This window comes from Pseudomonas sp. R4-35-07 (genome assembly GCF_003852235.1).
Lineage (GTDB): Bacteria > Pseudomonadota > Gammaproteobacteria > Pseudomonadales > Pseudomonadaceae > Aquipseudomonas.
On the sequence record NZ_CP027732.1, the window covers coordinates 4,745,298 to 5,206,670 of the forward strand.

Genomic DNA, 461,373 nt, shown 5'->3' on the forward strand with positions numbered 1-461,373 from the left:
TTGCTCACGCTCGGAAGCGTCAGCGAAACGGTCCGGATGCACGCCACGCGCCAATTCTCGATAGCGCGTGGCAAGCTGCTCGAGGTCCAGCCGAAAGCTCGGTTGCAACTCGAATAAAGCGAAATGACAAGGAGTACCCACAAGAAGCCTCAGATGTTGAAGCTTTCGCCGCAGCCACATTCACCGCGTACGTTGGGGTTGTTGAACTTGAAGCCTTCGTTCAACCCTTCCTTGACGAAATCGAGCTCGGTGCCGTCCAGGTAGGTCAGGCTCTTTGGGTCGATGATCACTTTCTCGCCGTGACTTTCGAACACCTGATCCTCTTCAACCACCTCGTCGACAAACTCCAGCACGTAGGCAAGGCCGGAACAGCCCGTGGTGCGAACACCCAGACGAATCCCCTCACCTTTACCGCGCCCATTCAGGGAGCGGCGAATGTGCTGCGCAGCCGCTTCTGTCATGCTGATAGCCATCGTTGACTCCTTACTCGTCGCCAAATACTTAGATCAAGCCTTTCTTCTGCTTGTAGTCGCGAACGGCCGCCTTGATGGCGTCTTCGGCGAGTACCGAGCAGTGAATTTTCACCGGTGGCAGGGCCAGTTCTTCGGCCAGCTGGGTGTTGCTGATGGTGACAGCCTCATCCAGGGTCTTGCCTTTCATCCATTCGGTCGCCAGGGAGCTGGAGGCGATGGCCGAACCGCAGCCGTAGGTCTTGAACTTGGCGTCTTCGATAACGCCAGCGTCGTTGACCTTGATCTGCAGGCGCATCACATCGCCGCACGCCGGAGCGCCAACCATGCCAGTGCCGACATCAGGATCTTCCGCGTTCATCTTGCCGACGTTGCGCGGGTTTTCGTAGTGGTCGATGACCTTTTCGCTGTAAGCCATGGTACTGAATCCTCACTCATCAGGGCCGCTCTGGAACCCTGTAGACACGCCTGCGTTTTCCGCCACGTTCCTACAGAGCTTGGGTGGCGGCTTCTATATTTAGTGTGCCGCCCACTCGATCTTGGAAATGTCGACACCGTCTTTGTACATGTCCCACAGCGGCGACAGAACGCGCAGCTTGTTGACGGCTTCGCAGACTTTCTGCGCGGCATAGTCGACTTGCTCTTCAGTGGTGAAGCGGCCGAAGGTAAAGCGGATCGAGCTGTGTGCCAGTTCGTCGTTGCGGCCCAGGGCGCGCAATACATACGAAGGCTCAAGGGACGCCGAGGTGCAGGCCGAACCGGACGATACCGCCAGATCCTTGAGCGCCATGATCAGCGACTCGCCTTCGACGTAGTTGAAGCTCAAATTCAAGTTATGCGGTACGCGGGCAGTCATGCTGCCGTTGATGTACAGCTCTTCAAGGTTCTCGACCTGCTTGTAGAAGCGATCGCTCAGGGCCTTGATGCGCACGTTTTCGGCCGCCATGTCTTCCTTGGCGACGCGGAAGGCTTCGCCCATGCCAACGATCTGGTGGGTCGCCAGGGTGCCGGAACGCATGCCGCGCTCGTGACCACCGCCATGCATGGTCGCTTCGATACGCACCCGTGGCTTACGGCTCACGTACAGCGCGCCGATGCCTTTAGGGCCGTAGGTTTTGTGGGCCGAGAACGACATCAGGTCGACTTTCAGCTTGGACAGGTCGATGTCGACCTTGCCGGTGGACTGAGCGGCGTCGACGTGCAGCAGAATGCCCTTGGAGCGGGTCAGTTCGCCAATCGCTTCGATGTCGTTGATGGTGCCGATTTCGTTGTTCACGTGAATCACCGAAACCAGGATGGTGTCTTCACGCAGCGCGGCTTCGATCATGGCCGGGGTGACGATACCGTCGGTGGTCGGCTCGAGGTAGGTGACCTCAAAACCTTCACGCTCCAGTTGGCGCATGGTGTCGAGGACAGCCTTGTGCTCAATCTTGGTGGTGATCAGGTGCTTGCCCTTGGTCGCATAGAAATGCGCCGCGCCCTTGATTGCCAGGTTGTCGGACTCGGTGGCACCGGAGGTCCAGACGATTTCGCGCGGGTCTGCGCCAACCAGGTCGGCGACCTGGCGACGAGCGCTCTCGACCGCTTCCTCGGCTTTCCAGCCGAATACGTGGGAACGGGAGGCCGGGTTGCCGAAGTTTCCGTCAACCAGCAGGCATTCGCTCATTTTTTGCGCGACACGCGGATCAACCGGGGTGGTCGCTGAGTAATCAAGGTAAATCGGCAATTTCATGGACTTTCTCCTAAATCAGGCTGGCTGGCGTGCCGTTAGCTCTGCGGCTGTCACTCGACGGCGGACGCTTCGATCTTGTCCAGACGCGGCGCCTTGGTGTTGCAACGGCGCTGGTCCTGACGCTGGGCTACTTCTTGCACCTCACGGCGAGTCACAAGATCAGCCAAGCTGATACCACTCAAAAACTCATGGATCTGCAGGCTCAAGTCACACCACAAGTGGTGTGTGAGGCAAGTGTCGCCGGCGTGGCAGTCACCCAGGCCCTGGCATTTGGTGGCATCGACGGATTCGTTGACCGCGTCGATCACCTGGGCCACCTGAATGCCCTGCATGTCGCGGGACAACTGATAGCCACCACCTGGCCCCCGCACGCTGGAAACCAAGTTGCTACGGCGCAATTTGGCGAACAGCTGCTCGAGGTAGGACAGGGAAATGCCTTGGCGCTCGGAGATATCGGCCAGGGACACCGGCCCAGTTTGCGCGTGCAAAGCCAGGTCGAGCATGGCAGTCACCGCGTATCGGCCTTTTGTAGTCAGTCTCATGGACAAGTACCAAGGTGTTTCAGAATGGGAGCAAGTATGCGATTCCCGAGTATTTAAGTCAACTATAAGACCTAGTACTTTAGTCAGGATTACCCGTAAAAAGGGCGCGCGAATCATAGCAGGATGGGGTGGGGAGGAACAGCGGGAACAGGGTTTGGCAGAAATTCCCAGACCAATGAGGATCAAATGTGGGAGGGGGCTTGCTCCCGATAGCGGTGGATTAGCCAAAACTCTGGTGGCTGACACTCTGCTATCGGGAGCAAGCCCCCTCCCACAGGGTTATTGCGGCGGGTCTTAGACCTCAGCTGGCCTTGGTAGCGGTTTCGCTCTTGATCTCGGCGAAGTCTTCTTCGCGCAGCTCAGGCAGGTCTTTTGCGCAGTAGCTGCTGCCCAATTCCTTCAGCGCGCCGCACATCCCGTCCAGCTTGCCATCCACCGCTTGCAGGTGGTCAAGCAACTGGCCGATGGCACGCGCCACCGGGTCGGGCATGTCTTCGCTCACGCCGTAGGCATCGAAGCCGATTTTTTCGGCCATGGCCTTACGCTTGGCCTCCTGCTCGTCGCCCACTTCCGGCTTGACGATGATCCGTCCAGGAATGCCCACCACCGTGGCACCGGGCGGCACTGCCTTGGTCACCACCGCATTGGAGCCCACCTTGGCACCGGCACCGACGGTGAACGGGCCGAGCACCTTGGCGCCCGCCCCCACCACCACACCGTCGCCCAGCGTGGGGTGGCGCTTGCCTTTATTCCAGGTGGTTCCGCCCAGGGTGACACCCTGATAGAGGGTCACGTCATCGCCAATTTCAGCCGTCTCGCCAATCACGATGCCCATGCCATGGTCGATAAAGAAACGACGACCGACCTTGGCGCCCGGATGAATCTCGATCCCGGTCAACCAGCGCCCGAAGTTCGACACCAATCGCGCCAGCCATTTCCAGCCCATGCCCCACAAGGCGCCGGACAGGCGATGAATCCAGATCGCGTGCATGCCCGGGTAGCAGGTCAGCACTTCAAAGGCGTTGCGCGCCGCCGGGTCACGGTGGAAAACACTCTGGATATCTTCTCGCAAACGCTCGAACATTTTTAATCCTTCCGCTTAAGGAGCTCGCCACGGGCCGCTTTCTGGGTTTCCGTGAGGATGCCACGCAATATATTCATTTCCGCCCGGCTGACCGAGCTACGCCCGTAAAGGCGACGCAGGCGCGCCATCAAGTGCCGTGGTTTTTCAGGATCGAGGAACTCGATGGCCACCAGGGTTTGCTCCAGGTGCTCATAGAAGCGTTCCAGCTCGTCCATGGTGGCGAGCTCGCCACTTTTGGTCGATGCAACCTCGTCCTTTTCCTTCTTGCTTGGCTGACCGGCAGCCGCCAGCCAGGCCATGCGCACCTCATAAGTCAGCACCTGCACCGCCGCGCCGAGGTTCAGCGAACTGAACTCAGGGTCTGATGGAATGTGCACGTGGTAATGACATCGCTGCAGCTCTTCATTGGTCAGACCGGAGTCTTCACGACCAAATACCAACGCGATTTCTGCACCGCCCGCCGCCTCTTCCACCACTTTGGTGCCGCACTCACGCGGGTCCAGCAGCGGCCAGGGAATGCGACGGTCACGGGCGCTGGTGCCGAGCACCAGGTTGCAGCCGACCAGGGCATCTTCCAGGGTGGCGACAACCTGGGCGTTTTCCAGGATGTCATTGGCACCGGATGCGCGGGCATCGGCCTCGTGGTGCGGAAACACACGTGGCTCGACCAGCACCAGGCGCGTCAGCCCCATGTTTTTCATGGCTCGCGCCACCCCGCCGATGTTGCCGGGATGACTGGTATTGACCAGGACGACACGAATGTTTTGCAGCAAGGGAGGCGCTCTCGGACACGGGAAAGGGGAGCAAATCTTACAGAACCGCCCAAGGTTATGCCATGAAAGCTAACGTCGTCCTTCACCTGCAGAAAGTTTCTGCTAGAATGCCCGGCTTTCTTTAACAACCTTAGGTGACACATCCATGCAGCCCATGCTGAATATCGCGCTGCGCGCCGCCCGCAGCGCCAGTGAATTGATCTTCCGCTCTATCGAGCGCCTGGATACCATCAAGGTCGACGAAAAAGACGCCAAGGATTATGTATCCGAGGTGGATCGCGCCGCCGAACAGAAAATCATCGACGCCCTGCGCAAGGCCTACCCTACCCACGGCATCCTCGGCGAAGAAACCGGCCTGCACAAAGGCAGCGGCGAAGGCGAAGACTACCTGTGGATCATCGACCCACTGGATGGCACCACCAACTTCCTGCGCGGCATCCCGCACTTTGCCGTGAGCATCGCGTGCAAATACCGTGGCCGCCTGGAACACGCTGTTGTGCTGGACCCGGTCCGCCAGGAAGAATTCACCGCCAGCCGTGGCCGTGGCGCCCAGTTGAATGGCCGTCGCCTGCGCGTGAGCGGGCGCACCAGCCTGGATGGCGCCTTGCTGGGTACTGGCTTCCCGTTCCGTGACGATCAAATGGACAACCTGGAAAACTACCTGGGCATGTTCCGCGCCCTGGTTGGCCAGACCGCAGGCATCCGTCGCGCTGGCGCAGCGAGCCTGGACCTGGCTTACGTTGCCGCTGGTCGTTTTGATGCATTCTGGGAGTCTGGCCTGTCGGAGTGGGACATGGCGGCGGGCGCCCTGTTGATCCAGGAAGCGGGCGGTTTGGTGAGCGACTTCACCGGCGGTCATGACTTCCTTGAGAAAGGCCATGTGGTTGCCGGTAACACCAAATGCTTCAAGGCAGTGCTGACGGCGATCCAGCCGCACCTGCCGGCTTCGCTGAAGCGCTAAGCGAGCGAGCACAAAAAAGCACCCCACGGGGTGCTTTTTTTATGCCTGGGATTTGAGCCAGGTCCATCTATCAGCAGCAATACAGATCAAATGTGGGAGGGGGCTTGCCCCCGATTGCAGTGTGTCAGCAAATGATTAGCTGACTGACCCACCACTATCGGGGGCAAGCCCCCTCCCACATTTTTGAATTGCACAGGTTTTTGAACCTGCGCCAGACTCAGATTACTGCTGATTCTGACCGAGGATCAGACGCCCTTCCTTGTCCACTGGAATCTGACCACCCGGATCACGCTCCATACGCACCGTACCTTCCTTGCCATCCAGGTTGTAACGCACGTCGTAGCCAACCACCTTGTCACTGATGTCATTCACGGTGTTACAACGCGTCTGGGTCGTCGTGTAGGTATCGCGGTTCTGCATGCCTTCCTGAACCTTGTTACCGGCATAACCACCACCGACCGCACCCGCTACGGTAGCGAGCTTCTTGCCGTTACCGCCGCCGATCTGGTTACCCAACAGGCCACCGGCAAGGGCGCCGACCACGGTACCGGCGATTTGATGCTGATCCTGCACCGGACGCTGCCGGGTCACTGTGACGTCCTTGCAGACCTCACGCGGGGTTTTAATCTGGGTTTTTACCGGCTGCACCGCCAGCACTTGCGCATACTCAGGGCCGCTTTTTACCAGGCTGTAGGTGGCAACAGCACCCCCGGCAGTCACACCGACAGCACCCAATACCGCACCAACCAGCAACGACTTGTTCACGTTGAACCTCCTGACCATCACAAACGGATCGAAAGATCCGCGCTATACCCAGCCTTGGAGCCAAAAAAAAGGCGCGAGTTCAATCTCGCGCCTTTCTTGTAACCGCTGATCAACAAACGCCCATCAAGGACGGTCGTCGACCTCCTTGCCAGTGCTGGCCGGAGGGATCAGGTCTTCGCTGTTCAGGTTCAGCCAGATCAGCACCACGTTGGCGATGTAGATCGACGAGTAGGTACCGGCCAAAACACCAATGAACAGTGCCAGGGAGAAGCCCCACAGGTTGTCGCCACCGAAGATCATCAGTGCTGCGATCGCCAGCAAGGTGGAGATCGACGTGGCCATGGTCCGCAGCAGCGTCTGGGTGGTGGAGATGTTGATGTTCTCGATCAACGTTGCCTTGCGCAGTACGCGAAAGTTCTCACGAACCCGGTCGAATACCACGATGGTGTCGTTGAGCGAGTAACCAATGATCGCCAGCACCGCCGCCAGCACCGTCAGGTCGAAGGTGATCTGGAAGTAGGCCAGGATACCCACGGTCACGATCACGTCGTGGATCAGCGACACAATGGCGCCGACACCGAACTTCCACTGAAAGCGGAACGCCAGGTAGATCATGATGCCGACCAGCGCCATCAGCATGCCGAGGCCGCCCTGGTCGCGCAGTTCTTCACCCACTTGCGGGCCGACGAACTCGACGCGCTTGACCGACGCCGGGTTGTCGCCACCGACCTTCTGCAAGGCCTCGGCTACCTGGTGACCCAGTTGCGGGTCTTCGCCAGGCATGCGCACCAGCAGGTCGGTAGTAGCGCCGAAGCTCTGCACCACCGCCTCGTGATAGCCGGCCTTGACCAGCTCGTTGCGCACCAGGGTGACGTCGGCCGGCTTCTCGTAGGTCAGCTCGATGAGCGTACCGCCGGTGAAGTCCAGACCATAGTTGAGGCCCTTATGGAACCAGCTGAACAGCGCCAGAACGGTAAGGAGCACGGTGACGCCGAACGCAATGTTGCGAACGCCCATGAAGTTGATTGTACGTAACATGGCAGCCCCTTAAATCCACAACTTCTTGAAGTCACGTCCGCCAAAGATCAGGTTGACCATTGCGCGGGTCACCATGATGGCCGTGAACATCGAGGTAAAGATACCGAGGGACATGGTCACCGCAAAACCTTTGACCGGGCCGGTGCCCATGGCAAAGAGAATCCCGCCGACCAGCAAAGTGGTCAGGTTGGAGTCGAGAATCGCGGTGAATGCCCGGCCGAAGCCTTCGTTGATTGCACGCTGTACGGTCATGCCCGCCGCGATCTCTTCACGGATCCGCGAGAAGATCAGCACGTTGGCGTCGACCGCCATCCCCATGGTCAGCACGATACCGGCGATACCCGGCAGGGTCAGCGTAGCGCCCAGCAGCGACATCAGCGCCAGCAGCATCACCATGTTGCCCGCCAGGGCCACGGTGGCGATGATGCCGAAAAAGCGATAGATGGCGATGATGAACAAGGACACGAACAGCATGCCCCACAGCGCCGCATCGACACCCTTGGTGATGTTATCGGCACCCAGGCTCGGGCCGATGGTGCGCTCTTCAGCGAAGTACATCGGCGCGGCCAGGCCACCGGCACGCAGCAGCAGCGCCAGTTCGGAGGACTCGCCCTGGCCGTTCAGGCCAGTGATGCGGAATTGCGCACCCAGCGGCGACTGGATGGTCGCCAGGCTGATGATCTTCTTCTCTTCCTTGAAGGTCTGCACCGGCACGTCTTTCTCGACGCCGTTGACCATCTGCTTGGTGTAGGTGGTGATCGGGCGCTGCTCGATGAAGATCACCGCCATGCTGCGACCGACGTTGCTGCGCGTGGCGCGGCTCATCAGTTCGCCGCCGTGACCATCCAGGCGGATGTTCACTTCAGGGGTGCCGTGCTGTGAGTCGAAACCAGCCTTGGCGTCAGTGACCTGGTCACCGGTGATGATCAAGCCACGCTCGATCAGCGCTGGAGGACGGTTGCCTTCACGGAACTCAAACTCTTCGGAAGTCGCACGGGAAGCACCCGGCTCAGCCGCGAGGCGGAACTCCAGGTTGGCAGTTTTACCCAGAATACGCTTGGCTTCTGCGGTGTCCTGCACGCCCGGCAATTCAACCACGATGCGGTTGGCGCCCTGGCGCTGCACGATCGGCTCGGCCACACCCAGCTCGTTGACGCGGTTACGCACCGTGGTCAAGTTCTGCTTGATGGAGTATTCGCGGATTTCCGCGATCTTGGCCGGGCTCATCGCCAGACGCAGCACAGCCTGACCATTCAAGTCGGCTGGCACGATGTCGAAATCGTTGAAGTTCTTGCGGATCAGCGCACGGGCCTGTTCGCGGGATGCTTCGTCAGCAAAGCCCAACTGAATGGCGCCATTGAGCTGCGGCAGGCTGCGATAACGCAGCTTCTCTTTGCGCAGCAGGCTCTTCACGTCGCCTTCATAGACTTTCAGGCGTGCGTCGAGGGCTTTGTCCATGTCAACTTCCAGCAGGAAGTGCACACCGCCGGACAAGTCCAGACCCAGCTTCATCGGGTGCGCGCCAATGCTGCGCAACCATTGTGGCGTGGTCTGTGCCAGGTTGAGTGCGACAACATAGTCATCACCCATGGCCTTGCGCACGACGTCCTTGGCCGGCAATTGGTCTTCTTGCTTGGTCAGGCGCAACAAGCCGCCCTTCGCACCAGCCGCCAATGTTGCCGCTTTAACCTGGATGCCCGCGTCGTTGAGCGCTTTGCTCGCGCGTTCCAGATCAGCCTGGTTGACCTGCAGCGAAGTGCTGGCGCCAGAGATCTGGATCGCCGGGTCATCAGGATAGAGATTGGGAGCGGAATAAATAAAACCGACCGCCAGCACCGCCAGGATCAGTACGTATTTCCACAGAGGGTATTTGTTCAGCATCACGCCGCCCGCTTATAACGCGGGGCGCCTTGCGCGCCCCGTCGATTGGTAAAGGTTGTTACTTAGATCGCTTTGAGCGTGCCTTTAGGCAGCGTGGCGGCGATGGCGCCCTTCTGGAACTTCATTTCCACGGTGTCGGATACTTCCAGTACCACGAAAGCATCGGAAACCTTGGTGATCTTGCCGGCGATACCGCCAGTGGTCACGACTTCGTCGCCTTTCTGCAGGCTGCCCAGCAGGTTTTTCTGCTCTTTGGCGCGCTTGGCCTGTGGACGCCAGATCATCAGGTAGAAGATGACCAGGAAGCCGACCAGGAAAATCCACTCGAAACCACCGCCCATCGGGCCGGCAGCGGCAGGCGCAGCGACGTCAGCCATGGCGTTAGAGATAAAAAAGCTCATTTAGCACTCCAGTTGCAAATAGTGAATCTTAGGGTCGGGAAACTCAGTCCAAGGGCGGCACAGGGAGCCCGCGCCTGGCATAGAAGGCATCGACGAAGGCGGCCAATGTACCCTGTTGAATAGCCTCGCGCAAACCAGCCATCAGGACTTGGTAATGACGCAAATTGTGGATGGTATTCAACATGCTACCCAGCATTTCCCCGCACTTGTCCAGATGGTGCAGATAAGCACGGGAGAAGTTCTGGCAGGTGTAGCAGTCACAGGTGGGATCCAGCGGCGAATCATCATGGCGATGGAACGCGTTACGGATCTTCAGCACGCCTGTATCGATGAACAGATGCCCATTGCGGGCATTACGGGTTGGCATCACGCAATCGAACATGTCCACACCGCGGCGCACACCCTCTACGAGATCTTCCGGTTTGCCAACGCCCATAAGGTAACGAGGTTTGTCAGACGGCATCAGGCCCGGCAGGTAATCCAGCACCTTGATCATTTCGTGCTTGGGCTCGCCCACCGACAAACCGCCGATGGCCAGGCCGTCAAAGCCGATCTTGTCGAGTCCTTCCAGCGAGCGCTTGCGCAGGCTTTCGTGCATGCCGCCCTGGACGATACCGAACAACGCCGCGGTGTTATCGCCATGGGCATTCTTCGAACGCTGGGCCCAACGCAACGACAGCTCCATGGAAATACGCGCGACGTCTTCGTCAGCCGGGTACGGCGTGCACTCGTCGAAAATCATCACGATGTCCGAACCCAGGTCGCGCTGCACCTGCATCGATTCTTCCGGGCCCATGAACACCTTGGAACCGTCTACCGGCGAGGCGAAGGTCACGCCCTCCTCCTTGATCTTGCGCATGGCGCCCAGGCTGAACACCTGGAAACCACCGGAGTCGGTAAGGATCGGGCCCTGCCACTTCATGAAGTCATGCAGGTCGCCATGCTTCTTGATCACTTCCGTGCCCGGGCGCAGCCACAGGTGAAAGGTGTTGCCGAGGATGATCTCGGCGCCGGTGGCGACGATGTCACGCGGCAGCATGCCCTTGACGGTGCCATAGGTGCCGACCGGCATGAACGCCGGGGTCTCCACGGTGCCGCGCGGGAAAGTCAGGCGACCACGACGAGCTTTACCGTCGGTGGCCAATAATTCAAACGACATACGACTCATAAGTTGTCCTCAGGGCCGCGCGGCGCCGGGTTGCGGGTGATAAACATCGCATCACCGTAGCTGAAAAAGCGGTACTCGTTGGCGATGGCCGCTTGATAAGCAGCCATGGTTTCCGGGTAACCGGCAAATGCCGACACCAGCATCAACAGCGTGGATTCCGGCAAATGGAAGTTGGTCACCAGGCAATCGACCACATGGAACGGCCGGCCTGGATAAATGAAGATATCGGTGTCGCCGCTGAACGGCTTGAGCACGCCATCACGCGCCGCGCTCTCCAGCGAGCGCACGCTAGTGGTGCCCACCGCCACCACACGGCCACCGCGCGCCTTGCACGCATTGACCGCATCCACAACGTCCTGGCTGACTTCCAGCCATTCGCTATGCATGTGGTGGTCTTCGATGTTCTCCACACGCACCGGCTGAAACGTCCCGGCCCCCACGTGCAGGGTCACATAGGCGCTTTCAACGCCCTTGGCGGCGATGGCATCCAGCAGCGGCTGGTCGAAATGCAACCCGGCCGTCGGCGCCGCCACCGCACCGAGGCGCTGGGAGTACACCGTCTGATAGCGCTCGCGGTCCGAGTCTTCGTCGGGGCGGTCTATATAAGGAGGCAACGGCATATGGCCGACGCGTTCCAGCAGCGGCAACACCTCTTCGGCAAACCGCAGCTCAAACAGCGCATCATGGCGCGCAACCATCTCGGCCTCGCCACCGCCATCGATCAAGATACTCGACCCCGGTTTCGGCGACTTGCTGGAGCGCACATGGGCCAGCACGCGATGGCTGTCCAGCACCCGCTCCACCAGAATTTCCAGCTTGCCGCCGGAGGCTTTCTGGCCAAACAGCCGCGCCGGAATCACCCGGGTATTGTTGAACACCATCAAATCGCCCGGGCGCAAATGCTCAAGCAAATCAGTGAATTGACGGTGTGCGAGGGCACCGCTAGGCCCGTCCAGGGTCAGCAGTCGACTGGCGCGACGCTCGGCCAACGGGTGGCGAGCGATCAGCGAATCAGGGAGCTCAAAAGTAAAGTCAGCAACGCGCATGATGGGGTTCGTCTAGCAGGGCCGGGAAGTCTAGCGGAAATAGTCACAATTGACCATGAAACGTGATTGACCAACGGTAATCTCATCTCTATACTTCGCCGCCATTGAGCCCTGATGGCGGAATTGGTAGACGCGGCGGATTCAAAATCCGTTTTCGAAAGGAGTGGGAGTTCGAGTCTCCCTCGGGGCACCATCTTAAAAAAAGACCTTGAAATTCAAGGTCTTTTTTTTCGTCTGTAGAAAAGTGGGTGGTCGGCTGATTCATCGCTCACCGCCCACTCCGAGCCTGAAACACAGTCCAAATGTGGGAGCTGGCTTGCCTGCGATTGCGTCAGCCCCAACACCCTCAAACCACCTGCCTACGCCCCAACCGAATCCCCCTCCTCCGTCACCCCATTCGGCAACATACCATTCGCCAAATCATCCACCACCGCCTTAGCCATCTCACCCAAATAATGCGCGGCCCAGGCAAAACGATCCGCGCCTGTATCCATCGCCGCATCCAATGCCAGCATTTTTGAACAGTGCAGAAGCTCGGAGGCATGCTCCAAGGCATCGCGGATGGGCACGCCGGAATTGACGCGGAATAGACGGTGGAGGTTGGGCTGTTTGCCACAGGTGGAAAAGGTGATGACGCCGAGAGTTTTGTTGAGGGGTGGGTTGATCATTGGGCACCTCCGATCTGAGCGAAGGTGTCGATTGCGGTACTGCGAGGGTACGACCTATCAGAAACGCTCATTGCTTAAGCTCCTAGTGTAGTGAGCTGCCACGTTCGTTTCTCATGCGAATGGGTGGCAGCTATGCGCGGGTTGAGAAACCGGGACAATAGGAACCCGGCAGACCCGAAGATCTCCCACGCATAGCCGCCATTACACAGACATGCGGGCACAAAAAAGCGCCAACAGTCTAATGGATGGTGGCGTCTATGCGCCTATTGTTTCTCGGATTCTCAAGTCCGGTCGCTGGGTTGGAAGCGACGGAGGAAAGGTAGCGCAGGAGTGGTTGGGGCTGGAAGTCGGGATCTGTGGCGAGAAATTTCGATGGGCCAGCAAATTATGATCTGACTCCGATTACCCGACGGAAAGTGCGTTCGCCAGATCCGTGACTTCGAGGCTCCTCAAGTCAATGGGGAGTTGAAGAACTCCCTGCTGAGCTATTCCGCCACAGTTACGTTTGGGATTTATTTCTGCTTATCGCGGATGAGGGCGACGCTTCTCGTTTCCGCGGCTACCTCAGGCTATGCAGTGCCCGCATGGGCACTGTTTGTTACATGCTTATCCGACTCGCTAGTGGCAAAACGCTAGTTTCCTTTGCAATGGTCTGGCGGTAGAGGTATAAACAGGTTGCTGGACGTACCGTCCAGGTGCTCTTTAAACATGGTGAATATTCTCTGGGCTTGCAGTTGGTGGTTGGGAAACTAACCGGCTTTGGTGTTCTTCAAAGCTACCTCTCCGCAACGACTCAGTCCCTTAGGTCGTCCTATGTGTGTCCTGTGCTTGGGCCGCGCGTCATCGAGGTGTTCTGCGTTAGCGTTGGCTCTATGCGCTGACTAATCGCTCCTCGTTAACGTAAAGCTGTCGGTTTACGCAATTGACATATGTTGACGGATGAATTCTACGGTGACGGATTTGGCGGCGGCGACGGCTTATCGATATTGATAAATCAATATCAATAAGCAGAACTGTGGTTTGTAGTGGTGTCTTGGAAGTTCCATTCGGCCCGGAATGCTTTGGCGGCGGCAATTTCGCCGGCGAAGGAGCTACAACCATGCGTAAGATGAAACCAGTCCGTTCTCGGACTATTCTGAAAAAGCACAATATCCAAGACACCCGCGTTACAGTTGATAGTGAACGTCCTCATAGCAACGAAGGAAAAGGCAGTCGGTTGAAAGGAATCCGCCAAGCGGTGGAAGGACTTCTGATTCGCCAAGCACTTTTGGAAATTTGGGAACGTAAGCTGGAGTACTGGGATGGAGCCTGCGAAGCTGTAGGCAAAGTCCTTGAGGCTGTGTCCTCATGACGCAACAAATCACATCATTCGAATTCTGAAAGGCCGATCTGAGTATCGGCCTTTCTTCGTTTTAGGGATCGGAATATGGATGCTCCAACGTACCCTCTCAAGCCTATCCACAGCATCCAGGCGCTAGCTTTGGCGTTGGGTGAGAGCGAACGTCTGCTAGAGCGCCTTGCAGCTCGCGCTGATCGGATGTACCGCCACGTTCCTCAAGAGAAAAAAGGGAAGAAACGGGATACCTATGATGCACATGAGCCCCTAAAACGGGTACAGCGAAAGCTCGTGGATCGAATTCTCTCAAGAGCAATCTTCCCTAGGTACTTGCACGGCGGCATAAGAGATATCAAGACCCCCAGAAGTATTCTTAGTAATGCCGCACCCCATGCAGGCGCGAAATACGTCATTCTTCAGGATATTAAAAACTTTTACCCCTCCATATCGGTGGATCAGGTCGAGGCCCTGTTTCGCGGGCTGTTTGGGTTTGGTGTACCCGTATCCGCTCTGCTGTCATCCATATGCACTCGCGAGGGAAGCACTCCTCAAGGGGCGAGCACGAGTGGCTACATCGCGAATCTGATATTTTGGGATGTTGAGCCGAAAATAGTTAGGAGCCTCCTCGACGATGGCTTCCAATACTCTCGATTCGCTGACGACATAACCATCTCATCTGGTCGGAAGCCATCGTCGGACGAGCTTTCGTTTATTGTTTCGACTGTCACAGGCATGCTGGCCTCTAAAGGGTGCCATCAGAAGCGGGCTAAGCTTCATATGCGGGTTCGAGGGCAGGGAATCAAGGAAGATGACCAAACCTTTAAACCGCTCACCGTAACCGGATTAAGCGTCTATAACAGCGCTCCCGGGTTGACCAAGTTGGAGCGTAAGCGCATACGGTCAGCAGTCAGGGAATTGGAGATCGCGAGCGAGTCAGTACGTGATTGGAACGTTCTTGAACCAATGTACCATCGAGCGATGGGGCGGGTAGGGCGTCTGCTCGCTTGCCGCCATCCAGATGGCGAAGCGTTGAAAGCTCGGCTTAATACATTGAAGCACTCACACCAAAAACCTTTACTGGAACGATATCAGCAAGTATGAACGCAACCATTTTTAGGGAAGTTACACGGCGCTAGTGTGCCCATGGTTGCTGCTCCGCCTGAGCAAGCGAACGAGCTGTTACGCTGGGGCTTCAGCATTCAGAATGCTACATATTTATTGCAGGCCCCTGGGTAACACTCCCTCCTGACTCCCACACCAAAGGCAATGACGCATGATCGTTCCCACGCTCTGCGTGGGAATGCCACCCCGGACGCTCCGCGTCCTGCTTTCAGCGCAAAATCCGGCACTTGCGCAATGGTGACGCGGAGCGTCACGGGATGCATTCCCACGCGGAGCGAGGGAACGATCACACTGTCCCCTTTTCGGGCTATTCAGTAGTCACATCCGCTCGATCCACCAAATCGGGTCTCCCGCAGGCAAACATGCCGCCAGCTATTGAGCAACAGTGGGGCATAGCTGCAAGACGCACCGGTTTTATTGATCGCGACTTGCACCGACTCCATGTCACCGCGGCTGACAGGGACGGATATTTCGCAGCAGTCTTGAGTTTTTGAACAGGCCGAAATGGTCGTGTCATTTCGCTCGCGCCCATTCACCGAGACGACCAACGCTGTGTTGTCACAGTGGCCGGTCAAACCTTCTCCCGTGACAATAAAAGAGGTGGTTGGCGGGTTACCAGTCCCTCCCCCAAACCCTAGCGGAATAAGGAACAGAGAATGAGCGTAGCTTTCCCCGGCACTTACCGTTGAGATCGTGACGGGTGGGTTACAGGACTGATTGACCCACGCCACGTGGGACACCGGTTTCCAATCGCGGTCATCAGTGACGTTCCAATGTTTGCCACTGCGGTAGTCATAGCAACCGTTCAGGCCTGCGACGGCGGTGAGTACCAGAAGAATTGCCGCCCGTGTTGTTTTCATGGTTGACCCGCTTTTCCATTAAGGTTTTGATTGCCTGCACTCAGTTAAACCGGACATTAAAAGAGGACGGGGTTTCCAGAAAAAATGATCCGTTCCCTTTTCGGGTTTCCGATTGGGGTCCACCGGTCTTTCGACGAAGTAACATAGGAAATCATGGCATTCACAGCTACCTGCGTTGTGTCCCTGTTTTTTTGGACTGTTGTTTCAGCAATCACAGGAACTAAAGAGCCTTGGGACCTGGTTAGTTATTGGACGATCATCTATCCCGCCGCGCTTGCTCTGTCAGCGATTCTTGGAGCCGTGTTAAAAAGCGCCCAGTGGTACGCAGGCGCCGTCGTAATGCTTGCTCAAATCCCCGTGGTGCTGGTTATTTCTGGTGCTTCCCCGTTGCTGGGCGTCGGTATCCTGTATGCGGCTGTTCTCTCAATTCCGGCGATAACGTTATCTTGGCTCGCCGGCAAAGTGCGGCAGGCTTACATCACGCCATAAAGCCCTGGTGGTTCTTTCTTAAAAATTAGACGGCTGGAAAATAGTCGCTGAAGCTATGAACCCAGCGCCCTCATTCAGGCTTGGCGTCAGGCACCCACAATGTGCACGATGTTGCGGCCTGGGCGATCAGCCAATCATGATCACGTTTGGCGAGGGGCCGTGGCATCCCGGCAGAGACCCGAAGTGCCATTCTGTGGGCACCCGTGACTTCGCTTTCACTCGGGGTCGCCTCCCCCAGTTTTGTATTGTTCTTGAGCCCGCCAATGGCACCATGCAGTGCGAGCGCCTGTTTGTAGGTGTCGGCACTCTCTTCAACGATAGATACCGCGATAAAGGCGGCATTTGAGCAGCGATCCATCTTTTCCCACTGCTTCAGCTGCGCTTCTGTGCCGAGGGCGGCCGCTGATGACAACAAGACCATAAAGCCAATTAAACAACGCATTGTTTGCCTCCCTTCAAATAATTGACCGCTGTAATACCTCATCAAAAGCTGGCGAGCAATATGGGCAACACTTACACCACGTATCCCATAAGCCTCTAACAACTGCCAAACGCTTCACAACAAGGGGTCTTTTTTTTCACGCGCAGAACAGTGATCATCGCCCTCCCCTAAAGCCCCAGGAACAGAGACCATGGAATTGACGCTGGAAGCGGTTGCGCTCTTTGCACTGAAGCTGGTGCACGAGACAGACGGCGGCAGTCCGGTTTTGCGGGATGATCCGGTGATGCAAGCGTATGACCGCGAGGTGTTTGGGTTGTTGGTGCGCCAGGGGGATGTAGAGACGATTCAGCTCAAAATCGATGAGTGCATCAGGCAGGCGCTGACTGCACTGGGTGGAACCGATACGGTAATGGGGCGCGAACTGCAACGACTGGCAACCGCCGTACACAATACGGACCAGCTCGACGCACTGGTCGCACCGCTAACCACCCTCAAGGACTACCTGAAAGACATCCAGTGAATCGGTGATCAGCATTCCGGCGAGATACACCATCAACACCGCCACGCCAGCATCCAGCCAGCGCCACACCACCGGCGTCCGAAACAACCTCGTCAAGCGCTGACAGCCAAGCGCCAACACTACAAACCACAGTAGCGACGCGGTCATCGCCCCCGTCGCAAAGAGTGCTTGCTGGCCTGCCGGTTTAGCGGCACCGATCGAGCCGATCAGCACGACGGTATCGAGCCACGCGTAGGGGTTGGCAAAACCCAGCACCATCGCCGCACGCAACAGCCCTCGTTGCGAATGGCCGACTTGGGTATCCGGCATGGACTGGTCACGCAGGCAAGCCAGCAGGCGCTGTCCACCGAACCACAGCAAATAGGCCGCACCGGAAAGTAGCAAGAGCGCTACCAGATTGGGACGGCTGTCCAATAGCGAACCCAAACCTGTGATGCCTACGGCGATCAACAGCATATCGGAGACGACGCAGACGGCGACCACTCCCCAGATGGGACCACGGCTGACACCTTGGCGGATGACCAAGGTGTCTTTCGGGCCTGGGGCTGCGAACAGACCGATGCCCAGGAGCAGGCCTTCGAGGTAGAGCGCGTTGAAGTAAGGAAACATGGAATGTTCGACTCCCGACGGGAAAAGCTCGTCAGTGGCTGTTCCGGCAGATGTAAAGGAATGCAACACACACTAGGTTCGCAAGCATGTGAGAAACCGCGACACTGGATATAGCCAACCAAAAATAGGGACCTATCCATGTCCTTCACAACGTCGCCAGCTGGGAGTAAGTGTGCCTTGCTCATTACGCGTAGTGGCGAGCAGGTTGTTCTTTTTGGTGAACAAGGTGAGCAGCCTCACCGAGGACTGGGGGATCACAACCGAATATGAGTATCAAGACACGCGACACCCTCCGAGCCCTGGTCGTACGGCGCAGCCGGGAACTGGGTAAGTCCATGACAACCCTGGCCAAGGAGGCCGGCATTTCCCGGACCTACCTATATGGGCTGGCAGGCGGCGCCTCACAAGATCCGTCGGTACGCACATTGATCAAACTGGCCAAAGTGCTGCAGGTTTCCCCGCTGCTGCTGTTCCGTTACTTCGCCGATTTGGCGGGCGCTCCGGTTGACTCCAACTCAATGGCGACCACCAACCGGGCTGTAGGCCTGCGTGATTCAAGCGACATCGCCGTCTTCAACGCAGACGTCACCACGCCCGACCAGACCGTCGTGCTGCCTGGCGAAATTTTTCAGAAAACATGGGAGATCCAGAACCTCGGCACACGCCCGTGGCTGGGTCGAAAACTGGTACGCGTTGACGGTGAATATGTCATAGCCCGACGCACCGCCATGGGCGCGCCATTGGAAGTCGTGATGGACACGTACCTGCGCAGCCTTAACAACGAAACCCTCATCGCAGAAACACTGCCTGGGCAACCGATGCATATCACTGTGGAATTCGCCGCGTCCAAGGAAACCTGCGCAGTCACTTTCATCTGGCGGATCGAGGATGAACACGGGCAACCGTGCTACGCGCCTGAGTTCATTTTGCATGTGATCGTAAACGTGATGGCGCGCGGAACTACGATTATCAATTTATGCGCGTCACAACAAGCATTTGACTTTTTAAACATCTCTAAGCAAAGCAACAAAAAGTTTAAAAGACCTTAAACCCATGAAACATACTCACATCAAAAATATCTTTTTTGCACATCTGCGAAGTTATTCAGAGTGCAGGCAGTTTCCGCTCAACAGTTTTTATTATTGAAGTATTGGTATCGGCTAATCGCGTCATCTGCTGGAGGGTTTGATCCAGGTGCTGTACAGAATCAACATAAAGATGACAGACAAAACTGTCATCACCCGTGATTTTGTAACAGAGGACACACTCCTCAAGGTTCTTGATCAACTCCTCAATCTCTTGAAACTTTCCCGGCAATGGTTTTACCCGAACCAGTGCCTGTAGCGCATATCCTAAAGCCTGCGCATCCAGTTCGACACTGAACCCGGAAATGACCCCCGCGACCTCCAGACGTTTGAGACGCTCGCTGCAGCCGGGAGCAGACAGACCCACTTGACGACTGAGCGCTCGGATGGAGGTCCTAGAGTTTTCGTAGAGAGCCAAAATAAGGGCGCGATCAATGGGGTCCAATTTTTGAGCGCTTTTTGTAAGCTTTTTCATACGATGGGCCTTACGAAAATTAAAGAAATCACATGAAAACCTTACATACCATGGATTCATAAAAAAATAATAGATTTTTTGTAAATTGGCTCCTATTGTTTTTTCAAACGGTCACCCGCAGTACCGCCAGGCAGCAAGGCATACATTGCCTATATTTCAGTTTAAACCTTTAGAGGAATTGAAATGAATCATGCACTCGATGCTACTACTCTGCAAAAACACCACGACGACAATTTCCCTGAAGAGCGGATATTCTTACTGCGCAATGAGTTTGCCCGAAATGGATTTATAAAATTGCGGGATATCGTAGACGACACCTTGCGTCAGCGCATCACCAATGAAGTCCATGGACTTATCGACCGTCAGATTGAAAGGAGGGACTTACACCTGGCGACTACCGATAATACACCGCGATACATGAGTGTCGTTCGCAGCGAGTTTATATCGGAAAACAGCGCAATTATAAGCACTCTATCCAAAAGTGAAGTATTACTCAACACACTGTCCTTGATTGCAGATACCAATATTGTCGCTTCAGTCTCCAAGGATGAAGAATACCTGATCACCAGACAGGAGCGTAAAGGTGACACTCATGGCTGGCATTGGGGCGATTACAGTTTTGCACTGATCTGGATTATCGAGACGCCACCCATTTCCAAAGGCGGGATGCTTCAGTGCGTTCCTCACACCACGTGGGATAAATCCAATCCCAGGATTCACGAAATCCTGTGCAATAATCCGATTGCCACTTATGGCTTTACAACTGGCGATATTTATTTTCTGCGTACTGACACGACCCTCCATCGCACTATTCCACTCAATGAAGATGCCATTCGAATCATTCTTAACATGACATGGGCAGATGAAAAATACCTCGACAGAAACCTGCACGGTAATGATCGGTGGTGGGAGAACCAACATGCTGAGGCTGCTAAAAGCCTGACTTGAAACATAGCCTTCTGATTATCCATAAGCCCCACAGGATTAAGATATGCACGATGCCCAATGCCTTCAGAACGCCAGCGTGTTATTAAAACAAGCTCAGTCACACTCCGCCATGGCCGACCTGGTAAGAGCCGCCGTTACACGAAATGAGCAGTGGCGTGGGCAACAGTGCATCAACCTTGTGGCAGCTGAGTCACCGACCAGCCCGTCCGTGCGCGCACTCCTTTCCAGTGAAGTGGGAACACGCGCATCGGGCGGGCATATCGGCCGGGACAATCGTTTTTTTTCAGGGATGAAGAATATCGATGAACTGGAATCGTTGTGTGTGGAACTCCTGAAGATGACATTTGATGCCAAGTACGCCGACCATAGACTGATGGGTGGGATGGCAGCGGTACTTGCTGCTTACACTGCACTGACTCGACCCGAAGACAACGTCATGACGGTGCCAGTGATAAGGGGTGGAGATACTAGCAACAGGACAAATGGTCCTCCGGGCGTCAGAGGGCTGAAAGTCTGGGACATTCCGTTTATCCACAAAACCGGCGAGATCGACCTTAATCGGTTTAGTGAGATTGCCCATGATCTGAAACCAGCTGTAATCGGACTAGGAATGACGCTCACGCTGTTTGCGCTTCCTATCAAGGACATAAAAGGTATCGTTTCGCCCTGGGGTGGGAAAGTGTATTTCGACGCTGCCCATCAACTCGGCCTGATCAGTTCTGGTCTATTTCAAAATCCCCTCGAAGAAGGAGCGGACTTGATGACTGGATCTTCCGGAAAAACATTCAGTGGCCCACAAGGAGGGATTATTGCCTGGAACGATCCCGAATTGACAGCGCCCATCAACACGGCGATTTTCCCTACTCTGACTGGCAGCCACCAAATCAATCGCGTGGCCGCGCTCGCCGTGGCGGCAACCGAATTGCTGGAGTACGGGACCGTCTACATGGCGCAGGTGGTTCGCAACGCCCAAGCACTTGCAAGCTCTCTTGATAAGCTAGGGGTAACGGCGTTTTATCGGGAGCAAGGCTATACCCAAACTCATCAGATTGTTATTGATTCAAAACCTTTTGATTGCGGTCGCGATGCTGTCCAACGCCTAGAGGCAGCCAATATCATTGCCAATGAAATGCCCCTACCCTGGGATATCGACCCTTACAAAGAAACAGGTATTCGATTAGGCACCGTTGAAGTGACTCGCCTGGGAATGAAAGAGATAGAAATGGAGTGGATCGCCGAGAAGATTGCAAAGATTTTACTACACCGGGAAGACCCGATGGCGGTGGCAAATAGTGTAATCGATTTCATGAAGAATTATAGAACGGTGTACTACTGTCACGAACATGGATTACCCCACTAGCCGCTGTTATTCGCGTACTCAGGAAACGTAAATGCCCGAAACTCTATTTTCTATTTATCAGGCGACGCTGACATTCGCCATTGCCGCCATCGCGCTTCTCGCCAGTCCCGGTCCGGCCACCCTGGCCCTGGCTGCGAGTGGCGCCGCCTATGGCATGAAGCGCTCTATTCAATTTTTCGTGGGTATTACCGTGGGATTGGTCATCGCCATGGCAGTAGTCTCCACGGGGCTGTATGTCTTTGTGCACAGTTTTCCCTTATTGGGCGTTGGTCTCGCTGGAGTATCCATTCTTTACATTCTTTATCTGGCTTATACCATTGCTGCGGCCCCCCCGATTAACGATGAGCAAACAGCGGTAAGTCCAGGGCTGGGTGCGGGTTTTGTGCTGGGTGTAGCAAACATTAAAGCGTACGCTGCCTTTGCTGCGTTACTAGGCAGTTTTACGTTAGGTGTTACGCCAACATGGGAGCTGTTTACCAAGGCGTCTATCTGTCTATTGGTTTGCGTGATATTCGATTTTTTCTGGCTTTTTGCGGGGAGCAAGCTCCGTAAATTATTCATTCACCCCACTTGGAGCCGAATACTTAACGTCAGCTTCGCGGTGCTAATGGTCGCGACGGTAGCGTGGTCATTTATGCTGACGGATTAACTCTATAGATAAACCAGAAAAATACAGTATGATCGTTTTCTAAGGAGGATTTCCGCATGCTAGCTACCCTTTCCGCCCTTTTACTACTATTAATAATACCCGGCCCCACTAACACGCTATTGTTCCGTGCAGGGGTGCTGTATGGGTTCAGCGTGTCGCAGCGCCTTGCCTTTATCGAATCTCTTGCTTATCTGATTCAGGTATCGCTGTGGGGATTCACATTACTCTACCTATCGGCATACTCTCCTTTGACCGTGAAAATCGTCCAATTTAGCGCAGCATGCTATCTCCTTTATATTTCTTATAAGCTGTGGCAACGCGAAAACAGCATAACCAACACAGCCAAGGATCGGTTCTCCGGGCCTTATTTTTTCCTGCTGACATTGATGAATCCTAAAGGCCTTCTGACCGTTTCATTTATTGCTCCAATTCATACCTTCACTGAGTTGGAGAGCTACGTAGAATTCATGGCGGCTCTCTTGTTGGTGACTATTTCAGTGGGATCTGCCTGGATATTTTTTGGTGCTCGATTTAAAGGCTTCCATCAAACGCGGTTTACCACTCTGAAGATCAACCGGGTCACGTCTGTCACCCTCTTTTGTTTTGCCTCAACGCTTATTGGTCGCCTGGCCGGTTCGGTTTTGAACTAAGATTTTTTCCGTTTCTCGTACGCTGCTTCTACCATTCAAAGCCACCTACCCCACCGTCAAAACGTATACTTGAAACTCGTCATAAAGTTACGCGGCGCCCCATAGCCTACCGCCGCCCTTCCACTGCCATCCGCACCGCCAACCCCATCAACACCGACCCCATCAGCAAGCGCTGCACCACCTGCCACCCCGGCCGGGTGACGAAAAACACTGCGATAGACCCCGCCAGCGTGGCAATCACCGCATTCACGCTCACGCTGATGAGAATCTGCGTGAAACCCAGCACCAGGGATTGCATCAGCACGCTGCCGTGGCCGTTCGGGTCGATGAACTGCGGCAGCAACGACAGGTACATCACCGCCACCTTGGGGTTCAGCAGGTTGGTCACCAGGCCCATGGTGAATAGTTTGCGCGGGCTGTCCTGGGGCAGGCGCTGCACCTGGAACGGCGAGCGGGCACCCGGTTTGATCGCCTGCCAGGCCAGATAAGCCAGGTACAGCGCCCCGCCAAAGCGCAGGGCGTCGTACGCAAAGGGCACCGCCATGACCAGCGCGGTAATACCCAAGGCCGCGCACAGCATATAAACCAAAAAACCCAACGCAACGCCGCCCAGGGAAATAAAACCGGCGGTGCGCCCCTGGCAAATCGAGCGCGAAATGAGATAAATCATGTTCGGGCCGGGCGTCAGCACCATGCCGAGTGATATCAGCGCATAGGCAAGCCAGCTGGACAGTTCAGGCATGGTCGGGCTCCCGAAATATGTGGTCAACGTTGCAGGGTTGGACGCCATGGTAGGGCGTTCAAAATGTGCGCGTCAGATACAGATTCGTGATCAAAACGTCATACACCGACCACACCGTTCACCAGAGGCAGGCACATGATCGACTTCAATAACAAAGGCTTCTTCAAGCTCAAGCAAAACAACGAGTACGCCGAACGCGTGGCGTCATTGCTGCTGGATGGCGAAGAGGTAGTGGACGCGTACAAGGCCATGCGCGACGGCGTGGTGTTCACCACCAAGCGCATCATCGCGGTGAACGTGCAGGGGATTACCGGCAGCAAGAAGGACTTCACGTCGCTGCCCTATAAGAATATCGTGGCGTATTCGGTGGAAACGTCGGGGACGTTTGATCTGGATTCGGAGTTGGAGATTTACTTTTCGTCGCTGGGGAAGGTGAAGTTCGAGTTCACCGGCAAGACGTCGATTGTGGAAATTTCACGGTTGATTTCCAAACATCTGCTGGGCTAAACCACTGGCGCGATTCAACCCATGTACACCGCTCAACCTGTAAGAGCTGGCTTGCCTGCGAAGGCCATGGGTATCTACACAACTTTGGCGTAGCTTGAACCTGTGGCGAGGGAGCTTGCTCCCGTGACGGCTCGGGAGCCAAAGACTATTCTTCTGGTGCCCGAGACCTAAGTGTGGGAGGGGGCTTGCCCCCGATGGCGATAAGTCATTAGCAGATGCATTTACTGAGACTCCCTCGTCGGGGCATAGGTATCTACCCACGATGCGAAGCGAGCCGCTCTTGATCTTAGGCGCCCCGTTAAACCACGCTGGCCGGAATTCAACAGTGTTTTTTTTTGGGGGGGCAAACCGGCAGTGATTTGGGGGAGCGCCGTCAGGGCGCAATCCTAAGCCGCCGTTACCGCAGCAACGGATATGTTTTCGCCCTGATCCAGCATTCAGGTCGGCTGTCAGGCCGCCATCGGGAGCAAGCCCCCTCCCACATTTAGCTCGCGGGGCATCAGTTAGGTAGTCGTCGGCTGCAGAACCGTCACAGGTTCAGAGCCGTGCCAATTTGTGTAGATACCTATGCTGCGAGGCGCCAGCCCAAACGCCGCCAGACTCCCCACTTACGCCTCAGCAGTTCGCGCCAGGAATGGCTTCACTCAACTGACTTTTCCCACGTAGGCCATCGAACAAAGCCAATATCAGCGGCAGATTCTCCCCCGTAGGCTCACTTCCTCGCACAAGGAAGTGAGCCGGTCATGTCAGAACGTTTTTATCCACCGACTGAAGAACAGCTACGCAGGCAACGAATCCTGACCCCGCAACCGTCACGCGTGCCCTATTCGCCAGCGATTATTCCATTCGAGCCATCTCCTGCCCCGGCCCCCACGCCAGCCAAACCTCCCGGCTGCGTCTTCATCAAGCCCTGCCAATTGCCTGACGGCGTCACCCGTTACGCTGACTCCACCGGTTATGTCCCGCTGGAGTTGGTCAAGGAGTACGCGCATTTAAGCCTGTTGGGCGGGCGCGAGGTGGACGGGCGAGGCGCGGTGGCCTTGCGCAGGATCGGCGGGAGCACATTGCCCGCAGGCGTAGGGCAGTTGGCGTTGCGTTCGGCGGCTTGGGAGTCGGCGGTGACTGCCGCCGGCGCTGTCGCTGGTGGGCTGTTGACGGGGTTGGTGGCGCTTGCTTGGCCTTCTGAACTGGGTGATAGCGCGCTCTACAGCGAAGAACAGCTGCGCTCGATGGCGCGGTCGCAGATGCGTTTGCATATCGAGCAACGCGAGGACGGTACGCTCAAGGGGTATGGGTTTTACACCGGCAACCATCCGAACTGGCAGATGATCGATGTGGTGCAGTTCCAAAGCCGAGACGATCAGTTTGTGGCGGATTTGGGCGAGGGCGTTGAGCTGATCTGGACGCCTGCGGTTGATCCGGGGGACACGCTGGGTATTCCTGCATTGGAAGCTGCGCCGCAAGCGCCAGTGATCTGGATTTACCCGCCGACGGAGAAGGCGGCGCAGATTTTGGTGAACCCAGTTTATCCGCCGGAGTATCGGGATTTTATTCTGGTGTTTCCGGCGGAGTCGGGGGTTCGGCCGTTGTATGTGGTGGTTAATGAGCCAAGGAAGGGGCTAAGAAGCCCAGATCATGATTACTTCCCTGCGCCCGAAACCGCAGACATAACAGGCTTCCCTGGTTTAATTCCCCAAAAGCCTGTGACACGAAGAAAAGGCGGAGCGGGCTTACGTGAACGATGGATAGACGCAAAAGGAAGGAAAATACTTGAATGGGATTCCAAGAAAGGCGAGCTGGAAGTCTATCGAAACAGTGATTTAGAACACCTCGGTGCCTTTGACCCCTATACCGCCGAACGCCGAGGACCGGCTGACCCAAAACGCCGAATTTACCGATAAAGAGGAACATGGAAAATGGTGATGAAAATCAGACTGCGGTGGTACGAAAAACACAGTAATAACTTGAAGGCGGATGAGTATTCAGCGGATATCGAGGACTCAGACAGCATTCTCAAAGCGTTGGGTTTAGGCGAGGAAACCGCGATATATGCCGATGTATTCAATGTGCTGCCTAACTGGATAACGATTATTCAGCCATATTTCCAGCACATGATCGAACCCGACCACCTCGACTACCAGATTTCCTTCCGTTACCAAGGCGCGTGGCCACCGCCTCCAAATCAACCTAAGACGGGGTCTTGATGCAATGAGACCTCCACTGCAAAAGCCTCTGCTCTATCGCTCAGTCAACACCCGAACCCATGGCGTGCGCCATGGGAGTTGCTGTGCTTACAGATATGAACGACACAGCAAAAGCGAAAAGCGAGCGCTATCAACCCGTGGCTCAATGCACAGCCATCAAAGACACGGGTTCGATTACAGCCCCCTATTCCGGTTCCTCATGTCCAAAGTCGGCCACCCCTGGAGCAAGGTTTTCAGCGAAGCCAACACCCGCCTGGATCGTCCGGAGCCGGTGTTCTGGATGGTTGCGCTGCATGAAAGTGACAAGCAGGAATACGTGAGTACGGGCGAGAATAGCTACTACAGCGGCTTGTGGGTGGACGAGGCTGGCCTGTTGCAAAAGGTCAACCCACAGCTGACGCCCGAGCACATGAAACCCTTCTGCGACTGCTGCACCCAAACGTTCAACGGCGTGGTGTTCGCACAGGCTTCACCGCGCGAACGGTAGGCAGTCGGCACGACAGCTTCCAAAGGTGTTCCGCCTTGCCTCAGCGATCACTTGGACTGAAACGTCTCCAAATACGCCAATATATTCTCAATCTTCTCCTGATCACTGATCCCCCAAAAAATCATCCGCGTGCCGCTCACCACTTTCTTCGGCGCTTCGATGTAGGCGGCAAGTTTGTCGCGGGTCCAGACCACGCCTGAGTTTTTCATCGCGTCGGAATACTGGTAATCCGTAGTAGTGCCCGCTGGCCGGCCGATGATGCCGTTGAGCTGCGGTCCGAACCCGCCGCGTGCGCCTTCGCCCACACTGTGGCAGCCACCGCAAGTCTTGGTGAAGAGCTTGCCGCCCGCCTCGGCATCGCCGGCAGCAAAGGCCCCGTGTGTGTTGAAGATCAGGGCAAGGGTCAACCAGGCGTACTTCATCAGAGGGCTCCGCATCGAGTGTTGCCGACAATTATGCCCGTTTAAATGGCCGTTTCCCCAGCCGCTTTACGATAACCGTGCGGGCCTGTGCTATGAACTGGCGCCCCCCAGCCACGTTCCTGCAGACCACCAAACGACCACCCATCGTTTAAAAAACATCCAATCGAACCTATATGCCCCGCCTCCACTCCACCCTACTGAACCCTGATGGTGGAGTAAGGATCATGGCTCAGCCATCGATTTTAGTATTGGAAGACGACGAGATCATTCGGGCGTTGATGGTGGATGTGCTGGAGGACTTCGGCGCATTGGTAAAGTCGTTCCCTTCGGCGGATGAAGGGATGATTTATCTGGAGCGGGGCGATGACCCCGTGGACCTGATTGTCAGTGATATTCAGATGCCCGGCTTGCTCAATGGTTATGACTTGAGCCGAGTGGTGGCGCATCGTTGGCCTGACGTTCAGGTGGTGCTGACGTCCGGCAACACCACGATAGCGTCGCAACTGGGTGGCTCTGTGCGGTTTTTGCCCAAACCCTGGAGTACCGACCACTTGCTTGAGTGCGTGCAAAAAGCATTGACCCAGCAAGGTTCGTCTGTGCATTAATAGCGCGGCGATATCATTCAACCCGAACTTCGTGCCAAGGCCTGTGGTCGTTTTACCTACAAGGAGTGACTTTTCTGATCTGATGGTCAGCCTTTTCGCTTGTTGCGTAAGCTGACGACAATGAATTGTGTAGAATCGTCGCCCATTTTCATGCGTCATTCATGGCCGAGAGGCCCACAGTTCGAGCTCATTAATGCACTCAGAAGCCCATGACGTTGGTGCGCCATCCTTGTTGGAAACGTTGCGCACAGGCACCGGGCTGTTGCATGTCGCGCTGGAAAAGCGCCTGCCGTTTTTTTCCGAGCGCCTGGATACAGACTGGTACCGGCGCTTGCTCCAGGCCTACTACGGTTTCTATCAGCCGATGGAAGCGGCGCTGTATGACGGCCGCCTGATTCCCCATGGATATGACGCCGCATTGCGTACGAAAACGCCGACGCTGTTCAGTGATCTCCGCGCCCTCGGCCTGAATGAGCACACCATCAGCACCCTGCCCCGTTGCACCCGACTCCCGCCCCTGGACACCCCCGCTGCCTGCCTTGGCGCCTTGTATGTGCTGGAAGGCGCGACCCTCGGTGGGCAAGTGTTGCGCCGCGAAATAGCCCTGCGCCTGGGGATCGATGCCGACAACGGCGGTGCGTTTCTCGATATTTATGGCGCCGAGACCGGCCGACGCTGGAAAGAGTTTCTCGACTACCTGGGTCGCCTGCCGCTGGACACAACAGCCAGGGCTCGCGCAGTAATGGCCGCCCGCTCCACATTCAGCGGCTTTGAGCAATGGCTCGACAGCCAGGAGGTACTGCTATGAAACCTGAAGATTTTGAAGAGCTGCTTGCCAACTGCGCCGACGAGCCCATTCGCTTTCCCGGAGCGATCCAGCCTCACGGTGTGCTGCTGACATTGTCGGAACCCGGCCTGGATATCATCCAGGTCAGCACCAACGTCGCCAGCTTGTTCGGCCATGCGCCCAAAGCGCTGCTCGGCCAGCCGCTGCACAGCTTGATCGGCGCAGAGCACGCCCAGGCGGTGCAGGTCATGGCACAAACCGACACGTTCTTCGACATGCCACCGTTGCACGTCACGCTCAATGGCGCAGCGTTCGAAGGCTTGCTGCACCGCCACCAGAATGTGCTGGTGCTGGAGTTCGAACCGCGGCTCAAGGATTTCCGCCCACGCGCGCTGAACGGTCGCACCAGTAACCTGGGCAAGATGTTGCAACGCTTGCAGGCGGCGAAAACCCTGCAAGCGCTGTACGAAATCAGCGTGAATGAAATCCAGGCCATGACCGGTTATGACCGCGTGCTCATTTACCGCTTCGAAGACGAAGGCCACGGCCAGGTAATTGCCGAAGCGTCAGCGCCGTCCATGGAGCTGTTCAACGGGTTGTTTTTCCCTGCCTCCGACATCCCGGAACAGGCCCGCGAGCTGTATCGCACCAACTGGCTGCGCATCATCCCCAACGCGGCCTACGAGCCAGTGCCGTTGCTGCCCAAGCTGCGCCCAGACACCGGCGAGCCGCTGGATTTGAGCTTCGCCACCCTGCGCAGCGTGTCGCCGATTCACTGCCAATACATGAAGAATATGGGCGTACTGTCGTCCATGAGCATCTCGTTGATGAAGGGCGACACGCTATGGGGCCTGATCAGCTGCGGCAACCGCGAGCCGCTGCTGGTGCCGAATGAGTTGCGCACCGCCTGCCAGACCATCGGCCAAGTGCTGTCGTTGCAGATCAGCGCCATGGAGACCCTGGAACTGAGCCGTCAACGCGAGGAAAAAGTTCAGGCGCTGGCACTTCTCGATCAAGCGCTGAAGGCCTCCCAGGACAGTGTGTTCGACGGCCTTGCCCAACAAAGTCAGTTGCTGATGGAGCTGACAGAGGCAGGCGGCGTGGCGATCATCGAGGGCAAGCAATTGCATTGCTACGGCCACTGCCCGGAACCGGCGCAGATCCGCGCACTGCACAAGTGGCTGCAAGAGCGCGACGAACCGGTATTCGCCAGCCACAACCTGGCCTCGGTATACCCGCCGGCTGTCGAGTTCCAGCAGTTGGCCAGCGGCGTCCTGGCCATGCATCTGCCCAAGCCTGTGGACAACGGTGTGCTGTGGTTCCGCCCGGAGGTGAAGGAAAACATCAACTGGAGCGGTGACCCGCAAAAGCCGCTGGACCTGGAAAACTCCCACGCGGGCCTGCACCTTCGCCCACGCACCTCGTTTGAAGTGTGGAAAGTGGTCATGGCGGGCATTTCCACCAAGTGGAGCCATGGCGACCTGTTCGCCGCCAACGACCTGCGCCGCTCGGCCCTGGAAAACGACCTGGCACGCCAAGTAAAGCGTGAGCAGCAGGCCGTGCGGGCGCGTGATGACCTGGTGGCCGTGGTATCTCACGACCTGCGTAACCCGATGACCGTCATCTCCATGCTCTGCGGCATGATGCGAAAAGCGTTCAGCTCCGAGGGCCCACACACCTCGCGACGCATCTCCTCGGCTATCGACACCATGCAACAGGCGGCCGGGCGCATGAACACACTGCTGGAGGATCTGCTCGACACCTCGAAAATCGAGGCCGGACGCTATGTCGTCAAACCTGTGGCGCTGGAGGTAAGCCATATGTTCGATGAGGCTTATTCGCTGCTCGCACCGTTGGCGCTGGAAAAAGGCATCGACCTGTCGTTCAACGCCGAGCCCGGCCTGCTGATCAATGCCGACCCGGAGCGCCTTTTCCAGGTGTTGTCGAACCTGATCGGCAACGCCATCAAGTTCACCCCGCGCCTGGGCAATATCGGCGTCAGCGCCATGAGCAACGGTGCAGAAATCGTGTTCTCGGTGCGCGACTCCGGTGAAGGCATTGCACCGGAGCAGTTGCCTCACGTGTTCGAGCGCTACTGGACAAATACCGAAAACAACCCCACCGGCAGCGGTTTGGGGCTGTACATCACCCAAGGCATCGTCCAGGCCCATGGCGGCGAAATTGTTGCCGAAAGTGAGGTGGGCCAGGGCAGTGAGTTCCGGTTTACGCTGCCCAGGGTGATTGAAGCATCGCCTACCTGACGCGTTGTCTGGTGAATGTCATACCGGCAATATCACCACGGCTTCCAACCCACCCCCCTGGCGCTCGGCCAGGGTCAGGGTACCGCCATGTTCCAACACGATTGCTCGTGCGGTAGAGAGCCCAAGCCCTACGCCGCCGGTGCTTTTGTTGCGTGACCCCTCCAGGCGATAGAACGGCAGGAATACTTCCTCCCGATGCGCTGCGGGAATGCCCGGGCCACGGTCCAGCACGCGAATCACCACCGTATCCTGCTTGTGCTGCAACTCGATTTCCGGCGCCGCACCGTAGTGGATCGCATTGTCCATCAGGTTGGTCATCACGCGTTTGAGGCCCAGGGGCCGGCCGAAATACACCAGACGTGGCGGCCCGTTAAACGTGAAGTCGATGGCCTGGTCGCGATAATCGTCGATCAGGGTCTGCAGCAACTCCGCCAGGTCCAGTTGTGTGGCCTGTTCCAGGCGCGCGTCATCGCGGAAAAATTCCAGGGCGGTGTTGATCATGGCCTGCATTTCGTCCACGTCGCGAAACAGTCGCTGTTGCTGGTCGCTATCCTCGATGAACTCACCGCGCAGGCGCAGGCGGGTCAGCGGCGCGCGCAGGTCGTGGGAGATGGCGGCAAGCATTTGGGTACGGTCCTGGATGAAGTGGCGCAACTGCGCCTGCATGCTGTTGAAGGCAAGAATCGCCTGGCGGATTTCGTGAGGCCCCACCGGCTCGATCGGCGGCGCGCGAAAGTCGCTGCCAAAACGCCGCGCACCTCGGGCGAAGTGTTGCAGCGGGTGGGCCAGGCGTCGGGTCGCGACCAGGGTGACCAAGGCGGTGGAGACCAGCACCAGCAGCGCCACAATCAGGCTGCGCACACCATCGTCCAGGCCCCAGCTGCGTGTACCGGTGCTGAACATCAGCCAGGATCGGTCGGTCAGTTGCATCAACAGTACGTACTGGCCGTTGCCGTCGGGCCAGTCGGCAGGTTCATAGGCTTCCATGGGGCGCGTCGGGCCTTCAAGCAGGTGCTTGAATACCTGCTCGCCCGTGTTGAAATCCGGGTCAGCCAGCACCGGCAGATTAAACGCCGCCCGCTGCGCCGCCCACGTCACCCTGAAGGACCCATCCCCTATCACCTGGGCAAGTCGCGCTCGCTGCGCCGGTTCGGACGCCTCGATCACGCGCACCACCACCGCCACTTTTTCCAGCAGGCCGGTTTCAGCCAACGGCGGCCTGGCCCATACCCCCGCCAGTTGCACGAACAAGGCATAGAATCCCAGCGCGGTGATCATTGCGACCAGCACGGTCAGCGCGATCCAGCGCGCCACCGTGTCGCGCGGACGCTGGATCATGAACGGGTCACGCTGGCGGTGAATTGATAGCCGCCATTGCGCACGGTGCGGATCATCGCCGGGCGCTTGGTATCGAATTCCAGCTTGCGACGCAGGCGGCTCACCTGCACGTCGATGCTGCGGTCGAAGGCATCATGGCTATGGCCGCGCGCCAGGTTCAACAACTGTTCACGGGTGAGCACGCGTTGCGGGTGTTCGAGAAACACCAGCAGCAGGTCGAACTCGCCGGACGACAGCGGAATCATCACCTGGTCGGGCGAGCGCAACTCGCGGCGCGTGAGGTCCAGTTGCCAGCCGGCAAAACGGATCAACGGGCGCGCGGCCTCCCCCATCGGTGGCCGGCTTTCACCCGCCCGGCGCAATACCGCACGCACCCTGGCGAGCAGTTCGCGGGCATCGAAGGGTTTGCTCAGGTAATCGTCGGCGCCCATTTCCAGGCCCACCACGCGGTCGCTGAGTTCACCCATGGCCGTGAGCATGATCACCGGCGTAGCGTATTGCTGGCGCAAGCGCTGGCACAGCAGCAGGCCGTTGTCGCCGGGGAGCATCAGGTCGAGGATAATCAGGTCGGCGGGCTGGCGCTCCATGGCCGCCCACAGCTCAGCGCCACTGGCCGCGGTCTCTACCGAATAGCCATGGCGCAGGAAAAATTTCTTCAGCAGGGCGAGGACTTCAAGGTCATCGTCGACGATTAACAGGTTGCTCACCGGCAGGCTTCACTGGACTGGGTCAAGGCGCCATCTAAAACTATTCGACGCGCTCCGTCATATATTTCAATCGTGCAATAAAGCGTCAGCAACGCAATAAAGCAGACATCTTTGCGCAAGGCGGCAATGCCAGCATCGGCCTCCCTTTTGCGGAGACTGTGCCCATGCACGCGTTGACCAACCCACGGCACCTGGCCCGCCACGCCGTGCTGTTACTGACTGTGTCTTACCTGGCGGGCTGTGCGAGCCCTCCACCCGTGACACCCACCACCCGCTGCGCGCAGGTGAACAATCCGGTGTATGACCCTGCCGAACCGGTCAACCGCGGGGTATTTGCGTTCAACCGTGCTGTGGATAACTACGCCCTGGCGCCTGTGGCGCGCGGTTACCGTTACCTGCCGGAATTTTTCCAGGCGGGTGTGCATAACTTCGCGAGCAACTTCAGTGAGCCGCAGGTATTTATCAACGACCTGCTGCAAGGCAACCCGCGGCGCTCGGTCAACACCCTGGGGCGCTTCGCCGTGAACACCACGGTGGGCGTGGTGGGGCTGTTCGATGTGTCGGATCGCCTGGGCATCCCACGCCATACAGCCGACTTCGGCCAGACATTCGGCGTATGGGGCGTGGGCAATGGCCCCATTGTCGAACTGCCACTGCTGGGCACCCACAACAGCCGGGATGCGGCGGGCAAAGTCTTGAGCTTCCTGGTTTCGCCATTGGGCGACAGCGATACGGTGCAGACCCTGGGCACCATCAGCCTGGTCGGCGGTACTGTCGACACCCGCGCATCGCTGTTGCCGCTCACCGACAGCCTGCAAAAACTCCCGGACTACTACAGCGCGTTGCGTAATGTGGTGGCGGAACATCGCGCGGCCTTTGTGCGGGAGGGCGAGGAAGGCGCGACATCTGCGGGAATGGACAACTGCGCTAACCGCCCTGCGGATGACTTCTGAAGACGCTCTTCAGCCACAGTCATATCTTGCAGCAGTGCGTTTATAGCAGCCTCGCTTCTGCCGCGATTAAGGTTGGCCTACTTCGCTCCGATGGGCGAAGTCATCCTCTCCTGATAGAAGGAAACATCCATGGTCAGCGGAATCAACCCCTCACTGGGCAGCTTTCAATACCCACCTCTGCAACAGGATGATGCAGAGCCCCAGCGTAGGAAACGCAGCACCGACACCACACACATGCAGCTCAATGCCGCCGAGCCTGAAGGCATGGCGAACAATGACCGAAGCAAAAACAGAGGGGGCGGGCTCGACAGCCTGGGTCGAGGCAACCTCCTTTAACTAGCCGTGTACGAAGGGCAGTGCACGGCCCTTCGTACGTCCCTCCTTAACAAAACCATCACATTCACTCGCTTAAACTCGCCGGTTCAATCCAGCCTGGGGCCACTGCCTGCATGCCGCACTCCGACACACTGCCCGCCGTATTAGCCGGCCCACTGCTGCGACGTCTCGAAGCTCGGCGCCTGGTGTTGTGGCTGGTAGGAAGTCGAGCACTGGCACTGACGCTGAAGCTGCACCTGCCGGCGCAAACACTGGAAATCGCCCTGGACCAGTGCCAGGTGGTACCCGTGGGGCGCCAGGCGTTTATTCATTTGATCGATGTGGCGCTGGACGAAGCGCTGCCTTTGGACGTGGCGATCAGCTACGACCTGCTGTTTGACGACACCGGCATCGCCGACTGGGCACCGCACCTGCTGTACGCGAATGCTCAATACCCCAGTTTCGTGTTGCATAGCCGTATCCATCAGTTGGTGCACGGCTCATGCCGCAAACCCCATCACAGTGCCGACGAAGGATTGCTGTGCGTCGACCGTCTGCTGGCCGAGGCCAAAACCCCGGCCGAACGTCCGGCCCTGTTGATGATGAGCGGCGATCAGGTCTATGCCGACGATGTCGCCGGGCCGATGCTGCGGGCGATTCATGGGTTGATAGCACGGCTGGGCCTGTTCGATGAATACCTCGAAGGCGCTGTGGTCGATGACAGTGCCAGCCTCTATGGGCATCCGGCCAGTTATTATCACCGTGCCGATTTACTGCCGGCCTTGGACAGCAACGAGACCTTGCGCGAGCGCTTCTTTGGCGGCGTGAAAAAGCCGATTTTCACCAGCAGCACCGCCGACAACCACCTGGTGACCTTTGCCGAAGTCATCGCGATGTACCTGCTGGTGTGGTCGCCCACGCCCTGGGCGCTGACCACGCTTCAGGGCCCACCACTGAGCCTGGAACGACAGCAGCGCTACGCCCGCGAAAAGATCCAGATCGAGCGATTCCGCGACAGCCTGCCCGGTGCCGCGCGGGTATTTGCCCACCTGTCGACCTTGATGATCTTTGACGACCATGACATCACCGACGACTGGAACCTCAGCGCCCAATGGGAAGAAACCGCCTACGGCCACCCCTTCTCCAAACGCATCATCGGCAACGCCCTGCTGGCCTACCTGTTATGCCAGGGCTGGGGCAACCAGCCGGATGCGTTTGTCGAACTGGTGAGCCAGACCCAAGCGTTGATCACCCAGGTCCAGGCCAACCACCTGGACGCAGCCGCGCAGGACGAATTACTCGAGGCGCTGCGTAAATTCCAACACTGGCACTACGTACTGCCTACCACCCCCGCGTTGGTGGTGCTCGACACCCGCACCCGACGCTGGCGCAGCGAGTTCACCCTCAAGCAACCTTCCGGCCTGCTGGATTGGGAAGCCCTGAGCGAATTGCAGCAGGAGCTGCTCGACCACCCTTCGGCCATCATCGTCTCGCCTGCACCGGTTTTCGGCGTGAAGCTGATCGAGACCGTGCAAAAGGTATTCAGCTGGTGCGGTTACCCGCTGCTGGTAGACGCTGAAAACTGGATGGCCCATCGCGGCGCCGCCCAGGTGATTCTCAACATCTTCCGCCATTCCCGCACACCGGGTAACTACGTGATTCTGTCGGGCGACGTGCATTATTCGTTCGTCTACGAAGTGTTGATCCGCCACCGAAACGGTGGCCCCAGGATCTGGCAAATCACCAGCAGCGGCATCAAGAACGAATTCCCACCACGCCTGCTCGAATGGTTCGACCGTCTCAACCGCTGGCTCTACTCCCCACGCTCGCCGCTGAACTGGTTTACCCGGCGCCGCACCATGCAGGTGGTACCGCACATTCCGGAACATGCCGAAGCCGGCGAGCGGCTATGGAATTCAGCCGGGATCGGCCAAGTGTTTTTCAATGGGCAGGGCCAGCCCGAGGCGATTTACCAGCACAACGCGGATGGCAAACCTCGGACGGAAATGATTGCGCCACGCCCCTGAAACAGTCCGCCTGCCCTATTCAAAGCCCGCCAACCACGCTGTACAGTAGCGTCAGCCACGGAGTATCGGCGTCAACGACAGCTGGCCTTGAAAGCCCGCTCATGCAGGAAGCGTGTAATGGACGATACAGCCGACACCGAACCGCTGCGTAATGACCTTGCCGATATCAGCACCGACATGTTGCATGCCATCATGGAACTGGTCAGCGACGGGATATGGGATTGGAATGCCAATACCGGGTTCGTCTACCGCAATCCCGGCTGGTACGAAATGCTTGGCTATCCGCGTCACTCCCTGGAAAACAGCGTATTCACCTGGGAAAGCGTGATCCATCCCGAGGATTATCCCCATGTGATGGCCGGATTTGATGACTATGTCTGCCAACGCGCGCCCCAGTACCGAGCCGAATACCGCTGTCGAAAACACGACGGCACGTTCCTCTGGATCGAGGACCGTGGCTACATCATTGCGCGCAATCCCGACGCTTCGGTAGCGCGCATGGTGGGCGCACACCGCGATATACATGCACGCAAATGCTCGATTGAACGTCTTCAAAAGCGTAACCGCTCCCTTGAGACCTTGGTGCTCGAGCGCACCCTTGAATTGTCGCGCGTCAATCAGCAGTTGCAATTGCAACTGGTCGAAAACCGCTCCCTGGCCGAACGGGATGCCCTGACGCGCATTGCCAACCGTTATCGCCTGGAAAAAGTGATGCTCCAGGAATGCGACCGCTCCGAGCGCTTTCGCTTGCCATTGGCGCTGGTGGCTATGGATATCGATGACTTCAAGCCGATCAATGACCGATATGGCCATGGCGTAGGCGACCAGACGCTGGTCCAGGTAGTGGAAGGCCTGGAAACCTGCGTACGTGCCGGTGATGTGCTGGCCCGCTGGGGCGGCGATGAATTTATGCTGGTCTTGCCCAACAGCACTCTGCAGACGGCGAAGGAACAGGCCGAACGTGTGCGCCACACAATCCAGAACCTATTCGCCGCCGCTGATCCCAAGATAACCCTGAGCCTGGGCGTGGTGGAACGGCGGGTGGGGGAGTCACCGGCAGCCCTGATGGCGCGCGCCGATCAGGCGTTATATCGATCCAAGGCGGCGGGGAAGAATGGAGTCTCGGAATGAATGATCCCGACTTTTAATAATGACCCGGCGACTTTATTTCGTTTGCGGCAGAGGCGCTCACGCAGCTTAGATAAACCGAGCCCATTACTGCCGAGTCAACGATTCATGAGCCGCGAAACGATCAGCCAATCGATTTCCATCGTCCACCCCATCAACCTCAGCCATGGAAAAAACGCTGAGGTCTGGGACACCGCAGGTAAGCGCTATATCGATTTTATCGGTGGCATCGGCGTACTCAACCTCGGCCATTGTCACCCCACCGTGGTGGACGCGATTCGTGAGCAGGCGACCAGACTCACCCACTACGCGTTCAACGCCGCGCCGCACATGCCCTACATCGATTTGATGGAGCGCCTGACCGCGTTTATTCCGGTGAGCTATCCAGTCAGCGGCATGCTCACCAACAGCGGCGCTGAGGCCGCGGAAAATGCCTTGAAGATTGTGCGCGGCGCCACTGGCCGCACGGCGGTGATTGCTTTTGACGGAGCGTTTCATGGGCGCACCCTGGCCACCCTCAACCTCAATGGCAAGGTCGCGCCGTACAAGCAAAAAGTCGGCGTACTGCCCGGCCCGGTGTATCACCTGCCCTACCCCAGTGCCGACAACGGCGTCACCTGTGCCGAAGCGCTGAAGGCCATGGACCGTCTGTTCAGTGTGGAAATCGACGTCAACGATGTAGCCTGTTTCATCATTGAACCGGTACAAGGCGAAGGCGGTTTCCTCGCCCTGGATACCGAATTCGCCCAGGCCCTGCGCCGTTTTTGTGACGAGAACAACATCCTGTTGATCGCCGACGAAATCCAGTCCGGTTTCGGTCGCACCGGGCAGCGATTCGCCTTCTCGCGCCTGGGCATTGAACCTGACCTGATCCTGCTCGGCAAAAGCATCGCCGGCGGTGTGCCGCTGGGGGCGGTGGTGGGACGCAAGGCATTGATGGACAACCTGCCCAAGGGCGGTCTGGGGGGTACCTATTCCGGCAATCCCATCGCCTGCGCCGCCGCGTTGGCAACCCTCGATGTGATGACCGATGAACACCTGCAGGTATGGGGCTCCCGGCAGGAGGAGGCGATCGTGCGACGTTACCAAGCGTGGCGCGCACAGCACCTGTCGCCGTATCTGGGCCGCCTCACCGGTGTCGGCGCGATGCGCGGCATTGAACTGGCGCATGCCGACGGCACGCCCGCCGCCAAGCAACTGACCCAATTGCTGAGCCTGGCGCGGGCTGCCGGCCTGCTGCTGATGCCCAGCGGCAAGTCACGGCATATCATCCGCTTGCTGGCACCGCTGACCATCGAGCCGGCCGTGCTGGAGGAAGGCCTGGATAAGCTTGAAGCGTGCCTCAAGCAGCTGGACTGATTGCATACGTTCGCTGAGCCGTCTGACGCAGGCGCCTTGACCTGACTCCCCGGCCCCCTGAAAATGCCCGACGCTTTTTTGTCTCTCCGTTTACTGAAGTAGTGAAATTTCAATGTCCGATGCGTACACCGCTGAATCCGCCGAAGCCTCCGTCGTCGTCTCGCACGCCAAAGCCGAGTATGAAAACGCCATCAATCTTTCACAGCATGTGCCAGCGGCCAAGATCATCAGCGAAATGGTGCTGGACGCGTTTCACACTTCCAAGGAAAGCGACCAGATCCGCGAGTTGCGCGTGGCCATTCGTCAGGCCCATGACGCCTTCGACGATGACAAAGCCTACGACCTCATGGGCCAGCTCAAGCAATTGAAGGACGCCGAAGCCGCCGACAACGCTGCCCTGGAAGACCTGAGCAGCAAGTTCTCCATCAGCCGCCTGCTGTCCAGCTTCAAGGACGACCCCGAATTCCAGGAGCTGGTCTACGGCCTGGCCCTCAAGGTGCTGAACCAGTCGCACCAGGCCATCAGCAACCCGAGCGCCGGCAAGGGCAAGGCTGCACGCGCCAAGAAGGACGCCGAGGTATTTGTGATCAGCAAGGATGGCATCAGCGTCACCCTGCCGCTGCGCACGCCGCGTTCCAAGCTCAATGTGGACCGCGAAGCGCTGGAGTTCCTGGGCCTTACCTTTGTAGGTGAAGGCAACGAGGCGGAGCTGGAAAGTGACACCTTCGTTGATAACAGCGGCGTGGAGCAGCCGGTCACGCGCAAGAGCATTGTGACCGCACTGCAACAGCAAAGCGCTTTTGACGGTTACTCCATCGCCGCCCAGTAAGCGCCGAAGCTATAGGCTGCGCAGGATGACCAGCGCCTGCTCGACTTGGGCGAGGGTGATATGCCGGCCCACCGAGGCACGCACGAAGTGGCTGACGCCCAGGTCCTTGAGCAGCAACGGGGTATGGGCGGCAGTGCCGGCCCAGAGGTTGAGCCCCTGCGCACGGGCCTGGTCGACAAATGCCTTGGCCGGCACGTTGTGTGGCACGAACGAGACAATCCCGGTCTGTTCGAACTGGTCACACATCAGCGTTAACTGCGGCAGGCGCCGCAACGCCTGCGCCAGCATCGCATAGGGCTCCGTGCTCTGCCCGCCGCCTACTTGCAGGTATTCCTGCACCGCCGTGTGCAAACCCACCAGGGCCGAAAGGCTCTTTTCAGCGATCTCCAGCACCCGAGCGCCGGACGCATCCACCTGGTTGACCTGGCCATCGGTGCTGGCGGCGTGCAGGTCTGCAAAATTCAGCTGCAATTGGCCCAGCAGGCGTGGCGACACATAAGCAATCCCGCTCCCACGGGGCCCGCAGAGAAACTTGCGCCCCGCGCCTGTCAATAAATCACAGTGCATATCCCGCACATCCAGCGGCAACTGCCCCAGCGATTGGCACGCATCCACCACATACAGTGCGTTCGAACCCTTGAGCAGCGCACCCAGCGCTTCCACCGGATTGATCACCCCGCAGCACGACGGCAGGTGCGACACGCTGACAAGAAACACATCGTCGTCCAGATGACGCCGCACCCAATCCAGGTCCAGCGGGCTGGTGGCCGTGGTTGGGATCACTTCAACGCGAATCTCACGCGAGAGCTTGAGGTAGTTGAAAAAGATCAGGTTCGCGGCGTATTCCGAGTTCGACACCCACACCCGCTTACCTCGGGGAAATTGCAGCTTGCCGAGAATGCTGGTCCAGGCCTCGGTGGCGCTGCTGAAAAAGCCAATCTGCGCAGGCTCTGCATTCAACAGCTTGGCCACCAGGCGGTACAGGTCGACGTTGAGCAACGCCTCGTAGGCCAGCTCGGTTTCATAGCTGCCCATTTGCGCTTCAGTGGCGGTAAAACCCTGGATCGCATTCAGCGTGGCCGGTGACATCAGGCCCGCACCGGCGGTGTTCAAATGAATCCTGTTCATTTCATGCTTCCTTGTTCCACAAGACAGCCGAGCCTTTCATCACGCCTACCGCCACCGCGAACAGCAGCAATATTGTGCCCGCCAGCAGCCACGGCGAAGGCAGCGAGGGCTGTGACACCAGCATGAACGCCAGCGAAGGCGTGATCATCACGCCGATGTTCACCCCCGCAGAGTAATAGCCGAGGTTGCGGTCCACTGTGTGACGGCTGGAGATACTGCTGACGTAATGGGTGATGCCGGGAAAGACGATCATCTCGCCCAGGCTCCAGAGCACCGTAGCCACCAGCAACAGCGCGCCGATATGGCTGAAGCCCATCAGGAAGAACCCCACGCCAGCGACGAGAAACCCGGCCACCAGCGACCGGCTGCTCGACAGGTGCGACATACGTTGGTTGATCGGCACTTCGAACAGAATCACCAGCAGTGCGTTGATGAAAAAGATGATCCCGACGTAGTACGCCGGCAACTCGGTGTAATTGATGATGTAGGCCGACAGAAACGTCGGCGGCAGCGCATAGGCCACGTGCACCGGTAATGCCGCCAGCAGAATCACCAGCAAGCGCGAGCGCTCGTGCACTGCGCTCTCCGGCAAGCCGTTGCCCTTGCTGACGATGGCAGCCCCTTGGACCACCGGCACCGCACGCCCGAACCGCAGGCAGGCAACGAAGGCCACCAGGGACAACGCCGCGTTGAGGTAGAACACCGCGTCGGCGTTGCTCAAGAAAATCAGGCTGCCCAACAGCGGCCCGATCGCCATGCCGATGTTGATCGCCAAACGGTTGCAAGAGAACGCCACTTTGCGCGATTCACTGCTGCTGTGGGTGACCGTTTCGGAGAACGTCGCCGGCGTGAATGCCTCGTAGCAGGCCCCCCACAGAAACGACAGCACAAACAGCAGCGCCGTGTTATCCACCGACGGAATGATCAGCAGCAGCAGCGCGTTAAGCAGCAACGAGCCGAGGATCACCCGATTGGCGGAAAACCGCTTGATCACCCCGCCGATGATCAAGTCCACAAACAGTGCACCCGCGCCATAAACGCCCACCAGCAACCCTGCGGTTGCCGCCGACACGGCGTGCTGATGAATCAGATACGCCGCATAGAAAGGGAACGCCATGGTGCCCATGCGGAACACCAGGGTGATCAGGAACAGCAACTGCAAGCGAGCATTGAGCCCGCGCAACGCGCGATAAGTGCCTATCATCAGCGAATCACATAGACGTTGTCTTTGTACTGGCGGATCTGCTCGTAATCCTGGTCGATAGTGCCCTGGCTATCCGACACCAGAAACACCCGCAGCGGGCTGCTGAGCAGGTCCACGGTCTTTTTCATCAGCTTGCCGGCCTTGTATTTGACGCTCAGCTTGTGCACCGACGGCAACGCCTCGATCCGGTGAATGGCCGATTCATTGAAGCCGGTGACCTCGCCTTGCAGCGTGGTGTCGGTGTTGATGACACAAGCCTCCTTGAGCTTGTGGTAGCGCTTGCCGGCGTAGTTGGCCTTGAACGCCTCACCGTCGCAGTACGCCAGGTAGGTGAGCTGCGCCTGGTTGCCGCCCAGGCTGATGTCATGGAACCTTGGTTCCATGTTGCCGTTCAGGCGAGCACCGACTTCCACCAGCGCGGGGCCGGCTTCGGTGAGGATCACTTCCGAATGGGCCGGGCCGTTATCGATACCCAGCGCCTTGAGCGCCTTCACGATGTAGTCCACCAGCACGTTGGCCTCGGCGCTGTCCGGGGCAATCAGCACGTCGCGGTCGTAGATGTTCTTGCCGCCGCTGATTTCACGCTTCACATAGCGCCAGATCCCGCACACGTAAGTCTGCCCATCCCGGCTGACGGTATCGACGATGTACTCCGGGCCCTTGAGGTAGGACTGGCAGAGAATTTCCGTGTTGGGCAGGCCGAAGATATCCGGGTTGGACACCACCTCTTCACAGGCGCGCTTGACGTCCTCGAGGTTGTGGCAGATCGAAACCCCGTCGGTGGATGCCGAACTCAGCGGTTTGATTACGCAGGGAAACACCTGACCGGCCTCGACCCAGGCCAGCAGCTCGGCGGGGTCCGAGGATTTGATCTGGCGTGCGGTCAACAGGCCTGCGGCGGCGACTTTGTTGATCATTTCAAACTTGTCGCGGCGAGCGCGTGAGCCTGCACTGCCGTTGGAGGTGGACAGTTGCAACTGTTCACTCAAGTAATCGGCGAATGGCACGCCAGGCTCCTGGCCGGCAATGACGGCGACTACGTTGAACTCACGCAAGCGTCGCACTATATCCTCGGCGTTGTCGTTGAGTGCCAGGTTGTGCTCGAACTCAGACAGGTTCGGCCCGAGCATGCTTGGCATCAGCTCGGGAGTACTCTGTACATGGATCAGGCTGAAACCGGCATCCCGGAAATACTGCGGCAGGAAATTACCGCTCGAGTAGACATCCACCAATGCGACGTACTGCTTCATAAGAATGTCCTTTTCAGTAATGAGTGGCGGTTTCAGAGGCCCGTGGCGAAGCCACGTCATCCAGCGCCAGGAAAATGTTCTGCGGGAACTCAGCCACACGGTGCAACAGGTGCAAGTACCAGTTGGTGCCGTAAACCGCCGACACCCGGGCCTTGACCTGGCCCTGGTCTTTTACCGCCTTGATCAGCTCAGGGCGCACGCCGTGGAGCATCTCCAGCTCACCTCGGTCAGCGATTTGGCTGGTGAGGATTTCTTCAATCAGCAGCGGGTCCTGGGTGGCGAAAGCAAACTGCCCGCGGCCACCATTGATCCGGTCCAGCAGCCCCAGGTAACGCTCGTTGAGCGCCTCGCCACGGGGCAAAGCAATGGCGGCAGGCTCAGCATAGACGCCTTTGACCAGGCGCACTTTGCAGCCGGTTTCCAGCACCGCTCCCAGGTCATCCGGGGTTCGGTTCAACTGCGCCTGAAGGGTGATGCCCACGTTGGGAAAACGCCCGCTCAGGTGCAGGAAGATCTCGAGGATCGAATCCGTCCATTGGGAGCGCTCCATGCTGATGATCACGCCGACATCCTTATCGGCTGCATGGGCCAGGATCTTCGAGCAGTTCTCGACTGCCAGCTCGCGGGAAATGATGGTACCGACGTTCGACAAATCGAACCCCAACTGAGGAGGTTCACCGAGCTTGGGATGCTGGGCGATCAAGTCGATCAGCTGCAGGTATTCATCGGTTGCCGTGGTCACCTCGGCCAGCGTCGTCGCTTCCTCGCCGACGAACTCGACACCGGTGCGATAGCCTTTGGCCAACAGGGCCCCAAGCTTGTCGAGCATCTCCAGGCGATCTTCGGAAATGATGTAGCGAAGCGCCGCAGGTCGCAGGAAATCACGCAGCGTCTCGCTCTCCAGGAACAAGTCACGGTAGGTCTTGTTCGCCGCCAGTTTCTTCAGGGCCAGGGTTGCCAGCAGGCTGTTATCTGTCGTGTTCATGGCATTAAACCCCGTAGGACTGGTTGAGCATGCGACGTGCGAAACTCGAATCGTCGGTGTGGTTGGCGATCTTGTGGGCGCGGAATTTGGCCGCGTAACTGAGCAGGGTTTCCTTGTGGCGGCTATGTCGGTCACGGGTAAAAATCCCCGCCCACAGGTTGTCCCAGCGTGCGTACTCGGGGTGCGACATCAGCAGTTTATGGGCCTTGCGCATGTTCCAGTGGGGAATCGACGGGTGCAGGTGGTGCACAAGGTGGTAGTTATCGTCGTGGCGGCCGAAAAAGAAGTTTTCCAGCGCGTTGCCTTTACGGTTACGGGTCAGCAGCAGCTTTTCGCTTTCAACGGCGGGCAACGGATAGTGCTCGGCCAGCTCGATGATCCAGCCCACAGCCACGGCGGCCGTGAACAGCGGCACGAACCAGAACAGCACCAGTTCAACCGCAAGGCCAAACCAGGCAACCACTGCAAAAATCACTGCCCAGTAGGCCCACATCAGCACGCGTTCCTTGCGGATGCGTGCGTCCTGGCCCTGGAGCCGGTCCTTGACGATGTACTTGATGTATTGAAGGGTGCGGTAACCCGATAACGCCATCACCACGTTCTTCAGGAAGAACTCGCGCTCGCTTTGCTGGAGGTCGTACAGGCCGCACTTGAGATGGAAATTGTAGTCCGGGTCTTTTTCCGGGTGCCCCAGGTGCACATGGTGGTTTTTGACGTGCGAGGTGCTGTAGGACTGGTAAAGATGGAAGATCAGGTACCCCGAGAGAAAGGTACCGGCAAACCAGTTGATCGCCCGGTTTTTCGCCAACAGTTTGTGACTTGACTCGTGCAACACGTTCGCCAGGGCACGTTGAGTGGTGCCGATGAGAAACAGCGAAACGGGATAAAACCAATAGCTGACGCCCACGGACAGATAAATGGCAAAGGCGATGATTGAATAATCCTTACCCAGTGCGATGGCCCAATGGTAGTTATCTTTCTTGCACAGGTGCTTGAGCATCCCGAAGGTTTCACGGGAAATACCCCCGGCGTAATCGCCAGCAGGTTCTTTGTTTTTATCGACCAGCATAATCACTCCATAATTAAGCGGCACGCTGCAACACGCCTATCGCCTAGAGCGACGATGATTTTTTGGGATGTTGCGGCTCTTGTTTTTTTTGCCTGAGCTAAACTCATTGGCTGCAAAAAAACTAAAGCACCGCTTGAAAGTGAACAAGCTGCCCTTTTAGACAGGTAGCGCCAAATCACACGCGCACGCGCACGCCCGCCGGTAATAAATCATCGGCGGGCGTGGCAATGGAAAAAGAAGTACCGGCGAATCAGGCCTGTTCGCGGATATAGCCCAGCTGCAAGGCTTTGCGAATGGCGGACTTGCCGTTGGGCACATTCAGCTTGCTGAAGATATTCTTCATATGGAACTTGACCGTACGCGGGCTCATTGAGACCAGAAGCGCTATTTCGTTATAGGTCTTGCCCTGACTGGTCCAGGACAACACCTGCGTTTCCCGAGGTGTCAGCACGGTTTCCGGTACAACCGGCGGGAGCACGGTGGTGCCTTCCAACGCCTCGTCGTAAACCGAGACCAGCAGCATCTGCAGTTCACTTTTGTTGGCCAGCACTCGCTCGCGAAACTGTTGATGTTCGCCAAAGCTGCACAGGTTGAGGATGGAATAAAAGCCCCGATTACCATGCACGATAAAACTGGCGCCCTCGCCGACGGGGGCACAGGGCCCAGGCACCGGGACCGCGTCTGCAGCGGGCGCAAGGATGTTTTCATCGCTCCAGAAAAACGGCTTTATGCGGCGTTTGGACAAGGACAGCAATTGACCGCGTTGGTAAAAGTCATCTGCAGCGTCACCACGGTCCAGCGCGTCGGGGTAGTTAGTGATGATTTCCGCTTCATCCAGCGTCGGCCCACACTGATAGACCTCGAAATGCCCGAGGCCGCGTCGGCTCAGCTCAACATCGAGCAATTGGCGCACATCGGCGGGCTGCATGAGCGTATTGTTATTGGCTTGACCATCGCTTCGCATGACTATCGTCCCTGATGAGTGACAACGGGTGAGGTTAGCGACCTGACCGGAGTGCTTCAATCCGTAAGCTTCCGATCAAAATCGACCTACACCGTAGGAAAATTCCTCTATATCAGGGAAAGAATGAAACATGCCTACCAACCTTGTCCAGTGCTTCCAGCGCTGAGCCGACCGCGAGCAGGCGCAGCAGTGTCTGGTCAGGCTATCTGTGTCGCAAACACTTCGCGAAACCGCTGCATTTGCTGCTTATTGCCTACCGTCACCCGCACCCACTGCGGCCAATCCTTCCAGACGCGCCCTACCAGCACATTCTGTGCAGCCAGGCGCGCAACCACCTGCTCTGCCGGCTGCTTCACGTCGATCATGAAGCAATTGCTCTGGGAAGCCGTGCAGCTATAGCCCCGGCCCTTCAGCCAAGCGATGGTCTCCTCACGCACATCGGCATTGAGCGCCTTGCGCTGGCCCAGTAGCTTGACGTCTTCCAGGCTGGCATGGGCACCCAGCAGGCTGGCACCGGCCGGGACATTGTCGCCGCCAAACACCGCGAGGCGCTCCAGCAGCGAGGGATGGCCGATCGCCAAACCGAGGCGCGCACCGGCCATGCCGTAAATTTTCGAGAAGGTGCGCAGTACCAGCAGATCGTCATGGTCCTTGATCCAACTCACGCAACTGGGGGCGTCGCAGAAGTCGATATAGGCTTCGTCCACCACCAGCACGCTGCCTTTGGGTTTGTTCTCCAGCGCCTGGCGGATAGCCTCGGTCGGCGTCAGGGTGCCGGTCGGGTTATTGGGGTTGCACAGGTACAGCATGCCGGCCTGGGGATCAGCCGCGAGCATCGCCGGTACATCATGGGCATGCTGGGCATCGAGGCTGACTTCGTGTACCGGCGCCTTGTTTGATTCGGCCGCCTGGCGCGGAACTTCATAGGACGGCGCGGCCATCACCAGGCCACGGGTTGGGTGGGTGAATGCCAATACGGCATAGCGCAACGCGGCCATGGAGCCGGCAAACACCGCCACGTTGTCTTCGCTGATGCCTTGCTGTTGGGCAAACAGCGCAGCCAGCGCGTACATGTGCGGGTAGGGATAACGCCCGGCCGCCGCAATACCACGCGCCATCGCCTCAAGCGCCGCTTTCGACGGCCCATAAGGGCTTTCGTTGTAGTTGAGCAATACATCGTCAGAGGCCGCCGGCGCAGGGCTTGCGACTGCCCAATCGAGATGCCCGAGCACAGGCAAGGCCGCGCCCAGGGCGAGAAGGGATCGACGACTGACGCTGACCATGGTGACTACTCCTTGTAGGCGGACGGGGGATTCGTACGGGTCATACAAAGAGTATGACGAGGAAAATGTCGCCCGATTTAGCACCACCGGATTAGCCGCCGTTACCGCAGCAACGGATATGTACTCGCTCTGATTCAGCATCCTGGTCGGCTGTCAGGCCGCCATCGGGAGCAAGCCCCCTCCCACATTTGGAACGCGGGGTGTCAGTTAGCGAGGCTTCGACTCCTGAGCCGCCACAGGTTCAGGGCCCTACCGCGAAACTTATGTGGGAGGGGCGGTGCGACGATTCGACTTGCTCCCGATGGCGGTGTGTCAGTTACACAGGCATTCACTGACACTGCCTCATCGGGGCTTGCCCCCTCCCACATTTTGATCGTCCTCTATCAGGTAGACCTCACCTGGCTCTGGATCGAGTTATTTCAGCTGCAACTTGTGCTTCAGGCTCTGCATCACATCCGCCTTGTTTTGCAGATATTCATTCAGGCCCCGGGCGCGCAGGTTGCACGCGTCACACTCGCCACAGCCGGTGCCAATGACGCCGTTGTAGCAGGTCAGCGTCTGCTCGCGCACCAGCTCCAGTTGCCCGTGGTAATCGGCCAGGGCCCAGGTCTCGGCCTTGTTCAGCCACATCAACGGGGTGTCGAGACGCACGTCGTATTCCATGCCCAGCTTGAGGGCCTGGTTCAGTGCCTTGACGAACTCGTCACGGCAATCCGGATATCCCGAGAAGTCGGTTTCGCACACGCCAGTGATGACGGTCTCAGCCTTCACTTGATAGGCGTAGATCGCGGCCAGGGTCAGGAACAGGATATTGCGGCCCGGCACGAAGGTGCTCGGCAGGCTTTCGCCTGAGCTGTTCACGGTCGGCACCGGAATGTTGTCACGGGTGAGGCTGCTGATCGCCAGCTCATTGAGCAGCGACACGTCCATCACTTTGTGCACGGTGGCGCCCAATTGCTTGGCCAACTTCTGGGCCACTTCGATTTCCGCCACATGGCGCTGACCATAATCGAAGGTGATGCAGTGCACTTCGTCATACAGCTTCAGCGCCTGGATCAGGCAGGTGGTCGAATCCTGCCCGCCACTGAACACCATCACGGCTTTTTTACTCATTGCTTTGCTTCCTGCCTTCGAAGAATGGGGAATAGTTTAAAGGCCACTCAATAAAAAACCCCGCGCTCTTTCGAAGGCGGGGCTTTTCACTGCCAGACCACTTAGGGCGCGTACGTCAGCAACAGCTCTTTCGGCACTTGGAAATCCAGGGACATCATCACGCTGAGCGCGGTGATGGTGAAGATCGAGAACACGAACAGCTTGCGCGCCCAGACGGTGTCATCCACCGCCTTGTAGCCGGTCCAGGCCATGTACAACCAGTACATGCCCATGGCCGCGGCGACGGCGAGGTAGCTCATGCCGGCGTAGCCACTGAAGGTCAACATCAGGGTCGCCACGAGGAAGGCCAGGATGTAGAGCAGAATGTGTTTCTTGGCCACCTGGATGCCACGCTTGACCGGCAGAACCGGAATCGACGCAGCCAGGTAGTCATTGAAGCGGAAAATCGCGATGGCGTAGGAATGCGGCATCTGCCACAGGCTGAACATCACCAGCAGCACCAGCGCGGCCATGTCGAAGCTATTGGTTACAGCCACATAACCAATCACCGGCGGCATCGCCCCCGACAGACTGCCCACGAGCGTGCCGTGTACCGACTTGCGCTTGAGGTAGAGGCTGTAGAGGCCAACGTAGATGACAAAACCGATCACGGCAAACAGCGCCGCCAGCGGGTTGGCCACCTTGTACAACAACACCACGCCCGCAACACCCAGGACGGTCGCGAAAATCAGTGCCAGCTTCAGGGAGATAAGGCCCTGGACCAGCACGCGATTCTTGGTGCGTTCCATCTTGACGTCGATGTCACGGTCGATGCAGTTGTTGAACACGCATCCGGAAGCTACCACCAGGGACGTGCCGATCATTGCAGCCAGGAAGATGGCCAGATCGACATGTCCCTTGGAGGCCAGGAAGAAACCGCCCGCCACAGAAAGCACGTTACCGAAAATGATCCCCGGTTTGGTGATTTGGATAAAGTGCTTAAGCGACATCGGGTTTTACCTCACTTCGCCATCATGTAGGTGTGGATGCTGAACATGATCCACAGCGACAGACCAACCAGCAGAACGATCACCAGGCCTGCGAACACGAACGCAATCACGTTCTCGCGCTGCTCTTTGGAACGGTCCAGGTGCAGGAAGTACACCAGGTGAACCAGGACCTGAATCACCGCGAACGCCAACACGATCATCAAGGTGATCGACTTCGGCAGGGTTGGGTACATCACCAGGCCGAACGGGATCAGGGTCAGGATGACCGACAGGATAAAGCCGATGGCGTAAGACTTTACGCTGCCGTGGCTTGAATCGTGGCTGTCATGGGAGTGTGCATTAGCCATTACAGAGTCCCCATCAAGTAAACGACGGTGAATACGCAGATCCAGACCACGTCCAGGAAGTGCCAGAACAGGCTCAGGCAGCTCAGGCGGGTCTTGTTGGTGTTGGTCAGGCCGTGTTTATTGACCTGATACATCATCACCGCCATCCACAGCAGGCCGGCGGATACGTGCAGACCGTGGGTACCGACCAGCGTGAAGAACGCCGACAGGAAACCGGAACGGTGCGGGCCGTAGCCTTCGGAGATCAGCAGGTGGAACTCGTTGATCTCCATGCCAATGAAGCCCAGGCCGAACAGGAAGGTCAGTGCCAACCAGCTCAGCACGCCTTTCTTGTTGCCCTTGTAGAAGGCCAACATGGCGAAGCCGTAGGTGATCGAACTGAACAAGAGCAAGGCGGTTTCGCCGAGCACGTAAGGCAGTTCGAAGATGTCGTGGCCCGACGGGCCACCCGCTACGTTGTTTACCAGTACCGCGTACACCGCGAAGATCGATGCAAACAAGATGCAGTCGGTCATCAGGTAGAGCCAGAAACCGAAGACGGTTATTGGCCCCGAATCGTGGTGATGGTCATCGTGCCCATGGTCATCGACATGGGCGTGTCCAGCATTGGTCACTAAGTTCGACATGGTTTAAGCCTGTTCCAACGAGGTTTCTACACGGTTGGCCGGGATCTTCTTCTCGGCTACCAGGCGAGCGTGCTGCTCGGCTTCGATGCGTTCGATCGTTTCGACCGGCACCATGTAGCCTTGATCATCACGGGCAGCGTGAATGATGAAGTAACCGATAGTGCCCACCAGGCTCGCGATTGCCAGCCACCAGATGTGCCAGATCATCGCGAAACCGAACACGGTCAACAGCGCACCCATCACCACGCCAGTGGCGGTGTTGTTTGGCATGTGGATCGGTTCGTAGTGCTTGGGTTGCTGGTACGCAGTACCGTCTTCCTTGGCTTCGGTGAACGCATCGATGGTGTTCGCGGTAGGAATCACGGCGAAGTTGTAGAACGGCGGTGGCGACGAGGTCGACCATTCCAGGGTGTGGCCATTCCACGGGTCGCCCGATTCGCACAGGTTCTGCTTGCGATCACGCACGCTGACATACAGCTGGATCAGCTGGCAGGCGATGCCCACAGCGATCATCACCGCACCGAACATGGCGACGTACAGGTACGGCACCCACTCAGGGTTGGTGGTAGCGTTCAGACGACGGGTCATGCCCATGAAGCCCAGTGCATAGAGCGGCATGAACGCGACGAAGAAGCCCGAGATCCAGAACCAGAATGCAGCCTTGCCCCAACCTTCGTGCAGCTTGAAGCCGAACGCTTTCGGGAAGTAGAAGCTGAAACCAGCGATGTAGCCGAATACCGCACCACCGATGATCACGTTGTGGAAGTGAGCGATCACGAACAGGCTGTTGTGCAGCACGAAGTCAGCACCCGGGATGGCCAGGAGTACGCCGGTCATGCCGCCGATGGCGAAGGTGACCATGAAGCCCAGGGTCCACAGGACCTGGCTGGTCATGCGCAGACGACCGTGGTAGATGGTGAACAGCCAGTTGAATAGCTTCACCCCCGTCGGGATGGAAATCAGCATCGTCGCCAGGCCGAAGAAGGCGTTGACGCTGGCCCCCGAACCCATGGTGAAGAAGTGGTGCAGCCACACCATGAAGCCCAGTACCGAAATCGCGCCCGATGCATAAACCATCGAGTGGTGACCGAACAGGCGCTTGCCGGTAAAGGTCGAGATCACTTCGGAGAAGATACCGAACGCTGGCAGGATCAGGATGTACACCTCAGGGTGCCCCCATGCCCAGAACAGGTTCACGTACATCATTGGATTGCCACCAAGTTCATTGGTGAAAATGTGGAAATCCAGGTAACGGTCAAGCGACAGCAGCGCCATGGTAGCGGCCAGGATCGGGAACGAAGCCACGATCAGCACGTTTGCCCAGGTGCAGGTCCAGGTGAAGATCGGCATGTCCATAAGTTTCATGCCAGGGGCGCGCATTTTCAGCACGGTGGCCAGGAAGTTGACCCCCGTCAATGTCGTCCCGAGTCCTGATAACTGTAGCGCCCAGATGTAGTAGTCCACACCCACGCCCGGACTGTATTGCAGGCCCGACAATGGCGGATACGCAACCCAACCGGTCTTGGCGAATTCGCCGACGCCCAGGGACACGTTGATCAGCACAACGCCGGATACCAGCAGCCAGAAGCTCAGGGAGTTCAGGAACGGGTAGGCAACGTCACGCGCACCGATCTGCAGCGGCAAGGCCAGGTTCATCAAGCCGGTGAAGAATGGCATCGCCATGAAGATGATCATGATCACACCGTGGGCGGTGAAGATCTGGTCATAGTGTTCAGGTGGCAGGTAGCCAGGCGAACCCTCGGTGGCCATGGCCAACTGGGTACGCATCATGATGGCGTCGGCAAAACCACGCAGCAGCATGACCATGGCAACGATGACGTACATGACGCCGATTTTCTTGTGGTCAACCGAGGTCAGCCACTCGGTCCACAGGTAGGTCCACTTCTTGAAGTAGGTGATACCCGCAAACAGTGCCAGACCACCCAGCGCGATCATGGCGATGGTAATCATCACAATCGGCTCGTGGAAAGGGACCGCATCCCAACTTAATTTACCAAACATCGTTTACTCCTCTGCCCCAGCAGTTGAATGCGCGCCTGTGTCAGAACCTTCAACCACGGCCACTTCTTTCTTCTCGTGCTTGACCGGCTTGCCTGGCTTCATACCTTCGTACTTGTCGACGATTTTCTGAAACAGGTTCGGCTCAAACGCGGAGTACAGGGCGACAGGGTTGTTCTGGCTTGGTTTGGTCAGGGCGTCGTATCCAGCTTGATCAAGCTGTTTAGGTGCGGCCTTGACTTCGGCTACCCAGGCGTCAAATTCTTCCTGGCTCGTCGAGATCGCTTTGAATTTCATGCCGGTGAAGCCAGCGCCGCTGTAGTTGGCAGAGATGCCTTCCATTTCAGCTTTCTGGTTGGCGATCAGGTGCAGCTTGGTCTGCATGCCTGCCATCGCGTAGATCTGGCCGCCCAGGGCTGGGATGAAGAACGAGTTCATCACGGCGTCGGAGGTGATCTTGAAGTTAAGCGGAGTGTGCTCCGGGAACCGGATCTGGTTCACAGTGGCGATACCCAGGTCCGGGTAGATGAACAGCCACTTCCAGTCCAGCGCGACCACTTCGATGTTGATCGGCTTGACGTCGGATTCCAGCGGACGGTACGGGTCCAGTGCATGGGTGGACTTGTAGGTCACGTAACCCAGGGCAATGATGATGAGGATCGGGACCAGCCACACCGCGATTTCGATCTTGGTGGAGTGCGACCACTTCGGCGCGTAGGTAGCGCTGGTGTTGGACGCGCGGTATTTCCAGGCGAAGGCGAAGGTCATGATGATCACAGGGATCACGACCAGCAGCATCAGCAGGGTGGCGGTGATGATCAGGTTTCGTTCATCCAGACCGACCTGTCCTTTTGGGTCGAGCAAGGTCCACTTGCAGCCTCCCAGCATTAACATCATGCCAAGCAGCGGCAAAAAGCCTAGTAATCGGGGGTACCTGTTTTTACTCATCTCACGACCTCTAAAGCAGCTTGCGCAATGCAGTTGGGTTTTGATCGCCAACACTTCACCCTGCCAAGGGTTGGCATTTCTCTTCGATTGAATAAGAGCCTGCCCGTTACGTCATAGCTGTACGTCGCACGGACCTGCGGTGAGTTCTTATTCGATTTCGTGGCTAAAGGCCTTGTTACAGACCAATTCCATTTGGTGCGGAAAGTTGAAAGGCTGCCGGAACCTGGGATCGCACAGAGCCTTCCATCTGCTCCTCGACCGCTCCAATGCTCAAATATTGAACAGCACCGGACATTCAGTGCGGGCGATTGTAGTTAGCTAGCGATGTATAAACCATGTCTGATAAAGAAATAATTTTTATCGATTACAGCAATAATACTTCACCATTCCTGCAAGGGTTCGCGATGTTATCGCGTTCAATTCTCAACAAAAACCACAAAAATTGCGCTGTTATTGGGCAGATTGCCACTCCCCTTACGCTGTGTAAGGGCATGGCAAACGTGGCAAAGTCCCCATAAAACAAGGCATTTGCAGAGCGCTCATGGGCTCAAACCTCACGCGCCCGGCGGTGTCTTTCAAACCACGAATTGACAGCACGTTTTGTGCCCCGGATGCAAATTCAGCGGCCGGTTCGGCCATTCAGAAATGCCCTGCGACAGCCTCCGTGTGACAACATGTCGCACGCTGCGCGCACTATTCGTTGCCGCTCGTCACGGCTCTTTCACAAATCCCTACACACAAAAACGCCCCGGCCTTCACTCAAGAAGACCGGGGCGTTTTAGTGAACGGGTTCAGGCTTTGGGGTGACGATTACGATAGATGCACAGGGGCACCAGGATTGCCGTCAGCACGAACGCGACCAACGCCCATTGCGCCAGGGACAGGCCGAGGATCGGCGGATAGGGCGTGCTGCAGAAGCCATCGACCTGAAAGCCCAGGGGAAACACTTTGGCCAGGGGCAGGTCATCGACGATCGGCTGCAGCACATCGATGCCGCAGCTGACCTGAGGGAAGAACTGGGTGTACACATGATGACCGGCAGCGGCCACACCGCCCAGGGCGCTGAGGACCACCAGCCCTTCAAAGAACGTGACCGCACCCTTGCTGCGCATGGCAGCGCCGAGGAAGGCGAAGATCGCGATCAACAGCAAGGCATAGCGTTGCAGGATGCACAGCGGGCACGGCGCTTCGCCCAGCACCACTTGCATGTACAGCGCTCCGCCGATCAGCGCCAGGCAGATGATGCCCAGCAACACCAGAAAGCGCCGCTCCCTGCCCAAACGCAATTCGTCACTCATCTCTGGTTTCCTTTGTCTGTTTGCCCAATGGCAACAAGTTTACACACAGGCACCCGTTAAAACAGAGAGGGGTTAACAACGGATTAATCAGGAAAAATGAAGAACCCAATGTGGGAGGGGGCTTGCTCCCGATAGCGGTGGATCAGTCAGCTTGTCTGTCACTGACATACCGCTATCGGGAGCAAGCCCCCTCCCACACTGGTTCACTGTTGCTGTGAAGAACTTACTCCAGCGACGCAGCCGGGCCGAAAAATTCGTAGCGGCTTTGCTTCTCGGGTACGCCCAGGGCCTTGAGGTGGCGCTTGATCACTGCCATGAACCCCTTGGGCCCCAGGAAGTACGCATCGATGTCGCGCGCCTCGGGCAGCCACGCCGCCAGTTGTTCCTGGCTCAGCAGGCCGACCTTGTCCGCCGCCGGGCTTACGCCGTCATCCTCGGCATAGCAGTAGAAGCGCTTGAGCTGCGGGTGCCTCGCCGCTAGCGCGTCTACCCAGTCCCGGAACGCATGCACCGCACCGTTGCGCGCGCAGTGGATAAAGTGCACCGGGCGCTCGGTAGCCAGGGCCGCTTCGAGCATCGCCAAGGTCGGGGTAATGCCTACCCCGCCGCTGATCAGCACCAGCGGCTTGTCGCCGGCGGCCAAGGTGAACTCGCCCGAGGGCGGGAACAGGTCAAGGGTCGCGCCGACGTGCAACTGGTCATGCAGGTAGTTGGACACTCGCCCACCGGCTTCGCGCTTGACGCTGATGCGGTACAGGCCGTCATTGCTCAGGGCCGACAGGGAATAGTTGCGCCGTACTTCCTCGCCGTCGAGCACCAGCTTCATGCCGATGTATTGGCCGGGCGCAGCGCTGAGGATCGGGCCGTTGTCCACCGGGGCGAAGTAGAACGAGGTGATCTCGTTGCTCTCCTCCACGCGCTTGACCAACCGGAACGGCCGCGCACCGCGCCAGCCACCGGGCGCCTGGGCTTTCTCGTCGTAGATAGCCGCTTCGGCACCGATCAGGATATCCGCCAACTGCCCATACGCCGCGCCCCAGGCGCTCATCACCTCAGGGGTGGCAATCTCGCTGCCGAGCACTTCGCAGATCGCCCGCAGCAAGCAGGCCCCCACAATCGGGTAGTGTTCCGGCAGGATCTGCAAGGCCACGTGCTTGTTGATGATTTTAGCCACCAGGTCGCCCAACTGGTCCAACTGGTCGATATGCCGCGCGTACATCAGCACGCCATTGGCCAAGGCGCGCGGCTGGTCGCCGGTGGCCTGGTGGGCCTGGTTGAACAGTGGGCGAACTTCGGGGTATTCGGACAGCATCATGCGGTAAAAATGGGTGATCAACGCTTCGCCACCGCTTTCCAGCAAGGGCACGGTGGATTTGACGATGGCACGGTCTTGGGCACTCAGCATGGCAGACTCCTCAGTCTTTTCACTCATTGCCTTCAGGTACTCAGTAATCATGCCAACTAGTAATTCCTTGTTTTTCAATAAGTTAAATTCAGACTGGTCAAAATGACTTCCTACAGCCTATAGTCATAAGGACTACAAGGAGTCATTATGACTGCACACTCGTTGCTCACCACCCTGCTGCCCCTGGTGGCCGACCTGTCACGGGACCTGCCCGAAGGCGAGCGTTATCGACGCCTGCTGCACGCCATGCGCGCCCTGCTGCCGTGTGATGCCGCCGCCTTGCTGCGCCTGCAGGGCGAGTGGTTGGTGCCGCTGGCCGTGGATGGCTTGAGTGCCGATACGTTGGGCCGACGCTTCAAGATCAGCGAGCACCCGCGTTTTGCGCTGCTGCTGAGCAGCCCCGGCCCTACCCGCTTTGACAGCGACAGCGAATTGCCCGACCCCTACGACGGCCTGGTGGAGGGCCTGCACGGGCAGCTGGAAGTGCACGACTGCATGGGCTGCCCGTTATTTATCGACGACCAGCCGTGGGGCCTGCTGACCCTGGACGCCCTCGACACCGAGCGCTTCGAACGGGTCGAACTCGACGCCCTGCAAGCCTTCGCCAGCCTCGCCGCTGCCACGGTCAACGTCGCCGAGCGAATTGAGCGCCTGGCGTTGCGCGCCGAAGACGAACACCAGCGCGCCGAGATCTACCGCCAGGCCAGCGGCCAGCAGCACAAGGAAATGATCGGCCAGAGCAAGGCGCACAAGCGCCTGGTCGAAGAGGTCAACTTGGTGGGCGGCAGTGACCTGACCGTGCTGATAACCGGTGAAACCGGGGTCGGCAAGGAGTTGGTCGCCCAGGCGATCCACGCCGCGTCGTCGCGTGCCGACAAACCGCTAATCAGCCTCAACTGCGCCGCGCTGCCCGAAACCCTGGTGGAAAGCGAGCTGTTCGGCCATGTGCGCGGCGCCTTCACCGGCGCACTGAATGACCGGCGGGGCAAATTCGAACTGGCCAATGGCGGCACGCTGTTTCTGGATGAAGTGGGCGAGCTGTCGCTGAGCGTGCAGGCCAAGCTGCTGCGGGTGCTGCAAAGCGGCCAGTTGCAGCGCCTGGGTTCGGACAAAGAGCATCAGGTGGATGTGCGCCTGATTGCCGCCACCAACCGCGACCTGGCTGAAGAAGTGCGCCATGGCCGCTACCGCGCCGACTTCTACCACCGCTTGAGCGTCTACCCGCTGCAAGTGCCTGCGCTGCGTGAACGCGGGCGCGATGTGTTGCTGCTGGCCGGTTTTTTTCTGGAACACAACCGCTCACGCATGGGCCTGGGCAGCCTGCGCCTGACCAGCGATGCCCAGGCGGCGCTGCTGGCCTACGACTGGCCGGGCAATGTGCGCGAGCTGGAACATTTGATCGGACGCAGTGCGCTCAAAGCCCTGGGGCATTGCCGCGAACGTCCGAAGATTCTCAGCCTGAGCGCGGCGAATCTGGACCTGCCTGATGCCAGTGCAGCGGCCATCGAAGCACCGGCCGCTGTCGCCCGCGACGTCACCGGCGACCTGCGCCAGGCCACCGAGCATTACCAGCGCCAGATCATCAACGCCTGCCTGGAACGCCATCAACACAACTGGGCCGGCGCCGCCCGAGAACTGGGCCTGGACCGCGCCAACCTTGGCCGCATGGCCAAGCGCCTTGGCATAAAATAGCCAATGTGGGAGGGGGCTTGCCCCCGATGGCAGTGTGTCAGCCAGCACATTTACATCTGACCCACCGCTATCGGGGGCAAGCCCCCTCCCACATTTAGACTGTCTTCACTTTGAAGACCGGGCTCACACCCTTCGGCTTGCGAAACACCAACACATTACCCAGCATCACCAGCACCAACCCCGCCAGGGCCGGTGCCGTCCACTGATAACCCTCGGCAAAGGCAGATACGTTCAGCGCCACCACCGGAAACAACACAGTGCAATACGCCGCCCGCTCCGGCCCCATGCGGCCGACCAGTGTCAGGTAGGCGGTAAAGCCAATCACCGAGCCTGGAATCACCAGATACCACAAGGCGCCAATGTAGCGCGTGCTCCAGTCCATCTCGAACGGAATACCGCGCACTGCGCAATACGCTGCCAGCATCGCCGCACCATAGGCCATGCCCCAGGCGTTGGTGGTCAAGGGCCGCAGCCCGGCTTTCTGTTGCAGGCTTGAGAGCATATTGCCCGCCGAAAAACACAGCGTGCCCAGCAAGGCCAGGCCCAGGCCGAGCAGGGTCTGTGGGCTGGCGGCGTGCCCTGCCAATTCGGGCCAGAACAAACAGCCCAGGCCGAGCAAGCCAAGGCCGCCGCCCATCAATACATTGCGCGCGACCCGCTGGCCGAAAAACACCCGGGCATTCAGCGCGTTCCACAAGGTCGCCGTGGAAAACACCACCGCCACCAGGCCGCTGGGAATCCATTGGCTGGCGGTCAGAAAACACATGAAGTTGACGCAGAACAGGCACAGGCCCTGGGCCAGGCAAATCAGGTGCCCGCGCCGGTTCATCACCTGCAGCCGGCGGCTGAGCAGCAACAGCACGAACAGCACCAGGGCCGCCAAGGCAAAGCGGTAAACGATCGACACGGGAATCGCCACCACGCCCAACTGCCATTTGAGCGCGATCCAGGTCGTGCCCCAGATCAGCACAGTGAGTACATACAGGAAAAGGTTCATAGCGGGCTCCGGTGAGTGAGCCACAGTGTCGCGTTTTCCTTGTGCGACGCTCTTGCACATTCTTGCGCTTTTTCAGGGCGCGGGGATCACAGCGCCATGACGGCGGAGTAGGATGCAAAACGTCGGAGAACACACCATGCCAGAGCTGCAATCGCTGCACGTCTTTCAAGCCCTTAACCGCTCGCCCAACGCACGCCTGGAAGCCTGCGCCGAGCTCGGTGACGGACTGTCTGCGGCGTTGTGGAGCAACCACCACGATGCCCAGGATTACCAGGCGCCCAGCCATCACACCTTGTCGTGCTACATCGGCGGCGGCACCGGCACTTTTCGCCGTGACCAACCGGGCACCAAGGGCGGCCCCGACAAACTGTGCATCCTGCCGGCCGAGCACCAATCGGCCTGGGTGATCAATGGCCAGATTCGCCTGGCCCATGTCTATTTCAGCCCCGAACAATTCGCCCTCGGCTGCGTCACCCTGCTCGACCGCGAGCCCCGTGAGCTGCAGCTGCGCGAAAGCACCTTCCTCGAGGACGCCAGCCTGGCCGCACGCTTTCACCAGTTGATCGCCCTCAACTGGCAGGAGCCCGGTGAGCGCCTGCTGACCAGCAGCCTGGCCCATGAAATGCTCAGTCATACCCTGCTCAGCCAGGTCGGCGCCCGCGAAGGCCTGCGCGTCAAAGGTGGGCTGGCCGCGCACCAGCGACGGCGCTTGGTGGAGTACATCGACCATCACCTGCAGGACGCCATCAGCCTTGGCCAACTGGCCGGCCTGTGCGCGCTGTCGGAATACCATTTCGCGCGCATGTTCCGGCAAAGCTTCGGCTGGCCGCCCCACCAATACCTGCTGGCGCGGCGGCTGGCCCGTGCGCGGGCGCTGTTGCGCAACAGCGCCCTGGCCGTGGGTGAGATTGCCTGGCGGTGCGGGTTCTCCAGCGCCAGTCATTTCAACCAGCGCTTCCGCCAAGCCATGGGGGCGGCGCCTGGGGACTATCGCCAGGCGTTTCGCACCTAGCCCATCAAGCCCAGCGTCTTGGCCTTGGCCACTGCCTGGGTGCGCCGCTCTACCCCGAGTTTGCTGTGGATACGCCGCGCATGGGTCTTGACCGTGTGCAGGGAGATATACAGGCGCTCGGCAATTTCCAGATTGGAGTTGCCCAGGGCGATCAACTGCAGCACTTCCAGTTCGCGCAGGCTCAGCGGGTTCTGCGTGGCGCCGACTGGCGCGGCCTGCGGTTCCAGCCCCAACTCACTGAGCAACCCCGGCGCACGTAAACGCAACTCGCGCACCGCCTGCTGCACCTGGCAACGCGCCGCCAGTTCCAGGCCGGCTTGCAGGGCCACGCGCGCGCGCGCCGGCTCGCCCAGCCGCCAGGCCACCTCCCCCAGCACCAGCTGCAGTTCGGTTTCCAGGCAGAGCATGCCGCGTTGGCGGGTGCTGTCGAGCAAAGCGCCAAGCCGCTCGAGCGGGTCTTCGGCGCAGCCCAGCCTGACCTCGGCCAGCACCAACAGGTACTCAAGACGCGGGATCAATTCCAGCGTGGCCGGCGGCGCCTGCTTGGCGCAGGGCCCATGAAAGTGACGCAACACGCGGCGCATCGCTTGCACCGTCAACTCCGCGCGCCCTTGCTGCAACCAGAAATGCGCGCTGACCAACAACAGGACCGCGCGGTACACCAGGTCGGGGACATGGCGCTGCTGCATCAGCCGCTCGGCATCGCGCAACTGGATAAACGCCTGGGCGTAATCACCGCGATTCGCCGCCAGCAGCGCCAGCCCGAGAAACCCGTAGAGCACCCGCTTGTCCTGGCTGTGCAGGCAGATGTTCAAACCGGCCTCGAAACACTCGCTTGCCAATGCGTCCTGACCTTGGCGCAAGGCGAGATGCCCACGTCGCAGGGCGATACGCCCCATCAGCGGCCCAGCCTGCAAGCGCTGCTCGACCAGCATCGCCTGCAGGCTTTCCAACAGGCTTTGCGCCCGGTAAGGCGCGCCGCGTTGTTCCAGCAATTGGGCGTGATCCAACTCGAGCAAGGCCTCCAGCACCAGCGAGCCGTGGGCGCGGGCCAGGCACAGCGCTTCGCGATTCAGCGCTTGGGCCACGTCCAGCTCACCGCGCAGCATGGCTTGCTGGGTCAGGCCCGACAGGCACATCAAGCGCGATGTCCAGGCGCTCTCGGGCAAGGCTTGCAGGGCCTCGAGGAAATGCTCGCGGGAACCCTCGGCATCGCCGCTCAGGTGCAATAACCAGCCAACTTGCGCCTGCCAGCGCGCCACCAGATGACGCTGCGCCGCCGCCGTCGGTCGCGGCGCGAATCGAGCCAACTGGTCGATGCACACCGCCGCCTGCTCGAACCGCCCGGCAAACAGCAGTGCCGCCGTGACCAGACCCACCAGCGGTGCCGAGCCGAGCATCAGTTCATCGCCATGCTGCTCATGCAGGCGCAACAGCAGCACCGCATTTTGCCCGCGGAACAAGTCTTCGAAACTGAAATGCTGCAACAGGCTCACTGCGCCCTCATATTCCTGCGCCAGCAGCGCCTGCTCAAAGGCCGCCTGCCAGTCCTGCTCGGCGCTGAACCACTGGCACGCGCGCCGGTGCCAGGCGCGCTTGGCCGGCCAGGGTTCTTCGCGCAGCAAACGCGCCAGGGGCGCAAAAATGTGCAGCCAATCGGTGGTGCCTTCCCAGGGTTGGATAAACGCACCGAGCGCTTGAAGCTCGCGCAGGTACTGAGCGCCGTCACCCGAGCCGAACAGGTGTTCACACAGGCCGGTATTGAAGCGCGGCAGGTTGGCCAGCACCCGCCAGGCTTCGGCCAATTCCGCTGGCAAGCTGCTGAACACTTCGTGTTGCAGATAATCGAGCAGGGTTTTATCGGGATGGCCGTCACCGAGCAGCGCAATACGCACCCCGGCGCACCATCCGGCGCTGAATTGCATGATGTTGTCGACGCTCTGCCCTGGGCCGAGCAACGCCTGGATTTCCGTCGCGCTGAACGAAAGTTCCGTACTGCCGCACTCCAGCAATTCGTCATCGAGCAACAGGCGCGGCCAATTGCACGCCGGCCGCCGCCGCGCGCCCAGCCACCAGGTCAGCGCCGGGCTGCTGGCGGTGAGCAACCGGTCCAGCAAGGCGTCCAGTGCAGGCGCGGGCAGCCGGCAAAAATCGTCGAGGAACAGCCACGCCGAGTGTTGCCAACGCCCCAGGTCCAGCAATAACGTCGCTTCATCGGTGTAAGACAGCCCAAGGCTGTGGGCCAGGCGCCGGGAGAAATCCACCGGGCATGCAACTACGCCATTGAGCGCCAACCAGTGAACCTGGCACCCAGGCGGCGCCTGCAACGCGCACTCGGCAAGCAGCGCGCTCTTGCCACTGCCGCCCGGCGCGCACAGCAGCTTCACCCGCGCCGGTGCCGCGAGCAAAGGCGCGGCCAGGCGCGGGCGCAGCAGATGGTGAGCGGACAGCCGGGGCATGAATCCAGGACGGTCCAGGCAGCGTGTCATGGCGGTCATTGCTGCATCCTGCTTTTTTATTGTGATGCAACCCTAGTCCTGTGGCGGGCGGTTGTTGAAGAAGTATTCAGCGGGGTGATTGAAAGACATGCGCAAAACCCAATGTGGGAGGGGGCCCCCGAATGATCATTCCCACGCTCTGCGTGGGAATGCCTCCTGGGACGCTCCGCGTCCCGCCAACCGTCGCGCACAGGTGACGCAGAGCGTCACGGGCTGCATTCCCACGCGGGAGCGTGGGAATGATCTTTACATCCGAAATCAGCGCACGCCTTCGGACCTGAGCGCCGCGGGGGTGTAATCCGCTGCCTTGGCCGCGAAGCCGAAGACGAAGCTGCTCTTCTCCTCGTTCTTCATACCCAGCGCGAGATAACGCCCGGCGATCAGGTCGTACAGGGTTTCCACGGTGTAGGCCGGTACCTGGTGGTCGTAATAGAACTGCGCATGGCCTTCGGCGACGCGCCACAGTTGGCCGCGACCGTCGTAGTGGTCCACCAGGGCGACTTGCCAGCTGTCTTCGTCAATGTACATGTGGCGCTTGGCGTAGATGTGGCGCTCGCTCGGCTTGACGGTGCCGACCACTTCCCAGACGCGATGCAGCTCATAGCGGGTCAGGTCCTGGTTGATATGCCCGGCCTTGATGATGTCGTCGTATTTGAGGGTCGGCGAATCGAGTTTGTAGCTGTTGTAAGGGATGTACAGTTCCTTCTTGCCCACCAGTTTCCAGTCATAGCGGTCGGGCGCGCCGGAGAACATGTCGAAGTTGTCGGTGGTGCGCAGGCCGTCGGAGGCGGTGCCCGGCCCGTCATACGAGACCTGCGGCGCCCGTCGCACCCGGCGCTGGCCGGCGTTGTAAATCCAGGCCAGGCGTGGCTCCTTCACCTGGTCGAGGGTTTCGTGCACCAGCAGCACGTTGCCGGCCAGCCGCGCCGGCGCCGTGACCGATTGCTTGAAATAGCTCAGCACGTTGGCCGCCTTGGCCTGGTCGATATCGGGGATGGCCTGCGGCACCGCCACTTCCTCTTCGAAGCGGATCGGCGTGTAGCTGCCGTTGGTCTGTGGCGTGGCCTGGGTGATGATGCGGCGCAGGTTGCCGCCGTGGTAACGGGTGATGTGATTCCACAACACCTCCACACCGTTTTTGGGAATCGGGAACGCGTAGTAACGGTTACCTGTGAAGTTCTCCAAGCCGTTGCCGTCGTTGATCGCCTTGACGTTCAGTGCGCTGCGCTTGATCGACTCGTAGATATCCGCCGGCAGGTTGACCGTACGGTGGCTCGGGTACACCGGGATCTTGTAGGTCTCGGGGTAGCGCTTGAACATCGCCACCTGGCCGTCGGAGAGTTTGTCCTTGTACTTGTCGACGGTGGCGGCGGTGATCACGAACAGCGGTTTTTCACTGGCGAACGGATCGGCGAGAAAGCCCTTGCTGTCCACCGCGCCGGCGTTTTTCGGAATGCCGCCGGTCCAGGCCGGGATCGAGCCATCGGCGTTGCCGGCTTTTTCGGCGCCGACCGGGGTCAGGCTGGTGCCGAGCTTGGCGGCTTCTTCCGGCGATACCGCGGCCATCACGTGGGCGGCCAGCAGACTCAGGGCCAACGCTGCAATTGTCTTACGCATAGTTCTTGTCCTTCTTTAAGCCAAGTCAGAAGTTCACGCCGAAGCTGAGGGCGAGGAAGTCACGGTCGGTCAGGGTGTTGTAGTCGCCGCCAAAGAAGTCGGTGTAGCTGAGGCTGGCGGTGTAGGTGCTGCGGTAATCCGCATCCACACCGACGCTGATCGCCTTGGCGCCTTTGTTGAACAAGCCGTTGGGGCCGTAGCCGGCCACGTCATGGGACCAGGACAGGTTGGGCTTGAGGTTCACCCCGGCAATCGCGTTGTTGTAGTCAAGGATCGCCCGCGCGCGGTAGCCCCAGGAGGTGGAGGTGACGAACCCGTCGGTGTCACCCTGGAAACCATAGGCGCCGTACACCGAGTCACGGCCGTAACGCAGTCTGGTTTTGTCTTCCAGGCCAGCGACGTGCACGACGGCCGCTTCGCCCACCAGCGTCAGGCGCTCGGCGCCCAGCACCTGGTCGAAGAACTGGGTCATGGTGCTCTGGATCTGGGTGATTTCCTTGCGACGGTAGCCTTTGTTGTCGGCCCCAAACGAACTGCGGATCGGCGACGCGGTGTTGCCGGCAATCGGGTTGACCAGCGCCAGGGTCAGGTCGGTGGTGTTGAGTTGCACGGGCGCATTTGGCCGATAGCTGATTTCGCCGGTCCACGCCGTACCGGTGGGCAAGGTGGTGGAGAAGCTGGCACCGAACAGACGGATATCTTCCGGGTAATCCAGGTAGTACTGGCCACGCCCGAGCATGGTGCTCTGGGCCAGGGCCCCACCAAAGCCCGGCGGAGCGGCGGCACCAATGGCGCCGATGGTTGCCAGGTTGGTATTGGCGGTAATCGTGCCCACGGTCGGGGTGCGGCTGTGGTAGTTCATGAAGTACAGACCGTATTCGGTGTCGTCACCCAGCCAGCGCAACGCGGCGCCGAACTGGCCGGAGTCACGCGCATCACGGTCCGCGGCGCGCTGCACCACCACACCCTCGCGGGTGACCACAAAGCCTTGGCCGCGTGCCGCTGCAATCGGTTGCAGCGGTGCAATCCCCGGGCTGCCCACTGTGTAGTTACCGGTGCAGCCATCCGCCGCTACGTCACCGCCGAAGAAGGTGCCGCAGTTGTCCAGCACGGTCTGGTCCCATTCCAGTTGGTAGAAACCTTCTACGGTGAGCTGATTGGTCAGGCTCTGGGAGGCGAACAGCATGTTCACCGGGATCAAGCCTTCCTTGATCTCGGCCCCCGGACGACGGAACGCCGACACGTCGATCGGGTTGATGCTGTTGATGGAGTTACCGATGAAGGTACTTTCGCCCCAACTGACCACTTGCTTGCCGGCGCGCACGGTGCCGGGCAGGTCGCCCAGGGAATAGTTGTGGTAGACGAAGGCATCGAGAATCTGCGCACCGCTGGATTTGGCGCCTTCCTTGCGGTTGTGGTCGCTGATCTGCTTGAACTCGCGGTCTTCGTCCTTGAGCTCGAAGTCGTACCAGTACTTGCCGCGCACGAACACACCGGTGTCGCCGTATTTCAGTTCAAGATCATGCAGGCCCTTGAAGATTTTCGAGAAGGTCTCGCCCTTCTTGAAGTTCAAGCGCCCGTCATCCCCGGTAGACGCCTGGCCCGTGCCGCCGTTGACGGTGCCGACCAGGCTTTTGTCGGCGTCCCGCGTGCCCCAACTCGCACCGACCGATAGCGAGGAATCGAATTGCCCTTCGATCTCGCCGATGTTGAACGAAACAGCGTGGGCCTGGGCACAGCAACCCAGAGCAACCGCAGCGGCCAGCGCCTGTGGCGTGAAGATGGCGCGCATTGTTGTTTTTGTCATGCGTCTTCCCCGGTGAGTGACAGAAGGCCCCACCCTACTGCCGCCCAGGAGGAGCGATAAGCGCACCAAGGAGGTATTCGTGTTGTCGCCCGAAAGGATGACGGGCCGCGCGGGCCATGGGTGCGGCGCGCGTCATGGATTGGATGGATGGTGGCCTATCAGAAGCATCGATGGCATGCGCTCAATTATTGTCGTTTTGGTAACAGTCCTTGTCCTGAACTGCTATTACTCATTCTGTTACAACCGACTATGCTTATTTCGCTTTCAGGGCAAACAGCCCGCTCCGAGGCTCTGGAGAAAAGCTTGAATTCAACGGATTACCAAGACATTCAATCTGTTACCAGTGTTCACTGACGTTGATTTATCGCTCCTTGATCCAACGTCTTACTTCGGCCGCTGCCTGTGCAGCGGCCTTTTTTATGCCTGGAATAAAAACGGGGCGCCATTGACGCCCCGTGGGATTGACTATTTTTACGGCAACGATCAGAGGCTGAACTTCTGCAAGTTGGCCATCATCTCCTTCAATGCCTCGATCGTGTCTTTGGGGTGCGCCGCGCCTTCGAAGTCGCAGATCTGCTGCCAGTGCGCCGCCACGTCATCCGGCGAAAAGCCCGCTTCGGGGTCAAAGCCTACGCCCAGGCTGCGCTCCCAGCGGGTCTTGCCGATCCAGCCGCCGCCCACTTCGAACAAACCTGAGGTTTCCTGGCAGGCTTCGCTGCCCAGGTACACCACCAACGGGCTGACCAGTTCCGGCTTGAGACGCTCGAACACCTGCGGCGGGATCAGCCCTTCGGTCATGCGTGTGGCGCCGGTGGGCGCAATCGCGTTGACCAGGATGTTGTTCTTGCGCCCTTCCAGCGCCAGGGTTCGGGTCAAGCCATACAGGCCAAGCTTGGCCATGCCGTAGTTGGACTGGCCAAAGTTGCCGTAGATGCCCGAGGTGGACGCGGTGAAGATCACCCGGCCATAGCCCTGCTCGCGCAGATGCGGCCAGGCGGCGCGGGTGACTTTGTAGGCGCCTTCGACATGCACCCGGTAAACCAGGTCCCAGTCGCTGTCGTCCATCTTGTGGAAGGTCTTGTCGCGCAGGATACCGGCGTTGTTCACCACCACATCGATACGGCCGAAGGCATCCAGTGCGTTCTGTACGATTTTATCGCCGTCGGTGACGGAATCATGGTTGGCGTGCGCAACGCCACCCGCTGCGCGGATTTCGGCCACCACCCGATCGGCCGCCGAGGCATTGGCGCCTTCGCCCTGGGTCGAGCCACCGAGGTCATTGACCAGCACCTTGGCCCCGTGCCGGGCGAACAGCAGCGCGTGGGCGCGGCCCAATCCGCCGCCGGCGCCGGTGACGATCACGACCTTATCCTGCAACTGCACTGACTGACTCATACCGAACTCCTTGGGCGACAATGGCAATGGGCAGAGTGTCCGGCACCGGGCCTTGGGTCACAATAAATACGGCCGCCGCTGAATGGTGCTCGATAAGGCAGCGGGATGATGCCGCCCTGGGGCGCAAGGCTCAGGAATAGGCCGCACGCGCTGACCGCAGGCCAATACGCTCGCGAAACGCCTGGTAATGCCTGAGCACCTGGACCGGCGCCTCGAGTTGTGGGTAATGGCCGATATCGGCCAGCAAGATCGCATCGGCATTCGGCACCAGCTGTTGATAGCGCTCCACCATATGCGCGCCGGAAATGGGGTCGACCTCACCGTCGATGACCCGCAACGGCACGTCGCCGCGCTGCATTGCCGCCACCCAGCGGTCACGCAGGCGACGGCGCTGGGGAATGTAGTTGATCAGCTTGTGCAGGATGCGCGGGCCGTCGTTGTGTTCAATCAAACTCCAGAAATCATCCAGGGCGCTTTCGCTCGGTAGCGTCCGGGGACCAAAAATCTGGTTAAAACTGTTGGCCAGGCTACTTCGTCCAGAGGCTCGTCCGATCATCCAGCCCAGGGGGCTGAGCAATAACTTCTGCACCAAGGTTGCGCGATGGGTTTCGGGGAACAGCCCACCGTTGAGAAACGCACAACTGGCCATCTGGAACCGCCCTTCGTAATGCCGGGCCAGGAGTTCCTGGGCAACACTGTCGCCATAGTCATGGGCCAATATGTGCACCGGCTCTGCCACCCCCAGGTGTTCAAGCAACGCCTGTTGCAGGTCGGCTTGCTCCAGCAGGCAGTACTCGTGATCAAGCGGTTTGGCCGATTCGCCGAAGCCGAGCATGTCGCAGGCGATCACCAGATTGCGCTGGGCCAGGGGTTGCCACAGGTAATGCCAATCCCAACTGGCCGTGGGAAAGCCATGGATCAACAGCAGCGGCTCGCCCTGCCCGGCCACCCAATAACGAATGGAGCGGCCGCGAAAGACGAAATCCTGGCCGCGTTTGCGCCAGGCGCTGAGCGGTATTTCGGCAAGTGGCATCAGCTTTTATACCCGGGGTCCTGGTTATCCAATGTGCGCAGCAGCGCCGGCCAGGCCAGCGCACCGCCCATACCTTGGGCGCTTTTTGTGACAGCGGCCACCATCGCCTTGGCACCGGCCAGAATCTGCGGCTCGATGGTAATCAACTCGGCAGCGCCGTTCTGCGCCAGTACCTGGATGTCACAGGCGCGCTGGAACGTGAACATCATCAGAAAGGTGTCGGCGATGGTCGCGCCGCACGTCAGCAGGCCATGGTTGTGCAGCATCAGGAAGTTGTGTTCGCCCAGGTCCGCCTGCAAGCGCGCCTTTTCATCGTGATTCAGTGCGACGCCTTCATAGGCGTGATAGGCCAGGCTCGACAGCACAAACAGCGACTGCTGGCTGATCGGCAGCACGCCCTGCTTTTGCGCAGACACGGCGACACCGGCGGCAGTATGGGTGTGCAGCACACAGGTCACGTCGTGGCGCACTTCGTGGATGGCGCTGTGGATGGTGTAGCCCGCGGGGTTGATCTCGTAAGGGCTGTCCATGCGCTTGTTGCCGGCCTGGTCCACCTTGACCAGGCTTGAGGCGGTGATTTCGTGGAACATCAGCCCATAGGGGTTGATCAGGAAATCATCGGTGCCCGGCACCTTGGCGGAAATATGCGTGAAGATCAGATCATCCCAACCGTGCATCGCCACCAGGCGATAGCAGGCCGCCAGGTCGACACGGGCTTGCCATTCGGCCGCGCTGACCTGATCTTTGACATTCTGTGACGATAGAACGGTGGCTAGGCTCACAATAATGACCTCCTTGGCGCATTTATTATTATTTTTTAAGTGATGAGCCAGTCTAGTCAGACGCCCTGGCTTGCGGAGTTGCCTTCGCAGCCAGCTTGATGACTGAGCGAGTCAGCCTGGAGAATAGTACAAACGGTGTCAGAGAAGCGCCGCCAATAAAAACACGCGGACAGCGCCTCATGGGGTCGGTCAGCGCTGCAGTGCAGTAATCAACTCGGCCAGCCACGGTTCGGCGTCGGTCTCCGGGGTCACGCTTTCGCTGGCGTCCAGGCGCAGCATCGGCAGCACTTCGTGCAGGCCCAACTCACTGAACACTTCGCGCATTTGCTCGCCGCCGCCGCAGAAGGTATCGCCGTAGCTGGCGTCGCCCAGGCCAATGACCGCACCGGGCAGGCCGCGCCAGGCGGCGGGCAACTGGTCGCGAATGCTTGAGTACAGCGGTTGCAGATTGTCGGGCAGCTCGCCCATGCCGGTGGTCGATGTGACCGCCAGGAACGCCTCGGGCGCAAAGGCCTGCACGTCGGCCAGCGTGGCACGCGGGTTGTGCCAGGCTTCAAAACCCGCTGCTTTGAGGATTTTTTCGGCGTGGCGAGCGACTTCTTCAGCTGTGCCGTAGACCGAGCCGGAAAGGATGGCGACTTTCATCAATCTGATCCTGTAATTGAGCGAAAGCGTAGGATATTAGCAGCTGGCGCAGATTTCTCAGCGCGCGCCGTGCAACATTCAAGACGTGTCATAAACTTCAGACCTCAACAACAAGCCATGGACCGCTCAATGATCAACGCCAAGCTGATGCAAATGGTCATCAACGCCTCCAACGACGGGATTGTCGTCGCCGAACGAGAAGGCGAAGACAAGCCACTGATCTACGTCAACCCGGCCTTCGAACGCCTGACCGGCTACACTCTGGACGACATCCTTTATCAGGATTGCCGTTTCCTGCAGGCGGGCGACCGTGACCAGCCAGGCCTGATGGCGATTCGCGAGGCGCTCGACAGCGGTGGCGCGTGCCGGGAAATCCTGCGCAACTACCGTAAGGACGGCACGCATTTCTGGAACGAGTTATCACTGTCAACGGTGTACAACGCGGCCGACCAGCAGACGTATTTCGTCGGCGTGCAAAAAGACGTCACCGTCCAGGTAAAAGCGCAGCAACGCGTCGCCCAGCTGGAAGCCCAGGTAGCCGAGCTTAAAGCTGAGCTGGCGGCGCTCAAGGTGACGAGTGGAATTAACAAGCTGTAAAAATGGCGCTCTTTAGAGCGATAATGGCCTTTTAACGCCCAACTTTGAGCTATATCCATGCACCGCGATGCTCTTTTGACGCAGGACGAACTGGCGTTTATCCAGGACATGCAGCACAACCCGCAGCTCAACCTGCGGGATGCATGGTCGAGCCTGACGGTGAATGGCGGTGCGCAGATTCGCGATTTGCTCACGCGGTTGGCCGCTCACGACCAAGTCACCATCCAGGCGCAGTTCGATAACCAGCAACTGACCTTTCCCCTGCACCTGGTGGAAGATGAGTTTCATGCGGTGCATCTTCGCCTGGGCGTGCCGAGTATCTTTGAAGACGGGCCGATGATCCGCCCGTGGCGCCTGGCCCTTGAAACACCGGTGGCCCTGGAGAACATCAAGGGCTACGCCAGTGCGCTGTGGGTGCACGAAGTGTCATTCAAGGGTGTGCTGGTGGAAGGGCGTGGCCGAGCCAAACCGCCGAAAACCTTTTCTTTGTGGTTCAGTCCGTCCGGTTACGAACGCATTGCGTTGCGTGGCACGCTGGAACGGGAAACCGCACGGGGCCTGTTTGCCTACCGTCTGAATCAGAGTGACGCAGGTGAAATCGAGCGCCTGCGCCAATTCATCCTGCACCAGCATCGTCTGGTGCATCCCCATGTACATGCCTGAGATCAGGTATCCAGACCGCCACTGAGAAACTGCTGCAAACGGCGCTGCATCTGGCGCCCTTCGCTGCCGAGGCAGCCGATGGACGTGCCGGCCAGATCGGCCTGCAACAGGTCCGATGCAGCGCCTGCGAGAAACAGCGGGCAGTCCAGGGTCAACGCCAAGCGGCTCAGCCGTGCAGCCAAGTCATGCTTATGCAAGTGATTGGAGAACATGACCAGCGCCTGGGGGCGGATCTTTTCACAGACCAGGGTCAACTCATCGACCGGCTGGTCCAAGCCCAGCACCTTCACGGGCGAATCCTCCCGGCTCATCAACAGCGCCGCCACCAGTAGCTCCAGTTTGCGGCACTCGCCCGGCAGGGCGCTCAGCAATACCTGGGGGGCGGGCGATGCGCTTGCCACCTGCAGGCGCAGCAACGTCTGCATGCACAGAAAAGAATCGAAAAACAGCCATTCACTGGCCTGGCCGAAACGGCCCTGGTAGCGCAGCAAGTCGCGCCACAACGGCATCAGAATGTCCTGAAACGCAATACTCAGGGGATAGGTCGAGAACACCTGGCCGTACACGCTCTCCAACTGACGATCGTCGAACGCACTGATGGCATGCATCAGCCGGGCTCGCCACTGCGGCCATTCGCTGTCTTCGGCCGCGTCGCGCTCGGCACGAATTGCTTCGATCTGTTGATCGTCACGCGCCAGAATCTTGCCAACCTTGCTCACCGCTACGCCGCGTTCAGTCCAATCAAGAATACGCTTGACCGTCTCAATATCGGCCGTGGAGTAGAGACGGTGCCCGCTTTCGGTGCGCATGGGCTGGATCAGCCCGTAGCGCCGCTCCCACGCTCGCAGGGTGACCGGGTTTACGCCTGTCAATCTCGAGACTTCCCGAATCGGAAAAAGCTGATCTGAATCTGTCGAAATCAGACGCGAAATGCTATCAATCGGAGCGGTAATCAAGGGCATTGGTGACCAAATGTGGCAATGCTGGCTGAAGGGTATTTAACGCTTATCGACCTGTCTTTTTCAAGGCCGTACTTATCGGACCAACGTCTCTGGTGTATTTCGGCAAAAGAGGAATAATCCTTGCCTGTTTTTTAAGAGAGCGGCCTCACCCGGCCGCCTCTTTGTGCGCCACCTACCCGGTTCAGCGCACCCGTACATTTGGAGATATACCATGTCTACCTCACCCGTCACCTTGATGGTCGCGCGCCGCGTGGCCAAAGGACGCTATGAAGAGCTGATGGCCTGGCTGCGCGAAGGCGAACAACTGGCCACCGACTTCCCCGGTTACCTGGGTTCCGGCGTGCTGGCCCCGCCGCCCAATGACGATGAATTCCAGATCATCTTCCGCTTCGCCGACGAAAAAACCCTGCATGCCTGGGAGTTTTCCGCTTCGCGCAGTGCCTGGCTGAGCCGTGGCAGCGAACTGTTTGCCGACCCTTCCGAGCACCGCGTGAGCGGCATCGATGGCTGGTTTGGCGCCGTGGGAGCCCGCCCACCCCGCTGGAAACAGGCGGTGGCGATCTGGCTGGCGTTTTTCCCGGTGTCGCTGCTGTTCAATTTTGGCCTGGCACCCTTGCTCGGCGAACTGGACCTGTTCAGCCGGGTGCTGGTCAGCACCTTGGCGCTCACACCGCTGATGGTGTACTTCTTTATTCCGTTGTCGACGCACCTGCTGGCGAACTGGCTGCATCCCACGCCACCACGCAAGGCCAGCGAAGCCGCTGCCTGAGTACAGGGGAGACGGGTCGCTGGTATAGTTTCCACCTGCCAGCGACTAGAGCCTCCCATGACTGCAACCAACGCCCCGATCCTGATCACCGGTGCCGGCCAGCGCGTCGGCCTGTATTGCGCCGAACGCCTGTTGGACGCAGGGCAATCGGTCATCTTCAGCTACCGCAGCGAACGCCCAGGGGTGCAGCTGCTGCGCGAACGCGGTGCGGTCGGCCTGTTTGCCGATTTTTCCAGCGAAGCGGGGATTGTGGCGTTCATCACTGAGTTGAAGGCCCACACCGACTCGCTGCGCGCGATCATCCACAACGCCTCGGCCTGGATTGCGGAAACGCCTGACGACGAAAGCCACGCCTTTACCGACATGTTCAGCGTGCACATGCTTGCGCCGTACCTGATCAACCGGCATTGTTCACCTCTGCTGCAACGTTCGACACCGGCCGATATCGTGCATATCAGCGATGACGTGGTACGCAAGGGCAGCCGCCAGCACATCGCGTATTGCGCCACCAAGGCCGGGCTCGACAGCCTTACCTTGTCGTTCGCCGCAGAGTTCGCGCCGCTGATCAAGGTCAACGGCATCGCGCCGGCCATGGTGATGTTCAATGAAGGCGACGACGCGGCCTACCGTGCCAAGGTCCTGGCCAAGTCGGCACTGGGCATCGAGCCCGGGCCTGAGGTGATCTACCAGAGCGTGCGTTACCTGCTGGACAACCCCTATGTCACCGGGACCACCCTGACCGTCAACGGCGGGCGGCATATCAAGTAAGCCGTTTTGAGGATGTTGTATGACCTTGTCCCTGCCCCACCATTACCGCGAAATCCTCAAAGGCCTGGGCGAAGACCCGGAACGCGAAGGTTTGCTCGACACCCCCAAGCGCGCCGCCAAGGCGATGCAATACTTGTGTCATGGCTACGAGCAGAACCTGGAAGAAATCGTCAATGGCGCGCTCTTCGCCTCCGACAACGACGAGATGGTGATCCTCCAGGACATCGAGCTGTACTCGCTGTGTGAACACCACCTGCTGCCCTTTATCGGCAAGGCCCATGTGGCCTACATTCCGACCGGAAAGGTGCTGGGCCTGTCGAAACTGGCGCGCATCGTCGACATGTATGCCAGGCGCCTGCAGATCCAGGAAAACCTCACGCGGCAAATTGCCGACGCCATCCAGGACGTGACCCAGGCCGCCGGCGTGGCGGTGGTGATCGAAGCCAGGCACATGTGCATGATGATGCGCGGCGTGGAAAAACAGAATTCAACCATGAACACCTCGGTGATGCTCGGCGCGTTCCGCGAGTCGAACACCACGCGCATGGAGTTCCTGCAACTGATTGGACGGAGCAAGTAGCAATGCCACAACTTCAACCAGGCATGGCGCGCATCCGGGTCAAGGACCTGTGCCTGCGCACCTTTATTGGCATCAACGAGGACGAAATCCTCAACAAGCAGGATGTGCTGATCAACCTGACCATCCTGTATGCCGCCCAGGAAGCCGTGCGCGATAATGACATCGACCACGCGCTGAACTACCGCACCATCACCAAGGCCATCATTGCCCACGTCGAAGGCAACCGCTTTGCCTTGCTCGAACGCCTGACCCAGGAGCTGCTCGACCTGGTGATGAGCAACGAGTCGGTGCTGTACGCCGAAGTCGAAGTCGACAAACCCCATGCGCTGCGCTTTGCCGAGTCGGTTTCGATTACGTTAGCTGCAAGCCGTTAGCTGCAAGCTTCAAGCTAAAAGCCACACGCATTCCAACTTGCAGCTTGAAGCTTACCCGCTTGAAGCTATCTCGGAGAGATTCCATGAACGACCAACAACGCCTCGAACTCGAAGCCGCCGCCTTTCGCCGGCTGGTGTCACACCTGGACAGCCGCAAGGATGTACAGAACATCGACCTGATGAACCTGGCCGGCTTCTGCCGTAACTGCCTGTCCAAGTGGTACAAGGCCGAGGCCGACGAGCGCCAGATCGAGCTGAGCCTCGATGACGCCCGTGAAGTGGTGTACGGCATGCCGTACGCCGAGTGGAAAGCCCAATACCAGAAAGAAGCCAGCGCCGACCAACATGCGGCGTTTGCCAAAGGAAAAGCCCATGACTGACCTGAACACCCTGCGCGCCAGCCTTAACAGCGGCGAACACGCGTTTGCCGACACCCTGGCCTTTGTTGCCGCAGGTTACGACTACCAGCCACAAGCCTTCACCAACGGCGAGGTGGAAAATGCCGCCGGCCAGAACGAAGGTTCGTGCAAGACACTTGGATTGGCGTTGCTGGAAGGGTTGAGCGATCAGGAAGCACTGCTGGCGTTTGGCGAGCATTACCGTTCAGTGGTGGCTACGCCTGACGGCAGTGACCATGGGAACATCCGCGCATTGATTGCCAATGGCCTGGCCGGTGTGAAGTTCACCACCGAGCCGCTGATCCGCAAATCCTGAGTCATACACAAATCAAAATGTGGGAGGGGGCTTGCCCCCGATAGCAGTGGTTCAGTAGCAAATGTGCTGACTGAAACACTGCTATCGGGAGCAAGCCCCCTCCCACATTTGTTTTGCAGTGCTGCTTAGAACGAGGCGTCTTTCAGACCGTCAAGGTAACGCTCGGCGTCCAGGGCCGCCATGCAACCGGCGCCGGCCGAGGTGATAGCTTGGCGGTAGACGTGGTCAGCCACGTCGCCGGCCGCAAAGATGCCGTCGATGTTGGTGGCGGTGGCATTGCCTTCACGGCCGCCCTGCACCACCAGGTAACCGTCTTTGGCTTCCAGCACACCTTCGAACAACGAGGTGTTCGGGGTGTGGCCGATGGCGATGAATACGCCGTCGACTTTCAGCTCGTCGAAGCTGCCGTCATTGTTCTTCAGGCGCGCACCGGTCACGCCCATGTTGTCACCCAGGACTTCGTCCAGCGTGGCGTTGAGCTTGAGGATGATCTTGCCTTCAGCGACGCGGGCGTGCAGCTTGTCGATCAGGATCTTCTCGGCGCGGAAGGTTTCGCGGCGGTGCACCAGGGTCACGGTGCTGGCGATATTGGCCAGGTACAGCGCCTCTTCCACGGCGGTGTTGCCACCACCGACCACAGCCACTGGCTTGTTGCGATAGAAGAAGCCGTCGCAGGTCGCGCAGGCGGAAACACCCTTGCCCATGAACGCTTCTTCCGACGGCAGGCCCAGGTAACGGGCGCTGGCGCCGGTGGCGATGATCAACGCGTCACAGGTGTACACGCCGCTGTCGCCCGTCAGGCTGTAGGGCTTCTTGGAGAAGTCGACCTTGTTGATGTGGTCGAACACGATCTCGGTTTCAAAGCGCTCGGCGTGTTCTTTCATACGCTCCATCAGCACCGGGCCGGTCAGGCCGTGGACGTCGCCCGGCCAGTTGTCGACTTCGGTGGTGGTGGTCAGCTGACCGCCCGCCTGCATGCCGGTGATCAGCAGCGGCTTGAGGTTGGCCCGGGCAGCGTAGACCGCAGCGCTGTAACCGGCAGGGCCGGAACCGAGAATAATCACTCGCGAATGACGGGTATCAGACATGACTCACTCCTATCGACCGCCCGGACAACAAGACGGCTGGAATAAAAAAGGACCGCGAAGCACTTGGGGAAGGCTTGAACTCGCAGATCCTGAAAATAATGGGTGCAGCGTATAGAGGGGGGCAAGATTAAGGAAATACGGAATAACAATCCAGCTCATAGGTGGTCTCTATGCAGTCGACCGGTTTGATCGACCTTCTTGTCCACTCAGGTGTAACCGCTGATGTCGCCACTTTCACCGCCACGGCAAAGCCGGTAAGGTCGGCGCGTTCGCCCTTCTGCTCGGAGTCTTCCATGCCTGCCCCCGCTCTTTCCGGCCCGCAATACCTGCGCGAAGGCCTCAAACTGGTGTTGAGCCCCGGCCTGCGCCTGTTCGTACTGCTGCCGCTGGCGATCAACCTGGTGCTGTTCGTCGGCCTGATCTACTTTGCAGGCCACCAATTCAGCCTGTGGGTCGACCACCTGATGCCCACGCTGCCCGGCTGGCTGAGCTTTTTGAATTACCTGCTGTGGCCGCTGTTCGTGGTGCTGGTGGTGTTGATGGTGTTTTTCACCTTTACCATGCTCGCTAATATCATCGCGGCGCCGTTCAATGGTTTTCTCGCGGAGAAAGTCGAGATCGTAGTGCGTGGCACCGACGACTTCCCGCCGTTCAGCTGGGGCGAGCTGATAGCGATGATCCCGCGCACCCTGGCCCGGGAAATGCGCAAGCTGGGCTACTTTCTGCCACGGGCCATCGGCCTGTTCATCCTGTCGTTCATTCCCGTGGTCAACCTGATCGCCGCGCCATTGTGGCTGCTGTTCGGCGTGTGGATGATGGCGATCCAATACATCGACTACCCGGCCGACAACCACAAGCTGGGCTGGAACGAAATGCTCGCCTGGCTGCGCCAGAAGCGCTGGCAGAGCATGAGTTTTGGCGGGATCGTCTACCTGGTGCTGCTGGTGCCAGTAGTCAACTTGCTGATGATGCCGGCAGCAGTCGCCGGCGCCACGTTGTTCTGGGTGCGCGAGCAAGGTGCCGAAGCGATGGCCGGGCAACAGGTGGCTCGGTCATAAATCCATCATCCCAGTGACACAATGAAGACATGGCCCGCAGCGACACTGTGGGTCATGACGACAGCTTCGCTCCACATCACCCTGATCACCGAAACCTTCCCGCCGGAAATCAACGGGGTGGCCAATACCCTTGGCCGCCTGTGCGACGGTTTGCGCGCGCGCGGCCATCAAATCGAACTGGTGCGCCCCCGCCAAGGCGTCGACCAGAGCCGGCCGAGTGACGATGAGTTGCTGCTGTGCCGCGGCTGGCCGTTACCGGGGTATCCAGGGCTGCAGTGGGGCCAATCGTCGATGCACAAACTTCTGCGCCGCTGGACCCGCCAGCGTCCGGATGTGTTGTACATCGCCACCGAGGGCCCGTTGGGCTTGTCGGCGTTACGCGCGGCGCGGCGCTTGGGCATCAGCGTGGTCAGCGGCTTTCACACCAACTTTCAACAGTATTCGAACCAGTACGGCTTGAGCGTGTTGAGTCGCCTGGTCACCCATTACCTGCGCTGGTTTCATAACCGGTCGACGTTGACGCTGGTTCCCAGCGCGAGTCAGCGCCTGGAGCTGGAGCGCCGGCACTTCGAGCGTCTTGGGATGCTGTCGCGGGGGGTCGATAGCCAACTGTTCCACCCGGCCAAACGCGATGATGCTTTACGCGCAAGCTGGGGGTTGGAGAACGACGACATTGTGGTGCTGCACGTAGGACGCCTCGCCCAAGAGAAAAACCTCGGGCTGCTCAAACGCTGTTTCGACACGTTGCAGACCACCTATCCATCGCGGCGGCTCAAGTTGGTCATTGTCGGCGATGGCCCGCAGCGCAGCCTGTTGCAGCGCGATTTGCCCGACGCGGTGTTCTGCGGCGCCCAGCGCGGTGAAGCACTGGCGCGGCATTACGCTTCGGGCGATCTGTTCCTGTTTCCCAGCCTGACCGAAACATTCGGCAATGTGGTGCTGGAAGCCATGGCGTCCGGGCTGGGTGTGGTGGCCTACGACCAGGCAGCCGCGACCCAGCATATTCGCCACGGTTACAACGGTGTGCTGGCGATGCCGGGGGATGAGAACGCGTTTTGCGATGCGGCCGTGTGGCTGCTGGAAGAGCGCGAGACGCTGCGCCGAGCGCGGCTCAATGCCCGGCAACACGCCAGTCGCCAAGGGTGGCCGGCGATCATCGAGCAATTCGAGCGTCAGTTGCGCGATGTATGCAAGGACGGGCCTCCGGTGCCCGCCCTGGCGTCGCTTACACCAGGCTCGTCAACGCCTCACGACTGAACGGCAGAATGTCGGCCTCACGACCTTCGCGCACCTTCACGGCCCAATCCGGATCCACCAGCAGCGCACGGCCCACGGCGACCAGATCGAACTCGTCGTTATTCAAGCGCTCCAGCAGGTTCTCCAGGCTGGCCGGCTGCGCGACCTTATCGGTGTTGACCATGAACTGCAGGAACTCACCATCCAGGCCGACACTGCCCACGGTGATCGTCGGTTTCCCCGTCAGCTGGCGGGTCCAGCCGGCCAGATTGAGGTCGGAATCTTCGAATTCCGGCTCCCAGAACCGGCGCGTGGAACAGTGGAAAATATCCACGCCAGCGTCGGACAACGGCTTGAGGAATTCGCCCAACGCCTCGGGGGTTTGCACCAGGCGCGCGGTGTAGTCCTGCTGCTTCCACTGGGAAAAACGCAGGATGATCGGAAAGTCCGGGCCGACCGCAGCACGGGTGGCCTGGATCAATTCGATAGCGAAACGTGAACGGTTGGCCAGGCTGCCGCCGTACTCATCGGTACGCTGGTTGCTGCCTTCCCAGAAGAACTGATCGACCAGATAGCCGTGGGCGCCATGGATTTCCACACCGTCCATGCCGATGCGTTGAGCATCTTTGGCCGCCTGGGCAAACGCCTCGATCACGTCCTTGATGTCCTGGGTGGTCATGCCATGGACGACTACCTTGCCATCCTTGAGTTTTTCCATCGGGCCGTAGGCTGGCACGCTGCCGTCAGGTTCGGTACCGATACGGCGCACGGCGCCCACATGCCACAACTGCGGAACAATCTTGCCGCCTTCGGCGTGGACCGCATCGACCACTTTCTTCCAGCCGGCCAACGCCGCTTCGCCGTAAAAGTGCGGAACGTTGGGGTAACCGTTGGAGGCTTGATGGCCGACCACGGTGCCTTCGGTGATGATCAACCCAACGCCGGCGGCGGCGCGACGGCGGTAGTACTCGATCACTTGGGCATTGGGCACGCCACCCGGAGAGAATGAGCGGGTCATTGGCGCCATGACCACGCGGGTCGACAGTTGCAGTGCACCGAGCTGGAAGGGTTTGAACAAGGCTTGGACGGGCATGGAGCACTCCACATAAGACAGATTTATGATGTGGATAATATGGACGCCCCGGCTTGCTGGATAGCACTATTGATCTGGGTGATTAAGGCGATTAAAGCCACCGAATACCAGTAGGAGCGAGCTTGCTCGCGAAAGACCCGAGGACGCCGCGCATATCCAGAGCACACGCGTTATCGTTGGCGATTTTCGCGAGCAAGCTCGCTCCTACAGGGGCAGGGTTAGCTCAGGGCTTTTTCGATGGCCTGGACGATCGATGGATCTTCCGGTGGCGTACGTGGCGAAAAACGCGCCAGCACGCGGCCATCTTTGCCGAGCAGGAATTTCTCGAAGTTCCAGGTGATATCCCCAGGAAATTCAGCGCCCTCGCCCGCCAGCAGGCGGTAGAGCTGGTGACGCTCTGGCCCGTTCACCTCGAGTTTGCTGCCCAAGGGAAAGGTCACTCCATAGTTGAGGCTGCAGAATTGCTGGATCTCTTCCTCGGTGCCCGGTTCCTGGCCCGCAAACTGGTTGCACGGCAGGCCGAGCACGGTGAAACCCTGGTCCTTGTACTGCTGATAGAGGTTTTCCAACGCCGCATATTGCGGGGTCAGGCCGCATTTGGAGGCCACGTTGACCACCAGCACAACTCGCCCCTTGTAAGGCGCCAGCGGCAGCTCTTGCCCATCCAACGCTTTGAGTTTCAGGTCGTGGAAAGCACTCATGACGAACTCCAGATATCCTATTTTTCTACGCCTCGCGACGCCTTGAGCTTACAACCCGCAAGCCCGCAATTATAGACGCCCGTAACAAAACCCGCCTGCAGGTTACTGAGCGGTCGGCCACGGCAGGATCGGGATCGCCGTCACCGCGTTCTGCGGGCTGCCTTCGATCAGGCGGTCGCTGTAGACCAAGTACACCAACGTGTTGCGCTTCTTGTCGAGGAAACGCACCACCTGCATGGTCTTGAACACCAGCGAGGTGCGCTCCTTGAACACTTCGTCACCGTCCTTGAGCTCACCCTTGAAGTGGATCGGGCCGACCTGGCGGCAGGCAATCGAGGCTTCGGCGCGGTCTTCGGCCAGGCCCAGGCCGCCTTTGACGCCACCGGTCTTGGCACGGGACAGGTAGCAGGTCACACCATCGACCTTGGGGTCGTCAAACGCTTCGACCACAATCCGGTCGTTGGGGCCGACAAACTTGAACACCGTCGACACCTGGGCAATCTCTTCGGCCGAGGCCAGCAGTGGCATGGCGAGCAACAGGCCAAGCAATCCCTTCATTACGCGCATCGGGTATTCCTTCGTTTAAACCAGAATGAGGTTATCGCGGTGCACCAGTTCCGGTTCCGCCATGTAGCCCAAGAGTCCGACAATCGCTTCAGACGATTGTCCAATAATCTTCTGCGCCTCAAGGGCGCTGTAGTTGGCCAGGCCGCGGGCGATCTCACGACCATCCGGCGCCACGCACACCACCATCTCGCCGCGGCGGAAGCTGCCTTGCACCAACTTGACGCCCACCGGCAGCAGGCTCTTGTTGCCTTGGGACAACGCCGACACCGCCCCCGCGTCCAGCACCAGGGTGCCACGGGTTTGCAGGTGCCCGGCCAGCCACTGCTTGCGCGCCGCCAGCATGCCGCGCTCGGGCGACAGCAGCGTACCGATACGCTCCCCGGCCTTGAGGCGGTCGAGCACGCGCTCCAGGCGCCCGCCGACGATGATGGTGTGGGCACCGGAGCGCGCGGCCAGGCGGGCGGCGCGCAGCTTGGTCTGCATGCCGCCACGGCCCAAGGCGCCGCCGACACTGCCGGCCACGGCGTCCAGCGCCGGGTCATCAGCGCGCGCTTCATGGATAAGCTGGGCATCAGGGTTGTTGCGCGGGTCGGCGTCGAACATGCCGTCGCGATCGGTGAGGATCACCAGCAGGTCGGCTTCCACCAGGTTGGCTACCAGGGCAGCCAGGGTGTCGTTGTCGCCGAAGCGGATTTCGTCGGTGACCACGGTGTCGTTCTCGTTGATCACCGGGATGACCTTGAGCTCCACCAGTGCACGCAAGGTGCTGCGGGCATTGAGGTAGCGCTTGCGGTCGGACAGGTCGTCGTGGGTCAGCAGGATCTGCGCCGTGTGGCGGCCGTGCTCGGCAAAGCTCGATTCCCAGGCTTGCACCAGGCCCATCTGGCCGATGGCGGCGGCGGCTTGCAGTTCGTGCATCGCGCTGGGTCGCGCGGTCCAGCCGAGGCGGCTCATCCCGGCGGCAACCGCCCCGGACGAGACCAGCACCAACTCCACACCGGCCTCATGCAAGGCCACCATCTGCTCGACCCAGACGCTCATGGCTGCGCGATCGAGTCCCTTGCCATCGGCCGTCAGCAACGCGCTGCCGATCTTTACGACCCAGCGCTGCGCACCTGTCACTTTGCTCCGCATCATCTTCAACCTTAGAGTGAGGGCCGCGCGACCCAGCGCCGCCCATAACGTTATACCCGGATACCAAAACGCCGCTCCAAAGGAGCGGCGTTCAAGTTTATCGCAACGAATCAGTCGCGCACGTAAATGATTTCCGGACCGTCTTCATCATCCACGTCTTCCTCGTCCCAATCATCGTCGCCGATGTCATGCACCGACTTCACGCCGCTGCGGCGCAGGGCACGCTGGTCGTCCAGCGCTTGCAACTGGGCACGGGCTTCGTCTTCGATCTGCTGGTCGAGCTCGGCCAGTTCTGCCTTGAATACCGGGTCGGCCGCCAGGCGGTCGGCGCGGTCTTCCAGATAACGCATGATGTCGCGGCAAAGGCGCTCGGTGCCTTCTTTGGCGATGGCCGAGATCACGTAGACCGGACCTTCCCACTCCAGGCGGTCGACGATTTCCTTGACGCGCTCTTCGTGCTCTTCTTCAAGGATCTGGTCGCACTTGTTCAGCACCAGCCAACGATCACGCTCGGCCAGGGCCGGGCTGAACTTGGTCAGTTCGCTGACGATCACTTCGGCGGCATCGGCAGCATTGGTTTCGTCCAGCGGCGCCATGTCGACGAGGTGCAGCAGCAAACGGGTGCGCGACAAGTGCTTGAGGAAGCGAATCCCCAGGCCTGCACCATCGGAAGCGCCTTCGATCAGGCCAGGAATGTCGGCGACCACGAAGCTTTTCCAACGGTCGACGCTGACCACCCCCAGGTTTGGCACCAGGGTGGTGAACGGGTAATCGGCGACTTTCGGCTTGGCGGCCGACACCGAGCGGATGAAGGTACTTTTGCCGGCGTTCGGCAGGCCCAGCAGGCCTACGTCGGCGAGTACTTTCATTTCCAGCTTGAGGTCGCGCTGCTCGCCCGGTTTGCCCGGCGTGGTCTGGCGCGGTGCACGGTTGGTACTGGACTTGAACCGGGTGTTACCCAGCCCGTGCCAGCCGCCCTGCACAACCATCAACTTCTGGCCGGCCTTGGTCAGGTCGCCGATCACTTCCTGGGTGGCCGAGTCGATGATCGTGGTGCCGACCGGTACACGCAGTACCAGGTCTTCACCTTTTTTGCCGGTGCAGTCGGTGCTGCCGCCGTTGGAGCCACGCTCGGCATCGAAGTGCCGGGTGTAACGGTAGTCGACCAGGGTGTTGAGGTTTTCGTCGGCCATCATGTAGATGGAACCGCCGTCGCCGCCGTCACCGCCGTTTGGGCCACCGTTTTCAATGAACTTTTCGCGACGGAAACTCATGCAACCGTTACCGCCGTCGCCTGCTTTTACTCGGATGGAAACTTCATCAACGAACTTCATAACAAAACGCCTCTCGCCGCACGGACGAGCTTAAGAAACCAAGACATAAGACTCTTGCAAAAATGAGCGCAGCGACCTCAAGCAACGACTGCAAAACCTGCTGCCCTCGCCATTACAAACAGCTTTGCAAGAGACTCACTCCACAAACGAAAAAGCCCCGTCGCAAGACAGGGCTTTTCCAGCGATCTCGCAATTAAGCTGCGACAACGCTCACGTAACGGCGGTTGAACGCGCCCTTTACTTCGAACTTGATCACGCCTTCGATTTTAGCGAAGAGGGTGTGATCTTTACCCATGCCAACACCGTAACCGGCGTGGAATTGGGTGCCGCGCTGACGCACGATGATGTTGCCCGGAATGATTTTCTGGCCGCCATACATCTTCACGCCAAGGCGTTTGGCTTCTGAGTCGCGACCGTTACGGGTACTACCACCAGCTTTTTTGTGTGCCATGAGTCAATTCTCCTAGTGAGGAATTAGGCTGAAATTAAGCCTGAATACCGGTGATTTTGATCTCGGTGTACCACTGGCGGTGGCCCATACGCTTCATGTGGTGCTTACGACGACGGAACTTGATGATGCGGACTTTATCATGACGACCTTGGGAGATCACTTCAGCCACAACGGTAGCGCCAGCAACAACTGGAGCGCCGATGTTCACGTCATCGCCATTGGCGACCAACAGAACGCGATCAAAAGTCACGGATTCGCCAGTAGCGATTTCCAGTTTTTCGATCTTCAGGTATTCACCTGGGGCGACCTTGTATTGCTTGCCACCAGTAACAATTACTGCGTACGACATGGTATTTCTCCGATAATCCTGCTCACCCAGCGCTTTATAAGAAGAGGTATTGGCTGGCATGGCTGCATGGGATGGACGTCCCGAATGCAATTGCGTAAGGCAGGTGCTGCCCAGGAAGTTCAGGGTGCGCGATTGTACGCAAGCAATAGACGCGTTGCAAGAGGCCGTCCATCGCGCCTTGACACCCAGGGGCATGGGTCCTAGCATGCCGCGCAACCCTTCTGGAGCGACTGTCGCTGATGCAACCCCAAGCTTTCTACCGCGCGGTCGCGGACGATTTTAGCGCCGTCGACGGCATCATCAAGCAGCAGCTGACGTCTAAAGTGCCGCTGGTCGCCAAAATTGGCGACTACATTACGTCGGCGGGCGGTAAGCGCCTGCGTCCTTTATTAGTGTTGCTGTGCGGCAAGGCCCTGGGCCGCGAAGGCGATGACCTGCGCCTGCTGGCGGCCACCATCGAATTCCTGCACACCGCCACCCTGCTGCACGACGACGTGGTCGACATGTCCGGTATGCGCCGTGGTCGCGAGACCGCCAACGCCATGTGGGGCAACGCCCCGAGCGTGCTGGTGGGCGACTTCCTGTACTCGCGCTCGTTCGAAATGATGGTCGAACTGGGCTCGATGCCAGTGATGAAAATTCTTTCACAGGCCACGCGCATCATCGCCGAAGGCGAAGTGTTGCAACTGTCGAAGGTACGCGACGCCAGCACCACCGAAGAAACCTACATGGAAGTGATTCGCGGCAAGACCGCGATGCTCTTCGAAGCCTCCACCCACAGCGCCGCCGCGCTGTGTGGCGCGACCGCCGAACAGGCCGAAGCGTTGCGTACCTTTGGCGATCACCTGGGCGTAGCGTTCCAACTGGTGGACGACCTGCTCGACTACCGTGGCGACGCCGAGACCCTGGGCAAGAACGTCGGTGACGACCTGGCCGAAGGCAAACCGACCCTGCCGCTGATCTACACCATGCGCGAAGGCACGCCGGAACAGGCCGCCCTGGTGCGCAAGGCGATCCAGAAAGGCGGGATCGAAGACCTGGAAGCCATCCGTGCCGCCGTCGAAGCGTCCGGCTCGCTGGAGTACACCGCGCAACTGGCGCGTGACTACGTAGCCCGTGCGATCCAGTGCCTGCAAGCCCTGCCCGCCAGCGAATACCGGGATGCATTGGTTGAGCTGAGCGAATTTGCGGTCGCGCGTACGCACTAAGTCATACCTGCAAACGCAGACAATGTGGGAGGGGGCTTGCCCCCGATAGCGGAGTGTCAGCCAATGGATAAGTTGGCTGTTGCACCGCCATCGGGAGCAAGCCCCCTCCCACATTTGGATTTCATACAACCTGCGAGACCACAATCCCCTATATAATGTGCGACTTTTAGCCATCCTGACTCTCAAGGAGCTTTAGTGAGCACGTTGCCACCCTGCCCGAAATGCAATTCCGAATACACCTACGAAGACGGCGCCCAGCTGATCTGCCCGGAATGCGCCCATGAGTGGTCCGCCAATGGCGAGGCCGAAGCAGCCGGCGATGAAACCGTCAAGAAGGACTCTGTGGGCAATGTCCTGCAGGACGGCGACACCATCACCGTGATCAAGGACCTCAAGGTCAAGGGTACTTCTCTGGTGGTGAAAGTCGGCACCAAGGTCAAGAACATCCGCCTGTGCGACGGCGACCACGATATCGATTGCAAGATTGACGGCATCGGCCCGATGAAACTCAAGTCCGAGTTCGTGCGTAAAGTCTGATCTTGCTGCAACCATCCCACGCCCGCCGTGGGATGGCGTTTCGCCCTCTTGCTTGACCCGCCTCAATCTCCACACAGAAAAAAGCGCAAACCGCCAATAGGCACTTGCTATTCTACGAATAAGAATTATTCTCATTGAAACCCATCAAGGAGAACGACCATGACTTATTTGATAGACGCCTGGCTGGACCGCCCACACCCCTACCTGCGGATCCTGCATCGGGAAACCGGCGAAGTCTGTGCTGTGCTGGAAGAAGAAGCGCTGAATGAGCTGCAGGACCAGGGCGACCTGGACGTGAATGGCCTGAGCTCCAGTGAGCCTGGGGTGCTGAAGGAAGTGGTGAGGAATCTGTTTTTGTTCTGCTATGCCCGAGCGTTGCGCCCGGCGACGGAGCTCAATGGCAAGTTCCACCCATGAACCACCCTGCAAAACGCTGTAGGAGCGAGCTTGCTCGCGAAGACCGCATAAACAACGCGCTCATCCAGAATGCCCGCGTCATCGTTGACGTTTTTCGCGAGCAAGCTCGCTCCTACAGGTGATCAACAGCAGGTCTTACAGAACGTCGAGCAGCTCGACGTCGAACACCAGAACGCTGTGCGGCGGGATGCTGCCAACGCCTTGAGCGCCGTAAGCCAATTCGCTCGGCACGTACAGGCGCCATTTGCTGCCGGCATTCATCAACTGCAGGGCTTCGGTCCAGCCGGCAATCACGCCGCCTACCGGGAATTCTGCCGGCTGGCCACGCTCGTAGGAGCTGTCGAATACAGTGCCGTCGATCAGGGTGCCGTGGTAGTGAGTGCGCACCTGGTCTTCACGGGTCGGCTTAGCGCCATCACCGGCAGTCAGCACTTCAAATTGCAGGCCCGAAGCCAGGGTGGTAATGCCGTCACGCTTGGCGTTTTCAGCCAGGAATGCCAGGCCGGCGCCTGCAGCGGCTTCAGCTTTGGCCGCGGCTTCAGCTTGCATGATTTCGCGGATCACCTTGAAGCTGGCCGCCATTTGCTCTTGGTCAACACGGCTTGGCTTGCCGCCGAACGCGTCGGTCAGGCCGGCCAGGATTGCATCGAGGTTGACGCCTGGTGGCGGGTTGTCGCGCAGTTGGTCACCCAACTGACGGCCGATACCGTAGCTGACGCGGGTTTCGTCGGTGGACAGATTAACTTCGGACATGAAGAGGCTCCGCTGTAGGACAACACGGTTTCCCGTGCCATCCAAAACTAAAAGGGCCCGCAGACTAGCACACAAGACCGGCCCATGATCAGCCCCCTCTCCGGCTCCCAGAGCGCCGGGGCGTAGCTCTGGCATCCGATCATTGTCCCCGTCCTGGCATGGATCGAGCGCCCTTTCGACGGCCAGCGAGAAAAGTATTTCAGAATTGCCCTTTGCCGCCGATACAGCCCTACACATCTTGGCTGGCTCAAACAACAACACCCCGTCCAGCAGACAGACATCACTCTCAAGGAGCTTTCGATGAACAGCTGGTTCGGTAACATCAGCGTCAACCTCAAACTCGGCCTGGGCTTTGGCCTGGTACTGGTCCTCACCTCGATCCTGGCACTCACCGGCTGGACCAGCCTGGGCGGCTTGATCGACCGCAGCAACTGGATGAGCGACATCACCCAGCTCAATGCCTCGCTAACCAAGCTGCGCATCGTGCGCCTGCAATACATGCTGGCCAACGGTGACGAAGCCGTGGCGCAGAACGTACAGACCAGCCTCGACGCCTTCGCCGCCCAGCAACAAAAACTGCTGGACAGCTTCAAGAGCCCGGAAAACCTCAAGCTGCTCAATGAACAGAAAGCCGTCATCACGGCTTATCAGCAGTCCTTGAACAAAATGCGCGAGGCCTACCGCAACGGCAACGCTGCGCGCCAGGTCATGGGCGACAAAGCCGACATCGCCAACGCACAAATCAACGCCCTGGACACCAGCGTGCAGCAGATGCCCGACAGTCCGGAGCGTTTCGCACAGTTCCAGGCCGTGACCAATGCCAAGGAAGAGTTCCTGCTGGCGCGCTACGAAGTGCGTGGCTACACCAACAACGTCAACGCAGAAAACGAAGCCCGCGCCGCTGCACAAATCGACAAAGCCATCGCGAGTTTGAAAAGCCTCAACGCCGTCTTCGGCACCAGCCAGCAAACCGCGCTGGCTTCGCTGGACACCGCACTCGGTGCCTATCGCAGCGCCGTGCAGAGCTACAAGGCCGCCAACACCAACATCGTCACCGCCCGTGCCGAGATGACCACCCAAGGCACCGATATCGTCACGATCAGCGACAAGCTGTACGACATCCAGCTGGAACGTCGTGACGCCGAAAGCGCCCAGGCCCGTAGCCTGCAATTGATCAGCACCTTGCTGGCCCTGCTGGTGGGCATCATCGCGGCGCTGGTGATCACTCGCCAGATCACCCGTCCGCTGCAAGACACCCTGGCGGTGGTCGAACGCATCGCTTCCGGCGACCTGAGCCACAACATCCAGGTGACTCGTCGTGACGAACTGGGCGTGCTGCAACAAGGCATCCAGCGCATGGGCACCACCTTGCGTGAACTCATCAGCGGGATTCGTGATGGCGTGACCCAGATCGCCAGCGCCGCCGAAGAGTTGTCGGCCGTGACCGAGCAGACCAGCGCTGGCGTCAACAGCCAGAAGATCGAGACCGACCAGGTCGCCACGGCGATGCATGAAATGACCGCCACCGTGCAGGAAGTGGCACGCAACGCCGAACAGGCCTCCCTGGCCGCCGCCGATGCCGACGGTCAAGCGCGCGCGGGCGACAAAGTAGTGGCCGAGGCGATCGCCCAGATCGAACGCCTGGCGGCTGAAGTGGCGCGCTCCACCGACGCCATGGCCCATCTGCAACAAGAGAGCAACAAGATCGGCAGCGTGATGGATGTGATCAAGGCCGTGGCCGAACAGACCAACCTGCTGGCCCTCAACGCAGCGATTGAAGCAGCGCGCGCCGGTGAAGCCGGTCGTGGGTTCGCCGTGGTCGCCGACGAAGTACGTGGCCTGGCCCAGCGCACGCAAAAATCCACCGAGGAAATCGAAGGCCTGGTGGCCGGCTTGCAGAACGGCACCCAACAAGTGGCCAACGTGATGAACAACAGCCGCAGCCTCACCGACAGCAGCGTCGAGCTGACGCGCAAGGCTGGCGTGTCGCTGGAAAACATCACCCGTACCGTGTCGAATATCCAGTCGATGAACCAGCAGATCGCCGCCGCCGCCGAAGAGCAGAGCGCCGTGGCCGAAGAGATCAGCCGCAGCATTGTGAACGTACGCGATGTGTCGGAGCAGACCGCTACGGCGAGCGACGAGACGGCCAAGTCGAGCGTGGAATTGGCGCGTTTGGGCAGCCAGTTGCAGCAGATGGTCAGTCATTTCCGGGTGTAAGGAAGCTCATCACAGATGCAGCCCCGGTCATTGACCGGGGTTGTAATTACTCTCCACCCTCCTCGACAAATACCAGCCGATTCCCAAACGGGTCCTTGATACTCATCTCCCGCGAGCCCCAAGGTGTTTCCTCCACGCCAGGCTTGGCATAACGGTAGCCCTTGGCCTGCAATTGCTGCTGGTACGCGTCTATCCCCTGCGCCTGGATCCGCACCGCTGCGCCCGGCGACGCATCGCCATGATGCTCGGACAAATGCAGCACGCACTCGGCCAGCGACACCTGCAGGTACAACGGAAAATCTGCCTCGAAACGATGCTGCCAATCGACCTTGAACCCGAGGAAGTCGACATAGAATTCCAGCGCCTTGGCCTCGTCGAAAATCCGCAGGATGGGGGTGACTTTTCCTAAGTGCATCGCGATGGCTCCCTGTTTGAAAGCACCCACTATAGAGGCGAAAAACCCCGGCGCAAATCCCCGTTGCGCGCCAGGAATCGACCCGAGCGCTGCCCCGTCGCCTGCCCTTCGCTGTAGCTCAACACACCGTTGACCCACACGCCATCAATGCCCTCGGCTGCCCGCTGTGGTTCTTTGAAGTCCGCTACATCCCGCACGCGTAACGGGTCGAACAACACCAGGTCAGCCCAGTGCCCTTCACGAATTTCGCCTCGCTCGGCCAGGCCAAAACGCGCCGCCGACAGCCCGGTCATCTTATGCACCGCTGTGTGCAACGGGAACAACCCGACATCCCGGCTGAAATGCCCCAGCACCCGTGGAAACGCACCCCACAAACGCGGATGGGGAAACGGGTCTTCAGGCAACCCATCCGAGCCGACCATCGACAAGGGGTGCGCCAAAATGCGCCGCACATCCGCCTCATCCATCCCGTAGTACACCGCCCCCGCCGGTTGCAGGCGGCGGGCTGCGTCCATTAAAGGAACATCCCACTCGGCGGCAATGTCCTGCAGGTCACGCCCGCCCATTTCAGGATGCGGTGTAGACCAGGTGATGGTGATACGGAACGCATCGGTGACTTGCTTGAGGTCCAGAGTCGAAGAGCTGGCCGCATAGGGATAACAATCACACCCTACCGGATGGGTTTTCGCCGCCGCTTCAAGTGCCGCCAGCAGTTGCGGGCTACGTCCCCAGTTTCCCGCACCAGCACACTTGAGGTGGGAAATAATCACCGGGGCCCTGGCGTGCCGGCCGATCAGGAACGCTTCGTCCATTGCCTCCAGTACCGGCTCGAATTCACTGCGCAAGTGAGTGGTGTACACCGCGCCATAAGCCGTCAGTTCTTCGCTCAGTTGCAGCACCTCGTCGGTGTCTGCATTGAAGGCGCTGGCGTAGGCAAGGCCAGTGGATAAACCCAGGGCTCCGGCCTCCAGACTCGCCTGCAACTGCATGCGCATGCCTGTGATTTCAGGGGCCGTGGCCGTGCGGTGCAGGTCGTCCATATGATTGCTGCGCAATGCCGTGTGGCCGATCAGGGCGGCGACGTTGACCGCTGGGTGGGCTAGTTCCACCGCCGCGCGATAATCGACAAAGCGCGGGTAGGCAAAAGCCTCGGCATTGCCCAGCAGGTTCATCGGGTCGGGCGGATTGCCGCGCAGGCTGACCGGTGAGGCGCTGATGCCGCAGTTACCGACAATCACCGTGGTCACGCCCTGGCTGAGTTTGGGCAGCATCTGCGGATGGCGGATAACCACCGTGTCATCGTGGGTGTGCACGTCGATAAACCCCGGCGCCAATACGCGGCCTGTCGCGTCGATTTCATACTCGGCCATCGCTGTGGACAAGTCGCCGATCGCCTCGATGCGCCCATCACGTACGCCCACGTCAGCGACATAACCTGCACTGTTGCTGCCATCAATGATCTGCGCCTGGCGAATCAGCGTGTCGTACTTCATATCAGTCTCCGAGCGGCAGGCTGTCGGGGCCGCCGCGATAGTCATCCAGGGCCAGCTTGATCCGGCGCAGGCGCTCCTGGTTGGCGTCAGGCATGGCCAGCGCCAGCTCGGTGGCAAGCAGGTCGATAGCCAGCAGCATTCCATAGCGTGCGGCGGTGGGCTTGTAGATAAAACTGGTTTCAGCCGGTTGCAGCGGCAACAGCACATCCGCCAATTCGGCCAGTGGGGAATCGGCCAGGGTGAGGGCGACAACGCGTGCGTCGTAGTTGCGCGCCAGCGTCACCACATCCAACAGCTCAGGCGTAAGGCCGGTCAGCGAGCACACAATCAGCGCGTGTTCCGGCCCCAGGGTCGCGGCGGTCACGCGCATCATCACCGGGTCATGGCAGGCTGCAATCGGATAGCCCAGGCGTACCAGGCGCACCTGTAACTCATCGCTGCACAGGCTCGATGGGCCGCCCATGCCGAACGCGTGGATCATCCGCGCCTTGCCCAACAGGCTCACCGCATCGACAAAGCTGTCTTGATTGAACCCCGACAGGTGCTGGCGTAGCGTGGCTTCGATATCCCCGAGAATCTGCCGATGAAACGCCGACTGTTCCGGCAACCCCGCCGGGTCGAGAAAGCGGCTGCCCACGCCGCTGGCCTGGGCCAGTTGCAGGCGCAGGTCACGCAAGTCGCGGCAACCGACACTGCGGGCAAAGCGCGACAGGGTCGCCGTACTGACCTCGGCCCGTTGCGACAACGCTTCCAGGCTGGCCGACGCGGCAAAGCCCACGTCATCGAGCAGCAGCTTGGCGATACGCCCTTCGCCGGCGCTGAAGGACGCCTGGCGGGCGCGGATCTGGTAGAGGATGTCCATGGGGCTCCGAGTGACAGGATGCGGCTTATAAAACCAGAGACAGGCCGTAGGTGAGAGCGAAGGCAACCACCGAAATCAACGTCTCCAGCACGGTCCAGGTCTTGAAGGTCTGGATCACCGTCATATTGAAGTATTCCTTGATCAGCCAGAAGCCGCCGTCGTTGACGTGGGAAAAGATCACCGAACCCGCACCGGTCGCCAGTACCAGCAATTCCGGGTGTGGATAACCCAGGCCCAGGGCGACCGGCGCGACCACGCCGGAGGCCGTGGTCATCGCCACCGTGGCCGAGCCCGTGGCGATCCGCATCAGCGCGGCGAACAACCAGCCCATCACCAGCGGCGAGAGCTGGAACGCATTGGCCAGGCCAAGGATTTCGTGGGTGACACCGGCGTCCACCAGGATGCGATTCAAGCCACCGCCCGCGCCCACCAGCAGGGTGATGCTCGCCGTCGGCGCCAGGCATTCATTGGTGAATTTGAGGATCGACTCACGGTTGAAGCCCTGGGCCAGCCCCAGGGTCCAGAAACTCACCAGGGTCGCCACGAGCAGCGCGATCACCGAGTTGCCGATGAATAAAAGGAACTGGTTGAAGCCGGTGCCCGGCGTGGAAATCACATTGGCCCAGCCGCCAATCATCATCAGCACCACCGGCAACAGGATGGTGCCCATGGTCAGCGCGAAGCTCGGCAGACGGGTACGCGGTTCGCGCTCGATGAACTGGCGTTCCAGCGGGTTTTCCGCCGGCAGGTGAATGTGCGGCACGATGAACTTGGCATACACCGGGCCGGCGATGATCGCCGTAGGAACACCGACCAGGATCGCATACAGCACGGTCTGCCCAACCGAGGCGTTATACGCCAGCACCGCCATCATCGCCGCCGGGTGCGGCGGCACCAGCGCATGCACCACCGACAGGCCGGCGACCATCGGCAGGCCGACCATCAGGATCGACACGCCCACGCGCCGCGCCACGGTAAAGGCGATCGGCACCAGCAACACAAAGCCCACCTCGAAAAACAGCGGCAGACCCACCAGAAACGCGATGCAGACCATGGCCCAGTGGGCATTGCGTTCGCCGAAACGGTTGATCAACGTGCGCGCCACCTGCTCGGCGCCACCGGACTCGGCCATCATCTTGCCGAGCATGGTGCCCAGTGCCACCACCAAAGCGATATGCCCCAGGGTCTTGCCGACCCCCGCTTCGTACGAGCCCATGATGGTGTCCGCCGGCATCCCGGCCATCAGCGCCAGGCCAATGGACACCAGCGTGATAACGATAAACGGGTTGAGTCGGTAACGTGCAATCAGCACGATCAAAGCAATGATGGCGATGGCAGCGTATGCCAATAGCCCGAAGCCCGGTGATGCGGCCATGCGGTACTCCTCGGAAAGGGTCACGTCGAATAGGTTGTGAAACTCATAAATCATTACCGAGGAGGATTTTCAAATTATATGAAAGTAATTTTCGCCCAGGGATAAGCGCTGTCGCGGTGGGATATGCCCGACACTGTCGTATGAAAATTCGAGGAGTGTTCTTACATGAGGATCAGAAAAGGCTGGAAACTCAACCCACGCGGTTGAGTCATAGAATGCACATCCACTGCTGCCAGGAACCGAACATGATGCGTTTCACACTTGCCGCCCTGCTGATTACCCTGTGCGGCAGCGCCGCCGCCGCTGATAACCCGGCGCTGAAAAAATGCATGGACGGCGCCAACACCACCGCCGAGATGGTCGGCTGCAACGTCAAGGAAGCCAAGGTGCAGGATGCCCGGCTGAACAAGGCTTACAAGACCGCGCTGGCCGCTCAGGAAGGCAACCGCAAGGACCAGTTGCAGGACCTGCAGCGCCTGTGGATCAAATACCGTGACGCCAATTGCGCCTTCGCCGGCAGTGCCACCGGCGGCACCATCGACCAGGTCAACGGCTCCGGCTGCGTACTGGACATGACCCAGACCCGCGCCCAGGAACTGGAAGACCTGGTCGGGCCGTAACCCTAGTCGTGATGAACCTTCGCCCGCTTGAGCAGCTTCTTGCAGCGCTCCGACAAATGCAGCACGCGCACCTGCTTGCCCGCCTTGCGGTAGCGCTCGCGCAAGGTCATCAGCGCGGCAATCGCTGAATAATCGACGAAGCTCAGGTGCCGGCAATCGAGCGTCACCTGGGCCGGGTCGTTGGCCGGGTCGAATTGGTTCAGGAACGGCGTGGTCGAGGCAAAGAACAACGTGCCGTGCAGACGGTAAAGTTTGCTGCCGTCGGCTTCCAGGTGTTCATCGGCATACAGCTCGCGGGCCTGTTGCCAGGCGAAGTTCAGCGCCGCGATCACGATGCCGCACAGCACTGCGGTCGCCAGGTCAGTGAACACGGTGATGACCGTCACCGCCATGATCACCAGCACGTCATTGAGCGGCACCTTGTTGATCACCCGCAACGACGCCCAGGCAAAGGTCTGCTGTGACACCACGAACATCACCCCCACCAGCGCCGCCAGCGGAATCCGCTCGATCAGCGGCGACAGAAACAGAATGAACAGCAGGATCATCACCCCGGCAAACACCCCGGAGAAACGTCCACGCCCGCCGGAACTGAGGTTGATCACGGTTTGCCCGATCATCGCGCAACCGCCCATGCCGCCGAACAGGCCCGAGACCATATTCGCCGCGCCCAGGGCCACGCTTTCGCGGTCGGGGTAGCCACGGGTTTCGGTGATCTCGTCGGTGAGGTTGAGGGTCAGCAGGGTTTCCAGCAGACCGACCATGGCCATCAGGAACGCATACGGCGCGATGATGCCGAGGGTTTCGAAGGTCAAGGGAATCTGCGGTAGGGCGAAGGTCGGCAGGCCGCCCGCGATGTGCGCCATATCGCCCAGGGTGCGGGTGGGCAGGCCTAGCAGGTACACCGCCAGGCCCACGCCGAGGATCGCCACCAGGGCCGGTGGCACGGCGCGGGTCAGGCGTGGCAGCAGGTAGACGATGGCCATGGTCACCACGACCAGCCCGGCCATCACGTACAACGGCGTACCGCTGAGCCAGGTTTCACCGTTCTTGAAGTGCTCCAACTGCGCCAGCGCAATGATAATCGCCAGGCCGTTGACGAACCCCAGCATCACCGGGTGCGGCACCATGCGCACCAATTTGCCCAGGCGCAACAGGCCGAAAGCGACCATGATCAGCCCGCCCAGCAGCACCGTCGCCAGCAAATATTCCACGCCGTGTTGCACCACCAGCGCCACGATCACCACCGCCATCGAACCGGCTGCCCCCGACACCATACCGGGGCGACCACCGAACAATGCGGTGAGGGTGCAAATGATGAAAGCGCCGTAAAGCCCCATCAACGGATTGAGATGGGCCACCAAGGCAAAGGCGATGCATTCGGGCAGCAAGGCAAATGACGTGGTGAGGCCGGCCAGGGCATCGGCTCGCAGACGGGTGAGCTTCATGGAATACCAGGGAGTTGCGGGGGATAAGGCGAGGAATGGTACGGAATTGAGCGGCGCGGAGCTAGCCTTCGGGACCGAGGCGCGGCCAATCGGGGGCAAGCCCCCTCCCACATTTGACCGAGTACAGCCGGTGCGACGCGGTCTAGTGTGGGAGGGGGCTTGCCCCCGATAGCCTCACCTCGATATCAAGCGAAGATCACACCATCTCGTGGCGAATCCACTCCACCACCGACGTACGCTTCGGCGCCCAGCCCAGCAGCTCACGGGCATGCTTGCCGCGCACCCGGCTGTTGGAGCCCAGGCCGTAGTTGGCCATTTCATAACCCCACTCGGCCTCAGCCTCGGCCAGCGGCCAATCCTGCGGTTCGCCCAGTTCAAGCGCTTGCGCGATGGCCGTGGTCATGTCGATAAACGAGGCTTCGCCGCTTTCGACGAAGTAGAAAGTGCCCGGCACATTCTTCGTCAATGCCAGCAGGTACAGCGCAACCACGTCTTCGATATGCACGTTGGACCAGATGTTCTGCCCTGGTCCCACGTGGCGCACGACTCCACTCTTGCGGGCCTGCTTGAGCAAGCGTGGCAATTGCACGCTGTCACGCTTCACGCCCAGGCTGTGACCATAGATCAGGGTGTTACAGATCACCGCCGAATTCACACCTTCCTGGGCAGCGGCCAGGATCAGGTTATCGATCGCCACGCGAGCGGCCTTGTCGACGGTCGGCTCCGGCAGGTTGCCCTCAACGTAAATGACCTCACTGGCCTTGCCGCCCGACGCATCGCCAACGATGCTCGAACCGCTGGTGTGCAGGAATACCTTGTTGGAACCTTTCAAGGCAGCCAGCAGGGTTTCGACGGCCGCATGGTGGTCGCTGCTGGCGGCATTGATCACCGCATCGGCGTGCTGCGCCTGCTCGGTCAATACAGCGGCGTCATCCAGGGTGCCGATCACTGGAGTGATGCCCAGTGCCGTCATTTGCGCGGCTTGCTCGGCGCTGCGCACCAGGCCGGTGACGGCGTGGCCGGCCTTGACCAGGCCGGTGGCGATGGAGCCGCCGATAAAACCGGCTGCGCCGGTAACGAATACATTCATGGAGAGTGCTCCTGACTGGGTAAGTGATGACCCAAGTATCAAGCACGCCCTGGCGTCGAATAACCCCGTACAGGCCAATTCACTCTTGCGCGCCAGTCACGAATCACACCGCATAACGTGCCAGCTTGGCCTGGATAAAATCCAGGAAACACTGGATACGCAACGCCAGTTGCGAATTGCGGTAATACACCGCATGGATCGGCTGGCGATAGCCGCTGTTGAATGCTTCCAGCAGCGGTACCAGGCGCCCGGCCTCGATGTCTTCGTGGGTCATGAAGTTGGACAGGCAACAAATGCCCTGCCCCTGCAAAGCCAGATGGCGCACGGTTTCACCGCTGGACGCGGCAATGCCCGGCTGGATCAGCCAGCTATCGCCCTCGCCATGGCGCAGCGGCCAATGGTTGAGAGTGTCGGTCTGGGTGAAGCCCAGCAAGGTATGCTCGGCCAAGTCGGCGACGGTGCTCGGTGTGCCATGTTGCTTGAGATAGTCGGCGCTGGCCAGGATGTGCAGCGGCGTGCTGCCCAGCGCGCGGGCATGCAGGGTCGAGTCGGCCAGGGCGCCGATACGAATGGCGATGTCGGTGCTTTGCTCCAGCAGGTCGATGATCACGTCGTCGCTGTTGAGCTCCAACTGGATGTCTGGGTACAGGTCACGAAACTCGCCGACGTACGGCAGGATCCCGTGCAGCATGAACGGCACCGCCGCATTGATGCGCAGCCGCCCGGCCGGTTTTTTCTGGCGTGACGACAGGCGTTCTTCCAGCGCCTGCATCTGCGCCAGGATCACCTTGGCCTGCTCGAAGAAATACCGGCCCTCCTCGGTCAGGTCCATGCGCCGCGTGGTGCGGTTGATCAGGGTGGTGTCGAGCTTGGCTTCCAGGCGCGACAAGGTGCGGCTGACCGCCGACGGCGTCTGCCCGACCTGCTCGGCGGCGGCGGAAATCGAGCCGCATTCAATCACGCTGACAAATATCTGCAGTTCATCTGATCGGGCTTTCACGGGCGGTCCTGGTTATCGGCTCGGGCTCATTATTGACCACTCAGCAACAAATGGCCTCCCAACAGCGCCATGCCGGTGAAAAAAACCCGCTTGAACCACAGCGCACTGATGCGCTGGCGCAACGCCTGGCCCAGCCACATTCCCAGCAATGCCGGCACCAGCGCCAACAACGATGCACCGACTTCGCCGCCGCCGAGTGCACCGCGCCAGGCCAGCCCGGCGGCCAACGCCAGGGTCGACACGCTGAACGACAGCCCCAGCGCCTGCACCAACTGATCACGGCTCAAGCCTAGAGCTTGCAGATAAGGCACTGCGGGAATCACGAACACACCGGTGACCGAGGTGATGAGGCCCGTGATTACCCCACACAGCGGGCCCAGCCAGCGCTCGGTTCGCGGCCCGACCTGGAAAGTGGGCAGGCATAATCCACTCACCGCATACAGCAACAACGCCCCGCCCAATGCGCGCACCACCCACGGCCCGGCGTCCATGCCCAGCCACAGCGTGCCCAGGCCGGCACCGAAAAAAATCAGCGACAGCATCGGCCACAGGCGCTTGAGCAAAGTGCCCAAGTGACCGCCCAGCGCCAGTTGCCAGAGGTTGGTGACCGTCGAGGGAATGATCAGTAACGCCGCAGCCTGTGCCGGCAACATAGCCAGGCCGAGCATGCCCATGGCCACGGTGGGCAGGCCCAGGCCGATCACGCCCTTCACCGTGCCGGCCAGCAGGAAAGTGCCGATCACCAGCATGGACAGTGCCGGGCCGAGGGTTTGGTAGAAAGCCAGTAAAGTCGTCATAAGCAGAATTGTGCGGTTTTGATGAACCGTTGGAAATTCGCCATATACTGAGGCAGCCTCTTGTTTTGTGTGAGGCAGAGGAAATCTTGAGCCATGCACTTTGACCTGATCGACCTGCGCCTCTACCTGCACATACTGGACGCCGGCAACATCACCGCCGGCGCCGCCCGCAGCCATTTATCCCTGGCCGCCGCCAGCGCGCGCATTCGGGCGATGGAGGCTTCACTGGGCGTCGAATGCCTGGAGCGCGGCCGCCGTGGCGTCACCCCGACACCCGCCGGCAAAGCCCTGGGCCGCCACGCCCGCCTGCTGCTGCAACAGGCCGAGCATCTGCAACAAGACCTGGCTGAATACGCCAACGGCGTCAAAGGCCAGGTGCGCCTGCTGTGCAATACCACGGCCCTGAGCGAATACCTGCCGGAGCGATTGGCGGACTTTCTGTGCGAGCACCCCAACCTCGATATCGACCTGCAGGAGCTGCCCAGCCTGCGGATCACCCAAGCCCTGCGCCAAGGCACGGCCGACCTGGGGATCATCTCCGATGCGGTGGACAGCTCCGGGCTGCAGACCCTGCCCTTTCACGACGATCCGCTGGTGCTGATCATGCCCGTGGAGCATTCGCTGGCAGCCGACACGGTGAGTTTCATCGACAGCCTGCAACACGACTACGTCGGCCTCGCCGCCAGCAGTGCGTTGGCGGTGTATCTGGAGGAACAGGCGCTGCATGCGGGGTTTCGCCTGCAAACGCGGATCCGCGCCGAGGGTTTCGATGGGGTGATTCGCATGGTCGCCCGGGGCGCGGGCCTGGGCATCGTGCCCAAGGCCGCCCTGGACCGCTGGCCGGCGGACGTTCGCATCAAGGCCCAGCCGCTCAAGGAGGACTGGGCCTGTCGCCACTTGCTGCTCTGCGCACGCTCGTTCGACCACCTGCCGGGTTATGCCAGGGCCTTGTTCGATGCCTTGGCCCTGCCCTTGCGGAACAACCCGTAGTACACCGCGCTCAGGATCAGCAGGAACGGCACGCCAAACACCAGGGTCATCTTGAATGCCTCGGTAAAATACGTGGTGATCATCACCGCGCCCATCAGCACCAGGCCCAACAGTGTGCTGTAGGGAAACAGGCGCAGCTCGAAAGACAATTTCGCCCCACCGTGGCGTTTGCGGTAGCGGCGGAAAAACAGGTGCGTGAGGAAGATCATGAACCAGGTGAAGATCGCGCCGAACATCGAGATCGCCATCATCAGCGTGAACGAGCTTTCCGGGTACACCAGGTTGAGCAAGGTCGCCAGCGCGATACCGGAGCTGGACAGCAGCAAGGCATTGAGCGGGATGCCGCTCTTGCTCAACGCGCCCATGGACTTGGGCGCAAAGCCTGCGCGGGACAGGCTGAACATCATGCGCGTGGTGATGTAGAGCTGGCTGTTCATCGCCGACAACGCCGCGATCAGGATCACGAAATTCATCACCCCGGTGGCACCGGGAATGCCGATGGTCTGCATCACCGTGACGAACGGGCTCTGGGCTTGGCCGGCCTGGTTCCACGGCACGATGGCGAGCATCAGCGCCAGGGTCAGCAGGTAGAACACCACCAGGCGCACGATGGTCGCGCGAAAGGCTTTCTTCACCGCCCGCTCCGGGTCGGCCGCTTCGCCGGCCGCCACCGCGATCATCTCCACGCTCAAGTAGCTGAAGATCGACACGATGACCGCCACCCACATGCCGCTCACCCCATGGGGGAAAAACCCGTCATGGGCCGTGTAGTTCTGCACGCCGTAATCCGGATTGCCGGAGCCGAACACCACGTACAGGGCCAGGATGATGAAGCCGACAATGGCGCTGATCTTGATGGTGGAGAACCAGTATTCGAAGGTGCCGAACGTCTTCACGCTGATCGCATTGAGCAGGATCAGCACGCTGGAAAACGACACGATCCACACCCACTCCGGCACGTTGGCGAACCAGTACTTCATGTACATCGCCACCGCCGTGACCTCGGCCCCCACCGCCAACACAATTGCCGCCCAGTAGGCATACCGCACCAGGAACCCGGCCAGGGGGCTGATGTAGAACTCGGCGTAGGCGCCAAAGGAGCCGGAGGTGGAATGGGCCACCGTCATCTCCGCCAGGCACCCCATCAAGATCAAGGTAATCAACGCCCCAATGGCGTAACTCAACAACACGCTGGGCCCGGCATAGCCGATGGCGTAGGCGCTGCCCATGAACAGCCCGGTCCCGATAGCGCCGCCGATGGCGATCATGCTCATCTGGCCGGAAGTGAGCTGGCGCCTCAGGCCCAGTTCGCGGTGGGTAATGTCTGCAAAGCCGTTGCTTTCTGGCCTGGTCACGTGGCGTGCCCCTTTATTATTGTGATTGCTGCTGTTGCCACAGATCCCCTGTGGGAGGGGGCTTGCTCCCGATAGCGGTGTGTCAGTCACTGATATGCCTACTGACACACTGCTATCGGGAGCAAGCCCCCTCCCACATTGGTTTTGTGGTGCTCTTAAGTAACGCTGTTACGCACCTTGAATTGCGGCTGGTCCCAGGTGGTGTTGTCGAGAATGTCAGCGAGGATTTCCACGGCGTCCCACACGTCGGTAAAGCGTGTGTACAGCGGGGTAAAACCGAAGCGCATGATGCGCGGCTCGCGGTAGTCGCCGATCACGCCACGGGCGATCAGGGCCTGGATCACGGCATAGCCTTGCGGGTGTTCGAAGCTGACATGGCTGCCGCGCCGGGCATGTTCACGGGGTGTGATCAGCACCAGGCGATGGGCCGCACAGCGGGTTTCGACCAGGGCAATAAACAGGTCGGTCAGGGCCAGGGATTTGCTGCGCAGGCTGCTCATATCGGTGCGCTCGAAAATCTCCAGGCCGCACTCGACCATGGCCAGCGAGGTAATCGGCTGGGTACCGCACAGGTAGCGGGCGATGCCGGCGCTCGGCGCATAGTTGGATTCCATCGCGAACTGGCGGGTATGCCCGAACCAGCCCGACAGCGGCTGGCGCACCAGGTCCACCAACGCCGGGTTGACCCACACGAACGCCTGGGAGCCGGGGCCACCATTGAGGTATTTGTAGGTGCAGCCAATCGCATAATCGGCGCCGGCCGCGTGCAGGTCGATGGGCACCGCGCCCGCCGAATGGGCCAGGTCCCAGATGCTCAGCGCGCCGCATTCATGGCTCAAGGCAGTGAGCGCACGCATGTCGTACATGTAACCGGTCTTGTAGTTGACGTGGGTAAGCATCACCACCGCCACGTCCTCATCGATGGCCTGGGGCAGTTCGTCAGGGCTGTTGACCAGGCGCAACGAGTAACCCTGCTGCAGCAACTCGGCGAGACCCTCGGCGATGTACAGGTCGGTGGGAAAGTTGCTCGCTTCGCTGACGATCACCTTGCGCGCCGGCTGGCGCTGGCGCTGCACGGTCAGCGCGGCGCTGAGGACTTTGAACAGGTTGATGGAGGTGGTATCGGTGATCACCACTTCGCCCTCTCGCGCACCGATCAGCGGCGCCAAGCGATTGCCCAGGCGCTGGGACAAGTCCGCCCAGCCCGCGCTGTTCCAGCTGCGAATCAAGCCATCGCCCCACTCCTGCGCGATCACCTGTTGCGCCCGCGCCAACGCCGCCACCGGGCGCGCGCCCAGGGAGTTGCCGTCGAGGTAGATCACGCCCTCGGGCAAGGCAAACTCGCGGCGCAATGGCGCCAGCACGTCCTGGGCATCGAGGGCTTGGCAATGGCTTCGGGTGTTCATGGGTGGTCCTGGTTTTTATCGGGAATATGCAGCAAATAATGAACGAACTTTTAGAGAATTTTCGTGCAAAGTGGTGGGCGAAGGGCTATTTAAGCTGTAGGAAATTCGAATTTAACCTGCAAACACGCGGATTTATGCCAACCATGATTCTTGACGCCACCGACCTGCGCCTCCTGCATTTCCTGCAACAGGATGGCCGTATCAGCAACCAGGAACTGGCGGAAAAAGTCGCACTGTCGCCCTCCGCCTGCCTGCGCCGTTTGCGCCTGCTGGAGAGCGAAGGCGTGATCAGCGGCTACCGCGCGGTACTCAATGCCGAGCAGTTGGGCATTGAGCTTGAGGCCATCGTGCACCTGTCGTTGCGCCAGGATGTGGAAGACTGGCATGAGACGTTCATCCAGAAAGTGCAGGGCTGGCCGGAGGTGGCCAGTGCCTATGTGATCACTGGCGCCAGCAACTATGTGCTGCGGGTACAGGCGCGCAACCTCAAGCATTTTTCGGACTTTATCGTGAACCACCTGAACCGCACGGCGGGGGTGATGGATATCCGTTCGGAGATTGTGTTGCAGAAGATCAAGGATCGGGATGAGGTGCTGGATCTGGTTATTCGCAAATAGCACCTGCAACAAAGTTCAAATGTGGGAGGGAGCAAGCCCCCTCCCATATTTTTTTGACCGCGTTCAGTCTTCGAGGGCTCGGACTCGCTGCATGCGCTGTTGCTCCATCGGCGCAGTGGCGGGCTGCAATTCAAAGTCAAAATCAATCTGCGCAAACCGACCCTCCACGCCAAACTCCCGCGCCAGTTGCGGGTCGTCACTGAAGCGAATTTCGGCGATCAATTCATCGCGCGTGGCGTAGGCAAAGTCATCATGCAGGTACGGGTCATCCGACAGGTTGATCTGGGTGGTCAGGTGCCGATGACCCGGCGCCGAGATGAAGAAGTGAATGTGCGCCGGACGCTGCCCGTGACGGCCCAATTGGTCGAGGAGCTGCTGGGTCGGCCCGGTCGGCGGGCAGCCGTAGCCGGACGGCACGATGCTGCGAAAACGGTAGTTGCCCTGGGCGTCGGTCTCTATGCGTCGGCGCAGGTTGAACTCCGATTGCGTCGGGTCGAACCACGAATACGTGCCGCCGGTATTGGCCTGCCACACATCGACAATTGCCCCCGCCAACGGCTTGCCGTCGGTGTCGCGCACCTGCCCGCGCATGAACAGCGGTACGGCATCGTCCGTGCCATCATCCAGGCGCGCTTCGTATTTGGACAACGGCGCACCGGCCACGTACAGCGGGCCTTCGATGGTGCGTGGCGTGCCACCGGATTTGCCGGCTTCGATGTCGGCGGCGTCCATCAACAGGTCCAAGTAATGCTCCAGGCCCAGCCCGGCGGCGAGCAAGCCGGCTTCCTGGTGTTTGCCCAGTTCGTTGAGGTAATTGACCGCCTTCCAGAACTCTTGCGGGGTCACTTCCAGGTCTTCGATGATGTTCACGGTGTCGCGCAGGATCCGGTAGATCAGCGCCTTGGTGCGCGGGTTGCCGCCATCATTGAGATTGCCGCTGGCTTGTTCGAGAAACTGCTGGGCGTGGGCCGTCTGGGACAGTCGGATGGACATGGTGCAATCCTCATCTTGTAATTATCGGGTGCAAAAAAGGCTCAGCGGTCGTCGTCATGGATCGACGACGGGTGCCGACACAGCGCATTCACTTCTATAGCCATATAGGGAAACAACGGCAGTTGCATCAGCGTGTCATGCAGGTCTTGCACGCTCTCCACATCGAACACGCTGTAGTTGGCGTAGTGCCCGGCGATGCGCCACAGGTGGCGCCATTTGCCCTCTTGTTGCAGGTGCTGGGCCAGGGCTTTTTCTTCGGCCTTGAGGTTGGCGGCGCGCTCGGGGGGCATGTCGAGCGGCAGGTTCACGGTCATTTTTACGTGGAACAACATGGCAGGCGCCTCTTAGTGTTTATCCCGACGGAAGAACGCCAGGCGCTCTTCATCGATCGCCAGGCCCAGGCCCGGCACGGTGGAGACATGCAGCTCGAAGTCGCGATACAGCAGCGGCTCGGTGAGGATGTCTTCGGTGAGCAGCAACGGGCCGAACAGTTCGGTGCCCCACGCCAGCTTGTTCAGCGTGAGGAACGCGTGTGCCGAGGCCAGCGTGCCGATGCCGCCTTCGAGCATGGTGCCGCCGTAGAGGCCGATGCCCGCCGCTTCGGCAATCGCCGCCGTGCGCAATACCGCACGCGGGCCGCCGTTCTTGGCGATCTTGAGGGCGAACACCGAGGCCGCGCCTTCGCGGGCCAGGTTGAAGGCATCCTCGACGCATTCAATGGATTCATCGGCCATGATCGGCGCCGGGCTCGACAGGTTCAGCCGCGCCATGCCGCCTCGGTTGTTGCGCGAGATCGGCTGTTCGATCAGGTCGATACCGCTGTCTCCCAGCACCTGGCAGGCGCGCAGGGCCACGGCCTCGTCCCAGGCCTGGTTGACATCGACGCGCACACTGGCGCGCTCACCCAGCGCGCGCTTGATCGCGAGTACGTGGGCCAGGTCACGCTCGATTGCACCGGCACCGATCTTCAATTTGAAGACGCGATGGCGGCGCAGGTCGAGCATCTTCTCGGCCTCGGCAATGTCCTGGGCGGTGTTGCCGCTGGCCAGGGTCCAGGCCACCGGCAAGGCATCGCGCACGCGCCCGCCGAGCAGTGCGCTGACCGGCAGGTTCAGGCGCTTGCCGAGGGCATCGAGCAACGCGCTTTCGATCCCCGACTTGGCGAAGGTGTTGCCGCGAATGCTGCGCTCCAGGCGCAACATGGCGGCGTTGATATTGCTCGCGTCCTGGCCGATCAGCAGCGGCGCGACGTGCTGGTCGATGTTGACCTTGATGCTTTCGGGGCTCTCGTTGCCATAGCTCAGGCCGCCGATGGTGGTGGACTCACCGATACCCTCGATGCCATCGGCGCAACGCAGGCGGATGATCACCAAAGTCTGGTTTTGCATGGTGTGCATCGCCAGCGTGTGCGGGCGAATGGTGGGCAGATCGACGATGATCGTTTCGATCGACTCGATGGGGCAAATCGGCATGGCAATACCCGTTGGGTTCTTTATAGGTTTGCGCCGATTCTGTGCTGCGTGGTTGAAGGGTTCCAATATAGAATTGGTCTGGTTCAATACCTTTAAGGTATTAAAGGAGCCAACATGGAACTGCGTCACCTGCGCTATTTCCAGATGCTGGGGCAGACCCTCAACTTCACCCGTGCCGCCGAACGCCTGCACATCGCCCAGCCGCCGTTGAGTCGGCAGATCCAGCAATTGGAAGACGAATTGGGCGTGGTGCTGCTCGAGCGCGGTCGACCGCTGCGGCTGACCGAGGCCGGGCGGTTTTTCTATGAGCACGCCAATGTGCTGCTCGAGCAATTGGGCACGGTGTGCGACAACACCCGGCGCATCGGCCTGGGCGAGAAGACCTGGCTGGGTATCGGTTTTGCGCCGTCGACCTTGTACGGCGTGCTGCCGGAACTGATTCGGCGGCTGCGCACCCATGAGTCGCTGGCGTTGGAATTGGGCTTGTCGGAGATGACCACCGTGCAGCAGGTCGAAGCCCTCAAGGCCGGGCGCATCGATGTGGGCTTCGGGCGGATCCGCATCGACGACCCGGCCATCGTCCAGCGTGTACTGGTGCAAGACCGACTGGTGGCGGTGTTGCCCAGTGGTCACCCATTGCTCGGCGCGCCCGCGAGCCTTGCGCAATTGGCCGCCGAACCCTTTGTGCTGTACCCCGGCAACCCGCGACCCAGCTACGCCGACCACGTGATCGCGCTGTTCGACGCCCATGGCCTGAGCCTTAACGTCGCGCAGTGGACCAACGAGCTGCAAACCGCTATCGGCCTGGTGGGCGCCGGCATGGGTGTGACGCTGGTACCGGCGTCGGTGCAGGTGCTGCACCGGGCGGATATCGGCTACACGCCGATTGTGGAAGCGACCGCGACCTCGCCGATCATTCTCAGCCGACGGGTGAATGATCAATCGCCGGGGCTCAGTCATTGCCTGCAACTGGTTGAAGAGCTGCTCTGAATTATCCCAGACGCTGCAATTCAAATGTGGGAGGGGGCTTGCCCCCGATGGCGGAGTGTCAGTCAGTACATCTGTCACTGATACACCGCAATCGGGGGCAAGCCCCCTCCCACCTTTGATCCGCATGGTTTTTTAGAGACTGCGCAGGCGCTTGCGTTGCAGGGTTTGGCTAGGGGCCTCATCGAACAGTTTGCGGTACTCCGCCGAGAACCGTCCCAAGTGGGTAAAGCCCCAGCCCAGGGCGATTTCGGAGATGGTACGCGTGGCACCCTGCTCGAGGATTTCCTGACGCACCGCCACCAGCCGGTGCTTCTTCAAATACGCCATGGGCGACAGCGCGAAGTATTTGCGAAACGCATCGAACAGCTTGAAGCGCGACACGCCGGCCACTGCCTCCAGGTCTTCCAGGTGCACCGCCTCTCGCGCATTGTCGTGCAGGTACTGGCGCGCCCGGATCAGGTAGTGCGGCAACTTCACGCCCAATACGTCGCGCAGTTCTTCGGAGTAGTTGTTCGGCTGGGCCAGGATCAAGCCCTTGATCAGCGAGCTTTCCAGGTCCCGGGTAAACGCCGCTTGCTCGTACAACTCGCTACGGTGCTCAAACTCGGCAATGAAGTAGCGCGCCATGCGCCACCACGAGGCCGGGGCGCCGTCCACCGCGTCCATCACCGGTTCGAAGCGCAGCGGCGCCTCGATCGGCCGTTGCAGCAAACCTTCCAGCGACTCGCTCATGGCCGCGCGCGTGATCACCACCTGCAACTTGCGGCAGTCACCGGAAATCGCCAGCACCTGATGCTCGTTGGGCGCAATGATCACCCCCTGGTCGCGGTTGGAGCTCAGGCGCTCACCGTTCTTGCTCAGCTCCTGTTCGCCGATCAACGGCAGGCTCAGGCTGTAGCTGCTGAAGTGCTCGGCGTCTTCGATGTCGATGGTCACGTCGGTGCCGTATTCGATCACGCCCAGGGTGGTGGCGCGGGACTTGAACACATTGGCGCTGTGGTGAAAACGCAGGCGTTCCGGCGTGGCCGTCGCCAAACGATGGGGCCCGCAGATGCCGCACATCCAGCTGCAGGCACCCTCCAGGTCGAAGCGTTGAATACGGATATCGCGTGTCTGGCTATTCATCAGGTGCACCCACGGCGGTCAGGCGTTTGCGCGCTCTGGCGGCGCGTCGTCAGGGGTCGACAGCAAGTTCCACGCCACGCCAGCGCGATGCTCACTGGGTGGATAGCAAAGGTCGACTAAGTGGATAACGCCCGGCTGTTTTCGGCCCTTACCCGCAATGACAGTAGCGCATCACGTCACCGCTGCGCACCGGGTTGGGTATTTGCCGCCCAACTTTGCGGCCCATCTTCCCCGATTAAGCGGATAGCCCGCACCCTGCACCGCTGCCTCTAATGAACCACCGATTAGCCCCGATCAAAAAGGTGCCTCCCATGAGTGGTGCAAGAAACGTCGAGCAGTGGAAAACCTTTATCGAAAGTTGCCTGGACTTTCGCCCGGCCGATGAAGTGTTCCGCATCGCCCGCGACATGTTCACCGAGCCCGAACTGTTCGACCTGGAAATGGAACTGATCTTCGAGAAGAACTGGATCTACGCCTGCCACGAAAGCGAACTGGCCAATAACCACGATTTCGTGACAATGCGCGCCGGGCGCCAGCCGATGATCATCACCCGCGACGGCGAAGGCCGGCTTAACGCGCTGATCAATGCCTGCCAGCATCGCGGCACCACCCTCACCCGCGTAGGCAAAGGCAACCAGTCCACGTTCACCTGCCCGTTCCATGCCTGGTGCTACAAAAGCGATGGCCGCTTGGTGAAGGTCAAGGCGCCGGGGGAATACCCGGAAGGTTTCGACAAAGCCACCCGCGGCCTGAAAAAGGCGCGCATCGACAGCTACAAGGGCTTTGTGTTTATCAGCCTCGACGTGAACGGCACTGACAGCCTGGAAGACTTCCTCGGCGATGCCAAAGTGTTCTTCGACATGATGGTGGCGCAGTCTGCCACGGGTGAGTTGGAGGTGCTGCCGGGCAAGTCCGCCTACACCTACGACGGCAACTGGAAGCTGCAGAATGAAAACGGCCTGGACGGGTATCACGTCAGCACCGTGCACTACAACTACGTGGCCACGGTGCAGCATCGCCAGCAGGTGAACAGCGAAAACGGCGCCAGTGCCGGCACCACCCTGGACTACAGCAAGCTCGGCGCCGGCGACGCCAATACCGATGACGGCTGGTTCGCCTTCAACAACGGCCACAGCCTGTTGTTCAGCGACATGCCCAACCCCAGCGTGCGCTCCGGCTACGCCACCATCATGCCGCGCCTGGTGGCCGAACACGGCCAGCAGAAAGCCGAATGGATGATGCACCGCCTGCGCAACCTGAATATCTACCCGAGCCTGTTCTTTCTCGACCAGATCAGCTCCCAACTGCGCATCATCCGCCCGCTGGCATGGAACAAGACCGAGATTATCAGCCAGTGCCTGGGGGTGAAGCACGAGTCCGACGCCGACCGCGAAAACCGCATTCGCCAGTTCGAGGACTTTTTCAATGTCTCGGGCATGGGCACGCCGGATGACCTGGTGGAGTTTCGCGAGGCCCAGCGCGGTTTCCAGGGCCGCCTGGAGCGCTGGAGCGATATTTCGCGCGGCAGCCATCGCTGGCAGACCGGGCCAACACCCAACAGCGAAGCCATCGGTATCCAGCCGGCCATGACCGGCACCGAATTCACCCACGAAGGCCTGTACGTCAACCAGCACCGCAACTGGCAGCAATTCCTGCTCAACGGTCTGGACCAGCAAGCACTGAAACTGCGGGAGGTGAAGTGATGAATGCGCAGTTGCAGTACCAGATCGAGCAATTCTTCTACCGCAAATCCGCACTGTGTGACGCCCAGGACTGGGATGCCTATGTGCAGCTGTTCGACCCACAGAGCGAATTCCACCTGCCGCAATGGGACTCCGAACATGTCTACACCCAGGACCCCAAGCGCGAGATGTCGTTGATCTATTACGCCAACCGCTCAGGGCTGGAGGACCGGGTATTCCGCCTGCGAACCGGCAAGGCAGCCTCGGCCACGCCGATGCCGCGCACCTTGCACCTGATCAACAACGTGCGCATTGCCGAGTTGGCGGGCGGCGAGCTGGACGTGAAGTTGAATTGGCACACGCTGTTCTACCGGCTGGCGACTTCGGAGCAGTTCTACGGGCAGGCCACTTACCGCCTCAAGCCACACGGCGACAGCTGGCTGATCACCCGCAAGCATGCGTTATTGCTGAACGACACCATCAACTCGGTGCTGGATTTCTATCACCTTTGAAGCACACCCCACCTGTGGCGAGGGAGCTTGCTCCCGCTGGGCTGCGCAGCGGCCCCAAAAAGCTTGGGAGCGCTGCGCACTCCAGCGGGAGCAAGCTCCCTCGCCACAGATCATGTGCTAGCCATACACGCGTGGAGTTTCGCGAATGAATCACAAAGTGGCCTTCAGTTTCGCCGACGGCAAGACCTTGTTCTTCCCGGTGGGCGCCCATGAACTCCTGCTGGACGCGGCCTTGCGCAACGGCATCAAGATCCCGCTGGACTGCCGCGAAGGCGTGTGCGGCACCTGTCAGGGCCGCTGCGAATCCGGCGAATACACCCAGGACTATGTCGACGAGGAAGCACTGTCGAGCCTCGACCTGCAACAGCGCAAAATGCTCAGCTGCCAGACGCGGGTGCAGTCCGACGCCACCTTCTACTTCGATTTTGATTCGAGCCTGTGCAACGCGCTGGGGCCGGTGCACGTGCGCGGCACGGTAAGCGAGGTGCAGTTGGTGTCGGCCGGTACGGCAATTCTGCGCCTGCAAGTGGACGCTGCGCTGGATTTTCTGCCGGGCCAATATGCGCGGCTGGCGGTGCCCGGTACCGACAGCTGGCGCTCCTATTCCTTCGCCAACCTACCGGGCGATCAAGTGCAGTTCCTGGTGCGCCTGTTGCCCGATGGGGTGATGAGCAACTACGTGCGCGAACGGTGCCAGGTGGGCGATGAGGTGTTGATGGAAGCGCCGCTGGGGGCGTTCTACCTGCGGCACGTCACTCAACCGCTGGTGCTGGTAGCTGGCGGCACCGGGTTGTCGGCGTTGCTGGGCATGCTCGATGAGCTGGTGGCCCGCGGCTGCGATCAACCGGTGCACCTTTACTATGGCGTGCGCACTGAGCAGGACCTGTGCGAAGCCGCGCGCATCAATGGCTATGCGTCGAAGATCGCGAATTTTCGCTACACCGAAGTGCTCAGCGACGCCTCAGCGCAGTGGACCGGCAAGCGCGGCTACCTCACCGAACATTTCGACCTGGCCGAATTACGGGACAGATCGGCGGATATGTATGTGTGTGGCCCGCCGCCAATGGTCGAATCGATCCAACAATGGCTGGCGGATCAGGCACTTGATGGCGTTCAGCTGTATTACGAAAAGTTTACGCAGAGTAATATCTGACCCTCAGCACTTCTGAGGGGCTGATGCGGCCTGCGCTCACCCTTAAGAAAAACAAGTAGAAGGGAACGTTAATGGCGGATGACATGGTTAACCCGGTGGGCCTCAAGCGCGGCCTGAAAAACCGGCACATTCAACTGATCGCCTTGGGAGGGGCGATCGGTACGGGGTTGTTCCTCGGCTCGGCCGGGGTGCTCAAGTCGGCGGGGCCGTCGATGATCCTGGGTTACGCGATTGCCGGTTTTATCGCCTTCCTGATCATGCGCCAGCTCGGCGAGATGATCGTCGAAGAGCCGGTGGCCGGTTCCTTCAGCCACTTTGCGCATAAATACTGGGGCGGCTACGCGGGCTTTCTGGCGGGCTGGAACTACTGGGTGCTCTACGTGCTGGTGGGCATGGCCGAACTGACGGCCGTGGGCAAGTACATCCAGTTCTGGTGGCCGGAAATCCCGACCTGGGTCAGCGCGCTGGTGTTCTTCGTCGCGGTGAACCTGATCAACACCCTGAACGTGAAGTTCTTCGGCGAAGCCGAGTTCTGGTTCGCGATCATCAAGGTGGTGGCGATTGTCGGCATGATCGTGCTCGGCTGCTACCTGCTGTTCAGCGGAACCGGCGGCCCGCAGGCGTCGGTCAGCAACCTGTGGAGCCACGGCGGGTTCTTCCCGAACGGCGGCATGGGGTTGTTGATGTCCATGGCGTTCATCATGTTCTCGTTCGGTGGCCTGGAGCTGGTGGGCATCACCGCCGCCGAGGCCAGCGAGCCACGCAAGGTGATCCCGAAGGCGATCAACCAGGTGGTGTATCGGATCCTGATTTTCTACGTCGGCGCCCTCACCGTGTTGCTGTCGCTGTACCCGTGGGACCAACTGCTGCAAACCCTCGGCGCCTCGGGCGATGCCTACAGCGGCAGCCCGTTCGTGCAGATCTTCTCGCTGATCGGCAACGACACCGCGGCGCACATCCTCAACTTCGTGGTGCTGACCGCGGCGCTGTCGGTGTACAACAGCGGCGTGTACTGCAACAGCCGCATGCTGTTCGGCCTGGCCGAGCAAGGCGACGCGCCCAAGGCGCTGATGAAGCTCAACAAGCAAGGCGTGCCGTTGCGCGCGCTGGCAATTTCGGCGGCGGTGACCCTGCTGTGCGTGGTGGTCAACTACGTCGCGCCGCAAAGTGCCCTGGAACTGCTGTTCGCGCTGGTGGTTGCCTCGCTGATGATCAACTGGGCGCTGATCAGCATCACCCACATCAAGTTCCGCAAGGCCATGGGCGAGCAAGGCGTGACGCCGTCGTTCAAGACCTTCTGGTTCCCGTTCAGCAATTACCTGTGCCTGGCGTTCATGCTGATGATCATCAGCGTGATGCTGGCCATTCCGGGGATACGTGAGTCGGTGTATGCGATGCCGGTGTGGGTAGCGATTATTTACGTTGCGTACCGCTTGCGTCTCCGAAACACGAAACTCGTAACAGCGCAGTAACCCATGTGGGAGGGGGCTTGCCCCCGATGGCGGTGTGTCAGTCATTGATATGTTTACTGACCCACCGCTATCGGGGGCAAGCCCCCTCCCACATTGGATTGCATTGCATATGAAGATTTTTGTTTAGAGCGTAGAGCGCACTCGCCACAACTCGGGAAACAGCACCGTATCGAGCATCTTGCGCAAATACCCCACACCTTCGGTGCCACCAGTGCCCGGCTGAAAGCCGATAATCCGTTCCACCGTGGTCACGTGCCGGAAGCGCCACTGGCGGAACGAATCCTCCAGGTCGATAAACTTCTCGGCCAATTGATACAAATCCCAGTACCGACTCGGGTCGCGGTACACCTCACGCCACGCGGCTTCCACGGAGTCATCGTGCACGGTAGCGGCCGTCGGGTCGCGTTCGGCGCGCTTGGGGTCAATCGCCAGGCCCGCCTTGAGCATCAGGTTGATCGCCTCGTCATACAGCGACGGCGTGGCGATCGCCACCTGCAATTGCAGCAACAACTCCGGACGATGGGCATGGGGCCGCAACAGCGCCGGGCTTTTGTTGCCGAGGATGAATTCGATCTCACGGTACTGGAACGACTGGAACCCCGACGACTGCCCGAGGAACGGGCGGATCGCCTTGTATTCCGACGGAGTCATAGTCGCCAGCACCGCCCAGGCGTGCACCAGTTGGTCGAAGATCCGCGAGACCCGCGCCAGCATCTTGAATGCCGGTGGCAACTCGCCCAGGCGCACGTGTTCGCGGGCCGCCTTGAGTTCGTGCAGCATCAGCTTCATCCACAGCTCCGAGGTCTGGTGCTGGATGATGAACAGCATTTCGTTGTGATCCGGCGACAGCGGGTGTTGGGCGCTGAGGACTTTGCCCAGGTCCAGGTAGTCGCCGTAGCTCATGGACTCGGAAAAATTCAGCTCAGCGTTGTGCCAATCCTGCGGGGGTTGGTCGCCGGCAGGCTTATATTCTGGCGAAAAGGGACATTGGCTCATCGCGTGGGCTCCAAAAGCGGGCGCAGGATTGCGCGGACCGGGCTGGCATCCAGGTGGGCAAAGCGCAGCGGCAGCGCGATCAGTTCATAGTCGCCTTCCGGCACGTCATCGAGCACGATGCCTTCAAGGATCGCCATGCCATGGCGCGCCACGGCGTTGTGCGAATCCATGGTCTTGGACTGTTGCGGGTCCAGGGACGGGGTGTCGATACCGATCAGGCGCACGCCAAGGCTGGCGAGCAGCTCGATGGTTTGCGGGGCGATGGCGGTGAAGTTCGAATCCCATTGCGTCAGTGGCGCTTGTGGATAAGTGCGCAGCAGGACCCGTTCCGGCAGGTTATCCACACGCCCTTGCAGTTGATGGGGCTGCACCAGAGCGCCACTGCCCAGGCAGTGCAATACCCGGCACGGGCCCATGTACACATCCAGCGACACCTCGCCAATCGGCGCGCCGTCGGCGCTGTAATGCAGCGGCGCGTCCACATGGGCGCCGGTGTGCGGCGAGAAGGTCACGCGCCCCACATTCACCGGGCACTCCGGACCGAACTGCCACACGCGCTCTTCCTGGAACGGCGTATCGCCCGGCCAGGTCGGGGTCGCCGCGCTCAAGGGCGGGCTGATATCCCACCACGTTTTTATTGGGTTCATTTCAAGGCTCTCGGCTGTCACTAGGGTGAATGATACGAGGGCCAGCTGTGAATTTTCTTGCGAATTCTGGCGCAAAGCGGGAAATCTTTCGCACTTACTGCGAAGAAACGGTCAATTCAGGCTCGGAAATTCGCAAGATGACCTATGTGGGAGGGGGCTTGCTCCCGATAGCGGTGGTTCAGGTAATAAACCACTGACTGACACACCGCTATCGGGAGCAAGCCCCCTCCCACAGTTGGCTGCAGTGTGCCTGCTGGATCGCCTTGTGCTGCGGTTCTGGGCATCCCGATGTCGAGTTCAGACCACTGGCAAACAGCTCGGCGCTATAGGGTTCAACTTCTGTTTCCTTGCCTCGGAGTCATCATGCCCCAGCCGATCACTGTTCTGCGCGACACCCATCCCCTGCCGGTCCTGGATGCCTGCAAATGGGAAAAACTCGAAGGCGACCCGCACACCGTCAACCTCAACGCCTACACCAGTGAAGACGGCAGCAAGATCATGGGCACCTGGATCTGCACGCCGGGCAAGTGGTATGTGGAATACGTGAAGTGGGAGTACTGCCATTTCCAGGAAGGCTACTGCGTGATCACGCCTGAAGGCATGGCGCCGATTCATCTGCGGGCTGGGGATATCTTTGTGGTGGAGCCGGGAATGAAGGGCACGTGGGAGGTGGTCGAGACAGTGCGTAAGTACTTTGTGTTTGCTTGAGCCACGAAAACTGGGTTCATAACGAAAAAACCGCCCTTAAAGGCGGTTTTCTTTTGTGCGAATCAGCGAACTTGACCAGCTAAGGGACCTGCTGGCTCCATGTCCCTGCCGTGCTGAATAGCTACGCTGAAAAATCTTTTTTGATTGGCAGATGCCGACTCACCAAGTTTTTTATTAGCCTCGGCACAAAATATCTCGACCAACTGTGCTCTTGCTTTGCGGGTAGCTGTTTTCATAAGTTCAAGCCTCCGTAAGCCTTGTAGATGCGCCTCATACTAGGTGGCCTCCACTGAAATCACAAGGCGCCGCTGTTCATCATAATTGAAGCCGAGTCGCTCATAAGTGGGCACGGCATCAGGTCGCGGCTCTTGAATTTCGATGCGAGAGCACCCGATGGCACGTGCGTATGCATCGATAGCGCCCAAGGCAAGTGCGGCTATCAAGCCTTTCAAGGGATGTTTACTATCCGAGCAGCCCTCGAGGAGCACGATCTTAATCGTGACTTTACTGTCACGAGGCGTCGCATAACAAAGGCCGCATAGTTGTTCATCATGCCAAATCGACAAATCAAAACCTTTGGCATCCAGCGTCTTCCAGGCAGCAACATCCTCCCATGGAAATTGCGCGTCACCTCCCCAGCGATGACACGCCTCAAGGGCACGGTTATCAATCACGTCGAAACGGACTTTTGTTGCGTCTAGCCATTGGTAGTCCAAGGCAGTCCACTGATCGACGAATGACGCCAGCGCCTTCTTTCTCGATTGAGATTGGAAGATCAGGTACTTGAGGGAACGCAAGTATCGACGTGCCATAACGATTAAAGTCTTACCCGTGCTGTGGAAACATCAGAAAGCCGCGCTTGCAGCGAATGGGCGCAAACGGTAGCAAGGACGGGGGTAGCCTTGGGCCAATGATGAATTCAAGATTTTTCAGCCGATTCGCCACGCACAACGGAGCCACTCCATGACGGCTGACTTCGATAGACGGCGATGAATTCATGCAAGGAAAGGCATCAATCCTGATGCTTACGTGGTGGGATGCTGGCAGGAAAACCAGAAGGCTCGCTGAGCCGAAAAAACCGGGAGCCCACGCATAGCAGGCCCCCGGAGAACGCTCTATTGCGGTTTGCGATAGCTGTTGATAATCGCCGAGAAGTCCTTGCCCCCTTCCCCACGCTGGCTCATCGATTGGTACAACTGCTGGGCCACGGCTCCCAGGATCACGGGTTGCTTGGCCTGCCGCGCTGCTTCAGTGGCCAGGCCCAGGTCCTTGAGCATCAGGTCGGCGCCAAAACCGCCGGTATAGCCGCGCGACGACGGCGCCGTTTCAATCACGCCCGGCCACGGGTTGTAGGTGTCCGAACTCCAGCAGCGCCCGGTGGAGCTGTTGATGATGCCGGCCAGCACCTGGGTATCGATGCCGAGCGCGTCGCCCAGAGCCATGGCTTCACTGACACCGATCATGCTGATGCCCAGCAGCAGGTTGTTGCAGATCTTGGCGATTTGCCCGGTGCCGACTTCGCCGCAGTGCACGATGTTGCGGCCCATTTGCGCCAGCACCGGTTGCAGGGTGGCGAACAGGTCGGGGGTGGCGCCGACCATGAAGGTCAACGTGCCGGCTTGCGCCCCGCCGGTGCCGCCGGAGACCGGGGCGTCGGCCATCACCACACCTTGCCTGGCGGCGGCAGCAGCCACATCGCGGGCGGTTTGCGGGTCGATGGTGCTGCAGTCCACTGCGGGAATGCCTTCGCCGATACCGGCGAGCACACCGTCTTCATTCAGCCACACGCTGCGTACATGCGCGGCGGCCGGCAGCATGGTGATCACCAGTTCAGCGCCCTGGGCCGCGTCACGCGGTGAGTCGCTGATGCGGCCGCCCAATTCGGCCAGCTCCTTGAGCACGGTCTGGTTCAGGTCGAACAGGTTCAGCGCGTGCCCGGCCTTGATCAGGTTGCGGGCCATGGGTGCGCCCATGTTGCCCAGGCCGATAAATGCAATCTTCATGGTCGTCTCCCGGAGTCAGCGCAGGTTGATGGTGGTGTTGACGCCGTCGTTGACCGTGTCGTCGTCGAACCAGCGGCTGGTGACGGTTTTGGTCTGGGTGTAGAACTGCACCACTTGCTTGCCGTACGGGCCGAGGTCACCGAGCTTGGAACCGCGGGAGCCGGTGAAGCTGAAGAACGGTACCGGCACCGGAATCGGAATATTGATGCCCACTTGGCCCACATCGATTTCGCTCTGGAACTTGCGCGCCGCAGCCCCGCTCTGGGTAAACAAGCCGGTGCCATTGCCGAACGGGTTGGCGTTGACCAGCGCAATGGCCTCATCGAGGGTATCGACCTCCAGCACCACCAGAACCGGGCCGAAGATTTCCTCGGTGTAGACGCGCATGTCGGTGGTCACGCCCGAGAACAGCGTCGGGCCGACAAAATTGCCGTGCTCGAAACCCGGCACCGTGATGTCACGGCCGTCCAGCTCCAGCTTCGCGCCTTGTTTCACACCGCTTTCGATCAGTTCCAGGATGCGCGCCTTGGCCCGCTTGGAAATCACCGGGCCGACATCGGTGCCCGCTTCGCTGCCCGCGTTGACCTTGAGTTTCTGCGCCAGCGCCTTGAGATCCGGCAACCATTGCCTGGCCGCACCCACCAGCACCACCACCGAGGTGGCCATGCAACGCTGGCCCGCAGCGCCGAAACCAGCACCGACCAGGGCATTGAGGGTGTGCTCGCGATTGGCATCCGGCAGCACCACCGCGTGGTTCTTGGCGCCCATCATCGACTGCACACGCTTGCCGTGTTTACCGGCCAGGTCGTAGACATGCGTGCCCACGGCGGTGGAGCCAACGAACGAAACCGCCTTGATATCCTTGTGGGTGCACAGCGCATCCACCACGTCCTTGCCGCCGTGCACTACGTTGAGCACGCCGGCCGGCACACCGGCTTCCAACGCCAGCTCCACCAGCAGCATGGTCGACAGTGGGTCCTGCTCGGAAGGCTTGAGTACAAAGGTGTTGCCGCAGGCGATGGCCATCGGGAACATCCATAGCGGAATCATCGCTGGGAAGTTGAACGGCGTGATGCCGGCGCAGACGCCGATGGGCTGGCGCAGGGTGTAGGTGTCGACGCCACCGGCGACGTTCTCGGCGAATTCACCCATTTGCAGGGTGCCGATGGAACAGGCGTGTTCCACCACTTCAAGCCCACGGAAAATATCGCCCTCGGCGTCGTCAATGGTCTTGCCCTGCTCGGCGCTGAGCACCACGGCGATGCGCTTGGAGTGTTCGCGGATCAAGGCTTGCAGCTTGAGCATGATGCGCATGCGCGCGCCGATCGGGGTCAGCTTCCAGGTCTGGAAGGCGCGATGAGCGGCGTCGATGGCGGCGTTGACCTCATCGGCGGTGGCGAACGGGACTTTGGCCAGCACCTGCTGGGTAGCCGGGTTGACGATGTCTTGCCATTCGGTGGTCTTGGACTCGACCCACTCGCCGTTGATCAGCAACTTGACCTGTTGGACGGAAATATCGGCAGATGCGTTCATGAGGGTCTCCGGAATCTTGTTGTTATGCAGAGAGTGAATCGCCTTGAAGAAGGAGGCGTTCGGACTGTTTTTGGAGTATAGATGTGCAAATCTCTAATAAGAACGCACATAAAAGCCGGTCCAATATGCAAAAAAACATCACATCATTGGGCTCCCTGAACTGGGATGACCTGAAGTTTTTCCTCGAAGTGGCCCGCACCCGCAAGGCCAGCGTGGCCGCCAAGCGCCTGGCGGTGGACTACACCACCGTGTCGCGGCGCATCAGTTCATTGGAAGTGTCACTCGGCACCCTGCTGTTCGAAAAATCCCGGACCAACGGTTTTGTGCTCACCGCCGAAGGCCAGCGCTTGCTGGGCTACGCCGAATCCATCGAAAGCACCTTGCACATGGCTTGCGAACAAGTCTCCGGCTCTGGCGTGGCGCTGTCCGGGCATGTGCGCATGGGCTGCACCGAAGGCTTCGGCAGTTTTTTCATCACCCCGCAACTGAGTCATTTCGTCGATACCTACCCGGCGATCTCGGTCGACATCCTCCCCCTGCCGCACTTCATCAGCCTGTCCAAGCGCGAAGCCGACATCGTCATCGCTCTGGAACGCCCGGAACACGGGCCCTATGTGTGCTGCAAACTGTGCGACTACACACTGCAGTTGTACGCAACCCAGGACTACCTCGACCAACACCCGCCGATCCAACGCCCGGCGGATCTGGCCGAGCATCCGTTTATCAGCTATGTGGATGATTTGGCGTTCAGCTCGGAGCTGCTGTACCTGGCAAATGTAGTGCCCGGCGCCAGCGCCAGTTTGCGCAGCACCAGTGTGATCGCCCAGTACGTGGCGGCGCAGCAGGGGCGGTCGATGGCGATATTGCCGTGCTTTCTGGCGGCGCAGGACCCACGGTTGCTGCCGGTGCTGGGGGAGCAGATCGCGATTACGCGGCAGTTCTGGATGTATTGCCGGGAAGATTTGCGCAAGTTGAAGCGGATTACGTTGTTGTGGGACTACATCCGCGAGGTGACGGAGCAGAATCGGGGGTTGTTGATGGGGGAAACGCGGGAGATGCGGTTTGCTGATTGATAGCACCGCACCAGCGCAAATGTGGGAGGGGGCTTGCTCCCGATGGCGGCGTGTCAGTCACCCGATGTATTGGCTGACACACTGCTATCGGGAGCAAGCCCCCTCCCACATTGGGAAAGCATTTCAGATTGAAAAAAGGGAAATGCTTTAGTCCGCGATGACTACGATCGACACGCGACGATTCTCGGTGCGCCCCGCCGTGGTTGTATTTGCCGCCACCGGCTCGCTGCTGCCCAGGCCGCGCAGTTGGATGTTTTGTTCTTTCATGCCCACCCGGGTCAGCACCTCGCCCACGCTTTTGGCGCGGCGCAGGGACAAGGTCTGGTTGTAGATCTCTTTGCCCGACGCGTCGGTGTGGCCGTCGACGCGTACGCGTTCGATGCCTGCGCCCACCAGGGCTTTGCCGATGCGCTCGACGATGTCGGTGCTGGGCTTGTTGAGGCTTTCGACGTCGCTGCCAAACAGCACCTTGCCAGACAGGCCGAAGGCCCAGCCTTCGTCAGTCAGCTCGAAACCCTGCTGTTTGAGCACGGTGACTTGCGCCGGGGTCAGGCCTTTGGCCGGTGGGGTCTGGCAGCCGCCGAGGGCCAGGCAGGCGACGAGCAAGGTGATGAATAGAACGCGTAGGTTAGAAAACAAGGGATCAGCTCCTGTGTTGGACATTGACGACGGAATGCTCCGACTCCGCCGTTTGCCGGCTGCCCGAGGACAGCCGTTTGGCCTGGTACATCGCCGCGTCGGCGGCATTGAGCAGGGTGCCGGGCGTGGCGCCATGCTCGGGATAAATGGCGATGCCGATACTGAGGGAGGTCACCACCTGAGTGTTGCCGGGCAGTGGGATCGGCGCGTCCATGCTGGCAATGATCTTGTCGGCGATGCGCTGTGCATCTTCGGCTTTGTGCAGCGGCGCGAGCAGCACGGCGAACTCATCGCCGCCCAGCCGGGCCACCAAGTCGTCTTCGCGCAGTTGTGCACGCACGCGCTCGGCGACGGCCATCAGCACCGCATCGCCGGCGGCGTGGCCGAAGTTATCGTTGATGTCTTTGAAACGATCGCTGTCGAGAAACAGCACCGCCACCCGCTCATTGGTCTTGGCGGCGCTGCGCAAGGCACGAATCAACCGGCCTTCGAAGAACGCACGGTTGGGCAGGCCGGTGAGGCTGTCGTGGCTGGCCTGGTGGGCAAGGGTTTCGTTTTCGCTTTGCAGGTGGTTCTGCCAGGCTTCCATCTCGCCAAGCAGGGCGTTGAAGTCGCTGCCCAGACTGTCGAGTTCAGCGATCTGCGCCGGCGGCACGCGGCGGTCGAAGTCACGTTCGCTGCGCGCAGCGTGGGCCACGGCGGCGAGGCTTTGCAGCGGCCCGGTGATACCGTTCAACAGGCGCCGCGCCAGGTGCAACGCGACCCAGGCGCTGAGCGCGGTGCAGATCACAATGCCCGCCAGGCCGCTGAGCAGGAAGCGCAGCAGGCTGCCGCCATGCCCGGTCAGGTGGATGCTGCCGACCGTTTGCCCTTGATGGAGGATCGGTTGGCTGATGGGCTGTTCGAGCAAGGCATGCGCCAGCTCAAGCTCAACCCGTGACAACATGCCAGTGTTCGGCCGGACCCACTGCGCCAGTAGCTTGCCATTTGCATCGAAGACTTCGGCCTGGGCCACTTCTTCGGCCTGGGCAATCAGGCTGAGGGCTTCGGTGGCTGCGGCACTGTCGTCGAACACCACCGCCGCTTCCACGGTGTAATTGATCGAGCGGGCGATCAAGTGCAGGTTATGTTCGGCGTACACGCGTAGCGCCAGCACGCCGAGCAGGGTCAGGGACACACTGGCCAGGGTCACCGCCACCAACGCCAGAATCAGGTGCCCCCGGCCGATGACCGAACCCAGGGTCGGCCGCGCCTTAGCAGGCTTCATGGCGCCGGCGCTCGACGGCGCGACAGTTGCAGCACGCTGGGATGAATGCGTACGCCGCTGCGGGCGACGGAGTCCAGGTTCACCTCGAACGACACTTGCACATCGCTCACCCGCAGGCAGAACAGGCTACCCACGGTGCATTGGTCACCGCCTTCGCTGATGCTGAGCACCGGGTGGCCTATCAATGAGGTAAACAATGCGCTGCGTTCGTCAGCGCTGAGTTTGCCGATGTAAACGGCGTCGCAGGCACTGACAATATCGGGATGGCTCGCCAGCAGGCGGCGCACCGTCACCGGACGGCCGGTCGCCTGGGTGGTGCCTTTGATCAGGTCGTCGGTGTATTGGGTAGGCCCGACGATGCACAAGCGCAGTTGCGCAGGCTCCACCGGCCAGCGGGCGTAACTGAGGATGCCGAGCACGACCTGGGTCACCGCCTGGGCGCGCTGTTCAGCCAGGCTGGATGTTTGAGCCCATGCCTGCGGGGCGAGCAGGCATAGCACCGCCACCCGCAACAGGCGTCTCCAGCTCAAACTACGCTCGGTGAGCGAGACAGCCACGTTCATGCAGCAATTCTCTCAAGAAATTTCAAGGTAATGCCGCAACGATAGCACAGCGGCGGAAAATCCCACGACGCACGGGCTTTCGCGGGGCTGACTATTTTTTCAGAAAAATCAGTCATCTGAATCAGAAATCTTACATGACCACTCAGTCAGCTTCTGCGGGCGTGGCGTCCAACTCCAGCATCAGCCCGCTCAAGCGTTTGACCCTGCGCCGTACGGCTTCCTCAAAGACTCCGGCACGGGGTTCGATCAGGCTGAACCAGCGCTTGGCACGCGTGATACCGGTGTAGATGAGTTCTTTGGTCAGCACCGGGTTCAGCGCGTCCGGCAGGATCAGCGCGGTGTGAGTGAACTCTGACCCCTGGGATTTGTGCACGGTCATGGCATACACGGTTTCCACGTCGTTGAGCCGGCTGGGCAGCACGAAGCGCACGCCCCCCTGGCCGTCATTGCGCGGGAAAGCCACGCGCAGCACCTGGGGCCCGCCGTCGCTTTCGGGCAATTTCAAGGCGATGCCGATATCACCGTTCATCAGGCCCAGGCCGTAGTCGTTACGAGTCATCAACACCGGACGGCCTTCATACCACTGCTCGTCGCCTTCGATCAGCCGCACCTTGCGCAAGGCGGCGGTGATGCGCAGGTTCAAGCCTTCGACGCCCCACGGGCCTTTGCGCACCGCGCAGAGCAGCTGGAACGCGTCGAAGGCTTGCAGCAGTTGTTGCGCCCAGTGGGTCCAGGCGTGGTCGTCACGCGGGGTGTCCAGTGCAGGCCGCGCCGAGTGCAGCAGGTTCAGGTAATAGCGATAGCCCTGGGCGCCGGCGCCCTGCCCGTCCAGTACCAGGCGCTCAAGGGCATGATCATGCTCGCCCTTGAGGCTGAGGCAGAACAGGTCGTCATGACTGCGCGCGGCCAGCAGCTTGCGCGCTTGCTCAGCGTTCTGCTGGTTCACCCAGCGCGCCAGTTGGCCGATGCCGCTGCCCTCGCCGAAACGCCGCGAGTAGCGCAGCATCACCACCTGCTGGGCCAGGGGATGAGTTCCGTCGAGGTCCTCCTGCAAACCGCTGTCGGCGAGATTTTCAGCGCTGACCGCTTGCAGCCATTGGCGCGTGGCCGGGCTGTACCAACCGGCCTCGGCGTCGCGGCACAAATCGCCGAGCACCGCGCCCGCCTCTACCGAAGCGAGCTGGTCCTTGTCACCCAGCAGCACCAGGCGAGCATGGGGTGGCAAGGCGTCGAGCAGGTTGGCCATCATTTCCAGGTCGATCATCGACGCTTCGTCCACCACCAGCACATCCAGCGGCAATGGGTTGCCGACGTGATGACGAAAATGCCGAGTACCCGGGCGACTGCCCAGCAAGCGGTGAACCGTGGTGACCTGGGTCGGGATTTTTTCACGCACAGTGTCGGGCACTTTCAGCGACAGCACTTGCTGGCTGATGGACTCGGTGAGACGGGCAGCGGCTTTACCGGTGGGCGCGGCCAGGCGGATACGCAAGGGATTGCCGCTTTCCACGGCCGGCGCCTGCAACAGCGCGAGCAGGCGCACCACGGTGGTGGTCTTGCCGGTGCCGGGGCCGCCCGTGACGATGCTGAACGCGCCACGGGTGGCCAGGGCACAGGCCAGTTTTTGCCAGTCGATCACGCCATCGGGCGCCGGTTGATCGAACAAACCATTGAGCCGCTGCGGCAAATCGGTGGCGACGCTTTCGTGGCTGGCCAGCCGCAGGCGCAAGGCGCTGTCGATGCGCCGTTCATACGCCCAATAGCGGCGCAGATAGAGGCGCTTTCCGGACAGCACCAACGGACGGCTTCGGGCCGACTCACTGCCATCGACGGCCAGCGCGACCAAGGGGCTGGCAGCCAGGGCATGACACCAGGGGGCGCCGTCCAAACCTTCGAGCAATTGCGACGGCAACAGCATCGCGCCGGTTTGCAGGTCGCCTTCAGGCGGCAGCGACAAGGCAAAGTCCGGCGCCTTGAGGGTTTCGAACAGGTCGAGGCACACATGGCCGTGACCCAATTGGTGGCTGGTCAACGCCGCCGCCAGCAACACCAAGGGATCGGCTTGTGGGTCAAGCTCATGCAGGAAGCCGACGAAGGCTTTGTCCAGGGCCCGTAGCCAACCACGCTCGACCCAACGCTCGAGCAATTGCACCAGGTCGGCGGCGCGGCTGAGGGGTGTCAGCTCTTGCGGCAGTAACGGCGACAGGCTCATAGCAGCACTCCTTGTTCCCAGGCGGGCTCGGCTTTGGGCGGGATCGGCTTGCCTTGGAACAACAGGTCCAGCCCTTCGATCAGTTCTCGCGGTGGCCGGGTGAAATACGCGCCCTGGCTCACCGATTGCGTACCGCGCAGGAACAGGTACAGGGCGCCGCCGATGTGGCGTTCGTAGTCGTAATCGGGCAGGCGCGCCTTGAGTTGGCGATGCAGGGCCAGCAGGTAAAGTACGTATTGCAGGTCGTACCGATGCTCGAGGATCGACTGTTCCATGGCTTCCAGGGTGTAGGCCGAATCGTCAGGGCCGAGCCAGTTGGATTTGTAGTCAGCCACGTAATAGCGACCGTCGTGCTCGAAGGTCAGGTCGATAAAGCCCTTGAACATACCGTTGAGCAACACCGGTTCGGCCGCCACGCGGGAGACGCCGTGGTGGGTGTACTGGCACACCAGCTTGTCGAGGGCGAGCACGTCGACTTTATGGCTGGCGAACCAGAACTCCATTTCGATCTGGTACTGCTGCAGGGCGCTGAGGCTGACGCGGGCGTCGTACACAGGCAGCGGCGTTTGCAACACGTGGCCAAGCCAGGCGCTGAGGGTGATGATCCAGCCTTCCCAATGGCGGCGGTTACAGCGGGCGCCGACGGCCTTTTCGATGGCCTCGGGGCTCAGGTTGAAGCCTTCTTCACCGGCCCATTCCAACAAGCCGTGAAGGAAGGTGCCTGGATTGGGACCGCGTGGGAAACGATGAATATCGCCGCCGGACGCCGCCACTTCCCGTGGTGCATCGGGATCAAGGCGTTCGTCATCGAAGAGTTTCTGGGCCTGTGGGCTTTCAGGCGCTTCGAGATTGGCGGCGCTCATGCTATCGCCAATGCGCAAGGCGCTGTAGGAGGCAATCCACCAGTTTTCTGCGGCCTTGCGTTTAGGCAGCAGCGGGGCCAGCAAGGTGGCGTCGTTGCGCGGTGGATGAAACACAGTGTCTTGCGCTTGCGGCACATGGGCATAGCTGATGGTCGGGCAGCCTTCCTGCAGCGCCATCAACCAGCGCGCCAGGTCGGCGGACGCCCCCAGCGGTGCACCGGCGCCGAGCAAATAGCCCAGCGCCGAAAGGTGCAGCACGGAGCTGCTGCTGTTGCCGCGCTTGAGGTCGGCGATACCCAGCCAGCAGGCGTGTTTGGCGCGGGTCAGGGCGACATACAGCAAGCGCAGGTCTTCGGCCAGGCGCTCATCGTCGGCCTGGGCGATCAACTCTGCGGTGGGCCGCAGGCTGACGTGGGATTTGCCCTGCTCGTCGTGGTAATGCAGCGGCAACCGCGTGCCGTCCACCGGCTTGGCCGAACAGATGAAGGGCAGGAACACCAGGTCGTATTCCAGGCCCTTGGATTTGTGGATCGTCACCACCTTGACCAGTTGCTCATCGCTTTCAAGGCGCAGGATCTGCTCTTCACCGGCCTGACCCGACAGCGCCAGGTGCTCGGCAAGATGGCGAATCAACGCTTGCTCGCCGTCCAGTTCCGACGCCGCCTGTTGCAGCAGTTCGCTGAGGTGCAACAGGTTGGTCAGCACTCGCTCGCCATCGCTGCGGGCGATCAGGGTTTGCGGCAGCTTGAAGTCATGCAGCAGGCGGCGCAGCATCGGCAGCACGCCTTGGGTGCGCCAGATCGTGCGGTAGCCACGGAACTGCATCACGCGGCTTTCCCACGCCAGTTCGTCCTGGTTCAGACGCTCCAGCTCCGCCAATGACAAGTTCAAGGTGACACAGGCCAGGGCCGCGCGCAGCGGGCGTTCGACGTCCGGTTCGGCGCAGGCCTTGAGCCAGGCCAGCAGGTCGTGGGCTTCCTGGGCGGCGAAGACCGAGTCTTTATCCGACAGGTACACGCTGCGCACGCCCCGCGCCGCCAACTCGGCGCGCACGGCCTGGGCTTCCTTGCCGTCTCGTACGAGGATGGCGATATCTGACGGCAGCACGCCGTTGAAGGTGTTGTCTTTGAAAAAACCCGCGCTGCCTTGCTGCCCGCCATTGAGCAACGCGACGATGTGCGTGGCGCAGGCGGCGGCCAGTTGCTGGCGATACAGCACATTGGAAATCGGCTGGTCGGTGGGCAGGTGCCAAAGGTTCATCGCCGGCAGCGTTTGGCCGTCGACCTGCAGCTGTTCCTTGCGGCCCTGGGACAGCACCGGGTGAAACGGCACCGGGTTATGGCCGTCGGGCTCACGAAACAGGAAGGCGCCCCGGCCGGTTTCTGCACGCTGGAACACATGGTTCACCGCCTCGACCATCGCATGGCCGGAGCGGAAGTTGGTGCCCAGGGTGTGGTGGCGCCCGGTGGTGGACTGCCGGGCGCGCAGGTAGGTGTAGATATCCGCGCCGCGGAAGGCGTAGATCGCCTGTTTGGGGTCGCCGATCAGGAACAGGCCGCTGTCCAGGTGGTTTTCTTCGATGCGGTAAATGCTGTCGAAGATGCTGTATTGCACGGGGTCGGTGTCTTGGAATTCATCGATCAAGGCCACCGGGAATTGCTCGCGGATCACACTGGCGAGGCGCTCGCCACCGTCGGCCTGGAGCGCGGCGTTGAGGCGGATCAGCATGTCGTCGAAGCCCATTTCGGCGCGGCGCCGCTTCTCTTCTTCGAAGCGCTTGCCCACCCAGGCGGCGGCGTGTTGCAACACAGCGGCGTCCGGGGTGGGCAGTGCGTCAAGGGCGGCTTTAAGGCCGGCCATGGCGTCGATGCCGGGATGCCGTGGCGGCTCGCCTTTCCAGGCTTCGGCCATGCCGTCGGGGGTCAGCCGGATAAAGCCGGTGCCGATATCCAGTTGTTCCAGGGTTTCGTCGGCGGCCCAGGCGCTGATTTTTTCGAACCAGGGCTCGAAGTAACGCGCCTGCATTTTGCGCCCATCGACCGCCTTGGCAGCAACGGCTTGCAGGCACAGCTCGCGCAGCTCGGCGGCCCATTGCAGCCAAGGCGCCTTGATGCGGGTCAACGCCTCGCGGCGCTCCTGCAGGCAGGCGGTGATCATGTCGGCCGGCTCGCGGCTGTCCTCGGCGGGCCGCTCACTGCCGAACAGCGCACGCACCCGTGGCATCAACGCGGCCGGGCCACCCCAGTTGTTGCGCACCCAGTTGAGTGCGTCGTCGTGCATCGGGTAGCAGAACAAGCGCCAGTAGTCGCGCAGCACTTCACCGAGCAGGTCGCTGTGATCGGTCTCCAGGGTCTGGGTAAACAGGCTGCCGCTGTCGAAGGCGTGCTCGCGCAGCATACGCTGGCACCAACTGTGGATCGTCGAGACGGCCGCTTCGTCCATCCATTGCGCAGCGATGTCCAAGCGATTGGCGCAGGCGGGCCACTGCTCCTCGGGGTATTGATTACGCAGGTCGGCGATCAAGGCGTCAGGCGGCTCGATTTCGCCACGGAAGAACCGCGCCGCTTCGGCCAGGCGGATACGGATACGTTCACGCAACTCCTTGGTGGCGGCGTCGGTGAAGGTCACCACCAGAATCTGCGGCGGCAGCAGTTCGCGGCCGAAGCCGGACGCCTCACCACCGTTGCCGAGGACCAGGCGCAGGTACAGGGCCGAAATCGTGAAAGTTTTGCCGGTGCCGGCGCTGGCTTCGATCAGTTGGCTGCCTTTGAGCGGGAAGGCCAGGGCCAAGGGCTTGTTACTCATGCGCCGGCCTCCGCGCTGGACAGTGAACGCCAGGGGGCGCTGATCAGGGGGCGATACAGGGTTTCGCACCAACCTTCGAATTCTTCGCTGGCGACCAGCGTGGCGTAGTCGGGGAACTGACGAGTGAGCGCGGGCGTTTCACGGCGCTCACCGTCGGTGGTGATGCCGTCGCCCTCGTAGGCTTTGCTGGCAGCAGCGTGGGCCTTGGCGGGGTCGGTCTGGCCGAGCCAGGCAAAGGCGGTTTTTACCGCGACGGGCAGCGGTTTGCTCATGCCGGTGTGCCAGGCGAGCAGCAGGTCGGCGAGGATATGCTGCGCGGTGGCGGTGTCCAGTGGGGCCAGCAGCAAGGTGTCGTCACTGGCCACCAGCCCGGTGCTCAACGGCACGCCACACGCACAGGCGACCACGTGATTGACCCAGGGGCGAATCAGCCGGTGCCACTTGCGCGTCTTGATCGAACCGATGCTGTTGGGAATGGTGGTCACGCTTAACAATCCGCCATCACTGCGTCGATGCAGGCCGCTGATCCAGCCTTCAAGCTGAATGCCTTGGTACTCGAAACTGATCGGTTCCGCGCCGGCGTGCGGGGTTGGCCAAAGCGCCAGGAGGTGTTGGTAGCGCTGCAACAGATCCGGCAACGGCTCGATCAGCTCATTGCGCAGGCATTCGCCGAAACCGACCATAGGCAGCAGGCCACTGCCTTGCAGGCGTAAAGCTTGGGCGTTGAGGGCCTGATCAAGCTGGTCGGGCCGGGCCAGTGCGGCGCTCAGCAGACTGTCGCTGAGGCTGTAGCGTTGCAGCGCGTCGAGGACGAAGGGCTCTTCGTCGGCCAGTGGTACTTCGGCAGCTTCGAAGAACACTTTCAGGCGTTGGCTGAAGAAATGCTTTACCGGATTGCGCAGGAAATCCTGCAACTGGCCGAGGCTCAGGGGCTCTTCCTGATGGTGCGGTGCCAGCGCGTGGTCGTGGGCCATTGCGGCCGGCGCTTCGTGCAGCAACTGCCATTCGCGGGCGTAACTGAACAACGGGTCGCCTTCATGGAAGTAGCGGGCGCTGAACGGTTGGAGCGGGTGTTCCTGGGTCATCGCTTCGATCAGGGGTTCTTGGCTATCGGCGTTATGCCAGCCGCTGGCGAGATGGTCGCGCAGTTGGCCGATCAGCACCGAGGCCGGGCGCTCACTGTTGTCGCGGATACTGCGGCCGACCCAGCTGATATAGAGCTGGTCGCGCGCGGAAAGCAGGGCTTCGAGCAGCAGGTAGCGGTCGTCCTCGCGGCGGGAACGATCGCCGGGCCGGTAGTCGCTGCCCATCAGGTCAAAGTCCAGCGGGGGCTGGGCACGCGGGTAGTCGCCGTCGTTCATGCCGAGCAGGCACACCAGCTTGAACGGGATTGCGCGCATGGGCATCAGGGTACAAAAATTGACCGCACCCGCGAGGAAGCGCTGGGACAGGCGGCCTTGGTCAAGCCCGGCTAACCACGCCTCGCGAACTACAGTGAGCGGTAACTCGTCCTGCAGGCCAACAGACTCGCAGGTTTCCAGCCAGGTTTCTCTTAACTGTTCGAGTTGACCCAACAGGTAGTCATCGTGCTCGCTGCTGGGCATGAAAAACTGCTGCATCAAGCGTTGCAGACGCTCGCCCCATTCGTGGGGAGGGGCTGGTTGTGACAGCGCTTGATGGGCGTCGTTTAATGCGTCGAGCAAGGCGACCAGTGGGCCGATCAGCGCCGCATCGAGCCCACCGATCTCGTCGTAGGGCTCGATGCCATCGCACGCGACACCGGTGCCGACGGCGTAACCCAGCAGCATCCGCCGCAGGCCGAATCGCCAACTGTTCTGCTCCAGCGCCTCGGGCAGCCCCAGGCCGGCACGCTGCTCGGCATTGAGACCCCAGCGAATACCCGCGCCTTCAATCCAGCGGTGCAGCGTCGGCAGGTCGCGTTCATTGATGGCGAAACGTTCGCGCAGGGCGGGAACATCCAACAGGTCGAGAATCTCGCTGACGGGGAAGCGGCTGTCGGGGAGCTTGAGCAGGTGCTCGACGGCAATCAGCAGCGGGTCACGACCGCGTTGGCCTTGGTCTGTCAGGGTGAACGGAATGAAGCGTGGGTCGTTTCTTTCCAGTTGGCCGAAAACCGCGCGAATGTGCGGCGCATAGCTGTCGACATCGGGGACCATGACGATGATGTCCCGAGGGCGCAAGGTGGGATCGGCGCTGAAGCGTTGAAGCAATTGGTCGTGGAGAATTTCCACTTCGCGTTGGGCGCTGTGGGCAATGTGAAAGCGAATGGATGAGTCGCGCTTCAGGTCGACTGCAGGCCAGCATTCACGGGTTTCGTCGAGTGGGCGCAGTTCAAGGATATCGTCCTGAAGCTGGTTGAGCAGCGTGGTAGGCTGGCTGTCGCTGAACAGGTCGATACGCCCATCACGGAAGGCGGCGCGGTAGCTGTTGGGGTCGTCGTAACTGTCCAACAGGCTGATGTAGTCACGGCCCTGCTTGCCCCAGGCGGCGAGCAGCGGATGGGCATGTTGGTGCAGGGTTTGTGGGTCGATGGTGACTGGCATGCCCGCTTTGCGCGCTTGGCGCTTGTATTCGTTACGCAGCAGGTCCTTGTCGGCCACGATGTCTGACCAATGATGGCGGCAAGGGTTGTGCACGCATAGCAGCACTTGGCTGAAACGGGCCAGGCCCGCCAGGGCTTCAAGCGCTTGGGCGGGCAGTGATGAAATGCCGAAGACGATCACGCGGGAAGGCAGGCCAGGCGGCGCTTGCTCGAGCGTGTTGATGCGCTCGATAAAACGCTGATGAACGCCGGCACGACTCTCGGCCATGCCCTGCGCGCCTACGTCGAGCAGCAACGCGCGCCATAACTCGGCCTGCCAACAGTTCGCAGTGTTAAGGGGTTTGGATTCGCCGCGTCCATTGCGTAACTGATGGCGCCCTGCGGCCCAGTCTTCCAGCCAATCGGCACGATACACCTGGTATTGGTCGAAGAGGTCGGCCAGGCGCTCGGCGAGCTGGTAGCGCTTGCGTAGGTCGGTGTCGTGGGTCAGGAAGCGTTGCAGCGGCTCGAAATGGGGTTGGTCGATAAGCTGCGGGAGCAGGCGCATGAGTCGCCACGTCAGCGGTGCCTTATCAAGCAAAGACTTAGGGGGGATTTCGTCACGACCCAGGACCATGCGATAGAGCTGCCACATGAAGCTGCCGGGCAGTTGCACATCGATTGCCGCTGCAATGCCACAGCCGCCCATATCGTCCTCTTGCGGATCTTCGGCCAAGGCGAGCTTGAGCCATTGGGCGATGCCATTGCTTTGGACCAGAGCGATTTCGTTTTCCAAAGGCGCCAGGGGATAACGGCGCATCCAGCTGACTACCAGGCTGCGCAACTCGTCCAGGCGGTTACCGTGAACCACCATGAATCCAGCGCTGAGGGACGTCGCACCCGGCATAACGGTTTCCTTGGGAAAGCAAGAATCGAGGCGTGGACTTTAGCACTGAAGGCCACTGCAATGAGCGTGTTGGCACTTTTCGACCGCCCAAAACAAAACCCCATCTGCTTTCGCAAATGGGGTTTCGGAATTTAATCTTGACGATGACCTACTCTCACATGGGGAAACCCCACACTACCATCGGCGATGCATCGTTTCACTACTGAGTTCGGGATGGGATCAGGTGGTTCCAATGCTCTATGGTCGTCAAGAAATTCGGGTACTGAGTCGTGGCCAGATGGCCTCGCTTCAGCAAATTGGGTATGTAATAGAAATTGGTGTTTTGTGAGTATCGAACTTTCGGTTCATTGCGTCTTCACACACCGCAATCTGATGCTTCTGCTTTTTTAAAGTCAGGAGTAGTCAAATTGCTTGGGTGTTATATGGTCAAGCCTCACGGGCAATTAGTATTGGTTAGCTCAACGCCTCACAGCGCTTACACACCCAACCTATCAACGTCGTAGTCTTCGACGGCCCTTCAGGGGACTCAAGGTCCCAGTGAGATCTCATCTTGAGGCTAGTTTCCCGCTTAGATGCTTTCAGCGGTTATCTATTCCGAACATAGCTACCCGGCAATGCCACTGGCGTGACAACCGGAACACCAGAGGTTCGTCCACTCCGGTCCTCTCGTACTAGGAGCAGCCCCTCTCAAATCTCAAACGTCCACGGCAGATAGGGACCGAACTGTCTCACGACGTTCTAAACCCAGCTCGCGTACCACTTTAAATGGCGAACAGCCATACCCTTGGGACCGGCTTCAGCCCCAGGATGTGATGAGCCGACATCGAGGTGCCAAACACCGCCGTCGATATGAACTCTTGGGCGGTATCAGCCTGTTATCCCCGGAGTACCTTTTATCCGTTGAGCGATGGCCCTTCCATACAGAACCACCGGATCACTAAGACCTACTTTCGTACCTGCTCGACGTGTCTGTCTCGCAGTCAAGCGCGCTTTTGCCTTTATACTCTACGACCGATTTCCGACCGGTCTGAGCGCACCTTCGTACTCCTCCGTTACTCTTTAGGAGGAGACCGCCCCAGTCAAACTACCCACCATACACTGTCCTCGATCCGGATAACGGACCTGAGTTAGAACCTCAAAGTTGCCAGGGTGGTATTTCAAGGTTGGCTCCACGCGAACTGGCGTCCACGCTTCAAAGCCTCCCACCTATCCTACACAAGCAAATTCAAAGTCCAGTGCAAAGCTATAGTAAAGGTTCACGGGGTCTTTCCGTCTAGCCGCGGATACACTGCATCTTCACAGCGATTTCAATTTCACTGAGTCTCGGGTGGAGACAGCGCCGCCATCGTTACGCCATTCGTGCAGGTCGGAACTTACCCGACAAGGAATTTCGCTACCTTAGGACCGTTATAGTTACGGCCGCCGTTTACCGGGGCTTCGATCAAGAGCTTCGCGTTAGCTAACCCCATCAATTAACCTTCCGGCACCGGGCAGGCGTCACACCCTATACGTCCACTTTCGTGTTTGCAGAGTGCTGTGTTTTTAATAAACAGTCGCAGCGGCCTGGTATCTTCGACCGGCATGAGCTTACGGAGCAAGTCCTTCACCCTCACCGGCGCACCTTCTCCCGAAGTTACGGTGCCATTTTGCCTAGTTCCTTCACCCGAGTTCTCTCAAGCGCCTTGGTATTCTCTACCCAACCACCTGTGTCGGTTTGGGGTACGGTTCCTGGTTACCTGAAGCTTAGAAGCTTTTCTTGGAAGCATGGCATCAACCACTTCGTCGTCTAAAAGACAACTCGTCATCAGCTCTCGGCCTTAGAATCCCGGATTTACCTAAGATTCCAGCCTACCACCTTAAACTTGGACAACCAACGCCAAGCTGGCCTAGCCTTCTCCGTCCCTCCATCGCAATAACCAGAAGTACAGGAATATTAACCTGTTTTCCATCGACTACGCTTTTCAGCCTCGCCTTAGGGACCGACTAACCCTGCGTCGATTAACGTTGCGCAGGAAACCTTGGTCTTTCGGCGTGGGTGTTTTTCACACCCATTGTCGTTACTCATGTCAGCATTCGCACTTCTGATACCTCCAGCAAGCTTCTCAACTCACCTTCACAGGCTTACAGAACGCTCCTCTACCGCATCACTTACGTGATACCCGTAGCTTCGGTGTATGGTTTGAGCCCCGTTACATCTTCCGCGCAGGCCGACTCGACTAGTGAGCTATTACGCTTTCTTTAAAGGGTGGCTGCTTCTAAGCCAACCTCCTAGCTGTCTAAGCCTTCCCACATCGTTTCCCACTTAACCATAACTTTGGGACCTTAGCTGACGGTCTGGGTTGTTTCCCTTTTCACGACGGACGTTAGCACCCGCCGTGTGTCTCCCATGCTCGGCACTTGTAGGTATTCGGAGTTTGCATCGGTTTGGTAAGTCGGGATGACCCCCTAGCCGAAACAGTGCTCTACCCCCTACAGTGATACATGAGGCGCTACCTAAATAGCTTTCGAGGAGAACCAGCTATCTCCGAGCTTGATTAGCCTTTCACTCCGATCCACAGGTCATCCGCTAACTTTTCAACGGTAGTCGGTTCGGTCCTCCAGTTAGTGTTACCCAACCTTCAACCTGCCCATGGATAGATCGCCCGGTTTCGGGTCTATTCCCAGCGACTAGACGCCCTATTAAGACTCGCTTTCGCTACGCCTCCCCTATTCGGTTAAGCTCGCCACTGAAAATAAGTCGCTGACCCATTATACAAAAGGTACGCAGTCACCTAACAAAGTAGGCTCCCACTGCTTGTACGCATACGGTTTCAGGATCTATTTCACTCCCCTCTCCGGGGTTCTTTTCGCCTTTCCCTCACGGTACTAGTTCACTATCGGTCAGTCAGTAGTATTTAGCCTTGGAGGATGGTCCCCCCATATTCAGACAAAGTTTCTCGTGCTCCGTCCTACTCGATTTCATGACTAAGAGATTTTCGCGTACAGGGCTATCACCCACTATGGCCGCACTTTCCAGAGCGTTCCGCTAATCTCAAAGCCACTTAAGGGCTAGTCCCCGTTCGCTCGCCACTACTAAGGGAATCTCGGTTGATTTCTTTTCCTCAGGGTACTTAGATGTTTCAGTTCCCCTGGTTCGCTCCATACACCTATGTATTCAGTGTAAGGTAACCATCTTATGATGGCTGGGTTCCCCCATTCAGACATCTCCGGATCAAAGTCTGTTTGCCGACTCCCCGAAGCTTTTCGCAGGCTACCACGTCTTTCATCGCCTCTGACTGCCAAGGCATCCACCGTATGCGCTTCTTCACTTGACCATATAACCCCAAGCAATCTGGTTATACTGTGAAGACAACATTCGCCGAAAATTCGATCATACTCAATTAAGAGCGACTCACAAATTTTACCTTAGCCTGAGCCGTTACCAGTGAAAGTAACGGTCAGTCTATCTTTCTATCACATACCCAAATTTTTAAAGAACGATCTAATCAAAGACTAGAAATCAATATTCACAGCGGAATACTCATTTCTAAACTCTAACAGCAGAAACAGTTAATGGTGGAGCCAAACGGGATCGAACCGTTGACCTCCTGCGTGCAAGGCAGGCGCTCTCCCAGCTGAGCTATGGCCCCATAACAAAATTGGTGGGTCTGGGCAGATTCGAACTGCCGACCTCACCCTTATCAGGGGTGCGCTCTAACCAACTGAGCTACAGACCCAATTTCGAGCGCAACTGATTAGCTAAGAGCTATCAGCTTGGAGCTTAAAGCTGCTTCTATCGTCTTCTTCAATGAATCAAGCAATTCGTGTGGGAACTTATGGAGCAGCTGATGTCGTCGATTAAGGAGGTGATCCAGCCGCAGGTTCCCCTACGGCTACCTTGTTACGACTTCACCCCAGTCATGAATCACACCGTGGTAACCGTCCTCCCGAAGGTTAGACTAGCTACTTCTGGTGCAACCCACTCCCATGGTGTGACGGGCGGTGTGTACAAGGCCCGGGAACGTATTCACCGCGACATTCTGATTCGCGATTACTAGCGATTCCGACTTCACGCAGTCGAGTTGCAGACTGCGATCCGGACTACGATCGGTTTTCTGGGATTAGCTCCACCTCGCGGCTTGGCAACCCTCTGTACCGACCATTGTAGCACGTGTGTAGCCCAGGCCGTAAGGGCCATGATGACTTGACGTCATCCCCACCTTCCTCCGGTTTGTCACCGGCAGTCTCCTTAGAGTGCCCACCATGACGTGCTGGTAACTAAGGACAAGGGTTGCGCTCGTTACGGGACTTAACCCAACATCTCACGACACGAGCTGACGACAGCCATGCAGCACCTGTCTCAATGTTCCCGAAGGCACCAATCCATCTCTGGAAAGTTCATTGGATGTCAAGGCCTGGTAAGGTTCTTCGCGTTGCTTCGAATTAAACCACATGCTCCACCGCTTGTGCGGGCCCCCGTCAATTCATTTGAGTTTTAACCTTGCGGCCGTACTCCCCAGGCGGTCAACTTAATGCGTTAGCTGCGCCACTAAGAGCTCAAGGCTCCCAACGGCTAGTTGACATCGTTTACGGCGTGGACTACCAGGGTATCTAATCCTGTTTGCTCCCCACGCTTTCGCACCTCAGTGTCAGTGTTGGTCCAGGTGGTCGCCTTCGCCACTGGTGTTCCTTCCTATATCTACGCATTTCACCGCTACACAGGAAATTCCACCACCCTCTACCACACTCTAGTCAGTCAGTTTTGAATGCAGTTCCCAGGTTGAGCCCGGGGATTTCACATCCAACTTAACAAACCACCTACGCGCGCTTTACGCCCAGTAATTCCGATTAACGCTTGCACCCTCTGTATTACCGCGGCTGCTGGCACAGAGTTAGCCGGTGCTTATTCTGTCGGTAACGTCAAAACAATCACGTATTAGGTAACTGCCCTTCCTCCCAACTTAAAGTGCTTTACAATCCGAAGACCTTCTTCACACACGCGGCATGGCTGGATCAGGCTTTCGCCCATTGTCCAATATTCCCCACTGCTGCCTCCCGTAGGAGTCTGGACCGTGTCTCAGTTCCAGTGTGACTGATCATCCTCTCAGACCAGTTACGGATCGTCGCCTTGGTGAGCCATTACCTCACCAACTAGCTAATCCGACCTAGGCTCATCTGATAGCGCAAGGCCCGAAGGTCCCCTGCTTTCTCCCGTAGGACGTATGCGGTATTAGCGTCCGTTTCCGAACGTTATCCCCCACTACCAGGCAGATTCCTAGGCATTACTCACCCGTCCGCCGCTCTCAAGAGAAGCAAGCTTCTCTCTACCGCTCGACTTGCATGTGTTAGGCCTGCCGCCAGCGTTCAATCTGAGCCATGATCAAACTCTTCAGTTCAAACATCTTTGGGTTTTTAAGAAACCCTAAACTTGGCTCAGCAATCGTTGGTTACATCTTTGATTTCTCGCGGAGTAACTTGTGATGCTGATAATCTTGTTGACTATCAGTCTGACTCCACAAGCACCCACACGAATTGCTTGATTCAGTTGTTAAAGAGCGGTTGGTTAAGAGCTATTCGTCTCAACCGAGGCGCGCATTCTACAGCAGCCTCATTTGCTGTCAAGTGGTTATTTTCAGAAGTTTTCGAAGATTTCTTCAACAACTTCAACCACTTGCGCTTGCGATCTCTCGTAAGCGGGAGGCGAATTCTACAGCGTTACACGCTGCTGTCAACACCTCTTTTTCAACTTCTTTTTGGCTTCGATGGACTGAAGCAACTTGCTGCCGAAAACTACTTAACTCATTGTTTACCAAGAAGTTTTCCGTTTCGACTGCGCCGGAAGTGGGGCGAATTATAGGCGCACAGAATCTGCCGTCAAGGGTTAATTACGCTTTTGTTGCTGGCGATGCTTTTTTAGTAATAAGACGCGGGATCCGACGCATCACTGGCGGTAAGCGCAGCAACAGAAGCAGTGCACCTATGGAAGCATAGATAGCCCACTCCTTAAGATCAGCCCGCACTATCCACAGCATGTGCAGCAAACCGAGCCCTAGAATCACGTACACCAGGCGATGCAATTTCTTCCAGCGACTGCCCAGCCGGCGCTGACTGTAACGATTGGAGGTCACAGCCAAAACCAATAGAGACAAAAACCCCAAGGCGCCAACAATTATGTACGGACGCTTACGCAACTCCACGCCCAGCTGCGACCAGTCAAGCCCGAGGACAAATCCGCAATAAGCCGCCAGGTGCAGCACCACATAGGCAAAGCACCACAAACCCAGCTGCCGGCGCACGGCGATCCACCCCGCCCAACCGCTGAGCTTCTGCAGCGGTGTCATCGCCAGCGTGATCAGCAACAGGATCAAGGTGCCCAGACCCAGGCGATCCACCAGCACCTTGCCCGGGTCGGGCCCCAGGGCAAAACTCCAGGCTTCATAGAGCCAGAACAACGGCCAGACAGCGGCGGCTATAAAGACGCCGATGCGCCAGATCGGATAGCGCATCAGTAATTCTTCTTCAGGTCGAGGCCCGTATAGAGAGCAGCGACCTCATCCGCGTAGCCATTGAACATCTGCGTCTCACGCACGTTCGGGCTGAAAAGGCCGCTCGGTAGACGACGCTCCCGTGCCTGAGTCCAGCGCGGATGGTCAACCGTAGGGTTCACATTCGCATAAAACCCATACTCATCGGCTGCAATACTCTGCCAGGTCGTTTTAGGTTGCTCGCTGACAAGACTGATCCGCACAATCGACTTCACACTCTTGAAGCCATACTTCCAAGGCACGACCAAACGCAGGGGCGCCCCGTTCTGGTTAGGCAACTCCCGCCCGTACATGCCCACGGCAAGGATCGCCAATGGATTCATCGCCTCGTCCAGACGCAGCCCTTCTATATAAGGCCAGTCGATCAAGCCGAAACTGGAGCGCTGCCCCGGCATGCTCTTTGGATCCTGTAGGGTTTCGAAGCGGATGAATTTCGCCTTTGAAGTAGGCTCAACCTGCTTGAGCAAGGCGGAAACAGGAAAGCCGACCCACGGAATCACCATCGACCACGCTTCGACGCAACGCAGCCGGTAGACGCGCTCTTCCAATTCGTAAGGTTTCATGAAGTCTTCCAAGGCGTAGCGACCCGGCTTCGCAACTTCACCATCAATCACAACACTCCAGGGCTCAGTCTTGAGCGAACCCGCATTTGCCGCCGGATCGCCCTTGTCTGTGCCGAACTCGTAGAAGTTGTTGTAGTGGGTTGCATCCTTGAACGGCGTGATGGCCTCGCCCTTGACCGTCACAGCCTGCCACTTGGTGCCTGGAAGCTTTTGCGTAAACCAGTCAGGCGCCCTGCCCGGCTCGACATCGGCATAACGTGCCGCCTCTTCGGCACTGGCCCAACGTGGCAAGCTGCTCGCGGCAATACCGGCAAGCGCACCACCGAGCAAGCTGCGGCGAGAGAGGTAGAACGATTCAGGCGTGACATCCGATTCGTGGCAATCGGACGCTTTGGGGATCTTGATTAACATGGCAACTCCGCAGCATTGGAGGACAGGTGCACCAATAGACTGCGGAGTATGGGGGAAATTACATTAAGACAATGTTTTGTCCCGGCGAAGATGCAGCAGGTACTGCACCGGCCCGGAAGCGGCGTAGACCAGAAAAGCTAACAATAGAATTCTCGGCGGGTCGCTGAACACCACCGCAAACACCAGCACCACCACTAGAATCGCCACGAAAGGCACACGCCCCTTGAGGTCGAACTCCTTGAAGCTGTTGTACTTGATGTTGCTGACCATCAGCATGCCGGCTGCCGCGACCATCAAGGCGACCAGGAACGACATCTTCGAACCCTGGATGCCGTAGTCACTGAACGCCCAGACGATACCCGCCACCACACCCGCCGCCGCTGGGCTGGCCAGGCCAATGAAGTACCGCTTGTCGGCAGTACCGACCTGAGTGTTGAAGCGCGCCAGACGCAACGCCGCGCCCGCCACATAGATAAAGGCCACCATCCAGCCGACCTTACCCATGTCACCCAGCGCCCAGGCAAACGCCAGCAACGCCGGGGCGACACCAAAGGCAACCATGTCCGACAACGAGTCGTACTCGGCACCGAAGGCGCTTTGAGTATTGGTCATGCGCGCGACACGACCATCCAGGCCATCAAGCACCATGGCGACGAAGATGGCGATGGCAGCAAAACCGAAGTACTTGCTGGCACTTACGGCATCACCCGCCGCCAATGCGCTCTGGGCACTCATCGAGTTGATGATGGAATAGAAGCCGGCAAACAGGTTCGCCGTGGTGAACAGGTTGGGCAGCAGATAGATGCCACGATGCCGGACCTTGCGGCCTTCCGCGTCATGCCCTTCTTCGACATGTTCATCGATCGGCAGCAGGCTTTCGGCGTCAGAAGCCTGGCTTGGCTCTTCGGGACGTTCGCTCATGGACTTTACCTTGCAACGGTGTGAAAAAATTCGACAGATACTTGCGGCGAGTGTTCGCCCGCAAACGATGCAGCTTTATACCAGAACCTGCTTACCCAAACGAAAAAACGCGGCCGAAGCCGCGTTTTCCCTTGATACGTGCGACTTAGTTCTTGGCTTTGTCGACGATCTTGTTGGCACCGATCCACGGCATCATGGAACGCAGTTGCTCGCCGATGATTTCGATACCATGGGCGGCGTTGTTACGACGCTTGGCGGTCATCGAAGGGTAGCCGGTAGCGCCTTCGCTGATGAACATCTTGGCGTATTCGCCGTCCTGAATACGTTTCAGGGCGTTGCGCATCGCCTGACGGGACTCGGCGTTGATCACTTCCGGGCCGGTCACGTACTCGCCGTATTCGGCGTTGTTGGAGATCGAGTAGTTCATGTTGGCGATACCGCCTTCGTACATGAGGTCAACGATCAGCTTCAGTTCGTGCAGGCATTCGAAGTAGGCCATTTCCGGCGCGTAGCCAGCTTCAACCAGGGTTTCGAAACCGGCTTTCACCAGTTCAACGGTACCACCGCACAGTACGGCTTGTTCGCCGAACAGGTCGGTTTCAGTCTCGTCCTTGAAGGTGGTTTCGATGATGCCGGTACGACCACCGCCGACACCGGCAGCGTAGGACAGTGCAACGTTCTTGGCGTTGCCCGAAGCGTCCTGGTAGATCGCGATCAGGTCAGGGATACCGCCACCCTTGACGAACTCGGAACGTACGGTGTGGCCCGGAGCCTTCGGCGCGATCATGATCACGTCGAGGTCAGCGCGCGGCACAACCTGGTTGTAGTGGATCGCGAAACCGTGGGAGAAGGCCAGGGTGGCGCCCTTCTTGATGTTCGGCTCGATTTCGTTCTTGTACAGCGCGGATTGGAATTCGTCCGGGGTCAGGATCATGACCAGGTCGGCAGCCGCCACAGCGGAAGCCACGTCAGTCACTTTCAGGCCATGGGCTTCAGCCTTGGCAACGGTCGCCGAGCCTTTGCGCAGGCCAACGGTGACGTCAACGCCGGAATCTTTCAGGTTGCACGCTTGAGCGTGGCCCTGGGAGCCGTAACCGATGATGGCGACTTTCTTGCCCTGGATGATCGACAGGTCACAATCTTTATCGTAATAAACTTTCATGAGGTTCCTCTATATATCCAGGCCGTAAGGCCATTCGCTAATTGGGTTAGATGCTGAGTACTTTGTCGCCACGGGCAATCCCGGTGACACCACTGCGTACGGTTTCCAGAATCGAGGCCGTCCCGATCGACTGGATGAAGCTGTCCAGCTTGTCGCTCGTACCGGTCAGTTGAACGGTATAAACGCTGGCGCTCACATCGACGATCTGCCCGCGATAAATATCTGTAGTGCGCTTGATCTCGGCACGCTGGGCACCTGTGGCCTTGACCTTGACCAGCATCAGCTCACGCTCGATGTGGGCACTTTCCGACAGGTCGACCAGCTTGACCACTTCGATCAGCTTGTTGAGGTTCTTGGTGATCTGCTCGATCACCTCATCGTGGCCCACGGTGGTCAACGTCAGGCGCGACAAGGTCGGGTCTTCAGTCGGGGCCACGGTCAGGCTTTCGATGTTGTAGTTGCGTTGCGAAAACAGGCCGACAACACGAGACAGAGCGCCGGGTTCGTTCTCCAGAAGCAGGGAGATAATGTGCCGCATGATTAAGTACGCTCCGTCTTGTTCAGCCACATGTCGCGCATCGAGCCGTCTTTGATCTGCATCGGGTAGACGTGCTCGCTGGTATCCACCTGAATATCGATGAACACCAGGCGGTCCTTCATGGCGAACGCCTCTTCCATCTTCGGCTTCAGATCTTTCAGATCGGTGATGCGCATGCCGACGTGGCCATAGGCTTCAACCAATTTGACGAAATCCGGCAACGATTCCATGTAGGAATGGGAGTGACGACTACCGTAGCTCATGTCCTGCCACTGGCGAACCATGCCCAGCACGCCATTGTTCAGGCAGACGATCTTCACCGGAAGGCCGTACTGCAGGCACGTTGACAGTTCCTGGATGTTCATCTGGATGCTGCCTTCACCGGTGACACAGGCAACGTCGGCATCCGGAAAGCTCAGCTTCACGCCCATGGCCGCCGGAAAACCAAAGCCCATCGTGCCCAGGCCACCGGAGTTGATCCAGCGGTTAGGCTTGTCGAATTTGTAGTACTGCGCGGCGAACATCTGGTGCTGGCCCACGTCGGAGGTCACAAAGGCGTCGCCCTTGGTCACTTCGCAGAGGGTTTCGATCACGGTTTGTGGCTTGATGATGCTGCCGTCGCCCTTGTCGTACGGGAACAGGCCGCGGTCACCGCGCCATTCGTCGATCTGCTTCCACCAGCTCGCAACGGATTCCTTGTTCGGCGTTTCGCCGATGTCCTTGAGCGCGGCGACCATTTCGGTCAGCACGCTTTCCACCGGGCCCACGATTGGCACGTCGGCCTTGATGGTCTTGGAAATGGACGCCGGGTCGATGTCGATATGGATGATCTTGGCATTCGGGCAGAACTTGCTCGCGCCGTTGATCACGCGGTCATCGAACCGTGCGCCGACCGCCAGAATCACATCGGCGTGGTGCATGGCGAGGTTGGCGGTATAGCTGCCGTGCATACCGAGCATGCCGACGAATTGACGGTCCGAACCCGGGAATGCGCCAAGACCCATCAAGGTATTGGTGACCGGCAGGTTGAGCAGCTTGGCCAATTCTGTGAGCGGTGCGGAGCCGCCCCCCAGAATCACGCCGCCGCCGGAGTACAGCACCGGGCGCTTGGCCGCGAGAAGCATTTCCGCCGCCTTGCGGATTTGTCCCGAGTGCCCACGCACGGCCGGGCTGTAGGAGCGCAGCTTGGCTTTCTTCGGGAAAATGTATTCGAATTTCTCGGCCGGGTTGGTCATGTCCTTGGGAATATCCACCACGACAGGTCCCGGACGACCGGATTGTGCGAGGTAGAACGCCTTTTTCATGATTTCCGGAATTTCCGACGCGTGCTTGATCATGAAGCTGTGTTTCACGATCGGGCGTGAGATACCGATCATGTCGGTTTCCTGGAACGCGTCGGTACCGACCATGGTGCTGGCGACCTGGCCGGAAATGATCACCATGGGAATGGAGTCCATATAAGCAGTCGCGATGCCAGTGATGGCATTGGTTGCGCCTGGGCCGGACGTTACCAGTACCACGCCGGCTTTACCGGTGGCACGGGCATAACCGTCAGCCATATGGGTTGCGGCCTGTTCGTGGCGAACCAGGATGTGGGTAACAGCCGGTTCCTTGAACAGTGCGTCGTAGACATGCAGCAGAGCACCACCTGGGTACCCGTAGATATAGTCGACGCCTTCGTCACGCAAAAAGCGGACGAGCATCTCACCGCCAGATAAAAGCTCCACGTTGTTCACCTCTAAAACGCCAGAATACCGTCCGTTAAAAACCGACGGGTCTTAATAGGTTTACTTCTCAACAGAGCATGAGCGACGGTGGTCGCCGACTACGTCAGCACTGACTGAGCAAGTATTGGGATCGTCCCAAGTGTTGCGGGCTTTTCCCACCCAGCGCGAGGTAACGCGTTGCGGGTGTTACAGGTCGGCGCGGGTGTGCGCCTCATGATCTGCCGAGCGGGACTGCTTCTGGCAGTCCCGATACAGCGGACTTTGGATTCTTCTGTTTCAGGCCCTTCAAGTCAAGCAATAATTGCGCTTTTTTCCGACTAAGCGCATGAGAACGTAGAAGAAAGGCCTGTGAGGAGGGATAAAACTCGCCTGAATGTCGTCAAGCGGTAGAAATATGCGCAAGACTGCCGGAAAAACCGACAGTCAGGCAATTAACCAGCGTCAGCGATCAGTTGGTCGAACTTTTTCAGCGCATTACGCAAGCCAAGGCTCTCTCGCGGACGGTCGGCATAGACCATCTCGGCCATTTCCAGAATTCCAGAAGCGTTGGGCAGAGGCAGGTCCTGTTCGAGGATCTGCTTCATGCGTACCAGGAATATCCATTGCAGCCATTGGTGAAAATCCAATGTGTCGACCGAAAAAGGCTCGACGCTGCTGAGCGCTTCGGCGCTGGGGGGCACTTCATCCCACCAGCCCTGCACGCGCAATTCTCGCTCGATCAATAACAACTGCTCGGCAATCGCCGGGAACCGCCCATCCATCAGAGGCTGACCTTGGCTTTTGCCCGAGCCTGGGCAGCGCCGGCAGCGTCGCCTTGGGCGGCACGCGCGTCACCGATCAACCCCCACAGGCTGGCTTGCAGGTCGGGGCGACCGTTGGCCAGGGTCAAACCACGGCGAGCGAACTGCTCGGCTTGCGGCGCATCACCCTGGGCCAGGCGTACCTGGGCCAGGCGATACAACACTTGTGGTTCGCGAGGAGCAACGCGTTGAGCACGCTCGAGGCTCGACGAAGCGCCGTTGAGATCACCACCGGCCTGCTGTTGCTGGGCGGTGGTAAGCAGCGCCAGTACCGGGCCATCCAGTTGTTCGTCAGCCGACAGGCCGCCGGCACTGGACGACGAAGGAATACCGCTCGGCGTCGATGGCATGGTGTAAGTGCCCTGGTTGACCGGCGCCGTCTGGATCGGCGTGGAATCGATCGGCGCCGAAGTGCCTGGGCCTGGTGTCCAGGGTTCGGCGCTGATCGGGGCTGCGGTTGCAGCGCCACTGCCAGGCACCATCACCACCACGCCCGAATCCTGTGGCATTGCCTGAGGCCTGGCCTGTGCCGGACGGTTGGTCACGGTTTGACGAAACCCGCCATTGGCCGAAATCCGGTCGTTATTGGAGACGTTCGTACTCGAATCCACCACCGGAATCGAGCCGCGTTGCACGCTGGAGCAACCGCCGAGCAAAGCCAGAACGGTAATCGCTGGAATCCACAACTTGTTCACTTGAAACCCTCTTTGCTTAATTCATCCAGCCCTTGACCCAATCCATCACCGAGTCCGCGTCAGCAGGGGCGCTGCCCCCGCATGCGGCACCGGGTGGTGGCTCGCTGCCGCGAATATACGGCATCTGCACCGCTCCCGGGCAGTTGGCATCCGAACCTTGGCCGGTGTGCGGATCAATCCAGGCCTGCACGATATTGTCCGGCTGCGGCATGTTGAGTGGTAACGGGTCTGCCTTGCGCATGAAGCTGGTCCAGACCTGCAGCGCACCGGTCGCTCCGGTGAATGGCGTCTTGCCATTGTCGTCACGGCCCAGCCACACCACGGCCAATACGTCCTGCCCAAAACCTGCGAACCAACTGTCGCGCGAATCGTTACTGGTGCCGGTCTTGCCCGCCAGCGTCAGGTTCGACGGCAGCACGCTGTAGACCGAGCGCCCGGTACCTTCACGCATCACGCGCTGCATGGCGTTCTGGATCAAATAGATGGAGCCCGCGTCGAAACGTTGCTGGATCTGGAACGGGTAGCGCTTGAGCGGTTCGCCCTCGGCGGTCAGCACGCTGCGAATACCGCGCATCGGCGTATTGAAGCCACCGTTGGCCAAGGTTTGGTACATGGTGGCCACTTCCATCGGGCTCATGGCCGCCGCACCCAGCAACATCGAGGGGAACGCCGGGAACTCGCGTTCGATACCCAGTCGCGCCAGGGTTTTCAGCACATTCGGCACACCGACTTCCAGCCCCAGGCGCGATGTCGAGATGTTGTAGGAATGCGCCAGCCCCTGATACAGAAACACGGTGCCGTGGGAGCGGCGGTCGAAGTTCTTTGGCGTCCACACCTGGCCATCGGCCCCTTTGATCGACAGCGGGTCATCCGACAGCCAACTGGTCAGTGTGTACTTGCTCGGTTTTTCCAGGGCGGTCAGGTATACCGCCGGCTTGACCAGCGAGCCGATCGGGCGCACGGCATCCAGCGCGCGGTTGAACCCGGCGAAGCTGGCCTGACGGCTACCGATCATGGCCTGGACTTCACCGGTTTCCGGGTTGGTCACCACCATCGCGGCTTCTACTTCATCGGAGCCTTTACGGCCTGTCAGGCGCTTGAAGGTGTCATTGACCGACGCTTCGGCTTTCATCTGCAGGATGGGGTCGAAGCTAGTGAAGATTCGCAGGCCTTCCTCGGTCAAGTCTTCGTCGCGATAGTCTTCGCGCAGTTGGCGTTTGACCAGGTCGATAAAGCCAGGGAATGAGCTATCTGCCAGCTTGCCGCGGGTGGTGACACCCAGCGGCATTTTCTTCGCGGCCGCGACCTGCTCGGCCGTGGCGACGCCCTGCTGTTCCAATACATCAAGCACCAGGTTGCGGCGTTCGAGCGCACGCTCAGGGTTGCGACGCGGGTTGTAATAGGACGGCCCCTTGACCATCCCCACCAGCAACGCAACCTGGTGCAGTTTCAATTCCGACAACGGCTGCCCGAAGAAGAACTGGCTGGCCAGGCCGAAGCCGTGCACCGCGCGCTGACCATCCTGGCCGACGAAGACCTCGTTGAGGTACGCCTCGAGGATTTCCTGCTTGCTGTAATGCAACTCCAGCAGCATCGCCATCATGGCTTCGGTGAGCTTGCGGGTGAGGCTGCGCTCATTGGTCAGGTAGAAATTCTTCACCAATTGCTGGGTGAGCGTGCTGCCGCCCTGGGTCATCTTGCCGCCGGAAGTATTGACCCACACCGCGCGGGCAATCGATTTGGGCGAGACGCCCCAGTGGCTGTAGAAGTCGCGGTCTTCTACTGCAACCAGGGTTTCCAACAGGTACGGAGGCGCCTGATCGAGCTTGATCAGGATCCGGTCTTCAAGATTCTTCGGGTAGATACCGCCGATCATCAGCGGCTCGAGGCGTACCACCGGCAGCTTGGCGCCGTTGAGCGACGACAACTCAGCCACGTAATCGCCGGAAAAACGCACGCGTACCGGCTGGGCTTTTTCCAGGCCTTCGTAGAACTGGAAGCCGCGGGTGTTCAGGTCGACGGTATTGCCGCTGACGGCCGCCGCGCCTGGGCCGTTGCTCACGGGTTCGCGGCGATAGCCCAGCGCATCGAGTTCGGTGAGGAAGTCCTCCTTGCTCAACTTCTGGCCGGCGAACAATTCCAGCGGGCGTGCGTACACCTTGGCCGGGATGGTCCAGCGCTTGCCGGAGAATTTCTCCTGGACCACGGCGTCGAGATACACCGCCACGCCGGCGAGCGCCACAAGGCCAACCAGGCCTAGCTTGAGCGCCCAGCCCAGCCACGGGCGCAGGCTGCGCGAAGGAGGTTTTTTACGGGAACGGGGAGATCGGGTTCGAGTCATGGCGGCGGATTATACGCACTTTATTGATGATCAACATGAGCCGGACAGCGGTTTGCACGACCGCCCGTAGCGGCCATAATGCTTGCCATGATTTCTCCCAGACTTTGAAGGATCGCCCGTGAGCCAGTCCCTGATTGCCGCCCTGCAAAACCCGGCGTTGTACCCGCATCCGGTGGAAGCGTTTCAAGTCATTGAAACCCATATTTCCTGGGTGATCCTGACCGGTCCCTATGCTTATAAACTGAAGAAACCGATGAACTTCGGCTTCCTCGATTTCACCGACCTGGAAAAACGCGGTCACTTCTGCAACGAAGAGCTGCGCCTCAACCAGCGCCTGACCGAAGATTTGTATCTTGAAGTTTTGCCAATTACCGGCACGGCCGACGCACCGCAATTGGCGGGCGACGGCCCGGTGATCGAGTACGCGCTGAAAATGCGTCAGTTCCCGCAAAGCCAGATGCTGAGCACCTTACAAGCCAACGGTGAACTCACCAGCGCGCACATAGACGAAATGGCCAGGCAGATTGCGCATTTTCACCTCAACGCGCCCAAGGTCCCGCAGGAGCACCCGGCCGGTACTCCGGAAGAAGTGATGGCACCGGTCCGCCAGAACTTCGAACAGATCCGCCCTTTCCTGAGTGACAAGGCCGACCTCATTCAATTGGAAGCCCTGCAAGCCTGGGCGCAAAGCAGCTTCGAACGCCTCAAGCCATTGCTGGAGCAGCGCAAGCTCAACGGTTTCACCCGCGAATGCCATGGTGATATCCACCTGGGTAATGCCACGCTGATCGACGGCCATGTAGTGATCTTCGACTGCATCGAATTCAACGAGCCGTTCCGCTTTACCGACGTGTACGCCGACACCGCGTTCCTGGCGATGGACCTGGAAGACCGTGGCCTCAAATGCCTGGCACGCCGATTTATCAGCCAGTACCTGGAACTGACCGGCGATTACCAGGGCCTGGAGCTGCTGAATTTCTACAAGGCTTATCGCGCACTGGTGCGGGCGAAAGTCGCCCTGTTCAGCATGCCGAGCGAAGCCGACCCGGTGCAACGCGCCACCACCCTGCGCCAGTACCGTAATTATGCCAATCTGGCGGAAAGCTACAGCACGATTCCGTCGCGCTTCCTGGCCATCACCCACGGGGTTTCGGCTGTGGGCAAAAGCCATGTGGCCATGCGCCTGGTCGAGGCCTTAGGCGCTGTTCGCGTGCGTTCGGATGTGGAGCGCAAGCGCCTGTTTGGCGAGCAGCAGGTTGAAAACACCCCGCAAGCCGGCATCTACAGCGATGACGCCAGTGCTGCGACGTACACGCGCCTGAATGAAATAGCCGACACCGTGCTCCGCGCCGGTTTCCCGGTGGTGCTGGATGCCACCTTCCTCAAACGCGCACAACGTGACGCGGCGGCCCGGGTTGCCGAAGCCACCGGCGCCCCGTTCCTGATTCTGGATTGCAACGCGCCCCAGGCCGTCATCGCCAGTTGGCTGGCACAACGTCAGGCAGATAAAAACGATCCGTCCGACGCAACGTTGCTGGTTATTGAAGAACAAAACGCCAGTCGTGACCCGCTGACCGCTCAAGAGCTGCTGTTGAGTAAACGCGTCGAGACCAATGAAAGCGGGACGCTCGATGCATTGGTCGGGCATATTCGTCAACGCTTGCCCGGCCTGTAAGAAATATTTCTTGGTCGTGTCGTCTACGTTGGCGCACGACCCTGCAATAGTGGCACTATAATGGCGCCATAATTCCAACAGGAGTCGCCGTCATGAGTCAGCCCAAGCTTCTTGATACCCCGCTCTACGCGCTCCTGCATAAGGACGACATTCGGGGCTTCAACCAAGAGCGCCCCGAAGGCGGCGTTATCGACATGCGCGGCGGCGACTTCCGAGGGTTGGACCTGCGCGAACTGAACGCTGCGGGGATCGACTTTACCGACGCCTATTTCCGCTCCGCCGACCTGCGCGGGCTGGATTTACGCGAATGCTCATTGGAAGGTGCCAGCCTGGCCCATGCGCAGATTTCCGGTACTTACTTCTCACCCGACCTGACGGCAGACGAGATTCTGATGTCGGTGAATTTCGGTACCCGCCTGCGTTACCGCACCAAATAACCTCAAAACTCCGGCTCCCGGCTGCGCTTCAGCTTGCCGGGCGTTTTCCCGTGCCTGACACGTAGGGTCATTCTTATAAGCTTTTCAGCCGTTCTCGAGCAAAGAATCACGCTTTTCCTACTGAGCGCTACACTCATTTTCAGGCTTGCCTGGTCACGATACCCACCGCACCATTCGGCCGTCGCAAGGAGGCTTGATGAACGATGAGCTGCAACACCTGAAGAATCTTGGCAAGACGTCGGCGCAGTGGCTGCATGCGGCGGGCATCCACAGCGCGTCCGACCTGCGCCGCCTGGGCGCGGTCGATGCTTACCGAGCCGTGCGAACTCGCGGGTTCCGGGCATCAAAAGTGTTGCTGTATGCGATTGAAGGCGCGTTGATGGACGTGCATTGGAACGACATTCCCACGGAGCGCAAGGAAGCGTTGAACCGTCAGTTGGAGGCGCTCTCAACGCGCCAGAAGATGTAGATCCACCAATCAATCCAGTATTTTCAGGATTTTTGAGAAAAGTAAGGGAATGTTGTTGACTCTCAAATGAGAATCGTTATGATTATCACAACTGGTCGCGAGATCAGCCGATAACTGAAAGACCATTGGTTCGGACTCTCAGATTATCTCCTCATCAGGCTAATCACGGTTATTTGACCCGGCTCTTGCCGGGTCTTTTTTTGCCTGCAAAACGCCGGTTCAACGCGCGATGATCAACGGATGACCACGCTCCGGATGCAACTGCACCAACACATCCAGACCAAATACCGCCTTGAGCGGCTCGGGGCGCAGCACCTGTGCGGGCGTGTCCAGGGCACGCGGGCATCCGTTCTCCAGCAACAGAATTCGATCACAGTAACGCGCGGCCAGGTTCAGGTCATGCAGGATCACCAATACCGCTGCGCCACGATCGGCAAAGCGCCGGATCGCCTGCAAGGTCGTGTGCTGATGCAACGGATCGAGCATCGATGTCGGCTCATCCAACAATAGCGTCTGGCCCGCTTCCCCCGGCCATAATTGCGCCAACACACGGGCCAGGTGTACCCGTTGACGCTCCCCGCCCGACAAGGCCAGGTAACTGCGACCACTCAAGTGCCCTACATCCGCCGCCTGCAGTGCCGCGCTGATGATTTCATCATCGCGTACTCGCCCGGTCTGATGCGGCAAACGCCCCAGTCCTACAACCTCTTCGACACGGAACGCGAAGTCCAGGGTCGAGCTCTGGGGCAGTACCGCCAGGCGCTGGGCTCGTTGCGCGCCGCTCCATTGCTTTAACTCTTGCTGATCCAGCCAAACCTTGCCCTGATCAGGGGTCAACTCGCCGCACAGCGCGCTGAGCAAGGTACTTTTGCCTGCACCATTGGGGCCCAATACGCCGAGCACTTCGCCCGGCAGCAGCTCCAGGGTGACATCTGCCAATACGGTTTTACGCCCGCGACGGATCTGCAACGCTTCCACCCGTAGCATCAGGCGCGCCCTCGCAGCAATAAATAGAGAAAAAATGGCGCGCCAATAAACGCAGTGACGATACCGATCGGCAGTTCCGCCGGCGCCATCGCCAAACGCGCCACCAAATCCGCCAACAGCAACAAACTCGCGCCCGCCAGCACCGAAGCCGGCAATAACACCCGATGGTCCGGTCCGGCCAGCAACCGCACCAAGTGCGGCACCACCAACCCTACAAAGCCGATCATGCCCGCCGCTGCCACCGCCGCACCAACGCCCAGCGCCGTACAGAACACCAGCTCACGCTTGAGCTTTTCCACATCAATGCCCAGGTGGCTGGCTTCGGACTCACCCAGCAACAGCGCATTCAAGGCCTTCGCCCGGCGCGGCAACCACAGCGCCACGCCCGCGCTCACCAGCAGCAACGGCCATAAACGTGAATAGCTGGCACCATTGAGGCTGCCCAGGTTCCAGAATGTCAGGGTACGCAAGGTGGCGTCGTCCGCCAGGTAGGTAAACAGACCTACAGCAGAACCGGCCAGTGCAGTCAGCGCGATGCCGGCGAGCAACATTGTTGCAACGTTGGTCTGGCCATTGCGTCGGCCCAGTCGATACACCAGCGCCGTGACGCCCAGGCCGCCCAGAAACGCGCAAATCGACAAAAGATACGGCCCGAGCGCCTCCGGCAGCCCGCCAAACAACGAGCCGCCGACAATGGCCACCGCAGCCCCCAACGCCGCGCCACTGGACACGCCCACCAAGCCAGGATCGGCCAACGGGTTGCGAAACAAACCCTGCATCGCCACGCCCGACAAGGCGAGCACACCGCCCACGGCCAGGCCCAGTAACGTGCGCGGCAAGCGAATCTGCCCCAGGATCAACTCTGCCTGTTCGAGCCCCTGGGCCTCAATCGGCACTCCGATCATTCGCAACGCAGCCCTGAGCGTGTCGAACAACGGCAGGCTGACCGGTCCCAGGGCCAATGAAAGCCAGATCGCCAGCAGACATAACAGCGCAAGCCCGATAAACAGCGTTTTCGGTTTAACCAACCGGGTCATGGGGCGGGTTCAGCCTGGGACGGGTAAAAGCCTGCGGACAACTGCGCCAGGCTCTGCGGCAGGCGTGGCCCAAGCCCGCCCACCAGCAGCGTCGGGTCCAACTCAAGTACCCGGCCGTTCCTGGCCGCTGGCGTGGAAGCGAGGATGGGGTTTTCCTTGAACAACGCGACCCGGGCCGCTTCACCACTGAGCGCCCGATCAGCAACTACCAGCACTTCCGGGCTCAACCCGGCCAGCGACTCCGCCGAGAACGGTTTGTAACCACTGTGAGTCGCCAGATTACGGCCGCCGGCCTGCTCCAGCATCCAGTCAGCGGCGGTGTCTTTACCGGCGATCAACGGCTTGCCGCCGGCATGCCCGAGCAACAGCAACACACCGGGCGCTTTCTGCGTCAACCGGGCCTTGGTCACCCAGGCTTTCTGCTGATCCAGCGCCTGCTCATATCCGGCAAACAATTCGTTGGCCTTGGCCTCGCTGCCCAGCAGCTTGCCCAGGTGCGCCAGGTTGGCTTTCAGGCTGGGTAAATCCGGTTGTGCCGAGAACATCTCTACCTGTACGCCCGCGTTGCGGATCTGCGCCAGCACCGGTGGTGGCCCCATCTCTTCGGTCCCCACCAGCACCTGCGGGCGCAGGCTGAGAATGCCCTCGGCCGACAATTGGCGCTGATAACCGATACTGGGCAATGCCTTGAGCGACGCTGGATGCTGGCTGGTGGTGTCCACGCCGACCAGCTTCGGCTCGCCCCCCAATGCCGTCACCCATTCCGATAACGCGCCGCCGGCGCTGACCCAGCGTTGCGGCAGGTCCAAGGCTTGGGCCGCGTGGCTGACCAGCAGTCCGGCAACTAGCGCAATAACGCTGGCACTCAGGCGCATAACAGGGTTTCCTTCCAAGGCAGGGCCGCTCAAGCACTCATTGATGTGACAGATAAACCCTGCCCGGCATCGTAGTGAGCACCCGATCAGCTGACGGGCGAAGCGGGCATTTGATAATTGTTTGCATTTGAACGTCAAGGCACTTAAGGATTGAAATGAAGTTTCTCTGCCCCTCCGAGGCCTTGGCGCCCGACAGCAGCCTCGGTTTTGATATCGACGGTTGCAAACTGTTGGCCGTGCGGCGCGCTGGCGTTGCCTACTTTTATGTCAATCGCTGCCCCCATCGCGGCATTCCACTGGAATGGCAACCGGACAGTTTTCTCGACTCAAGCGCCAGCCTGATTCAATGCGCCACCCATGGCGCGCTGTTCCTGATCGAAAGCGGCGAATGCATTGCCGGCCCGTGCGCAGGCCAAAGCCTCACCGCCCTGCCCGGCCGCGAAGACGCACAAGGCCTGTGGGTGCAACTCTAGTTGCCCAGCAGCACCTTCAACGGCCGTTCGATACAGATTTCTTCAGGCGTGACCCGCACGCCGTACGCCAGCACCTCCACACCCGCTGCCTTGGCCTCACGCAACGCGGCGGCATAACCCGCGTCAATCTCCACGGCTGGGCGCACCGCATCGATCCCCGACAAATTAACGCAGTACAACTGCACCGCCCGCACGCCTTCGCGCGCCAGGTGGGCCAACTCCCGCAAGTGCTTGGCACCGCGCTGAGTCACCGCATCGGGGAACGCCGCCACAGAGGTGCCATCAAAGCCCAAGGTGACACTTTTGACTTCGACAAACGCCGGACCGTGCGGGTAGTCCAGGCGAAAATCGATCCGGCTTCGTTCCTGACCGTAAGGCACTTCGCGTTTCAACGCGGTAAAGCCGTTGAGTTCAGTGATCAGCCCGGCGCGCAGTGCCTCTTCGACCAACTGATTGGCGCGTGCGGTGTTGACGCAGGCCAGCCGGCCCTGGGGCGTTTCGGCGATTTCCCAGGTGCCTGGCAATTTGCGCTTGGGGTCGGCAGAACGGCTGAACCAGACCTGGCCGCCTTCGACCATGCAGTTGAGCATCGAACCGGTATTCGGACAGTGAATGGTGAGCAACTCGCCGGTAACGGTTTCGATATCGGTGAGAAAACGCTTGTAGCGGCGGATCAGCCGCCCTTCTTCGAGGGGAGGATGAAAACGCATCAGCCTTGCCAACTCCGCAGGCCACGGGCAATTCGCTCCACCGCCTCTTGTAGCCGGTCGAGGTTTTGCGTGTAGGCAAAACGCACATGATGACCCGCCTGATAACGGCCGAAATCCAGCCCGGGGGTAAAGGCCACATGTTCGGTTTCCAGGAAATGGCGGCAGAACGCGAAGGCATCTCCACCAAACGCGCTGATATCGGCATACAGATAGAACGCGCCTTCGGGCTCTACGGCGATACCAAACCCCAACTCACGCAGGGCCGGCAGCAGGAAGTCGCGGCGCCGGCCAAACTCGGCCCGGCGCTCCTCCAGAATGTTCAGGGTTTGCGGGGTGAAACAGGCTAGGGCCGCGTGCTGGGCCATGCTCGGCGCGCTGATGTAGAGGTTCTGCGCCAACTTTTCCAACTCACCGACCGCTGCAGGTGGCGCCACCAGCCAGCCCAGGCGCCAGCCGGTCATGCCGAAATACTTGGAAAAACTATTCAGGACGAAGGCATCGTCGTCGACTTCCAGCACGCTCGCGGCGTCAGTGCCGTAGGTGAGGCCGTGATAGATCTCATCCACCACCAGATGGCCGTCGCGCGCCTTGATGGCGTTGGACAGGTCGGCCAACTCGTCCCGCGTCAGAAGCGTCCCGGTCGGGTTGGCCGGGGAGGCAACCAGCGCGCCGACGCTGTCCTGGTTCCAGTGTTGCGCCACCAGGTCGGCGGTCAATTGGTAGCGCACTTGCGGGCCGACCGGCACCAACTGCGCCGCGCCCTCGATCAAGCGCAGGAAATGCCGGTTGCAGGGGTAGCCTGGATCCGCCAGCAGCCAGTGCTTGCCCGGATCCACCAGCAGGCTGGTGGCCAATAACAACGCACCGGAGCCGCCGGGCGTGATCAGAATGCGCTGCGGATCGATGCTCAACCCGTAGCGCTGCTGATAGAAACCGCTGATCGCCTCGCGCAATTCGGGCAGCCCACGGGCGGCGGTGTAACGGGTTTTGCCATTGGCCAAGGCGGCCTGGCCTGCCTGGATAATCGGTTCGGCGGTGGTGAAATCCGGCTCGCCGATTTCCAGATGGATCACGTCGTGGCCGGCTGACTGCAGCTCATTGGCGCGCGCCAGCAATGCCATGACATGAAAAGGTTCGATGGCGCGACTGCGCGCACTGTAGGGCTGAGCCATTAGCCTTCCTAGACGGTGAGGACAAAATCAGGATTCTACCGAACCCTCGCGATAAAACATGTTCTATTGCCTGCCCGGCCGACTTCACGGCCAGGCAAGCGCCGGCAAAACGACTAAAATCAACATTCGAGACGGGACATACCCAGCCACGACGGGCCGCTGCAGTTTGCAACCCCCGACGCGACAGGCTCGACAACCGGGAGTGGCGCACCCCGAATCTATCTGGTAAGTTCGCCCGCTTGCAGCCGCAGGGCCGGCAGGTGTCGGTGACGTTGCAATCCTGCGCAATGGATTAGAAGAGTGAGAGGCGGTCTATTCATGTCCACCCAAGCAAAGCAACAGCAGACTCAAGGCCTCGGCGGCTTCGAACCCTATGTGGAAAAAAAGGGCGAGGAGTACATGGGCGAGCCCATGCGCGAGCACTTCACCAAAATCCTGAACAAGTGGAAACAGGATTTGATGCAGGAAGTCGACCGCACGGTTGACCATATGAAGGACGAAGCAGCCAACTTCCCTGACCCGGCCGACCGTGCCAGCCAGGAAGAGGAGTTCGCCCTCGAACTGCGCGCCCGTGATCGCGAGCGCAAGCTGATCAAGAAGATCGACAAGACCCTGCAACTGATCAAAGACGAAGAATACGGCTGGTGCGAATCCTGCGGCGTTGAGATCGGTATTCGTCGCCTGGAAGCCCGCCCGACCGCGGACCTCTGTGTAGACTGCAAGACCTTGGCCGAAATCAAGGAAAAACAGGTCGGCAAGTAATGCTTGTCGAGCTGAACGAATGGGGCGTGCGAACGCCCCATTTTTGTTGCTGGCGTTTACCGATTTTCCAGTAGTATCCGGCCCATGACTGCCTCTACCTATATCGGGCGCTTCGCCCCCACGCCCAGCGGCCATCTGCACTTCGGCTCCCTGGTCGCCGCCCTCGCCTCCTACCTCGATGCCCGCGCCAATCAAGGCCGCTGGCTGATGCGCATGGAAGACCTCGACCCACCTCGTGAAGAACCCGGCGCCCAGACGGCAATCCTGCATGCCCTGGAAAGCTACGGCTTTGAGTGGGATGGCGAACTGGTCCGCCAGAGCGAGCGGCACGACGCCTACGCCAAGGTGCTGAACGACTTGTTCAACCACGGCCTGGCCTACGCCTGCACCTGCTCGCGCAAACAGCTGGAACCCTACAACGGAATTTACCCCGGGCTTTGCCGCAATGCCGGCCACGACCAGCAAGATGCGGCTATCCGTCTGCGCGTGCCCGAGCTTGAATACCATTTTACCGACCGCGTACAAGGCGAGTTCCGACAGCACCTGGGGCGCGATGCAGGCGACTTCATCATCCGCCGCCGCGACGGCCTGTACGCCTATCAATTGGCCGTCGTCCTGGATGACGCTTGGCAAGGCGTTACCGACATCGTGCGCGGCGCCGACCTGCTCGATTCCACGCCACGCCAGCTTTACCTCCAGGAGTTACTCGGACTAAGGCAGCCGCGTTATCTGCATGTGCCGCTGATCGTCCAGCCCGACGGTCACAAACTGGGCAAGTCGTACCGTTCGCCACCGCTGACCGCAGACCAGGCCACGCCATTGCTACTCAGAGCGCTGCGCGCCCTCGGTCAGCCGGCCGGTGACGAGCTGCTTTACGCCAGCCCCAGGGAACTGCTGGATTGGGGCATTCGGCAGTGGGATGCCACACGGATCCCGCGCACACTCACCCTCGCCGAAGCGCAATTGAACTGAAGGCGCTTGCAGCTTGCCAGCCATCCGTTACCATCGCCGCAATTCTTCAATCAGAGGCCAACATGTACATCTATCGATTGGTCCTGCTGCTGGTCGTCGGGATCTACCTGTTTTCCCCCGCCATCATGGACTGGTGGATCGATGCCACGGGCGCCTGGTACCGTCCTTATCTGCTCTGGCTGATCCTGATCGTCGTGACCTTCATCCTGCAGAGCCAAAAAGATGCCGATGAGCTTTAGCCTCACCCAGATGCTGCTGATCAGCGCCGCCTACCTGGCGGCATTGTTCGGCGTCGCCTGGATCAGTGAGCGTGGAATGATTCCGCGGGCGATCATTCGCCATCCCTTGACCTACACCTTGTCCCTGGGCGTATACGCCAGCGCCTGGGCGTTCTACGGTACGGTGGGCCTGGCCTATCAATACGGCTACGGTTTCCTCTCCAGCTACCTGGGGGTGTCCGGTGCGTTCCTGCTGGCGCCGGTGCTGCTGTACCCGATTTTGAAAATCACCCGCACCTATCAGTTGTCCTCCCTGGCGGACCTGTTTGCCTTTCGTTTTCGCAGCACCTGGGCCGGCGCACTCACCACGATTTTCATGTTGATCGGCGTGCTGCCGTTGCTCGCCCTGCAGATCCAGGCAGTGGCCGACTCGATCAGCATCCTCACCCGCGAGCCGGTGCAACATCGCGTTGCCCTGGCCTTCTGCGCCTTGATCAGCCTGTTCACCATTTTCTTTGGCTCACGCCATATCGCCACCCGCGAAAAACACCAGGGCCTGGTGTTTGCGATTGCCTTTGAGTCGGTGATCAAGCTGGTCGCCATCGGCGGTGTCGGCCTTTATGCGCTCTACGGCGTGTTCGACGGCCCGCAACAGCTGGAATTGTGGCTGCTGCAAAACCAGACCGCCCTCGCCGCCTTGCACACGCCCCTGCAGGAAGGCCCCTGGCGCACGCTGCTGCTGGTGTTCTTCGCCTCGGCCATCGTGATGCCGCACATGTACCACATGACCTTCACCGAAAACCTCAACCCACGCTCATTGGTCAGCGCCAGCTGGGGTTTGCCACTGTTCCTGCTGTTGATGAGCCTGGCGGTGCCGCTGATTCTGTGGGCCGGCCTGAAACTGGGGGCCACCACCAACCCTGAGTATTTCACCCTCGGCATCGGCATTGCCGCCAACAGCCCGGCCCTGGCGCTGTTGGCGTATGTCGGCGGTTTGTCGGCGGCCAGTGGCTTGATCATTGTCACCACGCTGGCACTCTCCGGGATGGCACTCAACCACCTGGTGCTGCCGCTGTACCAGCCACCAGCCGAAGGCAACATCTACCGCTGGTTGAAATGGACGCGCCGCGCGCTGATCGTCGCGATCATCATGGCCGGCTATGCCTTTTACCTGCTGCTGGGCGCCGGGCAAGACCTGGCCAACCTCGGCATCGTGGCGTTTGTCGCCACCTTGCAGTTCCTGCCGGGCGTGCTCTCGGTGCTGTACTGGCCGACCGCCAATCGCCGTGGCTTTATCGCCGGGTTGCTGGCGGGCATCCTGGTGTGGCTGGTGACCATGCTGCTACCGCTGGTCGGCAACCTGCAGGGTTTCTACATACCGTTGCTGAACATGATTTACGTGCTGGATGACACCAGCTGGCACATGGCCGCAATCGCTTCGCTGGCCGCCAACGTCCTGATGTTCACCCTGATCTCGCTGTTCACCAACGCCAGCCCCGAAGAAACCAGCGCCGCCGAAGCCTGCGCGGTGGACAACGTGCGTCGCCCGCAACGCCGCGAGCTGCATGCGGCCTCGCCCCAGGAATTCGCCACGCAACTGGCCAAGCCGCTCGGCGCCAAGGCCGCGCAAAAGGAAGTCGAACAGGCCTTGCGCGATCTGTACCTGCCGTTCGACGAGCGCCGTCCCTATGCGCTGCGGCGCTTGCGCGACCGTATCGAAGCCAACTTGTCCGGGCTGATGGGCCCCAGCGTGTCCCAGGACATGGTGGAAACTTTTCTGCCTTACAAGGCGGGTGGCGAAAACTATGTGACCGAAGACATCCATTTCATCGAAAGCCGGCTGGAGGACTATCACTCACGCCTCACCGGCCTCGCCGCCGAGCTTGATGCCCTGCGCCGTTACCACCGCCAGACCCTGCAGGAACTGCCGATGGGCGTGTGTTCCCTGGCCAAGGACCAGGAAATCCTGATGTGGAACAAGGCTATGGAAGAGCTTACCGGCATTGCCGCGCAACGCGTGGTCGGCTCTCGCCTCAATACCCTCGGCGACCCCTGGAAAGAATTGTTGCAAGGTTTTATCAACCTGCCCGACGAGCATTTGCACAAGCAGCACCTGGCCCTCGACGGCCAGACCCGTTGGCTCAACCTGCACAAGGCCGCCATTGACGAGCCCCTGGCCCCAGGCAACAGCGGCCTGGTGTTGCTGGTGGAAGACCTCACCGACACCCAGATGCTCGAAGACAAGCTGGTGCACTCCGAGCGCCTGGCCAGTATTGGTCGCCTGGCCGCCGGTGTGGCGCATGAGATCGGCAACCCGATCACCGGCATCGCCTGCCTGGCGCAGAACCTGCGGGAAGAGCGCGAGGAAGACGGTGAAATCACCGAGATCAGCGGGCAGATCCTCGAGCAGACCAAGCGCGTGTCGCGCATCGTGCAGTCGCTGATGAGCTTCGCCCACTCCGGCGCCCATCAGAATCAGGACGAAGCGGTGTGTCTGGCCAAAGTGGCGCAGGACGCCATTGGGCTGCTGGCCTTGAACCGGCGCAATTTCGAAGTACAGTTCTTTAACCTGTGCGATCCGGACCACTGGGTCGATGGCGACTCACAACGCCTGGCCCAGGTCCTGATCAACTTGCTGTCCAACGCCCGCGATGCGTCCCCGCCGCACAGTGCGGTACGCGTCAAGAGCGAGGCTTTCGAGCACACGGTCGACCTGATCGTGGAAGATGAAGGCAGCGGCATTCCACAGAACATCATGGACCGATTGTTCGAACCCTTCTTCACCACCAAGGACCCAGGTGAAGGTACCGGTCTGGGCCTTGCACTGGTCTATTCCATCGTTGAAGAGCATTATGGACAAATCACCATCGACAGCCCGGCTGACACCGAAAGCCAACGCGGCACCCGTATCCGGGTGACCTTGCCGCGTCATGTCGAAGCGACGTCCGCTGTGAACTGAGACCGTCGAGAGAATTGAATCAATGCCGCACATTTTGATCGTCGAAGACGAAACCATTATCCGCTCTGCCTTGCGTCGCCTGCTTGAACGTAATCAGTACCAGGTCAGCGAAGCCGGCTCGGTGCAGGAAGCCCAGGAGCGGTTCAGCATTCCCACGTTCGACCTGATCGTCAGCGACCTGCGCTTGCCGGGCGCTCCGGGTACCGAATTGATCAAGCTGGGCCAGGGCACTCCGGTGCTGATCATGACCAGCTACGCCAGCCTGCGCTCGGCGGTGGACTCGATGAAGATGGGCGCGGTGGACTACATCGCCAAGCCTTTCGACCATGACGAGATGCTGCAGGCTGTGGCGCGCATCCTGCGTGACCGCCAGTCGGCCAGCAGCGCGCCAGCCGAACCGCGTCCGGCAGGAAAAGCAGCCGACAAACCGGGCGTCGATAACAGTAACGGCGAGATCGGCATCATTGGCTCCTGCCCGCCGATGCAGGACCTTTACAGCAAGATCCGCAAAGTGGCGCCGACCGACTCCAATGTATTGATCCAGGGTGAGTCGGGCACCGGCAAGGAACTGGTGGCCCGCGCGCTGCATAACCTGTCCAGGCGCGCCAAGGCCCCGATGATCTCGGTGAACTGCGCGGCGATCCCCGAATCCCTGATCGAGTCGGAATTGTTTGGCCACGAAAAAGGCGCGTTCACCGGTGCCAGCGCCGGGCGTGCGGGCCTGGTCGAAGCCGCCGACGGCGGCACGCTGTTCCTCGACGAAATCGGCGAGTTGCCCCTGGAGGCCCAGGCGCGCTTGTTGCGAGTGCTGCAGGAAGGCGAGATTCGCCGGGTCGGTTCGGTGCAATCGCAAAAGGTCGATGTACGCCTGATCGCAGCGACGCACCGTGACCTCAAGAGCCTGGCCAAGATCGGCCAGTTCCGTGAAGACCTGTATTATCGCCTGCATGTGATTGCGCTCAAGCTGCCGCCACTGCGCGAGCGTGGCGCCGATGTCAACGAGATCGCCAGCGCGTTCCTGCTGCGCCAGAGCGCGCGCATCAACCGTACCGATCTGAAGTTTGCGCCGGACGCAGAGCAGGCGATCCGGCATTACGCATGGCCGGGCAACGTGCGTGAACTGGAGAACGCCGTCGAGCGCGCGGTCATCCTGTCGGAAAGCCCGGAAATATCCGCCGAGCTGCTGGGCATCGATATCGAGCTCAGCGATCTGGACGACGACGACTTCATCGGCCTGGCGCCACAACAGGGCGCAGGTAGCGCGACCAGCCATGAGCCGACGGAAGATTTGTCCCTGGAAGACTACTTCCAGCATTTCGTCCTCGAGCACCAGGACCACATGACCGAGACCGAACTGGCCCGCAAGCTGGGCGTAAGCCGCAAGTGCCTGTGGGAACGTCGCCAACGCCTGGGCATTCCACGGCGCAAGACCGGGGTTCCCAGCGAGAGCTGAGGTAACACCTGCTAATGTGAAAAAACTGTTACCGCAGATATTTCACGTAACAAAAACCGGGGCTTACGGTAACGAAGCCCCGGTTTTTTTCGCCCGCCAAACCCCGCAAATCACCTCAAACCCCTGCGTTTGCTGGGCGGCGCAAAAGTTGGCACGCACCCTGCTATATGCTTAGTACAAAAACAATAACAAGCTTTGTACAAGACAATAAAAATAAGACGAATCGACTCACGCATAACAAAAACAACACGGCGGAGGCGCAGCTAACTGATTCTTTTGGAGAGGCGTTGCATTTGGGGCTTGCCCCGCAACCAGGCCGAGAACAACAAAAACTGCCCTAAGGCAGAGCCTGAACTGGTTGGATCGTAGATCAGCAACACAGCGACCAAAGCAATCCGTTTGCTCTTGGCTCCCGATTGGGAGTGCCATGAAGGTGAAGCTTCCTGGCGAGGGCGATCAACAAAAACAAGAAGCCCGACACCATAATAAAAATAGAGTACGCAACTACTTCTGGGGGAGCTTCGGCTCCCCTTGTAGTTTCCGACAGTTAGCCCCTGGATTTGCCTTTTAAACGCTTATGGCGCAACGCCTGCAGCTTGTTCCTACACCATCCCCTGACTAAATGCTAGAATCCCGGCCCATCATGCGGTCATTCTTCGTTATGGCCGAACATTCCTTCAAACAGTGCATCCCATGCTGAAGAAGTTGTTCCAGTCATTCCGTTCTCCCTTGCGTCGTACGCAACACATTCGCAGCACGCCTGAAGTGCTTAACAGCAATCAGCATTCATTGCAGCGCGCTCAATTCAGCCGTTATGCGGTGAACATCGTCGAACGTTTGCAGAACGCCGGTTACCAGGCCTACCTGGTAGGCGGCTGCGTACGTGACATGCTGCTCAATATCACGCCGAAAGATTTCGACGTCGCCACCAGCGCCACGCCTGAACAGGTGCGTGCCGAATTCCGCAATGCGCGGATCATCGGGCGCCGCTTCAAGCTGGTGCATATCCACTTCGGTCGCGAAATCATCGAGGTCGCGACGTTCCGCGCCGGCCACCCGCAAAACGATGAAGAGGAAGACACCAATCAGTCTTCTCGCAACGAGAGCGGGCGCATCCTGCGCGACAACGTCTACGGCACGCTGGAAGAAGACGCGCAACGCCGCGACTTCACCATCAATGCCCTGTATTACGATCCGGTGAGCGAGCGGATCCTCGATTACGCCAATGGCGTACACGATATCCGCAACAACCTGATCCGCCTGATCGGCGACCCGACGCAGCGCTACCAGGAAGACCCGGTGCGCATGCTGCGCGCCGTGCGGTTCGCCGCCAAGCTCAACTTCGGTATCGAGAAACACACGGCCGCACCGATTCGCGAACTGGCACCGATGCTGCGGGAAATCCCGTCGGCACGCCTGTTTGAAGAAGTGCTCAAGCTGTTCCTTTCGGGCTACGCCGCCGACACCTTTGAAATGCTCGTCGACCTGCAGTTGTTCGATCCACTGTTCCCGGCCAGCGCCGAGGCATTGGAACACAACCCGACGTACACCCACACGCTGATCAGCGAAGCGTTGATCAACACTGACTTGCGCATCAAGCAGAACAAGCCGGTGACCCCGGCGTTCCTGTTTGCCGCGCTGTTGTGGCCGGCCCTGCCCAAACGCGTACTGCGCTTGCAGGACCGTGGCATGCCGCCGATTCCCGCCATGCAGGAAGCCGCCCACGAGCTGATCACCGAACAGTGCCAGCGCATCGCCATTCCGAAACGCTTCACCTTGCCGATCCGCGAAATCTGGGACATGCAGGAGCGTCTGCCGCGCCGCAGCGGCAAACGCGCCGACCTGTTGCTGGACAACCCGCGCTTTCGCGCCGGCTACGACTTCCTGTTGCTGCGCGAAAGCGCCGGCGAGCAGACCGACGGCCTGGGTGAATGGTGGACCGACTATCAGGATGCCAATGACAGCCAACGCCGCGAGATGATTCGTGAGCTCGGCAGCAAAGGCGATAGCCTAGGCGAAGGGCCGAAAAAGCGCCGCCGCAGCTCCAGCAAGCGCAAACGCAGCGCCGCCGATGCCTCGGGCGCAACAGGCGAATAATCGTGGAACGTATCTACATCGGCATGGGCAGCAACCTGGCTGCCCCGCAGCAGCAACTGCGCAACGCTATCGAAGCCCTGGCGCACTTGCCCGACACGGCCCTCGTCGATGTATCCGCTTTCTATCAAAGCGACTCCCTGCTGCCAGGCCAACCGCGCTACACCAACGCGGTGGCGGCCGTGGACAGCAACCTCACGCCGCTGGACCTGCTCGACGCGCTGCACACCATCGAAAACGACCAGGGCCGCGAGCGCACCGAGCGCTGGGGGCCACGCACGCTGGACCTGGATATCCTGTTATTCGGTAATCGCCTGATTGATGAGCCGCGCCTCAAGGTGCCGCATTACCAGATGCACCTGCGGGCGTTCGTGCTTTATCCCTTGGCTGAGCTGGTGCCTGCCGACTTTCAGTTGCCCGAGGGCCAAACGCTGGGTGAACTGCTGACAGCCTGCCCATTCGTCGGCCTGGAACGCTTGCCTCTGTAGGAGCGAGCTTGCTCGCGAAAATCGTCAACGATCACGCGCTCAGCCTGATTGAACGCGGTGCCCTTGGATTCTTCGCGAGCAAGCTCGCTCCTACAATCGCGTCCGTAACAGGGGTAACACCGCCATCGTAACAAGGCGGTAACACATCCAATTGACTTCCCGTGTCCTCCTCACGACTATAGGCGTCCCGCCGCCGCCAACCCGGCGCTGAAGGGCGCAATCCAGGCCATATAAGCACTGCTATCAAGACGGTGCGCCTGTATAAACGAAGACTCACGCGCGTTACTCGCTGTTTCCAAGCGCCTGAACGAGGACCCTTTTCATGCCAGACATTACCCTGACCACCTTGCAGAGCCTCAAGCTCAAGGGTGAAAAAATCACCATGCTGACCTGCTACGACGCGACCTTCGCCCACGCCTGTTGCCAGGCCGGGGTCGAGGTGTTGCTGGTAGGCGACTCCCTGGGCATGGTTCTGCAAGGGCATGACAGCACGCTCCCCGTCACCACCGATGAACTTGCGTACCACACCGCCAGCGTCAAGCGTGGCAATGACGGTGCGTTCATCATCGCCGACCTGCCATTCATGGGGTATGCCACGCTCGAACAGACCTTCCAGAACGCCGGCAAACTGATGCAGGCGGGTGCGCACATGATCAAGGTCGAAGGTGCCGTATGGCTCGCCGAGTCGATCCGGCTGCTGGCTGAGCGCGGCGTACCGGTCTGCGCGCACATGGGCCTGACGCCCCAGTCGGTCAACCTCCTGGGCGGCTACAAGGTCCAGGGCCGCAATGAAGCCCAGGCACGCCAGATGCGCGCCGATGCCATCGCCCTGGAACAAGCCGGCGTCGCGATGATTCTGCTGGAGTGCGTGCCCAGTGAACTGGCCGCCGAAATCACCCAGGCCGTCAAAGTACCGGTGATCGGCATCGGGGCTGGCTCCGCCACCGATGGCCAGGTGCTGGTGCTGCACGACATGCTCGGCCTGTCGATCAGCGGCCACGTGCCCAAGTTCGTGAAAAACTTCATGGCCGGCCAGCCCAGCATTCACGCCGCACTGAGCGCTTATGTCAGCGAAGTCAAGGCCGTGACCTTCCCTGGCGCCGAACACGGATTCTCTGCATGAACACCGTTAAAACCCTGCGCGAACTGCGCGCCGCCGTGACCCACGCGCGCAACGCCGGCAAGCGCATCGGCTTCGTGCCGACCATGGGCAACCTGCACAGTGGCCACGCGACCCTGGTGAGCAAAGCTGCGCAGCAATCGGATTTCGTGGTGACGAGCATTTTCGTCAACCCGCTGCAATTCGGCGCCGGCGAAGACCTCGACAAATACCCGCGCACCCTCGCCGCCGATCAGGAACGGCTGCTGCAAGCCGGTTGCAACCTGCTGTTCGCGCCAACGGTGGAGGAAATGTACCCCGGCGGCATGACCGGCCAGACCCGCGTCAGCGTGCCGCTGCTGTCCGAAGGACTGTGTGGGGCCAGCCGTCCAGGGCATTTCGAAGGTGTCGCCACAGTGGTCAGCAAGCTGTTCAATATGGTCCAGCCGGACATGGCCGTATTTGGCCAGAAGGACTATCAGCAACTGGCGGTGATCCGTGCCATGGTGCATGACCTGAACATGCCGATCCAGATCATCGGAGAGCCGACCGTCCGCGCAGCCGATGGCCTGGCGCTGTCATCGCGCAATGGCTACCTCACCGAAGAGCAACGCGCGATTGCACCGGTGCTGTACCGCAGCCTCAGCCAGATTGCCGCCGCCATCAAAAGCGGTGAGCGTGATTTTGCCAGGCTGCGCGCCGAGCACATCCAGCAGATCGAAGCCGCAGGTTTGCGCATGGACTACCTGGAAGTGCGCCAAGGCGTGCACCTGCGGCCGGCCACGCCTGAGGATCGGGACATTGTGATTCTGGTTGCGGCCTATCTGGGCGCGACTCGCCTGATCGACAACCTGCATCTGACCCTCGACTGACCCCTGCCAACAGCCCGCCGATTGCCCTGATCGCTGTGCCGGTATAAAAAAGTACCGGCTACAGCGCAGACAAAGCCAAGACATATCGACACGCTAGGTTTAATGTAATCGCCCTGCGCGTATGGTTAGCGCTGTCCGGAACCCGTGGCCAGTTAAAAGACTGGATGTTCCGGATTTTGAAGTGTCCTAAAAGGCAGTCCCTGTAATAAAAAGGAAACCCGCAGCGATGGCGTACTACCGCACCCCTCATGACGTTACCGCGCTGCCCGCCTGGCAAGCGCTCAATCAACATCGCCAAGCCATGCAGGATTTCAGCATGCGCGAGGCCTTCAATGCCGACCCCCAGCGTTTTTCAGAATTCACCCTGAGCAGCTGCGGGCTTTTCCTCGATTACTCGAAAAACCTGATCACCGGCGAAACCCGCGACCTGCTGGTGGGCCTGGCCAACGAAGTCGGCCTTAAAGACGCGATCAACTCGCTGTATGCCGGCGAGCCGGTCAACTCCTCCGAAGGCCGCCCAGCATTGCACACCGCCCTGCGCCGTCCGGTAGGCGACAAGTTGTCGGTCAACGGCGTGAACATCATGCCGGACGTGCACAAAGTGCTGAACCAGATCACTGACCTGGTTGGCCGCATCCACGACGGCCTGTGGCGTGGCTACACCGAGAAGCCGATCACCGACGTGGTGAACATCGGCATCGGTGGTTCGTTCCTCGGCCCGGAGCTGGTCTCCGAAGCGCTGCTGTCCTACGCCCACAAAGGCGTGCGCTGTCATTACCTGGCGAACATCGACGGCAGCGAGTTTCACGAGCTGACCATGAAGCTGCGCGCCGAGACCACGCTGTTTATCGTCTCGTCCAAGTCCTTCAACACCCTCGAAACCCTGAAGAATGCCCAGGCCGCCCGCGCCTGGTACTTGGCGCAGGGCGGCTCGGAAGCCGAGCTGTACCGCCACTTCATCGCCGTGTCGAGCAACAACGCAGCGGCCGTGGCGTTCGGTATCCGCGAAGAAAACATCTTCCCGATGTGGGACTGGGTCGGCGGTCGTTACTCGCTGTGGTCCGCGATCGGCTTGCCCATTGCCTTGGCGATCGGCATGTCCAACTTCAAGGAACTGCTGTCCGGTGCCTACACCATGGACCAGCATTTCCAGAACGCGCCGTTCGAAGACAACATGCCGGTGTTGCTGGGCTTGCTGGGCGTGTGGTACGGCAATTTCTGGGGTTCGCAGAGCCATGCGATCCTGCCGTACGACCACTACCTGCGTAACATCACCAAGCATTTGCAGCAGTTGGACATGGAATCCAATGGCAAGAGCGTGCGCCAGGACGGCACGCCGGTCGCCACCGATACTGGCCCGGTCATCTGGGGCGGCGTGGGCTGCAACGGGCAACACGCTTATCACCAGTTGCTGCACCAAGGCACCCAACTGATCCCGGCTGACTTCATCGTGCCGATCGTGAGTTTCAACCCGGTCTCCGACCACCATCAGTGGCTCTACGCCAACTGCCTGTCCCAGAGCCAGGCATTGATGCTTGGCAAGACCCGCGCCGAAGCCGAAGCCGAGCTGCGCGAAAAAGGCATCCCCGAAGCTGAAGTGCAGAAACTGGCGCCGCACAAGGTGATCCCGGGCAACCGCCCGAGCAACACCATCGTGGTTGAACGCATCAGCCCCCGTCGCCTCGGCGCGCTGGTTGCCATGTACGAGCACAAGGTGTTCGTCCAGAGCGTGATCTGGGGCATCAACGCCTTCGACCAATGGGGTGTCGAGTTGGGTAAAGAGCTGGGCAAAGGCGTCTACAACCGCCTGACCGGCGCCGAAGAAACCTCGGCCGAGGATGCTTCGACCCAGGGCCTGATCAACTACTTCCGCGGCCGTCACCGCGGCTGATCCGGCGACTGCAAGGCCAATGTCCGTTTGGACATTGGCCTTGAACCCTCTCACCTCAGGGTGCATCTTTATGACTTGTCGCAAAACAAGAATAAGGAGCGCTCATGTTCGATATCAGCCAATTCCCCCGCGCCGATGCCGTCCGCCGGGCTGCGCAACTCAGTCAAGAGGACTATCAGCGCCTCTATCGCCAATCCATCGAACAGCCGGACACCTTCTGGGCCGACCAGGCCAAGGCCTTTCTCGATTGGATAACTCCGTGGCACACCGTCCATAGCGCCGACATCAACACCGGTGCTGCGCAATGGTTTGCCGGCGGCCAACTGAACGTCAGCTACAACTGCATCGACCGTCACTTGCCCCAGCGTGCCGATCAGCCGGCCTTCATCTGGGAAGGCGATGATCCGACAAAATCTTGCACCATTACTTACCGCCAACTTCATCAAAACGTCAGCCGCCTGGCCAACGTGCTGAAGAGCCGTGGCATAAGCAAAGGCGACCGGGTGTGCATTTATATGCCAATGATCCCGGAAGCGGCCTACGCCATGCTGGCCTGCACACGCATTGGCGCGGTGCACTCGGTGGTGTTTGGCGGGTTTTCACCGGACGCCCTGCGCGACCGCATACTGGATGCCGACTGTCGCACGGTGATCACCGCCGATGAAGGCGTACGCGGCGGCAAGCCGGTCGCGCTGAAACACAACGTGGATAAAGCACTGGCCAGTTGCCCGAACGTCAGCACCGTCCTGGTGGTCCAGCGCACCGGCGCAAGCGTGAACTGGAACGAAGGCCGCGACCTCAAGTATCAACAGGCCGTGGAGGCCGCGAGCGACGATTGCCCGCCCGAGCCGATGGATGCCGAGGCCCCGCTGTTCATCCTTTATACCTCCGGCAGCACAGGCAAACCCAAGGGCGTCTTGCACAGCACCGGCGGCTATCTGCTGCACGTGGCGATGACCTTCAAGTACGTACTGGACTACCGCGAGGGCGAAGTGTTCTGGTGCACCGCCGACGTGGGCTGGGTTACCGGCCACAGCTACATCGTCTATGGCCCCCTGGCCAATGGCGCTACGTCGTTGATGTTCGAAGGTGTGCCAAGCTACCCGGACAGCTCGCGCTTCTGGCAGGTCATCGACAAACACCAGGTGAATATTTTCTACACCGCGCCGACCGCATTGCGCGCCCTGATGCGTGAAGGCCACGGCCCGCTGCAAAGCACTTCCCGCGCCAGCTTGCGCCTGCTGGGCAGCGTCGGTGAGCCGATCAACCCGGAAGCCTGGGACTGGTACTTCAACGCCGTCGGCGAACAGCGCTGCCCGATTGTCGATACCTGGTGGCAGACCGAAACCGGCGGCATCATGCTCAGCCCGCTGGCCAGCGCCCAGCTTATCAAGCCAGGTTGTGCCACCCAGCCGATGTTCGGCGTGCAACCGGTGCTGCTGGATGAACAAGGCAAGGAAATCAGCGGTGCCGGCAGTGGCGTGCTCGCGATCAAAGCCAGCTGGCCGGGGCAGATTCGCAGCGTCTATGGCGATCCGCAGCGCATGCTCGACACCTACTTCAAACCCTACCCCGGTTACTACTTCACCGGCGACGGCGCGCGGCGCGATGATCAGGGCGATTACTGGATCACCGGGCGAATCGACGATGTTATCAACGTATCAGGCCATCGCATCGGGACCGCCGAAGTCGAAAGCGCCCTGGTGCTGCATGACCTGGTCGCCGAGGCCGCGGTGGTCGGCTACCCCCACGACGTCAAAGGCCAGGGCATTTATGCGTTCGTCACCCCAATGAATGGCGTCGAACCCAGCGACGCGCTGAAAAAGCACCTGCTGGAGTTGGTCAGCAAGGAAATCGGCAGCTTCGCCAAGCCGGAACTGATCCAATGGGCGCCCGCCCTGCCAAAAACCCGCTCCGGCAAGATCATGCGCAGGATTTTGCGCAAGATTGCCTGCAACGAGCTGGACAGCCTGGGCGATACCTCGACGCTGGCCGACCCTAGCGTGGTGGATGGCCTGATCAACGCACGCCTGAACCGATAGCAACGCTTGAACGGATAGCAACACCTGAACCGATAGCCTCGAAATAACCCCCGGCCTGTTCAGGCCGGGGCTGTTAAACTGCGCGCCCCCTTTGTACTCACTTACCCGCAAGCAAGGCGCGCTCCATGACTCCCTTGAACCAGGCGCTGCGCGCCGCTCTCGATCATCGCCAAGACCTGATCAGTGAACTGCATGCCCAAGGTACCGATTGCTACCGCTTGTTCCATGGCAGCCAGGAAGGCGCCGGCGGCCTGACAATCGACCGCTACGGTCCGCAATTGTTGGTGCAAAGCTTCCACCAATCCCTGCAGAGCGCTGAGCTGTTGGACCTGCACCAACTGATCAACCACTACATGGGCCTGGAGTTGCTGCTGGTATACAACGACCGCTCCCGGGGCAATTCGCGCATCGACCGTGAAGACGCGGTATACCGCGCCGAACCTGCCGCACTGGAAGACCTGATCGGACACGAATGGGGGCTGAACTACCGTGTGCGTGGACGGCATGCCGGGCAGGACCCGCTGCTGTTTCTCGACCTGCGCAACACTCGCGGCTGGGTCAAGGACCACAGCGCCGGTAAAAGCGTGCTCAACCTGTTCGCCTACACCTGCGGCGTCGGCTTGAGCGCCGCTGCCGGTGGCGCACGCGAGGTCTGCAACCTGGACTTTGCCGAGGGCAACCTGGCCGTAGGGCGCGAGAACGGCCTGCTTAACCCGCATGTGCCGACGATGGAATTCGTGCAGTCCGATTATTTCCCGGCCATTCGCCAACTGGCCGGCCTTGCGATCACCCAGCGCCGTGGCCAGAAACTGCCGAGCTATCCGCGCCTGGAACAGCGCCAGTATGACCTGGTGCTACTCGATCCCCCCGCCTGGGCCAAAAGCGCGTTCGGCACCGTCGACCTGTTGCGCGACTACCAAAGCCTGCTCAAGCCGGCATTGTTAGCCACCGCCGATAATGGTGTGCTCATTTGCTGCAACAACCTGGCGAAAGTGAGCATGGAGGACTGGCGCGAACAGGTGCTGCGTTGCGCGGAAAAAGCCGGACGCCCTGTACGCGATTGGCAGGCCATGGCGCCGGGAGCCGACTTTCCGTCGAAAGATCAGCAACCTCCGCTGAAGACCCTGATCCTGCAATTGTAGGAAGTTTCCCAAGCCCTGCGGTTCTTCGGAACCGAAATCCCGTGCCATACTCCAAGGCACTCTCGTTCGACATAGATGGCGTCACCCATGCCCAAAGGATTGATCCGCGCCCTAGGCGCCTTGTTGACCGCCCTTGCGTTGTACAGCTTGCTGGGCTTCCTGATTCTGCCCGGCATTGCCCTTCGCATTGCCAACCAACAGTTGGCCGATTACGCGACGGTACCGGCGCGTATCGAGCGTATCGAGCTCAACCCGTTCAGCCTGGAGCTGACGCTATGGGGCCTGAAAGTTGGTGAACCGGGCAAGGAACAGCTGGGTTTCGAGCGCCTCTACGCCAACCTGCAGATCGACAGCCTCTGGACCCGCGCCCTGCACCTGGCCGATGTGCAACTCGATCAGCCCAAGACCGAACTGCTCTTCGACAAGTCCGGTCAACTGAACCTGGCGCAGTTGTTCAAGTTGCCGCCGAGCGAACCAACCCCCGCCGACCCCGATGCCAAGCCTTTCCCGCTGCGTATCGACAGCATCAAGCTGGCCCGCGGTTATGTGCACTTCCAGGATCTGCGACCCAGCGAACCCATCGAATTTCTCTACGACACACTCGACTTCGAGCTGAAAAACCTCAGCACCTTGCCGGAAGATAACGCCGACATGACCCTGGTGGCCGCCGGCCCCGAGGGTGGGCAGATCGACTGGAAAGGCAACTTCAGCCTGGTACCGATCACCTCCGAAGGCTCGCTGAAAGTCACCGACGGCAAGATGAAAGCCTGGTGGCCGTACGTGCGCGATGCGTTGCCGCTGGTGCTCGAGGACGGTGTGCTCAATTTCAGCACCGACTATAAATTCAGCCTGGCCAAAGAGACCGAACTGAACCTGACCAACACCGCCGCCAGCATCGCGCCCTTTGCGATCAAGGCGCCGGATGGCCGACCCTTGGCACGCCTGGAACGCCTGGACGTCAGCGAGACCACGGTGGACCTGGCCAAACAGAAGGTGGTGATCGGCAAGATCCGCAGCAACAAGCTGGAAACCTGGGCTGCCCGCGAAGCCGATGGGCAACTGGATTGGCAAAAGCTGTTCGCCAGCCAACCCGCAAAACCGGCCAAACCCCCGGAGCCCGCCTCCGCGCCAGCCACGGCCGATGCGCCTGAAGCGCCACCGGCGGCGCCGAACAAACCCTGGCAAGTGCTGCTCAAGGATGTGCAACTGCGCAATTACCAGGTGCACTTGGCTGACCGTCAGGCCAACCCTGCGGTAGCACTGGAGCTGGGCCCGTTGAACGTCGACGTGCAGAACTTCGACAGCCTCAACCAGAGCCCTTTTACCTTGAAGGTCGACACCGGCTTGGGCAAGCAGGGCAAGATTCAGGCAACCGGCGAGGTCAACCTGAACCCGGTCAGCGCCAAGCTGAAGGTGAACACCCAAGACATCGACCTGCGCGTCGCCCAAGCCTACATCAGCCCGTTCATCCGCCTGGAGCTGCGCAGCGGCATGCTCGGCAGCAACCTGGACGTGAACCTGAAAAGCACCGAGCCGCTGGCCCTCCAGGTCACCGGCCGGGCGCAGATAGATCAGCTGCACACCCTCGACACCCTCAAGTCCCGCGACTTCCTCAAATGGCAGCGGCTGGTGCTGGAAGGCGTCAACTACCAGCATGGCGACAGCCTGACGATCGACAAGGTCAACCTGCTGCAGCCCTATGCGCGCTTCATGATCAACGATGACCGCACCACCAACATTGACGACCTGCTGATTCCACAGCCGGCCGACAGCAGTACCAAGCCAGCGGCCAAGTCGGCATCAAGCAAAGACAAGCCACTGGGCATCCGCATCGGCCAGATTGCGATCAACGACGGCTCGGCCAATTTCGCCGACTTCAGCCTCACGCCCAACTTCGCCACCGCGATTCAACAACTCAACGGCCAGATCGGCACCATTGACAGTCGCCAGGCCAAGCCGGCCAGCGTCGACATCAAGGGCAAGGTAGACCGTTATGCGCCAGTGACCATCAAGGGCAGCGTGAACCCGTTTGACCCGATGGCGGCGCTGGACATCGCAACCAGCTTCAAACGCGTCGAGTTGACTACCCTGACGCCGTACTCGGGCAAATTCGCGGGCTTTCGAATCCGCAAAGGTCGCCTGAACCTGGACTTGCATTACATGATCACCAAAGGCCAGTTGAAGGCCGAGAACAAGGTGGTGGTCGAGCAGCTGCAACTGGGTGAGAAGGTCGACAGCGCCGATGCCGTGGACTTGCCGATTCGCCTGGCAATTGCCCTGCTCAAGGACAGCGACGGCAAGATCTCCATCGAACTGCCAGTCACCGGTGACTTGAACAACCCACAATTCAGCGTGATGCCGATTGTGTGGCAAACCCTGCGTAACCTCGTGGTGCGCGCAGCGACGGCACCCTTCAAGTTCATTGGCGGGCTGGTTACCGGCGGGGGCTCGGAAGACCTGGGTAATGTGTCGTTCGCCGCTGGCTCCAGTGAATTGAATAAAGACGCCGAAGGCGCCCTCAACACGCTGGCCAAGGCACTCAAGGAACGCCCTGCCCTGCGCCTGGAAATCGAAGGGACCGCAGCGGCCAGCAGTGACGGCCCGTTGCTGGCCGCACAACGGCTGGAGCGTGAGTACCAGTACAACTACTACAAAATCCTGCAGCGTCGCGGCGATAAAGTCCCGGCCCAGGCGTCATTGCTTGTGGTGCCGGAGAAGGAAAAGCCGCCTTTGCTGGAAGGCATTTACCGTACCCGCCTGAAACAGCAACCGCCGGCCGAATGGAAAGACCTGGGTAACGATGAGCGCACAGCCAGGCTCAAGGACGGCGTGATCAAGTTCTGGAGTGGCAGTGACGTGCTGCTGCGCCAACTGGGCCAGGACCGCGCCAGTACCATCAAGGACTATCTGGTGGATAAGGCGCAGCTGGAAGACGACCGCGTGTACTTCATTGATGCGCAGTTGGGGCAGGCCGAGAAGGATGGCCGGGTCGTTACGCCGATGCACCTGGATGCTGAGTAACCCTAAGCTCACCTAAAACAAGATGTGGGAGGGGGCTTGCTCCCGATTGCGGTGTAACAGTCGACATATCATTGACTGACCTACCGCTATCGGGAGCAAGCCCCCTCCCACATTTTTTAATCCTCGTCTGGCCGGCAAATTATTGCGCACCAAATAGAACAGGCCCCGACACAGAGTGCCGGGGCCTGTAATGACCACATCCGTGTGGTCGGTCGCATGAACTCCAGAGGTGCATGGGGTGGATATCTGACTCACCCTACGCCGCCGCCATCCAGTTCAGACGAAACCTGCAGCGTTACTCTGCTTTCAGGCCATCGGCCGATACAGCTTTAACGCCTTTGATTTTCTTGGTGATCGCAACAGCCGTTTCTTTCTGCGCGGCGGTCACTGCGGTAGGGGAAGACAGGGACACAACGCCTTTGTTGGTTTCAACCTTGATGTCGGTGCCAGGAATACCTTTCTCGGTAACCAGGTCAGCTTTCACTTTGGTGGTGATCCAAGTGTCGCTGGTGGCGCCTTTGGCGTCAGCCGCTGCACCTTTGGTTTTGTCGATGCCGTCAGCCTTGGTAGCGCCGCCAGCCAGCAGGCCATCAGCAGAAACAGCGGTCACACCTTTGATTTTCTTGGTGATCGCTACGGCAGTCGCTTTCTGCGAGTCAGAGATAGCTACGTCGGAGGACAGGGAAACCACGCCTTTGTTGGTTTCAACCTTGATGTCCGAACCTGGGATGCCTTTCTCAGTCAGCAGGTCAGCTTTGACTTTAGTGGTGATCCAAGTGTCCGAGGTAGACTCTTTGGCTTTGGTCACTTCACCTGCCGCCAAGGTCATCGGGGCTTGGGAAGTCTGAGCAAAGGCTACGTTAGCACCCATGGCCAGAGTCAGAGCGGTAGCAGTAGCGAGAGCGAACTTCTTCATACGAGTAACTCCTGTTTTATTAAAAGACTGCAGTACATAAATCTTGGTGCTGCAGCGCTACTAGGGTTAGTGCAGGCAGTGTGCCAAGTCGCCACACAGCTAAAACTCTTTATAAAACAACAAGTTAAAAAAACATCTGATTTTCGTAATCGTGCAACTTGCATGAAGGTCATCGTGCCTGCATGCAAGTTGCGGCTTTTGGGAGGGGCTAAACAGCTGATTCCGCTTCACTTTCTCGCACGCATAAAAAAAGGACTCCGTAGAGTCCTTTCTTTCAGCGTGAAGCTTGCGGGTAATTAAACGCCCGAAGCCTTGGCTGCTGCTACGTCCTTGATGGACAGTTTGATACGGCCGCGGTTGTCCACGTCCAGTACCAACACTTCCACTTCCTGGCCTTCTTTCAGAATGTCGGTCACTTTCTCAACGCGAGCGTCGCTCAGCATGGAGATGTGCACCAGACCGTCTTTGCCTGGCAGGATGTTGACGAAGGCACCGAAGTCGACGATGCGCTCAACCTTACCGACGTAGATCTTGCCGATTTCGGCTTCAGCGGTGATGCCCAGGACGCGCTGACGGGCAGCTTCAGCCGCTTCCTTGGTTTCGCCGAAGATCTTGATCGAACCGTCGTCTTCGATATCGATCGAGGCCTTGGTCTCTTCACAGATCGCACGGATCGTCGCGCCGCCTTTACCGATGACATCACGGATTTTGTCGGTGTCGATTTTCATCGCGATCATGGTCGGAGCATTTTCCGACAGCTCGGTACGCGACTGACCAATGATCTGGTTCATCTGGCCGAGGATGTTCAGGCGCGCTTCCAGGGCTTGGCCCAGGGCGATTTCCATGATCTCTTCGGTGATGCCCTTGATCTTGATGTCCATCTGCAGCGCGGTCACGCCTTTGGCGGTACCCGCTACCTTGAAGTCCATGTCGCCCAGGTGGTCTTCGTCGCCCAGGATGTCGGTCAGGATGGCGAACTTCTCGCCTTCTTTAACCAGGCCCATGGCGATACCGGCAACCGGCGCCTTCATCGGCACACCGGCGTCCATCAATGCCAGCGAAGCACCGCAAACGGAAGCCATGGAACTGGAACCGTTGGACTCGGTGATTTCCGATACAACACGAATGGTGTACGGGAACACGTCAGCAGCCGGCAGCATGGCCTGGACCGAACGACGGGCCAGACGGCCGTGACCGATTTCGCGACGGCCAGCACCACCCATGCGACCACACTCGCCCACCGAGAACGGAGGGAAGTTGTAGTGCAGCATGAACGGGTCTTTTTTCTCGCCTTCCAGGGTGTCCAGCAGCTGTGCGTCACGGGCGGTGCCCAGCGTCGCGACTACCAGGGCCTGGGTTTCACCACGGGTGAACAGCGCCGAACCGTGAGTCTTCGGCAAAACGCCGACTTCAATGTTCAACGGGCGTACGGTGCGGGTGTCGCGACCGTCGATACGCGGTTTGCCGTTCACGATGTTTTCGCGAACGGTGCGGTATTCGATTTCGCCGAAGGCTGCTTTGACTTCGCTGGCGGAAGGCTGGCCTTCTTCACCGGACAGCTTGGCCACGACCTGGTCCTTCAACTCGCCCAGGCGAGCGTAACGGTCGGCCTTGACGGTGATGGTGTAGGCATCGGAGATGGCAGCGCCGAACTCTGCGCGGATAGCGCCCAGCAGTGCGGTGGCTTCAGGCTGTGGAGCCCAGGCCCAGGTTGGCTTGGCAGCTTCGGCAGCCAGTTCTTTAACGGCGTTGATCACAACCTGGAACTCGTCGTGAGCAAACAGTACGGCGCCCAGCATCTGGTCTTCGGTCAGCTCTTTGGCTTCCGATTCAACCATCAATACCGCTTCCGAGGTACCGGCAACGACCATGTCCAGGCTCGAGGCTTTCTGTTGCTCGTAAGTCGGGTTCAGCAGGTAGCCGGTGCTTTCGTGGAACGCAACGCGAGCGGCGCCGATCGGGCCATCGAAAGGAATGCCGGAGATGGCCAGTGCAGCCGAAGTACCGATCATCGCAGCGATGTCCGGATCGGTTTTCTTGCTGGTGGAAACGACGGTGCAGACAACCTGCACTTCGTTCATGAAGCCTTCTGGGAACAGCGGACGGATCGGACGGTCGATCAGTCGGGAAGTCAGGGTTTCTTTCTCGGAAGGACGGCCTTCGCGCTTGAAGAAACCGCCAGGGATCTTACCGGCAGCGTAAGTCTTTTCCTGGTAATGAACGGACAGAGGGAAAAAGCCTTTGCTCGGGTCAGCGGTCTTGGCGCCAACCACGGTCACCAGTACGGTAACGTCGTCGTCAACGGTAACCAGCACTGCGCCGGAGGCTTGACGGGCGATACGGCCTGTCTCGAGGGTAACGGTCGACTGACCGAACTGGAATTTTTTGATAACCGGGTTCACGGTGTCCTACCTTCTTTGTGGCTCTTGGGGAACTTGTTTTCTTGCGAAATTCTTGGGCAATGTCGGGAATCGGCCCAACCCTTGTCCAGGGTAAAACGTGTATCCAGATAAAACTTGAGGCTGGGAGCCTGCCATGGGCCAGCGGGAATCCCACTGACACACGGCAGACAACCAACCTCTAGCGCAATCGCTGATTAGCGACGCAGACCCAGGCGACCGATCAGAGCCTGATAACGACCCAGATCCTTGCCTTTCAGGTAGTCCAGCAGCTTACGGCGCTGGTTTACCATGCGGATCAGACCACGACGGGAGTGGTGATCTTTACCGTTGGCCTTGAAGTGACCTTGCAGTTTGTTGATGTTGTGGGTCAGCAGTGCAACTTGCACTTCTGGCGAACCAGTGTCACCAACAGCTTGCTGATAGTCAGCTACGATTTGTGCTTTTTCTTGAACGTCGAGAGCCATGAGGCAGTCCTTTTTTTCAGGAAACCATCCAAAGGATGATCTCAATAGGCCGAGGGCATACCCTCGTATCTATAAATGAGAAGTGACCATGCCTATTAACAGCCACCCTCGTTCGGTCATTCTGACCGAATCAGTCGACGCGGCGCGATGCGCCCGTCTTCGCTCACTTCACCGATACCGATAAAGCGACCGTTATGATCCTGTACTCGCACCATGCCGAACTTCGGGGCATCCGGGGCGCGTACCGGCTGGCCGTTGAGCCAGTAGAACGCGCTGTGCTCCGAGAAGTGCAGCAATGGCCAATCCAGCAAACCGCTGTCCGAGGGCATCAGGAAGCGATCTACCGCTTCGTTGCCGCCTTCGGCGTGTACCGCTTCGAGCTCTTCCAGCGTGACCGTCTGGGCCAGGCTGAAAGGGCCGGCCTGTGTACGTCGCAGTTCGGCAACGTATGCGCCACAGCCCAGTTGCTCACCAATATCTTCCACCAGAGTACGGATATAGGTGCCTTTGCTGCAGTCCACGGCCAATCGGGCGGTGTCACCTTCACAGGCGAGCAATTCCAGCCGGGCAATAGTAACAGAACGCGGTTCGCGCTCCACCACTTCGCCCGCACGCGCCAGCTTGTAAAGAGGTTGCCCGTCACGCTTGAGAGCCGAGTACATAGGCGGTATCTGGCTGATTTGCCCACGGAAAGCGGGTAAGGCGGCTTCAATATCGGCACGACCAACGGTCACATCGCGAACCTGCAACACATCACCTTCGGCGTCGGCCGTGGTGGTGGTCTTGCCCAGTTGCATCAGGGTTTCATAACCCTTGTCGGAATCGAGCAGGTATTGCGAGAACTTGGTCGCCTCGCCAAAGCACAACGGCAACACGCCGGTGGCCAGCGGGTCGAGGCTACCGGTGTGCCCGGCCTTTTCGGCATTGAGCAGCCAGCGAACCTTCTGCAACGCGGCATTGGAGGTAAAGCCAATGGGCTTGTCGAGCAGAATGATGCCACTGACGTTACGGCGGATACGTTTGACCTGAGCCACCGCTTACTCCTTGGCGTCTTCAGGTGTGGACGGGTGCTGGCTGTCTTCAGCCACGGCGCGCTCGATCAGTGCCGACAAATGTGCGCCACGTACGACGCTTTCGTCGTAGTGGAAGTGCAACTGTGGAACGCTGCGCAATTTCATTTCACGGGCCAACTGCATGCGCAGGAAACCTGCGGCCGAGTTGAGCACCTTGATGCTTTGCGCGATTTCTTCGCTGTTGTCCTGGCCCATCACGGTAATGAAGATTTTGGCGTGACCCACGTCACGGCTCACTTCAACGGCGGTGATGGTGACCAGGCCAACGCGCGGGTCTTTGACTTCGCGACGGATCAGTTGAGCCAGCTCACGCTGCATCTGATCGCCGATACGTTGGGTACGGCTGTATTCTTTTGCCATGTCTTGTTACCTGTTGCTGCCACACGGTGAAACCCGTGGGGTCTGAAAGCGGCAAACGCCCGGCCTGACAAAAGCCAGACCGGGCGTTGCGTTTAGAGTCCGTACGCTGCGCGGGGCATTTGCATGCCCACACGCGGCGTGGCTCCGGAAGTGCGCGAGTTAGAGGCTGCGAGCAACCTGGACCTTCTCGTAGACTTCGATCTTGTCGCCAGGCTTGACGTCGTTGTAGCTCTTGACGCCGATACCACACTCCATGCCGGCACGTACTTCGGAAGCGTCATCCTTGAAGCGGCGCAGGGATTCCAGCTCGCCTTCGAAGATAACGATGTCTTCACGCAGTACACGGATTGGACGGTTACGGTGCACAACACCTTCAATAACCATGCAACCGGCGATCGCGCCGAATTTCGGCGAGCGGAACACGTCACGCACCTCGGCAACACCCAGGATATTCTCCCGAACGTCGCTGCCAAGCATGCCGGTAAGGGCTTTCTTGACGTCTTCGATGATGTCGTAGATGACGTTGTAGTAACGCATGTCCAAGCCTTCCTGCTCGACGATCTTGCGAGCGCCAGCATCGGCACGCACGTTGAAGCCGAACAGTACAGCGTTGGAAGCCAGTGCCAGGTTGGCGTCGGATTCGGTGATACCACCAACACCGCCACCGACAACGCGCACTTGCACTTCGTCGTTACCCAGGCCGTTCAAGGCGCCGTTCAACGCTTCGAGGGAACCGCGTACGTCAGATTTGAGGACGATGTTAAGCGTCTTCTTCTCTGCCTGGCCCATGTTCTCGAAGATGTTTTCCAGCTTGCCGGCGTGAGCACGAGCCAGTTTGACTTCGCGGAACTTGCCTTGACGGAACAGAGCCACTTCACGGGCTTTCTTCTCGTCGGCAACCACGCTCATCTCGTCGCCAGCGTCCGGGGTACCGTCCAGGCCGAGGATCTCGACAGGGATGGAAGGACCGGCTTCCTTGATTGGCTTGCCGTTCTCGTCGAGCATGGCACGCACGCGGCCATAGTTCGAACCGACCAACACCATGTCGCCTTGGCGCAGGGTACCGTCTTGAACCAAGACGGTTGCAACCGGGCCGCGACCTTTGTCGAGACGCGATTCAACCACAACACCACGGCCTGGAGCCGATGGAGTTGCTTTCAGTTCGAGTACTTCAGCCTGCAGCAGGACTGCTTCGAGCAGTTCGTCCACGCCAGTACCGACTTTGGCCGAGACCGAAACGAACGGCGTATCACCGCCCCACTCTTCGGACGTCACGCCGTGAACCGACAGTTCGCTACGGATGCGATCGAGATCGGCGCCCGGCTTGTCGATCTTGTTCACTGCAACAACCAGTGGAACGCCAGCGGCCTTGGCATGCTGGACAGCTTCAATGGTCTGCGGCATCACGCCGTCGTCCGCTGCAACGACCAGGATCACGATGTCAGTCGCCTTGGCACCACGGGCACGCATTGCGGTAAACGCGGCGTGACCTGGGGTGTCGAGGAAGGTGACCATGCCGCGCTCGGTTTCAACGTGGTACGCACCGATGTGCTGGGTGATACCACCGGCTTCGCCAGCAGCTACCTTGGCACGACGGATGTAGTCGAGCAGGGATGTCTTACCGTGGTCAACGTGGCCCATTACGGTCACGACTGGCGCGCGGGAGAACGTCTCGCCTTCAAACTTCAGGGACTCGGCCAGGGAATCTTCCAGGGCGGTGTCGCTGACCAGGGTCACTTTGTGGCCCAGTTCTTCGGCTACCAGCTGAGCAGTTTCCTGATCAAGCACCTGGTTGATGGTCGCTGGAGTACCCAGTTTGAACATGAACTTGATGATTTCAGCAGCCTTGACCGACATCTGATTGGCGAGATCGCCAACGGTGATGGTCTCGCCGATCTGCACATCACGCACGACAGGGCCGGTTGGGCTCTGGAAACCGTGGGCGTTGCGTTTTTTCAGCTTGGCCTTGCCGCGACCACCGCGACGGAAGCTATCGCTCTCTTCGTCGGTAGTACGTGGGGCAACGCGTGGAGCAGGCGCTTTCTCTTTGACCGAGGCACGATGTGGAGCGTTTTTACGCTCGCCATCGCCACCACCACCGCGACGATTGTTATCGTCGGCACGTGGTTTGTCCGGACGACGAGGTTCGTCGCGCTTGCGGGCGTCTGCTGCAGGAGCAGGTGCGGCAGCCACCGGAGCGGCCTCACGCACAGCTTCAACAGGCGCGGCAACCGCGTCAGTGTTAGCAGGTTGCGCAGCAGTAGGCTGGCGACGCGCTTCTTCTTCGGCGCGACGCTTGGCTTCTTCTTCAGCCTTCTGACGAGCAGCATTTTCTACTGCGCGACGCTCTTCAAGTTCGCGTTTGCGCTCGGCTTCGATTTCTTCCGGGCTGCGCTGTACGAAGACTTTCTTCTTGCGTACTTCAACGCTGATGCTCTTGCTACCCGCTACACGCAGGGTGCTGGTGGTTTTGCGCTGCAATGTAATCTTGCGCGGTTCTTCCACTTTCGCCTTGTGGCTGCTCTTCAAGTGAGTCAGCAAAGACTGCTTCTCACTATCGCTCACACCTTCATCGGCGGCGGTGTGCGGCAGACCTGCCTCACGCATCTGCTGCAACAGGCGCTCTACCGGTGTTTTGACCTCATCGGCCAGTTGTTTCACCGTGACTTGCGTCATGCACTTCTCTCCTCAGGCCGCGCCTAATTACTCGAACCAATGGGCTCGGGCGGCCATGATCAACTTGCCGGCACGATCTTCGTCAATGCCGTCGATGTCGAGCAGATCGTCAATAGACTGCTCGGCCAGGTCTTCGCGGGTAATTACGCCGCGCACCGCCAGTTCCATCGCCAAATCCTTGTCCATACCCTCAAGCGAGAGCAGGTCTTCGGCCGGATGGGCGTCTGCCAGCTTTTCCTCAGTAGCGATGGCTTTAGTCAACAAACGATCCTTGGCCCGAGCGCGAAGCTCGTTGACGGTGTCTTCGTCAAAGCCGTCGATGTTGAGCATTTCTTCCAACGGTACGTAGGCAATCTCTTCCAGGCTGGTGAAGCCTTCATCTACCAGCACCTGAGCCAGGTCTTCATCGACTTCCAACTCTTCGATAAAGTTGCGCAGGATGTCGCCGGTTTCAGCTTGCTGCTTAGCCTGGATGTCCGATTCGGTCATCACGTTCAGGGTCCAACCGGTCAGTTGGCTGGCCAGACGCACGTTCTGACCACCACGACCAATGGCCTGAGCCAGATTGTCTGCGCCAACGGCGATGTCCATTGCATGGGCATCTTCGTCAACGATAATTGCCGCCACTTCAGCTGGCGACATGGCGTTGATCACGAACTGCGCCGGGTTATCGTCCCACAGGACGATGTCCACACGCTCACCGCCCAACTCACCCGACACTGCCTGGACGCGCGAACCGCGCATACCAATGCAAGCGCCCTGCGGGTCGATACGTTTGTCCTTGGAGCGGACCGCGATCTTGGCGCGCGAACCCGGGTCGCGGGACGCAGCCATGACTTCGATCAGGCCTTCGGCAATTTCCGGCACTTCGATACGGAACAGCTCGATCAGCATTTCCGGCGCGGTACGCGACAGGATCAACTGAGGGCCGCGGTTCTCGGTGCGGATTTCCTTGAGCAGCGCACGCAAGCGCACGCCGACACGGAAGGTTTCGCGAGAGATGATGTCTTCACGGGCCAGCAACGCTTCAGCGTTGTTGCCCAGGTCGACGATCACGTTGTCGCGGGTGACTTTTTTCACGGTGCCGGAGATGATTTCACCCAGGCGCTCGCGATAGGCGTCGACGACTTGAGCACGCTCGGCTTCGCGAACCTTCTGCACGATGACCTGCTTGGCGGTCTGTGCAGCGATACGGCCGAACTCGATCGATTCGATCTTCTCTTCGACGACATCACCGACGTTGGCGCCAGGGTGCGTTTGCGCAACCTTGCTCGGCCAGGTTTCAATCGCCGGATCATCAAGATCGGCTTCTTCGACGACCGTCCAGCGACGGAAAGTCTCATAGGCACCGGTGTGGCGGTTGATTTCCACACGCAGATCAACTTCATCTTCAAAACGCTTTTTGGTAGCAGTGGCCAGGGCCAACTCCAGCGCTTCAAAAATCACGTTTGCCGGTACGCCCTTTTCATTGGATACCGACTCAACAACCAGCAGTACTTCTTTGCTCATCGTACGCCTCGCCTTTCGCAAGCCATTGGATCCGCGGGATCCGCGTCTCAGCCAAAACTGGGAATAATGTTGGCCTTGTCGATCATATCGATCGGCAACAGGAACTCATGGTCTTCTACCTGCACCACGACATCCTGCTCTTCTACACCGCGCAGAAGGCCCTGAAAGTTGCGTCGCCCTTCGAAGGGGGAGCGCAGCTTGATCTTCACTTGTTCACCGGCAAATTTTGCAAACTGCTCAATAGTGAACAGTGGGCGTTCCATGCCTGGCGAGGAAACTTCAAGGGTGTATTCAACGGCGATTGGATCTTCAACATCCAGGACACCGCTGATCTGACGGCTGACAATGGCACAATCGTCCACCAGCACGCCGCCCTCTTTATCGATATAAACGCGCAACATTGAGTGGCGACCTTGAGCCGAAAACTCAATACCCCAGCATTCATAGCCTAGGGCCACGACCACCGGGGCCAGCAAGGCCTGCAACTCTTCTAGCTTGCTCGACACCTGAACCCCCTCGTGCATGTATGTGCATGCTGTGCAAAATAAAAAAATGGGCGAAACGCCCATCCTTGAAACGCCGTCGAACAGCGGCGTTGAAAGTGTCCAGCTAACAAAAAGCCCCTTAAAAGGGGCTCCGCTAAAACTGGTTGCGGGGGCCGGATTTGAACCGACGACCTTCGGGTTATGAGCCCGACGAGCTACCAGACTGCTCCACCCCGCGACAAAGCTGGGGCGGAAGTATACGACCGATCCCTTACAGGGTCAATGTAACCTTCCACCTACAAGAAAGCCCGCAACAGCGGGCTCTCCTGATAATTGGTACCGAGAAGGGGACTCGAACCCCTACACCCTATGGGCACAACCACCTCAAGGTTGCGTGTCTACCAATTCCACCACCTCGGCAATACAGCGTTTACAACCTTCTTACTTCTGCTCTTGAGCTGGAGGCACGTCAGTCGCTGGAGTAGCCGACTTTTGCTCTTGAAGCACCGGGACATCATCAGAAGCCGGTTTTGCTTTTGGTACTTCCAACACCGCTGGGTTTGGCAAACCTACTTGAGTCAGCACATGAGCTTTCTCTTTAGCAAAGTAACCTAACCCTAAGCTGGTTATGAAGAAACCGGCGGCAAGTATAGCAGTAAACTTACTAAGAAAGGTAGAGGAACCTTGGCTTCCGAATACAGTATTTGAAGCACCTGCACCGAAAGACGCACCAGCATCCGCACCTTTGCCCTGTTGCAACAAAACCAGGGCAACTACGCCCAGGGCAGCCAACAGATGAAAAACGACTACGACTGTTTCCAGCATTTTTTCAGTTTCCCGCGGCGCGACAGATCGCACCGAACTCATCTGCATTCAGGGAAGCTCCACCAATGAGCCCCCCATCGATATCCGGCATGCCGAACAGTTCGACCGCATTGGCCGCCTTCACGCTGCCGCCGTATAGAAGACGCACACCTTGTGCGACTTCAGAATTCTCTGCCGCCAACTGCGCGCGGATGGCTGCGTGCACATCCTGCGCCTGTTGCGGTGTAGCAGTCAGCCCGGTGCCAATGGCCCAGACCGGCTCGTAAGCAATGACCGCTTTTGCAAACGCACCGACACCCAGCTCTTCGATGATGCTGCCCAGCTGACGCGAGACAACTTCAAGTGTCTTGCCCGACTCACGCTGCTCAAGGGTTTCCCCAATGCACAACACTGGAATCAAGCCACAAGCCTGTGCTGCTGCGAACTTGCGGTTGAGGGTCCCATCACGCTCGCCCATCATCTGACGACGCTCGGAGTGCCCGACAAGCACATAGGAACAACCCGCATCAACCAGCTGACTCGGCGAAATCTCACCGGTCAACGCACCTTGCATGGGCTCCACCGCAGAATTCTGCGCGCCGACCTGAATCGACTTACCCTTCAAGCCATCAACCACTTGGTTGATATGCAAGCAAGGCGGGAACACCGCGACATCAACACCGCCAGGCAAGGCCAAGTGACGAAGGCCATTGATCAGCTCAGCGACACTGGCGCGGGTACCGTGCATCTTCCAGTTACCAGCTACCATAGTGCGACGCATGCTGTACCCCGTCGGTCAAAGTGGGCGCAGATGTTACCCAACCACATCACCACTGGCAAGCCGAATTCAGGCGCAAACTTCAGTTACCAGTTTTGCCAGGTCTTCGGCATGGCCGCGAACCTGTGTTTCGTCCTCGCCCTCGACCATCACCCGCACCAGAGGCTCTGTGCCGGACTTGCGCAATAACACACGCCCACGCCCAGCCATCGCCTGGGTCACGCGCTCGCACGCTTCTTTGACAGAAGGGTGCTCGATCGGGTTTGCGCCACCGGCGAAACGTACGTTGAGCAGTACCTGCGGACACTTGCGCAGCGCCTGTCGCGCTTGGGCCAGGCTTTCCTGACGGCGACGCAAGGCCAGAAGCACTTGCAGCGCAGCGATAATAGCGTCGCCCGTCGTGGTGTGCTGGAAGCACACCACGTGACCCGAATTCTCGCCGCCCACCAGCCAGTTGCGCTCCAGCAGCTCGGCGATCACATAACGATCACCGACATTGGCCCGAATGAACGGAATGCCCAGCTCCGCCAATGCCAACTCAAGCCCGAGATTACTCATCAGGGTGCCAACGACACCGCCCTGCAGCTTGTTTCGCTCATGCAAGTCTCGGGCAATGATGAACAGCAGATCATCGCCATCCACGATCATGCCGGTGTGATCCACCATCAGCACGCGGTCGCCATCGCCATCGAATGCAATGCCCAGGTCCGCATGCTCAGCCAGAACGGCCGCCTGCAACTGCTCCATGTGCGTGGAGCCGCAGTTGTCGTTGATGTTCAACCCGTTAGGCTGGGCCGACAGCACGGTGACCTGCGCACCGAGTTCCTTGAATACGCTCGGCGCCACTTTGTAGGTCGCGCCATGGGCGCAATCGACGACAATCTTAAGCCCGGCAAAACTGGTGCTGCTCGGAACGCTGCTCTTACAGAACTCGATGTAGCGGCCGGAGGCATCATTGATGCGCGACACTTTGCCCAGCTTGCTGGACTCCACCACCGTCATCGGAGCATCCAGCAGCTCTTCGATCATCAGCTCGATCTCGTCCGGCAGTTTAGTGCCCTGCCCCGAGAAAAACTTGATGCCATTGTCATCATGGGGGTTGTGCGAAGCACTGATCACGATACCGGCTTCAGCGTGAAAGGTACGCGTCAGGTAGGCGATCGCCGGCGTCGGCATAGGGCCCAGCAGCATTACATCGGCGCCGGCAGCGGACAACCCGGCCTCCAGCGCGGATTCAAACATGTAGCCCGAAATACGCGTGTCCTTGCCAACCAGGATGCGGCACGCGCCCATGCTGCGGAACGCCATACCTGCCGCCCAACCCAGCTTGAGCATGAAATCCGGTGTAATCGGGTATTCACCGACCCGACCACGGATACCGTCGGTGCCAAAATATTTTTTAGTCATGAGTGCTCCATCATTCTTATTCGGCTGATTCTACAGCGGCGATCATGCGCACCACGTCCACCGTCTCGGCAACGTCATGCACACGCAAAATACGAGCGCCCTTGGTCACGGCAAGCGCAGCCAGCGCGAGGCCGCCAAACAAGCGCTCACCCACCGGGCGATTCAAGGCCTGCCCTATCATGCTCTTGCGCGAAACGCCGACCAACAGGGGCCGACCGAGGGCATGCAGGGCTTCCATATGTTTGAACAGGCTTAAATTATGTTGCAGGGTCTTGGCGAAGCCAAACCCCGGATCAAGGATGATCTTTTCAGGACCAATGCCCACGCGGGCACATTGAGCGACCCTGTCGGCAAGAAAACCACTGACTTCGCCCACCAGATCCTCGTAGTGCGGATTATCCTGCATATTGCCGGGCTCGCCCAGCATATGCATCAGACACACAGGCAGTCCAGTCGCCGCAGCGGCGTCGAGAGCACCGTCACGCCGCAACGCACGCACATCATTGATGAGCCCCGCCCCCAGGCGCGCAGTCTCACGCATCACTGCCGGCGTTGATGTATCCACGGAGATGATCACATCCAGCTCACGGGCGATGCGCTCGACAATCGGCGCCACCCGTTCCAGTTCCTCCACAGGAGAAACAGCGCGAGCCCCAGGCCGAGTCGACTCGCCGCCGACATCGATCAACGTTGCACCGGCAGCCACCATCGCCTCGGCATGACGCAGCGCGGCATCCTGCTGGCTGAAGCGGCCACCATCGGAAAACGAGTCTGGAGTGACGTTAAGAATGCCCATGACATGTGTATGGGCCAAATCAAGAACCCGGTTGCCGCAAGGCAACCGGGTGGAGGACGACGCGAAAATCATTTCAAACCTTAGTGGTCAGCTGCAGGGCCGCCGATCGGGGCTTCAGGACGCTCATTCTGCACCACTGGCGGAGTGCCCGAGGTACCCGAACCACCTTCCCAATCGCGCGGCTCCCGAGGTGTACGACCGGCCATGATGTCGTCGATCTGATCGGCATCAATGGTCTCGTACTTCATCAGCGCATCTGCCATCGCGTCCAGCTTGTCGCGATTGTCGGTGAGGATCTGCCTGGCCGTGCCGTAGCACTGGTCAATGATGCTGCGCACCTCGGAGTCGATCAGCTTGGCTGTCTCACCCGAGAAACTGGCGCTTTGACCGCCACCGCCACGTCCCAGGAATACCTCGCCTTCTTCCTCGGCATACATCAATGGACCGAGTTTTTCCGACAAGCCCCACTTGGTCACCATGTTCCGTGCGATCTGGCTGGCACGCATGATGTCGTTGGAAGCGCCGGTAGTCACCCCGTCGAAGCCCAGGGTCATTTCTTCCGCAATTCGACCGCCGTACAGCGAGCAGATCTGGCTGATCAGGGCGCGCTTGGAGAGGCTGTAACGATCCTCTTCCGGCAGGAACATCGTCACACCCAACGCACGACCGCGTGGAATGATCGACACCTTGTAGACCGGGTCATGCTCAGGCACAACGCGGCCAACAATGGCGTGACCTGCCTCGTGATAGGCGGTGTTCTGTTTTTCTTTCTCGGACATGACCATGGATTTGCGCTCAGCGCCCATCATGATCTTGTCCTTGGCCAACTCGAACTCTTTCATTTCAACGATGCGCTTGCCGGTGCGGGCCGCGAACAACGAAGCCTCGTTCACCAGGTTGGCAAGGTCGGCACCGGAGAAGCCTGGCGTACCACGGGCAATCACGCCCGGAGCCACGTCGTCGCCCATCGGCACTTTGCGCATGTGGACTTTAAGGATCTGCTCGCGACCACGGATATCCGGCAAGCCCACGACCACCTGACGGTCGAAACGGCCTGGACGCAGCAGCGCAGGGTCCAATACGTCCGGACGGTTGGTTGCGGCGATGACGATAATGCCGTCATTCATCTCGAAACCATCCATCTCCACCAGCAACTGGTTGAGGGTCTGCTCACGTTCGTCATGACCGCCGCCCATGCCGGCGCCACGGTGGCGACCAACAGCGTCGATTTCGTCAATGAAGATGATGCATGGCGCGTGCTTTTTGGCCTGTTCGAACATATCGCGAACACGGCTGGCACCGACGCCGACGAACATCTCGACAAAGTCAGAACCGGAAATGGTGAAGAACGGCACCTTGGCTTCGCCGGCAATCGCCTTGGCCAGCAAGGTTTTACCGGTACCCGGCGGGCCGACCATCAGCACGCCGCGAGGAATACGCCCGCCCAGGCGCTGGAACTTGCCCGGATCGCGCAGGAACTCGACCAGTTCGCCCACTTCTTCCTTGGCTTCGTCGCAACCGGCGACATCCGCCAGGGTCGTTTTAACCTGGTCTTCCGAGAGCAGGCGTGCCTTGCTCTTGCCGAAGCTCATCGGCCCGCCCTTGCCTCCCGCACCACCTTGCATCTGGCGCATGAAGAACATGAACACGGCGATAATCACCAGGATCGGGAAGCTGGCTACCAGGAGCTGGGTCCAGATGCTCTGCTGCTCAGGCTGCTTGCCTTCCACGACGACCTTGTTGTCTACCAAGTCGCCGATCAGACCGTTGTCCTGAATGGCCGGACGAATGGTCTTGAAGCTGTCGCCATCGACACGCTTGCCGGTAATCACATAGCCATCAACCGCTACGCGCTCGACCTTTCCATCCTTAACTTGCTGGATGAAGTCGGAATAGTTGAGGGTCTGCGGCTCGTTAGGGCTGGAGAAGTTGTTCATCACTGTCACCAGGACAGCCGCGATGATCAACCACAGGATCAGATTCTTTGCCATATCGTTCAATTAACTACCCTCTGAAGCAAGCTCCGCTACTGGCGCGCGCTTCGCATGATATTCACCGGCCTAACTTACTACATTACCTACACCACTGGCAGGCGCCGTCTGTAACCCTTTGTGAAACTTTAACTACACAATATTCGTAAAGCTTCGTGACGAAAGCGACATAAAAAAACCTATCGCCCTCCTCGAATTCCTCAAAAACGCTCTTCGCTCGCCGCGCCTTCCACACCGCGAAAGCCGCGGCAGAGCAGGTATTGCTCACGGGACCTGTCCCGGGAAGAGTCAGGTTTACGCGTTTGAACCTTGTCAAACAGCTTGCGGATGTTCTTGTGGTACTCGTCAAACCCTTCGCCCTGGAAGACCTTGACCAGAAAATCACCACCCGGACGCAACACCCGTCCAGCCAGATCCAGTGCCAATTCGCACAGGAACATGGCGCGCGGCATATCAACAGCCGGTAATCCACTCATATTGGGGGCCATGTCGGAAATCACAAGGTCTACCTGCGAATTTCCGACGGCCTCGAGGATCTGCGCGAGCACGGCGTCCTGAGTGAAGTCCCCATGAACAAAGGTCACATCCGGGATGCTGTCCATTTCCAGGATGTCGGAAGCGATCAAGCGGCCCTGCCCACCAATCAGACGACTGGTCACCTGGGACCAGCCACCGGGAGCAGCCCCCAAGTCGATAACGCTCATGCCAGGCCGGATCAGTTTGTCCTTGTCCTGGATCTCCAGCAGCTTGTAACTGGCCCGGGAACGGTAGCCGTCCTTCTGCGCCTTTTTGACGTAAGGATCGTTGAAATGTTCTTGTAGCCACTTAAGGCTGGTTTTGGAACGGGCCACGGGCCACCTCGAAAATAAAACGGGTCGTGATTAACTGGGCGGTCCCGGACTCGCTCGGGTAAACTGGCCGCCGCTTTTTACAAGATCAGACGCAGGGGTCAGATTATGCCGCTCACTCAAGAGCAGAAGAAACAGTACAAATCCATTGGCCACCATTTGAAACCAGTTCTGATTGTGGCAGACAACGGTTTGACTGAAGGTGTGTTAGCCGAGTTCGAACGCGCACTCAATGATCATGAACTGATCAAGATCAAGGTCAACATCCTTGATCGCGAAGCGCGCCTGGCCGCCATTGCAGAACTGTGCAAGGTTGGCAAAGCGGACCTGGTTCAGGTTATCGGCAAGATGGCGCTGCTGCATCGCAAGAACTTCAACGTCAACAAGCAATTGTCGAACGTTCATCGCTTCAAATGATGACAAGGGTCAAGGGCGTGCTTCGCGCGCCCCGCCACTCCATCCCGGCGCAGGCTGTATCGCCAGCACCAAGCCAGAAAACCCTAGCACAAGATAGCTGAACAACTGCCAGCGCAACGCTTGCGGCAGCCACACATGCACAATGCAATACATTGCGCACGCATACAGTGCCATCAACAGCAGTTGGCCGCGAATATCCCGCCACAAACTCCCCAAGCCTTCAGCCTTGACCAGCACCAACGCCTGGAGCGTCACGCATGCTGCGGCAAAACTCACCAGCAACGTAGTCAGCAAGCCGTCGATCTCATCGATCAGCAAGGGTGCCAGGCCTATTAAACCCAGCGCCGGCAACACGCCAATATGCAACAACCATAGGCCACCCACCCAAAGCATCTGGGAAAGTTGCCACAGCATGGCGCCCGCACGAAGCGGGCGCCGTCCTTCAGATGTGACGAACTTCGACAATCTCGTACTCGATCACGCCGCTCGGCGTTTTTACGGCAACCACGTCGCCTTCTTCCTTGGCGATCAGGGCGCGGGCCAGCGGCGAACCAACAGAGATCTTGCCGAGTTTGAAGTCAGCCTCGTCTTCGCCCACGATTTGGTAGACAACGCGCTCATCCGTCTCGACGTTGGCGATTTCCACCGTGGTGCCGAAAATCACCTTGCCGGTGTGCGGGATGGTCGTGACGTCGATGATCACCGCATTCTGCATGCGGCCTTCGATGTCACGGATCCGCGCCTCGACCATACCCTGCTGCTCGCGAGCAGCGTGATATTCGGCGTTTTCCTTCAAGTCACCCAGTTCGCGGGCCGTACCGATGTCCTGGCTCAGCTTTGGACGTACGACCTTGGTCAGGTGGGCGTGCTCCTCTTCCAGGGCCTTGGCGCCCTGGACGGTCATTGGATATTTGATCATGCCTTCAATCCTGCGTGTAGATCCTGCAAGCGACGCACGGTCTTTTCCGGACCGAACTTGAGCGCTTCGCAGATGGCTTCGCCTGCAGCAATGGTGGTGGTGCAGTAGATCTTGTGCTGCAAGGCATTACGGCGAATGGAGTAGGAGTCGGCGATCGACTGGCGACCTTCGGTGGTGTTGATGATCAGCGTGACTTCGTCATTCTTGATCATGTCGACCACGTGCGGACGGCCTTCGGTCACCTTGTTCACGCGGCGCACTTTCAGGCCGGCAGCCTCGATCAGCTTGGCGGTCCCGGCGGTAGCCACGACTTCAAAGCCCAAGTTGATCAGATCACGGGCTACACCCGCAACCAGTGGCTTGTCGTCATCACGCACGCTGATGAACGCAGTACCGCCGGTCGGCAGCACTTCGCTGGCGCCCATCTGAGCCTTGGCGAACGCTTCGCCGAAGGTGTCACCCACGCCCATCACTTCACCGGTGGACTTCATCTCTGGGCCGAGGATCGGGTCCACGCCAGGGAACTTGGCGAATGGGAACACCGCCTCTTTCACGCTGTAGAAGTTCGGAATGATTTCCTTGGTGAAGCCGATTTCCTTCAATGTCTTACCGGCCATTACGCGGGCAGCGATCATAGCCAGGGAAACACCGATACACTTGGAAACGAACGGCACGGTACGCGAAGCGCGCGGGTTGACTTCGATGACGTAGATGTCTTCGCCTTGCAGCGCCAACTGTACGTTCATCAGGCCGACCACACCCAGTTCCAGGGCCATTTTCTTGACCTGTTCGCGCATCTCGTCCTGGATATGCGCAGGCAACGAGTAAGGCGGCAGCGAGCAGGCGGAGTCACCGGAATGAACGCCAGCCTGTTCAATGTGCTGCATGATCGCGCCGATCACCACATCAGTGCCGTCACAAACCGCATCTACGTCCATTTCGATGGCGCAGTTGAGGAAGTGGTCGAGCAGCACAGGGCTGTCGTTGGACACTTTCACCGCGTCACGCAGGTAGCGCTTGAGTTCGTCTTCTTCGTAGACGATCTCCATGGCACGGCCGCCCAGTACGTAGGACGGACGCACCACCAGCGGGTAGCCGATCTTGCTGGCTGCGCGGATGGCTTCGTCTTCGCTGCGCACGGTGGCGTTCGGCGGCTGGCGCAGGTTCAGGCGCTCGACCATTTGCTGGAAGCGCTCGCGGTCTTCAGCTCGGTCGATGGCGTCCGGGCTGGTACCGATGATCGGCACGCCAGCCGCTTCCAGGGCACGCGCCAGTTTCAACGGGGTTTGCCCGCCGTACTGGACGATTACGCCTTTTGGCTTCTCGACGCGGCAGATTTCCAATACGTCTTCCAGTGTTACCGGCTCGAAATACAGGCGGTCGGAAGTGTCGTAGTCAGTGGAAACAGTTTCCGGGTTGCAGTTGACCATGATGGTCTCGTACCCGTCTTCGCGCAGTGCAAGGGCGGCGTGTACGCAGCAATAGTCGAACTCGATGCCCTGGCCGATACGGTTCGGACCACCACCGAGGATGATGATCTTGTCGCGGTCCGACGGCGCGGCTTCGCACTCTTCCTCATAGGTGGAGTACATGTACGCCGTGTCGGTGGCGAACTCGGCTGCGCAGGTGTCAACGCGCTTGTAGACCGGGAAGATATCCAGCTTGTGGCGATGGGTACGCAGGTTCTTCTCGGTCACACCCAGCAGCTTGGCCAGGCGTTGGTCGGAGAAGCCTTTGCGCTTGAGGCGGAACATCAGGTCGCGGTCGATCGACGAAAGACCGAGGGTCTTGACCTTCTCTTCTTCCTTGATCAGGTCTTCGATCTGCACCAGGAACCACGGGTCGATCATGTTCATGCCGAAGATATCTTCGACGCTCAGGCCGGCGCGGAAAGCGTCAGCCACGTACCAGATACGCTCGGCGCCCGGCACGGTCAGCTCGCGCTTGAGGATGCTCATGCTTTCCGGGTTGCTCAGGTCGAGCTTTTCGTCCAGGCCGCAAACACCGACTTCCAGGCCGCGCAGGGCTTTCTGCAGGGATTCCTGGAACGTGCGGCCGATTGCCATGACTTCACCGACAGACTTCATCTGGGTGGTCAGGCGCGCATCAGCCTTGGGGAATTTTTCGAAGGCAAAGCGCGGCAGCTTGGTCACAACGTAGTCGATAGACGGCTCGAAAGAGGCCGGCATGGCGCCGCCCGTGATTTCGTTTTGCAGCTCGTCCAGGGTGTAACCGATCGCCAGCTTGGCAGCGATACGCGCAATCGGGAAACCGGTCGCTTTCGAGGCCAGCGCCGACGAGCGCGATACACGCGGGTTCATCTCGATCACGACCATGCGGCCTGTGTCCGGGCAGATGCCGAACTGAACGTTGGAACCACCGGTTTCAACGCCGATCTCACGCAATACCGCCAACGAGGCGTTACGCATGATCTGGTATTCCTTGTCCGTCAAGGTCTGCGCTGGAGCCACGGTGATCGAGTCACCGGTATGCACGCCCATCGGGTCGAAGTTTTCGATGGAGCAGACGATGATGCAGTTGTCCTTCTTATCGCGGACAACCTCCATCTCGTATTCTTTCCAGCCGATCAGGGATTCGTCGATCAGCAGCTCTTTGGTCGGCGACAGGTCCAGGCCACGAGCGCAGATTTCTTCGAACTCTTCACGGTTGTAGGCAATGCCGCCACCGGTGCCGCCCATGGTGAAGGACGGACGGATAATGCACGGAAAGCCGAGCTTTTCGAGAACAGCGTTGGCCTCTTCCATGCTGTGGGCGATACCGGAGCGCGGGCAATCAAGGCCGATGGACTTCATCGCCTTGTCGAAACGCGAACGGTCTTCAGCCTTGTCGATGGTGTCGGCGTTGGCACCGATCATCTCTACGCCGAACTTTTCCAGGACGCCTTCGCGCTCCAGGTCCAGGGCGCAGTTCAGTGCAGTCTGGCCGCCCATGGTCGGCAACAGCGCGTCCGGACGCTCTTTCTCGATGATCTTGGCCACGGTCTGCCATTTGATCGGTTCGATGTAGGTGGCGTCGGCCATGGCCGGGTCGGTCATGATGGTGGCCGGGTTGGAGTTCACCAGGATGACGCGGTAGCCCTCCTCGCGCAGGGCTTTACAGGCCTGGGCGCCGGAGTAGTCGAATTCGCAGGCCTGGCCGATCACGATCGGGCCAGCGCCGAGAATCAGGATGCTTTTTATGTCTGTACGTTTTGGCATGGGTTTGTCACTCAAATCCGCAGGTCAGTCGGCAAGCCGTCTTGAACAATCCTTGAAGAGCCTGCGGGGGCCACCGAAGTCAGGGGCCGCCCGCACGCCGCTCAGTCAGCGTCGCTTGGCCATCTCATTGATGAAACGGTCGAACAGCGGCGCTACGTCGTTCGGGCCCGGGCTGGCTTCAGGGTGGCCCTGGAAGCTGAACGCGCTCTTGTCGGTGCGCTCGATGCCTTGCAGGGAGCCGTCGAACAGCGACTTGTGAATGGCGCGCACGTTAGCCGGCAAGGTCGCTTCATCCACCGCAAAACCGTGGTTCTGGCTGGTGATCATTACAACGCCAGTATCCAGGTCTTGCACCGGGTGGTTGGCGCCGTGGTGGCCGTGCCCCATTTTCAGGGTCTTGGCGCCGGAAGCCAGGGCCAGCAACTGGTGGCCCAGGCAGATGCCGAATACCGGGATCTCGGTTTCCAGCACTTCCTTGATCGCCTGGATGGCGTAGTCGCATGGCTCGGGGTCGCCTGGGCCGTTGGACAGGAACACACCGTCCGGCTGCAGGGCGAGCACTTCACTGGCCGGGGTTTGTGCAGGCACCACGGTTACGCGGCAGCCCCGTGCAACCAGCATGCGCAGGATGTTGTATTTGACGCCGTAGTCGTAGGCAACCACATGGTATGGAAGCTCGGCCGCGTCGATGGTCGCGTGACTGTCGGTCTTCAGGTCCCAAACAGTGGAGCGCCATTCGTACTGCTCTTTGACGCTGACGACTTTCGCCAGGTCCATGCCCTTCAGGCCAGGGAACCCTTGCGCCGCGGCAATCGCCGCCTCTTCGGAAATATTGTCACCGACCATGATGCAGCCATTCTGCGAGCCTTTTTCACGCAGGATGCGCGTGAGGCGGCGCGTATCGATACCGGCGATCGCCACCACGTTGTTGGCTTTCAGGTAATCGGACAGCGACATCGTGTTACGCCAGTTGCTCGCCACCAGAGGCAGGTCACGAATCACCAGACCTGCCGACCAGACACGATCAGACTCGACGTCTTCCGGTGTAGTACCGGTGTTGCCGATGTGCGGATAGGTCAGGGTGACGATCTGTTGGGCGTAGGAAGGATCGGTAAGGATTTCCTGATAGCCGGTCATGGCAGTGTTAAACACCACCTCTCCAACGGTTTGACCGTCGGCTCCAATGGCTTCGCCGCGAAAAATGCTGCCATCAGCAAGGGCGAGTATGGCTGGCTTAGTCAAGAAGACCTCCCGTAAATAAAGCCTGAAAGGGCGATCGCAGGTTGTAAAAAAGCGGAGTGACGTATGGACACGTCACCCCGCTTCTTCACCGAATAATTCTGCGCGCTTTTAGTGGACACACTAAAGCTGTAGCTTACAGAAAAAGGCTTTTTGGGTCCACCGCTAATGAGCCTTAAAGGCAGGAGAATGCGACAGGGCGTCGCCTAGCGGGTAAAAACGGGGCCTAAGCATAAGCTTGAGGCCCTGTTTAAGCTACTGATTAGTGCAGGTCGAGCACGTCGCGCATGTCGTACAGCCCAGGCTCGCGCCCCTCCAGCCAAAGCGCAGCACGTACCGCACCCTTGGCGAACGTCATGCGGCTGGACGCCTTGTGCGTGATCTCAAGGCGCTCGCCCTCAGTGGCGAACAGCACAGTGTGATCACCCACCACATCACCACCGCGCACTGTCGCAAACCCAATGGTGTCGCGCGCGCGGGCACCGGTGTGCCCCTCGCGGCCATACACCGCCACTTTCGACAGGTCACGCCCCAATGCATCGGCGATAGCCTCGCCCATGCGCAAAGCAGTCCCGGACGGGGCATCGATCTTGTGACGATGATGGGTTTCGATAATCTCGATATCCGCCTCATCACCCAATACGCGAGCGGCCATGTCCAGCAACTTGAGGGAAAGGTTCACCCCCACGCTGAAGTTCGCAGCGAAGACCACAGGGATATCCTTGCCCGCCTCTACCAGCAATTGCTTCTGCTCAGCCGTCAAACCGGTGGTACCGATGACCATCGCCTTGCCTGCCTTACGACAGAACGCCAAGTTTTTCAGCATCACCTCCGGCAGCGTGAAATCGATCAATACGTCGAACTCGTCAGCCACCTGCTCCAGGTTGCCGGACAACGAAACGCCGATACGGCCCAGCGAGGCCAACTCACCGGCATCCGCACCGATCAACGTGCTGCCCGGGCGAACGATCGCCGCGGTCAGCCCGGACGCCGGCGAGCGCTGCTGCACCGCTTCGACCAGCGTCTTGCCCATGCGCCCGGCAGCGCCCATTACGGCTATACGTCGCATACTCAATTCCTTACAGATCGCCGAAGAAGCGCTTCACGCCATCGAAAAAGCCCGTGGTTTTTGGCGAGTGGGAGTCATCACCCGCTAACGAACTGCGGAACTCTTCAAGCAGCTCGCGCTGACGGCGATTCAAATTGACGGGCGTTTCTACCGCCACACGACACATCAAGTCGCCCGCCCCACCACCGCGCACTGGCGCAACGCCTTTGCCACGGATGCGGAACTGCTTGCCGGTCTGCGTGCCCTCAGGGATCTTGAGCTTGACCCGCCCATCGAGGGTCGGAATTTCCAGCTCGCCACCCAGGGCCGCATCCACAAAGCTGATCGGCACTTCACAGAACAGATGCTTGCCATCGCGCTGGAAGATCGAGTGCTCGCGCACATTGATGACCACGTACAGGTCGCCCGTGGGCCCACCCTGGGCACCCGCCTCCCCCTCGCCCGACAGACGAATGCGGTCGCCGGTATCCACGCCCGCCGGCACCTTCACCGACAGCGTCTTGTACTCTTCGACACGGCCTTCGCCATGGCAGGAGTCGCACGGATCGGAGATGATCTTGCCCTGGCCATGGCAGCGCGGGCAGGTTTGCTGCACCGAGAAGAAGCCCTGCTGCATACGCACCTGACCGATGCCACCGCATGTCGGGCAGGTGATGGGCGAAGAGCCTTTCTTTGCACCCGAACCGTCGCACGGCTTGCAGTTGACCAGCGTCGGTACACGGATATTGACGCTGGTGCCGCGCACGGCCTCTTCCAGGTTCAGCTCCAAGGTGTAGCGCAAGTCGCTGCCACGCTGGGCACCGCCACGCTGGCCGCCACGGCCACCGCCGAAGAAATCACTGAACACATCGCCGAAAATATCGGAGAAGTTCTGCCCACCAAAACCGGCACCGCCGCCGCCCATGCTTGGGTCGACACCGGCATGCCCATACTGGTCGTAGGCTGCACGCTTGTTCGGATCAGACAGACATTCGTAGGCCTCATTGGCCTCTTTGAACATTTCTTCGGATTCTTTGCTATCCGGATTACGGTCCGGGTGGTGCTTCATTGCCAGGCGGCGGTAAGCCTTTTTCAGGTCCGCGTCGGCGCAGCCACGCTCCACACCCAATACTTCGTAATAGTCACGCTTTGCCATAAGTCTTTGCACTCTTAAGGACGTTCAGCCAGACCCTCCTGAGCCTCGCCAAACTCGTTGAGCCCCAATGCAGGCCCGGACCCAACTCACGTCAATTCAACGATCCTGGTCATTACTACTCTTTAGCCGGCCACCCGACTAAAAACGCGGCATTTACTGCTCGGAAAGCAGGAGCATTCCCGATCACACCGCCAGCATCCGAACGCTGTCGCATACTGTAAAAATTTGCATACCCCAGACACGCCAACGCGGGAGCAAGCTCCCGCGCGGCGACATCCTACCAGTCACCGCTTGTGAGCGGTCAACCGGGCGACCAAGTTACTTCTGGTCTTTGACTTCTTCGAACTCGGCATCGACCACATCGTCGTGCTTGGCTTCAGGCTCTGCTTGTTGTGCAGCACCCTCGGCCGACTGGCCTTGCTCGGCGTACATTTTCTGAGCCACTGGCGCGGACACCTTCGACAGCTCCTCAACCTTGGCTTCGATAGCGGCCTTGTCGTCGCCTTTGATAGCGGCTTCCAGGGCAACCACGGCAGCTTCGATTGCAGCTTTCTCTTCAGCGGTCACTTTGTCGCCAGCGTCAGCGACCATTTTGCGCGTCGAGTGAACCAGCGCATCACCCTGGTTACGGGCGCCAGCCAGCTCAGCAAACTTGGCATCCGCATCGGCGTTGGCTTCAGCATCACGAATCATCTGTTGAATTTCTTCATCAGACAGACCGGAGTTGGCCTTGATGGTGATCTTCTGCTCTTTGCCGGTAGCCTTGTCTTTCGCACCAACGTGCAGAATACCGTTGGCGTCGATGTCGAAGGTTACTTCGATCTGCGGCACACCACGTGGAGCTGGTGGAATCTCGGCCAGGTCGAATTTACCCAGGGATTTGTTCTGCGCAGCTTGCTTACGCTCGCCTTGCAGCACGTGAATGGTCACGGCGCCCTGGTTGTCATCGGCAGTCGAGAACACCTGGGATTTCTTGGTAGGAATCGTGGTGTTTTTCTCGATCAGCGCAGTCATCACGCCACCCATGGTTTCGATACCCAGGGTCAGCGGGCTGACGTCCAGCAGCAGCACGTCTTTCACGTCACCGGCCAATACCGCGCCCTGGATGGCAGCACCCATGGCAACCGCTTCGTCCGGGTTCACGTCTTTACGTGCTTCTTTACCGAAGAACTCGGTGACTTTCTGCTGTACCAGCGGCATACGCGTCTGGCCACCGACCAGGATCACGTCGTTGATGGAACCAACGTCGATACCGGCGTCTTTCAGCGCAATGCGGCAAGGTTCGATGGTGCGCTGAACCAAGTCTTCAACCAGCGCTTCCAACTTGGCGCGAGAGATCTTCACGTTCAAGTGTTTAGGGCCGGTAGCGTCTGCGGTGATGTACGGCAGGTTCACGTCGGTGGACATGCTCGACGACAGTTCGATCTTGGCTTTCTCAGCAGCTTCTTTCAGGCGCTGCATCGCCAGCGGGTCACCCTTGAGGTTCATACCGCTTTCTTTCTTGAATTCGTCAACGAGGTAGTCGATCAGACGGATGTCGAAGTCTTCACCACCCAGGAAGGTGTCGCCGTTGGTGGCCAACACTTCGAACTGGTGCTCGCCGTCAACTTCAGCGATTTCGATGACCGAAACGTCGAACGTACCGCCACCCAGGTCATAAACGATCACAGTGTGGTCGCCTTTGGCCTTGTCCATACCGTAAGCCAGGGCAGCTGCGGTAGGTTCGTTGATGATACGTTTTACGTCCAGGCCCGCGATGCGGCCGGCGTCTTTGGTCGCCTGGCGCTGGCTGTCGTTGAAGTAGGCCGGAACGGTGATCACCGCTTCGGTCACGGTTTCACCCAGGTAGTCTTCGGCAGTCTTCTTCATCTTTTTCAAGACTTCAGCCGAGATCTGCGGCGCAGACATCTTGTTGCCATTTACTTCAACCCAGGCGTCACCGTTGTCAGCCTTGGCGATTTTGTAAGGCACCATCTTGATATCTTTCTGTACGACTTCTTCGTCGAATTTACGACCGATCAGACGTTTTACCGCGTACAGAGTGTTGTGCGGGTTGGTAACAGCCTGACGCTTGGCCGACTGACCGACCAGGATCTCGCCGTCGTTGGCGTAAGCGATGATCGACGGCGTGGTACGCGCGCCTTCAGCGTTTTCGATAACCTTGGCTTTGCCGTTTTCCATGACCGAGACGCACGAGTTGGTGGTCCCCAGGTCGATACCGATAATTTTGCCCATGATTCACTCTCCCGAAACTTGAATTTGGATGCCGCAGCAGTTGTGGCTAACTGCGGTAGCACTTAAACGCTTGACTTATAAATGGGGGCCTTGCGGCGGATTTCAAGCCTGCTCATCAATAGAAGGCGAAACGGGTGCAGGCGCCTTGCTCACCACGACCATCGCCGGGCGCAACAAGCGGCCATTGAGCAAGTAACCCTTCTGGAACACTTTCAATACGCTGTTAGGCTCGAGGTCATGACTTTCCTGCATCGCCATTGCCTGGTGGTGCTCCGCGTTGAACGGCTCACCGCCTTGCGGATCGATGGCTTCCAGCTGATAACGCTTCAGGGTGTCCTGGAACATTTTCAGGGTCAGTTCGATCCCTTCGCGCATAGGGCGAATGTTTTCGTCGTCCGGGTTGGACAATTCAAGGCCACGCTCCAGGCTGTCAATAATCGGCAGCAGGTCGTTGGCGAATTTTTCCAACGCGAATTTGTGAGCCTTTTCTACGTCCTGCTCGGCACGACGGCGGACGTTCTGCAGATCGGCGGCAACACGCAACGACTGATCCTGCGCTGCGGCCAGCTGCTCTTCGAGCACTTGCACACGAGCTCCCAGTTCATCACCGGCAGCCGAATTGGCGTCTGGCGTTTGCGTATCCTGCGTCTGTTCGTCAGCCATAGATTTCTCCTTTCAAAATCATGCGCGAACTCAACTCGCGCTTCTGTTCCGGTATATGGGGCCACAATTTTCAGGTTCAAGGGCGCAGGCGTTACCAAAAGTCTTTCGCATGACTTGGATCATTTCCTGCCTCTACATTCCTAATCGCGCTAAAAAATCACATCGATCAAGGAAATCGAGCTAAGCGTCAGGATTGTCAGCCCAGAACAAAACACTGTATAAATAACCAGACCTAAAGCCTGGGAGCGACCTTCATGCTCGTGCACCTGTCCGTACATAACTACGCCATCGTTGAACATCTGGATCTCGAACTGGATCGCGGCATGAGTGTAATCACAGGCGAGACCGGCGCCGGCAAGTCGATCATGCTCGACGCCCTGGGCCTGACACTCGGCGACCGCGCCGACAGCGGCGTGGTGCGCCCCGGCGCCGACAAGGCCGATATTCTGGCCACCTTCGACCTGGTGGACATTCCCGAAGCCGAGGCCTGGCTGGCCGAGCGCGACCTCAATAATGAAGGGCCGTGCATTCTGCGCCGGGTGATCACCGCCGAAGGACGCTCACGCGGTTACATCAATGGTACGCCCTGCCCTCTTGGCGACCTCAAAGCCCTGGGCGAATTGCTGATCGATATTCACAGCCAGCATGAGCACCAATCCCTGCTTAAAACCGACACCCATCGCCGCTTGCTCGACGAGTACGCCGGCGCCACCGAACTTGCCCGTCAGGTTCACCTGGCCGCTCAACGCTGGCGGCAGACGCGCCAGGAACTGGAACGCCTTTCCAATTCCGGCGACGAGCAACGCGCTCGCCACCAACTGCTCAGCTATCAACTCGAAGAGCTGGAAAGCCTGGGCCTGGGCGAGACCGAACTGGAGCAGCTTGAGCAGGAACACAAGAACCTGACCAACGCCGAAACACTGCTGGGTATCTGTCGCCAGGTGATCGAGCAATGCAGCGAAAGCGATTCCGGCAATGTGCTTAACGCACTGACGGCGAGCCTCAATCGGCTGTCCAGCGTGAATAACGCATCCAGCTCACTGAGTGAAGCCACCACATTGTTGACCAGTGCGCAGATCCAGGTGGAGGAAGCGGTCGGCGAGCTGAATCGCTTTCTGGATCATTTCGATGCCGACCCGGCGCGCCTGCAGGAAATAGAAGAGCGCCTGGACACCATCTACACCCTGGCGCGCAAGCATCGAATCCAGCCAACCGAAGTGGCGGCGATGCAGCAAAAACTGCTGGATGAAATCGAAACCCTGAACGCGAACGACGAGTCCATTGAACGCCTCGGCGAAGAACTCGCCTCCTTCGCTCGCCATTACCAGGAAAAGGCTCGCGAGCTGAGCGACCTTCGCCAGCAGGCCGCCACCCGCCTGGCCGGTGCCGTGGAACAGGAAATCCAGCGCCTGGGCATGCCCGGTGGCCGTTTCACCATCCAGTTGAACGCCAACACCAGCAATGAGCTGCAACCCCATGGCCTGGAACAGGTGGAGTTGCTGGTCAGCGCCAACCCGGGGCAACCGCTCAAAGCCCTGGCAAAGGTCGCCTCCGGCGGCGAGCTTTCACGGATCAGCCTGGCCATCCAGGTCATCACCGCGCAAACCTCGCGCGTACCGACACTGGTGTTCGATGAAGTGGACGTAGGCATTGGCGGGCCGACTGCAGAGATTGTTGGCCAGTTGTTGCGACGCCTGGGGGATCGAGGCCAGGTGCTTACGGTGACCCACTTACCGCAAGTGGCAGCCCAAGGGCATCAGCATTTGTTCGTGCATAAGGTGCGAGGCAGCGACGCGACGCGCACGGCCGTGTCCAAACTGAACAAGTCGGAGCGCGTGGAAGAAGTGGCGCGGATGCTTGGCGGTATTGATTTGACCAAGGAGTCTCTGGCTCATGCGAAGAAAATGGTCGTCGCCGCGAAGGCTTGAGGCGAGCATTTTGCTTCTTATATAAAGCACGAAGGCGACCCTAGGGTCGCCTTCAATCGTTTCGCAGAGCAACTCTGCGTCGATTTTTACTTTTTCTTACGGATGTACAGCACCAGATTATGGTCGACCAAATCGAAGCCATGCTCCTCAGCGATCTTATGCTGCAGCGCTTCGATCTCAGGGCTGGTGAACTCGATTACCTCATTGGTATCCAGGTCAACCATATGGTCGTGATGCCCGCCGTCGGCCAACTCAAACACTGCATGACCGCCGTCGAAATTATGACGAACCACCAGCCCTGCGGCTTCAAACTGGGTCAGGACACGGTAAACCGTGGCCAGGCCGACGTCTTCATTAGACTCCATCAGCGCCTTGTAAACGTCCTCGGCACTCATGTGGCGCTGCTCAGCAGAATCGAGCATTTGTAGAATCTTGACTCGGGGCAGAGTCACTTTGAGACCGGCTTTGCGTAGTTCGCTATTTTCAACCATGGTTAGCTTTCTCGCGGATGCTGCTTCGCAGCTTCTCTTAATACGGGTATGATCGGCGTTTACGTTGTCCCAGCCAAGATAGTGGAAGTCGCCCACCGATGCAAAACACCAAGCTCTTGCTAACCAGTTTCACCTTTGTGGGACTGCTCGCACTCGCCGGTTGTTCATTCCCCGGGGTTTACAAAATCGACATCCAGCAGGGCAATGTCGTCACGCAGGACATGATAGACCAGTTACGCCCGGGAATGACCCGACGGCAAGTACGGTTTATCATGGGCAATCCCCTGCTGACCGACACTTTCCATGCCGATCGCTGGGATTATCTCTACAGCCTCCAGCCTGGCGGCGGTGAGCGCCAGCAGGAGCGTGTCAGTGTCATCTTCAATGGCAATGACCAGCTTGTCAGCCTGTCCGGTGACTTCATGCCCGGCGTAAGCCGCGATGAAGCGCTGATGGGCAAGGACAGCGGTACCAGCGTGACCGCCCCTGCACAGGAAGCCGAGAAGCCGAAATCCGAGGTGCCGGCCAAGCCAGGCTCCTTGCTGGACCAGATCCAGAAAGACGTCGATGGCGTGGAAACCGTGCCAGTCCCGACGCCACAGCCTCTGGACACCAGCCCGCAGTAACAAGGCGACACTCAACAAAAAGCCCGGCATGCCGGGCTTTTTGTTGCTTGCTGATTTATGAGCTTTGCTGCCTGGCCTTCGCCGCTTTGGCCGCACGCTGCCTGCGCACTTCCTTGGGATCTGCCAGCAACGGCCGGTAGATCTCAATTCGATCACCTGGCTGCACCACACGCGTATCAGCGTCGGCAACCACCTTACCGAAGATTCCCAACGGGCATTCAGCCAGTTCCAACTGCGGGAATTGCTCAGCAATCCTCGACACGTGCACCGCCGCCCTCAGGCTTGTGCCCTCCGGCACCGCCACCGCCAGTAACACTTGGCGCTCAATGGCGGCATGCACCACTTCAATGTCAATCATGCAGCTGCTTGGCTCGCTGGCAGAATGCATCCACCAGCGTATTCGCCGCTTGGTTGAATAAAGGTCCCAACGTCGCCCGGACAATAGGCCCGGCGTAATCGAACGACAGATCCAGGCTGATCTTGCAGGCCTTGTCCGTCAGCGCCTTGAATACCCATACCCCATGCAACTGAGTGAACGGCCCCTCCTGCAGATTCATCTCAATGGATTTTCCAGGTACCAGCACATTGCGCGTAACAAAATGCTGACTAAGCCCACCCTTGGCTACGCCGACGCTGGCCACCATGTACTCATCACCGCCCTCCAAAACCTCGGCAGTCGAGCACCACGGCAGGAATTCCGGGTAACGCGCCACGTCGTTGACCAGGTCATAGAGCGCCTGCGCGGGATAGGGCAACAGGGCCGAACGTTGAATATGCGTCGTCATGTGAGCGTTATTTCCACAGCTGAGCGGGCAAACATCGCGAAAGAACAGCCAGATCCGCGAGAGAAAAAAACCAAAGAACTGCCGGCATTGTCCGGGATTCATCGAACACGCTCAAGCACGCAGGTTGACCGTAGCCGACTCGCTCGCAACTCCCTATAATGCCGCCCCTATGGCTAAACAAAAGAAACACCCCACAGGGACCATCGCGCAAAATAAAAAAGCGCGACACGATTACTTCATCGAACATCGGTTCGAGGCTGGTCTGGTCCTGGCCGGCTGGGAAGTAAAGAGTCTGCGTGCCAGCAAGCTGCAGCTGGTCGACAGCTATGTGCTGCTCAAGGATGGCGAGGCATGGCTGCTTGGCAGTCATATAACCCCGCTGACCACCGCGAGCACCCACGTGATTGCCGACCCGGTGCGCACGCGCAAGCTGCTGCTCAACGCCCGCGAGCTGGAAAAACTCGCTGCGGCAGTGCAACAGAAAGGCTACGCCTGCATCTGCTTGTCCTGGTACTGGAGCAAGCACCTGGTCAAGTGCGAGATTGCGCTGGGCAAGGGCAAGAAGGAATACGACAAACGCGATACCGAACGCGAGCGCGACTCCAATCGCGAATTGCATCGCGCGGTGCGCAACAAGGGCAAGGAAGAATAACCTTGTGACCCTGTAGCTTCGGGCAACTCGCCCGAAGCTACATGCCTTTACGTCGCTCCGCCCGGGCTACGCGCTGAACTTCCTGACGCACCTCCTCCAGCACTTCCTGCACATACAGCAGGTGACGTGTTGAAATTTCGCGCGCCTGCTCGGCCCGCCCTTCGATAATTGCCAAATACAGATCGCGGTGCTGACTGATCAGCATGTCGCGGGTTTCGGTGCGTTGCTGATACATGCCGCCAATGTTGGTCACCACGTTACGCTTGAGCAGATCGAACAGCCCACGAATGGTATGCAGCAACACAGCGTTATGGCTCGCTTCCGCAATGGCCAGATGAAACCGCGCATCTGCGGCGCCCTCCTCCACTCGACTCACCTCATCGGCCCGCGCATAACAATCCTGCAACGCTTCGAAAGCCGCCGTCAGCCGCTCACGATCAACTTCCGTTGCTCGTAATGCCGCGTAATACGCGCAAGAAGCTTCCAGTGTCTGGCGAAACTCCAACAGGTCCCGTTGAGCTTCAGGGTTGTTTTCCAACAGATTCAACAGAGGATCGCTAAAGGTCGACCCCAAGGATTCCACGACATAGTTGCCACCGCCCTGACGGCTGACCAGCAACCCTTTGGCCGCCAGCTTCTGGATCGCTTCTCGCAGCGATGGCCGTGACACGCCAAATTGCTCAGCCAAAGCACGTTCGGCCGGCAAGCGCTCGCCCGACTTCAACGTGCCCTCAAGGATCATGCCCTCGAGCTGCGCGACGATATCGTCAGACAAACGGCGCTGACGCACCTGATCAAACCCCATAACCCACTCTCCACCATCCCGACCACTCGCCGGGGCTTCTATTCTGGCCTATCGCCGCGCTCGCGGCACCTATCAGAACGCCTTCGATTCACCCCATCAGAACAACCACGCCCGGCTGTACGACCAAAGTTTCGCGGGCGGCAAATTGACACACCCCCAACAAGCCTCTTAATCTAGCCCACAGCGGTTGTAAATTGGTATTACCAATTACCCAAGCCATACAAACAACAACAATCAGGGGCCACCCCATATGCAAACCTGGCAACAGCTCTACAGCCCTCTCGGCAGTCTCGGTGTATCCGCACTGGCCGCCGTTATTCCCATCATATTTTTCTTCCTGGCCCTGGCCGTGTTCCGTCTCAAGGGGCACGTGGCCGGCAGCATCACCCTCGTGCTGTCGATCCTGGTCGCCATCTTCGCCTTCCAGATGCCGGTAGACATGGCCCTGGCCGCCGCCGGCTACGGCTTTGCCTATGGTTTGTGGCCGATTGCGTGGATCATCGTAGCCGCAGTATTTCTCTACAAGTTGACGGTCAAGAGCGGTCAGTTCGAAGTGATCCGTAGCTCGGTCCTGTCGATTACCGACGATCAACGTTTGCAGGTACTGCTGATCGGCTTCTGCTTCGGCGCGTTCCTCGAAGGTGCGGCCGGTTTCGGTGCGCCCGTGGCAATCACTGCCGCGCTGCTGGTCGGTCTGGGTTTCAACCCGCTCTACGCCGCCGGCCTGTGCCTGATTGCCAACACCGCCCCAGTCGCTTTTGGCGCGCTGGGCATCCCGATCATCGTTGCAGGGCAAGTCACCGGCATCGACGCGTTCAAGATCGGTGCCATGACCGGCCGCCAACTGCCGCTGCTCTCGTTGTTCGTGCCCTTCTGGCTGGTGTTCATGATGGACGGCCTGCGCGGCGTTCGCGAAACCTGGCCCGCAGCCCTGGTGGCGGGCCTGAGCTTCGCCGTCACCCAATATTTCACATCCAACTTCATCGGCCCGGAACTGCCGGACATCACCTCGGCATTGGCCAGCCTGATCGCCCTGACCCTATTCCTGAAAGTCTGGCAGCCCAAGCGCAGCGCCGGCGCGCAGATCGCCGGTGCCACCTCGAGCACGGCGATTACCGCCAGCGCTGGCGGCTTCGGTTTGCCGCGCAACACGGTTGTTTCGCCGTACAGCCTGGGGCAGATTTTCAAGGCATGGTCGCCGTTCCTGATCCTCACCGTGCTGGTCACCATCTGGACACTCAAACCCTTCAAAGCGATGTTCGCCGCAGGTGGCTCGATGTACAGCTGGGTCTTCAACGTTGCGATCCCGCACCTGGACCAACTGGTGATCAAGGTCGCACCGATTGTAACGAACCCCACCGCCATCCCGGCCGTATTCAAGCTGGACCCGATCTCAGCTACCGGTACCGCGATTTTCTTTTCTGCGCTGATCTCGATGGCAGTCCTGAAAATAGACTTCAAAACTGGTCTTACCACTTTAAAAGAAACCTTCTACGAGCTGCGCTGGCCAATCCTGTCTATCGGCATGGTGCTGGCCTTCGCCTTTGTCACCAACTACTCGGGCATGTCCTCCACCATGGCCTTGGTCCTGGCCGGCACCGGCGCAGCCTTCCCCTTCTTCTCGCCTTTCCTCGGCTGGCTTGGGGTTTTTCTGACAGGCTCGGACACCTCGTCCAACGCACTGTTCAGCTCGTTGCAAGCCACCACCGCGCACCAGATCGGCGTTAACGACACTTTACTGGTAGCGGCCAATACCAGTGGTGGCGTGACCGGTAAAATGATTTCGCCGCAATCGATCGCCGTGGCCTGTGCGGCGACCGGCCTGGTGGGCAAGGAATCCGACCTGTTCCGCTTCACCCTCAAGCACAGCCTGTTTTTTGCCACCCTCGTCGGGTTGATCACCTTGGCGCAGGCATATTGGTTCACCGGTATGCTGGTGCACTGAGACCTGCACGCAATAGGGTAAAAACCGACGCCGGACAACGGTTCCGGCGTCAGCTATTTCTGGAGGACCGATGAGCCTGCCTGCAGCATTCCTGAGCGACGTCGCACAGCTGATTCCGAAGGATCGGCGTTTCGACGATCCACTTTCCACCCTCGCCTTCGGCACCGATGCCAGCTTTTACCGATTGATCCCACAGTTGGTGATTCGGGTTGAGTCGGAAGACGAAGTCGTTACGCTGCTGCAACTGGCCCAGCGCGACCGCGTCCCCGTGACCTTCCGCGCGGCGGGCACCAGCTTGTCCGGCCAGGCCATCAGCGACTCGGTGCTGATCGTGCTGGGGGAGCAGTGGAATGACCGCGAAATACGCGGACATGGCACGCAGATCCGCCTGCAACCGGGCGTAATCGGCGCCCAGGCCAATGCCTGGCTTGCGCCCTTCGGGCGCAAGATCGGGCCGGACCCGGCGTCGATCAATGCCTGCAAAATTGGCGGCATCGTCGCTAACAACGCCAGTGGCATGTGCTGCGGTACGGCACAAAATACCTACCACACCCTGGCCGGTATGCGTCTGGTGTTGGCCGACGGCAGCCGCCTGGACACCGAAGACTCTGCCAGCGTCCAAGCCTTCCGCCAGACCCACGGCACGCTGCTCGAACGCCTGGCAACACTGGGCCGCGAAACGCGGGCAAATGCCGAACTTTGCGCAAAGATTCGCCACAAATACCGTCTGAAAAATACCACTGGCCTGTCGCTCAATGCCCTGGTGGATTTCGATGACCCGTTGGACATCCTCAGCCATCTGCTGGTGGGCTCCGAGGGCACGCTGGGGTTTATCAGCGCGGTGACCTACGACACGGTGATCGATCACCCGAACAAAGCCTCGGCGCTGATCGTGTTCCCGGATGTCGAGACCTGCTGCAACGCGGTAACCGTGCTGAAAACCCAACCGGTCTCGGCGGTTGAACTGCTGGACCGGCGCAGCCTGCGCTCGGTACAGGACAAACCGGGTATGCCTGCGTTCGTACAGCATCTGTCGGACAATGCCTGCGCGCTGTTGATCGAATCCCGCGCCGCCTCCCCTTCATTACTGCATGAACACATGGCGCTGATCATGGCCTCCCTCGCCTCGTTTCCGGTGGAGAAGCAGGTCGACTTCACCGAGGACCCGCTGGAAAACGCCCGGCTCTGGGCGATCCGCAAAGACACTTTTCCCGCCGTGGGCGCCGTGCGCAAAACCGGTACGACCGTCATCATAGAAGACGTCACCTTCCCGGTCGAACAACTGGCGATTGGCGTTAACCGTTTGATCGAACTGTTCGACAAGCATCACTACGACGAGGCCATCCTTTTCGGACACGCGCTGGAAGGCAATCTGCATTTCGTCTTCACTCAAGGCTTCAACAGCGCGGAAGAAATCGCACGCTATCAGGCGTTCATGGACGACGTTGCACAGCTGGTGGCGGTTGAATTCGGCGGCTCGCTGAAAGCCGAACACGGCACCGGTCGCAACATGGCGCCGTTTGTCGAGCTGGAATGGGGCAGCGATGCCTATCAACTGATGTGGCAGCTCAAGCGCCTGCTCGACCCCAACGGCATCCTTAACCCGGATGTGGTGCTCAGCGATGACCCGCAGATTCATCTCAAGCACCTCAAGCCCCTGCCCGCAGCCGACGAGCTTGTGGATAAGTGCATCGAATGCGGCTTCTGCGAGCCGGTGTGCCCGTCCAAAGGCCTGACCTTGAGCCCGCGCCAGCGCATTGTGATCTGGCGCGATATCCAGGCCAAACAACGCGCCGGCGTCGACACCACCGAATTGGAAGCCGCCTACCACTACCAAGGCATCGACACCTGCGCCGCCACCGGGCTCTGCGCCCAACGCTGCCCTGTAGGCATCAATACCGGCGACCTGGTGAAAAAGCTGCGCAGCCGCGACGCCGACCGTACGAAAACCGCCGAATGGCTCGCCACCCATTTCGCCACCGCACTGCAAGGCGCGCGCTTTACCCTGCACGTCGCCAACGGCGCACGCATGCTGCTGGGAGCGCCGCGCCTGGCGAAGTTATCGGCCACCGTCACCCGGCTGTCCAAGGGACAGGTTCCACAATGGACCAACGCCATGCCGCAACCGGAAAAAGCCATTCGCTTCAGCCCGGCCGTTACCGACGAGCGACCACGGGTGGTGTACCTGGCGGCGTGCGTCTCACGCGCCATGGGCCCGGCGGCGGGGGATAAAGAGCAAATGTCGCTGTACGACAAAACCCGTGGCCTGCTGGAAAAAGCCGGTTACCAAGTGGTCTTTCCCGACCATCAGGACAACCTGTGCTGCGGCCAACCCTTCGCCTCCAAGGGTTATGCCGAACAGGCCGAACACAAGCGCCAGGAACTGATCGGCGCCCTGCTCCACGCCAGCCGTGGCGGCCTCGACCCGATCTATTGCGACACCAGCCCGTGCACCCTGCGCCTGATGCAAGACCTGGGCGAGACACGCCTGGACCTCTACGACCCGGTACGCTTTATCCGCACCCACCTGATGGACCGCCTCGACTTCACGCCGCAGGAGGCGCCGATTGCCGTCCACGTGACCTGCAGCACCCAGCACCTGGGTGAAAGCCAGGCGCTGATCGACCTCGCCCGACGCTGCGCCAAAACCGTCGTCATCCCCGAAGGCATCCACTGCTGCGGTTTTGCCGGCGACAAAGGCTTTACCACGCCAGAACTCAACGCCCACGCACTGCGCACCCTCAAGGACGCGGTGCAACAGTGCAGCGAAGGCATCTCCACCAGCCGCACCTGCGAGATCGGCCTGAGCCAGCACGGCGGCATTGATTATCACGGTTTGGTGTACCTCGTAGACCGCGTGACCCAGGCCCGCGCCCATTAGGCCTGCAAAAAAACCGAACCCCTACGCGCCGGCGTAGTCATCTGCATAGGCCTCGACAAACGAGGCTCATCCGTGATGTCGCTGGCAGGCCCCCAACGCCAGCAGCGTCGAGCCCCAATTGTGCAAGGAGATACCCTATGAAGCGTTCCGCTCTTGCTGGCTTGTTCATTACCGCTGCGATGCTGGCATCCCCTGTTTTTGCGGCCGGTGAGCCTGACCTGTGCAAAATCAACCTGGACAAAATCAACAACGGTAAAGCGCTGCTCGCCACCGACACCAGTGGCAAAAGCGGCGAGATAGACACTGCGGTCTCCCAAGCCAAAGCGGCGCACGCTGCTGGTGATGACAAGAAGTGCATCGAAATCACCTCCAAGGCCCTGCAAGACCTGCAGAACGGCGACAAAGGCGGTCAGTAAGCGATAGGGCCGACCTTCGGGTTGGCCTTTCGTGAAGGTTTGGCGTACACTACACAAGCTTGTCATTCACTAGAAACAACGAGTTACAAGCACGGGGCCGTTTAGGATTCGACGCCGGTCGCGAAACTTTAGGTGCATGCCGAGTTGGTAACAGAACTCGTAAATCCACTGTTGCAACTTCTTATAGTTGCCAATGACGAAAACTACGGCCAGGAATTCGCTCTCGCTGCGTAAGCAGCCTTAGCCCTGAGCTTCTGGTACCTTCGGGTCCAGCAATCACCAGGGGATGTCTGTAAACCCAAAGTGATTGTCATATAGAACAGAATCGCCGTGCAGTACGTTGTGGACGAAGCGGCTAAAACTTACACAACTCGCCCAAAGCACCCTGCCCTTCGGGTCGCTGAGGGTTAACTTAATAGAAACGGCTACGCATGTAGTACCGACAGCGGAGTACTGGCGGACGGGGGTTCAAATCCCCCCGGCTCCACCATTTGATCAACTAAAGACGTCCATGGACGTCTTTTTTTGTGCCTTAAATCCAGTAAATACTAGGGTTTCAGCGCTTATGGGAGCTTTGGAGAGTTTCTGAATTCCAGCCGCTTTGGTATCCCAGGTGGTATCCCGGACTGCCAAATGCTATTTTCAGGATACCAAAACGGTGCTGGAGGTAGCCCTATGCCTACTAACGCAACCCGCCTCTCCGATCGCCAGCTCAAGGCAGTCAAGGCAACCGGTAAAGATTTCGTCCTCAGCGACGGTGATGGCTTACAGCTTCGAGTACGTGCGAGCGGCTCAATGATGTGGAATTTTAATTACCGCGAGCCCCTGACCAGAAGCCGTATCAATATGGCGCTTGGTCCATACCCCGACCTTTCGCTAGCCAACGCCCGAAAGAAAGCCGCAGAGGCGCGTGAGCTGCTCGCTTTAGGCACTGATCCCAAAACCCAGCGTGATGAGGTAAGGCAAGCCAAACTTGCTGAGACTGAACACACTTTCGAGAAGGTGGCCACCGCCTGGTTCGAGCTAAAGAAAGACTCCGTAACCAAAGCCTACGCCGAAGACATTTGGAGATCGCTGACACTCCATGTTTTCCCAAGCATGAAAACCACGCCGCTCTCTCAAATCACTGCTCCGATGGTTATTAAAATCCTTCGCCCAATCGAGGCCAAAGGGAGCCTCGAAACTGTGAAACGATTGAGTCAGCGACTCAACGAGATCATGACCTATGGGGTCAACTCCGGGCTGATATTTGCGAACCCCCTCAATGGCATTCGGGCGGTGTTCAAGAAACCCAAGAAAGAGAACATGGCTGCGCTACCACCTGAGGAGCTTCCCGAGCTCATGATGGAAATCGCGAATGCCAGCATCAAACGCACGACCCGCTGCCTGATCGAATGGCAGTTGCACACGATGACCCGCCCTGCCGAAGCAGCCACCACACGATGGGCAGATATCGACTTCGACAAACGCATTTGGACCATTCCGCCAGAGCGCATGAAAAAGCGTCGGCCGCACACAATCCCTCTTACCGATCAGGCACTTTCGTTACTGGAGACACTCAAGCAACTCAGCGGTAACAGAGAGTACGTGTTCCCCTCAGATAGAAACCCCCGCACCCATGCCAATAGCCAGACCGCCAACATGGCGTTGAAGCGCATGGGCTTTCAGGACCGTCTAGTCAGCCACGGCTTGCGCTCGATGGCGAGCACCATCCTGAATGAGCATGGCTGGGATCCGGAGCTGATCGAGGTCGCACTGGCGCATGTCGACAAGGACGAAGTTCGTAGCGCCTACAACCGGACGGATTACATCGAACGCCGGCGTCCGATGATGGCTTGGTGGAGTGAACATATCCAGAAGGCGGCCACCGGCAGCCTGTCGGCATCGGCCATCAATCAAACCAGAGATCGCAACGTCGTACCGATTCGCTGAACATCCAAAAGGTACGCGCCACCGACTACGATCCGTGTCGTGTAGTAGGGCGAAAGGAGTGACGACAATCGCTAGATCTCTGGTATGCCTGCGCCTCTTCAGCCAAGCCCCTGAGTATGGGAAGGCTCCGCATTCCCATACTCAGGGGCTCACGCTTAAAGGTCTATCAGGCAACCACGACTTTTGCCTTTCTGCGGCGGATCAACCCTGCTGTTAAGTCGTAGTAGTAGACGGTAGCTGGAGCTGAGCATCGCAGGTAGTGCTCCAGAAACCATCTCACGTGCTTTTCTCTCCAGGACCAGGGAGTCGCGCAACCCCAGCGCTCACGAATCACCTCGTGCATCCTCTCTGCTTGCCTGATGTGCCGCTGCCGCGTGGCATGTGCACCTTTGAGCACGGGGCGCAGAAACAACGCTATGTCGAACTCGGACGTCATCGCCGACCTCCGATGTAGGCACTCACCACATCGATGCGGTTATGTCCCAATTCGTGGCTGATCTGCTGTCGTGCACGCAGATCAAGCTCTCGATCTTCTCGATGAACACGACCGCCATTGACGGGTGTATTCAAGCCAGTCAGTTGCTCATAACGCTCACAGGCGTAAGCCGCCCGCAACTCATGAAAGCCTCTCAATCCATGCTCATGCAAGATGCCCCGTGCCGGTCGCACAACTGACTGTATAAACTCTTTGTAGCTCTCGTTGGGGGCCAACAGGTTCCGACTGCGACTGGGTGAAGCCTCCCAGGCCCTATCCAAGGTGCCACGGATTTGATCGGTGACCGCGATCCAACGCGGCGCTGATGAGCCTGACCGACCACCTTTGGTTCCATCCTGGATGTTGATCTTGCCCAGTTGCCGAGCCTCACGTTGCAGTCGGGGCAGATCCGCCAGGATCGCCTCACGCAAGCGCATACCAGTATCCCGGGCCAGATGCACAATTGCGGCAACACGCTGCTGACCTCGCTCTGACAGTGCCCGTGCGATCAACTCGACCTGCACACGGTCTTGGCCTTGCGGGGGCTCACTACGCACGCTTGAGCGCTGCAAGCCCAGCGCCTTGCTCGGACTGGGGATTTTGACGTACTGATCACCGCGCAGCGCGGCCATCGTTCGGTTGACGCTGGACAGGCGGTTCTGCGCGGTGGCGATGCCGACGTTGCCCTGATCAACCTGCTCCCGCATGTGAGTGGCGTACCGCATGAGGATCTCGCGGCCGATCTGTCGCGCGTCATTGAGCCTCGGGCCTTCCTCGGAACGACACCAACGCACAAAGGCCTGCCAGCGATCGCTATGGGCTTTGACGGTAGCAAAATGGCCGTCGCCAAATAGATCTTTCAAGGCTTGCGGTCCGGCATAGCTGAGCTGGCGACCGAAGCCGAAATTGCGCCCAAATCGCTTACCAACCCGAGCCATTTTTCTTTTCCTGATCGACTGCAGCGAGATCATGCAAAAGGGCTCGCCAGTGCGCGTTCACGATGGGGATCTGAGCCCAATCGGTCGGGCGAAAACACAGCGTGTTGTCGGCGACGTAAAGATGTGCGCCCTCCTCTTTCAACCACTGAATGATGGCGGTCGTCGAGGTGATAGTTTTACGGACGGTGGCGACATCGGCGACAGCGGCGACAACCCTTGCTCTGCCTGGCTTTGAGTGTGGCGACAACGTGGCGACAGTAGCGGCGACAAATCGCGCTTTCGGCTCCTTTTGGCGCTGAGCGAGATGGTTGCGTAGCGCTTCATCAAGATTAAACATGGCGCACCTCGAAGGTGTGGCCGTCGGTGATCAACCACTGATGATCAAGCAACTCGACTAAAAGCTTGGTGGCATGGCGACTGCTCTTACGAGCAAAGCGGGGCCCGTTGCGGTTCAGGTCTCGAATACTAAAGCGCTTCCAATCTTTGACCTGCAGCCAGCGCAACAGCCGGTCCGCCTCCTCCTTAACTCGACACACTGGCTCCTGCTCAGTCAGACGCTGGATCTCGGTGAGGTAGTAACCGACTAAGGCCGAGGCCCGTTGGATATGGTCGACCTCCACGACGCTGCTCTCCTCCACAACTGCAAGAATGCCGGCGACGCGCAGCAGGTTATCGGCGGCCTTCGATCCGCTAGGCCGTACGCTGGCCAGCTCGCCAAACTCACCCAGTTGGGCTTCGATGGCATCATGCAGATCAATCCAGCGACGACGAGCCAGTGGACTGAGGCTCAGCGGTGATAGACGCAAGGCACCGCCAGCGGAAAGTGACCAAGGCTGATAAAACAGAGCCGAAAGGCGGTGATGATAGCGCTTGAGGGCGGCATCTTTGGACAAGTCGACAGCCTGGTAGCTACGTTGCCCGGCTACACTGGTGGGCCAGGTCATCAGGCAGCGGCCGAGAATGCCTTGCCCTTGCAGCAACGGGTCACTGAGTAACTGCATGGCTAAATATGGTTGCAGCATCAGATGCAGGCTCAAGCGCCGGTCGTAGGCTCGCAAGCTTTCACCAACCATGGAGCGCGCGCGATCTATCGGGCTACCGTCCCAGAGTGACGACAAGGTTGTGACCGCCTTCAAACGGTTATCCCGACTCATGGTGCTGCTGCCGAGGAATTGTCCGCCCTCGTCACAGAACAGGCCCATGCTCGGCAAGTCATGACAGAGCCCCTTGATCAGGGCCTCGATAGTCGGGTCTGTGGTTATCAGCCTAGGGGCTGAAGGCTCTGCTTCGAGCGGCACCCCGTTCGTGGACTCAGGATCGGCAGGGTTGATACGCTGCGCCTGCCGTTGTGCGGCACGGTGCTGTGCAAGCTGTTCGCGGTAACGCTGCCACTGCTCACGCTCCCATTGCCGTGCTGGCAATAATGCACATCGATCTGCTGCCGTTTTGCGATCGCCGGACGCGGCCACCGTGATCAGGTACAGCGACAGCGGATAATTTCTTCCGTCGAGCTGTAAGCCCGCATGACCTTGAGTGGCCAGTGCCGAGGCAGCCAACACCGATTGCGCGGCCAGTGCCTGAGGCACGCCGATGACCTCGGCCATGCGCTCCACCGCAGGCCCAAGAATCCCACCCAGTGCCTGCACCGGATAAAGCTGGGCCACAGGATTCGACTCAATCAGCGGACGTGGTAGTTCAAGCTTCGGATCTAACTGCTGCATGGCCCCTCTCCTCGTTCATTGCTGGTTGTCCTCACGTATTCCCGCCACGGCTGTTGAGTGTTATCAGGGATCAAGGCCCCTGCGGCCTGTGAGGTGTTCACTGACGCGGAACGCACGGCTCCTTACGACCGGGAGCGAGGGCATGAACCCAAAGACCTGACCTCCTTCGCGCATCCGAAGATACGGGCGGGTGGAGGCTGTGCCGACTGACGAGTTCGGCGCCTAGAGATCCTGGGTGGGAGAAGGCAACGACATGGACACCTGAGGCATGCCTGACTATCAGTCAGGTGCAGCCCTTCCATAGGCTGCGGCAACCGGCGCCTGTGTCGTTACGGATGGCGACGAATCGGATTTGTCAGATCGATTGTCACGAGGAGAGTTGCAGCAATGCCCTGTACGACGCGGCTTGCAGCAGTGTTACGAACGCCCGTCTCTTTCCAGGAGAAAGAGACGGGCACGGCCTGGCGCAGTGAAGTGTGCCGAAAGGTGAAGTTGCTGCAGCGCAGCGAGGAAGGTCCATCGTCTGCCGCAGCAGACAGATAAGTCGAGTAGGCATCCATCACTCCTGGGGAGTGACCGTGCGAGCCGCCGGACGCTAATCGCACTTCGGGAGAACCACCACACAAATGGCGTAGCCTTGAAGGCTCTGGCTACCTGGGCTGGTGCTGTCAACGACAGCGGTCCATGCGCCAATTTTTATACCCACTCGAAAAGGCGGTCAAGCCTCATGGCCAAAGCGTACAAAAAGTGGCGACAGTCGCCACTTTTGTCGCCAGCCTCTAGGCCCCGTTCTGCGGGGATTGTCGCCAGTGTCGCCGGTGTCGCCACGTCCTAGCCATACCCTAAAACAAGATTGGCTCTGACACTCTTCGAATGCGCTTCGCGCGATAGAGATCGTGGGGAATTACTGACGGGATACGACGGCGAGAAGCTAATCAAATTTGAAAAAGAACTGGAGAGCAAGTCGGCTTCGAAAAAAGCGAGTGAACCCTCCGATCGGCGCGATCAAAGATCGCTGGATCGGAGGGTTTGGCGGGAAAAGCAAAATCTCAAAGTCAATTACAGAATCAGGCATCAAAGCTGGTTGTTCGAGGGGGTGACCGCCTCAGGCCGCATGATCAGCGTCTGCTGCAACCGCAGCAAAAAACCGGCTTCAAACGCTTCCTGTGGATCACCTGGGTGATGACGCTTTCGGTTCTGCGCCAGTGCCCACCATAGCGGTAGTGATGAACCGTCAAGCCACGTCTGCGCACAACGAACGCCGTCCTCAATCATTGAGCTAAACTCATTGCTCCAGGGTGTTCGAATACCCGGACAGCCTTCAGCGGACGGGACAGCGTAGTACTCACCGATATGTTGATGGATGCGTTGAGCCGGAATACCAGTCAGATACCGGAACGCTTTGTCGAACAACACGGCGGCATCATCCAGCAGCTCTACCGCCAGCTCTACCTCCTGCGGAAAATGCAGCAAAATACTCTGTGCCCCATTAAGCCGAAGCGTAGCAGCCTGTCGCAGTTTAATGGCAGCATCTTCAGGGGTGAGCGATGCAGTATCAATGGTGTTGGGTTTGGGAAGGTTGGCAAGAAGCGAGAGATCAAACATCACGGAGTCCTCCGAGATAGTTTGCGGTACCAAAAAAACGGCCGGGGTGGCGCACGAGCTTAAAAGGGGGACAGGGCATTTTCCTTATCTCCTCGGACAGTTAAGGAGCCGTCCACCCAACCGTTCTGACACGAAATGGGTGGCGGACCGTACGGGGGTCAGAAACCGGCGTCCGAGGGAACCGGCCAGGCCGAAGCCTGCCCCGCACGGACCGCCATAGAAAAGCAGCAGCTAAGCCTCTGTAAGCACTTAATCACTAGCTATGGCGCTATGCGCCTCGAACAATGCAGGTTCTGACACCCGGTCACGGGATTGACCGCGACGGAGCAAAGCGTAAATGTGAAGCCGCAACAACACAAGAGTGCAATGGCAATCAACTCCATATGCAAATGAAAGGCGCCAGTAAAACGCTAACGCTCGCAGGTGCCTGGTGGCTCTATCGCCTACGTATGACCGAGTGACTACAAACTCCGACCGCACTGCTAGAATCGGCACATATGGCCACCCTCTAGAGAAATAGTATGAATACAAAGTTGACGGAAGAAGAAATGCGCCTGGCGCTATTCGGTGAAATTGAGTCTCCTAAACCGGCAATTAACTCACACACGCAAGGCACCGCTCCGGATGTCGTATTCGTACAACCTGTAAAGGAAGCGAAGAAAAGGAAAGTCTCAAGAGCCTTCACGCCAAGACTGAAAGTCACGCTTCGGGTGGGAAACGAGTTTGAAGGCCAAATGAAAGAGATGGTACATGAGGTTGATACGTTGAGCTCGCTCATCGCGGAGCAAGAAGCTGTTAGAACCGCCAGGAAAAAATTTAGATTTGTGGAAGTGATATTGGTTGAGTCGATGTAGGCTAGATTTTTAGCCTTGCATTACCGCGCCCCTTGGATTGGACTCCGTAAAGGCAGAAAAAAATAAACCATTTCTGGAACCCACTAAACACTACATAGTGATACTTTTATCTAAGCACCAATGGAGACCGGGGCCAGCAACCGCTCAATCCAAAAGCGCTACTTGACGCTGCTCAACGCGCCAAAGACCGCTACAATCTCAGAAATGTTTTCATTGCGAGATAATGCCATGGACGATGACAGCCAGAGCACTCTTGACCCTTTGCTTGAAAATATCCGGTGGCCATCCGATTTTATTGGGCAGCAACTTTTCATCCAAGGGGAAGACTGGCAATACAACGCTATGCTGAACTGGTCTCACTTCCGAGCTGATCTCTACGCCTTCGCATATAAAGACGCTGCTGATGGCTTGATGGAAGCCATGGCAAATCGAAAAGTGCCACTTGATAGCGGAATCTATCCGCTGCTGTTCTTGTACCGACATGCTCTGGAGCTACAGCTTAAGCTGATGCTGACGACAGCTCGTAACTTAGCAGGCCTAGAGGCTAGAAACTATGAAAAACATTCATTGATGCCAATGTGGTCGGAGTTACGCAAACTGCTTAAAGAGCTCGGCCCGAATCAACCGGAAACCGAAGTCAGTGCGGTTCACGGCTTTATTCGCCAATTAAACGACGTCGATCCGGATTCAATGGCGTTTCGCTACGCAACGACCAGATATGGTAAAGAGCACCTGTCCGACATTACGCACATCAACATCCGGCACTTACGGGATGTGCTCGATAGCATCTTCCTTTGGCTCAACGGCGCGTATGACTGGCTCGGGGAGATGGAGTCCAATCAGCCAGACTACTGAAGGATTGCTACCCAGAACCAGCGTTGACTCGGTTTCGTCAGCAACCCATCATTTGTTTAGTAGGCAGGATCTGAGAGCTAGCCCCCCCGGGGAGTGGGAGCATTGGCCAAAACGGTCAGTTGAATAAGGCCGATTCCAGCCAGTAGCTGTCGTCCAGGCCTAAAGCAGCTACCGTCCAGAATCGGGCCTCAGCCAAAGCACTAGTTTCGGTCAGTACCCGTCACTCAAGGCGCCTACGAAACGTGCGGAAATTCAGATAACATCAGCGCACACAAAAATTCATTCTGCGTATCATTCAGGACAGGACGTCATGTTAAGCATTTCCAACGGACTTAAAACCTTCAGACCAGGCAGAGCCAGACCGGCGCACGACGACTATTGTGCTCACATGATATTTAGCAATCTTCGCCAATTCACGCCACTTTATAGTTAACACTGTACATCCTTCTAGCCAAACACAAAGCTGTCATCCGTGACATTTTAGGAGAAGAAATGAACGTCACACCAAGAGATGAAAAAATAAAAAGCGTTTTTGATGACATTATCTCAGATAACATCGATTTGAGACCTGACTTCCAGAGAGGAGAGGTATGGGACTCAAACAAAAAAAAATTATTGATAGACTCAATCTTCCGCGGATGGCAGGTTCCTCCAATTCACTTGGTACGTATAGATGCGCATAAAGCAGAAGTTCTTGACGGCCAACAACGACTAACAGCCATTCGAGACTTCATGCAAAATAAGTTTGCAATGGATGGTGCAATTGAACCCTTAGATGACGATATTGTTGAGTTAGGAGGGTTAAAATATTCTGCTTTACCTGAAGATAAAAAACTAGAATTCCAGCGGTACCTGCTAAAAATATATGAAATCACCCATTACAACCATGGTGAACCCGGCGAGTTATTTCATCGTCTCAACCAATCAGTAAAACTAACGTCAGCTGAACAACGCAATGCTTTTTTCGGCAGCATAAGAGATCAGGTTTCATCGTTGGTTTCCTACATGGCAAAACAGGGGATCGACAAAACAGTTCTTGGATTTTCCAACTCTCGCATGGCGTATAACGATCTACTGACAAGGGTTTGTTTTATTTTAGAGAATTCAGGCCTAAGAACTCCAATCAGCGACCGCTCACTAACCGCGAGATTTAGAAACAAGGAAGGGTTTTCTCCAGAAATCACAAACGCAGTCAAAGGCGCAATTGACTTCCTTGTCCAAGTCAAAGAAAACTTAATATCAAGCGAAGATGATATAAATTTGACAAAGGCCTCGTCATTTAACTGGCTGTATCTTTTAGCTAGCGAATTGATTGACGGAGGCGATTTACACGATGAGCAGTTCTTCAGAGGCTTTATCTATTTAGAGCTCGCAAAAAATAAAGTAAAAAACAACTTACAAATTGACAAGAGCATTGCGGATTATTTTGGCTTTGACCGAGGCTCTCTGCGTGAGCTTTTACTTCTATATATCGAGCGATCATCATCACGCGTAACATCCACAAGTTCCATCCTAATTCGCGATATGGTTATAAATATCAGCCTAGCCTTATCAGGCTATAAAAATTGTTCTCTATACCGAGCGGAGGACGAAACAATCGCAGCTATTATAGAATCAATAAGAGATGGCAGCGATGAAATAAAAACGCTAATCGAGGATGCTGCAGTAAAATGGAGGATGGAGTAATGAGATTAGCAGCTATCAGTGATGCTTGGCGCAATGTATTGAAAATTGATAAATACCCGTGCCGCCTTTTGGACATTAAAGCTCGTGGTATCTCTGGATTCAAAAGCGAAGTCGACCTAAACTTCAAATCTGCAATCACCGCTATATGCGGAAAAAATGGTGTTGGAAAAACCACTTTAATAAAATTCTTATATTCCGCATTCAAAGATGGTGACGTTACCGGGGCCCATAGCAAATTCTCTGATTCTGATTTTGAGGCAACCATTGTTAAAAACAGCAAGGTTTGCTCCCCAGAGGACACCATCCTTGGTGGTTTCAGCGCCTATTACTTGGAACCCTCACGGGAGTGTACCAGGATCATAGAGTATTTAAGGAGCACTGATAATGTGGAAGAGCTTCTAGAGGGAGTTGACGACAATCGCTCTTTCAATGAACCTAAATTCAAGTCCATGATTGAAAATCTGGTCGGAAAAAGTTATCAAACACTAGTTTTCTATGAGGTGCCTGATGCAATGCCACACGAGTATGGATTCCCTTTTCCTTACTTTAAGGTAGTGCTCCCTAACGGTTCAAGCTATACAAATACCGACATGGGGATGGGCGAACTAGCTTGCTTATACGTCGCATGGTTTATTTATCACTATATAGAACCAAAAAGCCTGCTATTCATAGAAGAGCCTGAGAACTTTATTTCGGCGTACAGCCAGCTACGCTTAATGGATATGATTGCAGACCAATCGTTCGCTCAGAAGCTATGGGTCATTTTATCAACTCACTCAGAGCACATCCTGTCCAAAGTGGGTATAGATAACATCAGAATTTTGTCACAATATTGTATGGAAAACCGTTCGGCCATCTCTAATCCCAAGCATGTAAAGAAATATCTTTCAGCATTGGGGCTATCCAGCAACACTCTAGGCATTTACATTGTAGAAGACGAATTAGCAAGATTTTTCCTTGAGTACATACTGGACAAAATGGATCCAGATATGCTCACAGACTTCTCTGTAATTCAGATGCGTTGTGATTCTAATATTGAAAAAATTGTGAAGCATTACGAACCTACGCCGAGCCCGCCATTTGAAATCATCGCAGTTCTAGATGCAGATCAATCAGCAGAAATAAAGCCGCTATCCGGAAAACATATTTACACAACTGCACTGCCATCAGCACAAAAACTCACACCAGAACTTGAGATTTGGACAGTTTTAGATTCCCATATAGATGATATCGCGCAATGGCTAGATATTGGCGCTGATCGTTTGAGAGATGCAATTGAAGACGCTCGCCATGGAGATCATCACGATCGTTACGCAAAAATAGCGCAGGCGTGCAGAAAAAACAAAAGGGATCTTGTCGATGCAGTACTAAGAAAGTGGTATCAGTTCCCGGAGAACCAAGCCCTTGTAATGAAGTTCTACTTGGCGATAAAACTTCGAAAAGAAAACTGTGCGGTGCAACGAGTAGCCGAGTCTCTTGAAATGGAAATTATTGCACCTAGCTTTACGACGCACTTGGAAAAAGATCAATGCAATGTGAATTGCGCAGAGCACTCAAAACCTTATTTCGAGGCCAGGATTGGCTTTGATGGTGCACATTTTTTTGCGTAACTTAAAGGATTGACACATGCACCAGCCCTATATAGGTGGAGTTCGAATTCTCTACAGCCTCGATGCGCCCCTAAAGCTTTTTGCAATTACCCTTTCACCTGCGTACGGGGTATCACGCCTTGCGGGATTAACCGGTTACCGCTTTAGCGGGTAATTGATCGGTCTCACGCGCCTGCTGTGTCAGCAGGCGCTTGGGGACCGCCCCCAAATAAACATACGGGTGATGACAATTCCGCCGCATCGACTAAATCAAACTCGTAAGCGGTCCCACCCGTTTTCCATTGCACAGTGATCCGTGAAAGATTCAGTTTCACGTCCGAGAGACTGCAGGCGATCTCAGCTCAATTGTGCCAATGAGTGCGGCCGTGTGATAAAGGTATCGCAACTACGCCAACCCAGCGTTTCCAGCTGTAATCAAGTGCTTTACTAGTGGCTTAGCTTTTGTCCACCAGATCGCGCTGAGCGACAATCTACGCGTGCGGCCTACCCATTACCGGCGGGCTTTTCACTGCAGTACGTGGGGCCCAACTTCGAAGCCAAGTAGCGCGTTTAGCGCTCGAAGTGACCTCATAGAGGCGTAGGTCGAAATCACCAAAAATGCCATTATGTATTCTGGAAGGTGCATATGAACTGCAAGTCCAGCTACGTAATACGTCCGCAAATAGCCATATTAGCAGAGTCATAAAAAATGAAAAAACAGCAAATCCGTATGCAGATACCAAACACGCCGGAAAATCGTGCGCATTTAGAGTTCATACGGCAATGGAGCCAAATGATCCCGACCCTTTTTTTCTTGGATCTCTGCACAATCAGTCACATCAAAAAATCGCTCGAACGCGACTCTGATGGAGCTCCGCCTGAGCCTAAGTCATTGGCCTGGCTGAGGAAGAATGATCTGCCGCACAACGGTTTTTCGTACCTACCCGCTCTCATGGAAAAAGCTAGTGATGCTCAGAGCAATTTCGATGTTGAAGGATTAACGCAGGAGGCTATCCGCGATTTGACAGCCTTGAAAGGCTTTTTCAAACAAGCCCGGGTTCTAGAAGATATTGACCTCGCCTCCAAGTATATATCGACTCTCAAAGGCATACACCCGGAGATCTTAGGTCCTAGCTATCACGATTTTTTGAGCTTCGTTAATGGGCTACGGATTTTCAATGCTATCGCGCCGGCCAAAAGGTACAAGGCGGCCCAAAATATTTGCGAGAAGGCTGCGAGCCTCAGCATTCACAAGGGGCACCCGTTGATTTTGGCGTCTCTTGCGTGCATTTACGGCTGTGTAGCCGCGAAAAAAGTGCTCAAGTTCAAGGACGACCCTGCTGATTTTAGCCCTAGCAACGCGCTGGGTGATGTGCAAGTTATTCAAAGGGTTGGGCAACTCACACAACTGATAGAACAAAATGAACGAGAATTTGCTAGAACTCAATTCGTGACCGATGACAGGCACCTGCAGGACTTCTACAAGTTCTTTTTTGTCAATGAGGTAGTCTCGGAGGAAGGGAATGACTCAACGTCCATAAAATACGAAATGACGATCCAGGCAAATATGCTATTTCCAGATCTTTTCGATGAGGATGGCTTCGCTAAAGGTGAAGCCGAAAATGAAGAGATCCTGAAAATATACGCCCTCGTGGGTTTCCCTAATGAGGCAAGCGCCACCTAATTGTTTAGGTGATCTGTTCAGTAGGTTTCATTTTTAACCATCTGCCGAATTCACCGACCCGATCCCAGCTTCTCGACTTGAAAATACGTCGGAATCATCACCTTCAGTGCTGGAGTTCGGCAGGCGTTTCGGCGAGTCCATACGCTGGATTGGTACAATGAGCCGCTTACCAAGACTTAAAAGCCCTTTTGGTATTGCGTGTACGTTAAAATTATGCAAAATAACGTACTTCATTGGAAAAAGCATGCAGGCTCATGAGTATCTACGTTCATTCTTTTCCCTGCGTTAGAGGAATACAGGCCGGGAGGCCATGCTACATAGCAATGTGCCCTATGCGTCTTGTACCCAAAATATTCATTTTCAATGAAGAAAATGTGCCTGCGGACCTGCGCGCCCAGCGCACCCTGAACCTTGCAAGGGTTCCTGAGATTTCAGCGTATTTGCTTGACAATCGCGACGATTACACCCTATCCGCAATCACGGCTTCTGTGGATGGCGTTGTCCATTTCAATCCCGCTTTCGATACAGGCCTTGAGCAAAGCATTGGCACACTGACCATACCGATGGAGGCTCAGATACTAATCAATGACGGTCAGCACCGACGCGCAGCCATTGAGCAAGCCATTCGCGAGAATCCAGAACTTGGCTACGACAACATTCCCGTGCTTTTCTTCATTGATGAGGGCCTGAATCGTAGTCAGCAAATGTTTGCCGATCTCAACAAGCACGCTGTGCGGCCGAGTAACTCCATCAGCACGCTTTACGATCATAGAGACCAAATTTCTGATCTAGCTAGGTATCTCGCCAAAAATGTAGAAGTTTTTTCCAGGATGACGGAGCTAGAGAAATCTAGCCTATCACCTCGCAGCTCTAAGCTATTCACCCTCAGCGCCATAAAAAACGCCTCCCGCGTCTTATTGAAAAAAGGGAAAGGCGATTTCATTGCGCAGAATGAGCGGGAGCTCGCTAATACGTTCTGGGAAGAGGTTTCCTTGCAGATGCCCGATTGGATCAGAGCAAAAAACAAAGAGCTGTCAACGTCCGAATTACGGGACAATTACATTCATGCCCACGGCGTCATGCTGCAAGCAATGGGACTTGTCGGAGCTGAGCTGATTATCCGCAAGGAATCCGAATGGAAATCAACCCTCAGCCAGCTCCGTCATATCGACTGGTCAAGGGCCAACCCTGAATGGGAAGGCCGCGCGATGGTTCACGGTCGGATCTCCAAAGCCACAACGAACGTGGCGCTCACAGCAAGTCTTATCAAGAAAAAACTTGGCGTACCGCTGTCCACGGTTGAACGAGAGTTAGAAAACAGGTTTCCTCAAAAATGAGTAATGATCAATTTCTCTATCCATCGCACGATGACTTCGTCCAAGAAGCGATCATTTCTGGTAGGCCGTTAGCAGACGCTGTCCGTGAGCTTCAAAGCATTTATAAGGCCGATAATCGCCCCTGGGTAGTCGGTTTCAGTGGCGGCAAGGACTCTACCGTCATCCTTTCGCTCACATACTATGCCCTGAAGATGTTGCCCCCAGAGGAGCGCCATAAGCACGTATATGTCGTCTCCTCCGACACACGAGTAGAAACTCCTGTAGTAGTCGACATGATCCGCCAAGTGCTTGATTCAGTGAACGCTCAAGCAGTTGAAGATCAGATTCCGATGACAGCCCATTCTGTCACCCCTAAAGTTGGAGAAACCTTCTGGGCCAACCTCCTAGGTAAGGGCTACCCAGCGCCGACCAAGGCGTTTCGCTGGTGCACAGAGCGGATGAAAATCGATCCAGTTAGCGAGTTTATCAAGGACAAGGTAGCCCGGTTCGGTGAAGTCGTGGTGGTGCTCGGCTCGAGACGTGAGGAAAGCAACACGCGTGCGCAGGTGATCACACGCCACAAAATCGATGGATCTGCTTTGGGTCGGCATAGCACCCTGCCAAATGCCTATACCTATATGCCCATTGAGCTATGGCACGCTGACGATGTCTGGGAATATCTCATGAGTGCCGCCAGGCCTTGGGGGGGTCCAATCGAGTGTTGTTTGAGCTGTACAAAGACTCCAACGCTGGCGAGTGCCCACTGGTAATCGACACCAATACACCATCCTGTGGCAACTCACGCTTCGGCTGCTGGACGTGCACCGTGGTGACTCATGACAAAGCGATCGAGGGTCTCGTAAACAGCGGCGAGGATTGGATGCTGCCGCTACTGCAGTTCCGCAACCAGCTGCATGCCAGCTCACTCCCCGAAAACAAAACTGAATACCGTAACTACAAACGTCGTACCGGGAAAGTGACCTTCGCGAGAGGGGCTATAGACGACGACACGAATGCTGCAACCAAACACGTGCCTGGCCCGTATTGGATGAAATATCGCAAAGAGTGGCTGAAGCTGCTTCTGGAAATTGAGAAAGGTATCCGTGAGACGGATCGTGATATCGAACTGATCGGCCGTGATGAGCTGCAAGTGATTCGCCAGCAATGGCTAAAAGACCCGAATGAGCCGGACTGGATTGATTCACTCCCTAAAATTTACGCCGAGGTCTATCCGGCGGATACGGTTGAGTGGATCAAGAATGACGCTGGCGCCTTCACTGAGCCCGATGCGGCCATCCTCAACGCATTGGAGCAGGAGCACGGAGTGCCGGCGGTCCTGATCATGAAGCTGATCGATACCGAATTATCATTCTCAGGCCTCTCACGTCGGAAAGGAATTCTGGAGGAGCTGCAAAAAATCCTGGAGCAAGACTGGGGGGGACTGGATGAAGCGCTGGAACGTCGCGCCGTACCTACAGTTAACGATACGTATAAGACCGCTTTCGAATCTCTGAAAGCCGAACTAGATGGCTTGTTGCAATGATTATAGATTCCCTTTCAGTACTAGATTTCCGAGTTTTTAGCGGAGCCCACGATTTTGATCTGGTTCCTAAGATCAAAAGAGGCAAAAACGCACCTATAGTTTTGTTCGGCGGTTTAAATGGCGGCGGCAAGACAACCATTCTTAGCGCGCTAAAACTTGCCTTGTATGGCAAAGGCGTACTTGGCTCTGGCGCAACAGTTGTCGAATATCACCAATATCTTCGTGACTGCATCCATAGAGCACACAACAGCATTGCCAAACCTACACGGGCGGCTGTCGAACTTACCTTCCGCTATGCGCAGTATGGAATCATCTCGAGCTATCAATTGACACGGGATTGGTTTGTTGATCATGCCGGCAAGATCAAAGAAGGCCTTATAATTTCTAGAGACGGCCAACACCTGACCGAGCTTTCATATGATCAGGCCCAAGCTTTTCTTAACGAGTTGATCCCGATTGGCGTATCTGAGCTGTTCTTCTTTGACGGCGAAAAAATCGCAAGCCTCGCTGAAGAAACATCCGGGGACGCGCTGCGAGAGTCGATCAACAAACTTTTAGGCTTGGACCTCATCGATAGGCTGCATTCTGACCTATCCGTGATCATCAGAGGCCGCTCAGTAAAAAAAGCATCTGAAGATCGCAAGCAAAAAATAGCTGAAGCAGAACGAACTTACGAGGATCTAAAGAGGCAGCTCTCTGATACACGCGAAAAACTTGTCCATATGCGTGTCAATACCGTAGAAGCTAACAAAAACCTGGCCAATATTGAGGCAAGTATTAATGCGCGCGGCGGTGCCTGGAGCGCTACAAGAGAGGAGGAAACGGCTAGTCTTGACTCACTGGTTATTGAGAAAAAGGCCATAGAGCATACTTTGCATGAGATGCTGAGTGGCTTACTGCCGTTTGCAATTACCCGGAAATTGAACGAAAAACTCCTCGATCAACTGGACTCTGAGCAGCGTGCCGAAAAAGCTCAGGTTCTTTCTGAATATCTGGAGCGTCAGAAAAATAATTTCCTGACAGAACTCGAATCGACGCTAAAAATCGGCAAGGAGCAACGACCTGCCCTTCAAGATATTTTCCTTAGGACATTCGGTTCAGAGCTCAGTAATAGCGATCGAAGCCTATCGCCGGTACATGAACTCTCGGACACCCAGCGATCCAGCATCACTCACCGCCTGATGAATGATGTGGGAGCGCTCCAACAACGAGCTACTGGTCTAGTGGCAAAGCTTCAGGACACTGATACCGGAATCGAATCGGCTAAAGAAAATATTGCCAGAGCTCCAGAAGAAAAAGTGCTGATGCCACTGTTTAACGAACAAGGGCAACTACAAGGGCGCTTGTCAGTTCTAGAAGAACAAAAATCTTTGATAGTTGAAGAAGCAAAGATGCTTCTCAATCAATTGTCCACTGCAGCACGTCAGTTAGATGAGCTATATACAGAAATTGCAGAGTCCCAAGAAGCAGAGCGTCTAACCGGTCTTGCGCAAAATGCAAGAGAAGTTTTAAGAGAGTTCTCTGCACGTGCTCGCATTGAAAAGCTCAAGGAGCTTGAGTCGCAATTTTTCACATCATTTAACGGTCTCGCTCGCAAAGCAGATCGGAATCTATGCATACAAATTGATCCGAGCTCCTTCGAGGTCGTTCTTATTGATGATGAAGGTGTGACGTTACGTAAGGATGAACTCTCAGCAGGTGAAAAGCAGATTTTCGCAATCTCTATCCTAGAGGCGTTAGCACGAACGTCGGGACGAAGCCTGCCAGTAGTAATCGACACGCCGCTTGGTCGACTCGATTCTGTTCATCGTAAAAAACTCGTAGAGAACTACTTCCCTAAAACTAGCCATCAAGTAATTATTCTCTCGACGGATACAGAAATTGATTACGCTTTTTATGAAGGGCTTCAGGGAAGTATTTCCCACTCTTATCACCTGGTATACAACCCAGAAACTCGATCCACTCAAGCCGAGGAAGGGTATTTCTGGCGATGGGTTAATAACGCATGAATAAATTTCCGCATAAATTTAAGATATCCAGTTCATCGACCGCAAAACTAAAATATCTGAAGTCCAAGACTGGTCTAACGCCTAACATTTTAAGCAGGTACGCAATCGCCCTTGCACTGGCCGATGAAAATGGCCTAGGCAATGCAAGCGTATCGGATTTAGAAGGACAGGAGTTTAATGCTCCGACCCTATTTGGTGAGCACTTGGATATTTACGAAGCGCTGCTCAGACAATTTACACATCAAAGCAATTTGGACTGGGATCCAGTCAGGCATGCGGCCTCTCTGATCGAGGTAGGCCTGCACAAAATGGGGCATGTGCGTTCTATTAAAGATGTAGCTTTACTAATCGGAAAAGTCTGAATCGGGTCTAGCGAGCGAGATAAAATCATTGCCTAACATCTAAAAGTCGACTTGATCTAACTTTTTAACAAAGGAACTCTTAGGTTTAATTTTGTGCGAGCAATCACAAACCTAAGAGTCTTAGCCTATCGAATCTCATAAATGCTACTCCTACGTTGAATTCGGTTTCGATTTTAATGCGTGCGCCTCCCAAGTCCCCAACCTATTAAATTCATCCTGCTACAGGCTATAACGCAACTCCCATACTGGAGTATAAAACGGGTGGGAATGACAAAATCAGCGACGCCGTTACACTTATTACAGCTCCGCATCCATATAACAACCAAGCACACAAAAAATAACTCACTCACAACGACTCAAATATTGACGCCTCAATTAAACACCAACTCCAACTGCATAAGATCCTCCAGCACTTCCACCCATCCATTATATTGTACATGGGTATACGCAAGCTCTAAATCTACGTCCTCCCCCTCCCAACTAACTGTAGGCACCAAATCCCGATGGCATATCATAATCAAAATCTGAATTGAGTACAAAACTAACCGACTACAAAGTTCTACAATTTCATTATCGACATGAGTCTCATCCTCCTGCTTAGTAACAGGCAGCCCAAACGAACCATGAGCCAACCTATTACGTAATTTATAAGCCATATAAATTCCCTGCCCCGCCAGAGACACATGCTCACCAAAATGGCCAACTCCTATATATTTGCCATAATGAGACTCATGAAATATCAAGGATTTAAGCTTATCCAGACAAGCAATATAAGATGAAAACCCAATATTAAAAGTTGCGTTATGCTTTAGAAAATAACAAGCGTTATTGATTTTTCCCGACGGATTAGCAATCAGCCTCCGAGGTATCGCCACATCGATAATAGATTCGACCGCTGACCAGATAAAATTAAATCTACACAGAGACGTTACGAGCCTACTTTCTAAGATCTCTTGGTGCTGGGAGAAATCATCCGCTGATTCACAATAGCCTAGAGTAATATCAAATCTTTCACGACTATAATTAACACTATCTACTCCCGAAGCAATCCCTAACATTGAGATGCCCACCAACCACTCTTCATCGTAATCAGATTCCATTCCGTGGACAAACAACTGGACTATGGCCGCACAATGAGCATCTATAGATTTCAAACTAAAACCATTCACGGCTCACCGTCCCTATCAAAACCAAACACCAGTAGTTTCAATTAGAAAAATAAAATCCGAAGTACATCCATACGGCAGTAGATTATAGCCTATAAAAATATAGACACTTTCGAATTACCACAAATTAAAACCAATGCTTATTCTCCGAAAACCAAAAACTCAGATTTCCTATATGATTACGCTACCAACTCTTCAGACACACAAACGCGCCCTCATTAATTCACAGTTTCAAGCGATATTTACTATTAAAAATCATATCAACCTCAAAACATATAACTCAACTTCTTAGCCATCGGATTTCGATCTTATCGGCAAGCTCTAGCTAAGAATCGATTACTGTGGGCGCAATATTGATTCGCCTAATGACTTAATAACGCTCAAATCAAACAACGTGATCGAGGCAAGCGCGCTAAATACATTAGTATTTCAATCCTATAGCATCCTTAATTGATCGCGCAATTATCGAGCGCCCAGAACCTGACGCATTTTTAAACTGTACGTCTGAAAAATCAATATTTCCTGCGGGCGTCAGGACTTTTATGAAATAATTGACACTGATATCCTTATTCTCCAAAGCACCTACAACCGTCAACCGAAGGAGATCCAGTAGAGCTTGTACCCCGATTGTTCTGGTAATAAACGATTCGTCTGTAGCCACACCCCAAAATACAGCATCGCAGGCGGCCAAGTAATTACTTACAATCTTATATATTAGAGCATCATTTCCTTGCAAATAAAGATCGCGCAATGGCGACTTATCCCTACGAAACTCTACCAGCTTTTCTCTAGAACTTTTTTTCCCTGTTAGCATGAAATTAGCGTCACGCTTAGGATTAGATGAAATAAGTCTAAGGATGCCCTCAACTATAACGGCCGTTGACACACGCCAAGAGCGACCTGAAGATAGCGCTAATAGATGTGCATCTTTTTTAGGAGCTATTAACACTCTGCCTTGTACAGGCGAACCGGCCTCGGTACTTAGTTTTCTGGTCAAAAAAACTGCAAGTTTTTCCGGGGTCCAAAACTCTGGAGTCTCATCATCAATATTATAGCCAAACTGCTCATAAGTCAGACTCTTATCGACCGGCTTTTGCGTTGAGTTGATTATAGCGAACAGCTGCGCTTGAAAAGGCAGCGGCAAATCTATGAACACTGCACACACTAAATCCATTTCGAGCCGCTCTGGGCTTGCATTTACGAATCCAAATAGACGGTGCTGGCCATCGATTATTGAGGCAGTTTTAGCCTCAGAAGGAATAGTGAGCTCATAGCCCCCATTTGCCCCTTCTGAAACAGACCATTCTAGTTGCTCGCTTCCAAACTCATCTTGCCCTTCATTATCCAATTCAAAATCTGATCGACTATTAGCTGCTAATATTATCGCATTGGGGAAGGCGGCATCAGACCGATTTATATAGTCCGTAATTGAGTCCAGTCGTTTTTCTTGTCTCTCTCGCTGGGTACCTTCTAGGTGGTAAGTTCCTGTCTCGCTAGAATAGACCGCTCGTAACCGTTCGCTTTCAGCAACTTGAAGTACTATCTTAGCGGGGAGCGATATAACATAAAAGACCCCAAGAGGTTGAAGGACCTGCAGTGCAGGCACCGTCAACGGATACGTAATTGCCTTATTCATTTTCATACCTTAAATCCATCTAAAGTGCCTGAGAGTGGAGTGCTCACATCTGCGGGCCCAGATGCAGCTGTAGGATCCGGCTCTAGGAAATCAGGATTCTTTGCGTTGGCTATCCACCAGCACCATAACGCAAGAGCTGAAAGGATGATTTCAACAACCAAACCAAATGGAGTGTACAACTGCAGAAATCCAATTGAACCGCATGCAACAACAAAAATCAGACAGAGCAATACACCTAACGCACGGAGCATTTTCGGATAATCCCCCATAATAAACTGCAGCATTGATGCACAGCCTAACGAGGGATAAAATACATTTATCGCAAAGCAGATAGTTTTAAAACTGGCTTCATCCGATAGAAGCACGTTAACTCGCACTATCTCCACCCATATTCCAAGGCCGCCAAAAAACAAAACACCGACAAAAAAGAACATCACGAAAGAAGGGTGCCCCCAGGGATCTTTTGACCGTGATGCAAGAGCAGCTCTAAATTGGTACCAATAATTGGTTTCATTCTCATCCATCGTCCGATCCATTCATCTATTTGGAACACTTAATCCATCGATCAGGTATGAATCGCACTGGATCGCTTACCGAAACTCCGAGACTATTTCTTCAAAGATGTTTGGTTTTTCCGCAGTAGTGCTTTAAGGCAGGGCATGTGATTCTCCTTGAAATTCGGCCTTCCGAGCGACTGATAGTAGCAACATACCATCACCTAAGGCTATATCACTCAGAGCCACTGAGCACTCCCGGCTTCAGCCTACTTGCAAGAACAAAAAAAACGTCAAGTTCCGGCTAGGAGGTCGAAAATGATGAGGGAACGCTTGGTTCGAAATAGCGAGAATGTGGCTCAAGGCCGAGATCCCGGTTGCTTGCAGGTGTTTCGGAGGCGTAAGAGGAAGCGAAGCAAATATGGCGCAGCGGATCAAACGACCTTCCGCTCGGAGCTACACAAGGGGGATTACTACCCGACTGAGGTCTAGCGCCCAACTGATCAGGAGCGGGGGCCTCCTCTATAGGGACGCGAATCGACTGCGTAGCCGGCGGCTAAAGAAGCGCTTACCACACATAAATATTCGCGGCATTTCCGGCAATGACCATTCTTGCCCGCACGATACTCTACTGGAACCTCTGAACAATCCTGGGCGAAGCAATTTTCAACTGAACGGTATTCCAACTGGTATTCCAGCCGAAAATAAAAATCGCGTTTAACGTCTGAAATCAAAAAGTTACCGCTGTCATTCAACTTACCCCGGCTCCACCACTTCAACGAAAAAAGACGTCCCTGGACGTCTTTTTTTGTGCCTGAAAATCAGTGAAATCAAGGGTTAGCGCTACGGGGCTCCTCAAAGGTTTTTTGAGTTCCAGCCGTTTGGGTATTCCAAATGGTATTCCAAGCTCTCCGGTGCAATTTTTGGAATACCAAAACGGTGTCAGAGGTAGCTCTCATGCCTCCTCCAGCCCTCCGCCTCTCTGATCGCCAGCTCAAGGCAGTCAAGGCAAAAGGCAAGGACTACGTCCTCAGCGAACAGGATGCCGGATTCAGCGAGGAGGATCTGGCGGCGATCTGGAGCAGGAATCTGTTGCCGGCGACGCAGGTCGGGACGGGTTGAAGAAGCGTGGCAGTATTGGCATTCTGCCTGGCAATGCACGGACCTGACGGGCTGTCGGGTCATACATCCTGCTCCATTACTTGCTTGGTACCTGCCCATGGACAACGCTGGAACCGCTTTGCTGCCCTTTGTTGGAGAGGATTCGCTGGAGACTCTCAAGAAATCCGTCTTGATGGTCGACAAGGTAGCCCTAGTATTCCTGACGAGCATTCCTCGTGCCAAACGCGCGCGATTTCCCTTGTCAGTTGCCTACTACAATGAAGATCAGATTAGCCGCGTCTCCACCGATCTCACCTTGCTGTTCGACCATGGTCTGCTGGATGCTCCAACGGAAGATCCGAGATCGTCAGGATTCGAGATGGAAGATTTTGACCGCAACCTGCCGGTATGGGTCATTAGGACAGCACAGAGCACGCGCTACTTCCAGCCAGGGAAAGGTTCATTCGAAGAAACTCTGTCAGAGATGATTCGTCCCGAATTGCTTATAGACGCGACGCCTGAATTGGGAATCTCAGGAATCCGCAACTCGTTGTATAACATCCCCATCATTCTTGACAGCAGGTCCCTGCAACAACAGCAATCCAAGGCCGCGTGCCAGGACAACCAGAATCTCGTTCTAGATCTGATGCTTGCCAACGTTCCCCAACCAAGCCTCGAAACACCATGGGAAGCGATACTGGATTGGCGAAATGATGAGGAAGCGAAGATCAAATTCAGGCGTCTGAAAAACTGGATGAACAAGACCTCCGAACGCAAGGACCTGAACCCCGATCACCTGCGGGATGAGATTCGGTACCTTCTGGATGAATACCAGCAATACATGAAGATCCAGAAAGCGAAATTCTCGACCAGCACCCTGAGAACCATCGTCACTGGCGCTGCGGAGGTACTCGAGTCGTTGACCAAACTCAAGTTCAAAGCCCTCGCCGAGATGCCATTCAAAATCAGCGAGGCTCACCTGGCCGTAAGTGAAGCGGAGTTGAAAGCGCCCGGCAGAGACTTGGCTTACATCGTTGACGCCCACGACAATTTTAAGTGATTCCAGCCAGCCGGAAACCTTCAACCATTCCCCCGAATCTCCCCAGCAAACACCCGAAAGATACCTTTGAAGTACTGTTGAAACGGCCATGGGGCCGGGTTGATGAACAAGCAGGAAGTGCTGCAACGACAATACGGGCTGGGCGACATGGCGCGCTGGTGGCTCGATCAGGATACCGCCACCGACCAGTGCCTTGCTAAGGAAGATATCAAGCCACTCTGTAAGGGATGCTGTGAATGGCCCAGCGTCCGCTCTTGGCCGATTGTGGTGAAGAAGTCGACGTGGCTTGGCTAGCCATACATTGAGTTGTGAAAACGCCGCTTTTGCACGCTGCTATGTCCAATCTGACCTGAGTTTTTCTGCGCAACAACACATGAATTTCAATCTCAGGCGCGTACTTTTCTGCCGTGGAAATTGAAGCCGACTTTTTCAACAGAATCGGCCGACAGCTGTTTTTCATGAAGGGCTGCCATGGGTCGATGGCGGTGAGGCTCGAACCTCTGTTTTCGACCCAATCCCACCTTTCCACTGAAGGCTGCTGCCGACGCATGCCTGCAGGTAACAATGTGTAGTGAACGGACGATGCGGAAACATTCGTTGTACTTAAAGCTGCAGGACCGAAAAACTGTCGCTCAGCAGTCTATACCGTTATCGTCTCCAACCTAGTCCAGAGGCCAAACCAAAGCGCTCACCTGACAACGCTGCGAAGCCTGAAAACCACTGCCACTGTCCGCACAACTTTAGGTAGCGTCATCCAGAATGAATACAGCAGACAAGATGCACGCAAAGGCGCTGCAGGGCGCCCTTCTAGCCCTTGATCCTGCAGGCCCTGATGGGTTTGAAGGTTTTCTCGGCGTCATCCTGGGGGAGATCACAGGTCAATCCTTCCGTCTCGCAAAGTCAGGTACACAGCGAGGGCGAGATGGTGACTCCGCGTTCGATGGCGGTGCTACCTATTTCGAGGGCAAACGCTACAAAGACGGCCTCTCGAAAAACGATATTACGATAAAGCTATTTGACGTTGCGAACGACGACGCTAGCTTGGTGGATCTCTGGATACTCGGAGCCACCTGTGAGGTTGCATCCCAAACCGTCGATGATGGGCGGGCATTTGCCGCCAAACACGGATTTGGTATCGCGGTACTTGACTGGTCTAACAACGACTTTGGATCGCTGCTTGTCGCCACTGTAGCGGCTGGGGAAAAATCCAAAACATTCATTGCACAAGGTCTTACAGGGCGGCCTGGAGCGGCCCTCGTTACGCCCGCCGCCAACGCAATAGACCACTTTGCAAATCATGGGAATTTTCCCTTCAGGGCCAGTGCGCTCAGAAACGCGCTCGCCGAAGATGTTGGGTTGGGTAATGCCAAGACGCTCAACCAAGAGTGGCTGGGGCGGTTGTTTACAAACAAGCAGCAGGCACGCATTGAGTTCGGTCAGCCCCTCTCCCCACTTGACCCATCAGGCCCCAGGGCGCTCGATCGGCCAGAGCGTGCGTATCTTACAAACGCATTCTCCGGAGTGCCAGACAGTGAAATTTATGCAATTGTCGGCGAGGAAGGTGTCGGCAAATCGTGGCTTACGGCTCAGAGCTGGAGCCTGTCCGCCCCCAAATCACTTCTCATCATGTGCCCCGCAGACGAGCTGATCGACGACGCAGGAAACTTCGATGACTTCCTACTGCACAAACTGATCCATCAAACGGGCGTGAATGCCACGCCGCAGGCGATCAAGCGATGGCAGCGCCGTTTCAAGGCTTGGCGCGCAAGCATCCCAGCAAGCTCTGTCCGTGTAACGCTCATAGCGGATGGTCTCAACCAACCGCTCAAGTCCAACTGGGCGCGCTGGCTCGATCGCGCTGCGCAACGTTTGAAGGAGCTAGGTGGCTGTCTGGTGGTCACCACCCGTACGCAGCATTGGGCGCATGTCAAAAGCACGCTGTCCTCCAGCGTTAGAACAGTCCCACTCGCCGAATGGTCCATTGGGGACGTCAAGAAGATACTGGGCAGTCGCGGCATCGATTTCTCCAACACCAGGATCGAGATCCTCGAATCTGTTCGCAACCCCAGACTCCTCGGAATCGCAATTGAGCTGATAGAGGCCAAGACCATCGAGCTTCTGGAAGAGCTTAATGCCGGGCGGCTCCTCTTTGAGCATATGCGCAGGATGCAACAGCACGGAGCGGCTCTCATCTCGGCGCCCGCCTTCGCCGACCTTTTGAAGAACCTCGCAGCGGAGGTGTTGACTAGAGCGAATGCGCACGTTGCTGACGACCTCAGGCTGTTCGATGCAGCCCAAGAAACGCAACTCGAGGCTGTGGCATCGAGCCGGTTCTTCTCATCGGTGAAAGGGAGCGCTTCCAAGTATGAAATAAAGCTCGAGGGACTCAATCTGGCGCTCGCGCTATACCTCGTCGAGCAACTCGAGCGGGAATTGCGTAACCAACGTGACCCACGGGAAAAACTGGCAACAATACTGGAACCGATCAGCGCACTGGATGAGACCGCCGAGGTTGTCTTGCTCGCCACGCAGATCGCTTGCCTTGATGAAGAAACCAGCCCCAGGGTACGTTCCGCGCTAATCGAAAAATTCGTCTCGCTGCAAAATCTTCCTAACAGACAGGTCGACGCCTTTTCCATCCTTGCAAAATCGGCTCATCTCGCCTTCCTTCAAGCCGCTGAAAACGTGTATCTGTCACAAGAGCACATCGCCAGCAAGGAATGGCTGCGTGACGCGCTTCTTAAGCGGCGCAACGAGCCACATATTTGGCAGAGCATTCTCGAATCGACGAAGCGATGGCTATCCTTCTATTCGCTCGCGCCCGAGCGTCGAATGTACAGGCCCCCAAGTCATGACTCTGACTGGAAGGTTGACGAAGAGCGAGCCAAGGTCTTGGTCGAAATTGAGGACCGTAAGGCAGCACTGACCGAGGCCGAGCGATCATTCATGACGACGAATCTCATTGCCGCTCCGCACCCTAGGTTCGATGGCATAAGCCGCTTTGCTTTCTATCTTCTGGCAAGCATGCCGCTGGCACAGGTCGCACCCTACTTCGTCCGTTGGCGGTTCTCTCACGCACTCAATCAATCAATCTCGGCGCCCTACGAAGCATTCGAGCAAGTTCTTCGCTACAACCGCACTGACTGGCAGGAGACTCGAGCAGCGCTCTTGAAGGAGCTGGAAACACTGCCGGAGGAACGGTCGTCCCGTGTGGGGAGGTGGACTCGCATGGGTATCTTGCACGGGACCGGAGATATCGGCGACGCGCAAGAAAGTGCACGTATACATGTTGAACTCATATGCGACCAAGAAGGATCTGAAGGCTGGTCATTAATAGAAACCTATTGCACCGTCGATCCGTGCGATCCGGGTACCGCCGAGCCCGAAAACGTTCTAGCGACAGCCCAAAACTACCGGAAAATTGATCCCGGATATCTCGCCCAGAACCGTCAGATGGGCAAGCAGGACCATTTATTTCGCGGCGCCCGCGCCGGCGTCGCGCGCTTCGTACCCGATGATGCGATACACACGCACCGTGCGCTTGCGGACGATGTACTAAGTCGGGATGCAGATGCGCGGCGCCTAGGCGTTTTGGAACTCATCCGGCACAGCGCGGCCCTTACAAAAGATCTTGCCCTACGTTTCCTTTCGGCCGGTGAACCTTGCATCACGTCTTGTGAAGACGACGAAGACGATAGCGACGAACGCCTCACAGCACAATTTTCAAAGCTCATCGCATTCCCGCATCTCACAGCCGACGAGCAGTTCGACGCGATCGCAACCACGCGATGCGATAACATTCTGCTGGAACTGCTCTATTGCGTACGAAAAGCCGCACCGAAAAAGGTGGAGCAGGTATTGGAACGCGTTCTTCGGGGTGGCGATGAGCATGCCCAGACTGCTGTTATTGCCGCAATCCACTTTTCGAAATCGCCGCTGACACCACGCGCTGCTGCTATAGCCAAAGGCTTCGTCCGATCTCCATTCAAGAGTCTTCGGCACCAAACGCTCGCCCTCGCGGCATCAAACGGCGATAAATTATTACTGCAGGAAGTGGTAGATAGTGGGTGGTGCGCGGAAAAGCCGGCTAACCGCGACAGCAGCTTCGAGGACTGGTACGGGTCGGCAGCAATATTGGAAGCGTTGCAAGCGGGCTTGATTGAGATGGCGCCCGCGCTTGATCGAATGAGCCTTTGCCACTACGGATTTGCCGCCGAAACGCTACCTGCCGGACAAGGCAATGCGATTGCCTCGCGCATCGAAGTCGCGCTTGTGAAGGCGTTGAGATATGCAGGGAATGTCGAGTTGCCGGATATCTCTACTGAGACGCCGAAAAAATCCGACCCTACTCCGACCCTGGCTTCACTAACAGAGCGGGTCCCTCCGGAGAACGACTTCTCATCCCAAATGAGCCGGCTCTCAGAAACACATGAACAGTTTGACGAACGTCAACGCCGCATGAATGAGGCCTATAAACGCTTTGTCGGTGAGCTCACGGCCTTAGAAGCAGACCTGATACTTTCCGACCTCACGTTCGAAGGCATCAAAGCCATCATTGGATCGGATGCTGATCGCGGTAAGCGCTGGCTGGATATGTTGATCGCCACCCCCGATCGCAATCTCCGCCATCTCCATCATGTCGCACTGCAGGTCGCGATTGCGCTCAGCGACAGCAACATTTCGTCAGTACCTGACTTCGTCACTCGCGTGCTTGCATTGGACCCGACCATACGCCGCGTCACCGGGCCTGCAAAAATCTCTGTAGCGGTCGTTAGTCTCTGGAGCAACGCAATTAGCCCGGCGATGGTCGACATCTGCAAACGGCGCCTTCAAACACCGCGAACCGACAGTGACATCGCGAGCGAGGTCATGGCGGCTCATCTCGGTGGCAAAGTGGCATTACTGCAGACATACATCGATGAACTTCTCGCAGTCGGCCGGCCGTACGAAACAGCGCTCGCCCTGATGATCGTCGGCTTTTGCGACGAAAGCGTCCATGCTGAAGCTGTCCTTTCCCGCTTCGACGGTACCATTGGTTTCATCGGTACAGTCCACGCTGCCGCGCGCGATGCATATTCAAGGAATATTTGGGCGAAGACCTGGTACGCAGAGATGCTGAGTGCTCAACGGCCAAAGGACTTCTGGCGAGCGTCCGTTCTGTTTTTGAAGATCATCGACGGTCGTTTTGACATCTGGTCCGAAGCTCCTGGAGCACCGTCAGCCGCCTTCATGGCCTTTATGCCGACGTTAAATCAGGAAATAAGCAATAGGGCAGCCAAGATCCAAAAAGCGCGCGAGAAAAAGCTGTTTGGTGAAAAAGCTCCTTCGTCGCTCATGTTGAGTGCCGAATAGCTTGAGCCGTTGACCATGGGGCACGGCTCAACTCAAGCCACGCCCCATGGTCAAGGTGTTGAGCGTTTGTGCTTAAGCTGCCACTCATTCCGCACATCGGCCTATGCCTCGAACGGCTTTGGGTGAGAAGTGCGCTGGCGCACGGTGATCTCTGCCCTTAATACGGGGATTCTGAACGTGTATTCGCTGGCCGCTTCGGCCTAGGCTGTGTGAAAACGTTTTATAGCGAGTATGACAGTCACAATCGGCACAAAAATCGCGTTCCTACGTAAGTTCAGATCTGCTGACTATCCGAACACCGACAGAATTTGCGTAGCAAGGCAGACTTAAAACCGGGGTAGGCGTTTTTACACAGCCTAGACCCAAAGCCGACATTGAGCCTCGGGGAATTAGGGGACAATGGAGGCGCACGCATAGTATCGTTTGGCCATGCGCGGTGCGTACCGAAGGAGTGCCTAATGGTCCTAGGCGAGTTTGGATCGTTATATGCAGGGAGCCCGCGTCATCGGGCGCGTATGGCGATGTTTGTTGAAAGATTAACGCTAACCTATTTCCGCAGTTTTGGGGCCGAAACAAACATTGATCTGAGGCACACATGCTTTTAAGCACTATCGCCCTCTACATTGGCGCCCCCATAGAAGAAGAATCTGAGCGAGTAGTGCTTCGATCTCTCCTGGCAATACTGGAGGAGCGCGCCGTTCCTGCAACGGTGTTTGCAAACCTGCACATAGGTAGTCGCCAACTCGACTTTGTTATAGGTACCGATCAGCTCACCTTAGTGATTGAGGCGAAAGGGGCCTCATACCCACTGCGCGGAAGTTACAATGGTGACTGGGCTGCATTGACGCGGACTGGGCGGTGGAAGCCCTATCGAAACGCCTATCTTCAGGTTCTTCAGGCTAAGAACGTATTACGTGATGCCATGCGAGCACATGATGCCTCGTTGTCTGGGTACCCTAATGCTTGCGTGATGTTCACCCCTTCACTGCCTACCGGCTCTGATCTTCCTACAAGCAATCGCAAAGTAAGCCTCAATGATCTTGGCGAGCTCTCAGCGCTGATCAACCAGTGCTCCACGCTCCGGTGGAGTCCTGACCGCTGGCATCATTTTGCTGAAGCACATGGCCTTCAGCGGATTACCAATGCAGAGCGCGCGTCCGACACGCGTTTGCTCGACGCAGAACAATCCCTGCTTCGTTATACGAGCGCGTTTGCGGCCACTTATGGGCCTATAGCCGCACGATACGTGTCGGACATCTACGATCAGGACGGACAGGCCTACGAGCTCGGTGACATTGAGGCCGCGCTCTTGCGCGAGCGGTCGGACCTATTGATTCGCGGTCCTTCAGGTTGTGGAAAGACATTGCTGTCCCTCTACCTTGCTAACCGCGTCGTTGCTAGAGGTATTGTCCCTATAGTAGTTGATTGCAAATCCTTCGACGGCCAGTTGGCTACATCGCTAGACCGCGAAGCAGCACTACTCGACCTACGATCCGCTGCAGCTCTGTTTGCTGCTGCTCGGCAGATGTCCCGACCGATTGCAGTGTTTGTCGATGGCTACAACGAGTGTCAGGAGGCTAGTAGGGTTCAACTCACGAGGGCTCTTCGCGCTGCATCAGTCAGATACAACACGCTGATTGTGATCACATCACAGATCGATATTGAGCGACCCGACCTGCTGCAGCTTCGACATGTCAGCGTCGGGCGGCCTGGGAATGAGCTGAAGGCGAAAATTGCAAGTATCGCCCTGTCCTCAGATACATCCCTAATTCCCCTCCTTGAGGCGACCACCACTGGTATCGAGGCGGACCTCGTTGGCCAGATTGGGCGCGAGATTCCGCAATCTTCAAGTAGGTTCGCGCTCTTCGACTATTTCGTGCGACGTAAGCTAGGTGACTCAGCCACCGATGGCATACACCTGCTTTGCGCAATAGCGAAACGACTGGTGGATCGCATGACATTCAGCTTGTCGATCAGAGAGGTGGATCGACTCTTAGCAGAACTCGACTTACCGGCCTCGACGCTGCGGCAGGCTCATAGCTCAGGCGTTCTAAACCTGCGGGGTGATCGTGTAAGCCTATGCCACGAGATGTACCGCAACGTTTTCGCTACGGAGGCTCTAGTTCGCCAGACAGGCCTCGATGATGGCGCGATTCTAGCCGCCCTTACAGTGCCGAAATACGGTGCCTTACGTACATTTATCATTGGTGCTATTGAAGACGAGTCGCTGCTAGCGACGATCCTCAGCAGGGTATCTGACAGCAAGTTATTGGAAGCATGTTTAATTGGTGAATGTGGCAGTGCGGCGCGCCTTCTCATTACAGATGCGATAGCTGCTCTCCCGGCGCGACTCACCGAGGAGGCAACGAGGCTGAGGTTTGATATAACTGCGAACCATTTGTGGAAGGTGGCGATCAACCCTGGCAGCCTCACAGCTTGGTCAGATCGCGACTTTGCGCTTCTTTCAGTGCTTACGGCCGGGATGGCAGAAGGACGCTGGATCAAGGAGGTACTCGGCGCGGTGAAGATGATGGATGTCACTCTCGCCGCAGAGTTCCGGAGGTTGCATCCGGAAGCAGCGGAGAAACAGATCAACATTCGCAGTGGCCTGTTCGCGGTCACGTACGTGTTCGGCTCAGCGAATGTGGGCCTCACCCGTATAGCCTCGGCCCTCCATAGTGGCTTTCTCAACTCACGCAGAACTAGCGCTTCAACTTTGGCCGCATCACTGGAACTTGCATGGCGCGACGTCGAGTCACCCGGGCAGCTTTACTTTACTTTAGCGTTATCACGCCAGGCATATGAGGTTCGGAATACCTTCGCCCAGTATGTGTTGCCGTATCTTCAGCAAGAGATTTGGAAATTTCTTACCTATCATGTTCACCTTGACCTTCTCGATTATGCACATGCCCTTCGTGAAGTCCCGGACCATATCCGACAAGGGTACGTCGATGCACTCCAAGATCTCCTGCCTGATCTGCATCCATGGTTAGCCCAGACAGCCATTGAGGCACTCAGCGGGCTGGACGCCTTGCAAGAAGAGGAAGATCAGCACGTAGAGAGTGTTCGTCTACAAGTATGCGAAATTCTGTCTTCGGAGTCCGCAGAGGCTCCCGGCGCAGCGTGGGGGGTCTACAACGCTCAATTCGACCATCCCTTCAGCAGCGCCTACATACAAGTACTTGAGGAATTGCCAGCCCAAGAACAGCTATCATTCCTGCGTCTCGCATGCGAAGGAGCTGAAGGTGACGATTTCTTTCTTAGCTCCCTTATTGATGAGCTTGCACGGCAGGAAGATCGCCTTGCTATCCCTTACATCATGCGCTGGACTCAGCTACCATCGCAGCATTCGAAGCTACCTCAACAAGCTATTGAAACGTTCGTCGCTGCTTTCGTGGCGCTTGGCGCTCTTAAGAATGACCTACCCGCCGAAGCCCTTCGATTCGGAGGGGAGCCTCGTGAGGATGCGCTTCTCGCATGTGGCGTTCTTTACCATTGGCTTCAGCGGCGGGACGCTAGCTCTGTGCTGGAGGAAAATCAGGCGGCATCAGCACTCGAAGTACTCCAGTCAAGCCCTGACGTAGCAGTAGGGGTTCTCTACACCATCTCCAGGTCTATTTCCGTTTGCGGGGGGCGCTCGGTTGAATTGGTTCGTGCATTCCCCGATCAAACTCTAGAGATATGTCGTGCGGCGCTCCAAAGTCCTAGCATCCAGTCTGGCTACTTCGATGGAGCATTCTTTACGAATCACTACGAGACACTAAACTTTGCCATCAATGTCATAGGTAGGTATGGCTCTGTAGGTGACCTAGCACGACTCCGGTTGTTAATTGACGATTCGCAATCCGCTCTTACTGCCTTGAGCGCGATAAAATCAATCGAAGAGCGCAGAGAGTAAGGGGCTTATCGACGCAGGCATTCAGTCAGACAACGCTTAATGCCCTTATTGTTGCGCCCGCGGGATACCTTGGCTCCACAGAAATGTTCAGCGTCCGTGCCTGACCGACTGCGGCCCTGACAGGCCGCTCAGGGTTCACTGCCAATCATGGTTACGAAGCGTGCTGGTCAGATCGAATGCAAACGGGTGTTAAAGTTGAGTGCAGTATTCCAATTGGTATTCCAACCAAAAACTAAAATAGTTATTAATTTTATATCCCTATAAATCACTTAACCAATTTAGATTACCCCGGCCCAACAATTCAAAGCATCGACAAAACCCGCCTTGTGCGGATTTTGTCGTTGCTGAGGTTTTAAAACGCCCGACTGACGGGCCTTCGGAATTTTCCCGCAAGAAGTAGCGCCATCGATGAACTCCCCCTTCACCCCCCACCCCGCTAATCTCCTCCAGTCGCTGCAAAATCAGCGACCGGGTTTAGCAGCTCGGTTAATATCAAGGCCTGCAGGGCCATTCTCCATTCACGCGATGCTTTCAGCATCCGCTGGATTGCGTTATGGCGGCTGTGCGTGGGGCACTTTCGGGTGCGCTGGGTTCCTTGATTCCTGGTCTGCTAACCCGCGTACAGTCGCCACCCTTTTCGTTTAGCAGCGATGTCTGGCGACTCCATCAATCAAGGAGTTTCAGTCATGAAAAAGATCACCCCCAATCCCCCAACAACCCTCTTCACCCTCGCCCCAGACATCCCCGCCGAAACCCTCCTTATCCAAGCCAGTGAAACCCTCGCCTCGCTGAACGCCATGACCACCGATCTGGCCTTTGAACTGGAAGGCTCGCACCGCCAAAAGCTGCTGGGGGCTCAGCAACTGATCGTGCTCGGTGAGTTGCTGCTGGAGCGGATGCTCGACACTCAGGTATTCACTATGCAACCACCTGGCGCAAATCCATAAAATATCGCTGTCAGTTGAACGACCAACCCGTACCTATGGCGAGCAAGCTCCCTCGCCACAGGTACGCTATTGAACCCCACCACTTCGCCGCCTTCCGTGCCCCGTCAACTAACCGCCCATAGACCCCATCGATCAACCAGTCGCTAAGAGTGATTAGACGCCCGCAAAAAACATCGTTAGCCTCGCCTGAATCACCCGCCTATATAAGCGCCAGGGTATATACCCAACGTCGCCGCCGAGGTTTTTAGTGACCGATCAAATCCTGATGGATAGTTTTTCGCGCCGGGTCGACTACCTCAGGATGTCGGTGACTGACCGTTGCGATTTCCGTTGTGTGTATTGCATGGCCGAAGACATGGAGTTTCTGCCGCGCCAGCAGATTCTGTCGCTGGAGGAGTTGTACCAATTGGCGCAGAGTTTTGTCGCGCTGGGCACGCGCAAGATTCGTCTGACCGGCGGTGAGCCCTTGATTCGTCAGGGCGTGGTGGACCTGTGCAAGCGCATTGCCGCGCTCCCCGGTCTGCGCGAGTTGTGCATGACCACCAACGGTTCGCAACTGGGCAAGCTCGCTGCTCCGTTGTTCGATGCCGGGCTCAAGCGCTTGAACATCAGCCTCGACAGCCTGGACCCCAAGCGCTTTCGTGAACTGACGCGCACCGGTGACTTGGCCAAGGTCGTCGAGGGTATCGATGCAGCGAATGCCGCGGGTTTTCAGCGCACCAAGCTCAATTGCGTGGTGATGAAAGGTCGCAACGATCACGAGATCAACGACCTCGTGGCCTTCGCCATCGATCGCGGCCTGGATATTTCGTTTATCGAAGAAATGCCATTGGGCGTGATCAGCGAGCACAGTCGTGCCGAGGCGTTTTATTCCAGTGCGCAGGTACGCGCGCGTATTGCCGAACGCTACACGCTGATCGACTCCGCAGAATCCACCCAGGGGCCGTCGCGCTATTGGCGCCTGGCCGAAGCGCCGCATATTCGCCTGGGCTTTATTTCACCCCACAGCCACAACTTTTGCGGCACCTGCAACCGTGTGCGGTTGACGGTCGAAGGCCGGCTGTTGCTGTGCCTGGGCAACGAGCATTCGGTCGACCTCAAGGCGGTGCTGCGGCGCTATCCAGGCGAACCGCAACGTTTGGAGCGTGCGATTGTGGAGTCGATGAAACTCAAGCCCTATCGGCACAATTTCACCCTCGACGATGAGGTGCAGGTGGTGCGCTTCATGAACATGACGGGCGGCTGACCGACCCGGTTTCAACCCATTGCACTAGGCTATTCCATGATCGTCAGAGCCAAACCCAACCTGATCGGTGTATTGACGTCGCTCAAGGGCTCCGTGGCCCGGCGCATCGCACTGCGCAGCCTGCTGGTGACACTGCTGGCCTCGGTGATTGTGCTGGTGGAAACCCTTCATCCAGCCTACTTCTCCCAGGTCAACGCCACGCCGTTCACGCTGTTGGGCTTGTCACTTTCGATCTTCATGAGTTTTCGCAACAACGCGTGCTATGACCGCTGGTACGAAGGGCGCAAAGCGCTCGGCGCCATGCTGATGGATGTGCGCGCCATGATCCGGGAAACCCAGGTGATTCAGGACGCTCGCCAGCGTAGCGAGATCCTGCGTAACCTGTGCGGGTTCGCCCATGCCTTGAACGCCAGGTTGCGCCATGAGGACGAGCCCAGCGCGGCAGCCCCCTGGCTCGATACGCCGCCGCTGGCCAACACGCCGAATATCCCGGAAAGCATTATCGGCCGCGTGACCCAGCAGTGTTCGGCCTTGGTCGAGTCAGGGCGCCTCAGCGAGTGGCGCTATCAGCTGATGGCCGGGCACTTGAGCAGCCTGACCCGCACGCAAACCATTTGCGAGCGCATCAAAAGCACCCCGCTGCCCTTCCCCTACACGCTCCTGTTGCACCGCACCAGCTACATGTTCTGCATCTTGCTGCCCTTCGCCATGGCCGAACCCTTGGGTTGGCTGACGCCAGTATTCACCGCCATCGTGAGCTACACGTTTTTTGGCCTGGACGCGATTGGCGACGAGTTGGAAGACCCCTTCGGCTACGACGAAAACGACCTGCCGACCAATGCCATCGTGCGCACCATCGAACGCGAAGTGCTGCACGCCAACGGCGCGACAGAACTGCCGCCTGTCCTTGAACCCGTCGACTGTGTACTCAATTGAAGCCGTACACACAACGCATCCGACGTTACGCTCATGTCTTTCTCCGGCAGGCCGGCATCAATCGATTGCCATGAGGCTAAAGCGCCTAAACAATGGCTGCCTAATTGTTACGGCTGACTGGCAGGTGCCTGATGGACATAAAGCAACTCAAATTCCTGATCGCGCTGGAGCAGACCCGTCACTTCGGCCAGGCGGCTGCGCGCTGCCATATCACCCAGCCGACGCTGTCGATGCGCCTGCGCAATCTGGAGGATGAACTGGGGTTGGAGTTGGTCACTCGAGGCCAGCGCTTCGAAGGGTTCACCGAGGCCGGTGAGCGTGTGCTGGCCTGGGCCAGAACCCTGCTCGCCGCCCATGACGGGTTGTTCGCCGAAGCGGCGGCGTGTCGCGGCCAGTTGGTGGGTAACTTGCGCCTGGGCCTGGTGCCGCTCAGCGGTTTCAACCCGATCAGCTACATCCAGGGCCTGTCCCACACCTTCCCGGAACTCAAGTTCAGCCTGACCTCCATGAGTTCGGACAAGATCATCGAAGCGCTGGGCACCAATCAGCTGGACCTGGGGGTGTGTTACCTGGACCACGTAAACTCCAGCTACCTGGATTTTTTCGAACTGGGCGAAACCCGCGTCGGCCTGCTGTACGACACGCGCCACTTCCACTTCGAAGGCACCGAAATGAGCTGGGAAGACGCCGCCCAATTGCCCCTGGGAATGATCAGCACGGGCATGCACTATCGAAAGTCCATTGACCTGAGCTTCCGCAGCCGCGGCCTCGCCCCCCAGCCCATGCTCGAAAGCGATTCAACCTATCAGCTGTTCCAGGCAATCCACGAAGGCTTTTGCTGCGCAATCATGCCGCTGGACAGCGCCCTGGAAAGCCCGATCGAAAACCTCGCGTTTATCAACCTGCCGGACGCCAGCGTGCTCGCGCCACTGGGCATGGTGATGCGCAAGACCGAACCGCGCTCGGCGATCGCTGAGAAGTGTTTTGCCCACGCCAAGCAGTTGTTTGCCGCCAAGACGCAAGCTTAACCCGACCTCAAAAAAACCCCACACTCGTTCACGAATCGTTAAGAAACCCATCCCTATACTGGCGGGCAGCCACGGTCGCTCTCCCGAGCGGTCTCCTGCCCGGTAGCCACCCCATGACGCGTCCCGTTCCCCTGCTGCTCCTGCTCGCTGCGCTGTTGTTCTTCTTCGCCCTGGGCAACCATGAACTGCAAGGCTCCACCGAAGCCCGTGTTTCCGGGATCGCCATGGCCATGCACCTGGACAATGACTGGGTGGTGCCGCGTCTGTTTCGTGAGCCTTTCCTGGAAAAACCGCCGCTGAGCCTGTGGCTGGATGCCGGGGCGATTCGCGTGTTTGGCGCGAGCACCGGGGCCGTGCGCCTGGCGTCGGCCTTTGCTGGATTGTTCAGCGTGATGCTGCTCTACGGCATGCTGCGCCGGTTCGGGCGGCCAACCACGCTGGCGTTCAGTGCCGCGTTGATCCTGGCGACCATGGCCAGTTATTGGGGCAATGTGCGCGGGGTGGGTGAGGATTCGTTGCTCAGCCTGGGCGTGACCGCTGCGTTGCTCGGGTTCTACCAGGCGATGCGCCCCGGGCCCGAGCGTCAGGGTTCCACCGCCTGGGCATGGGCGTTGTTTACGGCGGGGATGGTCATCGCGACGTTGAGCAAGGGCGTGCTGGGCCTGGCGATGCCGGGCATTGTGATGTTCGTCTACCTGGCCTGCACCAGCCTGATGGATAAACGCCTGCGCCTTGGCGACTGGCTCAAGCCCGCGTTGTTCACGCTGCTGGCCTTGGTGCCGTTGCTGATCTGGCTGGGGTTTCTGTTTCAGCGCGGCGGCATGCAGGCCGTCGGTGAGGTGCTGTGGACCAACAGCGTCGGGCGCTTCAGCGGCTCGTTTGTCGAAGCCGGGCATTACGAGCCGTTCTACTATTACCTCGCCAAACTGCCCGAGGCCTTCCTGCCGTGGAACATCCTGGTGTACCTGGGCCTGTGGCACTTTCGTAAAAGCCTGGTGCGCAACCGCTACCGCCTGTTTTTCAGCGTATGGCTGGTGGCGCAGTTCACCCTGCTGACACTGGCCTCGAGCAAACGCACGGTCTATCTGATGGCACTGACCCCGGCCGCCGCCGTACTGGCCGCAGAATATGCGCGGGTGCTGCTGGAGTGGGTGAGAGAGCACAAACCGGCGCTGTACCGCTATCACCGGCGCATTATCTTCGGTGTGTTCACCCTAGCCATCGCCTGCTACCTCAGCGCAGCCTTCTGGTTCGCGCCCAAAGCCGATGTGCGTCAGTCATTCGTGCCCGTGATCAGTCAGGTCCAGGCACTGCAAGACGAAGGTAGGGAGGTGGCGCTGTTCCAACCCAATGAGCGGATCGCCGGCGCCAGCGTGTTCTATCTGCAGGCCTATTTGCCGATTCTGCAGACCGAGCCCCAATTGCGTGCATTTCTCGGCGCCAAACCCGGCAACATTGCGCTGCTGGACCACACGGACCGACTGAATGAGAAAGTGACAGTGATCAAGGAAATGGCGATCAATCGCCAGCCTTACTACTTCGTCGAGCAGTAAGGCGAGCGCGCGCCATCAGTGCTTGGTCAGCTTGTCCAGGTAACCCATGGCAAACGCCGAGACCACGAAGGTCATATGGATGATCACGTACCACATCAGGTGTTGCGGATCGACGTTCTTGGCGTCCATGAAGATGCGCAGCAGGTGGATGGAGGAAATCGCCACGATGGACGCCGCCACTTTCATCTTCAGCGACGAAGAGTCCATGGTGCCCAGCCAGTTGAGCTTTTCCTTGTTTTCATCGATATCCAGCTGCGAGACGAAGTTCTCATAGCCGGAAATCATCACCATCACCAGCAGGCCACCGACCAGGGCCATGTCGATCAACGACAGCAACAGCAGGATCACCTCCGACTCCAGCAAGGTGAAAATATTGGGGATCACATGAATGATTTCCTGGAAAAACTTGATCGCCAGGATCAGCAACCCCAGGGATAAACCCAGATAGATCGGCGCCAGCAGCCAGCGCGCGGCATACATCGTGTTTTCGATAAAGCGTTCCATTGAATCTCACACAGCTTGGCTAAAAATGGAGCCGAGTATACCAGTCGCTACCGGGCACCTGTCACCGCGAGAAAACTGACTTGAAGTGGCATCTGTAAGGGCTTTTTTCTGCTAGTGTCGAGACCCTCAACTCGGCTCGATGCTGTCGGACAGGAAGACTCTGATGATGGATGTGCGATCCCCTTTGGCCACTCTCGGCCTGTGCGCGGCGTTGCTGATGACCAGCGGCTGCTCCCCCAAAGAAGAGCAGAAGCAGGCCACCCTCGAAGAGAAAACCAGCCAGTTCGAACAGTCCCTGGACAACATCCAGGACCCCAAGCTGCGCGACGCCATCGCCGACCTCGGCGGCTCGCTGCTGTTGCTCGAACGTGCACGCCTCAAGCTCGCCGCCAAGCCCATCGAAGCCGAATACGGCGAAGACACGCTGGCCCTGCTCAAGCATTACCCCACACCTCAGGCCTTGGTGGACACCTATATCAACGGCCTGTTCGTACTGCGCAGAGCCTCCCATTCCGACTACTTGACGGATCTGCAGCCGGTCTTCCCATTCACCTTCAACGCCCCTGACCAGTTCCCCTTTCCCCATGGCCTGGAATGGCAGTCGGTGACCTTGAGCAACAACAAAGTCATTCCCTTCCAGCCCGAATGGTCGGAAACCGACCCCGGCATCCAGCTCAGCCCGAGCAGCTCCAACCTGACCAACCCCGACGACCTGACGGTGACCTACCCGTTCATCGAGGGCATCGAGACGGAAAACAAGAGCCAGCCGCAGCCTGTCAGCCTCAAAGGTGCGATTGAGGTTGCTGCGCCAGGCAAGGTGCTGACCTTCGACCTGTCGAAAAAAGACCTCGGCCACCCGCGCACCGAGGGCAACATCACCCTCAACCTGGTGTCGCTGGACAAGAATTACGCCGAGCTTGAACTGACCAACAGCGCGCCCCTGGCCGCAGAACTGGGCGACGACTCGCCCAACCCGCTGCTGGTACAGGCCCGGGACGGTACCGGCCAATTTCTCACGCGCTCAGGCTCGATCAACGAAAATGCCGCGCAAGTGGCGTTCTATGAGAAGCAACTGGCCGAGATGCAAAAACAAACGACCTGGTCCGAAGCGTTCGAAAAACACCTCACAGACGCGCAAAAAGCCTTCGAACACACACAGAAGAGCCACTACGCCAAGGTGTACTTCAACGGATTGATCGACACCCTGCAGGTCAATGTACTGGATTTTTCCAAGACCACGGTGACCCGCAAGGAGCTGGACCTGCCCGTGATGCGCTTCGACAAAAACAGCCTGCAACACTCCGTGCAACCCTTGCCGATGCCGGTCACGGTGTATGACGACGCTGCGGCCAGCTGGCTCAAAGACGCCTCGCTGACGGAAGAACAATTGAAAGGCAGCGTCACCATCAGCCAGTCCACCGACGACGCCAGTGCCGCGAAAATCGTGTTCGACCACCCTTTCACCTTCAATGACGACCTGGTCGGCGCCGAGCGCAACAACAGCGACGCGCCGATCACGTTTTTCACGGCCGACGATAAAGGCGAGCGCGGCGAACCCATCGAGTTGCCCACCGAGGCCTTCGAGATGAATGCGGCCAGCGGCACGCTGACCTACGACCTCAACCTGTTCCCGGAAACCCCGGCGTTTGTGGTCGGCTCGGTGCCCTTGTTCCTCGCCACCATCGAGAAGGCCTCGATTGACACCAGCGAACTGCCCAAAGGCTTGGTGCTCAAGGACAACGCGTTGATCGTCGACCAGCGCGTGTTTCCCGCCGACAGCTGGCGCTTCTACGCCAAGGACGGCAGCGGCAACTACCTCAAGGAAATTCTCGGCGTGAGCCACCGCGCCGAGGAATACGGCACGGCGCTGTTTGACGTGCATTATTTCTACGGCCAGCCGACCACCCTGGAAAGCTACCAGCGCACCGACCTCGACACCGTGCAATATGGTTTCGAGGTCAAGCTGGACAAACCGGAAAGCAAATAGCCCGATTACAGGGCCAGTTGCTCCTGGCCGCCGTTGAGTTGGCGCAGATGGGCCTGCAGGTGCAGGCACCAGATCTGCGGCTCGTCCAACTGCTCGTAGCCATGCAGGGTCAGGCTGTCGACGATGGAGCCCAACATGGTTTCTGCCACGAATGGCCCATGAAACGGGCCTTGGGACTTGACCGTGGAAGGCTGTTCGCCCGACATGCCGGCGGCGAACAATAATGTCCACAACCCGTTTTCCCCGGCGAGGGGGCGAATGGAGCATTCGATACGGGTTTCCAGCCCCAGGCACTGGCGGGTAAGGCAAAGGTTGCGCGGCATGGCGGCGACCCTCGGTAGATCGGCGTTCAGCCCCAGCGCAAAGGCGAGACTGTTTCTATCCTGCGACTCCTGTGGATATCCCTAATCCTCAGAATAGAAGAAAAACGCCACGAACCAAGGTGGTAGGGACCAACGGCATCGGGTTGCGGATGGTCGTCAATTTAATGGCATCCACAAAACTAAATGTGGGAGGGGGCTTGCCCCCGATAGCGGTGTGTCAGTCACCAGATGCAGTGGCTGACACTCAGCAATCGGGGGCAAGCCCCCTCCCACATTTTTGCTCCAGGTGGCCTTAAGAAATCAGCTGGGCTTGGCCTCAGCCAGCGCCTGCTGCGCCAGCTCCTTTTCCGCCTCCTTGAGGTCTTCCTCGCTGATCATCTCCGCAATCGCGCGCAAACGCTCCACCACACGGGCATTGACCGTGCCTTCCGGGAACTGCCCCTCGGCGTCCGGCTCACCGGCATCCTCACCCACCAGCAGGCTCAACGCTTCGTCCGCCTGGCGTACCGCATAGATATGGAACTGCCCGTCGCGCACGGCCTGCAAGACTTTCTCGTCGAGCATCAGCGTGGCCACGTTGGCCTTGGGAATGATCGCGCCCTGTTCACCGGTCAAACCGCGCGCTTCGCACAGGCGAAAGAAGCCTTCGATCTTCTCGTTTACCCCACCCACGGCCTGCACTTCACCAAACTGGTTGATCGAGCCGGTGATGGCAAAGCACTGCTTGAGCGGCGTTTTCGACAAGGCTGAGATCAGGGTGCAGGCTTCGCCCAGGGACGCGCTGTCGCCGTCCACGTAACCGTAGGACTGTTCCAGCGCAATGCTCGCCGAGATCGCCAGCGGGAATTCCTGCGCATAACGGCTGCCCAGGTAACCGGTGAGGATCATCACGCCCTTGGAGTGAATCGGCTGGCCGAGGTTGACCTCACGTTCGATGTCGACGATACCGCTGCCGCCGGGGTACACCGTGGCGGAAATACGCGCCGGTACCCCAAACGCCGAATCACCGACTTCCAGCACCGTCAGCCCGTTGCACTTGCCCACGGCGGCGCCGGCGGTGTCGATCAGGATCACCCCGGCGAGCATGTCGTCGAGAATCCGCGCCGACACGCGCCCGGTGCGCGTGGCCTTGGCCTTGAGCGCGCGCTCGATATGCCCGGCATCGGTCATTTCGTCGCCTGCCAGGTGGCGAATGAAGTCCGCCTCGCTGACCAATTGGAACAAATCGCCGATACGCGCCGACAAACGGCCCTGGTGCTCCGCCAGGCGTGCGCTGTAGGTCGCCAGCCGCGCTACCGCATCCGACGTCAGCGGCGCCATGCCTTCTTCCGAGGTGCGGGTTTTGAGCAACTGGGCGAACTGCTCCAGGCTTTCGTCGACCATCGGGATGTCTTCGTCGAAGTCCACCAGCACCCGGAACATTTCCTGGAAGTCCGGATCGGCATCCTGCAACGCGTAGTACAGCTGGCGCGAGCCGATGATGATCACCTTGACCTGCAACGGGATCATTTGCGGGTTGAGCGTGACGGTGGCCAGGCGCCCGAGTTCGCCAAGCGGCGACTCCATCTTCAATTTGCGCGATTGCAAGGAACGCTTGAGCGCATCCCACACAAACGGCTCGCTGAGCATTTTTTCCGCTTCCAGGATCAGGAAACCACCATTGGCACGGTGCAGCGCGCCTGGGCGCAGCTGACGATAGGTGGTGTAAAGCGCACCCTGGTCGGTGCTGTATTCGATACGGCCGAACAGGTTGTCGTAGGTCGGGTGCGGCTCGAAGACCACCGGCGCGCCGCCGTTGACCGGATGGCCCACCACCAGGCTCGGGCAGTAATGCTCTTCCAGCAGCTTGCGGGCCTGGGCGTCGGTCTTGGCGTCGTCGACCAATTGCTCGACCACGGTTTTCAGCAGATACACCTGCATGGCCTGCAGATAACCGCAGACGGCGGCGTTTTCCGCGTACTTTTCCGACAACGGTGCGAGCAAAGGCTGCAGGGCTAGGGTGATGGTTTCTTCGTTGAACTGGCGCAGTTGGTTGTTCGACTCACGCTTCCATTGCGGCAGGCTCGCCAACTCTTCGTTGAGGCGCTCTTCCAGCTCGGAAATATCCGTGTGGAAACGCTCGCGGTCGATTTCCGGCAGCTGCGAGAACTCGGCCTCGTCCAGAGCCTTGCCATCGAGCATCGGGGTAAACGCGATGTTGGAGCTGTCGCGGTACAGCGCCACGTCTTTTTCCAGGGCCAGGCGTTCGATCACGTCCAGGGCCTTGTCGTAACGCTGGTTGAATGCCCGGTCGATGGCGCTTTTGCGCTGTTGATACGTTGGGTGTTCGAAGACGGCCGGGAAGGTCGCCACCAGGTTGTCGACCAACCCGTTGATATCGGCGATGAACGCCGCCGCAGCGCCGCCTGGCAATTCCAGGGCACGCGGTTCGCGCGGCTCATCGAAATTATTCACGTACACCCAGTCCGACGGGGTTTGCAGGCGCTTGCCTTCGGCCCTCAGGTAACGTTTGACGAATGAAAAGCGACCGGTACCGGGTTCGCCCATGACAAACACGTTGTAACCGGGACGTGGCATTGCCACGCCGAACTGCAATGCTTCAACTGCACGTTCCTGGCCAAGCACACCGCGAAAGGGCTCCAGATCATTGGTGGTCGAGAAGCTGAACTGTTCAGCGGAGAAAGGGCGAGTCAGCGCTTCGGGCGCTAGACGCAAGCTGGCAGCAACAGGATCAGGCATCGGGCTTCCTTACATCAGGCGGGGCAGATGGGCGCATTCTGGCTCTCGGTTGCGCGCTCTGGCAAGGCGCGCTTTTGGGAAAGCATAGACAGCCCGCACGGTGTACAAAAAAATCGTTCGAGACTGAATGTTTTATAAAAAATCACGGAACCCCAGGAACGTGCCTAAACTCCAAACTGCGCGGGTTGGACTAATAACTGGCCCCTAGGGTGCTGCGAAGCGCCTGAACCCTTGTCCATTGGTTTGCACACAAAGAGAACAAAGCTATGAAACGGATCCTTCTTGGTACTCTCTTCACCGTCGTCTCCCTCAATGCAATGGCAGAAGCACCAGGTGGCCCGAACTGCGGTTGGGGCAACATGTTGTTCGAAGGCCAGCGCGGTACTCCGGCCCACTTCCTGGCCTCCACCACCAACGGCACTTCAGGTAACGCCACCTTCGGCATGACCTCGGGCACCAACGGTTGCAGCACCAACAGTTCCCTGACCTACGGCGGCAAGTCCTGGATTGCCATGAATGGCATGATGAACGAGCTGTCCGAAGACATGGCCAAGGGTAACGGCGAAGCGCTGACTACCTACGCCGTGGTACTGGGCGTGGCGCCGGAAGATCGCGAGCACTTCGCGGCCGTGACCCACGAGCACTTCCAGCAGATCTTCAGCAAGGCTGACGTGACCGCTGACGACGTGCACAACAACACCATTGCCGTACTGAAAAGTGATGCCCGTCTGGCGAAATACGCTACCCAGGCTTAAGCTCGACCCACCCGCGCCTTTCGAGGCGCGGGTTTTGTTTTTTCGACCTGCCCCCCTTGGGTCTTTTTTTCAGTCCGACTTAAGTAGCCCCCATGCTCAAACGCCTCGCTTGCCTGGCTTTCTTCGCCTGCGCCCCGCTGCATGCGGCACCGCACCTCGACGATCAACGTTTGCAGCAACTGGCCAATGACCCGTTCTGGCTATCCCTGGGCCATTACGAAGCTGGCAAGATCAGCGGCTGGCGCAGCTATGTCAGCGACAAGAAGTTCTTCCTTGCCGCTGACGGTGCGCACCATCCGGATGCCGAACTCAAGGCTACCGTGGATGCGTTGTATGCACCGGCCAGCCTGGGTGAAAAGCACGTTCAATGCGTTTACCCCGCACGCACCCGCTGGCTCAAGGACCAGTTGCAACTGACCGACCTGCCGGCCGTGGACTGCAAGGAATTCAAACAATGGTTCACGGACGTCGCGCCCCACAGCGCGGTGATGATTTTCCCGGCGGCGTACCTCAACAGCCCGTCGTCGATGTTCGGCCACACCCTGCTGCGCATCGACCAGGCGGACGTGCAAAGTAACAACACCGCCCTGCTCAGCTACGCGATCAACTTCGGCGCCTATATCGAAGGCTCGGACAACAGCATTCTGTATGCCTGGAAAGGCCTGATGGGCGGCTATCCCGGCCTGTTCGCGCTGGTGCCCTACCAGGAAAAACTCTCCGAATACCGCAGCCTGGAAAACCGTGACCTGTGGGAATACCGCCTGAACCTCACCGAAGTCGAGACCAAGCGCATGGTCGAGCATGTGTGGGAACTCAAGCAGATCCAGTTCGACTACTTTTTCTTCGATGAAAACTGCTCCTATCGCTTGCTGGAACTGCTGCAAGTAGCGCGCCCCGGCCTTCGCCTGACCGAGCAGTTCCCGCTGACGGCGATCCCCACCGACACCGTCAAAGCGGTCAAGGAGGCGGGCCTGGTGGAAAAGATCGACTATCGCCCCTCCCGTGAACGCGAACTGCTGGAACGTGCCAAACCGCTGGACGGCGATGAGCAACAGTGGGCGCTCACCATCAGCGATGACCAGCAGCAATTGCAGGCGCCGGCCTTCAAAGCCCTGCCCCGCGAGCGCCAGGCGCTGATCATCGATGCCGCCTATCGCCTCGGCCGCTACCGCGCCAACGGCCTGGAGCGCGACACTGCACGCTCTCAGCGCAGCTTCGAACTGCTGCGTGCGATCAACCAGAACCCTGCGCCCGACCTGAAGATCACCCCACCCGGCCTGCCCGAGAACGGCCACGAATCGCGCACCTGGCAGGCCGGCATCGGCACCCGTGGCGACAAAGCCTTCGGCGAATACGGCCTGCGCATGGCCTATCACGACCTCAACGACAACGCCGAAGGCTTTCCCTTGGGCGCACAAATCGAAATCCTGCAGATGAAACTGCGACAGTACGAAGGCAATCACTGGCAATTGCAGCAACTGGACCTGGCCACCATCCGCTCCCTGACCCCACGCAACGCCCTGCTGCAACCCTGGTCATGGCAAGTCACCGGCGGCCTGGAGCGCGTACCGGGTAAACACGACGACGAAACCCTGGTCGCCCACGTCAACGGCGGCGCGGGCGGCACCTGGCAGTTGAGCGACGACATGCTCGGCTTCGCCCTCGGCACGGTGCGCGTGGAACACAACAATGACTTCAGCGAAGCCATCTCCCCCGCTGCCGGCTTCAACACCGGCCTATTGTGGAAGAACCCGCTGGGCAACCTGAGCCTGGAAGCCAAGGGCGATTTCTTCACCAATGGCGAAGTGCGGCGCAGCATCAGCCTCAACCAGCAATGGGAACTGTCACGCAACCTGGGCCTGCGCCTGAGCGCCCAGCGCGAGTACAGCCACTTGTCGACACCGGTGAATGAAGTGATGCTCGAAGTGAAGTGGTACCACTACTGATTCATACCCCCTCCCACACTTATTTGTGCATGAACAAAATTTGCCGGAGAAGATCGTTCCCACGCTCCCGCGTGGGAATGCAGCCCGTGACGCTCCGCGTCACCTGTGCGCAGTAATCCAAACGTGCAGCGGTTGGCGGGACGCGGAGCGACCCAGGAGGCATTCCCACGCAGAGCGTGGGAACGATCATTTTGCACAACCCACATCCCGCCGACTCCCCTTTCACACACATCTGACAAATCCCTGACTAGACTTCCCCCTATCAGCCGTAAATCGGCCAGGGAGTACGCCATGTGGCGGTCTGCGCTAATGCTGTCTGTGGTGGTGTGGTTGTCGGGCTGCCAGACAACCCATCAGGATTTGCTGGCCAAGGGTTATCCCCCGGCCTTTGCCGATGGCTTCGACGACGGTTGCAGCAGCGGTCGCCAGGCCGCTGGGGTGATTACCGGGGAGTTTCGCAAGAACGTGCCCCGCTATCTGAAAGACCGGCAGTACGCCGAAGGCTGGGAAGACGGTTTCCGCCAGTGCAAGGCCATGCGCGAGAACGAGGAGCTGCGGGACTACCAGGACAACCGCAGGGACGACCGCGAGCACGAATGGCAGCAGGAGAAGGATCGCGATGCGGCCAAGGCTTATCGCTCGCAATAGCGCGCCGCGTTAGAAGCGAACGCGGAGCGTCCTGGGCGCCATTCCCGCGCAGAGCGTGGGAACGATCGAGCGGCGAACATGGCCCAAGCTCCATTGAGGGAGAACATCATGAGCCGAGCTTTTGTAAATGAAGACAATGCCGCCGCCCAGGCTGATCAGCCGGTGGAGCGCCAGGTCAGTGCCCAACCCAATCGCTTGACCGCGCAGGGATTGGAGCAGTTGCAGGCCAAAGTTGCGCAGTTGCAGCAGGAATACAGCACCGAATCCGCCAAGGGCGAAAAGGCGGATAAGCAACGCCAGGCCGACCTTGAGCGGGATTTGCGCTACTTCAACCAGCGGGTACAGAGCGCCCAGATTGTGGCGCCGGCCACTTCTACCGATAAAGTACAGATCGGCAGCTGGGTGACCTTCGCCAATGAGCAGGACGAGCAGCAGCGCATCCAGCTGGTCGGCGAAGATCAGGCCGATGCCAACGCAGGCTTGATCAACTGGGGTTCGCCCCTCGGGCGCGCGTTGCTCGGCGCCCAGGTGGGAGACGAGGTGCTGTGGCAGCGCCCCGTTGGCGATCAGTTGATCGAAGTGTTGCGTATCGAACCCGGGGTCTAGACGATGCCCTGGGCCAGCATCGCTTCGGCAACTTTGACGAAGCCTGCGATGTTTGCGCCTTTCACATAATTGACCCGGCCATTTTCTTCGCCGTAATGCACGCAGGCATGGTGGATCGACTGCATGATGCTGTGCAGTTTGCTGTCCACCTCGCCGGCGGTCCACAGCAGGCGCATGGCATTCTGCGACATCTCCAGGCCACTAACGGCCACGCCGCCGGCATTCGACGCCTTGCCCGGCGCAAACAGAATGCCTGCCTCGATAAAGATATCCACCGCTTCAAGGGTAGTCGGCATGTTGGCGCCTTCGGCGACGCAGATGCAGCCGTTGCGCAGCAGCGTGCGGGCAGCGTCGGCGTCGAGCTCGTTCTGGGTGGCGCAGGGCAGCGCGATATCGCAGGCCAACTCCCACGGCGTTTTGCCTGGGCGAAATTCCAGGCCGAAACGCTCGGCCAGTTCGCTGATGCGGCCGCGTTGCACGTTTTTCAGCGCCAGCAGGGCTGACCATTGCTCTTCGGTCAACCCGCTCTCGGCGTACAGCGTGCCTTCGGAGTCCGACAGGGAAATCACCTTGCCTCCCAGGTCCATCACTTTGCGCGCCGCGTATTGCGCCACATTGCCCGAACCGGAGATGGCCACGCGCTTGCCTTCGACCCGTTGGCCGTCGCGCTTGAGCATTTCTTCAGCGAAGTACACACAGCCAAAACCCGTGGCTTCCGGGCGGATCAGGCTGCCGCCGTAGGTCATGCCCTTGCCGGTCAACACCGAGGTGAACTGGTTGCTCAGGCGCTTGTACTGGCCGAACAGGAAACCGATTTCACGGGCGCCCACGCCGATATCACCGGCCGGTACGTCCACGTCGGCGCCGATATGGCGGTACAGCTCGCTCATGAACGCCTGGCAGAAACGCATGACTTCGGCGTCGCTCTTGCCCTTGGGGTCGAAGTCCGAGCCGCCTTTGCCACCGCCCATGGGCAGCGAGGTAAGAGAGTTCTTGAAGGTTTGCTCGAAGGCGAGGAATTTCAGTACGCCCAGGTTCACCGAAGGATGAAAGCGCAAACCGCCTTTGTAAGGGCCAATGGCACTGTTCATCTGGATACGGAAACCGCGATTGACCTGGACCTTGCCCTGATCGTCCACCCACGAAACCCGAAAGCTAATCGCACGTTCCGGCTCGCAGATGCGCTCCAGAATTCCCGAGGTCAGGTAATGGGGGTTGGTTTCAAGAAACGGCCACAGACTGCGCAGGACTTCTTCTACGGCCTGATGGAATTCCGGTTGGTCGGGGTCGCGTTTCTTGAGGCGGGCAAGGAAGGATTCGACGGATTCGTGCATGAAAAGTCTCGGCAAAATGATTGTTGTTAAACAGAGATTGAGCCGGACTGTAGCAATTCATTTCGCACCGTGACAGGGCAAAATGTCGCTTTTATGAATTTAAATGGTGCATTTCTATAAATAACTGGCGTATTTCGCCCTGAAACAGGGATTTCAACCCGAAACATGCACCAATGAGTGAAAGGTTGGACGACAGCCCCGCGCATCGCATTAACGCGTCCCGGGCACCAGATCGAGTATCTCGTTGATGCCCAGACAGCGCGGCTCCAACTCCAACGTCCTGCCATGGGCGAGTATGCCCAAAGCGGTATCGCGCATGGCCAGGTAGGCACTGCGCAACATATGGTTGGCATAAATCACCGCGTTGAAACCTGCCTGCTCCAGCACCTCGAATTTCAGGTGAACATAACTGGTCGGCACGCAAATCAGCGGAACCTTGGGCCGTTGCAGACGAAACTGCCTGGCGAACTCAAGGATTTCCAGGCCATCCTGCCTGCGACTGTGGATCATGATGCCATCCGCCCCCGCCTCCACATACGCCAGGCACCGCGCCATCGCTTCCTCCATGCCGCGATCCAGGATCAGGCTTTCACACCGCGCAATCAGCATCAGCCCTGAGCCAGTGCGACTGGCGCAGCCGGCCTGGAGCTTGGCGCAAAATACCTCGATGGACTCCTGCGCCTGGTCGACCTCGGTGCCGAACAATGAGTTTTTCTTCAAGCCGCACTTGTCTTCGATCACCACCGCCGAGACGCCCGCGCGCTCCAGCATCTTGATATGAATCGCGAGATGCTCGGCCTTGCCGCCGGTATCGGCATCGAATATCAGCGGCAGCGAACACACATCAAATATTTCGCGGATCCCGGGCAAGCGGTTGCTGGGCGAAAGAATCTCGATATCGGGTAACCCCCGCTGGGTCGAGTCGGTCAGCGAACTCGACCAGATGGCGTCATACCCCACCGTATGCCCTGGGCTGATTTCCAGCCGGGCGCGCTGCGCGAGCAATGCCGATATCGGGCTATGGGCTTCGAGTACGCGCAGGCAACGATTGCTATCCAGTAGCGCCGACAGAGGGCGTCGGCGCGCGTCGGTATCCATCATAGGTTCAGGCTCCATGTCAGCGGCACAACGGGAGTTATCGGACAGCTCAATCCCAGGCGGGCTGTTCACATTTGAGTACCGATGCCATTTTCTGCAGATATTCACAGGCCCTGGCCACGTACTCCCTGGATAGCTGCGCGATACGGCTGTAATCCACGGCCTGCCCGGTGCCGCTGGCGTAAAGCCGTAACGCCTCTGCCGCGTGCCTGAAATGGCGCGCTTCCACGCTGCCGCAGTGCACGCTGAGAAAGCTCGCCACGCGGCTGGCCTCACCGGCGCTGTACCCGCGCACATCGCGCAACCATTGTTTCCATAACGGCGTCATCAGGTTGTACTCGCCGGTGTTGAACAACTCCGTCATGGCCATCATTTCCAGCGCTTCGATGAGCTGCGGCGCCAACGGGCGTTTTTCCCCGACCCAACCGGAAAACTCCTTGGTGATCGGGTCCAGGAATTTGTCCTGCAGGCGCCATTCATCCGAGCCGCAGATCGCCGAAGCCATGCGGTAATACAGCTTGGAGTGGTGCGGATGCCCGTGCATTTCGCCCAGTCCGATGTCCTCGACGATGATCTCCCCACAGTGGGCCGCCGCTTCGAGCATCTTCAGCCGAGCGTCATCGGCCAGGGATGCCGACTCCTGAAGGATGCGCACGATGATGCTCGAGACGGCATGGGCGGCGCCGTCCGGGCTGCGCCAGCCACAGAAGAACGTACACAGCGACGACTCGCTCCAGTTACTGGAGGTCATGTCGACATAAGTCTCGCAGTACCTGTCCAGCTCGGCGGGCTGGCTGCTGAAACCGCTGAGCAGGGCCTGGGCCAGATGTCGGTCCTCGACATCCACCAGTGCCTGGTTCACGTACCCGATAAATTGGCGGCTCAGATTTTCCACGGCTCATATCCTTTTGGGTGGGGTTAATGCGCAACGACTTCTGACATGAAGCGGGCAAAGCGCGTGAGGCCTTCAATCAACGCTTCATGCTCAACGGCGTAGGAAATGCGGATGCTGTTGCGGTCGCCACAGCCGGAGCCGGGCACCACCGCGATATGGGCCTCGGTCAATAACAGATCGGCCAAGTGGTCGACGTCACGGATAACGGTGCCCAGGTAGCGGCCACCCAATTTGCGCGACACATCGATAAACAGATAGAACGCGCCCTCCGGCGGGGCGCAGGTGATGTCATCCACATGCCCCAGGCAAGTGCAGGCTGCGAGCAACTGCTGGTCGAGGAAGGCATTGATCTGCTGGGTAAAGTGCGGCGCGTCAGCCATCAGGCTGCCGAGCGCGGCGTATTGGGACAGGCTGCTGGGGTTGGACGTCGTGTGCCCTTGCAGGTTGTGCATGGCGGCGATGACTGGGGCGGGTGCGCACGCATACCCTACCCGCCAGCCAGTGACCGCGTGGCTCTTGGAAAACGAATCGACCAGCACCGTCTGGTGCTTGAGCGGCGCAAACAGCGACACGATGTTGTGATGTTCATGGGGCGTGCGCACCAGCTTGCGGTAGCACTCGTCGAACACCACCCAGAGCCGGTGTTCGAACGCGAGCCGGGCAATCCCCAACAGTTGTTCACGCTGATAAACCGTGCCCGTCGGATTGTTCGGGGTGTTGATCACAATCATGCGGGTGCGTGGGGTCAGGGCGTTTTCCACCGCCGCGCAGGTGAGGCGGTAGTCATCCGCAGCCGTATCGACATAGACCGGAACGCCACCGGCGAGCTGGATCTGGGTGGGGAAGGTTTCCCAGTACGGCACCGCAACGATGACTTCATCCCCCGGATCGAGCAGCACCATCGCGGCGTTATACAGCGCCTGCTTGGCTCCGGCGGTCACCGCCACTTCATCGGCGGCGTAATTCACCTCGCAGCGCTGAGTGACCTGCTGCGCCAGCGCCTGGCGCAGTTGGGGCAGGCCGATGGGCGGCGTATAGCGGTTGCGGGCATTGGCCAGCGCATCGCTCACCGCGGCTTTCATGGCCGGGCAGGCATCGAAGGACAATTCACCAGCGGCAAAATTGATCACGTTGACGCCGGCTTCTTTCAAGGCATTGGCTTTGCTGCGCATGCTGGACGTGCCCGGTGCGCGCAGACGTTGCGCACGCCGGGACAACGGCAATGACACGGCAGACGGTTCACTGTTGTTCATTGTTATACCTGCCAGAACACGCTGAAAAATTCGTTCGCCCTACCGGGCCTGAGCCTCCAGCCCTCGTTGAACCCGCCAGGACAGCGGCAGGGTGAGCAACAAGGTGGCGGCCAGCAGCAAAACGGCCAGGGGCACGCCGGTGGCATCCCCCAGGCTGCCGAACAGCACCGGCGCCAATGCGCCGCCGCCGATGGTGCCGGTGTAGAACACTGCAAAAGCCTGGTCGCGCCTGCCCGGCCCCGCCAGGTCCGGCACCGCGCCGTAGAGCACCGACGACGTGCCATTGAGCACCAGCCCCAGCAACGGCAACATCACCATCAAACCGGCGTAGGGCAGGTATACAGCCATGACGATCAGCAGCGCCGTGGTGAACTCCGTGACCCACACCGTCTTCATCATGCCGATACGCGCCCCCAGGTAACCGCACAACAGTTTGCCGAAGGCGCCTCCCACGAACAGCATCGTCAGCGCCAGACCGATCCCCGCAGGCCCGGCCCCCTTGGCCTTGAGCAAAAACGGCAGGAACGTGAGAAATCCCATGCGCACCGCGCTGTCCAGCGTGCCGGTCACGATCAGCGCACGCAGCCCGCTCACGGAGCCGGTGCCGCCGCCCGCACGGGTGGCTTTGGGCGGCGCCGCCAAACCCTCGGTGCGCGCCGGAATCAGCCACCACAACAAGCCTGCCGCCAGCAGCCCGAGTACACCCAGCAGGGTGACACTGGCGCGCCAACTGATGACCGCCAGCAACAGGCCGATCAACCCGGGGATCAGGGTTTTGCCGATATCTCCACTGAAGTTGTACTGCGACAGCGCTTGCTTGACGCCCCCGCCCGCCTCCCCGCCCGCCTCGTAGGCATCGGTGATCAACGACGAGGCCAGCGGGTGCTGCGTACTTGCGCCCAGCCCGCCCAGCAGCAGCGCCACCAGCAACACCGCCAGCCCACCGGCCTGGCCCGCCAGCAGATAGGCCAAGCCCGCCAGCGCAGTGCCGCCCACCAGCAAGCGCTGGCGCCCCCAGCGTGCCGCAGCGCGACTGACCAGTAACTGGAAGCCGGCCATCATGCCCGCATAGGCGCCGCGCAACAGGCCGACCTGGGCGTAGCTGAGGCCGAACTGCGCCTGCCAGATTGGCAACAGCACATAGATCACATCGGTCAGGCCGTCGTGCACGGCATGCGCGCCACAACCGGCCACCAGGGAGCGGCGGCGCACAGTTGCCTGGGCAGGCGGTGACAACGACGGGACTGCGGTTTGCTTCAGGGTGTTCATCCGGGTCAGTGGCTCTCAGGCAAAACGCCGGGTCAACCCAGCAATTGCGCGCAATCGTTCATCACGCTGGCTTTACGCTGCAGGTATTCGGCAAAAATACCGCGCGCCGTGGCGGGGTCCGCTTCAATCTGCAGGGCGGCGGTGAACTCGTTCACCGCCGCCACCGCATGGGCGAAATGGTCGCTCTCAGTGCCGCCGGTGTGCACGGTGACCCAGGCCACCGTCGCACGCGATCTTTCCGGCGGCACGCCCATGTCGCGCACGAACCACTGCGAGTACAACGGATGGATGAACTCCACTTCGCCGTGGGTGTACACCTCGTGGATCAGCGTGGTCAGCAGCCCCTGCAGCAGGTCGCGATCACGCAGGCGACGGCTGTCGGTCCAATCCTTGAACGCCTGCGCCGAGGGCAGGCAGTTGTCCTTCAACATCCACTGGTCATCGCCGCACAGCGCGGTCGCCATGGTGTAGAAAAGGTCCGCGTGCACGGTGTTGCCCAACGCGCCCAAGTCTTCATCGGTAATGCGCTGCAGGCTGCCGCAGGCACGGTACAGCTGCGCCGCAGCGGTGGAGCCGGCGTCGGAACGCGCCAGCAAGGTAATCCGGTTGGCCAGGCCGGACACACTGGCCGCCGAATTATTGGTCTTGGACCAGCTGGCGAAGAACTTGCGCAGCACCGCCGGCGAATGCCGACGCGAGGTGAGTCGCGCAAAAGCCTCTTCGATATCCATCAGCGCCTCTTCCTGAGCCCAAAAGGCTTCGAACAGGGCATGCCGCAAGGTACTGGCCGGCATGTCATTCAATACCGGTTCGACGATCTTCAGCAACTGGCTGCGCTTGATCACGGTGTCAGTCATATTCACCTCTCATAGTCCATTATTGGATGAAACATCAGGCCGGTTTGCCGCGTTGGCCGGCGATCAGCGCCTGGGTGTCTACCGGTTTCCAGCCCAGCAGGGCGATTGCCAGCGACAACAGTTGAAAGCCTGCGATCAGTGCCACGCAGCCCGGCCAGCCCCACTGCTCCCAGAGCAGCGCCGGGGCCACTGCACCGGCGCTGCCGCCCAGGTAATAGCCGGTCAGGTACAGGCCCACGGCACCGGACTTGTCCTGCCCGGCCGTGGTGGCGATGTACGCATTGGCACAGGCCTGGGCCAGGAATACGCCGGTCGAGCTCAGGGCCAGGCCCAGCACGATCAACCACAGGGACGGCAACAAGGTCAGAGCCGAACCGCAGAGGCCGAGCGCCACGGCGCCGCTCAGTAGCTGCGATTGCGGTCGCGATTTGCTCAAGCGCCCCGCAATGGGAATGACCACCAGCGCCAGCAGGAACACCGCATACAGTGTCCCCAAGGCTGCGGCGCCCAGGTTGAACGGTGCCTGGCTGAGATACAGCCCGGCATAGGTAAAGGTCGCGACTTGTGAGAACAGCACGCAGAAACCGACGCCATAGGCCGCCATCAAGGGTTTGCGCAGCAGCCAGCGTACCCCGCGCGCGCCCACGCCCCCGACGCCGGGACGCGCCACTGGATTGGCCGGCAGCAGCAACAGGATCAGCAGGCCGACCGCCAGGCTGATCACCGCCAGCAGCTCGAAGGCTTCCCGCCAACCGACATACTGGGTCATGACCCCCGAGACAAAGCGCCCGGCAAACCCGCCGAGTACCGTACCCGCGACGTAGAGGCTGGTGATCTCGGTGACGCTCGCTGCGCGCCAGCGGTCGCCGATATAGGCCACGCTGGTGGCGAATACCACCGGGATCAACATACCCTCGATAAACCGCCACACCAGCAGCTCGGCAAAACTGTCCACATAGGCCGTCAGCAGCGCCGGCAGCGCCAACAGCAACGCGGCCACGACAATCACGTTGCGTTGCTCGAAACGCCCGGTCAGGCGCCCGACAAAAGGCGCAGCCAAAGCCACTGCCAGGGTGGTCACCGTAATGCTCCACCCGGCCTGCCGGGCGCTCACCTGGAAGCTTTCGGCAAACACAGGCAGGATGCTCTGGGTCGCGTAGAGATTGAGAAACGCCGCACAGCCACACAGAAACACGGCAAAGCGGGCGTGATGCAGGCGCGGGTTCATGGGACCTCTCGTCTTATTGTCGAGGATCTTTATAGAATGCGCAGCGTGGCGAATACCAATACCGAATTCGGACCGATCAATACCCAGGAAACAGAATGCTTGATCTACGCAAGTTACGTTACTTCCTGACGGTCGCCGAAGAGCTGCACTTCGGTCGCGCGGCCCAGCGCCTGCACCTTGCCCAGCCGCCCCTGACCCGGCAGATCTCGGCCCTGGAAACCGAGCTCGGCTTTCGCCTGTTTGACCGCACCAGCCGCACGGTCACGCTGACCGCCCAGGGCCGGCACTTTCTACCCTATGCTCGCGCGGCGCTGGAGCACGCCCGGCTTGCGCAGGACATTGCCGCCAAGCTGGCCGCCGGCTCGACCGGCCAACTGGTCGTGGGGTATGCCAGCTCGATCGCGCTGTCGGAGCTGTTCAGCCAAACCCTGCAAGCCTTCGCCCAGCGTTTTCCCGAGGTGCAACTGACCCTGGTGGAAAGCGCTTCCGGCAGCCTGCACGCGCATGTGCTGGACGGCCGCATCGACATCGGCATGAGCCGCCTGCTGCCGGAGCCCGGGCAAGCCGACGTCGAGGTGTTGTCGTTGGGGCAAGAACCCCTGGTGGCGGCGCTTTGCAGCGACAACCCATTGGCTGGCCAGGCCGAAGTCACCCTCGCCCAGCTCAGCGAGTTCCCGTTGATTCTGTTCCCCAGCGATTACGGTTCAGGTCTCAACGGTTCCATCGAGCACCTGTATCAACGCCACGGCCTGGCGCTGCGTCCGGGCCCTGCGGGGCGCCAGATCACCTCGATCATCGCCCTGGTGGCGGCAGGCCAGGGTGTCTCGCTGGTGCCCCAGTGCACCCGCACCCTGGCCAGGCAAGGCGTGGTCTACCGACCGTTGGCAGACCCCGAAGCCTGGGTGCACCTGCTGATCCTCACTCGCTCACAGTCACGCTCGCTGTTGGTCGAGGCGTTCATGGGGGTGGTCGGTGAATTGCTGCAAGGCCGGCCGGCGCTGGCGCCGCCGGCATAATCCGGGCAAAAAAATACCCCTGCGCGAGGGGTATTTTTCTACAGGCTGCTCCGTACAGGCGCTGCCGAGGCGGCGCCTGTTGCCGAATCAGGCCAGTTTCTTGTGGCGTACCCGGTGCGGCTGGGCCGCCGCGTCGCCCAAACGCTTCTTGCGGTCGGCTTCATACTCGGTGTAGTTGCCTTCGAAGAACACCGCTTGCGAATCATCCTCGTACGCCAGGATGTGGGTCGCGACACGGTCAAGGAACCACCGATCGTGAGAGATCACAATGGCGGCGCCCGGGAAGTCCAGCAGAGCTTCTTCCAGGGAGCGCAGGGTTTCAACGTCGAGGTCGTTGGACGGTTCGTCGAGCAGCAAGACGTTGCCGCCTTCTTTCAAGGTCAGGGCCAGGTGCAAGCGGCCACGCTCACCACCGGACAGGTCCTTGACGAACTTCTGCTGGTCGCCGCCCTTGAAGTTGAAGCGGCCGACATAGGTGCGCGACGGGATTTCGTAGTTGCCGATACGGATCTGGTCGGAACCGTCGGAAATCTGCTGGAACACCGTCTTGCTGCCGTCGAGGTCGTCGCGGCTCTGGTCCACACAGGCCAGTTGCACGGTTTCGCCGATCTCGATGCTGCCGGAGTCCGGGGTTTCCTTGCCCATCAGCATGCGGAACAGCGTGGATTTACCCGCACCGTTACCACCGATAACGCCGACGATTGCGCCTTTTGGCATGGAGAACGACAGGTTGTCGATCAACACACGGTCGCCGTAGCCTTTGCTCACGTTCTTGAATTCGATGACCTTGTCACCCAGGCGCGGGCCGGCCGGGATGTAGATCTCGTTGGTTTCGCTGCGCTTCTGGAATTCCTGCGACTGCATTTCTTCAAAGCGCTGCAGACGGGCCTTGGATTTGGACTGGCGAGCCTTGGCGCCTTTGCGCACCCACTCCAGTTCTTCCTTCATGGCTTTTTCATGGGCCGATTGCTGCTTGGATTCGGCGGCCAGACGATCAGACTTGGCTTCCAGCCAACCGGAGTAGTTACCCTCGTAAGGGATACCGGCGCCACGGTCGAGCTCGAGGATCCAGCCGGCGACGTTGTCCAGGAAGTAGCGGTCGTGCGTGATCGCAACCACGGTGCCTGGGAAGTCGTGAAGGAAATGTTCCAGCCAGGCGACGGAATCGGCGTCCAAGTGGTTGGTCGGTTCGTCGAGCAGCAACATGTCGGGAGCCGACAGCAGCAGGCGGCACAGGGCCACACGGCGTTTTTCACCGCCGGAGAGGAATTCGACCTTGGCGTCCCACGCCGGCAGGCGCAACGCGTCGGCGGCGACTTCCAGCTGGCGCTCCAGGTTGTGACCGTCGCTGGCCTGCAGGATCGCCTCGAGCTTGGCCTGTTCCGCGGCCAGCTTGTCGAAGTCGGCATCTTCCTCGGCGTAAGCGGCGTAGACTTCGTCCAGGCGGGCCTGGGCGTTCTTGATCACGGCGACCGCTTCCTCGACCACTTCACGTACGGTCTTGGTCGGGTCCAGGATCGGCTCCTGGGGCAGGTAACCGATGTTCAGTTCGGGCATCGGGCGGGCTTCGCCTTCGAACTCGGTGTCGACGCCAGCCATGATTTTCAGCAGCGTGGATTTACCCGAACCGTTGAGGCCGAGCACGCCGATCTTGGCGCCCGGGAAAAAGGACAGTGAAATGTTTTTCAGGATTTCCCGCTTCGGCGGAACAACTTTTCCCAGCCGATGCATGGTGAAGACGTATTGAGCCATGGTGAACCTAGCGTCAGTGACGGATGAATTAAGCGGACGAAGCCCGTGCCAGGCCATGCGCCGCGCGGGCCGTTGACTATCATCAATGCCGGCGAGCGGAAAAAGCCTGAATGTCTGGGGCTGGAACGCCCCCGCGTAACCGGCAAAGCTACCTGAATGCGCTGGGGCAGTCCAGCCAGGCGGGACTGGCACTTTGCCACAACTCAAGGCATGCTAGCCGCCCTCCGGGCGTCCGGCTTATAGTGCACGTCGCGCGCCAGTCCAGCCAAACCGCAGGATTACAGCTTGTCCAAAGTCACGTCGCCTACTCCCTTGCGCGCCGCTCATATAGCGCCGGGAGCGCCCCTGCATGGCACCCTCAAAGGCGCATTGGCGACGCTTGTGCTGATGTTGCTCGCGTTATTGTTCTGGCAACTGCTCGACCAATTGCAGCAAAACCAGAAAAACCAGCAGCAATACACCATCGACTACAGCGCCGACCTGGCCGAGCAGATCAGCCAGAACATGGCCTTGAGCGCACAGATTGCCCTGAATCTGCTGCCGATCGTCGAGCCGCCGCGCAACGCCGAACAACACCAGGCCCTGATCCTCACGTTGCAGCGCTCATTGCCCGAACTGCGCAGCGTCGCCCTGCTCGCCCCCAGCGGAGCCCTGATCAGCGACACCGCCAACGACAGCCAGGACAGCGCCCTGCTCCAGGAACTGGTCAAGCGCAGCCACGCCCAATCCTATTACCTGAGCAACGACAACGACGGCAACGTGATTTATCTGTTGCTGCACCAGCCCAGCGGCGGCTCGAAGATGTACTGGGCGCTGCGCCTGGCGCCCACCTACCTGGCCAACCTGACTCGCCAGGATGCCAAGGGCCAGCGCCCGATGTGGGCGATCGAGAACCGCCTGAACCAGCGCGTGGTCAGCCGTGACAACGGTATGCCGGCTCCGTGGGCCGGTGCGTTGACCCCGGACGAATTGAATAAAAGCGTGCTGGTCACGCCGTTGAGCAAGAGCGACTGGCAACTGCGCGGGCTGTTCGACCGCAGCGCGGTGCTCGAACAACTGCTGCCGGCGTTTATCGGCAAATGCCTGCTGGGGCTGGCGTTTTCGCTGGTCCCGGTAATCGTGCTGCTGAACATGCGCCGCCGTCAGCGCCAGGTGCACGAAGGCCGGCGGCGTTATCAGGATATTTTCGAAGGCACCGGCGTGGCCCTGTGCGTACTCGACCTTTCGGGGTTGAAGGCGTTCTGCGACAAGACCCAGGTGCAGGGCCGCGAGCAATTGCACGCCTGGCTGCGGGCCAACCCCGCTGAGCGGCGCAAACTGCTCAAAGAGCTGCGCGTCACCGAGGTCAACCAGATGGCGGTGCGCCTGTTGAACGTGGCTTCCTGCGAGCAGGCCTGGGAGCGCCTGATTGACGATTGCCCGAGCAATGCCACGTCTATCGGCCACCAGGTGCTCGAAGCCGTACTGACCCGGCAAAAACAGCTGGAGCTGGAAATCCAGCTCAACGATGTGGCGGGCAATGACCAGTACCTGTGGCTCGTGATGCGTTTGCCGGAACAGCAGGATGACGTCAAGGCGGTGATCCTCAGCATCAGCGATATCACCAGTCGCAAGCTGATCGAGCTGTCGCTGGTCGAGCGCGAGAGTTTCTGGTCGGATGTGGTACGCACCGTGCCCGACCACCTGTATGTGCAGGACGTTATCAGCCAGCGCATGATTTTCAGCAACCATCACTTGGGCCATACCCTCGGCTACGACAAGGCCGAACTGCACGAGATGGGCGAGTACTTCTGGGAAATCCTCTTGCATCCCGAAGACGCCGAGCATTACCACGACTTGCGTCAACAGCAACGCCAGGCGGCCTACACCACCCAACTGCACTGCCAACTGCGCTTTCGTCACCGCAATAACCAGTGGCGACGCTTCGACATCCGCGAACAGGCCCTGGCCAGGGACACGTCGGCGGTGGTCACACGGATCATCGGCGTGGCCAAGGACATCACCGACCAGATCGAGGCCAGCGAATCCCTGCGCGACAGCGAACAGCGCTACCGCATGCTGGCCGAAAGCATCAGTGACGTGATCTGTTCCACCGACAGCCAGTTGGCCCTCAACTACGTCAGCCCCTCGGTCAATGCGGTACTGGGGTATGACGTGGACTGGGTGTTCAAGAATGGCTGGCAGTCGATCATCGCCAACCCGCAACAGCTCAGCGGTATTTATGGGCTGATGGAACAGGTCAGTCGCGCGGTGGGCAACCCCGAAGCGCTGAACAGCCTGCGCGACGAGGTGCAGACCCAACTGTTCCTGTTCGACTGCCTGCGCGCCGATGGGCGTAAAGTGCCCATCGAGCTGCGCGTGGTGCTGGTGTGGGACGAACATGGCGCGTTTGAAGGCATCCTCGGCGTGGGCCGCGATATCAGCCAGCAACGCCGCGCCGAAAAAGACCTGCGCATGGCGGCCACAGTGTTCGAACACTCAACCTCAGCCATCCTGATCACCGACCCGGCCGGCTATATCGTGCAGGCCAACGAGGCCTTCAGCCGGGTCAGCGGTTACGCCGTGAGCGATGTACTCGACCAGCTGCCGAACATGCTCACCGTCGACGAACAGCAAGAAGCCCACCTGCGCTACGTGCTCAAGCAACTGCACCAGCACAGTACCTGGGAAGGCGAAGTGTGGCTCAAGCGCCGCAATGGCGAGCACTACCCGGCCTGGGTCGGCATCACGGCGGTGTTCGACGATGAAGGCGACCTGGCCAGCTACGTGTGTTTCTTCAGTGATATCAGCGAGCGCAAGGCCAGTGAACAGCGCATCCACCGCCTGGCCTATTACGACGCCCTGACCCACCTGCCCAACCGCACCTTGTTCCAGGACCGCCTGCACACCGCGTTGCAGTCGGCAGAGCGGCAAAAGTCGTGGGTGGTGTTGATGTTCCTCGACCTCGACCGTTTCAAGCCGATCAACGACTCCCTGGGCCACGCCGCCGGCGACCGTATGCTCAAGGAAATGGCCACGCGCCTGCTTGGTTGCGTGGCCGAAGACGACACCGTGGCGCGTATGGGCGGCGACGAGTTCACCTTGCTGTTGCAACCCCGCGTCAGCCGTGAACTGGCGCTGAACCGCGCGATTACGGTGGCCGAGCAGATTCTGGCCAGCCTGGTGAAGCCGTTCGTGCTGGAGGGTCGCGAGTTCTTTGTGACCGCCAGTATTGGCATCGCCCTCAGCCCCCAAGACGGCAACGAGCTGAGCCAGTTGATGAAAAACGCCGATACGGCGATGTATCACGCCAAGGAGCGCGGCAAGAACAACTTCCAGTTCTACCAGGCCGACATGAACGCCAGCGCCCTGGAGCGCCTGGAGCTGGAAAGCGACCTGCGCCACGCCCTGGAACAGAACGAATTCGTGCTCTATTACCAACCGCAGTTCAGCGGCGACGGCAAACGCCTGACCGGCGCCGAAGCCCTGCTGCGCTGGCGCCACCCGCGCCGAGGCCTGGTGCCGCCGGGGGATTTCATCCCGGTGCTGGAGGAGTTGGGGCTGGTGGTGGACGTGGGCGACTGGGTAATCAGCGAAGCCTGTCGCCAGCTCAAGACCTGGCACCAGAACAAAGTGCGGGTGCCGAAAGTCTCGGTCAACATCTCGGCGCGGCAGTTCTCCGACGGGCAACTGGGCACGCGCATCGCCACCATCCTCAAGGACACCGGCCTGGCGCCGGCGTGCCTGGAGCTGGAGCTGACCGAAAGTATCCTGATGCGAGAAGTCAACGAAGCCCTGCAGATCCTCGCCAGCCTGAAAAACCTGGGGCTGAGCATTGCAGTCGATGACTTCGGTACCGGTTATTCGTCGCTCAACTACCTCAAGCAATTCCCTATCGACGTGTTGAAGATCGACCGCACGTTCGTCGATGGCCTGCCCTCCGGCGAGCAGGACGCGCAGATCGCACGCGCTATCATCGCCATGGCCCACAGCCTCAACCTGGCGGTCATCGCCGAGGGCGTGGAGACCCACGAGCAGTTGGACTTCCTGCGCGAGCATGGCTGCGATGAGGTGCAGGGTTACCTGTTCGGGCGGCCGATGCCGGCGAGCCGGTTCGAGGCGCAGTTCAGCAATGATGCGCTGTTCATGTTCGACTGAGATTTTGTGTGGGGCTGATGGCCTCATCGGGGGCAAGCCCCCTCCCACCTTTTGACTTGCGAATACCTTCAAATGTGGGAGGGGGCTTGCCCCCGATGAGGCCGGCACAATCACCGCCTACCCCAGATGAGCCCCGCTTGTCCGCGACATGATGTCCTTTCATATGCCATCTAAAACCCATTGGGTTAGAATGCCCTCCTTTTCTGCCCCGATCCTTGAGGACCGCCATGTTCAGCCGTGATTTGACTATTGCCAAGTACGACGCCGATCTCTTCGCCGCCATGGAGCAAGAAGCCGTGCGCCAGGAAGAGCACATTGAGCTGATCGCTTCGGAAAACTACACCAGCCCTGCGGTGATGGAGGCTCAAGGTTCGGTCCTGACCAACAAGTACGCCGAAGGCTACCCAGGCAAGCGCTACTACGGTGGTTGCGAGTACGTCGACGTGGTTGAGCAGTTGGCCATTGACCGTGCAAAAGAGCTGTTCGGCGCCGATTACGCCAACGTCCAGCCGCACGCGGGTTCCCAAGCCAACAGCGCGGTGTACCTGGCCCTGCTGCAAGGTGGCGACACCATCTTGGGCATGAGCCTGGCCCACGGCGGTCATCTGACCCACGGCGCCAGCGTTTCTTCCTCGGGCAAGCTGTACAACGCCGTTCAATACGGCATCGATGCCAACGGCCTGATCGACTACGACGAAGTCGAGCGCCTGGCGGTCGAGCACAAGCCAAAAATGATCGTGGCCGGTTTCTCTGCCTATTCGCAGATCCTGGATTTCCCACGTTTCCGTGAAATCGCGGACAAGGTCGGCGCCTACCTGTTCGTCGACATGGCCCACGTGGCCGGTCTGGTCGCGGCTGGCGTCTACCCGAACCCGGTGCCTTACGCTGACGTGGTCACCACCACGACCCACAAGACCCTGCGCGGTCCACGTGGCGGCCTGATCCTGGCGCGCGCCAACGCCGAGATCGAGAAGAAGCTGAACTCTGCGGTATTCCCGGGCGCCCAGGGTGGCCCGCTGGAGCACGTGATCGCCGCCAAGGCGATCTGCTTCAAGGAAGCGCTGCAGCCTGAGTTCAAGACCTACCAGCAACAAGTGGTCAAGAACGCCAAGGCCATGGCCGGCGTGTTCATCGAACGCGGTTATGACGTGGTGTCCGGCGGGACTGAAAACCATCTGTTCCTGCTGTCGCTGATCAAGCAGGACATTTCCGGTAAAGATGCTGACGCTGCCCTGGGCAAAGCCTTCATCACCGTGAACAAGAACTCCGTGCCGAACGACCCACGCTCGCCATTCGTCACCTCCGGCCTGCGCTTCGGCACCCCGGCTGTGACCACGCGCGGCTTCAAGGAAGCAGAGTGCAAGGAACTGGCCGGCTGGATCTGCGACATCCTGGCGGACCTGAACAACGACACCGTGATCGACGCGGTACGTGAGAAGGTCAAGGCTATCTGCAAGAAGCTGCCGGTGTACGGCGCTTGATAGCAGTGGTTTGAACAAGAAGCCCGGCTCTTAAGCCGGGCTTTTTTTATGGCTGTTTGAATGTGAAATGCGATCAAATGTGGGAGGGGGCTTGCTCCCGATAGCGGTGGGTCAGTAATAGATAAGTGCCTGACACACTGCCATCGGGAGCAAGCCCCCTCCCACATTTTTTGATCGCATTTCAGGTCAGGGTTGGTGGACCCTGGCAAAGCCTTCGCGAATCTTATCCTCCGGCAACTCATCGGCAATAAACACAATCACGCTCTCCCGTGCCTCGCCTTCGGCCCATTCGGTGTCCCAGTCGAACCCATAGAGCTTCAGCACGCCCTGAAACACCATGCGCCGCTCTTCCCCGGCAATGTTCAGCACGCCCTTGTAACGCAGCAATTGCTTGCCGTGGTCTTCCAGCAATTCGTTCATGAACTCACTGAGGCGGTCGATATCCAGCGGCTGGTCGGTGCGCAGCACCAGGCTGGAGATGCGGTCGATGGACGGCGCTGCGCTGACGGGGCGCAGGCTCATGCCGGCGTTGAGGTTGAAGCCTCGCACATCGAGCAGTTCGGCCAGGTCGATGGCGCCATGGTCCACCACCCGGATCGGTGCGCGGCGGTTGATGCGGGTCAGGCGTTCGCTGAGGGCGTCGAAGGTGGCATCGTCTACCAGGTCGCGCTTGCTCACCAGCAGGCGGTCGGCAAAGCCGATCTGTGCCTGGGCGATGGTCTGGGCCAGGTGTTGCTCGGCGTGGGCGGCGTCCACCAACGTAATGATGCCGTCGAGGATGTAGCGGTCGCGCAGTTCCTCGTCGATGAAGAACGTCTGCGCCACGGGCGCAGGGTCTGCCAGGCCGGTGCACTCGATCACCAGGCGGTCAAAGGCGATCTCGCCGCTGTCCAGGCGCTCAAGCAGCAGGTAGAGGGCTTTGGTCAGGTCGGTGTGGATGGTGCAGCACACGCAGCCGTTGGACAGGGTCATGACTTGCACCGGCTCGGCGCCCAGCAGTTGGGTGTCGATGCCGGCGTCACTGAATTCGTTTTCGATCACGGCGATCTTCAAGCCGTGTTCGGCCTTGAGCAGATGGCGCAGCAAGGTGGTCTTGCCAGCGCCGAGAAAGCCGCTGAGAACGGTGACGGGAATGGGAGAGGACAAAAGAAATTCTCCTTGAAGAAACACAGAAACAAATGTGGGAGGGGGCTTGCTCCCGATAGCAGTGTGTCAGGCACTTATGTGGCACTGATACACCGCTATCGGGAGCAAGCCCCCTCCCACAAGGGGTGCTACTTTAATTCAGCAGCACTTGGGCCCACCCTTGCCGCCGTAACGGGCTTCCTGGCGTTCCCGGAAGAACGCCTTGTAGTCCATCATCGGCTTGTCCGGGTGTTTGGTTTGCATATGCTCGACGTAAGTGTCGTAGTCGGGCATGCCGACCATCAGGCGCGCGGCCTGACCGAGGTATTTACCGAGGCGACTGATGTCATTGAACATGGGTGCAATCCTCGTTTATGCGTCCGGTACAGCCTGGAACGGGGCTTCTTTATCCGTACGCTCTTTGTTGCCCCAGGCGGCAATGCCGACCTTGAGCGCATAGAACAGGATGCTGAACACCACGAACAGGAACAGCGCCGTCAGCGTGGCGTTGGTATAGGCGTTATAGATCACATGCTGCATCTGATCGATGCTCTTGGCCGGGGCCAGGATCTGGCCATTGGCCAGGGCATCACTGTATTTCTTGGCCAGCGACAGGAAGCCGATCGCCGGGTTGGCGTCGAACAACTTGATGAAGCCCGCCGTGGTGGTGCAGATCAGCAGCCAGACCGCCGGCAGCAAGGTCACCCAAATGTAGCGCTGGCGCTTCATTTTGATCAGCACAACCGTGGCCAGCATCAGCGCGATACCCGCCAGCATCTGGTTGGAGATACCGAACAACGGCCACAAGGTGTTGATGCCACCCAGTGGATCGATCACGCCCTGGTACAGCAGGTAACCCCACATTGCCACACAACCGGCGGTGGCGATCAGGTTGGCGGTCCAGGATTCGGTGCGTTTGAGCGATGGCACGAAGGAGCCGAGCAGGTCCTGCAGCATGAAGCGACCGGCACGGGTACCGGCGTCAACCGCCGTCAGGATGAACAGCGCTTCGAACAGGATCGCAAAGTGGTACCAGAACGCCATGGTGTTTTCACCCGGCAGCACGCTGTGCAGGATCTGCGCGATACCGACCGCCAGGGTCGGCGCACCGCCGGCACGCGCCAGAATGGTGGTTTCACCGATGTCGTGGGCCACGGCCGACAGCGCCTCGGGGGTGATTGCAAAGCCCCAGCTGCTGACGGTCTGCGCCACGGTCACGACGTCGCTGCCGACGATCGCCGCCGGACTGTTCATGGCGAAGTACACGCCAGGCTCGATCACCGACGCGGCAACCATCGCCATGATGGCCACGAATGACTCCATCAGCATGCCGCCGTAACCGATGTAACGGGCGTGGCCTTCATTGGCCAGTAGCTTGGGCGTGGTGCCCGAGGAGATCAGCGCATGGAAGCCGGAGACCGCGCCACAGGCGATCGTGATGAACAGGAACGGGAACAGGCCACCCTTCCACACAGGGCCCGTGCCGTCGATGAACTGGGTGAGCGCCGGCATTTTCAGGTCAGGCATGGTGACCAGGATGCCAATCGCCAGGGCGATGATGGTGCCGATCTTCAGGAAGGTCGACAGGTAGTCACGCGGTGCCAGGATCAGCCACACCGGCAACACTGCCGCGACGAAACCATAGCCGATCAGCATCCAGGTGATCTGGATCCCGGTGAAGGTGAAGGCCTTGGCCCAGACCGGGTCAGCGGCAATCTGCCCGCCCAGCCAGATCGAACCGAGCAGCAACAGCACGCCGATGATCGAGATTTCACCGATGCGCCCCGGGCGGATGTAGCGCATGTAGATGCCCATGAACATCGCGATCGGGATGGTCGCCATCACCGTGAAGATGCCCCACGGGCTCTCGGCCAGGGCCTTGACCACGATCAGCGCCAGCACCGCGAGGATGATGATCATGATCAGGAAGCAGCCAAACAGCGCGATGGTCCCCGGCACGCGGCCCATTTCTTCGCGGACCATGTCGCCCAGGGAACGGCCGTTACGCCGGGTGGACAGGAACAGGATCATGAAATCCTGCACCGCACCGGCCAGCACCACGCCGGCGATCAGCCACAGGGTGCCGGGCAGGTAACCCATTTGCGCCGCCAATACCGGGCCGACCAGAGGGCCTGCGCCGGCAATCGCCGCAAAGTGGTGACCGAAAAGGATGTGTTTGTTGGTCGGCACGTAGTCCAGACCGTCGTTGTTGATCACTGCGGGGGTGGCCCGCCGTGGGTCCAGTTGCATCACGTTATTGGCGATGAACAGACTGTAGTAACGGTACGCAACCAGGTAGATGGCCACTGCAGCGACCACAATCCACAAGGCGTTGATCGCCTCGCCGCGGCGCAAGGCCACTACGCCAAGGGCGCACGCTCCTACGATTGCCAGCACCAGCCAGGGTAGATGGCGTAGCAGGCTATTATTATTTTTCATTTTTATATTCCAGCCAGGGTGGACAGAAAGGACAGCCAGCCCGAGTTTAGCGCTGTTGGCCTTAAAGGCCACCCCCCTACGTTGGTCTAGAGCCTTGCCGGCGCAAAAAAAGCAGAAATAACTGCCGAATGATGGCGTAGGGCTACAATTTGCCTATTCGGCATTGCTGGAAAGCTAGAAGCCAACACAGATCAAAATGTGGGAGGGGGCTTGCTCCCGATGGCGGTGTATCAGTGACCTATAAGTGCCTGACACACCGCTATCGGGGGCAAGCCCCCTCCCACATTGGTTTTGTGGTGTGGGCGCTACTCAAACAAGGCATCCAAGGCTTGCTCCAGGCGCGTGACCCCAATCACCTGCAACCCCGGCGGCATTTCCTTTGGCGCATTGCCCTTGGGCACGATCGCGCGTTTGAAGCCGTGCTTGGCCGCTTCCTTCAAGCGCTCCTGGCCACTGGGCACCGGGCGCACTTCGCCCGACAGGCCCACTTCACCAAACACCAGCAAATCATGGGGCAAGGGCCGGTTACGCAGGCTGGACATCACCGCCGCCATCAGCGCCAGATCAGACGCGGTCTCCAACACCTTGACCCCGCCGACCACGTTAAGGAACACGTCCTGGTCGTGGGTCGGAATACCCCCATGGCGGTGCAACACTGCCAGCAGCATCGCCAGGCGGTTTTGATCCAGCCCAAGGGTGACCCGGCGCGGGTTGGCCAGATGGCTGTCATCCACCAGCGCCTGGACCTCCACCAGCATCGGCCGGGTGCCTTCCCAGGTCGCCATCACCACGCTGCCGGGGACTTCTTCCTGGGCGCGGGTAAGAAAAATCGCCGATGGATTGGAGACTTCTTTCAGCCCCCGGTCAGTCATGGCGAACACACCCAACTCGTTCACCGCGCCGAAGCGGTTTTTCACCGCCCGCAGCAACCTAAGGCGGCCATCGGATTCACCTTCGAAATACAGCACGGTATCCACCATGTGTTCCAGCACGCGCGGCCCGGCCAGCGCGCCTTCCTTGGTCACGTGGCCCACCAGGAAGATCGCCGTACCGCTCTGCTTGGCGTAGCGCACCAACAGCGCCGCACTTTCACGCACTTGGGAGACGCCGCCAGGGGCAGATTGCAGTTGCTCGGTAAAAATCGTCTGGATCGAGTCGATCACCATGACCTTTGGCTTCTCGATCCGCGCCGTGGCGATGATGGTTTCGATGCAGGTTTCGGTCATGACCCGCAGTTGGTCCTGGGGCAAGCCCAGGCGACGAGCGCGCATCGCCACTTGTTGCTGGGACTCTTCGCCGGTGACGTACAGCGCCGGCATGCGGCTGGCGATGCTGCACAGCGTTTGCAGCAGGATCGTGGATTTACCGATGCCTGGGTCGCCGCCGATCAACACGACGGAGCCGTCCACCAGGCCACCGCCCAATACCCGGTCCAGCTCACCGGAGGCCGTGGAGAAGCGCGGCACCTCTTCGACGCTGACTTCGGCCAAGGTCTTGATCTGCGCTTGTTGCCCGGTCCAGCCGGTGCGCCCGGCAGGGGCCGCAGCGCCGCCGCTTTCAATCATGGTTTCAGTCAGGGTGTTCCACGCACCGCACTCGCCGCACTGGCCCGCCCACTTGGGAAAGGTCGCGCCGCACTCCGTGCAGCCGTACATGCGCTTGGCCTTAGCCATTCGAGAACCTCCAACCGAAAAACCGCGATGATAGCTCAGCGCGGCGCCGGGGTCCGGATTTCGCCGTTGACCAAGCGTGAAGCCGTGTTACCGATGGGGTCTTCGGCGTTGAGATCGGCGCCTTTGGCCTTCAATTCGCCCAGCAATTCGACCCGCTTGAACAGCCCGGCGTACATGGCGGCGGTCTGCCCCGCGCCATTGCGTTGGTCGGGGTTACAGTCGGTCGCCAGCAAGCGCTGGGCGATGCTCAGCTCGCCTTTGAAGATGGCTCCCATGAGCGCAGTGTTGCCGCGTTTGTCCTGCACGCACGCGTCGGCACCGGCGGCGAGCAAACGCTCCACGTAGGCACCTTCGCCGTGATAGGCGGCCAGGATCAGGGCAGTGTAGCCCTTGTCGTCCTGAGTATTCAGGGCGTAGCCCGATTCAATGAAAGTGTTGAGCATGTCGAGATCGCCACGACGGGCGGCGTCGAAATAGTAGTCCTGAAGCTGCGCCTTGAGCGCACCAGGGTCATTGGAGGGGGGTTGTTCGGCCAGCACACTGAACGAACAGCAGGCCAGAAGTGCCCATATGAACGTACGCATGATCAAAATCCTTGAAAAATATCCCCTTGTAGGAGCGAGCTTGCTCGCGAAAAACGTCAACGATAACGCGTGCATCCTGGATAAATGCGTTGCCTTTGAGTTCTTCGCGAGCAAGCTCGCTCCTACAGGAGGGCGCGGTTAGTCGCTCAGTTTTTCAGCCAGTGCTTTCACACGAGCCAGGTCGCCCTTGGCCACCTTGGCCACGCCGGTGCCGTATTCCGGATCGGCCTTGTAGAGGAACGAGAGGATGATGTGCTTGCTCTCATCGTCCGTGGTCGCCAGCGAGCCGCCGAAGTTGTCGATCAGGTCCTGACGCTCTTTCTTGCTGTAGGAGCGATACAAGTCACCGGCCTGCTTGAAGTTCTGCTCACGCTGGATCTTCGCCTGCTGGGTGCTGCCCGACAGCGGCGATTGGCTGTAGCGCGCAGATTGCGGCTCATCCCGTGGCAGCAGGCGGCTTGGCTGGTAGTTCACGCCGGTGGTGGTCTTGCCGAAATTCAGCGCGCCGTCCTGGTTACCGTTGTTGACGGTCACCCGTGGCGCGTTGATCGGCAGTTGCAGCGCGTTGGCGCCCAGGCGGTACATTTGCGTATCGGCGTAGGAGAACACCCGACCTTGCAACAGGCGGTCTTCCGACGGTTCGATACCCGGCACCAGGTTGGCCGGGGCCATCGCGACTTGTTCGGTCTCCTGGAACACATTGGCCGGGTTGCGGTTGAGCACCATTTGCCCGACTTTGCGCTCCGGCACATTCGGCCAGATCTTGGTGGCGTCCAGCGGGTCGAAATCGAACTTGGCCAAGTCTTCAGGTTTCAACACCTGCACATACAAGTCCCACTTGGGGAAGTCGCCCTTGTTGATGTGGGTGACCAGGTCATTGGTCATGTGGCTGTAGTCACGCCCTTGCACTTCGGTGACTTGCTTGGGATCAAGATTCTTGATGCCTTGCAGGCTCTTCCAGTGGAACTTGACATAGTGCACTTCGCCCTTGGCGTTGATCAACTTGTAGGCATGTACGCCATTGCCGTCCATTTCCCGATAACTGGCCGGCGTGCCGGAGTCCGAGTACAGCTCGGTCAGTGTACGAGTGGATTCTGGAACATGGGAGAAGAAGTCGAAACGACGCGAGTCGTCGTCCAGGTTAGTACGCGGGTCCGGTTTGAACGCGTGGACCATGTCCGGGAACTTGATGGCATCGCGAATGAAGAAGGTCGGGAAGTTATTGCCGACCAAGTCCCAGTTGCCTTCGGCGGTGTAGAACTTGGTCGCGAAGCCCCGTGGGTCGCGCAGGGTCTCGGGGGAATGGTTACCGTGGACCACGGCCGAGAAGCGCACGAATACCGGCGTGGCTTCACCGGCGGCGAACACCTTGGCCTTGGTCAGGTCGCTGAGGTTGTCGGTGACGGTGAACGTGCCATGGGCGCCCGTACCACGAGCGTGAACCACGCGCTCGGGGATGCGTTCGCGGTCGAAGCGCTGCAGCTTCTGAATCAGTTGGACATCCTGCAGCAGCACAGGGCCATTGGCGCCGGCGGTCTGCGAATTCTGGTTATCCCCAACGTTGGCGCCGTTATCGCGGGTCAGGTTGGCGGCTTGTACGGAGAGGGTCAGCAGGCTGGCGGTCACCAACGCCAGCGCATGGCGCGCGGACACGGGCCTGCGGTTGATTGAAATGTTCATCAAGGTTTCCTCTGGTTTTTTTAGTGCACATTCAGTTGTGCTTGCCAGAGGCTAGTGACCTGCGGGTCAGAAGATAAATAGAAAAACACCACAGGGCCGATTGAGAAAAAAATATGGTAACCCGCTGAAATACGGCGTATTTCGCGCGCGATTGGTGGCACTTTGCAAACTAATTGCGATTTAATGTGTCGATAAAAACCAACAGTGTTAACGGTTGTGTCGCGCTAGCCCGCTACGACTGACTTACACTGACCTCCACCCTTCTCATCTGTAACAAGGAATAACTTATGGGCGTGATCAGTGAGTTCAAGGCCTTTGCGGTCAAAGGTAATGTGGTCGACATGGCCGTCGGTATCATCATCGGCGCCGCGTTCGGCAAAATTGTTTCCTCATTTGTAGGGGACGTGGTGATGCCGCCGCTCGGCCTGTTGATCGGTGGCGTGGACTTCGGCGACCTGGCAATCACGCTTAAAGCCGCGCAAGGCGATGTACCCGCCGTGGTGCTGGCGTACGGCAAGTTCATCCAGAGCGTGGTCGACTTTTTGATCGTCGCTTTCGCCATCTTCATGGGTGTAAAGGCCATCAACCGCCTCAAGCGCGAAGAGGCCGTAGCCCCGAGCTTGCCGCCGACGCCGACAAAGGAAGAGGTGCTGCTGGGCGAGATCCGCGATCTGCTCAAGGCACAGAATGACAAACCGCTCTGAGCTGCGGCTCAACGTAAAAGGCGCCTCGTGAGGCGCCTTTTTTTTTACCAATAGTTTTCCACCGCCACCTGGCCCGGGCGTCGGCTCAGGCTCAGTTGCATGTCGCGCTGTTTGAGCAACTGGCGAGTGTCGTCGACCATCTGCGGATTGCCGCAAATCAGCACGCGGGAATGCTCCGGGGTCAGCGCGACGCCGGCTGCGCTCTCCAGTTCGCCGTTCTCGATCAACGTGGTGATGCGCCCATTCAACGCGCCCGGATGCCGTTCACGGGTGACGATAGGGATGTAGGTGAGCTTGTGGGCATAGTCGGCCAGGTATTCACGCTCGCCCAGTTCAGTGATCAGCGATTGGTACGCCAGCTCCTTGGCCTCTCGGGCGCTGTACACCAGGACGATACGCTCGAATTTCTCCCATACCTCGAAATCCTGCAGGATCGACAGGAACGGCGCCACACCGGTACCGGTGCCCAACAGCCACAGATCACGCCCGTCTACAAAGCGGTTCAAGGTCAGGAAACCGGTGGCCTGGCGCTCCACCAGCAAGGTATCGCCCACCTTAAGACGGCTTAACTCACTGGTGAACTCGCCCCCCGGAACAACAATGGAAAAGAAATCGAGGTGTTCGTCAAACGGCGAAGACACGATGGAGTAAGCGCGCCATACGGTACTGCCATCCGCCCTAGTGACGCCCAGGCGCACGAACTGGCCGGCGGTAAACCGAAAACCGGCGTCGCGCGTGGTACGCAGGGTGAAGAGACTGGGGGTCAGCGATTGCACGTCGAGCAAGGTCTGGCGGGTAAATTTTTCAGCACTGGCCGTCATGGGAGGCTCCGTTTTGCACAGAGCCTTAGTGTCCCTCAAAGCAGGCCGCGCAAACACCGTTGATTTGTACTGGCATTACCGCCATCCCAACGGCGACGCTGTTTCAGCGTTATGACAAAAGTGGCAAATCAGCGCCGCGCTGCATCGAACTAAATATTTCGCTATTAACGCACTTGCAGTACACCACAAGTTGAAGTCGAGCCTGCAAGAGATGTCATTTTGACAGCATTTACAAGCTCTTGAAAAAACAAGCCCTCCCCCACTAACACCTACAAAAGCTGACTCCTTGTTCAGCTTTGAAGGCGTAAAACAAGCCAACAAATGAAAACATTTTAAGGCTCAAGTGTAGGAGTTCTCCTACACTTGGTTTCGAGCAGCATTGGGATCTGGGCGTACCCAAGGCACATGGAAACCTATGGAGAGTTACCGATGGTCAGATGGCGAAATACACGGCTGCCCAAGCTGGAAGACGAGAATGAAATCACCAGCGTGTTTGAAATGGTCGTCAACCACACCTACGAAATGGGATTCCGATATTGCTCATTTACGATGAGTCCCCAAGCCCAAAGCAATCAAACAACGCCCGTTCACCTTAGTAATCATCCAATTGAATGGAGGAGTCTTTACCAACAAGCGCACTTCTTCGATATAGATCCCGTTGTAGCCCATTGTAAAAATAGTGTGCTGCCCGTTGTCTGGGACAAGAAGACTTTTAGGAACGCCCCTCATTTGTGGGAATTGGCCCGATCGTTTGGCGTTCACTTAGGCTGGACCCAAGCGGTCCATGACTTCCGGGGTGTGTTCAGCATGCTGACCCTGGCGCGTGACAAAGACGAGGTCAGCCCTGAAGAGCTTTACGAAAAAGCCGGGCAAGTGTTGTGGCTCTGCCATGCGATGCATGCGGTCGTGGCAAAAAAATACGCCGACAAAACCCATGTCAACGCGCCCAGTAAGTTAACGGCACGCGAAACGGAAGTGCTCAAGTGGTCCGCCATGGGCAAGACCGCTTCCGAGATCGCCGCGATTCTCTGCCTGTCCGAGCGTACGATAGGCTTTCATATCAGCAGTTCCTTCAAGAAGTTGGGGGTTCACAATAAGATCCAGGCCGTGCTCAGCGCCTCTAAAGCAGGACTGTTTTAGCCCTGACAAGAAACACCGCATGTCATCGCAGTCAAAAAAAAGTAACATTTACGGCCAATTCTGAGTGTTGATGCTGCCCTTTCAGAGGTTGCTTCGCTGTTCACTTAGACGGTTCCGTCGATTACCCAGAGCCTCCCCCGCCATGCCCCTGCTTGACAGCCCTTTCGCCCAACTCGATTTGATTCGTCAGCCCGAGCAATCCAATGACCCGCTGCAAGCCTTCGATGCCGCCGATGAGTACCTGCTCAGCCATCTCGCCAGCCAGCAACCCAACGCGGCAACCCGTGTGCTGGTGCTCAATGACAGCTTCGGTGCGCTCGCGGCCAGCCTTGAAGGCCAGGTGCAGGTGACCTCCAGCGGGGACTCGTTCCTCGCCGCCCAGGGCCTGGAGAAAAACCTGGTGCGCAACGGCAAAGCGTTTGATGCGGTGACGTTCGTGCCGGCCAGCCAGGTGCCGGTCGGGCCTTTCGATCGGGTGCTGCTCCGGGTGCCAAAAACCCTGGCGCTGCTGGAAGAACAGTTGATTCGGCTGCACGGGCAGTTGGCGCCGGGCGCCGAAGTGATCGCCGGGGCCATGCTCAAACACTTGCCACGCGCCGCTGGCGAGCTGCTGGAACGTTATATCGGGCCGATGCACGCCACGCTGGCGGTAAAAAAGGCCCGGCTGCTGATCGCCAGCGTTGCCGATCGACCGGCGCCAGTATCGCCCTACCCTACCCGCTACACGCTGGATACACCGGCCATCGAATTGCTCAACCATGCCAATGTGTTCTGCCGCGAAGGCCTGGACATCGGCACGCGCGCCTTCCTGCCCCACTTGCCGAACAACCTGGGCAGCGCCCGCGTCGCGGACCTGGGCTGCGGCAACGGCGTATTGGCGATTGCCAGCGCGCTGCACAACCCCGACGCGCAGTACACCCTGGTGGATGAGTCGTTCATGGCGGTGCAGTCAGCCACCGAGAATTGGCAGGCCGCCCTGGGGGCACGTGACGTGATCGTGCGTGCTGGCGACGGCCTGGCCGGCCAGCAAGCGCAGTCGTTGGACGTGGTGCTGTGCAACCCGCCGTTCCACCAGCAGCAGGTGGTGGGCGATTTCCTCGCCTGGCGCATGTTCCAGCAGGCACGGGAAGCCCTTGTGGTAGGCGGCGCGTTGTATATCGTGGGCAACCGTCACCTGGGTTATCACAGCAAGCTGGCGCGCCTGTTCCGTGGCGTCGAACACGTGGCGGCCACGCCCAAGTTCGTCATTCTCAAGGCGCGCAAATAAAAAAAGCCCTGCCTTCTATAGAAGAACAGGGCTGAAAGAGCCGGACCGCAAGGCCCGGATCGGGATGTCAGTGTGTGGTAAGGCCCGCCGCACTCATGAACATGCGCATCAGGCTGGCGACGATAAACAGGGCTAGCACACTGCCGGTCCAGATCATCGCCAACCACCCAAGGCGCCGCCACAGCGGCTGTTTCTCGGCCTGTTCGATGTCGTGCAACGAAGGTTTGCCCGCCATGTCGCGACCCTCCTAGTGATAACCGTCTTCGTGGGTGACCTTGCCGCGGAACACGTAGTAGCTCCAGAAGGTGTAGCCCAGGATGAACGGGATGATGAACAAGGTGCCTACCAGCATGAAGCCCTGGCTCTGCGGCGGTGCGGCGGCGTCCCAGATCGATACCGACGGTGGGATGATGTTCGGCCACAGGCTGATCCCCAGGCCGCTATAACCCAGGAAAATCAATACCAGCGTCAGCAGGAACGGCGTGTAGTGCGCATTGCGTGCCACGGCGCGGATCAGCCCGTACATGGTCACCAGTACCAGCACCGGCACCGGCAGGAACCAGAACAGGTTCGGCAGGGTGAACCAGCGCGAAGCGATTTCCGGGTGGGTCAGCGGTGTCCAGATACTCACGATACCGATCACGGCCAGCACCACGAAGGCCAGCGGCCGCGCCAGGTTGTGCATCTGTTCCTGCAACTTGCCTTCGGTCTTCATGATCAGCCAGGTGCAGCCGAGCAGCGCATACGCCACGATCAATGCCACGCCACAGAACATCGTAAACGGCGTGAGCCAGTCCAGCGAGCCTCCGGCGAACTGGCGGTTGACCACCGGAATCCCATCGATAAACGCCCCCAGCGCCACGCCTTGGAAGAACGTGGCCGTCAGCGAACCGCCGATAAACGCCTTGTCCCACAGGTGACGCTTGTGGTCCTTGGCCTTGAAGCGGAACTCAAAGGCCACGCCACGAAAAATCAGCCCGATCAGCATCAGGATCAGCGGCAGGTACAACGCCGACAACACCACGGAATAGGCCAGCGGGAACGCACCAAACAGTCCCGCGCCACCCAATACCAGCCAGGTCTCATTGCCATCCCACACCGGTGCCACGGTGTTCATCATGACGTCGCGGTCAGTCTTGCCCGGTACGAACGGAAACAGGATGCCGATCCCCAGGTCGAAACCGTCCATGACCACGTACATCATGATCCCGAAAATGATAATCACAGCCCAGATCAGCGGCAGATCAATGCCCATCTCAATTCCCCTTGTGCTGGATGTCGTCGTGGTCGTTGTCGGTGCCATCATCGGCAGCGGACAGCGGACGGGCCGGTGTGCGTTTCTGGCCAGGACCACCATGGGTCGGCTCAGTGACTTCGTGAATCACAGGCCCTTTGCGCACCAGACGCATCATGTAACCCAGGCCCGCACCGAACAGCGCGAAGTACACCACCACAAACAGCACCAGGGTGATGGTCATCTGCGCCAGGCTATGCCCGGAGGACGCATCCGCCGTGCGCATCAGCCCGTAGACCACCCACGGCTGGCGACCGATTTCGGTGGTGAACCAGCCAGCGAGAATCGCGATCAGGCCGGAGGGGCCCATCCACAAGGCCAGGTACAGGAACGGCTTGGACGTATACATCTTGTCGCCCCGGCGCAGCCACAGGCTGAACAAGCCGGTGAAGATCATCAGCAAGCCCAGGCCGACCATGACCCGGAACGACCAGAACACCACGGTCGAATTAGGACGGTCTTCAGGCGGGAATTCCTTGAGCGCCGGCACCTGTTTATCCAACGAGTGGGTCAGGATCAGGCTGCCCAGGTAGGGAATTTCCACCGCGTACTTGGTTTTTTCAGCCTTCATGTCCGGCCAGCCGAACAGGATCAGCGGTGTGGGTTCATTGCCGATGTTTTCCCAGTGGCCTTCAATCGCGGCAATTTTTGCCGGCTGGTGCTTCAAGGTGTTGAGGCCGTGGAAGTCGCCGATCACCGCCTGGATGGGCGCGACGATCAAGGCCATCCACATCGCCATCGAGAGCATCTTGCGGATCGCCGGATTGTCCTTGCCGCGCAGCAGGTGCCAGGCCGCCGACGAGCCGACGAAGAACGCCGTGGCCACGAAGGCCGCAGTAGCCATGTGCGCCAGGCGGTAGGGGAACGATGGGTTGAAGACCACGGCGAACCAATCGGTGGGGATCACTCGGCCATCAACGATTTCAAAGCCTTGGGGCGTCTGCATCCAGCTATTGGATGAGAGGATCCAGAAGGTCGAGATCAGCGTACCGATAGCCACCATCACGGTGGAGAAGAAGTGCAGGTTGCGCCCTACCTTGTTCCAGCCGAACAGCATCACGCCAAGGAAACCCGCCTCGAGGAAGAAGGCGGTGAGCACTTCGTACGTCAGCAGCGGCCCGGTGACGGCGCCGGCGAAGTCGGAGAAGCGGCTCCAGTTGGTGCCGAACTGATACGCCATGACCAGGCCCGAGACCACGCCCATGCCGAAGTTGACGGCAAAGATCTTCGACCAGAAATGGTAGAGGTCGCGGTAAGTGTCGTTACGGGTCTTGAGCCACAAACCCTCCAGCACCGCAAGGTAACTGGCCAGGCCGATGGTGATCGCCGGGAACAGGATGTGAAACGAGATGGTGAACGCAAATTGAATTCGGGCGAGATCTAGCGCCTCCAAACCGAACATAAGTCTTCCTCTGTCAGGTAATACCGGCTGCGGGCTCGGAGCCTGCACCCACTGCCCCCACGGATATGGAGTGTGACGAATTTCAATTCGTTTCTTTTTTTACCCGTCACGTAGGGAATCTGGCCTTTCGGCCGCCAGAACAATCCCGGTGCGGGTGTTGATCTGGATCAAGCATCGTTGAAAGAGTAGTCCCATTTGCGCTGCCCGGTTGTGTGGTCTTTTGCCGCGTGACAGCTTGCCTCACCAGGGTTATTGCAACTATTTGTTACAACACAATGCTAATCTCGCCATTCCTTTCGGTCTCGACCTGTACTCCCAATGCCTAGTGAACCTGCGTTGCTGTTACGTCACCACCGCCCCTTCATCGCGTTCTGGCTGGCGCGGATCTTTACCGCCAGCGGCTTCCAGATGCTGACCGTGGCCATCGGCTGGAACCTCTACCAACTGACTGGCAATGTGCTGGACCTGGGGCTGGTCGGCCTGGTGGAGTTCGTGCCGCGCGTGCTGTTCATGCTGCACACCGGGCATGTGGCCGATCGCTATGAGCGACGCAAAGTCGCTGCCATCTGCCAGACCGTACAGGCGCTGATTGCCCTGTCCCTGGCCATCGGCGGCCTGACCGGCAACGTGACCCGCGAGATGATCTTCATCCTCGCTTTCCTGCTGGGCGCCGCGCGTTCATTCGAAATGCCCACCACCCAGGCATTGCTGCCGAGTATCGTGCCCAGCGCGCTATTCCCCCGGGCCGTGGCCTCGTCGCAATCGGCCCAGCAATTGGCGACGATCGTCGCCCCGGCCCTCGGTGGTTTGCTCTATGCGTTCGGCAGCGTTTGGGTGTACGGCCCGACGGTAGTGCTGTACCTGATCGCCTGCGGCTTGACCCTGAACCTGCCTGCGCGCCAGACGCCGCTGAACAAAGGCAAGGCCACCCTGGATTCGCTGCTGGCAGGGATTCGCTTTATCCGCAGCCGGCCGGACATCCTCGGCGCCATTTCCCTGGACCTGTTTGCCGTGCTGCTGGGCGGCGCCACCGCGTTGTTGCCGGTGTTCGCCAAGGACATCCTGCTGACCGGCCCCTGGGGCCTGGGCCTGTTGCGCTCGGCACCAGCGGTGGGGGCGCTGTTGATGTCGTTGTGGCTGGCGCGTTTCTCGGTGGACCGCAAGGTCGGCCGCGTGATGTTCACCGCAGTCGGGGTGTTCGGCGTGGCAACCATCGCGTTCGGGCTGTCGACCTCGTTCTGGTTTTCCCTGGGGGTGCTGGTGGTGCTGGGCGCGGCGGATATGATCAGCATGGTGATCCGGGCGTCGTTCGTGCAGTTGGAAACGCCGGATGAGATGCGCGGCCGGGTCAGCGCAGTCAACGGCCTGTTTATCGGTGCTTCCAATCAATTGGGTGAGTTCGAATCAGGGATCACCGCCCATTGGTTCGGCACCGTGCCCGCCGTCGTCATGGGCGGGATTGGTACGCTGGTGGTGACCGGGGTGTGGATCAAGCTGTTCCCGACCCTGGCGAATCGGGACCGGATGCATGTGCCGGTGGAAGAGCCCGGGCTGAAGCCCACCGCATAACCTGAGCCTTGAACAGGATAAATGTGGGAGGGGGCTTGCCCCCGATAGCGGTAGATCAGTCACATCATCCTCGACTGATACTCCGTCATCGGGAGCAAGCCCCCTCCCACATGAGTTACGCGGTGTGTTTTAGAGCACTTTGTCCAGGGTGATCGGAAACTCCCGAACCCGCTTGCCAGTGGCGTGATAGATGGCATTCGCCACCGCCGCCGCCACCCCGACAATGCCGATTTCGCCCACGCCCTTGGACCCGAGCGCATTGACGATTTCGTCGTGCTCTTGGACAAACACCACGTCAATCTCACCGATATCGGCATTCACCGGGATGTGGTACTCGGCCAGGCTGTGGTTCATGTAGCGACCCAGCTGATGGTCGACCTGGGTCTCTTCGTGCAGCGCCATGCCGATGCCCCACACCACCCCGCCGAGGATCTGGCTGCGCGCCATTTTCGGGTTGACCACGCGCCCGGCCGCAATCGCGCTGACCACGCGGCTGACCTTGATGGTGCCCAAGTCTTCATCTACCCGCACTTCGACAAACACCGCCGAATGGGTGGCCGTGGCATAGCCCTCGCGCTTCTTGTCGGGCTCGCTGTCGACCTGCACCTCAAGCGCGTCCTCGCCGCTGTCCTTGACCAGTTGGGCCAACGACACACTCACATCGCCGGTGTGCAGTTGGCCGTCTTCAAAGCGCACGGACTCGGCATCCTTGAACACCGGGTAAGTCTGCCGGGCAACGGCCAGCAGTTTGGCGGTCAAGGCCTCGCAGGCTTGCTGCACGGCGGTGCCGACGGACGACACGGTAAACGAACCGCCTTGCAGCGGCGCGGTAGGCAGTGAGGAATCACCGAGCAAAAACACCACGTCCTCCACCGCCACACCGCTGGCCTGCGCCGCGATCTGGGTCATCACGGTGTAGGTGCCCGTGCCGATATCGGTGGTGGCGCTGCTGACGGTGAGTTTGCCGCTCGTATCGAGGCGCGCCTTGGCGCTGGCTTTCATCTGCATGGCTTCCCACACACCACCGGCCATGCCCCAGCCGATCAACTGGCGGCCGTCGCGCATGCTGCGTGGTTCGGGGTTGCGCTGGCTCCAACCAAAACGCTCGGCACCTTCGCTGTAACACTCGCGCAGGGCTTTGCTCGACCAGGGCTTGTCTTCGTTCTGGTTACGTTCGGCGTAATTGATCAGGCGCAGTTGCACCGGGTCGATGGCCAGGGCGCAGGCCAGTTCGTCCATGGCGCATTCCAGGCCGATCACGCCCAGGGCGGCGCCGGGAGCGCGCATGTCCAGTGGGGTGAAGACGTCCAGCGGCACCAGTTTGTAGGTCAATTGCACGTTATCGCAGTGGTAGAGCATGCCGCTCCATTCCACCACGTGTTCGCTGAAATCCTCGAAGCGCGAAGTCTGGCCAATCGCGGTATGCCCCAGGGCCAGCAAGCGCCCGTTGGCGGCGGCGCCCATCTGCAAGCGCTGCAAGGTGCGCGGGCGGTAGCCGAAGGTGAACATCTGTTGGCGGGTCAGGGTCACGCGCACCGAGCGCTTGAGCGCCAGCGATGCCATCACCGCCAGCGGCAATTGGTACTGTGGGCGCAGGCCCGACCCAAACGCGCCACCGACGAACGCGGCGAAGATGCGTACCTGGCTCTTATCCAGGCCAAAGACTTTTTGCACATACGCCTGGCAGTTCTGCGGGCCCTGGGTTTTATCGTGGATATGCAGGGTGCCGTCGGGCTGGTACAGCACGGTGCTGGCGTGGGGTTCCATCGGGTTATGGTGTTCGATGGGCGTGCTGTAGTGCAGATCGAGGCTGATGGCGGCACCGGCCCATTCGGCCTGGAAGTTGCCACGCGGCCCGGGCGGCGTCTGAGGTGAAGGGTGAGCCGATTGCTGCTGGGCGATCAGGTCGGTTTCGAAACCTTCCGCCGCGTACTCGATGTCGACCAGCGAGCCGGCATGCCGCGCCAACTCCAGGTTATCGGCGATCACCAGGGCCAGGGGCTGGCCGCTGTAGAGCACGCGGTCGTTATACAGCGGGCGAAATGGCGAGCCGTCGGCAGCATCCGCATCGGCGAAGGCATCGTCGTAGCTGGCGATTTTGGGGCGATTGAGGTGATGAATGACCTCCACCACACCCGGCAGTGCCAAAGCCCTGGAGGCATCGATGCGCAGGACACGGCCTTTGGCGATGGTGCTCGACACCACGCTGCCATGCAGCAGGCCGTCCTCGGGAAATTCACCGGCATAACGCGCTTTGCCGGTGACCTTGAGCAGACCGTCGACACGGTCCAGGGGTTTGCCGATGGCGCTCATGGCTGTTCTCCTGCGACCGCAGCGTCGCTCAGTGCACGAATGATTGCGCGGCGCGTCAGCTTGATCTTGAAGCCGTTGTGTTGCAGCGGCTCGGCATCCTGCAGCAGGGCATCGGCAGCGTTACTGAAGGTTTCGCGGCTGACGCTGCGACCTATCAGCGACGCCTCTACCGCGCGGTCGCGCCAGGGTTTGTGGGCCACACCGCCAAGGGCCAGGCGGGCGTCGATGATCTCGTCGCCGTTCAATTCCAACGCGGCGGCAACCGACACCAGCGCGAACGCGTAGGACGCACGGTCGCGAATTTTCAGGTAGTGGCTGTGGCGGGCCAGGTTATCGGCAGGCAATTCAATGGCGGTGATCAGTTCGTCGTCGGCCAATTGGTTGTCGCGTTGCGGTGCATCGCCGGGCAGGCGGTGGAAGTCGGCGAACTCGATGACCCGCGCCCCGCCGCGCCCTTCGACATGCACCCGCGCCTCCAGCGCCGCCAGGGCCACGCACATGTCCGAAGGGTGGGTGGCGACGCACTGCTCGCTGGCGCCGAGGATCGCATGGATGCGGTTCAAGCCGGTGCGCGCCGGGCAGCCGCTGCCGGGCTCACGCTTGTTGCACGGCACCGTGGCGTCATAGAAATAGTAGCAACGGGTGCGTTGCAGCAGGTTGCCACCGGTACTGGCCATGTTGCGCAGTTGCGGCGAGGCCCCGGCAAGAATGGCCTGGGACAGTAATGGGTAACGCTCCTCGATGAGCGGGTGCCAGGCCAGGTCGGCATTACTGACCAGCGCGCCGATACGAAGGCCGCCGTCGGCGGTTTCTTCGATGGCATTGAGCGGCAGTCCGGTGATATCGATCAGGTGTTCGGGGCGGCTGATGTTCTCTTTCATCAGGTCCAGCAGGTTGGTGCCCCCGGCAATAAAGCGCGATGCCGCGCTGCTCAGGTGCACCGCCTCGTGCACGTCGGCCGGTTTGCTGTAATGGAAGGGGTTCATTGCTCACCTCCCCGGTTGCTGCACGCCGGCAGCGCCTCTTCGATGGCCGCGCGGATATTACTGTAGGCACCGCAGCGGCACAGATTGCCGCTCATCAATTCCTGCACCTGGGCACTGTCGTGGGCGCGGCCTTCGTTGGCCAGGCCGACCGCCGAGCAAATCTGGCCGGGGGTGCAGTAGCCGCATTGGAAGGCATCGTGCTTGATGAAGGTTTGCTGCATCGGGTGCAGTTGGTCGCCGTCGGCCAAGCCTTCGATGGTGGTCAGCTCGGCGCCGTCGCACATCACGGCCAGGGTCAGGCAGGCGTTTACGCGCTTGCCGTCACGCAAGACGGTGCACGCGCCGCACTGGCCATGGTCGCAGCCCTTTTTGCTGCCGACCAGGTCCAATTGTTCGCGCAGCAGGTCCAGCAAGGTGGTCCAGGGCAACACACTCAATTGGCGATCCTGGCCATTCAAGGTCAAGCGTATCGGGTGGGCGACGAACGGCTGGGCCGCCGCGCCATTGGGGGTCGCGCTCATAAACACCTCACGGGTTGATGTACATCCGCGGCGTTCAGGGAAATCGCCGTCTCAGGGGTACGACTTCCCAGGGTTTTGAGCGTTCAAGCCAATTGATCAGCGGATATTGAGCTGGGCTTTCAGGGTGTTTTGCGGAGGATTGATCGAGGTATTGGTGAACTCGAACCAACCCTGGGCTTGCACGTTGAGGTCAAACACATAGATGTAGCCCATCAGTGTGCCCACGCCGTTACAGGCCTCACTGATGTTGCCCACCTGGCACACCGCCGTGCGCTGCCCGTTCAACTCGGCGCCATTGAAGCGGCCCATCGGGCTGTTGCCCAGGCCGACCTCCATCACCGAAACCTTCGTGGGCCCACGATGCTCGCACATCTGGGTGGTCTGTACACGGTCCGGGATGGCCTCGCTGCACTTCGCCGATTCGACCTTGAACACCCGCACCTCGCTCAAGGCCGGTGCAGCCGCGCCCCACACCGGTGCCGCGCCGAGCCACAGGCCCAGACAAGGGATCAGAGCTAGACTCCACGCGTTGGCTTTTTTCATGCTGTCGATGACCTGCTGTTGAACGTCGGCGCAGTATGCCTCAAGGCCATGCGCCACACAGCCTCGGCTGCTGGTATGATGCGCCGCTTTTTCCGATCCTCTCTGAAGCCACAAGCGCTTGGCGCAGTTTGTGCTTTGACTTAGAGGTCAACAAATCACGACGCAAGATAGCGTCACAGGGAGCCGGCATGCTGGAAAAGCTGTTTCAACTCAAAGCCCACAACACCAACGTGCGCACCGAGATTCTCGCGGGTATCACGACATTCCTGGCCATGGCCTACATCCTGTTCGTGAACCCGAGCATCCTCGGCGAAACCGGCATGGACAAAGGCGCGGTGTTTGTCGCGACCTGCCTGGCGGCGGCCATCGGTTCGACCGTGATGGGCCTGATCGCCAACTACCCGATCGCCCTCGCCCCGGGCATGGGCCTCAATGCTTTCTTTACCTACACCGTGGTCCTGCACATGGGCCACACCTGGCAGGTGGCATTGGGCGCGGTGTTCATTTCGGCGGTGCTGTTCTTCCTGCTGTCGATCTTCCGTATCCGTGAGTGGATCATCAACAGCATTCCCCTGCCCCTGCGCTCGGCGATTGCCGCCGGTATCGGCCTGTTCCTGGCGCTGATCGCCTTGCACAACGCCGGTATCGTGGTCGCCAATCCGGCCACGCTGGTGGGCCTGGGCGACCTGAAACAACCGGCGCCGATCCTGGCCACCCTCGGTTTTGTGCTGATCGTGGCGCTGGAAGCCCTGGCCGTGCGTGGTGCGGTGCTGATCGGCATCCTGGCGGTGACCATCGTGTCCATTGTGATGGGCTTCACCCCGTTCGGCGGCGTGACCTCGATGCCACCGTCCCTGGCCCCGACCTTCCTGCAACTGGACATCAAGGGCGCGCTGGACATCGGCCTGGTCAGCGTGATCTTCGCGTTCCTGTTCGTCGACCTGTTCGACAACTCCGGCACCCTGATCGGCGTCGCCAAGCGCGCCGGCCTGATGGGCAAGGACGGCCACATGCCGAAAATGGGCCGTGCGCTGATCGCCGACAGTACGGCGGCCATGGCCGGCTCGCTGCTGGGTACTTCGACCACCACCAGCTACATCGAATCTGCCGCTGGCGTGAGCGCCGGTGGCCGTACCGGCTTGACCGCCATCGTGGTCGCGATTCTGTTCCTGCTGGCGCTGTTCTTCTCACCGCTGGCAGCCAGCGTACCGGCCTTCGCCACCGCGCCGGCGCTGCTATTCGTGGCCGTCTTGATGACGTCCGGCCTGGCCGAAATCGACTGGGATGACATTACTGTGGCCGCGCCGGTGGTAATCACCGCCCTGGCGATGCCCTTCACTTACTCCATCGCCAACGGCATCGCCTTCGGTTTCATCGCCTGGACCGCCATCAAGCTGCTTTCGGGCCGCTACCGTGAGCTGAACCCGGCCCTGGTGATTCTGTCGATTCTGTTCGTGATCAAGCTGGGCTGGTTCAACGCATGACTTTCGACGCCGCACACTACACCGCTCAACTGCAAGACAAGGTCACGCGCCTGCGTGACCTGCTGGCACCGTTCGACGCCCCCGAGCCGCAGGTTTTCGACTCGTCGCTGCAGCACTTCCGCCTGCGCGCGGAGTTCCGCCTGTGGCGCGAAGGCGGCGAGCGCCACTACGCGATGTTCGCCCAGGACGACAAGCGCACGCCGATCCTGATCGAAGCGTTTCCCATCGCCAGCCAGCGCATCAACCAGTTGATGCCGCAGCTCAAGGCCGCCTGGCAAGCCAGTGCCGCCCTGAGCCACAAACTGTTCCAGGTGGAGTTCCTCACCACCCTGGCCGGCGACGCGATGATCACCCTGTGCTATCACCGCCCGCTGGATGAACACTGGCACACCGCAGCGAACAAGCTGGCGGCTGAGCTGAACGTGAGCATCATTGGCCGTTCCAAGGGCAAGCGCGATGTGATCGGCCGCGACTACGTGGTGGAAAAACTCGAGGTCGGTGGCCGCACCTTCAGCTACCGCCAACCCGAAGGCGCCTTCACCCAGCCCAACGGCACGGTGAACCAGAAGATGCTCAACTGGGCGTACGACGCCCTGGGTGATCGCCCGGACGACTTGCTGGAGCTGTACTGCGGCAACGGCAACTTCACCCTGCCGCTGGCGACCCGCGTGCGTAAGGTGCTGGCCACTGAAATCAGCAAGACCTCAGTGAATGCGGCGTTGAGCAACCTCGATGAAAATGCCGTGGATAACGTCACCCTGGTGCGCCTCTCCGCCGAAGAACTCACCGCGGCCCTGAATGAAGTGCGCCCGTTCCGCCGTCTGCACGGCATCGACCTGAAAAGCTACGCATTCGGCAGCGTCTTCGTCGACCCGCCCCGCGCCGGCATGGACCCGGACACCTGCGAACTGACCCGGCGCTTCGACAACATCCTGTATATCTCCTGCAACCCCGAAACACTGGCAGCGAACATCGCGCAGTTGCACGACACGCACCGCATTACCCAATGCGCAATGTTTGACCAGTTTCCGTGGACGCATCATATGGAATCGGGGGTGTTGCTGACCCGTCGATAACGCTGTCAGGCATCATCAGCTCCCACACTGAAATTCATGTGTCCGTCGAGTCGCCGGGTTCCAACACTTCCTTGCGCGGCCGGCCGCCCTTCTTGCCATTGGCCCGGGCGGCGGCCGATTTGGCGGCGCTGCGTTTGCGACCGTTTCGGGAGGCTACCAGGCTCGTGGCGAGGTCCATCAGAGGCTGGCTTGTGGCGATAAGGCCAGTGATCGAAACGTCCAGGTCCTGGGCCTCGCAGCAAAGCGCCTTGCCGCCGAAACCCACCTCCAATTGCTGGAAATCCTGCTGCGAAAACTTCTCGAACTCCGGCAGACCGGCCACCGGCAACATGACACGGCTGCCATCGCTGAAGCCAATGGAGATGCAGTCGTCTTGATAGCGCACGTTGCTGGCGTTGGCATACAGACGTTTCAGCTTGCGCCCACGGGCGATTGCCTTGTCGACGTCAGCATCGCTGAGAGGCACGTAGGGTTTGACTTTGGCTTTTACGATTTTCTTCATAATTCAATCTCCACAGACCCTGGTGCCCTGACCAGGCTCAAAATTGTTTTTTGCCCCACGACATCGTGCCGCGCACGTGCGATCACATAAACACCCCGCCGAATGATCAACCCCGGCAACAACTCACTGGTTTCCCAATCCCAAGAATGGTTCTCCAGGCAAACTGTTTGAAGGTTTTCCCACCAGATCCTGCGTGCCCGTGCCAAGTAGTGCCGCTGCATTATTGCCTCGCGTAATTCCTCCAAGACCGCCTTGGGTGGTCGGCAGCGTTCAGGGTTTACATCCCACAGCTCCACGTCCCCATCCAGAAAACTGAAACGAAAGCGCGCATCCCACGCCCTTCCCCTGACATGCACATGAGGCGGGCAATGCTCATCCCTGAGAAATACCGAGATTACATATCCCTTGTAAGCACCTACTCTCATCGTAACCCATCCGTTAGGTTATTTTCCGCCCGGTAACAATTTTCACGTGTCACCCGGCAACCGGCTTCATGCTCACGAAGCTGCTTCAAAGATTAGTAACGACGAACACACCGGCGAACGCCGGGTTGTAACCACTCATGCCGACAGCTGGGGAGACTCCGGCCACGCCCGTAAATCGTGTTTACACTGCAATCCGTCGTAACACTTCATCAACAGCAGCTCCTGCTGATTAACGGTTCGATAATCGAACAGGTCCGGCGACTTCATTTGACCAAACTAACCATTCAGTACATTTTATCTCCACAACCAATAAAAACTGTGGAGACCCCTCTATGCCGCCTATCGTGCTGGTGCTCAACGGCCCCAATCTCAACCTGCTCGGTACTCGCGAGCCTGCCACCTATGGCCACGAAACCCTGGCCGACATCGCCGCCCTCTGTGGGCGCAGCGCGGAAAAGCTCGGGCTGACCATCGAGTTTCGCCAGACCAACCACGAGGGCGAACTGCTCGACTGGATCCACGCCGCCCGCGCACGTTGCGCCGGGATCGTGATCAACCCGGCGGCCTGGACTCATACCTCGGTGGCGATTCGCGATGCGCTGGTGGCCAGCGAAGTGCCGGTGATCGAGGTGCATTTATCCAACGTGCATGCCCGTGAGGCGTTTCGTCATCACTCCTTTGTCTCGCCCATCGCCAAGGCGGTGCTGGCCGGGTTTGGCAGCCATGGCTACCACTTGGCCCTGGAACATTTCAGCCACTCGTTGAAAGGATGCGCCTGATGAAACCACGCGTTCTCGCCGGCCTGATCGGCGCCGGCATCCAGGCCTCCCGCACGCCCGCCCTGCATGAGCAGGAAGGTGACGCCCAGGGCCTGCGCTACCTGTATCGCCTGATCGACCTGCAAGCGCTACGCCTGGACAGCCACGCCCTGCCCGAGCTGCTACGTGCCGCCGAGCAGATGCATTTCACCGGCTTGAACATTACCTACCCGTGCAAGCAGGCGATCCTGCCGTTGCTCGATGAATTGTCCGACGAGGCAAAGGGCATTGGCGCGGTCAACACCGTGGTATTCAAAGACGGCAAGCGCATCGGCCATAACACCGATTGCCTGGGGTTCGCCGAGGGTTTCCGCCGCAACTTGAATGACGTGCCACGCCAACGCGTAGTGCAGATGGGCGCCGGCGGTGCGGGCGCGGCAGTGGCGCATGCGCTGCTGGCCGAGGGCGTTGAACAGCTGAGCATTTTTGACCTGGACAGCCTCCGCGCCCGCGAACTTGTGGATAACCTCGCCCGGCGTTTTGGCACCGGTCGTGCCCAGGTCGGCAGCGACTTGATCAATGCCATGGCGGAGGCGGACGGCCTGGTCAACACCACACCGATGGGCATGGCCAAGCTGCCCGGCACACCGGTGCCCCCCGCGTTATTACATGCAGGGCTGTGGGTGGCGGAAATCGTGTATTTCCCATTGGAAACCGAGTTGCTGCGCGACGCACGCGCCTTGGGTTGCCGCACGTTGGATGGCGGCAATATGGCGGTGTTTCAGGCGGTGAAGGCGTTTGAGCTATTCAGTGGCGAGGCGGCGGATGCTGGCAGGATGTTGGCGCACTTCCAGAGCATGGAAAGCTGACTGAAAAACACAGTTCAAATGTGGGAGGGGGCTTGCCCCCGATAGCGGTGTATCAGCCGGAACATGCTCAGCTGACAGACCGCTATCGGGAGCAAGCCCCTCCCACATTGACCGCGTACAGCCAGTTCTCAAGCTTGCAGGTAGCGCAATACCGACTCGCAGATCATCTCCCGGTGCCGCTGCTTGATCGCCTCATCCGACAGTTCAATCTGAAAGATCTCACTGAAGGTATGCCGGTTGGATACACGGTAAAAACTGAACGAGTTGATCAACAGATGCACATCCAGCGGCTCCAACCCTTCGCGAAACAGCCCCATTTCAGCGCCGCGACGCAGGGTCTCACCGAGCCCCTCAAGAATTTTGCTGTTCATGTCCTTGATCGTACTGGTGCGCTTTACGTACTCGGCGTTGTGGATATTTTCGATGCTGACAATGCGCACGAAATCCACGTTCTGGTCATGGTGGTCGAAGGTGAACTCCACCAGCCGGCGGATCGCTTCGCGCGGCTCCAGGGCCGTTAGGTTCATGCGGGTTTCGGTGTTGCGAATATCGCCGTAGAGCTTCTCCAGCACCTCGACGTAGAGCTGCTCCTTGCTGCCGAAGTAGTAATAGATCATGCGCTTGGAAGTGTGGATGCGCTCGGCGATGGCGTCCACGCGGGCGCCGGACAGGCCCTGCTGAACGAACTCGACAATGGCTTCCTGGAGAATATTCTCGCGGGTCTTTTCCGGATTGTTCTTGCGACTCTTGCGCGGTGCATCTGACACGGCAGAGAGGTCGGGAGTCAGGGTCATGGTGCGCTCACGGCGTTTTTATGCAGGCCCGATTATGGGCCGAGGCGCTCCCCGAAGGAAGCACCTCCCCACCGTTATAAACGCGCCTGACGCACCGCACCGCTGCGTGACTTGGCCATCGCTGCCAAACGCACCGCCACGTTGGCCGCGCCATAACCGGCATAGCCGTTCTTGCGCTGGATGATCTCGAAGAAAAACCGCCCCTCGAAGGCTTCGGTGTAGACATGAAACAGCTCACCGCCCTGGGCGTCGCGGTCGTACAGCACGTTGTAGTACGCCAGCTCGCTGAGGAACTCATCGTCGAAATCAAAGCGTGCGGCCAAATCGTCGTAGTAGTTGAGCGGGATATCCAACAGCGGCACCCCGGCCTCCTTGGCCCGGCGCACCTCGGCGAAAATATCCGCGCAATCGAAGGCAATGTGGTGCACGCCCGAGCCGCGATAGCTCGAAAGCGCGTGGGAAATGGCGGTATTGCGGTTCTCGGAAATATTCAGCGGCAGGCGAATCGAACTGCAGCGGCTGCGCAGTGCGCGGCTTTTGACCAGGCCGTAAGGGTCGGGCAGCACCACTTCGTCATCGGCTTCAAAATCCAGCAAGCTTTTGTAGAACAGCACCCAGCTGTCGAGGCTGTCGGCCGGCAGGGCCATGGCCATATGGTCGATGCGCAGCAAGCCGCCGCTGGCGGTGACGGGTTGCAGGTTGAAATCGGTGTCGTATAGCCCGCCTTCGCTTTGGTCCACCAGGTAAATCAAGCTGCCATCCGGCGCGCGCACGGCCGCCAACTCCAGTTCATTGGGCCCGACCAGGCCGCGATAGGGCTGGCCCTTGTAAGCCACCGCCCGCTCCAGCGCCTTGGCGCTGTCCTTGACCCGAATCGCCGTGGCACACAACGACGGCCCATGGGCCTCGAAAAAGTTGTGGGCAAAGGAATAAGGTTCGCAATTGAGGATCAGGTTGATATCGCCCTGGCGCAACAGGCTCACGTTCTTGGAGCGATGCTGGCCGGCCTTGGCGAAGCCCAGGCGTTCCAACCAATGGGTCAGCTTGGCGCCGAGGCTTTCATCCACCGCAAATTCGAGGAATTCGATGCCGTCGTACTCGCTGGCCGCCGGGGTCTCGAACAGGATATCCACGGGCGCGGCGGGTTGTTCCGCCGCCAGGCGCTGGCGGGTTTTCTCTTCCAGGTACAGCAACGAGCGCAAACCATCCGCCGCATTGGCCCGAGTCGGTGCGGCGCGAAAGCCGTCGTTGAAAATCTCCAGGGACAACGGCCCGGTGTAGCCACTCTGGATGATCGGAGCGAGAAACCCAGCCAGGTCGAACTCACCCTGGCCGGGGAAGCAGCGAAAATGCCGGCTCCACTCCAGCACATCCATGGCCAGGATCGGCGCGTCGGCCATTTGCACGAAGAAGATTTTGTCGCCGGGGATCTCGGCGATGCCACTCGGGTCGCCCTTGAGCGATAAGGTGTGGAAGCTGTCGAGCAGCACGCCCAGGCTGGGATGGTCCACCTGACGCACCAGGTTCCACACCTGCTGCCAGGTGTTCACATGTTTGCCCCAGGCCAGCGCTTCATAGCCGATTCGCAAGCCACGGCGGCCCGCGTGTTCGGCCAGCAGGCTGAGGTCGTCCAGCAGGATGCGTTCATCGCCCACGCAATCGGCCGAGGCATTACTGCACACCAGCACCAAGTCGGTGCCCAGCTCCTGCATCAGATCGAATTTGCGCTCGGCGCGCTCGAGGTTGCGCGCCAGACGATCACGGCGGCAGCCCTCGAAGTCTCGAAACGGCTGGAACAAGGTAATGGCGATGCCCAAGTCGGCGCACATCTGCCGGACTTCACGCGGGCTGCCGTCGTAGTACAGCAGGTCGTTTTCAAAGATCTCAACGCCATCAAACCCGGCGGCGGCAATGGCTTCGAGCTTTTCCGGCAGGGTGCCGCTCAACGACACGGTAGCGATGGAACGTTGCATGGGTCACTCCCGGCAATTGTTGTTTATGGCAAATTATTCGCCCACAGCCTACACGCGGCAATTAAAATGTACGAACCGGTTAGTTTTTGGTGCGATTATCGAACACTATGCCCCTTTGATGAATTGACGACTTTTTAACCACTGCGCACCATCGACCTTGCACCAAGACCCAGATCACACCATAAAAATTTCAAAAACGGGTACGACCTCATGCCTCTGCAAAATTCCGCCCTGGCCGCGCGCCCCGGCACCCCGCACGCCGGCATCGGCGACAAGATCCGCGGCGCCCTGGCCGTGGGTAAAACCCGCTGGGGCATGCTGGCCCTGGTGTTCTTCGCCACCACCCTCAACTACATCGACCGCGCCGCCCTGGGCGTGATGCAACCGATTCTGGCCAAGGAAATGAGCTGGACGGCGATGGACTACGCCAATATCAACTTCTGGTTCCAGGTCGGCTACGCCATCGGCTTTGTGCTGCAGGGCCGCTTGATCGACCGGGTAGGCGTCAAGCGCGTGTTTTTCTGCGCGGTGCTGTTGTGGAGCCTGGCCACCGGCGCACACGGCCTGGCTACCTCAGCCGTCGGCTTCATGGTCTGCCGGTTTATCCTCGGGTTGACCGAGGCCGCCAACTACCCGGCGTGCGTGAAAACCACGCGACTGTGGTTTCCGGCCGGCGAGCGCGCGGTGGCGACGGGCATTTTCAACGCCGGCACCAACGTCGGCGCGATGATGACGCCCATGCTGCTGCCGTTGATCCTGCACGTGTGGGGCTGGCAGGCGGCGTTCCTGTGCATGTCGGCGCTCGGGGGTATCTGGCTGGTGTTGTGGGGCTTGAAGTACTACAACCCGGAAGAGCATCCCACCGTTAAACAATCCGAATTGGACTATGTGCAACAGGAAGTCGAGCCGGAACAACCCCGCGTACCGTTCAGCCGCATCCTGCGCATGCGCGGCACCTGGGCCTTCGCGCTGGCATACTCGCTGACCGCGCCGGTGTTCTGGTTCTACCTGTACTGGCTGCCGCCATTCCTGAACCAGCAATACAACCTGGGCATCAACGTGACGCAGATGGGCATTCCGCTGATCATCATCTACCTCACCGCCGACTTCGGCAGCGTGGGCGGCGGCATTCTGTCCTCGTTCCTGATCGGTCGCGGGATGAACTCGATCAAGGCACGGCTGCTGTCGATGTTCTTGTTCGCCTGCTGCATCGTCGGCGTGATCATGGCGGCCGGCTCCAGCCAATTGTGGGTCGCGGTGTTCGCCATCTCCCTGGCCATCGGCGCGCACCAGGCCTGGACCGCCAACATCTGGAGCCTGGTGATGGACTACACGCCCAAGCACATGATGAGCACGGTGTTCGGCTTCGGCGGCATGTGCGCGGCCATCGGCGGCATGTTCATGACCCAGATCGTCGGCCATATCCTGACCGTGACCAACAACAACTACACGCTGTTGTTCACCCTGATTCCGGCGATGTATTTCATCGCACTCGTGTGGATGTACTTCATGGCGCCGCGCAAGATTCCTACGGTAGAGGTGTAATCAACGCCGCCGCTGCTGCCAGGCAGCGGCCAAGCCGCTCATGCAGATCACCCCGATACCGACCACCGTGGTCATGTCGGGGGTATGGCTGAACACCAGCCAACCCAACAACCCCGCAAACACGATCTGGCAATAGCCGAACGGCGCCAGCAAGGCCGGCGCCGCGAAGCGGAACGCCTGGGTGAGCATCAAGTGCGCGGTCATCCCACAGGTGCCCAGCGCCAGCATCATCACCCCATGCCACAGGGTCGGCACCTGCCAGAAGAACGGCACCATCGCACTCATCACCAGGGTGTTGCACAGGCCGGCGAAGAAGTTGCTGGTGGTGGGGCTGTCGTATTGGCTGAGGATGCGCGTGAGCAGTTGGTAGAAGCAGAAGAACAGCGCCGAGCACAGTGGCAGCAGCACCGCCGGGGTGAACAGCTCACCGCCCGGATGGATGATGATCACCACGCCGACAAACCCGCAGATCACCGCCAGCCATTGGCCACGCGTGACGTGCTCGCCGAGCAGGGGCACCGAGAGCGCCGTCACCAGGATCGGCGCAAGGAAATTCACCGCCGTGGCTTCCGCCAACGGGATGTAATGCAGCGCTGTGGTGAAGAACAGGCTGGTGCCCAACAAGCACAACGCCCGCACCACCTGCATCCCCGGCCGTTTGCTGCGCAGCACGCGCAGGCCCGATTGCGGCAGGAAGATCCCGGCCATCAGCAAGGTGTGCACCATGTACCGCGCCCACACCACCATCACGATCGGGTAGAACCCGGCCAGGTATTTGGACAGGGCATCGTGGCTGGAGAACAGGAACGTCGCCAGCACAATCAGCAGGATGCCTTTGAAGGGATGGTTGACGCCGGAAAGCGGGGTACTGACAGTCATTGAATTCTCTTGTGTGGCGAGCTGAATACGGTGGCACTCAACCGAGGTAATCTAGCAGCCGGGCATGCGTCTGCCCCAAGAGCATAACCAAACACCGGGCGAACAGCGCACTAAATCAGTGGATTTGAGTCCAACCCTGCACGCGCGCCCCGGCGTTGCACACTTTTTAATCAAGGCCCTGCCGCTATGAAAAAAATCCTGTTTGCCCTGTCTGCCCTCGCCTTGCTCTCTGCCTGCGATAAAACGCCGAAAGAAGCCCCCAAGCCCGCCCCCGCGTCCGTGCAGGCGACCCTGGTACCGGAAACGCCACCCACCGATAAATGGGTCGGCAAGTGGATCGGCGTCGAAGGCTTGAATCTGAGCATCGCCAAGGACGACAGCATCGGCCGCGGTCATTACATCCTGACCATGCAATATGGCCTGGATGCCGATGCGTCCGGCACGTTCAAGGGCCAGGCAACCGACGAAGGCATCGCCTTCACCCGCCCGGACGGCCCGCAGGTGCTGCGCGCCGGGGATGGCGCAGCCACTGGCTTGAAATGGCTGGCCGATAAAAAAGACTGCCTGATTGTCGCCAGCGGCGAAGGCTATTGCCGCTGATTACGACCATACTCCATCCATATTTTTGCCGGACCGTTAACAAGAGGATTGCCCCATGCTATGGAAAAAAGGCCGACGCAGCGACAACGTGGTCGATGCCCGCGATGACAGCGGCGGCGGCGGTGGCGGGATGCGCTTCGGTGGCGGCAAGGGCCTGAGCCTGACCGCTATCGTGCTGATTGTCGGCATCGGCTGGCTCACCGGCCAGGACCCGATGCAGATCCTCGGCCAATTGACCGGCCAGATGGAGCAGGCGCCGTCGGTCAGCACGCAATCGCGTCAGGCTCCGCCGGCCAACGACGAGCAGGCCGACTTCGTGCGCGCGGTGCTGGGCGACACCGAAGACACCTGGGGCCAGGTGTTCCAGGAGAACGGCCTGGCTTACAAGAACCCGAAACTGATCCTGTTCCGTGGCCGGGTGAACTCCGCCTGCGGTGGCGCCACCTCGGCCAGCGGCCCGTTCTACTGCCCGGCTGACCAGCAGGTGTACCTGGACCTGGATTTTTTCCGTGAAATGTCGCAACGCTTCCAGGCCGCCGGCGATTTCGCCCAGGCGTATGTAATCGCCCACGAAGTCGGGCACCACGTACAAACCCTGCTTGGCATCTCGTCCAAAATCCAGGCCGCGCGCCAGCAGGGCCGGCCGATGCAGGGCGACGGCGGCCTACTGGTCCGCCAGGAGCTGCAGGCTGACTGCTTTGCCGGCGTCTGGGCCAACCGCGCGCAAAAACGCCTGAACTGGCTGGAACCCGGCGATATCGAAGAAGCACTGAATGCCGCCAACGCCATCGGCGATGACCGCCTGCAGCAACAGGGCCAAGGGCGCGTGGTGCCGGACTCGTTTACCCACGGCACGTCGGCTCAGCGCGTGCGCTGGTTCAAGACCGGCTTCGCTCAGGGCCAGATCTCCCAATGCGACACCTTTACGGCCAAGAGTCTTTAAATGCATAAACGCGTGGGCTGGCTGCTGGCGTGGTTGATGTCCTGTTCAGCGTTGGCTGCCGAACACGGCGTCAACCTGGTCAGCCCTGAGCGTTTTCATGTGGATGCGGGCGAGCTCAGCCTGGGCCTGAGCCAGGATTGGCGCCAACCGCTGCCGGAGGTCACGCGGGCGCTGATTATCGTGCATGGCCGCCTGCGCAATGCGCAGACCTATCTGAAAAGCGGTATCGATGCCGCCGCCCATGCTGGCGTTGGGGCACATGTGCTGGTGATCGCGCCGCAGTTTCTCAACCAGTCGGACATTAAACGTCACCACCTGGATGACCAGGTGCTGCGCTGGAAGGGCAATGACTGGATGGCCGGCGCGCCGTCCATCGGTCCGGGCCAGGTCAGCTCTTTTGGCGCTCTCGACCAGATCATCAAACACTTGGGCAACCGCACACTGTTCCCGCACCTGAAAGAAATCGTTGTCGCCGGGCATTCAGGTGGCGGCCAGGTGGTGCAGCGCTTCGCTGTCACCGGCCACGCTCACCCGATGCTGCAGACCGAAGGCATCCGCCTGCGTTATGTGGTGGCCAACCCATCGTCTTACGCCTACTTCAGCCCACAACGCCCGGTGAAGTTCGAAACGGCCGGTTGCCCTGGTTTCAACGACTGGAAGTACGGCATGCAAGGCCTGCCGGACTACGCCAAGGGCCATGGCGCCGAGCAACTGGAACAGGCCTATGTGTCACGCGATGTCACTTACCTGTTGGGCCAACAAGACACCGACCCCAACCACCCGGCGCTGGATAAAAGCTGCGAAGCCGAAACTCAGGGCGCCTACCGGCTGATTCGTGGGCACAACTATTTTGACGCCCTCAAGCAGCGGCATCCGCAGTTGAGCCACAGGCTGGTAGAAGTACCGGGAGTGGGGCATGACGGGGATAAAATGTTTACCTCGCCCGAGGGCCAGAAAGTCCTGTTCGCGCAATAACTGACGAAGCCGGATAAAAATGTGGGAGGGGGCTTGCTCCCGATTGCGGTGCAACAGCCAGCAATTCTTTAACTGACAGACCGCTATCGGGAGCAAGCCCCCTCCCACAGTTGATCTTCATTGCCTGGGCTAGATCATCCGGCGCAGTGCCGCGCAGTCTGTGGCATGCCAATCCGCCAACTCCGGCCAGGGGTTCTCCGGCAGGTTCACCAGCACGGTCCTGGTCCCCGCCGCCCGGCCGCAATCCAGGTCAAAACGATAATCCCCCACCATCACCATCTCGCCGGGTGCCACGTCCCAAGCCGCCGCCAGCCTCAACAAGCCGCCCGGATCCGGCTTGGGCGGTGCGTCCTCACGCCCCAGCACGTCCTCGGCGGCAAAACAGTCCGCCAGGCCAATCGCTGCCAGGGTGACATGCGCCAGTTCCTGCGCGTTGCGCGTCAAAATGCCCAGGCGATAACCGCGTCCGGCCAGCTCGCGCACCAGTTCCACCGCGCCCTCGGCCGCAACCGAACCCAGCGCCAGTTCGCGCTCGTGCTCCAGCAACCAGGCATGCTTGGCCGCCGCAATATCCGCCGGCAACCCGGCCAGATGCGTGAGAATGTCGTCCTCAGGCGCAATTTCCAGCGCCACGCGGATGGCCGCAAAATCATGCACGGCCACCGTGAGGGTGCCGTCCATGTCAAACACCCAATGCCGGACGTCGGCCAGGCTCATGCCCAGTCCTTGCGATGGCGAATCAAGCCTTCCTGGGTCACCGACGCCACCAGTTGCCCGGCGCGGTTGTACACGCTGCCCCGGGAAAAGCCCCTGGAATTGCCAGCCCATGGGCTGTCCATGGCATACAGCAACCAGTCATCGGCGCGCAGATCAGCGTGGAACCACAGCGCGTGGTCGAGGCTGGCGACCTGCATGTCTTTGTGCCACACGGTCTTGCCATGGGGCAGCAGCGAGGTGGTCAACAGGCCGAAGTCCGAGGCGTAGGCCAGCAGGTATTTATGCAACGCCGGCGCATCGGCCAGGGCGCCGTCGGCACGAAACCACACGTACTTGACCGGGTCGGACGGCTGCGGGTTGAACGGGTCTTTTTCGGTCACCGGGCGCACTTCGATGGGCTTGGGGCACAGCAGCTTGTCGCGCATATGCTCGGGGATCAGGTGCGCGCGCTGCTGGGTCAGCTCCAGCTCCGACGGCAGGTTCTCCGGGCCGACCACCACGGGCATGGTGGTCTGGTGTTCGAAACCTGCTTCGTCGTACTGGAACGAGGTGGTGCAGGTGAAAATCGGGTGGCCCTTCTGGATCGCCGTGACGCGGCGCGTGCTGAAACTGCCGCCGTCACGCACGCGGTCCACCGAATACACCACCGGCAACGCGGCGTCGCCTGGACGCAGGAAATAACCGTGCAGCGAATGTACGTGGCGCGCTTCTTCGACGGTCTGGCTGGCCGCCGACAGCGACTGGCCGAGCACCTGGCCACCGAACAGTTGGCGAAAACCCAGGTCCTGGCTGCGGCCGCGAAAGAGGTTTTCCTCGATCGGCTCCAGGGTCAGCAAGTCCACCAGATCTTCCAATACTTGGCTCATAGAGCAACTCCAAAACTCGATAGGGCATTCCGGGCTGCTTATCCGTGCAGCGTGTCCAACCATTGGGCGCGGGTGATGCGGTATAAAACATGCGGACGCAGCAGGTCATCGGCTGCGACCTTGGGGTGTTCGAAATCTGCCTGCGGATCGTAATGCATACCGATGGCCTGCATGACTTTTTGTGATGGCAGATTGGCCTCGGTGGTGAAGGCGACGACCTCATCCAGGCTCAAGCGATCGAAACCACAGCGAAATGCGGTCCAGGCCGCCTCGCTGGCGTAACCCAGGCCCCAGTGCTCGCGAGCCAGACGCCAGCCGATTTCCACCGCCGGGGTGAAATTCGCTTCAAAACTGACGTTCTGCAGCCCGGTGAGGCCGATGAATTCACCGGTATCCTTGCGCTGCAAGGCCCAAAAGCCAAAACCATATTCGGCGAAGTGGCCGCGGATCCGGCCAATCAGTGCAGCGCTTTCCAGGTGGCTCAATTTAGCCGGGAAATAACGCATCACCTGCGGGTCGGCGCACATCTGCGCAAAGGCCTGCAGGTCGCTGTCACGCCATTGGCGCATGATCAGACGTGCGCTTTCCAATTCCAGTATCGGCTCCATGGGTCCCCTCCCTTGCCATGTGCGTGAGTGTACAGCGCTGGTAAGATCCGACGCAGATTCCAGTCAGAAAATCCCATGCCCTTGCCATTGATCTACCACGATGACTACAGCCCCGAGTTCCCGGCGGACCACCGCTTTCCCATGGACAAGTTTCGCCTGTTGCGCGATCACCTGGTGGACAGCGGCCTGACCGAGGACAGCCATTTGCTGCGCCCGCAGTTGTGCCCGGCAGAGATTCTGGGCCTGGCCCATGAACCTGGGTATATCGAACGCTATATGAGCGGCGAGTTGTCTCGCGAGGACCAACGGCGCCTCGGCCTGCCGTGGAGCGAAGCCCTGGCGCGCCGCACCGTGCGTGCGGTGGGTGGCTCGATCCTCGCGGCGGAGCAGGCGCTGGAGCACGGCCTGGCCTGCCACCTGGCCGGGGGCACCCATCACGCCCACTACGATTACCCGGCGGGCTTTTGCATCTTCAATGACCTGGCAGTGATCAGCCATTACCTGCTGGCCAGCGGCCGGGTCAACCGTGTGCTGATCTTCGACTGCGACGTACACCAGGGCGACGGCACCGCGTGCATCCTGCATGACACGCCGGACGCCATCACTGTATCGCTGCACTGCGAAAAAAACTTTCCGGCGCGCAAGGCGCAGAGCGACTGGGACATTCCGTTACCGATGGGCATGGGCGATGCCGACTACCTCAAGGTGGTGGATGACGCGCTCAACTACCTGCTGCCGCTCTACCAGCCGGACCTGGTGCTGTACGACGCGGGCGTGGACGTACACAAGGACGACGCACTCGGCTACCTCAAGCTGACCGATGCCGGCGTCGCCGCTCGCGATGAAAGCGTGATGCGTCACTGCCTGGGCCGCGACATTCCGCTGATGGGCGTGATCGGTGGCGGCTACAGCAAGGACCGCCCTGCCCTGGCCCGCCGCCACGGCATCCTGCACCACAGCGCGCAGCGCGTGTGGACGTCATCAGGTTGTCATTGAACTGTGGACGTTACCCACAATGCCTGTGGAACCAGCTGTGGATAACTTGAGCGTAACGGTCTGAAAGCGGTTAGCCGTATGGCTTGTAGGAAAGTGTACGTTTTTTGATCAGGCAGCTGCGCCTTCGTCGGGTAGAATGCTCGGCCTATTCACAGCACCGTAGCCCTGCCCATGCCTCAGACCTCTCCCCACACTGTCTCTATCATCGGCGGCGGCCCTGCCGGGCTGATGGCCGCAGAAGTCCTGAGCCGGGCGGGCGTGCGCGTGGAGCTGTACGACGGCATGCCTTCAGTGGGGCGCAAGTTCCTGCTGGCCGGCGTGGGCGGCATGAATATCACCCACTCCGAGGCCTACCCGGCGTTCCTCTCACGCTATGCCGAACGCGCGCCGCACATGGCGCCGTTGTTGCGCAGCTTTGGTGCCGATGCGTTATGCGAGTGGATCCATGGCCTGGGCATCGAAACCTTTATCGGCACCTCCGGCCGCGTATTTCCTACGGACATGAAAGCCGCGCCGCTGCTGCGGGCCTGGCTCAAGCGCCTGCGTGAACAAGGAGTGGTTATCCACACCCGGCATCGTTGGCTGGGGTGGAATACCGAAGGTGATTTACTTATCCACAGCCCGGAGGGCGAGAAAACCGTGCGCAGCGCTGCGGTGCTCCTGGCCTTAGGCGGCGGCAGCTGGTCGCGCCTGGGCTCCGATGGCGCCTGGCTCAATTTATTCGAAGAGCGTGGCGTGCCCTATGTGCGCCTGCAGCCGAGCAACTGCGGTTTCGAAGTGTCGGCGTGGAGCGATTTGATGGTCAGCAAATTCGCCGGGGCGCCGTTGAAAAACGTCGCCATTGGGCTGGGCGACGATAAACCTCGCCTGGGCGAATGCGTAGTGACGACCACCGGTATCGAAGGCAGCCTGATCTATGCGCTGTCGGCGCCGATTCGGGAAACGATCAACCGCGACGGCGCCGCCACCGTGCATATCGATCTGCTGCCGAGCAAGCCGTTGCACAAGGTGCAGGCGGCACTGGCCAAGCCGCGCGGGTCGCGGTCGATGAGCAAGCATTTGCACAGTCAACTGGGCCTGGATGGGGTCAAGGCGGCGCTGCTGCGCGAGCTGGCTCCTGCTGAGCACTTCAATGACCCGGCGCAGTTGGCGGTGGATATCAAGGCGTTGCCGTTGAAACTGGTCAGGACGCGGCCACTGGATGAAGCCATCAGCACGGCCGGCGGTGTGCCGTTCGAAGCGCTGGATGAGCGGCTGATGCTCAAGCAAATGCCGGGCGTGTTTTGTGCCGGGGAGATGCTGGATTGGGAGGCGCCGACCGGGGGGTATTTGCTGACGGGGTGTTTTGCCAGCGGCCGGGCGGCTGGGCTTGGACTGTTGGAGTGGCTTAACCGCTGAGAGGGGTGGTGGATTCGAAGCCGCCATCGGGGGCAAGCCCCCTCCCACATTTTGATTTGTGAATACAGTCAAGTGTGGGAGGGGGCTTGCTCCCGATGAGGCCATCAGCCACACCGCAAAATCACTTCTTCTTACGCGGCCCCGTGTTAAAAACCGGCACCTTGCGCACCGGCTTGATCGAAGGCTCCGCCGGCGCCACGTCGCCGCTTTCCACCCACTTGCCCAAATTGCGCTTACCACCGCCACCCGACGTCTTGGGCTTCTTCGGCTTTTTCGGCTTCTTCACCACCTGCCCGCTGGCATCGGTATCCGGCACGCGGTGTTCCGGTTCGAAGTCCGGTTCCATGTTGCGGGTCAGGGTCTGGCGGGTCAGCATCTCAATCGCCGAGAGCATGTTCACTTCATCGGCGCACACCAGCGAAATCGCCTCACCGGTGTTGCCCGCGCGACCGGTGCGGCCGATGCGGTGGATGTAGTCTTCCGCGACGATCGGCAGGTCGAAATTGACCACCAGCGGCAAGTCTTCGATGTCCAGGCCACGGGCCGCCACGTCGGTGGCGACCAGGATCTGCACGTCGCTGGCCTTGAAGCGGTCCAGCGCACGCTGGCGGGTGGCCTGGGGTTTGTCGCCATGGATGCCGTCGGCGTTGATGCCCAGCCCCTGCAACTTATCCACCAGCGCATCCACGCCGTTGCGGGTTTTGGCAAACACCAGCACCTGCTTCCAGCGGCCCTTGCGCATCAGGTGCACGAACAGCTCTGCCTTGCGCTTTTTATCCACCGGCACCACCCACTGTTTCACCGTGTTGGCGGCGACGTTACGCGGGCTAACTTCGATGCTCAGCGGGTCATTGAGCATCTGCCCGGCCAGCAGGCGGATGTCGTCGGAGAAAGTGGCGGAGAACAGCAGGGTCTGGCGCTTTTTCGGCAGCATGCGGTAGATGTTGGCAAGCTCTTCGGAGAAGCCCAGGTCGAGCATGCGGTCGGCTTCATCCAGCACCAGGGTTTGCAGCTGATTGAGTTTCAGCGCGTTCTGGCGGAACAGGTCGATCAGTCGACCGGGCGTGGCAACCAGAATGTCCACGCCCTTGCGCAGCTTCATCATCTGCGGGTTGATGCTCACGCCGCCATACACTGCGTAAGTGGTCAATGGCAGGTGTTGGGCGTACTCGGCAACGCTGGCATGAACCTGCTCGGCCAGTTCGCGGGTGGGGCACAGGATCAGCGCACGCGCCGAATTGGCGGCGACCTTCGGCCCTTCCATCGTCAGCAGCTGCAGCAGCGGCAAGGCAAAGCCTGCGGTCTTGCCGGTGCCGGTCTGGGCCGCGGCCATCAGGTCACGACCGGCCAGCACCGCCGGAATGGCTTGCGCCTGCACCGGCGTCGGGGTCTGGTAGCCAAGCGTCTCAAGGGCGCGCAGCAAGGGTTCGATCAGGCCAAGGGAGGCGAAAGTCATGTGTTTACCGTAGGAAAAATTCAGCGCATGGGCGTAATGCGCGGCAGTTTACCTTATTTCCGCCTTCGGCTTGCGCCACTGGGGCAGGCTGATCAGCAGCACGGCGCTAATGATCACCAACATCGCCAGGGCTTCTTCCAGGCCGATGGACTCGCCGACGAACACAATCCCCAGCAACACCGCCACGGCGGGGTTCACATACGCATAGCTGGTCGCCGCCGCCGGACGCACATGCTTGAGCAGGTACATGTAGGCATTGAAGGCGATGATCGAGCCGAACACCGTCAAATAGGCCAGGGCCAGCCAGCCTTCCAGCGGTGGCATTGCCTGCAAACGTTCACCCGACAACGCGCTGACGATCAGCAACGCCACGCCAGCCACCAGCATTTCCGCAGCGCTCGCCATCGCGCCCTGTGGCAGCGGCAAGTGGCGGCTCCACACCGAACCGAACGCCCAGGAAGCCGCCGCCATCAACAGCAACACCGCGCCCATCGGGCTTGATTGCAGGGTGCTGCCCATATTCAGCATGGCGATGCCGATAATCCCCAGAATCACCCCGGCCCATTCCAGCCGCGTATTACGCGCGCCCCAGAAAAAACCGAACAACAGGGTAAACAACGGCACCGTCGCCACCGCCAACGCGGCCACGCCGGACGACACGCCCATATGTTCCGCTACGCTGACGCCGCCATTGCCCACGGTGAGCAGCAAAATGCCGATCATCCCGGCAGCCTTCCACTGCGCCCACGTCGGCGCGGGTGCGCCACGCCACCTGAGGTAGCCATACATCAACGCGCCCGCCGTGCAAAACCGAATCCCCGCCAGTAACAACGGCGGCCAGTACTCCACGCCGATGCGAATCACCAGGTAAGTGGAACCCCAGATCACATACAACGCAAAAAAGGCGGCGATCAACGGTAAGGGAAAGCGACGTGTGCCAGGCATTGGGCGGCTCTATGGCAGGAAATGGGAGGCTTATTCTAGAAAGGCAAGTGGATAAATATAAGTTACAAAACCTGTTTAAAGAGCCCATACACTTTTCAAAGCATGGTTATGGAGGCTATAAACCGTGCTTTCGAAAGCCACGCGTAACCGGCGACCCGTGCGTGATCATGCAAGCAGCAGTGGGCACCATGCCGCAGTTGAAGACCTGATTAATCGGGTGGCGAAGTTCGGGTTCAGCAAGACTTCGATTATTTTGTCCAGCGCCATAGAGCGGCGTGTGCCGCTGAGGCAATTGGAAGGGAATGGCAAACATGGCGGTTAAACAGCTGCAATTTCAGCAGGTCATTAGTCTCAGCCATCCAATCAACCCGCGCATCCCGCTGTGGCCTGGCGACCCGCCAGTGGCGTTCGCGGACGTTGCTTCATTGGAGCGGGACGGCTATTACCTGCGCCGCTTCAGCATGGGCGAACACAGCGCCACTCATATGAATGCGCCGAAGAGCTTTTATACCGATGGAATGGGGATTGAGGGTTACTCGGCAGAAGCGCTGGTGCGGCCAGCGGTGGTGATCGATGTGCGCAGTAAAGCCATGGCCGATCCGGATTACCAAGTCAGCCCGCAGGATATCCACGCTTGGGAACACCAACACGGCCCTATCGATACGGGTTCGGTGGTGCTGGTGTACACCGGGTGGCAACACCTCTGGAACGATCCGACCGCCTTTTTCGGCCACGACGCGCAAGGCTCGCACTTTCCTGGGATTGGCGAGGCAGCCATTGGCTTTTTGCTGGAGCACCGCCAGATTGCCGGCGTGGGCATTGATACCCATGGCGTGGATTATGGGCAAAGCAGCACGTTTGCAATCAATCACGCGGTACTGGCCGAAAACGGGATTGTGTTGGAGTGCCTGACCCAGCTCGACCGACTTCCGGCTACTGGGGCAACTCTGGTTATCGGGGTATTGGCGCTTGAAGATGGCTCGGGGTCACCGGCCTCGGTGATGGCCTTTATTCCCTGACATCATCGCTGCCTACACCGACCGCCCACAGGTGACCGCGTGTAGGCCGGGCAACGCCGACGACCGTGGGAGGGGGTTGCTTCCGATGGCGTCAGTGGCTGCGCTTGGCTATAGACGGGAGAATGGGCAATCCAGAAAAGTCTGACGAGACAGCCGGACTATGCCTACTGACCATTCAGAAAGCAGAGAAAGCCCCCAGAAAAAAGCCGACGTTTCTATGGCCAGCAAGACCGATCCCTTTCATTTGCGGGACGTTTCCGAGAGAATCCCACGGCCTTGTTTCCGTCGGATTCGGTAGCTAGTCTCGCCCTGTCATCGAATGTTCGGTGACCGGACGTGCAAGTCCAATGGCAAGCAAGATCATAAATAAACCTACAGCCGATATGCCTGTTATGGCGGCTGTGCGTGGGAGGCCTTCGGGCCTGCTGGGTTTGGATCCTTGCCCCGGTCTTGCACACCTACGCACAGTTGCCACCCTATTCGCGTGCAAGCGAACGGTGTCGACTTCTTCCAGCAAGGAGTTTCACCATGGTCAAAGTCACCCCCGATCCACCCAGGTCCAAAGCCGACTTCCTCAGCGAAGACGCCCTGCTCCACCGTCGCGCCATCGACTACTACCTCAAAGCGTCCGCCCCGGATGCGCCCACTTTTATCCTGAATGACAACCTGAGCTTCGAAGATGCCCTGGCCCATGCGGCGGATCTGTTGCATTGCGCGGTGGAGACGGCACATGCCTCGGGAGAGGTGATGAAGGCGCCGCAGCGGGCGGTGATGCATTTGGTGGAGATGGCGAAGGGGGTGGTGGACCAGGCGTTGGAGTGCACGCAGGCTCGATAGGCGACGCATCACCAAATGTGGGAGGGGGCTTGCCCCCGATGGCAGTGGGTCAGCTACACATAAGCTGGCTGACCCACCGCTATCGGGGGCAAGCCCCCTCCCACATTTGGAGCTTCAGTGTTCTTGAAACCGCGCCCAGGCTCAGAACCCGCGATGCTTCTTCAAATGCTCATTGATCTTCGCCGCCGGCACTTTCTGCAAGGTGCACAGCAAGTCATGTGACAGCTCACGCAGGCCATGGGTCTGGCGCAGTTCCTGGGCCAGGTGCGCGGTGAGGTTGGCGGCCATTTCCGCATCCGCCAGCGCCCGGTGAGCCTTGCCGGTGTGGGGCAGTTGGGCGTAGATGTTGAGGGTGCCGAGCTTGTGATTTGGCGCCGAAGGCATCAACCGACGAGCCAGCAATAAAGAACAGGCGAATTTCTGCAGGCGGGTGCGGCGGATCAGGCTCAGTTCAAAGTCCCAGAACTTCTGGTCGAACGCGGCGTTGTGCGCCATCAATGGCGTGGTGCCGACGAACTCGTTGACCTCGTTCATCACCCGCTCGGCCGGCGGGGCGCTGCGCAGCATGGCGTTGCTGATGCCGGTGAGTTGTTCGATAAAGCCCGGCACGCGTACGCCGGCATTCATCAGGCTCTGGTAGCGGTCGACGATTTGCCCGCGCTCAAGGATGACCACGCCAATTTCCGTGGCCCGGCAGTGGCTGCTCGGGGTGATGCCGGTGGTTTCAAAGTCGATGACCGCTATACGTTCCAAACCTGTTCCAACTCCGTCTGACAATTGAGTGAGCCACTGCGCTTATTTAAGCAGCAACGCGCCTTCGATCGGCACGTAGCGGCTGGCGGCGCGTATCAGTGAGTTGGCCGTCAGCCCCGGCACGCCGTAGGCCACGGCCTGCACGCCATGCTTGTGGATGATGCGGTCGAGCAGCATGTCGAAATCGCCATCGCCGGAGGCCAGCACCACTTCGTCGACGTTCGCGGCGGCGTCCATGATGTCGATGGTGATGCCGACGTCCCAGTCGCCCTTGGCCGAGCCGTCACTGCGCTGGATGTAAGGCTTGAGCTTCACGGTAAAACCGAGGTTGCGCAGGATCTGCTGGAACTGCTGCTGTTTGCTGTCGCCACGGTCGATGGCGTAGGCGTACGCCTCCACGATCTGCCCATGGGCACTGATATCCGCCCACAGCGCGGCGTAGTTGAAATGGCAGCCATAGGCCTGGCGAACGGTGTAATAGAGGTTTTGCACATCGGCGAACACTGCAATTTTCTTCACCGCACTTCCTCAATGACCGCCAGGCGCCAGCGCCCGGAAAGGGTGCCAGTATGCCAGCCAAGGGAAGCTTTCCGGGAAAAAATCAGACCGGAGCGCCGTAGCGCCCCGGCCGGGCGTGTCAGACGAAGGAATCGTCATCGCCAAAAGCGGAGGAATCGTCGGAATAATCGCTGTCGGCGAAGCTGTCCGCGTTGTTGCTGCCCCAGCTGTCATTGCCTGCGAATTTCTGATCATCGTTGCCCCAACCACCCTGGTCACTGGCAGGCGCCGGTTGCTCGATGATCTCTTCCACCACCTGCGGCTGCTGGTTGTGGTGGAACAGGCTGCTGATGCCTTCGGCGAGCAACACACCACCGGCCACGCCGGCGGCGGTTTTCATCGCGCCACCGAGGAACCCGCTGCCCGCAGGCGCGGCGGCGGCCGGTGATTGCGGCTGTTGATAATTCTGTTGCGGTGCCGGCTGGTTGAAGCCTGGCCGCGCCGGTTCACGCCAACCGCCGCCCGCGTTGCTCGGCGCAGGCTGCGCATCCCGCGACCCGCCGCCAAAGATGCTCGAGAGAAACCCGCCACCACTCGCCGGGGCCGCTGGCGCGGACTTGGCGCGCTGCAGCTCTTCCTGCAATTGCTGGATCTGCTGGGCCTGCTGCTTGTTTTGCGCATCGAGGCTCTGCAGCGCGTGTTCCTGCACCAGCAGCGACTGGGTCATGTAGTAGCCGGCGGCCGGTTGACGAGTCATGTGTTCCTTGATCCGCGCTTCGGCCTGGGCGTCGCGGGGGGCTGAGTCCGTTTCGGCTTGCTGCAACCGTGAAAACAGTCCGTCGATCAGGGTTTGTTCTTCGCTGTTCATGGCGACCTCGTTAGATTGCCGGTAAAAATCAGGGTCCCGCCTGGCGTCAGGCAAGGTACGCCCTAGTTATGGGGCTGTTACCAATTGTTTCAATGGTCTTTACGCAAGGTTTACGTTTGCTTGCCCAGGCCCGCTATCGGTTAAAGTGTACCTCTGCTTTTTCGGCCTGTGATGACTCTGATGAATCCGCTAGACGTACTGCGCGACTCCTTCCGCTTCACCCAACGCAACCTGGGCGCCATCGTCCAGCTGTGCCTGCCGCTGGTAATCCTCGAAGCCCTGCTGCAACAAGTACTCGACCACACGCTGGGCCCGGATGCCTTCAGCGGTTACAGCGTGGTGGTGGGACTGCTGGTGTACCCGCTGTACACCGGCGCGCTGATCCTGTTTCTCGACGCGCGCACCCGTGGCGAGTCGCCACGCACCAAGGACGTGTGGGCCATGGCATTGGCGATGTGGCCGCGCTTCGCCCTGCTGACCGCCATGAGCACGCTGCTGATTCTGCTCGGGCTGTCGCTGTATTTCCTGCCGGGCCTGTGGCTGATGGTGGTGCTGGCGTTTGCCGAGTACCTGCTGGTTTTGCGCGGCATGTCGGCGCTTGAAGCGATGAAGGAAAGCCTGCGCCTGACCCGTGGGCACTTCTGGCGAATCCTGGTGTGCCTCTTGTGCGTGATGACCCCGCTGTGGCTGCTCAAGGGCGCGAGCGTGGCGGCCTATCCCGAACCCGCGCCATTGCTGGGGCTGTTGATGGACAGCGCCCACAGTTTCCTGCAGCTGTTCACCAGTGTGGTGCTGTTCCGTTTATTCATGTTGATCGGTGGCGACGCCGACGTGCGGTGATATGCTCCGTGCCCATCCTGAAACGCACATAAGCCGAGCCGATGACCCGTTTATTGCGCATCACCCTGTTGAGCCTGCTGTTGATTGCGGGCTTGCTGACGGCCCTGGTCTACAGCCTGACCTGGCGCCCCGTCGCCAAGGAAACCCTGCCCGTCAGCTGCGTCGCGCCGCGTGCGCCGACCCTGCTGCCGGGGCAGGCACTCAAAGTGATGACCTGGAATGTGCAATACCTGGCCGGCAAGAACTACGTGTTCTGGTACGACACCGCCGACGGCAGCGGCCCGGACGAGCGCCCCACGGTTGAAGACATGGCCTTCAGCCTTGACGAAGTGGCGCGGGTGATCCGCGACGAACAGCCCGACATCCTGCTGTTGCAGGAACTCGACGAAGGCGCAAAGCCCTCCCATTATCAGGACCAGCTGGCCCTGTTGCAGGAGCGCCTGGTCGACCTTTACCCCTGCAGCGCCCAGGCCTTCGACTGGAAAGCTGACTTTGTGCCCAACTTGCGTATCTTCGGCAGCGTCGGCCGCAAATTGGCGACCCTGAGCCGCTACCAGATCGAACACGCCGAGCGCCTGCAATTGCCGACCCCGCAGGCCAATTTCATCAGCCGCCAATTCCAGCCCAAGCCTGCCCTGTTGTTGACTTACCTGCCGCTGAGCGACGGCGGCCAACTGGCGGTGCTCAATACGCGCCTGGACGGCGGCATGCCTGGACGCAGCGCCGTGCGGGAGCAAGTGCAGGCCACCGTGAAGTTGTTGGATAAACTGGAAGGTCGTGGCACGCCCTGGGTGATTGGCGGGGATTTCAATGCGCTGCCGCTGGGCCAGTTCCTGCGCCTGGATGCGCAAAAACGCGGCCGATATTCGCCGGACAGTGAGCTGCATCTGCTGTGGGACAAATACCCGATGATCCCGAGCAACAGTGAATCCAGCGGGATCGACCGAGAGAAATGGCTGACGCACTTCCCCAACGATCCAAGCCTCGAAGGGCCGGACCGTACGCTGGATTACCTGTTCTACAGCGCGCGGATCAAGCGGGTGGCGGCCAAGGTAAGGCAGGGAGACACGTTGCGTATTTCCAACCATTTGCCGGTGATTGGCCGGTTCCTGCTGCCTGCCGCGCAATAACCCCCAGCTTTTCAACACCTAGACATGCAGCGGCTTAAGCCACTCAAGGCTGGCAACAGTGGTGCCGGATGGGCGGTATTCACAGCCGATCCACCCTGGGTAGCCACGCTGCTCCAGCGCCGCGAACAAGGCGGCAAAGTCCATGTTCCCGGTGCCCGGCTCATGACGCCCCGGGTTGTCGGCGATTTGTACATGGACGGTCCTGTCGTAAAACTGCGCCAGCACCCCGGCTGCGTCGCCGGTCAACAGCTGAGCATGGTAAAGATCCAGAATCAGTCCGACACTCGTAAAGGTTTCCAGCACCTGTTGGGCCTTGCTGAAGTCGGACATGTAATAGCCTGGCATCGCCTGCGGGCTGATCACTTCAATCAGCGTTCGCAAACCCTGATCTTCGAGGTACTTGACCGCGTATTCCAAGTTCCTTGCATAGGCAGGCGCGCTCTCATCCTGGGCCGTGGTCACGCCAGACATGATGTGCACATCCGGGCAGTTCAGCGCCTTCGCATAGCGGGCCGCCTCGCGCAGCCCATCGCGAAATTCCTGCTCCTTGCCCTGCAAGGCAGCGATGCCTTTGGTAACACCAGCCGGTGCTGCGAACTGAATCAACGGCAGGTTGTATTGGGCCAGGTGGTCGGCGAGCAGGCTCGCGTCGAATTCATAGGGCGATGGGAACTCCACCGCCCTGAAGCCGGCAGCGGCAGCGGCTTCGATGCGTTGCAGAAAAGGCAATTCGTTAAATTGAAAACCGAGGTGAGCATTGAATTTGAGCATGGGTAAATATCCATCCTGGGAATAAACAAATCATCAGCCTGGAGCCTCCTTCGCGGCTCCAGCGCCAAGCTATCGAAAGTGGTCAGTGCAAATACTCATGCTCTTCGTATGGTATTTTCCCACTCCAGTGCGGTGGGGGCATCTGCCCCGACGGGAACGGACTGAAGCTAACCATTCGGAATAAAACCTGTGATCAAGAAAGACCTCGCCCTGCAGTTGGCCCCACGCGTCATCGACATGGTTCGCGCCCGTTCGATGAAAGCCGGTGAGCCCTTGCGCGAGCAGACATTTGCGCAAGCGCTCGGGGTATCGCGCTCGCCTATCCGGCGGGTGTTTGCCTTGCTCGCCGAATGGGACCTTGCCATTCAGGAGCCTAATCGTGGCTACTTCCTCAAACAAGGTGCCGGGCAGATTCAGGAAGCCGCAGTCCCTTGCGCCAGCGATCCTTTCGAGGACTTTTACCTGCGTGTGGTCGACGACATCCTGAGCGGGGAAATACCTGCGCACTTTTTCGAAGCGCAGTTGTTGCGGCGTTACGAGGTGCCCCGGGGGCAGTTGCTCAAGGTGCTGAACAGGCTGGCCAGCGAAGCCATGGTGGAGCGTAAGCCGGGCCAAGGGTGGGGCCTCAAGGACTTCGTGCATAACACGCAGGCGCACATTCAAAGCTACCGTTTCCGAATGGCCATCGAACCGGCGGCGCTGCTTGAGCCCGGTTACCAGATCAATCACGCCGCGTTTGCCCAGGCCAGGCAACAGCAACAAGCCCTGATCGACGGTGAGATCCAGACGTTGTCTCGCGCGCAATTGTTCCAGGTGGGCGCCCAGTTTCACGAAATGATCGTGCAATGTTCCGGCAATGTGTTTTTCATCGACGCCATACGCCACCAGAATCAGCTCAGGCGCTTTATGGGCTACAAGGCCAACATCGATCGCACACGTCTGAAGGCGCAATGCCAGGAACACATCCATTTGCTCGACCTCATCGAGTCTGATCGGCGTGAAGAAGCCGCACAGTTTCTCTGGCGCCACCTGGATCAAGTCGGCCGACTCAAGACTGATCAGCGCGTCATGCCAGAAGATAGCCAAATCTAGAGCACTTCACTGACTGCCCATCAGTGCCGTTGCTTCGCCATCACCCCGTCCAATAACGGGCCAAGCAGCCTAACACAATTGCTTCCTCTCAAAACAAAATACAAAAAAATCACCAAACAGTTAATTTTTTCACCTTATATTGTATTTCATTACAACAATAGGCAATCATGCGCGCCGCTCGGACACGGATCCGTATCGAATCGCACAGGGATGGTACGTTTCTGAAAGAGCATGGATATTACGTCATCAAGCCTCAAGACCACTCTCTGGAAGCCTTTAGGGAGACCGCCGGCAAGTTCGGGCTGATTCAGTTTCATACCAAGTCCGATAAACATGGTGTGGTGGGCGGTGGAGAGCCAATCAACAAGGACTGGCAACGTTTCAAGGATGATTATCACGGCGAACTGTCGAGCGATTTTTTCCCGCATACCGATGGGACATTCTGGTAATGGATAACCTGCGGGTCCTGCATGCCCGGCATAAATTCATCGATGGCAACCAGCAGAGAAAAACAAGAAGGCTGTGGATCGCTGATGACGCAAGCACCACATTCAAAAATATCCTGGATCAGTCCCCAGTGCGCAGGGCCATGCAGCCCTTTGAGAACTACAATATTGCCCAGTCTGAAACCGCCGAACATTCTTTTATCGAGTACACCTGCGGCATCCACGCCCTATCGAGCAAGTCGCTGCTAAACGCGCGCAAGGAATTTGATAGCGCGTCTGAAGAGCTTTAAGTCCTTCAAGACACCCCATGCTGTGATTCCACGCTTTCAGGTAAACACCCCAGTCATCAAAAAGACTGGGGAGTTACTTACACTCAAGGCTTTCTAGGTTTGATCCGCGCCGTCGCTTCGGCCACCAGCGGATCATCCGGCCAATAATGTTTGGGGTATCGCCCTTTCAAATCCTTCTTTACCTCGGCATAAGTACTGCGCCAGAAGTTCGCCAGGTCCTGCGTCACTTGCACCGGCCGCCGCGCGGGCGACAACAGGTGCAACTTCACCACCTGGCGCCCGCCGGCAATCCGTGGCGTATCCGCCAGCCCGAACAGCTCCTGCAGGCGCACCGCCAGGATCGGCGGGTGTTCGCTGTAGTCCAGGCGTACTGATGAGCCAGACGGCACTTTCACATGCTGCGGCGCCAGTTCGTCGAGGCGCTGGGGCAGTGGCCAGGGCAGCAGGTTGTGCAGGTAGCTGGAAATATCCAGGTTGGCGAAATGGCTCAAGCGCGAGACTTTTCCCAGGTAGGGCATCAGCCAGTGTTCCAGGCCCGCGAGCAAAGCGCTGTCGCTGACGTCGGGCCATTCGCTGGTTTTGCCGGCATCGAGCTGGCGCAGCAGCAGGACGCGTGCCTGCCATTGGCGCAGCTCCGGTGTCCAGGGCAACAGCTCCAGGCCCTTGCGCCGGACCAGATCAACCAGGGCCTGGCTGCGTGTGGCCTCGTCGAGGCCGGTGAGCGCTTCACGACTGAGGACCAGCTCACCGACCTTGCGCTGGCGTTCGGCGCGCAACACGCCTTCGCGCTCGTCCCAGTCGAGCTGGTCGACGTTGCGCACTTGCTCGGCCAGCACCGTGTCGAACAGCGCCGGGTCGAAGGCCGCCGCCAGGTAGATGCGCTCTTCACGCTGGCCCTGGCGACTGCCCAGGTCGTCGATCACCAGCCAGGCGTGTTTCATCAAACTGTCAGCTTCGGCAAACAGTGCGGCGCGCCCATTGGCCAAACGGTATTCGGCGCCACCGGGGCGACGCTGTTGGGCGACGCGGTCCGGGTAAGCCAACGCCAGCAAGGCGCCAAGCCAACGCGGATGATCGGGATCGGCCACCGGTTGGGTGGCCTTGCCTCTTAAATAGCCGCGATATTGGCGGGCCAACTGCTTGGCCCGTTGCACACCACCCTGGGTACCACGGGCGCGCTCTTCGCCGGACAACAGCGCCAGGCGGCTGTGCAAGTCGGCACCGGCGCCGCGCAGGATATCGCGCTCACCCAACAACGCCGCGACATCGCAAGCCATCGCGGCGAGGCCCAGGTCCTGTCCGCGCAGCAGCAAGTGGGCAATACGCGGGTGGGCCGGCAATTCGGCCATCTTCTGGCCATGGGCGGTGAGTGTGTCGTCATTCAAGGCGCCGAGGCGCACGAGTAAATCCTGGGCCTGGGCGTAGGCGGCGGTCGGTGGCCGATCCAGCCACACCAACTGCGCGGGCGTGACGCCCCAGCGCGCCAGTTGCAAGGCCAGGCCGGCGAGGTCGGCGGCGAGAATTTCCGCGCTGCCATAGGCGGCCAGCCCTTCATGCTGGTCCTCGGACCACAGGCGATAACACACCCCCGGTTCCAACCGCCCTGCCCGGCCGGCACGCTGGGTGGCGCTGGCGCGGGAGATGCGCTGGGTGTCGAGGCGCGTCATGCCGCTGCCGGGGTCGAAGCGCGGCACCCGCGCCAGCCCGGCGTCGATGACCACGCGCACGCCGTTGATGGTCAGGCTGGTCTCGGCGATGTTGGTGGCCAGTACCACTTTGCGTTGACCGGCGGGCGCGGGGTCGATGGCGGCGCGTTGGGCATTGAGGTCGAGCTCGCCGTGCAGCGGGCACAGCAAAACGCTGGGGTGATCCCCCAAGGCGTCGGCCAGTTGTTGATGCACCCGGCGAATCTCCGCCTGCCCCGGCAGAAACACCAGCACGCTGCCGGTCTCGTCATGCAGGGCTTCGAGGATTGTCTGCACCACCCGCGGCTCGATAAATTCCCCCGCCTGATACGGCCGCCCCCAGCGCATCTGCACCGGGAACATGCGCCCTTCGCTGCGCAGGATCGGCGCATTATCCAGCAGCTCGGCCAGGCGCTCGCCTTCAAGGGTGGCGGACATCAGCAGGATTTTCAGCGGTTGGTCGTCGCGAAACAGCTCGCGGCCGTTGAGGCTCAGTGCCAGCGCCAGGTCGGCGTCGAGGCTGCGCTCGTGGAATTCGTCAAAGATCAGCAGGCCCACGCCGTCCAGCGCCGGGTCGTCCTGCAGGCGCCGGGTGAGGATGCCTTCGGTGACCACTTCTATGCGGGTAGTGGGGCCGACCTTGCTGTCGAGGCGAATGCGATAGCCGACCGTTTCACCGACCTTCTCGCCCAACTCGCTGGCCAGGCGCTCGGCAGCGGCCCGCGCGGCGAGGCGCCGGGGTTCGAGCATCAGGATGGTTTGCCCGGCAAGCCACGGCTCGTTCAACAAGGCCAGGGGCACGCGGGTGGTTTTACCGGCGCCGGGGGGCGCTTCCAGCACGGCTTCATGGCGAATCGCCAAGGCGTCACGCAGGGCGGGTAAAACGTCATCAATCGGCAACGAATTCATACTGGCTCCAAAGCAGAGCGGCGAGTATAACGGCGAACTGCCGGATGCTTGCGCGGGTCTGAATAACATCGTTCCCATACTGAGATCGTTCCCACGCTCTGCGTGGGAATACCGCCCGGAACGCTCCGCGTTCCAATACCTGCGCAAGTTGACGCAAAGCGTCACGGCATGCATTCCCACGCAGAGCGTGGGAACGATCAGGCAGTGCGATATAGTCATTTATCAATTGTGTTCAGGAGACTTTTTCATGCGTATCGCTTCCCGTGTCATTGGCGGCGTCTTGGCCGTCACCCTGCTGAGCCAACTCACCGCCTGCGGTTCGATTTTCTACCCGGATCGCCGTGGCCAGATCGACGGCAAGATCGACCCGGCGATTGCCGTGCTCGATGCGGTCGGCTTGCTGTTTTATGTGATCCCCGGCCTGATCGCGTTCGGCGTCGACTTCGCCACGGGGGCGATCTACTTCGAACCGGGCAAGACCGCCCAGGTCGCGCCGGAAAAACTGCAAGAAGCCATCGGCGCCGACGGCACGATCGACAACGCCAAGCTGCAAGGCATCATCCAGAAGGAAACCGGGCGCACCCTGCCGCTGGATGACCCACGCCTGATCCAATTCAAGGGCAGCGTGCAACAACTGGCGTCCCTGGGCCTGCAGCCTGCGGCATAAGGACAGCGCCATGACCAGCAGTCCCGAACACGCCAGGCTCCTGCGCCTGGCCACCCGCGCCTCGGTGGGCGTGGCCAGTGCGTTGATCATCACCAAGGCCATCGCCTGGTGGTTCAGTGGCTCGGTGGCCATGCTCGCCGGGTTGACCGACTCGCTGCTCGACGGCGTGACCTCGCTGCTCAATCTGCTGGCGGTGCACTATGCCCTGCGCCCCGCCGATGACGATCACCGTTACGGTCACGGCAAGGCGGAGTCGCTGTCGGGCATGGCCCAGGCGCTGTTTATCGGCGGCAGCGCAGCGTTGATCGCCTTCCAGGCCTACCAACGCTTGCAACACCCGGAGCCTGTAGGCGCGCCCTGGCTGAGCATCGGCGTAATCGTGTTTTCACTGGCGCTGACCGTGGCGTTGTTGATGCTGCAACACCGGGTGATCCGCGAAACCGGCTCCAACGCGGTGCGCGCCGATTCGCTGCATTACCGCTCCGACCTGATGCTCAACGGCAGCATCCTGGTGGCGCTGGTGCTCGCCGGTTTTGGCTTCCATCAGGTGGACGCCTGGTTCGGCCTGGGTATCGCCGCCTACATATTGTGGAGCGCCATCCAGATCGCCCGGGAAAGCTTTGCCGTATTGATGGACGAAGAACTACCGGCGGATATCAGCCAGCATATGCTCGACCTGGCCCGCAGCGTACCGGGCGTGCTGGGCGCCCATGACTTGCGCACGCGGGTTTCCGGCAACCACTGGTTCGTGCAGTTGCACCTGGAGTTGCCAGGTGAATTGACGCTGTCGGTGGCCCACGGCATCAGCGACCAAGCCGCCGATGCCATTCATCAGGCCTACCCGAAGGCCGAGGTGCTGGTGCACGCCGACCCGCAGGAAGTGGTCACCGGCGCCAGCGCTTAATACTGGACCTGATAGCCGCGACTGCTCAGGCAGTTGCCCTGGGCCTGGCGGTAGGTTTGCACCACCGCCGGGTCGGGGGCGTAGGTGGCGGTCTGCGGGTCAAAGCCGCTTTGCTGCGCGGCCCAGCGATAACAATCGTAACCGTCCTGCTGCACCTGAGCCGGGGATTGCCCGTTGGCCGGGTAGGCCACTACGTTATAGCCATTGCCTTGCGGCGCAGGCTGAGGCGCCGGCACCTGCGCCGGCGGTTCCACCACCACGTATTGCTGGGTGTTCTGTTCGTAGGAGTAGTAGGCGCCAGCCGCCAGGAACAATAGCGAACCGCCCACCCAAACTTCACGCGCGTAGTCCGGCAAATACTGCACCCGGATGCCATACGGTGGCCTCACCACCACATAGCGCGGGCCTTGCGGGCGATACCAGTAGCCGCCGGAATAGAAATAGTCTTGGCCACGGTAGGGCACGCGGTAATTGCGATCGGGGAACCGGTCGACGATATAGCCTGGACGATATTGCGGGCCCGCCCCCCAACCGTTGCCGTGCCCATCGGGACGCCCCGGCCAGCGGTTGTCGCCGGGACGGCCATGGTCACCAGGCCGCGAACCTGGACCGCCCGCTTCCCAATGCCGGTTGTCGTCGTTCCGCCGTGGGATATCACGGTAGTAGCCCTGGCGCGGTTCCTGGGTCTGGCGCACGGTATCGGGCCGCCCCTGGATCGGCAGGTTGTTCGACGGCTGTGGCTGCGGTTGCGGCCGCCCCTGTTCATTCGCCTGCGGGCGCCCCTGCCATTGACCGCCGCCATTCTGGCCGCCGCGATCAATGTGCGGATTCTGCGGGCGTGGCGGGTTATTCTCCGGGCGCCCGCCCCCTTCCGGCCCGCGCTCATGCTGACCGCCGCCGCCCTGTGGGCGCTGCCCCTGGCCCGGAGAGTTATCGCGTTCGTCGGCCACCGCCTGGGCGCCGACGCTGACCACCAGCAAACCAACACCTGCCATACGCCAGATGCGCTTCATGCTTTTCCTCACTGCGGGTTAGGGCTCGATCATGAGACTGGAAAAGCCTCGCCCGGTTCTGAGACAGGTTATCAGTCACAAGAACTATTTTCTTGAACGCAAAAGAAAAGGGGTGACCCGTCGGCCACCCCTTGAGAATTTCGTCCTGGCTCAACGCTTTTGACGTTGGCTCACCTCACGCCGTCTTGTGGACAGTGTGCAGCCTGGAGGCCGGCTCAACCCTGCTCGGGTGGCGGCCGCAGCGGGCCTGATTGGGCCCGCTGTGAATGGACTGTTGTCCAGGCGGTGATTCTGTTGATAAAGATACAGGCCCGGGCCCGACGGATGATTGCGAAGATTGCGTCAATAAACAGTGCTTGCGCAATTTTTAACCCTTCATGGATAATTCACCGCAATAGTTACGACAAAGGCCAACCCAATGAGCAAGCTTGACCGATACGACCTGAGTATTTTGGCGGAATTGCAGCGTGACGCACGGATCTCCAACCAGGAGTTGGCCGAGCGCATCGGCCTGTCGCCTTCGCCCTGCTCGCGCCGGGTCAAGCAATTGGAAGACGACGGCTACATCGCCCGTCAGGTCGCGTTGCTCGACCGCAAGATGCTCGGCCTGAGCCTGACCGCCTACGTGTTGATCGGCATGGACCGGCATACCCCGGAACGTTTCGAAAATTTCGAAGCGGCCATCCGCACCTTGCCCCAGGTGCTGGAATGCAGCCTGGTGACCGGGATGGACGCCGACTATCAATTGAAAGTGGTGGTGCCGGATATGGATCACTATCAGAAACTGCTGCTGGGGCATCTGACCCGGATTGAAGGCGTGACCAGTGTGCGCTCGAGCTTTGTGCTCAACCAAGTCTTGAATAGCACCGAACTGCCCCTGACACACCTGCGCACCTGAGAACACTGAAGTTCAAATGTGGGAGGGGGCTTGCCCCCGATGGCGGTGGATCAGTTGATAATGTACCGACTGACACTCAGCTATCGGGGGCAAGCCCCCTCCCACATTTGGATTGCACTTCGATCCAGGTCAATGTTGTGCCTGTGACGCTGCCGTATACTTCCCGCCTGCCTTAGTAGGAAGCCCCATGAACAACATCGACCCCGCCCTGTTCGAAGAATGGATGATGACCGGCCTGGTCACGATCCTGATTATCTTCATGGGCTTTATCGTCTGGGACCTGGCGAAAAAATCCAAGGCCGGGCGGTTTGGCTCGTTCATTCTGTTTTTCGTGCTGGGCCTGGGCGTGGCCGCGTTCATCATCAAGAGCGTGGTGATCGGCCTGATCGAGTCCGGCGCGTTATAAACGCGGCGGTACTGCCTTCCACTGGCCCTGATCGAGGCCTTCGATAGACCAGTCGCCAATGCGCACGCGCACCAGGCGCAACGTCGGCAAGCCCACCGCAGCGGTCATGCGCCGTACCTGGCGGTTACGCCCTTCACGAATCACCAGCTCCAGCCAATGGGTGGGCACGCTTTTGCGAAAGCGCACGGGCGGGTTGCGTGGCCATAAATCAGGCTCCTCCAACCGGCGGGCCTCAGCGGGCAGGGTCATGCCATCGTTAAGCTCTACGCCGTCGCGCAGACATTGCAGCTGTGCTTCGGTGGGTTCGCCTTCGACCTGCACCCAGTAGGTTTTCGCCAGCTTGTGCCTGGGGTCGGCAATGCGCGCTTGTAGCTGGCCATCGTTGGTCAGCAGCAACAGGCCTTCGCTGTCACGGTCCAGGCGGCCTGCCGGGTAGATACCGGGAATGTCGATGTAGTCCTTGAGGGTCGCGCGCCCGCCTTCGTCACTGAACTGGGTCAGCACATCGAACGGCTTGTTGAACAGGATCAGCTTCGGCTCGGCCGGCGGTGCCTTGGCGACACGGCGCGGGCCCGCATGCGGGGGTTTCACACCAGGGCGGCGCGAATCGGGACGGGTAGGACGGGACATGGCGAAGGAGCATCTAACGGTCAGGACCGACAATGCTAGTGGCCTGACCGCTAAATGACCATCCCCACCGCTTAGCGGAACGGCGGCTCGTCGAAGCTGCGCAGTTTGCGCGAGTGCAGCGCGTTGAGTTCGGTACGCAGCAGGTCGACCGCTTCGATACCGATCTTCAAGTGCTGGCTGACGGCCCGCTCATAGAACGCGTTGGCCGAACCCGGCAACTTGATCTCACTGTGCAGCGGTTTGTCCGACACACACAACAACGTGCCGTACGGCACGCGCAGCCGGTAACCCTGGGCGGCGATGGTGCCGCTTTCCATGTCCACCGCCACGGCGCGGGACAGGTTGATCAGCGGCCGCTCCTGGGCCCAGCGCAGCTCCCAGTTGCGGTCGTCGTAGGTCAACACGGTGCCGGTGCGCAGGCGTTTTTTCAGCTCTTCGCCTTTTTCGCCGGTGACGTTCGCCGCCGCTTGCTGAAGCGCCAGCTGCACCTCGGCCAGGGCCGGGATCGGAATGTTCGGCGGTACCACGCGGTCGAGAATCCCGTCGCGACGCATATAGGCGTGGGCCAGTACGTAGTCGCCGATGGTCTGGGATTGGCGCAGGCCGCCGCAGTGCCCGATCATCAGCCAGCAATGCGGGCGCAGCACCGCCAGGTGGTCGGTGATGTTCTTGGCGTTGGACGGGCCCACGCCGATATTCACCAGGGTCACGCCGTGGCCGTCAGTGGCCTGCAAGTGATAGGCCGGCATCTGATAGCGGTGCCAGACCACGCCTGCGGCAATCGCCGACGCTTCGCCGTGGTCCATGCTCTTGTCGATCACCACGTTGCCCGGCAGCACCATGCGGATAAAACGCGGGTCGCTGCGCAGTTGCTCCAGGCCATGCACGATGAACTGGTCAACGTAGCGATGGTAGTTGGTCAGCAGAATCCACGGCTGCACATGGCGCCAGTCGCTGCCGGTGTAGTGCACCAGGCGGCGCAGGGAAAAGTCCACACGGGCCGCGTCGAACAGGGCCAGGGGCAGCGGGTCGGTGTTTTCCCAGTCATAGAGGCCGTCGGCGATGCCATCGGTAGCGGCCGACAAGTCGGTGCTGGGAAACACGCGGGCCAGGGTCGCGGCGGTCACGCCGGAACCGGCCAGCTCGTCGCCCTGCTCCACCACGTACGGGTACGGAATGTTCTGCTGGCTGACGCCCACTTCCACCGTCACGGTGAAGTCGTGCATCAGCGGCACCAGTTGCTCCAGCAGGTACTTACGGAAGGCCGCCGGATGGGTGACGGTTACGCTGTAGGTACCTGGCAACTGCACCTTGGCATACGCCCGGGTGGTCTGTGGGACTTCGCCGTGGCAGTGGTAAGTCAGGCGCAGTTCCGGATAGCGAAACAGCGCACGTTGTGCGGCGTCGGGTTCGACGCGGTCCTTGAGGTACTGCTTGAGGGCTTGATTGAGCGCGCCAGTCGCACGCTCATGCAGGGCCGCCAGCCGATCCACGGCCTCTTCAGCGGTTTGAACGACAACAAAAGCTTCGGTCACGGTAAGCATCCTGTGTTCTGGACTTGCAGGCCTTTATCTTGCCTGTATCCCTGCCTCACTGAAACACCAGAGTTGGAATGCCCTTTAAAATGTGGGAGGGGGCTTGCTCCCGATAGCGGTGTGACAGTCACTGGATTCTTGGCTGACATACCGCTATCGGGAGCAAGCCCCCTCCCACACTTGACCGCGTTTATTCAAGGAGATAGCGGGGTTGAACGGGCGACAAGGGCCTGCACATCCACCCCGCGCGGCAAGGCACCGTAGACCCGCCCCGATGACTCACCCAACCGACTGGCCACAAACCCATCGCTGACCGCCGCATTCCCGGCCTCCAGCAACAGCTTGGCCTGCAGCGCCAGGGCAATATCCTCGGTAAGTTGACGTGCGCGGTATTGGATATCCTGGGTGTCCATGAACGCTGACTTCAACCCCTCGATATGCCGCGCCAGCCGGGGGTCGCCATGCCCATCGCCCAGTTCGACAAACAACGCCTCCAGCACACCCGGTTCCTTGGACAATGCCCGCAGCACATCCAGGCATTGCACGTTGCCGGAACCTTCCCACGTCGAATTCACCGGCGCCTCACGGTACAGACGCGGCAGGATGCTGTCCTCGACATACCCGGCGCCGCCCATGCATTCGGCGGCTTCATTGATCATGGCCGGTGCGCGTTTGCAGATCCAATACTTGCCCACCGCCGTCACCAGCCGGGCGAATTTGGCTTCCTGTTCATTCCCCAGATGATCCAGCGCCCGCCCCATGCGCAGGCTCAAGGCCAAGGCCGCTTCGCTTTCCAGAGCCAGGTCGGCGAGCACGTTCTGCATCAACGGTTGTTCGCTCAATACGCGGCCGCCGACCGAACGGTGGGCGCAGTGGTGGCTTGCCTGGGTCAAGGCCTGGCGCATCAGCGCGCTGGAACCGACCATGCAATCGAAGCGGGTCATGGCGACCATCTCAATGATGGTCGGCACGCCGCGCCCCTCTTCACCGATCATCCAGGCCAGGGCGCCACGGAACTCCACTTCGCTGGAAGCGTTGGAGCAGTTGCCGAGTTTGTTCTTCAACCGCTGGATGTAGAACTCGTTGCGCGTGTCATCCGGGCGATGCCGGGGCAGCAGGAAACAGGTCAGGCCCTTGTCAGTCTGAGCCAGGGTGAGGAAGGCGTCGCACATGGGCGCGGAGCAGAACCATTTGTGGCCGACCAATTCGTAGGCCTGCCCCGGCCCACCCGCGCCCACCGCGTAGGCGCGGGTGGTGTTGGCGCGCACGTCAGTGCCGCCCTGTTTTTCGGTCATGGCCATGCCGATTGTGGCACCGGCCTTGTGGGCGATGCCGACGTTGCGCGGGTCGTATTGGGTACTGAGGATCTTCGGCAGCCAGAGTTCCGCCAGCTCCGGTTGCAAGCGCAGGGCCGGGACGCAGGCGAACGTCATGGTCAGCGGGCAACCGGTGCCCGCTTCGGCCTGGCTATGCAGGTAAGTCATCGCCGCGCGCGCCACGTGGGCGCCGGATTGCGGATGGGCCCACGGCAGCGACGGCAGGCCGTGCTCGACGGCGGTGCGCATCAGTTCGTGGTAGGCGGGGTGAAACTCCACCAAGTCAATTCGATGACCATACCGGTCATGGCTGCTGAACACCGGCTTGTGCTGGTTGGCCAGGAAGCCGGCCTCCATCAACGGCCCGCCGGCCAGGGCACCATAGGCATCGATGCGCGACTCGGCCCAGCCGGCGCCAAAGCGACGCGCCCACTCTTGCAGGGGCAGGTCGATGCGGTACAGGTTGGTACCGTCCAAAGACGGTGGCTGGTTGGTGACGTCGTGGGTTTCGGCAAACCGGTGCAGGTTCATGACGGGCCTCTTGGAAAAAGGCCACGTGACATTGAGGCCTTGATTTCAGTTAAGCACCGACCCAGGCCTTAAAAAAGTGGCATACGCGCCGAATGTTCGGCGCTTTCGCCCTCTGGTGGACACAGCACGAGCCGCTCCAGCGTCGCCTGCAAAGCCTCGAAACGTACTGGCTTGGCCAAGTGATCGTTCATGCCGATGCCATGGCAGCGCTCACGGTCCGCGACATTGAGCGCGCTGCTCAGGCCGATCACCGGTAACTCACCGCCGCCCGGCAAGGCACGAATCTGACAGCACAATGAGAAGCCGCCCTCAGGCACATCCAGCACCACCGCGTCGAACCTGTGCTCCTGCAACGCCGCCAATGCCGCCGGGCCGCCATCCACGGCCTTGACCCGATAACCCAGCTTGAGCAGCATGCCGCGCACCGCCAATTGCGCCACGCTGTTGTCATCCACCAACAATACCGTGCAATCCTGCGGCGCGCGTTGTGCAGGCCGCAACTGTGCGGCGGGCTTGGGCTCGGGCGGCACCGGCTTGACGTCCATTTCCAGCTGGAAGCGACTGCCCTTGCGCGGCTCCGAATGATGGGTGAGGCGACCGCCCATCAGCTCGATCAACTGCCGGCAAATTGCCAGGCCAATGCCCAGGCCGCCGTATTCGCGGGTCATCGAGCCATCGAGCTGGAAGAAGCGCTGGTACAGCGTGGCCTCGTCGAGAAAGGCGAAGCCGATACCGGTATCGGTCACGATAAAGCTCAGGCGCAATCCGCCATCCGCCTGGGGGACGCCCACCACGCGTAAGCGCACCGCGCCGTCGTGGGTGAATTTGAATGCGTTGTCCAGCAGGCAATCCAGGCACTGGATCAGTTTGTCGGCGTCGCCGATCACGCGGTCCGGCACGGCATCGGCGACGTCAATGGAAAACGCCAGGCCCTTGGCCTGGGCGCTGGCCGCGAACTGTTGCCGCACGGTTTCCAGCACGCCGCGCAGACCGAACACCTGCGGGCGGGCAGCCAGGCGGCCGGCCTGCAACTCGGTCAGGGTGAGAATGCCGTTGACCATGCGCATCATGTCCCGCGCCGAACCGGCGGCGGTTTGCTGGTACTGCGCCAGGTCATCGTCCAGGGACACGGTTTGCATCAGTTCAAGGGAGCCGATCACGCCGTTCATCGGCGTGCGTAATTCATGGGTCAAAGTAGCAAGGAATTCATCCTTGAGCCGATTGCTGCGGGCCAATTGCTGGTTGAGCACTTCGAGTTTTTGGCTGGCGTCGAACAGGATCTGCGCCTGCTGCTCGCGCATGCCGTTGATGCGGTCGGCCAGGGCCAGGGACAGCAGCGCAACTTCGATGGCCGAGCCGATCTGGCTGGCATACATCGTGAGGAATACGTTGGGCAAGTAGCCCAGCACCATCAGCGTGTTGACTACCCCGCCGAGTAAAAACGCCGACCAGGCAATGATGAAATAGCGCGCCATGCGCTGGCCGCAATACCAGGCCTTGATTGCAGCAATGAAGATGGTCACGGTAAACACCAGGGCCAGGCCGGTGGCCAGGCGCAGGGCCACCGCGTAACTGGTCAACAGCGCCAGCGCCATAACCAACCCGCCACAGGCCGCCAGCGCCAGCAAGATACGGTCGAGCCAGCGGCTGTGTTGCGCGGTGTGCAGGAAGCTGCGCGCGAACAGGCTACCGAACAAGGCCGCCGAGCCGATCAGAAACGGCACCGCCGCGTTCGCCCACCACGGGTTGTTCGGCCAGAAGTACTCCACGGCCACGCCATTGACCGACAACTGGTACAGGCCGAACGAGGCAATGTAGAGGATGTAATACAGGTAGCTGGTGTCGCGCACGCTCAAATAAATGAACAGGTTGTAGACCAGCATACCCAGCAACACGCCGTAGATAGCGCCCAGCACATACAGGCGCAGCGGCTGTTCTTCCATATAGGCCGTGCCTGCCCAGAGGGTCAACGGCGCCTGGATCGAGCCTTGGCTCTGCAGGCGCAGGTAGATCGTCTGCTGCTGGCCGGGCAGGAAATTGAGCTTGAACAGGTAGTTGGCCTGGCGCACTTCACGGCTGGAAAACGGTAACGCGCTGCCGGTGCGAGTGGTGAGCCGATAGCTGCCGGTGCCGTCGTTCTGGTAAAGCTCGAGGCGATTGAGTGGCGGGTAAGCCAGCTCCACAAACCATGTCCGCGGGGAGCGGGGGTCAACGGCGGTGTAATGCAGGTTGACCTTTAACCAGAACACCGAGTGCGAATAACCGGCATTGAGGGTGGGTGTGTCATGGGGTTTGAATTGAGCGGCGTAGGCAGGGGAACTGACGTCGGCGATGGTGAGGGTGCCGGTCGGGTCTTCGAGCACTTGCATGACCCGGCCCAGTGGCAGGCTTCGGGTGCTCTGATTGAACTCGGCGGCGCCGGCCAGCAGCGGCAGCCCGCACAATAATAAAATCAGCAAATAGCGCATAGAGCCCCAGCGTGGCCTGTCCGGTTATGGCAAAAAGCTCCCCCGTTCCTTTTGAGAAGACGTACACCGGCAATACAGTAAGTTGTTTGGATCCACTTTAGCATAGGCGGTAAAGGCCATTGGACACCATGGTAACTATTTTTCAGATGGCCCTGGGACGAGGCTTTAAGCGTATTTGCAGAGGATGTTCAGCCACCCCGAAAGCGTCACCCCAGGGCAACATTCCCTCATCGCCGGACGGCCACGCAAAAAGCGTTTGGTGGTAAGCTCGCGCACCATGAATATCTACAGCTCTCGCCCCGTTGTTCTCTGCCTCTCCGGCCATGATCCCAGTGGTGGCGCCGGCTTGCAGGCCGATATCGAAGCCCTGCTTGCCCAGGGCTGCCACGCCGCTGCGGCCGTCACCGCGCTGACCGTGCAAAACACCGTCAATGTCAGTGACTTTCGCGTGCTCGACCGCGAGTGGGTGCTGGCCCAGGCCAACGCGGTGCTCAGCGATTCCGAAGTCGCCGCGGTCAAGCTGGGCATGCTCGGTTCCACTGCGATGGTCGACACCGTGGTCGAATTACTGCAGGCGCACCCGCACCTGCCGGTGGTGTGCGACCCGGTACTGCGCGCCGGTGGCGGTGGCAGCCTGGGCAAGGATGAAGTCGGTTATGCGATGCGCGAGCGGCTGCTGCCCCTGGCGCTGATCGCCACGCCCAACCTGCCCGAAGCCCGCATCCTGGCCGAATTGCCTGACGGCAGCGCCGACGAATGCGCCGAGAAGCTGTTGCCCTACATCAAGCATCTGCTGATCACCGGCGGCCACGGCGACGAGCACGAAGTGCACAATCGCCTGTACAGCCGCGATGGCAGCCGCCATACCTACACGTGCCAGCGTTTACCCGGCAGTTATCACGGCTCGGGGTGCACGCTGGCCAGTGCGCTGACGGGGCGGCTCGCCCAGGGCGAAGGCCTGGCCAGCGCCGTACAGTCGGCGCTCAACTACACCTGGCGCACCCTGCGCGATGCCGACCGACTCGGCCAGGGCCAGTTCGTACCGCGTCGTTTACCACTGGATTTCTGCTCGTAGTTCACCTTTCATCATCACTTACCGCTCGTCACAGCAAGGGGCTTGCCCGATGAAACTACGTGGCCTTTACGCCATTACCGACAGCCAACTGTTGGCCGGCAAATTCCTCGCCTACGTCGAAGCGGCGTTGGACGGCGGCGTGACATTGCTGCAGTACCGCGACAAAAGCAGCGACGAAGCGCGCCGCCTGCGTGAAGCCGAGAAACTGCGGGAACTGTGCTCGCGCTACAAGACCCACCTGATCATCAACGATGACGCCGAACTGGCCGCGCGCCTGGGCGTGGGTGTGCACCTGGGCCAGACCGATGGCCCGCTGACCCCGGCGCGAGCGCTGCTCGGCTCCAAGGCGATCATCGGCGCAACGTGCCACAGCCAGATCGAGCTGGCCGAACAGGCCGCCCGGGAGGGCGCCAGTTATGTCGCCTTTGGCCGCTTCTTCAATTCCACCACCAAGCCCGGCGCACCGGCCGCCAGCCTTGAAATGCTGGCCGAGGCGCGCCAACGCCTGCACCTGCCGATCTGCGTGATCGGCGGCGTCACCCTGGAAAACGCCGAGCCGCTGGTGGCCCACGGCGCCGACTTGCTCGCCGTGGTGCACGGCCTGTTCGGCGCCGACAGCACCCAGGAAGTCACGCGCCGCGCCCGTGCGTTCAACGATATTCTTAAATCTTCAGTGTAGAGAGCCCGATCATGTCCCGTTCCGAAACCCTGTTTGCCAATGCCCAGAAACACATCCCCGGCGGTGTGAACTCCCCCGTGCGTGCGTTCAAGAGCGTGGGCGGCACGCCGTTGTTCTTCAAGCATGCCGAAGGCGCCTATGTCACCGACGAAGATGACAAGCGCTACGTCGACTACGTCGGCTCTTGGGGCCCGATGATCCTCGGTCACAGCCACCCGGACGTGCTGGACGCCGTACGCCAGCAGTTGCAGCATGGTTTGTCCTACGGTGCCCCAACCGCGATGGAAACCGAGATGGCCGACCTGGTCTGCTCGATCGTGCCGTCGATGGAAATGGTGCGCATGGTCAGCTCCGGCACCGAGGCCACCATGAGCGCAATCCGTCTGGCCCGTGGTTTCACCGGTCGCGACAGCATCATCAAATTCGAAGGTTGCTACCACGGCCATTCCGACAGCCTGCTGGTAAAAGCCGGTTCCGGCGCGCTGACCCAGGGCGTACCGAGTTCGGCCGGCGTACCGGCGGCGTTCGCCAAACACACCCTGACCCTACCGTTCAACGACATCGCCGCGGTCGAGCAGATGCTCGGTGAAGTCGGCCAGGACGTGGCGTGCATCATCGTCGAGCCGGTCGCCGGCAACATGAACTGCGTACCACCGGCCCCAGGCTTCCTCGAAGGCCTGCGCGAGCAGTGCGACAAACACGGCGTGGTGCTGATTTTTGACGAAGTGATGACCGGCTTCCGTGTCGCCCTCGGTGGCGCCCAGGCGCATTACGGCGTAACGCCAGACCTGAGTACCTTCGGCAAGATCATCGGTGGCGGCATGCCAGTGGGCTGCTTCGGCGGCAAGCGCGAGATCATGCAGCACATCGCCCCACTGGGCCCGGTCTACCAGGCCGGCACGCTGTCCGGTAATCCGCTGGCGATGGCCGCCGGCCTGACCACCCTTCGCCTGATCAGCCGCCCAGGCTTCCACGCCGAGCTGACCGACTACACCACCCGCCTGCTGGACGGCCTGCAAGTGCGGGCCGACGCTGCCGGCATCCCGTTTGTCACCACCCAGGCCGGCGGCATGTTTGGCCTGTACTTCAGCGGCGCCGACGACATCGTCACCTTCGATGACGTGATGGGCAGCGACGCGGACTTGTTCAAGCGCTTCTTCCACCTGATGCTCGAAGGCGGTGTGTACCTGGCGCCCAGTGCGTTTGAAGCCGGCTTCACCTCGATCGCCCACGGCGACGCCGAGCTGAAGCTGACCCTGGACGCTGCCGAGCGCGCCTTTGCGGCCCTGAAATAAGTGACGGCATCCTCTGACGTTGCCCGTGCCAACGTCAGATTTGCTACTTTGCTTACAGCCATTTCTCGCTTTTTTCGAGAATTGCCCTGCAATCCGGCAGATAACTTGCCCAAGCAGCAGAAAAACGAGTAAAGACTTTGTAAGCAGAGGCCTGCTTATTTCATAATGCGCGCTTATTGGACCCCGCGAGGGTCCGCGCGCCCCGTCAGAGGTAAGTCGATTCCCATGAAACGCACCGGCCGCACCCTGGTTCTGGGCTGCCTGTTGCTCCTTCAGCCGCTGCTGGCGCATGCACAAGCAGGCGGCAACTCGTTGTTAATCCCAGCGATGGGTCGTTGCACCCTCAATACCCAGCCCGACACCCAGGCCGAAGCCCTGAGCGCGTGCCAGAAACAGGCTGATGAAGGGGATGCGCAAGCGCAATACGAGTTGGGCGAGTACTACCACGACAGCAAGAACCCGGCCGTCGACCTCAACAAAGCGTTGAGCTATTTCGAGAAGGCTTCGCTGCAGGGCCACGCCCAGGCGCAATTCCAGCTGGGCAACATGTTTTTCCGTGGCGAAGGTGTACCGGCCAATAACGTCCAGGCCTACATCGTGCTGAAAATGGCGGCGGTCAACGGTGCTGAAGACGCGCTGGACACCGCCGACGAAGTGGCCGAGCACATGCAGCGTGATGAACTGGAAGTAGCGACCCAGGTGCTGGGGCAGATTTTCCGCAACTACCTGCAGGAATTGCAGAGCGCCGATGGGCGTTCGCCCTTTTCACCCCTTCCCTGATTCAGCGTTGCCTTACTTCTCAGGCATTGGCATCGGAAACGGCATCACATTGCTGGTGCCCCGCGCCTCGCTGATCTTCGGCGTGCCCAGGCGCTCGACTTCGTCGATGCGCACAATCGAATGCATCGGCACAAAACTGCGCACCACGCCTTCGAACTGGGCCTTGAGCTTTTCCTCGCCTGGATCGACGACCAGCTGCGTGCGCTCGCCAAAGACGAACTCTTCCACTTCCAGGAAGCCCCACAGATCACTTTGATAGATCTGCTTGGCGTACATTTCGAACACCTGGCCCTGGTTAAGGAAAATCACCTTGTAGATTGGAGCTTCACGTTTGGTCATGGGGGGCGGGTAGCACATCGGCGGATATAAATGAGGGCGCGAACTATAGCATGGCACCCGATGCACAGTGCTAGGAACCAATGGACATGCCGCCTATAATGCGCGGTTCTTTACCACCAGTTGACGATTCCCATGGCCAAGAAGCTTTACATCGAAACCCACGGTTGCCAGATGAACGAGTACGACAGCTCGCGCATGGTCGATCTGCTGGGTGAACATCAGGCCCTGGAAGTCACGGCTCGCGCCGAAGATGCTGACGTGATCCTGCTCAATACCTGCTCGATCCGCGAACGGGCCCAAGACCGCGTCTACTCGCAGCTGGGCCGCTGGCGCGAATTAAAACTGGCCAACCCGGACATGGTGATCGCCGTTGGCGGTTGCGTGGCCAGTCAGGAAGGCGCGGCCATTCGTGACCGCGCGCCCTATGTCGACGTGGTCTTCGGCCCGCAGACCCTGCACCGCCTGCCGGAAATGATCGATGCCGCACGCGCCACCAAGCTGCCGCAAGTGGACGTGTCGTTCCCCGAAATCGAAAAATTCGACCATCTGCCCGAGCCGCGCATCGACGGGCCAAGCGCCTATGTATCGGTGATGGAAGGCTGCAGCAAGTACTGCACCTTCTGTGTAGTGCCCTACACCCGTGGCGAAGAAGTCAGCCGGCCGTTTGACGACGTGCTGGCGGAAATCATCCACCTGGCCGAAAACGGCGTGCGTGAAGTGACTCTGCTGGGGCAGAACGTCAACGGCTACCGCGGCCAGACCCACGATGGGCGCCTGGCTGACCTGGCGGAGCTGATTCGCGTAGTCGCCGCCGTCGATGGCATCGAGCGCATCCGCTACACCACCTCGCACCCGCTGGAGTTCTCCGACAGCCTGATCCAGGCCCACGCCGACGTGCCGGAGCTGGTCAAACACCTGCATTTGCCGGTGCAATCGGGCTCAGACCGCATCCTGTCGGCAATGAAGCGCAACCACACGGTCCTGGAGTACAAGTCCAAGCTGCGCAAACTGCGCGCCGCCGTGCCGGGCATCTGCATCAGTTCGGACTTTATCGTCGGCTTCCCTGGCGAGACCGAGAAGGACTTCCAGCAGACCATGAAGCTGATCGAGGACGTGGGTTTCGACTTCTCCTACTCGTTCGTCTACAGCCAACGCCCCGGCACCCCAGCGGCCGACCTGCTGGACGAAACCCCGGAAGCGTTGAAAAAGGAGCGCTTGAATGCGCTGCAACATCGGCTGAATCAGCAGGGTTTCGAGATCAGCCGACAAATGGTCGGTTCGATCCAGCGCATCCTGGTAACCGATTACTCGAAGAAAGACCCCGGCGAATTGCAGGGCCGCACCGAGAACAATCGCATCGTCAACTTCCGCTGCGACAACCCGACCCTGATCGGCCAGTTTGCCGATGTGCACATTGATGCGGCGCAACCGCACTCGTTGCGCGGCTCGTTGATCCAGTAATTCCCCGATCAACACATACCCAATGTGGGAGGGGGCTTGCTCCCGATGGCGGAGTGTCAGCCACCGCATATACTGGCTGATACACCGCTATCGGGGGCAAGCCCCCTCCCACACTGGAATTACGCCGGATAAGTGCTTTCGCACACCGGCGCGTGGCGTTATTCTCTCTTTCACCTCAACAGCCAAAGGGCGGCTAAAAGCGACCTTGAACGCACCTACAGTAGAACCCCATCGTTTTCTCCTCGAGCCGTTTGAGGCTCGCCGTTTCGCCAACCTGTGCGGACAGTTCGACGAGCACCTGCGGCTGATCGAACAACGCCTGAGCATCGAAATCCGCAACCGCGGCAATCAATTCGAGCTCATTGGTGAACCTCAACACACCACGTCTGCGGAAAACCTGCTGCGCCGTCTCTACCGCGAAACCAAGGGCAGTGAGCTGTCGCCGGAAACGGTGCACCTGTACCTGCAGGAATCCGCCGTGGAAGACCTGGCCAACAACCCGGTGGCCGAAGCCAGCGTGGCCCTGCGTACCAAAAAAGGCATGATTCGCCCACGCGGCTTGAATCAGCAGAAGTACGTCAAGGAAATCCTCGGCAACGATATCAACTTCGGCATCGGCCCGGCCGGTACCGGCAAGACCTACCTGGCCGTGGCCTGTGCGGTGGATGCCCTGGAGCGCGAACAGGTTCGCCGCATCCTGCTGGTGCGCCCGGCCGTCGAGGCGGGCGAAAAGCTCGGCTTCCTGCCCGGCGACCTGGCCCAGAAGATCGACCCGTACCTGCGCCCGCTCTACGACGCGCTCTACGAAATGCTTGGCTTTGAATACGTGGCCAAGCTGATCGAACGCCAGGTGATCGAAATCGCGCCACTGGCCTACATGCGCGGTCGCACCTTGAACAACAGCTTCATCATTCTCGACGAAAGCCAGAACACCACGGTCGAGCAGATGAAGATGTTCCTCACCCGTATCGGTTTCGGCTCCACGGCCGTGATCACCGGTGATATCACCCAGGTCGACCTGCCCAAGGGCACCAAGTCGGGCCTGGGCCAGGTGATCGAAGTGCTCAAGGATGTGCCTGGTATCAGCTTTACGCATTTCATGCCCAAGGACGTGGTGCGCCACCCGCTGGTGCAGCGCATTGTCGAGGCCTACGAGCGCTTCGAACACCGCGACGACGGCCTGTCCAAGGACGTGCGCCGCGATGCTTGAGCTTGACCTGCAACTGGCCACCGAAGCGGCCGCGCCCAGCGAAGCACAGTTCCGTCAGTGGTGTGAGCTGGCCCTGCGCCAGCGCACCGCCGATTCGGAGCTGACCATCCGTCTGGTGGACGAGCCCGAAGGCCGTGAGCTGAATCACACCTGGCGCCAGAAAGACTACGCGACCAACGTGCTGTCTTTCCCCGCCGACGTGCCCGACGAGTTTCTGGATATCCCGCTGCTGGGCGACCTGGTGATTTGTGTCGCGGTGGTCGAGCGCGAGGCGCGGGAGCAAGAAAAGGAACTTGAGGCCCACTGGGCCCATCTAGTCATCCACGGCTGCCTGCATCTCTTGGGTTACGACCATATAGACGATGACGAAGCCCTGGAAATGGAAGCACTGGAACGAACGTTGCTTGCAGAACTGGGTCATCGCGACCCGTATGCCGACGACGAAAACCAATCGACACTCAACTGAAACAATCAAGGATTTAGAGTAATCGCTATGAGCGAAGACCGATCGAGCAACGGGCAAAAGTCATGGCTGGGTAAACTGACCCAGGCTTTTGCCCACGAGCCGAAAAACCGCCAGGAGCTGCTGGAGCTGCTGCGCGAGGCCCATCAGAACAAGTTGCTGGACAGCGAAGCGCTGGCCATCGTCGAAGGCGCCATCCAGGTGGCTGACCTGCAAGTACGCGACATCATGGTGCCGCGCTCGCAGATGATCAGCATCAGGGCGACCCAGACCCCGCGCGAATTCCTCCCAGCCGTGATCGACTCGGCGCACTCGCGCTACCCGGTGATCGGTGAAAGCCATGACGACGTCATGGGCGTCCTGCTGGCCAAGGACCTGTTGCCGCTGATCCTCAAGGAGAACGGCGACAACTTCAACATCAAGGACCTGCTGCGCCCGGCTACCTTCGTGCCTGAGTCCAAGCGCCTGAACGTGCTGCTGCGCGAATTTCGCGCCAACCACAATCACATGGCGATCGTGATCGACGAATACGGTGGCGTGGCGGGCCTGGTGACCATCGAGGACGTGCTGGAGCAGATCGTCGGCGACATCGAAGACGAGCACGACGTTGAAGAAGACAGCTACATCAAGCCACTGCCCAGCGGTGACTTCCTGATCAAGGCATTGACGCCCATCGAGAACTTCAACGAGTTCTTCGACAGCGAATTCTCCGACGACGAGTTCGACACCGTCGGCGGCCTGGTGATGAGTGCGTTCGGGCACCTGCCCAAGCGTAACGAAACCACCGAGATCGGCGCCTATCGCTTCCGCATCCTGAATGCCGACAGCCGCCGCATCCACTTGATCCGTTTGACTCCTATTGCCCGTTAAGGATTGAAATGCGCCGTCTGATCGCACCCGGCTGGCCCGGTAATCTGCTGGCCGTGGTGGCCGGCGCCATCACCACCCTGGCGCTGGCGCCGTTCGATATCTGGCCGCTGGCGCTGGTGGCGGTCGGTGTCTTCTATATCGGCCTGCGCGAGCTGACACCCCGCCAGGCCCTGGGGCGCGGCTGGTGTTTCGGGTTCGGCCTGTTTGGCGCCGGCACCAGTTGGATCTACTACAGCATCCACCACTTCGGCGGCGCTTCGGTGCTGCTGGCGGGTTTCCTGATGCTGCTGTTCACCGCCGCCATCGCCTGGTTCTTCGCCCTGCCCGCCTGGCTGTGGGCGCGCTGGCTGCGCCGCAATGAAGCGCCCCTGGCCGATGCGCTGACCTTCGCGGCGTTGTGGGTGGGCCAGGAGGCCTTTCGTGGCTGGTTCCTCACCGGTTTTCCGTGGTTGTACTCCGGCTACAGTCAACTCGACGGCCCGCTGACCGGCCTGGCGCCCTTGGGCGGGATGTGGCTGATTTCGTTCGCCCTGGCGCTCACGGCCGCCGTGCTGTGCAACCTGCCGCGCCTGTTGGCGAGCAAGCGCAACAGCTTCATCGCCGCCGGCCTGGTGCTGCTCGTTGCGCCATGGGCCATCGGCCTGGCGCTCAAGCACCATGCCTGGACCTCGCCCTCCGGCCCGCCTTTGAGCGTGGCCGCCATCCAGGGCAACGTCGAACAAAGCATGAAGTGGGACCCCGAGCAGCTCAATGCGCAGCTGGCGCTGTACCGCGATATGAGTTTGAGCTCCAGGCGCGTCGACCTGCTGGTATGGCCGGAAACCGCCGTTCCGGTGCTCAAGGAGTCGGTCGAAGGCTATCTGGGCATGATGGGCAAGTTCGCCGCCGAGCGTAATACCGCGCTTATCACCGGGGTACCGATTCGCCAGGAAGTACGCCATGAGAAGCGCTACTTCAATGGCATCACCGTGGTCGGCGAAGGTGATGGCACCTACCTCAAGCAAAAGCTGGTGCCCTTTGGTGAATACGTGCCGTTGCAGGATATGTTGCGCGGGTTGATCGCCTTCTTCGACCTGCCCATGTCGGACTTCGCCCGCGGCCCCGCGGACCAGGCGATGCTTCAGGCCAAGGGTTATCAGATCGCACCGTTCATTTGCTATGAAGTGGTGTACCCGGAGTTCGCCGCCGGCCTGTCGGCCCAGAGCGACCTGTTGCTGACCATCAGCAATGACACCTGGTTCGGCCGCTCCATCGGCCCGCTGCAGCACCTGCAGATGGCGCAGATGCGCGCGCTGGAAGCCGGCCGCTGGATGATCCGCGCCACCAACAACGGCGTGACCGGCCTGATCAACCCGTTTGGGCAGATCACCGCACAGATCCCGCAATTCGAGCGCGGCATTCTCTATGGCGACGTGGTGCCGATGCACAACCTCACGCCTTACCTGCAATGGCGGTCGTGGCCGTTGATCATTGTGTGCGTGCTGTTGTTCGGCTGGGCGCTGCTGGCGGGTCGAATGGCCAAAACGCTCTGACAGACACCATAAAACCAATGTGGGAGGGGGCTTGCTCCCGATAGCAGTGTGTCAGTCAGTACATTTGATACTGATACACCGCAATCGGGAGCAAGCCCCCTCCCACACTTGGCCAGCGGTGCTACTTGTAGAACAACCGGTACCCCACCTGCCCCACCGCCTCATTGATCAACTGCCCGCTCTGCCATACCGCCTTGACCTCCGGCATCCAGCCGCCCAGTGGACGCGCGTTGTCCACGCCCAGAAAACCCACTGGCGCGGGCACCACGGTAAAGCCGGCCTTTTCAAAACTCCACACCGAACGCGGCATGTGCCAGGCTTGGGTCACTACCACCACGCGCTTGATGCCTTGAGGCAACAGGATCTCGGCGCTCATCTGGGCGTTTTCCCAGGTGGTGCGGCTACGCTCTTCTTTCCAGCGCACCGTCACGCCGAAGTCATCCTGCATTGACACCGCCATCAACTGCGCCTCGCTGGGCGGCGTGCCGTAATGCAGGCCACCGGTGGTCAGCAGCGGCAACCCGGACGCCTTGGCCAGTCGCGCCGCATAACGCTCACGCTCCAGGCCGATGCCGGTGGGTTGGTCGGTGCCCCAGGCAATATCACCGCGCTCGCGCCCGGAACCCAGCACCACAATCGCATCGGCGCGCTGGGCCAGACTTGCCCAGTCTTCGCGGGCCAAAGGCGGCGCTGTCTCCAAGGCGTGCGCGCCCCACTGCACCATTACCGGCAGGCTGATCAGCCACATCCCGCCCAATCCCAAGGCAAAGCAACACCCCGCCAAGCGCGGTCGACTGCGGCGAAACCACCAGGCAAGCGCCAGCAACAGCAAGAAAATACCGGGCGGCAGCAACAATTGTTTGATGAAATAACGAAAAGGCATCGGGCATCTCCAAAGATGCCCGAAGCCTAGATGCAACGGGGTTCGGCAACAATCCTTACCATCACATTTTGCAAAGTGGCGGATAACGCGGGTTACTTACACCGTACGGATCGGAAACGTTCCGGGCCGCGGCCGGCCGGCAGATCCTTCAGCCAGATCACCTTGGCCGAACGGGAAGGCGTCTGGACTGGCGGGGAGGCCTGCCCATCAGAGGCGCGTTGGTGGTGCAACGCCAGATAGTTCTCGATCAGTTCAAGCTCTGCCTGGCTCAAGCCTTGCAACTCCAGCTCCAGAGGCCGTTCACCACGCAATCGGCCTGCGGTTCTTGCGGCATCCAATGCCCGACCCAAACGGTCGATCAATCCTTCATATAATTGCGGTTTAGTTAAAGTTCGCTGCGATTCAGCCATCCCCTCACCTCATTGAAGAAATACATGCTCCCCAATAAACAGCGTAGCCCCCGTGGCTGCGCCTGCCCGATGCCGCGACAGACGGCCCTGCCTGCGCAATCAGGGTTTCCCTCGATAGAGTGGGGTCATGTATGCTACGGCGCTTCCTGTAACTCCACTTCCCGCAGGGTTTGGGCACGGACGCGCCGCTTTCTGGTGTCGAACAACCCGGACACTGCACCGAAGAGGAATAGGCCACCCTTATTCAGTTCAAAAGTAGCCATGCACGAACAATATCAGCCCCGTGAAATAGAAAATGCCGCACAAACCTTCTGGGACGAGCAAAAGTCCTTTGAAGTCAGCGAACAGCCAGGCAAGGAGACTTTCTATTGCCTATCGATGTTCCCTTACCCCAGCGGCAAGCTACACATGGGGCACGTGCGTAACTACACCATCGGCGACGTGATTTCCCGCTACCAGCGCATGCTCGGCAAGAACGTCCTGCAACCCATGGGTTGGGACGCCTTCGGCATGCCGGCGGAAAACGCCGCGATGAAAAACAACGTAGCTCCCGCCAAGTGGACCTACGAAAACATCGCCTACATGAAGACCCAGCTGCGCAGCCTGGGCCTGGCGGTAGACTGGTCTCGCGAAGTGACCACCTGCAAGCCGGACTACTATCGCTGGGAACAATGGCTGTTCACGCGCCTGTTCGAAAAAGGCGTGATCTACAAAAAGAGCGGCACCGTGAACTGGGACCCGGTCGACCAGACCGTGCTGGCCAACGAACAGGTGATCGACGGCCGCGGCTGGCGCTCCGGCGCGCTGATCGAAAAGCGCGAAATCCCGATGTACTACTTCAAGATCACCGCCTATGCGGATGAACTCTTGTCGAGCCTCGACGACTTGCCGGGCTGGCCCGAACAGGTCAAGACCATGCAGCGCAACTGGATCGGCAAATCCAAGGGCATGGAAGTGCAGTTCCCGTACAACGTCGACTCGATCGGCGAAGCGGGCGCACTCAAGGTGTTCACCACCCGCCCCGACACCCTGATGGGCGCGACCTACGTCGCCGTGGCCGCCGAACACCCGCTGGCCACCCAGGCCGCACAGAACAACCCTGAGCTGCAGGCGTTCATCGCCGAATGCAAAGGTGGCAGCGTGGCTGAAGCCGATGTCGCCACCCAGGAGAAAAAAGGCCTGCCGACCGGCCTGTTCGTCGAGCACCCGCTGACTGGCGAGAAGCTGCCGGTCTGGGTCGCCAACTACGTGTTGATGCACTATGGCGACGGCGCGGTCATGGCGGTGCCGGCTCACGACGAGCGCGATTTCGAATTCGCCACCAAATACAGCCTGCCGATCAAGTCCGTGGTGCGCACCAGCGCGGGCGACACCAACCCGGCCCCGTGGCAAGACGCCTACGGCGAGCACGGCACCCTGATCAATTCCGGCGAATTTGACGGCCTGGACTTCCAGGGCGCGTTCGACGCGATCGAAGTCGCGCTGATCAAGAAAAACCTCGGCGCCTCGCGCACCCAGTTCCGCCTGCGCGACTGGGGCATCAGCCGCCAGCGCTACTGGGGCTGCCCGATCCCGATCATCCACTGCGAAAGCTGCGGTGACGTGCCGGTCCCGGAAGACCAGTTGCCGGTGGTACTGCCCGAAGACGTCGTCCCGGACGGCGCCGGTTCGCCTCTGGCACGCATGCCGCAGTTCTACGAATGCAGCTGCCCGAAATGCGGCGCGCCGGCCAAGCGCGAAACCGACACCATGGACACCTTCGTCGAGTCCTCGTGGTATTACGCCCGTTACGCCTCGCCGCACTATGAAGGTGGCCTGGTCGAGAAATCCGCAGCCGACCATTGGTTGCCGGTGGACCAGTACATCGGCGGGATCGAACACGCCATCCTGCACCTGCTGTACGCGCGCTTCTTCCACAAGCTGATGCGTGACGAAGGCCTGGTCAGCTCCGACGAGCCGTTCAAGAACCTGCTGACCCAGGGCATGGTGATCGCCGAGACCTACTATCGCCGCGAAGCCAATGGCGCCTACACCTGGTTCAACCCGGCGGACGTCGAACTCGAACGTGACAGCAAAGCCAAGGTCATCAGCGCCAAGCTCAAGTCCGACGGCCTGCCGGTGGAAATCGGCGGCACCGAGAAGATGGCCAAGTCGAAGAACAACGGCGTCGACCCACAATCGATGATCGATCAGTTCGGCGCCGACACCTGCCGCCTGTTCATGATGTTCGCCTCGCCGCCCGACATGAGCGCCGAATGGTCCGATTCCGGCGTCGAAGGCTCACACCGCTTCCTCAAGCGCGTCTGGCGCCTGGCCCATGCCCACGTCAGCCAGGGCTTGCCGGGCAAGCTGGACGTCGCCGCCCTGAACGATGAGCAGAAGGCCATTCGCCGCAGCACCCACCTGGCTATCCGCCAGGCCAGCCAGGACGTAGGGCAGAACCACAAGTTCAACACCGCCATCGCCCAGGTGATGACGCTGATGAACGTGCTGGAAAAAGCCCCGCAGGCCACGGAACAGGATCGCGCATTGATCCACGAGGGCCTGGAAACGGTTACCCTGCTGCTGGCGCCGATCACCCCGCACATCAGCCACGATTTGTGGAACCGCCTGGGCCACAGCGGTGCCGTTATCGACGCCCGCTGGCCGGTGCAGGATGACAGCGCGCTGGTACAGGACACGCTGCAACTGGTGATTCAGGTCAACGGCAAACTGCGCGGCCAGATCGACATGCCGGCCAGCGCCAGTCGTGAAGAAGTCGAAGCGGCTGCACGCTGCAACGAGAACGTGCTGCGCTTTACCGAAGGCCTGACGATCCGCAAAGTGATCGTAGTGCCCGGAAAACTGGTCAATATCGTCGCCAGCTAAATCGGATCGGGCGCAGGGCTTGAGCCCTGCGCCGAACTAAACCTTCAGGGCCTCGATACGGCCCGCCTGGTTTCAAGGGGAGCAACAAACATGATCAAACGCAATCTGCTGGTAATGGGCCTGGCCGTTCTGTTGAGCGCGTGCGGCTTCCAGCTGCGCGGCACCGGCACCAACGAATTGTCGCTCAAGGAACTCGACGTCAGCGCACGCAATGCCTACGGCGAGACCGTGACTCAGCTGCGCCAGGCCCTGGAAAACAGCGGTGTGCGCGTCTATACCGGCGCCACCTACAAACTGGACCTGGTCGATGAGCGCGAAACCCAGCGCAACATCAGCTACGCCAGTGCGGGCCGCGCGTCGGATGTCGAGTTGACCACCACCGTCAACTTCGAAGTACAAGGCCGCGATCACTTGCCGCTGATGGGTGACAAGATCCAGGTGCAGAAAGTCGTGAGCCACGACGGCAACAACCTGGTGGGTTCAGACTCCGAGACCCTTCAGGTGCGCAAGGAAATGCGTCGTGAGCTGGTCCAGCGCATGATGACTCGCCTGCAACTGCTGACCCCGGAAAAACTCGCGGAGCTGCAGCAAATCGCCGACAACAAGGCCAAGGCTGACGCCGATGCCCTGAAAGCCGCGCAAGAGTATGAAGACAACACGCCGAAACAGTCGCCTGTTGAAGTCCCTGTCGAGTAAGCCAAACGGGGCGCTCCTGGCGCCCCGTTCGCCCTGCCTATGAAACTCGCCCCCGCCCAACTCGCCAAGCACCTGCAAGGTGGCCTCGCGCCTGTCTATATTGTCAGCGGCGATGACCCGTTGCTGTGCCAGGAAGCGGCCGACGCCATTCGCACGGCGGCGCGCCAGCAAGGTTTCGATGAACGCCAGGTGTTCAGCGCCGACGCCAGTTTCGACTGGGGCACGCTGCTGCAGGCAGGCGCGAGCATGTCGCTGTTTGCCGAAAAACGCCTGCTGGAACTGCGCCTGCCCTCGGGCAAGCCGGGCGATAAAGGCGCGGCGGCGTTGATGGAATATTGCGCGCGCCCTGCTGAAGACACGGTGTTGCTGGTCAGCCTGCCCAAGCTCGACGGCAGTGCGCAGAAAACCAAATGGGGCAAGGCGCTGGTCGAAGGTCCACAGACCCAGTTCATCCAGATCTGGCCGGTGGACAGCAGCCAGCTGCCGCAATGGATCCGCCAACGCCTGTCACAGTCCGGCCTGTCGGCCACGCAAGACGCCGTCGAGCTGATCGCCGCCAGGGTCGAGGGCAATCTGCTGGCTGCCGCCCAGGAGATCGAAAAGCTCAAGCTGATGGCGGAAGATGGGCAGATTACCGTCGAAACCGTGCAAGGCGCGGTGGCTGACAGTGCGCGGTTCGATGTCTTCGGGCTGGTGGACGCGATCCTCAACGGTGAGCCGGCCCACGCCCTGCGCATGCTCGAAGGGCTGCGCGGCGAGGGTGTGGAACCGCCGGTGATTCTCTGGGCCCTGGCCCGCGAACTGCGGGTACTGGCTAACATCGCTTTGCAATACAGCCAGGGCACACCCCTGGACAAATGCTTCAGCCAAGCCCGACCGCCAGTGTGGGACAAGCGCAAACCACTGATGAGCAAGGCCCTGCAACGGCACTCGGCGCAACGCTGGGCGCAACTGTTGCTGGAAGCGCAGCGCATCGATGCACAGATCAAAGGCCAGGCGGCCGGTTCGCCGTGGATGAGCCTGAGTCGTTTGTCACTGTTGATGGCCGGCCAGCGCCTGGCGTTGCCTGCCGAATAGCTCACCCAAGAACACCACAGACCCAATGTGGGAGGGGGCTTGCTCCCGATAGCGGTGTAACAGTCAAAAAATCCAGTGACTGACACTCCGTCATCGGGAGCAAGCCCCCTCCCACATTTTGATTGTGTTTACAATTCTCAGGCTTTACAGCGCCGCAATATAGGCAGATTATTTTCGCCGCTCCACCCACCCGAACGAGAGAAAGACCATGAGCAAAAAGCCATCCAAGCATGGCCCGAACAAGGCCAAATCCATCATCGCCCAGCCACTGTTCCGCAGCCGTCAGGAACGCGCCGGCAAGGGCAAAGGCAGCTACCGCCGCGAAGCCTTCCAGTCTAATAGCTGGGAGGCTTCTTACTTTCTGGCTGCCTGAAGGCAAGCGCCCCTCTGGCATGATAAGGTCTGCACTGGATTTGTAACCCCCTGGACCTGTGCATGCCCTCTAGTCTTTCCCGTCGTTGGCACCTTCGCCAATTGATCGCTGCCTCCAGCCTCATTCTGCTTGTCGCCTGCGCGGAAAAACCCACCGCCGCGGATGCTCAACCCCTGCCCACGCTCAAGACTGTACCGGCCGTCGCGCCTGCCGTCGTTGCGCCGTTGGCGGTAGACAACCTGAACATCCAACCGACCCAGACCTTCGCCGAATGGCAGGCCGGTTTCCGTGCGCAGGCCCTGCAAGCCGGAATCACCGCCGACGTCTTCGATAATGCCTTCGCCGGCGTCAGCCCGGACATGGCGGTGATTCGCGCCGACCGCAGCCAGCCGGAGTTTTCCCGGCCGGTGTGGGAATACCTCGACGGCGCGCTGTCGCCGCTGCGCGTGCGTAATGGCCAGGCCTTGCTGGTCAAGTACGCCGATATCCTGCAGCGCATCGAAGAGCGGTATGGCGTCGATCGCCAGGCCCTCGTCTCGGTGTGGGGCATGGAAAGCAACTTCGGCCAGTTCCAGGGCAATAACTCGGTGATCCGCTCGCTCGCAACCCTGGCTTATGAGGGCCGTCGCCCGGCGTTCGCACAGGCGCAACTGCTGGCGGCGCTGCAGATCATCCAGCACGGCGATATTGCGGCCGACCAGATGAAAGGTTCCTGGGCCGGCGCAATGGGCCAGACCCAATTCATTCCCACCACCTACAACACCCATGCCGTGGATTTCGACGGCGACGGTCGCCGCGATATCTGGAACAGCCCGAGTGACGCCCTCGCCTCCACCGCCCATTACCTGCAAAGCTCCGGTTGGCAGAAAGGCCAGCCGTGGGGCGTTGAGGTGCAGCCATTGCCCTCGGGCTTCGACTATTCCCTGGCCGATGGTGGCGCCCGCAAGACCGTCGCCGAATGGCTGAAACTGGGCATCCAACTGCCGCCTGGCGTGAGCCTGCCAGCCAACGTCGACCAACTGTCCGCCGCCCTGCTGTTGCCGGCCGGCTACCGTGGCCCAGCGTTCCTGGTTTTGGATAACTTCCGTGCAATCCTGAAGTACAACAACTCGTCATCCTATGCGCTGGCCGTTGGCCTGCTGTCGGAGCGATTTGGTGGCGGTGGTGTGATTCGCGGGAGTTGGCCGAAGGATGAGCTGCCGCTGAGCCGCTCGCAACGTATCGACCTGCAGACGGTGCTCAGCGCCAAGGGCTACGACGCGGGCAATGCCGACGGGATCATAGGCGCTAACACGCGCAAGGCGATTCGAGCGGCACAGCAAGCGTTGGGCTGGCCGGCGGATGGGTATCCGACGGTGAAGCTGCTGGAGGCGCTGCAGGGCCGATAGATTGGCTTATGGCGACTACTGCTATCGGGGGCTTGCCCCCGATGGCGGTTTAGAAACCGACGATTATTTACAGACTACATCCTGCTCCAACACCACCCGCTGCTCCCCCGCATCCAGGCGCACCAACGCCCCCATCGGCAACGTCAGGTTCGGATCGCAATGCCCACTGCGCCAGCCGGACAGCACCGGAATGCACAGCGGTTCGAAGGTCTGTTTCAACAGCCTTTCAAGCCCTACCTGCTCCACACCGGCCACGTCCCCTACCAACACACCTGCAATCTGGTCGAGCTTGCCCGCCAGGCGCAGGTGCGTCAGCAGACGGTCGATGCGATAGAGCGGCTCGTTGACGTCCTCGATAAACAGAATGATGCCTTCAGCGTCAATGTCGTAAGCGGTACCCATCACCGCCGCGATCATCGAGAGGTTGCCGCCCAGCAAGCGTCCGCAGGCGATGCCAGGTTCGAGGGTGGTCAAGGGGTAGGCCGCCGGGTGCGTCAACAAGCTGCCGGCGCCGAGCTGACCACGCAGCAGGCTGAACAGCGATGACTCGGTGGGGGGTTGCTTGCCACCGAGCAAGTCGGCATTGAGCATTGGCCCGTGGAAGGTGACAAAGCCCGCGTAGCGGTTGATCGCCAGGTGCAAGGCGGTGATATCGCTGTAGCCCACGAACGGCTTGGGGTTGGCACCCAGCAGGTCGAAGTCCAGTGCGTCGAGCAGACGTGGCGTGCCGTAGCCGCCGCGCAGGCAGAAAATCGCGTCGATTTCGGGGTCGGCGAAGGCAGCATGCAGGTCGTTGAGGCGCACTTGATCACTGCCGGCCAGGTAGCCGTCGCGTTCATACACACCCGGGAAGATGCGCAGTTCGTAGCCACGGGCGCGCATCCATTGCCCGGCTTTTTCAACGTCCAGCGCAGCGGGGCCGGCGGGGGCGATCAGGCCGATGGTGCCTTCGGGGCGCAGCGCGGGTACGGCGGCGGTCATGCACAATTCTCCCTATAGATGACGCTTAACGAAATGTGGGAGGGGGCTTGCCCCCGATGGCGGTGTGACAGTCAATACAGGATCGACTGATAGACCGCAATCGGGGGCAAGCCCCCTCCCACATTGGACCTGCGGCGTTACATAGCTCGGTGTTACGACACCAGGCTCGCCTTGACCAGCTTGGCCTGCTCGTCGGCGTGGTACGAAGAGCGCACCAATGGGCCGGAGGCTACGTTCTTGAAGCCCATCTTGTACCCTTCCTCGGCGAACCAGGCGAAGGTATCCGGGTGCACGAAACGCTGCACCGGCAAGTGGCTACGGGACGGTTGCAGGTACTGGCCCAGGGTCAGCATATCGATGTCGTGCTCGCGCATGCGCTTCATGACTTCGATAACTTCTTCGTCGGTTTCGCCCAGGCCCAGCATCAAGCCGGATTTGGTCGGAATGTGCGGCATCATCTGCTTGAACTTCTGCAGCAGGGTCAGCGACCACTGGTAATCCGAACCCGGACGCGCGGCCTTGTACAGGCGCGGAACGGTTTCCAGGTTGTGGTTGAATACATCCGGCGGCTCGGCGGCGGTGATTTGCAGCGCCACATCCATGCGGCCACGGTAGTCGGGCACCAGGGTTTCAAGCATGACGTTTGGCGACAGTTTGCGGATTTCGCGGATGCAATCGGCAAAGTGCTGGGCACCGCCGTCGCGCAAGTCGTCACGGTCGACTGAAGTGATCACCACATATTTGAGTTTCAGGTCGGCGATGGCGATAGCCAGGCTTTCCGGCTCGTTGACGTCCAGGGGCTTCGGACGGCCGTGGCCGACGTCGCAGAACGGGCAACGACGGGTGCAGATGTCACCCATGATCATGAAGGTGGCGGTGCCGCCGGAGAAGCATTCGCCCAGATTCGGGCAGGAGGCCTCTTCGCACACGCTGTGCAACTTGTGTTTGCGCAGCAGCGCCTTGATACGGTCGACTTCCGGCGAGACCGGGATGCGCACGCGAATCCAGTCAGGCTTTTTCGGCAGTTCGGTGGTAGGGATGATCTTGACCGGGATGCGTGCAACCTTCTCGGCGCCGCGCAGCTTGACGCCGGCTTCCACCTTGGCACGCGGGGCCGGGGCTGGACGCTCGGTAACGTCCAGCGTCGGGATCATGGTTTGCACAACATCAGTAGTCATATCAATCGATTCCGCCCGTCAGGGTCGTCTGCTCAGCATAGTCGAGGTGTTTGACGAGCTGCGCGCGCAGCCGGGCACTTACCTCGGCAAATTCTATGGGTGTTGCATGGTCGCTCAACTGGGTCATCGCAAGCCCCGCGTAGCCGCAGGGGTTGATGCGCCGGAACGGGGCCAGGTCCATGTCCACATTCAGGGCCAGGCCATGAAAAGAACACCCGTGACGAATGCGCAATCCCAGGGAAGCGATTTTCGCGCCATCCACATACACACCCGGTGCATCAGGCTTGGCCGCAGCGGTCACGCCGTAACTGGCCAACAGCTCGATCAGGCAAGCTTCCATGCGGCTTACCAGGTCACGCACGCCAAACCCCAGCTTGCGCACATCCAGCAACAGATAAGCGACCAGTTGGCCAGGCCCATGGTAAGTCACTTGACCCCCTCGGTCGACCTGCACCACCGGAATATCCCCCGGAAGCAGCAGGTGCTCAGCCTTGCCGGCCTGCCCCTGGGTGAACACCGGTGGGTGTTCGACCAGCCAGATTTCATCCGCTGCCGAGTTGCCGCGCTCATTGGTAAAGCGCTGCATGGCGTGCCAGACCGGCTCGTAGGCCATCCGGCCGAGCTCGCGAAAGCCCAGGACCTGTGGCATCACAACACCATGTGCACGAAGCCGGTGGCCCGCAGTTCGCTGTTGATGTCGTAGAGCTGGTCTTGACCGATTGCAACGATGTGCAATTGGATCGTGGTGTATTTGCCTGTGGAGCTGGATCGCTCGTCCACACGCTGATCATTGATCGTCGCGTGCTTGCGCACTATCTCGAGGATCAAGTCTTTGCGGCCTACACCGGTATCGCTGATTATCTTGATGGGGTAGTCCACCACCGGGAATTCGATCTTTGGCGCCTTTACTTCGGTATCGGTCATGGCGTAACGGCCTCGTAAGCGGTAAGCCGTGGCGACGGCAAAGCCCCGCGTCGGATCAACGCGGGGCTTTGCAGGTGCACACAATCAGTTGAACAAGCCGTAGAAGAATAGACGGATGCTATCCCACACGCGGCGGAAGATACCACCTTCGTCGACGGCGTCCAGTGCGATCAGGTCGGCGCTGTGCACCACCTTGTCGTCCAGTTTGACTTCGACTTTACCGATCACGTCGCCCTTGGCGATTGGGGCAACCAATTGCGGGTTCATGGTCATGCTGGCAGCGAGCTTTTTCAGCTGGCCTTTAGGCATGGTCAGGGTCAGGTCATCAGCCAGGCCGGCCTTGACTTGGGAGGTTGCGCCCTTCCATACCGGCGCGGTCGCCAGCTCCGTACCCTTCTGGTAGAAGGTCTGGGTTTCGAAGAAGCGGAAGCCGTAGGTCAGCAGCTTTTGCGTCTCGGCCGCACGGGCCTGCTCGCTGTTGGTGCCGAATACCACGGCGATCAGGCGCTGGCCATCACGTACAGCGGACGACACCATGCAGTAGCCGGCTTCGTCGGTGTGGCCGGTTTTCAGGCCATCGACGGTCTTGTCGCGCCACAGCAACAGGTTGCGGTTAGGCTGCTTGATGTTGTTCCAGAAGAACTCTTTCTGGGAGTAGATGGCGTAGTGCACCGGGTCGACGCGGATGATCGCGCGGGCCAGGATCGCCATGTCGTGAGCCGACGAATAATGCTCAGGATTCGGCAGGCCGGTCGGGTTCATGAAGTGGCTATTGGTCATGCCCAGGTCGCCGGCCGTCTTGTTCATCATGTCGGCGAACGCGTCTTCGCTGCCGGCGATGTGCTCGGCCAAGGCGACGCTGGCGTCGTTACCGGACTGGATGATGATGCCGTGCAACAGGTCGCTGACGGTGACTTGCGAGCCGACCTTGATGAACATCCGCGAACCACCGGTACGCCAGGCGTTTTCGCTGACGGTCACCGGGTCGTTTTCGCCGATCTGGCCGCGACGGATTTCCAGGGTCGCGATGTAGGCGGTCATCAGCTTGGTCAGGCTGGCTGGAGGCAGGCGCACGTCACCGCCGTTTTCGACCAGCACGTTGCCACTGGCGGCATCCATGAGGACCCAGGCCTTGGCGGCCAGTTGCGGGGAAGCCGGCACCATCTCAACCGCCCAGGCGGCCGGAGTGATGATCAGCGAGATAAGCAGGCACGTACGTTTGGCTAAGGTGGTGATGTTCATCCGTCTCTCGAAATTGCTTATGGAAACTTGCCCTCGCGGGCAAAACTATTCAGACAGCCCGCTTCCAGACTGTCACGTGTTCGGTTGCCCGCTCACCCCTTGCCCCTGGGTTTTATTGTTTAACGAGCCAACAACCAGGGCCCAGGCATGCGCCTGAACCTGCAGTCCTTTATTGCCTTATTCTGCGGTCACTACGCTGGGTTGCCCCAGGTTCGCCAGGCGTACGCTGTTCTGCACTTGCGCCACCTCGCTCGGCGAGCCGATCGGCCCCATGCGCACACGGTGCAGGGTTTGCTGGTTACGCACGATGGAGCTGATGAACACTGGCGCGCTGACCATGCCGCTGAGCTTGGACCTTAACAGTTCTGCCGCATCCGGGTTGGCGAAAGCGCCCACCTGCAAGTACTGCCCGCCCACGGTGGAGGCACCCGGCGCGGCACGGGGCACGACGACAGTATCCGGCGCATGCTGCGCGGGCGGCGGCGTCCATTGTTCGATCTTGCCGGTCGACGCCGTCACCTGGGGTTGCGCGGTTTGCGGTTCGTTGAGCATCAACGGCGCCGGCTTGCCACGCTGGGCCCAGTACTGCGCCGGGTCGATGCCTTCGACCTTGACCCGTGCGGTACCGATTTCGGCGTAACCGAGTTTCTTCGCGGCGGCGTAGGACAAGTCAATGATCCGGTCCGAATAGAACGGCCCACGGTCATTGACCCGCAGGATCACCGTGCGGTTGTTGTCCAGGTTGGTCACGCGCACGTAGCTGGGCAGCGGCAGGGTCTTGTGCGCCGCGCTCATGCCGTACAGGTCATACACTTCGCCGTTGGCGGTGTTCTGGCCATGGAATTTGGTGCCGTACCAGGACGCCGTGCCTGACTGCACGTAGGTCTTGGAGTCCTGCAGCGGGAAGTAATTCTTGCCCAGCACGGTATACGGGTTGGCCTTGTAGGGGCCGGAGTGCAAGGTGGGCGTGGCATCGGGGATCTTCGACACATCCACATCCCACCACGGCGCGCCATCTTTGTGCGCACGGTTGATGTCCAGGCCCGGCTGGGCGCGAACCACAGCGCCACCGGCCTTCTTGGCCGGCGCTCGGTTCGGCGTCGTGGAGCAACTGGCGATCAGCAGGGACAACGCGGCGAACGCCACCAGCTTGAGCGGTTTTTTGAACGGCGATACCCGCATTACTTGTTGCCCCGTGCTTGAACCAGCTCGTCTGACAGCTGATGCACGGCCATGGCGTACATCACACTGCGGTTATAACGCGTGATTGCGTAGAAATTCTTCAGGCCCATCCAGTATTCCGGGCCATTTTCACCTTCAAGGCGGAACGCCGTCACCGGCATGTCATCGCGTGGCGCATTCTGACTCGACCAGCCCAGCGCTCGCAACTCCCCGACGGTCTTCACCGGGTCGATACCCTGGGTCAGGCCTTCGTCGGCACGCTCGCCCGTCACATCGGCGCGAACGACCACCGGTTCACCGCCGACCCAGCCGTGACGCTTGAAATAGCTGGCCACGCTACCGATGGCATCGTCGGGGTTGCTCCAGATATTGATATGCCCGTCGCCGTCAAAGTCCACCGCGTAGGCGCGAAAGCTGCTCGGCATGAACTGCGGCAAGCCCATCGCCCCGGCGTACGAGCCCTTGAGAGTCATCGGGTCGACCTGTTCTTCGCGGGCCAGCAGCAGGAATTCGCGCAGCTCCTTGCGGAAGAACTCCGCGCGGGGCGGGTAATCGAAGCCCAGGGTCGACAACGCGTCGATCACCCGGTAACTGCCGGTATTGCGCCCGTAGAAGGTTTCAATGCCGATGATCGCGACGATGACCTGGGCCGGCACGCCGTATTCCTGCTCAGCGCGGGCCAGTACCGCCTCATGCTGGCGCCAGAAGTCCACGCCCCGCGCCACACGGGCGTCGGTGAGGAACATCGGGCGATATTCCTTCCACTGCTTCACGCGTTCGGCGGGGCGCGAGATGGCGTCGAGGATCGCCTGCTTTTTCTGGGCTTCGCGAAACACGCCCATCAGTTGTTCACCGGCGAAACCGTAGTCGCGGGTCATCTCACCGACAAATTCGGCGACCTGAGGTGAGCCATCGTAGTCACCGGCCTGCACCTCCTGCGTTGCGCCCAGCAGCCCAATCAGGCCCATCCAGGACGCATGCCGAGTTGCCCAGCCGCGCATTACTTGCATTGACATCTTCACCTTATTCAAACCTGTGCGATCCATTTGCGATGCGTATGAATCGACATCAAAACCCCAAACGCTGACAGCAATGTCACCAGCGAAGTTCCGCCGTAGCTAATGAATGGCAACGGCACACCTACCACCGGCAGCAGGCCACTGACCATACCGATGTTGACGAAAACATAAACAAAAAAAGTCATGGTCAGGCTGCCGGCCAGCAACTTGCCGAACAGCGTCTGCGCCTGCGCGGTAATCACCAGCCCGCGACCGATCAACAGCAAATAGATCAGCAGCAGCGCGCAAATGCCGACCAGGCCGAACTCTTCGCCCATCACCGCAATAATGAAATCGGTGTGGCTTTCAGGCAAAAAGTCCAGGTGCGATTGGGTACCCAGCAACCAACCCTTGCCGAACACGCCGCCGGAACCGATCGCTGCCTTGGACTGGATGATGTTCCAGCCGGTACCCAGCGGATCGCTCTCCGGGTCGAGGAACGTCAGGATCCGTTGCTTCTGGTAGTCGTGCATAAAGAAGAACCACATGGCCACGGCCACGGGCACGGCGGCGGCCAGCACGCTGAGAATCCAGCGCCAGCGCAAGCCACCCATGAACAGCACGAACGCGCCGCCCGCCAGGATCAGCAACGAGGTGCCGAGATCCGGCTGGCGCACGATCAGAATGAACGGCACGCCGATCAGCACCAGGCTGATCCCCACATGCTTGAGCTGTGGCGGCAACGCGCGCTTGGACAGGTACCAAGCAATGGTGGCCGGCATGAGGATCTTCATGAATTCCGACGGCTGGAAGCGAATCACCCCAGGGATGTTGATCCAGCGGGTAGCGCCCATGGCGTTGTGGCCCATCACGTCCACCACCACCAGCAGCAAAACCCCGGCGACATAACCGAGCGGCACCCAGCGCGCCATGAAGCGCGGTTCGAGTTGGGCGATCACCACCATCGACAACAGGCCCAGGCCGAACGAAGACGCTTGCTTGATCAGCAGGTCCCAGTTCTTGCCGCTGGCCGAATACAGCACGAACAGGCTGCCCGCAGCCAAGATCAGCAGCAGCACCAGCAGCGGGCCATCGATGTGCATGCGTTGCAGCAACGTCGCACGGCGACGCATCACATCCTCACTGGAGAGGATGCGGTCAAAATTACTCTTCACGGGCCGTAACCTCGGGGCTTGAAGGGGGGCCGCCATATTCGGGCTTGAGCTTGCCGTCGGCGGTCAGCAGCCAGGCGTCCATCACTTGACGCACCACCGGGGCCGCGACGCCGGAGCCGGACTCGCCGTTCTCCACCATCACCGCCACTACGATTTTCGGGTCATCGGCGGGGGCAAAACCGACAAACAAGGCGTGGTCGCGGTGGCGTTCCTGAACCTTGGAGCGGTCGTACTTTTCACCCTGCTTGATCGCGACCACCTGGGCGGTACCACTCTTGCCGGCGATACGGTACTGCGCACCGATCGCCGCCTTGCGTGCGGTGCCACGGGCGCCGTGCATGACCTGCTGCATACCGTGATTGACCTTGTTCCAGTCGGACGGGTCGCGCAGCACGATGTCGGGGATCGGGTTCTCATCCAGCGGTTTCTCGCCCTCGATGGTCCGGGCCAGGTGCGGACGGTTCCAGATGCCCTTGTTCGCCACCAGCGCCGTCGCCTGGGCCAGTTGCAGCGGGGTGGCCTGCATATAACCCTGGCCAATGCCGAGGATCAGGGTTTCGCCGGGGAACCACGCCTGGCGGCGCGTCGCCCGCTTCCACTCCCGCGACGGCATCAGGCCTGGGGATTCTTCGAACATGTCCAGGGAGACTTTCTGACCGAGGCCGAACTTGCCCATGTAGGTCGACAAGCGATCGATACCCAACTTGTGGGCCAGGTCATAAAAATAGGTGTCGTTGGAGCGCATGATCGCGGTATCCAGGTCGACATAGCCGTCACCGGTGCGGTTCCAGTTACGGTATTTGTGATCGTAGTTGGGCAGCATGTAGTAGCCGGGGTCATAGACCCGACTCGACGCCGTGACCACGCCCGAATCCAGGCCGGCAATCGCCACGGCCGGCTTGATGGTCGAACCCGGCGGGTAGAGGCCGCGCAACACGCGGTTGAACAGCGGCCGGTCGATGGAATCGCGCAGCTCGGCGTAGGCCCTGAAGCTGATGCCGGTCACGAACAGGTTGGGGTCGAAACTCGGCTGGCTGACCATGGCCAGCACTTCGCCAGTCTTCGGGTCCAGCGCCACCACCGCACCACGACGACCGCCCAGCGCCATTTCGGCGGCTTCCTGCAGCTTGATGTCCAGGCTCAGCACGATGTCTTTGCCCGGCAACGGATCAGTGCGCTTGAGCACGCGCAACACGCGGCCGCGGGCGTTGGTCTCGACCTCTTCGTAACCCACCTGGCCGTGCAGCTCGGGCTCGTAGAAACGCTCGATGCCGGTTTTGCCAATGTGATGGGTGCCGCTGTAATTGACCGGATCGAGGGTTTTCAGCTCTTTCTCGTTGATGCGCCCCATATAGCCGACCGAGTGCGCAAAGTGCGGCCCCTGGGGGTAATGCCGCACCAACTGCGCCACCACCTCCACGCCCGGCAAGCGGAACTGGTTCACCGCGATCCGTGCGATCTGCTCTTCGTTCAGCTCGAACAGAATCGGCACTGGCTCGAAAGGCCGGCGCCCCTGCTTCATGCGCTTCTCGAAGATGACTCGGTCTTCCGGCGTCAACTGCAGCACTTCGACGATCACATCGAGCACCTGTTGCCAGTCGCCGGAACGCTCGCGGGTCATGCTCAGGCTGAAGCTGGGCCGGTTATCCGCCACCACCACGCCATTGCGGTCGAAAATCAGCCCACGGGTCGGCGGGATCGGCTGCACATGCACCCGATTGTTTTCCGACAAGGTGGAGTGATATTCGTACTGGATGACCTGCAGGTAATACAGGCGCGCGATCAGCACCCCGATCAGCGCCACCACCATGATCGCGCCAAATACCACGCGCGCACGTACCAGACGTGCGTCTTTCTCGTGGTCCTTGATGCGGATCGGCTGGGTCATCGGGAATGGCGCAGATTATTTGTGATAAGGATGCCCGGACAGAACTGTCCAGGCGCGATACAGCTGTTCACCGATCAGAATCCTTACCAACGGGTGCGGCAGCGTGAGCGCCGACAGCGACCAGCGCTGATCGGCCCGCGCACAGACTTCCGGCGCCAGCCCTTCGGGGCCGCCGACCATGAAGTTGACGGTGCGCGAATCCAGGCGCCAGCGGTCCAGTTCCACCGCCAACTGCTCGGTGCTCCAGGGCTTGCCGTGCACTTCGAGCGTAACGATGCGCTCGTTGGGCCCGACCTTGGCCAACATGGCTTCGCCTTCCTGACGGATAAAGCGCGCCACGTCGGCATTCTTGCCCCGGGTGTTGAGCGGTATTTCCACCAGCTCCAGCGACAGCTCGGCAGGCAGACGCTTGGCGTACTCGTGCCAGCCCTCTTCCACCCACTTGGGCATGCGTGAACCGACAGCGATCAGACGCAGGCGCACAGCCGTTCCTTATTCCTGGTCTTTGTTGAGCTTGTCGAAGTGCGCGTGGCCCACTTCCGGGCTGTGGTGCTTGCCATCGGCGGCACGGCTCTGCTCGGCGCCTTTCCACAGACGCTCCAGGTCATAGAACTGGCGGGCGTTGGAGGTCATCATGTGAACGATCACGTCGTCCATGTCCAGCAGTACCCAGTCGCTGTCGCCCTTGCCTTCTTCACCCAGTGGCTTCACGCCCTGGGCTTTGACCGCTTCGCGAACCTTGTCCAGCATCGCGCCGATCTGGCGGTTGGAGGTACCGGTGGCGATGATCATGAAGTCGGTGATGCTCTGCTTGTCGCGCACGTCGAGCACCTGGATGTCCTGGGCTTTCACGTCTTCCAGGGCAGCCACGGCAACTTTTACCAGCTCTTCGCCAGCCAGTTCCGGGCCAACGTGGGCTTCTACCGGCAGCGGCGCGCTCTTAAAGGTACCTTTGCGCTTAACTTTGCTTACGTCTTTGTTCGTCATATAAAACTCGTTTTGCTCGTATGTTCGGGCGCTCGCTGCACGACGGTGCGTAGCGACAAGCGCGCCTTTTCAGTTCGACGCACGGTAAAGTCCGTGCGCATCGATGTAGGCCAGGACCGCGTCAGGCACCAGGAAACGTACCGACTTACCGCTGGCCAGCAGTTGACGGATCTGGGTGGCGGACACCGCAAGCGGGGTCTGCCAGACGAATGCAATATTCCCGTTCGGCCCGGTCAGGGCCAAGGGGTCACTTACCGACCGCGCAGCCAGCAGGTTGCGCAAGGCATCCGGCGGTTCGCTGTCGGCATCCGGGCGTTGCAGAACCAGGATGTGGCAATGCTGGAGGAGTTCCTCCCAGCGATGCCAAGAGGGCAGGCCGCAAAATGCGTCCCAGCCCAAAAGCAGAAACAACTGGTCATCGGCGGCCAACTCGGCGCGCATCAGTTCCAGGGTGTCGACAGTGTAGGACGGTTTATCGCGCTTGAGCTCGCGATCGTCCACCACCAACGGCGATATACCCTCCACGGCAACGCGCACCATTTCCAGGCGCTGCTGCGCTGACACCTGCGGCGTATCGCGATGGGGCGGCCGGAAATTGGGCATCAGGCGCAATTCATCCAGCGCCAGGGCATCCGCGACTTCCAGGGCACTGCGTAAATGGCCGATGTGCACGGGGTCGAAAGTACCGCCGAGCAGCCCGATGCGTTTAGCCATCAAGTGCGCACGTGACCGTCGCCGAACACCACGTACTTCTCGCTGGTCAGGCCTTCCAGGCCAACCGGGCCACGGGCATGGAGCTTATCGGTGGAGATGCCGATTTCCGCCCCCAGGCCGTACTCGAAGCCATCGGCAAAGCGCGTCGAGGCGTTGACCATCACCGAAGCGGAGTCCACTTCATTGAGGAAACGCCGGGCATCGCTGAAATGCTCGGAGACGATGGCATCGGTGTGCTTGGAGCCGTATTTATTGATGTGCTCAATGGCCTGATCCAGGTCGTCGACCATGCGGATCGACAGGATCGGCGCCGTGTACTCGGTGTACCAGTCCTGCTCGGTCGCCTCGATCACATCCGCGCCCAGCAACGCGCGGGTACGCTCGCAACCACGCAGTTCCACGCCCTTGTCGCGATAAATGGCGGCCAGCGGCGGCAGCACGCGCTCGGCGATGCCGGCGTGCACCAACAGGGTTTCCATGGTGTTGCACGGCGCGTAGCGGTGGGTCTTGGCGTTGTCGGCGATGCGGATCGCCTTGTCGAGGTCGGCGGCGATGTCGATGTAGACGTGGCACACGCCGTCCAGGTGCTTGATCACCGGCACCTTGGCGTCGCGGCTGACGCGCTCGATCAGGCTCTTGCCACCGCGCGGCACGATCACGTCGACAAATTCCGGCATGGTGATCAACGCGCCGACCGCCGCGCGGTCAGTGGTTTCCACTACTTGCACCACCTCGGCGGGCAACTCGGCCACGGCCAGGCCCTGCTGAATGCAGGCAGCGATGGCACGGTTGGAGTTGATGGCCTCGGAACCGCCGCGCAGGATGGTGGCATTGCCCGACTTGAGGCACAGGCTCGCGGCGTCGATGGTCACGTTCGGGCGTGACTCATAGATGATGCCGATCACGCCCAGGGGCACGCGCATCTTGCCGACCTGGATGCCGGATGGCAGGTAACGCATATCGCGGATTTCACCGATGGGGTCAGGCAGCTTGGCCACCTGACGCAAGCCTTCGATCATGTCGTCGATACGCGCCGGGGTCAGCGCCAGGCGATCCAGCAGGGCCGGCTCCAGGCCATTGGCGCGGCCGTTGGCCAAGTCCTGTTCGTTGGCGGCGGCGAGCGCTGGGCGCGAAGCATCCAGCGCGTCGGCGGCGGCCAACAACGCGCGATTCTTCTGCGCAGTGCTCGCACGGGCGATCAACCGCGAGGCCTGACGGGCAGCGCGACCCAGGCGGGTCATGTAGTCAAGAACGGACTCAGTCATGGGTCAGGTAGTCTTGGCAAAGAGGAAAGCGGCAGATTATAGCTGTGACGCCGCCCGACTGACAGCGGTGAGGGGCGGATGGTCGAAATGAACTGTAAAAACCTGGGGTTCAGCAGTAATTAAGGTGGGAGTTGTTATGATTCCGTCACATTTAGCCGTAATTACCTTGAACGTTATGCTCACAATGACGCCCGAACTCCCTGCCAGCGCCCTTCCCGACAGCTTCTTCGACCGCGACGCACAGTTGCTCGCGCAAGAACTGCTCGGAAAAGTCATCCGTCATCGTGTCGGCGGAATTTGGCTTTCAGCCCGAATTATTGAAACCGAAGCCTATTACGTGGCCGAAAAAGGCAGCCACGCCTCACTCGGCTACACAGAAAAGCGTAAGGCTTTGTTTCTGGATGGCGGGCATATCTATATGTATTACGCCCGTGGCGGTGATTCGCTGAATTTCAGCGCCCATGGCCCGGGCAATGCCGTACTGATCAAATCGGCGTATCCCTGGGTCGATGAAATTTCCGGCCCGGCGAGCCTGGCGCAAATGCTGTTGAACAACCCGAACCCCGACGGCAGCCCGCGCGCCGCGCAGAAACTCTGTGCAGGCCAGACGCTGCTGTGCAAGGCGCTGGGCCTGAAGGTGCCGATGTGGGATGCCAAGCGCTTCGATCAGGAACTGTTGTATGTGGAAGACGTAGGCCAGGTACCCACGCAAATCATCCAGACCACACGACTGGGCATCCCCAGCGGGCGCGATGAGCATTTGATGTACCGTTTCGTCGATGCTGGCTATGCGCCTTATTGCACACGGAACCCGCTGCGGCGGGGACAGGTCGAAGGCCGCGATTATTTTTTGATTTGATGCTCCATGTGGGAGGGGGCTTGCTCCCGATAGCGGTGTGTCAGTCAGACCATCTGATACTGACCCACCGTCATCGGGAGCAAGCCCCCTCCCACAGTTGATCATCAGCGTTTCAGATTACGTATGGAGTGGAGTGTATGGGCCATTGGCTCGATAGCATTACCGGCTGGCTGACCCTGAACCCACAATGGCTGGCGGCGGCGGTGTTTATCGTTGCGTGCGTGGAATGCCTGGCTATCGCCGGACTGATCGTGCCAGGTACGGTGCTGCTGTTCGCGATTGCCGCGCTGGCCGGCAGCGGCGCGCTGTCGTTGAGCGAAACCCTGCTGCTGGGATTCCTCGGCGGCTTATTGGGCGATGGGGTTTCCTACTACCTGGGCCGGCATTTCCACCAGAACATCCGGCGCCTGCCCGGCCTTCGTCAGCATCCCGAGTGGATGAATGGCGCCGAAACCTACTTCCATAAGTACGGCATCGCCAGCCTGCTGGTCGGACGCTTCATCGGCCCGCTGCGCCCCATGCTGCCGATGGTGGCCGGCATGTGCGACATGCCGTTCCCGCGCTTTGCGGCCGTGAGCGTTATCGCGGCAGCGGGTTGGTCGGTGGCTTATCTGCTGCCGGGATGGGCCGCTGGCGCTGCGTTCCGCCTGCCACTGCCGGAAGGTTTCTGGCCGGAAGCGGCCATTGTCGCGGCCTGCCTGGCGGTGCTGCTGGGGTTGAGTTTGAACAGCAGCCTGCGCGGTCATCGTCGCGCTACCCTGTGGATTGGTTGCGCCAGCCTGACCTTGCTGGTCGCGCTGTTCATCGGCTACCCGCACCTCAACCATTTCGACCAGGGCCTGAGTGCCCTTGTGCAGGAACATCGCAGCCCGTGGCTTGACGAAGTGATGGTGCGCATCACCCAGCTGGGCGAGTTCAAGAAAATGTTCGTGGCCAGCGCGGTGTTCACCGGCCTGCTGTTACTGGCGCGACAGTGGCGTCATGCCCTATTCGTTGGCGCCACACTGGCGGGAGCCGCCGTGATCAACACCGGCACCAAGCTCTTCTTTGCCCGTGGCCGCCCGGAAATCCTCACCGAACCGCTCACCAGCTTCAGCATGCCCAGCGGCCATGCCTCCGGCGCGTTTGCGTTCTTCCTGGCCCTGGCGGTACTGGCCGGGCGCGGCCAACCCACGCGGTTACGACTTACCTGGCTGCTACTGGGCTGCATACCCGCCGCGTTCATTGCCTTGTCGCGGGTGTACCTGGGTGCTCACTGGCCCACGGACATCCTGGCCGGCACGCTGCTGGCGATGACCGTCTGCGCGTTCAGCCTCAGCCTCAGTCAGTACCGCAGCCCCTTGCCCGCGATGACGCAAAAAGCCTGGTGGCTGGTGTTGCCCGCCTTGGTGGCCGTGCTCGGTTTTATCGCCCTTACCGGCACCTCGCACGCGTTGCTCAGGTACGCCTATTGAGCGTCGGCCGGGATTTCAGGTGAACAACTCACCTTGCAACTCATCCAGCAGCATCTGGATCGCATCCAGCCGCTGCTGCGGATCGTCGAGTTGCAACAGGTCGAGCTTGTCGGCCTCGGTGAACGGCAGCAGATACGCCAGCTGATTAGCCAGGGCCTGCTGGCCCTCGGCACGAGCGTCCATATCCAGCGAAGCGACCATCGGGTGCTCCGCCAATGCCTGCAGCAGCGCCAGCAGGTCGGCATCTTCTTCTTCCAGCGGCTGGTCCGGCAGCTCTTCGAGCCACTGCACCTCGGCCACCAGCAACTGGTCCTTGTGCACCTGGGCGTCACGTACGCGGAAACGCCGTCCGCCTTCGACACGAATGCCCAGCAGGCCGTTGTCCTGTTGCTTGAAGTCGCGAATCAGCGCCTCACAGCCAATCAGCGCATAGCCGTCCGGGGCCAGGCCGACTTCCTTGCCGTCAAGGATGCACACCACGCCGAAGCTTTCGCCCTTTTTCATGCAGCGGCTGATCATGTCCAGGTAGCGCGCCTCGAACAGTTGCAAATCGAGGGTGCAGCCAGGGAACAGCACAGTGTTGAGCGGGAACAGCGCCAGACTCATAAAGGTTTCCTTAAACCCGGTTCAAACGATCACCGACACGGCCAGCGGCAGGAACACCGCCGTGGCCACGCCCATCAGACTCATCGCCAGCGCCGCGAAGGCGCCGCATTCTTCACTTTCCTGCAGGGCCACCGAGGTGCCGACGGCGTGGGCCGTCATACCCAGGGCCATGCCGCGTGCTTCGGGGCTGTGCACGCCCAGGCGCGACAGGAGCGACGGGCCGATCATGGCGCCGACCACCCCGGTGATCAACACGAACACCGCAGCCAATGCCGCCACGCCACCGATCTGCTCGGCCACCAGCATGGCAATCGGCGACGTCACCGACTTGGGCGCCATGGTCATCAGCACCCTGTGTTCAGCGCCGAACCACCAGCCCAACACCACGCACAGGCCGGTGGCCAACACCCCACCTATCACCAGCGTAGTAAAAATCGGCCAGAACAATTGGCGAATCCGGCGCAGGTTCAGATACAGCGGCACCGCCAGGGCTACCGTCGCCGGGCCCAGCAGAATGCCCATGATCTCGGTGCTTTCGCGGTATTCGACGTAGCTCAGGCCGCAAGTGAGCAACACACCAATCACCAGCAACATGGAGACCAGCACCGGCTGCAGGAAAATCCAGCGGGTTTTCTCGAAAGCCGCCAGTACCAGTTGATAAGCACCCAGGGTGATGCCGATCCCGAACAGCGGGTGATGAATGACGGCCGTCCAGGCGCCCTGCCAGTCGAACATCATTGGCCCTTCTCCTTGCGCTTGAGCATCTGTTGCATCAGCACGCCGACGACCGCCATGGCGATGATCAGCGACAGCACCAGCGCGCCGACAATGGCCCAGAAGTCTGCAACGATGTCCTTGGCATACACCATCACGCCCACGGCCGGCGGCACCAGCAGCAACGGCAGATACCGCAGCAGGCTGCCGGCCGCCAGGCTCAGCGGCTCGCTGACTTCGCCGCGCCAGATCAGAAAGCCGAGCATCAGCAGCAGGCCGATGATCGGCCCCGGCAATACCGGCAACAGCAGATGATTGATCGCTGTGCCGATCAGTTGAAACAACACCAGCCAGGTCAGGCCACGTAACAGCATCCGCTTTCTCCCCCTTAAAGCTCGCGCGCATTATAAGCACGCCCGCCCTATGCTCCGGCATTCGCCAAAAGCATGTCGTTGACCGGGCCGATTGCCCATGATGATCTACATTGGTTCTCTGTATCCCATACAAAAACCCTCATCAGCGGGGGATAAAAACGATGAAACCAGGAGAGATGCAATGCCCCAGGTACCCGTAGCGCAGCTCAAAGAGTATGTCGGCAAGGAACTCGGACGTTCCGAGTGGCTCACCATCGACCAGGCGCGCATCAACCTGTTCGCGGAGGCCACCGGCGATCATCAATTCATCCACGTCGACCCGGTCAAGGCGGCGCACACCCCGTTCGGCAGCACCATCGCCCATGGGTTCCTGTCGCTGTCGCTGATGCCCAAGCTGATGGAAGACATCCTGATCATGCCCGAAGGCCTGAAAATGGCGGTCAATTACGGCCTCGACAGCGTGCGCTTTATCCAGCCGGTAAAGGTCGACTCCAAGGTGCGCCTGAACGTCACGCTCACCGATGTCCACGAGAAAAAACCCGGCCAATGGCTGTTCAAGGCCACCGCCACCCTGGAAATCGAAGGCCAGGAGAAACCTGCCTACATCGCCGAGTCGCTGTCACTCTGCTTCGTGTAGGACGCCGCCTGTGGTGAGGCAACAAACCTTGCCACAGTGTATGTAAATTTATGTATGAACCTCGCGGCTGCGGCATACTCGGCGCTCAATTATCCGGATCCCGCTATGCGCCCACTCGCCCCCCTTGCCCTTGCCCTGTTGCTCACCGCGTGCGGAGACGGCGAATCGCTGTTGCCGCCCGACGCGCGCCTGCCCGATGGCGGCCGCTATCGTGGTGATGTGGTCAACGGCTTGCTGCAAGGCCAGGGCCGTGTCGACTACCCCAATGGCAGTTGGTACGCCGGCGAGTTCGATAAGGGCCAATGGCATGGCCAGGGCGAATGGCATGGCAGCAACGGCGAAGTCTACCAAGGCCAATTCAAGCAGGGCCTGTTTGACGGCCAGGGCCGCCTGACCACAGCGGGCAGCAGCTACGTCGGCGGCTTCAAGAACGGTCGACGCAACGGCGAAGGCACCCTCAAAGAGGGGCAGATGACCTACCGCGGCGAATTCAAGGACGACCAGTACTCCGGCCTTGGGCGCCTGGAGCTGGCCGACGGCAGCCAATACCAGGGCCAATTCGCCCACGGCAAGCCCAATGGCGAAGGCCAGCGCAACGACGACAGCGGCAATCAGTTCAGCGGCCACTTCGTCGATGGTCAGCTGGAAGGCAACGGCACGTTCAACAGCGCGGATGGCGATATCTACGTCGGCCAGTTCAAACAGAACCAACTCAACGGCAAGGGCCGCTATGAAAATGCCGACGGCGACGTGTGGATCGGCCAGTTCAAGGAAGGCGCGCTCAGCGGCAAGGGCGAATTGATCGGCGTCGATGGCAGCCACTACGTTGGCCAGTTCATCGATTGGCGCTTCAGCGGCGAAGGTCGCCTGAACCTTACCGATGGCAGCTTCTATATCGGCGGCTTCGACAGCGACAGCTACCAGGGCCGCGGCACGCTGGTGCTCACCGATGGCACGGTTCAGGCCGGCACCTGGGTCAACGGCATGCGCGTGCGCGATGCCGAGGGCAAGCTGCTGCCCGACCCGCTGGAAATCGGCGTATTGGCCCAGGGTCGCTTGCTGGCTGACGCCCTCGCCGCCGTGCCCGCGTCTACGCCTGCCGTCGAGCTGTATACCCTGGCACTGGCCGGTGACGGCAAGCAAAGCGTATTCCTGCGCGAAGCCGATTACGTCAGCAATATGCTCGCCACCCGCTTCGGTGCACATGGGCAGATTCGCCTGGTCAACCACCGCGACCATATCGCCGACCGCCCCATGGCCACCCGCGAAAATCTGCGCCGTGCCGTGCAAACCCTGGCCGAACGCAGCGGGCCGGAAGACCTGGTGTTCATCTATATGACCAGCCACGGCACTCATGAACACGAATTGGTGCTGGACCAGCCGCGCATGGAGCTGGCCGACCTGCCGGCCGACGAGCTGGCCGCTGTGCTCGCGCCGCTGAAAAACCGTGACAAGATCATCGTGATTTCCGCCTGTTACTCCGGCGGATTCATCCCGGCATTGAAGGATGAACGCACGCTGATCATGACCGCCTCGCGCGCGGATCGCGTGTCGTTCGGTTGTTCAGAAGAAGCAGACTTCACCTACTTTGGTGATGCCCTTTTCGCACAAGCTTTCAGCCAAACGGACGATTTGCAACAGGCGTTCAAACTGGCACAACTGCACGTGGCCGAACGCGAACAGGCGGACAATTTCGAAGCCTCCGAACCGCAGATCTGGGCCCCCAAGGGCGTGATCGCCCATTGGCAATTATTACGCAAACAGCAGGCACGAAAGGCGCTCGAAAGCGTCTCAATGAATAGCAAGGAAGCCAAAGGCAACTAAGCTGTAACGTGTAACAAGGGGGAAACACCATGTACCTGACACCGCAGCATATCCTGCTGGCCGGCGCCTCTGGCCTCACCGGCGAACACTTGCTGGACCGCCTGCTCAACGAACCTACCGTGACCCGCGTACTGGCACCCAGCCGCAAACCACTGGCTGAACACCCGCGCCTGGAAAACCCGGTGGGCGACCCGGCAGTGGTCCTGCCACACCTGAGCGGCCAAGTGGATATCGCTTTCTGCTGCCTGGGCACTACGATCAAGAAAGCAGGTTCGGAAGCGGCGTTCCGTGCGGTCGACCTGGATCTGGTGGTGACCTTCGCCAAGCGCGCGCGGGAAATGGGCGCGCGGCACCTGATCGTGATCAGTGCGATTGGCGCCGATCCGAAATCCTCGGTGTTCTACAACCGGGTCAAAGGGGAAATGGAGCAGGCGTTGAGAGCACAGGATTGGCCGCAACTGACGATCGTGCGGCCATCGTTGCTGTTGGGCGATAGACTGGAGCCGCGCCTGGCCGAACAGCTGGCAGGGCCGCTGTCACGCCTGATTCCGGGCAAGTACCACGGCATTGAAGTCTGCGAACTGGCCCGCGCCATGTGGCGCCTGGCGCTGGAAGAGCAGGACGGGGTGCGCGTGGTGGAGTCGGATGAGCTGCGCAAGCTTGGTAAATGAATGTGAAACCACATGATCGTTCCTATGCTCTGCGTGGGAATGCCTCACCGCGACGCTCCGCGTCCGGCCAACCGCTGTACGTTTCAGCTACTGCGCATGTGTGACGCGGAGCGTCACGGGCGGCATTCCCACGCGGGAGCGTGGGGACGATCAATCAGTCACTGATGAGTTGGCTGGCTACCGCCATCGGGAGCAAGCCCCCTCCCACATTTGGTTTTGTGGTGTTGTTGAGGTTTGCGTTATAGGCCACCGGTGGCGTTGAAGCCGACACCCAGCACGGTCAATAACGACAATGGCAACAGCAGCGTGTCGAGCAACGCGCTGGCTGGCAGGTCGACCTGCGGATAGGTTGGCGCCTCGGCGCCGAACCGGTCCTTGGCACAACAGCCTCCATTGATCGCATACAGGTCCAACCGCGTGCCGGCATACACCACCGGCGCGCCAGGTTGCGCGGCATCCAGCGTGCGAGCGGTGGCGCAGCCCGCCAATAGCAGCGCCAGCACGACCAGCAGCGCCTTATTCATCGCCGCTCAAGTGATGCTCGCCCCAGCGTGGCAGCATGTCTTGCGGGATATTAAGCAAGTTGAGAATGCGCGCCACCACAAAATCCACCAGGTCGTCGATGGTCTGCGGCTGATGATAGAAGCCGGGCGATGCGGGCAATATGGTCACGCCCATGTTCGACAACTTGAGCATGTGCTCCAGATGGATGCTCGAATAGGGCGCTTCACGCGGCACCAGGATCAACTGCCGGCGTTCCTTCAAGGTCACGTCCGCCGCGCGCTCGATCAAATTATTACAGGCGCCCGTGGCAATCGCCGACAGCGTGCCGGTGGAACAGGGCACCACCACCATCGCCGCCGGCGCACCGGAGCCGGAAGCGACCGGCGACATCCAGTCCTCTTTGCCATAGACCTTGATCTGCCCCGCCGCCGCGCCGGTGTATTCGGTGAGGAAGGCCTGCATCATCTGCACCTTGGCCGGTAATGCGACATCGGTTTCAGTCGCCATCACCAACTGCGCCGCCTTGGAGATCAGAAAATGCACCTCACGGTCTTCACGCACCAGGCAATCAAGCAAACGCAGGCCATAAGGCGCACCGGAGGCGCCGGTCATCGCCAGGGTGACGCGTTCCGGGCCGCTCACTTGAGCGCCTCGGCCAGCTTGCCGTGCAGGCCGCCGAAGCCGCCGTTGCTCATGATCACCACATGGGTGCCTGGCTTGGCCAGGTGCTTGACGTGCTCGATGATGCCCTCCAACGAGTCACAGACGGTCGAAGGCACACTGCACCGCGCGGCGATCGCCGGCAAGTCCCAGCCCAGGTTGGCCGGTGCATACCAGACCGCCTGGTCGGCGTCATTGACGCTTTCCGGCAGGCCATCACGGTGTGCCCCCAGCTTCATGGAGTTGGAGCGCGGCTCGACGACAGCAATAATCTGCGCATCACCGACGCGTTTGCGCAGGCCGTCCAACGTCGTAGCAATCGCCGTGGGGTGGTGGGCAAAGTCATCGTAGATGGTAATCCCATTCACATCGGCGACCTTTTCCATGCGCCGCTTCACGCTCTTGAATGCACTCAATGCCGCGATACCCATGGAAGGCACCACCCCCACATGCCGCGCAGCCGCCAGGGTGACCAAGGCGTTGGCGACGTTATGCTGGCCGGTCATGTCCCACTCGACGGTGCCTTGGGCCGCGCCTTCGAACAGCACTTCAAACCTGGAACCGTCATCACTGAGCAATCTGACCTGCCACTGCCCGCCCGCGCCGGTGGTTTGCACCGGAGTCCAGCAGCCCATCTCGATCACGCGCTGCAACGCCGGTTCGGTGGTCGGGTGAATCACCAGCCCTTCACTTGGAATGGTACGCACCAGGTGGTGGAACTGCCGCTCGATGGCCGGCAGATCCGGGAAGATGTCGGCATGATCGAATTCAAGGTTGTTCAGGATCGCCGTGCGCGGACGGTAGTGGACGAACTTGGAGCGCTTGTCGAAGAACGCACTGTCGTACTCGTCGGCCTCGATCACGAAGAACGGCGTCTCCCCCAGGCGCGCCGACACCGAGAAGTTCTGCGGCACACCGCCAATCAGGAAACCCGGGCTCATGCCCGCATGCTCCAGCACCCAGGCCAACATACTGCTGGTGGTGGTTTTGCCATGGGTGCCGGCAACCGCAAGCACCCAGCGCCCTTGCAGCACATGGTCGGCCAGCCACTGGGGGCCGGAGACATACGGCAAGCCTTTATTAAGGACATACTCGACCGCAGGGTTACCGCGGGACATGGCGTTGCCGATCACCACCAGATCGGGGACCGGGTCAAACTGCGCCGGGTCGTAGCCTTGAGTCAGCTCAATGCCCTGAGCTTGTAGCTGGGTGCTCATGGGCGGATAAACATTGGCATCGGAGCCAGTAACGTGATGGCCCAGCTCTTTGGCAAGTACCGCCATCGAGCCCATGAACGTGCCGCAGATACCCAGAATATGAATGTGCATAGTTGACCTCGTAAATCATCGAGGCAGGTTAGCGCAGGGAGTAGGAAATGGCACTCTTTAGGTCACTCGGCCAAGTGCGCTGGCAGTGGGCAGGCCTGTGAAGCAACCCATGGACTTCATGGTGAACTGCATTTTTCACGGCTAAACGACCAAACTGCGTGAAATTTCATACTTTCGCAACTTTCGGTAAAGCGTATTACGGCTCACCCCTAACTGCTGCGCCGTATGGCTCATGTGCCAGCGTTGCTGCTCCAGCGTTGCCAGCAAAGCCGCCCGCTCGGCGTCGTCCAGGGGCGAACGTGCAGGGCTCGGTTCACTCGATTGCGCGCGAGCCTGGCGGATGATTGCAGGTAAATCCTCAAGCCCGATCAGGCTTGTGTCGCACAGCGCGACCAGCGTGCGCAACACCGTACGCAGCTGTCGGATATTGCCCGGCCACGCGTACGCCAACAGAACTTCACGCGCTGCAGGCGTCAGGCCAACAGCCTGCTTACCCGCCTCCTGCGCCAGCAGGAAGTCCAGCAGTTGCGACTTGTCACTGCGCTCACGCAACGCCGGAAGGGCGACTTCCAGGCCGTTCAAGCGGTAATACAAATCCTCGCGAAAGCTGCCGTCCTGCACGCGCTCAAGCAAATTTCGGTGGGTGGCGCTGATAATTCGCACGTTCACCGCCTGGGGCTCACCGCCGATGGGCACCACCAGGCGGTCCTCCAGCACTCTTAACAAACGGGTTTGCAGCGCCACAGGCATATCGCCGATTTCATCCAGAAACAACGTACCGCCATCGGCTTGTTGCAGCTTGCCGCGCATGCCTTCCTTCAGCGCTCCGGTGAAACTGCCACCGCGATAGCCAAACAGCTCACTTTCGATCAGGTTTTCCGGGATGGCCGCACAGTTGAGCGCGACAAAGGCTTTATCGGAACGCTGGCTGGCCTGGTGCACCGCCTTGGCGAACGCTTCTTTCCCGCATCCGGTTTCACCGTTGATAAGCAGTGGCACATCGCGCTCGAACACCCGCAGCGCCTTGCGCATTTCGTCTTGCAGCGCCGGGTCGCCCAGGCAAATCCCCGATGGCCGTGGCGATGCTGGTCGGGTAACCGGCGTGGGCACACGGCGCGGCTGGCCTCTCAATGCCGCAAACAGGCTGCGCCCCTCACGGGTACGCAATGGCCAACTGGCGGTCGCACTGGCGCTGGCGCGGCTCAGCAGTTGGTCCAGCGAACAATCGAAAAATGCCTCCACCGGCTGCCCCAGCAAACCGCTACGCGTGCATGCGAGCAGGTTGAGCGCGCTCTGGTTGGCCGCGCAAATGCGCCCCTCACCGTCGAACGCCAGCAGCCCTTCACTGAACAGGCCCACGGACTCGGCTTGCAGGTGAAAACGCAGTAGCCAATGGTGCTCGAAGTGGCGCAGGAAATAGCAACTCTCGATCATCTTCGCCGAGAGATTGACCAGCGCCATGGTGTGGAATTGGCTCTGGCGCGACACTGCTTCCCGAGCCGACGACACGTCCAGCACCGCCAGCAGTTCACCGTGAGGATCGAACACCGGGCTCGCCGAGCAGGTCAGCCCCGTGTGACGGCCGCGAAAGTGTTCGTCGCGATGAATCGTCACGGACTGGCGCTCAACCAGGCACGTCCCGATGCCATTGGTGCCTTCGCGAGCCTCACTCCAATCGGCGCCCAGCCATAACCCGGCGTGCTCGAAAATCTTGCGCTCGGACGGCGCGGTGACGCAGTTGAGGATCACGCCGCGCGCGTCAGTGAGCAGCACCGCGTGGCCAGCGCCGGAGAGCTGTTGATGCAGGCTGTCCATCTCGTTGCCGGCGATGTGCAGCACCTGCTGCAGGCGTTCGCGACTTTCCAGCAGGCGACCCTGTTCGAGCACAGTAGGGGCGATGGTTTGCGCGGGATCGAGGTGGTAGTCCTCCAGGCAGCGCAGCCAGGAGCGGGCAATGGACGGATCGCTGCCGGGGCCTTGGGAGCGTTCATGCCCTCGTGTGACGGTCAAGACTTGCTGGGCATGGCGACTGAACTGATCGTTGTGCATGTTCTTATTATTCTCCCTGCGTGAGAACGCCCAGCATCCTCCAGGCACCCAGCCATTGCAATCCCGTCCCGACCCGCCGGTCACAGGCTGTATCGTTATGGCACACACTGTCACCCCGCCTGTACCGACGGGGTGACAGCAACGCCCGGTAAAAATAATAACCCTTTGATTTCCCTGGCCTGCAACGCAGTGGCCCAACCCTTGCTCTACGCTTTACTACGCGCTTGCCGCGCTGTACTCCAATAAACATAAAAGCAGGAGATGCCCACCATGCGTTATGCACACCCCGGTACTGAAGGCGCCATCGTTTCGTTCAAGGCCAAGTACGGCAACTACATCGGTGGAGAATTCGTTGCCCCGGTCGATGGCAATTACTTCACCAATACGTCGCCGGTCAACGGCAAGCCCATCGCCGAATTCCCGCGCTCTACTGCCAAAGACATCGACAAAGCCCTGGACGCCGCCCACGCCGCCGCTGACGCCTGGGGCAAGACCTCGGCCCAGGACCGCTCGCTGGTCTTGCTGAAAATCGCCGACCGCATCGAACAGAACCTCGAACTGCTGGCCGTCACCGAAACCTGGGACAACGGCAAGGCCGTGCGCGAAACCCTCAACGCCGACATCCCGCTGGCCGCCGACCATTTCCGCTACTTCGCCGGCTGCATACGCGCCCAGGAAGGCAGCAGCGCCGAAATCAACGAACTCACCGCCGCCTATCATTTCCATGAGCCGCTGGGCGTGGTCGGCCAGATCATTCCGTGGAACTTCCCCCTGCTGATGGCCGCCTGGAAGCTCGCCCCGGCCCTGGCCGCCGGTAACTGCGTGGTGCTCAAGCCTGCCGAGCAGACGCCGCTGGGCATCAACGTGCTGATGGAGCTGATCGGCGACCTGCTGCCGCCCGGCGTACTCAACGTCGTGCACGGTTTCGGCAAAGAAGCCGGCGAAGCCCTGGCCACCAGCAAGCGCATCGCCAAGATCGCCTTCACCGGCTCCACCCCGGTGGGTTCGCACATCATGCATGCGGCGGCCGAGAACATCATTCCGTCCACCGTCGAACTGGGTGGCAAGTCGCCGAACATCTTCTTCGCCGACATCATGAAAGCCGAACCGCAATTCATCGAAAAGGCCGCCGAAGGCCTGGTGCTGGCGTTCTTCAACCAAGGCGAAGTGTGCACCTGCCCATCGCGCGCGCTGGTAGAAGAGTCGATCTATGAAGACTTCATGGAAGTGGTGATGAAAAAGGTCGAGTCGATCAAGCGCGGCGATCCGCTGGACACCGACACTATGGTCGGCGCCCAAGCGTCGGAGCAGCAGTTCGACAAGATTCTGTCCTACCTGGAAATCGCCAAGGGCGAAGGGGCGCAACTGCTCACCGGCGGCAAGGTGGAGAAGCTCAGCGGCGACCTGGCCACCGGCTATTACATCCAGCCGACCCTGCTCAAGGGCACCAACGAAATGCGCGTGTTCCAGGAGGAAATCTTCGGCCCAGTGGTAAGCATCACCACCTTCAAGGACGAAGCCGAAGCCCTGGCCATTGCCAACGACACCGAGTTCGGCCTGGGCGCCGGCCTGTGGACCCGCGACATCAACCGCGCCTACCGCATGGGCCGTGCGATCAAGGCCGGCCGCGTGTGGACCAACTGCTACCACCTGTACCCGGCGCACGCCGCGTTTGGCGGTTACAAGAAATCCGGTGTGGGGCGTGAGACGCACAAGATGATGTTGGACCATTACCAGCAGACCAAGAACTTGCTGGTGAGCTACGACATTAATCCGTTGGGTTTCTTCTAACCCACAACACCCTCCCACACTTGCAATGCAATCAAAGGTGGGAGGGGGCTTGCTCCCGATAGCGGTGGATCAGCTAACAACCAACTGACTGACACACCGCCATCGGGGGCAAGCCCCCTCCCACACTTAGAACTTCACAAGTACTTGCGATGCGCATTCGGCACACAGAGGCCGAGTTAAAACAATAAGAATGGAAGGTACTTCCCATGCCCAGCGAACCCACAAGTTCTTCCGTCGACTTAGAAAAAGTCGGCACCGATTACTTTCAACAACGCGAACTCAAAAAAGGCGCCGCCGGCTGGGTGCTGCTGGTCGGCCTCGGTGTCGCCTACGTCATCTCCGGCGACTACGCCGGCTGGAACTTTGGCCTGGCCCAGGGCGGTTGGGGCGGCATGTTTCTCGCCACACTGCTGATGGCCACCATGTACCTGTGCATGTGCTTTTCACTGGCCGAACTGTCTTCCATGATTCCCACCGCAGGCGGCGGCTACGGCTTTGCCCGCAGCGCGTTTGGCCCTTGGGGCGGGTTTCTCACGGGCACGGCGATCCTGATCGAATACGCCATCGCGCCCGCCGCCATCGCGGTGTTTATCGGCGCGTATTGCGAGTCGCTGTTCGGCATTGGCGGCTGGATGATCTACCTGGCGTTCTACATCATCTTTATCGGCATCCACATTTTTGGGGTGGGTGAAGCGCTGAAGCTGATGTTCGTGATCACCGCCATCGCGGCCATCGCCCTGGGCGTGTTTCTGGTAGCGATGGTGCCGCACTTCAATGTCGCCAACCTGCTGGATATCCCGGTGACCGAAGCCAAGGGTGCCAGCCCTTTCCTGCCGTTCGGCTACGTCGGCGTGTGGGCGGCAATCCCCTATGCGATCTGGTTTTTCCTCGCGGTAGAAGGCGTGCCCCTGGCCGCTGAAGAAACCAAGAACCCCAAACGCGACCTGCCACGCGGCTTGATCGGCGCGATTGTGGTGCTGACCAGTTTTGCCCTGTTGATCCTGGTGATCGCACCGGGCGGCGCGGGCACTTACGCCTTGATCAAATCCGGCAACCCACTGGTGGAAGCGTTGGCATTGTCCTACGGCGGTTCGACCTGGATGGGCAGCTTCGTCAACCTGGTGGGCCTGGCCGGCTTGATCGCCAGCTTTTTTTCGATCATCTACGCCTATTCGCGGCAGATCTTTGCCCTGTCCCGCGCTGGCTACCTGCCGCGCAAGCTGTCCGAGACCAACAAGAGCAAGGCGCCGGTGTTGGCGCTGGTGATCCCCGGCATTATCGGTTTTGGCCTGTCGTTGACCGGCCAGGGCGACCTGCTGATTCTGGTGGCCGTGTTCGGCGCCACCCTCTCCTATGTGCTGATGATGGCCGCCCACATCACCCTGCGCATCCGTCGCCCCAAAATGGATCGCCCCTACCGCACGCCGGGCGGCATCTTCACCTCGGGCGTGGCGTTGGTACTGGCCTGCGTGGCCGTGGTGGCGGGCTTTCTGGTGGATCCGCGCGTGGTCATTGGCGCCGCGATCATCTATGGAGTATTAATTGCTTACTTTGCTTTCTACAGCCGGCATCACTTGGTAGCGGGCACGCCGGAAGAAGAATTCGCGGCGATCCAGGCCGCAGAGGCCGCCTTGCACTAACTGCCGTAAACCTCGACGCGGGCGCCTTGCCCGCGTCGTCAAGGAGACACTGTATGGCAAGCTTTTCCCACGCGGTGGGTGCACAGACCTACCGCTTCGACAGCCTCAAGGACCTGATGGCCAAGGCCAGCCCGGCGCGTTCCGGCGACTTCCTGGCGGGCGTGGCGGCGCACAATGATGGCGAACGGGTCGCGGCCCAAATGGCGCTGGCGAACACCCCGCTCAAGCACTTCCTGGAAGAAGTGTTGATCCCCTACGAAAACGACGAAGTCACCCGGCTGATCATCGACACCCACGACAAACTGGCCTTCGCCACGGTCAGCCACCTGACCATCGGCGGCCTGCGCGACTGGCTGCTCAGCGACGCGGCCGATGAACAATCCCTACGCGCACTGGCGCCGGGGCTGACACCGGAAATGGCCGCCGCCGTGTCCAAGATCATGCGCGTGCAGGACCTGGTACTGGTGGCACAGAAGATCCGCGTGGTCACCCAATTTCGCGGCACCATGGGCCTGCGCGGGCGCCTGTCCACACGCCTGCAACCCAACCATCCCACCGACGAACCGGCCGGCATCGCCGCCAGCATTCTCGACGGCCTGCTCTACGGCAACGGCGACGCGATGATCGGCATCAACCCGGCCACCGACAGCATCGCCTCGATCTGCGCCATGTTGGAGATGCTCGACGCAATCATCCAGCGCTACGACATCCCCACCCAGGCATGCGTGCTGACCCACGTCACCACCTCCATCGAAGCGATCAACCGTGGCGTGCCGCTGGACCTGGTGTTCCAGTCGATCGCCGGCACCGAAGCGGCCAACGCCAGCTTCGGCATCAGCTTGAGCCTGCTGCAGGAAGGCTATGACGCGGGCTTGAGCCTCAACCGCGGCACCCTGGGGCAGAACCTGATGTATTTCGAAACCGGCCAGGGAAGTGCCTTGTCGGCCAACGCGCACTTCGGCGTCGACCAGCAAACCTGTGAAACCCGCGCCTATGCCGTGGCCCGGCACTTCAAACCGTTTCTGGTGAACACCGTGGTCGGCTTTATCGGCCCCGAATACCTGTACAACGGCAAACAGATCATCCGCGCCGGGCTCGAAGACCACTTCTGCGGCAAGCTGCTCGGCGTGCCGATGGGTTGCGACATCTGCTACACCAACCACGCCGAAGCCGACCAGGACGACATGGACACCCTGCTGACCCTGCTCGGCGTGGCCGGGATCAATTTCATCATGGGCATCCCCGGCTCCGACGACATCATGCTCAATTACCAGACCACCTCGTTCCACGATGCGCTGTACGCCCGCCAGACCCTGGGGTTGAAACCGGCGCCGGAGTTCGAGCAATGGGTGGCGAAAATGGGCATCTTTACGCAAGCCGACGGCAAGGTACGCTTCGGTAACAGCCTGCCACCGGCGTTCCGCCACGCGTTGGCGCAACTGGGATGAAGGAGCCGCCTGTGCAACTCGACCTGCCTGACAATCCATGGCTGCAATTGCGCCGCCTGACCCCGGCGCGCATTGCCCTGGGCCGCACCGGCACCAGCATTCCCACCAACGCGCAGCTGGATTTCCAGTTAGCCCACGCCCAGGCGCGGGATGCGGTGCATCTGCCCTTCGACCATGAAGCGCTGAGCCGCCAATTCGCCGAACGCGGCCGCGACAGCCTGTTGCTGCACAGCGCCGCCACCGACCGGCATATCTACCTGCAACGGCCGGATCTGGGACGCCGCCTCAGCGATGAATCGGCGCAGACCTTGCGCGATTACGCGTCGGCGCATCCCGATGGCGTGGACCTGGCGATCGTGGTCGCCGATGGGCTGTCGGCGCTGGCCGTGCATAAACACACCGCGCCTTTTCTTACACGCCTGGAAGAACAGACCCACGCCGAAGGTTGGTCCCTGTCACCGGTGATCCTGGTGGAACAGGGCCGCGTCGCCGTGGCCGATGAGATCGGGCAGCTACTCGGCGCCAAAATGACGGTGATCCTGATCGGCGAACGGCCGGGGCTGAGTTCGCCGGACAGCCTGGGCCTGTATTTCACCTACAACCCCAAGGTCGGCCTCACCGACGCCTATCGCAACTGCATCTCCAATGTGCGCCTGGAAGGCCTGAGTTACGGCATGGCGGCCCATCGCCTGCTGTACCTGATGCGCGAGGCCTGTCGCCGGCAACTGTCCGGGGTCCATCTCAAGGATGAAGCGCAACTGCAGACGATCGAATCAGATGACCCGGACCTGATGAAAGGCAATTTCCTGCTCAGCCCACCTGTGGATTGATCGCGACACGATTGCGCTTTTTCGCGGCATTAGGCAGCATCGAGCCACCACCGCGCGCGTGGTCATACCCATTTGGATGTTGAGGCCTGGCATGCGGATTACTCAAGCGACCCTGGAACACCTGGACCTGCTGACCCCGTTGTTCGTCAAATACCGCGAATTCTATGGTGCCCTGCCGTTCCCGGACTCGTCGCGGGCCTTTCTGGAAAAGCGCCTGCGCCGTAAAGAATCGGTGATCTACCTGGCGCTCGCCGATGATGATGACAAACGACTGCTGGGGTTCTGCCAGCTGTATCCGAGCTTTTCCTCGCTGTCGTTAAAACGCGTGTGGATCCTCAACGACATCTACGTGGCCGAAGACGCGCGTCGACAATTGGTCGCCGACAACCTGATGCGCACGGCGAAGAAGATGGCCAAGGAAACCCACGCGGTGCGGTTGCGGGTGTCGACCAGCAGCGACAATGACGTGGCGCAGAAGACCTATGAGTCGATAGGGTTTCGCGAAGACACCGAGTTCAAAAACTACGTGCTGTCGATCAACGAAGAATAGCCCGCAAATACCACAGATCCCTTGTGGGAGGGGGCTTGCTCCCGATAGCGGTGGGTCAGCCAATATCCATATCACTGACCCACCGCAATCGGGAGCAAGCCCCCTCCCACATTTTTAAACCGGGTCCCACTGCTTCACACTTTCACGACACTCCCCGCTACAAAAGCCACACGCTTTTCACCATTCAATCCGTATAATGCCGACCTTTCAGGGTTGTAAGAATCTCGACATACACGTGTAGCCTTATTTCCCGTCGTCCCCGCACTGGCCTGCTGAGCCGGGCCATTCACACAGGTGCCATCCATGGATTTCAACCCGCTTGACCTTATCCTGCATCTCGACGTTTACCTCGACATGCTGGTAACCAACTACGGTCCGTGGATCTACGCCATTCTGTTCCTGGTGATTTTTTGCGAGACCGGCCTGGTGGTCATGCCGTTCCTGCCGGGTGATTCGTTGCTGTTCATTGCCGGCGCCGTCGCCGCAGGTGGCGGCATGGACCCGGTGCTGCTGGCCGGCCTGCTGATGCTGGCAGCCATCCTCGGCGACAGCACCAACTATGTAATAGGACGAACCGTGGGCGAGCGCTTGTTCAGCAACCCGAACTCGAAAATCTTCCGCCGTGACTACCTGCAGAAAACCCACGACTTTTACGACAAGCACGGCGGCAAGACCGTGACCCTGGCGCGCTTCCTGCCGATCCTGCGCACCTTCGCGCCGTTCGTCGCCGGCATTGCCAGGATGCCCTACCCGCGCTTCTTCGGTTTCAGCGTGCTGGGCACCATTCTCTGGGTCGGTGGCCTGGTGACCCTGGGTTACTTCTTCGGCAACGTGCCGTTTATCAAGAAGAACCTGTCGTTGCTGGTAGTGTTCATCATCCTGCTGTCCCTGGTGCCGATGATCATCGGCGTGGTGCGCAGCCGCTTTGGTCGCACCTCCTCCGAAGCCAATCCGCACTGATCGCCCATGTGGTCCCTCAGCGCCTGGCGTCGCCGGCGCCTGCTGGCCAAGCACCCGATTGCCGATGACACCTGGCAACGGGTGCGTCACCACCTGACCTTCCTCGACGGCATCACCGCCGAGCAAGACCAGTGGCTGCGCGAAGCCTGTGTGCTGTTCCTCGCCGAAAAACACCTCACCGCCCTGCCCGGCGTCGAACTGCATCAGGAACAGCGCTTGCTGCTCGCGGCCCAGGCGCAACTGCCGCTGATGAACCTGGGTGACCTCGACTGGTATCAGGGCTTCCATGAAATCGTGCTGTACCCTGACGACTTTCTCAGCCCGCAACGCCATCGCGATGCCAGCGGCGTGGAACATGAGTGGGACGGCGAGCACAGCGGCGAAGCCTGGCAACAAGGCCCGGTGATCCTCGCCTGGCCCGGCGTACTGGCCAGCGGCCAATGGGCAGGCTACAACCTGGTCATCCATGAGCTGGCGCACAAACTGGACATGCTCAACGGCGACGCCAACGGCCTGCCCCCGCTGCACAACGACATGCGCGTGCAGGAATGGGCCAGCGTGATGCAAAGCGCCTTCGACGACCTCAATCGCCAACTCGACGCCAACCCGGACGCTGACACCGAGATCGATCCGTACGCAGCGGAAAACCCGGCGGAATTTTTTGCCGTCACCAGCGAGTATTTTTTCAGCGCCCCGGATTTACTGGTCAGCCATTACCCACAGGTGTACGCCCAACTCAGCCGCTTTTACCGCCAGGACCCGCTGGCCCGCCTGACCCAACTGCAAGCCCACGACCCGCGCTACCAGCCACAGGGCGAATGACCGTACGACGCTTGGCGCATGGCATCGGCGTCAGAATATGCCTATAATCGCCGCCACTTTTAGGCCAATCCGGCCATGTCATATGGCCAACTACGGGGGCAACGCCCAATGAGCTACAGCAAGATTCCGGCTGGCAAAGACCTGCCGAACGACATCTATGTCGCCATCGAAATTCCGGCCAACCACGCGCCGATCAAATACGAAATCGACAAAGACAGCGACTGCCTGTTCGTTGACCGTTTCATGGCCACCCCGATGTTCTACCCGGCCAACTACGGTTTCATCCCCAACACCCTGGCTGACGACGGTGACCCCCTCGACGTGCTGGTCGTGACCCCTTACCCGGTCACCCCAGGCTCGGTCATCCGCGCACGCCCGGTCGGCATCCTGAACATGACCGACGACGGCGGCGGCGATGCCAAAGTTATCGCAGTGCCACACGACAAGCTGTCCCAGCTGTACGTCGACGTGAAGGAATACACCGACCTGCCGCCACTGCTGCTGGAACAGATCAAGCACTTCTTCGAGAACTACAAAGACCTCGAAAAAGGCAAATGGGTGAAGATCGACGGTTGGGGCAACGCAGACGCTGCCCGCGCCGAGATCATGAAGTCGGTAGCCGCCTACAAAGGCTGATACTTGCGCCTCATTGCCACGGCAATTAAAAAGCCCCGATTATTCGGGGCTTTTTTATGAACATTAAACGCCGAGTTCAACTCTTAACTTTCGGTGTTTAACTAACACTAATAAATGAAGAATCAAGCTACAACTAAGGAAAAACCTACACACGCAACTCAACGCATAGTTTATTTGAATAGTTTTCCTGGCCGGTAAACTCTGCGTTTATGAATACATCAGGTGATCGTTTAAAAGCGCTATTACGGGAAGTTCATCTTTCCGCCTCCGACTTCGCCAAGAATCGCGGCGTCACGCCTCAGCACGTGAACAACTGGTTCAAACGCGGCGTCCCCATGGGCCGACTCAACGAGTTCGCAGAACTGCTGTGCGTTTCCAGTCGCTGGTTAAGCGATGGCCGCGGCCCCAAACACCCACCGGTCAACTACCTGTTGGACGGCCCCACCGCAAGGATTGCACCGACCCGCGAAGACATCGGCAAATACCTCACAGGCCCTGCCTGCCGCCCGGATAATACCGACGTGGAGATCCCCCTCCACCCCACATTCACCTCAACCGAACGCATCCGCGTCACCCAGCACACCCTCGAAACCCTCAACGTAAATCCCGACCGCGCGGTAGGCGCCTACATGGTCGACAACAGCATGATCGACATCATCCAACAAGGCGCCACCCTCGCCATCGATAAAGGCCGCACTCAAATCATCGACGGCGAAATCTACGCCGTCGAACACGACGGCATGCTGCGCATCAAATACCTCTACAACCGACCTGGCGGTGGCCTGCGCATGCGCAGCCACAACGCCAGCGAACACCCGGACGAATACCTCACCTACGACGAACGCTTCGAGCAGAACTTCCAGATAGTCGGCTGGGTATTCTGGTGGTCCACCCTCAACAACCGCCGCCCACCAGTACCGCTGGACGAACACCTGCTGGGCTGGGAAGGCTCTGAATCGGAACCGGAGGTGGGCAACTGAGGTGAATGTGGGTATCATGCGCCGCACATTTGGCAGGGGGTGGTTTCAGGCTATTGCCCTGCCAGGCGATGCGGAGGAGTTCCCGCGGATGCCCCTACTATTCAGCCCGACGCAACGTGGGCTGAGCGATTTGAAGGCTGGTGAGGTTTGTCAAAAACAAGCTGAAACAGTCCCCGAGAAGCCGGCCACAAGCCGGCTTTTTAATGCCCGTCTATCTCAGATCAATTGTCCAACAGCTGCTAGACAATTGAATGGTCAAAAGAGGCCGCTTAGCGACTTGCTGGCCTTGCACGTCATGAGGCCTGCAAACATTCCACAGCCCGATCGGCCACCATCTTGGCCATCTCCACCAAATGCATCACCGCCCTCTGCGGCGCAGCCACTGGTTCGCCGAGCACCTGCGACGTAGCCACCGCACAATGCAACAGCTCAGCCACCTGAGCCCAGGCATCCTCGAAACTCAGTTCTTCGCTGACCGTAAACGGACTGGTCACAGCTGATGACGGCGAATCCGAACAAACGTTATCCATAGCAAAACTCCAATCGATAAGTTGGAGCTGCCATTTCCCGCGACTAAACAAAAGGCGGCAGCTGTACGCAGGTTAGTCGACCGGTCGATTGGGAACCCGGCGCACCCGGAGGTGCCCTGCGCACAGCCACCATAAGATGCAGGCGAAGAGGTGCCTGACTCATGAGTTGCTTATGCGCCAATCGAATCCGAGCGACTAAACCCGATCACTGAATGTGCAGTGACAATCCGCAGCCTAGTCACCCATTTCCGCTGGCGCAATGCGGTTGGGATTCTCTCGGAAACGTCCTGCGAATGAAAGGGATAGGACCTGCTGGCCCTTCAAAGTCAAATCCCCCATCGCTCTTCGCATTGATTTATGCAACAGGTGCTGCACAAGCCAGAAAAAACCATCGTCCTTTTTAAGTTGACAGTAAGACTCCTCCCACCCGATTTATCCGTCACGATCCACCCATTAATCTGTGCCCATGTTGAACACAACGCCCAACCAACCTAAACAAAAAAAGGATTCAACCATGAGCACTCCAACCTACAACCGCCTGAACAAAGACGACGCCATCGTGCTGCTGGTCGACCACCAGACCGGCCTGATCTCCCTGGTGCAGGACTTCTCCCCCAACGAGTTCAAGAACAACGTGCTGGCCCTGGCCGACCTGGCCAAGTTCTTCAACCTGCCGACCATTCTCACCACCAGTTTCGAGCAAGGCCCCAACGGCCCGCTGGTGCCGGAGTTGAAGGAAATGTTCCCGGACGCGCCGTATATCGCTCGCCCAGGCCAGATCAACGCCTGGGACAACGAAGACTTCGTCAAGGCGATCAAGGCCACCGGGCGCAAGCAGATCATCATCGCTGGCGTGGTGACGGATGTGTGCGTGGCATTCCCGACCTTGTCGGCGCTGGCGGAAGGGTTTGAGGTGTTCGTGGTAACGGATGCGTCGGGCACGTTCAATACCACGGTGCAGCAGGCGGCATGGAGCCGGATGACCCAGGCCGGTGCGCAGTTGATGAACTGGTTCTCCGTGGCGTGTGAGTTGCACCGCGACTGGCGCAACGATATTGAAGGGCTGGGGAATTTGTTGTCCCAGCGGATTCCTAACTATCGCAATTTGATGAATGGGTATGCGGCGCTGACAGCTCAGCAGAAATAAGTCAGCCCAGTGTGACGATAAGCCTGCCCTGAAAAGGCAGGCTTTCGGTGTTTGAACCGGCTTACCCCGCCAGCTCTCTCTCTATCTGCTCAATGCTGGGCAAACTGGTCTGCAGTTCTGCCGACAAAGACTCTACCCACTGATATTCCGCCACACCGATAGGCCGGTTGTTATCGCGCAGAGCATATTCAGCCACCACCTCATTTTTACCCTTGCACAGCAACAGGCCAATGGTCGGGCCATCCTGTGGGTGCTTCAGTTCGGCATCTACAGCCGCGAGATAGAAGCTCAACTTGCCCAGATGCTCGGGCTTGAATTTACCCGCCTTGAGTTCGATCACTACGTAGCAGCGCAGTTTCAAGTGGTAAAACAACAGGTCAACGAAGAACTCATCACCGCCAACATTCAGCAGTACTTGCCGGCCAACGTAGGCAAAGCCTGCGCCCAACTCCAATAAAAATTCAGTGACATGCTTGATCAAGGCGTTTTCGATATCGCGCTCTTGCGCATCCAATCCCAGACTGAGAAAGTCAAAACGATAAGGGTCCTTGAGAGATTCTCGGGCTAGATCGGATTGTGCCTTGGGGAGATGGTTTTCGAAGTTACTGACGGCCCTGCCACTGCGCTCCAGCAGGCGGTTTTCGATGTGCAATACCAACGCGTTGCGCGACCAATTATGCTTGATCGTTTGGGAGACGTACCAACGTCGCGTTTCAGGGCCGGGAAGTTTGTCCAATAGGGCGATTTGATGGTACCAAGGCAATTGTGCAAGCACCTCTTGCACAAATTCCGAATCCGGCCACGCCTCTGCAAAAGCGCGCATATACTTGAGATTGCGGGGCGAGAAACCCTTAATATCGGGAAACGCTGCACGCAGATCCTGCGCGAGGCGATCAATCACTTTGCTCCCCCAGCCTTGATCGCTCTGACGGCCCAAAATTTCGCGTCCAATCTGCCAGTAGAGCAGCACCAATTCACGATTGACCGCGATTGACGCGCGCTGCTGTGCGTTATGGATGCGGCCCTTGAGGTCTGTCAGCCAATCGGTGTAGCCCTCGGGTGGCGCGGACAACCCAATAGAGGTTTCGCTCATGCCTGGTTCACTCTTGTGTTTTCGGCAGGCTAGTCAGGCAGCTGTGCCGTCACAAGAGCTCATGAATACTCCAGGAAGGCTCCTGCGGCCTTTGCGGAACGGTCCTGCTGGCACTCTTCGCTACTGATTCAAAAACAACGATGGCGCCGGTCCCTGACTCTCCCCGATAGGCCCCCCCTACCCTGAAACCACTTGCGGACAATGAGATATATGTTTCGCGCTTCGGGCAAGCTGAAACGCGGTGAGCCGAATAACGCCGCTAATCGGCTCACCGCCTGCACGCTCCCACTCATTTGCCCCAAATCCCCATGTCTGCTAGTGTCGCGCCGGTTTACCGTCTACCGGAATTGCCGCCATGGCCCTCAAAAAAGTTGCACTCGATTTCGAACAATCCCTCGCCGACCTGCAAACCCTGGTCGAGCGTCTGGAGAACGGCGAGTTGTCGCTGGAAGACTCGTTGACGGCGTTTGAGCAAGGCATCGGCCTGACCCGTGACTGCCAGAGCGCGTTGGCGCAGGCTGAGCAGAAAGTGCAGGTATTGCTTGAGCGTGATGGGGAGTTGGCCGAAGAACCTTTCGATGCGGAACAACCCGAATGATCGATGCGTATCAGGCCAGTAGCCAAGCCCGGGTGAATGCGGCGCTGGAGCCCTTGTTTGTTGCGCCAAGCCCGGAAATGAAGCGCCTTTACGACGCCATGCGCTACAGCGTGATGAATGGCGGCAAGCGCGTGCGCCCGTTGCTGGCGTATGCGGCGTGTGAAGCGCTGGGTGCGCCGGCCGAGGACGCGAATGGCGCGGCCTGCGCGGTAGAACTGATTCACGCCTACTCCCTGGTACACGACGATCTGCCGGCGATGGATGATGACGATCTGCGTCGCGGCCAGCCGACCACCCATAAAGCCTTCGATGAAGCCTATGCGATCCTGGCCGGTGATGGCCTGCAGAGCCTGGCGTTCAGCGCGTTGCTCGACCCGCGTTTGAGCCGCGTGAATGCCGAGATCCGCCTGCGCATGGTCACCGCCCTGGCCCTGGCGGCAGGCCCGGCCGGTATGGTCGGCGGGCAGGCGATCGACATGGGTTCGGTCAGCCTCAAGCTGGATCAAACAGCCCTGGAACACATGCATCGCCACAAGACCGGCGCGTTGATCGAGGCTGCGGTGCAGCTCGGTGCCCTGGCCAGTGGCCGGGCCGAAGCCGCGCAATTGGCGGCGCTGCACACCTATTCACGAGCTGTTGGCTTGGCGTTTCAGGTGCAGGACGACATTCTCGACGTGGAAAGTGACACCGCAACCCTCGGCAAACGCCAAGGCGCGGATATCGCCCGGGACAAGCCCACCTATCCTGCGCTGCTCGGGCTTGCGGCCGCCAAGGCGTATGCCGTGGAACTGCGCGACCAGGCCTTGGACGCCCTGCGACCTTTCGACGCGGCGGCTGAGCCGTTGCGTGACCTGGCGCGGTATATCGTCGAACGCCGCCACTGATAACCGTGGCGATCAGCGCCGCATATCGGCCAAGTTGGCGCCCCTGCGTGGGCAGTTTGCAACGCTTGAGGTAAACTGCCGCCTCTTCTATACCTATAACGATTCGCCTGATGCCCACGACGTTCCAAGAGATTCCCCGCAAGCGCCCGTCCACGCCCCTGCTCGACCGCGCTGCCACGCCGGACGGCCTGCGTCGACTGGGTGAAGCCGAGCTGGAAACCCTGGCCGATGAACTGCGCCTGGAATTGCTCTACACGGTCGGCCAGACCGGTGGGCATTTCGGCGCCGGGCTGGGCGTGATCGAGCTGACCATCGCCTTGCACTACGTATTCGACACCCCGGACGACCGGCTGGTGTGGGACGTGGGCCATCAGGCGTATCCGCATAAAATCCTCACCGGCCGGCGCGAGCGTATGGCCAGCCTGCGCCAGAAGGACGGTATCGCCGCCTTCCCGCGTCGTTCCGAGAGCGAGTACGACACCTTTGGCGTCGGCCACTCCAGCACCTCGATCAGTGCAGCGCTGGGCATGGCGATTGCCGCTCGCCTGCAGAACAGCGATCGCAAGGCGATTGCGGTGATCGGTGATGGCGCGCTGACAGCGGGCATGGCCTTCGAAGCGTTGAACCATGCGCCGGAAGTGGACGCCAACATGCTGGTGATTCTCAACGACAACGACATGTCGATTTCGCGAAACGTCGGCGGCCTGTCCAATTACCTGGCGAAAATCCTCTCCAGCCGTACCTACGCCAGCATGCGCGAAGGCAGCAAGAAAGTGCTGTCGCGCCTGCCCGGCGCGTGGGAAATTGCCCGTCGCACGGAAGAATATGCCAAGGGCATGCTGGTGCCCGGCACGCTGTTCGAAGAATTGGGCTGGAACTACATCGGCCCTATCGACGGCCATGACCTGCCGACCCTGATCGCCACGCTGCGCAATATGCGTGACCTCAAGGGCCCGCAGTTCCTGCATATCGTCACCAAAAAAGGTAAAGGCTTCGCGCCGGCGGAAGTCGACCCGATTGGTTACCACGCGATTACCAAGCTGGAACCACTGGACGCTCCCGCCGCTGCGCCGAAAAAGGCCAGCGGGCCGAAGTATTCCGGTGTCTTTGGCGAATGGCTGTGCGACATGGCCGCCGCCGACCCGCGCCTGGTGGGGATCACCCCGGCGATGAAGGAAGGCTCCGACCTGGTGGCGTTCAGCGAGCGTTTCCCGTTGCGTTACTTCGATGTGGCGATTGCCGAGCAGCACGCAGTGACCTTCGCCGCCGGCATGGCCTGCGAAGGCGCCAAGCCGGTGGTAGCGATTTACTCCACCTTTCTGCAACGCGGTTATGACCAGTTGGTGCATGACGTGGCGGTGCAGAATCTCGACGTCTTGTTCGCCATCGACCGCGCCGGCCTGGTGGGCGAAGACGGGCCGACCCACGCTGGCAGCTTCGATCTGTCCTACCTGCGCTGCATCCCCGGCATGCTGGTGATGACGCCGAGCGACGAGAACGAACTGCGCAAGATGCTCAGCACCGGCCACCTGTACAACGGTCCGGCGGCCGTGCGCTATCCGCGCGGGAATGGCCCGAATGCGCTCATCGAGAAAGACCTGGAGCCTATCGAGATCGGCAAGGGCATCGTGCGCCGCCAGGGCAGCAAGACGGCCTTCCTGGTGTTCGGGGTGCAACTGGCCGAAGCCCTGAAAGTCGCCGAGAAGATCGACGCCACCGTGGTCGACATGCGGTTCGTCAAACCGCTGGATGAAGCGTTGGTGCGCGAGATTGCCGATAGCCATGAGTTGCTGGTGACGGTCGAAGAAAACGCCATCATGGGCGGTGCCGGCGCGGCGGTCAGCGAGTTCCTGGCGCGGGCGAATATCCTCAAGTCGGTGCTGCACCTGGGCCTGCCGGATATGTATGTCGAACACGCCAAACCGGCGCAGATGCTGGCTGAATGCGGGTTGGATGAAGCCGGTATCGAAGCCTCGGTGCGCGAGCGCTTGGCGCTCCTGAATCAGTAACCGGATCCAAATGTGGGAGGGGGCTTGCTCCCGATAGCGGTGTATCAGTTGTAGCTATTTTGACTGAAGCACTGCAATCGGGGGCAGGCCTCCTCCCACATTTTTTGATGTGTGCAACCTTCAAACGCTATGGACGGCCCATGAAACGCCTGTACCTTGCATTGCTGCTTCTGCCAGCCTCGCACCTGCTCGCCGATACCCGGGTCCAGGCCCTGAAGCTCTCCGACGTGGTCATCAGCGCTAACCGCCAGGTGCAGGCGCGCAATGACAGCAGCGCCGCCAACACCGTCTTCACCCGCGCCGATATCGACCGCCTGCAACCTTCCAGCCTGACCGATCTGCTCAGCCGCGTGCCCGGCGTGCAAGTTGCGCCCACCGGCGGCCGTGGCAGCTTGCCGGGCATTTACATTCGCGGCACGAAGTCTGCGCAAAGCCTGGTGCTGGTGGATGGCCAGCGCATTGCCAACACCACGTCCGGTGACAGCGGCCTGCAATACCTGAACGTCGACCAGATTGAGCGCGTGGAAGTGCTGCGCGGTTCACGTTCGGTGATCTACGGCAGCGATGCGATCGGCGGGGTGATCCAGGTGTTTACCCGGCGCAACGCCGCGCAAGGCCTGCAACCGCGCCTGAAGCTCGGCGTTGGCAGCAACCAGACGTGGCAGCGCAGCCTTGGCCTGTCGGGCGGCGATGAGCAGACGCGCTTCAACCTGGGCGCAAGCCTGGATGAAACCGCCGGCATCAATTCAACCCATCAGTCGTTTCCCAGCGATGGCGACCATGATGCCTACCGCAACCGGTCCCTGAGCCTGAACCTCAGCCATTCGTTCAGCGACGAGCTGGAGGTGGGTTTCAACCTATTGGATAACCGTGGCAAGTCAGAGTACGACAACAGCTTCGGGCGCTATGACTTCGCCACCGGGCAAAGCCTCGGCCAGAAACCCTACACCGACTACACCGTCAGCAGTGCCAGCGGCTACGTCGACGCCACCCTCAGCGAAGGCTGGCAGTCGCGCCTGGAACTGGGCCACAGCGAAAACCGCGACACCAAGCGCGATACCCTCAGCGACGATTTCAGCGTGTTCGATACCTACCGCGACTCGGTCAACTGGCAGAACGACCTGACGCTGGACGACCGCAACAGCTTGATCGTCGGTGGCGACTGGTACGAAGACCGCTTCCACGGCTCCACCACCTTTACCGAAGACAGCCGCTGGAACCGCGCCGCCTTTGTGCAGCACCGTTTCCAGGGTGAGTGGTTTTCCACCGAACTGGGCCTGCGCCGCGACCAGAACCAGCAGTTCGGCGGCCAGAACAGCTGGAGTGGCACGCTGACGGTGCCGATCAATCCGGACAACGATGTGTTGCTCAGCTACAGCGAAGGCTTCCGTGCGCCCACCTTCAACGACCTGTATTACCCCGACACGCAATACAGCAATCCCAACCTGCAACCTGAGCGCTCAAAGAGTTACGAGCTGCAATGGCGCAGTCAGTTAACAGACAGCACCCGCCTCGAGGCCTCGCTGTACCGCACCGACCTGAGCGATGCGATCATCCTCGACGGCGGCAAGCCGCAGAACGTGGCGTCGGCGCGGATCAATGGTTTTGAGGCGGCGCTCAAGCAGGAGCTGTTTGGCTGGCAGGGCAACCTGGGCGTCTCGCTGATCGACCCGCGTGATCGCGACAGTGGCCATACTTTGGCTCGTCGTGCACGGCGCACGGTGAACCTGGATCTGGACCGGCAGTTCGATAAGTTCGGCGTAGGTGCAAGCTGGCAGGCGATCAGCAGCAGCTACGATGACGAAGCCAACCGTAATCGCTTGGGCGGGTACGCCTTGCTGGGCCTGCGCAGCAGTTGGGCGTTGAGCCACGCGGTGTCGCTGTCGTTGAAGGTCGACAACCTGTTGGACAAGGCCTATTCCCGTGCGCGCTACAGCTATAACGATCCGGCGTTCCTGAACAATCAGGATTACCGGGAAGAAGGCCGGGTCTGGATGTTCGGCGTAACGTGGACGCCGCAGATGTGAGGCGCCACAAAATGTGGGAGGGGGCTTGCCCCCGATAGCGGCCTCACAGGTTCGGCGCAATCACCTGACACAACCGCGCCAGCGCTTCCAGCATCTGCCCGCTGGGCCGTTCCAGGCCCTTGTCCGGCACCAAGCGCACGCGTGCCATCATCGTTGGCCACACCTTCCAAGCCTCCAGTTGCGCCTGGTCGCCCACCAGGATCAGCTCTGGATCACGCTGCAACACTGATTCGATACTGACCTGCGGCGCCGGCAGCGTGAGGTCGTCGAACACGTTACGCGCCCCGCACACCGTCAACGCATCACTGATGATCTGCCCACCGCCCACGGTGTACAGCGGCTGGTTCCATACCTGGTAAAACACCCGCACCGGCTCGGCGCGCTGATAGCGCTGGCGCAGGTCGGCGAGGCGTTGGCGCAGTTTGTCGGCAAGTACTCGGCCGGCCTCCCCGCGCCCCAATTGCTCGGCAATGGCTTGGACCTGAGCGGTCAGTTGTTCAAGGCTATGGGGCTCGGCGATGTACACCGGCAGGTTCAGGCGCTGCAACTGCTCGCGCTGGGCCGCGCCGATGCTGCCGGGCCAGAGCAGGATCAGATCGGGCTTGAGGCTGAGCAGGCGTTCCATGTCCAACTGGCCGTAGCGGCCGACCGATGGCACGTTTGCCAATTCCGTCGGACGATCGCCGCCATCGAGCACGCCGACCAATAAATCAGCGGCCCCCAACTCGACCACGATTTCGGAAAGCGACGGCGCCAGGCTCACCACCCGCTCGACCGCCACCACCTGGGCGCTCAATACCAGCAGCAACGCCAGCCCGTAGCGCTTCATCCCAACTGACGCGGTATGCGATAGAGGTAAAACAGCACCATCGTCGACAGCGCCAGCAAGAACAGCGGCACCGCTTCCAGGCCGACGAATACCGCCAGCGCACCGATCCAGGCTGGCAATGCCGCCACCAGCAAGGCCGTGCGTCGACGCGCCGCAAGGGCGATCCAGGCGGCGGGTTCTTCCGGGGTGTCGAGGGCTTTGGAGGTGGCGATCAGCGCGTGTTTATAGGCGTGAAAATAACGCAGGCTGAGAAACATCGAGGCCACGCCGGCGATAAACAACGGCATGGCCAGTACGGGCAGCAGGGACTCGGCGCGGCCGAACACCAGGTTGATCACAAACAATGGCAGCAATGCCAGGGCCAGGTACTGCCACCAGTTGAAGGACAATCGCCGTTTCACCTGGCCGCGGGTCACGCGCGGTCGACCTCGCCTTGATGCTCATTGCCCATCATGTGGTCGAGCTTGCTGGCTTTGGTGGCCAAGTAGAGTTTGTTGTGCGGGTTGTGCCCGGTGTGCAGCGGGACGCGCTCGGCCACGGTGATACCCATTTCGGTCAAGGCTTTGACCTTGCGCGGGTTGTTGGTCATCAGGCGCAGGGATTTCACGCCCAGGTGCTCGAGCATCGGCAGGCAGATGGCGTAGTCACGCTGGTCGGCGGCAAAGCCCAGGCGCTCGTTGGCTTCCACGGTGTCGGCGCCGCCATCTTGCAATTCATAGGCGCGGATCTTGTTCAGCAGGCCGATGCCACGGCCCTCCTGTCGCAAGTACAGCAGAACGCCACGGCCTTCACGGGCGATGGCCTGCATCGCGGCTTCCAATTGCGAACCGCAGTCACAGCGCTGGCTGAACAGCGCGTCGCCGGTCAGGCATTCGGAATGCACGCGGCCCAGCACCGGCGCACCATCAGCGATATCGCCCAGGCTGAGCACAACGTGCTCGCGCCCGGTGGCTTCTTCGAGAAAGCCATGCATGGTGAACGTGGCAAAGGGGGTAGGCAGCTTGGAAGCGGCGACGAAAACGACGGGCACCGTGTGCTCCTGATTTCAGATTTCACAGAGGCGGGCATTGTAACAGCCTGTTCCTACAGACGCTTAAGCTGAATGATCGCTGATAAAGATCAATAGGTTCGATTGGCCTTCGGCTTGGTTCTATGCAGGTCAGAACGGATACGGCTGTTTCCAGCGTTCGAAAATCGGCTTCAACTCGCCGTTTTTCACCAGGGCGGTCATGCGCCGGTCGTAGACTTTCATCAATGCCCGCCCGCGTTCGTTATCGGCAAAGGCTATATAGAGCGGCAGTTCCATGATGTGGGTGAGGGTGAACCGGGACGGGTCGTCGGCCTGACTGAGCACGTACTTGGCCTCGGTGAGGGCCTCAATGTAGAAGTCTGCATGGCCGTATTGCAGCATCGCTAAAATGCCGCTGCGGCGCTGAATCTGGTTGAAGCGGCGCACATTCGGCAAATATTTCTCGTATTTATAGCCACGCACCCAGGCCAGGCGGTAATCACCGAGCGTCGCCAGGTTGGGCGTGGGCAACGTGGCCAGCCCGAGGGCATAGATAGGGTCGGAATCGAAAGGCCAGTGCGGGTACAGCACCTGGTCAGCTTCGTCGCGATAGACACCGACGCAGCCATCCACCTCGCCACGCTGGGCCAGGCCAATCGAACGGGTATAGGGCGCGCTGTGGATTTGCAGGGTGACGCCTGCCGGTTCAAACACCCGGCGCAACACGTCCCAGGCCAGGCCGCTGCCATCCTTGCCGGTATAGTCGTTCCACTCCTCGCTAGCCAGCATGATCTTGCCAGGCACCGGGACTTCATCCGCCTGGAGCACAGCGGTAAAGGCGCACAGCATGACCAGCAACCAGCGGCGCACACTCATAGTGACGGCTTCCTACGTGGAGATATTCATATGAAGGGTAGCCCAGAGCGTCGGCTACGGCAGCTCGCGGAAATGCTGATAGCCGTGCACTGCCGGGGTAATGTCCTGGCCGTGGCTGTCGAGCAGCGTCACGCCCTGCCCCGCTTCGGCCCGTCCGATCACATGGATCGGCCAGCCATTGGCCCGCAACGGTGCCAGTTCGGCCTGGGGTAGCGTGAACACCAGCACATAGTCGTCGCCCCCACTCAACGCGGCCACACGGGCCTCGTCGTTGCCGACAAACGCCAGCAATGCCGCCGACAACGGCACCGCATCGCGCTCGATCAACAGGCTGACAGCTGATGCCCTGGCGATATGCCCGCAATCGGCCAATAACCCGTCGGAGATATCCATGGCCGAGGTTGCTTTACCGCGCAGGGCCAGGCCCAACGCCAGTTGCGGCTGCGGCGACCAATAGTGGGCGAGCAGCGGTTCGGCGATGGCGGCTGCCGCGCTGCGCTGACCCAATACCAGCGGCAAGGCCCCGGCCGCATTGCCCAACTCCCCACCGACGCACAGCAGATCCCCCGGCCGCGCACCGCTACGCGTCAAGGCAAGCCCGGCCGGCACGCGGCCAAACACGGTCAAGGTCAGGCTCAGCGGCCCGCGCGTGGTATCGCCGCCCACCAGGCCCACGTCGCAGCGTTGCGCCATGGCGTTCAAACCCTGGGCATAGCGTTGCAACCAGTCGGCATCGACGGTCGGCGTGGTCAGGGCAAGGGTAAACGCGAGGGGGTGGGCGCCCATGGCGGCCAAATCGCTCACCGCCACAGCCAGCGAGCGCTGGCCGAGCAGGAACGGGTCACACGGGTCGGCAAAGTGCACGCCGGCCACCAAGGTGTCTGTAGAGACTGCCAGCTGCTCCCCGGCAGGGAGCGCGAGCAAGGCGCAGTCGTCGCCGATCCCCAGGGCAATGCCTTCGCCGCCTTGCGCACAGGGCGCGGCGGCGAAGTAGTTGCGGATCAGCTCGAACTCGCCCACGGGACTCAAGCGCAAATCAGCGCTTGTGTTCCTTCACTTCGGCTTCACGCAGGCGCGGAGCCAGCTTGTCGAGCACGCCGTTGACAAACTTGTGGCCGTCGGTCGAACCGTAGACTTTCGCCAGTTCGATGCCTTCGTTGATCACCACGCGGTACGGTACGTCGACGCGCTTGAGCAGTTCCCAGGTGGACAGGCGCAATACGGCCAGTTCAACCGGGTCCAGCTCTTCGAGGGTCAGGTCCAGGCATGGCGACAACGCGGCGTCGATCTCGGTCAGGTTGGCCGGAACACCGTGCAGGATGTCGTGGAAGTAGCTCTGGTCGGCGAAGGTGAAATCGTTGTCGACGCGAAATTGCGCTTCGATTTCGTTCAGCGACGTACCGGCCATGTGGCGCTGGTACAGGGCTTGGGTCGCGAGCTGGCGGGCGGCGCGACGCTTTTCGCTTTTCGACGGTTTGCCGGCGTCGGCTGGACGCTCGTCGCGAGGGTTGAAACGATCGCTCTCGTCGGAAATCACTTGGCCTCCAACTGCGACAGCAGGCTGACCATTTCCAGGGCGGACAGGGCAGCTTCAGCGCCTTTGTTACCGGCCTTGGTGCCGGAACGCTCGATGGCTTGCTCGATGGAATCCACGGTCAGCACGCCGAATGCGACCGGCACGCCGAACTCCATGGACACCTGGGCCAAGCCCTTGGTGCATTCGCCCGCCACGTATTCGAAGTGCGGGGTACCGCCACGAATGACCGCGCCCAGGGCGATGATCGCCGCGTATTCACCCTGCTGGGCAACCTTTTGCGCAACCAGTGGAATTTCGAAGGCGCCAGGGGCACGGATAATGGTGATGTCGCTCTCGCTCACACCGTGGCGAACCAGGGCGTCAACGGCACCGCTTACCAGGCTTTCAACCACGAAGCTGTTGAAGCGGCCAACCACCAGGGCATAGCGGCCTTGGGGGGCGATGAAGGTACCTTCGATGGTCTTCAGGGTCATTCGACAAATCTCTTAAAGAGCCGGGACGCGAAAAGTGCGTCCCTCAGTGATGATTTAACCGCGAACAAGGGGCAAAAATCGCCAGCCTTTATTCGAAGGGCACGTATTCTACAACTTCCAGATCGAAACCGGATATCGCATTAAATTTCATCGGTGCGCTCATCAGGCGCATTTTGCGCACACCGAGGTCGCGCAGAATCTGCGAACCGGCACCGACAATGCTGTAGGTGGTCGGTTTTTTCACCGGCGCGTGCTCCGCCGTTTCGCGGATATGTGCCAGCAACACGTCGCCATCCAGCGGGTGACCAAGCAACAGCACCACGCCACTGCCCGCCTCGGAAACCGCGGCCATGGCGGCGCGCAGGCTCCAGCGGCCGGGCTGCTTGACCATCAGCAAGTCGCGCAGCGGGTCCATGTTGTGCACGCGCACCAGGGTAGGCTCGTCGGCGCAGATATTGCCCAGGGTCAGGGCCATGTGCACGTCGCCTTCCACTGAATCACGGTAGGTCACCAAATTGAATTGGCCCAGTTCGCTGTCCAGCGGCTGCTCGGCAATCCGCTGAACGGTACGTTCGTGAATCATGCGGTAGTGGATCAGGTCGGCAATGGTGCCGATCTTGAGGTTGTGTTCGGCGGCAAACGCTTCGAGTTCGCTGCGACGGGCCATGGTGCCGTCGTCGTTCATCACTTCACAGATGACGCCGCTCGGCTCGAACCCGGCCATGCGCGCCAGGTCGCAGGCCGCTTCGGTATGGCCGGCGCGGGCCAGGGTACCGCCCGGTTGGGCCATCAGCGGGAAGATGTGGCCCGGGCTGACGATGTCTTCGGCCTTGGCATCCTTGGCGGCGGCGGCCTGCACGGTGCGGGCGCGGTCAGCGGCGGAGATGCCGGTGGTGACGCCGGTGGTGGCTTCAATCGATACGGTGAACTTGGTGCCGAAACCCGAGCCATTGCGCGGCGCCATCAATGGCAGCTTTAGCAGTTCACAGCGTTCGCGGCTCATGGGCATGCAGATCAACCCACGGGCGTGCTTGGCCATGAAGTTGATGTGCTCTGGCTTGCAGGCCTCGGCGGCCATGATGATGTCGCCTTCGTTCTCGCGATCTTCGTCATCCATCAGGATGACCATCTTGCCTTGGCGGATGTCTTCAACCAGTTCTTCGATGCTATTGAGCGCCACGCGGCACCCCCTTGGTCAGGATTTCAGGTAGCCGTTAGCGGCCAGAAAACTTTCGGTGATGTTACCCGATGCAGGCTCTGCGGCCTTTTCGCCGAGCAACAGGCGCTCCAGGTAACGGGCAAGCAAGTCCACTTCCAGGTTCACCCGGCGACCTGGCTGGTAGGCGGCCATGATGGTTTCGCTGAGGGTGTGGGGAATGATGGTCAGTTCGAATTCGGCGCCATTGACGGCGTTCACGGTCAGGCTGGTGCCGTCGACGGTGATCGAGCCTTTGTGGGCGATGTACTTGGCCAGCTCCTTTGGCGCGCGGATACGAAATTCCACGGCGCGCGCGTTTTCGCTGCGCGCCACGACTTCGCCGACGCCATCGACATGGCCGCTGACCAGGTGGCCGCCCAGGCGTGTGGTCGGCGTCAGGGCTTTTTCCAGGTTGACCGGGCTGCCGGCCGCAAGATCGCTCATCGCGGTGCAGTCCAGGGTCTCGCGGCTGACATCGGCGGCAAAGCCATTGCCCGGCAGATCGACGACGGTCAGGCACACACCGCTGACGGCGATGCTGTCGCCCAGCTTGACGTCGCCCAGATCGAGCTTGCCGGTTTCAACCAGCAGGCGGATGTCGCCGCCCTTGGGGGTCATGGCGCGGATGCTGCCGATGGCTTCGATAATGCCGGTGAACATGTCGTGCTCCTGAAAACGGGGGGCTGACGCTTGCGCGCAGGCCGGGAATTATACGCTCGCTGCCGGCAGCGGGACGGCGGTGATTCGCCAGTCGTCGCCAACCGCGCGCATGTCAGTGATCTTGAGGTGGGGGGCGTCGACGAGTTTCTCAAGCGGCCAGTCCAGCAAGGGCCGGGCAGCGGAGCCGAGGAACTTGCCGGCGACGAAAATCACGTATTCGTCGACCAGGCCCTGCTGGGCAAACGCGCCCGCCAGGCTAGGGCCCGCTTCCACCAGCACGTCGTTGACGCCACGGGCGGCCAGTGCCACCAACGCTGAACGCAGGTCGACCTGGCCCTCCACGCCTGGCACCACCAGGCACTCGGGGCCACGGGGAAACTGGTTTTCCGCGGTCACGCATGTGATGACCAACGCCGGGCCCGCCTTGAAGAAAGGTGCATTGAGCGGCACGCGCAGGCGACCGTCGATCAATACGCGCAGCGGCGGACGCGACATGGCCAGGGCGGTGGTGTGGGCATCCAGGCCCAGCTCGGCGGCGCGCACGGTCAGGCGCGCGCCGTCGGCCAGCACCGTATCGGCACCGGTCAGCACCACACTCGCTTCGGCGCGCAGGCGCTGGACGGCGGCGCGGGCGGCGGGGCCGGTGATCCATTGGCTTTCGCCGCTGGCCATTGCGGTGCGCCCGTCCAGGCTCATCGCCAGTTTGACCCGCACAAACGGCAGGCCCTGTTCCATGCGCTTGAGAAAGCCAGGGTTCAGCGCGCGCGCTTCAGATTCCAGCACGCCGCTGCGAATCTCGATCCCGGCCTGGGCCAAGCGCTGCATGCCGCGCCCCGCCACTTCCGGGTTGGGGTCCTGCATGCCGGCCACTACCCGCGCCACACCGGCGCTCACCAGCGCATCGGCGCAGGGCGGCGTGCGGCCGTGGTGGCTGCACGGCTCGAGGGTCACGTACACCGTAGCGCCACGCGCCTTGTCACCGGCGGCGCGCAAGGCATTAGGTTCGGCGTGGGGCTCGCCGGTACGCTCATGCCAGCCTTCGCCGACAATCTGCCCATCGCGCACGATCACGCAGCCCACCCGTGGGTTGGGATGGGTGGTGTACAGGCCCTTGCGCGCCAATTCGAGGGCGCGGGCCATGTAATGGGCGTCGAGCACAGCCTGTTCAGCGGTCATTGTTTGGAAGGCTCACGGGCCAGGCGGTCGATTTCTTCGCGGAACTCATTGAGGTCCTGGAAGCGTCGGTACACCGAGGCGAAACGGATATAGGCGACTTCATCGAGCTTTTGCAGCTCGCCCATCACCAGCTCGCCCACCACCAGGCTCTTGACCTCGCGCTCGCCGGTCGCGCGCAACTTGTGCTTGATATGCGCCAGCGCCGCTTCCAGCCGCTCGACACTCACCGGGCGTTTTTCCAGGGCGCGCTGCATACCGGCGCGCAGTTTTTCTTCGTCAAAAGGCTGGCGGCTGCCGTCGGACTTGATCAGACGTGGCAATACCAGTTCGGCGGTTTCGAAGGTGGTGAAACGCTCACCGCAGGCCAGGCATTCGCGCCGGCGACGCACTTGGTCGCCCTCGGCGACCAGACGCGAGTCGATGACCTTGGTGTCGTTGGCACCGCAGAAGGGACAGTGCATGGTTGGCAGGCAACAAAAAATGGGAGGGCCATGGTAGCGCATCCCCGTAGCAAGACAAGCCATAGCCTTTACGGTATATAGGCAGGCTTATATGTTTCATATTTTTAAGCCACGGATTTTGTCCTTTCTGGAGCCGTACATGCAGTTACGACCACTTGTTTTGATCACCCTGTTCAGTTTTCTGGTCGCCTGCAGCAGCGAAGCCCCCAAGCCTGCCGCGCCGCAGCCAACCCCTGCACAAGAGAAAAAAGTCCCCGGTATAGAAGACCTCGGCCCCCTGCCCGCCTACCAGCGTGAAATCAGCGGCAACCTGACCAACGTGCCGGCCGGCGCCGAAGTCGAAATGGCGCTGCTGGTGATCGACGACCGCTCGCGTCCGCAACAACTGCTTGCCAGCAGCGTGTTGACCGGCAACGGCAAGCCCCTGGCCTTTCGCCTGCGCTTCAACCCCGAAGCGTTCCCGGCCGGTGCGCGGGTGGAATTGCGCGCTCGCGCCAGCCAGTCTGGCCAGTTAATCCTGCACCTGCCCGCCGTGCGCATCACCCAGGCGATTACCCAGACCACCGGCCCCCTGCAGCTCGTCAAGGCACCATGACGCCACCGCTGCACCTGCAACGCGCCCTGAGCGAGTTGATCGGCGACGCACAGCTGGTGCCCTGCACGCTGCCGGGCACCGAACTGTCGTTGTGGCTGCTCGACGCCGACAACATGGACCGCGCCTTCAGCCAGGAAGAAACCCGACGCATCCTGCACGAGCCGCCCTACTGGAGCTTTTGCTGGGCCAGCGGGCTGGCGCTGGCGCGCTATCTGGCGGCGCATCCCGAGTGGGTCGCGGGCAAGCGCGTGCTGGATTTCGGCGCCGGTTCCGGCGTGGCCGCGATTGCGGCGGTCAAAGCCGGTGCATTGGAGGTGGTGGCCTGCGACCTCGATCCGCTGGCGCTGGCCGCTTGCCGGGCGAATGCCGAACTCAACGGGGTGAAACTGAGTTATTCGGCGGACTTCTTCACCGAAGCCGATCGCTTCGACCTGATCCTGGTGGCCGACGTGCTTTACGACCGCGCCAACCTGCCGCTGCTGGACCAGTTCCTGACCCGTGGCCGCGAAGCCCTGGTGGCGGATTCGCGGGTGCGCGATTTCCAGCACGCGCGTTATCAGCGCCTGGAAGTACTGGACGCATTGACCCTGCCGGACCTGGCCGAGCCTTGGGAGTTTCGCAAGGTGAGCCTGTACCATTCGCGGCGCACTTGAGGCCTTCGCGGGCAAGCCCCCTCCCACATTTGACCGCGCTCGCTTTCAGCCAACCGCGCCAGCCCTTATAGTTGCCCCCATTCCCGCTTTATTCGAGACGCCTCATGAGTGAGCCCACGCCGTACATCTTCGACGTCACCACCGCCAACTTCGACCAGGCGGTGATTCAGAACTCTTTTGAAAAACCTGTGTTGGTGGATTTCTGGGCCGAGTGGTGCGCGCCGTGCAAGGCGCTGATGCCGATGCTGGCGCAGATTGCCGAGAGTTATCGCGGTGAATTGCTGTTGGCCAAGGTCGATTGCGAGGCCGAGCAGGACATCGTGGCGCGTTTTGGGATTCAAAGCCTGCCGACCGTGGTGCTGTTCAAGGACGGCCAGCCGGTGGATGGGTTTGCCGGGGCGCAGCCGGAGTCGGCGGTGCGGGCGATGCTCGAGCCCCATGTGCAGATGCCGCCACCGGCTGCGGCGGATCCGCTGGAGCAGGCACAAGCATTGTTCGCCGAAGGCCGCATCAGCGATGCCGAAGCCGTGCTGGTGGCGCTGCTGGGCGAAGACAACACCAACGCCGCCGCGCTGATCCTGTACGCGCGCTGCCTGGCCGAGCGCGGCGAACTGGATGAAGCACAAACCGTGCTGGACGCCGTAAAAGGCGATGACCACAAAGCTGCCCTTGCCGGGGCCAAGGCGCAAATCACCTTCCTGCGCCAGGCGGCCGACCTGCCGGACGCCGCTGACCTGAAAAGCCGCCTGGCGCAGAACCCGCAGGATGACGAAGCGGCCTATCAGTTGAGCATTCACCAACTGGCGCGCCAGCAATACGACGCCGCGCTGGAAGGCCTGCTCAAGCTGTTTATCCGCAATCGCAGCTACAGCGAAGGCCTGCCGCACAAGACCTTGCTGCAGGTGTTCGAGCTGCTGGGCAACGATCACCCGCTGGTCACGGCGTACCGCCGCAAATTGTTCGCTGCGTTGTATTAATCGCCAATCCAGCTGTACAGCGGCGTATCCCCGCCGCTGGTCACCTTCACCTTGGCGCTATGGCGCAGGCGCACCAGCAGGCGTTTGCCCGCGGCGGCATCGCCGGCCAACCCTTCCAGTTGATCGAGCAGCTCCAGGCCGCTGAGCTGCCCGGCGTTGCGCAACAGATCCTGGGCGTTCTGCCATAGATCCTCACTTTGCCTGAGCGGTACCGCAGTCGACTCGGTAGGCACCGGGGCGGCCTGCAGTTGCGCGCCCAACCGCGCCCAATCGCCGTCGTCCAGCTCCAGGGTCAAGTCCACCGGCAGGTCGCCAACGGTTCCACGAATTCGCAACATCGTCCTTACTCCTGCATTTTTTCTGACGGGCATGCTCCCATGCAGCTTGCGCAACGCCAAGCGGGCGGTCAAACTCTCGGCACCAGTGTTATAAGATCACATAACAAAACTTTCATCTTTGGAGTCCTGTCATGCGCCGTCTGCTGCTTGCTTTGCCGTTTGCCCTGCTGCCACTGGCGGTCGCTCATGCTCATGAAGATCACGACCATGAGCACGCCAGCCTCGGTGCCCATGAACATGGCGTGGGCCGTCTCAATGCGGTGCTCGACGGCCAGTCCCTGGAGCTTGAACTGGACAGCCCGGCCATGAACCTGGTGGGTTTCGAACACGTCGCGACCAGTGCCGCCGACAAGGCCAAAGTCGCCGCTGCGCGCAAACAGCTGGAAAGCCCGCTGGTGTTGTTCAAGCTGCCCAAGGCCGCCGGTTGCGTCGTCAGCTCCCAGGAACTCAACAGCCCGCTGTTCGGCGATAAACCGGAAGCCGATCACGATGACGACGATGGCGATGACAATGACCACGCCACCGACGGCAAAGGCGTCGCCGCCCACGAACACCATCACGACCACAGCGAAATCCACGCCCATTACCAGTTCACCTGCGCCACGCCAGAGGCACTGAGCAACCTGGACCTGAGCCAAGTGTTCAAGACCTTTCCCGCCACCCAGAAGATTCAGGTACAACTGATCGGCCCGAGCGGCCAGCAAGGTATTGACGCGACCGCCACTGCAGCCACCCTGAAGTTCTGAGTTCACATGACCCATGCATTGATCCAACTGTCCGACCTGGGCTTCAACTGGCCCGGCCACCCGCAGTTGCTGGACATCCCCGCGTTCCGCCTGGAGCCGGGGGAAACCCTGTTCCTAAAGGGCCCCAGCGGCAGTGGCAAAACCACCTTGCTCGGACTGCTCGGCGGTGTGCAGACGCCCAGCCGGGGCAGTATCCGCCTGCTCGGCCAGGAGCTGACCGAACTTTCGGCCGGCGCCCGTGACCGTTTCCGGGTGGACCACACCGGCTATATCTTCCAGCAGTTCAACCTGCTGCCGTTTTTGTCGGTGCGCGAGAACGTTGAGCTGCCGTGCCACTTCTCCAAACTGCGTGCACAGCGAGCGATCCAGCGCCACGGCAGTGTCGACCAGGCCGCGGCGACCTTGCTGGCACACCTGGGCTTGAAAGACCCGGACCTGCTCGAGCGCCGCGCCGACTCGCTGTCCATCGGCCAGCAACAACGGGTGGCCGCCGCCCGTGCGCTGATCGGCCAACCGGAACTGGTGATCGCCGACGAACCCACCTCGGCCCTCGACTACGACGCGCGCGAGGCATTCATTCAGTTGCTGTTCGCCGAATGCCGCGACGCCGGGGCCAGCCTGTTGTTTGTCAGCCACGATCAAAGCCTGGCGCCGCTGTTCGACCGCAACCTGTCGCTGGCCGAACTCAATCGCGCCGCCGCGCCCGCAGAGGTTTGAGATGTATCTGTTTCGTCTAGCCATGGCCAGCCTGGCTAACCGCCGCTTTACCGCGATCCTCACCGCCTTCGCCATCGCGCTTTCCGTCTGCTTGTTGCTCGCGGTGGAACGCGTGCGCGTGGAGGCGCGCAACAGCTTCGCCAGCACCATCAGCGGCACCGACCTGATCGTCGGTGCGCGCTCGGGCTCGGTGAACCTGCTGCTGTACTCGGTGTTCCGCATCGGCAACGCCACCAATAACATCCGCTGGGACAGCTATGAGCACTTCGCCGCCAACCCGCAGGTGAAGTGGGCGATCCCGATTTCCCTCGGCGATTCCCATCGCGGTTACCGGGTGATGGGCACCAACGCGTCGTACTTCGAGCATTACCAGTACGGGCGCAAACAGAACCTCGAGCTGGCCAGTGGCCGCGCCTTTGCCACCGACCCGTTCGAGGTGGTGCTCGGTGCCGAAGTCGCCGATGCACTGCACTACAAACTTGGCGACAAGCTGGTGCTGGCCCATGGCGTGGCGGTGGTCAGCCTGGTCAAGCACGATGACAAGCCCTTCACCGTGGTCGGCATCCTCAAGCGCACCGGCACGCCGGTGGACCGCACGCTGCATATCAGCCTCGGTGGCATGGAGGCGATCCACATCGACTGGCACAACGGCGTGCCGGCCCAGGGCAAAGGCCGTATCAGCGCCGATCAGGCGCGCAATATGGACCTCACCCCGCAAGCCATCACCGCCTTCATGCTCGGCTTGAACAACAAGATTTCCACCTTCGCCCTGCAACGGGAAATCAATGAATTCCGTGGCGAGCCGATGCTGGCGATTCTGCCGGGCGTGGCGCTGCAAGAGCTGTGGAGCATGATGGGCACGGCCGAAAAAGCCCTGTTCGTGATTTCGCTGTTCGTGGTGCTGACCGGTTTGATCGGCATGCTCACGGCGATCCTCACCAGCCTCAACGAACGCCGCCGCGAAATGGCGATCCTGCGCTCGGTGGGCGCGCGGCCGTGGCATATCGCAACGCTGCTGATCTTCGAGGCTTTCGCTCTGGCCCTGGCCGGCGTGGTGGCAGGTTTGGGTTTGTTGTACCTGTGCATTGCCGCATCGCGGGGTTATTTGCAGGCCAATTACGGCCTGGACCTGCCGATGGCGTGGCCGAGCGAATATGAATGGACGTTGCTCGCCGGTATCCTGGCGGCGGCGTTACTGATGGGCAGCGTGCCCGCATGGCGTGCCTATCGCCAGTCGTTGGCCGATGGACTGTCGATTAGGCTGTAGAACAGCCGCTGCAAGCTTTTAGCCTCAAGCTGCAAGCGAATCGGCTTTTACTTGAAGCTTGCAGCTAGTAGCTACCCACTGAGGAGTCTTCATGCGTCGTGCCCTGTTTGCCCTGTTATTGCTGGTGGCCGTGCCTGCCTGGGCCGAGGAGCAGCCCAGGGATTTGTCGTGGCAGGAAATGATCCCACCGGATGCGCCACCGGAAGTGCCCAATATGAAACCGCTGCATGACCTGTCGAACATGGCCGATGCCTTGTCCGTCGAGGCCGCGCCGGCTGCCAGGCAGGACCTGCCCAACGCGCCGGTGGTGCAGAGCCTGGACGGCCAGCATATTCGCCTGCCGGGTTACATCGTGCCGCTGGAGGTGAGCGAAGAAGGCCGCACCACCGAGTTCCTGCTGGTGCCGTATTTCGGCGCGTGCATCCATGTGCCGCCGCCGCCGTCGAACCAGATCGTGCATGTGAAAAGCGAAGTCGGCGTGAAACTCGATGAGCTGTACCAGCCGTACTGGATCGAAGGTGCGATGCAGGTCAAGCCGTCGTCCAGTGAGTTGGCCGACGCCGGTTACCAGATGGATGCCGAGAAGATTTATATGTACGAACTGGAGGAATAACCCCTCCCTGCAAACACACCGCAGATCAAAATGTGGGAGGGGGCTTGCTCCCGATAGCAGAGTGCCAGTCAACAGTGTTATTGGCTGACCCACCGCCATCGGGAGCAAGCCCCCTCCCACAGTTTTTACCGCGTGGTTGCCCTTTCATTGAGCTGAGTCAACAGATCGAGCGGAACGATCTTTACCATTGGACGTACAACTTTTAACGTCCTTTTGGAGCTCCCATGAACAAGTCCCTGCTCGGCGCGTCCCTGTTCGCGCTCGCCCTCGTCGCCCCTGTCGCTCACGCTCACCAAGCGGGCGACATCCTGATTCGCGCCGGTGCAATCACCGTGAATCCGAAGGCCGACAGCAGCAGCGTCAAGGTTGACCAGGGCCCATTGGCGGGTACCAACCTGGGCGGCAAGGCGACCATGAGCAGCGACACCCAACTGGGCTTGAACTTCGCCTACATGCTCACCGATCACGTCGGTATCGAACTGCTGGCCGCCACGCCGTTCGAGCATGACGTAAAAATCAAGAACACCGCCCTCGGCGCCGCCAACGGCAAGCTCGGCACGCTGAAACACCTGCCGCCGACCTTGAGCGTCGTGTACTACCCGCTGGACCACCAGTCGGCGTTCCAACCGTATGTGGGCGCCGGTATCAACTACACCTGGATCTACGACGAGCACGTCGGCAGCCGTGCCGAACAGGCCGGGTTCAGCAACTTCAAGGCCGAGAATTCCTGGGGCTGGGCCGCGCAGATCGGCGCCGACTACATGATCAACGACAAATGGATGATCAACGCGCAGGCGCGCTATATCGATATCAGCACCAAGGCGACGGTGGATAACAATGCGTTGGGCCAGGGCACCCGGGCCAAGGTCAACGTGGACGTCGACCCGATGGTTTACATGGTAGGTATCGGCTACAAGTTCTAAGCAACACGCATAACCAAAATGTGGGAGGGGGCTTGCCCCCTCCCACATTGGGTTTTGGGTTGTGTCAGGTGTGGCGGTAGAAGCGGTCGAGCAGCGCCGGCAAGCCCGCCCGCCACGCCCGTGGCTTGATGCCAAAAGTGTGCAGGATTTTCTTGCAGGCCAGCACCGCGTGTTGCGGTTCTTCTGCCGCATCCGGCCGCGCCGCGTGGGCTTGGGCGGTCGGCGACTCGATGGCCAGTGGGTGGAAGTTGCGCGCTTCGGTGAGGATCGCCTGGCCCAGCGCCAGCGGTGTGGTCGCCTCGTGGCCGGCATAATGGTAGGTGCCCCACAGCGGCGCCGCGCAATCGAGTTGCTTGAGCACGGAAATGATCACCCGCGCCGCATCGTCCACCGGCGTCGGGTTGCCGCGACGGTCGTCCGCCATCAGTAATTCATCCGGCTGTTCGGCCCGGGCCAGGAAGCGCCCGAGGGTACCGTCGACGCTGTCATCGAGCAGCCAGCCAAAGCGCAGCAGCACATGTTGCGGGCAGGTGGCGCGTACGCTCTGCTCGATACGCCACAACGCCTGGCCGCGCAGGCCCAGGGGCACCGGCTCGTCTTTTTCGCTGTAGGCGGTGGCGCGGGAACCGTCGAACACGCGGTAGCTGGACGGTTGCAGCAGGGTAATGCTGTGGTGCTGGCACAGTTCGGCGAGGCGTTCGATGGCGAATTCCTGGGAGGCCAGGCGGGTTTCGCTGACCGCTTCGGCCTGGAACCAGTCGAAATAGTAGGCGAGGTTGATCAACGCATCGGGACGGGTGTCGTCGAGCAACTGGGTGAGGCTTGCGGCATCCCAGCCGTCTTGGGGCGGTTTGGGGGCGAGGAAACCAATGTCTTCCTCTGCACCGAGGCGAATCAGCGCCTGCCCGAGGGCATTCCCGCCGCCCAGTAACATAAGGCGCATTCGCATAGATTGAGCAGGCCCGGTCTGTTTGGAACGATGGTTGTGTCGGCAGGCGCGTGAGCCTTGCCGTAGGTTTATTCCAGAATCGTTGCATTTTGCGGGTTTGTAGCGCAACCGTCACGGACAAAGTAGGTGTTTGCAACTTGTTGGAGCAGGTGGCATCAATCACTACATGAACTTTCCCGAATCAACGGACAAGGCACTGGACGGCTTCCACCCCGCCGTCAGTACCTGGTTCCGCAGTACCTTCCCCTCGGTGACGGGCGCGCAGGCCCAGGCGTGGCCGCTGATCCGACAGCGCCGCTCGACGCTGATCGCCGCGCCGACCGGTTCGGGCAAGACCCTGACCGCCTTTCTCGCGGTGCTGGACGACCTGGTCCACCAGGGTCTGGCCAATGGCGGCCAATTGCCCGATGAAACCCTGGTGGTCTACGTTTCGCCCCTCAAGGCACTCTCCAACGATATTCAGATCAATCTGCAAAACCCACTGGCAGGCATCACCGAGCACCTCGAGAAACAAGGCCTGCCGCCGTTGGTGATCCGCACCGCAGTGCGCACCGGCGACACCCCGCAAAAAGACCGCGCCCAGATGCGCAAGCGCGCGCCGCATATCCTGGTCACCACCCCGGAATCGCTCTACGTGCTGCTCGGTTCGGACTCGGGCAGGCAGATGCTCGCCAGCACGCGCACGGTGATCGTTGATGAAATCCATGCGATTGCCGCCGGCAAGCGGGGCAGTCACCTGGCGCTGAGCCTGGAGCGCCTGCAAGCGTTGTGCGCCGAGCCGCTGACGCGCATCGGCCTGTCGGCCACGCAAAAGCCCATCGAAGCGGTCTCGCGGTTTTTGGTCGGCACCGGGCGCGAATGCGCCATCGTCGACATCGGCCACGCCCGCCCGCGCGACCTGGATATCGAAGTGCCACCGGTGCCGCTCTCGGCAGTGATGGCTAATGATGTGTGGGAACTGGTCTATAACCGCCTCGCCGAACTGGCCCGTGAACACCGCACCACCCTGATATTCGTCAACACGCGACGCCTGGCCGAACGCCTGGCGCGGCACCTGAGCGAGCGCCTGGGCAAAACGGCCGTGGCCGCCCACCATGGCAGCCTGGCCAAGGAAATGCGCCTGGACGCCGAGCAACGTCTCAAGGCCGGTGAGCTGCAAGTGCTGATCGCCACCGCGTCCCTGGAACTGGGGATTGATATCGGCGATGTGGACCTGGTCTGCCAGATCGGCTCGCCCGGCTCCATCAACGGTTTTCTGCAACGGGTCGGTCGCTCCGGGCATCAGGTCGGCGGCACGCCCAAGGGCCGCCTGTTTGCCACTACCCGCGACGACCTGATCGAATGCGCCGCCCTCCTCGATTGCGTACGCCTTGGCGAACTCGACACCTTGCACATTCCTGTGGCGCCGTTGGACGTGCTGGCCCAGCAGATCATCGCCGAGGTCAGTGCCCGCGAATGGTCGGAGGCGGCCCTGCTGAGGCTTATTCGCCGCGCCGCGCCGTATGCCGAGCTGGATGAGCACCACTACCAGGCGCTGTTGCACATGCTTGCCGATGGCTACAACGGGCGCCAGGGTATCCGCAGCGCCTATCTGCACCGTGACGCCGTGACCCATACCCTGCGCGGCCGCCGTGGTGCCCGGCTCACGGCGGTGACCAGCGGCGGCACCATTCCCGACAACGCCGACTACAGCGTGCTGCTGGAGCCCCAGAGCCTGAACATCGGCAGCGTCAACGAAGACTTCGCGGTGGAAAGCATCGCTGGCGATATCTTCCAGCTGGGCAATACGTCGTACCGCATCCTGCGGGTAGAAGCCGGCAAGGTGCGGGTCGAGGACGCCCATGGCCAGCCACCGACCATTCCGTTCTGGCTGGGTGAAGCGCCAGGGCGCAGCAATGAGTTGTCGGCGGCGGTGGCCCGTTTGCAGGGACAGCTGGATCAGCTGCTCAGCGCCAGCCCCGGCGACCTGCTCCCGGCGCAGGCCTGGCTCACTGATACGCTGGGTTTGAACCGCGCCAGCGCCGAACAAATACTGGATTACCTGGCCCGCGCACGCCTGGCCCTCAGCGCGTTGCCGTCCCAGGACACGTTGATCATGGAGCGGTTTTTCGACGAGTCCGGCGGCACCCAGTTGATCATCCACACGCCCTTTGGCAGCCGCATCAACCGCGCCTGGGGCCTGGCCCTGCGCAAGCGTTTCTGCCGCACCTTCAACTTCGAGCTGCAAGCGGCGGCCAGCGAAAATGCGATTGTGCTGTCGCTGTCCACCAGTCACAGCTTCGCCCTCGATGAAGTGTGGCGTTACCTCAACAGCAACAGCGCTGAACACCTGCTGATCCAGGCGGTGCTGGATGCGCCGCTGTTCGGCGTGCGCTGGCGCTGGAACGCCGGCGTGGCGCTGGCGTTGCCGCGCTATACCGGCGGGCGCAAGGTGGCGCCGCAGATCCAGCGCATGAAAAGCGAAGACCTGATCGCCAGTGTGTTTCCCGACCAGATTGCCTGCCTGGAAAACCTCGCCGGCGAACGCGAAGTGCCCGACCATCCGCTGGTGGAACAAACCCTCGACGACTGCCTGCACGAAGCCATGGACAGCGATGGCTGGCTGGCCCTGCTGCGGCGCATGGAAGCGGGCGACATTCGCATGGTCAGCCGCGACCTGCCCGCGCCCTCGCCGATGGCCGCCGAGATTCTCAGCGCGCGCCCCTACACCTTTCTCGATGACGCGCCCTTGGAAGAGCGTCGAACCCAGGCCGTGCTCAACCGCCGCTGGAGCGACCCGCAAAGTACCGACGACCTCGGCGCACTGGATGCCGAGGCCATCGCCGGCGTACGCGAAGAGGCCTGGCCGGCGCCCCAGGGGCCGGATGAAATGCACGAAGCGCTGATGAGCCTGGCCTGCATTGCAAGCCAGGAGGTCACGCCGCAATGGGCCGAGTGGTTGCACACCTTGACCGAGGCCGGACGCGCTTACCCGCTGCCCAACGGCCTGTGGGTGGCCGTGGAACGCTTGAGCTGTTTGCAGGCGATTTACCCGCACACACTGGCGCTGCTGCCCGGTTTCGATGAACCGTGGACATTCGATGAGGCTTTGGTGGAAGTGCTGCGCGCCCGCCTGGGCGGTTTCGGCCCGTTGACGCTGCCCGAGATTGCCGCGCCGCTGGCGTTGCCCGCCGCCACCGTGGCCCAGGCATTGGCGCGGCTGGAGCAGGAAGGCTATGTGCTGCGCGGGCACTTCAGCCCCGGCGCCGTTGAGGAGCAATGGTGCGAACGGCACCTGCTGGCGCGTATTCATCGCTACACGGTCAAGCGCCTGCGCCGGGAAATCGAACCGGTGGCGCTGCAGGATTTCATGCGTTTTCTGTTCGACTGGCAGCACCTGTCCGACCACGCGCGTGGCCAAGGCAGCGCGGTGTTGCCGCAAATCGTCGGCCAGTTCGAAGGCTATGCCGCCGCCACCTCGGCGTGGGACAGCGACCTGCTCAGCGCGCGGATCAAGGACTACTCGTCAACCTGGCTCGACGACTTGTGCCGCAGCGGTAAACTGGTGTGGACGCGCCTGAGCCACAAGGCCGGCGCCATGGCCTTGCGCAGCACGCCGATCGTGCTGTTGCCGCGCAGCCAGGTGCCGCTGTGGAGCGGGCTGACCGAACAGACGGACAGCACGACGTTGTCGCCCAAGGCGCAAAAAGTCCATTTGGCCCTGCGCGAACAGGGCGCATTGTTTTTCGATGAGCTGGCGCACGAAGCCCATCTGCTGCGCAGCGAGCTGGAAACCGCGTTGCAGGAGTTGGTCGGCGCAGGCTTGGTCAATGCCGACAGCTTCGCCGGGCTGCGCGCCCTGACCACACCCGCCAGCAAACGCCAGGCACGCAGCAGCCGGCGTGGGCGCGGCGCCTTTATCGGCGGCATGGACGACGCCGGGCGCTGGGCCCTGATTCGCCGCGCGCCGAGCGACGCCGGTGCGCATTCGGCCGAGACGCTGGAGCATGTGGCAATGACCCTGCTGCGCCGCTATGGCGTGGTGTTCTGGCGCTTGCTGGAGCGCGAGGCGGACTGGCTGCCGAGCTGGCGCGAATTGCTGCGCACTTTCCATCGGCTGGAGGCCCGGGGCGAAATTCGCGGCGGGCGGTTTGTCAGCGGGTTGGCGGGTGAGCAGTTTGCATTGCCGGAGGCTATCCCGTTGCTGCGCGAAGTAAGGCGGCGCCCTCACGACGGTAGCTTGATTGCCGTGTGCGGGGCGGATCCGTTGAATCTGGTGGGTACGCTGTTACCAGGCAATAAGGTGCCGGCGGTGAGTGGCAATCGGATTGTGTATCGGGATGGGGTGCCGGCGGCGGTGATGGTGGGCGGTAAGCAGCAGATTTTGTCGGAGGTGGATCAGCAGGCGGTGCAGGAGAAGTTGATCAGGCATTGAGTTTGAGGGCCTCATCGGGGGCAAGCCCCCTCCCACATTTTGATCTGTGAACCCAATCAAGTGTGGGAGGGGGCTTGCCCCCGATGGCGTCAGCTCAGCCACACCATCACTGTGAGCGAGGCTGCTCGGTCAACATCACCGCCTCCGGCTCATCCACCTGGGCAGTGCGCTTGGGCAACAACACCTGCTGTGGATAAGTTTGCGCGAAATGCACCTCATCGCAGTTATCCACAAGCTTTTTCAGACGCTGGTTAAACGCACGGCTCACCGCATATTGCCCACCTGACACGGTACGGAACTGCGCTGTCAGCACCACGCCGTTAAGGTCCATCTTGTCGACCCCAAACACCTCCAGCGGCCCTTGCAGGTTGTACTTGAGGAACACATCGTCGCGGATCGACTGCCCGGCCTCGCGGATCAGCTCCACGGCTTTGTCCACGTCGGTGTCGTAGGTGAACTGCACCGAGAAGAACGCATAAGCGAACTGCCGCGACTGGTTGGTGACGGCCTTGATCTGCCCGAACGGCACCGAGTGCACGAAGCCCTTGCCGTCGCGCAGGCGCAGGGTGCGGATGGTCAGGCCCTCGACGGTGCCGGCATGGCCGGAGTCGAGCACCACCCAGTCGCCGATCGACAGGGTGTCTTCGATGATAATGAACAGGCCGGTGATCACGTCCTGCACCAATTGCTGCGAACCGAAACCGATGGCCAGGCCGACCACACCGGCACCCGCCAGCAGCGGCGCGACGTTGATGCCCAGGTTGGCCATGGTGGTGATCGCACAAATCACCACGAGAATAATCTTCACCGCGTTACGCAGCAGCGGCAGGATGGTTTTCACGCGGGTGCTGGGCTGGCGGCTGGAGCGCTTGTTCACCGGGGGTTTGAGCGCTTCCTGAATCGCGGTATCGAGCACCACCCAGAACAGCCAGGTCATCAGCAGGATCAGGCCGATGCTGCTGAGGGAATCGCTGATCGCTCGGCCCACCGAGTTGCGCTGGGCAAACTCGAACAACGACACGCCCCAGATCCGCCCGAGGATTTCGATAAAGGCGATGGCCATGACGATGCGCAATATCGCGTGCAACAGGCTGAGAAAGCGCTCCTTGTAGGCGCTGCTGCGCTGGATCGCCACTTGGCTGCGCGACTTGAACAAGTGTTGCAGCACGGTGCTGAGGAATACAGTGCCGATCAGCAGGATCGTGGTGAACAAGGCACAGCGCAGAGCTTTTTGGTTGTCGTCGCCGGCACCGATCAGGTTGATCGCCGACACCAGCACCATCAGCAGAATCGGCCAATACCAAAGCCCGGAAAATACTCGCAATGACTGTTGCAACGCCGGGTGCTTGAGGCGCTGGGCCAGCGGCCGATTACGAATCAGATGCGCCACCGGACGCCGCAGGCGCACCACCAGCACGCCGAAGATCAGCGTGGCGAACAGGCCGGTAAACACTGCGATGCTGCTGGTGATATTGCCGCCGAACTGGCGGGCGATCTGCGGGCTGGTCAGTGCATCGCTGAGGGCCGCGAGAAAGCCGATCAGAAACAGCGGTTTGGGGCAGTAGTCGCGAATGATCTGCACCGCCGGGCGCTTGTGGCCGAGGTTGAACATGACAATGACGCACAGCAGCATTGAGGTGGAAAAGATGCCGCTACTGGTGGCATAGGCAAAACACAGCGCCAGCGCCCGGCCCACGGAGTTGACTAGAAAGTGGCTGACAGACAGCGTCAACGGCAGGCAGATAACCGCCGGGATGGTGTAAGGCACCACGTACCCCAGCACCGCCAGCAGGCGCGCCCGGCGCTGGAAAAACACCCGCTGGCTCAAGCGCCGGACGATCAGGCGCCCCAGCAGAGTCAACAGCGCAAAGGCGCCGATCCACACCGCCGAAAGCAACAGGAAATCCCCGGCCACGCTCCACGGCGAGCGCGCGGCCGTCTGGTTGACCAGCCGCCCTACTTCGTTGGCGGCGCGGTCGGCGCGCAGGCGCCATTCGTCGATGAAATTCTGGTTGAGGTCCAGCTTCTGCTGCACATCATCGATGCTGGAGCTGATGGCCCCCAGCAGGCCGCCTTCCACCAGCAATTCCGGCTTGGCCGGGGCTTCGGGCTCAGGCGCGGTGGCCGCGGCATACAGTGCGCCATTGCCGCAGAACAGCAGCGCGCCGAGCAGTAATGCAGTCTTGAAATTCAGCAAAACACCGGGCTCCTTCAGAGGGTCTGTTAGGAACTGACGGGTTTGAGCCGTGATCGTTCCCCTGATTCAGCCACCTGTTTCCTACCTTCGGACGCTCGACCGTTTGTAGGAATGTGGAAACTTTCGGTCAAAATTCACAGTCATCCCAACACGCAGGGCAATCGACCCTACCTCAATGGGAGTAAGCATGGCGGCGATTCATATCGGCATTTCCGGCTGGCGCTACACGCCCTGGCGGGGCGATTTCTACCCCGAAGGCTTGACCCAGAAACGCGAGTTGCAGTTTGCGTCACGCGCCGTCAACGGCATCGAAATCAACGGTTCGTTCTATGCGCTGCAAACGCCCAAGCGCTACGCGGAGTGGTATGCCGACACGCCTGAAGGCTTCCTGTTCAGCGTCAAGGCCCCACGCTATATCACGCACATCCTGCGCCTGCGGGATGTGCACAAGCCCATGGCGAATTTCTTCGCCTCCGGGGTGCTGGAGTTGAAAGAAAAGCTTGGGCCGATCCTTTGGCAGTTCCCGCCCAGCTTCAAGTTCGACCCGCCCCTGTTCGAAGTCTTCCTCGCCGAACTGCCCACCGACACCCAGCAGGCGGCCGCCCTCGCCCATCAGCATGAGCCGCGCCTGAATGGCAAGACGAGCATGAAGGCCTACGGCAAGCGGCCCATGCGCCATGCCGTGGAAATTCGTCACGCAAGCTTTGCGGTGCCTGAATTCGTGCAGCTGTTGGATAAGTACGGCGTGGCCCTGGTGGTGGCGGACACCGCCGGCAAGTGGCCGTATGCCGAAGACGTTACCGCCAACTTCATGTACCTGCGCTTGCATGGCGACAAACAGTTGTACGCCAGCGGCTATACCGACGAAGCCCTCAAGCGCTGGGGCGACCGCATCGAGCGCTGGCGTCACGGCAAACAGCCTGCGGATGCGCATCTGATCGACCCGAAACACAAGCCACGCGCCCGCAAACAGCGCGACGTATTCTGCTTTTTCGACAACGACATCAAGGTGCGCGCACCGTACGATGCCCGCCAATTGCTGCAGCGCTTCGGGCTGGATACCAACCTGCTGACGGAGCCCGGACGACTGCCCGAGCCGGGGGTGCTGGCATGACCCAGCCTGAGTTGATCCCCACCACGCCCACCACTGCCATCACGCGCTTTACCGTGCTGACGGTCAATATTCACAAGGGCTTCACCGCCTTGAATCGACGCTTCATCCTGCCCGAACTGCGCGAAGCGGTGCGCAGTGTCGGCGCCGACATAGTGTTCCTTCAGGAGATCCACGGCACCCACGAGCGCCATCCCCAGCGCTACAGCGACTGGCCGAAAATGCCGCAGTACGAGTTCCTCGCCGACAGCATCTGGCCGCAGTTCGCCTACGGGCGCAACGCGGTCTACCCCCACGGCGACCACGGCAACGCGTTGCTGTCGAAATTCCAGATCGTCCGTCACGACAACCTCGACATCTCCCAAAGCGGCCACGAAAACCGTGGCCTGCTGCATTGCGTCCTGCGCCTGCCGGGCACCGGGCAGCAGGTGCATGCGATCTGCATCCACCTGGGCTTGCGTGAGGTGCATCGCCAGCAGCAATTGCGCTTGCTGGAGCAGCGCATCAGCGAGATTCCGGCTGACGCGCCGCTGGTGGTCGCCGGCGATTTCAACGACTGGCGCCAGCGCGCCGACCTCAGCCAGAGCGGCCTCAAGGAGGTCTTCGCCGAAACCCTGGGCAAACCTGCGCGCACGTTTCCGGCGCGCCTGCCGCTGTTGCCGCTGGACCGCATTTACGTGCGCAATCTGACTGTGCATAACCCCCGCGTGCTGACCACGCGCCCCTGGTCGCACCTCTCGGACCATGTGCCGCTGTCGGTGGAGATTGAGCTATGAACGTTGCTGTAGAACATATCGCCACCGATCAACCGCCGGATGACGCCAAGGCGCGTGACCTCGATTACGGCTGGCAGAGTGGCAATCAAATCGAACTGCTGGAGAATGGCGAGGCCTACTTCCCCAAGGTGTTCGAGGCCATGCGCGCGGCACAGCGCGAGATTCTGCTGGAGACGTTTATCCTCTTCGAAGACAAGGTCGGCTTTGAGCTCAAAGACATCTTGATCGAGGCGGCGCAGCGCGGGGTAAAGGTGGTTGCCAGCCTTGATGGCTTTGGTTGCGGCGAATTGAGTGTTTCGTTTTTGCGCGAGCTGGCCGAGGCCGGGGTGGCGGTGCAGATGTTCGATCCGGCCTCGAAAACGCTGGGCATTCGCACCAACTGGTTTCGCCGCCTGCACCGCAAAATCGTGGTGGTGGATGCCGCTGTGGCTTTCATCGGCGGCATCAACTTTTCCGCCGACCACCTGGGCGACTTCGGCCCTGAAGCCAAGCAGGATTATGCGGTGCAGATCGTCGGCCCGGCGGTGGCCGACCTGCACCACTTCGCCCTGGCGCAAAGTGGTCGTCAGGTGCGCACCCGGCGTGGCTGGCGGCGGCGCCCGCAACGCCCTGCGCCGTGGTCCACGTCTGAGGAAGACGGCCTGGTGCGCTTGATTTATCGCGACAACGTGCAGCATCGCGATGACATCGAAGAAGCCTATATCCACGCCTTGAGCAAAGCCCGTACACGCGCCGTGATCGCCAACGCGTATTTCTTCCCCGGCTACCGCCTGCTGCGCGAAATCCGCAACGCCGCGCGCCGTGGCGTGCACGTCCAACTGATCATGCAGGGCCAGCCGGATGTGCTGCTCGCCAAGCTCGCGGCGCGCATGCTCTATGACTACCTGCTCAAGGATGGCGTGGTGATTCATGAATACTGCCAGCGCCCGCTGCACGGCAAGGTCGCCTTGGTGGACGATGACTGGAGCACCGTGGGCTCAAGCAACCTGGACCCGTTGAGCCTGGCACTGAATTTGGAAGCCAATGTGCTGATTCGGGATCGGGCCTTCAATCAGCAGTTGTACGAGAGCCTGGAAGCACTCGCCAGAAACCACTGCCAGACCATGCCGGAGAAACGTAAACCCCGCCTGTGGTTGTGGCGCCTGACCGTGGGTTTCCTGGTGTTTCATGTGATGCGCCACTTCCCGGTCCTGACCGGCTGGCTGCCAGCGCACAAGCCGCGTTTAAAACCCATCGAGAGTCCGGCCCATGACGTCTGAAAAAAAAGGCTCACGGTTCCAGCGCTGGAAGAAACCCCTGACCATTGCGTTCTTCCTGCTGCTGATCGTGCTGTTCACCCTGCTTGCCCGGCGCATCGACTGGAGCGAAGTGCTGCAGACCCTGAGCGAATTCAAAGTGCGCACCTTGCTGATCGCCAGCGCGCTGACAGTGTGCAGCTTTATCGTCTACGCCTGCTTTGACCTGATCGGCCGCACCTACATTCGCCAGCCGTTGCGCTGGAAGCAGATCCTGCCGGTGGGGATCATCAGCTACGCGTTCAACCTCAACCTGAGTGCATGGGTGGGCGGCATCGCGATGCGTTATCGCCTGTACTCGCGCCTGGGGGTGAGCACCAGCAACATCGCCAAGATCCTGGGGCTGAGCCTGGCGACCAACTGGTTCGGCTATATGGCGATCTCGGGGGTGATTTTCAGCAGCGGCCTGGTCACCATGCCGCCGGGCTGGAAGGTCAGCACCACGGCACTGCAAGGCATCGGCGCGCTGCTGGTACTGGCCAGCCTGGGCTACCTGGCCGCCTGCCGGTTTTCGAAAAAACGCGCATGGACGATTCGCGGCATGGAAATCAACCTGCCGTCGCTGCGCATGGCGTGTTTGCAATTGATGCTGGGCGCGTTGAACTGGGCGCTGATGGCGGCGGTGATTTTCACACTGCTGCCGTCGAAACTGGATTATCCGCTGGTGCTGGGGGTGCTGCTGATCAGCGCGATTGCCGGGGTGCTTACGCATATTCCGGCGGGGCTTGGCGTGCTCGAAGCGGTTTTTATCGGCCTGCTGCAGCATGAAGCGTCACGCGGGAGTTTGCTGGCCGGGTTGATTGCTTATCGGGCGATCTATTTTATTTGCCCGCTGCTGATCGCACTGGTGATGTATTTGGGTGTGGAAGCTAAGGCCAAGGCGTTGCGGGTCAAGAAGACGGCCTGATACGAAGTTGAAACAGACTGATCGTCCCCACGCTCCGCGTGGGCATGCAGCCCGGGACGCTCTGCGTCACCCGTGCGCATTAGCTTGGCTTGACGCGGAGCGTCCCGGGAGGCATCCCCACGCAGAGCATGGGAACGATCTAGGTCACTGGCTTATTGCGACTGAATGATGCTCAACCGTTCGCCCACCACCATCTCGGTGATCCAGTCCACCAGGATCGAGGTGTAGGCCTGTTGTGACACTGGGTCGCTCAATGAATGGTCGGCGCCGTCGATGATGCGGTGGGTCAGGGAATGGGTCTGCTGGCACGCCGCGCGGTAACTCATGATGGTGGCGTGGGGCACGTGGTCGTCGGTTTCCGATTCGACAATCAGTACATCGCCGGTAAATTGCGCGCAGGCGTGCAAGGCGCGATTGGTTTCGGCACGCACCAGGGTGCTGCGGTAGTCCATCAGGTCGGCTTTGTCCAGGTCACGCTTGGGCTTGAGCCATTCCTGGTCGCGGTACAGCGCTGGCACACGCAACGCCAGCCAGCGCACCGGGCGCAATGAGGTGAGGATGGCGGCCAGGTAGCCGCCGTAGCTGGTGCCCACCACGGCCACCGCCGAAGTGTCGATCGCCGGGTGGGACAGCAGGCGGTCATAGGCGGCCAGCAGGTCGCGCAGGTTATCTTCACGGGTCACGCGGGACAGCGGGATCCCGGTGCCGGCGTGGCCGCGCAGGTCGAAGGTCAGACACACGCAACCGAGCCCCGCGATGCCTTTGGCCCGTTCCAGGTCGCGCTCCTGGCTCCCGCCCCAGCCATGCACGAACAAAACGCCCGGCACTTTGGATTTGGGGCTCAGGAAGGTCCCACTCATCTGTTCGTCGTCTATATCGATCGCAATGCTCTCGCTTCTAGCCGTCATAAGCCTCAACCGTCACGTATTTGAGTAGAAAGTCGCTGTTTTCAGCCGGGCCTCGGTACACCTCGATGGCATCCGCCGGCAGCGCCTGGTCCACGTAGGTTTCCACCGAGGCCACACGGATGGCCGTAAGGCTCGGGTTGTTGATAAAGCTCTGCAGCGCCGCGACTTCCGCGCTGCTGGCCCCGCCCATGCGCCAGGATTGCTCGAGCACGCCACTGCGGCGCTGGCCGTCGCTGTCCAGGCCCTGGGCGATGTCGTAGTTGCGCCGCGAGGCATAGAAGCCTGGGTAGGCTTCGTCGGCAGCTCTGTCGAAGACCTGCGCTTGCCTGACGGCTTCACGCACATCGTCGGGCAGGTCCAGCGTGAGTAAATCATCATAGCCACCGGGCACCACCAGCAGTTGGGAGCCGCCATAAACGTCCTCGCCCTGCCCGTCCCGGGTCAGGTATTGCTCGCCGCAGTAGCTCAGCACCTGATCGCCAATAAAGCTCTGGCCTACACTGTGAGTGACCACGTCGTGCAGGTCTTGTTCCAGCACCACGCCGTCGTCGAATATCCCCGCCGCTTCGGGACGCGCTAATAGGGCGTCGAATTCGTCGAGGCTGCGAATGACTTGCTGGCCGCGCCCAGCGCAGGCGTTCACCGGTTTAAAGCGAATCGGCCCGCTGTAGAGCAAGCGCGTGGCGGCGGGCCGTGCATCCTCCATAGCGAAGACACTCAAGCCATCGAGCACCACGTCGCGCACCCGTTCACTGAACAACGGTGACCAGCCCTCCGGCGCCTTGGCTTCAGGGCTCAACAGTCCATGACTGATGGCTTTGGTGCAGATGAACCCGTGATCGACATAACCGCCCCACAGGTCTTGCGGGCCTTTGATATTGAGTGCGCGGGCCTGGGCCGCCCCCACCAGAGTTTGTGTGGGAAGCAGGTACAGGTCGCGGCCAGCGTGCTGCTGTGGATCGTAGCTGCCGCCGAACTTGAGCCCCAGTATCTGCGCCAACCAGCGCGCCAGGGCGCGATTGGTATCGACTTCATGCTGGGGTGCGCCAGCGCGTGTCGAGTGAGCGACTACCCATTTTTCCGGTGAAATTGGGGTCATGCATCCCCCTTGGCATTCGGCCATGTGTGTAGGGGAAGCGTAGCAGGGATCAGGCCAATATCTGGCTGAGGACGATCATTTGAAAATCAATCAGTTGGAGCAAACGCAATAGCAGTTAGCCTGCGTCATTCTGCACGACGCTGCTGCGGGTACGCGGCGTTCTGCACGATTCACATAAATCGCACCCGATATCCGGCGACGGCGCCAGCTAAGATACTGGGCCTATCAACCCATCACGAGGCAATCCACATGGCCAAGCAAGCACTCATCCTGATCGATATCCAGAACGACTACTTCCCCCAAGGCAAGTGGCCGCTTGATGGTGTGGAGGCCGCCGCAGACAACGCTGCGCGAGTGCTGCAGGCCTTTCGTCAGGCCGGGGATACCGTGATTCACGTTCGTCACGAGTTCGAAGGCGATGACGCGCCGTTCTTCACGCCGGGCTCAGAAGGTGCTCATCTGCATGCCAAAGTGCTGAACCAGGGCAATGAGCCGGTGGTGCTCAAGCATTTTGTGAATGCTTTTCGCCAGACCAACCTGCGCGAGTTACTGGAACAGCGCAGCATCACCGACGTGGTTGTGGTCGGCAGCATGAGCCATATGTGCATTGATGCGGTGGCGCGGGCAGCAGCGGACTTGGGCTACAAGGTCACGGTGATCCACGATGCGTGCGCGACCCGCGACCAGGAATTCAATGGGCAGGTGATTCCCGCCGCCCAGGTGCATGGCGCATACATGGCGTCGCTGGCCTTCGGGTATGCGGGCGTGGTGTCGACAAATGACTATCTGAAGGCCCAAGCGGCGGTGGCTTGACCGCCGCTGAGTAACCTTAGCGCGTGGCGATGATGAACAGGCGCGGGAATGGCAGCAACACGGTGCCGTCGCTCAGGGCTGGGTAAGCCTGGCTAATCTGCGCCTGGTACTCCTGCAGGAACGCGGCTTGTTCGCCATCGTTCAGGGGGGCCAGGAAGGGTCGCAGCGCTGAAGCCTTGAACCACTCCACCACGGCCGCGTGGTCTGCCAGCGGGTGTTGGTAGGTGGTGCGCCATACATCGACGGTAGTGCAGTACCGACTCAGCAGCTCGTAGTAATAGCTCGCCGAATGCCGCTGGTTATGCTTGACCGCGCCGATCTTTGCAGCCCATGGCCCCTGCGTCGCGACTTCGCGGGCGAGCCGGTGGGCAGGCTCGTCGAGGTTGTCCGGCGTCTGTATCGCCAGCGTGCCGCCGGGGGTCAGTTGGTGCACCAAGTGCGGGTACAGCGTGGCGTGGTCCGGCAACCATTGCAGGGACGCGTTGGCGAGAATCACGTCGAACTGCTGCGCCGGACTCCAGGCGCCGATATCCGCCAATTCGAAGCTGAGCGTCGGCAAGCGTTTGCGCGCGTCGATCAACATGTCGTCGGAGCTGTCCATGCCGGTGATGTGCGCATGGGGAAAGCGCTCGGCCAGCACCTGGGTAGAATTGCCGGGGCCACAGCCCAAATCGACGGCTGTGCCCACGTCGGTATTGGGAATCGCCGCCACCAGGTCGCGGACGGGGCGCGTGCGTTGCTGCTCGAACATCGTGTATTGCTTGGCGGACCAGGTCATCACAGTTCTCCTTCGTTGGCGGTTAAGCATGCCCCATAAAAAACCCCCGATGCCAGGGGCTATCGGGGGTTTTGGGGGTTCTGGCTCTCAGACCTCAGAACGGGATATCGTCATCAAAGCTGTCGAAATCCGGAGCTGGCTGCGGCGCAGCCTGTTGTGGTGCTGGACGCGACTCACGCTGAGGCTGCTGGCTTGGCTGCGGACGCGATTGCTGTGGACGCGGTGCCGAGTTGGACATGCCGCCCTGGCCCTGCTGGTCGCCCTGTGGACGGCCGCCCAGCAGTTGCATGGTGCCTTGCATGTCGACCACGATTTCGGTGGTGTAACGCTTGATGCCGTCTTTTTCCCACTCGCGAGTCTGCAGTTTGCCTTCGATGTATACCTGCGAACCTTTGCGCAGGTACTCACCGGCGATCTCGGCAACCTTGCCGAACATCGACACGCGGTGCCATTCGGTTTTCTCGACCTTCTGGCCAGTTTGCTTGTCGGTCCACTGTTCGCTGGTCGCCAGACTCAGGTTGGTCACGGCGTTACCGTTCGGCAGGTAGCGAACTTCGGGATCCTGGCCGCATGTACCGACCAATATGACTTTGTTAACCCCACGGGCCATAACGTTCTCCTAGGCTGGGCGCGCTGTCGGCACTGGGTTGACCAGTTGCTCGAGCGTCGCGCGATCCAATAATTCGGTGTCCAATTTGATGTAAATCGCAGCTTCTTCCGCGATCACTACTGCATCCGTTACTCCAACGACGGCCTTGAGGCGCTCGGCCAGGCCAGCTTCGCGCATCGCTTCAGGCGATAACGGCAGGCGCAGGCTCGTCACATACGGAGGTTCGCGCATGGTAACAGCAAAGGCCAGCCAAAGTGCAGCCAGCCCGGCGCATCCGAGGAACACAACCGACAAACCGCCATGCTGGAACATCCACCCGCCCATGATCCCACCCAGCGCCGAACCGAGGAACTGGCTGGTGGAATACACGCCCATCGCCGTGCCCTTACCGCCGGCCGGTGAAACCTTGCTGATCAGCGAAGGCAATGACGCCTCCAGCAGGTTGAACGCGGTGAAGAAAACCACCGTACCGATCACCAGCGCCCGCAGGCTGTCGCCGAACTGCCAGAAGAATAGTTCAGTGAGCATCAATGTCGCGACGGCGCCGAGTAAAACTCGTTTCATTTTGCGTTTCTTCTCGCCGTAGATGATGAACGGGATCATGGCGAAGAACGAAACCAACAGCGCGGTCAGGTAGACCCACCAGTGCTGCTCCTTGGGCAACCCGGCTTTTTGCACAAGGGCCAGGGGCAAGGCGACGAAGCTGCACATCAGCATTGCGTGCAACACAAAGATACCTAAATCCAGGCGCAGCAGGTCCGGATGCTTGAGGGTCGGCAACAGCGCCTGGCGCGCGACCCCGGATTCACGGTGCTGCAGCGTGCCGGTGGAGCGCGGCACCATAAAGGCCACGATCACGATACCGAACAACGCCATGCCGCCGGTGGCGAGAAACAACCCATGCAGGCCGAAGGCGCGCGTCAGCAGCGGGCCGACCACCATTGCCACGGCAAACGACAAACCGATGGTCATGCCGATCATGGCCATGGCCTTGGTGCGATGCTGTTCGCGGGTCAGGTCCGACAGCAGCGCCATTACCGCGGCGGAAATCGCCCCGGCGCCCTGCAGGATACGTCCGGCGATCACGCCCCAGATCGAATCGGACCGCGCCGCAAGCACACTGCCGAGGGCAAACACGATCAGCCCCAGGTAAATCACCGGGCGCCGGCCGATACGGTCGGAAATGATGCCGAACGGAATTTGGAAGATCGCCTGGGTCAGGCCATAGGCGCCGATTGCCAGGCCAATCAATGCGGGGGTCGCGCCGGCGAGATCCATCCCATAGGTCGCCAGCACCGGCAACACCATGAACATGCCCAGCATACGGAAGGCGAACACCAGGGCCAGACCGCTTGCCGCTCGGGTCTCGCCGCTACTCATGCGTTCGCTATGGGGATCGTGCATGGAAAAACCTCGTGTGAACCGGCGGCGATTCTACCAGTCCCATCGATTGAGGGGGTATATGCGGCGCTTTGCCGCGCAGCTTTCATGTAAGGCTGCAAGCGGCCTTTTGACAGTGTATATTCATCCAGTCTTTAGCCGTATACTCCGGCATTATTTACGCCCGCCGTGCGAGGCCATCTTGGACAAGATCCTGATTCGTGGGGCTAGAACCCACAACCTGAAGAACATCGACCTGACCCTGCCCCGGGACAAATTGATCGTTATCACCGGCCTGTCCGGCTCGGGCAAATCGTCCCTGGCGTTCGACACGCTGTACGCCGAAGGCCAGCGGCGCTATGTGGAATCGCTGTCGGCCTATGCCCGGCAGTTCCTGTCAATGATGGAAAAGCCCGACGTCGACACCATCGAAGGGTTGTCGCCGGCCATTTCCATCGAGCAGAAGTCGACGTCCCATAACCCGCGCTCCACCGTGGGCACCATTACCGAAATCTACGATTACCTGCGTCTGCTGTATGCACGGGTGGGTATTCCCCGCTGCCCGGACCACGATATTCCGCTGGAAGCCCAGACCGTCAGCCAGATGGTCGACCTGGTCCTGACCCAGCCGGAAGGTGCCAAGCTGATGCTGCTGGCGCCCGTCATCCGCGAGCGCAAGGGTGAGCACCTGTCGGTCTTTGAAGAGCTGCGGGCGCAAGGTTTCGTGCGCGCCCGCATCAACGGCAAGCTCTATGAGCTGGATGAAGCGCCGAAGCTCGACAAGCAGAAGAAGCACTCCATTGACGTGGTAGTCGACCGCTTCAAGGTACGTGCCGATCTGCAGCAGCGCCTGGCGGAGTCGTTCGAGACCGCGCTGAAGCTGGCAGACGGTATTGCCCTGGTGGCACCGATGGACGACGAGCCGGGCGAAGAGGTCATCTTCTCTGCGCGCTTTGCCTGCCCGATCTGCGGCCACGCCATCAGCGAGCTGGAACCCAAGCTGTTTTCCTTCAACAACCCGGCCGGCGCCTGTCCGACCTGCGATGGCCTGGGCGTTAAGCAGTTCTTCGACATCAAGCGCCTGGTCAATGGCGAACTGACCTTGGCCGAGGGGGCAATACGCGGCTGGGACAGGCGCAACGTCTATTACTTCCAGATGCTGGGGTCGTTGGCGTCCCACTATAAGTTCAGCCTGGAGGTGCCGTTCAACCAATTGCCGGCTGACCAGCAGAAGGTCATCCTCAATGGCAGTGGTTCGCAGAATGTCGACTTCAAATACCTGAACGACCGGGGCGATATCGTCAAACGTTCGCACCCGTTCGAAGGCATCGTGCCAAACCTGGAACGTCGCTATCGCGAGACCGAGTCGGCGAGCGTACGTGAAGAACTGGCGAAATTCCTCAGCACCCAGCCTTGCCCTGATTGCCGCGGCACTCGCCTGCGCCGTGAAGCGCGGCATGTGTGGGTTGGCGAGAAGACATTGCCGGCGGTGACCAACCTGCCAATCGGCGATGCCTGTGAATACTTTGGCGTGCTCAAGCTGACCGGCCGCCGTGGGGAGATTGCCGACAAGATCCTCAAGGAAATTCGCGAGCGTCTGCAGTTCCTGGTCAACGTTGGCCTGGACTATCTGTCGCTGGATCGCAGTGCCGATACCTTATCGGGGGGCGAGGCGCAGCGGATTCGCCTGGCCAGCCAGATCGGCGCGGGGCTGGTGGGCGTGTTGTACATCCTCGACGAGCCGTCGATTGGCTTGCACCAACGTGACAATGATCGCCTGCTGGGTACGCTGAAACACCTGCGGGATATCGGCAACACGGTGATTGTGGTCGAGCACGATGAGGACGCTATTCGCCTGGCGGATTACGTCGTCGATATCGGCCCGGGGGCTGGTGTGCATGGTGGGCATATTGTCGCCGAAGGCACGCCTGCCGAGGTGATGGCTCACCCGGACTCCCTGACAGGTAAATACCTGTCTGGCCGGGTCAAAATTCAAGTGCCGGCCAAACGTACCCCACGCAACAAGAAGATGGCCTTGCACCTCAAGGGTGCCCGTGGCAACAACTTGCGCAATGTGGACCTGGAAATTCCACTGGGCCTGTTGACCTGTGTGACCGGTGTTTCCGGTTCGGGCAAGTCGACGCTGATCAACAATACGCTGTTCCCATTGAGTGCTACTGCCCTGAACGGCGCTACCACCCTGGAAGCAGCGGCCCACGACAGCATCAAGGGCCTGGAGCATCTGGACAAAGTGGTCGATATCGACCAGAGCCCGATTGGCCGTACGCCGCGCTCCAACCCAGCGACGTATACCGGGCTGTTCACGCCGATTCGCGAGCTGTTTGCCGGCGTTCCGGAATCCCGCTCGCGGGGTTATGGGCCAGGCCGTTTCTCGTTCAACGTCAAGGGCGGTCGCTGTGAAGCCTGCCAAGGCGACGGCTTGATCAAGGTAGAGATGCACTTTCTGCCGGATATCTACGTGCCGTGCGACGTGTGCAAGAGCAAACGCTATAACCGCGAAACCCTGGAAATCAAATACAAGGGCAAGAACATCCACGAAACCCTGGAGATGACCATCGAGGAAGCTCGGGTGTTCTTCGATGCGGTTCCGGCGCTGGCGCGCAAGCTGCAGACGTTGATGGATGTTGGCCTGTCTTATATCAAGCTGGGGCAGTCTGCGACCACGCTATCGGGTGGTGAAGCGCAGCGGGTGAAGTTGTCGCGTGAGTTGTCCAAACGAGATACGGGCAAAACCCTGTATATCCTTGATGAACCCACCACGGGCCTGCACTTTGCCGATATTCAGCAACTGCTGGACGTGCTGCACCGCTTGCGTGATCACGGCAATACCGTGGTAGTGATCGAGCACAACCTGGACGTGATCAAGACGGCCGACTGGCTGGTAGACCTTGGACCGGAAGGCGGTTCCAAGGGCGGTCAGATCATTGCGGTCGGTACACCGGAACAAGTCGCCGAAATGTCACAGTCCCATACTGGCTACTACCTGAAGCCGTTGTTGGAGCGTGACCGGGCCTGATTTATCGGGCCCAATAAAAAGCCCCTGTCACCTCATCGGTGGCAGGGGCTTTTTTGCAGCCGGAATCAGAACTGCGATTGCAGGTAATTTTCCAGGCCGATCAGCTTGATCAGACCCAACTGCTTTTCCAGCCAGTAGGTGTGATCTTCTTCGGTGTCATTCAACTGCACTCGCAGGATTTCACGAGTGACATAGTCGTTGTGCTGCTCGCAGAGCTCGATGCCCTTGCAGAGCGCGGCCCTGACCTTGTATTCCAGGCGAAGGTCAGCAGCGAGCATATCCGGCACCGTGGTGCCCACGTCCAAGTCGTCGGGGCGCATACGCGGCGTACCTTCGAGCATGAGGATACGGCGCATCAGTGCGTCAGCGTGCTGCGCCTCTTCTTCCATCTCGTGATTGATACGTTCGTAGAGCTCGGTAAAGCCCCAGTCTTCGTACATGCGCGAATGGATGAAATATTGGTCACGAGCTGCCAGTTCGCCCGTCAGCAACGTGTTGAGGTAATCGATTACGTCGGGGTGACCTTGCATCGCCCTACATCTCCCTGCTTGAAAGCCTGTAGTTTGAACCATGATGACTTGAAGGTCACGGGATCAACGGCAGAAAAGCGAAGATTTCCGGAGAAAAGTAGCTGAAATAACGCAAAAACCGCCCAAATGAGGGCGGTTCTGCTTATCGTTTAGAGTCAGTTAAGCGATACACCCAGTGCCTTTGCGATTGCTTCTCCATAAGCGGGGTCCGCCTTATAGAAATGCTGCAGCTGGCGCTGGACCACATCGCTGGAAACGCCGCCCATCGCACCGGCGATGTTGCTGGTAAGCAGCGCTTTCTGCTCGTCGCTCATCAAGCGGAACAGCGCGCCGGCGTGGCTGTAGTAATCGGTATCTTCGCGATGATCGTAACGATCTGCTGCGCCGCTCAAGGCCAGTGCAGGCTCCGCGTAGTGTGGCGCCTGCTTTGGCGCATCGGCGTAGCTGTTTGGCTCGTAGTTGGGCGTTGCGCCACCGTTGCTGCCAAAGGCCATCGAGCCGTCACGCTGATAGCTATTGACGGGGTTACGTGGGGCGTTCACCGGCAGCTGCTGGTGATTGGTGCCAACGCGGTACCGATGAGCATCTGCATAGGCAAAGACGCGACCTTGCAGCATACGGTCTGGCGACAGGCCAACGCCCGGAACCATGTTGCTTGGGCCGAACGCGGCTTGTTCCACTTCAGCGAAATAGTTCTGCGGGTTGCGGTTGAGTTCCAGCTCACCCACCTCGATCAGGGGGAACTCCTTCTGCGACCAGGTCTTGGTTACATCGAACGGGTTCTCGTAATGAGCATTGGCCTGGGCCTCGGTCATGACCTGGATGCAGACGCGCCATTTCGGGAAGTCACCGCGCTCGATTGCGCCGAACAGATCGCGCTGGGCGTAGTCTGGATCGGTACCCGCCAGGCGCGCAGCTTCAGCCGGTGCCAGGTTCTTGATGCCTTGCTTGGTCTTGTAGTGCCACTTCACCCAGTGGCGCTCGCCCTTGGCGTTAATAAGGCTGTAGGTGTGACTGCCGAAGCCGTGCATGTGGCGGTAGCCGTCCGGGATGCCACGATCCGAGAACAGGATGGTGACCTGGTGCAATGCCTCTGGGGAGTGCGACCAGAAATCCCACATCATCTGCGCGCTTTTCAGGTTGCTTTGCGGCAAGCGCTTTTGGGTATGGATGAAATCGGGGAATTTCAGCGGGTCGCGGATGAAGAACACCGGCGTGTTGTTGCCAACGATGTCCCAGTTGCCTTCCTCGGTGTAAAACTTCAAGGCGAAACCGCGTGGGTCGCGTTCAGTGTCAGCCGAACCGCGCTCGCCACCCACAGTGGAGAACCGCAGGAAGGTCGGCGTTTGCTTACCTACTGACTCGAACAGCTTGGCGCTGGTGTATTGAGTAATGTCTTGGGTAACGGTGAACGTACCGTAGGCGCCCGAACCTTTGGCGTGTACACGGCGCTCCGGAATATTTTCACGGTTGAAGTGAGCGAGCTTCTCGATCAGGTGAAAGTCGTCGAGCAGCAGTGGGCCACGGGGGCCGGCGGAACGGGAATTCTGATTATCCGCAACGGGAGCACCGCTGGCGGTGGTAAGGATTTTATTCTGGCTCATGCGCAATCTTCCTCAGGTCGGACTTGAAACTGCCGGCTAATCGGCTTGGAAGGAGTATTGATCAACAGCATGACACCCACAAATTTATTAAATTGCGGACTTCAATAGAAAATTACTACCAGCCAAGGCAGCACACATGGTGCCCGCTGCTCCACTGAGAAACTTGTACCTAGCGCGCTTTTGTTACGCGCACAAAAAACCGGGCGCTAGGCCCGGTTCTTCGTTACAGACTGACGTCTTACTCGGCGCTTACAGCTTCGCCGGCGGTAGCACGATCAACCAACTCGACGTACGCCATAGGCGCGTTGTCGCCAGTGCGGAAACCGCACTTGAGGATGCGCAGGTAGCCACCCTCACGGGTAGCGTAACGCTTGCCCAGGTCGTTGAAGAGCTTACCAACGATAGCTTTCGAACGAGTACGGTCGAAAGCCAGACGGCGGTTAGCCAGGCTGTCTGTCTTGGCCAAAGTGATCAGCGGCTCAGCAACGCGACGCAGTTCTTTAGCTTTCGGCAGTGTAGTTTTGATCAGCTCGTGCTCGAACAGCGACACCGCCATGTTTTGGAACATGGCCTTGCGGTGCGAGCTGGTACGGCTCAGGTGACGACCACTTTTACGATGACGCATGGTTCATTCCTTACCAAACTCACGTTCGGTGATTACGACGATCAGGCAGTCGCCTTGTCGTCCTTCTTAAGACTTGCAGGCGGCCAGTTGTCGAGGCGCATGCCGAGGGACAGACCGCGGGAGGCCAGAACGTCCTTGATTTCAGTCAAGGATTTCTTGCCCAGGTTCGGAGTCTTCAACAGTTCTACTTCGGTACGCTGAATCAGATCACCGATGTAGTAAATGTTTTCCGCCTTAAGGCAGTTAGCCGAACGTACAGTCAGTTCCAGATCGTCAACCGGGCGAAGCAGGATCGGATCGATCTCGTCTTCCTGCTCGATTACCACTGGTTCGCTGTCACCTTTGAGGTCGACGAACGCAGCCAACTGCTGTTGCAGAATGGTTGCAGCGCGGCGGATAGCCTCTTCAGGATCCAGGGTACCGTTGGTTTCCAGATCAATAACCAGCTTGTCCAGGTTAGTACGCTGCTCGACACGGGCGTTTTCCACCACGTATGCGATACGGCGAACCGGGCTGAACGAAGAGTCAAGCTGCAAGCGACCAATGCTGCGGCTTTCGTCTTCATCGCTCTGACGCGAGTCGGCCGGTTCATAACCACGACCACGAGCTACGGTGAGCTTCATGTTCAGGGCGCCGTTAGACGCCAGGTTAGCGATTACGTGATCGGGGTTAACGATCTCGACATCATGATCCAGCTGAATATCGGCAGCGGTAACCACCCCCGAACCCTTCTTCGACAAGGTCAGCGTAACTTCGTCACGGCCGTGCAGCTTGATAGCCAGACCTTTAAGGTTCAACAGGATTTCAATTACGTCTTCCTGTACACCTTCGATGGCGCTGTACTCGTGGAGCACACCGTCAATCTCGGCCTCGACTACTGCACAGCCGGGCATTGAGGACAACAGGATGCGGCGCAGCGCGTTGCCCAGGGTGTGGCCAAAACCACGCTCGAGAGGCTCGAGAGTAATTTTAGCGCGGGTTGGACTGACAACCTGCACATCAATGTGGCGGGGTGTCAGGAACTCATTTACCGAAATCTGCATGGATGCACCTATTTTCTAGCCCTTACTTGGAGTAGAGCTCGACAATCAGGCTTTCGTTGATGTCGGCGGACAGATCACTGCGAGCAGGAACGTTCTTGAAAACGCCCGACTTCTTCTCAGTGTCTACTTCTACCCATTCTACGCGGCCACGTTGGGCACACAGATCGAGAGCTTGGACAATGCGAAGTTGGTTTTTTGCTTTCTCGCGAACTGCGACCACGTCACCAGCACGAACCTGGTAGGACGGAACGTTTACGGTCTGACCGTTAACGCTGATCGACTTGTGCGATACCAGCTGACGGGATTCGGCACGAGTCGAACCAAAGCCCATACGGTATACAACGTTGTCCAGACGGCATTCGAGCAGTTGCAGCAGGTTTTCACCGGTTGCACCTTTTTTGCCAGCAGCTTCTTTGTAGTAGCCGCTGAACTGACGCTCGAGAACGCCGTAAATACGACGGACCTTCTGCTTTTCACGCAGTTGGGTGCCGTAATCGGACTGGCGACCGCGGCGTTGGCCGTGGATACCAGGTGCTGCTTCAATGTTGCACTTCGATTCGATCGCGCGCACGCCGCTCTTCAAGAAGAGATCGGTGCCTTCGCGACGAGCGAGTTTGCATTTTGGACCAATGTAACGAGCCATTCTTTACAATCTCCTGGATTACACGCGGCGCTTCTTCGGCGGACGGCACCCGTTGTGCGGGATTGGCGTCACGTCGGTGATGCTGGCGATCTTATAGCCACAGCCGTTCAAAGCACGGACAGCAGACTCACGACCTGGACCTGGACCTTTGACGTTAACGTCGAGGTTTTTCAGGCCGTATTCCAGCGCAGCTTGGCCAGCACGTTCAGCAGCTACTTGAGCAGCGAACGGGGTGGACTTGCGGGAACCGCGGAAACCCGAACCACCGGAGGTAGCCCAAGAAAGCGCGTTACCTTGACGGTCGGTGATGGTCACGATTGTGTTGTTAAAAGATGCATGGATGTGGGCGATGCCATCAACCACTGTCTTTTTAACTTTTTTACGAGGACGAGCAGCAGGTTTTGCCATGATAATTTTCCTGTCGATTCGCGTGGGCGATTACTTGCGGATCGGCTTACGCGGACCTTTACGGGTACGCGCGTTAGTCTTGGTACGCTGACCGCGTACTGGAAGACCACGACGATGACGCAGACCACGGTAGCAACCGAGGTCCATCAAACGCTTGATTTTCATGTTGATTTCGCGACGCAGGTCACCTTCAGTGGTGAACTTCGCCACTTCGCCACGCAACAGCTCAATCTGCTCGTCGCTCAGATCTTTGATCTTTGCGGCTGGGTTTACCCCAGTATCTGCGCAAATTTTCTGCGCAGTAGTGCGACCAACACCATAGATGTAGGTCAGCGAGATAACAGTGTGCTTGTTATCTGGAATGTTAACGCCTGCAATACGGGCCATTCAGTGGGACTCCAATTGACAGCTACCTACGCCCCGGAAGCCAAGAAATAGGGCGCGAGATAATATCGCTGTAATAACAAATAATCAACCCGGCAGCGCACTAGCTGCCGGGCTTCAAGCGGATCACACTCAGCCTTGGCGCTGTTTGTGACGCGGTTCCGCGCTGCAAATTACTCGAACAACACCTTCGCGGCGAATAATCTTGCAGTTACGGCACAGCTTTTTCACCGATGCACGAACTTTCATCACCAACTCCTCGAACCTTATGGGGTACTCAGCGCAACATGCCGCTGCCGTAGCCCTTCAGGTTGGCTTTCTTCATCAGGGATTCGTACTGGTGCGAAACGAGGTGCGATTGTACTTGGGACATGAAGTCCATCACAACCACGACCACGATCAGCAACGAGGTCCCGCCAAGGTAGAACGGAACGTTTGCTGCAACCACCAGGAACTGGGGAAGCAGGCACACGGCCGTCATATATAGAGCACCGAACAGGGTCAAACGAGTCAGAACGCCATCAATGTAGCGCGCAGACTGCTCACCTGGACGAATACCCGGAATAAAGGCACCGGACTTCTTCAGGTTTTCCGCTACGTCTTTCGGATTGAACATCAACGCCGTATAGAAGAAGCAGAAGAAAATAATCCCTGCACTAAACAGCAGAATATTCAACGGCTGACCAGGAGCGATCGACTGAGAGAGGTCCTGCAGCCAGCCCATATTTTCGGACTGACCAAACCAGGTACCCAACGAAGCCGGAAACAGCAAGATGCTGCTCGCGAAAATTGCCGGAATAACGCCGGCCATATTCACCTTCAACGGCAAGTGGCTAGTCTGCGCAGCAAAGACCTTACGGCCCTGCTGACGCTTGGCGTAGTGAACAGCAATACGACGCTGGCCACGCTCAATGAACACCACAAAACCGATAATCGCTACTGCCAGCAAACCGATGGCAACCAAGGCGAAGATATTGATATCACCCTGACGCGCAGACTCGAAAGACTGCCCGATTGCTCTCGGAAGACCGGCGACGATACCTGCGAAAATCAACATCGAGATACCGTTGCCAACACCACGCTCAGTAATCTGCTCACCCAGCCACATCATGAACATCGCACCAGCCACAAAAGTGGATACCGCGACGAAATGGAAGCCAAAGTCACCAGTGAACGCAACGCCCTGCCCAGCCAGGCCAACGGACATGCCGATAGCTTGAACCAGAGCGAGGACGACAGTGCCGTAGCGGGTGTACTGGCTAATCTTGCGACGGCCAGCTTCACCTTCCTTCTTCAACTGCTCCAACTGCGGGCTGACGGCGGTCATCAGTTGCATGATGATCGATGCCGAAATGTACGGCATGATCCCCAGTGCAAAGATGCTCATCCGTTCCAGCGCGCCGCCGGAAAACATGTTGAACAAGCTAAGAATGGTCCCCTCATTCTGTCGAAACAGGTCTGCGAGTCGGTCCGGGTTGATACCTGGAACCGGGATGTGTGCGCCTATTCGGTAGACGATAATCGCCAGGAACAGAAAACGCAGACGAGCCCAAAGTTCAGACATACCGCCTTTGCCGAGCGCTGAGAGAGCACCTTGCTTAGCCATTTATTCCTCGAACTTGCCGCCAGCTGCTTCGATAGCCGAACGCGCACCTTTGGTGGCGCCGATTCCCTTGCCGATAGTGACAGCGCGAGTCACTTCACCGGACAGCATGATTTTCACACGCTGTACGTTGACGTTGATCACGTTGGCATCTTTCAGGGTCTGCACAGTAACGATGTCGCCTTCCACTTTAGCCAGCTCGGACAAACGCACTTCTGCGCGATCCATGGCTTTCAGGGATACGAAACCGAACTTGGGCAGGCGACGATGCAGCGGCTGTTGACCACCTTCAAAGCCTGGAGCAATGGTGCCACCGGAGCGGGAGGTTTGACCTTTGTGGCCACGGCCACCAGTCTTACCCAAACCGCTACCGATACCACGGCCCGGACGATGCTTTTCGCGACGGGAACCCGGCGCTGGACTCAGATCATTGAGTTTCATCGATTAACCCTCTACACGCAGCATGTAGTAAGCCTTGTTGATCATCCCGCGATTCTCGGGAGTATCCTGGACTTCTACAGTGTGACCGATGCGACGCAGACCCAGACCTTTAACGCACAATTTGTGGTTAGGGATGCGGCCGGTCATGCTTTTGATCAGCGTTACTTTAACGGTAGCCATGATCAGAAGATCTCCTTGACAGTCAAGCCGCGCTTGGCAGCAATGGACTCAGGAGATTGCATAGCTTTCAAACCCTTGAAAGTGGCGTGAACCACGTTTACCGGGTTAGTCGAGCCGTAGCACTTGGCCAGAACGTTCTGAACGCCAGCAACTTCGAGGACAGCACGCATAGCGCCGCCAGCGATGATACCGGTACCTTCAGAAGCAGGCTGCATGTACACCTTCGAAGCGCCATGGGCAGACTTCATTGCGTACTGCAGAGTGGTGCCGTTCAGATCAACTTGGATCATGTTGCGACGAGCAGCTTCCATTGCCTTCTGGATCGCGGCAGGCACTTCACGTGACTTGCCACGGCCGAAGCCAACACGCCCTTTACCATCACCAACCACGGTCAACGCGGTGAAAGTGAAGATACGGCCGCCTTTAACGGTTTTGGCTACGCGGTTAACTTGAACCAGCTTCTCAATGTAGCCTTCGTCGCGCTTTTGGTCGTTATTTGACATAACTTAGAACTCCAGCCCAGCTTCACGAGCAGCATCAGCCAGCGCTTTAACGCGGCCGTGGTACTTGAAGCCAGAGCGGTCGAAAGCCACTTGCGAGACGCCCACGGCCTTAGCACGTGTAGCGACCAGCTGGCCAACCTTTGTGGCCGCGTCGATGTTGCCGGTGGCACCATCACGCAGTTCTTTATCCAAAGTCGAGGCGCTTGCCAGGACTTTGTTGCCGTCGGCCGAGATGACCTGGGCGTAGATATGCTGCGACGAGCGGTACACGCAGAGACGCACGACTTCGAGTTCGTGCATTTTCAGGCGTGCTTTGCGAGCGCGACGCAGTCGAGTAACTTTTTTGTCGGTCATTTGCTATGCCCTACTTCTTCTTGGCTTCTTTACGACGGACGACTTCGTCCGCGTAGCGCACACCTTTGCCTTTGTACGGCTCTGGTGGACGGAAGTCGCGGATCTCAGCGGCCACCTGACCTACCAGCTGCTTATCGATGCCCTTGATCAGGATATCGGTTTGGCTAGGGGTCTCAGCGGTGATGCCTTCCGGCAGTTCGTAATCCACTGGGTGCGAGAAGCCAAGGGCAAGGTTCAGAACCGTGCCTTTTGCTTGCGCTTTGTAACCAACACCGACCAGCTGGAGCTTACGCTCGAAGCCTTGGCTTACGCCTTGGACCATATTGTTTACCAACGCACGCGTGGTACCGGCCATTGCGCGAGTTTGTTGATCGCCATTGCGAGCAGCGAAACGCAGCTCACCAGCTTCTTCAACGATCTCAACGGACGAATGGATGTTCAGTTCAAGAGTGCCCTTGGCACCCTTCACCGAAAGCTGTTGGCCTGCGAATTTGACTTCGACACCGGCTGGCAGCTTAACGGGGTTCTTAGCGACGCGAGACATGCTTATCCCCCCTTAGAACACAGTGCAAAGAACTTCGCCGCCGACACCGGCAGCGCGCGCAGCACGATCCGTCATCACACCTTTGTTGGTGGAGACGATAGACACGCCCAGACCGCCACGAACTTTCGGCAGATCTTCAGCGGACTTGTACTGACGCAGGCCTGGACGGCTAACGCGCTTCACTTCCTCGATGACCGAACGGCCTTCGAAGTACTTCAGCTCGATGGACAGCAACGGCTTGATTTCGCTGCTGATCTGATAACCCGCAATGTAGCCTTCGTCTTTCAGGACTTTGGCAACAGCTACCTTCAACTTGGAAGATGGCATGCTTACGACGGACTTTTCAGCCATCTGGGCATTACGGATACGAGTTAGCATGTCCGCTAACGGGTCCTGCATACTCATGGGCTAGACGCTCCTAATACACAAAAAATTAGCCTTGCGGCTACATATGTCGCCGAGAATCTCCGAGCGTAAAAAACACGGGCTCAGGCGAGCCGCGTATTTTAGACACAGTCCGGAAATGAAACAAGCCCCAAAAGGGGCTTGTTCCAGATTCAAGGTCACCGGCGGTCAGTATCTTGCGATACCAACCACCTTGACGCTGAAAGTACTTACCAGCTGGCTTTAACCAGACCTGGTACGTCACCACGCATTGCCGCTTCACGCAGTTTGTTACGGCCGAGGCCGAACTTGCGGTAAACGCCGTGTGGACGACCGGTCAGGCGGCAGCGGTTACGCATGCGCGAGGCGCTTGCGTCACGTGGCTGCTTCTGCAGAGCAACTGTAGCTTCCCAACGCGCTTCTGGACTTGCGTTCAGATCAACGATGATTGCTTTCAGTGCTGCACGCTTCTTGGCGTACTTGGCAACCGTGAGCTGACGTTTCAGCTCGCGGTTTTTCATGCTCATCTTGGCCATGGTCCTACTCCAATCAGTTGCGGAACGGGAATTTGAAAGCACGCAACAGGGCGCGACCTTCATCATCGTTCTTGGCAGTGGTGGTCAGGGTGATGTCCAGACCGCGGAGAGCATCGATCTTGTCGTAGTCGATTTCCGGGAAGATGATCTGCTCTTTCACGCCCATGCTGTAGTTACCACGACCATCGAAGGACTTGGCATTCAGGCCGCGGAAGTCGCGAACCCGAGGCAGGGAGATCGACAGCAGACGATCCAGGAATTCGTACATACGCTCACGGCGCAGAGTCACTTTGACGCCGATCGGCCAGCCTTCGCGGACTTTAAAGCCAGCGATGGATTTCCGAGCGTAAGTCACAACGACTTTTTGACCGGTGATCTTTTCCAGGTCAGCAACAGCGTGCTCGATGACTTTTTTGTCACCGACCGCTTCGCCCAAACCCATGTTCAGGGTGATTTTGGTAACGCGTGGAACTTCCATCACGTTCGAAAGCTTAAGTTCTTCCTTAAGTTTCGGTGCGATTTCTTTCCAGTAAATCTCTTTTAGTCGTGCCATGGTCTTCTACCTAGCAGTGTTCAAGCATCAACCGCTTTTTGGGTCGACTTGAAGACACGAATTTTCTTGCCATCTTCTACTTTGAAACCAACGCGGTCAGCCTTGTTGGTTTCGCCGTTGAAAATGGCGACGTTAGAAGCGTCCAGCGGAGCTTCTTTTTCGACGATACCGCCCTGCACGCCCGACATCGGGTTAGGCTTGGTATGACGCTTGACCAGGTTCAGACCGCCGATAACCAGACGGTTATTAGCGAGAACCTTAAGCACCTTACCGCGCTTACCTTTGTCTTTGCCGGCGATCACGATGATCTCGTCGTCACGACGAATCTTTTGCATGTCGGATCTCCTTACAGCACTTCTGGGGCGAGCGAGACGATCTTCATGAACTTCTCAGTACGAAGTTCACGGGTCACTGGCCCAAAGATACGGGTGCCGATAGGCTCTTGCTTGTTGTTCAGAAGAACAGCAGCGTTGCCATCAAAGCGGATAATGGAGCCATCAGCACGACGTACGCCGTGACGAGTGCGGACTACAACAGCAGTCATCACTTGGCCTTTTTTCACTTTACCGCGAGGAATTGCTTCCTTGACGGTAACCTTGATGATGTCACCGATACCAGCGTAACGACGATGGGAGCCACCCAGCACCTTGATGCACATAACGCGGCGAGCGCCGCTGTTATCGGCCACATCGAGCATGGATTGAGTCTGAATCATATAATTTCTCCGACCCCTAGTCCTTAGACTTCCACAGCGCGTTCGAGAACATCAACCAATGCCCAAGACTTGGTCTTGGCCAGCGGACGAGTTTCACGAATAGTGACTTTGTCGCCGATGTGGCACTGATTGGTTTCGTCGTGCGCGTGCAGCTTAGTCGAACGCTTAACATATTTACCGTAGATCGGGTGCTTAACGCGACGCTCGATCAAAACGGTGATGGTTTTGTCCATCTTGTCGCTGACAACACGGCCAGTCAGCGTACGGACAGTCTTTTCGGCTTCAGCCATGATCACTTACCTGCCTGCTGGTTGAGCACAGTCTTCACGCGAGCGATGTCGCGCTTAACTTGCGAGAGCAGATGAGACTGCCCCAACTGGCCAGTTGCTTTCTGCATACGCAGATTGAACTGGTCGCGCAGCAGGCCGAGCAGTTGCTCGTTCAGCTGCTGTGCGGATTTTTCACGAAGTTCATTCGCTTTCATCACATCACCGTCCGTTTAACAAAGGCGGTGGCGAGCGGCAGCTTTGCAGCAGCCAGGGCAAAAGCCTCACGCGCCAGCTCTTCAGTTACACCCTCGATTTCATACAGGACTTTGCCTGGCTGAATCTGGGCTACCCAGTATTCCACGTTACCCTTACCTTTACCCATCCGAACCTCGAGAGGTTTTTTGGAGATCGGCTTGTCCGGGAATACACGGATCCAGATCTTGCCGCCACGTTTTACGTGACGGGTCAGAGCACGACGCGCTGACTCGATCTGACGAGCGGTGAGACGACCACGAGCTACAGACTTCAGCGCGAACTCGCCGAAGCTGACTTTGCTACCGCGCTGAGCCAGACCACGGTTGTGGCCTGTCATCTGCTTGCGGAACTTCGTACGCTTTGGTTGCAACATTTGGCGTACCCCTTACTTAGCAGCTTTTTTACGAGGCGCTGGTGCTTGTGGTTTCAGTTCTTCTTGGCGACCACCAATTACTTCGCCTTTGAAGATCCAAACCTTTACACCGATCACACCGTAAGTGGTGTGAGCTTCGTAGTTGGCATAGTCGATGTCGGCACGCAGGGTGTGCAATGGCACACGACCTTCGCGATACCATTCAGTACGTGCGATTTCAGCACCGCCGAGACGACCGCTCACTTGGATTTTGATGCCTTTGGCACCAATGCGCATGGCGTTCTGTACAGCGCGCTTCATAGCGCGACGGAACATGACACGACGCTCCAGCTGCTGAGCTACGCTCTGCGCAACCAGCATACCGTCGAGCTCCGGCTTGCGGATCTCTTCGATATTGATGTGCACAGGCACACCCATTTGCTTGGTCAGGTCCTGACGCAGTTTCTCAACATCTTCACCTTTCTTCCCGATAACGATACCTGGACGAGCGGTGTGGATGGTGATACGTGCGGTTTGCGCCGGGCGATGGATATCGATACGGCTTACGGACGCGCTTTTTAGTTTGTCTTGGAGATACTCACGCACCTTCAGATCAGCGAACAAATAGTCCGCATAAGTCCGGCCGTCTGCATACCAGACGGAGGTGTGTTCCTTGACGATTCCCAGGCGAATGCCAATGGGATGTACTTTCTGACCCATCTCTTCGACTCCGTTACTTGTCAGCAACCTTGACAGTGATATGGCAAGACCGCTTGACGATGCGATCAGCACGGCCTTTGGCACGTGGCATGATGCGCTTCAGCGAACGCCCTTCGTTGACGAAAACGGTGCTGACCTTCAGGTCATCAACGTCTGCGCCTTCGTTATGCTCGGCGTTGGCTACGGCCGACTCCAGCACTTTCTTCATGATCTCGGCGGCTTTCTTACTGCTGAAAGCCAACAGGTTGAGCGCTTCGCCCACCTTCTTCCCGCGGATCTGGTCGGCGACCAAGCGGGCTTTCTGGGCGGAGATTCGAGCGCCCGACAACTTAGCGGCTACTTCCATTTCCTAACCCCTTAACGCTTGGCTTTCTTGTCTGCCACGTGCCCACGATAAGTGCGGGTACCGGCAAACTCGCCCAGTTTGTGGCCGACCATGTCTTCGTTAACGAGAACTGGGACGTGTTGACGACCGTTGTGTACTGCGATGGTCAAACCGACCATTTGTGGCAGGATCATCGAACGACGCGACCAGGTTTTAACTGGTTTGCGATCGTTCTTTTCCGCCGCCACTTCGATCTTCTTCAGTAGGTGAAGATCAATAAAAGGACCTTTTTTCAGAGAACGTGGCACTGTCGTATCCCTCTATTTACTTGCGACGACGGACGATCATTTTGTCGGTACGCTTATTACCACGAGTCTTCGCGCCCTTAGTCGGGAAGCCCCATGGCGATACCGGATGACGACCACCAGAGGTACGACCTTCACCACCACCGTGTGGGTGGTCAACCGGGTTCATGGCAACACCACGAACGGTTGGGCGAACGCCACGCCAGCGTTTGGCACCAGCTTTACCCAGCGAACGCAGGCTGTGCTCGGAGTTCGAGACTTCGCCCAGGGTCGCACGGCATTCAGCCAGTACTTTACGCATCTCACCAGAACGCAGACGCAGGGTCACGTAGACACCTTCACGAGCGATCAGCTGAGCCGAAGCACCAGCAGAACGAGCGATTTGCGCGCCTTTACCTGGCTTCAATTCGATGCCGTGTACGGTGCTACCAACTGGAATGTTGCGCAGTTGCAGAGCGTTGCCCGGCTTGATCGGTGCCAAGGCACCTGCGATCAGCTGGTCACCAGCACTCACGCCTTTAGGGGCGATGATGTAGCGACGCTCGCCATCTGCGTACAGCAGCAGAGCGATGTGAGCAGTACGGTTTGGATCGTATTCAATACGCTCGACAGTGGCGGAGATGCCATCTTTGTCGTTGCGACGGAAATCGACCAGACGATAATGCTGCTTATGGCCACCACCGATGTGACGAGTGGTAATACGACCATTGTTGTTACGACCACCAGTCTTCGATTTCTTCTCGAGCAGCGGTGCGTGAGGAGCGCCTTTATGCAGCTCCTGGTTGACCACCTTGACCACAAAACGGCGGCCAGGGGAAGTCGGTTTGCATTTAACGATTGCCATGATGCACCCCTTCCTTACTCAGCACTGCTGCTGAAATCGAGATCTTGGCCTGGCTGAAGGGAGATAACCGCCTTCTTCCAGTCATTACGCTTGCCCAGACCGCGAGCAGTGCGCTTGCTCTTACCCAGAACATTCAGGGTAGTAACACGCTCTACTTTCACGCTGAACAGGCTTTCGACGGCCTTCTTGATTTCCAGCTTGGTTGCGTCAGTTGCAACCTTGAAAACGAACTGGCCTTTCTTGTCAGCCAGAACCGTAGCCTTTTCGGAAACGTGCGGGCCAAGCAGAACTTTAAATACGCGTTCCTGGTTCATCCCAGCAGCTCCTCGAATTTCTTCACGGCCGACACGGTGATCAACACCTTGTCGTATGCGATCAGACTAACTGGATCGGAACCTTGCACGTCACGTACATCAACGTGAGGCAGGTTGCGAGCAGCCAGGTACAAGTTCTGATCAACAGCTTCAGACACGATCAAAACATCGGTCAGGCTCATGTTGGTCAGTTTGCCCAGCAGTTCTTTGGTTTTTGGACTTTCAACAGCGAAGTCCTGAACCACGACCAGACGATCAGTACGCACGAGTTCAGCAAGGATGGAGCGCAGTGCTGCGCGGTACATCTTCTTGTTGAGCTTCTGAGAGTGATCCTGTGGACGAGCTGCGAAAGTGGTACCACCGCCACGCCAGATTGGGCTACGGATAGTACCGGCACGAGCACGGCCAGTGCCTTTCTGACGCCAAGGGCGCTTACCGCCACCACGTACGTCGGAACGGGTCTTTTGCTGCTTGCTACCTTGGCGGCCGCCGGCCATGTAGGCCACGACTGCTTGGTGAACCAGCGTCTCGTTGAATTCGCCGCCAAATGTCAGTTCGGAAACTTCGATCGCTTGAGCGTCATTTACATTTAATTGCATGTCAGCTTCCCCTTAACCGCGAGCCTTGGCCGCTGGACGTACAACCAGGTTGCCGCCAGTAGCGCCAGGAACAGCACCCTTGACCAACAACAGATTGCGTTCAGCGTCGACGCGCACTACTTCGAGGGACTGCACGGTCACGCGCTCAGCGCCCATATGACCGGACATTTTTTTGCCCTTGAATACACGACCAGGAGTCTGGCACTGGCCAATAGAGCCCGGGACGCGGTGGGAAACGGAGTTACCGTGAGTGTTGTCTTGACCACGGAAATTCCAACGCTTGATCGTACCCTGGAAGCCTTTACCTTTGGACTGACCGGTTACATCAACCAGTTGACCAGCGGCGAAGATTTCAGCGTTGATCAGATCGCCAGCCTTGTAGTCGCCGTCTTCAAGACGGAACTCCATGACGGTGCGACCAGCTGCAACGTTTGCTTTAGCGAAGTGACCTGCTTGAGCAGCAGTCACGCGCGAAGCACGACGCTCGCCGACAGTGACTTGCACTGCACGATAGCCATCGGTTTCTTCAGTTTTGAACTGGGTGACGCGATTCGGCTCGATCTCAATGACCGTGACCGGAATGGAGACACCTTCTTCGGTGAAAATACGGGTCATACCGCATTTACGACCGACTACACCAATAGTCATGTTGTAAACCTCATGAGTGTACGGGGCTTTCACCCGCTATGGCCGCCCATTTCAGAGCGTTACACGACTAAGACCCAAGTCTTAGCCGAGGCTGATCTGTACTTCCACACCGGCCGCCAGATCAAGCTTCATAAGTGCGTCAACGGTTTTATCCGTTGGCTGGACGATGTCCAGTACACGCTTATGAGTGCGGATCTCGTACTGGTCACGCGCGTCTTTGTTGACGTGCGGGGAGACCAGAACGGTGAACCGCTCTTTACGGGTAGGCAGTGGAATTGGACCACGCACTTGTGCACCAGTACGTTTCGCGGTTTCCACGATTTCCTGGGTGGATTGGTCGATCAGGCGATGGTCAAAAGCCTTCAACCTGATACGGATTTGCTGATTTTGCATTGGATTTCAGACTCCGGCTGCTATTCCCAGCGAGCGCAATACGCCCGTTAAAAGGAGGCGCAATTCTATAGACGGCCCTGATAGGTGTCAACCCAATAAAAAAGGCCCCCGCTGAGCGGGGGCCTTTTCAAAACATCAGAACTATCTCAGAAGAGATAATTACTCGATGATTTTAGCTACAACGCCAGCACCAACGGTACGGCCGCCTTCACGGATTGCGAAACGCAGACCGTCTTCCATAGCGATGGTTTTGATCAGGGTGACAACCATTTTGATGTTGTCGCCTGGCATTACCATTTCTACGCCTTCCGGCAGTTCGCAGTTACCAGTCACGTCAGTAGTACGGAAGTAGAACTGTGGACGGTAGCCTTTGAAGAACGGAGTGTGACGGCCGCCTTCTTCTTTGCTCAGCACGTACACTTCAGCTTCGAACTTGGTGTGCGGCTTAACCGAACCTGGCTTGACCAGAACCTGGCCACGCTCAACGTCGTCACGCTTGGTACCACGCAGCAGAACGCCGCAGTTCTCGCCAGCACGACCTTCGTCGAGCAGTTTACGGAACATTTCAACACCGGTGCAGGTGGTGACGGTAGTGTCACGCAGACCAACGATTTCCAGTGGATCTTGAACCTTGACGATACCGCGCTCGATACGACCAGTTACAACAGTACCGCGACCGGAGATCGAGAATACGTCTTCGATTGGCATCAGGAACGGCTTGTCGATAACACGGACTGGATCTGGGATGTAGCTGTCCAGAGTCTCAACCAGCTTACGAACGGACGTGGTGCCCATTTCGTTGTCGTCTTTGCCTTCCAGAGCCATACGAGCAGAACCGATGATGATCGGAGTGTCGTCACCTGGGAAGTCGTAAGTGCTCAGCAGGTCGCGCACTTCCATCTCAACCAGTTCCAGCAGCTCAGCGTCGTCTACCAGGTCAGCCTTGTTCAGGTAAACCACGATGTACGGAACGCCAACCTGACGGGACAGCAGGATGTGCTCACGGGTTTGTGGCATCGGACCATCAGCGGCCGAGCAAACCAGGATTGCGCCGTCCATCTGGGCAGCACCGGTGATCATGTTCTTCACATAGTCAGCGTGACCTGGGCAGTCAACGTGAGCGTAGTGACGGATCAGCGAGTTGTATTCAACGTGCGCGGTGTTGATGGTGATACCACGAGCTTTTTCTTCTGGTGCGCTGTCGATTTTATCGAAATCAACGATTGCGGAACCGAATACTTCGGAGCAAACGCGAGTCAGAGCAGCAGTCAGAGTGGTTTTACCGTGGTCAACGTGACCGATAGTGCCAACGTTGACGTGCGGTAGGGAACGATCAAATTTTTCTTTAGCCACGACAATTAACTCCTTGCCTAAAGGACTGAATCAGCCTTGTTTTTTGGATACAGTTTCAGCGATGTGCGCCGGAGCTGTGTTGTATTTTTTGAATTCCATAGAGTAGCTTGCGCGACCCTGAGACATGGAGCGAACGTCGGTCGCATAACCGAACATCTCACCCAACGGAACCTCGGCGCGAATCACTTTGCCGGAAACCGTGTCTTCCATACCCAAGATCATGCCGCGACGACGGTTAAGGTCGCCCATGACATCACCCATATAGTCTTCAGGTGTAACAACTTCTACCGCCATGATTGGCTCAAGCAACTCACCACCGCCCTTCTGGGCCAGTTGCTTGGTTGCCATGGAGGCAGCCACCTTAAACGCCATCTCGTTGGAGTCGACGTCGTGGTAAGAACCGTCAAAAACGGTTGCTTTCAGGCCGATCAGCGGATAGCCGGCAACAACACCGTTCTTCATCTGCTCTTCGATACCCTTCTGGATAGCAGGGATGTATTCCTTAGGAACAACACCACCTACTACTTCGTTCACGAATTGCAGACCTTCCTGACCTTCGTCAGCAGGAGCAAAACGGATCCAGCAGTGACCGAACTGACCACGACCGCCGGACTGACGAACGAACTTGCCTTCGATTTCACAGCTCTTCGTGATGCGCTCACGATAGGAAACCTGAGGCTTACCGATGTTGGCTTCGACGTTGAACTCACGGCGCATCCGGTCAACCAGGATGTCCAGGTGAAGCTCGCCCATGCCCGAGATGATCGTTTGACCAGTCTCTTCATCAGTCTTGACGCGGAAAGATGGATCTTCCTGAGCAAGCTTGCCCAGAGCGATACCCATTTTTTCCTGGTCATCCTTGGTCTTAGGCTCAACAGCAACCGAAATAACCGGCTCCGGGAAGTCCATGCGAACCAGGATGATTGGCTTGTCAGCGTTGCACAAGGTTTCACCGGTGGTGACGTCCTTCATGCCGATCAAGGCCGCGATGTCACCAGCGCGTACTTCCTTGATCTCTTCGCGGGCGTTTGCGTGCATTTGCACCATACGACCCACGCGCTCTTTCTTGCCTTTAACCGAGTTGATTACGCCGTCGCCGGAGTTCAACACGCCCGAGTAAACGCGGACGAAGGTCAAGGTACCCACGAATGGGTCAGTGGCAATTTTAAATGCCAGAGCGGAAAACGGTTCTGCGTCGTCTGCATGACGCTCCAGCTCGATAGTCTCGTCATCCGGGTCGGTACCCTTGATGGCAGGAATATCAACCGGTGCCGGCAGGTAGTCGATCACAGCATCGAGAACCAGGGGAACGCCCTTGTTCTTGAACGAGGAGCCACAAACAGCCAAGACGATCTCACCAGCGATAGTACGCTGACGCAGAGCAGCCTTGATTTCCACGTTGGTGAGCTCTTCACCTTCGAGGTACTTGTTCATCAGCTCTTCGTTGGCTTCGGCCGCAGCTTCAACCATGTTGTTGCGCCATTCGTCAGCCAGTTCCTGCAGTTCAGCAGGGATAGGCTTGCGAACAGGAACCATACCTTTGTCGGCATCGTTCCAGTAGACAGCTTCCATGGTCAGCAGATCGATCTGGCCCTGGAAATTATCTTCGGAACCGATAGCCAACTGGATCGGCACCGGAGTGTGACCCAGACGCTGCTTGATCTGACCGATCACGCGCAGGAAGTTGGCACCAGCACGGTCCATCTTGTTTACGTAAACAAGACGTGGAACGCCGTATTTGTTGGCCTGACGCCATACGGTTTCCGACTGTGGCTCAACACCCGAGGTACCACAGAACACAACGACAGCGCCGTCGAGTACGCGCAGGGAACGTTCAACTTCAATGGTGAAGTCTACGTGACCCGGGGTATCGATTACGTTGAAGCGGTGCTCGTCTTTGTACTGCTTCTCGGAACCTTTCCAGAAGGCGGTAATAGCAGCAGAAGTAATGGTAATACCACGCTCCTGCTCCTGAACCATCCAGTCTGTGGTCGCGGCGCCGTCATGCACCTCGCCCATCTTGTGACTTTTGCCGGTGTAAAACAGTACGCGCTCGGTGGTGGTGGTTTTACCAGCATCCACGTGAGCGACGATACCGATATTACGGTAGCGGCTAATCGGAGTAGTACGAGCCATAAAGCCCTCGCAAAATTAGTGAAGCTAAAATTAGAAGCGGTAGTGCGAGAAAGCTTTGTTAGCTTCAGCCATACGGTGCACGTCTTCACGCTTCTTAACAGCAGCACCTTTACCTTCAGCAGCGTCCAACAGTTCGCCGGCCAAACGCAGGGCCATAGACTTCTCGCCGCGCTTACGGGCGAAGTCTACCAACCAGCGCATTGCCAGAGCGTTACGACGGGACGGACGAACTTCAACCGGAACCTGGTAAGTAGCACCGCCTACACGGCGCGACTTCACTTCGACCAGCGGAGCGATGGCGTCGAGAGCTTTCTCGAAGATTTCCAGGGGGTCGCTGTTCTTGCGTTCTTTAACCTTTTCCAGCGCGCCATAAACGATACGCTCGGCAACGGCTTTCTTGCCGCTTTCCATTACGTGGTTCATGAACTTGGCCAGAATTTGGCTTCCGTATTTTGGATCGTCAAGCACTTCGCGCTTGGCTGCTACGCGTCTTCTTGGCATGGATAAGCCCTCAAACGGTCTTCAGGTTCGCTCGGAATCGGTGCCCTTTCGGGACGCCTCCGACCTTACTCTTATCGACTCAGAAAATAAGATGATTCAGGTTTACAAAAAGCCGTTACTACTTAGGCTTCTTGGTACCGTACTTCGAACGACCCTGGTTACGACCTTTAACGCCGGAAGTATCCAAGGAGCCGCGTACGGTGTGATAACGAACACCTGGCAAGTCTTTTACACGACCGCCGCGGATCAGTACCACGCTGTGCTCTTGCAGGTTGTGGCCTTCACCGCCGATGTACGAGGAAACCTCGAAACCGTTGGTCAGGCGCACACGGCATACTTTACGCAGTGCCGAGTTAGGTTTTTTCGGCGTGGTGGTATACACACGGGTGCATACGCCACGACGTTGCGGGCAGTTCTGCAGCGCAGGCACGTCGGATTTCTCGACGATACGCTTACGCGGCTGACGTACCAGCTGGTTGATAGTTGCCATCTACTAGCTCCACTGTTGTCTTGCGACGCTATTGTCTTGCAAGAAAAGCAAAATGGCAGGAACGAATTCCCGCCAAATTTAGGGGTACAAGAGTCTAAAGAGGATCTTGCCCCCAGTCAAGGCAAGGCCCCGACCTCCCCGCCCGTCGAACCGGGGCAAAAATGCCTCGATCCGACGAATGGGGCTGCCAGGGCCCGGACTTATTTATCGCAGAACTCAGTTACCGCTTGAGTTCAGCGCTTCGGTCAGTGCAGCTTCCACTTCACTGGCGCTTACGCGCAACGGCTTGTCAGCGTCACGGCGACGTTTACGCTCGCTGTGATAGGCCAAACCGGTACCGGCCGGGATCAGACGACCCACGACCACGTTTTCTTTCAGGCCGCGCAGGTAATCGCGCTTGCCGGTTACCGCTGCTTCGGTCAGTACGCGAGTGGTCTCCTGGAAGGAGGCCGCCGAGATGAACGACTCAGTGGACAACGACGCCTTGGTGATACCCAGCAGCACGCGAGTGAACTTGGAAACGAATTTCTCGTCGCCAGCCAGACGCTCGTTCTCTACGAGTACGTGAGTCAATTCCATCTGGTCGCCCTTGATGAAACTGGAATCGCCGGATTCAGCGATTTCAACTTTACGCAACATCTGACGCAGGATGGTCTCGATGTGCTTATCGTTGATCTTCACGCCTTGCAGACGATAAACGTCCTGGATCTCGTTAACGATGTACTTGGCCAGCGCACTCACACCCAGCAGACGCAGGATATCGTGTGGGTCGCTCGGGCCGTCGGAGATAACTTCGCCGCGGTTTACCTGTTCGCCTTCGAAGACGTTCAGGTGACGCCACTTCGGAATCAGCTCTTCGTACGGATCGCTACCGTCGTTCGGGGTAATGACCAGACGACGCTTGCCCTTGGTCTCTTTACCGAACGCGATGGTGCCGCTGACTTCAGCCAGAATCGACGCTTCTTTCGGACGACGAGCTTCGAACAAGTCGGCAACACGCGGCAGACCACCGGTGATGTCTCGAGTCTTCGAAGTTTCTTGCGGGATACGCGCGATAACATCACCGATCGCGATCTTCGCACCATCCGCTACACCGACCAGGGCGTTGGCTGGCAGGAAGTACTGAGCGATTACGTCAGTGCCTGGCAGCAACAAGTCCTTGCCGTTGTCATCGACCATCTTCACGGCAGGACGGATGTCTTTACCGGCAGCTGGACGATCTTTCGCGTCGAGTACTTCAATGTTGGTCATACCGGTCAATTCGTCAGTCTGACGCTTGATCGTGATGCCTTCTTCCATGCCCACGTAGGTCACGGTACCTTTCATTTCGGTAACGATTGGGTGAGTGTGCGGATCCCACTTGGCCACGATTGCGCCAGCGTCGACCTTGTCACCTTCTTTAACCGAAATCACAGCACCGTACGGCAGCTTGTAACGCTCACGCTCACGACCGTAGTCATCAGCGATCGCCAGCTCACCGGAACGGGACACAGCAACCAGGTGGCCATCCACTCGCTCAACGTGTTTCAGGTTGTGCAGACGGACAGTACCGCCATTCTTCACCTGAACGCTGTCGGCTGCGGAGGTCCGGCTTGCCGCACCACCGATGTGGAACGTACGCATGGTCAGCTGGGTACCCGGCTCACCGATAGACTGGGCAGCGATAACGCCGACCGCTTCACCGATGTTCACCTGGTGACCACGAGCCAAGTCACGGCCGTAGCACTTGGCGCAGATGCCATAGCGGGTTTCACAGCTGATCGGCGAACGAACGATCACTTCGTCGATGCTGTTGAGTTCGATGAACTCGACCCACTTCTCGTCTACCAGAGTGCCGGCAGGAACGATAACTTCCTCGGTACCCGGCTTGAAGACGTCACGGGCAATAACACGACCCAATACGCGCTCACCCAGTGGCTCTACAACGTCACCGCCTTCAATGTGCGGAGTCATCACCAGGCCATGCTCGGTGCCGCAATCGATCTCGGTTACAACCAGATCCTGGGCAACGTCTACCAGACGACGTGTCAGGTAACCGGAGTTAGCGGTTTTCAACGCGGTATCCGCCAGACCTTTACGAGCACCGTGAGTAGAGATGAAGTACTGGAGTACGCTCAACCCTTCACGGAAGTTCGCTGTAATCGGCGTTTCGATGATGGAACCGTCCGGTTTGGCCATCAGGCCACGCATACCGGCGAGCTGACGGATCTGCGCAGCAGAACCCCGTGCGCCCGAGTCGGCCATCATGTACATCGAGTTGAAGGATTCCTGGTCAACTTCGTCGCCGTGACGGTCGATGACTTTCTCTTTCGAGAGGTTGGCCATCATCGCCTTGGAAACTTCGTCGTTGGCCTTGGACCAAAGGTCGATCACCTTGTTGTACTTCTCGCCCTGGGTTACCAGGCCGGAGGCGTACTGGCTCTCGATCTCTTTCACTTCATCGGTTGCAGCCGCGATGATGCGAGCTTTTTCATCTGGGATAACAAAGTCGTTAACACCGATGGAAACGCCGGAAATGGTCGAATAAGCAAAACCGGTGTACATCAACTGGTCAGCGAAGATCACGGTCTCTTTCAAACCAACCACGCGGTAGCACTGGTTGATCAGCCTGGAGATCGCCTTTTTCTTCATTGGCAGGTTGACGACGTCGTACGACAAACCTTTTGGTACAACCTGATACAACAGCGCACGGCCGACAGTCGTGTCGACGATACGAACATTGCTCACGCTGCCGCCGTCACGGTCGTTGACGGTTTCGTGAATCCGCACTTTGACCTTGGCGTGCAGTGCGGCTTCGCCGGCACGGAACACACGGTCAACTTCCTGCAGGTCAGCGAACACACGACCTTCACCCTTGGCGTTGATCGCTTCGCGGGTCATGTAGTACAGACCCAATACAACGTCCTGCGACGGAACGATGATTGGCTCACCGTTGGCTGGCGACAGGATGTTGTTGGTCGACATCATCAACGCACGCGCTTCCAACTGGGCTTCCAGTGTCAGCGGAACGTGCACGGCCATTTGGTCGCCGTCGAAGTCGGCGTTGTACGCAGCACAGACCAGAGGGTGCAGCTGGATAGCCTTGCCTTCGATCAGTACCGGTTCAAACGCCTGGATACCCAGACGGTGAAGGGTCGGTGCACGGTTGAGGAGAACCGGGTGTTCGCGAATCACTTCAGCGAGAACGTCCCAAACCTCTGGCAGCTCGCGCTCGACCATTTTCTTGGCCGCTTTGATGGTGGTCGCGAGACCGCGCATTTCCAGCTTGCCGAAGATGAACGGCTTGAACAGCTCGAGCGCCATCTTCTTAGGCAGACCGCACTGGTGCAGACGCAGGGTCGGGCCTACGGTAATTACCGAACGACCGGAGTAGTCAACACGCTTACCGAGCAAGTTCTGACGGAAACGACCTTGCTTACCCTTGATCATGTCAGCCAGGGATTTCAGAGGACGCTTGTTGGAACCCGTGATAGCGCGGCCACGACGACCGTTGTCGAGCAAGGCGTCGACCGCTTCTTGCAACATACGCTTTTCGTTGCGCACGATGATGTCCGGAGCGGACAGATCAAGCAGGCGCTTCAAGCGGTTGTTACGGTTGATCACGCGGCGGTACAGGTCGTTGAGGTCGGACGTCGCGAAACGACCACCGTCCAACGGTACCAGCGGACGCAGATCTGGCGGCAGAACCGGCAGAACGGTCAGCACCATCCACTCTGGCAAGTTGCCGGAACCCTGGAAGGCTTCCATCAACTTCAGACGCTTGGACAGTTTCTTGATCTTGGTTTCGGAGTTGGTTTGCGGAATTTCTTCGCGCAGACGGCCAATCTCGTGTTCCAGGTCGATAGCGTGCAGCAGTTCGCGGACAGCTTCGGCACCCATGCGGGCATCGAAATCATCACCGAACTCTTCCAGCGCTTCGAAGTACTGCTCGTCGTTCAGCAGCTGACCTTTTTCAAGGGTGGTCATGCCTGGGTCGATAACGACATAGCTCTCGAAGTAGAGAACGCGTTCGATATCACGCAGGGTCATGTCCATCAGCAAGCCGATACGGGACGGCAGCGATTTCAGGAACCAGATGTGGGCAACCGGCGAAGCCAGTTCGATGTGCGCCATGCGCTCACGACGAACCTTGGCCAGCGCAACTTCAACGCCGCACTTCTCGCAGATCACACCACGGTGCTTCAAGCGCTTGTACTTACCGCACAGGCACTCGTAATCCTTTACCGGGCCAAAGATCTTGGCGCAGAACAGGCCGTCACGCTCAGGTTTGAACGTACGGTAGTTGATGGTTTCCGGCTTTTTAACTTCACCGAACGACCACGAACGGATCATCTCAGGCGATGCCAGTCCAATACGGATGGCGTCGAACTCTTCGACTTGACCCTGGTTTTTCAGCAAATTCAGTAGGTCTTTCAAGGCCTTTCCTCCTGGCGGAGCAGAGAGCGGGCATCACTGCCCCGCTCTCGATTCGCGTCACGTGTTATTCGGTTTCCAGATCGATATCGATGCCGAGGGAACGAATTTCTTTGATCAACACGTTGAAAGACTCGGGCATGCCCGGCTCCATACGGTGATCGCCGTCCACGATGTTTTTGTACATCTTGGTACGACCGTTCACATCGTCCGACTTCACTGTGAGCATTTCTTGCAGAGTGTATGCAGCACCGTATGCTTCCAGTGCCCAGACCTCCATCTCCCCGAAACGCTGACCACCGAACTGAGCCTTACCACCCAGCGGCTGCTGGGTAACCAGGCTGTACGAACCGGTAGAACGAGCGTGCATCTTGTCGTCTACCAAGTGGTTCAGCTTCAGCATGTACATGTAGCCAACAGTAACCGGGCGCTCGAACTTGTTGCCGGTACGGCCGTCGAACAGCTGCATCTGGCCGCTTTCCGGCAGGTCTGCCAGTTTCAGCATGGCCTTGATTTCGCTTTCCTTGGCACCGTCGAACACCGGGGTAGCCATTGGAACGCCGCCGCGCAGGTTCTTCGCCAGATCCAGGATTTCCTGATCGGTGAAGGTGTCCAGCTCTTCGTTGCGACCGCCGATCTCGTTGTAGATCTCGTGCAGGAACTTGCGCAGGTCTGCGACCTTGCGCTGCTCTTCGATCATACGGTTGATCTTCTCGCCCAGACCTTTGGCCGCGAGGCCCAGGTGGGTTTCGAGGATCTGACCAACGTTCATACGCGAAGGTACGCCCAATGGGTTGAGGACAACGTCGACCGGGGTGCCATTGGCATCGTGCGGCATGTCTTCAACCGGCATGATCACGGAGACCACACCCTTGTTACCGTGACGACCGGCCATCTTGTCGCCCGGCTGGATGCGACGACGGATTGCCAGGTAAACCTTGACGATTTTCAGCACGCCTGGAGCAAGGTCATCGCCCTGCTGCAGTTTGCGCTTCTTGTCTTCGAACTTGTCGTCCAGCAGACGGCGGCGATCAACGATATAGGCCTGGGCCTTCTCGAGCTGCTCGTTCAGAGCATCTTCAGCCATGCGCAGTTTGAACCACTGGCCGTGCTCAAGACCGTCGAGGATTTCGTCGGTGATGTCCTGACCTTTCTTCAGACCTGCGCCGCCTTCAGCCTTGTGGCCTACCAGAGCGGAGCGCAGACGTTCGAAGGTCGCGCCTTCAACGATACGGAACTCTTCGTTGAGGTCCTTGCGGATCTCGTCGAGTTGAGTCTTCTCAATGGACAGTGCACGAGCATCACGCTCAACGCCGTCACGGGTGAAGACCTGTACGTCGATGACAGTACCCTTGGTACCGGTAGGTACACGCAGGGAAGTGTCTTTAACGTCGCTGGCTTTTTCACCGAAGATGGCACGCAACAGCTTCTCTTCCGGAGTCAGCTGGGTCTCGCCTTTCGGAGTGACCTTACCGACCAGGATGTCGCCAGCGCCAACTTCAGCACCTACATAAACGATACCGGCTTCGTCCAGCTTGTTCAGTGCAGCTTCACCCACGTTCGGGATGTCTGCAGTGATTTCCTCTGGCCCAAGCTTGGTGTCACGCGCCACACAGGTCAATTCCTGGATGTGGATCGTGGTAAAGCGATCTTCTTGAACAACTCGTTCCGACAGGCAGATGGAGTCTTCGAAGTTGTAACCGTTCCAGGCCATGAACGCGATGCGCATGTTCTGACCCAGTGCCAGCTCACCCATGTCGGTGGACGGGCCATCGGCCATGATGTCGCTACGCTGAACGCGGTCACCCTTACGCACCAGCGGACGCTGGTTAATGCAGGTGTTCTGGTTCGAACGGGTGTATTTGGTCAGGTTGTAGATGTCGACGCCGGCTTCACCGGTTTCAACTTCGTCATCTGCAACACGAACCACGATACGGCTGGCATCAACGGAGTCGATCACGCCGCCACGACGAGCCACGACGCAAACGCCGGAGTCACGGGCTACGTTACGCTCCATGCCGGTACCTACCAGCGGCTTGTCGGCGCGCAGGGTCGGTACAGCTTGACGCTGCATGTTGGAACCCATCAACGCACGGTTGGCGTCATCGTGCTCCAGGAACGGGATCAGCGACGCTGCAACCGAAACTACCTGCTTGGGCGATACGTCCATCAAGGTGACGTCTTCCGGCGCCTTGACGGTGAACTCGTTCAAGTGACGAACGGCTACCAGCTCGTCGATCAGGACTTTCTTGTCGTTCATCGTGGCCGAAGCCTGAGCGATCACGTGATCAGCTTCTTCGATGGCGGACAGGAACACGATCTCGTCAGTGACCAGACCCTCTTTCACCACACGGTACGGGCTCTCAAGGAAGCCGTACTGGTTGGTGCGCGCATAAGCGGCCAGGGAGTTGATCAGACCGATGTTCGGACCTTCCGGCGTTTCGATCGGGCATACACGACCGTAATGCGTCGGGTGTACGTCACGGACTTCAAAGCCAGCGCGCTCACGAGTCAGACCGCCCGGGCCCAGTGCAGAGACACGGCGCTTGTGGGTGATCTCGGAGAGCGGGTTGTTCTGGTCCATGAACTGCGAGAGCTGGCTGGAGCCGAAGAACTCTTTCACCGCTGCAGCCACTGGCTTGGCGTTGATCAGGTCTTGCGGCATCAGACCTTCGCTTTCAGCCATCGACAGACGCTCTTTGACCGCACGCTCAACACGTACCAGGCCAACGCGGAACTGGTTCTCGGCCATTTCGCCTACGCAGCGAACACGACGGTTACCCAGGTGGTCGATGTCATCGACAATGCCTTTGCCGTTACGGATGTCGACCAGGGTCTTCAGTACCGCGACGATGTCTTCCTTGCACAGAACGCCCGAACCTTCGATTTCGGTACGACCGATACGACGGTTGAACTTCATCCGGCCGACCGCAGACAGGTCATAGCGCTCAGGGCTGAAGAACAGGTTGTTGAACAGGGTCTCGGCAGCGTCTTTGGTTGGCGGCTCACCAGGACGCATCATGCGATAGATCTCGACCAGCGCTTCCAATTGGTTGCTGGTGGAGTCGATCTTCAGCGTGTCGGAGATGAACGGACCGCAGTCGATGTCGTTGGTGTACAGGGTCTCGATGCGAACGACCTGGGCCTTGGCAATTTTGGCCAGGATCTCGGTGTTCAGCTCGGTGTTGCACTCAGCCAGGATTTCGCCTGTAGCCGGGTGAACGATGACCTTGGCGGTAGTGCGGCCCAGGACGTAGTCCAGCGGCACTTCCAACTCTTTGAGGCCGGCTTTTTCGATCTGGTTGATGTGGCGCGCGGTAATACGACGGCCAGCTTCAACAATGACCTTGCCTTTTTCATCCTGGATGTCCAGGACGGCAATTTCACCACGCAGACGCGAAGCGATCAGCTCCAGCTTGAGGGTTTCATCCTTCAGGCTGAATACGTTGGTGGTGTAGAAGGCGTCCAGCACTTGCTCAGTGGTATAGCCGAGCGCGCGCAGCAGTACCGAGGCCGGCAGCTTGCGACGACGGTCGATACGCACGAACACGCAGTCTTTCGGGTCGAACTCGAAGTCCAACCACGAACCGCGGTACGGAATGATCCGCGCGGAGTACAGGAGCTTACCGGAGCTGTGCGTCTTGCCGCGGTCGTGGTCGAAGAACACGCCCGGGGAACGGTGCAGCTGGGAAACGATTACGCGCTCGGTACCGTTGATAACGAAGGTACCGTTTTCAGTCATCAGTGGGATTTCGCCCATGTAGACTTCTTGCTCTTTGATGTCCTTGATCGCTTTGTTCGACGATTCTTTGTCGAAAATGATC

General features: G+C 59.5%; 429 protein-coding genes, 5 tRNA genes, 3 rRNA genes, 1 other RNA gene and 3 pseudogenes (2 of these 441 running past the window's edge). 179 read left to right on the top strand and 262 right to left on the bottom strand.

From position 1 onward, the window contains the following. The 7 genes from hscB to trmJ form a co-directional block, all read right to left on the bottom strand. Window positions 1–141, bottom strand: the beginning of a protein-coding gene (gene hscB / locus C4J89_RS21635) for a co-chaperone HscB (RefSeq protein WP_124415538.1). It extends 381 nt beyond the left edge of the window; 141 of the gene's 522 nt are visible here — the first part of the coding sequence; its start codon is at window positions 139–141; its stop codon lies beyond the left edge, outside the window. An 8-nt stretch (window positions 142–149) separates the two neighbouring features. Then, window positions 150–473, bottom strand: a complete 324-nt coding sequence (iscA, locus tag C4J89_RS21640) for an iron-sulfur cluster assembly protein IscA (protein WP_003209680.1) — start codon at window positions 471–473, stop codon at window positions 150–152. A gap of 28 nt (window positions 474–501) precedes the next feature. After that, window positions 502–888 carry a Fe-S cluster assembly scaffold IscU gene (gene iscU / locus C4J89_RS21645; protein WP_003175965.1) on the bottom strand — a complete coding sequence of 129 codons (387 nt, stop codon included), beginning with the start codon at window positions 886–888 and terminating at the stop codon, window positions 502–504. Window positions 889–987: 99 nt separating this feature from the next. Beyond that, window positions 988–2,202, bottom strand: a complete 1,215-nt coding sequence (locus tag C4J89_RS21650; RefSeq protein ID WP_124415539.1) for an IscS subfamily cysteine desulfurase — start codon at window positions 2,200–2,202, stop codon at window positions 988–990. 50 nt (window positions 2,203–2,252) lie between these two features. Next, on the bottom strand, window positions 2,253–2,744 hold the full coding sequence (gene iscR / locus C4J89_RS21655; protein ID WP_003194020.1) for a Fe-S cluster assembly transcriptional regulator IscR: 492 nt from the start codon (window positions 2,742–2,744) through the stop codon (window positions 2,253–2,255). A gap of 301 nt (window positions 2,745–3,045) precedes the next feature. Continuing rightward, complete coding sequence (cysE, locus tag C4J89_RS21660; RefSeq protein ID WP_124415540.1) at window positions 3,046–3,828, bottom strand: serine O-acetyltransferase; 783 nt, start codon at window positions 3,826–3,828, stop codon at window positions 3,046–3,048. A 2-nt stretch (window positions 3,829–3,830) separates the two neighbouring features. Continuing rightward, entirely contained in the window at window positions 3,831–4,601 is a 771-nt protein-coding gene (gene trmJ / locus C4J89_RS21665) for a tRNA (cytosine(32)/uridine(32)-2'-O)-methyltransferase TrmJ (RefSeq protein WP_124415541.1), read from the bottom strand. Between the two features lie 145 nt (window positions 4,602–4,746). On the opposite strand from trmJ, the gene suhB reads away from it, so the two are divergent. Then, on the top strand, window positions 4,747–5,562 hold the full coding sequence (gene suhB / locus C4J89_RS21670) for an inositol-phosphate phosphatase (RefSeq protein WP_003175971.1): 816 nt from the start codon (window positions 4,747–4,749) through the stop codon (window positions 5,560–5,562). 222 nt (window positions 5,563–5,784) lie between these two features. Here suhB and C4J89_RS21675 read toward each other — a convergent pair whose 3' ends face one another. The 6 genes from C4J89_RS21675 to queA all read right to left on the bottom strand — a co-directional run bounded on the left by C4J89_RS21675 (window position 5,785) and on the right by queA (window position 11,861). Further along, complete coding sequence (locus C4J89_RS21675) at window positions 5,785–6,327, bottom strand: glycine zipper 2TM domain-containing protein (protein WP_005791197.1); 543 nt, start codon at window positions 6,325–6,327, stop codon at window positions 5,785–5,787. 123 nt (window positions 6,328–6,450) lie between these two features. Further along, the gene (gene secF / locus C4J89_RS21680; protein ID WP_122489141.1) at window positions 6,451–7,365 is read right to left on the bottom strand and encodes a protein translocase subunit SecF; all 915 of its coding nucleotides are present in this window, start codon (window positions 7,363–7,365) and stop codon (window positions 6,451–6,453) included. Window positions 7,366–7,374: 9 nt separating this feature from the next. Continuing rightward, on the bottom strand, window positions 7,375–9,246 hold the full coding sequence (secD, locus tag C4J89_RS21685; RefSeq protein ID WP_124364302.1) for a protein translocase subunit SecD: 1,872 nt from the start codon (window positions 9,244–9,246) through the stop codon (window positions 7,375–7,377). Between the two features lie 62 nt (window positions 9,247–9,308). Further along, entirely contained in the window at window positions 9,309–9,647 is a 339-nt protein-coding gene (yajC, locus tag C4J89_RS21690; RefSeq protein ID WP_124415542.1) for a preprotein translocase subunit YajC, read from the bottom strand. Window positions 9,648–9,690: 43 nt separating this feature from the next. Further along, window positions 9,691–10,806, bottom strand: a complete 1,116-nt coding sequence (tgt, locus tag C4J89_RS21695; protein ID WP_164487619.1) for a tRNA guanosine(34) transglycosylase Tgt — start codon at window positions 10,804–10,806, stop codon at window positions 9,691–9,693. Between the two features lie 5 nt (window positions 10,807–10,811). Beyond that, window positions 10,812–11,861: a tRNA preQ1(34) S-adenosylmethionine ribosyltransferase-isomerase QueA gene (queA, locus tag C4J89_RS21700; RefSeq protein WP_124415544.1), complete on the bottom strand. Its 1,050-nt coding sequence runs from the start codon at window positions 11,859–11,861 to the stop codon at window positions 10,812–10,814. Between the two features lie 108 nt (window positions 11,862–11,969). On the opposite strand from queA, the gene C4J89_RS21705 reads away from it, so the two are divergent. After that, a tRNA-Leu gene (locus C4J89_RS21705) sits at window positions 11,970–12,054 on the top strand. Between the two features lie 166 nt (window positions 12,055–12,220). On the opposite strand, the gene C4J89_RS21710 is transcribed toward C4J89_RS21705, so the two are convergent. Next, entirely contained in the window at window positions 12,221–12,529 is a 309-nt protein-coding gene (locus C4J89_RS21710; RefSeq protein ID WP_124415545.1) for a DUF3077 domain-containing protein, read from the bottom strand. 1,099 nt (window positions 12,530–13,628) lie between these two features. Here C4J89_RS21710 and C4J89_RS21715 point away from each other — a divergent pair. Together C4J89_RS21715 and C4J89_RS21720 are read left to right on the top strand one after the other, a co-directional pair. Beyond that, on the top strand, window positions 13,629–13,880 hold the full coding sequence (locus C4J89_RS21715; protein ID WP_124415546.1) for a hypothetical protein: 252 nt from the start codon (window positions 13,629–13,631) through the stop codon (window positions 13,878–13,880). Window positions 13,881–13,955: 75 nt separating this feature from the next. Next, window positions 13,956–14,966, top strand: coding sequence for a reverse transcriptase family protein (locus C4J89_RS21720; protein ID WP_124415547.1), 1,011 nt, complete (start codon window positions 13,956–13,958; stop codon window positions 14,964–14,966). Window positions 14,967–15,298: 332 nt separating this feature from the next. Here C4J89_RS21720 and C4J89_RS21725 read toward each other — a convergent pair whose 3' ends face one another. Further along, the gene (locus tag C4J89_RS21725; protein WP_124415548.1) at window positions 15,299–15,847 is read right to left on the bottom strand and encodes a hypothetical protein; all 549 of its coding nucleotides are present in this window, start codon (window positions 15,845–15,847) and stop codon (window positions 15,299–15,301) included. Between the two features lie 153 nt (window positions 15,848–16,000). Here C4J89_RS21725 and C4J89_RS21730 point away from each other — a divergent pair, with 153 nt between their 5' ends. Next, window positions 16,001–16,336: a hypothetical protein gene (locus tag C4J89_RS21730; RefSeq protein WP_124415549.1), complete on the top strand. Its 336-nt coding sequence runs from the start codon at window positions 16,001–16,003 to the stop codon at window positions 16,334–16,336. A 70-nt stretch (window positions 16,337–16,406) separates the two neighbouring features. Here C4J89_RS21730 and C4J89_RS21735 read toward each other — a convergent pair whose 3' ends face one another. Next, window positions 16,407–16,778, bottom strand: coding sequence for a hypothetical protein (locus C4J89_RS21735; RefSeq protein ID WP_256681756.1), 372 nt, complete (start codon window positions 16,776–16,778; stop codon window positions 16,407–16,409). Between the two features lie 190 nt (window positions 16,779–16,968). Between C4J89_RS21735 and C4J89_RS21740 the strand changes: the two genes are divergently transcribed. Further along, window positions 16,969–17,298: a hypothetical protein gene (locus C4J89_RS21740; protein WP_124415550.1), complete on the top strand. Its 330-nt coding sequence runs from the start codon at window positions 16,969–16,971 to the stop codon at window positions 17,296–17,298. On the opposite strand, the gene C4J89_RS21745 is transcribed toward C4J89_RS21740, so the two are convergent. Next, on the bottom strand, window positions 17,260–17,907 hold the full coding sequence (locus C4J89_RS21745) for a LysE/ArgO family amino acid transporter (protein WP_124415551.1): 648 nt from the start codon (window positions 17,905–17,907) through the stop codon (window positions 17,260–17,262). The two genes, C4J89_RS21740 and C4J89_RS21745, sit on opposite strands and share 39 nt — an antisense overlap. 266 nt (window positions 17,908–18,173) lie before the next feature. Here C4J89_RS21745 and C4J89_RS21750 point away from each other — a divergent pair, with 266 nt between their 5' ends. Then, entirely contained in the window at window positions 18,174–18,956 is a 783-nt protein-coding gene (locus C4J89_RS21750; RefSeq protein WP_124415552.1) for an NBR1-Ig-like domain-containing protein, read from the top strand. 55 nt (window positions 18,957–19,011) lie between these two features. On the opposite strand, the gene C4J89_RS21755 is transcribed toward C4J89_RS21750, so the two are convergent. Beyond that, window positions 19,012–19,467 carry an Lrp/AsnC family transcriptional regulator gene (locus C4J89_RS21755; RefSeq protein ID WP_124364312.1) on the bottom strand — a complete coding sequence of 152 codons (456 nt, stop codon included), beginning with the start codon at window positions 19,465–19,467 and terminating at the stop codon, window positions 19,012–19,014. Window positions 19,468–19,650: 183 nt separating this feature from the next. On the opposite strand from C4J89_RS21755, the gene C4J89_RS21760 reads away from it, so the two are divergent. Genes C4J89_RS21760 through C4J89_RS21775 form a run of 4 tightly spaced genes read left to right on the top strand, consistent with a single transcriptional unit; the run spans window position 19,651 to window position 23,074 of the window. After that, window positions 19,651–20,415, top strand: a complete 765-nt coding sequence (locus C4J89_RS21760; RefSeq protein ID WP_124364313.1) for an ArpA protein — start codon at window positions 19,651–19,653, stop codon at window positions 20,413–20,415. Window positions 20,416–20,458: 43 nt separating this feature from the next. Beyond that, window positions 20,459–21,775: a serine hydroxymethyltransferase gene (gene glyA / locus C4J89_RS21765; RefSeq protein WP_124364314.1), complete on the top strand. Its 1,317-nt coding sequence runs from the start codon at window positions 20,459–20,461 to the stop codon at window positions 21,773–21,775. Window positions 21,776–21,806: 31 nt separating this feature from the next. Continuing rightward, the gene (locus C4J89_RS21770) at window positions 21,807–22,424 is read left to right on the top strand and encodes a LysE family translocator (protein WP_124415553.1); all 618 of its coding nucleotides are present in this window, start codon (window positions 21,807–21,809) and stop codon (window positions 22,422–22,424) included. A gap of 56 nt (window positions 22,425–22,480) precedes the next feature. Next, window positions 22,481–23,074, top strand: coding sequence for a LysE family translocator (locus tag C4J89_RS21775; protein WP_124364315.1), 594 nt, complete (start codon window positions 22,481–22,483; stop codon window positions 23,072–23,074). 106 nt (window positions 23,075–23,180) lie between these two features. Here C4J89_RS21775 and C4J89_RS21780 read toward each other — a convergent pair whose 3' ends face one another. Then, the gene (locus C4J89_RS21780) at window positions 23,181–23,816 is read right to left on the bottom strand and encodes a LysE family translocator (protein ID WP_124415554.1); all 636 of its coding nucleotides are present in this window, start codon (window positions 23,814–23,816) and stop codon (window positions 23,181–23,183) included. Window positions 23,817–23,951: 135 nt separating this feature from the next. On the opposite strand from C4J89_RS21780, the gene C4J89_RS21785 reads away from it, so the two are divergent. The 4 genes from C4J89_RS21785 (at window position 23,952) to C4J89_RS27325 (ending at window position 27,014) form a co-directional block, all read left to right on the top strand. Further along, window positions 23,952–24,323, top strand: coding sequence for a PH domain-containing protein (locus tag C4J89_RS21785; protein ID WP_124364317.1), 372 nt, complete (start codon window positions 23,952–23,954; stop codon window positions 24,321–24,323). Between the two features lie 743 nt (window positions 24,324–25,066). Next, complete coding sequence (locus C4J89_RS21790; RefSeq protein ID WP_124415555.1) at window positions 25,067–26,224, top strand: S-type pyocin domain-containing protein; 1,158 nt, start codon at window positions 25,067–25,069, stop codon at window positions 26,222–26,224. Between the two features lie 15 nt (window positions 26,225–26,239). Beyond that, the gene (locus C4J89_RS21795; protein WP_124415556.1) at window positions 26,240–26,527 is read left to right on the top strand and encodes a colicin E3-like toxin immunity protein; all 288 of its coding nucleotides are present in this window, start codon (window positions 26,240–26,242) and stop codon (window positions 26,525–26,527) included. A gap of 199 nt (window positions 26,528–26,726) precedes the next feature. Continuing rightward, on the top strand, window positions 26,727–27,014 hold the full coding sequence (locus tag C4J89_RS27325; RefSeq protein ID WP_305955545.1) for a hypothetical protein: 288 nt from the start codon (window positions 26,727–26,729) through the stop codon (window positions 27,012–27,014). A 47-nt stretch (window positions 27,015–27,061) separates the two neighbouring features. Here the strand turns inward: C4J89_RS27325 and C4J89_RS21805 are convergent, their stop codons facing one another. Beyond that, on the bottom strand, window positions 27,062–27,436 hold the full coding sequence (locus C4J89_RS21805) for a cytochrome c family protein (RefSeq protein WP_124364321.1): 375 nt from the start codon (window positions 27,434–27,436) through the stop codon (window positions 27,062–27,064). Between the two features lie 224 nt (window positions 27,437–27,660). Between C4J89_RS21805 and C4J89_RS21810 the strand changes: the two genes are divergently transcribed. The 3 genes from C4J89_RS21810 to C4J89_RS21820 all read left to right on the top strand — a co-directional run bounded on the left by C4J89_RS21810 (window position 27,661) and on the right by C4J89_RS21820 (window position 31,089). Further along, window positions 27,661–28,041, top strand: a complete 381-nt coding sequence (locus C4J89_RS21810; protein ID WP_124415557.1) for a response regulator — start codon at window positions 27,661–27,663, stop codon at window positions 28,039–28,041. A 193-nt stretch (window positions 28,042–28,234) separates the two neighbouring features. Further along, window positions 28,235–28,849 (top strand): biliverdin-producing heme oxygenase, encoded by a 615-nt coding sequence (locus C4J89_RS21815; protein ID WP_124364323.1) that lies wholly within the window; start codon window positions 28,235–28,237, stop codon window positions 28,847–28,849. Continuing rightward, complete coding sequence (locus C4J89_RS21820) at window positions 28,846–31,089, top strand: ATP-binding protein (protein WP_124415558.1); 2,244 nt, start codon at window positions 28,846–28,848, stop codon at window positions 31,087–31,089. Before C4J89_RS21815 ends, C4J89_RS21820 begins: the two co-directional genes overlap by 4 nt. Window positions 31,090–31,107: 18 nt before the next feature. Here the strand turns inward: C4J89_RS21820 and C4J89_RS21825 are convergent, their stop codons facing one another. Both C4J89_RS21825 and C4J89_RS21830 read right to left on the bottom strand, forming a co-directional pair. Continuing rightward, entirely contained in the window at window positions 31,108–32,427 is a 1,320-nt protein-coding gene (locus C4J89_RS21825) for a cell wall metabolism sensor histidine kinase WalK (protein WP_124415559.1), read from the bottom strand. Then, window positions 32,424–33,134 carry a response regulator gene (locus C4J89_RS21830; protein ID WP_124371787.1) on the bottom strand — a complete coding sequence of 237 codons (711 nt, stop codon included), beginning with the start codon at window positions 33,132–33,134 and terminating at the stop codon, window positions 32,424–32,426. The genes C4J89_RS21825 and C4J89_RS21830 overlap by 4 nt, the downstream gene beginning before the upstream one ends. A gap of 164 nt (window positions 33,135–33,298) precedes the next feature. On the opposite strand from C4J89_RS21830, the gene C4J89_RS21835 reads away from it, so the two are divergent. The 6 genes from C4J89_RS21835 to C4J89_RS21860 all read left to right on the top strand — a co-directional run bounded on the left by C4J89_RS21835 (window position 33,299) and on the right by C4J89_RS21860 (window position 39,745). After that, complete coding sequence (locus tag C4J89_RS21835) at window positions 33,299–34,087, top strand: VacJ family lipoprotein (RefSeq protein ID WP_124364327.1); 789 nt, start codon at window positions 33,299–33,301, stop codon at window positions 34,085–34,087. A 129-nt stretch (window positions 34,088–34,216) separates the two neighbouring features. Beyond that, window positions 34,217–34,423 (top strand): hypothetical protein, encoded by a 207-nt coding sequence (locus C4J89_RS21840; protein WP_124364328.1) that lies wholly within the window; start codon window positions 34,217–34,219, stop codon window positions 34,421–34,423. A 113-nt stretch (window positions 34,424–34,536) separates the two neighbouring features. Further along, on the top strand, window positions 34,537–36,429 hold the full coding sequence (locus C4J89_RS21845; protein ID WP_124415560.1) for an alkaline phosphatase D family protein: 1,893 nt from the start codon (window positions 34,537–34,539) through the stop codon (window positions 36,427–36,429). Window positions 36,430–36,546: 117 nt separating this feature from the next. Then, window positions 36,547–37,560 (top strand): diguanylate cyclase domain-containing protein, encoded by a 1,014-nt coding sequence (locus C4J89_RS21850; protein WP_124415561.1) that lies wholly within the window; start codon window positions 36,547–36,549, stop codon window positions 37,558–37,560. A 105-nt stretch (window positions 37,561–37,665) separates the two neighbouring features. Continuing rightward, window positions 37,666–38,916 (top strand): aspartate aminotransferase family protein, encoded by a 1,251-nt coding sequence (locus tag C4J89_RS21855; RefSeq protein ID WP_124415562.1) that lies wholly within the window; start codon window positions 37,666–37,668, stop codon window positions 38,914–38,916. A gap of 112 nt (window positions 38,917–39,028) precedes the next feature. Beyond that, the gene (locus C4J89_RS21860) at window positions 39,029–39,745 is read left to right on the top strand and encodes a hypothetical protein (RefSeq protein ID WP_124364332.1); all 717 of its coding nucleotides are present in this window, start codon (window positions 39,029–39,031) and stop codon (window positions 39,743–39,745) included. Window positions 39,746–39,754: 9 nt separating this feature from the next. On the opposite strand, the gene C4J89_RS21865 is transcribed toward C4J89_RS21860, so the two are convergent. The 15 genes from C4J89_RS21865 to hmpA form a co-directional block, all read right to left on the bottom strand. Then, window positions 39,755–40,873, bottom strand: coding sequence for an aminotransferase class V-fold PLP-dependent enzyme (locus C4J89_RS21865; RefSeq protein ID WP_124415563.1), 1,119 nt, complete (start codon window positions 40,871–40,873; stop codon window positions 39,755–39,757). A 1-nt stretch (window position 40,874) separates the two neighbouring features. Further along, window positions 40,875–42,077, bottom strand: a complete 1,203-nt coding sequence (locus C4J89_RS21870) for an MFS transporter (RefSeq protein ID WP_124415564.1) — start codon at window positions 42,075–42,077, stop codon at window positions 40,875–40,877. Further along, entirely contained in the window at window positions 42,077–43,327 is a 1,251-nt protein-coding gene (locus tag C4J89_RS21875; RefSeq protein WP_124364335.1) for an ATP-grasp domain-containing protein, read from the bottom strand. The genes C4J89_RS21870 and C4J89_RS21875 overlap by 1 nt, the downstream gene beginning before the upstream one ends. A 13-nt stretch (window positions 43,328–43,340) precedes the next feature. Then, window positions 43,341–44,312 (bottom strand): proline dehydrogenase family protein, encoded by a 972-nt coding sequence (locus C4J89_RS21880; RefSeq protein WP_124415565.1) that lies wholly within the window; start codon window positions 44,310–44,312, stop codon window positions 43,341–43,343. A gap of 4 nt (window positions 44,313–44,316) precedes the next feature. After that, entirely contained in the window at window positions 44,317–45,381 is a 1,065-nt protein-coding gene (locus C4J89_RS21885; protein WP_124415566.1) for a fatty acid desaturase family protein, read from the bottom strand. Window positions 45,382–45,631: 250 nt separating this feature from the next. Further along, window positions 45,632–46,345: a helix-turn-helix transcriptional regulator gene (locus C4J89_RS21890; protein ID WP_124415567.1), complete on the bottom strand. Its 714-nt coding sequence runs from the start codon at window positions 46,343–46,345 to the stop codon at window positions 45,632–45,634. A gap of 197 nt (window positions 46,346–46,542) precedes the next feature. Continuing rightward, the gene (locus C4J89_RS21895; RefSeq protein WP_124415568.1) at window positions 46,543–47,628 is read right to left on the bottom strand and encodes a pyridoxal phosphate-dependent aminotransferase; all 1,086 of its coding nucleotides are present in this window, start codon (window positions 47,626–47,628) and stop codon (window positions 46,543–46,545) included. A gap of 414 nt (window positions 47,629–48,042) precedes the next feature. Next, window positions 48,043–48,741 carry a 7-cyano-7-deazaguanine synthase QueC gene (queC, locus tag C4J89_RS21900; protein ID WP_124405235.1) on the bottom strand — a complete coding sequence of 233 codons (699 nt, stop codon included), beginning with the start codon at window positions 48,739–48,741 and terminating at the stop codon, window positions 48,043–48,045. A 101-nt stretch (window positions 48,742–48,842) separates the two neighbouring features. After that, window positions 48,843–49,730, bottom strand: a complete 888-nt coding sequence (gene cyoE, locus C4J89_RS21905) for a heme o synthase (protein ID WP_124364341.1) — start codon at window positions 49,728–49,730, stop codon at window positions 48,843–48,845. Window positions 49,731–49,741: 11 nt separating this feature from the next. Continuing rightward, window positions 49,742–50,077 (bottom strand): cytochrome o ubiquinol oxidase subunit IV, encoded by a 336-nt coding sequence (cyoD, locus tag C4J89_RS21910; protein WP_003194051.1) that lies wholly within the window; start codon window positions 50,075–50,077, stop codon window positions 49,742–49,744. Continuing rightward, window positions 50,077–50,703, bottom strand: a complete 627-nt coding sequence (locus C4J89_RS21915) for a cytochrome o ubiquinol oxidase subunit III (RefSeq protein WP_057723999.1) — start codon at window positions 50,701–50,703, stop codon at window positions 50,077–50,079. The genes cyoD and C4J89_RS21915 overlap by 1 nt, the downstream gene beginning before the upstream one ends. A 3-nt stretch (window positions 50,704–50,706) precedes the next feature. Beyond that, the gene (cyoB, locus tag C4J89_RS21920) at window positions 50,707–52,725 is read right to left on the bottom strand and encodes a cytochrome o ubiquinol oxidase subunit I (RefSeq protein WP_124364342.1); all 2,019 of its coding nucleotides are present in this window, start codon (window positions 52,723–52,725) and stop codon (window positions 50,707–50,709) included. 3 nt (window positions 52,726–52,728) lie between these two features. Then, window positions 52,729–53,670 (bottom strand): ubiquinol oxidase subunit II, encoded by a 942-nt coding sequence (gene cyoA, locus C4J89_RS21925; protein WP_124415569.1) that lies wholly within the window; start codon window positions 53,668–53,670, stop codon window positions 52,729–52,731. 791 nt (window positions 53,671–54,461) lie between these two features. Beyond that, window positions 54,462–54,968, bottom strand: a complete 507-nt coding sequence (locus C4J89_RS21935; protein ID WP_124364343.1) for a disulfide bond formation protein B — start codon at window positions 54,966–54,968, stop codon at window positions 54,462–54,464. Between the two features lie 223 nt (window positions 54,969–55,191). After that, window positions 55,192–56,373, bottom strand: coding sequence for an NO-inducible flavohemoprotein (gene hmpA / locus C4J89_RS21940; protein WP_124415570.1), 1,182 nt, complete (start codon window positions 56,371–56,373; stop codon window positions 55,192–55,194). Between the two features lie 147 nt (window positions 56,374–56,520). On the opposite strand from hmpA, the gene norR reads away from it, so the two are divergent. Next, window positions 56,521–58,065: a nitric oxide reductase transcriptional regulator NorR gene (gene norR, locus C4J89_RS21945; protein WP_124415571.1), complete on the top strand. Its 1,545-nt coding sequence runs from the start codon at window positions 56,521–56,523 to the stop codon at window positions 58,063–58,065. Between the two features lie 94 nt (window positions 58,066–58,159). On the opposite strand, the gene C4J89_RS21950 is transcribed toward norR, so the two are convergent. Continuing rightward, window positions 58,160–59,062: a DMT family transporter gene (locus C4J89_RS21950; RefSeq protein ID WP_124415572.1), complete on the bottom strand. Its 903-nt coding sequence runs from the start codon at window positions 59,060–59,062 to the stop codon at window positions 58,160–58,162. Window positions 59,063–59,198: 136 nt separating this feature from the next. On the opposite strand from C4J89_RS21950, the gene C4J89_RS21955 reads away from it, so the two are divergent. Next, window positions 59,199–60,074, top strand: coding sequence for a helix-turn-helix domain-containing protein (locus C4J89_RS21955; RefSeq protein ID WP_124416061.1), 876 nt, complete (start codon window positions 59,199–59,201; stop codon window positions 60,072–60,074). Here the strand turns inward: C4J89_RS21955 and C4J89_RS21960 are convergent. The 7 genes from C4J89_RS21960 to C4J89_RS21990 all read right to left on the bottom strand — a co-directional run bounded on the left by C4J89_RS21960 (window position 60,071) and on the right by C4J89_RS21990 (window position 69,851). Continuing rightward, window positions 60,071–62,572: a LuxR C-terminal-related transcriptional regulator gene (locus tag C4J89_RS21960; RefSeq protein WP_124415573.1), complete on the bottom strand. Its 2,502-nt coding sequence runs from the start codon at window positions 62,570–62,572 to the stop codon at window positions 60,071–60,073. The genes C4J89_RS21955 and C4J89_RS21960 overlap by 4 nt on opposite strands. A 258-nt stretch (window positions 62,573–62,830) precedes the next feature. Next, entirely contained in the window at window positions 62,831–64,189 is a 1,359-nt protein-coding gene (locus tag C4J89_RS21965) for a DUF1329 domain-containing protein (RefSeq protein WP_124364348.1), read from the bottom strand. A 25-nt stretch (window positions 64,190–64,214) separates the two neighbouring features. Further along, the gene (locus C4J89_RS21970) at window positions 64,215–65,996 is read right to left on the bottom strand and encodes a DUF1302 domain-containing protein (RefSeq protein WP_124364349.1); all 1,782 of its coding nucleotides are present in this window, start codon (window positions 65,994–65,996) and stop codon (window positions 64,215–64,217) included. Window positions 65,997–66,479: 483 nt separating this feature from the next. Further along, window positions 66,480–67,391 (bottom strand): SDR family oxidoreductase, encoded by a 912-nt coding sequence (locus C4J89_RS21975; RefSeq protein ID WP_124364350.1) that lies wholly within the window; start codon window positions 67,389–67,391, stop codon window positions 66,480–66,482. A 130-nt stretch (window positions 67,392–67,521) separates the two neighbouring features. Continuing rightward, window positions 67,522–68,424: an alpha/beta fold hydrolase gene (locus tag C4J89_RS21980; RefSeq protein ID WP_124364351.1), complete on the bottom strand. Its 903-nt coding sequence runs from the start codon at window positions 68,422–68,424 to the stop codon at window positions 67,522–67,524. Then, entirely contained in the window at window positions 68,424–69,206 is a 783-nt protein-coding gene (locus tag C4J89_RS21985; protein ID WP_124415574.1) for a class II aldolase/adducin family protein, read from the bottom strand. The genes C4J89_RS21980 and C4J89_RS21985 overlap by 1 nt, the downstream gene beginning before the upstream one ends. Window positions 69,207–69,395: 189 nt before the next feature. Beyond that, window positions 69,396–69,851 (bottom strand): flavodoxin, encoded by a 456-nt coding sequence (locus tag C4J89_RS21990; protein WP_124364353.1) that lies wholly within the window; start codon window positions 69,849–69,851, stop codon window positions 69,396–69,398. 129 nt (window positions 69,852–69,980) lie between these two features. On the opposite strand from C4J89_RS21990, the gene C4J89_RS21995 reads away from it, so the two are divergent. Both C4J89_RS21995 and C4J89_RS22000 read left to right on the top strand, forming a co-directional pair. Further along, entirely contained in the window at window positions 69,981–70,448 is a 468-nt protein-coding gene (locus C4J89_RS21995) for a PAS domain-containing protein (RefSeq protein ID WP_124364354.1), read from the top strand. A 57-nt stretch (window positions 70,449–70,505) separates the two neighbouring features. Beyond that, complete coding sequence (locus tag C4J89_RS22000) at window positions 70,506–71,111, top strand: hypothetical protein (protein ID WP_124364355.1); 606 nt, start codon at window positions 70,506–70,508, stop codon at window positions 71,109–71,111. 2 nt (window positions 71,112–71,113) lie between these two features. Here C4J89_RS22000 and C4J89_RS22005 read toward each other — a convergent pair whose 3' ends face one another. Further along, a complete protein-coding gene (locus C4J89_RS22005) occupies window positions 71,114–72,073 on the bottom strand; it encodes a MerR family transcriptional regulator (RefSeq protein WP_124364356.1) in 960 nt (319 codons plus the stop codon). 211 nt (window positions 72,074–72,284) lie between these two features. Between C4J89_RS22005 and C4J89_RS22010 the strand changes: the two genes are divergently transcribed. From C4J89_RS22010 to C4J89_RS22035, 6 genes are all read left to right on the top strand, one after another. Next, a complete protein-coding gene (locus tag C4J89_RS22010) occupies window positions 72,285–72,842 on the top strand; it encodes an antibiotic biosynthesis monooxygenase (RefSeq protein WP_124371811.1) in 558 nt (185 codons plus the stop codon). Between the two features lie 57 nt (window positions 72,843–72,899). After that, complete coding sequence (gene folM, locus C4J89_RS22015) at window positions 72,900–73,610, top strand: dihydromonapterin reductase (RefSeq protein WP_124364358.1); 711 nt, start codon at window positions 72,900–72,902, stop codon at window positions 73,608–73,610. A gap of 19 nt (window positions 73,611–73,629) precedes the next feature. Continuing rightward, window positions 73,630–74,190, top strand: a complete 561-nt coding sequence (gene folE / locus C4J89_RS22020) for a GTP cyclohydrolase I FolE (protein ID WP_124364359.1) — start codon at window positions 73,630–73,632, stop codon at window positions 74,188–74,190. A 2-nt stretch (window positions 74,191–74,192) separates the two neighbouring features. After that, entirely contained in the window at window positions 74,193–74,564 is a 372-nt protein-coding gene (folX, locus tag C4J89_RS22025; protein WP_003194073.1) for a dihydroneopterin triphosphate 2'-epimerase, read from the top strand. Between the two features lie 83 nt (window positions 74,565–74,647). After that, window positions 74,648–74,944 (top strand): DUF1244 domain-containing protein, encoded by a 297-nt coding sequence (locus C4J89_RS22030; RefSeq protein WP_124364360.1) that lies wholly within the window; start codon window positions 74,648–74,650, stop codon window positions 74,942–74,944. Further along, the gene (locus C4J89_RS22035; RefSeq protein WP_164487602.1) at window positions 74,937–75,278 is read left to right on the top strand and encodes a HopJ type III effector protein; all 342 of its coding nucleotides are present in this window, start codon (window positions 74,937–74,939) and stop codon (window positions 75,276–75,278) included. The genes C4J89_RS22030 and C4J89_RS22035 overlap by 8 nt, the downstream gene beginning before the upstream one ends. Window positions 75,279–75,403: 125 nt before the next feature. Here the strand turns inward: C4J89_RS22035 and trxB are convergent, their stop codons facing one another. Next, entirely contained in the window at window positions 75,404–76,366 is a 963-nt protein-coding gene (gene trxB / locus C4J89_RS22040; protein ID WP_124364362.1) for a thioredoxin-disulfide reductase, read from the bottom strand. Window positions 76,367–76,493: 127 nt separating this feature from the next. Next, window positions 76,494–76,661, bottom strand: a complete 168-nt coding sequence (locus tag C4J89_RS26985) for a hypothetical protein (protein WP_164485271.1) — start codon at window positions 76,659–76,661, stop codon at window positions 76,494–76,496. Here C4J89_RS26985 and cysZ point away from each other — a divergent pair. Together cysZ and C4J89_RS22055 are read left to right on the top strand one after the other, a co-directional pair. Further along, the gene (gene cysZ, locus C4J89_RS22050) at window positions 76,660–77,424 is read left to right on the top strand and encodes a sulfate transporter CysZ (protein WP_124371815.1); all 765 of its coding nucleotides are present in this window, start codon (window positions 76,660–76,662) and stop codon (window positions 77,422–77,424) included. The genes C4J89_RS26985 and cysZ overlap by 2 nt on opposite strands. A gap of 54 nt (window positions 77,425–77,478) precedes the next feature. Then, on the top strand, window positions 77,479–78,681 hold the full coding sequence (locus tag C4J89_RS22055) for a glycosyltransferase family 1 protein (RefSeq protein WP_124415576.1): 1,203 nt from the start codon (window positions 77,479–77,481) through the stop codon (window positions 78,679–78,681). Here C4J89_RS22055 and C4J89_RS22060 read toward each other — a convergent pair. The 7 genes from C4J89_RS22060 to rplU all read right to left on the bottom strand — a co-directional run bounded on the left by C4J89_RS22060 (window position 78,650) and on the right by rplU (window position 84,289). Beyond that, a complete protein-coding gene (locus tag C4J89_RS22060; RefSeq protein ID WP_124415577.1) occupies window positions 78,650–79,753 on the bottom strand; it encodes an NADH:flavin oxidoreductase in 1,104 nt (367 codons plus the stop codon). The genes C4J89_RS22055 and C4J89_RS22060 overlap by 32 nt on opposite strands. A 218-nt stretch (window positions 79,754–79,971) precedes the next feature. Continuing rightward, window positions 79,972–80,454 carry a glutathione peroxidase gene (locus C4J89_RS22065; protein WP_124415578.1) on the bottom strand — a complete coding sequence of 161 codons (483 nt, stop codon included), beginning with the start codon at window positions 80,452–80,454 and terminating at the stop codon, window positions 79,972–79,974. 102 nt (window positions 80,455–80,556) lie between these two features. Next, complete coding sequence (locus C4J89_RS22070; protein ID WP_124364367.1) at window positions 80,557–81,021, bottom strand: CreA family protein; 465 nt, start codon at window positions 81,019–81,021, stop codon at window positions 80,557–80,559. A 15-nt stretch (window positions 81,022–81,036) separates the two neighbouring features. Next, on the bottom strand, window positions 81,037–82,155 hold the full coding sequence (gene proB, locus C4J89_RS22075) for a glutamate 5-kinase (protein WP_124365208.1): 1,119 nt from the start codon (window positions 82,153–82,155) through the stop codon (window positions 81,037–81,039). 110 nt (window positions 82,156–82,265) lie between these two features. After that, entirely contained in the window at window positions 82,266–83,489 is a 1,224-nt protein-coding gene (gene cgtA / locus C4J89_RS22080) for an Obg family GTPase CgtA (RefSeq protein WP_124364368.1), read from the bottom strand. Window positions 83,490–83,682: 193 nt separating this feature from the next. Beyond that, window positions 83,683–83,940 carry a 50S ribosomal protein L27 gene (gene rpmA / locus C4J89_RS22085; RefSeq protein ID WP_003176049.1) on the bottom strand — a complete coding sequence of 86 codons (258 nt, stop codon included), beginning with the start codon at window positions 83,938–83,940 and terminating at the stop codon, window positions 83,683–83,685. Between the two features lie 34 nt (window positions 83,941–83,974). After that, window positions 83,975–84,289 (bottom strand): 50S ribosomal protein L21, encoded by a 315-nt coding sequence (rplU, locus tag C4J89_RS22090; protein WP_003176051.1) that lies wholly within the window; start codon window positions 84,287–84,289, stop codon window positions 83,975–83,977. A gap of 239 nt (window positions 84,290–84,528) precedes the next feature. On the opposite strand from rplU, the gene C4J89_RS22095 reads away from it, so the two are divergent. From C4J89_RS22095 to C4J89_RS22105, 3 genes are all read left to right on the top strand, one after another. Beyond that, a complete protein-coding gene (locus C4J89_RS22095; RefSeq protein WP_124364369.1) occupies window positions 84,529–85,497 on the top strand; it encodes a polyprenyl synthetase family protein in 969 nt (322 codons plus the stop codon). Window positions 85,498–85,692: 195 nt separating this feature from the next. Continuing rightward, window positions 85,693–86,034, top strand: a complete 342-nt coding sequence (locus tag C4J89_RS22100) for a zinc ribbon domain-containing protein YjdM (RefSeq protein WP_017254008.1) — start codon at window positions 85,693–85,695, stop codon at window positions 86,032–86,034. 159 nt (window positions 86,035–86,193) lie between these two features. Further along, the gene (locus C4J89_RS22105; RefSeq protein WP_003194088.1) at window positions 86,194–86,451 is read left to right on the top strand and encodes a hypothetical protein; all 258 of its coding nucleotides are present in this window, start codon (window positions 86,194–86,196) and stop codon (window positions 86,449–86,451) included. A 135-nt stretch (window positions 86,452–86,586) separates the two neighbouring features. Here the strand turns inward: C4J89_RS22105 and C4J89_RS22110 are convergent, their stop codons facing one another. Next, on the bottom strand, window positions 86,587–87,204 hold the full coding sequence (locus C4J89_RS22110) for an FKBP-type peptidyl-prolyl cis-trans isomerase (RefSeq protein ID WP_124364370.1): 618 nt from the start codon (window positions 87,202–87,204) through the stop codon (window positions 86,587–86,589). 300 nt (window positions 87,205–87,504) lie between these two features. On the opposite strand from C4J89_RS22110, the pseudogene C4J89_RS27540 reads away from it, so the two are divergent. Then, window positions 87,505–88,521 (top strand): annotated as a pseudogene (locus C4J89_RS27540) (methyl-accepting chemotaxis protein); the annotation flags it as partial. A 309-nt stretch (window positions 88,522–88,830) separates the two neighbouring features. After that, a pseudogene (locus C4J89_RS27545) lies at window positions 88,831–89,424 on the top strand (methyl-accepting chemotaxis protein); the annotation flags it as partial. A gap of 46 nt (window positions 89,425–89,470) precedes the next feature. On the opposite strand, the gene C4J89_RS22120 reads toward C4J89_RS27545, so the two are convergent. The 4 genes from C4J89_RS22120 to C4J89_RS22135 are packed head-to-tail and all read right to left on the bottom strand — an operon-like array spanning window position 89,471 to window position 93,569. Then, window positions 89,471–89,839 (bottom strand): glyoxalase superfamily protein, encoded by a 369-nt coding sequence (locus C4J89_RS22120; RefSeq protein WP_124415580.1) that lies wholly within the window; start codon window positions 89,837–89,839, stop codon window positions 89,471–89,473. 29 nt (window positions 89,840–89,868) lie between these two features. Continuing rightward, complete coding sequence (locus C4J89_RS22125) at window positions 89,869–91,332, bottom strand: amidohydrolase family protein (protein ID WP_124415581.1); 1,464 nt, start codon at window positions 91,330–91,332, stop codon at window positions 89,869–89,871. A 1-nt stretch (window position 91,333) separates the two neighbouring features. Further along, window positions 91,334–92,194 carry a MurR/RpiR family transcriptional regulator gene (locus tag C4J89_RS22130; protein ID WP_124415582.1) on the bottom strand — a complete coding sequence of 287 codons (861 nt, stop codon included), beginning with the start codon at window positions 92,192–92,194 and terminating at the stop codon, window positions 91,334–91,336. 25 nt (window positions 92,195–92,219) lie between these two features. Continuing rightward, complete coding sequence (locus C4J89_RS22135) at window positions 92,220–93,569, bottom strand: gluconate:H+ symporter (RefSeq protein ID WP_256658886.1); 1,350 nt, start codon at window positions 93,567–93,569, stop codon at window positions 92,220–92,222. A gap of 245 nt (window positions 93,570–93,814) precedes the next feature. Between C4J89_RS22135 and C4J89_RS22140 the strand changes: the two genes are divergently transcribed. Beyond that, a complete protein-coding gene (locus C4J89_RS22140) occupies window positions 93,815–94,189 on the top strand; it encodes a lysozyme inhibitor LprI family protein (protein WP_124364376.1) in 375 nt (124 codons plus the stop codon). A 2-nt stretch (window positions 94,190–94,191) separates the two neighbouring features. On the opposite strand, the gene C4J89_RS22145 is transcribed toward C4J89_RS22140, so the two are convergent. The 4 genes from C4J89_RS22145 to C4J89_RS22160 form a co-directional block, all read right to left on the bottom strand. Then, window positions 94,192–95,637, bottom strand: coding sequence for a SulP family inorganic anion transporter (locus C4J89_RS22145; protein WP_124364377.1), 1,446 nt, complete (start codon window positions 95,635–95,637; stop codon window positions 94,192–94,194). A gap of 196 nt (window positions 95,638–95,833) precedes the next feature. Then, entirely contained in the window at window positions 95,834–96,727 is an 894-nt protein-coding gene (locus tag C4J89_RS22150) for an NAD-dependent epimerase/dehydratase family protein (protein WP_124415584.1), read from the bottom strand. 103 nt (window positions 96,728–96,830) lie between these two features. After that, on the bottom strand, window positions 96,831–97,727 hold the full coding sequence (locus C4J89_RS22155; RefSeq protein WP_124364379.1) for a LysR family transcriptional regulator: 897 nt from the start codon (window positions 97,725–97,727) through the stop codon (window positions 96,831–96,833). Between the two features lie 29 nt (window positions 97,728–97,756). Then, window positions 97,757–98,524, bottom strand: coding sequence for a sulfite exporter TauE/SafE family protein (locus C4J89_RS22160; protein ID WP_124415585.1), 768 nt, complete (start codon window positions 98,522–98,524; stop codon window positions 97,757–97,759). Between the two features lie 93 nt (window positions 98,525–98,617). Here C4J89_RS22160 and C4J89_RS22165 point away from each other — a divergent pair, with 93 nt between their 5' ends. After that, window positions 98,618–99,514 (top strand): LysR family transcriptional regulator, encoded by an 897-nt coding sequence (locus tag C4J89_RS22165; protein WP_124415586.1) that lies wholly within the window; start codon window positions 98,618–98,620, stop codon window positions 99,512–99,514. Here the strand turns inward: C4J89_RS22165 and C4J89_RS22170 are convergent. After that, window positions 99,460–100,869, bottom strand: coding sequence for an amino acid permease (locus C4J89_RS22170; protein ID WP_124415587.1), 1,410 nt, complete (start codon window positions 100,867–100,869; stop codon window positions 99,460–99,462). The genes C4J89_RS22165 and C4J89_RS22170 overlap by 55 nt on opposite strands. 155 nt (window positions 100,870–101,024) lie before the next feature. Further along, complete coding sequence (gene kynU / locus C4J89_RS22175) at window positions 101,025–102,275, bottom strand: kynureninase (protein WP_124415588.1); 1,251 nt, start codon at window positions 102,273–102,275, stop codon at window positions 101,025–101,027. A gap of 143 nt (window positions 102,276–102,418) precedes the next feature. Here kynU and C4J89_RS22180 point away from each other — a divergent pair, with 143 nt between their 5' ends. Next, window positions 102,419–102,892, top strand: coding sequence for an Lrp/AsnC family transcriptional regulator (locus tag C4J89_RS22180; protein ID WP_124364384.1), 474 nt, complete (start codon window positions 102,419–102,421; stop codon window positions 102,890–102,892). 63 nt (window positions 102,893–102,955) lie between these two features. Here C4J89_RS22180 and catA read toward each other — a convergent pair whose 3' ends face one another. From catA to C4J89_RS22195, 3 genes are read right to left on the bottom strand one after another with little or no spacing between them, the layout of a single operon-like run. Continuing rightward, window positions 102,956–103,885, bottom strand: coding sequence for a catechol 1,2-dioxygenase (gene catA / locus C4J89_RS22185; protein WP_124410755.1), 930 nt, complete (start codon window positions 103,883–103,885; stop codon window positions 102,956–102,958). A 41-nt stretch (window positions 103,886–103,926) separates the two neighbouring features. Continuing rightward, window positions 103,927–104,217 carry a muconolactone Delta-isomerase gene (gene catC / locus C4J89_RS22190; protein ID WP_124371837.1) on the bottom strand — a complete coding sequence of 97 codons (291 nt, stop codon included), beginning with the start codon at window positions 104,215–104,217 and terminating at the stop codon, window positions 103,927–103,929. Between the two features lie 12 nt (window positions 104,218–104,229). Further along, window positions 104,230–105,357 carry a muconate cycloisomerase family protein gene (locus C4J89_RS22195; protein WP_124415589.1) on the bottom strand — a complete coding sequence of 376 codons (1,128 nt, stop codon included), beginning with the start codon at window positions 105,355–105,357 and terminating at the stop codon, window positions 104,230–104,232. A gap of 114 nt (window positions 105,358–105,471) precedes the next feature. Here C4J89_RS22195 and C4J89_RS22200 point away from each other — a divergent pair, with 114 nt between their 5' ends. Next, window positions 105,472–106,347 (top strand): LysR family transcriptional regulator, encoded by an 876-nt coding sequence (locus C4J89_RS22200; RefSeq protein WP_124415590.1) that lies wholly within the window; start codon window positions 105,472–105,474, stop codon window positions 106,345–106,347. A 132-nt stretch (window positions 106,348–106,479) separates the two neighbouring features. Here the strand turns inward: C4J89_RS22200 and C4J89_RS22205 are convergent, their stop codons facing one another. Continuing rightward, the gene (locus C4J89_RS22205; protein WP_124364389.1) at window positions 106,480–107,472 is read right to left on the bottom strand and encodes a helix-turn-helix domain-containing protein; all 993 of its coding nucleotides are present in this window, start codon (window positions 107,470–107,472) and stop codon (window positions 106,480–106,482) included. A gap of 311 nt (window positions 107,473–107,783) precedes the next feature. Here C4J89_RS22205 and antA point away from each other — a divergent pair, with 311 nt between their 5' ends. The 4 genes from antA (at window position 107,784) to C4J89_RS22225 (ending at window position 112,291) form a co-directional block, all read left to right on the top strand. After that, entirely contained in the window at window positions 107,784–109,175 is a 1,392-nt protein-coding gene (gene antA, locus C4J89_RS22210; protein WP_124415591.1) for an anthranilate 1,2-dioxygenase large subunit, read from the top strand. After that, entirely contained in the window at window positions 109,175–109,666 is a 492-nt protein-coding gene (antB, locus tag C4J89_RS22215) for an anthranilate 1,2-dioxygenase small subunit (RefSeq protein WP_124405272.1), read from the top strand. The genes antA and antB overlap by 1 nt, the downstream gene beginning before the upstream one ends. A 145-nt stretch (window positions 109,667–109,811) precedes the next feature. Then, window positions 109,812–110,819: an anthranilate 1,2-dioxygenase electron transfer component AntC gene (gene antC, locus C4J89_RS22220; protein WP_124415592.1), complete on the top strand. Its 1,008-nt coding sequence runs from the start codon at window positions 109,812–109,814 to the stop codon at window positions 110,817–110,819. A gap of 71 nt (window positions 110,820–110,890) precedes the next feature. Next, on the top strand, window positions 110,891–112,291 hold the full coding sequence (locus C4J89_RS22225) for an amino acid permease (protein ID WP_124415593.1): 1,401 nt from the start codon (window positions 110,891–110,893) through the stop codon (window positions 112,289–112,291). Window positions 112,292–112,414: 123 nt separating this feature from the next. Here C4J89_RS22225 and kynA read toward each other — a convergent pair whose 3' ends face one another. Both kynA and kynB read right to left on the bottom strand, forming a co-directional pair. After that, window positions 112,415–113,287 (bottom strand): tryptophan 2,3-dioxygenase, encoded by an 873-nt coding sequence (kynA, locus tag C4J89_RS22230; protein ID WP_124405275.1) that lies wholly within the window; start codon window positions 113,285–113,287, stop codon window positions 112,415–112,417. Continuing rightward, window positions 113,284–113,934: an arylformamidase gene (gene kynB / locus C4J89_RS22235; RefSeq protein WP_124415594.1), complete on the bottom strand. Its 651-nt coding sequence runs from the start codon at window positions 113,932–113,934 to the stop codon at window positions 113,284–113,286. Before kynB ends, kynA begins: the two co-directional genes overlap by 4 nt. A 363-nt stretch (window positions 113,935–114,297) precedes the next feature. Here kynB and C4J89_RS22240 point away from each other — a divergent pair, with 363 nt between their 5' ends. Beyond that, window positions 114,298–114,642, top strand: a complete 345-nt coding sequence (locus tag C4J89_RS22240; protein ID WP_124364396.1) for a cupin domain-containing protein — start codon at window positions 114,298–114,300, stop codon at window positions 114,640–114,642. A 62-nt stretch (window positions 114,643–114,704) separates the two neighbouring features. Here the strand turns inward: C4J89_RS22240 and C4J89_RS26990 are convergent, their stop codons facing one another. The 4 genes from C4J89_RS26990 to C4J89_RS22255 form a co-directional block, all read right to left on the bottom strand. Next, window positions 114,705–114,878, bottom strand: coding sequence for a hypothetical protein (locus C4J89_RS26990; RefSeq protein ID WP_164484565.1), 174 nt, complete (start codon window positions 114,876–114,878; stop codon window positions 114,705–114,707). Between the two features lie 39 nt (window positions 114,879–114,917). Beyond that, the gene (locus C4J89_RS22245; protein ID WP_164484566.1) at window positions 114,918–115,439 is read right to left on the bottom strand and encodes a GNAT family N-acetyltransferase; all 522 of its coding nucleotides are present in this window, start codon (window positions 115,437–115,439) and stop codon (window positions 114,918–114,920) included. Between the two features lie 318 nt (window positions 115,440–115,757). Beyond that, window positions 115,758–116,645, bottom strand: coding sequence for a 3-hydroxyisobutyrate dehydrogenase (gene mmsB / locus C4J89_RS22250; protein ID WP_124364398.1), 888 nt, complete (start codon window positions 116,643–116,645; stop codon window positions 115,758–115,760). 15 nt (window positions 116,646–116,660) lie between these two features. Beyond that, window positions 116,661–118,178, bottom strand: coding sequence for a CoA-acylating methylmalonate-semialdehyde dehydrogenase (locus tag C4J89_RS22255; protein ID WP_124415595.1), 1,518 nt, complete (start codon window positions 118,176–118,178; stop codon window positions 116,661–116,663). A gap of 125 nt (window positions 118,179–118,303) precedes the next feature. Here C4J89_RS22255 and C4J89_RS22260 point away from each other — a divergent pair, with 125 nt between their 5' ends. Beyond that, window positions 118,304–119,251 (top strand): LysR family transcriptional regulator, encoded by a 948-nt coding sequence (locus C4J89_RS22260; RefSeq protein WP_124415596.1) that lies wholly within the window; start codon window positions 118,304–118,306, stop codon window positions 119,249–119,251. A gap of 147 nt (window positions 119,252–119,398) precedes the next feature. Here the strand turns inward: C4J89_RS22260 and C4J89_RS22265 are convergent, their stop codons facing one another. The 20 genes from C4J89_RS22265 to mrcB all read right to left on the bottom strand — a co-directional run bounded on the left by C4J89_RS22265 (window position 119,399) and on the right by mrcB (window position 146,731). Further along, the gene (locus C4J89_RS22265) at window positions 119,399–119,890 is read right to left on the bottom strand and encodes an OmpA family protein (RefSeq protein ID WP_124415597.1); all 492 of its coding nucleotides are present in this window, start codon (window positions 119,888–119,890) and stop codon (window positions 119,399–119,401) included. Between the two features lie 4 nt (window positions 119,891–119,894). Continuing rightward, window positions 119,895–121,157 carry a diguanylate cyclase domain-containing protein gene (locus tag C4J89_RS22270; RefSeq protein ID WP_124415598.1) on the bottom strand — a complete coding sequence of 421 codons (1,263 nt, stop codon included), beginning with the start codon at window positions 121,155–121,157 and terminating at the stop codon, window positions 119,895–119,897. Further along, complete coding sequence (locus C4J89_RS22275) at window positions 121,154–121,720, bottom strand: YfiR family protein (RefSeq protein ID WP_124415599.1); 567 nt, start codon at window positions 121,718–121,720, stop codon at window positions 121,154–121,156. Before C4J89_RS22275 ends, C4J89_RS22270 begins: the two co-directional genes overlap by 4 nt. A gap of 142 nt (window positions 121,721–121,862) precedes the next feature. Beyond that, window positions 121,863–123,932, bottom strand: a complete 2,070-nt coding sequence (recD, locus tag C4J89_RS22280) for an exodeoxyribonuclease V subunit alpha (protein ID WP_124415600.1) — start codon at window positions 123,930–123,932, stop codon at window positions 121,863–121,865. Next, window positions 123,929–127,600, bottom strand: a complete 3,672-nt coding sequence (gene recB / locus C4J89_RS22285; RefSeq protein WP_124415601.1) for an exodeoxyribonuclease V subunit beta — start codon at window positions 127,598–127,600, stop codon at window positions 123,929–123,931. Before recB ends, recD begins: the two co-directional genes overlap by 4 nt. After that, a complete protein-coding gene (gene recC, locus C4J89_RS22290) occupies window positions 127,597–131,049 on the bottom strand; it encodes an exodeoxyribonuclease V subunit gamma (protein WP_124415602.1) in 3,453 nt (1,150 codons plus the stop codon). The genes recB and recC overlap by 4 nt, the downstream gene beginning before the upstream one ends. A gap of 135 nt (window positions 131,050–131,184) precedes the next feature. Further along, window positions 131,185–131,300 (bottom strand): 5S ribosomal RNA (gene rrf / locus C4J89_RS22295). A gap of 171 nt (window positions 131,301–131,471) precedes the next feature. Continuing rightward, window positions 131,472–134,363: ribosomal RNA gene (locus C4J89_RS22300) — 23S ribosomal RNA — on the bottom strand. A 239-nt stretch (window positions 134,364–134,602) separates the two neighbouring features. Then, window positions 134,603–134,678: transfer RNA gene (locus tag C4J89_RS22305), tRNA-Ala, on the bottom strand. Window positions 134,679–134,688: 10 nt separating this feature from the next. After that, window positions 134,689–134,765: transfer RNA gene (locus C4J89_RS22310), tRNA-Ile, on the bottom strand. Window positions 134,766–134,887: 122 nt separating this feature from the next. Continuing rightward, a 16S ribosomal RNA gene (locus C4J89_RS22315) occupies window positions 134,888–136,424 on the bottom strand. Together the 16S, 23S and 5S rRNA genes with 2 tRNA genes alongside form the textbook arrangement of a ribosomal RNA operon. Window positions 136,425–136,913: 489 nt before the next feature. Continuing rightward, window positions 136,914–137,534: a protein-methionine-sulfoxide reductase heme-binding subunit MsrQ gene (gene msrQ, locus C4J89_RS22325; protein WP_124415603.1), complete on the bottom strand. Its 621-nt coding sequence runs from the start codon at window positions 137,532–137,534 to the stop codon at window positions 136,914–136,916. After that, entirely contained in the window at window positions 137,534–138,547 is a 1,014-nt protein-coding gene (msrP, locus tag C4J89_RS22330; RefSeq protein WP_124364408.1) for a protein-methionine-sulfoxide reductase catalytic subunit MsrP, read from the bottom strand. Before msrP ends, msrQ begins: the two co-directional genes overlap by 1 nt. Window positions 138,548–138,610: 63 nt before the next feature. Then, window positions 138,611–139,468, bottom strand: a complete 858-nt coding sequence (pssA, locus tag C4J89_RS22335; RefSeq protein ID WP_124405292.1) for a CDP-diacylglycerol--serine O-phosphatidyltransferase — start codon at window positions 139,466–139,468, stop codon at window positions 138,611–138,613. 145 nt (window positions 139,469–139,613) lie between these two features. Beyond that, window positions 139,614–140,630, bottom strand: a complete 1,017-nt coding sequence (ilvC, locus tag C4J89_RS22340) for a ketol-acid reductoisomerase (protein WP_003212125.1) — start codon at window positions 140,628–140,630, stop codon at window positions 139,614–139,616. Between the two features lie 46 nt (window positions 140,631–140,676). Continuing rightward, window positions 140,677–141,168: an acetolactate synthase small subunit gene (gene ilvN, locus C4J89_RS22345; protein WP_003176102.1), complete on the bottom strand. Its 492-nt coding sequence runs from the start codon at window positions 141,166–141,168 to the stop codon at window positions 140,677–140,679. A gap of 2 nt (window positions 141,169–141,170) precedes the next feature. Further along, complete coding sequence (locus C4J89_RS22350) at window positions 141,171–142,895, bottom strand: acetolactate synthase 3 large subunit (RefSeq protein ID WP_124364410.1); 1,725 nt, start codon at window positions 142,893–142,895, stop codon at window positions 141,171–141,173. Between the two features lie 431 nt (window positions 142,896–143,326). Beyond that, window positions 143,327–143,656, bottom strand: coding sequence for a YqcC family protein (locus C4J89_RS22355; protein WP_124364411.1), 330 nt, complete (start codon window positions 143,654–143,656; stop codon window positions 143,327–143,329). Beyond that, window positions 143,656–144,390, bottom strand: coding sequence for a M48 family metallopeptidase (locus C4J89_RS22360; protein WP_124415604.1), 735 nt, complete (start codon window positions 144,388–144,390; stop codon window positions 143,656–143,658). The genes C4J89_RS22355 and C4J89_RS22360 overlap by 1 nt, the downstream gene beginning before the upstream one ends. A 16-nt stretch (window positions 144,391–144,406) precedes the next feature. Then, window positions 144,407–146,731, bottom strand: a complete 2,325-nt coding sequence (mrcB, locus tag C4J89_RS22365; protein WP_124364413.1) for a penicillin-binding protein 1B — start codon at window positions 146,729–146,731, stop codon at window positions 144,407–144,409. 118 nt (window positions 146,732–146,849) lie between these two features. Here mrcB and C4J89_RS22370 point away from each other — a divergent pair, with 118 nt between their 5' ends. From C4J89_RS22370 to C4J89_RS22380, 3 genes are all read left to right on the top strand, one after another. Next, window positions 146,850–148,406, top strand: a complete 1,557-nt coding sequence (locus C4J89_RS22370) for a bifunctional aminoglycoside phosphotransferase/ATP-binding protein (RefSeq protein ID WP_124415605.1) — start codon at window positions 146,850–146,852, stop codon at window positions 148,404–148,406. A 92-nt stretch (window positions 148,407–148,498) separates the two neighbouring features. After that, the gene (locus C4J89_RS22375) at window positions 148,499–148,843 is read left to right on the top strand and encodes a pentapeptide repeat-containing protein (protein WP_124364415.1); all 345 of its coding nucleotides are present in this window, start codon (window positions 148,499–148,501) and stop codon (window positions 148,841–148,843) included. A 196-nt stretch (window positions 148,844–149,039) separates the two neighbouring features. Continuing rightward, on the top strand, window positions 149,040–149,312 hold the full coding sequence (locus C4J89_RS22380; RefSeq protein WP_124364416.1) for a TfoX/Sxy family protein: 273 nt from the start codon (window positions 149,040–149,042) through the stop codon (window positions 149,310–149,312). A 219-nt stretch (window positions 149,313–149,531) separates the two neighbouring features. Here the strand turns inward: C4J89_RS22380 and C4J89_RS22385 are convergent, their stop codons facing one another. The 3 genes from C4J89_RS22385 to C4J89_RS22395 are packed head-to-tail and all read right to left on the bottom strand — an operon-like array spanning window position 149,532 to window position 152,211. Continuing rightward, complete coding sequence (locus C4J89_RS22385) at window positions 149,532–150,299, bottom strand: heme ABC transporter ATP-binding protein (protein WP_124415606.1); 768 nt, start codon at window positions 150,297–150,299, stop codon at window positions 149,532–149,534. Next, window positions 150,299–151,282 (bottom strand): iron ABC transporter permease, encoded by a 984-nt coding sequence (locus C4J89_RS22390; RefSeq protein WP_164487620.1) that lies wholly within the window; start codon window positions 151,280–151,282, stop codon window positions 150,299–150,301. Before C4J89_RS22390 ends, C4J89_RS22385 begins: the two co-directional genes overlap by 1 nt. Before the next feature lie 50 nt (window positions 151,283–151,332). Continuing rightward, on the bottom strand, window positions 151,333–152,211 hold the full coding sequence (locus C4J89_RS22395) for a hemin ABC transporter substrate-binding protein (protein ID WP_124415608.1): 879 nt from the start codon (window positions 152,209–152,211) through the stop codon (window positions 151,333–151,335). Between the two features lie 155 nt (window positions 152,212–152,366). Here C4J89_RS22395 and C4J89_RS22400 point away from each other — a divergent pair, with 155 nt between their 5' ends. Further along, a complete protein-coding gene (locus C4J89_RS22400) occupies window positions 152,367–152,684 on the top strand; it encodes a Rieske 2Fe-2S domain-containing protein (protein ID WP_124364420.1) in 318 nt (105 codons plus the stop codon). On the opposite strand, the gene sfsA is transcribed toward C4J89_RS22400, so the two are convergent. Together sfsA and C4J89_RS22410 are read right to left on the bottom strand one after the other, a co-directional pair. Further along, entirely contained in the window at window positions 152,681–153,394 is a 714-nt protein-coding gene (gene sfsA, locus C4J89_RS22405; RefSeq protein ID WP_124364421.1) for a DNA/RNA nuclease SfsA, read from the bottom strand. The genes C4J89_RS22400 and sfsA overlap by 4 nt on opposite strands. After that, entirely contained in the window at window positions 153,394–154,566 is a 1,173-nt protein-coding gene (locus tag C4J89_RS22410; protein ID WP_124415609.1) for a pyridoxal phosphate-dependent aminotransferase, read from the bottom strand. The genes sfsA and C4J89_RS22410 overlap by 1 nt, the downstream gene beginning before the upstream one ends. Window positions 154,567–154,884: 318 nt before the next feature. Between C4J89_RS22410 and dksA the strand changes: the two genes are divergently transcribed. From dksA to C4J89_RS22475, 13 genes are all read left to right on the top strand, one after another. Next, window positions 154,885–155,328, top strand: coding sequence for an RNA polymerase-binding protein DksA (gene dksA / locus C4J89_RS22415; RefSeq protein WP_003194150.1), 444 nt, complete (start codon window positions 154,885–154,887; stop codon window positions 155,326–155,328). Window positions 155,329–155,412: 84 nt separating this feature from the next. Beyond that, entirely contained in the window at window positions 155,413–156,300 is an 888-nt protein-coding gene (gluQRS, locus tag C4J89_RS22420; RefSeq protein ID WP_124371884.1) for a tRNA glutamyl-Q(34) synthetase GluQRS, read from the top strand. Window positions 156,301–156,362: 62 nt separating this feature from the next. Continuing rightward, window positions 156,363–156,539 (top strand): hypothetical protein, encoded by a 177-nt coding sequence (locus C4J89_RS22425; protein ID WP_003176118.1) that lies wholly within the window; start codon window positions 156,363–156,365, stop codon window positions 156,537–156,539. Next, complete coding sequence (locus C4J89_RS22430; RefSeq protein WP_164484567.1) at window positions 156,523–159,477, top strand: sensor histidine kinase; 2,955 nt, start codon at window positions 156,523–156,525, stop codon at window positions 159,475–159,477. Before C4J89_RS22425 ends, C4J89_RS22430 begins: the two co-directional genes overlap by 17 nt. 22 nt (window positions 159,478–159,499) lie before the next feature. Then, the gene (locus C4J89_RS22435) at window positions 159,500–160,930 is read left to right on the top strand and encodes a sigma-54 dependent transcriptional regulator (RefSeq protein WP_124364425.1); all 1,431 of its coding nucleotides are present in this window, start codon (window positions 159,500–159,502) and stop codon (window positions 160,928–160,930) included. A gap of 693 nt (window positions 160,931–161,623) precedes the next feature. Next, a complete protein-coding gene (locus tag C4J89_RS22440) occupies window positions 161,624–163,027 on the top strand; it encodes a polynucleotide adenylyltransferase PcnB (RefSeq protein WP_124364426.1) in 1,404 nt (467 codons plus the stop codon). A gap of 2 nt (window positions 163,028–163,029) precedes the next feature. After that, a complete protein-coding gene (folK, locus tag C4J89_RS22445) occupies window positions 163,030–163,512 on the top strand; it encodes a 2-amino-4-hydroxy-6-hydroxymethyldihydropteridine diphosphokinase (protein ID WP_124415610.1) in 483 nt (160 codons plus the stop codon). 322 nt (window positions 163,513–163,834) lie between these two features. Next, window positions 163,835–164,635: a 3-methyl-2-oxobutanoate hydroxymethyltransferase gene (gene panB, locus C4J89_RS22450; protein ID WP_124364428.1), complete on the top strand. Its 801-nt coding sequence runs from the start codon at window positions 163,835–163,837 to the stop codon at window positions 164,633–164,635. After that, window positions 164,632–165,483, top strand: coding sequence for a pantoate--beta-alanine ligase (panC, locus tag C4J89_RS22455; protein ID WP_124364429.1), 852 nt, complete (start codon window positions 164,632–164,634; stop codon window positions 165,481–165,483). The genes panB and panC overlap by 4 nt, the downstream gene beginning before the upstream one ends. 226 nt (window positions 165,484–165,709) lie before the next feature. After that, window positions 165,710–167,374 carry a glucose-6-phosphate isomerase gene (pgi, locus tag C4J89_RS22460; RefSeq protein WP_124415611.1) on the top strand — a complete coding sequence of 555 codons (1,665 nt, stop codon included), beginning with the start codon at window positions 165,710–165,712 and terminating at the stop codon, window positions 167,372–167,374. Between the two features lie 104 nt (window positions 167,375–167,478). After that, window positions 167,479–169,416 (top strand): acetate--CoA ligase, encoded by a 1,938-nt coding sequence (acs, locus tag C4J89_RS22465; protein WP_124415612.1) that lies wholly within the window; start codon window positions 167,479–167,481, stop codon window positions 169,414–169,416. A gap of 125 nt (window positions 169,417–169,541) precedes the next feature. After that, window positions 169,542–170,558 (top strand): class I SAM-dependent rRNA methyltransferase, encoded by a 1,017-nt coding sequence (locus C4J89_RS22470; protein ID WP_124415613.1) that lies wholly within the window; start codon window positions 169,542–169,544, stop codon window positions 170,556–170,558. An 87-nt stretch (window positions 170,559–170,645) separates the two neighbouring features. Further along, window positions 170,646–173,579 carry a DUF748 domain-containing protein gene (locus C4J89_RS22475; protein WP_124415614.1) on the top strand — a complete coding sequence of 978 codons (2,934 nt, stop codon included), beginning with the start codon at window positions 170,646–170,648 and terminating at the stop codon, window positions 173,577–173,579. A gap of 295 nt (window positions 173,580–173,874) precedes the next feature. Here C4J89_RS22475 and C4J89_RS22480 read toward each other — a convergent pair whose 3' ends face one another. The 16 genes from C4J89_RS22480 to rlmE form a co-directional block, all read right to left on the bottom strand. Beyond that, entirely contained in the window at window positions 173,875–174,495 is a 621-nt protein-coding gene (locus C4J89_RS22480; protein ID WP_124364434.1) for a BON domain-containing protein, read from the bottom strand. 296 nt (window positions 174,496–174,791) lie between these two features. Beyond that, window positions 174,792–176,897, bottom strand: a complete 2,106-nt coding sequence (gene pnp, locus C4J89_RS22485; protein WP_124364435.1) for a polyribonucleotide nucleotidyltransferase — start codon at window positions 176,895–176,897, stop codon at window positions 174,792–174,794. Window positions 176,898–177,091: 194 nt separating this feature from the next. Beyond that, window positions 177,092–177,361 carry a 30S ribosomal protein S15 gene (gene rpsO / locus C4J89_RS22490; protein WP_003176135.1) on the bottom strand — a complete coding sequence of 90 codons (270 nt, stop codon included), beginning with the start codon at window positions 177,359–177,361 and terminating at the stop codon, window positions 177,092–177,094. A 116-nt stretch (window positions 177,362–177,477) separates the two neighbouring features. After that, complete coding sequence (gene truB / locus C4J89_RS22495) at window positions 177,478–178,395, bottom strand: tRNA pseudouridine(55) synthase TruB (RefSeq protein ID WP_027605370.1); 918 nt, start codon at window positions 178,393–178,395, stop codon at window positions 177,478–177,480. A 3-nt stretch (window positions 178,396–178,398) separates the two neighbouring features. Further along, window positions 178,399–178,794 (bottom strand): 30S ribosome-binding factor RbfA, encoded by a 396-nt coding sequence (gene rbfA, locus C4J89_RS22500; RefSeq protein ID WP_003176137.1) that lies wholly within the window; start codon window positions 178,792–178,794, stop codon window positions 178,399–178,401. A 159-nt stretch (window positions 178,795–178,953) separates the two neighbouring features. Beyond that, the gene (gene infB, locus C4J89_RS22505) at window positions 178,954–181,470 is read right to left on the bottom strand and encodes a translation initiation factor IF-2 (protein WP_124364436.1); all 2,517 of its coding nucleotides are present in this window, start codon (window positions 181,468–181,470) and stop codon (window positions 178,954–178,956) included. 27 nt (window positions 181,471–181,497) lie between these two features. Then, window positions 181,498–182,979 (bottom strand): transcription termination factor NusA, encoded by a 1,482-nt coding sequence (nusA, locus tag C4J89_RS22510; protein ID WP_057725019.1) that lies wholly within the window; start codon window positions 182,977–182,979, stop codon window positions 181,498–181,500. Between the two features lie 47 nt (window positions 182,980–183,026). Further along, window positions 183,027–183,485: a ribosome maturation factor RimP gene (rimP, locus tag C4J89_RS22515; protein ID WP_164484568.1), complete on the bottom strand. Its 459-nt coding sequence runs from the start codon at window positions 183,483–183,485 to the stop codon at window positions 183,027–183,029. A 140-nt stretch (window positions 183,486–183,625) separates the two neighbouring features. Then, window positions 183,626–183,702 (bottom strand) — tRNA-Met (locus tag C4J89_RS22520). Between the two features lie 96 nt (window positions 183,703–183,798). Next, window positions 183,799–183,884, bottom strand: a tRNA-Leu gene (locus C4J89_RS22525). A 21-nt stretch (window positions 183,885–183,905) separates the two neighbouring features. Then, window positions 183,906–184,289 (bottom strand): preprotein translocase subunit SecG, encoded by a 384-nt coding sequence (gene secG, locus C4J89_RS22530; RefSeq protein WP_010206600.1) that lies wholly within the window; start codon window positions 184,287–184,289, stop codon window positions 183,906–183,908. Between the two features lie 4 nt (window positions 184,290–184,293). After that, complete coding sequence (gene tpiA, locus C4J89_RS22535; protein WP_043051841.1) at window positions 184,294–185,049, bottom strand: triose-phosphate isomerase; 756 nt, start codon at window positions 185,047–185,049, stop codon at window positions 184,294–184,296. 66 nt (window positions 185,050–185,115) lie between these two features. After that, window positions 185,116–186,453 (bottom strand): phosphoglucosamine mutase, encoded by a 1,338-nt coding sequence (gene glmM / locus C4J89_RS22540; RefSeq protein ID WP_124368380.1) that lies wholly within the window; start codon window positions 186,451–186,453, stop codon window positions 185,116–185,118. A 16-nt stretch (window positions 186,454–186,469) separates the two neighbouring features. After that, complete coding sequence (gene folP / locus C4J89_RS22545; protein ID WP_124364439.1) at window positions 186,470–187,321, bottom strand: dihydropteroate synthase; 852 nt, start codon at window positions 187,319–187,321, stop codon at window positions 186,470–186,472. Between the two features lie 8 nt (window positions 187,322–187,329). Then, window positions 187,330–189,240 (bottom strand): ATP-dependent zinc metalloprotease FtsH, encoded by a 1,911-nt coding sequence (gene ftsH, locus C4J89_RS22550; RefSeq protein WP_124364440.1) that lies wholly within the window; start codon window positions 189,238–189,240, stop codon window positions 187,330–187,332. 200 nt (window positions 189,241–189,440) lie between these two features. Continuing rightward, window positions 189,441–190,091, bottom strand: coding sequence for a 23S rRNA (uridine(2552)-2'-O)-methyltransferase RlmE (gene rlmE / locus C4J89_RS22555; RefSeq protein ID WP_032862906.1), 651 nt, complete (start codon window positions 190,089–190,091; stop codon window positions 189,441–189,443). A gap of 105 nt (window positions 190,092–190,196) precedes the next feature. On the opposite strand from rlmE, the gene C4J89_RS22560 reads away from it, so the two are divergent. Then, window positions 190,197–190,505 carry a YhbY family RNA-binding protein gene (locus C4J89_RS22560; protein ID WP_124364441.1) on the top strand — a complete coding sequence of 103 codons (309 nt, stop codon included), beginning with the start codon at window positions 190,197–190,199 and terminating at the stop codon, window positions 190,503–190,505. 9 nt (window positions 190,506–190,514) lie between these two features. Here C4J89_RS22560 and C4J89_RS22565 read toward each other — a convergent pair whose 3' ends face one another. The 8 genes from C4J89_RS22565 to grpE form a co-directional block, all read right to left on the bottom strand. Further along, a complete protein-coding gene (locus tag C4J89_RS22565; RefSeq protein ID WP_124364442.1) occupies window positions 190,515–190,919 on the bottom strand; it encodes an MFS transporter in 405 nt (134 codons plus the stop codon). A gap of 28 nt (window positions 190,920–190,947) precedes the next feature. Beyond that, complete coding sequence (gene greA, locus C4J89_RS22570; RefSeq protein ID WP_124364443.1) at window positions 190,948–191,424, bottom strand: transcription elongation factor GreA; 477 nt, start codon at window positions 191,422–191,424, stop codon at window positions 190,948–190,950. Continuing rightward, entirely contained in the window at window positions 191,421–194,642 is a 3,222-nt protein-coding gene (gene carB, locus C4J89_RS22575) for a carbamoyl-phosphate synthase large subunit (RefSeq protein ID WP_124364444.1), read from the bottom strand. The genes greA and carB overlap by 4 nt, the downstream gene beginning before the upstream one ends. Before the next feature lie 105 nt (window positions 194,643–194,747). Continuing rightward, entirely contained in the window at window positions 194,748–195,884 is a 1,137-nt protein-coding gene (carA, locus tag C4J89_RS22580; RefSeq protein WP_124415615.1) for a glutamine-hydrolyzing carbamoyl-phosphate synthase small subunit, read from the bottom strand. A 259-nt stretch (window positions 195,885–196,143) separates the two neighbouring features. Next, window positions 196,144–196,950: a 4-hydroxy-tetrahydrodipicolinate reductase gene (dapB, locus tag C4J89_RS22585; RefSeq protein ID WP_053137815.1), complete on the bottom strand. Its 807-nt coding sequence runs from the start codon at window positions 196,948–196,950 to the stop codon at window positions 196,144–196,146. Window positions 196,951–196,960: 10 nt separating this feature from the next. Then, a complete protein-coding gene (gene dnaJ, locus C4J89_RS22590) occupies window positions 196,961–198,085 on the bottom strand; it encodes a molecular chaperone DnaJ (protein WP_124364447.1) in 1,125 nt (374 codons plus the stop codon). 318 nt (window positions 198,086–198,403) lie between these two features. Further along, window positions 198,404–200,320, bottom strand: coding sequence for a molecular chaperone DnaK (gene dnaK, locus C4J89_RS22595; protein ID WP_124415616.1), 1,917 nt, complete (start codon window positions 200,318–200,320; stop codon window positions 198,404–198,406). Between the two features lie 102 nt (window positions 200,321–200,422). Continuing rightward, on the bottom strand, window positions 200,423–200,983 hold the full coding sequence (gene grpE, locus C4J89_RS22600; RefSeq protein ID WP_124415617.1) for a nucleotide exchange factor GrpE: 561 nt from the start codon (window positions 200,981–200,983) through the stop codon (window positions 200,423–200,425). Between the two features lie 254 nt (window positions 200,984–201,237). Between grpE and recN the strand changes: the two genes are divergently transcribed. After that, complete coding sequence (gene recN / locus C4J89_RS22605; RefSeq protein ID WP_124415618.1) at window positions 201,238–202,911, top strand: DNA repair protein RecN; 1,674 nt, start codon at window positions 201,238–201,240, stop codon at window positions 202,909–202,911. Between the two features lie 86 nt (window positions 202,912–202,997). Here recN and fur read toward each other — a convergent pair whose 3' ends face one another. Continuing rightward, entirely contained in the window at window positions 202,998–203,402 is a 405-nt protein-coding gene (fur, locus tag C4J89_RS22610) for a ferric iron uptake transcriptional regulator (RefSeq protein ID WP_003194220.1), read from the bottom strand. Between the two features lie 98 nt (window positions 203,403–203,500). On the opposite strand from fur, the gene C4J89_RS22615 reads away from it, so the two are divergent. Beyond that, complete coding sequence (locus C4J89_RS22615; RefSeq protein ID WP_124364450.1) at window positions 203,501–204,028, top strand: outer membrane protein assembly factor BamE; 528 nt, start codon at window positions 203,501–203,503, stop codon at window positions 204,026–204,028. Between the two features lie 55 nt (window positions 204,029–204,083). Here the strand turns inward: C4J89_RS22615 and C4J89_RS22620 are convergent, their stop codons facing one another. Continuing rightward, a complete protein-coding gene (locus C4J89_RS22620) occupies window positions 204,084–204,386 on the bottom strand; it encodes an RnfH family protein (protein WP_124364451.1) in 303 nt (100 codons plus the stop codon). Next, window positions 204,379–204,813, bottom strand: coding sequence for a type II toxin-antitoxin system RatA family toxin (locus C4J89_RS22625; protein ID WP_124364452.1), 435 nt, complete (start codon window positions 204,811–204,813; stop codon window positions 204,379–204,381). Before C4J89_RS22625 ends, C4J89_RS22620 begins: the two co-directional genes overlap by 8 nt. 169 nt (window positions 204,814–204,982) lie before the next feature. Here C4J89_RS22625 and smpB point away from each other — a divergent pair, with 169 nt between their 5' ends. After that, window positions 204,983–205,465: an SsrA-binding protein SmpB gene (gene smpB / locus C4J89_RS22630; RefSeq protein WP_003176160.1), complete on the top strand. Its 483-nt coding sequence runs from the start codon at window positions 204,983–204,985 to the stop codon at window positions 205,463–205,465. Between the two features lie 37 nt (window positions 205,466–205,502). Here the strand turns inward: smpB and C4J89_RS22635 are convergent, their stop codons facing one another. Next, on the bottom strand, window positions 205,503–206,270 hold the full coding sequence (locus C4J89_RS22635) for an FCD domain-containing protein (protein ID WP_124415619.1): 768 nt from the start codon (window positions 206,268–206,270) through the stop codon (window positions 205,503–205,505). 250 nt (window positions 206,271–206,520) lie between these two features. On the opposite strand from C4J89_RS22635, the gene C4J89_RS22640 reads away from it, so the two are divergent. The 5 genes from C4J89_RS22640 (at window position 206,521) to C4J89_RS22660 (ending at window position 213,444) form a co-directional block, all read left to right on the top strand. Continuing rightward, complete coding sequence (locus C4J89_RS22640) at window positions 206,521–208,215, top strand: lactate permease LctP family transporter (RefSeq protein ID WP_124415620.1); 1,695 nt, start codon at window positions 206,521–206,523, stop codon at window positions 208,213–208,215. Window positions 208,216–208,285: 70 nt separating this feature from the next. Beyond that, window positions 208,286–211,096, top strand: coding sequence for an FAD-binding and (Fe-S)-binding domain-containing protein (locus C4J89_RS22645; protein WP_124415621.1), 2,811 nt, complete (start codon window positions 208,286–208,288; stop codon window positions 211,094–211,096). A gap of 137 nt (window positions 211,097–211,233) precedes the next feature. After that, window positions 211,234–211,512 (top strand): hypothetical protein, encoded by a 279-nt coding sequence (locus C4J89_RS22650; protein ID WP_124364456.1) that lies wholly within the window; start codon window positions 211,234–211,236, stop codon window positions 211,510–211,512. A gap of 93 nt (window positions 211,513–211,605) precedes the next feature. Then, window positions 211,606–212,002, top strand: a transfer-messenger RNA (tmRNA) gene (ssrA, locus tag C4J89_RS22655). 185 nt (window positions 212,003–212,187) lie between these two features. Then, window positions 212,188–213,444 (top strand): integrase domain-containing protein, encoded by a 1,257-nt coding sequence (locus C4J89_RS22660; RefSeq protein ID WP_014719966.1) that lies wholly within the window; start codon window positions 212,188–212,190, stop codon window positions 213,442–213,444. Window positions 213,445–213,610: 166 nt separating this feature from the next. Here the strand turns inward: C4J89_RS22660 and C4J89_RS27245 are convergent, their stop codons facing one another. The 5 genes from C4J89_RS27245 to C4J89_RS22685 all read right to left on the bottom strand — a co-directional run bounded on the left by C4J89_RS27245 (window position 213,611) and on the right by C4J89_RS22685 (window position 218,183). Next, window positions 213,611–213,880 carry a hypothetical protein gene (locus tag C4J89_RS27245; RefSeq protein WP_124410798.1) on the bottom strand — a complete coding sequence of 90 codons (270 nt, stop codon included), beginning with the start codon at window positions 213,878–213,880 and terminating at the stop codon, window positions 213,611–213,613. Continuing rightward, a complete protein-coding gene (locus tag C4J89_RS22670) occupies window positions 213,877–214,857 on the bottom strand; it encodes an integrase domain-containing protein (RefSeq protein ID WP_124411227.1) in 981 nt (326 codons plus the stop codon). Before C4J89_RS22670 ends, C4J89_RS27245 begins: the two co-directional genes overlap by 4 nt. Continuing rightward, window positions 214,841–215,194 (bottom strand): hypothetical protein, encoded by a 354-nt coding sequence (locus C4J89_RS22675; protein ID WP_124410799.1) that lies wholly within the window; start codon window positions 215,192–215,194, stop codon window positions 214,841–214,843. The genes C4J89_RS22670 and C4J89_RS22675 overlap by 17 nt, the downstream gene beginning before the upstream one ends. Then, entirely contained in the window at window positions 215,187–216,578 is a 1,392-nt protein-coding gene (locus tag C4J89_RS22680; protein WP_124410800.1) for a YfjI family protein, read from the bottom strand. Before C4J89_RS22680 ends, C4J89_RS22675 begins: the two co-directional genes overlap by 8 nt. Before the next feature lie 1,074 nt (window positions 216,579–217,652). Beyond that, complete coding sequence (locus C4J89_RS22685; RefSeq protein WP_124410801.1) at window positions 217,653–218,183, bottom strand: LasR-specific antiactivator QslA; 531 nt, start codon at window positions 218,181–218,183, stop codon at window positions 217,653–217,655. Between the two features lie 521 nt (window positions 218,184–218,704). Here C4J89_RS22685 and C4J89_RS22690 point away from each other — a divergent pair. The 10 genes from C4J89_RS22690 to C4J89_RS22730 all read left to right on the top strand — a co-directional run bounded on the left by C4J89_RS22690 (window position 218,705) and on the right by C4J89_RS22730 (window position 230,081). Then, a complete protein-coding gene (locus C4J89_RS22690; protein WP_124410802.1) occupies window positions 218,705–219,037 on the top strand; it encodes a hypothetical protein in 333 nt (110 codons plus the stop codon). Window positions 219,038–219,199: 162 nt separating this feature from the next. Further along, window positions 219,200–219,892: a hypothetical protein gene (locus tag C4J89_RS22695; protein WP_256657815.1), complete on the top strand. Its 693-nt coding sequence runs from the start codon at window positions 219,200–219,202 to the stop codon at window positions 219,890–219,892. 492 nt (window positions 219,893–220,384) lie between these two features. Beyond that, on the top strand, window positions 220,385–221,578 hold the full coding sequence (locus C4J89_RS22700; protein ID WP_124410803.1) for a DUF262 domain-containing protein: 1,194 nt from the start codon (window positions 220,385–220,387) through the stop codon (window positions 221,576–221,578). Further along, window positions 221,578–223,188, top strand: a complete 1,611-nt coding sequence (locus C4J89_RS22705; RefSeq protein ID WP_164487603.1) for an ATP-dependent endonuclease — start codon at window positions 221,578–221,580, stop codon at window positions 223,186–223,188. The genes C4J89_RS22700 and C4J89_RS22705 overlap by 1 nt, the downstream gene beginning before the upstream one ends. Window positions 223,189–223,876: 688 nt before the next feature. Further along, window positions 223,877–224,851: a hypothetical protein gene (locus C4J89_RS22710; protein ID WP_124410805.1), complete on the top strand. Its 975-nt coding sequence runs from the start codon at window positions 223,877–223,879 to the stop codon at window positions 224,849–224,851. A gap of 254 nt (window positions 224,852–225,105) precedes the next feature. After that, a complete protein-coding gene (dndB, locus tag C4J89_RS22715) occupies window positions 225,106–226,188 on the top strand; it encodes a DNA sulfur modification protein DndB (protein WP_124410806.1) in 1,083 nt (360 codons plus the stop codon). Next, entirely contained in the window at window positions 226,185–226,937 is a 753-nt protein-coding gene (gene dndC / locus C4J89_RS27250; protein ID WP_256681757.1) for a DNA phosphorothioation system sulfurtransferase DndC, read from the top strand. The genes dndB and dndC overlap by 4 nt, the downstream gene beginning before the upstream one ends. Before the next feature lie 56 nt (window positions 226,938–226,993). Continuing rightward, window positions 226,994–227,710 (top strand): hypothetical protein, encoded by a 717-nt coding sequence (locus tag C4J89_RS27255; RefSeq protein ID WP_256681758.1) that lies wholly within the window; start codon window positions 226,994–226,996, stop codon window positions 227,708–227,710. Beyond that, window positions 227,707–229,719, top strand: a complete 2,013-nt coding sequence (gene dndD, locus C4J89_RS22725; protein WP_124410808.1) for a DNA sulfur modification protein DndD — start codon at window positions 227,707–227,709, stop codon at window positions 229,717–229,719. The genes C4J89_RS27255 and dndD overlap by 4 nt, the downstream gene beginning before the upstream one ends. Continuing rightward, window positions 229,716–230,081: a DndE family protein gene (locus C4J89_RS22730; RefSeq protein WP_124410809.1), complete on the top strand. Its 366-nt coding sequence runs from the start codon at window positions 229,716–229,718 to the stop codon at window positions 230,079–230,081. The genes dndD and C4J89_RS22730 overlap by 4 nt, the downstream gene beginning before the upstream one ends. 371 nt (window positions 230,082–230,452) lie before the next feature. Here C4J89_RS22730 and C4J89_RS22735 read toward each other — a convergent pair whose 3' ends face one another. From C4J89_RS22735 to C4J89_RS22745, 3 genes are all read right to left on the bottom strand, one after another. Then, window positions 230,453–231,250, bottom strand: coding sequence for a hypothetical protein (locus tag C4J89_RS22735; RefSeq protein ID WP_124410810.1), 798 nt, complete (start codon window positions 231,248–231,250; stop codon window positions 230,453–230,455). Between the two features lie 418 nt (window positions 231,251–231,668). Then, window positions 231,669–232,889: a DGQHR domain-containing protein gene (locus C4J89_RS22740; RefSeq protein WP_256657816.1), complete on the bottom strand. Its 1,221-nt coding sequence runs from the start codon at window positions 232,887–232,889 to the stop codon at window positions 231,669–231,671. Further along, window positions 232,886–233,407, bottom strand: coding sequence for a hypothetical protein (locus C4J89_RS22745; protein ID WP_124410811.1), 522 nt, complete (start codon window positions 233,405–233,407; stop codon window positions 232,886–232,888). The genes C4J89_RS22740 and C4J89_RS22745 overlap by 4 nt, the downstream gene beginning before the upstream one ends. A gap of 927 nt (window positions 233,408–234,334) precedes the next feature. Here C4J89_RS22745 and C4J89_RS27010 point away from each other — a divergent pair. The 10 genes from C4J89_RS27010 to C4J89_RS22795 all read left to right on the top strand — a co-directional run bounded on the left by C4J89_RS27010 (window position 234,335) and on the right by C4J89_RS22795 (window position 250,498). Further along, the gene (locus C4J89_RS27010) at window positions 234,335–234,499 is read left to right on the top strand and encodes a hypothetical protein (protein ID WP_177413016.1); all 165 of its coding nucleotides are present in this window, start codon (window positions 234,335–234,337) and stop codon (window positions 234,497–234,499) included. A gap of 97 nt (window positions 234,500–234,596) precedes the next feature. Then, complete coding sequence (locus C4J89_RS22755) at window positions 234,597–235,538, top strand: hypothetical protein (RefSeq protein ID WP_124415622.1); 942 nt, start codon at window positions 234,597–234,599, stop codon at window positions 235,536–235,538. A 102-nt stretch (window positions 235,539–235,640) separates the two neighbouring features. Beyond that, window positions 235,641–235,832: a hypothetical protein gene (locus tag C4J89_RS22760; RefSeq protein ID WP_124415623.1), complete on the top strand. Its 192-nt coding sequence runs from the start codon at window positions 235,641–235,643 to the stop codon at window positions 235,830–235,832. Between the two features lie 465 nt (window positions 235,833–236,297). Continuing rightward, window positions 236,298–240,890 carry a hypothetical protein gene (locus C4J89_RS22765; protein ID WP_124415624.1) on the top strand — a complete coding sequence of 1,531 codons (4,593 nt, stop codon included), beginning with the start codon at window positions 236,298–236,300 and terminating at the stop codon, window positions 240,888–240,890. Between the two features lie 595 nt (window positions 240,891–241,485). Then, window positions 241,486–244,788, top strand: coding sequence for an NERD domain-containing protein (locus C4J89_RS22770; RefSeq protein ID WP_124415625.1), 3,303 nt, complete (start codon window positions 241,486–241,488; stop codon window positions 244,786–244,788). A 686-nt stretch (window positions 244,789–245,474) separates the two neighbouring features. Then, window positions 245,475–245,735 (top strand): DUF6124 family protein, encoded by a 261-nt coding sequence (locus C4J89_RS22775; RefSeq protein ID WP_124368401.1) that lies wholly within the window; start codon window positions 245,475–245,477, stop codon window positions 245,733–245,735. A 265-nt stretch (window positions 245,736–246,000) separates the two neighbouring features. Next, window positions 246,001–246,981, top strand: a complete 981-nt coding sequence (gene moaA, locus C4J89_RS22780; protein ID WP_372238990.1) for a GTP 3',8-cyclase MoaA — start codon at window positions 246,001–246,003, stop codon at window positions 246,979–246,981. Between the two features lie 36 nt (window positions 246,982–247,017). Further along, entirely contained in the window at window positions 247,018–247,917 is a 900-nt protein-coding gene (locus C4J89_RS22785; RefSeq protein WP_124415627.1) for a bestrophin family protein, read from the top strand. A 131-nt stretch (window positions 247,918–248,048) separates the two neighbouring features. After that, complete coding sequence (locus C4J89_RS22790; protein WP_124415628.1) at window positions 248,049–248,945, top strand: LysR family transcriptional regulator; 897 nt, start codon at window positions 248,049–248,051, stop codon at window positions 248,943–248,945. Between the two features lie 113 nt (window positions 248,946–249,058). Then, window positions 249,059–250,498, top strand: coding sequence for a glycosyltransferase family 39 protein (locus C4J89_RS22795; RefSeq protein WP_124415629.1), 1,440 nt, complete (start codon window positions 249,059–249,061; stop codon window positions 250,496–250,498). 15 nt (window positions 250,499–250,513) lie between these two features. Here the strand turns inward: C4J89_RS22795 and C4J89_RS22800 are convergent, their stop codons facing one another. After that, complete coding sequence (locus C4J89_RS22800; RefSeq protein ID WP_124364470.1) at window positions 250,514–251,002, bottom strand: TIGR00645 family protein; 489 nt, start codon at window positions 251,000–251,002, stop codon at window positions 250,514–250,516. Window positions 251,003–251,165: 163 nt separating this feature from the next. Between C4J89_RS22800 and C4J89_RS22805 the strand changes: the two genes are divergently transcribed. Continuing rightward, on the top strand, window positions 251,166–252,989 hold the full coding sequence (locus C4J89_RS22805) for a hypothetical protein (protein WP_124415630.1): 1,824 nt from the start codon (window positions 251,166–251,168) through the stop codon (window positions 252,987–252,989). 5 nt (window positions 252,990–252,994) lie between these two features. Here the strand turns inward: C4J89_RS22805 and C4J89_RS22810 are convergent, their stop codons facing one another. Beyond that, window positions 252,995–253,312 (bottom strand): hypothetical protein, encoded by a 318-nt coding sequence (locus C4J89_RS22810; RefSeq protein WP_124368408.1) that lies wholly within the window; start codon window positions 253,310–253,312, stop codon window positions 252,995–252,997. Between the two features lie 300 nt (window positions 253,313–253,612). After that, window positions 253,613–256,051 carry a Lon protease family protein gene (locus C4J89_RS22815; RefSeq protein ID WP_124415631.1) on the bottom strand — a complete coding sequence of 813 codons (2,439 nt, stop codon included), beginning with the start codon at window positions 256,049–256,051 and terminating at the stop codon, window positions 253,613–253,615. 266 nt (window positions 256,052–256,317) lie between these two features. On the opposite strand from C4J89_RS22815, the gene C4J89_RS22820 reads away from it, so the two are divergent. The 4 genes from C4J89_RS22820 (at window position 256,318) to C4J89_RS22835 (ending at window position 260,006) form a co-directional block, all read left to right on the top strand. Further along, the gene (locus tag C4J89_RS22820) at window positions 256,318–256,806 is read left to right on the top strand and encodes a DUF3015 domain-containing protein (protein ID WP_124364474.1); all 489 of its coding nucleotides are present in this window, start codon (window positions 256,318–256,320) and stop codon (window positions 256,804–256,806) included. A 92-nt stretch (window positions 256,807–256,898) separates the two neighbouring features. Continuing rightward, window positions 256,899–258,752, top strand: a complete 1,854-nt coding sequence (locus C4J89_RS22825) for a DUF4105 domain-containing protein (RefSeq protein ID WP_124415632.1) — start codon at window positions 256,899–256,901, stop codon at window positions 258,750–258,752. A gap of 291 nt (window positions 258,753–259,043) precedes the next feature. Further along, on the top strand, window positions 259,044–259,400 hold the full coding sequence (locus C4J89_RS22830; protein WP_124415633.1) for a hypothetical protein: 357 nt from the start codon (window positions 259,044–259,046) through the stop codon (window positions 259,398–259,400). Between the two features lie 108 nt (window positions 259,401–259,508). Further along, entirely contained in the window at window positions 259,509–260,006 is a 498-nt protein-coding gene (locus tag C4J89_RS22835) for a GreA/GreB family elongation factor (RefSeq protein ID WP_124415634.1), read from the top strand. On the opposite strand, the gene gdhA is transcribed toward C4J89_RS22835, so the two are convergent. The 7 genes from gdhA to C4J89_RS22870 form a co-directional block, all read right to left on the bottom strand. Further along, window positions 260,003–261,340, bottom strand: a complete 1,338-nt coding sequence (gene gdhA / locus C4J89_RS22840; protein WP_124415635.1) for an NADP-specific glutamate dehydrogenase — start codon at window positions 261,338–261,340, stop codon at window positions 260,003–260,005. The genes C4J89_RS22835 and gdhA overlap by 4 nt on opposite strands. Before the next feature lie 210 nt (window positions 261,341–261,550). Then, the gene (gene aepX, locus C4J89_RS22845; RefSeq protein ID WP_124364479.1) at window positions 261,551–262,441 is read right to left on the bottom strand and encodes a phosphoenolpyruvate mutase; all 891 of its coding nucleotides are present in this window, start codon (window positions 262,439–262,441) and stop codon (window positions 261,551–261,553) included. A 46-nt stretch (window positions 262,442–262,487) separates the two neighbouring features. Further along, entirely contained in the window at window positions 262,488–263,333 is an 846-nt protein-coding gene (locus C4J89_RS22850; RefSeq protein WP_124415636.1) for a hypothetical protein, read from the bottom strand. A gap of 23 nt (window positions 263,334–263,356) precedes the next feature. After that, window positions 263,357–264,586, bottom strand: a complete 1,230-nt coding sequence (locus tag C4J89_RS22855; protein ID WP_124415637.1) for a pyridoxal phosphate-dependent aminotransferase — start codon at window positions 264,584–264,586, stop codon at window positions 263,357–263,359. A gap of 39 nt (window positions 264,587–264,625) precedes the next feature. Beyond that, window positions 264,626–265,855, bottom strand: a complete 1,230-nt coding sequence (locus tag C4J89_RS22860; RefSeq protein WP_124415638.1) for an MFS transporter — start codon at window positions 265,853–265,855, stop codon at window positions 264,626–264,628. A 32-nt stretch (window positions 265,856–265,887) separates the two neighbouring features. Beyond that, window positions 265,888–266,712, bottom strand: a complete 825-nt coding sequence (locus C4J89_RS22865; protein WP_124368417.1) for a hypothetical protein — start codon at window positions 266,710–266,712, stop codon at window positions 265,888–265,890. A gap of 34 nt (window positions 266,713–266,746) precedes the next feature. Further along, a complete protein-coding gene (locus C4J89_RS22870; protein ID WP_124415639.1) occupies window positions 266,747–267,940 on the bottom strand; it encodes an MFS transporter in 1,194 nt (397 codons plus the stop codon). Between the two features lie 95 nt (window positions 267,941–268,035). Between C4J89_RS22870 and C4J89_RS22875 the strand changes: the two genes are divergently transcribed. Next, entirely contained in the window at window positions 268,036–268,956 is a 921-nt protein-coding gene (locus tag C4J89_RS22875) for a LysR family transcriptional regulator (protein ID WP_124415640.1), read from the top strand. Between the two features lie 87 nt (window positions 268,957–269,043). Here the strand turns inward: C4J89_RS22875 and ettA are convergent, their stop codons facing one another. Beyond that, window positions 269,044–270,708 (bottom strand): energy-dependent translational throttle protein EttA, encoded by a 1,665-nt coding sequence (ettA, locus tag C4J89_RS22880; RefSeq protein ID WP_124368420.1) that lies wholly within the window; start codon window positions 270,706–270,708, stop codon window positions 269,044–269,046. A gap of 285 nt (window positions 270,709–270,993) precedes the next feature. Between ettA and C4J89_RS22885 the strand changes: the two genes are divergently transcribed. Both C4J89_RS22885 and glyA (C4J89_RS22890) read left to right on the top strand, forming a co-directional pair. Further along, window positions 270,994–274,845, top strand: a complete 3,852-nt coding sequence (locus C4J89_RS22885) for a bifunctional diguanylate cyclase/phosphodiesterase (protein WP_124415641.1) — start codon at window positions 270,994–270,996, stop codon at window positions 274,843–274,845. A 227-nt stretch (window positions 274,846–275,072) separates the two neighbouring features. Continuing rightward, window positions 275,073–276,326, top strand: coding sequence for a serine hydroxymethyltransferase (glyA, locus tag C4J89_RS22890; RefSeq protein ID WP_124415642.1), 1,254 nt, complete (start codon window positions 275,073–275,075; stop codon window positions 276,324–276,326). Between the two features lie 186 nt (window positions 276,327–276,512). On the opposite strand, the gene yjiA is transcribed toward glyA (C4J89_RS22890), so the two are convergent. The 6 genes from yjiA to katB all read right to left on the bottom strand — a co-directional run bounded on the left by yjiA (window position 276,513) and on the right by katB (window position 283,827). Then, window positions 276,513–277,472, bottom strand: a complete 960-nt coding sequence (yjiA, locus tag C4J89_RS22895; protein WP_124415643.1) for a GTPase — start codon at window positions 277,470–277,472, stop codon at window positions 276,513–276,515. A gap of 138 nt (window positions 277,473–277,610) precedes the next feature. Continuing rightward, complete coding sequence (locus C4J89_RS22900; protein ID WP_003176208.1) at window positions 277,611–277,808, bottom strand: YbdD/YjiX family protein; 198 nt, start codon at window positions 277,806–277,808, stop codon at window positions 277,611–277,613. Window positions 277,809–277,823: 15 nt separating this feature from the next. Next, window positions 277,824–279,890: a carbon starvation CstA family protein gene (locus C4J89_RS22905; RefSeq protein WP_124364489.1), complete on the bottom strand. Its 2,067-nt coding sequence runs from the start codon at window positions 279,888–279,890 to the stop codon at window positions 277,824–277,826. 305 nt (window positions 279,891–280,195) lie between these two features. Next, window positions 280,196–281,563: a DNA repair protein RadA gene (radA, locus tag C4J89_RS22910; RefSeq protein ID WP_124368425.1), complete on the bottom strand. Its 1,368-nt coding sequence runs from the start codon at window positions 281,561–281,563 to the stop codon at window positions 280,196–280,198. Window positions 281,564–281,598: 35 nt separating this feature from the next. After that, window positions 281,599–282,147 carry an ankyrin repeat domain-containing protein gene (locus C4J89_RS22915; RefSeq protein WP_124415644.1) on the bottom strand — a complete coding sequence of 183 codons (549 nt, stop codon included), beginning with the start codon at window positions 282,145–282,147 and terminating at the stop codon, window positions 281,599–281,601. A 138-nt stretch (window positions 282,148–282,285) separates the two neighbouring features. Then, window positions 282,286–283,827 (bottom strand): catalase KatB, encoded by a 1,542-nt coding sequence (gene katB / locus C4J89_RS22920; protein ID WP_124415645.1) that lies wholly within the window; start codon window positions 283,825–283,827, stop codon window positions 282,286–282,288. 287 nt (window positions 283,828–284,114) lie between these two features. Between katB and mscL the strand changes: the two genes are divergently transcribed. Continuing rightward, on the top strand, window positions 284,115–284,531 hold the full coding sequence (gene mscL, locus C4J89_RS22925) for a large-conductance mechanosensitive channel protein MscL (RefSeq protein ID WP_065910193.1): 417 nt from the start codon (window positions 284,115–284,117) through the stop codon (window positions 284,529–284,531). Between the two features lie 44 nt (window positions 284,532–284,575). Here the strand turns inward: mscL and C4J89_RS22930 are convergent, their stop codons facing one another. Then, entirely contained in the window at window positions 284,576–285,352 is a 777-nt protein-coding gene (locus C4J89_RS22930) for a ferredoxin--NADP reductase (RefSeq protein WP_124364493.1), read from the bottom strand. 429 nt (window positions 285,353–285,781) lie between these two features. Here C4J89_RS22930 and C4J89_RS22935 point away from each other — a divergent pair, with 429 nt between their 5' ends. Together C4J89_RS22935 and C4J89_RS22940 are read left to right on the top strand one after the other, a co-directional pair. Beyond that, complete coding sequence (locus C4J89_RS22935) at window positions 285,782–286,492, top strand: LuxR family transcriptional regulator (RefSeq protein WP_124416062.1); 711 nt, start codon at window positions 285,782–285,784, stop codon at window positions 286,490–286,492. A gap of 142 nt (window positions 286,493–286,634) precedes the next feature. Next, on the top strand, window positions 286,635–287,759 hold the full coding sequence (locus tag C4J89_RS22940; RefSeq protein ID WP_124415646.1) for a class I SAM-dependent methyltransferase: 1,125 nt from the start codon (window positions 286,635–286,637) through the stop codon (window positions 287,757–287,759). Between the two features lie 67 nt (window positions 287,760–287,826). Here C4J89_RS22940 and C4J89_RS22945 read toward each other — a convergent pair whose 3' ends face one another. The 3 genes from C4J89_RS22945 to C4J89_RS22955 are packed head-to-tail and all read right to left on the bottom strand — an operon-like array spanning window position 287,827 to window position 290,455. Further along, window positions 287,827–287,994 carry a DUF2474 domain-containing protein gene (locus C4J89_RS22945; protein ID WP_124415647.1) on the bottom strand — a complete coding sequence of 56 codons (168 nt, stop codon included), beginning with the start codon at window positions 287,992–287,994 and terminating at the stop codon, window positions 287,827–287,829. A 12-nt stretch (window positions 287,995–288,006) separates the two neighbouring features. After that, window positions 288,007–289,014, bottom strand: coding sequence for a cytochrome d ubiquinol oxidase subunit II (gene cydB / locus C4J89_RS22950; protein ID WP_124364495.1), 1,008 nt, complete (start codon window positions 289,012–289,014; stop codon window positions 288,007–288,009). A gap of 1 nt (window position 289,015) precedes the next feature. Further along, on the bottom strand, window positions 289,016–290,455 hold the full coding sequence (locus C4J89_RS22955) for a cytochrome ubiquinol oxidase subunit I (protein ID WP_124364496.1): 1,440 nt from the start codon (window positions 290,453–290,455) through the stop codon (window positions 289,016–289,018). 318 nt (window positions 290,456–290,773) lie between these two features. Here C4J89_RS22955 and C4J89_RS22960 point away from each other — a divergent pair, with 318 nt between their 5' ends. Next, complete coding sequence (locus C4J89_RS22960) at window positions 290,774–292,024, top strand: MFS transporter (RefSeq protein ID WP_124364497.1); 1,251 nt, start codon at window positions 290,774–290,776, stop codon at window positions 292,022–292,024. Between the two features lie 129 nt (window positions 292,025–292,153). Here C4J89_RS22960 and C4J89_RS22965 read toward each other — a convergent pair whose 3' ends face one another. From C4J89_RS22965 to C4J89_RS22980, 4 genes are all read right to left on the bottom strand, one after another. Next, a complete protein-coding gene (locus C4J89_RS22965) occupies window positions 292,154–294,337 on the bottom strand; it encodes a xanthine dehydrogenase family protein molybdopterin-binding subunit (RefSeq protein WP_124415648.1) in 2,184 nt (727 codons plus the stop codon). After that, entirely contained in the window at window positions 294,334–295,323 is a 990-nt protein-coding gene (locus C4J89_RS22970) for a xanthine dehydrogenase family protein subunit M (RefSeq protein ID WP_124415649.1), read from the bottom strand. The genes C4J89_RS22965 and C4J89_RS22970 overlap by 4 nt, the downstream gene beginning before the upstream one ends. Beyond that, window positions 295,320–295,844 (bottom strand): (2Fe-2S)-binding protein, encoded by a 525-nt coding sequence (locus C4J89_RS22975; RefSeq protein WP_124415650.1) that lies wholly within the window; start codon window positions 295,842–295,844, stop codon window positions 295,320–295,322. Before C4J89_RS22975 ends, C4J89_RS22970 begins: the two co-directional genes overlap by 4 nt. A gap of 96 nt (window positions 295,845–295,940) precedes the next feature. Beyond that, a complete protein-coding gene (locus tag C4J89_RS22980) occupies window positions 295,941–296,387 on the bottom strand; it encodes a DUF4879 domain-containing protein (RefSeq protein ID WP_124364501.1) in 447 nt (148 codons plus the stop codon). Between the two features lie 188 nt (window positions 296,388–296,575). Here C4J89_RS22980 and C4J89_RS22985 point away from each other — a divergent pair, with 188 nt between their 5' ends. After that, the gene (locus C4J89_RS22985) at window positions 296,576–297,871 is read left to right on the top strand and encodes an NCS2 family permease (protein ID WP_124364502.1); all 1,296 of its coding nucleotides are present in this window, start codon (window positions 296,576–296,578) and stop codon (window positions 297,869–297,871) included. Further along, entirely contained in the window at window positions 297,868–298,947 is a 1,080-nt protein-coding gene (gene trmA, locus C4J89_RS22990) for a tRNA (uridine(54)-C5)-methyltransferase TrmA (protein ID WP_124415651.1), read from the top strand. The genes C4J89_RS22985 and trmA overlap by 4 nt, the downstream gene beginning before the upstream one ends. 34 nt (window positions 298,948–298,981) lie before the next feature. Here trmA and C4J89_RS22995 read toward each other — a convergent pair whose 3' ends face one another. Both C4J89_RS22995 and C4J89_RS23000 read right to left on the bottom strand, forming a co-directional pair. Then, entirely contained in the window at window positions 298,982–299,449 is a 468-nt protein-coding gene (locus tag C4J89_RS22995; protein ID WP_124415652.1) for a DUF2442 domain-containing protein, read from the bottom strand. Continuing rightward, on the bottom strand, window positions 299,446–299,874 hold the full coding sequence (locus C4J89_RS23000; protein WP_124415653.1) for a DUF4160 domain-containing protein: 429 nt from the start codon (window positions 299,872–299,874) through the stop codon (window positions 299,446–299,448). Before C4J89_RS23000 ends, C4J89_RS22995 begins: the two co-directional genes overlap by 4 nt. 332 nt (window positions 299,875–300,206) lie before the next feature. Here C4J89_RS23000 and aroQ point away from each other — a divergent pair, with 332 nt between their 5' ends. Beyond that, a complete protein-coding gene (gene aroQ, locus C4J89_RS23005; RefSeq protein WP_124364504.1) occupies window positions 300,207–300,653 on the top strand; it encodes a type II 3-dehydroquinate dehydratase in 447 nt (148 codons plus the stop codon). Continuing rightward, window positions 300,653–301,501 carry a shikimate dehydrogenase gene (locus C4J89_RS23010; RefSeq protein WP_124415654.1) on the top strand — a complete coding sequence of 283 codons (849 nt, stop codon included), beginning with the start codon at window positions 300,653–300,655 and terminating at the stop codon, window positions 301,499–301,501. The genes aroQ and C4J89_RS23010 overlap by 1 nt, the downstream gene beginning before the upstream one ends. A 128-nt stretch (window positions 301,502–301,629) precedes the next feature. On the opposite strand, the gene C4J89_RS23015 is transcribed toward C4J89_RS23010, so the two are convergent. Then, window positions 301,630–302,295: a TetR/AcrR family transcriptional regulator gene (locus tag C4J89_RS23015; RefSeq protein WP_124364506.1), complete on the bottom strand. Its 666-nt coding sequence runs from the start codon at window positions 302,293–302,295 to the stop codon at window positions 301,630–301,632. Window positions 302,296–302,369: 74 nt separating this feature from the next. Further along, window positions 302,370–304,268, bottom strand: coding sequence for a 3-dehydroshikimate dehydratase QuiC (gene quiC / locus C4J89_RS23020; protein WP_124410839.1), 1,899 nt, complete (start codon window positions 304,266–304,268; stop codon window positions 302,370–302,372). Window positions 304,269–304,478: 210 nt separating this feature from the next. On the opposite strand from quiC, the gene C4J89_RS23025 reads away from it, so the two are divergent. After that, window positions 304,479–305,813 carry an MFS transporter gene (locus tag C4J89_RS23025; protein ID WP_124364508.1) on the top strand — a complete coding sequence of 445 codons (1,335 nt, stop codon included), beginning with the start codon at window positions 304,479–304,481 and terminating at the stop codon, window positions 305,811–305,813. Here the strand turns inward: C4J89_RS23025 and C4J89_RS23030 are convergent, their stop codons facing one another. Beyond that, a complete protein-coding gene (locus C4J89_RS23030) occupies window positions 305,814–306,692 on the bottom strand; it encodes a DMT family transporter (RefSeq protein WP_065935812.1) in 879 nt (292 codons plus the stop codon). Between the two features lie 186 nt (window positions 306,693–306,878). Between C4J89_RS23030 and C4J89_RS23035 the strand changes: the two genes are divergently transcribed. The 3 genes from C4J89_RS23035 to C4J89_RS23045 are packed head-to-tail and all read left to right on the top strand — an operon-like array spanning window position 306,879 to window position 309,210. Further along, window positions 306,879–307,292 carry a lipoprotein gene (locus tag C4J89_RS23035; RefSeq protein WP_124415655.1) on the top strand — a complete coding sequence of 138 codons (414 nt, stop codon included), beginning with the start codon at window positions 306,879–306,881 and terminating at the stop codon, window positions 307,290–307,292. A gap of 55 nt (window positions 307,293–307,347) precedes the next feature. Beyond that, complete coding sequence (locus tag C4J89_RS23040; RefSeq protein WP_124415656.1) at window positions 307,348–308,235, top strand: neutral zinc metallopeptidase; 888 nt, start codon at window positions 307,348–307,350, stop codon at window positions 308,233–308,235. Further along, window positions 308,236–309,210 carry an alpha/beta hydrolase gene (locus tag C4J89_RS23045; protein WP_124415657.1) on the top strand — a complete coding sequence of 325 codons (975 nt, stop codon included), beginning with the start codon at window positions 308,236–308,238 and terminating at the stop codon, window positions 309,208–309,210. 129 nt (window positions 309,211–309,339) lie between these two features. Here C4J89_RS23045 and C4J89_RS23050 read toward each other — a convergent pair whose 3' ends face one another. The 3 genes from C4J89_RS23050 to C4J89_RS23060 are packed head-to-tail and all read right to left on the bottom strand — an operon-like array spanning window position 309,340 to window position 311,401. Further along, the gene (locus C4J89_RS23050; protein ID WP_124415658.1) at window positions 309,340–309,927 is read right to left on the bottom strand and encodes an HAD family hydrolase; all 588 of its coding nucleotides are present in this window, start codon (window positions 309,925–309,927) and stop codon (window positions 309,340–309,342) included. Further along, complete coding sequence (gene tesB, locus C4J89_RS23055; protein WP_124364513.1) at window positions 309,924–310,793, bottom strand: acyl-CoA thioesterase II; 870 nt, start codon at window positions 310,791–310,793, stop codon at window positions 309,924–309,926. The genes C4J89_RS23050 and tesB overlap by 4 nt, the downstream gene beginning before the upstream one ends. 38 nt (window positions 310,794–310,831) lie before the next feature. After that, the gene (locus C4J89_RS23060) at window positions 310,832–311,401 is read right to left on the bottom strand and encodes a GNAT family N-acetyltransferase (RefSeq protein WP_124364514.1); all 570 of its coding nucleotides are present in this window, start codon (window positions 311,399–311,401) and stop codon (window positions 310,832–310,834) included. Window positions 311,402–311,476: 75 nt separating this feature from the next. On the opposite strand from C4J89_RS23060, the gene C4J89_RS23065 reads away from it, so the two are divergent. After that, window positions 311,477–312,397, top strand: a complete 921-nt coding sequence (locus tag C4J89_RS23065; protein ID WP_124415659.1) for a histone deacetylase — start codon at window positions 311,477–311,479, stop codon at window positions 312,395–312,397. A gap of 171 nt (window positions 312,398–312,568) precedes the next feature. Further along, window positions 312,569–313,795, top strand: a complete 1,227-nt coding sequence (locus C4J89_RS23070; RefSeq protein WP_124364516.1) for a TIGR03862 family flavoprotein — start codon at window positions 312,569–312,571, stop codon at window positions 313,793–313,795. A 121-nt stretch (window positions 313,796–313,916) separates the two neighbouring features. Here the strand turns inward: C4J89_RS23070 and C4J89_RS23075 are convergent, their stop codons facing one another. Both C4J89_RS23075 and yedA read right to left on the bottom strand, forming a co-directional pair. After that, window positions 313,917–315,251 carry a DEAD/DEAH box helicase gene (locus C4J89_RS23075; protein WP_124364517.1) on the bottom strand — a complete coding sequence of 445 codons (1,335 nt, stop codon included), beginning with the start codon at window positions 315,249–315,251 and terminating at the stop codon, window positions 313,917–313,919. Window positions 315,252–315,299: 48 nt separating this feature from the next. After that, window positions 315,300–316,196 carry a drug/metabolite exporter YedA gene (gene yedA, locus C4J89_RS23080; protein WP_124415660.1) on the bottom strand — a complete coding sequence of 299 codons (897 nt, stop codon included), beginning with the start codon at window positions 316,194–316,196 and terminating at the stop codon, window positions 315,300–315,302. 140 nt (window positions 316,197–316,336) lie between these two features. Between yedA and C4J89_RS23085 the strand changes: the two are divergent. The 3 genes and pseudogenes from C4J89_RS23085 to C4J89_RS23095 all read left to right on the top strand — a co-directional run. Then, window positions 316,337–316,518: pseudogene (locus C4J89_RS23085) on the top strand (Lrp/AsnC family transcriptional regulator); the annotation flags it as partial. Further along, complete coding sequence (locus C4J89_RS23090; protein WP_124364519.1) at window positions 316,508–317,215, top strand: cyclase family protein; 708 nt, start codon at window positions 316,508–316,510, stop codon at window positions 317,213–317,215. The pseudogene C4J89_RS23085 and the gene C4J89_RS23090, both read left to right, overlap by 11 nt. 528 nt (window positions 317,216–317,743) lie before the next feature. After that, complete coding sequence (locus tag C4J89_RS23095) at window positions 317,744–318,052, top strand: DUF3077 domain-containing protein (RefSeq protein WP_124415661.1); 309 nt, start codon at window positions 317,744–317,746, stop codon at window positions 318,050–318,052. Between the two features lie 141 nt (window positions 318,053–318,193). On the opposite strand, the gene C4J89_RS23100 is transcribed toward C4J89_RS23095, so the two are convergent. The 3 genes from C4J89_RS23100 to C4J89_RS23110 all read right to left on the bottom strand — a co-directional run bounded on the left by C4J89_RS23100 (window position 318,194) and on the right by C4J89_RS23110 (window position 320,171). After that, the gene (locus tag C4J89_RS23100; protein ID WP_124415662.1) at window positions 318,194–318,805 is read right to left on the bottom strand and encodes a PolC-type DNA polymerase III; all 612 of its coding nucleotides are present in this window, start codon (window positions 318,803–318,805) and stop codon (window positions 318,194–318,196) included. 42 nt (window positions 318,806–318,847) lie between these two features. Then, window positions 318,848–319,324 (bottom strand): NYN domain-containing protein, encoded by a 477-nt coding sequence (locus tag C4J89_RS23105; RefSeq protein WP_124364522.1) that lies wholly within the window; start codon window positions 319,322–319,324, stop codon window positions 318,848–318,850. 118 nt (window positions 319,325–319,442) lie between these two features. Beyond that, window positions 319,443–320,171, bottom strand: coding sequence for a DUF2076 domain-containing protein (locus C4J89_RS23110; protein WP_124415663.1), 729 nt, complete (start codon window positions 320,169–320,171; stop codon window positions 319,443–319,445). Between the two features lie 180 nt (window positions 320,172–320,351). Here C4J89_RS23110 and C4J89_RS23115 point away from each other — a divergent pair, with 180 nt between their 5' ends. Then, window positions 320,352–321,011, top strand: coding sequence for a YciC family protein (locus C4J89_RS23115; protein WP_124364524.1), 660 nt, complete (start codon window positions 320,352–320,354; stop codon window positions 321,009–321,011). 41 nt (window positions 321,012–321,052) lie between these two features. After that, the gene (locus tag C4J89_RS23120) at window positions 321,053–322,141 is read left to right on the top strand and encodes an endonuclease/exonuclease/phosphatase family protein (RefSeq protein WP_124415664.1); all 1,089 of its coding nucleotides are present in this window, start codon (window positions 321,053–321,055) and stop codon (window positions 322,139–322,141) included. Window positions 322,142–322,159: 18 nt separating this feature from the next. On the opposite strand, the gene C4J89_RS23125 is transcribed toward C4J89_RS23120, so the two are convergent. Further along, window positions 322,160–322,912, bottom strand: coding sequence for a hydroxypyruvate isomerase family protein (locus C4J89_RS23125; protein ID WP_124415665.1), 753 nt, complete (start codon window positions 322,910–322,912; stop codon window positions 322,160–322,162). A gap of 189 nt (window positions 322,913–323,101) precedes the next feature. On the opposite strand from C4J89_RS23125, the gene C4J89_RS23130 reads away from it, so the two are divergent. The 3 genes from C4J89_RS23130 to C4J89_RS27265 all read left to right on the top strand — a co-directional run bounded on the left by C4J89_RS23130 (window position 323,102) and on the right by C4J89_RS27265 (window position 324,740). Further along, entirely contained in the window at window positions 323,102–324,004 is a 903-nt protein-coding gene (locus tag C4J89_RS23130) for a GntR family transcriptional regulator (RefSeq protein ID WP_124371954.1), read from the top strand. Window positions 324,005–324,171: 167 nt separating this feature from the next. Beyond that, window positions 324,172–324,453, top strand: a complete 282-nt coding sequence (locus C4J89_RS27260) for a hypothetical protein (RefSeq protein WP_256658889.1) — start codon at window positions 324,172–324,174, stop codon at window positions 324,451–324,453. After that, a complete protein-coding gene (locus C4J89_RS27265; protein WP_256681759.1) occupies window positions 324,453–324,740 on the top strand; it encodes a hypothetical protein in 288 nt (95 codons plus the stop codon). The genes C4J89_RS27260 and C4J89_RS27265 overlap by 1 nt, the downstream gene beginning before the upstream one ends. A gap of 83 nt (window positions 324,741–324,823) precedes the next feature. On the opposite strand, the gene hrpB is transcribed toward C4J89_RS27265, so the two are convergent. Beyond that, on the bottom strand, window positions 324,824–327,334 hold the full coding sequence (hrpB, locus tag C4J89_RS23140) for an ATP-dependent helicase HrpB (RefSeq protein WP_124415666.1): 2,511 nt from the start codon (window positions 327,332–327,334) through the stop codon (window positions 324,824–324,826). 247 nt (window positions 327,335–327,581) lie between these two features. Here hrpB and C4J89_RS23150 point away from each other — a divergent pair, with 247 nt between their 5' ends. Both C4J89_RS23150 and C4J89_RS23155 read left to right on the top strand, forming a co-directional pair. After that, window positions 327,582–328,001, top strand: coding sequence for a polyribonucleotide nucleotidyltransferase (locus C4J89_RS23150; protein ID WP_124415667.1), 420 nt, complete (start codon window positions 327,582–327,584; stop codon window positions 327,999–328,001). 10 nt (window positions 328,002–328,011) lie between these two features. Next, complete coding sequence (locus tag C4J89_RS23155; RefSeq protein WP_124364531.1) at window positions 328,012–328,905, top strand: cation diffusion facilitator family transporter; 894 nt, start codon at window positions 328,012–328,014, stop codon at window positions 328,903–328,905. Here C4J89_RS23155 and C4J89_RS23160 read toward each other — a convergent pair. Continuing rightward, window positions 328,902–329,918, bottom strand: coding sequence for a DUF6515 family protein (locus C4J89_RS23160; RefSeq protein ID WP_124415668.1), 1,017 nt, complete (start codon window positions 329,916–329,918; stop codon window positions 328,902–328,904). The two genes, C4J89_RS23155 and C4J89_RS23160, sit on opposite strands and share 4 nt — an antisense overlap. A 418-nt stretch (window positions 329,919–330,336) precedes the next feature. On the opposite strand from C4J89_RS23160, the gene C4J89_RS23165 reads away from it, so the two are divergent. Further along, entirely contained in the window at window positions 330,337–330,816 is a 480-nt protein-coding gene (locus tag C4J89_RS23165) for an Lrp/AsnC family transcriptional regulator (protein WP_003194418.1), read from the top strand. A 196-nt stretch (window positions 330,817–331,012) separates the two neighbouring features. Further along, the gene (locus C4J89_RS23170) at window positions 331,013–331,222 is read left to right on the top strand and encodes a DUF2788 domain-containing protein (RefSeq protein ID WP_025999909.1); all 210 of its coding nucleotides are present in this window, start codon (window positions 331,013–331,015) and stop codon (window positions 331,220–331,222) included. Here the strand turns inward: C4J89_RS23170 and C4J89_RS23175 are convergent. From C4J89_RS23175 to C4J89_RS23190, 4 genes are all read right to left on the bottom strand, one after another. Further along, a complete protein-coding gene (locus tag C4J89_RS23175) occupies window positions 331,217–331,852 on the bottom strand; it encodes a pseudouridine synthase (protein ID WP_124415669.1) in 636 nt (211 codons plus the stop codon). The genes C4J89_RS23170 and C4J89_RS23175 overlap by 6 nt on opposite strands. Window positions 331,853–331,923: 71 nt before the next feature. Further along, a complete protein-coding gene (gene amn, locus C4J89_RS23180) occupies window positions 331,924–333,396 on the bottom strand; it encodes an AMP nucleosidase (RefSeq protein WP_164484569.1) in 1,473 nt (490 codons plus the stop codon). Between the two features lie 185 nt (window positions 333,397–333,581). Beyond that, the gene (locus tag C4J89_RS23185) at window positions 333,582–335,234 is read right to left on the bottom strand and encodes an acyl-CoA dehydrogenase family protein (RefSeq protein ID WP_124415670.1); all 1,653 of its coding nucleotides are present in this window, start codon (window positions 335,232–335,234) and stop codon (window positions 333,582–333,584) included. A gap of 68 nt (window positions 335,235–335,302) precedes the next feature. Continuing rightward, on the bottom strand, window positions 335,303–337,702 hold the full coding sequence (locus tag C4J89_RS23190; protein ID WP_124415671.1) for a 7TM diverse intracellular signaling domain-containing protein: 2,400 nt from the start codon (window positions 337,700–337,702) through the stop codon (window positions 335,303–335,305). A gap of 277 nt (window positions 337,703–337,979) precedes the next feature. Here C4J89_RS23190 and C4J89_RS23195 point away from each other — a divergent pair, with 277 nt between their 5' ends. From C4J89_RS23195 to C4J89_RS23210, 4 genes are all read left to right on the top strand, one after another. Further along, the gene (locus C4J89_RS23195) at window positions 337,980–338,777 is read left to right on the top strand and encodes a hydroxymethylpyrimidine/phosphomethylpyrimidine kinase (protein ID WP_124415672.1); all 798 of its coding nucleotides are present in this window, start codon (window positions 337,980–337,982) and stop codon (window positions 338,775–338,777) included. 49 nt (window positions 338,778–338,826) lie between these two features. Next, on the top strand, window positions 338,827–339,456 hold the full coding sequence (gene thiE / locus C4J89_RS23200) for a thiamine phosphate synthase (protein WP_124415673.1): 630 nt from the start codon (window positions 338,827–338,829) through the stop codon (window positions 339,454–339,456). 11 nt (window positions 339,457–339,467) lie between these two features. Further along, on the top strand, window positions 339,468–340,751 hold the full coding sequence (gene hemL, locus C4J89_RS23205) for a glutamate-1-semialdehyde 2,1-aminomutase (RefSeq protein WP_124364539.1): 1,284 nt from the start codon (window positions 339,468–339,470) through the stop codon (window positions 340,749–340,751). 225 nt (window positions 340,752–340,976) lie between these two features. Next, window positions 340,977–341,531 carry a tetratricopeptide repeat protein gene (locus C4J89_RS23210; RefSeq protein ID WP_057724919.1) on the top strand — a complete coding sequence of 185 codons (555 nt, stop codon included), beginning with the start codon at window positions 340,977–340,979 and terminating at the stop codon, window positions 341,529–341,531. A gap of 12 nt (window positions 341,532–341,543) precedes the next feature. On the opposite strand, the gene C4J89_RS23215 is transcribed toward C4J89_RS23210, so the two are convergent. Beyond that, window positions 341,544–341,870, bottom strand: coding sequence for a DUF1820 family protein (locus tag C4J89_RS23215; protein ID WP_003194436.1), 327 nt, complete (start codon window positions 341,868–341,870; stop codon window positions 341,544–341,546). Between the two features lie 132 nt (window positions 341,871–342,002). Between C4J89_RS23215 and miaB the strand changes: the two genes are divergently transcribed. The 5 genes from miaB (at window position 342,003) to lnt (ending at window position 347,406) form a co-directional block, all read left to right on the top strand. Then, entirely contained in the window at window positions 342,003–343,331 is a 1,329-nt protein-coding gene (gene miaB / locus C4J89_RS23220; protein ID WP_124415674.1) for a tRNA (N6-isopentenyl adenosine(37)-C2)-methylthiotransferase MiaB, read from the top strand. Window positions 343,332–343,536: 205 nt separating this feature from the next. After that, window positions 343,537–344,541, top strand: coding sequence for a PhoH family protein (locus C4J89_RS23225; RefSeq protein ID WP_124364541.1), 1,005 nt, complete (start codon window positions 343,537–343,539; stop codon window positions 344,539–344,541). Continuing rightward, window positions 344,534–345,007 carry an rRNA maturation RNase YbeY gene (gene ybeY, locus C4J89_RS23230; protein ID WP_124364542.1) on the top strand — a complete coding sequence of 158 codons (474 nt, stop codon included), beginning with the start codon at window positions 344,534–344,536 and terminating at the stop codon, window positions 345,005–345,007. Before C4J89_RS23225 ends, ybeY begins: the two co-directional genes overlap by 8 nt. Window positions 345,008–345,034: 27 nt before the next feature. Next, window positions 345,035–345,874: an HlyC/CorC family transporter gene (locus C4J89_RS23235; RefSeq protein WP_122483878.1), complete on the top strand. Its 840-nt coding sequence runs from the start codon at window positions 345,035–345,037 to the stop codon at window positions 345,872–345,874. A gap of 8 nt (window positions 345,875–345,882) precedes the next feature. Next, the gene (lnt, locus tag C4J89_RS23240; RefSeq protein WP_124415675.1) at window positions 345,883–347,406 is read left to right on the top strand and encodes an apolipoprotein N-acyltransferase; all 1,524 of its coding nucleotides are present in this window, start codon (window positions 345,883–345,885) and stop codon (window positions 347,404–347,406) included. 121 nt (window positions 347,407–347,527) lie between these two features. Here lnt and C4J89_RS23245 read toward each other — a convergent pair whose 3' ends face one another. Beyond that, complete coding sequence (locus C4J89_RS23245; RefSeq protein WP_124368469.1) at window positions 347,528–348,289, bottom strand: YdcF family protein; 762 nt, start codon at window positions 348,287–348,289, stop codon at window positions 347,528–347,530. 92 nt (window positions 348,290–348,381) lie between these two features. Then, on the bottom strand, window positions 348,382–348,699 hold the full coding sequence (locus C4J89_RS23250; RefSeq protein ID WP_124364545.1) for a hypothetical protein: 318 nt from the start codon (window positions 348,697–348,699) through the stop codon (window positions 348,382–348,384). A 261-nt stretch (window positions 348,700–348,960) separates the two neighbouring features. Here C4J89_RS23250 and leuS point away from each other — a divergent pair, with 261 nt between their 5' ends. The 5 genes from leuS to C4J89_RS23275 all read left to right on the top strand — a co-directional run bounded on the left by leuS (window position 348,961) and on the right by C4J89_RS23275 (window position 355,101). Further along, window positions 348,961–351,567, top strand: coding sequence for a leucine--tRNA ligase (gene leuS / locus C4J89_RS23255; protein ID WP_124415676.1), 2,607 nt, complete (start codon window positions 348,961–348,963; stop codon window positions 351,565–351,567). 90 nt (window positions 351,568–351,657) lie between these two features. Continuing rightward, on the top strand, window positions 351,658–352,263 hold the full coding sequence (lptE, locus tag C4J89_RS23260) for an LPS assembly lipoprotein LptE (RefSeq protein WP_124364547.1): 606 nt from the start codon (window positions 351,658–351,660) through the stop codon (window positions 352,261–352,263). 39 nt (window positions 352,264–352,302) lie between these two features. Then, window positions 352,303–353,340, top strand: coding sequence for a DNA polymerase III subunit delta (gene holA, locus C4J89_RS23265; RefSeq protein ID WP_124364548.1), 1,038 nt, complete (start codon window positions 352,303–352,305; stop codon window positions 353,338–353,340). Between the two features lie 208 nt (window positions 353,341–353,548). Beyond that, the gene (gene arfA / locus C4J89_RS23270) at window positions 353,549–353,713 is read left to right on the top strand and encodes an alternative ribosome rescue factor ArfA (RefSeq protein ID WP_003176285.1); all 165 of its coding nucleotides are present in this window, start codon (window positions 353,549–353,551) and stop codon (window positions 353,711–353,713) included. Window positions 353,714–353,775: 62 nt separating this feature from the next. Then, complete coding sequence (locus C4J89_RS23275) at window positions 353,776–355,101, top strand: lytic murein transglycosylase (protein ID WP_124415677.1); 1,326 nt, start codon at window positions 353,776–353,778, stop codon at window positions 355,099–355,101. Window positions 355,102–355,164: 63 nt separating this feature from the next. Here the strand turns inward: C4J89_RS23275 and C4J89_RS23280 are convergent, their stop codons facing one another. From C4J89_RS23280 to C4J89_RS23340, 13 genes are all read right to left on the bottom strand, one after another. Further along, complete coding sequence (locus C4J89_RS23280; protein WP_124415678.1) at window positions 355,165–356,082, bottom strand: LD-carboxypeptidase; 918 nt, start codon at window positions 356,080–356,082, stop codon at window positions 355,165–355,167. Between the two features lie 152 nt (window positions 356,083–356,234). Beyond that, window positions 356,235–357,236: a lipoyl synthase gene (gene lipA / locus C4J89_RS23285; protein ID WP_164484599.1), complete on the bottom strand. Its 1,002-nt coding sequence runs from the start codon at window positions 357,234–357,236 to the stop codon at window positions 356,235–356,237. Window positions 357,237–357,261: 25 nt separating this feature from the next. Continuing rightward, a complete protein-coding gene (gene lipB, locus C4J89_RS23290; RefSeq protein WP_124364552.1) occupies window positions 357,262–357,909 on the bottom strand; it encodes a lipoyl(octanoyl) transferase LipB in 648 nt (215 codons plus the stop codon). Then, window positions 357,909–358,184 carry a DUF493 domain-containing protein gene (locus C4J89_RS23295; RefSeq protein WP_048724650.1) on the bottom strand — a complete coding sequence of 92 codons (276 nt, stop codon included), beginning with the start codon at window positions 358,182–358,184 and terminating at the stop codon, window positions 357,909–357,911. Before C4J89_RS23295 ends, lipB begins: the two co-directional genes overlap by 1 nt. Before the next feature lie 84 nt (window positions 358,185–358,268). After that, a complete protein-coding gene (locus C4J89_RS23300) occupies window positions 358,269–359,426 on the bottom strand; it encodes a D-alanyl-D-alanine carboxypeptidase family protein (RefSeq protein ID WP_003237030.1) in 1,158 nt (385 codons plus the stop codon). Window positions 359,427–359,603: 177 nt separating this feature from the next. After that, window positions 359,604–360,608: a septal ring lytic transglycosylase RlpA family protein gene (locus tag C4J89_RS23305; protein WP_124415679.1), complete on the bottom strand. Its 1,005-nt coding sequence runs from the start codon at window positions 360,606–360,608 to the stop codon at window positions 359,604–359,606. After that, window positions 360,608–361,618: a lytic murein transglycosylase B gene (gene mltB, locus C4J89_RS23310; protein ID WP_124364555.1), complete on the bottom strand. Its 1,011-nt coding sequence runs from the start codon at window positions 361,616–361,618 to the stop codon at window positions 360,608–360,610. Before mltB ends, C4J89_RS23305 begins: the two co-directional genes overlap by 1 nt. A gap of 17 nt (window positions 361,619–361,635) precedes the next feature. After that, entirely contained in the window at window positions 361,636–362,739 is a 1,104-nt protein-coding gene (gene rodA, locus C4J89_RS23315) for a rod shape-determining protein RodA (RefSeq protein WP_164487623.1), read from the bottom strand. 31 nt (window positions 362,740–362,770) lie between these two features. After that, window positions 362,771–364,669, bottom strand: coding sequence for a penicillin-binding protein 2 (gene mrdA / locus C4J89_RS23320; protein WP_124364556.1), 1,899 nt, complete (start codon window positions 364,667–364,669; stop codon window positions 362,771–362,773). Between the two features lie 15 nt (window positions 364,670–364,684). Then, entirely contained in the window at window positions 364,685–365,152 is a 468-nt protein-coding gene (rlmH, locus tag C4J89_RS23325; protein ID WP_003176297.1) for a 23S rRNA (pseudouridine(1915)-N(3))-methyltransferase RlmH, read from the bottom strand. Between the two features lie 9 nt (window positions 365,153–365,161). Beyond that, window positions 365,162–365,656, bottom strand: coding sequence for a ribosome silencing factor (gene rsfS, locus C4J89_RS23330; RefSeq protein WP_003176298.1), 495 nt, complete (start codon window positions 365,654–365,656; stop codon window positions 365,162–365,164). Between the two features lie 69 nt (window positions 365,657–365,725). Then, window positions 365,726–366,370: a nicotinate-nucleotide adenylyltransferase gene (gene nadD, locus C4J89_RS23335; protein WP_124368480.1), complete on the bottom strand. Its 645-nt coding sequence runs from the start codon at window positions 366,368–366,370 to the stop codon at window positions 365,726–365,728. Next, window positions 366,370–367,635, bottom strand: coding sequence for a glutamate-5-semialdehyde dehydrogenase (locus tag C4J89_RS23340; protein WP_124364558.1), 1,266 nt, complete (start codon window positions 367,633–367,635; stop codon window positions 366,370–366,372). The genes nadD and C4J89_RS23340 overlap by 1 nt, the downstream gene beginning before the upstream one ends. A gap of 175 nt (window positions 367,636–367,810) precedes the next feature. Here C4J89_RS23340 and C4J89_RS23345 point away from each other — a divergent pair, with 175 nt between their 5' ends. Together C4J89_RS23345 and C4J89_RS23350 are read left to right on the top strand one after the other, a co-directional pair. Next, window positions 367,811–368,494, top strand: a complete 684-nt coding sequence (locus C4J89_RS23345; RefSeq protein ID WP_124415681.1) for a DNA-3-methyladenine glycosylase — start codon at window positions 367,811–367,813, stop codon at window positions 368,492–368,494. A 137-nt stretch (window positions 368,495–368,631) separates the two neighbouring features. Next, a complete protein-coding gene (locus C4J89_RS23350; protein ID WP_124364560.1) occupies window positions 368,632–369,948 on the top strand; it encodes a bifunctional DedA family/phosphatase PAP2 family protein in 1,317 nt (438 codons plus the stop codon). A 15-nt stretch (window positions 369,949–369,963) separates the two neighbouring features. Here C4J89_RS23350 and C4J89_RS23355 read toward each other — a convergent pair whose 3' ends face one another. From C4J89_RS23355 to C4J89_RS23365, 3 genes are read right to left on the bottom strand one after another with little or no spacing between them, the layout of a single operon-like run. Beyond that, the gene (locus C4J89_RS23355; protein WP_124415682.1) at window positions 369,964–370,554 is read right to left on the bottom strand and encodes an LON peptidase substrate-binding domain-containing protein; all 591 of its coding nucleotides are present in this window, start codon (window positions 370,552–370,554) and stop codon (window positions 369,964–369,966) included. A 21-nt stretch (window positions 370,555–370,575) separates the two neighbouring features. Continuing rightward, window positions 370,576–371,292: an LrgB family protein gene (locus C4J89_RS23360; RefSeq protein ID WP_124364562.1), complete on the bottom strand. Its 717-nt coding sequence runs from the start codon at window positions 371,290–371,292 to the stop codon at window positions 370,576–370,578. Continuing rightward, entirely contained in the window at window positions 371,289–371,642 is a 354-nt protein-coding gene (locus tag C4J89_RS23365) for a CidA/LrgA family protein (RefSeq protein ID WP_124415683.1), read from the bottom strand. Before C4J89_RS23365 ends, C4J89_RS23360 begins: the two co-directional genes overlap by 4 nt. Window positions 371,643–371,823: 181 nt before the next feature. Between C4J89_RS23365 and C4J89_RS23370 the strand changes: the two genes are divergently transcribed. The 3 genes from C4J89_RS23370 (at window position 371,824) to C4J89_RS23380 (ending at window position 374,774) form a co-directional block, all read left to right on the top strand. After that, complete coding sequence (locus C4J89_RS23370) at window positions 371,824–372,279, top strand: MaoC family dehydratase (protein WP_124371982.1); 456 nt, start codon at window positions 371,824–371,826, stop codon at window positions 372,277–372,279. Window positions 372,280–372,384: 105 nt separating this feature from the next. Next, window positions 372,385–374,103 (top strand): C13 family peptidase, encoded by a 1,719-nt coding sequence (locus tag C4J89_RS23375; RefSeq protein WP_124364565.1) that lies wholly within the window; start codon window positions 372,385–372,387, stop codon window positions 374,101–374,103. A gap of 29 nt (window positions 374,104–374,132) precedes the next feature. Next, complete coding sequence (locus C4J89_RS23380; RefSeq protein ID WP_124415684.1) at window positions 374,133–374,774, top strand: oxidoreductase; 642 nt, start codon at window positions 374,133–374,135, stop codon at window positions 374,772–374,774. Between the two features lie 239 nt (window positions 374,775–375,013). Here C4J89_RS23380 and C4J89_RS23385 read toward each other — a convergent pair whose 3' ends face one another. The 4 genes from C4J89_RS23385 to C4J89_RS23400 form a co-directional block, all read right to left on the bottom strand. Beyond that, window positions 375,014–375,298: a YceK/YidQ family lipoprotein gene (locus C4J89_RS23385; RefSeq protein ID WP_124415685.1), complete on the bottom strand. Its 285-nt coding sequence runs from the start codon at window positions 375,296–375,298 to the stop codon at window positions 375,014–375,016. Beyond that, on the bottom strand, window positions 375,291–375,920 hold the full coding sequence (ubiX, locus tag C4J89_RS23390) for a flavin prenyltransferase UbiX (RefSeq protein WP_124364568.1): 630 nt from the start codon (window positions 375,918–375,920) through the stop codon (window positions 375,291–375,293). Before ubiX ends, C4J89_RS23385 begins: the two co-directional genes overlap by 8 nt. Continuing rightward, entirely contained in the window at window positions 375,917–377,266 is a 1,350-nt protein-coding gene (gene mpl / locus C4J89_RS23395; RefSeq protein WP_124415686.1) for a UDP-N-acetylmuramate:L-alanyl-gamma-D-glutamyl-meso-diaminopimelate ligase, read from the bottom strand. Before mpl ends, ubiX begins: the two co-directional genes overlap by 4 nt. A gap of 141 nt (window positions 377,267–377,407) precedes the next feature. Further along, window positions 377,408–379,315 (bottom strand): sigma-54-dependent Fis family transcriptional regulator, encoded by a 1,908-nt coding sequence (locus C4J89_RS23400; RefSeq protein WP_124415687.1) that lies wholly within the window; start codon window positions 379,313–379,315, stop codon window positions 377,408–377,410. 270 nt (window positions 379,316–379,585) lie between these two features. Here C4J89_RS23400 and C4J89_RS23405 point away from each other — a divergent pair, with 270 nt between their 5' ends. The 9 genes from C4J89_RS23405 (at window position 379,586) to C4J89_RS23445 (ending at window position 388,972) form a co-directional block, all read left to right on the top strand. Then, on the top strand, window positions 379,586–381,106 hold the full coding sequence (locus C4J89_RS23405; protein WP_124415688.1) for an aldehyde dehydrogenase family protein: 1,521 nt from the start codon (window positions 379,586–379,588) through the stop codon (window positions 381,104–381,106). A 206-nt stretch (window positions 381,107–381,312) separates the two neighbouring features. Further along, complete coding sequence (gene eat, locus C4J89_RS23410; RefSeq protein WP_124415689.1) at window positions 381,313–382,746, top strand: ethanolamine permease; 1,434 nt, start codon at window positions 381,313–381,315, stop codon at window positions 382,744–382,746. A 53-nt stretch (window positions 382,747–382,799) separates the two neighbouring features. After that, entirely contained in the window at window positions 382,800–384,194 is a 1,395-nt protein-coding gene (locus C4J89_RS23415; protein ID WP_124415690.1) for an ethanolamine ammonia-lyase subunit EutB, read from the top strand. Beyond that, window positions 384,191–385,024, top strand: a complete 834-nt coding sequence (eutC, locus tag C4J89_RS23420) for an ethanolamine ammonia-lyase subunit EutC (RefSeq protein ID WP_124415691.1) — start codon at window positions 384,191–384,193, stop codon at window positions 385,022–385,024. The genes C4J89_RS23415 and eutC overlap by 4 nt, the downstream gene beginning before the upstream one ends. 91 nt (window positions 385,025–385,115) lie before the next feature. Next, complete coding sequence (locus tag C4J89_RS23425) at window positions 385,116–385,574, top strand: N-acetyltransferase (protein ID WP_124364575.1); 459 nt, start codon at window positions 385,116–385,118, stop codon at window positions 385,572–385,574. Window positions 385,575–385,877: 303 nt separating this feature from the next. Beyond that, a complete protein-coding gene (locus tag C4J89_RS23430; protein WP_124364576.1) occupies window positions 385,878–386,534 on the top strand; it encodes a DedA family protein in 657 nt (218 codons plus the stop codon). Window positions 386,535–386,540: 6 nt separating this feature from the next. Continuing rightward, window positions 386,541–387,356 carry a zinc-dependent peptidase gene (locus tag C4J89_RS23435; RefSeq protein WP_124415692.1) on the top strand — a complete coding sequence of 272 codons (816 nt, stop codon included), beginning with the start codon at window positions 386,541–386,543 and terminating at the stop codon, window positions 387,354–387,356. Window positions 387,357–387,464: 108 nt separating this feature from the next. Then, window positions 387,465–387,992, top strand: coding sequence for an inorganic diphosphatase (gene ppa, locus C4J89_RS23440; RefSeq protein WP_003176323.1), 528 nt, complete (start codon window positions 387,465–387,467; stop codon window positions 387,990–387,992). Window positions 387,993–388,201: 209 nt separating this feature from the next. After that, window positions 388,202–388,972: a S24 family peptidase gene (locus C4J89_RS23445; protein ID WP_124368500.1), complete on the top strand. Its 771-nt coding sequence runs from the start codon at window positions 388,202–388,204 to the stop codon at window positions 388,970–388,972. Window positions 388,973–389,265: 293 nt separating this feature from the next. On the opposite strand, the gene C4J89_RS23455 is transcribed toward C4J89_RS23445, so the two are convergent. Continuing rightward, window positions 389,266–389,502, bottom strand: a complete 237-nt coding sequence (locus C4J89_RS23455; protein ID WP_124415693.1) for a hypothetical protein — start codon at window positions 389,500–389,502, stop codon at window positions 389,266–389,268. Window positions 389,503–390,016: 514 nt separating this feature from the next. On the opposite strand from C4J89_RS23455, the gene ycaC reads away from it, so the two are divergent. Next, a complete protein-coding gene (gene ycaC, locus C4J89_RS23460) occupies window positions 390,017–390,649 on the top strand; it encodes an isochorismate family cysteine hydrolase YcaC (protein WP_057724871.1) in 633 nt (210 codons plus the stop codon). 61 nt (window positions 390,650–390,710) lie between these two features. Here ycaC and C4J89_RS23465 read toward each other — a convergent pair whose 3' ends face one another. Further along, window positions 390,711–391,742 (bottom strand): YhcG family protein, encoded by a 1,032-nt coding sequence (locus tag C4J89_RS23465; RefSeq protein WP_124415694.1) that lies wholly within the window; start codon window positions 391,740–391,742, stop codon window positions 390,711–390,713. 355 nt (window positions 391,743–392,097) lie between these two features. On the opposite strand from C4J89_RS23465, the gene C4J89_RS23470 reads away from it, so the two are divergent. The 4 genes from C4J89_RS23470 to C4J89_RS23485 all read left to right on the top strand — a co-directional run bounded on the left by C4J89_RS23470 (window position 392,098) and on the right by C4J89_RS23485 (window position 397,260). Beyond that, on the top strand, window positions 392,098–392,340 hold the full coding sequence (locus C4J89_RS23470) for an exodeoxyribonuclease VII small subunit (RefSeq protein WP_124415695.1): 243 nt from the start codon (window positions 392,098–392,100) through the stop codon (window positions 392,338–392,340). After that, window positions 392,337–393,224: a polyprenyl synthetase family protein gene (locus C4J89_RS23475; protein WP_124415696.1), complete on the top strand. Its 888-nt coding sequence runs from the start codon at window positions 392,337–392,339 to the stop codon at window positions 393,222–393,224. Before C4J89_RS23470 ends, C4J89_RS23475 begins: the two co-directional genes overlap by 4 nt. A 110-nt stretch (window positions 393,225–393,334) precedes the next feature. Beyond that, entirely contained in the window at window positions 393,335–395,233 is a 1,899-nt protein-coding gene (dxs, locus tag C4J89_RS23480; RefSeq protein ID WP_124415697.1) for a 1-deoxy-D-xylulose-5-phosphate synthase, read from the top strand. Between the two features lie 140 nt (window positions 395,234–395,373). After that, window positions 395,374–397,260, top strand: a complete 1,887-nt coding sequence (locus C4J89_RS23485; protein WP_124415698.1) for a TonB-dependent receptor domain-containing protein — start codon at window positions 395,374–395,376, stop codon at window positions 397,258–397,260. 43 nt (window positions 397,261–397,303) lie between these two features. Here the strand turns inward: C4J89_RS23485 and C4J89_RS23490 are convergent, their stop codons facing one another. From C4J89_RS23490 to nrdR, 11 genes are all read right to left on the bottom strand, one after another. Beyond that, the gene (locus C4J89_RS23490; protein WP_124415699.1) at window positions 397,304–398,089 is read right to left on the bottom strand and encodes a cobalamin-binding protein; all 786 of its coding nucleotides are present in this window, start codon (window positions 398,087–398,089) and stop codon (window positions 397,304–397,306) included. Beyond that, on the bottom strand, window positions 398,086–398,505 hold the full coding sequence (locus C4J89_RS23495) for a nuclear FMR1 interacting 1 family protein (protein ID WP_124364584.1): 420 nt from the start codon (window positions 398,503–398,505) through the stop codon (window positions 398,086–398,088). Before C4J89_RS23495 ends, C4J89_RS23490 begins: the two co-directional genes overlap by 4 nt. After that, entirely contained in the window at window positions 398,502–399,119 is a 618-nt protein-coding gene (ribA, locus tag C4J89_RS23500) for a GTP cyclohydrolase II (protein ID WP_124364585.1), read from the bottom strand. Before ribA ends, C4J89_RS23495 begins: the two co-directional genes overlap by 4 nt. A 129-nt stretch (window positions 399,120–399,248) precedes the next feature. Further along, the gene (locus C4J89_RS23505) at window positions 399,249–399,974 is read right to left on the bottom strand and encodes an ABC transporter substrate-binding protein (RefSeq protein WP_124415700.1); all 726 of its coding nucleotides are present in this window, start codon (window positions 399,972–399,974) and stop codon (window positions 399,249–399,251) included. Between the two features lie 54 nt (window positions 399,975–400,028). Beyond that, on the bottom strand, window positions 400,029–400,994 hold the full coding sequence (gene thiL / locus C4J89_RS23510) for a thiamine-phosphate kinase (protein WP_124416063.1): 966 nt from the start codon (window positions 400,992–400,994) through the stop codon (window positions 400,029–400,031). A 16-nt stretch (window positions 400,995–401,010) separates the two neighbouring features. Continuing rightward, window positions 401,011–401,511, bottom strand: a complete 501-nt coding sequence (gene nusB / locus C4J89_RS23515) for a transcription antitermination factor NusB (protein WP_101273191.1) — start codon at window positions 401,509–401,511, stop codon at window positions 401,011–401,013. Then, the gene (gene ribE / locus C4J89_RS23520; protein ID WP_122539990.1) at window positions 401,508–401,984 is read right to left on the bottom strand and encodes a 6,7-dimethyl-8-ribityllumazine synthase; all 477 of its coding nucleotides are present in this window, start codon (window positions 401,982–401,984) and stop codon (window positions 401,508–401,510) included. The genes nusB and ribE overlap by 4 nt, the downstream gene beginning before the upstream one ends. An 88-nt stretch (window positions 401,985–402,072) precedes the next feature. After that, window positions 402,073–403,164, bottom strand: a complete 1,092-nt coding sequence (gene ribBA / locus C4J89_RS23525) for a bifunctional 3,4-dihydroxy-2-butanone-4-phosphate synthase/GTP cyclohydrolase II (RefSeq protein ID WP_124415701.1) — start codon at window positions 403,162–403,164, stop codon at window positions 402,073–402,075. A gap of 15 nt (window positions 403,165–403,179) precedes the next feature. Then, window positions 403,180–403,842 carry a riboflavin synthase gene (locus tag C4J89_RS23530; RefSeq protein WP_124364588.1) on the bottom strand — a complete coding sequence of 221 codons (663 nt, stop codon included), beginning with the start codon at window positions 403,840–403,842 and terminating at the stop codon, window positions 403,180–403,182. Window positions 403,843–403,890: 48 nt separating this feature from the next. After that, window positions 403,891–405,018, bottom strand: coding sequence for a bifunctional diaminohydroxyphosphoribosylaminopyrimidine deaminase/5-amino-6-(5-phosphoribosylamino)uracil reductase RibD (gene ribD, locus C4J89_RS23535; protein ID WP_124405409.1), 1,128 nt, complete (start codon window positions 405,016–405,018; stop codon window positions 403,891–403,893). After that, window positions 405,015–405,479, bottom strand: coding sequence for a transcriptional regulator NrdR (gene nrdR / locus C4J89_RS23540; protein ID WP_124364590.1), 465 nt, complete (start codon window positions 405,477–405,479; stop codon window positions 405,015–405,017). The genes ribD and nrdR overlap by 4 nt, the downstream gene beginning before the upstream one ends. A 139-nt stretch (window positions 405,480–405,618) precedes the next feature. On the opposite strand from nrdR, the gene C4J89_RS23545 reads away from it, so the two are divergent. The 3 genes from C4J89_RS23545 to trxA all read left to right on the top strand — a co-directional run bounded on the left by C4J89_RS23545 (window position 405,619) and on the right by trxA (window position 407,704). Beyond that, on the top strand, window positions 405,619–406,074 hold the full coding sequence (locus C4J89_RS23545) for a YbaY family lipoprotein (RefSeq protein ID WP_124364591.1): 456 nt from the start codon (window positions 405,619–405,621) through the stop codon (window positions 406,072–406,074). Then, window positions 406,071–406,727, top strand: a complete 657-nt coding sequence (locus C4J89_RS23550) for a methyltransferase (protein WP_124415702.1) — start codon at window positions 406,071–406,073, stop codon at window positions 406,725–406,727. Before C4J89_RS23545 ends, C4J89_RS23550 begins: the two co-directional genes overlap by 4 nt. Window positions 406,728–406,831: 104 nt before the next feature. Further along, entirely contained in the window at window positions 406,832–407,704 is an 873-nt protein-coding gene (gene trxA, locus C4J89_RS23555) for a thioredoxin (RefSeq protein ID WP_124364593.1), read from the top strand. Here the strand turns inward: trxA and C4J89_RS23560 are convergent. Continuing rightward, a complete protein-coding gene (locus tag C4J89_RS23560; RefSeq protein WP_124364594.1) occupies window positions 407,701–408,042 on the bottom strand; it encodes a hypothetical protein in 342 nt (113 codons plus the stop codon). The two genes, trxA and C4J89_RS23560, sit on opposite strands and share 4 nt — an antisense overlap. 131 nt (window positions 408,043–408,173) lie before the next feature. Between C4J89_RS23560 and C4J89_RS23565 the strand changes: the two genes are divergently transcribed. From C4J89_RS23565 to C4J89_RS23585, 5 genes are all read left to right on the top strand, one after another. Further along, window positions 408,174–408,788, top strand: a complete 615-nt coding sequence (locus C4J89_RS23565) for a DUF2796 domain-containing protein (RefSeq protein ID WP_124364595.1) — start codon at window positions 408,174–408,176, stop codon at window positions 408,786–408,788. Window positions 408,789–408,794: 6 nt separating this feature from the next. Beyond that, entirely contained in the window at window positions 408,795–409,505 is a 711-nt protein-coding gene (locus tag C4J89_RS23570; RefSeq protein WP_124364596.1) for an ABC transporter ATP-binding protein, read from the top strand. Window position 409,506: 1 nt separating this feature from the next. Then, window positions 409,507–410,772: an ABC transporter permease gene (locus C4J89_RS23575; protein ID WP_124364597.1), complete on the top strand. Its 1,266-nt coding sequence runs from the start codon at window positions 409,507–409,509 to the stop codon at window positions 410,770–410,772. Between the two features lie 91 nt (window positions 410,773–410,863). Next, complete coding sequence (locus C4J89_RS23580) at window positions 410,864–411,385, top strand: DUF3299 domain-containing protein (RefSeq protein WP_124364598.1); 522 nt, start codon at window positions 410,864–410,866, stop codon at window positions 411,383–411,385. 224 nt (window positions 411,386–411,609) lie between these two features. Further along, entirely contained in the window at window positions 411,610–412,308 is a 699-nt protein-coding gene (locus tag C4J89_RS23585; protein ID WP_124368519.1) for an OmpW family protein, read from the top strand. Window positions 412,309–412,372: 64 nt separating this feature from the next. Here C4J89_RS23585 and C4J89_RS23590 read toward each other — a convergent pair whose 3' ends face one another. Then, window positions 412,373–413,257, bottom strand: a complete 885-nt coding sequence (locus tag C4J89_RS23590) for a sugar nucleotide-binding protein (protein WP_124364600.1) — start codon at window positions 413,255–413,257, stop codon at window positions 412,373–412,375. A 166-nt stretch (window positions 413,258–413,423) separates the two neighbouring features. Between C4J89_RS23590 and C4J89_RS23595 the strand changes: the two genes are divergently transcribed. Then, window positions 413,424–417,671, top strand: coding sequence for a DEAD/DEAH box helicase (locus C4J89_RS23595; protein WP_124415703.1), 4,248 nt, complete (start codon window positions 413,424–413,426; stop codon window positions 417,669–417,671). Window positions 417,672–417,777: 106 nt separating this feature from the next. Here the strand turns inward: C4J89_RS23595 and C4J89_RS23600 are convergent, their stop codons facing one another. Continuing rightward, a complete protein-coding gene (locus C4J89_RS23600; RefSeq protein ID WP_124415704.1) occupies window positions 417,778–419,868 on the bottom strand; it encodes a mechanosensitive ion channel family protein in 2,091 nt (696 codons plus the stop codon). Between the two features lie 187 nt (window positions 419,869–420,055). Between C4J89_RS23600 and C4J89_RS23605 the strand changes: the two genes are divergently transcribed. Genes C4J89_RS23605 through C4J89_RS23620 form a run of 4 tightly spaced genes read left to right on the top strand, consistent with a single transcriptional unit; the run spans window position 420,056 to window position 423,957 of the window. Next, window positions 420,056–420,982 carry a DUF72 domain-containing protein gene (locus C4J89_RS23605; RefSeq protein WP_124415705.1) on the top strand — a complete coding sequence of 309 codons (927 nt, stop codon included), beginning with the start codon at window positions 420,056–420,058 and terminating at the stop codon, window positions 420,980–420,982. Continuing rightward, window positions 420,979–421,755, top strand: coding sequence for an endonuclease/exonuclease/phosphatase family protein (locus C4J89_RS23610; RefSeq protein ID WP_124415706.1), 777 nt, complete (start codon window positions 420,979–420,981; stop codon window positions 421,753–421,755). The genes C4J89_RS23605 and C4J89_RS23610 overlap by 4 nt, the downstream gene beginning before the upstream one ends. Then, window positions 421,752–423,014, top strand: coding sequence for a cardiolipin synthase ClsB (gene clsB, locus C4J89_RS23615; protein WP_124415707.1), 1,263 nt, complete (start codon window positions 421,752–421,754; stop codon window positions 423,012–423,014). Before C4J89_RS23610 ends, clsB begins: the two co-directional genes overlap by 4 nt. Beyond that, window positions 423,004–423,957, top strand: coding sequence for a lysylphosphatidylglycerol synthase domain-containing protein (locus C4J89_RS23620; protein WP_124364606.1), 954 nt, complete (start codon window positions 423,004–423,006; stop codon window positions 423,955–423,957). The genes clsB and C4J89_RS23620 overlap by 11 nt, the downstream gene beginning before the upstream one ends. 152 nt (window positions 423,958–424,109) lie before the next feature. On the opposite strand, the gene C4J89_RS23625 is transcribed toward C4J89_RS23620, so the two are convergent. Further along, window positions 424,110–424,865: a S9 family peptidase gene (locus C4J89_RS23625; protein WP_124364607.1), complete on the bottom strand. Its 756-nt coding sequence runs from the start codon at window positions 424,863–424,865 to the stop codon at window positions 424,110–424,112. Then, entirely contained in the window at window positions 424,855–425,964 is a 1,110-nt protein-coding gene (locus tag C4J89_RS23630) for a DUF3182 family protein (protein WP_124415708.1), read from the bottom strand. The genes C4J89_RS23625 and C4J89_RS23630 overlap by 11 nt, the downstream gene beginning before the upstream one ends. 249 nt (window positions 425,965–426,213) lie before the next feature. Between C4J89_RS23630 and C4J89_RS23635 the strand changes: the two genes are divergently transcribed. After that, window positions 426,214–426,777: a cysteine hydrolase family protein gene (locus C4J89_RS23635; protein WP_124415709.1), complete on the top strand. Its 564-nt coding sequence runs from the start codon at window positions 426,214–426,216 to the stop codon at window positions 426,775–426,777. 16 nt (window positions 426,778–426,793) lie between these two features. On the opposite strand, the gene tam is transcribed toward C4J89_RS23635, so the two are convergent. The 3 genes from tam to C4J89_RS23650 all read right to left on the bottom strand — a co-directional run bounded on the left by tam (window position 426,794) and on the right by C4J89_RS23650 (window position 429,569). Further along, a complete protein-coding gene (gene tam / locus C4J89_RS23640) occupies window positions 426,794–427,555 on the bottom strand; it encodes a trans-aconitate 2-methyltransferase (RefSeq protein WP_124415710.1) in 762 nt (253 codons plus the stop codon). A gap of 94 nt (window positions 427,556–427,649) precedes the next feature. Next, the gene (locus C4J89_RS23645; RefSeq protein ID WP_003232445.1) at window positions 427,650–428,165 is read right to left on the bottom strand and encodes a single-stranded DNA-binding protein; all 516 of its coding nucleotides are present in this window, start codon (window positions 428,163–428,165) and stop codon (window positions 427,650–427,652) included. 9 nt (window positions 428,166–428,174) lie between these two features. After that, window positions 428,175–429,569: an MFS transporter gene (locus tag C4J89_RS23650; protein ID WP_124415711.1), complete on the bottom strand. Its 1,395-nt coding sequence runs from the start codon at window positions 429,567–429,569 to the stop codon at window positions 428,175–428,177. Between the two features lie 178 nt (window positions 429,570–429,747). Here C4J89_RS23650 and uvrA point away from each other — a divergent pair, with 178 nt between their 5' ends. Further along, window positions 429,748–432,582, top strand: coding sequence for an excinuclease ABC subunit UvrA (gene uvrA / locus C4J89_RS23655; protein ID WP_124415712.1), 2,835 nt, complete (start codon window positions 429,748–429,750; stop codon window positions 432,580–432,582). Between the two features lie 65 nt (window positions 432,583–432,647). Here the strand turns inward: uvrA and bfr are convergent, their stop codons facing one another. The 36 genes from bfr to rpoB all read right to left on the bottom strand — a co-directional run. Beyond that, window positions 432,648–433,112 (bottom strand): bacterioferritin, encoded by a 465-nt coding sequence (gene bfr / locus C4J89_RS23660; RefSeq protein WP_003176400.1) that lies wholly within the window; start codon window positions 433,110–433,112, stop codon window positions 432,648–432,650. A gap of 155 nt (window positions 433,113–433,267) precedes the next feature. Then, complete coding sequence (locus C4J89_RS23665) at window positions 433,268–434,716, bottom strand: catalase (RefSeq protein WP_124364613.1); 1,449 nt, start codon at window positions 434,714–434,716, stop codon at window positions 433,268–433,270. 238 nt (window positions 434,717–434,954) lie between these two features. Further along, window positions 434,955–435,341 carry a 50S ribosomal protein L17 gene (gene rplQ / locus C4J89_RS23670; RefSeq protein ID WP_007918448.1) on the bottom strand — a complete coding sequence of 129 codons (387 nt, stop codon included), beginning with the start codon at window positions 435,339–435,341 and terminating at the stop codon, window positions 434,955–434,957. A gap of 41 nt (window positions 435,342–435,382) precedes the next feature. Beyond that, entirely contained in the window at window positions 435,383–436,384 is a 1,002-nt protein-coding gene (gene rpoA / locus C4J89_RS23675; RefSeq protein WP_003176403.1) for a DNA-directed RNA polymerase subunit alpha, read from the bottom strand. Between the two features lie 22 nt (window positions 436,385–436,406). Further along, window positions 436,407–437,027 carry a 30S ribosomal protein S4 gene (gene rpsD / locus C4J89_RS23680; RefSeq protein WP_003176404.1) on the bottom strand — a complete coding sequence of 207 codons (621 nt, stop codon included), beginning with the start codon at window positions 437,025–437,027 and terminating at the stop codon, window positions 436,407–436,409. A gap of 18 nt (window positions 437,028–437,045) precedes the next feature. Next, the gene (gene rpsK / locus C4J89_RS23685; RefSeq protein ID WP_002555466.1) at window positions 437,046–437,435 is read right to left on the bottom strand and encodes a 30S ribosomal protein S11; all 390 of its coding nucleotides are present in this window, start codon (window positions 437,433–437,435) and stop codon (window positions 437,046–437,048) included. Between the two features lie 30 nt (window positions 437,436–437,465). After that, window positions 437,466–437,822 carry a 30S ribosomal protein S13 gene (gene rpsM / locus C4J89_RS23690; protein ID WP_003210063.1) on the bottom strand — a complete coding sequence of 119 codons (357 nt, stop codon included), beginning with the start codon at window positions 437,820–437,822 and terminating at the stop codon, window positions 437,466–437,468. Window positions 437,823–437,951: 129 nt separating this feature from the next. Next, a complete protein-coding gene (gene rpmJ, locus C4J89_RS23695) occupies window positions 437,952–438,068 on the bottom strand; it encodes a 50S ribosomal protein L36 (RefSeq protein WP_002555468.1) in 117 nt (38 codons plus the stop codon). A 28-nt stretch (window positions 438,069–438,096) separates the two neighbouring features. Then, a complete protein-coding gene (gene secY / locus C4J89_RS23700) occupies window positions 438,097–439,425 on the bottom strand; it encodes a preprotein translocase subunit SecY (RefSeq protein WP_003194637.1) in 1,329 nt (442 codons plus the stop codon). Beyond that, on the bottom strand, window positions 439,426–439,863 hold the full coding sequence (rplO, locus tag C4J89_RS23705) for a 50S ribosomal protein L15 (RefSeq protein WP_003176407.1): 438 nt from the start codon (window positions 439,861–439,863) through the stop codon (window positions 439,426–439,428). Between the two features lie 3 nt (window positions 439,864–439,866). Further along, the gene (rpmD, locus tag C4J89_RS23710; RefSeq protein ID WP_003176408.1) at window positions 439,867–440,043 is read right to left on the bottom strand and encodes a 50S ribosomal protein L30; all 177 of its coding nucleotides are present in this window, start codon (window positions 440,041–440,043) and stop codon (window positions 439,867–439,869) included. 2 nt (window positions 440,044–440,045) lie between these two features. Then, complete coding sequence (gene rpsE, locus C4J89_RS23715) at window positions 440,046–440,546, bottom strand: 30S ribosomal protein S5 (RefSeq protein WP_003176409.1); 501 nt, start codon at window positions 440,544–440,546, stop codon at window positions 440,046–440,048. A gap of 3 nt (window positions 440,547–440,549) precedes the next feature. Further along, complete coding sequence (gene rplR / locus C4J89_RS23720) at window positions 440,550–440,900, bottom strand: 50S ribosomal protein L18 (protein WP_017135964.1); 351 nt, start codon at window positions 440,898–440,900, stop codon at window positions 440,550–440,552. Window positions 440,901–440,910: 10 nt separating this feature from the next. Then, complete coding sequence (gene rplF, locus C4J89_RS23725) at window positions 440,911–441,444, bottom strand: 50S ribosomal protein L6 (RefSeq protein ID WP_003176412.1); 534 nt, start codon at window positions 441,442–441,444, stop codon at window positions 440,911–440,913. Window positions 441,445–441,456: 12 nt separating this feature from the next. Further along, on the bottom strand, window positions 441,457–441,849 hold the full coding sequence (gene rpsH / locus C4J89_RS23730) for a 30S ribosomal protein S8 (RefSeq protein ID WP_003176413.1): 393 nt from the start codon (window positions 441,847–441,849) through the stop codon (window positions 441,457–441,459). A gap of 209 nt (window positions 441,850–442,058) precedes the next feature. Further along, window positions 442,059–442,364 (bottom strand): 30S ribosomal protein S14, encoded by a 306-nt coding sequence (rpsN, locus tag C4J89_RS23735; protein WP_003176414.1) that lies wholly within the window; start codon window positions 442,362–442,364, stop codon window positions 442,059–442,061. 13 nt (window positions 442,365–442,377) lie between these two features. Beyond that, window positions 442,378–442,917, bottom strand: coding sequence for a 50S ribosomal protein L5 (gene rplE / locus C4J89_RS23740; RefSeq protein ID WP_003176415.1), 540 nt, complete (start codon window positions 442,915–442,917; stop codon window positions 442,378–442,380). A gap of 20 nt (window positions 442,918–442,937) precedes the next feature. After that, window positions 442,938–443,252 (bottom strand): 50S ribosomal protein L24, encoded by a 315-nt coding sequence (gene rplX, locus C4J89_RS23745; RefSeq protein WP_003176416.1) that lies wholly within the window; start codon window positions 443,250–443,252, stop codon window positions 442,938–442,940. Between the two features lie 11 nt (window positions 443,253–443,263). After that, window positions 443,264–443,632 (bottom strand): 50S ribosomal protein L14, encoded by a 369-nt coding sequence (gene rplN / locus C4J89_RS23750; RefSeq protein ID WP_002555479.1) that lies wholly within the window; start codon window positions 443,630–443,632, stop codon window positions 443,264–443,266. Window positions 443,633–443,655: 23 nt separating this feature from the next. Further along, entirely contained in the window at window positions 443,656–443,922 is a 267-nt protein-coding gene (gene rpsQ / locus C4J89_RS23755) for a 30S ribosomal protein S17 (RefSeq protein ID WP_003176419.1), read from the bottom strand. Window positions 443,923–443,924: 2 nt separating this feature from the next. Continuing rightward, window positions 443,925–444,116 carry a 50S ribosomal protein L29 gene (gene rpmC, locus C4J89_RS23760; protein ID WP_002555481.1) on the bottom strand — a complete coding sequence of 64 codons (192 nt, stop codon included), beginning with the start codon at window positions 444,114–444,116 and terminating at the stop codon, window positions 443,925–443,927. Then, complete coding sequence (gene rplP, locus C4J89_RS23765; protein WP_003232424.1) at window positions 444,116–444,529, bottom strand: 50S ribosomal protein L16; 414 nt, start codon at window positions 444,527–444,529, stop codon at window positions 444,116–444,118. Before rplP ends, rpmC begins: the two co-directional genes overlap by 1 nt. Before the next feature lie 12 nt (window positions 444,530–444,541). Beyond that, window positions 444,542–445,228 carry a 30S ribosomal protein S3 gene (rpsC, locus tag C4J89_RS23770; RefSeq protein WP_003176422.1) on the bottom strand — a complete coding sequence of 229 codons (687 nt, stop codon included), beginning with the start codon at window positions 445,226–445,228 and terminating at the stop codon, window positions 444,542–444,544. Window positions 445,229–445,241: 13 nt separating this feature from the next. Further along, entirely contained in the window at window positions 445,242–445,574 is a 333-nt protein-coding gene (rplV, locus tag C4J89_RS23775) for a 50S ribosomal protein L22 (protein ID WP_003103908.1), read from the bottom strand. Window positions 445,575–445,585: 11 nt separating this feature from the next. Then, window positions 445,586–445,861, bottom strand: coding sequence for a 30S ribosomal protein S19 (gene rpsS, locus C4J89_RS23780; RefSeq protein WP_002555486.1), 276 nt, complete (start codon window positions 445,859–445,861; stop codon window positions 445,586–445,588). A gap of 16 nt (window positions 445,862–445,877) precedes the next feature. Beyond that, window positions 445,878–446,702, bottom strand: coding sequence for a 50S ribosomal protein L2 (gene rplB / locus C4J89_RS23785; protein ID WP_003176423.1), 825 nt, complete (start codon window positions 446,700–446,702; stop codon window positions 445,878–445,880). 14 nt (window positions 446,703–446,716) lie between these two features. Next, a complete protein-coding gene (gene rplW / locus C4J89_RS23790; RefSeq protein ID WP_002555488.1) occupies window positions 446,717–447,016 on the bottom strand; it encodes a 50S ribosomal protein L23 in 300 nt (99 codons plus the stop codon). After that, a complete protein-coding gene (rplD, locus tag C4J89_RS23795; protein ID WP_057014518.1) occupies window positions 447,013–447,615 on the bottom strand; it encodes a 50S ribosomal protein L4 in 603 nt (200 codons plus the stop codon). Before rplD ends, rplW begins: the two co-directional genes overlap by 4 nt. Before the next feature lie 12 nt (window positions 447,616–447,627). Next, the gene (gene rplC / locus C4J89_RS23800; RefSeq protein WP_003176425.1) at window positions 447,628–448,263 is read right to left on the bottom strand and encodes a 50S ribosomal protein L3; all 636 of its coding nucleotides are present in this window, start codon (window positions 448,261–448,263) and stop codon (window positions 447,628–447,630) included. Window positions 448,264–448,344: 81 nt separating this feature from the next. Further along, the gene (gene rpsJ / locus C4J89_RS23805; protein ID WP_003186070.1) at window positions 448,345–448,656 is read right to left on the bottom strand and encodes a 30S ribosomal protein S10; all 312 of its coding nucleotides are present in this window, start codon (window positions 448,654–448,656) and stop codon (window positions 448,345–448,347) included. 159 nt (window positions 448,657–448,815) lie between these two features. Next, window positions 448,816–450,009 (bottom strand): elongation factor Tu, encoded by a 1,194-nt coding sequence (gene tuf / locus C4J89_RS23810; RefSeq protein WP_003176426.1) that lies wholly within the window; start codon window positions 450,007–450,009, stop codon window positions 448,816–448,818. A 30-nt stretch (window positions 450,010–450,039) separates the two neighbouring features. Beyond that, window positions 450,040–452,145 (bottom strand): elongation factor G, encoded by a 2,106-nt coding sequence (gene fusA / locus C4J89_RS23815; protein WP_124364614.1) that lies wholly within the window; start codon window positions 452,143–452,145, stop codon window positions 450,040–450,042. Between the two features lie 30 nt (window positions 452,146–452,175). Next, the gene (gene rpsG, locus C4J89_RS23820; protein WP_002555493.1) at window positions 452,176–452,646 is read right to left on the bottom strand and encodes a 30S ribosomal protein S7; all 471 of its coding nucleotides are present in this window, start codon (window positions 452,644–452,646) and stop codon (window positions 452,176–452,178) included. 118 nt (window positions 452,647–452,764) lie between these two features. Continuing rightward, a complete protein-coding gene (gene rpsL / locus C4J89_RS23825; RefSeq protein WP_002555494.1) occupies window positions 452,765–453,136 on the bottom strand; it encodes a 30S ribosomal protein S12 in 372 nt (123 codons plus the stop codon). Between the two features lie 216 nt (window positions 453,137–453,352). Continuing rightward, window positions 453,353–457,552, bottom strand: a complete 4,200-nt coding sequence (gene rpoC, locus C4J89_RS23830; protein ID WP_124364615.1) for a DNA-directed RNA polymerase subunit beta' — start codon at window positions 457,550–457,552, stop codon at window positions 453,353–453,355. A 64-nt stretch (window positions 457,553–457,616) separates the two neighbouring features. After that, window positions 457,617–461,373, bottom strand: partial view of a DNA-directed RNA polymerase subunit beta gene (rpoB, locus tag C4J89_RS23835; RefSeq protein WP_057724824.1) — the 3' portion only. It continues 317 nt past the right edge of the window; only the last 3,757 of its 4,074 coding nucleotides appear in the window; its start codon lies beyond the right edge, outside the window; its stop codon occupies window positions 457,617–457,619.

Bases quoted from the DNA above. Each gene is read 5' to 3' on its own strand.
- C4J89_RS22760 (WP_124415623.1), top strand. From the start codon at position 235,641: ATGAACAAGCAGGAAGTGCTGCAACGACAATACGGGCTGGGCGACATG.
- C4J89_RS22120 (WP_124415580.1), bottom strand. From the start codon at position 89,839: ATGCACTTAGGAAAAGTCACCCCCATCCTGCGGATTTTCGACGAGGCC.
- bfr (WP_003176400.1), bottom strand. From the start codon at position 433,112: ATGCAAGGTCACCCCGACGTAATCGATTACCTCAACACGTTGCTGACG.
- glmM (WP_124368380.1), bottom strand. From the start codon at position 186,453: ATGACTAAAAAATATTTTGGCACCGACGGTATCCGTGGTCGGGTCGGT.
- C4J89_RS23445 (WP_124368500.1), top strand. From the start codon at position 388,202: ATGAATACATCAGGTGATCGTTTAAAAGCGCTATTACGGGAAGTTCAT.
- folX (WP_003194073.1), top strand. From the start codon at position 74,193: ATGCCACAACTTCAACCAGGCATGGCGCGCATCCGGGTCAAGGACCTG.
- C4J89_RS23060 (WP_124364514.1), bottom strand. From the start codon at position 311,401: ATGGAGCCGATACTGGAATTGGAAAGCGCACGTCTGATCATGCGCCAA.
- C4J89_RS22240 (WP_124364396.1), top strand. From the start codon at position 114,298: ATGCCCCAGCCGATCACTGTTCTGCGCGACACCCATCCCCTGCCGGTC.
- C4J89_RS23365 (WP_124415683.1), bottom strand. From the start codon at position 371,642: ATGCTGTTACGTGGCCTGACCTGGCTGGTGTTGTTTCAACTGATCGGC.
- C4J89_RS22945 (WP_124415647.1), bottom strand. From the start codon at position 287,994: ATGGCGGGCAAACCTTCGTTGCACGACATCGAACAGGCCGAGAAACAG.
- C4J89_RS23430 (WP_124364576.1), top strand. From the start codon at position 385,878: ATGGATTTCAACCCGCTTGACCTTATCCTGCATCTCGACGTTTACCTC.
- C4J89_RS21815 (WP_124364323.1), top strand. From the start codon at position 28,235: ATGCACTCAGAAGCCCATGACGTTGGTGCGCCATCCTTGTTGGAAACG.
- rpsD (WP_003176404.1), bottom strand. From the start codon at position 437,027: ATGGCTCGTTACATTGGTCCAAAATGCAAACTCGCTCGTCGCGAAGGC.
- C4J89_RS23490 (WP_124415699.1), bottom strand. From the start codon at position 398,089: ATGAAGCGCTACGGGCTGGCGTTGCTGCTGGTATTGAGCGCCCAGGTG.
- radA (WP_124368425.1), bottom strand. From the start codon at position 281,563: ATGGCTAAGGCCAAGCGCATGTACGGCTGCACGGAGTGCGGCGCGACC.
- C4J89_RS23035 (WP_124415655.1), top strand. From the start codon at position 306,879: ATGAAAAAAATCCTGTTTGCCCTGTCTGCCCTCGCCTTGCTCTCTGCC.
- C4J89_RS22825 (WP_124415632.1), top strand. From the start codon at position 256,899: ATGCTCAAACGCCTCGCTTGCCTGGCTTTCTTCGCCTGCGCCCCGCTG.
- C4J89_RS21750 (WP_124415552.1), top strand. From the start codon at position 18,174: ATGAGTATCAAGACACGCGACACCCTCCGAGCCCTGGTCGTACGGCGC.
- rplQ (WP_007918448.1), bottom strand. From the start codon at position 435,341: ATGCGTCATCGTAAAAGTGGTCGTCACCTGAGCCGTACCAGCTCGCAC.
- C4J89_RS23360 (WP_124364562.1), bottom strand. From the start codon at position 371,292: ATGATGTTCGACTGGCAGGGCGCCTGGACGGCCGTCATTCATCACCCG.
- rpsM (WP_003210063.1), bottom strand. From the start codon at position 437,822: ATGGCCCGTATTGCAGGCGTTAACATTCCAGATAACAAGCACACTGTT.
- fusA (WP_124364614.1), bottom strand. From the start codon at position 452,145: ATGGCTCGTACTACTCCGATTAGCCGCTACCGTAATATCGGTATCGTC.
- C4J89_RS23475 (WP_124415696.1), top strand. From the start codon at position 392,337: ATGATCGATGCGTATCAGGCCAGTAGCCAAGCCCGGGTGAATGCGGCG.
- rplU (WP_003176051.1), bottom strand. From the start codon at position 84,289: ATGTCGTACGCAGTAATTGTTACTGGTGGCAAGCAATACAAGGTCGCC.
- C4J89_RS27325 (WP_305955545.1), top strand. From the start codon at position 26,727: ATGTCCAAAGTCGGCCACCCCTGGAGCAAGGTTTTCAGCGAAGCCAAC.
- C4J89_RS23165 (WP_003194418.1), top strand. From the start codon at position 330,337: ATGAGCAAGCTTGACCGATACGACCTGAGTATTTTGGCGGAATTGCAG.
- C4J89_RS22440 (WP_124364426.1), top strand. From the start codon at position 161,624: ATGCTGAAGAAGTTGTTCCAGTCATTCCGTTCTCCCTTGCGTCGTACG.
- katB (WP_124415645.1), bottom strand. From the start codon at position 283,827: ATGAACATTTCAATCAACCGCAGGCCCGTGTCCGCGCGCCATGCGCTG.
- antA (WP_124415591.1), top strand. From the start codon at position 107,784: ATGAGTGGTGCAAGAAACGTCGAGCAGTGGAAAACCTTTATCGAAAGT.
- clsB (WP_124415707.1), top strand. From the start codon at position 421,752: ATGAACGTTGCTGTAGAACATATCGCCACCGATCAACCGCCGGATGAC.
- C4J89_RS22035 (WP_164487602.1), top strand. From the start codon at position 74,937: ATGACTGACCTGAACACCCTGCGCGCCAGCCTTAACAGCGGCGAACAC.
- greA (WP_124364443.1), bottom strand. From the start codon at position 191,424: ATGATCAAATATCCAATGACCGTCCAGGGCGCCAAGGCCCTGGAAGAG.
- rpsN (WP_003176414.1), bottom strand. From the start codon at position 442,364: ATGGCCAAGATGAGCATGAAAAACCGCGAGCTGAAACGTCAGCTCACG.
- mrdA (WP_124364556.1), bottom strand. From the start codon at position 364,669: ATGACCCAGCCGATCCGCATCAAGGACCACGAGAAAGACGCACGTCTG.
- C4J89_RS21855 (WP_124415562.1), top strand. From the start codon at position 37,666: ATGAGCCGCGAAACGATCAGCCAATCGATTTCCATCGTCCACCCCATC.
- C4J89_RS23295 (WP_048724650.1), bottom strand. From the start codon at position 358,184: ATGACCGATACCGAAGTAAAGGCGCCAAAGATCGAATTCCCGGTGGTG.
- C4J89_RS21970 (WP_124364349.1), bottom strand. From the start codon at position 65,996: ATGACAAAAACAACAATGCGCGCCATCTTCACGCCACAGGCGCTGGCC.
- C4J89_RS21825 (WP_124415559.1), bottom strand. From the start codon at position 32,427: ATGATCCAGCGTCCGCGCGACACGGTGGCGCGCTGGATCGCGCTGACC.
- C4J89_RS23095 (WP_124415661.1), top strand. From the start codon at position 317,744: ATGGTCAAAGTCACCCCCGATCCACCCAGGTCCAAAGCCGACTTCCTC.
- C4J89_RS22770 (WP_124415625.1), top strand. From the start codon at position 241,486: ATGCTTTTAAGCACTATCGCCCTCTACATTGGCGCCCCCATAGAAGAA.
- C4J89_RS22140 (WP_124364376.1), top strand. From the start codon at position 93,815: ATGATGCGTTTCACACTTGCCGCCCTGCTGATTACCCTGTGCGGCAGC.
- C4J89_RS21735 (WP_256681756.1), bottom strand. From the start codon at position 16,778: ATGCGTTGTTTAATTGGCTTTATGGTCTTGTTGTCATCAGCGGCCGCC.
- C4J89_RS23635 (WP_124415709.1), top strand. From the start codon at position 426,214: ATGGCCAAGCAAGCACTCATCCTGATCGATATCCAGAACGACTACTTC.
- C4J89_RS22065 (WP_124415578.1), bottom strand. From the start codon at position 80,454: ATGAGTGCTTTCCACGACCTGAAACTCAAAGCGTTGGATGGGCAAGAG.
- C4J89_RS21790 (WP_124415555.1), top strand. From the start codon at position 25,067: ATGTCAGAACGTTTTTATCCACCGACTGAAGAACAGCTACGCAGGCAA.
- rpmC (WP_002555481.1), bottom strand. From the start codon at position 444,116: ATGAAAGCGAATGAACTTCGTGAAAAATCCGCACAGCAGCTGAACGAG.
- C4J89_RS23585 (WP_124368519.1), top strand. From the start codon at position 411,610: ATGAACAAGTCCCTGCTCGGCGCGTCCCTGTTCGCGCTCGCCCTCGTC.
- C4J89_RS23570 (WP_124364596.1), top strand. From the start codon at position 408,795: ATGACCCATGCATTGATCCAACTGTCCGACCTGGGCTTCAACTGGCCC.
- C4J89_RS22385 (WP_124415606.1), bottom strand. From the start codon at position 150,299: ATGCTACGGGTGGAAGCGTTGCAGATCCGTCGCGGGCGTAAAACCGTA.
- carB (WP_124364444.1), bottom strand. From the start codon at position 194,642: ATGCCAAAACGTACAGACATAAAAAGCATCCTGATTCTCGGCGCTGGC.
- C4J89_RS22785 (WP_124415627.1), top strand. From the start codon at position 247,018: ATGATCGTCAGAGCCAAACCCAACCTGATCGGTGTATTGACGTCGCTC.
- ycaC (WP_057724871.1), top strand. From the start codon at position 390,017: ATGAGCACTCCAACCTACAACCGCCTGAACAAAGACGACGCCATCGTG.
- C4J89_RS27010 (WP_177413016.1), top strand. From the start codon at position 234,335: ATGCCTCCTCCAGCCCTCCGCCTCTCTGATCGCCAGCTCAAGGCAGTC.
- C4J89_RS21880 (WP_124415565.1), bottom strand. From the start codon at position 44,312: ATGAACACGACAGATAACAGCCTGCTGGCAACCCTGGCCCTGAAGAAA.
- cyoB (WP_124364342.1), bottom strand. From the start codon at position 52,725: ATGTTTGGTAAATTAAGTTGGGATGCGGTCCCTTTCCACGAGCCGATT.
- folP (WP_124364439.1), bottom strand. From the start codon at position 187,321: ATGATTTTCGCGTCGTCCTCCACCCGGTTGCCTTGCGGCAACCGGGTT.
- iscA (WP_003209680.1), bottom strand. From the start codon at position 473: ATGGCTATCAGCATGACAGAAGCGGCTGCGCAGCACATTCGCCGCTCC.
- C4J89_RS21795 (WP_124415556.1), top strand. From the start codon at position 26,240: ATGGTGATGAAAATCAGACTGCGGTGGTACGAAAAACACAGTAATAAC.
- C4J89_RS22095 (WP_124364369.1), top strand. From the start codon at position 84,529: ATGCAACCCCAAGCTTTCTACCGCGCGGTCGCGGACGATTTTAGCGCC.
- nadD (WP_124368480.1), bottom strand. From the start codon at position 366,370: ATGGCTAAACGCATCGGGCTGCTCGGCGGTACTTTCGACCCCGTGCAC.
- iscR (WP_003194020.1), bottom strand. From the start codon at position 2,744: ATGAGACTGACTACAAAAGGCCGATACGCGGTGACTGCCATGCTCGAC.
- C4J89_RS22225 (WP_124415593.1), top strand. From the start codon at position 110,891: ATGGCGGATGACATGGTTAACCCGGTGGGCCTCAAGCGCGGCCTGAAA.
- arfA (WP_003176285.1), top strand. From the start codon at position 353,549: ATGAGCAAAAAGCCATCCAAGCATGGCCCGAACAAGGCCAAATCCATC.
- C4J89_RS23275 (WP_124415677.1), top strand. From the start codon at position 353,776: ATGCCCTCTAGTCTTTCCCGTCGTTGGCACCTTCGCCAATTGATCGCT.
- rplB (WP_003176423.1), bottom strand. From the start codon at position 446,702: ATGGCAATCGTTAAATGCAAACCGACTTCCCCTGGCCGCCGTTTTGTG.
- C4J89_RS23370 (WP_124371982.1), top strand. From the start codon at position 371,824: ATGCCCCAGGTACCCGTAGCGCAGCTCAAAGAGTATGTCGGCAAGGAA.
- C4J89_RS23215 (WP_003194436.1), bottom strand. From the start codon at position 341,870: ATGACCAAACGTGAAGCTCCAATCTACAAGGTGATTTTCCTTAACCAG.
- thiE (WP_124415673.1), top strand. From the start codon at position 338,827: ATGAAACTACGTGGCCTTTACGCCATTACCGACAGCCAACTGTTGGCC.
- rsfS (WP_003176298.1), bottom strand. From the start codon at position 365,656: ATGACGAACAAAGACGTAAGCAAAGTTAAGCGCAAAGGTACCTTTAAG.
- kynA (WP_124405275.1), bottom strand. From the start codon at position 113,287: ATGAGCCAATGTCCCTTTTCGCCAGAATATAAGCCTGCCGGCGACCAA.
- C4J89_RS23235 (WP_122483878.1), top strand. From the start codon at position 345,035: ATGAGCGAAGACCGATCGAGCAACGGGCAAAAGTCATGGCTGGGTAAA.
- C4J89_RS23075 (WP_124364517.1), bottom strand. From the start codon at position 315,251: ATGACTTTCGCCTCCCTTGGCCTGATCGAACCCTTGCTGCGCGCCCTT.
- rplC (WP_003176425.1), bottom strand. From the start codon at position 448,263: ATGACTATTGGTGTAGTCGGTCGTAAATGCGGTATGACCCGTATTTTC.
- folM (WP_124364358.1), top strand. From the start codon at position 72,900: ATGACTGCAACCAACGCCCCGATCCTGATCACCGGTGCCGGCCAGCGC.
- C4J89_RS22070 (WP_124364367.1), bottom strand. From the start codon at position 81,021: ATGCGCGTAATGAAGGGATTGCTTGGCCTGTTGCTCGCCATGCCACTG.
- C4J89_RS21710 (WP_124415545.1), bottom strand. From the start codon at position 12,529: ATGATCAACCCACCCCTCAACAAAACTCTCGGCGTCATCACCTTTTCC.
- mrcB (WP_124364413.1), bottom strand. From the start codon at position 146,731: ATGACTCGAACCCGATCTCCCCGTTCCCGTAAAAAACCTCCTTCGCGC.
- C4J89_RS21755 (WP_124364312.1), bottom strand. From the start codon at position 19,467: ATGAAAAAGCTTACAAAAAGCGCTCAAAAATTGGACCCCATTGATCGC.
- C4J89_RS23400 (WP_124415687.1), bottom strand. From the start codon at position 379,315: ATGCACAACGATCAGTTCAGTCGCCATGCCCAGCAAGTCTTGACCGTC.
- C4J89_RS22795 (WP_124415629.1), top strand. From the start codon at position 249,059: ATGACGCGTCCCGTTCCCCTGCTGCTCCTGCTCGCTGCGCTGTTGTTC.
- rpmA (WP_003176049.1), bottom strand. From the start codon at position 83,940: ATGGCACACAAAAAAGCTGGTGGTAGTACCCGTAACGGTCGCGACTCA.
- C4J89_RS22765 (WP_124415624.1), top strand. From the start codon at position 236,298: ATGAATACAGCAGACAAGATGCACGCAAAGGCGCTGCAGGGCGCCCTT.
- C4J89_RS22940 (WP_124415646.1), top strand. From the start codon at position 286,635: ATGCCCCTGCTTGACAGCCCTTTCGCCCAACTCGATTTGATTCGTCAG.
- C4J89_RS21875 (WP_124364335.1), bottom strand. From the start codon at position 43,327: ATGAAGCAGTACGTCGCATTGGTGGATGTCTACTCGAGCGGTAATTTC.
- smpB (WP_003176160.1), top strand. From the start codon at position 204,983: ATGGCTAAACAAAAGAAACACCCCACAGGGACCATCGCGCAAAATAAA.
- C4J89_RS22835 (WP_124415634.1), top strand. From the start codon at position 259,509: ATGAGCCGAGCTTTTGTAAATGAAGACAATGCCGCCGCCCAGGCTGAT.
- C4J89_RS23580 (WP_124364598.1), top strand. From the start codon at position 410,864: ATGCGTCGTGCCCTGTTTGCCCTGTTATTGCTGGTGGCCGTGCCTGCC.
- C4J89_RS22425 (WP_003176118.1), top strand. From the start codon at position 156,363: ATGTACATCTATCGATTGGTCCTGCTGCTGGTCGTCGGGATCTACCTG.
- C4J89_RS23110 (WP_124415663.1), bottom strand. From the start codon at position 320,171: ATGAACAGCGAAGAACAAACCCTGATCGACGGACTGTTTTCACGGTTG.
- C4J89_RS22745 (WP_124410811.1), bottom strand. From the start codon at position 233,407: ATGGATGAGAATGAAACCAATTATTGGTACCAATTTAGAGCTGCTCTT.
- C4J89_RS23090 (WP_124364519.1), top strand. From the start codon at position 316,508: ATGGCGGTTAAACAGCTGCAATTTCAGCAGGTCATTAGTCTCAGCCAT.
- lptE (WP_124364547.1), top strand. From the start codon at position 351,658: ATGATCAAACGCAATCTGCTGGTAATGGGCCTGGCCGTTCTGTTGAGC.
- catA (WP_124410755.1), bottom strand. From the start codon at position 103,885: ATGTCCATCCGACTGTCCCAGACGGCCCACGCCCAGCAGTTTCTCGAA.
- C4J89_RS23175 (WP_124415669.1), bottom strand. From the start codon at position 331,852: ATGTCCCGTCCTACCCGTCCCGATTCGCGCCGCCCTGGTGTGAAACCC.
- C4J89_RS22270 (WP_124415598.1), bottom strand. From the start codon at position 121,157: ATGAAGCCTGCTAAGGCGCGGCCGACCCTGGGTTCGGTCATCGGCCGG.
- catC (WP_124371837.1), bottom strand. From the start codon at position 104,217: ATGTTGTTCCACGTAAAAATGACCGTGAACCTGCCGCTCGACATGCCC.
- gdhA (WP_124415635.1), bottom strand. From the start codon at position 261,340: ATGCACGAATCCGTCGAATCCTTCCTTGCCCGCCTCAAGAAACGCGAC.
- rpsH (WP_003176413.1), bottom strand. From the start codon at position 441,849: ATGAGTATGCAGGACCCGTTAGCGGACATGCTAACTCGTATCCGTAAT.
- yedA (WP_124415660.1), bottom strand. From the start codon at position 316,196: ATGCCTGGCACACGTCGCTTTCCCTTACCGTTGATCGCCGCCTTTTTT.
- dnaJ (WP_124364447.1), bottom strand. From the start codon at position 198,085: ATGGCAAAGCGTGACTATTACGAAGTATTGGGTGTGGAGCGTGGCTGC.
- C4J89_RS22400 (WP_124364420.1), top strand. From the start codon at position 152,367: ATGAAGTTTCTCTGCCCCTCCGAGGCCTTGGCGCCCGACAGCAGCCTC.
- gluQRS (WP_124371884.1), top strand. From the start codon at position 155,413: ATGACTGCCTCTACCTATATCGGGCGCTTCGCCCCCACGCCCAGCGGC.
- C4J89_RS23435 (WP_124415692.1), top strand. From the start codon at position 386,541: ATGTGGTCCCTCAGCGCCTGGCGTCGCCGGCGCCTGCTGGCCAAGCAC.
- recC (WP_124415602.1), bottom strand. From the start codon at position 131,049: ATGCCGGGTGCGACGTCCCTCAGCGCTGGATTCATGGTGGTTCACGGT.
- proB (WP_124365208.1), bottom strand. From the start codon at position 82,155: ATGCGGAGCAAAGTGACAGGTGCGCAGCGCTGGGTCGTAAAGATCGGC.
- C4J89_RS21785 (WP_124364317.1), top strand. From the start codon at position 23,952: ATGATCGACTTCAATAACAAAGGCTTCTTCAAGCTCAAGCAAAACAAC.
- lnt (WP_124415675.1), top strand. From the start codon at position 345,883: ATGCGCCGTCTGATCGCACCCGGCTGGCCCGGTAATCTGCTGGCCGTG.
- nrdR (WP_124364590.1), bottom strand. From the start codon at position 405,479: ATGCACTGTCCCTTCTGCGGTGCCAACGACACCAAGGTCATCGACTCG.
- C4J89_RS23530 (WP_124364588.1), bottom strand. From the start codon at position 403,842: ATGTTCACCGGCATTATCGAAGCCATCGGCAGCATCCGCGCCATGACC.
- C4J89_RS21960 (WP_124415573.1), bottom strand. From the start codon at position 62,572: ATGACCGCCATGACACGCTGCCTGGACCGTCCTGGATTCATGCCCCGG.
- C4J89_RS22145 (WP_124364377.1), bottom strand. From the start codon at position 95,637: ATGAAGCTCACCCGTCTGCGAGCCGATGCCCTGGCCGGCCTCACCACG.
- C4J89_RS23190 (WP_124415671.1), bottom strand. From the start codon at position 337,702: ATGCGCTATTTGCTGATTTTATTATTGTGCGGGCTGCCGCTGCTGGCC.
- pgi (WP_124415611.1), top strand. From the start codon at position 165,710: ATGGCGTACTACCGCACCCCTCATGACGTTACCGCGCTGCCCGCCTGG.
- C4J89_RS21835 (WP_124364327.1), top strand. From the start codon at position 33,299: ATGCACGCGTTGACCAACCCACGGCACCTGGCCCGCCACGCCGTGCTG.
- pssA (WP_124405292.1), bottom strand. From the start codon at position 139,468: ATGAGCGAACGTCCCGAAGAGCCAAGCCAGGCTTCTGACGCCGAAAGC.
- mmsB (WP_124364398.1), bottom strand. From the start codon at position 116,645: ATGAAGATTGCATTTATCGGCCTGGGCAACATGGGCGCACCCATGGCC.
- C4J89_RS22430 (WP_164484567.1), top strand. From the start codon at position 156,523: ATGCCGATGAGCTTTAGCCTCACCCAGATGCTGCTGATCAGCGCCGCC.
- C4J89_RS22150 (WP_124415584.1), bottom strand. From the start codon at position 96,727: ATGAATGTATTCGTTACCGGCGCAGCCGGTTTTATCGGCGGCTCCATC.
- recD (WP_124415600.1), bottom strand. From the start codon at position 123,932: ATGAGCCTGTCGCCGTTACTGCCGCAAGAGCTGACACCCCTCAGCCGC.
- cyoD (WP_003194051.1), bottom strand. From the start codon at position 50,077: ATGGCTAATGCACACTCCCATGACAGCCACGATTCAAGCCACGGCAGC.
- msrQ (WP_124415603.1), bottom strand. From the start codon at position 137,534: ATGCGCTATCCGATCTGGCGCATCGGCGTCTTTATAGCCGCCGCTGTC.
- C4J89_RS21860 (WP_124364332.1), top strand. From the start codon at position 39,029: ATGTCCGATGCGTACACCGCTGAATCCGCCGAAGCCTCCGTCGTCGTC.
- C4J89_RS22870 (WP_124415639.1), bottom strand. From the start codon at position 267,940: ATGAACCCGCGCCTGCATCACGCCCGCTTTGCCGTGTTTCTGTGTGGC.
- C4J89_RS23150 (WP_124415667.1), top strand. From the start codon at position 327,582: ATGCGTATCGCTTCCCGTGTCATTGGCGGCGTCTTGGCCGTCACCCTG.
- hrpB (WP_124415666.1), bottom strand. From the start codon at position 327,334: ATGAATTCGTTGCCGATTGATGACGTTTTACCCGCCCTGCGTGACGCC.
- dndD (WP_124410808.1), top strand. From the start codon at position 227,707: ATGATTATAGATTCCCTTTCAGTACTAGATTTCCGAGTTTTTAGCGGA.
- rpmJ (WP_002555468.1), bottom strand. From the start codon at position 438,068: ATGAAAGTTCGTGCATCGGTGAAAAAGCTGTGCCGTAACTGCAAGATT.
- C4J89_RS22670 (WP_124411227.1), bottom strand. From the start codon at position 214,857: ATGGCTCGGGTTGGTAAGCGATTTGGGCGCAATTTCGGCTTCGGTCGC.
- C4J89_RS21870 (WP_124415564.1), bottom strand. From the start codon at position 42,077: ATGATAGGCACTTATCGCGCGTTGCGCGGGCTCAATGCTCGCTTGCAG.
- rpsK (WP_002555466.1), bottom strand. From the start codon at position 437,435: ATGGCAAAACCTGCTGCTCGTCCTCGTAAAAAAGTTAAAAAGACAGTG.
- C4J89_RS23160 (WP_124415668.1), bottom strand. From the start codon at position 329,918: ATGAAGCGCATCTGGCGTATGGCAGGTGTTGGTTTGCTGGTGGTCAGC.
- C4J89_RS23250 (WP_124364545.1), bottom strand. From the start codon at position 348,699: ATGGCTGAATCGCAGCGAACTTTAACTAAACCGCAATTATATGAAGGA.
- tpiA (WP_043051841.1), bottom strand. From the start codon at position 185,049: ATGCGTCGCACTATGGTAGCTGGTAACTGGAAGATGCACGGTACCCGC.
- C4J89_RS22810 (WP_124368408.1), bottom strand. From the start codon at position 253,312: ATGCCGCGCAACCTTTGCCTTACCCGCCAGTGCCTGGGGCTGGAAACC.
- C4J89_RS22030 (WP_124364360.1), top strand. From the start codon at position 74,648: ATGAACGACCAACAACGCCTCGAACTCGAAGCCGCCGCCTTTCGCCGG.
- C4J89_RS22165 (WP_124415586.1), top strand. From the start codon at position 98,618: ATGCACTTTGACCTGATCGACCTGCGCCTCTACCTGCACATACTGGAC.
- C4J89_RS22900 (WP_003176208.1), bottom strand. From the start codon at position 277,808: ATGTTCAATGACATCAGTCGCCTCGGTAAATACCTCGGTCAGGCCGCG.
- rpsL (WP_002555494.1), bottom strand. From the start codon at position 453,136: ATGGCAACTATCAACCAGCTGGTACGTCAGCCGCGTAAGCGTATCGTC.
- ribD (WP_124405409.1), bottom strand. From the start codon at position 405,018: ATGACCGCTGAACAGGCTGTGCTCGACGCCCATTACATGGCCCGCGCC.
- C4J89_RS23665 (WP_124364613.1), bottom strand. From the start codon at position 434,716: ATGAGCCAGAATAAAATCCTTACCACCGCCAGCGGTGCTCCCGTTGCG.
- C4J89_RS22475 (WP_124415614.1), top strand. From the start codon at position 170,646: ATGCCCAAAGGATTGATCCGCGCCCTAGGCGCCTTGTTGACCGCCCTT.
- C4J89_RS22675 (WP_124410799.1), bottom strand. From the start codon at position 215,194: ATGTTTAATCTTGATGAAGCGCTACGCAACCATCTCGCTCAGCGCCAA.
- rpsJ (WP_003186070.1), bottom strand. From the start codon at position 448,656: ATGCAAAATCAGCAAATCCGTATCAGGTTGAAGGCTTTTGACCATCGC.
- C4J89_RS21730 (WP_124415549.1), top strand. From the start codon at position 16,001: ATGGCATTCACAGCTACCTGCGTTGTGTCCCTGTTTTTTTGGACTGTT.
- panB (WP_124364428.1), top strand. From the start codon at position 163,835: ATGCCAGACATTACCCTGACCACCTTGCAGAGCCTCAAGCTCAAGGGT.
- C4J89_RS21885 (WP_124415566.1), bottom strand. From the start codon at position 45,381: ATGCTGGTCGATAAAAACAAAGAACCTGCTGGCGATTACGCCGGGGGT.
- rplX (WP_003176416.1), bottom strand. From the start codon at position 443,252: ATGCAAAAGATTCGTCGTGACGACGAGATCATCGTGATCGCCGGCAAA.
- C4J89_RS23155 (WP_124364531.1), top strand. From the start codon at position 328,012: ATGACCAGCAGTCCCGAACACGCCAGGCTCCTGCGCCTGGCCACCCGC.
- C4J89_RS22820 (WP_124364474.1), top strand. From the start codon at position 256,318: ATGAAACGGATCCTTCTTGGTACTCTCTTCACCGTCGTCTCCCTCAAT.
- C4J89_RS22470 (WP_124415613.1), top strand. From the start codon at position 169,542: ATGACTCCCTTGAACCAGGCGCTGCGCGCCGCTCTCGATCATCGCCAA.
- C4J89_RS23575 (WP_124364597.1), top strand. From the start codon at position 409,507: ATGTATCTGTTTCGTCTAGCCATGGCCAGCCTGGCTAACCGCCGCTTT.
- C4J89_RS23300 (WP_003237030.1), bottom strand. From the start codon at position 359,426: ATGAACATCACCACCTTAGCCAAACGTACGTGCCTGCTTATCTCGCTG.
- C4J89_RS22705 (WP_164487603.1), top strand. From the start codon at position 221,578: ATGAGATTAGCAGCTATCAGTGATGCTTGGCGCAATGTATTGAAAATT.
- antC (WP_124415592.1), top strand. From the start codon at position 109,812: ATGAATCACAAAGTGGCCTTCAGTTTCGCCGACGGCAAGACCTTGTTC.
- C4J89_RS23590 (WP_124364600.1), bottom strand. From the start codon at position 413,257: ATGCGAATGCGCCTTATGTTACTGGGCGGCGGGAATGCCCTCGGGCAG.
- C4J89_RS22435 (WP_124364425.1), top strand. From the start codon at position 159,500: ATGCCGCACATTTTGATCGTCGAAGACGAAACCATTATCCGCTCTGCC.
- C4J89_RS23070 (WP_124364516.1), top strand. From the start codon at position 312,569: ATGCCTCAGACCTCTCCCCACACTGTCTCTATCATCGGCGGCGGCCCT.
- glyA (WP_124364314.1), top strand. From the start codon at position 20,459: ATGCACGATGCCCAATGCCTTCAGAACGCCAGCGTGTTATTAAAACAA.
- C4J89_RS23620 (WP_124364606.1), top strand. From the start codon at position 423,004: ATGACGTCTGAAAAAAAAGGCTCACGGTTCCAGCGCTGGAAGAAACCC.
- C4J89_RS23125 (WP_124415665.1), bottom strand. From the start codon at position 322,912: ATGCTCAAATTCAATGCTCACCTCGGTTTTCAATTTAACGAATTGCCT.
- C4J89_RS23470 (WP_124415695.1), top strand. From the start codon at position 392,098: ATGGCCCTCAAAAAAGTTGCACTCGATTTCGAACAATCCCTCGCCGAC.
- C4J89_RS23065 (WP_124415659.1), top strand. From the start codon at position 311,477: ATGCCCTTGCCATTGATCTACCACGATGACTACAGCCCCGAGTTCCCG.
- rplE (WP_003176415.1), bottom strand. From the start codon at position 442,917: ATGGCACGACTAAAAGAGATTTACTGGAAAGAAATCGCACCGAAACTT.
- C4J89_RS23040 (WP_124415656.1), top strand. From the start codon at position 307,348: ATGCTATGGAAAAAAGGCCGACGCAGCGACAACGTGGTCGATGCCCGC.
- C4J89_RS22935 (WP_124416062.1), top strand. From the start codon at position 285,782: ATGGTCAGATGGCGAAATACACGGCTGCCCAAGCTGGAAGACGAGAAT.
- C4J89_RS21975 (WP_124364350.1), bottom strand. From the start codon at position 67,391: ATGAGTCAGTCAGTGCAGTTGCAGGATAAGGTCGTGATCGTCACCGGC.
- C4J89_RS22875 (WP_124415640.1), top strand. From the start codon at position 268,036: ATGCTTGATCTACGCAAGTTACGTTACTTCCTGACGGTCGCCGAAGAG.
- C4J89_RS22060 (WP_124415577.1), bottom strand. From the start codon at position 79,753: ATGCCCGTCCAAGCCTTGTTCAAACCCTTCCAGCTCGGTGCACTGCAA.
- C4J89_RS22830 (WP_124415633.1), top strand. From the start codon at position 259,044: ATGTGGCGGTCTGCGCTAATGCTGTCTGTGGTGGTGTGGTTGTCGGGC.
- C4J89_RS22620 (WP_124364451.1), bottom strand. From the start codon at position 204,386: ATGATTGACATTGAAGTGGTGCATGCCGCCATTGAGCGCCAAGTGTTA.
- C4J89_RS23010 (WP_124415654.1), top strand. From the start codon at position 300,653: ATGAAACCACGCGTTCTCGCCGGCCTGATCGGCGCCGGCATCCAGGCC.
- C4J89_RS22260 (WP_124415596.1), top strand. From the start codon at position 118,304: ATGCAAAAAAACATCACATCATTGGGCTCCCTGAACTGGGATGACCTG.
- C4J89_RS23195 (WP_124415672.1), top strand. From the start codon at position 337,980: ATGAATATCTACAGCTCTCGCCCCGTTGTTCTCTGCCTCTCCGGCCAT.
- C4J89_RS22815 (WP_124415631.1), bottom strand. From the start codon at position 256,051: ATGCCTGATCCTGTTGCTGCCAGCTTGCGTCTAGCGCCCGAAGCGCTG.
- C4J89_RS23030 (WP_065935812.1), bottom strand. From the start codon at position 306,692: ATGACTGTCAGTACCCCGCTTTCCGGCGTCAACCATCCCTTCAAAGGC.
- eutC (WP_124415691.1), top strand. From the start codon at position 384,191: ATGAAGGAGCCGCCTGTGCAACTCGACCTGCCTGACAATCCATGGCTG.
- C4J89_RS22930 (WP_124364493.1), bottom strand. From the start codon at position 285,352: ATGACGGCCAGTGCTGAAAAATTTACCCGCCAGACCTTGCTCGACGTG.
- ppa (WP_003176323.1), top strand. From the start codon at position 387,465: ATGAGCTACAGCAAGATTCCGGCTGGCAAAGACCTGCCGAACGACATC.
- aepX (WP_124364479.1), bottom strand. From the start codon at position 262,441: ATGATGGATACCGACGCGCGCCGACGCCCTCTGTCGGCGCTACTGGAT.
- C4J89_RS23405 (WP_124415688.1), top strand. From the start codon at position 379,586: ATGCGTTATGCACACCCCGGTACTGAAGGCGCCATCGTTTCGTTCAAG.
- C4J89_RS21865 (WP_124415563.1), bottom strand. From the start codon at position 40,873: ATGAACAGGATTCATTTGAACACCGCCGGTGCGGGCCTGATGTCACCG.
- C4J89_RS26985 (WP_164485271.1), bottom strand. From the start codon at position 76,661: ATGGAAGACTCCGAGCAGAAGGGCGAACGCGCCGACCTTACCGGCTTT.
- C4J89_RS22615 (WP_124364450.1), top strand. From the start codon at position 203,501: ATGCAAAACACCAAGCTCTTGCTAACCAGTTTCACCTTTGTGGGACTG.
- C4J89_RS21890 (WP_124415567.1), bottom strand. From the start codon at position 46,345: ATGCGAAGCGATGGTCAAGCCAATAACAATACGCTCATGCAGCCCGCC.
- norR (WP_124415571.1), top strand. From the start codon at position 56,521: ATGACTGCACACTCGTTGCTCACCACCCTGCTGCCCCTGGTGGCCGAC.
- C4J89_RS22205 (WP_124364389.1), bottom strand. From the start codon at position 107,472: ATGAATAGCCAGACACGCGATATCCGTATTCAACGCTTCGACCTGGAG.
- C4J89_RS22355 (WP_124364411.1), bottom strand. From the start codon at position 143,656: ATGGATGGGCGGTTCCCGGCGATTGCCGAGCAGTTGTTATTGATCGAG.
- C4J89_RS22640 (WP_124415620.1), top strand. From the start codon at position 206,521: ATGCAAACCTGGCAACAGCTCTACAGCCCTCTCGGCAGTCTCGGTGTA.
- C4J89_RS23380 (WP_124415684.1), top strand. From the start codon at position 374,133: ATGTACCTGACACCGCAGCATATCCTGCTGGCCGGCGCCTCTGGCCTC.
- lipB (WP_124364552.1), bottom strand. From the start codon at position 357,909: ATGCCACAGGTCCTGGGCTTTCGCGAGCTCGGCCGGATGGCCTACGAG.
- C4J89_RS22565 (WP_124364442.1), bottom strand. From the start codon at position 190,919: ATGCTGTGGCAACTTTCCCAGATGCTTTGGGTGGGTGGCCTATGGTTG.
- C4J89_RS23650 (WP_124415711.1), bottom strand. From the start codon at position 429,569: ATGCACGATCCCCATAGCGAACGCATGAGTAGCGGCGAGACCCGAGCG.
- kynB (WP_124415594.1), bottom strand. From the start codon at position 113,934: ATGAACCCAATAAAAACGTGGTGGGATATCAGCCCGCCCTTGAGCGCG.
- eat (WP_124415689.1), top strand. From the start codon at position 381,313: ATGCCCAGCGAACCCACAAGTTCTTCCGTCGACTTAGAAAAAGTCGGC.
- C4J89_RS22685 (WP_124410801.1), bottom strand. From the start codon at position 218,183: ATGTTTGATCTCTCGCTTCTTGCCAACCTTCCCAAACCCAACACCATT.
- glyA (WP_124415642.1), top strand. From the start codon at position 275,073: ATGTTCAGCCGTGATTTGACTATTGCCAAGTACGACGCCGATCTCTTC.
- C4J89_RS22970 (WP_124415649.1), bottom strand. From the start codon at position 295,323: ATGAACCCCTTCCATTACAGCAAACCGGCCGACGTGCACGAGGCGGTG.
- rplP (WP_003232424.1), bottom strand. From the start codon at position 444,529: ATGTTGCAACCAAAGCGTACGAAGTTCCGCAAGCAGATGACAGGCCAC.
- C4J89_RS23280 (WP_124415678.1), bottom strand. From the start codon at position 356,082: ATGACCGCCGCCGTACCCGCGCTGCGCCCCGAAGGCACCATCGGCCTG.
- C4J89_RS23625 (WP_124364607.1), bottom strand. From the start codon at position 424,865: ATGACGGCTAGAAGCGAGAGCATTGCGATCGATATAGACGACGAACAG.
- C4J89_RS22755 (WP_124415622.1), top strand. From the start codon at position 234,597: ATGGACAACGCTGGAACCGCTTTGCTGCCCTTTGTTGGAGAGGATTCG.
- rpsQ (WP_003176419.1), bottom strand. From the start codon at position 443,922: ATGGCTGAAGCCGAAAAGACTGTCCGTACGCTGACTGGCCGTGTTGTC.
- C4J89_RS23385 (WP_124415685.1), bottom strand. From the start codon at position 375,298: ATGAATAAGGCGCTGCTGGTCGTGCTGGCGCTGCTATTGGCGGGCTGC.
- folE (WP_124364359.1), top strand. From the start codon at position 73,630: ATGACCTTGTCCCTGCCCCACCATTACCGCGAAATCCTCAAAGGCCTG.
- C4J89_RS26990 (WP_164484565.1), bottom strand. From the start codon at position 114,878: ATGAAAACAGCTACCCGCAAAGCAAGAGCACAGTTGGTCGAGATATTT.
- C4J89_RS21720 (WP_124415547.1), top strand. From the start codon at position 13,956: ATGGATGCTCCAACGTACCCTCTCAAGCCTATCCACAGCATCCAGGCG.
- C4J89_RS22380 (WP_124364416.1), top strand. From the start codon at position 149,040: ATGAACGATGAGCTGCAACACCTGAAGAATCTTGGCAAGACGTCGGCG.
- mscL (WP_065910193.1), top strand. From the start codon at position 284,115: ATGGGCGTGATCAGTGAGTTCAAGGCCTTTGCGGTCAAAGGTAATGTG.
- C4J89_RS23565 (WP_124364595.1), top strand. From the start codon at position 408,174: ATGCGCCGTCTGCTGCTTGCTTTGCCGTTTGCCCTGCTGCCACTGGCG.
- tgt (WP_164487619.1), bottom strand. From the start codon at position 10,806: ATGTCGTTTGAATTATTGGCCACCGACGGTAAAGCTCGTCGTGGTCGC.
- dndC (WP_256681757.1), top strand. From the start codon at position 226,185: ATGAGTAATGATCAATTTCTCTATCCATCGCACGATGACTTCGTCCAA.
- C4J89_RS23045 (WP_124415657.1), top strand. From the start codon at position 308,236: ATGCATAAACGCGTGGGCTGGCTGCTGGCGTGGTTGATGTCCTGTTCA.
- lipA (WP_164484599.1), bottom strand. From the start codon at position 357,236: ATGATCCCGACGCTGGACGTTACCGAGCGTCCAGCCCCGGCCCCGCGT.
- C4J89_RS23425 (WP_124364575.1), top strand. From the start codon at position 385,116: ATGCGGATTACTCAAGCGACCCTGGAACACCTGGACCTGCTGACCCCG.
- rpsO (WP_003176135.1), bottom strand. From the start codon at position 177,361: ATGGCTCTCGACGTTCAAGAAAAAGCACAAATCGTAGCTGACTATCAG.
- ybeY (WP_124364542.1), top strand. From the start codon at position 344,534: ATGCTTGAGCTTGACCTGCAACTGGCCACCGAAGCGGCCGCGCCCAGC.
- C4J89_RS22160 (WP_124415585.1), bottom strand. From the start codon at position 98,524: ATGACGACTTTACTGGCTTTCTACCAAACCCTCGGCCCGGCACTGTCC.
- mltB (WP_124364555.1), bottom strand. From the start codon at position 361,618: ATGCAAGTAATGCGCGGCTGGGCAACTCGGCATGCGTCCTGGATGGGC.
- C4J89_RS22975 (WP_124415650.1), bottom strand. From the start codon at position 295,844: ATGAGCGCGACCCCCAATGGCGCGGCGGCCCAGCCGTTCGTCGCCCAC.
- cysE (WP_124415540.1), bottom strand. From the start codon at position 3,828: ATGTTCGAGCGTTTGCGAGAAGATATCCAGAGTGTTTTCCACCGTGAC.
- cydB (WP_124364495.1), bottom strand. From the start codon at position 289,014: ATGGGCATTGATCTGCCGCTGATCTGGGCTGTGATTATCATTTTCGGG.
- leuS (WP_124415676.1), top strand. From the start codon at position 348,961: ATGCACGAACAATATCAGCCCCGTGAAATAGAAAATGCCGCACAAACC.
- C4J89_RS22905 (WP_124364489.1), bottom strand. From the start codon at position 279,890: ATGAAAAATAATAATAGCCTGCTACGCCATCTACCCTGGCTGGTGCTG.
- C4J89_RS22680 (WP_124410800.1), bottom strand. From the start codon at position 216,578: ATGCAGCAGTTAGATCCGAAGCTTGAACTACCACGTCCGCTGATTGAG.
- C4J89_RS22110 (WP_124364370.1), bottom strand. From the start codon at position 87,204: ATGTCCGAAGTTAATCTGTCCACCGACGAAACCCGCGTCAGCTACGGT.
- C4J89_RS27260 (WP_256658889.1), top strand. From the start codon at position 324,172: ATGCGCGCCGCTCGGACACGGATCCGTATCGAATCGCACAGGGATGGT.
- C4J89_RS21850 (WP_124415561.1), top strand. From the start codon at position 36,547: ATGGACGATACAGCCGACACCGAACCGCTGCGTAATGACCTTGCCGAT.
- antB (WP_124405272.1), top strand. From the start codon at position 109,175: ATGAATGCGCAGTTGCAGTACCAGATCGAGCAATTCTTCTACCGCAAA.
- cysZ (WP_124371815.1), top strand. From the start codon at position 76,660: ATGCCTGCCCCCGCTCTTTCCGGCCCGCAATACCTGCGCGAAGGCCTC.
- C4J89_RS21955 (WP_124416061.1), top strand. From the start codon at position 59,199: ATGCCAGAGCTGCAATCGCTGCACGTCTTTCAAGCCCTTAACCGCTCG.
- C4J89_RS22855 (WP_124415637.1), bottom strand. From the start codon at position 264,586: ATGAACAACAGTGAACCGTCTGCCGTGTCATTGCCGTTGTCCCGGCGT.
- suhB (WP_003175971.1), top strand. From the start codon at position 4,747: ATGCAGCCCATGCTGAATATCGCGCTGCGCGCCGCCCGCAGCGCCAGT.
- ilvN (WP_003176102.1), bottom strand. From the start codon at position 141,168: ATGCGGCACATTATCTCCCTGCTTCTGGAGAACGAACCCGGCGCTCTG.
- C4J89_RS22955 (WP_124364496.1), bottom strand. From the start codon at position 290,455: ATGTTCGGTTTGGAGGCGCTAGATCTCGCCCGAATTCAATTTGCGTTC.
- C4J89_RS23015 (WP_124364506.1), bottom strand. From the start codon at position 302,295: ATGACCCTGACTCCCGACCTCTCTGCCGTGTCAGATGCACCGCGCAAG.
- rplV (WP_003103908.1), bottom strand. From the start codon at position 445,574: ATGGAAGTAGCCGCTAAGTTGTCGGGCGCTCGAATCTCCGCCCAGAAA.
- quiC (WP_124410839.1), bottom strand. From the start codon at position 304,268: ATGCAACGTTCCATCGCTACCGTGTCGTTGAGCGGCACCCTGCCGGAA.
- queA (WP_124415544.1), bottom strand. From the start codon at position 11,861: ATGCGCGTTGCTGACTTTACTTTTGAGCTCCCTGATTCGCTGATCGCT.
- C4J89_RS21760 (WP_124364313.1), top strand. From the start codon at position 19,651: ATGAATCATGCACTCGATGCTACTACTCTGCAAAAACACCACGACGAC.
- C4J89_RS22625 (WP_124364452.1), bottom strand. From the start codon at position 204,813: ATGACGACGCATATTCAACGTTCGGCCCTGTTGCCCTATCCCGCGCAG.
- C4J89_RS22860 (WP_124415638.1), bottom strand. From the start codon at position 265,855: ATGAACACCCTGAAGCAAACCGCAGTCCCGTCGTTGTCACCGCCTGCC.
- C4J89_RS21715 (WP_124415546.1), top strand. From the start codon at position 13,629: ATGCGTAAGATGAAACCAGTCCGTTCTCGGACTATTCTGAAAAAGCAC.
- rpsG (WP_002555493.1), bottom strand. From the start codon at position 452,646: ATGCCAAGAAGACGCGTAGCAGCCAAGCGCGAAGTGCTTGACGATCCA.
- C4J89_RS23545 (WP_124364591.1), top strand. From the start codon at position 405,619: ATGCAGTTACGACCACTTGTTTTGATCACCCTGTTCAGTTTTCTGGTC.
- C4J89_RS23245 (WP_124368469.1), bottom strand. From the start codon at position 348,289: ATGCCTTTTCGTTATTTCATCAAACAATTGTTGCTGCCGCCCGGTATT.
- rpmD (WP_003176408.1), bottom strand. From the start codon at position 440,043: ATGGCTACCGTTAAAGTAACGCTGATCAAAAGCATGACCGGCCGCATC.
- C4J89_RS22480 (WP_124364434.1), bottom strand. From the start codon at position 174,495: ATGAAGAAGTTCGCTCTCGCTACTGCTACCGCTCTGACTCTGGCCATG.
- C4J89_RS23115 (WP_124364524.1), top strand. From the start codon at position 320,352: ATGAATCCGCTAGACGTACTGCGCGACTCCTTCCGCTTCACCCAACGC.
- rplO (WP_003176407.1), bottom strand. From the start codon at position 439,863: ATGAAACTCAATGATCTGAGTCCAGCGCCGGGTTCCCGTCGCGAAAAG.
- C4J89_RS22995 (WP_124415652.1), bottom strand. From the start codon at position 299,449: ATGAAGAAAATCGTAAAAGCCAAAGTCAAACCCTACGTGCCTCTCAGC.
- nusA (WP_057725019.1), bottom strand. From the start codon at position 182,979: ATGAGCAAAGAAGTACTGCTGGTTGTTGAGTCGGTATCCAATGAAAAG.
- C4J89_RS21895 (WP_124415568.1), bottom strand. From the start codon at position 47,628: ATGGTCAGCGTCAGTCGTCGATCCCTTCTCGCCCTGGGCGCGGCCTTG.
- hemL (WP_124364539.1), top strand. From the start codon at position 339,468: ATGTCCCGTTCCGAAACCCTGTTTGCCAATGCCCAGAAACACATCCCC.
- C4J89_RS22275 (WP_124415599.1), bottom strand. From the start codon at position 121,720: ATGAACGTGGCTGTCTCGCTCACCGAGCGTAGTTTGAGCTGGAGACGC.
- C4J89_RS22650 (WP_124364456.1), top strand. From the start codon at position 211,234: ATGAAGCGTTCCGCTCTTGCTGGCTTGTTCATTACCGCTGCGATGCTG.
- fur (WP_003194220.1), bottom strand. From the start codon at position 203,402: ATGGTTGAAAATAGCGAACTACGCAAAGCCGGTCTCAAAGTGACTCTG.
- C4J89_RS22790 (WP_124415628.1), top strand. From the start codon at position 248,049: ATGGACATAAAGCAACTCAAATTCCTGATCGCGCTGGAGCAGACCCGT.
- C4J89_RS21990 (WP_124364353.1), bottom strand. From the start codon at position 69,851: ATGAAAGTCGCCATCCTTTCCGGCTCGGTCTACGGCACAGCTGAAGAA.
- C4J89_RS21770 (WP_124415553.1), top strand. From the start codon at position 21,807: ATGCCCGAAACTCTATTTTCTATTTATCAGGCGACGCTGACATTCGCC.
- C4J89_RS22005 (WP_124364356.1), bottom strand. From the start codon at position 72,073: ATGCCCTTGATTACCGCTCCGATTGATAGCATTTCGCGTCTGATTTCG.
- rpoA (WP_003176403.1), bottom strand. From the start codon at position 436,384: ATGCAGATTTCGGTAAATGAGTTCCTGACACCCCGCCACATTGATGTG.
- trxA (WP_124364593.1), top strand. From the start codon at position 406,832: ATGAGTGAGCCCACGCCGTACATCTTCGACGTCACCACCGCCAACTTC.
- C4J89_RS22130 (WP_124415582.1), bottom strand. From the start codon at position 92,194: ATGGACATCCTCTACCAGATCCGCGCCCGCCAGGCGTCCTTCAGCGCC.
- hmpA (WP_124415570.1), bottom strand. From the start codon at position 56,373: ATGCTGAGTGCCCAAGACCGTGCCATCGTCAAATCCACCGTGCCCTTG.
- C4J89_RS21935 (WP_124364343.1), bottom strand. From the start codon at position 54,968: ATGAGTGACGAATTGCGTTTGGGCAGGGAGCGGCGCTTTCTGGTGTTG.
- C4J89_RS22010 (WP_124371811.1), top strand. From the start codon at position 72,285: ATGTCTACCTCACCCGTCACCTTGATGGTCGCGCGCCGCGTGGCCAAA.
- dnaK (WP_124415616.1), bottom strand. From the start codon at position 200,320: ATGGGCAAAATTATCGGTATCGACCTGGGGACCACCAACTCGTGCGTC.
- dxs (WP_124415697.1), top strand. From the start codon at position 393,335: ATGCCCACGACGTTCCAAGAGATTCCCCGCAAGCGCCCGTCCACGCCC.
- C4J89_RS23050 (WP_124415658.1), bottom strand. From the start codon at position 309,927: ATGAGCCTGGCCGACGTCCGGCATTGGGTGTTTGACATGGACGGCACC.
- C4J89_RS23025 (WP_124364508.1), top strand. From the start codon at position 304,479: ATGCCTCTGCAAAATTCCGCCCTGGCCGCGCGCCCCGGCACCCCGCAC.
- kynU (WP_124415588.1), bottom strand. From the start codon at position 102,275: ATGAACACCCGAAGCCATTGCCAAGCCCTCGATGCCCAGGACGTGCTG.
- C4J89_RS22740 (WP_256657816.1), bottom strand. From the start codon at position 232,889: ATGAAAATGAATAAGGCAATTACGTATCCGTTGACGGTGCCTGCACTG.
- C4J89_RS22730 (WP_124410809.1), top strand. From the start codon at position 229,716: ATGAATAAATTTCCGCATAAATTTAAGATATCCAGTTCATCGACCGCA.
- msrP (WP_124364408.1), bottom strand. From the start codon at position 138,547: ATGTTAATCAAGATCCCCAAAGCGTCCGATTGCCACGAATCGGATGTC.
- C4J89_RS21915 (WP_057723999.1), bottom strand. From the start codon at position 50,703: ATGTCGAACTTAGTGACCAATGCTGGACACGCCCATGTCGATGACCAT.
- panC (WP_124364429.1), top strand. From the start codon at position 164,632: ATGAACACCGTTAAAACCCTGCGCGAACTGCGCGCCGCCGTGACCCAC.
- C4J89_RS23485 (WP_124415698.1), top strand. From the start codon at position 395,374: ATGAAACGCCTGTACCTTGCATTGCTGCTTCTGCCAGCCTCGCACCTG.
- rbfA (WP_003176137.1), bottom strand. From the start codon at position 178,794: ATGGCAAAAGAATACAGCCGTACCCAACGTATCGGCGATCAGATGCAG.
- C4J89_RS22660 (WP_014719966.1), top strand. From the start codon at position 212,188: ATGCCTACTAACGCAACCCGCCTCTCCGATCGCCAGCTCAAGGCAGTC.
- C4J89_RS23000 (WP_124415653.1), bottom strand. From the start codon at position 299,874: ATGAGAGTAGGTGCTTACAAGGGATATGTAATCTCGGTATTTCTCAGG.
- C4J89_RS22635 (WP_124415619.1), bottom strand. From the start codon at position 206,270: ATGGGGTTTGATCAGGTGCGTCAGCGCCGTTTGTCTGACGATATCGTC.
- secF (WP_122489141.1), bottom strand. From the start codon at position 7,365: ATGTTACGTACAATCAACTTCATGGGCGTTCGCAACATTGCGTTCGGC.
- ettA (WP_124368420.1), bottom strand. From the start codon at position 270,708: ATGGCTCAATACGTCTTCACCATGCATCGGCTGGGAAAAGTTGTTCCG.
- C4J89_RS22960 (WP_124364497.1), top strand. From the start codon at position 290,774: ATGCCTAGTGAACCTGCGTTGCTGTTACGTCACCACCGCCCCTTCATC.
- C4J89_RS23305 (WP_124415679.1), bottom strand. From the start codon at position 360,608: ATGCGGGTATCGCCGTTCAAAAAACCGCTCAAGCTGGTGGCGTTCGCC.
- C4J89_RS22710 (WP_124410805.1), top strand. From the start codon at position 223,877: ATGAAAAAACAGCAAATCCGTATGCAGATACCAAACACGCCGGAAAAT.
- C4J89_RS22000 (WP_124364355.1), top strand. From the start codon at position 70,506: ATGCACCGCGATGCTCTTTTGACGCAGGACGAACTGGCGTTTATCCAG.
- secG (WP_010206600.1), bottom strand. From the start codon at position 184,289: ATGCTGGAAACAGTCGTAGTCGTTTTTCATCTGTTGGCTGCCCTGGGC.
- C4J89_RS22690 (WP_124410802.1), top strand. From the start codon at position 218,705: ATGAATACAAAGTTGACGGAAGAAGAAATGCGCCTGGCGCTATTCGGT.
- C4J89_RS21805 (WP_124364321.1), bottom strand. From the start codon at position 27,436: ATGAAGTACGCCTGGTTGACCCTTGCCCTGATCTTCAACACACACGGG.
- rplF (WP_003176412.1), bottom strand. From the start codon at position 441,444: ATGTCTCGCGTCGCTAAGAACCCCGTTAAGCTGCCAGCCGGTGTCGAA.
- C4J89_RS22410 (WP_124415609.1), bottom strand. From the start codon at position 154,566: ATGGCTCAGCCCTACAGTGCGCGCAGTCGCGCCATCGAACCTTTTCAT.
- amn (WP_164484569.1), bottom strand. From the start codon at position 333,396: ATGCTTACCGTGACCGAAGCTTTTGTTGTCGTTCAAACCGCTGAAGAG.
- dndB (WP_124410806.1), top strand. From the start codon at position 225,106: ATGAGTATCTACGTTCATTCTTTTCCCTGCGTTAGAGGAATACAGGCC.
- miaB (WP_124415674.1), top strand. From the start codon at position 342,003: ATGGCCAAGAAGCTTTACATCGAAACCCACGGTTGCCAGATGAACGAG.
- C4J89_RS21995 (WP_124364354.1), top strand. From the start codon at position 69,981: ATGATCAACGCCAAGCTGATGCAAATGGTCATCAACGCCTCCAACGAC.
- ilvC (WP_003212125.1), bottom strand. From the start codon at position 140,630: ATGAAAGTTTATTACGATAAAGATTGTGACCTGTCGATCATCCAGGGC.
- C4J89_RS22985 (WP_124364502.1), top strand. From the start codon at position 296,576: ATGCTGGAAAAGCTGTTTCAACTCAAAGCCCACAACACCAACGTGCGC.
- recN (WP_124415618.1), top strand. From the start codon at position 201,238: ATGCTCGTGCACCTGTCCGTACATAACTACGCCATCGTTGAACATCTG.
- moaA (WP_372238990.1), top strand. From the start codon at position 246,001: ATGGATAGTTTTTCGCGCCGGGTCGACTACCTCAGGATGTCGGTGACT.
- C4J89_RS22105 (WP_003194088.1), top strand. From the start codon at position 86,194: ATGACTTATTTGATAGACGCCTGGCTGGACCGCCCACACCCCTACCTG.
- C4J89_RS23645 (WP_003232445.1), bottom strand. From the start codon at position 428,165: ATGGCCCGTGGGGTTAACAAAGTCATATTGGTCGGTACATGCGGCCAG.
- rplR (WP_017135964.1), bottom strand. From the start codon at position 440,900: ATGACCGACAAAAAAGTTACTCGACTGCGTCGCGCTCGCAAAGCACGC.
- trxB (WP_124364362.1), bottom strand. From the start codon at position 76,366: ATGTCTGATACCCGTCATTCGCGAGTGATTATTCTCGGTTCCGGCCCT.
- C4J89_RS22195 (WP_124415589.1), bottom strand. From the start codon at position 105,357: ATGCCGATTTGCCCCATCGAGTCGATCGAAACGATCATCGTCGATCTG.
- C4J89_RS23350 (WP_124364560.1), top strand. From the start codon at position 368,632: ATGGGCCATTGGCTCGATAGCATTACCGGCTGGCTGACCCTGAACCCA.
- rplN (WP_002555479.1), bottom strand. From the start codon at position 443,632: ATGATTCAGACTCAATCCATGCTCGATGTGGCCGATAACAGCGGCGCT.
- C4J89_RS23505 (WP_124415700.1), bottom strand. From the start codon at position 399,974: ATGAGTGTGCGCCGCTGGTTGCTGGTCATGCTGTGCGCCTTTACCGCT.
- C4J89_RS21980 (WP_124364351.1), bottom strand. From the start codon at position 68,424: ATGCCACTTGCCGAAATACCGCTCAGCGCCTGGCGCAAACGCGGCCAG.
- holA (WP_124364548.1), top strand. From the start codon at position 352,303: ATGAAACTCGCCCCCGCCCAACTCGCCAAGCACCTGCAAGGTGGCCTC.
- C4J89_RS23630 (WP_124415708.1), bottom strand. From the start codon at position 425,964: ATGACCCCAATTTCACCGGAAAAATGGGTAGTCGCTCACTCGACACGC.
- C4J89_RS22200 (WP_124415590.1), top strand. From the start codon at position 105,472: ATGGAACTGCGTCACCTGCGCTATTTCCAGATGCTGGGGCAGACCCTC.
- C4J89_RS23560 (WP_124364594.1), bottom strand. From the start codon at position 408,042: ATGTTGCGAATTCGTGGAACCGTTGGCGACCTGCCGGTGGACTTGACC.
- C4J89_RS22560 (WP_124364441.1), top strand. From the start codon at position 190,197: ATGCCGCTCACTCAAGAGCAGAAGAAACAGTACAAATCCATTGGCCAC.
- rodA (WP_164487623.1), bottom strand. From the start codon at position 362,739: ATGCGTCGCCGTGCGACGTTGCTGCAACGCATGCACATCGATGGCCCG.
- C4J89_RS23610 (WP_124415706.1), top strand. From the start codon at position 420,979: ATGACCCAGCCTGAGTTGATCCCCACCACGCCCACCACTGCCATCACG.
- C4J89_RS23210 (WP_057724919.1), top strand. From the start codon at position 340,977: ATGAAACGCACCGGCCGCACCCTGGTTCTGGGCTGCCTGTTGCTCCTT.
- rplD (WP_057014518.1), bottom strand. From the start codon at position 447,615: ATGCAATTAAATGTAAATGACGCTCAAGCGATCGAAGTTTCCGAACTG.
- C4J89_RS21725 (WP_124415548.1), bottom strand. From the start codon at position 15,847: ATGAAAACAACACGGGCGGCAATTCTTCTGGTACTCACCGCCGTCGCA.
- C4J89_RS23340 (WP_124364558.1), bottom strand. From the start codon at position 367,635: ATGACTGAGTCCGTTCTTGACTACATGACCCGCCTGGGTCGCGCTGCC.
- ribE (WP_122539990.1), bottom strand. From the start codon at position 401,984: ATGACCCTGAAGACCATCGAAGGTACCTTCATCGCCCCCCAAGGCCGC.
- secY (WP_003194637.1), bottom strand. From the start codon at position 439,425: ATGGCTAAGCAAGGTGCTCTCTCAGCGCTCGGCAAAGGCGGTATGTCT.
- sfsA (WP_124364421.1), bottom strand. From the start codon at position 153,394: ATGCGTTTTCATCCTCCCCTCGAAGAAGGGCGGCTGATCCGCCGCTAC.
- recB (WP_124415601.1), bottom strand. From the start codon at position 127,600: ATGAGTAACAAGCCCTTGGCCCTGGCCTTCCCGCTCAAAGGCAGCCAA.
- C4J89_RS21775 (WP_124364315.1), top strand. From the start codon at position 22,481: ATGCTAGCTACCCTTTCCGCCCTTTTACTACTATTAATAATACCCGGC.
- C4J89_RS23455 (WP_124415693.1), bottom strand. From the start codon at position 389,502: ATGGATAACGTTTGTTCGGATTCGCCGTCATCAGCTGTGACCAGTCCG.
- C4J89_RS23465 (WP_124415694.1), bottom strand. From the start codon at position 391,742: ATGAGCGAAACCTCTATTGGGTTGTCCGCGCCACCCGAGGGCTACACC.
- C4J89_RS21740 (WP_124415550.1), top strand. From the start codon at position 16,969: ATGGAATTGACGCTGGAAGCGGTTGCGCTCTTTGCACTGAAGCTGGTG.
- C4J89_RS21780 (WP_124415554.1), bottom strand. From the start codon at position 23,816: ATGCCTGAACTGTCCAGCTGGCTTGCCTATGCGCTGATATCACTCGGC.
- cgtA (WP_124364368.1), bottom strand. From the start codon at position 83,489: ATGAAGTTCGTTGATGAAGTTTCCATCCGAGTAAAAGCAGGCGACGGC.
- queC (WP_124405235.1), bottom strand. From the start codon at position 48,741: ATGAGTAAAAAAGCCGTGATGGTGTTCAGTGGCGGGCAGGATTCGACC.
- C4J89_RS21965 (WP_124364348.1), bottom strand. From the start codon at position 64,189: ATGCGTAAGACAATTGCAGCGTTGGCCCTGAGTCTGCTGGCCGCCCAC.
- C4J89_RS22865 (WP_124368417.1), bottom strand. From the start codon at position 266,712: ATGACTGACACCGTGATCAAGCGCAGCCAGTTGCTGAAGATCGTCGAA.
- C4J89_RS21650 (WP_124415539.1), bottom strand. From the start codon at position 2,202: ATGAAATTGCCGATTTACCTTGATTACTCAGCGACCACCCCGGTTGAT.
- C4J89_RS21950 (WP_124415572.1), bottom strand. From the start codon at position 59,062: ATGAACCTTTTCCTGTATGTACTCACTGTGCTGATCTGGGGCACGACC.
- tesB (WP_124364513.1), bottom strand. From the start codon at position 310,793: ATGAGCCAAGTATTGGAAGATCTGGTGGACTTGCTGACCCTGGAGCCG.
- aroQ (WP_124364504.1), top strand. From the start codon at position 300,207: ATGCCGCCTATCGTGCTGGTGCTCAACGGCCCCAATCTCAACCTGCTC.
- trmA (WP_124415651.1), top strand. From the start codon at position 297,868: ATGACTTTCGACGCCGCACACTACACCGCTCAACTGCAAGACAAGGTC.
- secD (WP_124364302.1), bottom strand. From the start codon at position 9,246: ATGCTGAACAAATACCCTCTGTGGAAATACGTACTGATCCTGGCGGTG.
- C4J89_RS22915 (WP_124415644.1), bottom strand. From the start codon at position 282,147: ATGCGTACGTTCATATGGGCACTTCTGGCCTGCTGTTCGTTCAGTGTG.
- C4J89_RS23355 (WP_124415682.1), bottom strand. From the start codon at position 370,554: ATGAGTCTGGCGCTGTTCCCGCTCAACACTGTGCTGTTCCCTGGCTGC.
- C4J89_RS22645 (WP_124415621.1), top strand. From the start codon at position 208,286: ATGAGCCTGCCTGCAGCATTCCTGAGCGACGTCGCACAGCTGATTCCG.
- C4J89_RS22375 (WP_124364415.1), top strand. From the start codon at position 148,499: ATGAGTCAGCCCAAGCTTCTTGATACCCCGCTCTACGCGCTCCTGCAT.
- C4J89_RS22700 (WP_124410803.1), top strand. From the start codon at position 220,385: ATGAACGTCACACCAAGAGATGAAAAAATAAAAAGCGTTTTTGATGAC.
- tam (WP_124415710.1), bottom strand. From the start codon at position 427,555: ATGACCTGGTCCGCCAAGCAATACACGATGTTCGAGCAGCAACGCACG.
- C4J89_RS22395 (WP_124415608.1), bottom strand. From the start codon at position 152,211: ATGCGCCTGAGTGCCAGCGTTATTGCGCTAGTTGCCGGACTGCTGGTC.
- C4J89_RS21845 (WP_124415560.1), top strand. From the start codon at position 34,537: ATGCCGCACTCCGACACACTGCCCGCCGTATTAGCCGGCCCACTGCTG.
- C4J89_RS22775 (WP_124368401.1), top strand. From the start codon at position 245,475: ATGAAAAAGATCACCCCCAATCCCCCAACAACCCTCTTCACCCTCGCC.
- C4J89_RS21840 (WP_124364328.1), top strand. From the start codon at position 34,217: ATGGTCAGCGGAATCAACCCCTCACTGGGCAGCTTTCAATACCCACCT.
- C4J89_RS27265 (WP_256681759.1), top strand. From the start codon at position 324,453: ATGGATAACCTGCGGGTCCTGCATGCCCGGCATAAATTCATCGATGGC.
- C4J89_RS22125 (WP_124415581.1), bottom strand. From the start codon at position 91,332: ATGAAGTACGACACGCTGATTCGCCAGGCGCAGATCATTGATGGCAGC.
- C4J89_RS23375 (WP_124364565.1), top strand. From the start codon at position 372,385: ATGCGCCCACTCGCCCCCCTTGCCCTTGCCCTGTTGCTCACCGCGTGC.
- rpsC (WP_003176422.1), bottom strand. From the start codon at position 445,228: ATGGGTCAGAAAGTACATCCCATTGGCATTCGCCTGGGAATCGTCAAG.
- C4J89_RS21820 (WP_124415558.1), top strand. From the start codon at position 28,846: ATGAAACCTGAAGATTTTGAAGAGCTGCTTGCCAACTGCGCCGACGAG.
- C4J89_RS22135 (WP_256658886.1), bottom strand. From the start codon at position 93,569: ATGGCCGCATCACCGGGCTTCGGGCTATTGGCATACGCTGCCATCGCC.
- C4J89_RS23595 (WP_124415703.1), top strand. From the start codon at position 413,424: ATGAACTTTCCCGAATCAACGGACAAGGCACTGGACGGCTTCCACCCC.
- iscU (WP_003175965.1), bottom strand. From the start codon at position 888: ATGGCTTACAGCGAAAAGGTCATCGACCACTACGAAAACCCGCGCAAC.
- cyoA (WP_124415569.1), bottom strand. From the start codon at position 53,670: ATGAGTAAAAACAGGTACCCCCGATTACTAGGCTTTTTGCCGCTGCTT.
- C4J89_RS21745 (WP_124415551.1), bottom strand. From the start codon at position 17,907: ATGTTTCCTTACTTCAACGCGCTCTACCTCGAAGGCCTGCTCCTGGGC.
- C4J89_RS22180 (WP_124364384.1), top strand. From the start codon at position 102,419: ATGATTCTTGACGCCACCGACCTGCGCCTCCTGCATTTCCTGCAACAG.
- grpE (WP_124415617.1), bottom strand. From the start codon at position 200,983: ATGGCTGACGAACAGACGCAGGATACGCAAACGCCAGACGCCAATTCG.
- C4J89_RS23120 (WP_124415664.1), top strand. From the start codon at position 321,053: ATGACCCGTTTATTGCGCATCACCCTGTTGAGCCTGCTGTTGATTGCG.
- yajC (WP_124415542.1), bottom strand. From the start codon at position 9,647: ATGAGCTTTTTTATCTCTAACGCCATGGCTGACGTCGCTGCGCCTGCC.
- rplW (WP_002555488.1), bottom strand. From the start codon at position 447,016: ATGAACCAGGAACGCGTATTTAAAGTTCTGCTTGGCCCGCACGTTTCC.
- ftsH (WP_124364440.1), bottom strand. From the start codon at position 189,240: ATGGCAAAGAATCTGATCCTGTGGTTGATCATCGCGGCTGTCCTGGTG.
- dapB (WP_053137815.1), bottom strand. From the start codon at position 196,950: ATGCGACGTATAGCCGTAATGGGCGCTGCCGGGCGCATGGGCAAGACG.
- C4J89_RS22055 (WP_124415576.1), top strand. From the start codon at position 77,479: ATGACGACAGCTTCGCTCCACATCACCCTGATCACCGAAACCTTCCCG.
- C4J89_RS23415 (WP_124415690.1), top strand. From the start codon at position 382,800: ATGGCAAGCTTTTCCCACGCGGTGGGTGCACAGACCTACCGCTTCGAC.
- C4J89_RS22800 (WP_124364470.1), bottom strand. From the start codon at position 251,002: ATGGAACGCTTTATCGAAAACACGATGTATGCCGCGCGCTGGCTGCTG.
- rpsE (WP_003176409.1), bottom strand. From the start codon at position 440,546: ATGTCAAATAACGACCAAAAGCGCGACGAAGGCTACATTGAGAAGCTG.
- C4J89_RS22805 (WP_124415630.1), top strand. From the start codon at position 251,166: ATGATGGATGTGCGATCCCCTTTGGCCACTCTCGGCCTGTGCGCGGCG.
- C4J89_RS23550 (WP_124415702.1), top strand. From the start codon at position 406,071: ATGACGCCACCGCTGCACCTGCAACGCGCCCTGAGCGAGTTGATCGGC.
- acs (WP_124415612.1), top strand. From the start codon at position 167,479: ATGTTCGATATCAGCCAATTCCCCCGCGCCGATGCCGTCCGCCGGGCT.
- mpl (WP_124415686.1), bottom strand. From the start codon at position 377,266: ATGCACATTCATATTCTGGGTATCTGCGGCACGTTCATGGGCTCGATG.
- C4J89_RS21810 (WP_124415557.1), top strand. From the start codon at position 27,661: ATGGCTCAGCCATCGATTTTAGTATTGGAAGACGACGAGATCATTCGG.
- C4J89_RS22980 (WP_124364501.1), bottom strand. From the start codon at position 296,387: ATGAAAAAAGCCAACGCGTGGAGTCTAGCTCTGATCCCTTGTCTGGGC.
- C4J89_RS23345 (WP_124415681.1), top strand. From the start codon at position 367,811: ATGCTCACAATGACGCCCGAACTCCCTGCCAGCGCCCTTCCCGACAGC.
- cyoE (WP_124364341.1), bottom strand. From the start codon at position 49,730: ATGTCGCTTAAGCACTTTATCCAAATCACCAAACCGGGGATCATTTTC.
- dksA (WP_003194150.1), top strand. From the start codon at position 154,885: ATGTCCACCCAAGCAAAGCAACAGCAGACTCAAGGCCTCGGCGGCTTC.
- C4J89_RS22965 (WP_124415648.1), bottom strand. From the start codon at position 294,337: ATGAGCGCCATCGGCAAACCCCTGGACCGTGTCGACGGTCTGCTCAAG.
- infB (WP_124364436.1), bottom strand. From the start codon at position 181,470: ATGACGCAAGTCACGGTGAAACAACTGGCCGATGAGGTCAAAACACCG.
- C4J89_RS23185 (WP_124415670.1), bottom strand. From the start codon at position 335,234: ATGAACCTGCACCGGTTTGCCGAAACCCACGACGTCACCAACCAGCCA.
- C4J89_RS27245 (WP_124410798.1), bottom strand. From the start codon at position 213,880: ATGACGTCCGAGTTCGACATAGCGTTGTTTCTGCGCCCCGTGCTCAAA.
- C4J89_RS22255 (WP_124415595.1), bottom strand. From the start codon at position 118,178: ATGAACGCATCTGCCGATATTTCCGTCCAACAGGTCAAGTTGCTGATC.
- C4J89_RS23605 (WP_124415705.1), top strand. From the start codon at position 420,056: ATGGCGGCGATTCATATCGGCATTTCCGGCTGGCGCTACACGCCCTGG.